At 68.2% G+C, this 461,373-nt stretch carries 406 protein-coding genes, 5 tRNA genes, 1 rRNA gene, 2 other RNA genes and 2 pseudogenes (2 of these 416 only partly in view); 177 read left to right on the top strand and 239 right to left on the bottom strand.

What is annotated here, in order from left to right:
* Window positions 1-914, bottom strand: partial view of a hypothetical protein gene (locus tag KF684_10185; GenBank protein ID MBX3353290.1) — the 5' portion only. It extends 385 nt beyond the left edge of the window; only the first 914 of its 1,299 coding nucleotides appear in the window; the start codon lies at window positions 912-914; the stop codon falls past the left edge of the window.
* Between the two features lie 104 nt (window positions 915-1,018).
* Between KF684_10185 and KF684_10180 the strand changes: the two genes are divergently transcribed.
* A tRNA-Arg gene (locus KF684_10180) sits at window positions 1,019-1,092 on the top strand.
* A 68-nt stretch (window positions 1,093-1,160) separates the two neighbouring features.
* On the opposite strand, the gene ftsY is transcribed toward KF684_10180, so the two are convergent.
* Genes ftsY through ribH form a run of 3 tightly spaced genes read right to left on the bottom strand, consistent with a single transcriptional unit; the run spans window position 1,161 to window position 3,175 of the window.
* Entirely contained in the window at window positions 1,161-2,123 is a 963-nt protein-coding gene (gene ftsY / locus KF684_10175) for a signal recognition particle-docking protein FtsY (protein MBX3353289.1), read from the bottom strand.
* Window positions 2,124-2,126: 3 nt separating this feature from the next.
* A complete protein-coding gene (gene nusB / locus KF684_10170; GenBank protein ID MBX3353288.1) occupies window positions 2,127-2,615 on the bottom strand; it encodes a transcription antitermination factor NusB in 489 nt (162 codons plus the stop codon).
* A gap of 5 nt (window positions 2,616-2,620) precedes the next feature.
* Entirely contained in the window at window positions 2,621-3,175 is a 555-nt protein-coding gene (gene ribH, locus KF684_10165) for a 6,7-dimethyl-8-ribityllumazine synthase (protein ID MBX3353287.1), read from the bottom strand.
* Window positions 3,176-3,320: 145 nt separating this feature from the next.
* Here ribH and KF684_10160 point away from each other — a divergent pair, with 145 nt between their 5' ends.
* Both KF684_10160 and KF684_10155 read left to right on the top strand, forming a co-directional pair.
* Complete coding sequence (locus KF684_10160; GenBank protein MBX3353286.1) at window positions 3,321-4,148, top strand: HAMP domain-containing histidine kinase; 828 nt, start codon at window positions 3,321-3,323, stop codon at window positions 4,146-4,148.
* 9 nt (window positions 4,149-4,157) lie between these two features.
* Window positions 4,158-5,618: a sigma-54-dependent Fis family transcriptional regulator gene (locus tag KF684_10155; protein ID MBX3353285.1), complete on the top strand. Its 1,461-nt coding sequence runs from the start codon at window positions 4,158-4,160 to the stop codon at window positions 5,616-5,618.
* A gap of 7 nt (window positions 5,619-5,625) precedes the next feature.
* Here KF684_10155 and KF684_10150 read toward each other — a convergent pair whose 3' ends face one another.
* The 4 genes from KF684_10150 to rsmH all read right to left on the bottom strand — a co-directional run bounded on the left by KF684_10150 (window position 5,626) and on the right by rsmH (window position 9,891).
* Window positions 5,626-7,536: a penicillin-binding protein 2 gene (locus KF684_10150; GenBank protein ID MBX3353284.1), complete on the bottom strand. Its 1,911-nt coding sequence runs from the start codon at window positions 7,534-7,536 to the stop codon at window positions 5,626-5,628.
* On the bottom strand, window positions 7,533-7,835 hold the full coding sequence (locus tag KF684_10145) for a hypothetical protein (GenBank protein ID MBX3353283.1): 303 nt from the start codon (window positions 7,833-7,835) through the stop codon (window positions 7,533-7,535). The genes KF684_10150 and KF684_10145 overlap by 4 nt, the downstream gene beginning before the upstream one ends.
* Window positions 7,836-7,841: 6 nt before the next feature.
* Window positions 7,842-8,771, bottom strand: coding sequence for a LysM peptidoglycan-binding domain-containing protein (locus KF684_10140; GenBank protein ID MBX3353282.1), 930 nt, complete (start codon window positions 8,769-8,771; stop codon window positions 7,842-7,844).
* A gap of 112 nt (window positions 8,772-8,883) precedes the next feature.
* Window positions 8,884-9,891 (bottom strand): 16S rRNA (cytosine(1402)-N(4))-methyltransferase RsmH, encoded by a 1,008-nt coding sequence (gene rsmH / locus KF684_10135; protein ID MBX3353281.1) that lies wholly within the window; start codon window positions 9,889-9,891, stop codon window positions 8,884-8,886.
* Window positions 9,892-9,967: 76 nt separating this feature from the next.
* Between rsmH and KF684_10130 the strand changes: the two genes are divergently transcribed.
* Complete coding sequence (locus tag KF684_10130) at window positions 9,968-10,312, top strand: hypothetical protein (protein MBX3353280.1); 345 nt, start codon at window positions 9,968-9,970, stop codon at window positions 10,310-10,312.
* On the opposite strand, the gene KF684_10125 is transcribed toward KF684_10130, so the two are convergent.
* The gene (locus tag KF684_10125; protein ID MBX3353279.1) at window positions 10,313-10,927 is read right to left on the bottom strand and encodes a phosphopantothenoylcysteine decarboxylase; all 615 of its coding nucleotides are present in this window, start codon (window positions 10,925-10,927) and stop codon (window positions 10,313-10,315) included.
* A 31-nt stretch (window positions 10,928-10,958) separates the two neighbouring features.
* Window positions 10,959-11,216 (bottom strand): DNA-directed RNA polymerase subunit omega, encoded by a 258-nt coding sequence (locus KF684_10120; GenBank protein ID MBX3353278.1) that lies wholly within the window; start codon window positions 11,214-11,216, stop codon window positions 10,959-10,961.
* Window positions 11,217-11,424: 208 nt separating this feature from the next.
* Here KF684_10120 and KF684_10115 point away from each other — a divergent pair, with 208 nt between their 5' ends.
* A complete protein-coding gene (locus KF684_10115; protein MBX3353277.1) occupies window positions 11,425-12,051 on the top strand; it encodes a DUF3553 domain-containing protein in 627 nt (208 codons plus the stop codon).
* Between the two features lie 223 nt (window positions 12,052-12,274).
* A complete protein-coding gene (locus KF684_10110; protein MBX3353276.1) occupies window positions 12,275-12,562 on the top strand; it encodes a hypothetical protein in 288 nt (95 codons plus the stop codon).
* Window positions 12,563-13,011: 449 nt separating this feature from the next.
* Here the strand turns inward: KF684_10110 and KF684_10105 are convergent, their stop codons facing one another.
* From KF684_10105 to KF684_10080, 6 genes are all read right to left on the bottom strand, one after another.
* The gene (locus tag KF684_10105) at window positions 13,012-13,707 is read right to left on the bottom strand and encodes a hypothetical protein (GenBank protein MBX3353275.1); all 696 of its coding nucleotides are present in this window, start codon (window positions 13,705-13,707) and stop codon (window positions 13,012-13,014) included.
* Between the two features lie 66 nt (window positions 13,708-13,773).
* Window positions 13,774-15,003: a hypothetical protein gene (locus KF684_10100; GenBank protein ID MBX3353274.1), complete on the bottom strand. Its 1,230-nt coding sequence runs from the start codon at window positions 15,001-15,003 to the stop codon at window positions 13,774-13,776.
* Between the two features lie 149 nt (window positions 15,004-15,152).
* Window positions 15,153-15,311, bottom strand: a complete 159-nt coding sequence (locus KF684_10095) for a hypothetical protein (protein ID MBX3353273.1) — start codon at window positions 15,309-15,311, stop codon at window positions 15,153-15,155.
* Between the two features lie 125 nt (window positions 15,312-15,436).
* On the bottom strand, window positions 15,437-15,844 hold the full coding sequence (locus KF684_10090) for a TMEM165/GDT1 family protein (GenBank protein MBX3353272.1): 408 nt from the start codon (window positions 15,842-15,844) through the stop codon (window positions 15,437-15,439).
* A 307-nt stretch (window positions 15,845-16,151) separates the two neighbouring features.
* A tRNA-Ser gene (locus tag KF684_10085) sits at window positions 16,152-16,241 on the bottom strand.
* Between the two features lie 92 nt (window positions 16,242-16,333).
* Window positions 16,334-17,842: a hypothetical protein gene (locus KF684_10080; GenBank protein ID MBX3353271.1), complete on the bottom strand. Its 1,509-nt coding sequence runs from the start codon at window positions 17,840-17,842 to the stop codon at window positions 16,334-16,336.
* A 459-nt stretch (window positions 17,843-18,301) separates the two neighbouring features.
* Between KF684_10080 and KF684_10075 the strand changes: the two genes are divergently transcribed.
* From KF684_10075 to KF684_10060, 4 genes are all read left to right on the top strand, one after another.
* On the top strand, window positions 18,302-18,709 hold the full coding sequence (locus KF684_10075) for an HU family DNA-binding protein (GenBank protein ID MBX3353270.1): 408 nt from the start codon (window positions 18,302-18,304) through the stop codon (window positions 18,707-18,709).
* Window positions 18,710-18,948: 239 nt separating this feature from the next.
* Window positions 18,949-19,878 carry an isoprenyl transferase gene (locus KF684_10070; protein MBX3353269.1) on the top strand — a complete coding sequence of 310 codons (930 nt, stop codon included), beginning with the start codon at window positions 18,949-18,951 and terminating at the stop codon, window positions 19,876-19,878.
* A 36-nt stretch (window positions 19,879-19,914) separates the two neighbouring features.
* The gene (locus tag KF684_10065; GenBank protein ID MBX3353268.1) at window positions 19,915-20,829 is read left to right on the top strand and encodes a phosphatidate cytidylyltransferase; all 915 of its coding nucleotides are present in this window, start codon (window positions 19,915-19,917) and stop codon (window positions 20,827-20,829) included.
* A 115-nt stretch (window positions 20,830-20,944) separates the two neighbouring features.
* Window positions 20,945-21,736 carry a hypothetical protein gene (locus tag KF684_10060; protein MBX3353267.1) on the top strand — a complete coding sequence of 264 codons (792 nt, stop codon included), beginning with the start codon at window positions 20,945-20,947 and terminating at the stop codon, window positions 21,734-21,736.
* A gap of 12 nt (window positions 21,737-21,748) precedes the next feature.
* Here KF684_10060 and KF684_10055 read toward each other — a convergent pair whose 3' ends face one another.
* Both KF684_10055 and nrdR read right to left on the bottom strand, forming a co-directional pair.
* A complete protein-coding gene (locus tag KF684_10055) occupies window positions 21,749-22,345 on the bottom strand; it encodes a hypothetical protein (protein ID MBX3353266.1) in 597 nt (198 codons plus the stop codon).
* Window positions 22,346-22,402: 57 nt separating this feature from the next.
* On the bottom strand, window positions 22,403-22,903 hold the full coding sequence (nrdR, locus tag KF684_10050) for a transcriptional regulator NrdR (protein MBX3353265.1): 501 nt from the start codon (window positions 22,901-22,903) through the stop codon (window positions 22,403-22,405).
* A 157-nt stretch (window positions 22,904-23,060) separates the two neighbouring features.
* On the opposite strand from nrdR, the gene thrS reads away from it, so the two are divergent.
* From thrS to KF684_10030, 4 genes are all read left to right on the top strand, one after another.
* On the top strand, window positions 23,061-25,142 hold the full coding sequence (thrS, locus tag KF684_10045; protein MBX3353264.1) for a threonine--tRNA ligase: 2,082 nt from the start codon (window positions 23,061-23,063) through the stop codon (window positions 25,140-25,142).
* Between the two features lie 11 nt (window positions 25,143-25,153).
* Window positions 25,154-26,473 carry a PP2C family protein-serine/threonine phosphatase gene (locus tag KF684_10040; GenBank protein MBX3353263.1) on the top strand — a complete coding sequence of 440 codons (1,320 nt, stop codon included), beginning with the start codon at window positions 25,154-25,156 and terminating at the stop codon, window positions 26,471-26,473.
* A gap of 332 nt (window positions 26,474-26,805) precedes the next feature.
* Window positions 26,806-27,621: a translation initiation factor IF-3 gene (gene infC, locus KF684_10035; GenBank protein MBX3353262.1), complete on the top strand. Its 816-nt coding sequence runs from the start codon at window positions 26,806-26,808 to the stop codon at window positions 27,619-27,621.
* A gap of 282 nt (window positions 27,622-27,903) precedes the next feature.
* Window positions 27,904-28,698 (top strand): metallophosphoesterase family protein, encoded by a 795-nt coding sequence (locus KF684_10030; protein ID MBX3353261.1) that lies wholly within the window; start codon window positions 27,904-27,906, stop codon window positions 28,696-28,698.
* 16 nt (window positions 28,699-28,714) lie between these two features.
* Here the strand turns inward: KF684_10030 and KF684_10025 are convergent, their stop codons facing one another.
* From KF684_10025 to queA, 6 genes are all read right to left on the bottom strand, one after another.
* On the bottom strand, window positions 28,715-29,230 hold the full coding sequence (locus KF684_10025; GenBank protein MBX3353260.1) for an N-acetyltransferase: 516 nt from the start codon (window positions 29,228-29,230) through the stop codon (window positions 28,715-28,717).
* A 100-nt stretch (window positions 29,231-29,330) separates the two neighbouring features.
* Window positions 29,331-30,899 carry an MATE family efflux transporter gene (locus KF684_10020; GenBank protein MBX3353259.1) on the bottom strand — a complete coding sequence of 523 codons (1,569 nt, stop codon included), beginning with the start codon at window positions 30,897-30,899 and terminating at the stop codon, window positions 29,331-29,333.
* A 171-nt stretch (window positions 30,900-31,070) separates the two neighbouring features.
* Window positions 31,071-32,243, bottom strand: coding sequence for a phospho-N-acetylmuramoyl-pentapeptide-transferase (gene mraY / locus KF684_10015; GenBank protein MBX3353258.1), 1,173 nt, complete (start codon window positions 32,241-32,243; stop codon window positions 31,071-31,073).
* A 69-nt stretch (window positions 32,244-32,312) separates the two neighbouring features.
* Window positions 32,313-33,830 (bottom strand): UDP-N-acetylmuramoyl-tripeptide--D-alanyl-D-alanine ligase, encoded by a 1,518-nt coding sequence (locus tag KF684_10010; GenBank protein MBX3353257.1) that lies wholly within the window; start codon window positions 33,828-33,830, stop codon window positions 32,313-32,315.
* A complete protein-coding gene (locus KF684_10005) occupies window positions 33,827-35,485 on the bottom strand; it encodes a UDP-N-acetylmuramoyl-L-alanyl-D-glutamate--2,6-diaminopimelate ligase (protein MBX3353256.1) in 1,659 nt (552 codons plus the stop codon). The genes KF684_10010 and KF684_10005 overlap by 4 nt, the downstream gene beginning before the upstream one ends.
* A gap of 191 nt (window positions 35,486-35,676) precedes the next feature.
* Complete coding sequence (queA, locus tag KF684_10000) at window positions 35,677-36,813, bottom strand: tRNA preQ1(34) S-adenosylmethionine ribosyltransferase-isomerase QueA (protein MBX3353255.1); 1,137 nt, start codon at window positions 36,811-36,813, stop codon at window positions 35,677-35,679.
* Window positions 36,814-36,960: 147 nt separating this feature from the next.
* Here queA and KF684_09995 point away from each other — a divergent pair, with 147 nt between their 5' ends.
* The gene (locus KF684_09995) at window positions 36,961-37,368 is read left to right on the top strand and encodes a hypothetical protein (protein MBX3353254.1); all 408 of its coding nucleotides are present in this window, start codon (window positions 36,961-36,963) and stop codon (window positions 37,366-37,368) included.
* Window positions 37,369-37,382: 14 nt separating this feature from the next.
* Here the strand turns inward: KF684_09995 and KF684_09990 are convergent, their stop codons facing one another.
* Genes KF684_09990 through KF684_09980 form a run of 3 tightly spaced genes read right to left on the bottom strand, consistent with a single transcriptional unit; the run spans window position 37,383 to window position 38,141 of the window.
* On the bottom strand, window positions 37,383-37,631 hold the full coding sequence (locus KF684_09990; protein ID MBX3353253.1) for a hypothetical protein: 249 nt from the start codon (window positions 37,629-37,631) through the stop codon (window positions 37,383-37,385).
* Window positions 37,631-37,891, bottom strand: a complete 261-nt coding sequence (locus tag KF684_09985; protein MBX3353252.1) for a hypothetical protein — start codon at window positions 37,889-37,891, stop codon at window positions 37,631-37,633. Before KF684_09985 ends, KF684_09990 begins: the two co-directional genes overlap by 1 nt.
* A gap of 19 nt (window positions 37,892-37,910) precedes the next feature.
* Complete coding sequence (locus KF684_09980) at window positions 37,911-38,141, bottom strand: hypothetical protein (GenBank protein ID MBX3353251.1); 231 nt, start codon at window positions 38,139-38,141, stop codon at window positions 37,911-37,913.
* A gap of 156 nt (window positions 38,142-38,297) precedes the next feature.
* Here KF684_09980 and KF684_09975 point away from each other — a divergent pair, with 156 nt between their 5' ends.
* The 9 genes from KF684_09975 to KF684_09935 all read left to right on the top strand — a co-directional run bounded on the left by KF684_09975 (window position 38,298) and on the right by KF684_09935 (window position 45,189).
* On the top strand, window positions 38,298-38,759 hold the full coding sequence (locus tag KF684_09975) for a PTS sugar transporter subunit IIA (protein ID MBX3353250.1): 462 nt from the start codon (window positions 38,298-38,300) through the stop codon (window positions 38,757-38,759).
* Window positions 38,752-39,108: a hypothetical protein gene (locus KF684_09970; GenBank protein MBX3353249.1), complete on the top strand. Its 357-nt coding sequence runs from the start codon at window positions 38,752-38,754 to the stop codon at window positions 39,106-39,108. Before KF684_09975 ends, KF684_09970 begins: the two co-directional genes overlap by 8 nt.
* A 13-nt stretch (window positions 39,109-39,121) precedes the next feature.
* Window positions 39,122-40,381 carry a hypothetical protein gene (locus KF684_09965; protein ID MBX3353248.1) on the top strand — a complete coding sequence of 420 codons (1,260 nt, stop codon included), beginning with the start codon at window positions 39,122-39,124 and terminating at the stop codon, window positions 40,379-40,381.
* Window positions 40,378-41,772 carry a cation:proton antiporter gene (locus tag KF684_09960; protein MBX3353247.1) on the top strand — a complete coding sequence of 465 codons (1,395 nt, stop codon included), beginning with the start codon at window positions 40,378-40,380 and terminating at the stop codon, window positions 41,770-41,772. Before KF684_09965 ends, KF684_09960 begins: the two co-directional genes overlap by 4 nt.
* Before the next feature lie 83 nt (window positions 41,773-41,855).
* Window positions 41,856-42,659 (top strand): FkbM family methyltransferase, encoded by an 804-nt coding sequence (locus KF684_09955; GenBank protein MBX3353246.1) that lies wholly within the window; start codon window positions 41,856-41,858, stop codon window positions 42,657-42,659.
* A gap of 66 nt (window positions 42,660-42,725) precedes the next feature.
* Window positions 42,726-42,812, top strand: a tRNA-Ser gene (locus KF684_09950).
* Window positions 42,813-42,875: 63 nt separating this feature from the next.
* Window positions 42,876-43,709: a polysaccharide deacetylase family protein gene (locus tag KF684_09945; protein MBX3353245.1), complete on the top strand. Its 834-nt coding sequence runs from the start codon at window positions 42,876-42,878 to the stop codon at window positions 43,707-43,709.
* On the top strand, window positions 43,706-44,413 hold the full coding sequence (locus tag KF684_09940) for a hypothetical protein (GenBank protein ID MBX3353244.1): 708 nt from the start codon (window positions 43,706-43,708) through the stop codon (window positions 44,411-44,413). The genes KF684_09945 and KF684_09940 overlap by 4 nt, the downstream gene beginning before the upstream one ends.
* Window positions 44,414-44,427: 14 nt before the next feature.
* On the top strand, window positions 44,428-45,189 hold the full coding sequence (locus tag KF684_09935; GenBank protein MBX3353243.1) for a class I SAM-dependent methyltransferase: 762 nt from the start codon (window positions 44,428-44,430) through the stop codon (window positions 45,187-45,189).
* A 6-nt stretch (window positions 45,190-45,195) separates the two neighbouring features.
* Here KF684_09935 and KF684_09930 read toward each other — a convergent pair whose 3' ends face one another.
* The 5 genes from KF684_09930 to KF684_09910 are packed head-to-tail and all read right to left on the bottom strand — an operon-like array spanning window position 45,196 to window position 50,508.
* Window positions 45,196-46,371: a PQQ-dependent sugar dehydrogenase gene (locus KF684_09930; GenBank protein MBX3353242.1), complete on the bottom strand. Its 1,176-nt coding sequence runs from the start codon at window positions 46,369-46,371 to the stop codon at window positions 45,196-45,198.
* Window positions 46,372-46,408: 37 nt separating this feature from the next.
* The gene (locus KF684_09925) at window positions 46,409-47,347 is read right to left on the bottom strand and encodes a hypothetical protein (GenBank protein MBX3353241.1); all 939 of its coding nucleotides are present in this window, start codon (window positions 47,345-47,347) and stop codon (window positions 46,409-46,411) included.
* A 35-nt stretch (window positions 47,348-47,382) separates the two neighbouring features.
* A complete protein-coding gene (locus tag KF684_09920) occupies window positions 47,383-48,450 on the bottom strand; it encodes a glycosyltransferase family 4 protein (GenBank protein ID MBX3353240.1) in 1,068 nt (355 codons plus the stop codon).
* Window positions 48,443-49,567 (bottom strand): glycosyltransferase family 4 protein, encoded by a 1,125-nt coding sequence (locus tag KF684_09915; protein ID MBX3353239.1) that lies wholly within the window; start codon window positions 49,565-49,567, stop codon window positions 48,443-48,445. Before KF684_09915 ends, KF684_09920 begins: the two co-directional genes overlap by 8 nt.
* Entirely contained in the window at window positions 49,564-50,508 is a 945-nt protein-coding gene (locus KF684_09910; protein ID MBX3353238.1) for a mitochondrial fission ELM1 family protein, read from the bottom strand. Before KF684_09910 ends, KF684_09915 begins: the two co-directional genes overlap by 4 nt.
* A gap of 82 nt (window positions 50,509-50,590) precedes the next feature.
* On the opposite strand from KF684_09910, the gene KF684_09905 reads away from it, so the two are divergent.
* The 3 genes from KF684_09905 to KF684_09895 are packed head-to-tail and all read left to right on the top strand — an operon-like array spanning window position 50,591 to window position 54,520.
* Window positions 50,591-52,168, top strand: coding sequence for a glycosyltransferase family 39 protein (locus KF684_09905; protein MBX3353237.1), 1,578 nt, complete (start codon window positions 50,591-50,593; stop codon window positions 52,166-52,168).
* Window positions 52,169-52,187: 19 nt separating this feature from the next.
* Entirely contained in the window at window positions 52,188-53,228 is a 1,041-nt protein-coding gene (locus KF684_09900) for a glycosyltransferase family 2 protein (protein MBX3353236.1), read from the top strand.
* Window positions 53,229-53,284: 56 nt separating this feature from the next.
* Complete coding sequence (locus KF684_09895; protein MBX3353235.1) at window positions 53,285-54,520, top strand: redoxin domain-containing protein; 1,236 nt, start codon at window positions 53,285-53,287, stop codon at window positions 54,518-54,520.
* Here KF684_09895 and rny read toward each other — a convergent pair whose 3' ends face one another.
* Entirely contained in the window at window positions 54,521-56,044 is a 1,524-nt protein-coding gene (gene rny / locus KF684_09890; GenBank protein ID MBX3353234.1) for a ribonuclease Y, read from the bottom strand.
* A 760-nt stretch (window positions 56,045-56,804) separates the two neighbouring features.
* Here rny and KF684_09885 point away from each other — a divergent pair.
* Window positions 56,805-58,643: an ABC transporter permease subunit gene (locus KF684_09885; GenBank protein MBX3353233.1), complete on the top strand. Its 1,839-nt coding sequence runs from the start codon at window positions 56,805-56,807 to the stop codon at window positions 58,641-58,643.
* A 60-nt stretch (window positions 58,644-58,703) separates the two neighbouring features.
* Here the strand turns inward: KF684_09885 and rpoN are convergent, their stop codons facing one another.
* The 5 genes from rpoN to ffs form a co-directional block, all read right to left on the bottom strand.
* Window positions 58,704-60,236 carry an RNA polymerase factor sigma-54 gene (gene rpoN, locus KF684_09880; GenBank protein ID MBX3353232.1) on the bottom strand — a complete coding sequence of 511 codons (1,533 nt, stop codon included), beginning with the start codon at window positions 60,234-60,236 and terminating at the stop codon, window positions 58,704-58,706.
* 103 nt (window positions 60,237-60,339) lie between these two features.
* Window positions 60,340-60,987 (bottom strand): recombination mediator RecR, encoded by a 648-nt coding sequence (recR, locus tag KF684_09875; protein MBX3353231.1) that lies wholly within the window; start codon window positions 60,985-60,987, stop codon window positions 60,340-60,342.
* Window positions 60,984-61,361, bottom strand: coding sequence for a YbaB/EbfC family nucleoid-associated protein (locus KF684_09870; protein ID MBX3353230.1), 378 nt, complete (start codon window positions 61,359-61,361; stop codon window positions 60,984-60,986). Before KF684_09870 ends, recR begins: the two co-directional genes overlap by 4 nt.
* Window positions 61,354-63,090 (bottom strand): DNA polymerase III subunit gamma/tau, encoded by a 1,737-nt coding sequence (gene dnaX, locus KF684_09865; protein ID MBX3353229.1) that lies wholly within the window; start codon window positions 63,088-63,090, stop codon window positions 61,354-61,356. The genes KF684_09870 and dnaX overlap by 8 nt, the downstream gene beginning before the upstream one ends.
* Before the next feature lie 36 nt (window positions 63,091-63,126).
* Window positions 63,127-63,225: signal recognition particle sRNA small type (gene ffs / locus KF684_09860), an RNA gene on the bottom strand.
* Window positions 63,226-63,304: 79 nt separating this feature from the next.
* Here ffs and KF684_09855 point away from each other — a divergent pair.
* The 4 genes from KF684_09855 to ftsH all read left to right on the top strand — a co-directional run bounded on the left by KF684_09855 (window position 63,305) and on the right by ftsH (window position 68,418).
* The gene (locus KF684_09855; GenBank protein ID MBX3353228.1) at window positions 63,305-64,582 is read left to right on the top strand and encodes a hypothetical protein; all 1,278 of its coding nucleotides are present in this window, start codon (window positions 63,305-63,307) and stop codon (window positions 64,580-64,582) included.
* A 23-nt stretch (window positions 64,583-64,605) separates the two neighbouring features.
* Window positions 64,606-65,643 (top strand): outer membrane protein assembly factor BamD, encoded by a 1,038-nt coding sequence (bamD, locus tag KF684_09850; GenBank protein MBX3353227.1) that lies wholly within the window; start codon window positions 64,606-64,608, stop codon window positions 65,641-65,643.
* Window positions 65,640-66,161: a hypothetical protein gene (locus tag KF684_09845; GenBank protein MBX3353226.1), complete on the top strand. Its 522-nt coding sequence runs from the start codon at window positions 65,640-65,642 to the stop codon at window positions 66,159-66,161. Before bamD ends, KF684_09845 begins: the two co-directional genes overlap by 4 nt.
* A gap of 181 nt (window positions 66,162-66,342) precedes the next feature.
* Window positions 66,343-68,418, top strand: a complete 2,076-nt coding sequence (gene ftsH / locus KF684_09840) for an ATP-dependent zinc metalloprotease FtsH (GenBank protein ID MBX3353225.1) — start codon at window positions 66,343-66,345, stop codon at window positions 68,416-68,418.
* Here the strand turns inward: ftsH and KF684_09835 are convergent.
* Both KF684_09835 and KF684_09830 read right to left on the bottom strand, forming a co-directional pair.
* Window positions 68,399-68,689 (bottom strand): DUF167 domain-containing protein, encoded by a 291-nt coding sequence (locus tag KF684_09835; protein MBX3353224.1) that lies wholly within the window; start codon window positions 68,687-68,689, stop codon window positions 68,399-68,401. The genes ftsH and KF684_09835 overlap by 20 nt on opposite strands.
* Before the next feature lie 9 nt (window positions 68,690-68,698).
* Window positions 68,699-70,165: a hypothetical protein gene (locus tag KF684_09830; protein ID MBX3353223.1), complete on the bottom strand. Its 1,467-nt coding sequence runs from the start codon at window positions 70,163-70,165 to the stop codon at window positions 68,699-68,701.
* Window positions 70,166-70,300: 135 nt separating this feature from the next.
* On the opposite strand from KF684_09830, the gene KF684_09825 reads away from it, so the two are divergent.
* Together KF684_09825 and ppk1 are read left to right on the top strand one after the other, a co-directional pair.
* A complete protein-coding gene (locus tag KF684_09825; GenBank protein ID MBX3353222.1) occupies window positions 70,301-70,687 on the top strand; it encodes a 6-carboxytetrahydropterin synthase in 387 nt (128 codons plus the stop codon).
* Window positions 70,688-70,785: 98 nt separating this feature from the next.
* Complete coding sequence (gene ppk1 / locus KF684_09820) at window positions 70,786-73,044, top strand: polyphosphate kinase 1 (GenBank protein MBX3353221.1); 2,259 nt, start codon at window positions 70,786-70,788, stop codon at window positions 73,042-73,044.
* A gap of 4 nt (window positions 73,045-73,048) precedes the next feature.
* Here ppk1 and gltX read toward each other — a convergent pair whose 3' ends face one another.
* The gene (gene gltX, locus KF684_09815) at window positions 73,049-74,719 is read right to left on the bottom strand and encodes a glutamate--tRNA ligase (GenBank protein ID MBX3353220.1); all 1,671 of its coding nucleotides are present in this window, start codon (window positions 74,717-74,719) and stop codon (window positions 73,049-73,051) included.
* A 94-nt stretch (window positions 74,720-74,813) separates the two neighbouring features.
* Between gltX and KF684_09810 the strand changes: the two genes are divergently transcribed.
* On the top strand, window positions 74,814-75,737 hold the full coding sequence (locus KF684_09810) for a sugar kinase (protein ID MBX3353219.1): 924 nt from the start codon (window positions 74,814-74,816) through the stop codon (window positions 75,735-75,737).
* Here the strand turns inward: KF684_09810 and KF684_09805 are convergent, their stop codons facing one another.
* From KF684_09805 to purL, 11 genes are all read right to left on the bottom strand, one after another.
* On the bottom strand, window positions 75,738-76,664 hold the full coding sequence (locus KF684_09805; GenBank protein ID MBX3353218.1) for a hypothetical protein: 927 nt from the start codon (window positions 76,662-76,664) through the stop codon (window positions 75,738-75,740). It lies immediately after the preceding gene.
* Between the two features lie 147 nt (window positions 76,665-76,811).
* A complete protein-coding gene (gene atpC / locus KF684_09800; protein ID MBX3353217.1) occupies window positions 76,812-77,234 on the bottom strand; it encodes an ATP synthase F1 subunit epsilon in 423 nt (140 codons plus the stop codon).
* A gap of 123 nt (window positions 77,235-77,357) precedes the next feature.
* Window positions 77,358-78,398, bottom strand: coding sequence for a Gfo/Idh/MocA family oxidoreductase (locus KF684_09795; protein ID MBX3353216.1), 1,041 nt, complete (start codon window positions 78,396-78,398; stop codon window positions 77,358-77,360).
* Between the two features lie 25 nt (window positions 78,399-78,423).
* On the bottom strand, window positions 78,424-79,563 hold the full coding sequence (locus KF684_09790; protein ID MBX3353215.1) for a hypothetical protein: 1,140 nt from the start codon (window positions 79,561-79,563) through the stop codon (window positions 78,424-78,426).
* Window positions 79,560-80,573: a hypothetical protein gene (locus tag KF684_09785; protein MBX3353214.1), complete on the bottom strand. Its 1,014-nt coding sequence runs from the start codon at window positions 80,571-80,573 to the stop codon at window positions 79,560-79,562. The genes KF684_09790 and KF684_09785 overlap by 4 nt, the downstream gene beginning before the upstream one ends.
* Window positions 80,570-81,523, bottom strand: coding sequence for a hypothetical protein (locus tag KF684_09780; GenBank protein MBX3353213.1), 954 nt, complete (start codon window positions 81,521-81,523; stop codon window positions 80,570-80,572). The genes KF684_09785 and KF684_09780 overlap by 4 nt, the downstream gene beginning before the upstream one ends.
* Before the next feature lie 169 nt (window positions 81,524-81,692).
* Window positions 81,693-82,562, bottom strand: a complete 870-nt coding sequence (locus tag KF684_09775) for a hypothetical protein (GenBank protein ID MBX3353212.1) — start codon at window positions 82,560-82,562, stop codon at window positions 81,693-81,695.
* A gap of 90 nt (window positions 82,563-82,652) precedes the next feature.
* Window positions 82,653-83,267 carry a hypothetical protein gene (locus KF684_09770; protein ID MBX3353211.1) on the bottom strand — a complete coding sequence of 205 codons (615 nt, stop codon included), beginning with the start codon at window positions 83,265-83,267 and terminating at the stop codon, window positions 82,653-82,655.
* 282 nt (window positions 83,268-83,549) lie between these two features.
* Entirely contained in the window at window positions 83,550-84,374 is an 825-nt protein-coding gene (locus tag KF684_09765) for a phosphoribosylformylglycinamidine synthase subunit PurQ (GenBank protein MBX3353210.1), read from the bottom strand.
* Between the two features lie 31 nt (window positions 84,375-84,405).
* Window positions 84,406-85,017: a helix-turn-helix transcriptional regulator gene (locus tag KF684_09760; GenBank protein ID MBX3353209.1), complete on the bottom strand. Its 612-nt coding sequence runs from the start codon at window positions 85,015-85,017 to the stop codon at window positions 84,406-84,408.
* A 489-nt stretch (window positions 85,018-85,506) separates the two neighbouring features.
* On the bottom strand, window positions 85,507-88,515 hold the full coding sequence (gene purL, locus KF684_09755) for a phosphoribosylformylglycinamidine synthase subunit PurL (protein MBX3353208.1): 3,009 nt from the start codon (window positions 88,513-88,515) through the stop codon (window positions 85,507-85,509).
* Between the two features lie 173 nt (window positions 88,516-88,688).
* Here purL and KF684_09750 point away from each other — a divergent pair, with 173 nt between their 5' ends.
* The 3 genes from KF684_09750 to KF684_09740 all read left to right on the top strand — a co-directional run bounded on the left by KF684_09750 (window position 88,689) and on the right by KF684_09740 (window position 90,716).
* On the top strand, window positions 88,689-89,591 hold the full coding sequence (locus KF684_09750) for a hypothetical protein (protein ID MBX3353207.1): 903 nt from the start codon (window positions 88,689-88,691) through the stop codon (window positions 89,589-89,591).
* Between the two features lie 34 nt (window positions 89,592-89,625).
* Entirely contained in the window at window positions 89,626-90,099 is a 474-nt protein-coding gene (gene rnhA / locus KF684_09745; GenBank protein MBX3353206.1) for a ribonuclease HI, read from the top strand.
* Window positions 90,100-90,203: 104 nt separating this feature from the next.
* Window positions 90,204-90,716, top strand: a complete 513-nt coding sequence (locus KF684_09740; protein ID MBX3353205.1) for a hypothetical protein — start codon at window positions 90,204-90,206, stop codon at window positions 90,714-90,716.
* A 14-nt stretch (window positions 90,717-90,730) separates the two neighbouring features.
* On the opposite strand, the gene KF684_09735 is transcribed toward KF684_09740, so the two are convergent.
* Entirely contained in the window at window positions 90,731-91,660 is a 930-nt protein-coding gene (locus tag KF684_09735; protein ID MBX3353204.1) for an FAD-dependent thymidylate synthase, read from the bottom strand.
* A gap of 241 nt (window positions 91,661-91,901) precedes the next feature.
* On the opposite strand from KF684_09735, the gene KF684_09730 reads away from it, so the two are divergent.
* A complete protein-coding gene (locus KF684_09730; GenBank protein MBX3353203.1) occupies window positions 91,902-93,329 on the top strand; it encodes a hypothetical protein in 1,428 nt (475 codons plus the stop codon).
* 114 nt (window positions 93,330-93,443) lie between these two features.
* On the opposite strand, the gene KF684_09725 is transcribed toward KF684_09730, so the two are convergent.
* Window positions 93,444-96,551 (bottom strand): proline dehydrogenase family protein, encoded by a 3,108-nt coding sequence (locus tag KF684_09725; protein MBX3353202.1) that lies wholly within the window; start codon window positions 96,549-96,551, stop codon window positions 93,444-93,446.
* 116 nt (window positions 96,552-96,667) lie between these two features.
* Here KF684_09725 and mnmA point away from each other — a divergent pair, with 116 nt between their 5' ends.
* On the top strand, window positions 96,668-97,819 hold the full coding sequence (gene mnmA, locus KF684_09720) for a tRNA 2-thiouridine(34) synthase MnmA (protein ID MBX3353201.1): 1,152 nt from the start codon (window positions 96,668-96,670) through the stop codon (window positions 97,817-97,819).
* A gap of 321 nt (window positions 97,820-98,140) precedes the next feature.
* On the opposite strand, the gene KF684_09715 is transcribed toward mnmA, so the two are convergent.
* The gene (locus KF684_09715) at window positions 98,141-99,244 is read right to left on the bottom strand and encodes a sigma-70 family RNA polymerase sigma factor (protein MBX3353200.1); all 1,104 of its coding nucleotides are present in this window, start codon (window positions 99,242-99,244) and stop codon (window positions 98,141-98,143) included.
* 568 nt (window positions 99,245-99,812) lie between these two features.
* Here KF684_09715 and KF684_09710 point away from each other — a divergent pair.
* Window positions 99,813-100,445, top strand: coding sequence for a superoxide dismutase (locus KF684_09710; GenBank protein ID MBX3353199.1), 633 nt, complete (start codon window positions 99,813-99,815; stop codon window positions 100,443-100,445).
* Here the strand turns inward: KF684_09710 and tilS are convergent.
* Entirely contained in the window at window positions 100,429-101,472 is a 1,044-nt protein-coding gene (gene tilS / locus KF684_09705) for a tRNA lysidine(34) synthetase TilS (protein MBX3353198.1), read from the bottom strand. The two genes, KF684_09710 and tilS, sit on opposite strands and share 17 nt — an antisense overlap.
* Before the next feature lie 91 nt (window positions 101,473-101,563).
* Here tilS and KF684_09700 point away from each other — a divergent pair, with 91 nt between their 5' ends.
* A complete protein-coding gene (locus KF684_09700; GenBank protein ID MBX3353197.1) occupies window positions 101,564-102,148 on the top strand; it encodes a hypothetical protein in 585 nt (194 codons plus the stop codon).
* A gap of 6 nt (window positions 102,149-102,154) precedes the next feature.
* Here KF684_09700 and KF684_09695 read toward each other — a convergent pair whose 3' ends face one another.
* Entirely contained in the window at window positions 102,155-103,159 is a 1,005-nt protein-coding gene (locus KF684_09695) for a hypothetical protein (protein MBX3353196.1), read from the bottom strand.
* 48 nt (window positions 103,160-103,207) lie between these two features.
* A complete protein-coding gene (locus KF684_09690) occupies window positions 103,208-104,110 on the bottom strand; it encodes a hypothetical protein (protein ID MBX3353195.1) in 903 nt (300 codons plus the stop codon).
* A 277-nt stretch (window positions 104,111-104,387) separates the two neighbouring features.
* Here KF684_09690 and KF684_09685 point away from each other — a divergent pair, with 277 nt between their 5' ends.
* The 5 genes from KF684_09685 to KF684_09665 all read left to right on the top strand — a co-directional run bounded on the left by KF684_09685 (window position 104,388) and on the right by KF684_09665 (window position 109,869).
* Window positions 104,388-106,520, top strand: coding sequence for a dockerin type I repeat-containing protein (locus tag KF684_09685; protein MBX3353194.1), 2,133 nt, complete (start codon window positions 104,388-104,390; stop codon window positions 106,518-106,520).
* Window positions 106,521-106,522: 2 nt separating this feature from the next.
* Entirely contained in the window at window positions 106,523-107,401 is an 879-nt protein-coding gene (locus tag KF684_09680) for a hypothetical protein (protein ID MBX3353193.1), read from the top strand.
* A 22-nt stretch (window positions 107,402-107,423) separates the two neighbouring features.
* On the top strand, window positions 107,424-108,263 hold the full coding sequence (locus KF684_09675; GenBank protein MBX3353192.1) for a hypothetical protein: 840 nt from the start codon (window positions 107,424-107,426) through the stop codon (window positions 108,261-108,263).
* Window positions 108,260-109,078 carry a hypothetical protein gene (locus KF684_09670; GenBank protein MBX3353191.1) on the top strand — a complete coding sequence of 273 codons (819 nt, stop codon included), beginning with the start codon at window positions 108,260-108,262 and terminating at the stop codon, window positions 109,076-109,078. Before KF684_09675 ends, KF684_09670 begins: the two co-directional genes overlap by 4 nt.
* Before the next feature lie 110 nt (window positions 109,079-109,188).
* The gene (locus KF684_09665) at window positions 109,189-109,869 is read left to right on the top strand and encodes a hypothetical protein (GenBank protein MBX3353190.1); all 681 of its coding nucleotides are present in this window, start codon (window positions 109,189-109,191) and stop codon (window positions 109,867-109,869) included.
* A gap of 6 nt (window positions 109,870-109,875) precedes the next feature.
* On the opposite strand, the gene speB is transcribed toward KF684_09665, so the two are convergent.
* The 10 genes from speB to KF684_09615 form a co-directional block, all read right to left on the bottom strand.
* Window positions 109,876-110,856, bottom strand: coding sequence for an agmatinase (gene speB / locus KF684_09660; GenBank protein MBX3353189.1), 981 nt, complete (start codon window positions 110,854-110,856; stop codon window positions 109,876-109,878).
* Between the two features lie 126 nt (window positions 110,857-110,982).
* Window positions 110,983-111,297: a hypothetical protein gene (locus tag KF684_09655; GenBank protein MBX3353188.1), complete on the bottom strand. Its 315-nt coding sequence runs from the start codon at window positions 111,295-111,297 to the stop codon at window positions 110,983-110,985.
* Window positions 111,298-111,429: 132 nt separating this feature from the next.
* A complete protein-coding gene (locus KF684_09650; protein MBX3353187.1) occupies window positions 111,430-111,957 on the bottom strand; it encodes a hypothetical protein in 528 nt (175 codons plus the stop codon).
* A 79-nt stretch (window positions 111,958-112,036) separates the two neighbouring features.
* Window positions 112,037-113,602 (bottom strand): aldehyde dehydrogenase family protein, encoded by a 1,566-nt coding sequence (locus KF684_09645; protein MBX3353186.1) that lies wholly within the window; start codon window positions 113,600-113,602, stop codon window positions 112,037-112,039.
* A 23-nt stretch (window positions 113,603-113,625) separates the two neighbouring features.
* Window positions 113,626-114,753, bottom strand: a complete 1,128-nt coding sequence (locus KF684_09640; protein MBX3353185.1) for an arginine N-succinyltransferase — start codon at window positions 114,751-114,753, stop codon at window positions 113,626-113,628.
* 23 nt (window positions 114,754-114,776) lie between these two features.
* Window positions 114,777-116,282, bottom strand: a complete 1,506-nt coding sequence (locus KF684_09635; GenBank protein MBX3353184.1) for an aminotransferase class III-fold pyridoxal phosphate-dependent enzyme — start codon at window positions 116,280-116,282, stop codon at window positions 114,777-114,779.
* Between the two features lie 53 nt (window positions 116,283-116,335).
* The gene (locus KF684_09630) at window positions 116,336-117,562 is read right to left on the bottom strand and encodes a M20/M25/M40 family metallo-hydrolase (GenBank protein MBX3353183.1); all 1,227 of its coding nucleotides are present in this window, start codon (window positions 117,560-117,562) and stop codon (window positions 116,336-116,338) included.
* 72 nt (window positions 117,563-117,634) lie between these two features.
* Window positions 117,635-118,474, bottom strand: coding sequence for a diaminopimelate epimerase (locus KF684_09625; GenBank protein ID MBX3353182.1), 840 nt, complete (start codon window positions 118,472-118,474; stop codon window positions 117,635-117,637).
* Window positions 118,475-118,488: 14 nt separating this feature from the next.
* Window positions 118,489-119,958 carry a M48 family metalloprotease gene (locus tag KF684_09620; GenBank protein MBX3353181.1) on the bottom strand — a complete coding sequence of 490 codons (1,470 nt, stop codon included), beginning with the start codon at window positions 119,956-119,958 and terminating at the stop codon, window positions 118,489-118,491.
* A 21-nt stretch (window positions 119,959-119,979) separates the two neighbouring features.
* Window positions 119,980-121,449 carry a hypothetical protein gene (locus KF684_09615; GenBank protein MBX3353180.1) on the bottom strand — a complete coding sequence of 490 codons (1,470 nt, stop codon included), beginning with the start codon at window positions 121,447-121,449 and terminating at the stop codon, window positions 119,980-119,982.
* A 55-nt stretch (window positions 121,450-121,504) separates the two neighbouring features.
* On the opposite strand from KF684_09615, the gene KF684_09610 reads away from it, so the two are divergent.
* Window positions 121,505-121,801 (top strand): NifU family protein, encoded by a 297-nt coding sequence (locus KF684_09610; protein ID MBX3353179.1) that lies wholly within the window; start codon window positions 121,505-121,507, stop codon window positions 121,799-121,801.
* Window positions 121,802-121,978: 177 nt separating this feature from the next.
* Window positions 121,979-122,209 (top strand): carbon storage regulator, encoded by a 231-nt coding sequence (locus KF684_09605; protein MBX3353178.1) that lies wholly within the window; start codon window positions 121,979-121,981, stop codon window positions 122,207-122,209.
* Here the strand turns inward: KF684_09605 and rsmA are convergent.
* Both rsmA and KF684_09595 read right to left on the bottom strand, forming a co-directional pair.
* The gene (rsmA, locus tag KF684_09600; protein MBX3353177.1) at window positions 122,206-123,042 is read right to left on the bottom strand and encodes a ribosomal RNA small subunit methyltransferase A; all 837 of its coding nucleotides are present in this window, start codon (window positions 123,040-123,042) and stop codon (window positions 122,206-122,208) included. The two genes, KF684_09605 and rsmA, sit on opposite strands and share 4 nt — an antisense overlap.
* A gap of 14 nt (window positions 123,043-123,056) precedes the next feature.
* A complete protein-coding gene (locus tag KF684_09595) occupies window positions 123,057-123,971 on the bottom strand; it encodes an HAD family phosphatase (protein MBX3353176.1) in 915 nt (304 codons plus the stop codon).
* A 198-nt stretch (window positions 123,972-124,169) separates the two neighbouring features.
* Between KF684_09595 and KF684_09590 the strand changes: the two genes are divergently transcribed.
* Window positions 124,170-125,144, top strand: coding sequence for a phosphotransferase (locus KF684_09590; GenBank protein MBX3353175.1), 975 nt, complete (start codon window positions 124,170-124,172; stop codon window positions 125,142-125,144).
* Here the strand turns inward: KF684_09590 and KF684_09585 are convergent, their stop codons facing one another.
* From KF684_09585 to KF684_09575, 3 genes are all read right to left on the bottom strand, one after another.
* Entirely contained in the window at window positions 125,145-125,930 is a 786-nt protein-coding gene (locus KF684_09585) for an SDR family oxidoreductase (protein MBX3353174.1), read from the bottom strand.
* A 14-nt stretch (window positions 125,931-125,944) separates the two neighbouring features.
* Complete coding sequence (locus KF684_09580) at window positions 125,945-126,364, bottom strand: GxxExxY protein (protein ID MBX3353173.1); 420 nt, start codon at window positions 126,362-126,364, stop codon at window positions 125,945-125,947.
* 90 nt (window positions 126,365-126,454) lie between these two features.
* Window positions 126,455-127,495, bottom strand: coding sequence for a zinc-binding dehydrogenase (locus tag KF684_09575; protein ID MBX3353172.1), 1,041 nt, complete (start codon window positions 127,493-127,495; stop codon window positions 126,455-126,457).
* Between the two features lie 103 nt (window positions 127,496-127,598).
* Here KF684_09575 and KF684_09570 point away from each other — a divergent pair, with 103 nt between their 5' ends.
* From KF684_09570 to KF684_09560, 3 genes are read left to right on the top strand one after another with little or no spacing between them, the layout of a single operon-like run.
* Complete coding sequence (locus tag KF684_09570; protein MBX3353171.1) at window positions 127,599-127,919, top strand: winged helix-turn-helix transcriptional regulator; 321 nt, start codon at window positions 127,599-127,601, stop codon at window positions 127,917-127,919.
* Window positions 127,920-127,971: 52 nt separating this feature from the next.
* Window positions 127,972-128,514 carry a YeeE/YedE family protein gene (locus KF684_09565; protein MBX3353170.1) on the top strand — a complete coding sequence of 181 codons (543 nt, stop codon included), beginning with the start codon at window positions 127,972-127,974 and terminating at the stop codon, window positions 128,512-128,514.
* 2 nt (window positions 128,515-128,516) lie between these two features.
* Window positions 128,517-129,098: a YeeE/YedE family protein gene (locus tag KF684_09560; GenBank protein MBX3353169.1), complete on the top strand. Its 582-nt coding sequence runs from the start codon at window positions 128,517-128,519 to the stop codon at window positions 129,096-129,098.
* An 85-nt stretch (window positions 129,099-129,183) separates the two neighbouring features.
* Here the strand turns inward: KF684_09560 and KF684_09555 are convergent, their stop codons facing one another.
* The 10 genes from KF684_09555 to KF684_09510 form a co-directional block, all read right to left on the bottom strand.
* A complete protein-coding gene (locus tag KF684_09555; GenBank protein MBX3353168.1) occupies window positions 129,184-129,837 on the bottom strand; it encodes a DUF1579 domain-containing protein in 654 nt (217 codons plus the stop codon).
* Window positions 129,838-129,994: 157 nt separating this feature from the next.
* Window positions 129,995-131,167: a cobalamin-dependent protein gene (locus KF684_09550; protein MBX3353167.1), complete on the bottom strand. Its 1,173-nt coding sequence runs from the start codon at window positions 131,165-131,167 to the stop codon at window positions 129,995-129,997.
* Window positions 131,168-131,286: 119 nt separating this feature from the next.
* The gene (locus KF684_09545; GenBank protein MBX3353166.1) at window positions 131,287-131,637 is read right to left on the bottom strand and encodes a hypothetical protein; all 351 of its coding nucleotides are present in this window, start codon (window positions 131,635-131,637) and stop codon (window positions 131,287-131,289) included.
* Between the two features lie 3 nt (window positions 131,638-131,640).
* On the bottom strand, window positions 131,641-132,258 hold the full coding sequence (locus KF684_09540; protein MBX3353165.1) for a nucleotide exchange factor GrpE: 618 nt from the start codon (window positions 132,256-132,258) through the stop codon (window positions 131,641-131,643).
* Between the two features lie 21 nt (window positions 132,259-132,279).
* Window positions 132,280-133,443, bottom strand: coding sequence for a molecular chaperone DnaJ (dnaJ, locus tag KF684_09535; GenBank protein ID MBX3353164.1), 1,164 nt, complete (start codon window positions 133,441-133,443; stop codon window positions 132,280-132,282).
* 111 nt (window positions 133,444-133,554) lie between these two features.
* A complete protein-coding gene (groL, locus tag KF684_09530) occupies window positions 133,555-135,168 on the bottom strand; it encodes a chaperonin GroEL (protein ID MBX3353163.1) in 1,614 nt (537 codons plus the stop codon).
* A gap of 523 nt (window positions 135,169-135,691) precedes the next feature.
* Window positions 135,692-135,979: a co-chaperone GroES gene (locus KF684_09525; protein ID MBX3353162.1), complete on the bottom strand. Its 288-nt coding sequence runs from the start codon at window positions 135,977-135,979 to the stop codon at window positions 135,692-135,694.
* Window positions 135,980-135,983: 4 nt separating this feature from the next.
* Window positions 135,984-136,868, bottom strand: a complete 885-nt coding sequence (locus KF684_09520) for a DUF4238 domain-containing protein (GenBank protein ID MBX3353161.1) — start codon at window positions 136,866-136,868, stop codon at window positions 135,984-135,986.
* Between the two features lie 4 nt (window positions 136,869-136,872).
* Complete coding sequence (groL, locus tag KF684_09515; GenBank protein MBX3353160.1) at window positions 136,873-138,606, bottom strand: chaperonin GroEL; 1,734 nt, start codon at window positions 138,604-138,606, stop codon at window positions 136,873-136,875.
* A gap of 270 nt (window positions 138,607-138,876) precedes the next feature.
* Complete coding sequence (locus KF684_09510; GenBank protein MBX3353159.1) at window positions 138,877-139,857, bottom strand: hypothetical protein; 981 nt, start codon at window positions 139,855-139,857, stop codon at window positions 138,877-138,879.
* A gap of 135 nt (window positions 139,858-139,992) precedes the next feature.
* On the opposite strand from KF684_09510, the gene KF684_09505 reads away from it, so the two are divergent.
* The gene (locus tag KF684_09505) at window positions 139,993-140,970 is read left to right on the top strand and encodes a MoxR family ATPase (protein ID MBX3353158.1); all 978 of its coding nucleotides are present in this window, start codon (window positions 139,993-139,995) and stop codon (window positions 140,968-140,970) included.
* A gap of 31 nt (window positions 140,971-141,001) precedes the next feature.
* A complete protein-coding gene (locus tag KF684_09500) occupies window positions 141,002-141,247 on the top strand; it encodes a CDGSH iron-sulfur domain-containing protein (protein MBX3353157.1) in 246 nt (81 codons plus the stop codon).
* 67 nt (window positions 141,248-141,314) lie between these two features.
* On the opposite strand, the gene KF684_09495 is transcribed toward KF684_09500, so the two are convergent.
* Together KF684_09495 and KF684_09490 are read right to left on the bottom strand one after the other, a co-directional pair.
* Window positions 141,315-141,770, bottom strand: coding sequence for a helix-turn-helix transcriptional regulator (locus KF684_09495; GenBank protein MBX3353156.1), 456 nt, complete (start codon window positions 141,768-141,770; stop codon window positions 141,315-141,317).
* Window positions 141,767-142,021 carry a hypothetical protein gene (locus KF684_09490; protein MBX3353155.1) on the bottom strand — a complete coding sequence of 85 codons (255 nt, stop codon included), beginning with the start codon at window positions 142,019-142,021 and terminating at the stop codon, window positions 141,767-141,769. Before KF684_09490 ends, KF684_09495 begins: the two co-directional genes overlap by 4 nt.
* Window positions 142,022-142,300: 279 nt before the next feature.
* Here KF684_09490 and KF684_09485 point away from each other — a divergent pair, with 279 nt between their 5' ends.
* From KF684_09485 to KF684_09475, 3 genes are all read left to right on the top strand, one after another.
* Window positions 142,301-142,870 carry a hypothetical protein gene (locus KF684_09485; GenBank protein MBX3353154.1) on the top strand — a complete coding sequence of 190 codons (570 nt, stop codon included), beginning with the start codon at window positions 142,301-142,303 and terminating at the stop codon, window positions 142,868-142,870.
* 23 nt (window positions 142,871-142,893) lie between these two features.
* The gene (locus tag KF684_09480) at window positions 142,894-144,936 is read left to right on the top strand and encodes a serine/threonine protein kinase (protein MBX3353153.1); all 2,043 of its coding nucleotides are present in this window, start codon (window positions 142,894-142,896) and stop codon (window positions 144,934-144,936) included.
* Window positions 144,937-145,296: 360 nt separating this feature from the next.
* Window positions 145,297-146,373, top strand: coding sequence for a hypothetical protein (locus tag KF684_09475; protein MBX3353152.1), 1,077 nt, complete (start codon window positions 145,297-145,299; stop codon window positions 146,371-146,373).
* 79 nt (window positions 146,374-146,452) lie between these two features.
* Here the strand turns inward: KF684_09475 and KF684_09470 are convergent.
* Window positions 146,453-146,539 (bottom strand) — tRNA-Ser (locus tag KF684_09470).
* Between the two features lie 130 nt (window positions 146,540-146,669).
* On the opposite strand from KF684_09470, the gene truB reads away from it, so the two are divergent.
* The gene (gene truB / locus KF684_09465; protein MBX3353151.1) at window positions 146,670-147,425 is read left to right on the top strand and encodes a tRNA pseudouridine(55) synthase TruB; all 756 of its coding nucleotides are present in this window, start codon (window positions 146,670-146,672) and stop codon (window positions 147,423-147,425) included.
* Between the two features lie 129 nt (window positions 147,426-147,554).
* Here the strand turns inward: truB and KF684_09460 are convergent, their stop codons facing one another.
* The 6 genes from KF684_09460 to kdsA form a co-directional block, all read right to left on the bottom strand.
* On the bottom strand, window positions 147,555-148,421 hold the full coding sequence (locus KF684_09460) for a hypothetical protein (GenBank protein MBX3353150.1): 867 nt from the start codon (window positions 148,419-148,421) through the stop codon (window positions 147,555-147,557).
* A gap of 336 nt (window positions 148,422-148,757) precedes the next feature.
* A 16S ribosomal RNA gene (locus tag KF684_09455) occupies window positions 148,758-150,248 on the bottom strand.
* Between the two features lie 529 nt (window positions 150,249-150,777).
* Entirely contained in the window at window positions 150,778-151,680 is a 903-nt protein-coding gene (locus KF684_09450; protein ID MBX3353149.1) for a ComF family protein, read from the bottom strand.
* 55 nt (window positions 151,681-151,735) lie between these two features.
* Window positions 151,736-152,719: a protein arginine kinase gene (locus KF684_09445; GenBank protein ID MBX3353148.1), complete on the bottom strand. Its 984-nt coding sequence runs from the start codon at window positions 152,717-152,719 to the stop codon at window positions 151,736-151,738.
* A 71-nt stretch (window positions 152,720-152,790) separates the two neighbouring features.
* Window positions 152,791-153,381 carry a UvrB/UvrC motif-containing protein gene (locus KF684_09440; GenBank protein MBX3353147.1) on the bottom strand — a complete coding sequence of 197 codons (591 nt, stop codon included), beginning with the start codon at window positions 153,379-153,381 and terminating at the stop codon, window positions 152,791-152,793.
* A 63-nt stretch (window positions 153,382-153,444) separates the two neighbouring features.
* Window positions 153,445-154,314 (bottom strand): 3-deoxy-8-phosphooctulonate synthase, encoded by an 870-nt coding sequence (kdsA, locus tag KF684_09435; protein ID MBX3353146.1) that lies wholly within the window; start codon window positions 154,312-154,314, stop codon window positions 153,445-153,447.
* Window positions 154,315-154,562: 248 nt separating this feature from the next.
* Here kdsA and KF684_09430 point away from each other — a divergent pair, with 248 nt between their 5' ends.
* Genes KF684_09430 through KF684_09420 form a run of 3 tightly spaced genes read left to right on the top strand, consistent with a single transcriptional unit; the run spans window position 154,563 to window position 156,570 of the window.
* Window positions 154,563-155,366: a DUF1444 family protein gene (locus tag KF684_09430; protein ID MBX3353145.1), complete on the top strand. Its 804-nt coding sequence runs from the start codon at window positions 154,563-154,565 to the stop codon at window positions 155,364-155,366.
* Window positions 155,367-155,407: 41 nt separating this feature from the next.
* Window positions 155,408-156,106, top strand: coding sequence for an aminodeoxychorismate/anthranilate synthase component II (locus KF684_09425; GenBank protein ID MBX3353144.1), 699 nt, complete (start codon window positions 155,408-155,410; stop codon window positions 156,104-156,106).
* 20 nt (window positions 156,107-156,126) lie between these two features.
* Window positions 156,127-156,570: a hypothetical protein gene (locus KF684_09420; protein MBX3353143.1), complete on the top strand. Its 444-nt coding sequence runs from the start codon at window positions 156,127-156,129 to the stop codon at window positions 156,568-156,570.
* 6 nt (window positions 156,571-156,576) lie between these two features.
* On the opposite strand, the gene KF684_09415 is transcribed toward KF684_09420, so the two are convergent.
* Together KF684_09415 and KF684_09410 are read right to left on the bottom strand one after the other, a co-directional pair.
* Window positions 156,577-157,728, bottom strand: a complete 1,152-nt coding sequence (locus KF684_09415) for a rhomboid family intramembrane serine protease (protein MBX3353142.1) — start codon at window positions 157,726-157,728, stop codon at window positions 156,577-156,579.
* Window positions 157,729-157,734: 6 nt separating this feature from the next.
* Window positions 157,735-158,988: an amidohydrolase family protein gene (locus KF684_09410; protein ID MBX3353141.1), complete on the bottom strand. Its 1,254-nt coding sequence runs from the start codon at window positions 158,986-158,988 to the stop codon at window positions 157,735-157,737.
* Between the two features lie 149 nt (window positions 158,989-159,137).
* Between KF684_09410 and KF684_09405 the strand changes: the two genes are divergently transcribed.
* Window positions 159,138-160,274, top strand: coding sequence for a citrate synthase (locus KF684_09405; GenBank protein MBX3353140.1), 1,137 nt, complete (start codon window positions 159,138-159,140; stop codon window positions 160,272-160,274).
* 64 nt (window positions 160,275-160,338) lie between these two features.
* Here the strand turns inward: KF684_09405 and KF684_09400 are convergent, their stop codons facing one another.
* A complete protein-coding gene (locus KF684_09400) occupies window positions 160,339-160,737 on the bottom strand; it encodes a hypothetical protein (GenBank protein ID MBX3353139.1) in 399 nt (132 codons plus the stop codon).
* The gene (locus KF684_09395) at window positions 160,734-161,522 is read right to left on the bottom strand and encodes an NYN domain-containing protein (GenBank protein MBX3353138.1); all 789 of its coding nucleotides are present in this window, start codon (window positions 161,520-161,522) and stop codon (window positions 160,734-160,736) included. The genes KF684_09400 and KF684_09395 overlap by 4 nt, the downstream gene beginning before the upstream one ends.
* A 207-nt stretch (window positions 161,523-161,729) precedes the next feature.
* On the opposite strand from KF684_09395, the gene rpsU reads away from it, so the two are divergent.
* The 5 genes from rpsU to KF684_09370 all read left to right on the top strand — a co-directional run bounded on the left by rpsU (window position 161,730) and on the right by KF684_09370 (window position 167,766).
* A complete protein-coding gene (gene rpsU / locus KF684_09390; GenBank protein MBX3353137.1) occupies window positions 161,730-161,936 on the top strand; it encodes a 30S ribosomal protein S21 in 207 nt (68 codons plus the stop codon).
* 233 nt (window positions 161,937-162,169) lie between these two features.
* A complete protein-coding gene (locus KF684_09385) occupies window positions 162,170-164,959 on the top strand; it encodes a sodium-translocating pyrophosphatase (protein MBX3353136.1) in 2,790 nt (929 codons plus the stop codon).
* 146 nt (window positions 164,960-165,105) lie between these two features.
* A complete protein-coding gene (gene rsfS, locus KF684_09380) occupies window positions 165,106-165,639 on the top strand; it encodes a ribosome silencing factor (GenBank protein ID MBX3353135.1) in 534 nt (177 codons plus the stop codon).
* A gap of 5 nt (window positions 165,640-165,644) precedes the next feature.
* Window positions 165,645-166,019, top strand: a complete 375-nt coding sequence (locus KF684_09375) for an aspartate 1-decarboxylase (protein ID MBX3353134.1) — start codon at window positions 165,645-165,647, stop codon at window positions 166,017-166,019.
* Window positions 166,020-166,053: 34 nt separating this feature from the next.
* Entirely contained in the window at window positions 166,054-167,766 is a 1,713-nt protein-coding gene (locus tag KF684_09370; GenBank protein ID MBX3353133.1) for a HAMP domain-containing histidine kinase, read from the top strand.
* Here KF684_09370 and KF684_09365 read toward each other — a convergent pair.
* Both KF684_09365 and KF684_09360 read right to left on the bottom strand, forming a co-directional pair.
* Entirely contained in the window at window positions 167,758-168,186 is a 429-nt protein-coding gene (locus tag KF684_09365) for a YraN family protein (protein ID MBX3353132.1), read from the bottom strand. The two genes, KF684_09370 and KF684_09365, sit on opposite strands and share 9 nt — an antisense overlap.
* A 4-nt stretch (window positions 168,187-168,190) precedes the next feature.
* The gene (locus KF684_09360; protein MBX3353131.1) at window positions 168,191-169,585 is read right to left on the bottom strand and encodes a peptidyl-prolyl cis-trans isomerase; all 1,395 of its coding nucleotides are present in this window, start codon (window positions 169,583-169,585) and stop codon (window positions 168,191-168,193) included.
* A gap of 135 nt (window positions 169,586-169,720) precedes the next feature.
* Between KF684_09360 and KF684_09355 the strand changes: the two genes are divergently transcribed.
* From KF684_09355 to sdhB, 4 genes are all read left to right on the top strand, one after another.
* Window positions 169,721-170,185 carry a DUF1844 domain-containing protein gene (locus tag KF684_09355; GenBank protein MBX3353130.1) on the top strand — a complete coding sequence of 155 codons (465 nt, stop codon included), beginning with the start codon at window positions 169,721-169,723 and terminating at the stop codon, window positions 170,183-170,185.
* Between the two features lie 217 nt (window positions 170,186-170,402).
* Window positions 170,403-171,266 carry a hypothetical protein gene (locus KF684_09350; protein ID MBX3353129.1) on the top strand — a complete coding sequence of 288 codons (864 nt, stop codon included), beginning with the start codon at window positions 170,403-170,405 and terminating at the stop codon, window positions 171,264-171,266.
* Between the two features lie 52 nt (window positions 171,267-171,318).
* Window positions 171,319-173,277 (top strand): succinate dehydrogenase flavoprotein subunit, encoded by a 1,959-nt coding sequence (gene sdhA / locus KF684_09345; GenBank protein ID MBX3353128.1) that lies wholly within the window; start codon window positions 171,319-171,321, stop codon window positions 173,275-173,277.
* A gap of 130 nt (window positions 173,278-173,407) precedes the next feature.
* The gene (gene sdhB / locus KF684_09340) at window positions 173,408-174,196 is read left to right on the top strand and encodes a succinate dehydrogenase iron-sulfur subunit (GenBank protein ID MBX3353127.1); all 789 of its coding nucleotides are present in this window, start codon (window positions 173,408-173,410) and stop codon (window positions 174,194-174,196) included.
* A gap of 3 nt (window positions 174,197-174,199) precedes the next feature.
* Here sdhB and hemW read toward each other — a convergent pair whose 3' ends face one another.
* Window positions 174,200-175,588 carry a radical SAM family heme chaperone HemW gene (gene hemW / locus KF684_09335; GenBank protein ID MBX3353126.1) on the bottom strand — a complete coding sequence of 463 codons (1,389 nt, stop codon included), beginning with the start codon at window positions 175,586-175,588 and terminating at the stop codon, window positions 174,200-174,202.
* Between the two features lie 8 nt (window positions 175,589-175,596).
* On the opposite strand from hemW, the gene KF684_09330 reads away from it, so the two are divergent.
* Window positions 175,597-176,196, top strand: a complete 600-nt coding sequence (locus tag KF684_09330; protein MBX3353125.1) for an FHA domain-containing protein — start codon at window positions 175,597-175,599, stop codon at window positions 176,194-176,196.
* Window positions 176,197-176,206: 10 nt separating this feature from the next.
* Here the strand turns inward: KF684_09330 and KF684_09325 are convergent, their stop codons facing one another.
* On the bottom strand, window positions 176,207-176,410 hold the full coding sequence (locus KF684_09325; GenBank protein ID MBX3353124.1) for a hypothetical protein: 204 nt from the start codon (window positions 176,408-176,410) through the stop codon (window positions 176,207-176,209).
* A 17-nt stretch (window positions 176,411-176,427) separates the two neighbouring features.
* On the opposite strand from KF684_09325, the gene KF684_09320 reads away from it, so the two are divergent.
* Window positions 176,428-177,882, top strand: a complete 1,455-nt coding sequence (locus tag KF684_09320; GenBank protein ID MBX3353123.1) for an adenylosuccinate synthase — start codon at window positions 176,428-176,430, stop codon at window positions 177,880-177,882.
* Here KF684_09320 and lipB read toward each other — a convergent pair.
* Complete coding sequence (gene lipB / locus KF684_09315) at window positions 177,842-178,591, bottom strand: lipoyl(octanoyl) transferase LipB (GenBank protein MBX3353122.1); 750 nt, start codon at window positions 178,589-178,591, stop codon at window positions 177,842-177,844. The genes KF684_09320 and lipB overlap by 41 nt on opposite strands.
* A 42-nt stretch (window positions 178,592-178,633) precedes the next feature.
* On the opposite strand from lipB, the gene prmC reads away from it, so the two are divergent.
* Window positions 178,634-179,608, top strand: a complete 975-nt coding sequence (prmC, locus tag KF684_09310) for a peptide chain release factor N(5)-glutamine methyltransferase (protein MBX3353121.1) — start codon at window positions 178,634-178,636, stop codon at window positions 179,606-179,608.
* Here the strand turns inward: prmC and KF684_09305 are convergent.
* Window positions 179,595-181,358 carry a response regulator gene (locus tag KF684_09305; GenBank protein ID MBX3353120.1) on the bottom strand — a complete coding sequence of 588 codons (1,764 nt, stop codon included), beginning with the start codon at window positions 181,356-181,358 and terminating at the stop codon, window positions 179,595-179,597. The genes prmC and KF684_09305 overlap by 14 nt on opposite strands.
* Before the next feature lie 135 nt (window positions 181,359-181,493).
* On the opposite strand from KF684_09305, the gene KF684_09300 reads away from it, so the two are divergent.
* The 4 genes from KF684_09300 to KF684_09285 are packed head-to-tail and all read left to right on the top strand — an operon-like array spanning window position 181,494 to window position 186,706.
* Entirely contained in the window at window positions 181,494-182,459 is a 966-nt protein-coding gene (locus KF684_09300; protein MBX3353119.1) for an ABC transporter ATP-binding protein, read from the top strand.
* Window positions 182,456-183,172, top strand: a complete 717-nt coding sequence (locus tag KF684_09295) for an ABC transporter permease subunit (GenBank protein ID MBX3353118.1) — start codon at window positions 182,456-182,458, stop codon at window positions 183,170-183,172. The genes KF684_09300 and KF684_09295 overlap by 4 nt, the downstream gene beginning before the upstream one ends.
* Window positions 183,169-185,310: a hypothetical protein gene (locus KF684_09290; GenBank protein MBX3353117.1), complete on the top strand. Its 2,142-nt coding sequence runs from the start codon at window positions 183,169-183,171 to the stop codon at window positions 185,308-185,310. The genes KF684_09295 and KF684_09290 overlap by 4 nt, the downstream gene beginning before the upstream one ends.
* Window positions 185,311-185,347: 37 nt before the next feature.
* Complete coding sequence (locus KF684_09285) at window positions 185,348-186,706, top strand: hypothetical protein (GenBank protein ID MBX3353116.1); 1,359 nt, start codon at window positions 185,348-185,350, stop codon at window positions 186,704-186,706.
* A gap of 4 nt (window positions 186,707-186,710) precedes the next feature.
* On the opposite strand, the gene ribD is transcribed toward KF684_09285, so the two are convergent.
* The 5 genes and pseudogenes from ribD to KF684_09260 form a co-directional block, all read right to left on the bottom strand.
* A complete protein-coding gene (gene ribD, locus KF684_09280) occupies window positions 186,711-187,835 on the bottom strand; it encodes a bifunctional diaminohydroxyphosphoribosylaminopyrimidine deaminase/5-amino-6-(5-phosphoribosylamino)uracil reductase RibD (protein MBX3353115.1) in 1,125 nt (374 codons plus the stop codon).
* Entirely contained in the window at window positions 187,832-188,863 is a 1,032-nt protein-coding gene (locus KF684_09275; protein ID MBX3353114.1) for a hypothetical protein, read from the bottom strand. Before KF684_09275 ends, ribD begins: the two co-directional genes overlap by 4 nt.
* A gap of 28 nt (window positions 188,864-188,891) precedes the next feature.
* Window positions 188,892-189,035, bottom strand: coding sequence for a hypothetical protein (locus KF684_09270; GenBank protein MBX3353113.1), 144 nt, complete (start codon window positions 189,033-189,035; stop codon window positions 188,892-188,894).
* A gap of 1,032 nt (window positions 189,036-190,067) precedes the next feature.
* Window positions 190,068-190,214, bottom strand: a pseudogene (locus KF684_09265) (prepilin-type N-terminal cleavage/methylation domain-containing protein).
* A gap of 308 nt (window positions 190,215-190,522) precedes the next feature.
* A tRNA-Leu gene (locus KF684_09260) sits at window positions 190,523-190,608 on the bottom strand.
* A gap of 150 nt (window positions 190,609-190,758) precedes the next feature.
* On the opposite strand from KF684_09260, the gene KF684_09255 reads away from it, so the two are divergent.
* From KF684_09255 to KF684_09245, 3 genes are read left to right on the top strand one after another with little or no spacing between them, the layout of a single operon-like run.
* Complete coding sequence (locus KF684_09255; protein ID MBX3353112.1) at window positions 190,759-190,920, top strand: hypothetical protein; 162 nt, start codon at window positions 190,759-190,761, stop codon at window positions 190,918-190,920.
* A gap of 7 nt (window positions 190,921-190,927) precedes the next feature.
* Window positions 190,928-191,245, top strand: a complete 318-nt coding sequence (locus KF684_09250) for a hypothetical protein (protein ID MBX3353111.1) — start codon at window positions 190,928-190,930, stop codon at window positions 191,243-191,245.
* 14 nt (window positions 191,246-191,259) lie between these two features.
* Window positions 191,260-192,522, top strand: a complete 1,263-nt coding sequence (locus KF684_09245; GenBank protein MBX3353110.1) for a hypothetical protein — start codon at window positions 191,260-191,262, stop codon at window positions 192,520-192,522.
* Between the two features lie 299 nt (window positions 192,523-192,821).
* Here the strand turns inward: KF684_09245 and KF684_09240 are convergent, their stop codons facing one another.
* Both KF684_09240 and KF684_09235 read right to left on the bottom strand, forming a co-directional pair.
* Window positions 192,822-193,487, bottom strand: coding sequence for a response regulator (locus tag KF684_09240; GenBank protein MBX3353109.1), 666 nt, complete (start codon window positions 193,485-193,487; stop codon window positions 192,822-192,824).
* A complete protein-coding gene (locus KF684_09235; GenBank protein ID MBX3353108.1) occupies window positions 193,484-195,133 on the bottom strand; it encodes a hypothetical protein in 1,650 nt (549 codons plus the stop codon). Before KF684_09235 ends, KF684_09240 begins: the two co-directional genes overlap by 4 nt.
* 77 nt (window positions 195,134-195,210) lie before the next feature.
* Between KF684_09235 and KF684_09230 the strand changes: the two genes are divergently transcribed.
* Together KF684_09230 and KF684_09225 are read left to right on the top strand one after the other, a co-directional pair.
* Window positions 195,211-195,495, top strand: a complete 285-nt coding sequence (locus tag KF684_09230; protein ID MBX3353107.1) for a hypothetical protein — start codon at window positions 195,211-195,213, stop codon at window positions 195,493-195,495.
* A complete protein-coding gene (locus KF684_09225) occupies window positions 195,492-195,986 on the top strand; it encodes a hypothetical protein (protein MBX3353106.1) in 495 nt (164 codons plus the stop codon). Before KF684_09230 ends, KF684_09225 begins: the two co-directional genes overlap by 4 nt.
* Window positions 195,987-195,993: 7 nt before the next feature.
* Here KF684_09225 and KF684_09220 read toward each other — a convergent pair whose 3' ends face one another.
* The 3 genes from KF684_09220 to KF684_09210 all read right to left on the bottom strand — a co-directional run bounded on the left by KF684_09220 (window position 195,994) and on the right by KF684_09210 (window position 200,676).
* The gene (locus KF684_09220) at window positions 195,994-197,409 is read right to left on the bottom strand and encodes a 50S ribosome-binding GTPase (GenBank protein MBX3353105.1); all 1,416 of its coding nucleotides are present in this window, start codon (window positions 197,407-197,409) and stop codon (window positions 195,994-195,996) included.
* A 9-nt stretch (window positions 197,410-197,418) separates the two neighbouring features.
* Window positions 197,419-199,728: a YidC/Oxa1 family insertase periplasmic-domain containing protein gene (locus KF684_09215; protein MBX3353104.1), complete on the bottom strand. Its 2,310-nt coding sequence runs from the start codon at window positions 199,726-199,728 to the stop codon at window positions 197,419-197,421.
* 162 nt (window positions 199,729-199,890) lie between these two features.
* Complete coding sequence (locus tag KF684_09210) at window positions 199,891-200,676, bottom strand: metallophosphoesterase family protein (protein ID MBX3353103.1); 786 nt, start codon at window positions 200,674-200,676, stop codon at window positions 199,891-199,893.
* 309 nt (window positions 200,677-200,985) lie between these two features.
* Here KF684_09210 and KF684_09205 point away from each other — a divergent pair, with 309 nt between their 5' ends.
* A complete protein-coding gene (locus tag KF684_09205) occupies window positions 200,986-201,633 on the top strand; it encodes an ATP-dependent Clp protease proteolytic subunit (protein ID MBX3353102.1) in 648 nt (215 codons plus the stop codon).
* 85 nt (window positions 201,634-201,718) lie between these two features.
* Window positions 201,719-202,330: an ATP-dependent Clp protease proteolytic subunit gene (locus KF684_09200; protein MBX3353101.1), complete on the top strand. Its 612-nt coding sequence runs from the start codon at window positions 201,719-201,721 to the stop codon at window positions 202,328-202,330.
* A 162-nt stretch (window positions 202,331-202,492) separates the two neighbouring features.
* On the opposite strand, the gene KF684_09195 is transcribed toward KF684_09200, so the two are convergent.
* On the bottom strand, window positions 202,493-203,284 hold the full coding sequence (locus KF684_09195) for a hypothetical protein (GenBank protein ID MBX3353100.1): 792 nt from the start codon (window positions 203,282-203,284) through the stop codon (window positions 202,493-202,495).
* 55 nt (window positions 203,285-203,339) lie between these two features.
* On the opposite strand from KF684_09195, the gene KF684_09190 reads away from it, so the two are divergent.
* From KF684_09190 to KF684_09170, 5 genes are all read left to right on the top strand, one after another.
* Entirely contained in the window at window positions 203,340-203,936 is a 597-nt protein-coding gene (locus KF684_09190) for a hypothetical protein (GenBank protein MBX3353099.1), read from the top strand.
* The gene (nth, locus tag KF684_09185) at window positions 203,933-204,697 is read left to right on the top strand and encodes an endonuclease III (GenBank protein ID MBX3353098.1); all 765 of its coding nucleotides are present in this window, start codon (window positions 203,933-203,935) and stop codon (window positions 204,695-204,697) included. Before KF684_09190 ends, nth begins: the two co-directional genes overlap by 4 nt.
* A 2-nt stretch (window positions 204,698-204,699) precedes the next feature.
* Window positions 204,700-205,011, top strand: coding sequence for a tetratricopeptide repeat protein (locus KF684_09180; protein MBX3353097.1), 312 nt, complete (start codon window positions 204,700-204,702; stop codon window positions 205,009-205,011).
* A gap of 4 nt (window positions 205,012-205,015) precedes the next feature.
* Window positions 205,016-205,525 carry a RecX family transcriptional regulator gene (locus tag KF684_09175; protein ID MBX3353096.1) on the top strand — a complete coding sequence of 170 codons (510 nt, stop codon included), beginning with the start codon at window positions 205,016-205,018 and terminating at the stop codon, window positions 205,523-205,525.
* 67 nt (window positions 205,526-205,592) lie between these two features.
* Window positions 205,593-205,979, top strand: a complete 387-nt coding sequence (locus KF684_09170) for a hypothetical protein (GenBank protein MBX3353095.1) — start codon at window positions 205,593-205,595, stop codon at window positions 205,977-205,979.
* Between the two features lie 86 nt (window positions 205,980-206,065).
* Here the strand turns inward: KF684_09170 and KF684_09165 are convergent, their stop codons facing one another.
* The 10 genes from KF684_09165 to tadA all read right to left on the bottom strand — a co-directional run bounded on the left by KF684_09165 (window position 206,066) and on the right by tadA (window position 223,601).
* Window positions 206,066-210,901, bottom strand: coding sequence for a hypothetical protein (locus KF684_09165; GenBank protein ID MBX3353094.1), 4,836 nt, complete (start codon window positions 210,899-210,901; stop codon window positions 206,066-206,068).
* Between the two features lie 40 nt (window positions 210,902-210,941).
* On the bottom strand, window positions 210,942-212,795 hold the full coding sequence (locus KF684_09160) for a hypothetical protein (protein MBX3353093.1): 1,854 nt from the start codon (window positions 212,793-212,795) through the stop codon (window positions 210,942-210,944).
* Window positions 212,796-212,832: 37 nt separating this feature from the next.
* Window positions 212,833-214,314, bottom strand: coding sequence for a type II secretion system protein (locus tag KF684_09155; GenBank protein ID MBX3353092.1), 1,482 nt, complete (start codon window positions 214,312-214,314; stop codon window positions 212,833-212,835).
* A complete protein-coding gene (locus tag KF684_09150; protein MBX3353091.1) occupies window positions 214,311-215,453 on the bottom strand; it encodes a prepilin-type N-terminal cleavage/methylation domain-containing protein in 1,143 nt (380 codons plus the stop codon). Before KF684_09150 ends, KF684_09155 begins: the two co-directional genes overlap by 4 nt.
* A complete protein-coding gene (locus KF684_09145) occupies window positions 215,453-216,268 on the bottom strand; it encodes a prepilin-type N-terminal cleavage/methylation domain-containing protein (protein ID MBX3353090.1) in 816 nt (271 codons plus the stop codon). Before KF684_09145 ends, KF684_09150 begins: the two co-directional genes overlap by 1 nt.
* On the bottom strand, window positions 216,265-217,374 hold the full coding sequence (locus tag KF684_09140) for a prepilin-type N-terminal cleavage/methylation domain-containing protein (GenBank protein MBX3353089.1): 1,110 nt from the start codon (window positions 217,372-217,374) through the stop codon (window positions 216,265-216,267). The genes KF684_09145 and KF684_09140 overlap by 4 nt, the downstream gene beginning before the upstream one ends.
* Window positions 217,371-218,663, bottom strand: coding sequence for a type II secretion system F family protein (locus KF684_09135; GenBank protein MBX3353088.1), 1,293 nt, complete (start codon window positions 218,661-218,663; stop codon window positions 217,371-217,373). Before KF684_09135 ends, KF684_09140 begins: the two co-directional genes overlap by 4 nt.
* Before the next feature lie 75 nt (window positions 218,664-218,738).
* Window positions 218,739-220,484: a type II secretion system ATPase GspE gene (gene gspE, locus KF684_09130; GenBank protein MBX3353087.1), complete on the bottom strand. Its 1,746-nt coding sequence runs from the start codon at window positions 220,482-220,484 to the stop codon at window positions 218,739-218,741.
* Window positions 220,485-220,669: 185 nt separating this feature from the next.
* Window positions 220,670-221,791: a type IV pilus twitching motility protein PilT gene (locus KF684_09125; protein MBX3353086.1), complete on the bottom strand. Its 1,122-nt coding sequence runs from the start codon at window positions 221,789-221,791 to the stop codon at window positions 220,670-220,672.
* A gap of 67 nt (window positions 221,792-221,858) precedes the next feature.
* A complete protein-coding gene (gene tadA, locus KF684_09120; GenBank protein ID MBX3353085.1) occupies window positions 221,859-223,601 on the bottom strand; it encodes a Flp pilus assembly complex ATPase component TadA in 1,743 nt (580 codons plus the stop codon).
* 189 nt (window positions 223,602-223,790) lie between these two features.
* Between tadA and KF684_09115 the strand changes: the two genes are divergently transcribed.
* Window positions 223,791-224,462, top strand: a complete 672-nt coding sequence (locus KF684_09115) for a phosphopantothenoylcysteine decarboxylase (GenBank protein MBX3353084.1) — start codon at window positions 223,791-223,793, stop codon at window positions 224,460-224,462.
* Here the strand turns inward: KF684_09115 and KF684_09110 are convergent, their stop codons facing one another.
* The 7 genes from KF684_09110 to KF684_09080 form a co-directional block, all read right to left on the bottom strand.
* Window positions 224,463-226,046: a hypothetical protein gene (locus tag KF684_09110; GenBank protein MBX3353083.1), complete on the bottom strand. Its 1,584-nt coding sequence runs from the start codon at window positions 226,044-226,046 to the stop codon at window positions 224,463-224,465.
* A gap of 51 nt (window positions 226,047-226,097) precedes the next feature.
* Window positions 226,098-228,356 carry a hypothetical protein gene (locus KF684_09105; GenBank protein ID MBX3353082.1) on the bottom strand — a complete coding sequence of 753 codons (2,259 nt, stop codon included), beginning with the start codon at window positions 228,354-228,356 and terminating at the stop codon, window positions 226,098-226,100.
* Between the two features lie 191 nt (window positions 228,357-228,547).
* A complete protein-coding gene (locus tag KF684_09100) occupies window positions 228,548-229,438 on the bottom strand; it encodes a fructosamine kinase family protein (GenBank protein ID MBX3353081.1) in 891 nt (296 codons plus the stop codon).
* Window positions 229,435-229,896, bottom strand: coding sequence for a low molecular weight phosphotyrosine protein phosphatase (locus KF684_09095; GenBank protein MBX3353080.1), 462 nt, complete (start codon window positions 229,894-229,896; stop codon window positions 229,435-229,437). Before KF684_09095 ends, KF684_09100 begins: the two co-directional genes overlap by 4 nt.
* Before the next feature lie 98 nt (window positions 229,897-229,994).
* Window positions 229,995-230,264, bottom strand: coding sequence for a hypothetical protein (locus KF684_09090; protein ID MBX3353079.1), 270 nt, complete (start codon window positions 230,262-230,264; stop codon window positions 229,995-229,997).
* Between the two features lie 247 nt (window positions 230,265-230,511).
* On the bottom strand, window positions 230,512-231,168 hold the full coding sequence (locus KF684_09085) for a thioredoxin family protein (GenBank protein MBX3353078.1): 657 nt from the start codon (window positions 231,166-231,168) through the stop codon (window positions 230,512-230,514).
* 155 nt (window positions 231,169-231,323) lie between these two features.
* The gene (locus KF684_09080) at window positions 231,324-232,253 is read right to left on the bottom strand and encodes a hypothetical protein (GenBank protein MBX3353077.1); all 930 of its coding nucleotides are present in this window, start codon (window positions 232,251-232,253) and stop codon (window positions 231,324-231,326) included.
* A gap of 51 nt (window positions 232,254-232,304) precedes the next feature.
* On the opposite strand from KF684_09080, the gene KF684_09075 reads away from it, so the two are divergent.
* Together KF684_09075 and murA are read left to right on the top strand one after the other, a co-directional pair.
* Window positions 232,305-232,787, top strand: coding sequence for a rhodanese-like domain-containing protein (locus KF684_09075; protein ID MBX3353076.1), 483 nt, complete (start codon window positions 232,305-232,307; stop codon window positions 232,785-232,787).
* A gap of 52 nt (window positions 232,788-232,839) precedes the next feature.
* A complete protein-coding gene (gene murA, locus KF684_09070) occupies window positions 232,840-234,213 on the top strand; it encodes a UDP-N-acetylglucosamine 1-carboxyvinyltransferase (protein ID MBX3353075.1) in 1,374 nt (457 codons plus the stop codon).
* A gap of 9 nt (window positions 234,214-234,222) precedes the next feature.
* On the opposite strand, the gene KF684_09065 is transcribed toward murA, so the two are convergent.
* From KF684_09065 to KF684_09015, 11 genes are all read right to left on the bottom strand, one after another.
* Entirely contained in the window at window positions 234,223-234,474 is a 252-nt protein-coding gene (locus KF684_09065) for an HPr family phosphocarrier protein (protein ID MBX3353074.1), read from the bottom strand.
* Between the two features lie 106 nt (window positions 234,475-234,580).
* The gene (locus KF684_09060) at window positions 234,581-235,099 is read right to left on the bottom strand and encodes a PTS sugar transporter subunit IIA (protein ID MBX3353073.1); all 519 of its coding nucleotides are present in this window, start codon (window positions 235,097-235,099) and stop codon (window positions 234,581-234,583) included.
* A 64-nt stretch (window positions 235,100-235,163) separates the two neighbouring features.
* Entirely contained in the window at window positions 235,164-235,457 is a 294-nt protein-coding gene (raiA, locus tag KF684_09055) for a ribosome-associated translation inhibitor RaiA (GenBank protein MBX3353072.1), read from the bottom strand.
* 11 nt (window positions 235,458-235,468) lie between these two features.
* Window positions 235,469-236,425: a DUF502 domain-containing protein gene (locus tag KF684_09050; protein ID MBX3353071.1), complete on the bottom strand. Its 957-nt coding sequence runs from the start codon at window positions 236,423-236,425 to the stop codon at window positions 235,469-235,471.
* A gap of 77 nt (window positions 236,426-236,502) precedes the next feature.
* Entirely contained in the window at window positions 236,503-238,023 is a 1,521-nt protein-coding gene (locus tag KF684_09045; protein MBX3353070.1) for a PDZ domain-containing protein, read from the bottom strand.
* Complete coding sequence (locus KF684_09040) at window positions 238,020-238,649, bottom strand: phosphoribosylglycinamide formyltransferase (protein ID MBX3353069.1); 630 nt, start codon at window positions 238,647-238,649, stop codon at window positions 238,020-238,022. The genes KF684_09045 and KF684_09040 overlap by 4 nt, the downstream gene beginning before the upstream one ends.
* Complete coding sequence (locus tag KF684_09035) at window positions 238,646-240,163, bottom strand: trypsin-like peptidase domain-containing protein (protein MBX3353068.1); 1,518 nt, start codon at window positions 240,161-240,163, stop codon at window positions 238,646-238,648. The genes KF684_09040 and KF684_09035 overlap by 4 nt, the downstream gene beginning before the upstream one ends.
* Window positions 240,164-240,200: 37 nt before the next feature.
* The gene (gene panB / locus KF684_09030; GenBank protein MBX3353067.1) at window positions 240,201-241,091 is read right to left on the bottom strand and encodes a 3-methyl-2-oxobutanoate hydroxymethyltransferase; all 891 of its coding nucleotides are present in this window, start codon (window positions 241,089-241,091) and stop codon (window positions 240,201-240,203) included.
* Window positions 241,092-241,199: 108 nt separating this feature from the next.
* Complete coding sequence (locus tag KF684_09025; protein ID MBX3353066.1) at window positions 241,200-242,111, bottom strand: hypothetical protein; 912 nt, start codon at window positions 242,109-242,111, stop codon at window positions 241,200-241,202.
* Window positions 242,112-242,217: 106 nt separating this feature from the next.
* A complete protein-coding gene (locus KF684_09020) occupies window positions 242,218-242,646 on the bottom strand; it encodes a very short patch repair endonuclease (protein MBX3353065.1) in 429 nt (142 codons plus the stop codon).
* Window positions 242,647-242,655: 9 nt separating this feature from the next.
* Window positions 242,656-243,207 carry a hypothetical protein gene (locus KF684_09015; protein MBX3353064.1) on the bottom strand — a complete coding sequence of 184 codons (552 nt, stop codon included), beginning with the start codon at window positions 243,205-243,207 and terminating at the stop codon, window positions 242,656-242,658.
* 138 nt (window positions 243,208-243,345) lie between these two features.
* Between KF684_09015 and KF684_09010 the strand changes: the two genes are divergently transcribed.
* From KF684_09010 to KF684_09000, 3 genes are read left to right on the top strand one after another with little or no spacing between them, the layout of a single operon-like run.
* Window positions 243,346-244,374: an iron ABC transporter substrate-binding protein gene (locus KF684_09010; protein ID MBX3353063.1), complete on the top strand. Its 1,029-nt coding sequence runs from the start codon at window positions 243,346-243,348 to the stop codon at window positions 244,372-244,374.
* Entirely contained in the window at window positions 244,340-245,998 is a 1,659-nt protein-coding gene (locus KF684_09005) for an iron ABC transporter permease (protein MBX3353062.1), read from the top strand. Before KF684_09010 ends, KF684_09005 begins: the two co-directional genes overlap by 35 nt.
* Before the next feature lie 22 nt (window positions 245,999-246,020).
* Window positions 246,021-246,440, top strand: coding sequence for a hypothetical protein (locus tag KF684_09000; protein ID MBX3353061.1), 420 nt, complete (start codon window positions 246,021-246,023; stop codon window positions 246,438-246,440).
* Window positions 246,441-246,447: 7 nt separating this feature from the next.
* Here the strand turns inward: KF684_09000 and KF684_08995 are convergent, their stop codons facing one another.
* The 5 genes from KF684_08995 to KF684_08975 all read right to left on the bottom strand — a co-directional run bounded on the left by KF684_08995 (window position 246,448) and on the right by KF684_08975 (window position 251,106).
* Complete coding sequence (locus KF684_08995; GenBank protein ID MBX3353060.1) at window positions 246,448-247,215, bottom strand: hypothetical protein; 768 nt, start codon at window positions 247,213-247,215, stop codon at window positions 246,448-246,450.
* Window positions 247,215-247,646 (bottom strand): 50S ribosomal protein L19, encoded by a 432-nt coding sequence (gene rplS / locus KF684_08990; protein MBX3353059.1) that lies wholly within the window; start codon window positions 247,644-247,646, stop codon window positions 247,215-247,217. The genes KF684_08995 and rplS overlap by 1 nt, the downstream gene beginning before the upstream one ends.
* Before the next feature lie 127 nt (window positions 247,647-247,773).
* On the bottom strand, window positions 247,774-248,517 hold the full coding sequence (trmD, locus tag KF684_08985) for a tRNA (guanosine(37)-N1)-methyltransferase TrmD (GenBank protein MBX3353058.1): 744 nt from the start codon (window positions 248,515-248,517) through the stop codon (window positions 247,774-247,776).
* A 33-nt stretch (window positions 248,518-248,550) separates the two neighbouring features.
* Complete coding sequence (gene rpsP, locus KF684_08980) at window positions 248,551-248,901, bottom strand: 30S ribosomal protein S16 (protein ID MBX3353057.1); 351 nt, start codon at window positions 248,899-248,901, stop codon at window positions 248,551-248,553.
* Window positions 248,902-249,048: 147 nt separating this feature from the next.
* Entirely contained in the window at window positions 249,049-251,106 is a 2,058-nt protein-coding gene (locus KF684_08975; GenBank protein ID MBX3353056.1) for a thioredoxin family protein, read from the bottom strand.
* Between the two features lie 180 nt (window positions 251,107-251,286).
* Here KF684_08975 and fliM point away from each other — a divergent pair, with 180 nt between their 5' ends.
* Window positions 251,287-252,309 (top strand): flagellar motor switch protein FliM, encoded by a 1,023-nt coding sequence (fliM, locus tag KF684_08970; protein MBX3353055.1) that lies wholly within the window; start codon window positions 251,287-251,289, stop codon window positions 252,307-252,309.
* 18 nt (window positions 252,310-252,327) lie between these two features.
* Here fliM and KF684_08965 read toward each other — a convergent pair whose 3' ends face one another.
* The 3 genes from KF684_08965 to KF684_08955 form a co-directional block, all read right to left on the bottom strand.
* On the bottom strand, window positions 252,328-252,687 hold the full coding sequence (locus KF684_08965) for an STAS domain-containing protein (GenBank protein MBX3353054.1): 360 nt from the start codon (window positions 252,685-252,687) through the stop codon (window positions 252,328-252,330).
* Between the two features lie 145 nt (window positions 252,688-252,832).
* Window positions 252,833-253,237, bottom strand: a complete 405-nt coding sequence (locus tag KF684_08960; protein ID MBX3353053.1) for a hypothetical protein — start codon at window positions 253,235-253,237, stop codon at window positions 252,833-252,835.
* A gap of 1 nt (window position 253,238) precedes the next feature.
* Complete coding sequence (locus KF684_08955) at window positions 253,239-253,931, bottom strand: hypothetical protein (GenBank protein ID MBX3353052.1); 693 nt, start codon at window positions 253,929-253,931, stop codon at window positions 253,239-253,241.
* Window positions 253,932-254,951: 1,020 nt separating this feature from the next.
* Between KF684_08955 and nusA the strand changes: the two genes are divergently transcribed.
* The 8 genes from nusA (at window position 254,952) to KF684_08915 (ending at window position 266,423) form a co-directional block, all read left to right on the top strand.
* Window positions 254,952-256,313: a transcription termination factor NusA gene (gene nusA / locus KF684_08950; protein MBX3353051.1), complete on the top strand. Its 1,362-nt coding sequence runs from the start codon at window positions 254,952-254,954 to the stop codon at window positions 256,311-256,313.
* Between the two features lie 85 nt (window positions 256,314-256,398).
* Window positions 256,399-259,377, top strand: a complete 2,979-nt coding sequence (gene infB / locus KF684_08945; GenBank protein ID MBX3353050.1) for a translation initiation factor IF-2 — start codon at window positions 256,399-256,401, stop codon at window positions 259,375-259,377.
* A 38-nt stretch (window positions 259,378-259,415) separates the two neighbouring features.
* Window positions 259,416-259,784 (top strand): DUF503 domain-containing protein, encoded by a 369-nt coding sequence (locus KF684_08940; GenBank protein MBX3353049.1) that lies wholly within the window; start codon window positions 259,416-259,418, stop codon window positions 259,782-259,784.
* Window positions 259,781-260,167 carry a 30S ribosome-binding factor RbfA gene (gene rbfA / locus KF684_08935; protein ID MBX3353048.1) on the top strand — a complete coding sequence of 129 codons (387 nt, stop codon included), beginning with the start codon at window positions 259,781-259,783 and terminating at the stop codon, window positions 260,165-260,167. The genes KF684_08940 and rbfA overlap by 4 nt, the downstream gene beginning before the upstream one ends.
* Window positions 260,164-260,859: a hypothetical protein gene (locus KF684_08930; GenBank protein ID MBX3353047.1), complete on the top strand. Its 696-nt coding sequence runs from the start codon at window positions 260,164-260,166 to the stop codon at window positions 260,857-260,859. The genes rbfA and KF684_08930 overlap by 4 nt, the downstream gene beginning before the upstream one ends.
* A complete protein-coding gene (locus KF684_08925; GenBank protein ID MBX3353046.1) occupies window positions 260,856-264,599 on the top strand; it encodes a hypothetical protein in 3,744 nt (1,247 codons plus the stop codon). Before KF684_08930 ends, KF684_08925 begins: the two co-directional genes overlap by 4 nt.
* Window positions 264,600-264,631: 32 nt before the next feature.
* Window positions 264,632-265,375 carry a YebC/PmpR family DNA-binding transcriptional regulator gene (locus KF684_08920; GenBank protein MBX3353045.1) on the top strand — a complete coding sequence of 248 codons (744 nt, stop codon included), beginning with the start codon at window positions 264,632-264,634 and terminating at the stop codon, window positions 265,373-265,375.
* Window positions 265,376-265,382: 7 nt separating this feature from the next.
* Window positions 265,383-266,423 (top strand): YihY/virulence factor BrkB family protein, encoded by a 1,041-nt coding sequence (locus KF684_08915; protein MBX3353044.1) that lies wholly within the window; start codon window positions 265,383-265,385, stop codon window positions 266,421-266,423.
* Here the strand turns inward: KF684_08915 and KF684_08910 are convergent.
* Complete coding sequence (locus KF684_08910; protein MBX3353043.1) at window positions 266,324-267,142, bottom strand: VOC family protein; 819 nt, start codon at window positions 267,140-267,142, stop codon at window positions 266,324-266,326. The two genes, KF684_08915 and KF684_08910, sit on opposite strands and share 100 nt — an antisense overlap.
* Before the next feature lie 34 nt (window positions 267,143-267,176).
* On the opposite strand from KF684_08910, the gene KF684_08905 reads away from it, so the two are divergent.
* The 4 genes from KF684_08905 (at window position 267,177) to KF684_08890 (ending at window position 270,356) form a co-directional block, all read left to right on the top strand.
* The gene (locus tag KF684_08905) at window positions 267,177-267,884 is read left to right on the top strand and encodes a CoA transferase subunit A (protein ID MBX3353042.1); all 708 of its coding nucleotides are present in this window, start codon (window positions 267,177-267,179) and stop codon (window positions 267,882-267,884) included.
* Between the two features lie 291 nt (window positions 267,885-268,175).
* Complete coding sequence (locus KF684_08900) at window positions 268,176-268,748, top strand: thioredoxin family protein (GenBank protein MBX3353041.1); 573 nt, start codon at window positions 268,176-268,178, stop codon at window positions 268,746-268,748.
* A 21-nt stretch (window positions 268,749-268,769) separates the two neighbouring features.
* Window positions 268,770-269,906, top strand: a complete 1,137-nt coding sequence (locus tag KF684_08895; protein MBX3353040.1) for an ImmA/IrrE family metallo-endopeptidase — start codon at window positions 268,770-268,772, stop codon at window positions 269,904-269,906.
* 12 nt (window positions 269,907-269,918) lie between these two features.
* Window positions 269,919-270,356, top strand: a complete 438-nt coding sequence (locus tag KF684_08890; GenBank protein ID MBX3353039.1) for a DUF4411 family protein — start codon at window positions 269,919-269,921, stop codon at window positions 270,354-270,356.
* A gap of 28 nt (window positions 270,357-270,384) precedes the next feature.
* Here KF684_08890 and KF684_08885 read toward each other — a convergent pair whose 3' ends face one another.
* Together KF684_08885 and KF684_08880 are read right to left on the bottom strand one after the other, a co-directional pair.
* Window positions 270,385-271,854: a potassium/proton antiporter gene (locus KF684_08885; protein MBX3353038.1), complete on the bottom strand. Its 1,470-nt coding sequence runs from the start codon at window positions 271,852-271,854 to the stop codon at window positions 270,385-270,387.
* 15 nt (window positions 271,855-271,869) lie between these two features.
* On the bottom strand, window positions 271,870-272,418 hold the full coding sequence (locus tag KF684_08880) for a DUF4112 domain-containing protein (GenBank protein ID MBX3353037.1): 549 nt from the start codon (window positions 272,416-272,418) through the stop codon (window positions 271,870-271,872).
* Window positions 272,419-272,634: 216 nt separating this feature from the next.
* On the opposite strand from KF684_08880, the gene KF684_08875 reads away from it, so the two are divergent.
* Both KF684_08875 and KF684_08870 read left to right on the top strand, forming a co-directional pair.
* A complete protein-coding gene (locus KF684_08875) occupies window positions 272,635-274,104 on the top strand; it encodes an NADP-dependent isocitrate dehydrogenase (GenBank protein ID MBX3353036.1) in 1,470 nt (489 codons plus the stop codon).
* Between the two features lie 126 nt (window positions 274,105-274,230).
* Window positions 274,231-275,625 (top strand): hypothetical protein, encoded by a 1,395-nt coding sequence (locus KF684_08870; GenBank protein MBX3353035.1) that lies wholly within the window; start codon window positions 274,231-274,233, stop codon window positions 275,623-275,625.
* A gap of 72 nt (window positions 275,626-275,697) precedes the next feature.
* Here the strand turns inward: KF684_08870 and rpoC are convergent, their stop codons facing one another.
* The 9 genes from rpoC to KF684_08825 all read right to left on the bottom strand — a co-directional run bounded on the left by rpoC (window position 275,698) and on the right by KF684_08825 (window position 290,733).
* Complete coding sequence (gene rpoC / locus KF684_08865) at window positions 275,698-280,089, bottom strand: DNA-directed RNA polymerase subunit beta' (GenBank protein ID MBX3353034.1); 4,392 nt, start codon at window positions 280,087-280,089, stop codon at window positions 275,698-275,700.
* 84 nt (window positions 280,090-280,173) lie between these two features.
* Window positions 280,174-283,980, bottom strand: a complete 3,807-nt coding sequence (gene rpoB, locus KF684_08860) for a DNA-directed RNA polymerase subunit beta (protein MBX3353033.1) — start codon at window positions 283,978-283,980, stop codon at window positions 280,174-280,176.
* A gap of 307 nt (window positions 283,981-284,287) precedes the next feature.
* Window positions 284,288-284,683, bottom strand: coding sequence for a 50S ribosomal protein L7/L12 (gene rplL, locus KF684_08855; GenBank protein MBX3353032.1), 396 nt, complete (start codon window positions 284,681-284,683; stop codon window positions 284,288-284,290).
* 156 nt (window positions 284,684-284,839) lie between these two features.
* Window positions 284,840-285,388: a 50S ribosomal protein L10 gene (gene rplJ, locus KF684_08850; GenBank protein MBX3353031.1), complete on the bottom strand. Its 549-nt coding sequence runs from the start codon at window positions 285,386-285,388 to the stop codon at window positions 284,840-284,842.
* Window positions 285,389-285,421: 33 nt separating this feature from the next.
* Window positions 285,422-286,138, bottom strand: a complete 717-nt coding sequence (rplA, locus tag KF684_08845; GenBank protein ID MBX3353030.1) for a 50S ribosomal protein L1 — start codon at window positions 286,136-286,138, stop codon at window positions 285,422-285,424.
* Between the two features lie 4 nt (window positions 286,139-286,142).
* Window positions 286,143-286,571 carry a 50S ribosomal protein L11 gene (gene rplK / locus KF684_08840; protein MBX3353029.1) on the bottom strand — a complete coding sequence of 143 codons (429 nt, stop codon included), beginning with the start codon at window positions 286,569-286,571 and terminating at the stop codon, window positions 286,143-286,145.
* Between the two features lie 435 nt (window positions 286,572-287,006).
* Window positions 287,007-288,833, bottom strand: a complete 1,827-nt coding sequence (locus KF684_08835) for a hypothetical protein (protein ID MBX3353028.1) — start codon at window positions 288,831-288,833, stop codon at window positions 287,007-287,009.
* Window positions 288,834-288,935: 102 nt separating this feature from the next.
* A complete protein-coding gene (locus KF684_08830) occupies window positions 288,936-290,081 on the bottom strand; it encodes an SUMF1/EgtB/PvdO family nonheme iron enzyme (protein ID MBX3353027.1) in 1,146 nt (381 codons plus the stop codon).
* A gap of 214 nt (window positions 290,082-290,295) precedes the next feature.
* On the bottom strand, window positions 290,296-290,733 hold the full coding sequence (locus KF684_08825; protein MBX3353026.1) for a DoxX family protein: 438 nt from the start codon (window positions 290,731-290,733) through the stop codon (window positions 290,296-290,298).
* A gap of 271 nt (window positions 290,734-291,004) precedes the next feature.
* On the opposite strand from KF684_08825, the gene KF684_08820 reads away from it, so the two are divergent.
* From KF684_08820 to KF684_08810, 3 genes are all read left to right on the top strand, one after another.
* Window positions 291,005-291,937 carry an amidohydrolase family protein gene (locus KF684_08820; protein ID MBX3353025.1) on the top strand — a complete coding sequence of 311 codons (933 nt, stop codon included), beginning with the start codon at window positions 291,005-291,007 and terminating at the stop codon, window positions 291,935-291,937.
* A gap of 89 nt (window positions 291,938-292,026) precedes the next feature.
* Window positions 292,027-292,755 (top strand): LON peptidase substrate-binding domain-containing protein, encoded by a 729-nt coding sequence (locus KF684_08815; GenBank protein ID MBX3353024.1) that lies wholly within the window; start codon window positions 292,027-292,029, stop codon window positions 292,753-292,755.
* Window positions 292,756-292,828: 73 nt separating this feature from the next.
* Window positions 292,829-293,941, top strand: a complete 1,113-nt coding sequence (locus KF684_08810) for an endonuclease/exonuclease/phosphatase family protein (GenBank protein MBX3353023.1) — start codon at window positions 292,829-292,831, stop codon at window positions 293,939-293,941.
* 32 nt (window positions 293,942-293,973) lie between these two features.
* On the opposite strand, the gene KF684_08805 is transcribed toward KF684_08810, so the two are convergent.
* Complete coding sequence (locus KF684_08805; protein MBX3353022.1) at window positions 293,974-294,651, bottom strand: hypothetical protein; 678 nt, start codon at window positions 294,649-294,651, stop codon at window positions 293,974-293,976.
* 93 nt (window positions 294,652-294,744) lie between these two features.
* On the opposite strand from KF684_08805, the gene pheT reads away from it, so the two are divergent.
* From pheT to KF684_08785, 4 genes are all read left to right on the top strand, one after another.
* A complete protein-coding gene (gene pheT / locus KF684_08800; protein MBX3353021.1) occupies window positions 294,745-296,892 on the top strand; it encodes a phenylalanine--tRNA ligase subunit beta in 2,148 nt (715 codons plus the stop codon).
* A 174-nt stretch (window positions 296,893-297,066) separates the two neighbouring features.
* Window positions 297,067-298,002: a branched-chain-amino-acid transaminase gene (gene ilvE / locus KF684_08795; GenBank protein ID MBX3353020.1), complete on the top strand. Its 936-nt coding sequence runs from the start codon at window positions 297,067-297,069 to the stop codon at window positions 298,000-298,002.
* 124 nt (window positions 298,003-298,126) lie between these two features.
* Complete coding sequence (locus KF684_08790; protein ID MBX3353019.1) at window positions 298,127-298,771, top strand: hypothetical protein; 645 nt, start codon at window positions 298,127-298,129, stop codon at window positions 298,769-298,771.
* Between the two features lie 7 nt (window positions 298,772-298,778).
* Window positions 298,779-299,186 (top strand): DMT family protein, encoded by a 408-nt coding sequence (locus KF684_08785; protein MBX3353018.1) that lies wholly within the window; start codon window positions 298,779-298,781, stop codon window positions 299,184-299,186.
* Between the two features lie 231 nt (window positions 299,187-299,417).
* Here KF684_08785 and KF684_08780 read toward each other — a convergent pair whose 3' ends face one another.
* Both KF684_08780 and KF684_08775 read right to left on the bottom strand, forming a co-directional pair.
* A complete protein-coding gene (locus tag KF684_08780; protein ID MBX3353017.1) occupies window positions 299,418-299,858 on the bottom strand; it encodes a PH domain-containing protein in 441 nt (146 codons plus the stop codon).
* 132 nt (window positions 299,859-299,990) lie between these two features.
* Window positions 299,991-300,803: a 2-C-methyl-D-erythritol 4-phosphate cytidylyltransferase gene (locus KF684_08775; GenBank protein MBX3353016.1), complete on the bottom strand. Its 813-nt coding sequence runs from the start codon at window positions 300,801-300,803 to the stop codon at window positions 299,991-299,993.
* An 11-nt stretch (window positions 300,804-300,814) separates the two neighbouring features.
* Here KF684_08775 and KF684_08770 point away from each other — a divergent pair, with 11 nt between their 5' ends.
* Together KF684_08770 and ssrA are read left to right on the top strand one after the other, a co-directional pair.
* Complete coding sequence (locus tag KF684_08770; GenBank protein ID MBX3353015.1) at window positions 300,815-301,477, top strand: NAD(P)H-dependent oxidoreductase; 663 nt, start codon at window positions 300,815-300,817, stop codon at window positions 301,475-301,477.
* Between the two features lie 79 nt (window positions 301,478-301,556).
* Window positions 301,557-301,911: a transfer-messenger RNA gene (gene ssrA / locus KF684_08765) on the top strand.
* 249 nt (window positions 301,912-302,160) lie between these two features.
* On the opposite strand, the pseudogene KF684_08760 reads toward ssrA, so the two are convergent.
* Both KF684_08760 and KF684_08755 read right to left on the bottom strand, forming a co-directional pair.
* A pseudogene (locus tag KF684_08760) lies at window positions 302,161-303,198 on the bottom strand (tyrosine-type recombinase/integrase).
* Between the two features lie 330 nt (window positions 303,199-303,528).
* Complete coding sequence (locus KF684_08755; GenBank protein MBX3353014.1) at window positions 303,529-303,939, bottom strand: helix-turn-helix transcriptional regulator; 411 nt, start codon at window positions 303,937-303,939, stop codon at window positions 303,529-303,531.
* 113 nt (window positions 303,940-304,052) lie between these two features.
* Here KF684_08755 and KF684_08750 point away from each other — a divergent pair, with 113 nt between their 5' ends.
* Both KF684_08750 and KF684_08745 read left to right on the top strand, forming a co-directional pair.
* Entirely contained in the window at window positions 304,053-304,400 is a 348-nt protein-coding gene (locus KF684_08750) for a hypothetical protein (GenBank protein ID MBX3353013.1), read from the top strand.
* A gap of 551 nt (window positions 304,401-304,951) precedes the next feature.
* Complete coding sequence (locus KF684_08745; protein ID MBX3353012.1) at window positions 304,952-305,992, top strand: hypothetical protein; 1,041 nt, start codon at window positions 304,952-304,954, stop codon at window positions 305,990-305,992.
* Window positions 305,993-306,261: 269 nt separating this feature from the next.
* Here the strand turns inward: KF684_08745 and KF684_08740 are convergent, their stop codons facing one another.
* A complete protein-coding gene (locus tag KF684_08740) occupies window positions 306,262-307,020 on the bottom strand; it encodes an ImmA/IrrE family metallo-endopeptidase (protein ID MBX3353011.1) in 759 nt (252 codons plus the stop codon).
* Window positions 307,021-307,108: 88 nt separating this feature from the next.
* Here KF684_08740 and KF684_08735 point away from each other — a divergent pair, with 88 nt between their 5' ends.
* From KF684_08735 to KF684_08725, 3 genes are all read left to right on the top strand, one after another.
* Window positions 307,109-307,642, top strand: a complete 534-nt coding sequence (locus KF684_08735; protein MBX3353010.1) for a helix-turn-helix transcriptional regulator — start codon at window positions 307,109-307,111, stop codon at window positions 307,640-307,642.
* A 129-nt stretch (window positions 307,643-307,771) separates the two neighbouring features.
* Complete coding sequence (locus tag KF684_08730) at window positions 307,772-308,035, top strand: helix-turn-helix transcriptional regulator (protein ID MBX3353009.1); 264 nt, start codon at window positions 307,772-307,774, stop codon at window positions 308,033-308,035.
* Window positions 308,036-308,201: 166 nt separating this feature from the next.
* Window positions 308,202-309,374, top strand: coding sequence for a site-specific integrase (locus tag KF684_08725; protein MBX3353008.1), 1,173 nt, complete (start codon window positions 308,202-308,204; stop codon window positions 309,372-309,374).
* Here KF684_08725 and KF684_08720 read toward each other — a convergent pair.
* The 4 genes from KF684_08720 to KF684_08705 all read right to left on the bottom strand — a co-directional run bounded on the left by KF684_08720 (window position 309,371) and on the right by KF684_08705 (window position 312,726).
* Window positions 309,371-310,492, bottom strand: a complete 1,122-nt coding sequence (locus tag KF684_08720; GenBank protein ID MBX3353007.1) for a virulence RhuM family protein — start codon at window positions 310,490-310,492, stop codon at window positions 309,371-309,373. The genes KF684_08725 and KF684_08720 overlap by 4 nt on opposite strands.
* A 314-nt stretch (window positions 310,493-310,806) precedes the next feature.
* Window positions 310,807-311,313: a hypothetical protein gene (locus KF684_08715; GenBank protein MBX3353006.1), complete on the bottom strand. Its 507-nt coding sequence runs from the start codon at window positions 311,311-311,313 to the stop codon at window positions 310,807-310,809.
* 12 nt (window positions 311,314-311,325) lie between these two features.
* On the bottom strand, window positions 311,326-312,378 hold the full coding sequence (locus KF684_08710; GenBank protein MBX3353005.1) for a DUF4238 domain-containing protein: 1,053 nt from the start codon (window positions 312,376-312,378) through the stop codon (window positions 311,326-311,328).
* A 102-nt stretch (window positions 312,379-312,480) separates the two neighbouring features.
* The gene (locus KF684_08705) at window positions 312,481-312,726 is read right to left on the bottom strand and encodes a helix-turn-helix transcriptional regulator (GenBank protein MBX3353004.1); all 246 of its coding nucleotides are present in this window, start codon (window positions 312,724-312,726) and stop codon (window positions 312,481-312,483) included.
* A 169-nt stretch (window positions 312,727-312,895) separates the two neighbouring features.
* On the opposite strand from KF684_08705, the gene KF684_08700 reads away from it, so the two are divergent.
* On the top strand, window positions 312,896-313,531 hold the full coding sequence (locus tag KF684_08700) for a hypothetical protein (protein MBX3353003.1): 636 nt from the start codon (window positions 312,896-312,898) through the stop codon (window positions 313,529-313,531).
* Window positions 313,532-313,603: 72 nt separating this feature from the next.
* Here KF684_08700 and KF684_08695 read toward each other — a convergent pair whose 3' ends face one another.
* Entirely contained in the window at window positions 313,604-313,921 is a 318-nt protein-coding gene (locus KF684_08695) for a hypothetical protein (GenBank protein ID MBX3353002.1), read from the bottom strand.
* An 882-nt stretch (window positions 313,922-314,803) separates the two neighbouring features.
* Between KF684_08695 and KF684_08690 the strand changes: the two genes are divergently transcribed.
* Together KF684_08690 and KF684_08685 are read left to right on the top strand one after the other, a co-directional pair.
* Window positions 314,804-315,856: an SUMF1/EgtB/PvdO family nonheme iron enzyme gene (locus KF684_08690; protein MBX3353001.1), complete on the top strand. Its 1,053-nt coding sequence runs from the start codon at window positions 314,804-314,806 to the stop codon at window positions 315,854-315,856.
* Window positions 315,857-315,858: 2 nt separating this feature from the next.
* Window positions 315,859-317,553 carry a hypothetical protein gene (locus KF684_08685; GenBank protein MBX3353000.1) on the top strand — a complete coding sequence of 565 codons (1,695 nt, stop codon included), beginning with the start codon at window positions 315,859-315,861 and terminating at the stop codon, window positions 317,551-317,553.
* A gap of 186 nt (window positions 317,554-317,739) precedes the next feature.
* Here the strand turns inward: KF684_08685 and KF684_08680 are convergent, their stop codons facing one another.
* The 4 genes from KF684_08680 to KF684_08665 all read right to left on the bottom strand — a co-directional run bounded on the left by KF684_08680 (window position 317,740) and on the right by KF684_08665 (window position 319,839).
* Window positions 317,740-318,276 carry an SET domain-containing protein-lysine N-methyltransferase gene (locus KF684_08680; protein ID MBX3352999.1) on the bottom strand — a complete coding sequence of 179 codons (537 nt, stop codon included), beginning with the start codon at window positions 318,274-318,276 and terminating at the stop codon, window positions 317,740-317,742.
* Between the two features lie 59 nt (window positions 318,277-318,335).
* On the bottom strand, window positions 318,336-318,695 hold the full coding sequence (locus tag KF684_08675) for a hypothetical protein (protein ID MBX3352998.1): 360 nt from the start codon (window positions 318,693-318,695) through the stop codon (window positions 318,336-318,338).
* Between the two features lie 227 nt (window positions 318,696-318,922).
* A complete protein-coding gene (locus tag KF684_08670) occupies window positions 318,923-319,471 on the bottom strand; it encodes an ImmA/IrrE family metallo-endopeptidase (GenBank protein MBX3352997.1) in 549 nt (182 codons plus the stop codon).
* The gene (locus KF684_08665) at window positions 319,468-319,839 is read right to left on the bottom strand and encodes a helix-turn-helix transcriptional regulator (protein MBX3352996.1); all 372 of its coding nucleotides are present in this window, start codon (window positions 319,837-319,839) and stop codon (window positions 319,468-319,470) included. The genes KF684_08670 and KF684_08665 overlap by 4 nt, the downstream gene beginning before the upstream one ends.
* Window positions 319,840-319,999: 160 nt before the next feature.
* Between KF684_08665 and KF684_08660 the strand changes: the two genes are divergently transcribed.
* Genes KF684_08660 through KF684_08640 form a run of 5 tightly spaced genes read left to right on the top strand, consistent with a single transcriptional unit; the run spans window position 320,000 to window position 323,021 of the window.
* Window positions 320,000-320,272: a hypothetical protein gene (locus tag KF684_08660; protein ID MBX3352995.1), complete on the top strand. Its 273-nt coding sequence runs from the start codon at window positions 320,000-320,002 to the stop codon at window positions 320,270-320,272.
* Window positions 320,272-320,748, top strand: coding sequence for a hypothetical protein (locus tag KF684_08655; GenBank protein ID MBX3352994.1), 477 nt, complete (start codon window positions 320,272-320,274; stop codon window positions 320,746-320,748). Before KF684_08660 ends, KF684_08655 begins: the two co-directional genes overlap by 1 nt.
* Window positions 320,748-321,269 carry a Mov34/MPN/PAD-1 family protein gene (locus KF684_08650; GenBank protein ID MBX3352993.1) on the top strand — a complete coding sequence of 174 codons (522 nt, stop codon included), beginning with the start codon at window positions 320,748-320,750 and terminating at the stop codon, window positions 321,267-321,269. The genes KF684_08655 and KF684_08650 overlap by 1 nt, the downstream gene beginning before the upstream one ends.
* Window positions 321,266-322,600 carry a ThiF family adenylyltransferase gene (locus KF684_08645; GenBank protein ID MBX3352992.1) on the top strand — a complete coding sequence of 445 codons (1,335 nt, stop codon included), beginning with the start codon at window positions 321,266-321,268 and terminating at the stop codon, window positions 322,598-322,600. The genes KF684_08650 and KF684_08645 overlap by 4 nt, the downstream gene beginning before the upstream one ends.
* 4 nt (window positions 322,601-322,604) lie before the next feature.
* On the top strand, window positions 322,605-323,021 hold the full coding sequence (locus tag KF684_08640) for a hypothetical protein (protein MBX3352991.1): 417 nt from the start codon (window positions 322,605-322,607) through the stop codon (window positions 323,019-323,021).
* Window positions 323,022-323,144: 123 nt separating this feature from the next.
* Here the strand turns inward: KF684_08640 and KF684_08635 are convergent, their stop codons facing one another.
* The gene (locus KF684_08635; protein ID MBX3352990.1) at window positions 323,145-324,002 is read right to left on the bottom strand and encodes a hypothetical protein; all 858 of its coding nucleotides are present in this window, start codon (window positions 324,000-324,002) and stop codon (window positions 323,145-323,147) included.
* A 338-nt stretch (window positions 324,003-324,340) separates the two neighbouring features.
* Between KF684_08635 and KF684_08630 the strand changes: the two genes are divergently transcribed.
* Window positions 324,341-325,525, top strand: coding sequence for an SUMF1/EgtB/PvdO family nonheme iron enzyme (locus KF684_08630; GenBank protein ID MBX3352989.1), 1,185 nt, complete (start codon window positions 324,341-324,343; stop codon window positions 325,523-325,525).
* 126 nt (window positions 325,526-325,651) lie between these two features.
* Window positions 325,652-327,538, top strand: a complete 1,887-nt coding sequence (locus KF684_08625; protein ID MBX3352988.1) for a hypothetical protein — start codon at window positions 325,652-325,654, stop codon at window positions 327,536-327,538.
* A 784-nt stretch (window positions 327,539-328,322) separates the two neighbouring features.
* Here KF684_08625 and KF684_08620 read toward each other — a convergent pair.
* From KF684_08620 to KF684_08590, 7 genes are all read right to left on the bottom strand, one after another.
* Window positions 328,323-330,863 (bottom strand): AAA family ATPase, encoded by a 2,541-nt coding sequence (locus KF684_08620; GenBank protein ID MBX3352987.1) that lies wholly within the window; start codon window positions 330,861-330,863, stop codon window positions 328,323-328,325.
* A gap of 326 nt (window positions 330,864-331,189) precedes the next feature.
* Entirely contained in the window at window positions 331,190-331,705 is a 516-nt protein-coding gene (locus tag KF684_08615) for a hypothetical protein (GenBank protein MBX3352986.1), read from the bottom strand.
* 92 nt (window positions 331,706-331,797) lie between these two features.
* Window positions 331,798-334,593 (bottom strand): DEAD/DEAH box helicase family protein, encoded by a 2,796-nt coding sequence (locus KF684_08610; protein MBX3352985.1) that lies wholly within the window; start codon window positions 334,591-334,593, stop codon window positions 331,798-331,800.
* Window positions 334,594-334,596: 3 nt separating this feature from the next.
* A complete protein-coding gene (locus KF684_08605; GenBank protein MBX3352984.1) occupies window positions 334,597-336,321 on the bottom strand; it encodes a site-specific DNA-methyltransferase in 1,725 nt (574 codons plus the stop codon).
* Window positions 336,322-336,325: 4 nt separating this feature from the next.
* Window positions 336,326-337,168, bottom strand: a complete 843-nt coding sequence (locus KF684_08600) for a haloacid dehalogenase-like hydrolase (GenBank protein ID MBX3352983.1) — start codon at window positions 337,166-337,168, stop codon at window positions 336,326-336,328.
* Entirely contained in the window at window positions 337,165-340,056 is a 2,892-nt protein-coding gene (locus KF684_08595; protein MBX3352982.1) for a DEAD/DEAH box helicase, read from the bottom strand. Before KF684_08595 ends, KF684_08600 begins: the two co-directional genes overlap by 4 nt.
* Window positions 340,053-340,277: a MerR family DNA-binding transcriptional regulator gene (locus tag KF684_08590; GenBank protein ID MBX3352981.1), complete on the bottom strand. Its 225-nt coding sequence runs from the start codon at window positions 340,275-340,277 to the stop codon at window positions 340,053-340,055. The genes KF684_08595 and KF684_08590 overlap by 4 nt, the downstream gene beginning before the upstream one ends.
* 161 nt (window positions 340,278-340,438) lie before the next feature.
* On the opposite strand from KF684_08590, the gene KF684_08585 reads away from it, so the two are divergent.
* Entirely contained in the window at window positions 340,439-341,566 is a 1,128-nt protein-coding gene (locus KF684_08585) for a Fic family protein (GenBank protein MBX3352980.1), read from the top strand.
* A 16-nt stretch (window positions 341,567-341,582) separates the two neighbouring features.
* On the opposite strand, the gene KF684_08580 is transcribed toward KF684_08585, so the two are convergent.
* The 11 genes from KF684_08580 to KF684_08530 form a co-directional block, all read right to left on the bottom strand.
* A complete protein-coding gene (locus KF684_08580; protein ID MBX3352979.1) occupies window positions 341,583-342,611 on the bottom strand; it encodes a nucleotidyl transferase AbiEii/AbiGii toxin family protein in 1,029 nt (342 codons plus the stop codon).
* Window positions 342,604-343,230 carry a type IV toxin-antitoxin system AbiEi family antitoxin domain-containing protein gene (locus tag KF684_08575; GenBank protein MBX3352978.1) on the bottom strand — a complete coding sequence of 209 codons (627 nt, stop codon included), beginning with the start codon at window positions 343,228-343,230 and terminating at the stop codon, window positions 342,604-342,606. The genes KF684_08580 and KF684_08575 overlap by 8 nt, the downstream gene beginning before the upstream one ends.
* Before the next feature lie 505 nt (window positions 343,231-343,735).
* A complete protein-coding gene (locus tag KF684_08570) occupies window positions 343,736-344,071 on the bottom strand; it encodes a hypothetical protein (protein MBX3352977.1) in 336 nt (111 codons plus the stop codon).
* A 20-nt stretch (window positions 344,072-344,091) separates the two neighbouring features.
* Window positions 344,092-344,427, bottom strand: a complete 336-nt coding sequence (locus KF684_08565) for a hypothetical protein (protein MBX3352976.1) — start codon at window positions 344,425-344,427, stop codon at window positions 344,092-344,094.
* A complete protein-coding gene (locus KF684_08560; GenBank protein ID MBX3352975.1) occupies window positions 344,424-344,849 on the bottom strand; it encodes a hypothetical protein in 426 nt (141 codons plus the stop codon). The genes KF684_08565 and KF684_08560 overlap by 4 nt, the downstream gene beginning before the upstream one ends.
* A gap of 279 nt (window positions 344,850-345,128) precedes the next feature.
* A complete protein-coding gene (locus KF684_08555) occupies window positions 345,129-345,452 on the bottom strand; it encodes a hypothetical protein (GenBank protein MBX3352974.1) in 324 nt (107 codons plus the stop codon).
* Window positions 345,449-345,775, bottom strand: coding sequence for a DUF2958 domain-containing protein (locus KF684_08550; protein ID MBX3352973.1), 327 nt, complete (start codon window positions 345,773-345,775; stop codon window positions 345,449-345,451). Before KF684_08550 ends, KF684_08555 begins: the two co-directional genes overlap by 4 nt.
* Entirely contained in the window at window positions 345,776-346,123 is a 348-nt protein-coding gene (locus KF684_08545; GenBank protein ID MBX3352972.1) for a hypothetical protein, read from the bottom strand.
* 422 nt (window positions 346,124-346,545) lie between these two features.
* Window positions 346,546-346,848: a DUF2958 domain-containing protein gene (locus KF684_08540; protein ID MBX3352971.1), complete on the bottom strand. Its 303-nt coding sequence runs from the start codon at window positions 346,846-346,848 to the stop codon at window positions 346,546-346,548.
* On the bottom strand, window positions 346,845-347,186 hold the full coding sequence (locus KF684_08535; protein ID MBX3352970.1) for a hypothetical protein: 342 nt from the start codon (window positions 347,184-347,186) through the stop codon (window positions 346,845-346,847). Before KF684_08535 ends, KF684_08540 begins: the two co-directional genes overlap by 4 nt.
* Entirely contained in the window at window positions 347,183-347,587 is a 405-nt protein-coding gene (locus KF684_08530) for a hypothetical protein (protein MBX3352969.1), read from the bottom strand. The genes KF684_08535 and KF684_08530 overlap by 4 nt, the downstream gene beginning before the upstream one ends.
* Before the next feature lie 355 nt (window positions 347,588-347,942).
* On the opposite strand from KF684_08530, the gene KF684_08525 reads away from it, so the two are divergent.
* The 4 genes from KF684_08525 to KF684_08510 all read left to right on the top strand — a co-directional run bounded on the left by KF684_08525 (window position 347,943) and on the right by KF684_08510 (window position 353,902).
* Window positions 347,943-351,005 carry a relaxase domain-containing protein gene (locus KF684_08525; protein ID MBX3352968.1) on the top strand — a complete coding sequence of 1,021 codons (3,063 nt, stop codon included), beginning with the start codon at window positions 347,943-347,945 and terminating at the stop codon, window positions 351,003-351,005.
* Window positions 350,995-351,480 (top strand): hypothetical protein, encoded by a 486-nt coding sequence (locus KF684_08520; protein MBX3352967.1) that lies wholly within the window; start codon window positions 350,995-350,997, stop codon window positions 351,478-351,480. The genes KF684_08525 and KF684_08520 overlap by 11 nt, the downstream gene beginning before the upstream one ends.
* A gap of 281 nt (window positions 351,481-351,761) precedes the next feature.
* The gene (locus KF684_08515) at window positions 351,762-353,234 is read left to right on the top strand and encodes a hypothetical protein (GenBank protein MBX3352966.1); all 1,473 of its coding nucleotides are present in this window, start codon (window positions 351,762-351,764) and stop codon (window positions 353,232-353,234) included.
* An 8-nt stretch (window positions 353,235-353,242) separates the two neighbouring features.
* Window positions 353,243-353,902 (top strand): hypothetical protein, encoded by a 660-nt coding sequence (locus KF684_08510; protein MBX3352965.1) that lies wholly within the window; start codon window positions 353,243-353,245, stop codon window positions 353,900-353,902.
* Between the two features lie 3 nt (window positions 353,903-353,905).
* Here the strand turns inward: KF684_08510 and KF684_08505 are convergent, their stop codons facing one another.
* The 18 genes from KF684_08505 to KF684_08420 all read right to left on the bottom strand — a co-directional run bounded on the left by KF684_08505 (window position 353,906) and on the right by KF684_08420 (window position 377,979).
* Window positions 353,906-354,856 carry a hypothetical protein gene (locus KF684_08505; GenBank protein MBX3352964.1) on the bottom strand — a complete coding sequence of 317 codons (951 nt, stop codon included), beginning with the start codon at window positions 354,854-354,856 and terminating at the stop codon, window positions 353,906-353,908.
* 354 nt (window positions 354,857-355,210) lie between these two features.
* Window positions 355,211-355,798, bottom strand: coding sequence for a hypothetical protein (locus KF684_08500; GenBank protein ID MBX3352963.1), 588 nt, complete (start codon window positions 355,796-355,798; stop codon window positions 355,211-355,213).
* A gap of 63 nt (window positions 355,799-355,861) precedes the next feature.
* Window positions 355,862-358,312: an AAA family ATPase gene (locus tag KF684_08495; GenBank protein ID MBX3352962.1), complete on the bottom strand. Its 2,451-nt coding sequence runs from the start codon at window positions 358,310-358,312 to the stop codon at window positions 355,862-355,864.
* A gap of 291 nt (window positions 358,313-358,603) precedes the next feature.
* The gene (locus tag KF684_08490) at window positions 358,604-359,875 is read right to left on the bottom strand and encodes a DUF2130 domain-containing protein (GenBank protein MBX3352961.1); all 1,272 of its coding nucleotides are present in this window, start codon (window positions 359,873-359,875) and stop codon (window positions 358,604-358,606) included.
* A 583-nt stretch (window positions 359,876-360,458) separates the two neighbouring features.
* On the bottom strand, window positions 360,459-360,752 hold the full coding sequence (locus KF684_08485) for a hypothetical protein (protein MBX3352960.1): 294 nt from the start codon (window positions 360,750-360,752) through the stop codon (window positions 360,459-360,461).
* Between the two features lie 294 nt (window positions 360,753-361,046).
* Window positions 361,047-364,211, bottom strand: a complete 3,165-nt coding sequence (locus KF684_08480; protein ID MBX3352959.1) for an efflux RND transporter permease subunit — start codon at window positions 364,209-364,211, stop codon at window positions 361,047-361,049.
* 15 nt (window positions 364,212-364,226) lie between these two features.
* On the bottom strand, window positions 364,227-365,567 hold the full coding sequence (locus KF684_08475) for a hypothetical protein (protein ID MBX3352958.1): 1,341 nt from the start codon (window positions 365,565-365,567) through the stop codon (window positions 364,227-364,229).
* 29 nt (window positions 365,568-365,596) lie between these two features.
* A complete protein-coding gene (locus KF684_08470; protein MBX3352957.1) occupies window positions 365,597-367,000 on the bottom strand; it encodes a TolC family protein in 1,404 nt (467 codons plus the stop codon).
* A 205-nt stretch (window positions 367,001-367,205) separates the two neighbouring features.
* On the bottom strand, window positions 367,206-367,664 hold the full coding sequence (locus KF684_08465; protein MBX3352956.1) for a hypothetical protein: 459 nt from the start codon (window positions 367,662-367,664) through the stop codon (window positions 367,206-367,208).
* Between the two features lie 142 nt (window positions 367,665-367,806).
* Window positions 367,807-368,481: a hypothetical protein gene (locus KF684_08460; protein MBX3352955.1), complete on the bottom strand. Its 675-nt coding sequence runs from the start codon at window positions 368,479-368,481 to the stop codon at window positions 367,807-367,809.
* 43 nt (window positions 368,482-368,524) lie between these two features.
* Entirely contained in the window at window positions 368,525-370,879 is a 2,355-nt protein-coding gene (locus KF684_08455) for a heavy metal translocating P-type ATPase (GenBank protein ID MBX3352954.1), read from the bottom strand.
* Between the two features lie 9 nt (window positions 370,880-370,888).
* Entirely contained in the window at window positions 370,889-371,197 is a 309-nt protein-coding gene (locus KF684_08450) for a metal-sensitive transcriptional regulator (GenBank protein ID MBX3352953.1), read from the bottom strand.
* A 94-nt stretch (window positions 371,198-371,291) separates the two neighbouring features.
* The gene (locus KF684_08445; protein MBX3352952.1) at window positions 371,292-371,603 is read right to left on the bottom strand and encodes a hypothetical protein; all 312 of its coding nucleotides are present in this window, start codon (window positions 371,601-371,603) and stop codon (window positions 371,292-371,294) included.
* Window positions 371,604-371,697: 94 nt separating this feature from the next.
* A complete protein-coding gene (locus tag KF684_08440) occupies window positions 371,698-372,969 on the bottom strand; it encodes a copper oxidase (protein ID MBX3352951.1) in 1,272 nt (423 codons plus the stop codon).
* The gene (locus KF684_08435) at window positions 372,969-374,399 is read right to left on the bottom strand and encodes a TolC family protein (GenBank protein MBX3352950.1); all 1,431 of its coding nucleotides are present in this window, start codon (window positions 374,397-374,399) and stop codon (window positions 372,969-372,971) included. Before KF684_08435 ends, KF684_08440 begins: the two co-directional genes overlap by 1 nt.
* Before the next feature lie 528 nt (window positions 374,400-374,927).
* Window positions 374,928-375,809 (bottom strand): hypothetical protein, encoded by an 882-nt coding sequence (locus tag KF684_08430; GenBank protein MBX3352949.1) that lies wholly within the window; start codon window positions 375,807-375,809, stop codon window positions 374,928-374,930.
* A 963-nt stretch (window positions 375,810-376,772) separates the two neighbouring features.
* Complete coding sequence (locus KF684_08425; protein MBX3352948.1) at window positions 376,773-377,504, bottom strand: hypothetical protein; 732 nt, start codon at window positions 377,502-377,504, stop codon at window positions 376,773-376,775.
* A gap of 37 nt (window positions 377,505-377,541) precedes the next feature.
* Window positions 377,542-377,979 carry a hypothetical protein gene (locus tag KF684_08420; GenBank protein MBX3352947.1) on the bottom strand — a complete coding sequence of 146 codons (438 nt, stop codon included), beginning with the start codon at window positions 377,977-377,979 and terminating at the stop codon, window positions 377,542-377,544.
* Window positions 377,980-378,443: 464 nt separating this feature from the next.
* Here KF684_08420 and KF684_08415 point away from each other — a divergent pair, with 464 nt between their 5' ends.
* The 3 genes from KF684_08415 to KF684_08405 all read left to right on the top strand — a co-directional run bounded on the left by KF684_08415 (window position 378,444) and on the right by KF684_08405 (window position 385,058).
* Window positions 378,444-383,084 carry an ATP-binding protein gene (locus KF684_08415; GenBank protein ID MBX3352946.1) on the top strand — a complete coding sequence of 1,547 codons (4,641 nt, stop codon included), beginning with the start codon at window positions 378,444-378,446 and terminating at the stop codon, window positions 383,082-383,084.
* Between the two features lie 343 nt (window positions 383,085-383,427).
* The gene (locus KF684_08410; GenBank protein ID MBX3352945.1) at window positions 383,428-384,372 is read left to right on the top strand and encodes a VOC family protein; all 945 of its coding nucleotides are present in this window, start codon (window positions 383,428-383,430) and stop codon (window positions 384,370-384,372) included.
* On the top strand, window positions 384,372-385,058 hold the full coding sequence (locus KF684_08405) for a dienelactone hydrolase family protein (GenBank protein MBX3352944.1): 687 nt from the start codon (window positions 384,372-384,374) through the stop codon (window positions 385,056-385,058). Before KF684_08410 ends, KF684_08405 begins: the two co-directional genes overlap by 1 nt.
* A 12-nt stretch (window positions 385,059-385,070) precedes the next feature.
* Here the strand turns inward: KF684_08405 and KF684_08400 are convergent, their stop codons facing one another.
* A complete protein-coding gene (locus tag KF684_08400; GenBank protein MBX3352943.1) occupies window positions 385,071-386,198 on the bottom strand; it encodes a hypothetical protein in 1,128 nt (375 codons plus the stop codon).
* A 450-nt stretch (window positions 386,199-386,648) separates the two neighbouring features.
* Between KF684_08400 and KF684_08395 the strand changes: the two genes are divergently transcribed.
* Window positions 386,649-388,508, top strand: a complete 1,860-nt coding sequence (locus KF684_08395) for a hypothetical protein (protein MBX3352942.1) — start codon at window positions 386,649-386,651, stop codon at window positions 388,506-388,508.
* A 75-nt stretch (window positions 388,509-388,583) separates the two neighbouring features.
* On the opposite strand, the gene KF684_08390 is transcribed toward KF684_08395, so the two are convergent.
* Complete coding sequence (locus tag KF684_08390; GenBank protein ID MBX3352941.1) at window positions 388,584-390,434, bottom strand: ABC-F family ATP-binding cassette domain-containing protein; 1,851 nt, start codon at window positions 390,432-390,434, stop codon at window positions 388,584-388,586.
* Between the two features lie 186 nt (window positions 390,435-390,620).
* On the opposite strand from KF684_08390, the gene KF684_08385 reads away from it, so the two are divergent.
* The 9 genes from KF684_08385 (at window position 390,621) to KF684_08345 (ending at window position 400,415) form a co-directional block, all read left to right on the top strand.
* Entirely contained in the window at window positions 390,621-391,196 is a 576-nt protein-coding gene (locus tag KF684_08385) for a sigma-70 family RNA polymerase sigma factor (protein ID MBX3352940.1), read from the top strand.
* Entirely contained in the window at window positions 391,193-393,859 is a 2,667-nt protein-coding gene (locus tag KF684_08380) for a serine/threonine protein kinase (protein ID MBX3352939.1), read from the top strand. The genes KF684_08385 and KF684_08380 overlap by 4 nt, the downstream gene beginning before the upstream one ends.
* 105 nt (window positions 393,860-393,964) lie before the next feature.
* The gene (locus tag KF684_08375) at window positions 393,965-394,906 is read left to right on the top strand and encodes an acyl-CoA desaturase (GenBank protein ID MBX3352938.1); all 942 of its coding nucleotides are present in this window, start codon (window positions 393,965-393,967) and stop codon (window positions 394,904-394,906) included.
* 151 nt (window positions 394,907-395,057) lie between these two features.
* Complete coding sequence (locus tag KF684_08370) at window positions 395,058-395,768, top strand: hypothetical protein (GenBank protein ID MBX3352937.1); 711 nt, start codon at window positions 395,058-395,060, stop codon at window positions 395,766-395,768.
* 79 nt (window positions 395,769-395,847) lie between these two features.
* Window positions 395,848-396,606, top strand: coding sequence for an FKBP-type peptidyl-prolyl cis-trans isomerase (locus KF684_08365; GenBank protein ID MBX3352936.1), 759 nt, complete (start codon window positions 395,848-395,850; stop codon window positions 396,604-396,606).
* A gap of 21 nt (window positions 396,607-396,627) precedes the next feature.
* Complete coding sequence (locus KF684_08360; GenBank protein MBX3352935.1) at window positions 396,628-397,194, top strand: hypothetical protein; 567 nt, start codon at window positions 396,628-396,630, stop codon at window positions 397,192-397,194.
* Window positions 397,195-397,245: 51 nt separating this feature from the next.
* On the top strand, window positions 397,246-398,682 hold the full coding sequence (locus KF684_08355; GenBank protein MBX3352934.1) for a TIGR01777 family oxidoreductase: 1,437 nt from the start codon (window positions 397,246-397,248) through the stop codon (window positions 398,680-398,682).
* A 41-nt stretch (window positions 398,683-398,723) separates the two neighbouring features.
* The gene (locus tag KF684_08350) at window positions 398,724-399,488 is read left to right on the top strand and encodes an SDR family oxidoreductase (protein ID MBX3352933.1); all 765 of its coding nucleotides are present in this window, start codon (window positions 398,724-398,726) and stop codon (window positions 399,486-399,488) included.
* Window positions 399,489-399,647: 159 nt separating this feature from the next.
* Window positions 399,648-400,415 (top strand): N-acetylmuramoyl-L-alanine amidase, encoded by a 768-nt coding sequence (locus tag KF684_08345; GenBank protein ID MBX3352932.1) that lies wholly within the window; start codon window positions 399,648-399,650, stop codon window positions 400,413-400,415.
* Between the two features lie 15 nt (window positions 400,416-400,430).
* Here the strand turns inward: KF684_08345 and KF684_08340 are convergent, their stop codons facing one another.
* The 4 genes from KF684_08340 to KF684_08325 are packed head-to-tail and all read right to left on the bottom strand — an operon-like array spanning window position 400,431 to window position 402,723.
* Window positions 400,431-401,273 carry an HAD family phosphatase gene (locus tag KF684_08340; protein MBX3352931.1) on the bottom strand — a complete coding sequence of 281 codons (843 nt, stop codon included), beginning with the start codon at window positions 401,271-401,273 and terminating at the stop codon, window positions 400,431-400,433.
* Entirely contained in the window at window positions 401,270-401,746 is a 477-nt protein-coding gene (locus KF684_08335; protein ID MBX3352930.1) for a GNAT family N-acetyltransferase, read from the bottom strand. Before KF684_08335 ends, KF684_08340 begins: the two co-directional genes overlap by 4 nt.
* Entirely contained in the window at window positions 401,743-402,021 is a 279-nt protein-coding gene (locus tag KF684_08330; GenBank protein MBX3352929.1) for a hypothetical protein, read from the bottom strand. The genes KF684_08335 and KF684_08330 overlap by 4 nt, the downstream gene beginning before the upstream one ends.
* A 30-nt stretch (window positions 402,022-402,051) precedes the next feature.
* Window positions 402,052-402,723, bottom strand: coding sequence for a hypothetical protein (locus KF684_08325; GenBank protein ID MBX3352928.1), 672 nt, complete (start codon window positions 402,721-402,723; stop codon window positions 402,052-402,054).
* An 89-nt stretch (window positions 402,724-402,812) separates the two neighbouring features.
* Between KF684_08325 and KF684_08320 the strand changes: the two genes are divergently transcribed.
* The 6 genes from KF684_08320 (at window position 402,813) to KF684_08295 (ending at window position 410,907) form a co-directional block, all read left to right on the top strand.
* On the top strand, window positions 402,813-406,298 hold the full coding sequence (locus KF684_08320; GenBank protein ID MBX3352927.1) for a motility associated factor glycosyltransferase family protein: 3,486 nt from the start codon (window positions 402,813-402,815) through the stop codon (window positions 406,296-406,298).
* On the top strand, window positions 406,295-407,053 hold the full coding sequence (locus KF684_08315; GenBank protein ID MBX3352926.1) for an acylneuraminate cytidylyltransferase family protein: 759 nt from the start codon (window positions 406,295-406,297) through the stop codon (window positions 407,051-407,053). The genes KF684_08320 and KF684_08315 overlap by 4 nt, the downstream gene beginning before the upstream one ends.
* On the top strand, window positions 407,050-408,105 hold the full coding sequence (locus KF684_08310; GenBank protein ID MBX3352925.1) for an N-acetylneuraminate synthase family protein: 1,056 nt from the start codon (window positions 407,050-407,052) through the stop codon (window positions 408,103-408,105). The genes KF684_08315 and KF684_08310 overlap by 4 nt, the downstream gene beginning before the upstream one ends.
* Window positions 408,102-409,247: a UDP-N-acetylglucosamine 2-epimerase (hydrolyzing) gene (neuC, locus tag KF684_08305; protein ID MBX3352924.1), complete on the top strand. Its 1,146-nt coding sequence runs from the start codon at window positions 408,102-408,104 to the stop codon at window positions 409,245-409,247. Before KF684_08310 ends, neuC begins: the two co-directional genes overlap by 4 nt.
* A gap of 160 nt (window positions 409,248-409,407) precedes the next feature.
* Window positions 409,408-410,295, top strand: a complete 888-nt coding sequence (locus KF684_08300; protein MBX3352923.1) for an HDOD domain-containing protein — start codon at window positions 409,408-409,410, stop codon at window positions 410,293-410,295.
* 198 nt (window positions 410,296-410,493) lie between these two features.
* Window positions 410,494-410,907, top strand: a complete 414-nt coding sequence (locus tag KF684_08295) for a hypothetical protein (protein ID MBX3352922.1) — start codon at window positions 410,494-410,496, stop codon at window positions 410,905-410,907.
* On the opposite strand, the gene KF684_08290 is transcribed toward KF684_08295, so the two are convergent.
* A complete protein-coding gene (locus tag KF684_08290; GenBank protein ID MBX3352921.1) occupies window positions 410,858-411,913 on the bottom strand; it encodes a DUF368 domain-containing protein in 1,056 nt (351 codons plus the stop codon). The two genes, KF684_08295 and KF684_08290, sit on opposite strands and share 50 nt — an antisense overlap.
* A 62-nt stretch (window positions 411,914-411,975) precedes the next feature.
* Here KF684_08290 and galE point away from each other — a divergent pair, with 62 nt between their 5' ends.
* Entirely contained in the window at window positions 411,976-413,046 is a 1,071-nt protein-coding gene (gene galE / locus KF684_08285) for a UDP-glucose 4-epimerase GalE (protein ID MBX3352920.1), read from the top strand.
* Here galE and KF684_08280 read toward each other — a convergent pair.
* A complete protein-coding gene (locus KF684_08280; GenBank protein MBX3352919.1) occupies window positions 413,019-413,708 on the bottom strand; it encodes an acyloxyacyl hydrolase in 690 nt (229 codons plus the stop codon). The two genes, galE and KF684_08280, sit on opposite strands and share 28 nt — an antisense overlap.
* 90 nt (window positions 413,709-413,798) lie before the next feature.
* On the opposite strand from KF684_08280, the gene KF684_08275 reads away from it, so the two are divergent.
* Complete coding sequence (locus KF684_08275) at window positions 413,799-414,134, top strand: SlyX family protein (GenBank protein ID MBX3352918.1); 336 nt, start codon at window positions 413,799-413,801, stop codon at window positions 414,132-414,134.
* A 15-nt stretch (window positions 414,135-414,149) separates the two neighbouring features.
* Here KF684_08275 and KF684_08270 read toward each other — a convergent pair whose 3' ends face one another.
* From KF684_08270 to KF684_08260, 3 genes are all read right to left on the bottom strand, one after another.
* Window positions 414,150-415,070, bottom strand: coding sequence for an ABC transporter permease (locus KF684_08270; GenBank protein ID MBX3352917.1), 921 nt, complete (start codon window positions 415,068-415,070; stop codon window positions 414,150-414,152).
* Window positions 415,067-416,920, bottom strand: coding sequence for a peptide ABC transporter substrate-binding protein (locus tag KF684_08265; GenBank protein MBX3352916.1), 1,854 nt, complete (start codon window positions 416,918-416,920; stop codon window positions 415,067-415,069). Before KF684_08265 ends, KF684_08270 begins: the two co-directional genes overlap by 4 nt.
* A gap of 109 nt (window positions 416,921-417,029) precedes the next feature.
* Window positions 417,030-418,103, bottom strand: a complete 1,074-nt coding sequence (locus tag KF684_08260) for a hypothetical protein (protein MBX3352915.1) — start codon at window positions 418,101-418,103, stop codon at window positions 417,030-417,032.
* Window positions 418,104-418,393: 290 nt separating this feature from the next.
* Between KF684_08260 and KF684_08255 the strand changes: the two genes are divergently transcribed.
* From KF684_08255 to KF684_08245, 3 genes are all read left to right on the top strand, one after another.
* Complete coding sequence (locus KF684_08255; protein MBX3352914.1) at window positions 418,394-418,705, top strand: hypothetical protein; 312 nt, start codon at window positions 418,394-418,396, stop codon at window positions 418,703-418,705.
* Complete coding sequence (locus KF684_08250) at window positions 418,702-421,299, top strand: hypothetical protein (protein MBX3352913.1); 2,598 nt, start codon at window positions 418,702-418,704, stop codon at window positions 421,297-421,299. The genes KF684_08255 and KF684_08250 overlap by 4 nt, the downstream gene beginning before the upstream one ends.
* A gap of 204 nt (window positions 421,300-421,503) precedes the next feature.
* Window positions 421,504-421,947 (top strand): hypothetical protein, encoded by a 444-nt coding sequence (locus KF684_08245; protein ID MBX3352912.1) that lies wholly within the window; start codon window positions 421,504-421,506, stop codon window positions 421,945-421,947.
* A gap of 3 nt (window positions 421,948-421,950) precedes the next feature.
* On the opposite strand, the gene purM is transcribed toward KF684_08245, so the two are convergent.
* A complete protein-coding gene (purM, locus tag KF684_08240) occupies window positions 421,951-423,099 on the bottom strand; it encodes a phosphoribosylformylglycinamidine cyclo-ligase (GenBank protein ID MBX3352911.1) in 1,149 nt (382 codons plus the stop codon).
* Window positions 423,100-423,223: 124 nt separating this feature from the next.
* On the opposite strand from purM, the gene KF684_08235 reads away from it, so the two are divergent.
* The 3 genes from KF684_08235 to KF684_08225 all read left to right on the top strand — a co-directional run bounded on the left by KF684_08235 (window position 423,224) and on the right by KF684_08225 (window position 424,658).
* Window positions 423,224-423,640 (top strand): hypothetical protein, encoded by a 417-nt coding sequence (locus KF684_08235; protein MBX3352910.1) that lies wholly within the window; start codon window positions 423,224-423,226, stop codon window positions 423,638-423,640.
* Between the two features lie 96 nt (window positions 423,641-423,736).
* The gene (locus KF684_08230) at window positions 423,737-424,126 is read left to right on the top strand and encodes an acyl carrier protein (protein ID MBX3352909.1); all 390 of its coding nucleotides are present in this window, start codon (window positions 423,737-423,739) and stop codon (window positions 424,124-424,126) included.
* A gap of 7 nt (window positions 424,127-424,133) precedes the next feature.
* The gene (locus KF684_08225; protein MBX3352908.1) at window positions 424,134-424,658 is read left to right on the top strand and encodes a hypothetical protein; all 525 of its coding nucleotides are present in this window, start codon (window positions 424,134-424,136) and stop codon (window positions 424,656-424,658) included.
* Window positions 424,659-424,670: 12 nt separating this feature from the next.
* Here KF684_08225 and KF684_08220 read toward each other — a convergent pair whose 3' ends face one another.
* The 7 genes from KF684_08220 to rpmE all read right to left on the bottom strand — a co-directional run bounded on the left by KF684_08220 (window position 424,671) and on the right by rpmE (window position 431,211).
* On the bottom strand, window positions 424,671-424,976 hold the full coding sequence (locus tag KF684_08220; protein MBX3352907.1) for a hypothetical protein: 306 nt from the start codon (window positions 424,974-424,976) through the stop codon (window positions 424,671-424,673).
* A gap of 105 nt (window positions 424,977-425,081) precedes the next feature.
* Window positions 425,082-426,692, bottom strand: coding sequence for a type I 3-dehydroquinate dehydratase (locus KF684_08215; protein MBX3352906.1), 1,611 nt, complete (start codon window positions 426,690-426,692; stop codon window positions 425,082-425,084).
* A gap of 25 nt (window positions 426,693-426,717) precedes the next feature.
* A complete protein-coding gene (locus KF684_08210) occupies window positions 426,718-427,677 on the bottom strand; it encodes a hypothetical protein (protein MBX3352905.1) in 960 nt (319 codons plus the stop codon).
* 142 nt (window positions 427,678-427,819) lie between these two features.
* Window positions 427,820-428,392, bottom strand: a complete 573-nt coding sequence (locus KF684_08205) for a hypothetical protein (GenBank protein MBX3352904.1) — start codon at window positions 428,390-428,392, stop codon at window positions 427,820-427,822.
* Window positions 428,393-428,776: 384 nt separating this feature from the next.
* Window positions 428,777-429,577 carry a hypothetical protein gene (locus tag KF684_08200; protein MBX3352903.1) on the bottom strand — a complete coding sequence of 267 codons (801 nt, stop codon included), beginning with the start codon at window positions 429,575-429,577 and terminating at the stop codon, window positions 428,777-428,779.
* A 156-nt stretch (window positions 429,578-429,733) separates the two neighbouring features.
* The gene (locus KF684_08195) at window positions 429,734-430,855 is read right to left on the bottom strand and encodes a PCRF domain-containing protein (protein ID MBX3352902.1); all 1,122 of its coding nucleotides are present in this window, start codon (window positions 430,853-430,855) and stop codon (window positions 429,734-429,736) included.
* A 125-nt stretch (window positions 430,856-430,980) separates the two neighbouring features.
* On the bottom strand, window positions 430,981-431,211 hold the full coding sequence (gene rpmE / locus KF684_08190) for a 50S ribosomal protein L31 (protein MBX3352901.1): 231 nt from the start codon (window positions 431,209-431,211) through the stop codon (window positions 430,981-430,983).
* Between the two features lie 360 nt (window positions 431,212-431,571).
* Here rpmE and KF684_08185 point away from each other — a divergent pair, with 360 nt between their 5' ends.
* The 5 genes from KF684_08185 to KF684_08165 all read left to right on the top strand — a co-directional run bounded on the left by KF684_08185 (window position 431,572) and on the right by KF684_08165 (window position 442,779).
* On the top strand, window positions 431,572-435,114 hold the full coding sequence (locus KF684_08185) for a hypothetical protein (protein MBX3352900.1): 3,543 nt from the start codon (window positions 431,572-431,574) through the stop codon (window positions 435,112-435,114).
* Window positions 435,115-435,268: 154 nt separating this feature from the next.
* Window positions 435,269-435,571, top strand: coding sequence for an HPF/RaiA family ribosome-associated protein (locus tag KF684_08180; protein ID MBX3352899.1), 303 nt, complete (start codon window positions 435,269-435,271; stop codon window positions 435,569-435,571).
* 168 nt (window positions 435,572-435,739) lie between these two features.
* Entirely contained in the window at window positions 435,740-437,836 is a 2,097-nt protein-coding gene (locus KF684_08175) for a hypothetical protein (GenBank protein ID MBX3352898.1), read from the top strand.
* A gap of 160 nt (window positions 437,837-437,996) precedes the next feature.
* Entirely contained in the window at window positions 437,997-440,048 is a 2,052-nt protein-coding gene (locus tag KF684_08170) for a VCBS repeat-containing protein (protein MBX3352897.1), read from the top strand.
* Between the two features lie 28 nt (window positions 440,049-440,076).
* Window positions 440,077-442,779: a protein kinase gene (locus KF684_08165; GenBank protein ID MBX3352896.1), complete on the top strand. Its 2,703-nt coding sequence runs from the start codon at window positions 440,077-440,079 to the stop codon at window positions 442,777-442,779.
* A 103-nt stretch (window positions 442,780-442,882) separates the two neighbouring features.
* Here KF684_08165 and KF684_08160 read toward each other — a convergent pair whose 3' ends face one another.
* From KF684_08160 to KF684_08145, 4 genes are all read right to left on the bottom strand, one after another.
* Entirely contained in the window at window positions 442,883-443,773 is an 891-nt protein-coding gene (locus tag KF684_08160; GenBank protein ID MBX3352895.1) for a hypothetical protein, read from the bottom strand.
* A gap of 168 nt (window positions 443,774-443,941) precedes the next feature.
* Window positions 443,942-445,702 (bottom strand): ABC transporter ATP-binding protein, encoded by a 1,761-nt coding sequence (locus KF684_08155; GenBank protein MBX3352894.1) that lies wholly within the window; start codon window positions 445,700-445,702, stop codon window positions 443,942-443,944.
* Window positions 445,703-445,771: 69 nt separating this feature from the next.
* Window positions 445,772-448,468 carry a hypothetical protein gene (locus tag KF684_08150; GenBank protein ID MBX3352893.1) on the bottom strand — a complete coding sequence of 899 codons (2,697 nt, stop codon included), beginning with the start codon at window positions 448,466-448,468 and terminating at the stop codon, window positions 445,772-445,774.
* Between the two features lie 163 nt (window positions 448,469-448,631).
* Window positions 448,632-451,340, bottom strand: a complete 2,709-nt coding sequence (locus tag KF684_08145) for a phosphoenolpyruvate carboxylase (protein ID MBX3352892.1) — start codon at window positions 451,338-451,340, stop codon at window positions 448,632-448,634.
* A gap of 382 nt (window positions 451,341-451,722) precedes the next feature.
* Between KF684_08145 and KF684_08140 the strand changes: the two genes are divergently transcribed.
* On the top strand, window positions 451,723-455,238 hold the full coding sequence (locus KF684_08140; GenBank protein ID MBX3352891.1) for a hypothetical protein: 3,516 nt from the start codon (window positions 451,723-451,725) through the stop codon (window positions 455,236-455,238).
* Between the two features lie 199 nt (window positions 455,239-455,437).
* Window positions 455,438-457,066 (top strand): peptide chain release factor 3, encoded by a 1,629-nt coding sequence (locus KF684_08135; GenBank protein ID MBX3352890.1) that lies wholly within the window; start codon window positions 455,438-455,440, stop codon window positions 457,064-457,066.
* Here KF684_08135 and KF684_08130 read toward each other — a convergent pair.
* Both KF684_08130 and KF684_08125 read right to left on the bottom strand, forming a co-directional pair.
* A complete protein-coding gene (locus KF684_08130; protein ID MBX3352889.1) occupies window positions 457,032-457,517 on the bottom strand; it encodes a hypothetical protein in 486 nt (161 codons plus the stop codon). The two genes, KF684_08135 and KF684_08130, sit on opposite strands and share 35 nt — an antisense overlap.
* 5 nt (window positions 457,518-457,522) lie before the next feature.
* Window positions 457,523-458,230: a glycine zipper 2TM domain-containing protein gene (locus tag KF684_08125; GenBank protein ID MBX3352888.1), complete on the bottom strand. Its 708-nt coding sequence runs from the start codon at window positions 458,228-458,230 to the stop codon at window positions 457,523-457,525.
* Window positions 458,231-458,449: 219 nt separating this feature from the next.
* Between KF684_08125 and KF684_08120 the strand changes: the two genes are divergently transcribed.
* Together KF684_08120 and KF684_08115 are read left to right on the top strand one after the other, a co-directional pair.
* Window positions 458,450-459,364 (top strand): hypothetical protein, encoded by a 915-nt coding sequence (locus KF684_08120; protein ID MBX3352887.1) that lies wholly within the window; start codon window positions 458,450-458,452, stop codon window positions 459,362-459,364.
* A gap of 95 nt (window positions 459,365-459,459) precedes the next feature.
* Window positions 459,460-459,663, top strand: coding sequence for a hypothetical protein (locus KF684_08115; GenBank protein ID MBX3352886.1), 204 nt, complete (start codon window positions 459,460-459,462; stop codon window positions 459,661-459,663).
* Here KF684_08115 and KF684_08110 read toward each other — a convergent pair.
* On the bottom strand, window positions 459,660-461,373 hold the 3' portion of the coding sequence (locus KF684_08110; GenBank protein MBX3352885.1) for a protein kinase. It continues 1,568 nt past the right edge of the window; the window shows 1,714 of its 3,282 coding nt (coding positions 1,569-3,282); its start codon lies beyond the right edge, outside the window — the gene reads right to left on this strand; it ends in the stop codon at window positions 459,660-459,662. The two genes, KF684_08115 and KF684_08110, sit on opposite strands and share 4 nt — an antisense overlap.

Here is a 461,373-nt window from a genome sequence, read left to right as displayed (position 1 = left end):
CAGCGCCCGTGCCAGCCCGACCATCGTCCGAGCCAGAAGAAAGTGATCACGCGTGTGACCATGAACGCCGACAGGACGAGCGTCTTGCGATCGCGCGGGATCTCCATGCGCTCGAGCGTGCTGGGCAGCAGGGGCAGCAGCGTGTACATCAGCACATAACTCGTGGGCAGGAGCAGGCGGAAGACGGTGAGCAGTCGCTCGTAGACCGGCGGGTGGTCGCGTGATTCGTGCGACTCCCTCGCCGGATAGGGCGAGAACCACGCCAGCATGGCGCAAGTCGCGAGGTGGGCGACGCCCGTGATGAGCATGAGCAGCAGCGCCAGCTCCTGCGTCTTCAGGAGGGGCGCCATCGCCCAGCTCGTGATGACCACGCCGCTGGACCACACGACATTGAACCACCCGACGACCTTGCGCAGCTCGGCGCCGCGCCGCCCGCCGGTGACATAACTCTCGACGATGGGCCACAGCCCCCCCATCGCGACGGAGTAGACGCCGATCGCGGGCCAGATGACCCACGACGCGTCGGCGCCCAGGACGCGCGGGTGGGCCAGGTACATCGACGCGGCGCACGCGCCCATGACCAGCAGGATCCCGACCAGCACGCCCCTTGCAGAGACGGACTCGATCCTCGCCGCCAGCGCGCGCAGCGCGGGCCCCACGCCCAGCGCGCCGACGATGTAGGTCACGCCCATCACCAGCCCGAGCAGCAGGTTCTGGCGGCTGTCGAAGCCGAAGGCCGACTCGGCGACGAAGAACGCGCCGATCGCGACCACCGCCGCCGTCAGGTTCGCGACGAAGGTGAAGAGCAGCGCCGCCCAGACCGGCGTGGGGCGCGACGCGACGGGCTCGTGGAGGCGGGCGGCGGTTGCTTCCGAGGCCGTGATTTCCCCGAGCGAGGGAGGATCGATCGTCACTGCGCGACTCCAGACCTGTGCGAGAACGAGGGGCGTTGCCGGTGCGTGGCGCCCGCCGTACCATCCGCCGTGAACACAAGCGGGGAAAAGCCCGCCGTCAAGCCGCACCTGTAGCTCAATTGGATAGAGCGTCGGCCTCCGGAGCCGAAGGTTGGTGGTTCGAGCCCACCCAGGTGTACTTCCCCCGACGCCCCGCCGCCCACGGCGGGGCGTTGTCGTTCGCCTCCGAACGCGTCCCTTCGCGTCTCAGGACGCGAACATCGCCTCGACGAAGGCCTCGGGGTCGAACGGCTCGAGGTCGTCGAGCGTCTCGCCCACGCCCACGAACTTGACGGGGATGTCGATCGCCTCGCGGATCGCGACAGCAACGCCGCCCTTGGCGGTCCCGTCGAGCTTGGCGAGGATGAGCCCGCTGAGGGGGATCGCCGCGTGGAAGATCCGCGCCTGCTGGATCGCGTTCTGCCCGCTGGTGGCGTCGAGGACGAGGAGCGTCTCGTGGGGCGCCCCGGGGACGCGTTTGGCGACGACCTCGCGGATCTTGCTGAGCTGGCGCATCAGGGGTTCCTGCGTGTGCAGGCGCCCGGCGGTGTCGACGATGAGCACGTCGACGGCGCGCTTCATCGCGGCGTCGCAGGCGTCGAAGGCGACCGCCGCCGGGTCGCCCCCCTGCTGGCCTTTGACGAGCTCGACGCCGAGGCGCTGCGACCAGATCTCGAGCTGCTTCACCGCCCCGGCGCGGAAGGTGTCGCCCGCGGCGAGGAGGACGGTGCGGTTCTCGTCGCGCAAGCGCTTGGCGAGTTTAGCGATGCTGGTGGTCTTGCCGGCGCCGTTGACGCCGGCGATGAGGATCACCGTAGGGGTCTTCGCCCCGGGATCGGCGAACCGCAGCGAGCGGTCGCGCTCGGGCCACATCGCCTTGAGTTCGCGCTTGAGGTAGTCGAGGACATCCTCGCCCTTGGTGACTTTGCCGGAGCGGTAGTCGGCGCGCAGCTGGTCGACGAGTCTGGTGGTCGTCGCGACGCCGATGTCGGCGCGCAGGAGGCGCCCCTCCAGCTCGTCGAGGGTCTCCTCGTCGATGCGCCGGCCGCGCAGCCACGAGAACGCGGACGAGCCCGCCTCAGCGACCGCTTCGGTCGCGCCGAGGATGGCTTCGCGCGTCTTGGCGAGCCCCTGCTTGAAGCGGTCGACCGCCCTGGAGAACAGCGCCATGGCTCAGGTCTCCAGCGGTCCGACGCCGGGCTCGACCGGTGGGATCGCCGGGAGCTCGATCTCGGGGGTTTCGGGGGCCGGCTCGCCCTTGGCGGCCAGCACCTTGCGCAGGATCTTGTCGAGGACCGCATTGACGAACGATGGCGAACGCTCGGTGCTGAAGATCTTCGCGAGCTCGACCGCCTCGTTCACCGCGATCTTGGGGTTGACGCGCCCGCTGGTCATCTCGTAGTGCGCGAGGCGCATGATCGCGCGATCGATCGCCGGCTGGCGGTGCGCCGGCCAGGTCGGCGCGTGGATCTTCACCGCAAGGTCCGCCTCGCGCCGCCCGGCGAACGCGCTGTGCGCCAGCTCCATCGCCTTGCGACGATCGTTGTCGCTCAGGTCCTCGTCGAGCGTCGCCTCGATCTCGCCGGTGTCCTGGTCGCCCCGGACATCGAGCTGATAGAGCGCCTGCAGCGCCGCCTTCCGGATGTTGCGAGGGCTCGACATCCCGCTCAGCGCCCCTTCTTCTTGGGCGCGATCTTGGCCGCCTGGCGCTCGATCTCTTCGGCCAGCGCGTCGGCGTGCGCGTCGATCTGGTCGAGCGACTCGAGCGTGTCGAGGACGGCGGCCATCGCCTCCTCGCCCTTGTTGCCGAGCTTGCCGCCGGCGCGGGCCTGCGCCTGCTCGATCGTGTCGACCGTCAGCACGCCCAGCCCGATCGGCGTGCCGACCTCGGCGCTCGTGCGCAGGATCTGGGTCGTCACCGCGGTCGCGAGGTGGTGGTCGTGCGAGGTCTCGCCCTTCACGATGCACCCCAGCGCGACGATCCCGTCGAACGCGCCGCTGGTGGCGGCGTAGGTCGCGACGATGGGCACCTCAAAGGACCCCGGCGCGTCGAGCACCACGGCGTCGCCCTTCGCCCCGCCGCGCGCGACGTACTCGCCCATCGCGCCCTCGAGGAGCTTGTCGGTGATCTCGCTGTGGTAACGGCTCACGACGATCGCGACTCGCACGCCCTTGGCGCTGCGACGACCTTCGGTTTTGCCACGGAGTGGTCCGGGTGACATGGGGCGGATGGTAGCGCGGCTCCACAACCCGAACAGGTCCGGGAACACGCGCCCCCCCTGCCCAGGGCCGCGCAGGCCAGTCCGGCGTTGCGAAAACGCAACATCGCGCGAAAGAGCCCTTTCCGGGCGACCGATCTTCCCAGCGATGAACCCCCCAGACCGCGACCGTCCCCGTCTGCCCAAGGCCGCCAGCGGCGAGGCCCGCCCCAGCGCCATCGCCGCCGCCCTGGGCCAGCCATCCGCCGGCAACGCGATCCTCGCGTCCGACCACGCGTCGGACCGCTACGCCGTCGTCGCCCACGAGCTGGCGAACCTGCTCGACGGGTCGCTGCGCTGGCTGAACCTCGCGCGGAGCCGCATCGTCGCCAACCCCGGCGCCGCGAGCCAGGAGGGCGCGAGCGAGCAGCTCGCGCACATCGGCCACGCGCTGGAGCGCATGTCCGACCTCGTCGAGGCGATGATGCGACCGGGCGCCGGGCAGATGTCCACGCTCTTCGGCTCTCCCCGGACGATGCTGGACGCCGTCGAGCACGCCGTCGCGACGGTGCGACCGCTCGCGGAGGAACGCAAGGTCGCCATCGCGCTGCGTGCCGATCCGGCGCTGGCCGAGGTCGCCGCCGGCCCGCTCTTCACCGTCGTCAGCAACGGGCTTCGCAACGCGGTCGAGGCGTCCGCGTCTGGCCGGACGGTCGAGCTGCACGCGCGCCTGTACCCCTCCGACAGCGCGTTCGCGGATGTCGGCGTCGACATCCTCGACGAGGGCGGCGTCTTCCCGGCGGTGTTCGGCGACTGCGTCTTCGACTTCGGCTTCTCCACCAAGGAGGGGGGCAGCGGCGTGGGTCTTTCCCTCGCGCGCGACATCGTCCTTGAACTTGGCGGCAAGATCGCGCTCACCCCACGCTCCGACAGCGAGCGTGCCTCCGGCGCCCACCTGCGCGTGCGCGTGCCTGCGTCCCCTCTCCCGACCACCTGAAGGCGGCGCATGGCGACCAAGAAGCCCAGCTCGAAGCCCGGCGGCGCAGGCGCGAAGATCCTCGTCGTCGACGACGATCCTTTCGTCGCGCGATCGCTGAGCGCGTTCCTCTCCGAAGAGGGGTACGCCCCCGAGATCGCCGCCGGCGGCGCGCAGGCCATCGAGCGGCTCGACGACGAGACCCTCCCCCCGATCGACCTCGTCATCACCGATGTCTCGATGCCCGGCGTGGGCGGGATGAAGGTCCTGCAGCACTGCGCCGAGAAGCACCCCGACATCGTCGTGGTGATGCTCACCGGCTACGGCACGATCGAGGCGGCGGTCGAGGCGGTGCGCACGGGCGCCGCCGACTATCTGACCAAGCCCGTCGTCGACAACGAGCTGCGCATCTCGCTGCAGCGTTCGCTGCGCCAGCGCGCCATCCTCACCGAGAACGTGAACCTGCGCGCCCAGCTCGACGAGCGGTACGGGCTCGAGAACATCGTCGGGCATGACCATCGCATGCTGCGGATGTACGACCTGATCCGCGCCGTCGCGCCGACGAAGTCCACCGTGCTCATGTCGGGCGAGAGCGGCACGGGCAAGTCGCTCATCGCCCGCGCGATCCACACGCTCTCGCCGCGGCGCAACAGCCCCTTCGTCGAGCTGGCCTGCGGCTCGATCCCCGAGACGCTCCTGGAGTCAGAGCTGTTCGGCCACACCAAGGGGTCGTTCACCGGCGCGCACGCCGACAAGCAGGGCAAGTTCCTCGCGGCCCACGGGGGGACGATATTCCTCGACGAGATCAACTCCGCGTCGCCGGGCATGCAGCTGAAGCTGCTGCGCGTGCTGCAGGAGCGCAAGTTCGAACCCGTCGGCAGCAACGAGACGATCGAGGTGGATGTCCGCGTCGTGCTCGCGAGCAACCAGCCGCTCGAGGACCTCGTCGCGAGCGGGGCGTTCCGGCAGGACCTGTACTACCGCATCAACGTCGTGCGGATCGACCTGCCCCCCCTGCGCGAGCGCGTGTGCGACATCCCGCTGCTCGCGAAGCACTTCCTCGAGAAGCACGCGGCGGAGCTGGGTCGGCAGATCGTCGGCTTCAGCGACGACGCGATGCGCGCGCTGCAGCAGTATCGCTTCCCGGGCAATGTTCGCGAACTCGAGAACATCGTCGAGCGCGCCGCGGTGCTCGCGACGAGCCCCACTATCGGCGTGGAGGAGCTGCCGGCGCACGTCCTCGACAACTCGACCTCGCGTCTGATCGCCGGCGCGGGCGTGGAGTCGCTCGGGAGCGTCGACGCGCCCGACACGCCCTGGGAGCCCACGCCCCTCGAGGTCGCGATGCAGGAACCCGAGCGGCGCATCCTGCTCAAGGCGCTGCGCGCGAACGAGTGGAACCGCGTGAAGACCGCGGAGGATCTCGGCATCAACCGGACGACGCTGTACAAGAAGATGCGCTCGCTGGGCATCGACAAGATGGCCGGCTGACTCGGCGTCAGTCGGCGCGGGCCGCGGCGGTCTGCGCGGGCTGCTCGCTCGTCGGCGTGTCGAGATAGCGGAGCGAGCGTTCGAGCACCCGGCGCACCGGCGGGCCCGCGACCCAGGACCCGAAGTGCTGGCGCTTGCGCACGAGCTCGGGCGAGGGATCGTCGATGGTCACGACGCACACGAGCGTCGGTCGCTCGACGGGGCCGGCGCCCACGAAGCTCGAGATGTACTGGTCTGGCAGGTACCCGCGTTCGCCCTTGATCGCGACCTGCGCCGTGCCGGACTTGCCGAACAGCCGGTAGTCGAAGGTGATGTCCTCGAGCTTGCGCTGGCGCATGTTGCGGTCGGCGCGCGAGAAGATCTCGGCCATCGCGTCGCGCGTCATGGCGGCGATCCGCGGCGAGAGGGCGCGCTGCACGATGCTGGCCGGCGCGTCGTGCGCGCCCGGGCCGCGGTCCGCCGCGCGCAGCGTCAGGGTGGGCAGGGTTCCCGACGCGTCGCCCTGGCGTGCGAATACGCTGAAGGCGCGCGCCAGCTGCGCCGGCGTCAGCGCGACTTCCTGGCCGAAGGAGACGCTGGTCTGCGTGTAGCGGTTCCAGTTCTTCGGGTTGGTCATCCCGCCGGCGCGCTCGCCGGCGAGGCCGACGCCGGTGGTCTCCTCGAAGCCGAAGCGCAGGAGGGCCGCGCGCAGCGACGCCTTGTCCATGCGCTCGACGGCCATCGACATGCCGATGTTCGACGAGTTGATCAGCACCTCGGTCCAGGACTGCTCTGCTTTGCCGAACGCGTCGCGGATGACGCGCCGGTAGGGCGTGAGCCAGGTCTTCCCGCCCGTCCTGAAGAGCTCGTCGGGCGAGGCGACGCCCGCTTCGGTCATCACCGCCCAGGTGAACGCCTTGAATGTTGAGCCCGGCTCGTAGAGGTCGGTGAAGAGGCGGTTGCGCCCGGCGCCCGGGTGCACGGCGCGGAAGGGGTCCGGCTCGATGATGGATCGCCGGGTAAAGCCGAGCGCGCTGGGCTCGCCCTCGCCCTCGCGCTTGGCGTAGGGAAGCACGCGCCCGGTCATGTCGCGGATGTGATCGACCATGGCGAGGATCTCGCCGGTGTTCGAGTCCACGACGATCACGCGCCCGCCCTGCGCGTCGGCGTCGAGGACGGCGCGTTCGATCTCTTCCTGCGCGATCTTCTGGATGACCGCGTCGATGCTCAGCCGGACGGACTCTCCGGGGATCGGGGGCGTGTAGCCGCCTCGCTCGATCCAGAGCCCGGCGCCGCGCGCGTCGCGCACGTAGCGGAGCTGCCCCTGCGCCGCTTCGAGCGCGGGATCGAAGAGCTTCTCCGCCCCGAACTGGCCCCCGTGCTCGGCGTCGACGCGCCCGACGACGGCCCCGGCGATCTCGACGCCGGCGCCTTCGCGGATGCTCAGCGGTTCGAGGTGCACGCCGCGAAGGCGCAGCGCGCGCACCGCTTCGACCTGCGCGTCGTCGAGCGGCCCGCTCAGTCGCAGGTAGCGCGACTGCGCGCGCCCGGTCGCTTTCGCGTGCTCGTTGGCGGCGATCCGCGAGAAGAGCCGCTCGCCCGTCTCCGAAATATCGAGCCCGGCGGCGGCGGACAGTCGCTGCAGCGTCTCCTCGTAGGGGCCCGCGAGTTCGGCCGGATCGACGATAAGCCGGTGTCCTATGCGCGTCGCCGCGAGGACGCGCCCTCGCCGGTCGAGGATGTCGCCCCGTGGCGCGAAGCTGCGGACCGCGGAGACGCGCTCGTCCAGGTGCGCCGCGAGCTGCTCGGGCGGGGCGATCTGCAGCTGCACGACGCGTGCGAAGAGCGCGACGAAGAGCAGCGTGATTGCGCACGCCGCCGCGATGCCGACGCGATCCACGCGCTTCGCCAGACTCTGATTCGCGTTCGGCCCGCTCACGGCTGCGCCGCCTCTCTCGGCGGCGTGGCCGGCACGAAATCGCCCTCGGCCGACGCGAGCTGACGCAGGTGATTAATCGCCAGACGCTGCGCGATCTCGGCGCGAAGGCGCTGAGCGTTCTGGATCGACTGCTCGGCCTCGAGGTGCGTGCGCATCAGCTCGCTGGCGATCTGGATGCGCTGCTGACGGACCGCGAGCAACCCGCTGGCGATCATCGCGGCCCCGACGACGGCGCAGGCGAGCTTGGCCCAGATCGAGCCGATGCGCGCTCTCGGGCTGTCGGGTTGGTTCCGTCGCACGGTCGCTCAGCGAGGGGGGAGGCGGAGACGGACGCCGGCCGGCACGTTGTCCGGGTCGTCGAGCTTGTTGAGTTTCACGATCTCGGGCCAGCGCCGGGCCGACCCCAATTCCTTGGCCGCGATCGCGCCGAGTGTTTCACCCTTCTGGACGACGTGGACGCGATCGGCGCTAGCGCTGGCGGGGCGGGCGGGGGCCTGCTGGGGCGCCTGGGGTTTCGGCGGAGCGGACGCGACCGTTCGCGACGGCGCCGGCTCGACGCCGCGCGTCGCGCCCGGGATCGTCAGTCTCGCGCCGACGAACACGGCGTTGTTGCGCCCGAGCCGGCCCTTGTTGGCGTCGGCGATCCGCGTGTGCAGCGAGCCGTCGCCGTAGTAGCGTTGCGCGATCCCCCACAGCGTCTCGTTCTTGGCCACGACGTGCTCGACATCGCGCCCAGCGGTGGGCGCGCTCTGACCGGCCGGGCGGTCGGGGATGGGCGACGCGCTGACCGGCGGCGCCCCCCGGGGTCGGACCGTGGTCTCGGCGAGGGGAGTGACGGGCTCGAAGACGACGCCCTGCTTCGCGGTCCACTCGAGGAACTCGCGCACCGACTCGGTCGCGCTGGACGCGAGCGTCGTCGCCGCGCTCCCGGCGGGCTCGGGGGCCATCGTGATCACGACGGGTTCGCTGAGCGTCGGCGCGCCGGCGTCGGCCAGCGACTCGCCCGCTCGCTGCTCCGGTTCGGGCAGCATCGCGACCGCCCCCTGGGACGGAGCGACGACCGGCTCGGGGACGAAGACGGGCGGCGCGGGCTGCAGCGCCATGCGCGGCGGCTCGATCGTCCGTTCCTCGATCCGCGCCTGTCGCGCCCCGCTCATGTGGTCGGAAATGAGGACCCCCACCACCATCACGGCGGCGAAGCCCAGAATCAGCGCAAGCTTGAGTTCGCGGCTCATCACATCGGCGTCCTTGCGGCTGCGAGTCGCGTTCGCATTTCTCAGATGTCGCCTCGCCGATCCGTCGGCGTGGCGGAAGCGTTGACAAGGGCGTTTGCGCCCTCGCCGCGCGTTAGTCTCTCTGTTCCGAAGACCCGCCCGTCAAGCGGATCGCGCGTAGCTTAGCGGATCGCGCGCGAGGATTCATCCCGACCTCGTGCTCCGTCGCTTCGACGGCGTCGGCTTTGCGGCGCGAGCCCCCGGCTGCCGGCGCCGCCAGCCCGCGCTGGCACAGCTCGGCGAAGCCCTGCTTCACGATCCGGTCCTCGAGCGAATGGAACGAGATGATCGCGACCCGCGACCCGACCGCGAGCCACGAGCGAGAGCGGCTCGCTTCGGGCAGCGCCAGAGTCGCGGCTGCGCGCGACACCGACTCGACAAGCGATCGCACCGAACCGAGCTCGTCGTTCACCGCGATGCGCAACGCCTGAAAGGTCCTCGTGGCTGGGTCGATCCGCTGACCGGTCCTGGTTCGTGTGGGCGGGCCCGACGCGGCGCGGATGACCTCGGCGAGCCTGCCCGTCGTGGTTATCGGTTCCTTGGCTCTCGCCGCCACAATCTCTTGCGCGATCCGGCGCGAGCCCCGGTCCTCGCCCAGATCCCAGATGATCTCGGCCAGCTCCTCGCGGCTGAGGGAGTTCACCAGATCCGCCGCCGTCGGCCCGCGCGTGGGGTCAAGTCGCATGTCCAAGGGCCCGTCTCCCTGAAACGAGAACCCGCGCGAACGGTCGTCGATCTGGTTCGACGAGAACCCCAGGTCGGCCAGCACCGCGTCGGCCGACAGCCCCAGTTCGGCGAGTTTCCTCGGCGCTTCGGCGTAGTTCGCGTGGAGGGCGACGATCTCGGTTGCGCCGCGTCCCTCGCGCGCCAGCGACCTCAGCCGGGCCTCGGCGTGCGCGAGGTTCGAGGGGTCCAGGTCGCACAGGACCACCCGCCCCGTCGGGCCGACCCGTTCTGACAGCGCCGCCGCGTGCCCGCCGAGACCGGCGGTGCAGTCGAGGACCGTCTCGCCCTCGCGCGGGGCCAGCGCGCCGAGCACCTCGTCGAGCAGCACCGGGATGTGACGGGGGGCGTCGGTCATCGGGGCGAGGATAGCGCGCCGGGCGCCGATCCCTGCGCCACCCGACCACCGCTCCCGGGTAGACTGGCCCCGACGGATGCTGAACCTCAACTGCCCTAATTGCGGGTCGCCCCACCGGATCGACAGCGCCTTCCGCGGCGGTGTGGCGCGCTGCCAGGCCTGCGGCGCCCTGATCCATGTCCCGACGAAGGACGGCAAACCCATCGAGGCACAGACCGGTCGCAAGAAACGCCCGAAGACCCCTGACTCGCCTCAGAAAGCCGGCAAACGCCCGAAAGCCGCGGCGGTGGCGACGAGGGTCGCGCCGCGACGCTTCTCGGGGAAGGTCGTGACGATCACGCTCGTGGTGTCGGTGCTGGTCCTCGCCGCGATCGCGGTCTGGTGGATCTCGTCCACCGCCCTGCGAACGCGCGGCGGCTGATCAGTTCGTGGGACGCGCGCGGGCGCCGAGTTTCGACGCGATCGCGTCGAGCAGCGCGTCGGGCTCGACCATGCGCCCTGCGCCGACGGTGCGGCATGCCTGCCAGCCCTCTGCCGGGCCGACGAGTTCGTAGCCGTCCTCGACCAGCTGGGCCGCGTTGCGCCGTGTCGCGGGCTGATTCCACATCGCCTCGTTCATCGCCGGGGCGAGGAGCACGGGGGTCTTGGCGCGATCGACGGCGCTGAGCACGACGGTGACGATGTCGTCCGCGATGCCGTGCGCCAGTTTCGCCATGGTGTTCATCGTGCAGGGCGCGACGATCGCGAGGCCGGCGCGCCGGGCGAGGCCGATGTGCTGGGGGTCCTGGTTCTCGACGTGCTCCCACTGGCTCGTGTAGACGGGCCTGCCCGAGAGGGCCTGGAAGGTGAGCGCCGTGACGAAGCGCGTCGCGTCGGTGGTCATCAGGACGGTGACCTCGGCGCCGGCCTGCGCGAGGCGCGAGACCAGCCAGCACGACTTGTACGCGGCGATGCCCCCGGTGACAGCGACAATGACCTTCGCGCCGTGGAGCGGCGCGTGGTCGGCGGTTGGACGGTTGGTGGGCTGTGTCGTCACGCGTCGGGCCTCGCGCGCCGGGTCGCGTCTATCAGAGGAGCGAGCCCTCGAGCTCGCCCTGCGCCTCGGCGTGCGCACCGGCGAGAGCGGCCTCGTCGGGGACGTGGAGGGTGATCTTGTCCTGGAGGATCTCGTCGATCGCGACCTCGAGGTCGGAGCGCCCCTGGCGCTCGACGAGGGGGCGTGCGCCGTCCATGAGCTGGACCACGCGCTTCTGGATGAGCGCGCAGAGCTTGAACTTGCCGCCGACCTTGTTCACGATCTCATCGCTCTTGAGCGCTTCGATCATTCTGGGGACGCCTCCGAGGGGTTGGGTGCCGACGCCGCGAGTGGGCGGGAGGGCGAGAAGCCGAACGGGGCCCGCTCGCCCGGGGGGGACGGCGACTCTATGCTTGATGACCCTCAGGGACAACCGAGGCCGCCTTCGCGTGCGCGAGGGGCGGCGCCCACCAGTCACGACGGCCCCTCTCCGGGGACCGCCGCAGTGAGCCATAGCGTTGCAGCACCAGTTCAAGTTCGGGGATCGCGTGCTCCACACCGGCAAGCCGGAATGGGGCGCAGGGCTCGTCACCACCGCCGAGGCGGCGATGCAGGACGGCAAGGCCTGCCAGCGCCTGACCATCCGCTTCGAGCGCGCCGGTGTGAAGACCCTCAGCACCGCGTTTGCCACCCTCAAGAGCGCGGACGACGCGCCGGAGATCGACCGCGTCTTCGCGGCCGGGGGCAGCGCGAACGGCTCGACCTCCCACTCCGACGACCCCCTCGCCGGCTACAACGACAAGCGGATCGAGGAGATCATGTCGAGTCTGCCCGAGACCGCGACCGACCCGTTCGCGTCGTTCGCCGGGCGGCTCAAGGCCACCCTCGCGCTTTACCGCTTCTCGGACCAGGCCGGGTCGCTCATCGACTGGGCCGCCGCCCAGAGCGGGCTCAAGGACCCCCTCTCCCGCTTCAACCGCCACCAGTTGGAGCAGTACTTCAAGCGCTTCGAGATCACGCGCGACCAGCACCTGGCCAAGCTCGCGTCCGAGATCCGGCGCAAGGAGCCCGCGGTGCTTGCCTCGGGGACCAAGGACGCCCCTCCCGCGGCCCAGCGCGTGCTGCGCCGCGAGAGCGCCCGCTGAGGCGTTTTCGCAACATCCCCCCCACCCGGCCCGCGTGATCCCCGGGGCCGAGAACCGATCCCCGCGCGAAAGTCTCGATTCGGGCGCGTTGTCGCGTGGATTCTCGGGCCATGGCGCCGTGGCACGCCGGCGCGCCGCGCGTGGCAGACCCGTTGCATTTCTCTCTCCCGTCGGGACGCACGGGCGTCTGTGTGAGACAATCTCAAGACGAGGGAGACGAGCGATGAACGACCGCGACTTTCAGAGCAAACTGGGCGAGCTGATGACCCTGATCGAGGCCGCCCCCGAGCACGAGCGCCAGCGCCTTCGCGACCTTGCCGACGAGACGAAGAACCGGCACGAGCGCATGCGCAAGACCGTCGCGCAACTCCAGGAATCGCTCGACTACCTGCGCCTGAGCGTCAAGTACCTCGTGTTCGACCTCGAGGCGACCCGGCGCGAGAACTCGTACCTGCGCAAACTCCTGCAGCAGGGTCGCGGCAACGCGGGCCCGAGCGGCGAGCAGTACTGAGCCACACACACGAATCACAGAACGCCGGTTGGTGTACGACTGACGCGTTTCTTCCCCTCGGTTTCACCCGCGCGCGATCACCCCAGTCCCGCGCGGAGACATGCTGAAGCCCCTCGTGGCCGGCGCTCGCGCACTGCGCGGGCGCCGGTTTTTCGTCGCAGGCGTTGGAGGGACAGCGGATGACGGCTCCACCTTCGCGGGGTTCGCGTCATTTGCTCTGACTTTCTCCTCTTCAGAGAGAGAGCAGAGAAAGCAAAGGTTGGGAGGGAAGCCCGAAGAGTGGGTAGCCCTCCCCTGGCCCCTCCCATCTCGCTGCGCTCGATAGGAGGGGGAGCGGATGAGGATGGGGAGTGGGATGGAAGATCGGCGCACGACGCGGCCCGCGCAACGCCCCTCGCACTGTGGGGCGTCGACGCGGGCCTCGGCGCGGGATCGGCTGTCGTGGGCGATCAGCGGCGGCGGCGCGTCGCGAGCCCGGCGAGGGCGAGCATCGGGATGGCGCTCGCCGGCGCGGGGACGGCGCGCAGCGTGAGGTCGTCGATCATGAGGCGCGGGGCGGAGAACTGCCCGTTGAAGGTGGCGCGGAGGTTGAGCGAATCGAAGGCGACGCCGTCGATGGACAACTGGGCGAAGGCGATGTTGTCGCGCCCGGGGTTGTCGCCGCTGATGCTGAACGAGTCGCTGCCGACGAGCGATCCGTCGCGGTAGGCGTCGAGCTGGAAGACGATGCCGCCCCAGGGGCCGTTCTCGAAGTAGACCATCTCCATGCTGACGAACTCGGAGAGGGTGTCGAGGTCCATCCACGCGTTGGCGAACGCGCCGAGAGAGAGGTTGTCGCCCGGGATGAAGGCGTTGCCGAAGGTGAGCGCGTTGTTGGGGCTGCCCCAGCCGGGGAAGTCGTTGTAGAGGAGGGTGGCGCGCTCGATGATGAAGTTGTCGCCGACGTCGTCGGGGGTGAAGGTGTCGCCGTCGGGGAAGACGCCGGAGACATTGTTGGCGTTGCGGTAGGTGACGCCGTTGTAGGAGAAGGTCGTGCCGAGGAAGCCCTCGTTCAGGTCGTCGTAGCCGCTGACGGTCGTGCCGGCGAGGGACGCGGACGCGCCGAGCAGCGCGACGGTGAGTGCGGTCGTGATCGTGTTTCTCATCTCTTTTTCTCCGTTCGTGGGAGTGGCTCAAACAAAACCGGGCGTGCGCGGCGCACGCGTCGTGTGTCACATCGGGGGCAGGTCGTGGCGGAGCATGACCGTCACGGGCATGGGCGGGTAGCGCACGCGCACGCGGTAGAGCTCGTAGTCGTCGGGGTCGAGGCCGAGCGATCGGAAGACCGACGACGCGAGGTCGGCGTAGCCGGGGATGTCGGGCGTCTGCGCGAGCGAGACCCCCCTGCCCAGCTTTGCCACGCCGTCGGCGACGCTGAGCGCGTCGGCGTCGTCGAAGGCGATGGGCGAGGTCAGGTCGCTGAACACGCGCAGCTCGCGCCGCACGGGGCCGAACAGGTCTCGATGCACAAACATATCGAAGTGGAAGAGCTCGGCCGGGGTGCGGACGGCGGCGCCGAAGTGCGCGACCTTGTCGTGCTCGGTCGCGTGCGCCGGCCCGATGTTTCGCATCAACTCGCCCGTGACGAGCGTGCGCTCGCCGGCCTGGCCCACGGGCCCGGGGAGGAACTCGTCATGCACCATGCCGTCGTCGGAGAACCGGCGCGCGAGGGCGGGCATGGGGATCGAGCAGAAGGCAGGGAGGACGGGCACCCCGCCGTGCGCGCGGGCGGCGTCGGGGTCGAGGGCGACGCGCTCCAGCGTCGTGTGCGTGTGCGACGCGTCGTCGGCGACGACGGACTGGTTGATGATCCAGCGCACGCCCGGGCGCGTCTGGCGGAAGCCGATGAGCCCGCGCACCTGCGCCGCGTGGAAGTAGCGAGGGCGGTCCGTCGAGGGGATGAGCACGCTCATCGCGAGGAGCACCTTGCAGTGTGCACCCCAGGTGTAGCTGTTGCCCATGAAGGACTGCTGACGCCAGCGCGCGTCGGCCTCGGCGTCGGGCGTCGTGCCGCAGGACTCGAAGAGCATGTCCAGCTCGGCGCGGCTCGCGCTGTGCTGGGTGGCGAGGGACTCGAAGCGGGTGGCGGCGACCTTCGCCGATTCAACCAGCGCCGTGGGCACGCCCGACGCGCCCGCCGCTTCGAACCAACCGGCGAGCGCCTTGGGGGTGGGCATGTGCCGGGCGGCGACGAATGGGTCGTCCGAGTAGGCCACCTTGGACACCTGCCAGGCCAGTTTGCGATGCACGCCAAAGGCGGCGCAGATCGCGGTGACGGCCTTGGAGCCCGGGCACTTCAGCTCGAGGATGCGCGCGAAGGCGTCCCTGACGCCGGCGACGGCATGGATCGCGTCGGCTTCGAAGCCGGCGCGGGCGCTGGGTGTCTGGGGATCGGGTGCCACGAAGGGGAATCTACCAGAAGATCGGAGTATTTCCAAGACTGTTTCTGAAACAAATAAAGAAATATTTCGGACCTCCGTCGCGGGTTTGGCGAGACAGGGTCGAAATGCCCCGGCGCGGGTTTCCCCACGCAGGGGCGAAGTCGGGCGGTTCAGGTCGGGTCGCCGACCAGCGCGATGAAGGCGAGCATCACGCCGATGCAGACGACGGCCATGAGGGTGATCGCGAGGCAGCCGACGCCCTTGCGCTCAGGCGTGGCGTCGGAGGCAGAGGCGGGCGAATCCCCCTTGGGAATCGGAGGGGTGGACATGGGAACGCTCCGGCGACGGGACGCGCGCGAGCGCGCGGTCACCGCCGCGATGCGGCGAACGGGTGTGTTTGGTTGACGGGAGAGGGTCGTGTTCCCCGGAAACGCCGTTGCAGAGCCGGTGTGGCTCAGGCGCCCAGCGGCGGGCCGCGGGTGCGCGCGGGCCCGAGCGTGGCGACGCGTGGGAGCGTCCACGACGACAGCCGGTCGCGCTGCACGCTCGATCGCGTCGGTGCGACCATGTCGTAGCGGTCGGCGGCGCTGTCCGGGTGATCGTCGGGGTCGCCGCCGCCGGTCTTGGGGCGGCGGTCGATGGCGAGGGCCGTATCACCGGCGCGCAGCCCGAGCAGCGCGGAGGGAGCGCGTTCGGGGGCGGAGAACCGTGCGCCGGCGCCGTGCGCGTGCGGCTCGGCGCGAACGCGCGAAAGCCAGGGCCCGGCGAAGATCCCCATCGCCAGCGCGGCGCCCAGGAAGACCGACAGCCACGCGTGACGGGCGCGCTTCTCGCGGGGGTTCTGTTGAGCGGGGATGCTCATTTCGATGAATGCTATTCCGGTGCGAAGAGGGAGAGATTCAACGCGGAGGACACGGAGAACGCGGAGGGGATGCGTTCTGGTCCCCCTCCCGCGAGCGGGAGGGGGGGGAACAGCAGCCGTGCCACGAGCGCTGATGTGCTGAACCCTCTCGGACCTCCCGTGGCACGGCTGCGCCGTACCACGCCACCCCCCCTGCCCCTTCCCCCCTCCGTGTCCGCCGTGTCCTCCGCGGTTAATCTCTTGTCCCCCCAGCCACGCCAAAAACGAAAACGCCCCCGCGTTGCGTCGGGGGCGTTTTTCATGGAAGCGGAGAGGGGGGGATTCGAACCCCCGATACGGCTTTTGACCGTATAACGCTTTAGCAAAGCGTCGCCTTCAGCCGCTCGGCCACCTCTCCGGCTTGGCGGGCTGGATCGTCCCGCCTCCCCCCTCGGGTGTCAACCCGCGAGGGCTCGAAAGATGGCGAGGGTGCGCGGGCGGGAGTCTGGCTCAGGGCTCGGTGCGCCCGAAGTTGCTGAGCACCGTGTTGAGGTCGCTGAAGTTCACCACGCCGTCGAGGTTCAGGTCGGCGAAGCCGGGCGAACCGAACTGCGAGAGCACCGCGTTGAGGTCGGAGAAGTTCACGATGCCGTCCTTGTTCACGTCGCCGGGGATGCCGACCTTCATGTAGACGTTGTAGACGGTCGACGAGGCGAAGGTGACGGGGGACGCGGCGGGCTCCTGCGCGAACAGGCCGCCGTAGATGCGCCCGATCAGCACCTCGTTGTGCGGCATCTGGTCGATGAGGATCTGGCCGTTCTCGTTGGCCGGGATGTTGGGCTTCATCAGCAGGTGGGTGTTGGTGAAGGGCAGCGGCGTGTGGCCGATGATGACCTCGCTGTCCTGCACGAACTGCCCGGCGGTGATCTCGTACTGGCTGATCTGGGTCGTCCAGGGGAAGGCGAAGTTCTGGAACCAGCCGAACTTCTCGTAGTACTCGAAGTAGGTGATCCCGCCCATGATGATGATGCGGTTGGTGTCGGTGCTCGCGCTGTAGAGACTGACGTTGGCGGTCTCGTACGCGTTTGCCTTCTGGTTGAAGGCGATCTCGAGGTGGACCGTGTTGTCGCCGTCGCGGTACAGGAGGGGCTCTTCCCAGATGTCGAAGCCGTTGCGGAAGACGCCGGTGGCGACGACGAAGCCGGGCTTGGAGCCGCCCTGCCCGTCGGGCAGGGTGACGGGCATCACGTTGCCGTCGCGCCGACGGAAGGCGTACCCGTCGAGCATGGTCTCGACGGCGGTGGTGAGACTGACCGCCGGGTCGAAGATCTTGACCGCGAAGGTGTACTGGGTCTGGAACGGGTTCATCTGCTGGGTGCCGAGGCCGTAGTCACCGGTGAATCGCGCACCGCCGACGAGTGCGAAGCGATCGCCGAGCTTCACGATGACGCCGCCGGTGGCGCGAGCGTCGGTGGACGCCTGCACGGTGAAGGGCGTCTCGGTGAGGGGCGTGCCGGCGAGCATCTGCGTCTTGAGCGCCTGGAGGTCGACGGAGACGACGTTGGGCTTGGTCGTCCACTGGACGCCGTTGTTGAGCGCGCCGTACCCGCCGTAGATGTGGAGGGTCTCGCCGAGCTGGATGAACTGGGGCGTGGTGAAGCGGAGGATCTCTCGCAGGCCGTCGCTGACGGCGCTGGTGGCGAGGTTGGAGCTGTAGAGGGTGTTGGTGTTCTCGTCGAGCATGTAGATGTGCTCGCTGAACACGCTGAGGGGGAAGGAGACTTCTCCGCCGCCCTCGGAGATGTTGTGCATGCCCATGCCGGAGATGCCGCCGATGAAGAACACGTAGCCGGGGAGCTTGGCGTAGACGTAGGAGTGCAGAGGGGTGAAGGGGACGGGTGCGGCCTCGTAACGGAAGCTCACCTGCTGCGCCTGCGCGGCGCCGGCGACGGCGAGAAGCGCCGATGCTGCGAGGAGACGGGTGGACCTCGGGAGACCGGCTTTCAACGGATTCGTCATTTCGTTCGTACCCTTTGGCAGGATCGTGGATCGGGGGGATCGTGCGAACACCTCGCCGCGCGGTGAAGGGACAACGACCCCGCTCGCTCGGCCTGTTTCAGCATACAACATCGGCGTGCCGATACCAGCCATCCGTTGGGAAACCCGTGGAGATTGGCCGAGAACGAGGGGTTTTCGGACTTCCTGACGCGCCGGTCCGGAGGGCCCGGCGCTCGAACCGGGGGCGCCCGGACGGGAGGCGCCCGCCCCCTCCCGGGCGGCGCGCCGGGGTGGAGAGCCGGGAGGATCCGGGAAAAGTCCGAGAAAAACAGAGAAAAACATCGCGTGGCGCCCCTTGTATGCCGATAAGTCCGACGCTACAAGGTATTGTGTTCCGAGCGGATTCTCGGACCACGCGCCGGCGAGGGTTTGTTCGAACGCCCTCGGTCAGGCCGAAACACGCTCCCGGAGAGTTCTCAGATGGCAAAGAAGAAGAAAGTCACGAAGAAGAAAGCCGGCGCCGCGAAGAGCGCCAAGCCCGCCAAGGCCGCCGCCCCTGCCAAGGTCGCCCCCATCGCCGCGGCCAGCAAGGTGCGCACCAAGGGCGAGGTCTTCCGCGTTCTGGCGGAGCAGACCGGCGCAAGCCGCAAGCAGGTCGCCAGCATGTTCGACGTCATGAAGGACATGATCGCCAAGGACCTGTCGAAGAAGGGCCCCGGCGTCTTCAGCGTGCCCGGCATGATGAAGGTCACCGTCAAGCGCATGCCCGCCACCAAGGCGCGCGAGGGCATCAACCCCTTCACCGGCGAGAAGACCACCTTCAAGGCGAAGCCCGCGCGCAACGTCGTGAAGGTCCGTCCGCTCAAGGGCCTCAAGGAACTCGTCTGACCGACGGTTCGAGACCCCACGAAACTCACGCGGCGACTCGCTCGCCGCGCCCAGACCAGGCCCGCGGGGATCGCTCCTCGCGGGCCTCTTGCATTCCCTGCCCGAATCAAACCCTCCGAACTCCCAACGACTCCGACGACGCGACGGCGAACCCGGGCCACGACGCCCCGTACGCGTCGAGGTACAGTGTCCCGCCCAGCAGCCACGCGCGTTCTTCCCGCCCGGAATCGACGACCCGCATGCCCACCTCCGCCCCTTCAGCCCCAGCAAGCCAACTCACGGGCGACCCCGCCCGACAACGCGTCGCGCTCACCGACGCCGACCGTCAGGCGCTCGCTCGCATCCGCGCGGTCAACCCCAAGGCCGATCCGCTGGGCGTCGCGCCCGATGTCCCCCCCTCGCGCATCCCCAGGCACATCGCGGTGATCATGGACGGCAACGGCCGATGGGCGGCCCAGCGGGGCCTCGACCGCTCGGCAGGTCATCGCGCGGGCGCCAAGGCGGTGCAGGCGGCCCTCGAGGCCTGCAACACCCTGGGCGTCGAGGTGCTCACGCTCTACTCGTTCTCCGTCGAGAACTGGAAGCGACCTCGCGCCGAGGTCGACGCGCTGATGCGTCTCTACCTTGAGTACATGGCGCTCGAGCGCGATCGGCTCGTCGAGCACAACCTCCGATTCAAGCAGATCGGGCGGCGCGAGGGGCTCCCCCCGGCCGTGCTCGAAGCCCTTGAGAAGACCCTCGACGCGACGAAGGACTGCACCGGCCCGATCCTCAACCTGGCGGTGAACTACGGCTCGCGCGCCGAGATCGCCGACGCGGCCCGCGAGATCGCGCGCAAGGCCGCCGCCGGGGAACTCGACCCCGAGAGCGTGGACGAGACGGTCTTCGAGCGCCACCTCGAGACCGCCGGCCTGCCCGATCCTGATCTGCTCATCCGCACCGCCGGGGAGATGCGCATCAGCAACTACCTGCTCTGGCAGATCAGCTACGCCGAACTGCACGTGACGCAGACGCTCTGGCCCGACTTCGATCAGGCCTCGATGATCGACGCCGTGCGCGACTACGCGTCGCGCAGCCGACGCTTCGGGGGCCTCGATCACGCCCACGCCCCCGATGCCCCCGATGCCCCCGGCAACGCGCCCACCCCACCGGCCCCCACCACACACTGATCGCCCGTCTCGCGGACGAGAGGGAGAGACGCCCCCGTGTTGCGCTATCGACTGCTGCTGGGCCCGGTACTCATCGCGGCGCTGATCGGGGTGTTCTGGGCGGACGCCGCGATCGAGGGCGCAGCGATCCCGTCGTTCCTTCGCGCGATCTTCCTGGGTCGAGAGGCCTTCCCGCCGGGCGTTGCGATGTTCGCGTTCGCGCTGCTCATCAGCCCGCTGGCGTCCTTCGAACTCGTCGCGATCCTGCGCGCCAACTCGATCAACGCCTCGAAGCGCGCCACCTGGTTCGCGACGGTTCTTGGCCTGCTCGTCTCGTGCACCATCCCCACCGACATCACGGGGTCGCTCGGCGCGGCGATCGTCGCGTCGGTGGCGGCGTTCGTCCTCGTCGGCTCCCTGATCTTCTACTCGCGCAAGAAGACGGTGGAAGGAGTCGTGGCGGCGGCCGGGGGAACGCTCTTCGCCTTCGCGTACCTCGGGCTGTTGTTCGGCTTTCTGCTGGCGATCCGGCGCGAGCACTCCGCGTGGGTGGTTCTGGCGGTGCTGCTGATGACCAAGTCGTGCGACATCGGCGCCTATTTCACCGGGCGAGCGATCGGGCGCCACAAGCTGATCCCGTGGCTGAGCCCCGGCAAGACCTGGGAGGGGCTGGGAGGGGGCGTCGCGCTCGCCACGGCGCTGGGGGTGCTTGGCGCCTACCTCGCGCATCGCGCCTCGTGGCTGCCCCCCTACCCGCTCTGGCAAGGCGCGTTGATGGGCGCAACTCTCGCGCTCGTCGGGCAGGCGGGCGACCTGCTCGCCAGTCTGCTCAAGCGCGACGCGGGCATCAAGGACTCTTCCAAAGCCCTGCCGGGATTCGGCGGGGTGCTCGATGTGATCGATTCCCCCCTGCTCGCAGGGCCGGCGGCGTTCTGGCTCTTGACCGCGTTCGGCGCGCCGCAGGTCGCATAACCGTGTCGCGAACACCCACCTGAGTGGGGCTGGGGGGACTCGCCGCTACGCCCGGCTCGCATCCGGGGTCAAACCCCCCCTTCACAGCGGCGTGCCGGGCGGGTACACTGTCGGTATGACAGTAACGACAGCGGAGCCGGCGATGAGCGTGACCGAGAAACTCCTCAAGCTCTTCCGGGTGGAACAGCAGGTCAGAGGGCTCCGGACACGACTCGACGCCGCGGAGCGCTACCTGACCGAGCAGGACAAGCAGCTCGCCGCGATCGACGCACGCCTGTCATCCCTCACCACGCAGTGTCGCCAGCTCGAAGCGGTCGCCGCCAACGACGAGAGCGAAGGCGAGATGATCGAGGCGCGGATCGCCAAGCTGCGCGAGCAGATGAACTCGGCGAAGACGAACAAGGAATACTCCACGTTCCTCTCCGAGATCAACACCCTCAAGTCATCCAAGTCCGCGGTCGACGAGCGAGCCATCGGCTCGCTGCAGAAACTCGACGAGCTGCGCAAGCAGATCGCCGAGATCGAGGCGAAGCGCGTCGAGCGTGACAAGGTCCGCGCCGTCGCCAAGGCCGAGCGCGACCAGCGCCACGCCGAGATCCGCGACCGGCTCGACGAGCTGCAGCGCGAGCGCGACGCCGCCGCCAAGGAAGTGCCGGCTTCGGCGCTCGCCCTCTTCGAGAACCGCTGCCTGCGAAGCGACTCGATCGAGGATGTCATGGCCGCCCTCGAGGTGCATGACCGCCGGCGCATGGAGATGCTCTGCGGCTGCTGCCAGGTGCTCCTGCCGATGGAGAAGGTGAACTCGCTCCTCGGGCGAGGCGACCTCGCGACCTGCACCTCGTGCGGGTGCATCCTCTACATCGAGGCCTCGACCCGCGAGGCGGTCACCCCGACGACCCGCAAGTAAGCGCGCGTCGGCTCAGTCCCCGGCGCGCAGCGCCGAGAGACGCACATACCCCACATACCGCTCGCGACCCGGCGCGCCCGGCGAGTCTGTCGACAGCCGGCGCACGATCGCCGATTCGACGCGCTCGTCGCGCATGCCTCGCCCCAGCGCGCGCTCGGCGTCCGCGCGCGCCGCCGCGAGCGCCGCGCGTCGCGCGCTCAGCACGTCGTCGCCCATCGCCTCGGCGGACAGCAGGTAGCGCCCGTCGCGCCAGCCCGGCCGATCGACCCACCAGGTCGGGCGCCCGTCGGCACGCCACACGCCCGACGCGGACCCGCTGACGGCATTCGCGCCCGACACGCGGTTCGGCGAAACGCTCTGGGCCGCGCGCCCGGCGTCTTCGCGCGACGCCTCCTCGCCCGGGGTCGCCGGCTCGGCGCGGATGCGAAGGTCGGCTTCCTGCAGGGCGGACTGCAGCGGCATCGGGCCCACTTCGACCTGCTCGTGCTCGATCTCGGCCCGCGCCTCGGCGGTCGTGTCCGGCGTCGGCGGGGCGGAAGGCCCGCACCCGGCGAGCAGCCCGGCGATCGCCAGCCCGGCGACGGTCTCGAATCGTTCGCGTCGTGTCATGCCCTCAGTCTCCCCCCCGGCGCCCCGCCGGTCCAGCCCGGCGCGAGACTGCGCGCATCATTCGCCCTCGACGAACAGCTTCTGCTGGTCCTTCACGTCGCGGACCCGCTGGCGCAGCTCCTCGAGCTCGCGCTGCAACTCCGCGGCGTTCTGGAAGTTGTGATGCTCGCTCGCGAAGCGGACATACGCGACCTCGTCGAGATCGCGCAGCAGCGCCATCACCCGGTCGCCGATCTCGCGCGTGGGCGCCTCGCGGTCGAACTCGCGGTGCAGGGCCTCCTCGACGGCGTCGATCAGCGCGTCCTTGTCCCGCTCGGGGATCGGGCGCTTCCCGCAGGCGAGGGCGACGCTCCGCGCGATCTTCTCGCGGTCGAAGGGCTCGCGCTTGCCGTCGCGCTTGATCACCGTGAGGCGAGGGGCCTCTTCCACGCGCTCGTAGGTCGTGAACCGCCGCCCGCAGACCTCGCACTGGCGACGCCTGCGAACGACCAGCCCCCCCTCGCTCGAGCGGGAATCGATGACGCGGTCCTGGTTGGCAGAGCAGTAGGGACAGATCACGATCGTGAAGACCTCAAGAGGTTGGGGCCGCGGGACCGCGACCGTCCCACATGGTGCGTTGTGCGGGTCGCGGCGTCAAACGGGCGCCCACACGGGCCTCCCGGCCCGCTACGCTTCGCCTGTCCTGAGTCCCCCCAGCCCTGTCTGAAGGCCGCGCATGCCCCGCATCACTCTCCCCGACGGCTCTGTTCGCTCCTACGACGCCCCGGTGACCGCTCTGCGGGTCGCCCAGGACATCGGCCCCCGGCTCGCGCAGGCCGCGGTCGGCTGCACCGTGGACGGCGAGCTGCGCGACCTCTCGACCACTCTGGACCGCGACTGCTCGCTCGCGATCATCACCCCCACGACCCGCGACAAGCAGCCCGACGCGCAGGCCATGTACCTGCTGCGCCACTCGACGGCGCACGTGATGGCCGAGGCCATCCAGCGCCTCAAGCCCGGCGTCATGCTCGTGTACGGCCCGCCCCTCGAGAACGGGTTCTACTACGACATGTACCTGCCGGCCGGGACCACGCTCTCGTCCGACGAGTTCCCGCTCATCGAGGCCGAGATGGCGAAGATCGTCGCCGAGGACCGGCCCTTCACGCGCTACGACATGCCCATCGATCAGGGCGTCGCGAAGTTGAAGTCGGAGGGCAGCAAGTACAAGCTCGACAACGCCGAGCGCGCCATCGAGGGCGGCTCGTCGACGCTGTCGTGGTACGCCACCGGCGCGCCGGGCAAGAACTGGGAAGACCTCTGCCGCGGCCCGCATGTGCCCAGCACGGGGCGCATCGGCGCGTTCAAGGTCATGTCGCTGGCGTCCTCCTACTGGAAGGGCGACGAGAACTCCGACCGGCTGATCCGCGTCTACGGCACGGCGTTCTTCTCGAAGGCCGACCTCGACGCGCACCTGAACCAGCTCGACGAGGCGAAGAAGCGCGATCACCGCGCGCTGGGCAAGCAACTCCGCCTCTTCCACATCGACGAGGACGTCGGGCAGGGCCTCATCCTCTGGACGCCCAAGGGCGCGATCGTGCGCGACGAACTCCAGAAGTTCATCGGCGCCGAACTGAAGAAGCAGGGCTACTTCCAGGTCTTCACGCCCCACATCGGCAAGCTCGCGCTCTATCGCACGAGCGGGCACTTCCCCTACTACGCCGAGTCGCAGTTCCCCCCGATCGTCGAGCGCGAGTCGCTCCAGATGCTCGCCGACGAGGGCTGCGGTTGCGCCGATCTCATGAGCAGGGTGACCACGGGCGAGGTCGAGGGCTTCATGCTCAAGCCCATGAACTGCCCCCACCACATCAAGATCTACGCGAGCGAGCCACGCTCGTACCGCGACCTGCCGCTCCGGCTCGCGGAGTTCGGCACGGTCTATCGGTGGGAGCAGTCGGGCGAGCTCAACGGCATGACCCGCGTGCGCGGCTTCACGCAGGACGACGCGCACCTCTTCTGCACCGAGGACCAGGTCCCGGCGGAGCTGATGGGCTGCCTCTCGCTCGTGAAGCTGATCCTCGGCACGCTGGGCATCAGCGACTATCGCGTGCGCTTGGGCCTGCGCGACCCGGATTCCAACAAGTACACCGGCGACCCGGCGAACTGGGACAAGGCGGAGGCCGCCTGCCGCGCCGCCGCCCAGACCCTGGGCGTGAAGTTCACGGAGGAACCCGGCGAAGCGGCGTTCTACGGGCCCAAGATCGACTTCGTGGTGCGCGACGTGATCGGGCGCGAGTGGCAGCTCGGTACGGTGCAGGTCGATTACAACCTGCCCAACCGCTTCGACATCTCGTACATCGGCCCCGACAACCAGGCCCACCGCCCGGTGATGATCCATCGCGCGCCCTTCGGCAGCATGGAGCGTTTCTGCGGCGTGCTGATCGAGCACTTCGCCGGCGCGTTCCCCACCTGGCTGAGCCCCGAGCAGTGCCGCGTGCTGCCCATCAGCGACAAGTCGCTGGACTACGCCCGAGAGGTCCACGCGATGCTCAAAGCCAGCGGCGTGCGCTGCGCGCTGGACGACTCGAGCGATCGCATCCAGGGCAAGGTGAAGGTCGCGGCGGACGAGAAGGTCCCGTACATGCTCGTCGTCGGCCCGCGCGACGCGGAGCAGCGCGCGGTCTCGGTCCGCGCCCGGGGCATCCAGAAGGACCTTGGCTCGATGCCTCTCGACGAGTTCGTGCAACTGATCGCCGAGGAAATCGAAAGCAAGGGCAAGACAACCGTCCTCGAGCGTTTCGGGGCGAGCGTGAACGCCTGAGATTGACGAGCATGCCCGACGCGACGCCAACGCCCATCCCGACGCCCGACGCCCCCCCGGGCCCGCCGCAGAACTGGCGGGAGCGGCTCTCGATCGTCGTCGAGGCCATGCGCGAGATGAGTCTGGAGTCGGACCCGGAATCGCTCGTCCGCAAGTATTCGGTACGGACACGCCAGCTCACGCCGAGCGACCGGCTGGTCGCGCTGTCGCGCCGGAACATCGAAGCCCCGAAGTACCGGGTGACGCGCGCGTCGATCTGGCAGGACAAGATCAATCCCTGGAAGGAGCCGCATCGCCTGCCGGTCCTCGAGGGCGGGCTGCTGGGCGAGCTGATCTACGGCGACGAGCCGCGCATCCTGAACAGGATCGAGCTCGCGCACGACGAGCCCGCTCGCGAATACTTCGAGGGGATGGGCTCGCTGGTCTTCATCCCCAACTTCGACAAAGGCACGGCCATGAACGGCGTCATCCTGATGCGCCGCGACCCCGACGCCTTTGTGCACGAGAAGCTGCCGGAGCTTGTCTGGCTCTCCAACCTGTTCGGTCGCGCCACGCACAACCTGGTGCTGTCCGCCGAGCTCGACAAGGCGTACCAGGAGGTCGATTCCGAGCTGCGCTATGTCGCCGACCTCCAGCGCTCGCTCCTCCCGACGGCGCTGCCCAAGTGCGAGAACCTCGACCTCGCGGCCCACTACGCGACCTCGCGGCGCGCCGGGGGCGACTATTACGACGTCTTCTCGCTGGGCGAGGGGAGGATCGGCATCATCATGGCCGATGTCGTCGGGCACGGCACGCCGGCGGCGGTCCTGATGGCGATCACCCACTCCCTCGCGCACAACCATCGCGCCGTGGCCCATGACCCGGGCGCCTTTCTCGGGGCGATCAATCGCGACCTCGCCTCCCGCTACACCCGCGACACCGGGGCGTTCGTCACCGCGTTCTACGGCGTGTACGACCAGCGAACCCGCTCGTTCCTCTACAGCAACGCCGGGCACCCCCTGCCCCTCGTGAAGCGGTGCACCGACGGCTCCTCCTTCGCGCTCGACGAAGGGCGGTCGCTCCCCCTGGGCATCGACGATTCGGTCGTGTACGAGTCCGCCACGACGGCCCTCTCGGCGGGCGACCAGGTCGTGTTCTACACCGACGGCATCACCGAGGCCTTCGGCCCCGACCGCCAGATGTACGGCACGGCGCGCCTCCAGAGGGCCATCGAGGACTGCGCCCTGACGGCGTCGGGCCTCATCGCCTCGATCCTCGAGGACCTCGAGACCTTCACGCGCAGCGCCGCCCCGGACGACGATCGCACCCTCCTGCTCGCCAAGATCCGGTGATCAGGGCCCGCATCGCCGGTCTCGGGGAGCCCCTTTCGCGATTCCTGTCTTGCTTCCCCTCTGGCCGTGGGTTAGTCTTCAGACGCGTTCCCGAGAGTCGGGACGCCCCACGCCCCGGGTCCGGGGCATCAGTCGCCCGCCGCCCACCATGGTCCTGACGACATCGCGCTCCGCGAAACTCGGCTCGACACTCCACGCGTCGGCGTTCGCGCGCCCCTGCTCATGAGGGCGTCGCGTCTCATCCAACCCATCGACCCCGCGCCCGCCCGGCCTTCCGGCGCAGGCGCTGTTGTTTCACCCGCCCGCGCACGACGCGCGCGGCGCCTCTCTGCCTGAACACAAGGAGCACACACATCGGCAGGCGACCCTTCTATCGCGACAGCGGACCCCCGATCAAGCGCACGCGGATCAACGAGCACATCCGCTTTTCTCCCCTGCGCGTGATCGGTCCTGAGAACGAGCAGATCGGCGTGATCGAGCGCGAGGCCGCGCTCCGCATGGCCGAGGACGCCGGGATGGATCTCGTTGAGATCTCTCCCGAGGCCCGCCCCCCGGTCTGCAAGATCATGGACTACGGCAAGTACAAGTACGAGCTGTCCAAGAAGCAGAACAAGTCCAAGGCCGCGTCCGCGGTCTCCGACCTGAAAGAGGTCCGTCTCGGGCGCTCGATCAAGGTCGACCCGCACGACATCGACATCCGCATCCGTCGCGCGCGCGTGTTCCTCATGGATGGGCACAAGGTGCAGCTCGTGCAGATGTACCGTGGGCGCGAGGTGGTGCACCGCAACCTGGGCATGGACATCATGCAGCGCGTCGTCGACGCGCTGGCCGATGTCGCGAAGATCGAGATGGCGCCCAAGCACGTCGACCGGCGCACGATCATGATCGTCTCGCCCGACAAGGTGAAGATCGCGAAGATCGAGGCCCAGCTCAAGCGCGAGCAGAAGGCCCGGGGCCTCTCGGAAGAGCAGGCCGAGGCCGAGGCCCGCGCCGCGCGCCAGGCGGCCCGCGAGGCGGCCGAGAAGGAAGCCCTCGAGGACGAGAACGACGCCGAGGAGCCAGACGACGAGGGGGCGGACCAGACCCCCGAGGAAGCGGAGCTCGGCTTCGACATCGAGCCCGAGAAGTTCGACCGCAAGCGTCGATAACGCCTTCCCGGCATCCCGAACGACCTTTTCAGCCCCGGAGCGTCAAGCACGCGACGGGGTTTCTTCGTTCGCGCATCCAGATATCCGCCCGGGGCGGAATCACCCCGAGCCCTTCACGAACCACACGGAACCTTTGGCCAACTTCCGTCGCACCGACGCCTCATTCTGACCGATACTTCCCCGCCCCGGCGGGGTTCCTGCCGAACACCCGCCGCACACCCGTCCAGACCCGACGCCCCGTACGCACCCCTCGCCGCCTTCAAGGCAGCAGGGTCCCTGACCATGCCTCGCTTCGCCCTCCTCGCCGATATCCACGCCAACCTCGAGGCCCTCGAGGCCGTGCTCGACGACCTGTCGCGCGTCGACGTCGACCACACGCTCTGCCTGGGCGACGTGGTGGGCTATGGCCCCGACCCGGCGGCGTGCGTCGAGCTGGTCTACGACTGCTGCGACGCGGTCGTGCTGGGCAACCACGACGAAGCGGTCTTCTCGGACTCGCCCCTGGACCGCTTTAACGAGCGCGCCAAGGCCGCGATTCTTTTCGCGCGCAGCGACCTCTCGGGCCTGCACCGGCGCGCCATCGCCGACTGGCCGCTGGCCGACTGCGTGGACGGGCTCACGATCGCGCACGCCTCGCTCGGTCCGGACCGGTGGGAGTACCTCTACTCGCCCGAAGCCGCCAAGCGCACCTTCGACGCGTTCCGGGGGCCCTTCGCGGCGGTCGGGCACACGCACATCCCCTCGGCGTTCTCGCTGGTGAAGCAGCCCTCGCTGGTGCTCGCCGGCAACGGGCCGGACGCCCCTCGCGAGGTCGTCCGAGGGCACCACCTGGCGGCCGAGGCGGCGATCCGCCTGCCCGAGGGCCCCGCAAACGGCGCGGCCCGCTTCATCGTCAACCCCGGCGCCGTCGGCCAGCCCCGCGACGGCAACCCCGACGCGTCGTACGCGATCCTCGACACGACAGCGCGCACCGTGCAGATCCGTCGCGTGTCGTACGACCTCGACGCGACGATGCGCAAGATCGCCGACGCCGGCCTGCCGGCGCCGCTGGCGGACCGGCTGCGCATCGGGGCGTGACTGGGGAGCGCCCGGCTCAGTCCAGGTGCTTTTCCATCAACAGCACATCGAGGATGCGCCCGAACTTCTCGCCCACGCGGCGCTGGACGCCGATGCGCTCGAAGCCGAGTCTTTCGTGCAGGCGCACGCTGGGCTCGGTCTCGGGCGCGATCGCGATGCGTGAGAGGGCGACGAACACGCCGCCCCGGGGGCCGCGACGGAATATCTCCTCGGCGAGGGCTCGCCCCACGCCGCGCCCCTGCGCGTCGTCGCGCACGTACACCGAGAACTCGGCGGCGCGCGCGTAGGCGCACTTGTCGCTCCAGCTCGAGAGCGACGCGTAGCCGAGCACGGCGCCGTCGTCGTCGACCGCGACGACGACCGGGTGGGAGGGCGCGCGTTTGCGAAGGAAATCGGCGTGCGTCGCGAGCGTGCGCGGCTGGGTGTCGAAGGTCGCGACGCCGTGGAGCGCGTGCCGGTTGTAGATCTCGAAGATCGCCGGGAGATCCGCGTCGGTTGCTTCTCGGATGCTGAACGAACGCGACTGTGTCACTGCGAACGCTCCTTCTGTCGATCCTCGCGGCACGGCTGCGCCGTACCACGCCACCCATCGTCTCTTCCCCGTGCCTCGTGCCTCTTGCCTGATGCCTTCTTCACACCCTCATATTCTTCCACGACCCCTGCAGCCATCGCCCCATGAACGCGGCGCAGCGGACGACGAGCTCGATCGCGAGCCCGTACCACAGCCCGACGAGGCCGCCCTCCCAGGGCGAGGGGTTCTCGAACTGGATGCCGAAGATCGGCGGCGGATCGACGCCCGAGAGCAGGAAGGCCAAGGGGAGGCGCACGCCCCAGGTGGTGATCCAGGTGAGCCACATGACAACCTTGGCGTCGCCGGCGCCCCGCAGCGCAGAGCGGAAGACCATGCCCACGCCGAAGGGGATCTGGATGATGCCGGCGATGATGAGGAGCTTGGGCGTGTACTCGAGGTGCGCCGCCTGGGGCGTGAAGAGGCCGGTGATGAGCACCGGGACGGTGAGGAACGCGATGCCCATGAGGCCCATGAACGCCGCGGTGATCCAGGTGCACGCCCAGACGCTGCGGTTGGCGAGTTTGTGGCTGCCTGCGCCGAGGTACTGCCCGACGAGCGTGGCGGACGCGATCGACATGGCGAAGCCGGGGAGGAAACTGATCGCCTCGATGCGGATGGCGACGATGTGGGCGCCGAGCAGGCCCGGGAGCGCCATCCAGCCGACCATCATGACGACGAGGAAGTTGCCGACGAACATCCCGACCATCTCGAGGAAGTTCGGGAAGGCCTGGCGCGCGATGCGGACGGTGGTGACCTGGTCGTAGCGCAGGCGCCGGCGCCGGAGTCTGATGCCGCTTTTGCCGCTGACGAGGAGGGCGGCGATCGCGAAGGCGCCGAGCCACCACGCGACGACGGTGCCCCAGGCGATGCCGCTGACGCCCATGTTGATGCCGAAGGGGTTGTGGAGCAGCGTGCGCTGCACGAGTTCCCCATCGACGAGGTTGGCGCGCACGATGTCGACGCCGGCGAGGACCCAGCTGACGACCGCGTTGATGATGTTGAGCACGGCCATCACGAGGAGGGGGCGGAGCGAATCGCCGGCGCCGCGACAGGCGGCGATGCCGGTCGCGAGCAGCGTGATGCCGGGCACGCCCCACGCGAGGACGCGCAGATAGACGACGAAGTTGCGCGTCGCTTCGGGGTCCAGACGGAGCAGGGTCGCCAGCCAGGGGCAGGTGAGCCAGACGAGCAGGCCTGTGAGGGCGCCGGCGAGGAGACTGAGCAGCACGCTCTGTCCCAGCGCCGCGTCGGCGGCGGCCTGTCGGCCCTTGCCCACGCTGCGCGCCACGACGGCGGTCGTGCCCACCCCGATCGACATGCCCACGAGCGAGATGGCCCAGTTGATGTAGGCGCCGCCCGCGATCGCGTCGGCGGCGGCGACGCTGAGCCCGGCGGAGAGGACCGTGTCGACGGCGCCGACGAGCCAGTTCATGAGCGATTCGAGGAAGATGGGCCAGGAGAGCGTGAAGATCGCGCCCCACATGGTGAGCCCGGCGAGCTTGCCGCTGGTCAGTCGCCCGTCGTCGGTGAGTCGTTTGACGGGCGCGCGCGGCGACCTGACGCGAACGGGCGCGGCGGGCTCTTCCGGCTTGGGCTGCGGCTCGGGGTTCCCCGCCGTCGGCTGACTCACAACAACCTCCGGGTCGATGGTAGCGCGGGGTGGGTCGGGTGCTGGGGCTTGCCAGCAGGGGTACGCGGGTTTCGTGGCGCGATTGCGCCAGACCCGGTTCGGTGCTGCGCACATGCCCCGGGGCGCCGTCTTCCCCCCGTGTGCCTTGTGCCGCGTGCCTCGTGCCTTCCGTCACCTGATATTGACTGTCAGCAGCGACGCGACGACGAGCACGATGGTGACGATCCAGAGTCGCGCGACGATCTTCTGCTCGCTCCAGCCCCCCATGTGCAGGTGCCAGTGGTAGGGCGCGCAGCGGAAGATGCGTTTGCCCTTGGTGGCCTTAAAATAGCCGACCTGCATCGCGACGCTGCCGATCTCGAGCAGGAACACGCCGCTCATGAGCAGGATCAGGGGCTCGTGGCGCACGACGACGGCGATATACCCCAGGAGCCCGCCCAGGCAGAGCGCGCCGGTGTCGCCCATGAAAACGCTCGCCGGAGCGCAGTTCCACCACAGGAAGCCCAGGCACGCGCCGGCCATCGCGGCGGCCATCACCGCCAGTTCCTCGCCCCCGGGGACATAGGGCATGAGCAGGTGCTGCGAGATCGCCTCCCACCCGGCCACGATGCACAGGGCGGTGAGGCCGATGCTGACGGCGGCGGTGATCCCCCCGGCCAGCCCGTCCATGCCGTCGGTGATGTTCACCGCGTTGGACATGCCGGCGATCATCAGCGTCATGAGGATCATGTAGGACCAGCGGTTGAGGTAGAAGAGCCCGTCGTTGAGCTCGCCTCCCCGGCTCTCGTAGGTTTTCTGGAAGGGGATGTTGAGGACGTGGGCCAGGTCTTTGCCCACGCCGCTGTCGCCCGCGTTGTAGGAGAAGTAGCCCAGCAGCAGGCCGAGCCCGAGCTGGAAGACGAGCTTCTCCCACGCGAAGAGCCCCTGGCGCGACCCGCCCTTGCGGCTGGCGCCGGTGAGCTTGAGCCAGTCGTCCGCCCCGCCCAGCGCCGCCAGCCAGAGCAGCGCCAGCAGGCCCATGATGACGTAGCGGTTGGTGAGATCGGCGAGCAGCAGCGTCGAGACCGCGATCGCGCCGGCGATGAGGACGCCCCCCATCGTCGGGGTGTTCTTCTTGCTGGCGGCGGCGGCCTGAAGGGCGGCGGCGTCGGTCATTCCGGCGTCGCCGATCTTCTTTCGCGTCAGGTACCCGATCACGGGCCTGCCGAACCCGACGACGAGGAAGAACGCGATGACGCCCGCGAGCAGCGCGCGGAAGGTGATCTGATCGAAAACCTGAAAGTAACGGTGCAGCCCCGTCTCGATCAGCCAACCTCGTGTCGCGTCGAGCAGGTTGTAGAGCATCGCGCGTGCGCCTCCATGCGTGGGAGCGCAGCGTATCGACTCAATCGCCCGCCCGCCTGCACAGGGGCGTCAGCCGGCCGACGCGAGCGGGTCGGGGCGCCCCCCCACCACCTGGCGGGGGACGCGGTCCGTCGGGGTGTGCCTGTTGTCGACGAGGTCGCGCAGCGCCTGCTCGATCGTCTCGAGCTTCATGCGGCGCGAGCCCTTCAGGAGCACCGCGTCGCCTGGCTTGAACGCCTTCGCGATCGTCACGGCGACCTCCGGGCGCGCCTCGTGGAACATCGAGATGCGCGACTCGTCCCACTCGCGCAGCAGCCGCTCCGCGGTGAACAGCGCCAACTCGCCCACGCAGACGACGGCGTCGACCGGCCCGCCGAAAGTCCCCTCCCCGGCGACGAGGATGGTGTCGGCGACCTCGCGGTGCGCGTCGGGCCCGTGGTCGCCCAACTCGAGCATGTCGCCGAACACGACGACGCGCCGGGAGGCGCTCTTCGCCAGGTCGCAGAAGGTGCGGATCGCGGCGTCGGTCGATTCGGGGCTCGCGTTGTACGCGTCGTTGTAGACATCGACCTCGCCGATGCGCCAGCGCTGCATGCGCATATCGGGCGGGCGGACCGCCGCGACGCCGCGAGCGATGTCGTCGTCGGAGACGCCCAGCAGGCGAGCGACGGCGACGGCGAGCGCCGCGTTGGACGCGTTGTGCACGCCGGGCGTCGGGGCTGCCAGCGATCGCGAGCCGGCGCTGTCGTGGAGGTCGAATCGAAGCCAGGTCTGGCCGGAGCGGTCCTCGTGGGCGATGTCCGCGAGGCGCAGGTCGGCGCCGGGCGCGTCGCCCACGCGCACGAGGTTCGCGACGGTGCGCACCGCTTCGCCCAGGTGCTCCTCGCACGACGCGTTGATCACCGCCACGCCGCCGGGGCGAAGGAACTGGAGCAGACTCGCCTTCTCGCGACCGATCGCGCCGAGCGAGCCGAACTCCTCGAAGTGCGCGCGACCAACGCCCGTGATGACCGCGACGTCCGGCTCGATCATCCTCGCCAGCGGCGCGATCTCGCCGGGCGAGTTCATGCCGACCTCGCAGACGAGGAACCCGTCGCCGGGCTTGGCGCGCAGGATCGTCAGCGGGACGCCCACGTCGTTGTTGAAGGACTTGGCGCTGGACGAGCCCTTCATCGCGACGCGCAGCGCGGCGTCGAGAAATCGCACGGTGGTGGTCTTGCCGTTCGATCCGGTGACGGCGATCACGCGCGTCCCGGCGAGCAACGACCGGTGCGCGAGCGCGAGTTTCGTCAGCGCGGCGCGCGTGTCGTGCACCCGGATCGCCGCGACGTGGTCCGGCAGGTCGGCGACGGCGCTCTCGCGCTCGACGATGACCACCGGGCAACCCCGGGCGACGGCCTCGCCCACGAAGCCGTGCCCGTCGAACCGCTCGCCTCGCAGCGCGATGAACGCCTCGCCCTCGGCGATGGTGCGCGTGTCCACGCCCACGCCGGAGACGACGGGCTCGCTGAGCGAAACACCTCGGGGACGCTTGATCAGGCGACCGCCGCTGGCGCTCGCCATCCAATCGATTGACCAGACACTCATAGTTCGTTCCCCCTGGCGGACCCGACCGCGCCGGGAGGCGCCTTGGCCTCGACCTCGCGGGCGTCGCCGAATCGTTCGATCAGCGCGTCGCGCGCGACCTCGCGGTCGTCGAAGTGACGCGTCACTGTCCCGCCCTTCCCGTCGGGCAGGATCTGGTAATCCTCGTGCCCCTTGCCGGCGATGAGCACCACGTCGCCGCGCTGGGCGTCGCGGATGGCCTCGTGGATCGCGAGTCGCCGGTCGACGATCGCACGCGCCCGATCGCGCCTGGACGCGTCGACCCCCGCGACGACCTGCGCCACGATCGCATCCGGGTCCTCGGTGCGCGGGTTGTCGCTGGTGACGATCACCACGTCGGCGAGGTCGCCCGCGACGCGCCCCATCCGGGGTCGCTTGGTGCGATCGCGATCGCCGCCGCAGCCGAACACGACGCGGAGCGACGCGCCGACGGCGACGAGAGACCGGGCCGCCGCGAGGGCGCGCCCGAGCGCGTCGTCGGTGTGGGCGTAGTCGACGAGCACGCCGAACGGCTCGGCGACGCCCGGAGCGCGCGTGACCGGCTCGAGACGCCCGGGTGGCGCGGCGGCGCCCTCGAGCGCACGCACGATGTCGTCGCGCGTCGCGCCGGCGCACCACGCGGCGCACGCGCTCTGCAGCGCGTTCATCGCGTTGTGCTCGCCGACGAGGGGCAGTCGCGCCTCGAACGAGCCGAAGGGCCCGTCGAAGCGGGCGCGCATCCGCCCGGCGTCGATACCGAGTGTCTCGACACTCGCCTCGTGCGCAACCGGTGCGTCGAGATGCGCGGGGCCCCTGCCTGACCGTGCCGCTGCGCACGCGATGACGCGCGCGCGGCAGTTGCGGAGCATCGCGGGCGCCCACGCGTCGTCGGCGTTGACGATCGCCCATCCTTCGTGGGGCAGCGTCGCGAAGAGTCGCGCCTTGGCGGACGCGTACTGCTCCATCGTCCCGTGGTAGTCGAGGTGATCACCCGTGAGGTTCGTGAAGACGGCGATCGTGTAGCGGATCGCCGCGACGCGCTTCTGCTCGAGCGCGTGGCTGCTCGTCTCGACGACGGCGGCGGCGCAACCCTTGTCGCGCATCGCCGCGAGCCGTTCGGAGAGTTCCGCGGCGCCCGGGGTCGTCTGCGTCGCCTTGGCGAGCGAGTCGCGCCCGCCCGCCTCGATCGCGCAGGTGCTGACGACGCCGGTGCGCACGCCGCCCGCTTCGAGGAGCTGCTTGATGAGGTGCGTGGTGGTCGTCTTGCCGTTGGTTCCCGTCACGCCGATGGTTGTCAGCGCGGCGCTCGGCTCGCCGTGGAAGCGTTCCGCGAGCGTCGCGAGCGCATCGGCGGCGGAGTCGACACGGACCGTCGGGACGCCGATGTCGTGCGGGACGGTCGCGCTCCGCTCGGCGACGACGATCAGCGCGCCGCGCGACACGGCGTCGCGGATAAACGCGGCCCCGTCGGCCTGCGCGCCGCGCTTCGCGACGAACACCATCCCGGGCACGACGCGCCGGCTGTCATCGGTCACGCCGGTGACGGCCAGGTCGGGGACGCCCTCGATGGATGCGACCCCGGCGCACAGCGCGACGAGCGAGCGTCCGCTCGCGAGCGTGTCCTGCGTTGAGTTGTGCGTGGCGCCGACGACCTGCACGACGGATCCTCCCTCACAGGTTGTATCGGAGAGCCGGGCCGCCGTCCTGCGCGGATTTCTGTGGCCGCGGGTCTGCCCGGCTCACGCACCCGCGCCGCCCCCGAAAGGCGGTCCAAACCCTCGCCGTACCCTCGTCTCGCGCGCCGCTCGCTTGACAGGCGTTTCCACGCCCCGGCGTCGCGTCCGGGGGATTATCGCCCGCCCGAAGGCCCGGCGAACGCGCCCGGGAGGACCAGCATCGCGTCGCCGTAGGAAAAGAACCTGAACCGCTCTCGGACCGCGTGCTCGTACACGGGCAGGAGGTCGCGCACGCCGCCCGGGAAAATCGCTCCGACCATCGCGAGGAGTGTGGACTTCGGGAGGTGGAAGTTGGTCATCAGCCCGTCGAGACGCTTCCACTCGTAGCCGGGCGTGATGAGGAGCCGGGTCTCGCCCAGCCACCCTCGCGCGGGATCGGACTCGTCCTCGCGCGCCGATTCGAGCGCCCTCGCCGCCGTCGTGCCGACGCAGACGACCCGCCCCCCGGACGCCCGGGTCTCGCGGACCGCCGCGAGCGTGCGCGCCGGGGTCTCGGCCCATTCCGCGTGGATCGGGTGCTCCTCGACGACCTCGACCTCGACCGGCTTGAAGGTGCCGGCGCCCACATGCAGCGTGACCCGCTCGGTGCGCACACCGATGGACGCCAGCCGGTCGAGCAGCGCCGGGGTGAAGTGCAGTCCCGCCGTCGGGGCGGCGACGCTGCCGGCGCGTTCTTCCTGCGCGTAGATCGTCTGGTACCACTCGCGATCACGATCGTCGTCGATCGTCTCGTGGCGCTGCCTGCGTGCGCTGAGGATGTAGGGCGGCAGGGGCGTCGCGCCGGCCCGGGCGAGCAGTTCCGCCGCGGTGCGCGCGCCGCCGGTCGTCTCATCGCGCGCGTCGACGAGCCAGCCCTCCTCGGCGCGATCGAGAAGGGTCAGCGTCACGCCAGATCGCTCGCTGTGCGCACCGAGCAGGTCGATCTCGTCGCCGGCGCGCAGCTTCCCGTTGCTTTTCAGCAGCGCCTCCCAGCGACCCGGCGCGTGTTCCACGAGGAACAGGCCCCCGATAACCCCGCCGGTGGAGCGTCGGACCCCAGAGAGACGCGCAGGCAGCACCCGCGAGTCGTTGAACACCAGCAGGTCCCCCTCGCGGAAATACCTCGCGAGATCCGCGACGTGCGCCTCCTCGCGCCGCTCTGGGTCTCCCCGGTCGACCACGAGCAGGCGCGCCGAGTCCCGGGGCGACGCCGGGCGGGTCGCGATCAGCTCTTCGGGCAGCAGGTACTCGAGTTCGCTCGTGCGAAGCATGGCCAGCATTGTTGCACCCGGGCAGCGCCGGGCGTGGCGAATCGGCAACATCCCGCAGAACGCCCGACGCACGCCGCGACCAGGTGTCCGGGAGCCGGTTCATTCTCAGACCTGGCCACGCGGCACGCCCCTCGCCCCTTGTCAGGCGTGCAGGCAGGCCCCATCTCCAGACACGACCTCGCCGTCTTCGCGACGGCCCCAACGAGCATCCCCGCTCGCGAGGTGGTCGCCGCGCCAGCACAGATCCCCTCCGTGTCTCGCCGCGACTACGCGACCTTCCTGGCGCACGAGAACACGAAGACCAGCGCCGATCGCCCCACCTACTCGGACCTGCTCGACGCGCGGAACGCCGCCCGGCGCGACGCGGCCCGCTTCGCCCGCGCCACGCCCGAAACACCCGCCGCCGCCGAGCCCCGCGCGATCGCGCCGAGCCCGACCCGTCCCCGGCGCGTGTCGGACGAATTCGCCCCCCTGCCGCGCCCCGTCGCGCCGCCCGCGCAGGTGCGCACGGAAACGATCGCGAACACGTGGTCGCTCATCGACATCCTGCTGTGATCAGATCGGCGCGCTCAGGCGCGCCGCGAACCGCGAACGCCTTTGGGTCGTTTGCCAGAGCTGAGGATCATCGCCGCGTCTTCGGGGGTCATCGACCCCTCGGCGACATAGGCCGCGAGTTCGCGGCGTGTGCGTTCCTCGTTGCGCGAGATGGCAGTCCCCGAATAGATGGCAAACGCACCAAGGGGGATCCCCCCGAGAACCGCAAGGATCGCCACGATCATCGCCGGCTCGTCGGCCAGGGCGTCGAAGATCACCTGCATCACTTGCCTCTCTTTCTTGATCTGTTTTCGTCGGCGCTCAGCCCGGCGTTAAGGAGTCGCTCGCCCTCGTCGGGCGTCATCGAACCCTCGGCGATGTACGCCGCGATCTCGCGCCGGCTCTGCTCGCGCTGACGGTTCATCATGACCGACTTGACGGCGCCGACCACCATGCAGAACGCGGCGAAGGTGAGCCCGAACACAATCGCGACGATGGGGATCACGTCCCGGAAGTCATTCGCCAGTGTGACGACGCCGTTCATGGTTCGCTCCTTCGCAACATCACGATTCCCAGTCCGAAGGGTTGCCGGCCTTCATGAGTTTCTCACCCTGCTCGGGGGTCATCGAGCCCTCGGCGACATACGCCGCGATCTCGCGACGCGAGCGCTCTCTGGCCGACGACTTGAGCACGCCCGAGATGTACCCGCCCAGGATCGCGACGATCGCGACCGCGCTGATCAGGATCCACTTGAGCGATTCAGGATCGGGGGCGCCAAGCGTCGTGGGGGCCATTCGGGAGCTCCATTCGCGGTTCGCCCTTCATGGGAGGGGCGTCGAGCCGATTTCACGACCCAGCGTAGTCTGCCACCCGGATTGGGCTTTGGCCAGTCGCGCCGCTCCCTGCTACCCTCGCAGCCGACGACGGTCCGAGACCGGAAAGGCCAGCCGATGCGACTCGAACCCTATCTCGACCCTGACGCGGCGATGATCCTCGAGAAACCGGGCGACAAGGGCGCCGTGCTCGCGGAACTCGCGCAGGCCGCTTCGCGCGTCCTGGGCGTGGGGGCGCCCGGGCTCCTCGCCGCCCTCGAGGCCCGGGAGGCGCAGATGCCGACCTCGACCCCCGAAGGCGTCGCCCTCCCCCACGCGCTCACGCCCGATCTGACCCGCACCCTCGTCATCCCGGTCGTGCTCAGGCCCGGGGTGCGCTTCGGGGGGGCGAACCACCCCCCGGCCGACCTGGTCTTCGGGATGTTCGGACCGTCCGACAAGCCGTGGGACCACCTGCGCGTGCTGGCGCGCATCGCCCGGCTGATGCGCACCGCCGGCCCGCGCGACACCCTGCGCGCCGCGCCGACTCCCCAGGCACTCCACGACGCCCTCCTCGCGGAGGACCGCGCCCATGAATGAGCACACCCGCGCCGCCCCGAACAAGCCCGATCGCGTCCTGCTGATCATCATCGCGTCGAGCCCGACGCAACTCGACGACATCATCACCGTCCTTCTCGATCTCGGCTTGCCGGGCGCGACGGTCATCGAGTCCAAGGGGCTCGGCGCGATCCTGCGCCAGGAGATGCCGATCTTCGCCGGCCTCGCGTCGCTGATCCCCGACCAGACGGGCAGCCGGCTCATCCTGTCCGTCACCCGACCCGACGCCGCCGCGTCATTCTTCGATTTCCTCGAGCACGAGATGACCGGCGCCACCAAACCCATCGCCTTCACGCTCCCCATCGACCGCGTGTCGGGCGTGACGCGCTGAACGAACCCATCGCGTGTCGCTCTTCCTCTCCGCTGTCGCGCTCCTCACCCTGGCCCTGCTCGCGTCGAGCAAGCGGTTCTATCGCCTGCGCCGATCGCGCCTCGCCGCCGGCGCGATCGCCGGGGGGTGGATCGCCGTCCTCGTGGGCGTGCTGCTGGGCCCCTTCGCGAGCGGACTCGTCTCGCCCGACGCCGTCCTGCGCGCCACGCCGCTGCTCTCGGTCGGGCTCGGCTGGATCGGGCTGATGATCGGGCTGCAGGCGCGGCGCGACGTTCTGACCAGACTCCCTCGCGTGATCTGGCGCCTCTCGCTGATCGACGCGGCCCTCTCCGTGGTGATCATCGGCGCGATCGCGTGGCTCGCCCTCGCCTCGGCGCGCGGGTCGCTGACCCAGACGCCCCCTCTGGCGGTCGCGCTCTTCGCGACCGCGGCGATCGGCTGGTCGATGGAAACCCGCTCACTGGGGCTGGACGCATCGTCAGAATCGCAGCGCCACGCGGTGCTGCTCCGCGCCTCGGGGGGGCTGTGCGCCATTCTCGCTGTCGCCAGCTTCGGGATTGTCGCCGGCGTGCTGCCCTCGGCGGTCGCGCCCGTCGAAGGGAGCGAGGCCGCGGCCTTCGGGTCGCGCCTGGGGGCGCTGGCGCTGGCCTGCGCGATCGCGCCGTTCCTCGCGCTGCTCGCGCGTGAAGCCATGCGCCTCGCCGGTCGCCAGCGCGCCGAGATGCTCGTCGTGTTCCTGGGCGTCGTCGCGCTGGCCGCAGGGATCTCCGCGTCGCTGGGCGTCACCCCCCTGCTGCCGGCGATGATCACCGGGGCCACGCTCGCGAACCTGCGCTCAACACAGGCGTCGGCCGACACCGCGGTGTTCGGCCGGTTCATCCTGCAGGCAGAGCACGTCGTGGCGACGCTGTTCGCGCTGCTCGCCGGGGTGCTGCTCGACCCCCGCCTCACGCTCGTCGGGCTGAGCGTCGCCGGCGCGCTCGTGCTCGCGCGACTGCTCACCAAGCCCGCGCTCTACGCGATCCTCTCGACCGAGGCCCCCTCCGACGCCGACGCGCCGTCCCACGCCGCCGCCCGGCGCGCCCCGCTGCGCCAAAGCCCCGTCGCGATGGCGCTCGCCGTGTCGCTCTTTATCCTCGCGCCCGAGCCCGCGTCCCAGCGACTGCTCGCGATCGTCGTGCTGGTCGGGCTCGCCAGCGACATCCTCGCAACCATCGCGATCCGGCGCGCCTCCGGCGGCACGCCGACCGCCCCCCGGGGTGATCGCCCATGACCCCCCGAATCCGATCGGCTCTGCTCCTGCTCGCCGTGCTCGCCTTCGCGCTCCTCGCCCGCTTCGCGCCCCTCGGAGAAACCTCCGACGCCGCGCCCGACGGGCTGATCGACAGCGGCGTGTCGCTGGGCGTCCTCCTCGTCGGCGCGTGGCTCGCCGGGCGCCTCTTCTCCACCTTCGGGCTCCCCAAGATCACCGGCTACATCGCGCTGGGCGTGCTCGTCGGGCCCAGCGTCCTCGCGATCGTCGGCAAGGAGCAGATCCCACACCTGCGCCTTGTCAACGACCTCGCGATCGCGGTCATCGCCCTCACCGCCGGCGGCGAGATCAAGCTCGACTTCCTCAAACGCAACGCGCGCTCCCTGCTGCTGCTCAGTCTGGGGCACGCGCTCGTCGTGGGCGTCGTCGTCGGGGTCTTTCTCTACTTCTTCCAAAGCCCGCTCGGAGTCGCGCAGGTCGAGGGCATCGGCGCGAAGATCGCGATCGCCGCCATCGTCGCCGCCATCGCGACCTCGGGCTCGCCCGCCGTCGTCGTCGCGGTGATCTCCGAAGCGAAAGCCCACAACCGTTTCTCGCAGACAGCGCTCGCAAGCGTCGTCTGCCTCGACCTGGTCGTCATCATCCTGTTCGCGCTGGCGATGGCCCTCGCTGCCGGCCCGCTCGGCCCCTATCTCGAAGGCGCCGCCCCAGACCGGCCCGCGCTGTGGCTGTATCTGCTCCACCACATCGGCGGCTCCATGCTCGCCGGCGGCGCGATCGGCCTGCTGCTCGCGTGGTACACCCACGCCGTGCGCGCCCACATGGCGATCTTCGTCGTCTTCTCGTGCCTCGCGATCGCGCTCATCAGCGAGCAGCTCGGGCTCGAGCCGCTGATCGTCGCGCTCGTCGCGGGCATGCTGATGCAGAACGCATGGCCCGAAAGCAGCGAGTCCCTCTTCGAGACCGTCGAGGAACTCTCCCTCCCCGTCTACGCCGCGTTCTTCTCCCTCGCCGCCGTCAAGATCGACCTCCAACTCCTCGCGACGCTCTGGGTCGCGGCCCTCGGGCTTGTCGCGCTACGCGGGCTCTCCGTCTACGCCGGCGTCACCACCGCCGCCCGATTCACGGCGCTCACGCCGCGCGAGGGGCGATGGATCTGGACCGGGTTCTTCTCCCAGGCCGGCGTCACCCTCGCCCTCGCCGCGGTCGTCCAGCGAACCTTCGAAGGCGCCCCCTTCGCCAACACCCTCTACAACGTCATCCTCGCGATGATCGCGATCGAGGAGCTCATCGGGCCCGTGCTCTTCCGGCTGGGTCTGCGCCGGGGCGGGGCTGAAGACGCCGTCGCGCACGCGCCCTCCGACGAGCCCCTCGTCGAGGGCGCCCCGAGCGCGCCGCCCACGCCAGACTGAACGCCGCGCTCCGCTCACGCACCCGCCCAAAATCTGCCGACGAAGAACCCGAGGCGTGACCCGCCAGCGCCCAGGAGTTCTCGATGTCGCACCATGTCCCGTTCGCCGCCGAGGAATGCGCACTCTTCACCCGGCTCGCGCTGGCCGGTTTCGACCCGCGCGTCATCTACGATGTCGGCTCGTCCAACGGCGCGTGGTCCTGGCAGGTGAGGAGCGTCTTCCCAGACGCGACCTACCACCTCTTCGACCCCCTCACCGACGCCGAGGGTCGCTACCACGACGAAACCACCCTCGCCGCCGTCCGCTCCCCCGAGGACGCCCGCAGGACCGTCGTCCAGACCGTGGGCGAACAGTTCACCCAGCACCCCATCGCCCTCGGCAACGCCAGCGGCCAGACCACCCTCCACATCTCCAAGCGCACCGCCGCCGGCTCCACCACGCTCCAGATCCACGGCGGCGAGCAGTTCGAGACGCGAACCGTCCCGGTGCGCCGCATCGACGACCTCATCGCGATCGACTCCCTGCCCACCCCCGACCTCATCAAGATCGACACCCAAGGCTCCGAGCTCGCCATCCTCCAGGGCGCCGCCGTCGCGCTCCAGACCTGCTCCATGCTCCTGCTCGAGACATGGCTCTACCGCGCGTACGGGCCCACCACCCCGCTGCTCTCCGAACTCATCGCCTTTCTCGAACGGCGCGGCTTCGTCCTCGCCCATATCGGCCATGTCTTCCACGGCGACGACCACAAGCTCAACGCCCTCGACGCCGTCTTCTGCTCGCCAGACACCCTCAAACGCTTCGGCCCCGTCTTCGAGGAAGTCGCCGAGGAAATCCGGGCCGCCTCGGCGCAGATCCGAGCGTCCAGCCCCGCCGGTGCCACGGCGTGAGCCCCCCTCATTCGCCTCCCGCGAGGGACCGATCTACACTCCGACCCCCAACCGGGACTCACCCACGGAGAGGTGCCAGAGCGGTTGAATGGGCCGGTCTCGAAAACCGGTAGAGAGCTTGCTCTCTCGGGGGTTCGAATCCCCCCCTCTCCGCTTTCACCACGCCTCGCGCCTCGCGCCTCACGGCGACGACGACGCCGGGCCCTATCCTTGGCCGTGGAACCAGTAACGCTCACCCTGGCCGCCGGAGCGGGCGTTGCAGCCCTCGCCGCAGGATGGTTCAGCCACCGGTACGCCTGGTGGAGACCCGCCCTGCCCTCCTCGCGACCCCGCGTCCTGATGTACCACATGGTCTCGGCGCACAGGCCCGGCGCCCGCTTCAACAAGCTCCGCGTCCCGCCGCGCGACTTCGAACGCCAGATCGCGCTGCTCGCCGGTCGCGGCGCCCGCTTCGTCTTCGCGTCCGAACTCCTCGCCGACGCCGCACTCCCCGACGGCGCGGTCTGCCTCACCTTCGACGACGGGTACGCCGACAACCTGCTCGCCGCCGACCCGGTGCTCGCGAAACACAACGCCCGCGCCACGCTCTACCTCGTCGCCGACCGCTCCGGTGGCTGGTCCAGCAAGAAGAAGGCGCACCACGCCGACGACGAGCTCGCGTCCGAGCCCAAGCTCACCGACGACCAGGTGCGCGCCCTGCTCGCGACGGGGCGCTGGGAACTGGGCGGGCACACCATCACCCACGCCCACCTCCCCTCCATCCCCGATGACCAGGCGCGCCGCGAGATCGCCGAGCCGCGCTCCGTATTCCTCGAGCGTTTCGGCGCCGACGCGCCCACCTTCGCCTACCCCTTCGGTCACTTCGAGCCACGCCACGCCGCGATGGCGCGCGACGCCGGTTACCTCGGCGCGCTCACCACGGAGAGCGACATCGCCGCACGCCCCTTCGCCGACCCCTTCGCGATCCCGCGCATCAAGGTCTCCGGCAAGGACAACGCGCTCGCGTTCCGACTCCGCCTGCGCGCCGGAAAGCGGGGGCTGCGCGCATGATCACCCTGCGCGGCGCCGAACCTTTCGCCGTGGGCGGGCGACGCCTCTGCTTCGTCCACCCCGGCAACCCGGCGCTGTGCGTCAAGGTGAACCGCACCGACGACGACCGTTTCGGGCGACTCGACAAACCGGGGCGACTCGTCCCCGCTCGCTTCCGGCGCTCCATCGACGACAACCAGCACGAGCGCACGATACTCAGCGCGCTCCAGCGCAGGCTGCGCGACCGCTTCGCCCACCTCCCGCGCTGCCACGGCGCCGTCGACACCGACCTCGGCCCCGGCATCGTCCTCGACCTGATCCGCGACGCAGACGGGCGCATCGCACGCACCGTCCGCAACCTCGTCTGTGACGGAATCCCCCTCGCCAGCCTGCGCACCGCGTTCGACGACTTCGGCGAGTTCCTCCTGCGCGAGAACATCGTCACCCGCGCGCTCCTCGACCACAACATCGTCGCCCGACACGAGCCCGACGGCGCCTGGACGCTCTTCCTCATCGACGGCTACGGCGACCCGGCCTTCATCCCCGTCGCCTCCCTCGTGCGCCCCGTCGGCGCCCGCCGCATCCGGCGACGCCTCGACGACGCGTGGCAACGCTTCGAACAACTCGAACGCTCCAATCCCACGCGCGACGCCTGGGATGACTCCCGCTGGAGCCAGGGATTCCTCAACCACCGCGGCGACACCCCCGACACCAAACCAAGATAATCTCTCCACAACGAATGCGAACCACACTCTCCGAAAGCATCAAGCGGGTCGTCAGACCGCCGCTCTTCCGCATCATGCACCCGCGCAAACCGCGGTACGACTGCCCGGTCTGCGGCTACCACGGGCCCTTCAAAGACAAGCGCATGTCGCGCACGCCCGACTTCACGCGCACCGACTCCAAGTGCCCCCGCTGCGGCGCCGTCGAGCGACACCGCTTCCAGCAGCTCTGCTTCGAGCGACTCTTCCGCGAGTGGGACCCCTCCGACAAGGCCGCCCTGCACATCGCGCCCGAGTTCTGCTTCCAGCCCCTCTTCCGACGCGTCTTCCGCGCCTACCACACCGCCGACCTCTTCCGCAACGACGTCGACTTCAAGGCCGACATCCAGGCCATGCCCTTCGGCGACGCCTCCTACGACGCCGTCTTCGTCTCGCACGTCCTCGCGCTCCCCGACGACCTCGAACAATCCGTCCGCGAGATCCGACGCGTCCTCAAGCCGGGCGGACGCGCGTTCCTCACGGAAGTTCTCGCCCACGACAAGACCGTCGAATACCCGCAGCGTCGCGGCGAAGCGATCCGAGAGATCGGCGCCGACTACCTCGACCTGCTGCACCGCCATTTCACCGAGGTGCGCGTCATCACCGCGAGCGAATTCGACCAGCGACACCAGCTCCAGAACCGACACTTCCGCGACGGGCGCCCGTACGACCACTACCCCGAGGTGGTGCGCCTCCCCGGCGTCGGCTTCCAGGACTTCCTCGCCGTCTGCAGCCCGTGAGACGCGTCAGCGCGTCCGCTTGGGCTTGATGCGGATCAGCTCGCCGTTCGGCTCGTCGGTCAGCACGTACAGCAGCCCGTCCGGCCCCTCGCGCACATCGCGCACGCGCGAGCCGATCTTGATCGCGTCCTCGTGGACGACCTTGTCGTCCTTGATGGTCACGCGCCGGACCTCCTGGAACATCAGCGCGCCGCTGAACAGGTCGCCGCGCCACTCGGGGAACGCGTCGCCCCGGTACACCACCAGCCCGCTCGCTGCCTTCGAGGGCGTCCACACCAGCGTGGGGTCGACCATCCCCGGCTTGCTCGTCTGATCCGAGATCGCCGGCCCGAAATACTCGCGCCCGTAGGTCACGACAGGCCAGCCGTAGTTCTTCCCGGGCTCGATCAGGTTCAGCTCGTCGCCGCCGCGAGGCCCGTGCTCGTTCGCCCAGACCTTCCCGGTCTCAGGATCGATCGCCAGCCCCTGAATGTTGCGATGCCCGTACGACCACACCGCCGGCGCGCCGTCCTCGCCCTCGGCGAAGGGGTTATCTCGCGCCGGGGTCCCGTCCTCGTTGAGGCGCAGCACCTTGCCGGTGTGCGAGGTCCTGTCCTGGGCGAGGTTGCGGATCAGCTCGCCCTGATAGCGCACCGGCGGGTTCCCGCCGTCGCCGATCGCGACGAGCATCGTCCCGTCCTTCATCCACGCGATGCGCGACCCGAAGTGCTGCCCGCCGCTCTTGAGCCGGTTGACCTCGAAGATCACCTTGACATCGCGCAGGGTGTTCCCGTCGAGCGTCCCGCGCGCGATCACCGTGCGGTTCTCGTTGCGCGTCCCCGCGGAATAGGTCAGGTACACCCACTTTGTCTGCTCGAACCGAGGGTGCAGCGAGACCTCCATCAGCCCGCCCTGACCGAACGCGAGCACCTCCGGCACGCCGGCCACCGGTTCAGACAGCAGCTGCCCATCACGCACGACGCGAAGCCGGCCGGGGCGCTCAGTGACGAGCATGTCGCCGTTGGGCAGCCACGCCATCGACCACGGGTGCGCGAGCCCCTTCACCAGCGTCTCGAGCTCGTACCCGCTCGCCGAAGGCACAGCGCCAGAGACCGGGGAGGGCCCCGTCGCCTGGCCGCAGCTCGCGCCGCCCAGAACAGACAGCGAGAACACCACGCTGGCGATCAGACTCGTTGCACGCATCCTCAACTACTCCTTCCGTCGCGCAGGGCGACCGCGATCACTTGTCGTCCTTCTTGGGCTCGTCCTTCTTCCCGCCGCCGAACAGGTTCGTGATCCCCTTGGCGGCGTCTTCGACGTTCTTGCCCACCCCTTCGATCGCCTTGCCCGCTTCGCCCGCGACGCCGCCGATCACCTCGACCGCCTGCCCGCCCACCTGGGCCGCGACGCCGACGCCCATGTCGCCAAGCGACCCCAGCTGCGCGAGCCCGCCCTTCAGACCGTCCGCGATGTCCCCCGGCAGCGCGCCGTCGAGACTGATCGCAGTCGAGAAAACCGCCTTGATCACGATGTCCATGATCTGCGCCATCGAGACGCTCTTCCCGCCCGAACCGACATCGTTCAACACGATCTGCGGGATCTTCACATCCACGGTGTTCGCCGCGCCGCCGATGGGCAGCACCGTCGCGCGAACCGTCACGTCGTTGAGCTCGACACGCCGGATGACGAACTTCTTCCCGTCGTCTGTCGCGGGCTTCTGCTTCTCTTCGGTCTCGAACCGCTTGAGGTTGTCCATGATCACCTGGTAGTTGGCTTTGCCGCCCTCTTTGACCAGGTACATATCAATCCCGCTCAGCGTCAGCGTGGGCAGCTCCACGACATCCTTGGTGAGCGAGCCCAGCGTCACATTCACGCTGCCGTCGCCGAGCTTCAGGAAGTGCGGCGCCGTGAAGCCCTCGGGGTTCTTCACCTCGAGGCCGGCCATGCTGAACGAACCCGACATCAGCCCGACGCTCGCGCTGTCGAGCGTGGTCGGAACCGCGAGGGCGTATGTGCCGCCCCGCTCGATCCCACGCTTCGCGATCCCGTCGATCAGCACCACGAAGAGCAGCGCCGACACCAGCACCAGCCCGAGCGCCAGCGCGCCCAGACCCACGCCGATCTTGAACAGCTTGCCGCCCTTCTTCGCGTCGGAACCGCCACTCCTGGACTCGCTCATGAGGCACACTCCCTTTGCGCACCAGCATACCGCGCTCAGGGCGTGCGAGTGCGAGCGTGGGCGATGGCCTTCAAGTAGACATCGCGGGTCCCCTTCGCCATCCCGGCCAAGGTGAGCTCCTCCGACGCCCGGGCGAACACCGGGGCAAACTCCCTTCTCGCGCCCTGGGGGTCGTCCAGCGCTCGCCGCACCGCCGCCGCCAGTCGCTTCGGACGCCCCGGCGCAACGAGGAACGGCCCGGGAATCATGGGCGACGCGCCGGAGGTCGTCGTCGTCACGATCGGCACGCGCGCGAGCAGCGCCTCGACCACGACATACGGGAATCCCTCGCGCTGCGAGGGCGCGACCAGCAGGGCCGCACGCGAGATCAGCGCTCCCCCATCGGCACGCGTCCCGGCGAACGCGACGCGCCCGCCCAGCCCATGCCTGCGCACCAGACGCTCGAGACGCGCCCGCTCGGGACCGTCGCCGACGATCAACAGGCGCCCGCGCTCCACCCGCGCCCAGGCGCGGATCGCCGTATCGAACCCCTTGACCGGCGCCAGGCGCCCAACCGCGATCGCGATCGGATCATTCCCGTCGCCCCCGTCGCCCCCGAAGAACCCCGCGAGTGTCGCCGGCGTGTCCGATCCCGGCCGCGCCGGGTCCGCGCCGTTGAGCACCACGACGCACCTGCCCTCCGGGAGGCGCCGCGCCGCGAACTCGCTCACCGCGATCACGCGATCGAACCGCGCCGGGGCGCGCAGGTCGCGCTTCAGCCCGTGCACCGTCGAGACGGTCGCGCAGTCCAGCGGCAGAAGCGACGCGACGACCGCCGACGCCTTGCCGGCGTGCGCGTGCACGACATCCGGCTTCCACCTCGCGATGACCGCACGGACATCCTCGCGCAGCGACGCGTCGCGCCGGCTGCGCGCCGTGTCCAGCGGGATCAGCTCGACCCCGGGCGCGACGAACTCGCCAAAGGACGGGTGCGCCGCGAGGGCCGGGGTGTCGCCGGCCGCGCGCTGCGCCGCTGTCAGGTCGAGCACGTGCTTCTGCATCCCGCCCCGCTCGTGCTCGCCGCAGACAAGATGGAGGACGCGCAGCGCCGCAGTCTCACCCACGAGCGGCCTCCTCGTACAGCGAGATCGTCGCGTCCTGCATCGCGCGCAGCGTGTACAGCCCGGTCCTCTCGACCACTGGGCGCACCCTCGCGCACTCAACAATCCGCTCCCCCATCGCGCGCCAGTCGCCCGGGGGCACGAGACCCCACGGGAACACCTCGCGCATCACCTCGCCCACGCCCCCGTGGTCGTACCCGATCACCGGGCGACCGAGTTTTACCGCCTCCAGCGCCGTGCGCCCGAACGACTCCGGCTGCGTCGAGCACGCCAGCACCGCGTCGCTCACGCACATCCACTCACGGATGTCCGATCGGTGCCCGACGAACTCCACACGCTCCGCCACCCCCAGCGAACGCGCCAGCTCTTCAACCTCGCGGCGAAGCGACTCCTTCTTCGGGTCGACGCCCCCCACGACGAGCAGGTGCGCGTCGACGCCGCGCTCGCGCGCAGCGTGCAGCGCCCGCACCGCGTCCGCGTGCCCCTTGAGGCGCGTCACACGCCCCGGCAGCAGCGCGACGAAACGCCCCTCGCACCCCGCGCGCTCGCGCCGGAACGCGCCAAGCCATTCCTCGCTGGGCCGCAACCCGTACGGGAACTCGTCGTCGTCCACGCCGCGCGGGATCACCGTCACCCTGGACAGATCGCATCGCGGGTACTCTCCCGCGATGTGCGCGCGGACCGTCTCGCTCACCGCGATGACGCGCTCGCCCCGGGTCATCACCTCGCTGTAGCGACTGACCGAATGCACCCCGTGCATCGTCGTGATGAACCGGGGTCGCGTCGCCTCGGGCATCCCGCGCCACGCGAGAAGGCACACCCACGCCGGGACGCGCGAACGCGCGTGCAGGATGTCGACGCGCTCGTTCTCGCAGAAACGACGCAGACGCCCGACCAGGCGCAGCGTCGCGAGCGATTTCTTCCCGATCGGCCAGAGCGTGTGCTCGCCTCCCTCGCGCCGGAGCTGGTCGACCAGACGCCCCCCCTCGCTGATCACGATCGATCGGTGCCCTCGCCCGACGATCGCGCGTGAGATCTCGAGCGTCCCGCGCTCCACGCCGCCGCCCTGCAGCGCGGGCACGCACTGCACGACCGTCAATCGCCGGGGGTTCGCCGTCACGCCGCCCCCCCGGCGAAGCCGAACCGATCCGAGACCACGCGGGCGACGCGGTCCGCCTCGTCAAGCACGCCCGGCGGCGGACGCAGCGCGCCGCTGCGCGACCATTCCTCGAACCCGGTCGCCCAGCCGTCGCGCAGCAGCGCGTCGAGCCCGCGCACGACGCGCCCGCCGTCGCCGACCCTGTCGACCCGCAGCAGCCCGACCCGCGCGCCGCTCGTCAGCGCCTCGTACACCATCGACACGCTGTCCTCGCTCACCCAGACCTCGGCGCTCTCGGCGTAGCGCGCGAGCAGCCACTCCCGATCGGTCCGCTCCACTGGCCAGATCGACACGCGCGCCCGCAGCGCCGGGGCGTCCGCGAACGCGCGCTCCAGCGCGTCCAGCGTCTCCAGAGGCGTGCGCCGAGAGGTCGTCAGCGTCCACGCGCGATCCCCGCCGCTCCGCTCCACGATCGCACGCACCTGCCTCGCGATCTCCGCTCCGTCCCACCCGTGATGCTTCGAAGGCCCGCCCACGAGCACCAGCCCGGCACGCTCTTCCCGGGCCAGCGACGGACGCACCAGATTGATCGCACCCTTCGTAACCACCACGCGCCCCCCCTCACGCACGCCGTCGTGCTCGGGGATCACGCACAGATCAAACCGGCGACGGCGCCACCCGGGGTTCATCAGCGCCACCGTCTTCGCCCCGTGCACGCGCCCGCACGCGAGCACCGTCGCGTGCGTCGACGCCCCGGCGCCGATCGCGAGCCACGGCGCTCCTCCCTCACCGACCGGGGGCGCCCCGGCGAAGACGCGCGACAGGACGCCAGCGCGCTCCACACCACGGCGCTCGACTCTCGCTCCCGTCAGGCGTGTCATCGCCAGCGCCAGGCCCATCGACTGGTTCTCGTGCCCGGCCTTCCCGTCGCCGATGACCCAGATGAGCGGTGGCGAACCCATGCGCAGCCATCAAACACCGGCCGCGACCGACATGCAAGGCGCCCGCTCAGCCGTTCCCGCGTTCGGGGTATGCTTCCCGCCCGTGGAACCGCTCAGCACCTCCCCGCCCAACGCGCTCGACTGGCTCGCCTCCCGAGCACGCGCCCTCGTCCCGCTCCTCGTGCTGGCGCACGCGCTGGCGTGGACGATCCTCCCGACCCTGACCAACACGAGTCTCCCCCTCGACGTCATCGAAGCGCTCGCCTGGGGACGCGAGTGGTCGATGGGCTACGACAAGCACCCGCCGCTGTCGGCATGGGCCGCCGAGATCGCGGCCGTCGTAGGGCAACGCTCGGATATCGCGCTCTACGCCCTCTCGCAACTCTGCGTCGCGATCTGCTCGCTCGCGATGTGGCGCCTCGCGCGCGACCTTCTCGACGAAGGGCGCGCCGCGCTCTCGACGATCGCGCTGCTCGTCGGCGTGAACTACATGCACTTCACCAGCCCCGAGTTCAATGTCAATGTCCTCCAGATCCCGCTCTGGGGGCTGCTCTTTCTCTGCTTCTGGCGCGCTCTCGACCGGCGCTCCATCCCCCACTGGATCAGCGTCGGCGTGCTCTTCGGCGGCGCGATGCTCACCAAGTACCTCGCCGCCTTCGCGCTGCCGCCGCTCGCGCTCTTTGTGCTCCTCTCGCCCTCGGGCCGACGCTCCCTGCGCACGCCGGGTCCCTACCTCGCCGGCGTCGTCGCGACGCTGGTCTTCCTCCCCCACTTCCGCTGGATGCTCGAGACCGACTTCATCACCCTCCGCTACGGCATGGCCCGCGCCAGCGCGGGCGAGCGTGAGATCCTCGACCACCTCACGCACCCCCTCAAGTTCCTCCTCGCGCAGACATTCGCGTGCGTGTTCGCCCTCGTGCCCCTCCTCGCCGCCGGGGGGCGATTCTCGCGCGAGCGCGCCGCCGCCCCGACCAGATTCCTCTACCTCGCGCTGATCGCCCTCGGGCCGGTGCTCGCGATGATCGCGTATTCCATGCTGACCGGCGCCCGCCTTCGCTCCATGTGGGGCACCCCCATGCTCATCGCTGTCCCGGCGCTCCTCGCCGCGTGCATGCTGTTCGACCCGCGCCGCTCTCGCATCCGCCCGCTCATGACCGCGTGGGCCGTGCTCTTCATGCTCGCGATGGGCGCGTACCTCCTCGACAACTCCGTCGCGCCGATCGCCAGAAACGACGCGAAGCGAACCAACTTCGACGGGCGCTCGCTCGCGAAGAACATCGAGGCGGAATGGAGTTTGCGCAACCCCGGCGTCCCGCTCCCCATCGTCCTCGCCGACGAGTGGTACGGCGGGCTCGTCTCCTGGTACGGGCCCTCGCGCGCGTCGGTCTACATCCACGCCGACCCGGCGCGCACCTTCTGGCTGACCGACGACGATGTCCTCGCCCGCGGCGGCATGGTCGTCTGGAAAATCGGCGACGAGCCCCGAGAAGGACAACCCTCGCGCGAACCGGACCGCGCCTACCTCGACGACCTGCGTGCTCGCTTCCCCGACCTCGTCGAACTCGAGCCCTTCGCCGCCACGCCCGTCGTTCGCCCGTTCCGCGCCGACATGCGCGACGCCGGCGAGATTCTCGGACGGGCCTACATCCCGCCCCGCCGCCCCGCCGCCGGCGCGCCGTGACCACTACACTTCTCCCCGGATGCCCCACACGCCCACCAGCGACGCGACGCTGATCGAGCCCAAGCCGGCGAGCGACGCCCCGGCGCAGCGCTTCACGCTCGACCTCGTCATCCCCGTGTTCAACGAGGAAGCGATCCTCGCGACGCTCTTTGAGCGCCTGACACGCGTCTGCGACTCGATCCCGGGCTGCGAGTGGCGCGTCATCCTCGTCAACGACGGCAGCCGCGATACAACGGCGCGACTCATCCGAGAGCAGCACGCGCGCGACCCGCGCTTCTGCCTGCTCTCCCTCTCGCGCAACTTCGGGCACCAGCCCGCGATCACCGCGGGCCTCGCGCACGCCAGCGCCGACGCAGCCATCATCATGGACGCCGACCTGCAGGACCCTCCCGAGGTCATCCCCGACCTCGTGCGCGCGTGGCGCGAAGACGGCGCGCAGGTCGTCCTCGCCGTGCGCCGCTCGCGCGCCGAGACCGGCCTGCGCGGCCTGCTCCTCCGCGGGTTCCACCTCGGCTTCCGCTGGATGACCGACTTCCCGATCCCGGCGCAGACCGGCGTCTTCGGTCTGCTCGGCAAGCCCGCGCTCGAGCAGATGCAGCGCCTCACCGAGCGCAACCGCTTCTTCCCCGGCCTGCGCGCGTGGATCGGCTTCGAGCAGCGCGTCGTCGAGTACGACCGCGACGCGCGCCTCGGGGGCGAGCCCAAGCAGACCTTCTCGCGCCTCTTCCGTTACGCCGCCGACGGCGTCCTGAGTTTCTCCTACAAACCCCTCCGCCTCATGATCGCCGCCGGCGCGCTCGTGAGCGCCTTCGGCTTCCTCGTCGCCGCGTACTTCGTGATCAAGCGCCTGACCGGCGTCGAGACCGCCTTCACCGGCTTCACCACCCTCGTGACGCTCGTCCTTTTCCTGGGCGGCATCCAGTTGATCGCGATCGGCCTGATCGGGGAATATCTGGGTCGCATCTACGACGAGGTGAAGAACCGCCCGCTGTACATCGTGGGAGAAACGGTGGGGATCCGTGACCCCGCCCGGGAATCCGCGCAAAGACCTCTTGTGTAACCCCACCCCGGCGCGGTACGCTGGAGCCCTTCACCCAAACGGGAGGGTTCCGGCCAATGCTCAATCGAATCGCCACCACCGTCGCCGCACTCGCGCTGCTGTCCGCGGCCGCCTTCGCGCTGCCTCGCCCGGGAGACCCGGCGCCTCCGCTCACGCTGAAAGAGATCACCAACGCGCCAGCGGACGCGCCGCGCACGCTCGAAGAACTTCGGGGCAAGGTCGTCGTTCTCGAGTTCTGGGCGACCTGGTGCGGCCCGTGCGTCGCGGCGATCCCGCACCTGAACGAGATTCACGATCAGTTCGCTGAGCGCGACGATGTGGTCTTCCTCGCAGTCACAGACGAACCCCCCGAGACGACACGACAGTTTCTCGAACACCGCTCCATGAAGTTCCCGATAGCGCACGACGACAACGGCGCGACCTTTCGCGCCTACGGCGTGCGCGCGATCCCGCGAACGATCATCATCAACCAAAGCGGCGTCGTCGCCGGAGTTGTCCACCCGAAGTCCCTGACGCGAGAAACCCTTCGAGGATACATCGAAGGGCAGATGGACGCGTTCGACTTCGAGACCGCGGAACGCAAAGATCTGGCGGTGGCGTACGAAGACCTCGCACGCAACGCCAAGGACTTCATCGCTGGCAGCGACCCCCTCTCCGCCGCACCCCGCCACCGCCCGGAGTTCCAGATCATCGTCCGGAAGAACCCCTACTCTCCGGGTGGTGGCATCGATTCGGGCGATGCGTTCTCGCTCACGCGACTCACTCCGCGCGCAGTGCTCGCACGCGTGAGCGGCCTCCGCCCTGGGCAGATCGAATTCCCTCCGAATCATCCATCCACCGAAGATGTGTACGACCTCGTAGTTCGCTGGCCTACCGAAAGCCCCGCGTTCTCGCTCCGTATCGCAGCTGCCAATCTTGCCGCGCAGGGCATGGGCTACGACGCATCGCTCGTCGAGACGGAAACCAAAGTCTGGCGGCTGATCAGATCCGAAAACGCGAAAGTGGATTTGAACAAAGCCCCGCAGAATCGCGGCTACCGCCACTCCCCGACAGAGTTCGCCGCAGAGGACGGGGCGCCGATCGGATCACTCGTGACAACACTGGAACAGGCGATGGGGCGAGTCGTGCTGGACCACACCGCTCTCGATGGCGCCTTCGTGCTCCCGGCGATCCGGTTTGACCCCGGCTCGATCGAGTCGGTCAACGCGGCACTGCGTGACACCTACGGCCTGGAGTTGATCGAGAGCACACGCGTGCAGCAGGTCCTTCGCCTGACCTTGCTCCCAAACTGATCACCGCGCGTACTCCACCGCCCTCGTCTCGCGCAGCACCGTCACCTTGATCTCACCCGGGAAGGTCATCTCTTCGCTGACCTTGTCGGCGATGCGCTTCGCGATGAGCAGGGCCTCGTCGTCGCCCACGCGCCCGGCGTCGACCATCACGCGAACCTCGCGACCCGCCTGGATCGCGAACGCTTCCGTCACGCCGTGCTCCGCCAGGGCGATGCCCTGCAGGTGGTCGAGGCGCTGGATGTACTTCTCGAGGGACTCGCGCCGCGCGCCGGGCCGGGCGCCGCTGACCGCGTCGGCGGCCATCACGATGGGGGTGAACCAGCTCGTCGCCGGGATGTCGCCGTGGTGGCCCCCGATCGCGTTGAGGACGGGCTCCTCCTCGCCGTGGGCCTTCGCGAACTCCATGCCGATCTTGGGGTGCCCGCCCTCCATCTCGTGGTCCATCGCCTTGCCGATGTCGTGGAGGAAACCGCAGCGCCGCGCGACGCGCCCATCCATGCCCAGCTGGTCCGCGATGATCTGCGAGAGGAACGCGACCTCCATGCTGTGGCGCAGGACGTTCTGCCCGTACGAAGTTCGGAAGTGGAGCTTGCCCATCGCGTCGCGCACCTTCGGATGCACGCCGCGCAGCTTGGCCTCGAGGACCGCGTCCTTGCCGTACTTGACGACGCGTTCCTCCATCTCCTTGCGGACCTGCTCGACGACCTCCTCGATGCGCGTCGGATGCACGCGCCCGTCGGCCACCAGTCGCTGGAGCGCCTCGACCGCGACCGCCTGGCGCACCTTGTCGAACGACGAGACCGCGATCACGCCGGGCGTGTCGTCGACGAGGATGTCCACGCCGGTGGCCTTCTCGATCGCGCGAATATTGCGGCCCTCGCGACCGATGATGCGCCCCTTCATGTCGTCGCTGGGGATGGGCACGCTCCGCACCGTGCTCTCGCTGGTGGTCTCGCTGGCGTACCGCTGGATGGACTGCAGCAGGATCTCCTGCGCACGCTCCTTCGCCTCGCTCTGCGCGTCGTCGATGATGCGGCGAGTGACCTTGGCGACATCGAGCCGGGATTCCTCCTCGACCCGGCGGAGCAACTCCTCGCGGGCCTTCTCACGCGACCAGTCCGAGATCTGCACGAGCTTCTGGGTCTGCTTCTCGAGGGTCTGCGCCACCTCGTCCTCGCGCGTCGCGAGCTTCTCGGCGCGCGCCTCCAGGGACGCCAGCTCCTTCGTGAGCGTCTCCTCCTTGGAGGCCAGCGTCTCGAGCTTGCGGTCCAGCAGGTCCTCGCGCTTCTTGAGCCGCTTCTCGTCCTCGCGCAGCTCCGCCCGCTTGGCCTCGGCGTCGGCGTCGGCCCTTCGCTGCTTCTCGAGGGCCTTCTTCTCGGCGTCGAGCGTGGCCGCCCGTGCCGCGTCCTCGGCCTGGCGACGCCCGTCCTCGACCATTCGCGCCGCCTCGACCCGGGCGCGGCTCACCGCGCCACGAGCCGAGAACCGCACCACAGCGAAGCCGATCGCGGCGCCGATCAGCACACCCGCGAAAATCCCGACGACCCACGACGCGCCCCCGCTCAGCGCTGGCCCCCCGGATGCGCCGGGGGCGCCGGGGGAACCGGGGGAACCGGGGGAACCGGGGGAACCGGTCGCGAGTTGTCCAAGTCCGTTGAGTATCTCAAAGAGCATCGCGCCCTGGCCTTTCCGTACGAACACAACCCGCGCGGCACGAACGATCGCGCAGCGCCGCCGGGCGCATCGTCGGAGATGCCTGCGCTCACACGGGACCCAGGGACGGATTCAGGCCAGGCGCGCTCGCTCCGCAGTCGCCGGGACCATCGCCGACACCTCGCACCGACCCGTTCGCGACGACAAGGCGCCTCGAACCGAACCGTGCGAGCAGCGTCTGGAGAGATTCCGCGGCGGCTGATCCATGCCTCGTATCGCCGGCGCAGCGTGCGCGCCGGCGTACTCCTTGTTCGTGCCTGTCAGGCGTGGACTGGAGGGAGTGCCTTCGCGAAAAGCGGCAGAAGGACGCGCAGAGGGGAAGTAGGCCCGATCTATCCGCCGCCGACCGAATCAAGGGTGGCCTGGCGCGGCGCCCGGTCGCCCCAGCACATCGGGGGTGTTCGACCGGGGGTCTCCGCGTCGCGGGCAATCGCCCGGCGCGGCGTGAGTCATGCATCGCCGGCGATCGCCGGTGTCTGTGCAGGATACATCAAGACGACCCATCCCGGCAAGCGCCCCCTCACCCACCCCGCACCGCCCGGGCGTCCTCCCGTTTGCTACTATCGCCTCCATGCCCGCCGTCCTGCGTTGGCTGCTCAATCTGGGGCCCACCAACCCGATCGTCGTCCGGATCGTCCAGGGCGGGTCGCGTCGGACGCGCCATATGTACATCCGGACGGCGTACCTCGCCGTCCTCATCGCGGTGCTGCTGTGGTCCCTGCTCCTGCGCGCCGGGGCCGGGGCGCTGTCCTACCGCGATCTGGCGGCCGCAGGGGCATCCTCGTTCGAGGCCGTCGCCTATCTCCAGATCGCGCTCATCTGCCTCCTCGCCCCGGTGTTCATGGCCGGCGCCATCGCCCAGGAAGCCAACCCGCGCACCTGGGAGGTGCTTCTGAGCACCCCCCTCTCCCCCGGGCAGATCGTTCTGGGCAACCTCCTCGGCCGGCTCTTCTTCATCCTGGCCCTGCTCTTCTCGTCCCTGCCCCTCTTTGCGATCACCCAGTACTTCGGCGGCGTCCCGGGACGCTCCATCGTCCTTTCCTACCTCATCGCCGCCTGCGCCGCCCTCCTGGTCGGCTCCATCGCGGTCTTCCTCTCGGTCGGACGCATCGCCGGGCGGCGCGCCGTCTTCGCGTTCTACATCTCCGTCGTCTCGTACCTCGGCGCGACCTACGCGATCGATCTCGCCCTGCGCGCCAGCTCACCCGCCGGCTACGGCGGCGTGACGGCGCTCACTCCGCTCAACCCATTCCTCGCCCTCCAGGCCCTGCTCAGCCCCTCCGACTACCGGCGCCCCGACCCCATCACCCTCGGGCAGATGTCCGCCCTCGCCAGGGTGTGGTTCGGGAGCCCGGTTCTCCTGTGGTGCTGGCTTTCCGCCGGGCTGAGCGTCGCGCTCGTCACCGTCAGCGCCTTCGTCACCCGGCGCGTCGTCGGGGTCGAACGCGTGGGGCTGATCCGGCGCATCCTGCGCAAGGGCAGCGCCGAGCGCCGCCGCCCGCCGCGCCATGTCTGGAACAACTCCATCGCCTGGCGCGAGGCCGCCAGCCGCGCCGGCTCGGGCGCGAACCTCGTCGCGCGCTACGCGTTCATCGCGGTGGGCCTGCTGTGGGCGCTGGGCATCCTCGCGTTCTATCACGGCGGCGGGATGTCGCACACGGGGTTCCGCTTCACGCTTCTCGCGACGGTCTGGACGCAACTCGCGGTCATCACGCTCGTCGCGGTGAACATGAGCGCCACCGCCGTCTCGCGCGAGCGCGAGGACGGGTCGCTCGACATCCTGCTGACCACGCCCATCACGCCCAGGGACTATCTGCGAGGCAAGCTCCGCGGGCTCATCGCCTTCCTGCTGCCCTTCCTGTGCGTCCCCCTCGCGACGCTCGCGCTCGCGTCGCTCTACGTGCTCGCCGGGGGCTTCGGTCGCGACGGGGGCGTCCTCGTCACCGACCGGCTCATCGGGGGCACGATCGACACGCCGGCGGTCCTGCCCGAAGGCGCGCTGCTCGCCCCGCTGCTCGCGCTGCCCTTCATGGCCTTCGTCGTTCTGATCAGCCTGCAGTGGAGCGTCAAAAGCAAGGGCACGATCGGCTCGGTCATCTTCGCCTTCGGCGTCATCGCCGCGATCACCGGCATCGTCGGGCTCTGCGGCTGGCAGGCCGGAAGGGGCGCCGCGTACGTCGGCCCGGCCCTCGCGGCGCTCAACCCGGCGACGCTGCTCTTCGCGATCGTCAACCCGACCGAGGGCATGAGCTCCACGATCTCCGAGGGCGGCCTCGGCGCGGCGCGCACCTCGCTGGCCATCGGCGCCGCCGTCGGCGCAGCGCTCCTGACGATCATCGTCTACGGGCTCTATTCGAGCATGGTCCGACGCTTCGACATGACCGTCCGCGCGCTGGCGGGAACGAAGTAAGAAGACAGCGGGGAGCCGTTCCTCCTGCTGCCTACTCCCTGCTCCGCGCTGCCTTCCGTTTCAATACTGCTTCCGCATCCTCGCCGACGGGATGCTGAGCTGGTCGCGGTACTTGGCGACGGTGCGCCGCGCGATCTCGACGCCGCGGTCCGCGAGCGCCTTGGCGATCGCGTCGTCGCTCAGCGGCTTGGACTTGTCCTCCGCGTCGACGACTTCCTTGAGCGCCGCCTTGATCGCGTCCCACGAAACTTCTTCACCGGTGTCGGTCTGCGTCCCGCCCGTGAAGAACTTGCGTAACGGGAAGACACCCCGTGGCGTCATGAGGTGCTTGTCGGCGACGGCGCGCGAGACCGTCGCGACGTGCACGCCCAGCTGGTCGGCGACCTGCGTCATGGGCAGCGGGCGCAGCGCCTGAGGGCCGAGGTCGAAGAAGTCGCGCTGCGCGTCGACCACGACGTTCAGCACCCGCTGCAGCGTGCGTTTGCGCTGCTGCAGCGCGTCGATCAGCCAGGTCGCGTTCGTCAGGTTCTTCTTGATGAATTCCTTCGTCGTCTTGTCGGCGTCCTTGTCGCGCAGCATCTCGGCGTACTCGCGGTTGATGCGCAGGTTGGGCAGCAGCCCGTCGGTCAGGTACGAGATGTAGCGGTCCTCGTCCTCGTGGTACTCGACGACGGCGTCGGGGATGATCGCCGGGGGCGTGTCCTGCACCAGCTCGCGCCCGGGCGAGGTGCGCAGCCGGCGCATGTGCTCGATCGCGCCCTTCACCTGCTCCATGCTCATCCCGAGCGCCTCGGCCACCTTGGGGAGCCGGTTGTGCAGCACGTCGTCGAGGTGCTCGTCGATCAAGCGGCGCGTCAGCGTCCAGTCCTCGCTGGGGTCGTCCTCGTCCGCCGCGTCCACCTGCAGCAGCAGACACTCGCGCAGGTCGCGCGCGCCCACGCCCGCCGGCTCGACGAACAGCTGCAGCGCGTAGAGCGCCCGCTCGATCTCTTCGATCGTCACCGGCTTGAGGTCCTGCGGCGTCTGGTCGACGACCTGCTCCAGGGGCGTGCGCACATACCCGTCGTCGTCGACGAACTCGATCAGCACCTTCCCGAGCGCGCGCGTGCGATCGTCGACCGGCGCGAACAGCCACTGCTCGAGCAACTGATCGCCGACGCTGGCCCCGCGCCCGGCGGTGTTGGCCATCGCGTCCATCTTGCCGTCGCGCTCGCCGCTGTCGCGCGCCGCGCGGACGCCGCTGGCGCCGAAGTCCCACTCCTCGCGCAGCCGCGATGGCAGCGCCGACGCCTCGTACTGGTTCTCGACCGCCTCGGCGTAGCTCTCCTCCATCGAGTCGAGCCGCTCGAAGTCCGACGCGTTCCCGTCGTCGTCGACCTTGAGCTCCCGCTCGTTCTCCGTGGCGTCGCGGTCGCTTTCCTTGCGGATCTCGTCGATCTCGGCCCGGTCCGCGCCCGGCTCGAAGGTCTCCAGCGTCGCGTTGCTCGCCAGTTCCTGCTCGATCCGCTCCTGCAGCGCCAGCATCGGCATCTGCAGGATCTCCATCGACTGGATCATGCGCGGCGCCAGCTTCATCTGCTGGCCCAACTTCATCTGTTGTGAAGTGTCGAAGCGCATGGTCATCCAACCAGAGGGGGTCACGGGAACAGAACGAGACGGATTCGAGAATAGCCGAGACGAGGGCCGAGCGCGCCGCTCACTCCATCCGCTGGCGCCCGGCGAGCGCGTCGGTCAGGACCGCCTTGCTCGCGTATTCCAGCTGGCTCCCGCTGGGCACCCCCCTCGCCAGGCGGGTCAGCCTCACGCCTGCGCCCTGCAGCGCCTCGGCGATGAACAGCGCCGTGCCGTCGCCCTCGAGCGTGGGGTTCAGCCCGAGGATCACCTCGCGGACCGGCTCGCCCGCGCAGTTCTTCGACGGGTCCGTCACGCGCGCCACCAGCTGCGCGATCGTCACATCGTCGGGCCCCACCCCTTCCAGCGGCGAGACCCGCCCCAGCAGCACGTGGTACACGCCGCGATGCACGCCCGTCTGCTCCAGCGCGATCAGGTCGCGCGGCTGCTCGACCACCAGCACCACGCCCCGGTCCCGGCGCGTGTCCGAACACACGGCGCAGGGCTGCGTCTCGGAGAGATTGAAACAAATGTCGCAGTGCCGGATGGAGCGTTTCACCTCGGCGATCGCGTCGGCAAGGGCCATCGCGTCGGCCTTCTCCGCCTTGAGCACCCAGAACGCGAGCCGCTCCGCCGTGCGACGCCCGATGCCGGGGAGCTTCGCGAACCGCTCGATGAGACGCTCCACCGACTCGGGGTACCCGCCTCGCGAAGAGGATCGTTGAAGGTTCACGAGCCCAGCATCCTGGTGAGCCCTTCCATCCCGGGCATGTCCTCGATGCCCAGCTCGCGCGCCATGCGCTGGCTCTCCTGCTGGATCACGCGCTCCGCGGCGCGCATCGCGTCGTTCACCGCTTCGGTGATCATCGACTCCGCTTCGCGCCGGCTCCGCTCGTCGCCCATCGACGACGCGACCACCGGGTCGATCTCCACGCGCAGCACTCGCAGGCGCCCGCTCACCTCGACGCGCACCAGCCCGGCGCCCGCCTGGCCCACGATCCGCGCCGCTTCGAGAGTGGACTGCATCCGCTCGCCCGCTTCGCGCAGCTTCTCCTTGTTCTTCATCAGGCCCGCGAGGGCGCCCATCGCCTTGAACTGATCAAACACCTGCGTCCTCCCTCGACTGGCCCTCTGCGAGGTCGTCGTCGCTGTCGGTCTCGACCCGAACCAGGCGCGCGCCGAAAAGATCGATCGCCGTGCGCACCAGCGGGTGCTCCATCGCCTCACGCTCGGCGACCGTCAGCCCGGACTGCGCCGGCCGCGGCCTCGCACCCGACCCCCCCGGCGCCCCCGGAGCCCCCGATGCCCCCGTTGCCCCCGGTTCCTCTTCACGCCTCGCCGGAGCCGCGCCGACCAGCGTCACGCCGATCGGGCGCCCCGCCAGCTCAGACGCGAACTGGCGGATCGCGTCCAGCCGGCTCTGCGCGAACTTGAGCGTGTACTCGTCTCCAGCACGCAGCGTGATCGAATCGCGGGTCTGCGCGGCCAGCGTCAGCGGGCGCAGCACGGACCGAACCCCGGGCGGGGCCTGCTCGCGCATCGACGCCCATAGGTCGCCAGTTGCGGCGCAGGGGATGGCCGGGCGCGCCGCGTCGCCTCTCGCGTCGGCGGTCGGCTCGGGTCGCGCCGACCGGGCGGGTTCACCGCCGGCCGGCGCTCCTGCTTTTTTTGGCGGCTCCGACGACGCGCCGGCCAGCGCGCGACCGCCCGAGGCCGGGGGCCCGGACGCAGCGCCCGAGCGAGCCAGCGCCGCCGCGTCGGCGATGCGCTCGGTCATCGCCATGCGCGCCACGACGGCGTCGAAGAGCGCGCGCGGCGTGCTGCTCGAGCGGGCCGACCTGGCCGCGTTCTCACACAGCGCGATCATGTGCACGATCCCCGCGTCGTCGAGACGGTCGGCCAGCGCCGCCGCCCGCTCGCGGTCCTCGCCCTCGAGTTCGGCGATCTCGCTGTCGTGCCCGCACGCGGCGATGATCAGCACGTCGCGCAGCCGCGAGACGATCGACTCGAGCGCCTGGTCGATGGTCACCCCGCTCTGGAGCAGCGCATCGCCCGATTCCAGCGCGCCCTTGAGCGACCCCTCGGCGCACGCGCCGAGCAGCGCGTCGATCAGGTCGCCCTGCGGCAAACCCAGGATGTCGTGCAGCAGCGCCGAGGTCAGCTTCTTCTCGCCCGTCGCGAGGAGACGGTCCATCAGCGTCAGCGAGTCGCGCATCGAGCCGTTCGCGAGACGCGCCACCTGCGCGACGACCGAGGGCTCGGCCTCGACCTTCTCCTGCTTCAGCACGCTGCGCAGGTGCTCGCCGATCCGGCGCGAGTCGATGTTCTTGAAGTCGAACCGCTGGCAGCGGCTCTGGATCGTCGGGGGCACCTTGTGCGCCTCGGTGGTGCACAGGATGAACTTCACGTGCTCGGGCGGCTCTTCCATGGTCTTGAGGAGGGCGTTGAACGCCTCCCTCGTGAGCATGTGAACCTCGTCGATGATGTAGATCTTGTACCGGCCCCGCATCGGGCGATAGACCGAGTTCGCGATGAGCTCGCGCGCCTCGTCGACGCCGCGGTTCGACGCCGCGTCGATCTCGATCACATCGGTGTCGCGCCCCTGCATGATCGCCTCGGCGACATCCTTGGGCTTGTCATCGGGAGCGTTGAGGGCTTTGGCGAAGATGCGCGCCAGCGAGGTCTTCCCAACCCCGCGCGTGCCGCAGAACAGGTAGGCGTGCCCGACGCGCCCCCGCTCGATGGCGTTGGCGAGCGTGCGCGCGACGGCGTCCTGCCCGACGAGCTCGTCGAACGACCGGCTGCGGTATCGCCTCGCGAGGACGGTGTAGGACATACGGGCACAGTCTACAGGGAGGAACGCCCGAGGGTTGACGGCCAGGACACCGGCGGCGCTGGACGACGACCGCTTATGGCTGCTGCGGTCAGGCTCTGACCAGGTTCACGGGCCGCCCACGCACCGGGCCCGGCCGTCAACCCAAGGGCGTTCGATCGAGCGGACTGTAGGCCGCCTCCCGTTCGTCGCGTCCACCCACGCTACACTCTCGTGAATGGCCGACGACACCGCACGGGACGCTCGACGAGCGAAATACATCGATCCCGACGCCCAGGGGCGCCGGACGCTGCTGACCATCCTGCGCGGCGCCTTCGTCACCCTCGTCCTGGTCGTCATCACCTTCTACATCATCGACCTGGGCAAGAACGCCGCCGCCGACAAGTCCAACTGGGAAGACCTCCTCATCCGGGGCTGGCAATACGTCTTCATCTTCGGCCTCGCCATCGCCCTGGGCTTCCTCGCGATCGACATCCTCACCCCGGGCAAAAAGATCGCCACGCTCTCGGGCGTCTTCCTCGGGCTGGTCGCAGGCGTCCTCGCCGCCCTCGCCGTCGGCCTGGTCGTCGATCTGCTCGCCCAGATCTACGAGCTGCAGGACAACCGCATCGTCAACACGATCAAGGTTCTCTTCGGCGTCGCCTTCTGTTATCTCGGCGTCTCCATCGTCCTCCAGACCAAGGACGACTTCCGCCTCGTCATCCCCTACGTCGAATTCGCCAAGCAGACCCGCGGCGTGCGACCGCTCCTCCTCGACACCTCCGTGCTCATCGACGGGCGGTTCCTCGAGGTCGCCGAGACCGCCATCATCCAGTCGCCCGTCGTCATCCCGCGCTTCGTCATCGCCGAGCTCCAGGCCCTCGCCGACTCCTCCGAACGCCTGAAGCGGACCCGCGGCCGGCGCGGGCTCGAGATCGTCGGCAAGATGCAACGCTCGCCGCGCCTCGATGTCAGCGTCGACGAGTCCCCCGTTCCCGGCAAGAGCGTCGACCAGATGCTCGTCGAACTCGCCCGCCAGCTCACCGGCTCGATCCTCACCACCGACATCGCCCTTGCGCGCGTCGGGAAGATCCACGGGGTGCCGGTCATCAATCTCAACGACGTGGCCCTCGCCATGAAGCCCAGCTTCATCCCGGGCGAAAAGCTCCGCGTCACGCTCATCAAGCCCGGCGAACAGCCCGAGCAGGCGGTCGGCTACCTCGAGGACGGCACGATGATCGTCGCCGAAAACGGGCGTCCGTACATCGGCAAGGTCGTCGATCTCATCGTGACCACCTCCCTCCAGACCAGCGCCGGCAAGCTTATCTTCGCGCGCATCCCCGACGGCTCGACCGTTGAGGACTGGGACGAACTCGCCACCGACGACGACGCCGACCGCGACCCGCGCGCCGGCGCCGTCGAGCACGAACAGGACAGCCCCGAACGCCCCGACGACGACGCCGACCCGGGCTCGCGCCGGTCGCGTCGCGCCGCGCGGAACCCGCGCAGACGCTGATTCCCCGGTATCCTCCCCTTCCGATGCCGCGACACCCACGCTCCGCCATCCCGACCATCGCGCTTATCGCCGCCCTCGCGACGGGCGCCGCCAGCGCGCAGACGACGACCTACACCCTCGACGACGCCGGCTGGGCCCAGATCGAGCTGGACTCGCCCGACGAGGAAACCCGGCGCATCGGCGAAGCCCGGCGCGCGCTGGCCGAGGGCCGACCAGGCGCCGCCAAGGCGATCCTCGACGAGTTCATCCGACAGCACGAGACGCGCCAGCACGCCCTGCTGCCCCAGGCGTACCGGCTGCGCGGCGACGCGCGCGTCGCGATGCGCGATGAGTTCAAGGCGCTCTACGACTACGAGGCCCTGATCCGCACCTTCCCCTCGAGCGAGGAGATGGTCGTCGCGGTCGAGCGCGAATACGAGATCGCTCGCGCCTACGCCGCCGGCAAACGCAAGAAATTCTGGGGGATGCGCATCGAGCCCGCGGGCGATATCGCCGTCGAGATCTTCATCCGCACCCAGGAGCGACTGCCCGGCAGCGCGATCGCCGAACAGGCGTCCATCGCCCTCGCCGATTTCTACTTCGAGCGACGCGACTGGGAACTCGCGACCGAGGCCTACGACCTCTACCTACTCAACTACCCCCAGGGCCCCAACTCCGTGAAGGCCCAGAAGCGGCGCATCTACGCCGAGATCGCCGGCTACGGCGGGCCGGCGCGCGACTCGCGCCCGCTCATCGAGGCGCGCGAGCGGATCAGGCGCTTCGAACGCCTCTATCCGGCCGAAGCCCAGGCCACCGGCCTCAACGAGGCGCTCGTCGAACGCGTTGATGAGACCCTCGCCCAGCAGATGCTCGCCACCTCGCGCTGGTACCTGCGCGTCAAGGACTTCCCCTCGGCGCGCCTGACCCTGCAACGGCTCATCGCCAAATACCCCACCTCCGACGCCGCCCGCGAGGGCATGGACATCATGGACACGCGCGGCTGGGAATACACCGTGATGGATCGCGGTGAAGGGCCATCGCCGGCGGAAGCTGTCGACGACGAGACGGAGCCGGACCAGTGAACCGCGCCCTCGCCGCACTCGCCCTCACGGTCCTGTCGATCGCGTTCGCCGGTTGCGCGTCGGACCCGCGCCAGGGATATTCGACCGGGACCGCGTTCGATAGGAACATCGGCTCGGTCGAGATCCGCCTGTTCGACAACCTCTCCTTCGCGTACGGCATGGAGATCCGGCTCGCCGACGCTGTCGTCAAGGAAATCCAGCAGCAAACCCCCTGGCAGGTTCGCACCGGCCAGAACGCGCAGACCACGCTCTCGGGCGCGATCACCGATGTGCGCCTCCGGGCGCGCTCCGTCGCACGCGACACCGGGCTCGTGCAGGAACAGGCGGTCGAGATCACGCTGGATTTCCAGTGGCGCGACAACCGCACCGGCTCCATCCTCGCGTCGCGAAGAGGGTTCCGCGTCACCGAGACCTTCGTCCCGTCTCTCGGCGCAGGCGAACGGATCGAGGTCGGCGAGAACGTCGCGGTCCAGGAAGCCGCTCGCGAGGTCGTCGCGGCGCTCCGCTCGGGATGGTGACGGCCCCTCCGACGCGACGGACGCAATGCGCGAGCCCCTACCATCCCCCCAAGGCCCTCTGGGAACCCCGGCGCTCGGGCGGCGTTCGAAATCTTCTCCCGGGGCTGCAACCCCACGCTCGCAACCGCCGATCCTTCCCACACGAACCCTTCGCAGGCCGACCCCGTATCCCCGGTGAACGATGCCCGAACCCCGCAACAGCCGCAGGCCTCAGAACGACCGCGATCAGCGCCCCGGCGCGCAGCGACCCAAGGGCTCGTCCGGGCAGGATGAGCCTCGCAAGCAGGGCGACAAGTCCCCGCCGCCCCGTGTGCCGCGCGGCGCCTTCGGGTGGATCGTCATCTTCATGCTCGTCGGACTCCTCGCGGTCTGGCTCACCCAGCAGAACGCGGGCGTCGAGCGCCTCGCGTCGTGGAACGAGTTCCGCGTCCTCTACAACGACAACCTGATCGTGCAGAACTCCGTCGAGGTGCAGACCTCGACGATCACCGCGCGCAAGCTCGGCGTCGGCGGCGCCGAAGTCCCCGTGCGGCTCGACATCGGCTCTCAGGGGCGCGAGTTCTGGCTCGCCCAGGTCGACGAACTCACCAACGGCGACTTCCGCAACGCGCCCGACGCGCCGCTCTTCTTCCGCATCCTTTTCAGCCCGCTCACGCTCACCATCCTCATCATCCTCCTCTTCTGGTTCGTCATCCTGCGCGGGCTGCGCGGGATGTCCGGCGGCGGCGGGATGCTCGGCTCCTTCGGCAAGTCGCGCCATCGCGTCTTCATGAAGGAAAATGTCAAGGTCGCCTTCAAGGACGTCGCCGGCATCGAAGAGGCCAAGCAGGAAGTCTCCGAGATCGTCGACTTCCTCAAGAACCCCAAGAAATTCACCCGGCTGGGCGCGCGAGTCCCTCGCGGCGTGCTGCTCGTCGGCGAGCCCGGCTGCGGCAAGACCCTTCTCGCCAAGGCCATCGCTGGCGAGGCCGATGTCCCCTTCTTCTCCATCTCCGGCTCCGACTTCGTCGAGATGTTCGTGGGCGTCGGCGCCTCGCGCGTACGCGACCTCTTCAAGCAGGCCAAGGAATCCTCGCCCTGCATCATCTTCCTCGATGAGATCGACGCCGTCGGGCGCCGGCGCGGCGGGGGCTTCACCACCGGCGGCCACGACGAGCGCGAGCAGACCCTCAACGCCATCCTCGTCGAGATGGACGGCTTCGACACCGGCGACCAGATCATCGTCGTCGCCGCCACCAACCGCGTCGATGTCCTCGACCCGGCGCTGCTGCGCCCGGGCCGTTTCGACCGGCAGGTCATGGTCCCCATGCCCGACCTCAAGGGGCGCCTCGAGATCCTGGGCGTCCACGCCAAGAAGGTGAAGCTCGGGACCGATGTGGACCTCGAGCGCGTCGCCCGCGCCACGCCCATGTTCTCCGGCGCCGACCTCGCAGCCCTCATCAACGAGGCCGCGATCTCCGCGGCGCTGGGCGGCAAGGACTTCGTCGAGCAGGACGACCTCGAAGAGGCGCGCGACAAGGTCAAGTACGGACGCTCCGGACGCAGCCGCACCGTCGAGGAAGACGAGCGCATCGCGACCGCCTACCACGAGGCCGGGCACGCGATCCTGCAGGCGGTCGTCCCCGGCGCAGACCCGCTGCACAAGGTCACGATCATCCCGCGAGGACAGGCCATGGGCGCCACCTTCTCCCTCCCCGAGAAGGACCGCCACGGCTACGGGCTCAAGTGGCTCACCGCAACCATGCGCGTGGTCTGCGGCGGGCGCATCGCGGAACTGCGCCAGACCGGCGACATGTCGTCGGGCGCGGCGATGGATATCTCGCAACTCACCCGCATGGCGCGCGCCGCGGTGCTCGAGTGGGGCATGAGCGACAAGCTCGGGTTCGTCCGCTACGCCGGCGAAGACTCTCGCGAGATGTTCAAGGCCGACCGCGAGTATTCGGAAGACACCGCGCGGCTCATCGACGAAGAGGTGAAGCGCTTCGCCGACGAGGCCTACAGCGACGCCGCCGAGGTCCTCGACAAGCACTGGGACGCCGTCGAACGCGTCGCCCAGGCGCTGCTCACCCACGAAACGCTCACCGCGGAGGAAGTCCGCAAGCTCCTGCGCGGCGAGGCGCTGAACAAGCCCACCGTCAGCGACCTGCTCGCCCTCGAGGCCGCCAAGGCCCGCGCCGAGCAGTCCAAGCCCGCGCCCAAGCCGCGCAGCGACGAGGGACGCGACCCCGGCCCGGGCCTCATGCCCAGCCCGGCGTGACGCGGAAAGCCTTCTCAGGATTGCTGCCCCCGCTCACGAGCTCCAACCCGGATGGCTTCGCGCCTATCTCGCGTGCGAGCATCGCCCGGATCGCGTCGTTGGCCTTCCCGCCCTCGGGGGGCGCGGCGACCTTGATCTTCAGCCGATCCCCCAGCACCCCCACGATCTGATCGCGGCTCGCGCCCGGGACCGCCTTCACGCGGATCAGGATCGTGCCGTCGGGGCGGCGTTCGCAGACGCGCGGGTCGAGGGCGATGGAGTTCTCGTTCATCGGTCGCGCTCAGACCCGTTCGATGACGCGCTGCGCCTCGTCGAGCAACTGCGACGCTCTCGCGCCGGTCTTCGCCTCGGCGATGAGGCGGATGATCGGCTCGGTGTTGCTCGCGCGCACATGCAGCCACGCAGGGTCGTCGCCGCCCCCGTCGAAGTCGATGCGCACGCCGTCCTGGGTGTCGATCCGCCCGCCGCTGAATTGCTCGGCGATCGCGGCGCACGCGCGCTGGGCGAGGCCCTCTCGCACCGGCGCCTTGCGCTTGTCGATGGTGTAGGAGGGCGTGTCGCGCACGAGCGAGGAGAGTGTGCGCCCGGTCCGCGTCATGAGCGCGAGCACGAGGGCCATCGAGCCGAGACTGTCGCGGATCATCGCGACGGGCGACCAGATCACGCCCCCGTTGCCCTCGCCCCCGAGCACGCTGCCCTCGCGAAGCATCGCGCTGACGACATTCGCCTCACCCACGGGCGTGCGAACCACCCCGCCGCCGGCGTGCCGGGCCGAGACGTCGTCGATCATGCGGCTGGTGGAGAGGTTGGCGGCCATCGCGACACCCGCGGCGGCCGGGTCGAACTCGAGCAACGCTCTGGCCGCGAGCACCAGCGTGTACTCCTCGCCGACGTACGCGCCCGTCTCGTCGAGCAGCGCGAGCCGGTCGGCGTCGGTGTCCTGCGCGAAGCCGACGACGGCGCCGGCGTCGCGAACGACGGACGAGAACCCCGCGAGGTTCTCCGCCGTCGGCTCGGGGCTGTGAGGGAAGACGCCCGTGGGCTCGTCGTGGACATGCACCACCTCGCACCCCAGCGCGTCGAGCAGCAGGCGCGCTCCCGCGACGCCGCTGGAGTTCACCGAGTCGACCGCGACGCGGAACCGCTTCGCGCGGATCTCGTCGACAGGCGCGACGGCCGCGACCGACTTCAGCACCCTCGCGACATGCACGTGAGCCGAGGTGTCGTCGTGATCGTGCGTGCCCTGCGCATCGTGCGGCGCGAGCAGCACGCGCCCGGCGCGGAAGCGGTCGACGATCTCCTGCGCGTCCTCGGCCTTGGGAGCGCGGGCGCGGAGCGCGCCCTGCGCGTCCTTCTCGTCGCGAGTGATGCACTTGAGGCCGTTCCACTGCGCGGGGTTGTGGCTCGCCGTCAGGATGAGCCCGCCCTGCGCCGAGTGATGCTCGACCATCACGCCCACGGTCGGCGTGGCCGCGACATCGAGATCAACCACGCGCACGCCGGCCGCGAGCAGGCCCGCGATCGCCGCCAGGTGCAGCGACTCGTTCCCGGCCCGCCCGTCCTTGCCGAACACCACCGCCGGGCGATCCTCGCCCGGGTGGCGATCGCGCAGCCAGCCGGCGAAGGCGCCGGCGAACCGCGCGGTCACTTCGGGGGTCATCGTCGCGCCGACGATGCCGCGGCATCCGCTGACGGACAGCATCAGGGGTGCGCTCTGCGTCCCGGGCTCGGTCTTCGCGTCGGACACCGTTCTCTCCTGCGTGTGTTCGGTCGTTGTTTGTGCATCGGCGCAGCGTCGGAGGATACGCCGATGAGCTGGACCCCGCAGGGTCTTCACGGACTCCAAGCGGGTGGACCGTCGCGCTGGCCGTACAATCGCCTGATGTACGAGATCACCGTCGAGACGGAGTTCGCGGCCGCCCACGCGATCGTGATGGGCGGGCGGCGCGAGCCGGTGCACGGGCACAACTGGCGCGTCTGCGTCGCCGTGGCCGGCGATTCGCTCGACGAGGACGGGCTTCTGTGCGATTTCCACGCGATCGAGTCCTCGCTGCAGGAGATCGTGCGCCCATTCCATAACCGCGACCTGAACTCGACAGCGCCGTTCGATCGCGTCAACCCCACCGCGGAGCTGGTGGCTCGGCACATCGCCGACGCGCTGGGCGCGGCCCTGCCGGCGCGCGACGCCGCCCGCGGCGTGCGCGTCGCGTCGGTGCGGGTGACGGAAGCCCCCGGCTGCGCAGCGATCTATCGCGCACCGTCGCGCTAAATCGGCCTCCGGGGCCGCCAGTCGCCTTCAGACGGCGCGAACACGAGCCGATCTAGGTCCGAATACCTCTGTCCCCACCCGATGACCGAAGCGCACCCATGAGCACCGCCCGATCGAGCCAGCCCGACCTCAGGATCACGCCCGACGCCGAGCCCCTGGCCCCGCTGCGCCCGGCGTCCGCGCCCGCCCAGACCGCGACGCCCGAGGAGCTGGCGTCGGCGATCCAGGCCATCCCGGCGGAGCAGCGGTACCTCAACCGCGAGGTGCAGTGGCTCCGCTTCAACAAGCGCGTGCTCGAGATGGCGCAGGACGAGCGCAACCCGCTCCTCGAGCGCGTGAAGTTCCTTGCGATCTTCCACAACAACCTCGACGAGTACTTCATGAAGCGCGTGGGCGGCCTGAAGCGCCAGGTCGCCGCCAGCGTCATGCGCCGCTCGCCCGATGGGCTGACGCCGGGCGAGCAGCTCGACGCGATCCGGCGCATCGTGGTCGACCTCATCGCGCAGGGCGCCGAGTGCTACGAGCACGACCTCGTCCCCTCGCTCGCGCGCGAGGGCGTGCAGATCATCCCGATCGAGAACGCCACCGACGAGGAACGAGCGCGCCTCGAGGCGTGGTTCCGCAAGAGTGTCTTCCCGGTGCTGACGCCCCTGGCTGTCGACCCGGGCCATCGCTTCCCGTTCATCTCGAACCTGAGCATCTCGATCGGCGTCATGGTGTCGAGCCCGGACCGCGCCGACGAATCGCTCTTCGCGCGCGTGAAGGTGCCGAACTCGATCCCGCGCATGGTTCGCACCGACGAGCCCGGCGCGCCGTTCGTCCCCCCAACCGCCGACCGTCCGCTGCGACTCGTGCTGCTGACCGATGTCATCCGCACCAACCTCGACGACCTCTTCCCCGGCATGACGATCCAGCAGGTGATGCCCTTCCGCGTCACGCGCAACGCCGACATCGAGCACGACGCCGAGGACGCCGACGACCTGATCGACACCATCGAGAGTGAGATGAAACTGCGCCGCTTCGCGCGCGCCGTCCGCCTCGAACTCAACGCGAAGCCCGAGCCGTCGTTCCTCGAGTTCCTCTCCGAGGGCCTCGCCCTGCACCCCGGCGACATCTACGAGCGCGGCGGGCCGATGGACTACTCGGCCCTCTTCCAGATCGCGTCCCTCGCGATCCCCCACCTCCGGTTCCCCTCCTGGACGCCCGTGGTCCCCACGCGCCTGGCCGACGAGGACGCCGACATCTTCTCCGTCATCCGGCGCGGCGACGTGCTCGTGCACCACCCCTACGACTCCTTCGGCGCGAGCACCGAGCGGTTCATCAAGGCCGCGGCCCGCGACAAGGACACGCTCGCGATCAAGCAGACGATCTATCGCACCAGCGCCGACTCCCCCTTCGTGCCCGAGCTGGCCCGCGCCGCCGAGAACGGCAAGGCGGTCGCCTGCCTGGTCGAGGTCCGCGCCCGCTTCGACGAGATGAACAACGTCGAGCGCGCCAAAGAACTCGAGAAGCACGGCGTGCACGTGGCCTACGGCGTGATGGGCCTTAAGACCCACACCAAGATCTCGCTCATCGTCCGGCGCGAGGCCGACGCGCCTGGCGGTCTGCGCTGCTACGCGCACGTCGGCACCGGCAACTACAACTCGCGCACCGCCGAGCTCTACACCGACCTGGGCCTGCTGACCTGCGACCCGGAGATCACCGAGGACGTGATCGACCTGTTCAACTACCTGACCGGCCGGTCGCGCAAGCGCGACTACAAGCGCCTGCTCGTCGCCCCCAACACGATGCGAAAGCGGTTCATCGAGATGATCGACCGCGAGACCGAGATCGCGCGCGCCGGGGGCAGGGGCGTCATCAAGGCGAAGATGAACCAGCTCGAAGACGCGCAGATCATCGACAAGCTCTACGAGGCGTCCTGCGCCGGCGTCAAGATCGACCTGATCGTCCGCGGCTTCGGCTGCCTGCGCGCCGGCGTGCCCGGCATGAGCGAGAACATCACGCTCGTCTCGAGCATGGGGCGTTTCCTCGAGCACTCGCGCATCTTCCACTTCGGCGCAGGCAAGGACGACCCCACCGAGGGCGAGTGGTACATCGGCAGCGCGGACTGGATGTACCGCAACCTCGACTACCGCGTCGAGGCGATCACCCCGGTCCTCGACCCGGTCGCGCGCCGCAAACTGCACGACATCGTCGAGGCCGACCTCTCCGATCACCGAGACCTGTGGCAGATGCAGCCCGACGGCTCGTTCGTGCAGCGACGCCCCCCGGCCGACGCCGACCCGATGAGCGCCGCGGCGATGGGCTCCTTCGCCTATCTCATGCACAAAACCGCGCAGGACAGCGTCAAGGGCTGACCGCTCAGGCGTGGGCCGCCAGGCACGCGTCGATCCGCGCGAGCGTGCGATCCTTCCCGAGCACCGCGAGCGTCTCGCCGATGGGCGGGCTGATCGTCGATCCCGTGAGCGCCACGCGCAGGGGCTGGGCGACCTTGCCCATGCCCAGCGCGCGAGACTCCGCGAACGATTCGAGCGCCGCGCTCACCGAGGCGGCGTCGAACCGGCCGATCCCGGCGATCGCGCCGCGCAGCTCGCGCAGGACTCTCAGCCCCTCGCCCTCGTTCTTCGTGAGGTTCTTCTCGACCGACTTCGCGTCGTAGACCACGCGGTCGCTCTCGGCGAGCGCGAAGCGGCCCTGCTCGGCGGCGTCGAGGAAGGTCTTGCAGCGCGGGCGGACAGCCGACGCGAGCGTCGTGAACGCGTCGCCCGTGATCTGCGAGGCGATGGCCGGCGCGTGCGCCTCGCACCATTCGCGCCAGCGCCGGGCGAACTCGTCGTCGGGCATGGCCGCGATCGCGTCGGTGTTGAACGCGAGCAGCTTCTTGCGATCGAAGCGAGAGTTGCTCTTCCCGATGCGCCCAAGATCGAACCACTTCACGAGGAAGCCGATGTCGAATTTCTCGATGTTCTCGCCCGCCTCGGGCGGGGGCGACCAGCCGAGCAGCGCAATGAAGTTCGTGATGACCTCGGGCAGGTAGCCGGCGCGCCGGAAATCGTTGACCGTGACCTCGGGCAGCAGCAGGCCCAGCGCCTCGGCCAGGGGCTCGAGCTGCTCTGGCGGGAGCTGCTTGGTTTTGTCGTTGAGCCAGACGCCGAACGACGCGTCGTCGAGCGCGGGCGTGGGCGACGACGAGAGCCCGGCGTCTTTCGCCGCCTTGCGCGCCGCCTGGTCGCGCTCGCGCTTGCTCATCTTCGCCCCCTCCATGTTGAAGATGAGGGGCATGTGCGCGAACTTGGGCGTGCGGAACCCCAGCGCGCGCTGCAGCGCGACGTGCTTGGGCGTGTTGTACAGGTGCTCCTGACCGCGCAGCACGTGGGTCACGCCCATCAGCTCGTCGTCGATCACGACGCTGAAGTGGTAGGTCGGGAAGCCGTCGGCCTTGCGGATCACGAAGTCGTCGACCTCGCCCGGGCCGACGCGCACCTCGCCCAGCACCTCGTCGACGACCAGAACCTCTTCGTCGGGGCACAGGAAACGCACGACATGGGGCTCGCCCGCCGCCACCCGCCGGGCGCGCTCGTCGGCAGGGATCTCGAGCGCGGCGCGGTCGTAGCGGTACGGCTCCTTGCGCGCGATGGCCGCCTTTCGCTTGGCCTCCAGCTCCTCGGGCTTCTCGAAGGCGGCGTAGGCCTTCCCTTCGGCGATCAGGCGATCGAGGTACTGGTTGTACAGATCGAGTCGCCTGCTCTGCTCGAAGGGCGCGACAGAGCGCGGGTCGCCCCCGAAGCGGACGCCCTTGGAGTCGGTGAAGGCCGGGCCCTCGTCCCACGCGATGCCGAGCCACGCCATGTCGACGAGGATGCCACGCGTGAAGTCCTCGCTGGAGCGCGCCTGATCGGTGTCTTCGATGCGAAGAAGGAAGGACCCGCCCCCGCGCTTCGCGAAGGCGTAGCAGAAGAGCGCGGTGCGGGCGCCGCCGACATGGAGCCAGCCGGTGGGCGAGGGGGCGAAACGGGTGACGACATGGGCCATAGGGAGTGAGGGTAGCCGTGCCGGGCGGGGCCTTCGCGTGGAGGGAGATCGCGTCTAGACTGGCCACCCCCTCTTGGCAGAAAGGACGCGCCCCATGAGTCTGATCGTGACGGGAACCATCGGCATCGACACGATCCACACGCCGCACGGCTCAGCGGAGGCGGTCCTGGGCGGCTCGTGCACCTATTTCGCGGCGGCGGCGTCGTTCTTCACGCCAGTGCGGATGGTGGCGGCGGTGGGCGGGGACTTCCATGAAGGGCACCGGCGCGTCTTCACCCACTTCCCCAATGTCAGCGTCGAGGGCATCGAGCTGCGCGAGGAGAGCAGGACCTTCGCCTGGGGCGGGCGCTATTTCGACGACATGAACTCGCGCGAGACGCTCTTCACCGAATTGGGTGTCGTGGCCGAGAAGCCCCCGGTGCCCCCGGCGTCGTACCGCGACTCGAAGTTCGTCTTCCTCGCAAACACGCACCCGGCGGTGCAGGCCGACCTGCTGGGCCACTTCCCCGACCACGAACTCGTCGTGTCGGACACGATGAACCTGTGGATCGACATCGCGCGTGCCGACCTGATCGAGCTGCTCAAGAAAGTCGACGGGCTCGTGCTCAACGACGAAGAGGCGCGCCTCCTCACCGGCAAGCGCAACCCCATCACCGCTGGGAAGCACATCCTCGATATGGGCCCGACCTTCGCGCTCATCAAGAAGGGCGAGCACGGCGCGATCCTCGTGCACCGCGATGGGGTGGCCGCGCTCCCGGCGTTCCCGACCGAGGTCGTCATCGACCCCACGGGCGCTGGCGACAGTTTCGCCGGGGGCATGATGGGCCACATCGCCGCCACGCACGCGGCGGGCAAGGACCCGGCATCGATGGAAACGATCCAGCGCGCGATGGCCTACGGCACGGTGATCGCGAGCTACACCATCGAGGCGTTCAGTCTCGAACGGCTCACGCGCCTCACCGACGCCGAGGTCGAGCAGCGCCTCAAAGAATTCGTGCGCACGGTGCGCGTGGGCTGATCAGCCGCGCAGGGCGTCGATGGCGCTCTGCGGGTCGGGGTCGCTGACGAGCCCGACGCGGCGCGCTTCCTGGATGAGCTTGAGCTGCGCCTCGCGGATGACATCGAGGTCGTCGCGCGTGAACGAGGCGACCTCGGGGGTGAGGCCTCGCGAGAGAAGTTGTGCGCGTTCGAGCTGTTCCACCTCGCGGATCGCGTCGTCGAGCAGCGAGAGGAACCCGCGGTCCGCGAGGGCGCCTGGGCGATCGATCGCCTCGGACAGTCGCGACAGCGCGCTGGGCGTCTCGGTCGACTGCGCGAGGTTCGCCCCGGCGGCGTCGAGAACGCGGACACCGACGAACGACGCGCTCAGCGGCGAATCCGAATCGAACCGGAGGGCATTTCCCGAGAGCGTCGTGGTGACGCCGAGTTCCTTGGCGAAGCCGCCCAGGGTTTCCGCGATGTCCTGGATGCTCGTGCCGGACGCGAAACTGAAGGTCTGCCGGCCGCGCGGGCCGGAAAGCTCGACCTCGAAGCGCGCCTCGGGATCGTCCTTGTCGCCGGAGAGATCGAGGAACGGGGCATCGAAGTCAAGCCGCGAGGTGGGCGCCGCGCCGGTGTCGGGGAGCCCCGCGAACAACGCCTTGATCGTCGAGTTGGCCGCCTGTGCGAGCGATGCCGCGCCGGACTCAGACCCGGAGGACAACGCTTTGCGAAGCTGGAAGAGCTGCTCGGCGAGCGTGCGGAGCGGGGCGCCGTCGCGAAGAGCCTTGACCACGCTGGACGGGTCGGCGACTTGCGCGCTGTCGGCGCGGGCATCGGCCCGTTCGGTGGGCTTCACGGCGTTGGCGCCGGCGAGCCGGGAGAGCGAGTTCTCGAGGCGCTTGGAGGCGCTACCGACGAACGGATTGACGGGGCTGTCGAGACGGGAAGTCACGGGCTGTGTCATCGCGTGCGCTCCGGGGAGTTCTGGGCGCGAGGTGCGCCTGAGATCTCTCAAGGTTCGGCAGGTCCCCACGCCGCCCGCCACAAAAGCAAACACGCCCCCGAACCGGTCGGAGGCGTGCTGGTGGTTCGGTTCAGTGAGCGCGGCTCGTTAGATCCTGCCGCCCTTGGCCTTGAAGCGCTGGGCGACCTCGATCTTGGTGCGGGCCTTGGTGCGCTCGTGGGTGATGCGCTCCATCTCCTTGGGGTCGCTGCTCTGCCGGGCCTGGGCCTCGGCGAGTTCGGCCTTGGCCTCGGTCTCGTTGATCTGCTCGGCGGGGACCGCCTCGTTCGCGAGGATCGTCAGCCGGTTGTCGACCATCTGGGCGAAGCCGCCGTCGAGGAAATAGGTCCGCTCGCCCCCGCCCGTGAAGTCGAGACGGAGCTCGCCCGTGCCCAGCTTGCCCACGATGGGGGCGCGCTGGTTCAGGAAGCCCATCTGGCCGTCCCACATGGGGACATTGACGGCGGAGACCTCCTCGTCGAGGAGGCGTGCTTCGGGGGTGATGACTCGGCAGCGGAAGGCCTTGGCCACGGGTCGGTGCTCCTCAAGCGGGTGAAGGCGGGGAGTGTAGGCCTGAAGTCATGCCGCGTGCCCGTCATGCGACCCCGATCCGGCCCCGCTGGGCCCCTTCCGAAGGGGAGGCATCGCCCGCCCTCAGCCAACGCCGGCGGCGCCCCGGGCCGCCTCCACGATCCTCTGAGCCGTGCGCACATTCGCGAAGCCGTCCCGCGCGTCGATGTCCGGGCGTCGCCCGGTGCGCACGGCGTCGAGGAAACTCGACAACTGGCTCTTGAGGGGCTCGGCCTCGTCGATCTGCAGGGGCTCGATGTCGATCAGTTCGCCGTAGTTCAGGTCCGAGAGGTCGTGGCCCTCGCGGATCTTCTGCTGGAACATCGAGAGCTGTTCCGCGTTGGCGGTCTTGCGGATGACGATGCCCTCACGCTTGGCGTAGTCGATGCTGACATACGCGTCCTCGGCGACGATGCGGATCTTGCGCTCGGTCTTCATCGCGAGGCGCGACGCGGTGATGTTCGCGACGCACACGCCGCGGGGCGTGTCGAACTCGAGGCGCGCGTTGCAGACATCCTCGTGGGGCGTGATGACCGACACCGCCGCGGCCCGGACCTCGCGCGGCTCGCGCCCCCCCACCAGCATCAGCACCACGTCCAGGTCGTGGATCATCATGTCGAGCACGACGCCGACATCGACCGAGCGGAAGGTCATCGGGCTGACGCGGTGGATCTCGATGAACCGCGGCGCGATCTCGGCGGCGCCCGATTCCTTGAGCTTGCGCAGCGCGACCACCGCCGGGTTGTAGCGCTCGATGTGCCCGACCTGCAGCGTCGCGCCGGACTTCGACGCCAGGAACGCGATCTTCTCGGCTTCCTCGACCGTGTTCGCGAGGGGCTTCTCGATGAGGCACGCGACGCCGGCGTTCAGCAGCGGCGTGGCGGCGGCCAGGTGCGCCGTCGTCGGGACCGCGATGCTGACCGCGTCGACGCCCAGCTCGAGGAGCTGCTCGACGGAATCGAGGGACGCGCCGCCGTGCTTGGCGACGATCTCGTCGCGCCGGGCGCGGTCGCGATCGACGACGCCGACGAGGGTGGCGCCGGGCAGTTCGGTGTAGACGCGCGCGTGGTGGCGGCCCATTCGACCCACGCCCACGACGCCGCAACGGATGACCTTCTCGCTCATGACGCGAGTGTAGGGCGTCGGGGCCTCACGGCTTGGGACGGGGGGTTGGATGGGCGTCGGGCCCGCGCGGGGCGACGCCGACCTTGCGGACGCCGGGGGCCGGTTCGTCGACGTGTCGGCGCACCGCGTCGATCCGCTGGTCGTACTCCTCCTTCTCGCGGCGCATCTTTTCGAGCATGCGCTGGTCGCGCTCCTCGCGGATGCGGTGGTTCTCTTTGGCGGCCCAGCCGGCCATCGCGAGCTGCCCGATCGAGAAGAACTGGACGCCCAGACCGCCCAGGAAACCGACCCAGAAGACCGCGATCCCGAGCCAGAGCATGAACGGGATGACCCCGGCGAAACTCGGCCAGCCCGGGGGCGTGAGGCCGGTCACCACGATGAGCGCGCCGAACACGCCGATGGACCACGCGCTCGTTCGCATGCGCCAGCTCAGCTCCGTATCGGGAACCCAGTCGGCGTAGCAGGACAGCAGCACCGCGGACGGGACGAGCCCGACAAACGCGACCAGCGCCGAGATCGCCGAGATCGTCGCGATCACGACCACCCATAGGGGCATGCCTGCGCCGGGGCCGGGCGTTGGCGCGCTCATCGTGAGCACGAGCAGGAGCGCCGCGGCGAGCACCCACGCCCCCTGCGTGCCCCACGACGCGACGCGCAGCCTGTACCACTCGCGACGGCGCGGCTCGTCGGCGTCGGGCGGATCGGGCCTCGGCAGCGTCGTCACCACGAACCCGCCGACCCACGCGAGCGAGCCGAAGAGAAACACCAGGGTGTAAAAGGTGTCGGAGGGCGTCGGGATCTGCAGCTGCGGCCCGACGATCGCGTTCGGACCCGATTGCCCGTAGAAACCAAACACCGAGTTCATGACCGCTAGCGTCAAGGCCGTGAACAACCCGAAGATGATGCAGGCGAGCCCGACGAACGCCGCGCTGATGGCGACCGTGAACCGCAGCAGGTACGCGCGGGGCGCATCGACGAGCGTGTCCTCGAGCATGCGCTTCTGCGGCACGCTGATGGCCCGCCCGCACTCCGGGCAGACGCCGCCCACGGTGAGCCCCTTGAGGTTGTAGCCGCACTTGGGGCAGGGCTTGTCCTGCTCGATGGTGCGCGGCGTGTTGAGCAGTCCCTGCGCCGCGAGGTAGCGTGGGTCGTTGAAGGCGCTCATGCGTGGACCTCCGCTTGAGGCGGGTGTGGAACAGGCGCATCCGCACGCGCGCGTTCGCCGATGCGACGCTCCCTTCGGATGAGCAGACGCAGCCGGTCGGAGACGCCGATGAACGAGATGTACGCCGTGAACCACGCGAGGCCGGCGCCGAGCGCTGCGAGGCCCGATACCGCCCCGAACACGCCCTGAGGACCTGGGTTGGAAAGCAGCGTGAGACTTCCGAAGATCACTATCGCGAGCGTCAGCCCGACGGCGACGAGCAGCACCACCAGCGCCGATGTCGCCGCGGCGCCGCCACGCTTCCCCCTGCGCACGCCGAGCCGCATGAGCGAGCGAATATGGAGCAGGCCCACGACGGCGCACACGAAGGTCGCCAGCGAGGCCGCGGCCTGCATGGCAAAGGCTGTCGTGACAGATGGCACGGCGGGGTTTGGGCCCGTTGTGCCGGAATACACGGCGAAGGAAAGGGCAGACGAAGCGATCCAGCACGCGCCGGCCAGCACCGTCGTCAGCCGGAACGCGCGAGAGAGGGGCGTCGGCGGGCGCAGCGCGTGCGCGCCGCGCAGTGGCGTGGTGATTCGCCACACGCCCAACCCCAGGAGCAACCAACCCACGATGTGGATCACCATCATCGCCGCGCGGCCTTGCACCATGGCAAACCCCAGCAGGATGGAGCCGAAGCAGGGTCCGAAGACCGGGAGCACGATCCCCAGCGTGGTGAGCAGCGCGCCCGTCTGGAGCGTCTTGAGCGTCTCGACGGGCTGCATGCGCAGGAGCGACGGGTCGAGGGAGCGACCGACGCCGAGTCTGCACTCAGGGCACACGCCGCCGTGTCGAGCGCCGAGCAGCGAGTAGCCGCACCGCACGCAGGGCCATGGCTGTGCGACGAACTCGCTGCCGGGCTGAACGATGCGCGGCGTGGCGCACTCGGGGCAGATCGGCGCGTCGATGCCCGTGAGGTCGTAGCCGCAGACGAGACAGGGAGGACTGGAGTACGGCGCGACGGTCATGGCGCGACCGCTCCGATCTGCGCCGATTCGCGGCGTGCTCGCGCGAGTTCCTTCCGGATCTGCGAGACCGACGACGCGAACTTCGCGTACGCGACGACCCAGAGAATCAGGAGCGTCAGCGCCGACACCCCCACCAGCAACACCCCGCCGAACAGGCAGACCCCCACGATGCCGGCGGCGACGCCGGCCGAGATCCACCCGCTGGCGAAGTACAACCCGGCGAACACCACGACGCCGATCGCGAAGGAGCCGACCACGAGATACACGGAGAACCGAGCGACATTCCTCGCGATCCGGCTGGTCCCGGGGTCGGGGACGCGTCGGGAGAGGGCGCCGAGGTACACGGACGAGAAGACGAATCGGAGGAACTCGCCCGCCGTCGCGAGCACTCCGAGGATCGACATCGCGATCATCGTGCCGCCGTAGAGCATCGCCGCAGATGCGGATGTCGCGTTCGGGTCGAAGATGGTGCTCGTGTTTGGATCGAGCACGAAGTACATGCCCAGCGCGAGGTTCCCCATCGCGATCACGAGCAGGATGACCGTGAGCGTTCGGACCGCGACGCGTGCGCCGTTGCGCGACCACTCGGCCGGGACGGTCCCGGCCAGGGGCGTCGTCACGCCCCAGTGCCCCCACGCGATGGTGGCGTGCATGCCAAGCCCGACCAGACTCAGCACGGCGCTCATGATCGCGAGCGCCGTGGTGTTCACGCCCCCGGAGCCGCGCATCAGCAGCAGGCCCGGCGCGACGCTGCCCACGCCCCCGAACACGAGTTGCACGCCCACGCCGATGAGCATGGCGAGCGTGCCGCGCTGGAGCCGGCGCAGGGTGTGCTCCGGCTGGCTGGAGAGCAGGAGTTGGCGTGTGTGCGAGATCTCCGCGGCGCACTCTGGGCAGCGCGCATCGGCGGGGATTCCCGAGAGGTCGTAGGCGCACAGCAGACATCGCATGCCGCGCGGATTCAGGATTGTGCGAGACACGGAGGGGTCGGGCGCATCCCCGGCCAATTCCCCGCCCTCGGAGTGGGCCTCTGCCATGCCACCACCATACCGGAGTCGTCAAGGCCGCGACTGGGACCGGCTGCGCGCTGTCGGCGCCGCTCCGGAGAGGGACCGGGGGTCACGGGAGCGTTGGGGTTCCGGGGGCGCCGGGGGCTGCTGGGGCTGCTGGGGCGCCGGAAGTGAGGAGTCCGTCGCGAGACAGGGCGAGCGCGAGTTTGCTGCGTAGCCGGACCGCGTTGATGAGCCGCAGATACCAGAAGAACCCCACGAGTGTGCACAGCCCGATGACCAAGAGGACCAGGATGCCGATGGACCTGAGTGGGTCGCTGTCGAGCACGGCCAGGATGAAGGCCGCGAAGCCGACGACGGGGAGAGAGGCGGCGAAGAGCAGCAGATTGCGCGATGACCGGCGGTGCTTCGCGATCCCGAGGCGCTCGCCGAGGCGACCGATGAGGATCGTGCCGGCTACGAAACGGACACAGAACGCGATGAGCATCGCGAGCGTCGGCAGCAGGTGAACCCAGAGCAGCGTTTCGGCCCAGAGGGGGTACGGCGAGTCGTCATAATCGAGCCAGTCCGTGTATGCCGTGACGTAATCGCTGATCGGCTCAAGCGGGAGCGTGATCGCGTGCACGACGAGCGTGACGACGATGATCTTCGCGAGCAGCGGGTCCGGGTGCACGCGCGAATCCGCGGCGGATCGCTCGGATCGGACGATGTCTCTCCAGCCGAGCACCGCGAGGAGCCCGCACGCCGTGGTGATCACCCCGAGGCCAGCGTGGATGAGCGCGTAGTTCGTTGCTGTGAGGGTCGTCAGCCAGTGCTCGTCCCAGTTGCGCAACAGGCCGCGGGTGATTGAATGAAAAACCAAAGCAAGGGCGAGCGCGGCGACCAGGCGCGTCGCTCCGCGTTTGAGACGGGCGAGCGCAGCCGGGTCGACCCCGTGCAGGGCCTCGATGTTGTCAGCAGGAATCGTCGCGTTGCGCATAGCGTGAAGATAGCAGGGCCGGTCGGTTTCACCAGCCCCGGAGAGCGACGGAACGGTTCAGATCACGGCGCGCTGGCCCCGCCCCGCGCTTCAGGGCGAGTCGGCGGGCTGCGCTCCCCCGCTGTGCATCTTGCAGTGCTTCCGGAGGGTGTCGAAAGTCCCGACATACCGGGCGATCGTCAGAAGGCCGAGGATCAGCCCGAGAAGGGCGCAGACACCCATGACGAAAATCGCGGCCATCTCCGCGCCCGGCATGGCGACCGACGCCACGAGCAGAGCGATCGCCGCGATCAATGCCACGCCATAGACGCAGGCCGTTCCGATGGCGAGGCGGATCACCGACTTCGACCTGGTTCTCATCCCGGGAACCCCGATGCGCTCGCCGAGTCTGCCGATGAACATCAGGCCGACGAAGAACCGGACGATCATCGCCACGCCCGCCACCATCCCGACGAGCCCGGTGAGCATCGTGAGCAAGACGGCCCACACAGCCGGCTCAGCGCTGTTCTCGGTGTGCCACAGCAGCGTGGCCGACGAGAACTGCTGAATCGGCGTGACACACAGGCCGATCGCGCTGATGATCACGGTCACGCGCACGGCCGTCCGTCGGCCCGGGTCGGGGTCGGGGCGGTCTGGCGTGAAGGACTCGCGCTCCGCGTTGAGGATACGCCACCAGCCAAGGAGCCCGATCGCCGCGACAGCCATCATCCCGAGCCCTACGGCGGCGTGAAGCGCAGCGAACGTAAGAGAATCCGTATCCGCTACGAGGGATTCCTCGTAGAACCCCCGGGCGAGCCCTATCACGAGCCCCGCGAGGATAGACAACAGGAGACCGACTTCGACGAGGAAGGCCCCGTTTCGCAGTCGCGCAAGGACGCGGGCGTCGATCGGTTGCGACTCGAGCGCGGGCCCGCCGGGATGCCGGTGGTGTTGCATCCCGAGCAGACTACAGCGATTGCGCCCGGACTCCAAGGGGCGATGTTGGAGTTATGCCCCGACCGGCTCGCGGCAGGCCTCGACGGCGGCGCGGAACATCGCGAGGCCGGGGGTGTCGCCCCGCCGCGAAGACGGCTCGAGGCGCGTCCAGAACGGGTGGTGCGTCCACTGGGTGTAGCGCTCGGGGTGGGGCATGAGCCCGAAGATGCGCCCGGAGGGGTCGCAGATCCCGGCGATGCGGCCCTCGCTGCCGTTGAGGTTGTCGTGCTTGGCGTAGCGCAGGGCGACCTGGCCCTGGCGCTCGAGGGCGTGAAGGGTGTCGGGGGAGTCGGCGACGAAGCGCCCCTCGCCGTGCGCGATGGGGAGCATCATGGCGTCGCCCGCGAAGCGCTCGTCGAGGAGGGGGCGTGTCCACACGCACCGGCTGTCCTGCTCGGCCTCGACGCGCACCCAGCGGTCCATGAAGCGTGCGTGCTGGTTGTCGGCGAGCGCGACGCGCTGCGCCGGCGCACGCTCGGGCCACCCCTCGCCCCGCTCGGGGCCGGGCAGCAGCCCGACCTGCACCATGACCTGGAAGCCGTTGCACGCGCCGATCATCGGGCAGCCCCGCTCGGCGGCGGCTCGCAGCGCGGGCCAGAGGCGCTCGCGCAGTTTGACGGCGAACACGCGCCCCGACGCGATGTCGTCGCCGTAGGAGAACCCGCCCGGGAAACCGATCAGGTCGGCGTCCTCCAGGCGCGCCGGCTCGTCGATCACGCGGTCGAGGTGGAGCAGGTCCACGCGGGCCCCGGCGAGCTCGAAGGCGCGAACCATCTCGGCGTCGCAATTCGTACCGGCGGCTCGGAGGACGACGGCGCGGGGCGTGGGGTTGCTCATCGCTGCATTGTTGGACGCCGGCGCGCCGGTTTCACGCGCCGCCCGACTGATCGCCCGAGGGGGCCATCGCGCCCGGGGCGATCCCGCCGCCCACGCGACCGACCTGCGTCGAGTCAACAAGCAGGATGAACCGGCAGTCAGACTCGTGGAGGGCCTCGTAGACCTGCGGCTTATCGCCCAGGAAGGTCACCGAGTCGCCGCGCTGCAGGAGCGCCTCTTCGGGCCCGACGACCAGACGCAGGGCACCCTCGAGCACCGTGACGTGCTGCATCGAGCCGGGCATATCGGCACGCCAATCGATGCGAGCTCCGGCGGGCATCTTGTACATCACCAGTTCGATGCCTCGCCGCACCAGCTGGGGCGAGAGCAGGTGACGCTCCGATCCGCTGCCGGCGTCGATCATGACGCGCCGTTCGGCCCTCCGGATGGGCTCGAGCTGGGGGCTGGGCTCGACGCCCAGCAGGTCGGAGATGGTGCACTCGAGCCCCAGGGCGATCTGGTGGAGGATCCGGATGGTGGGATTCTTCTTGCCGCACTCAACGTCGGAGAGCATGCCCTTGCTGACGCCGGAGCGTTCGGAGAGCTGGGAGAGGGTCAGGTTCAGCACCTGACGCCGGGCGGCGATCTGGGGAGCCACTTCCATCGTCACGATCCTTCCAGGCGATCCCGCCCCCCCGGTTCGCGGAAAATTCTCTATGGCGAACTAGAACTCCGATTGAGAACGACCGTATACTATAGTGAACATCGGCCCGCGGACGCAAGCACAGAAGCGCCCAAGGCCGGAAAGGAGTTCGCTATGGCGAAGTTTGCCCACTGCGGATGCCACACCAGCGCTCAGGACCGCCAGATGGCGGGGTTCTGGGGCGTGCTGGGCGTCCTGACCTCGGTGGCGTTCATCGTCGGCGTGATTCTGCTGTAAGCCGACCGGCGGGCCTCGATCGACGGTTTCTCGACCGCCCGCCCGGAACGCAAACACCCCAAGAAACCTCCGGAATCCCGGGACACCGGGCCACCGAATTCCCTCTCCCTTTCCGACGAGCCGACCTCGGCGCGCAAGCGTTGTCTCGGCTTCCTCCAAGGCGGGTGGACGCTCCGCGATGAGCGCCCGCCCGCCTTTTTCGTTCTCGGACGCTCACCAGTCCAGCGCGCCGAGCCACACGTCGCGAAGGTCGCGGACCGAAACCTTCAGCCCGGCGCCCCCACCACTGCCCGACACGACCAGCTCGCCTTCGTCGGTGGTCTGCCCGATCACCGCGTGGCGCACGCCGCCCAGGCCCCGCAGCGCGTCCTCGAGACGGTTGTGGGGCACTTCGAGCACGTACCGGCTCGGGGCTTCGCTGAACATCGCCGCGACCGGCGTGATCGGCGCGCGGTCCCGTGTCAGCGTCGCGAGACGCGCGAGATCGATCGTCGCCCCCAGCGCGTGCCTGCCCTCGGCATCGGCTGAGCCGATCAGCATCTCGGCGATCGCGACGAGCGCCCCACCATCGGACACGTCGTGCGCCGCCGCGACGATCCCCTCGGCGATCAGTTTCGCGACGGCGTGCGCGTTCGCCGGGCCCTCGCGCAGACAGGTCGTCGGGATGTTCGCGTCGTGCACGCCCACGCCCAGGCGCGCGAGGTGGCTGCCGCCCATTGCGTCGGTCGCGACGCCAACCAACACGATCGCGTTGCCGGCTCGCTTCATGTCGCTCGTGACGCACCGGTCGATGTGGTTCACGATCCCCAGCCCGGTGATGAGCAGCGTGGGCGGGATCTCGATCGTGCGACCGTCCTCGGTCGTGAACTGGTTGTTCAGCGAGTCCTTGCCCGACACGAACGGCGTGCGGTACGCCTTCGCGCCGTCGTAACAGCCCTCCGACGCGCGCACCAGCGAGCCAAGGTTCTCCGGCTTGCGGCAGCTTGGCCAGCAGAAATTGTCGAGGATCGCGATGCGCGACGGATCGGCGCCCACGCACACGAGGTTGCGCACGCACTCGTCGATGCCGGCGAGCGCCATCTCGTACGGATCGCCCCCGATCGCCGGGTCGCCCACCCCAACCGCGAGGCCGCAGCCGATCGCGGCGGCGCGCGTCGAGCCGGGCGTCGGCTGGAGCACGCTGGCGTCGCCGGGGCCCTCGCCAGCCGGGCCGACGAGCGGGCGGACGATCGTCCTGCCCTGCACCTCGTGGTCGTACTGGCGGACGATCCAGCGCTTGCTCGCGATGTTGGGGTGCGCGAGCAGCTTCAGCAGCGCGTCGCCCGCGTCAAACTTCGCGGCGCCTTCGCGCTGCTTCGCCGGCGTGGGCGTCCAGCTCGCGATGCGCGTGGGGGTCGGGATGCCGTCATGCAGGAGCGACATCGAGAGTCGACCGACCTCGGTCCCGTGGTATCGCAGGACGAGCTCGCGGTTGGGCGTGCCGAAGGTCCCCAGCTCCGCGAGTTCGACATGCTCTTCGTCGCAGATCGCGCGCAGGGCCGCGAGGTTCCCGCGAGGGACCGCGAGCACCATGCGCTCCTGCGCCTCGCTGACCCAGATCTCGGTGTAGGAGAGCCCGTCGTACTTCAGCGGAGCGCGTTCGAGGTGCACCTCTGCGCCGAGCGCCTCGCCCATCTCCCCCACGGCCGACGAAAAACCGCCGGCGCCGCAGTCCGTGATCGCGTGGTACAGCGGCGCGCCGCCCGGACCGGCGTCGCGTGCGCGCAGGATCGCGTCGAGCACGCGCTTCTCCTCGATCGCGTTGCCGATCTGCACCGCGTGCGAGAACTCGTCGGCGTGCGTGTCGGTGAGCTCTGCCGAAGAGAATGTCGCGCCGTGGATGCCGTCGCGCCCCGTGCGCCCGCCCAGCGCGACGATCACATCGCCCGGCTTCGCGTGCCCGCTGATCTTGTCGCGCGGCATGACGCCGACGCAGCCGCAATAGACCAGCGGGTTGCCGATGTAGCGCTCGTCGAAATACACCGCGCCGTTGACGGTCGGGATGCCCATGCGATTGCCGTAATCGCGCACGCCGGCGACCACCTGATTGAGGACTCGCCGCGGGTGCAGGCACCCGGCCGGGACATCCGTCGTGTCGGGCGGTGCGACGCAGAACACATCGGTGTTGGCGATGGGCTTGGCGCCCAGGCCCGTGCCCATGATGTCGCGGATACACCCGCCCACGCCGGTGGCCGCCCCGCCGTAGGGCTCGATCGCCGAGGGGTGGTTGTGCGTCTCGACCTTGATGCACAGCGCGTGGTCATCGTCGAAGGCCACGATGCCGGCGTTGTCGACGAAGACGCTGAGCGTCCAGTCGACGCCTTCCTTGATGAGTTCGTGCGTCGCCGCCGCGACGGTGCTCTTGAGCAGGTTGTGGATCACGACCGACCCGTCCGGCTGGCGCTCGTGCCCGGGGCGCTTCGACCAGTCGATGCGGTCGGTCTCGATCGAATCCGACGAGTAGCGGATCGTGCTCTTGAGCGTCTTGTGGACGCAGTGCTCGCTCCATGTCTGCGCGAGGGTTTCGAGCTCGACATCGGTGGGCTCGCGCCCGATCTCGCGGTAGTGCGCCTGCACCGCGTGCATCTCGTTGAGGTCGAGGAACAGGTGCCCCTCGCGCGAGAGCTTCTCGAGCGCAGCGTCGTCGAGGTCACGCATGGGTACGTGCGTGACTTTCAGGTCGTACCCGCCGCCCCTGGGGAGCGAGTCGGGGACGAACGGCTCGAAGTGCACCGCCTGGATCACCGTGTTGGCGAGCAGGCGCCTGGCCAGCGTCTCGGCGCCCTTCGCGTCGATGCCGGCCACGTCGAAACGCCAGCCGGTGGTGACGGCCAGGTCCTCGAGCCCCAGCAGCTCGCGGGCGGCGTCGCGCACCGTCTGCGCCGCCGGGTCCATCACGCCCGGGAGCGGGTGCACCTCGATGACGCGCGAGCCGGCGTTCGCCGCGGTCACGCCCAGCGTGGCGCGCTCGAGCACCGGGTCGGCGAGCAGACGCTGGGCAAGCGACTGGATCTGCGCCGAATCGAGGGCCGCTTCGATCAGATACACCTTGCTGGATCGCACCGACGAGGGCGCGAGCCCGAGCGCCGCGGCGTCTCGCTTCACGGCTTCGCCGCGCACATCGGCGCGACCCTGGGAGACGGCGACTTCGACACGATGCACGCGTGCGGTGGGGCTGGTCATCGGTGAATCGTACCCCGAAGACGCGCAAGTCCAGTGTTCGGGGGTTTCTCGCATGAATCCGGCATAATCCTGTTGCTCCCGGGCCGGATCCTGCGAATCTGGGGGTGTCGCCCCAAGGGCGTCGTCCCCGGCACAGGGACCGGACCCGCACAGGGAATCTGAGGAGTCACATCATGAAGCATTTCCCTCTCGGATGCCTGCTCGTCGTCGGATCGATCGCGTCATCCGGCGCGATCGCGCAGACGATCGTCGTCAGCGACGCGACCAACGGGCTGCCCCACCAGCTCCTGGAGTTCACCCCGGGCGCGGCGCCCATCGGGCCGCTCGGGGTTCTGCAGGGCCCGTGGGCGCCCACCTTCGATTTCGTCGACGCGGACACCGCGTACTTCCTCGCGCGCTCGCCCGACGCCCCCGGCGCAACCCCGTTCGACGGGCTGTACCGGTTCGACGCGCAGTCGGGCCTCTCCTCGCCGGTGCTCACCCTCGACACCTCGCTCGAGGCATTCGGGACCGGCTCGATCGCGCACCACAACGGCACGGTCTACTGGCTCGCGCGCCAGGCCGACGCGCGGGAATCGACGCTCTACGCCTTCGAGGGCGTCGACACCGACGCGCCGACGCTGCGAAGGATCGGCGACACCGGCGTGCGCGACCTCGCCGGACTCGCGGTGAACCCGCAGACCGGCCAGCTCTTCACCCTGCGCGATGTCCACGACCAGTTCGACGAGTTCATCGTCTGGGCGGAGGTCCGGACGCTCGACACGCTCACCGGCGCCGCGACCTTCGTCGCCGACGCGCCCTCGCTTTCCGGGCTCACGCTGGGCGGCGGCATGGACTACAGCCCCGACGGGAGCCACATCCTCCTCGCACGCAACTTCGAGGGCGCCAGCCCCGACGACTTCGTCATCCTCGACGCGTTCAACCCGCTCAACGGCACGATCGTGTTCAGCCCGACGGACCTCACGCGCAGCGGCGGGATCCTCCTGGGCGACATCGCGTACCGCGTCCCGTCGCCGGTCTCGGGCGTCGCGCTCGGCGTGATGGGCGTCGTCGCGCTCGCTCGTCGGCGTCGCTGACCACGCCGGCGCCTATCCCGTCTACACTCGCGGCGTGACCGACCCGAGCGAACCACGCCCGCATGTCCTGCTGTTCACCGACGGCGCCTGCTCCGGCAACCCCGGGCCGGGGGGCTGGGCGTACATCCTCAAGCACCCTGCGTCGGGAACAGTGCGCGAGCGGTCGGGCGCAGAGCTCGACACCACGAACAACCGCATGGAGCTCATCGCGGTCATCGAGGGCCTGCGCGCCATCAAGCGACCCTCGCGCGTCGACATCACCTCCGACAGCCAGTACGTGCTGAAGGGGCTGAAGGAGTGGCTCGACCAGTGGATCGCGCGCGGGTGGAAGACCGCGGCGAAAAAGCCCGTCAAAAACGAGGACCTCTGGCGCGACCTCGACGCGCTGCGCAAGACGCACGAGATGCGGTTCCACTGGATCAAGGGCCACAACGAACACCCCGAGAACTCTCGCTGCGACCTGCTCGCGGTCGCGGCGCGAGAGACGCTGGTGGCAGGGAACGCCTGAGAACCAGCCGGCGCGTGAAGCCGCCCGGGTCGGGAGGGGCACGGTCCGATCATCCGGAACCGGCCCCGCGACCCGCCCCGCGCACGAACCGATACAGAAGGGTGATGAACCGCCGGCTTGTCATCCGCTGCGCCGTCTCGTGCCTCGCGCTGTGCCTGGTGGCGTGGCGCCTGCCTCCGATGATCGACAAGACCTTCGCGTCCATCGACGAGCACAAGGGCACGATCTCGCTGCTGACGGGCGAGGGCGTGACAATGCCCGTCACGACGACAGGCGCGACGCACACCCATCATCCCGAGGCGGGCGTGGAGGTCTTCGCGGCCAACGGCGCCACGCTCACGCCCGAGCAGCGAGCGCGGCTCCTCGACGCCGCGAGGCGGCACGACCCGCTCGCGCAGCTCAAGGCCGCCGAGCGGGCGACGACGCCGAGCAAGCCCGCGCCGACAAACGCGCCCGAGCCGGCGAAGCAGCCGGAGGAACCCAAAGCGACTTCCTTCGAAGACGCGCTTCGCGAGCTGGGCCTGGATCCGGCGCTCCTAGACCCGAAGACGCTGGATGTCGAGACGATGCTGAAGAAGGCCCGCGAGGGAGCGTCGAAAAGACAGCCGAAGCGCTGAGCCCCCGGGAGGGATCACTCCATCCCGAGCTTCGCGCGTTTCTCGGCCCACTCCGCCTGCTCGCGCTTGTTGTCGGTCGCCAGCTCCGACGCGCCGGCGCGCAGGGCCTCGATTTCCAGTCGCGTCAGGCGGACGCTCTCCAGCTCGTAGTCGCGCCACGCCTCGACGGTCCACGGGCACATCGGCTCGATGAGCGCCAGCATCGCGCGCGAGAAATCGCGGATCTCTTTCTGCGCGTGCTCGTCGATGCGCAGCGAGAGGAAGCGCAGCAGGTTGTGCAGGTCGATCTTCCAATACCACTCGGTGTACACGCTCTGGGGCAGGCCGATGCGCGCGATCTCGCGCGCCAGGCCCTGCTCCGTGAGTTTCATGTACTCGTCGTGCAGTCTTTCAGCGCGATCGAGGTAGCCCAGGAAGGCCTCGGCCGTCGCATCGTCGATCAGTTCGTCGCGCCCCTGCCGGTTGGTCTTGCTCTGCTGGCGGATATCGTCGCGCGAGGGGCGATAGAAACGGTCGGGCACGATCGAGTAGCGCGCCGAGTACTCGTTCACGTTCGCGGTGCGGTGCCTGATCCACTGGCGCGCCACGAAGATCGGCATGCGCACGTGGAACTTGAACTCGACCATCTCGAAGGGCGTCGTGTGCCGGTGACGCAGGAGGTAGCGGATGAGCCCGCGATCCTCGTTCACCTTCTTGGTGCCGGCGCCGTAGGACACGCGCGCCGCCTGGACGATCGCCTGGTCGGCGGTGTGGCCCTGCGGGACGAGCCGGGGCATGACATCGATGATGGCGCAGAGCCCGTGGTCGTGGACAGTGACATCGAGCCGGGCGGCGCCGCCCATGAGGTCGGACCACTGCTGGTCTTGCTCGAGTTCGACGCGTGTGATCTGGACGCCAGCGGTCATGGCCGCGCCTCCGTGCTGCTTGAGTTCGACGCCTTCCATCGGTGGGGTCCCTCCATGGTCACAGGGGCCAGCGTAGGGGGTCGGTCGTGATTCTGCATCGCCCAAAGGGACAAGGACTTGCCGGATGCCGCCCAGCGGCCGGGGCCTTGGGGTATCCCTCCCCACCATCGGGGCTCTTTTCAGCCAATGAAATCTCTGGTACGCTGCGCGTGTTCAGCCGGCCTCCGGGCCCGTTCGGCCGGTCCTGTGACATTTCGTCCTTCGTTTTGGAGAGAGTTCCTTGCTCAAGAATCGCACCAAGACCGTGCTCGTTCTGACTGTTCTCGCTGGCGCCGCTTCGGGCACTGCCCTCGCCGGCGACCCCTGCCCCACCTGGAATCGCGCCTACGGCGTGCCCGGCGCACTGGGCGGCTCCGTCTCGAACGCGATCGTCTATAACGGCCAGCTCTTCGCGGGCGGCGGGTTCACCTCGCTGCAGGGCGTCAGCGCCGGCGGCGTGGGTCGAATCAACCTGACCACGAACGCCGCGTCGAACGTCGGCGGCATGTCCATCATCGACGGCTTCGTCTCCGCCTTCGCCGTCTTCAACCCCGGCGACGGCGAGAAGCTCTACATCGGCGGCGCCTACAACGGCATCCGCATCAACGGCATCGACGTGCCCGACTCCAAGTCGCTTGTGTCGTGGGACGGCTCGTCGATCCAGACCGTTCCCAACACTCCCTACACCTCGACCTTCGACTTCATCCAGGCGATGACCGTGTGGAACGGCAAGCTCGTCACCGGCGGCACCGCCGGCAACGACGGGCTCAACCAGAAGCCGGGTCTGTGGCTGTGGGACGGCGCGAACTACGAGTTCTACTCGCAGGGCTGGGCCGGACAGGTCGCGCCCGTCATCCTCGCGCTCGAGTCCTTCCAGGGCGACCTCTACGTCGCCGGACGGTTCGATACCTACGACTCCGATCTGAACGACCCGAACAACCCGCTCGTGGTTTCCAAGCACATCATGCGTTTCGACGGCACCGACTTCCACGGCGTGGGCGGCGGCGTGTTCCGCGCCACCAGCCCCGTCTCGCAGGTCCTCGCGATGAAGGCCTTCGACGACGGCAGCGGCGAGAAGCTCTTCATCGGCGGGCGCTTCGACCGCTTCGGCGCCTCGCCCGGCACGCCCTCCTTCGCTGTCGTCCGCTGGGACGGCACGCAGTTCCTCGAGACCCCCGGCTTCGCGCAGGCCGGTCGCGAGATCCGTCGGTTCGGCGTCTATAACGGCGAGCTCTACGCCGTCGGCAACTTCGAGTCGACCGACGCCGGCGGCACGATGCCGATGCGCAAGTTCGCGAAGTGGACCGGCAGCGGCTGGGAAGAAGTCGGCGACGGCTTCGGCGCCGGCGCTGGCACCGACAACCCCAACGCGATCGCAGTCGGCGAGGGACGCATGTTCATCACCGGCTCGTTCAACAGCGTCGGCAACGGGACGGGCCCGGGCGCCGGCCCCGTCAGCAACATCGCCGAGTGGGTCGGCATCTGCTCGGTCGACTGCCCCGGCGACACCAACGGCGACGGCGTCGTCAACTTCTCCGACCTCAATGTCGTGCTCTCGCAGTTCGGCCAGACGGGCGCCGGCCTCGACGGCGACCTGAACGACGACGGCGTCGTCAACTTCTCCGACCTCAACGAGGTCCTCAGCAACTTCGGCTCGACCTGCAACTGACCGGATACACCCCGTCGCCACGCGACGGGTCTCGTCGAGGGGACTGAGAGAGAACCCTCACAGCGGCCGGCGCTCCCTACGGGGCGTCGGCCGTCTTTCGTTGTACATCTCGGCTCACAACTCGGGCGCGAACCCGCGGCGCATCGTGTTCTCGGTGCAGCAGCGAGGCTCGACGAACTGGAGCAGGTATTCCGCGCCGCCGGCCTTCGACCCGACGCCCGACATGCCGAACCCGCCGAAGGGCTGTCGCCCGACGAGCGCGCCCGTGATGCCGCGGTTCAGGTAGAGATTGCCGACGCGGAAGTCCTTGCGCGCGCGTTCGAGGTTGCTGGGTTTGCGGCTGTAGACGCCGCCGGTGAGCTTGTACACGCTGCTGTTGGCGATGCGCAGGGCCTCGTCGTAGTCCTTGGCGCGAATGATCGCGAGGACGGGGCCGAAGATCTCCTCGCGCGCGAGCGCGTGGTCGGGCGGGACATCGGCGAAGATCGTCGGTCCGACGAAGGGCTTACCGACCTTCTGCTCGAGCCCCGCCGGGACGGGCGTCTCGAGCACGCAGCGCAGGTCGCGCTTGCCCCGCTCGATGTACGACCGGATCTTCTTCGCCGACTCCTCGTCGATGACGGGGCCGACGTCGGTCGCGGGGTCGAGCGGGTCGCCCACGACCAGGGCCCTGGTCGCTTCGACGATGCGCTCGACGAAGGTGTCGTAGTGCGCGTCGAGCACGATGGCGCGCGAGCACGCCGAGCACTTCTGGCCCTGGAAGCCGAAGGCGCTCTGGCGCACGCCCAGCACCGCCTCGTCGAGGTCGGCGCTCGTGTCGACGATGAGGGCGTTCTTGCCGCCCATCTCGCACACGACGCGCTTCACGAAGGGCTGGTCTTCGGGGGTCACGCCCGCTGCCTTGATGATGTCGAGCCCGACCGCCTTGCTGCCGGTGAACGCGATGAGCGCGACGCGCGGGTCGCGCACGAGGGCGGCGCCGGTGGTCTCGCCCGGCGCGGGCAGGAAGTGCAGCGCGTCGCGCGGGGCGCCGGCCTCGTGGAGGATGTCGACGAGGATCTTCGCGATGCCGGGCGTCTGCTCGGCGGGCTTGACGACGACCGTGTTGCCGGTGACGAGCGCCGCGACCGTCATGCCGCAGCAGATCGCGAGGGGGAAGTTCCACGGCGCGATGATCGCGGCCACGCCCCGGGGCTGATGCCACTGCTCGTCGAGCTCGCCGATGAATCGCCCGAGGCGCTGGCGCTCGAAGAGCGGGACGGCGAGACGCGCGTAGTACTCGCAGAAGTCGATCGCCTCGCAGACATCGGCGTCGGCCTCGCGCCAGGTCTTGCCGCTCTCGCGGATCATGACGCCGGCCAGCTCGTCGCGCCGCGAGCGCATGATGTTGGCGGCCCGGGTGAGGACCGCGGCGCGCACGCGCGGGTCCTCGTCGCGCCACGAGCGGAAGAACTCGGCGGCCTTCGCGACCGCGGCGCTCGCGTCGGCCGGGGTCTTGTCGTTGGCGACCTTCGGCACGCTCGCGCGGGCGACGGCGCTCGCGAACGCCTCGCGCTGCGAGGAATCGCTGAGGTCGCGCATCGGTTCGGTGAAGAAGGGGCGGTCGTTGCCCACCCCGGGGATCGCCGGCGTGAGGGCGTGACGCTCGGGCGCGATCAGGTACAGGTCGGGCTTGCCCCCGGGCTGCACGGAGCTGGTCTGCGAGTGACCGTTGACGGACATCCCGTTGACATGCGCCGGGATGGCGGCGGCGGATGTGTGGGGCGACGCGAGCAGGACATCGGTGGACGCGTTGTCCATGAAGCCGGCGCGCAGCCACGACTCGTTGCTGGTGTTCTCGAGCAGGCGGCGCACGAGGTAGGCCATGCCGGGGATCATCTCCCCCACCGGGACATACTCGCGCACGCGCAGGCCCATCTGCTCGGCGGCGGTCTTGAGCTGGTCCGCCATGCCGTGGAGCATCTGCAGCTCGATCGCTTCCTTCGGCAGCCCGCGGGCTTCGAGGCCGGCGACCGCCGTCGCGATGGAGCGGACATTGTGCGAGCCCAGCGCGAGTTTGACGCCGCCCTCGCCGGCGCGCCGGGGCGTCGAGTCGAGGAAGATCGTGGTCATGCGCTCGAAGCACGCGTCGGTCTCGCGCTTCGTGTTCCACACCGGGCATGGCCAGCCCATCTCCTCGGCGTGGATCGTCTCGTAATCCCAATACGCACCCTTCACGAGGCGCACTGTGACGACGCGCCCGGTGCGCTTCGACCACTCGCAGATCCGCTTCGCGTCGGCGTCGCCCGACTTCAGGTACGCCTGCATCGCGAGCCCGGCGTCGAAGTCGAACTCGTCGCAGCAGCGCATGAACAGGTCGAGCGTGAAGTCCTTGAGCGAGAACTGCTCCATGTCGAAGTTCACGAAGACATTGTTCTGCTTCGCGGCCTCGAGGATGGGGCGCAGGCGGGTCATCAGGTCGTCGAGGGCGACCTTCCCCTTGAGCGGGTCGCACTTCGGCGAGAGCGACGAGATCTTGATCGACACATTCACGCGAGGCACGGGGCCGAGGTGGTCGCGCTCCAGACGCTCCTGCGCCTTCCACGACGCGACCTCGCGCGGGAGGTTGTTGATCAGGTCGAGGTACTTGTCGCGGTACGCGTCGGCCTCGGGCGCGCTCACGCACGCCTCGCCCAGCAGGTCGACGCTGAAGGCGATGCCGTCGCTCCAGAGCTTCTTGAGCCCCGGCAGCGCGGTGGCGGCGTCGGTCCCGGCGATGAACTTGCTCGCCATGCCCTTGATCTGCGAGGACACGGTGTTGGTGAAGATGCCCTTCGCCAGGCCTCCGGCCTTGATGCCGAGGTCCATGCCCGGGGGCGGGTTGACGCCCGGCTGCGTCAGGTAATCGACGAGGTGCTCGTGCACCATGTCGGGCGTGCGCAGCGCCGGGAACGCGTCGACGAAGCGGAACAGCTGCACCTTGAAGCCCTGGTCTTTCATGGACCAGTCCATCAGTTTGTCGGACCAGAACTGCTTGCTCAGCATCCCGGCCTTGTTCGCGTTCGCGAGGGAGAGCATCTCGGCGCCGACCTGCTGGATGCGCGGCTCGAGGGCGGCGATCTGCGGCGGGGCGTGCGTGGGGGAGACCGTGGCCGCGGGCTGCGCGCGGTGAGTCGCCGCCGCCCCGCTGGGAGGTCGTGCGGTGGTGGAGGGCTTCTTTGCCTTGCGCGAGAACAGGGCCATGCGGCGGGCTTCCTTGCGACGAAACAGCGCGGGGCGTCCAGACCGGGTCGGACGCGACGGGATTCTACGCGTCCGGGAGGGCGGGCCCGGCGCCCTCCAACCCCCTACCGTTCTCCGTGAAACCCGCTTCGGGAAAGGGCAAAGCGCTGGTCGCCATGTCGGGCGGGGTGGATTCCTCCGTCGCCGCCGCGCTGCTCCTGCGCGAGGGCTACGAGGTCGTCGGCTGCTTCATGCGCCTGGGCTCGCCCGGCGAGGAACTCGACGCGATCCAGACCTTCGACGAGGCCCAGCGCGAGGCGTGCGACCCCCGGAAGGTGAAGATCGGGCATCAGGGGTGCTGCTCGGTGGGCGACGCCGCCGACGCGCGCCTCGTCGCGGCGGAACTGGGCGTGCCCTTCTATGTGTGCAACTTCAAGAAGGACTTCGGGCGCATCATCGACTATTTCGTGGACGAGTACGCGAGCGGGCGCACGCCCAACCCCTGCGTGCGCTGCAACGACTGGCTGAAGTTCGGCAAACTGCACGAGTACGCAAAGACGCTTGGGTGCGATTTCGTCGCGTCGGGCCACTACGCGCGGATCGACCGGACGGGGCCCTCGCCCCGGCTGCTGCGCGGCGTGGATCACGACAAGGACCAGTCGTATGTCTTGTTCGGGGCGCCGCGGGACCGGCTGGGCGAGATGCTGCTGCCCATCGGCGAGTTCGAGAAGGGTCGCGTGCGCGAGATGGCGCGCGGGTTCGGGCTGCCGGTGTTCGACAAGCCGGACTCGCAGGAGATCTGCTTCGTCCCGGACAACGACTACGCGTCGCTCGTCGAGAGGCGCCGCCCGGGGGAGATGCGCGAGGGCGCGATCGTCGATCCGGAGGGGCGCGTCGTCGGGAAGCACGACGGGCAGCACCGCTTCACGATCGGGCAACGCCGCGGCGTGGGCGTGGCGTTGGGCTACCCGATCTATGTCGTGAACAAGGACGCGAACACCAACACGGTGACGGTGGGCCCGGCCGAGATGCTCGAGACGAAGTCGTGCGCGGCGCGCGAGGTGAACTGGCTCGTGGACGAGCGCGAGTTCGCCGAGTGGACGGCGTGCTACGCGAAGATCCGATACAACGCCGAGCCCGTGCCGGCGCGCTGCCGCGTGGATATGGAGCGGGACCTGCTGGAGGTCGAGTTCGACGACGCGCAGCGCGCGGTGGCGCCCGGGCAGGCGGTGGTGTGCTACGACGCGGCGACAACGAGCGTGGTGCTCGGGGGCGGGTGGATTTCCTGAACTTGTCTCGGGTGGCACTGGCAAGCGATGCTTGCCAGTGGTTGCGTCACCCTTCTTCAATGTTCAAAGGGTGGCGTGGTACGGCCGCAGGCCGTGCCACGGTTCGTCGTACATTCCGCGGAGACGATTCACGCATGCCCGAGTTCGAGGCGTGGTAGGTGAAGAGCCCGGGTCAGGAATGCCCCGGGGCACCCGAGCAGGAAGGGTGAGTGCTTTACATAACTCAACCCGCTCCCAGACGGCGTTATGCGGCGGACACCCAAAAGAAAGCGCCCGCGTCGGGGGACGCGGGCGCTGGTGGGGTTCGGGATAGCCTGTGGATCAGGCGTTCATAAGGTCGGCGATGCGCTTGGCGGGGCCTTCGTTGGCGGCCTCGCCCTGGGCGGCTTCCTCGTCCTTCTTGGGGGCGCCGAGGAAGGCGGACTCGAGCTGGCCGCGGATCTTCTCCAGGGCCTTGTTCTGGATCTGGCGCACGCGCTCCTTGGTGACGCCGATGATCTGCCCGACCTGCTCGAGGGTCATGGGCTTCTCGAGTTGGCCGGACTCGAGCCCGAAGCGGTGCTCGATGACGGTGCGCTCGATGTCGGACAGGTCAGCGCGGTTCTCGGTGACGATCCGCCGGACCTCGCTGGCGGCGTCCTGCTCGAACTCGGCCCGCTTGGTCTCGAGGAAATCCGATTTCTCGAGCTTGGGGTCGAAGTCCGTGGGGAAGCGCTGACGGTACTTGCTGAGCTTCATCGCCTGGCGGGAGAACGCCTTGAGGATGGCGCGGCAGGCGTAGGTGCTGAACTTGAAGCCACGACCGGCATCGAACTTATCGACGGCGCGGAGGAGGGCCATGTTGCCCTCGGAGACCAGGTCCGCGAAGTCGACCTCGGACATGCGGGTGCGCTTGGCCATCGCGAGCACGAGCGCGAGGTTCGTGTTGGCGATCTGCTCGCGCAGACGCTCTGCGACGCGCTTCCAGCGGAGCAGATCGTCGATCTGCTCGTCGGTGGGCTGCTGGTCGGGGCGTGCCCAGACGACCTTCTGGATCTCGCTGATGCAGTGGCGGGCGTAGTTGTACTGGAGGAACAGCACCCGCTCCTCGGCGGCGGTCAGGATGACCTGCTCGCTGTGGCGCTGCTCGCGCTCACGCTCGCGGAGGCGCGTGGGGGTGATGTCGTCCATGACGGGGTGGTACCACGACGTGTCCGGCTTGCGGATATCGGGGGCCTCGTCGTAGATCTTGCGCTCGGCGCCCTCCTCGTAGAAGGCGGGGTTGTCGATGTAGTCCTGCTCTTTGGTGAGCATGTGGTGGAGGGTGCGCTCGTCCTCGGGGCTGAGCCGACGGCGGCTGGCGCGCGAACCGTCCGTGAGCGCGCTGCCGCGACGATGGCGGGCCTGCGCGAGCGGAGAGACGGATTGTGGCGTGTGCTGGACCATCGAGTGCTCTTTGAGAAACCTTCGCGAAAGTGAACGCGGCGGATGCCGCGATGGAGGCAATACTTGAGCCCCGGAGCCGGTTATACGCTCGACTCAGGGGTAGCGTTTCAACAGGTTGAGACGATCTTGCCCGCCGATCGGTTCCGAGGGATTCGGGCCCGTCGAGCGGGAGTCGTGCGCGGGTGCGGATCTCGTTTGGACGCCGCGCTGCACATCCGCCGGGCTCGGCGATCAGGCGACGACCCGCAGGCATCCGTGCCGCGGGCAGAACAGGCAGTACGGGGAAACCCCGGGTGGAGTTCCCTCGCTGCTTTCGTCAATGTAAACAGTTTTTTCGGGAACGCAAGCCGATTCCCTGCACATCTTCCCAGACCTTCCAGAAATCCCCGTTTCCGGCTGCTCCCAGCCCCGAGGTTCTGGGTCTGTGTGCCCGGTTTCACCCCCCGACCCGGACTGGACTCATCCCTGAGCACGACCCTTCTTGGGATTCGCGCTACCGTGTTTCCGGACCGTCCGGGCCTCTCCGGCCGGCCCCCACACCCCCCACCCACCCCCAGGAGGAGACCCCATGGCCTTCACCCTGCCCGACCTTCCCTATCCAGCCGACGCGCTCGAGCCCCACATCGACGCCCGGACCATGCAGATCCATCGCGAGAAGCACCACAACGCCTATGTCACCAATGCGAACAAGGCCCTCGAGGGCACGAAGTTCGCCGACATGCCTGTCGAGGAGGTCATCAAGCACCTGAACGACATCCCGGCCGAGAAGCGCACCGCCGTGCGTAACAACGCCGGGGGGCACGCGAACCACTCCCTGTTCTGGCAGATCATGGCCCCGGCCGGTCGCGAGGGCGGGGGCGGCCCGACGGGCGCGCTCCTCGGCGCAATCGACGAGGCGTTCGGCTCGTTCGACGCCTTCCAGAAGAAGTTCGCCGACGCCGCCGCCACGCGCTTCGGCTCGGGCTGGGCGTGGCTCGTCGTGAAGAACGGCAAGCTCGAGGTCTGCTCGACCCCCAACCAGGACAACCCGCTCATGGGCGAGTCGATCGCCGGCTGCTCGGGCACGCCCATCCTCGGGCTCGATGTCTGGGAGCACGCGTACTACCTGCACTACCAGAACCGTCGCCCCGACTATGTCGGCGCGTGGTGGAACGTCGTGAACTGGCCGAAGGTCGCCGAGCTGTTCAGCAAGGCGAAGTGACGCGCACACGCGCCGCGTCGACCTCGACGCGCACGCCCGCCGGCCACTGAAACTCCCGTCGCTCCCCCGAGCGCGAACGGATGAACACCACCGCCTGGTCGACCACGCGTCGCGCCAGGCGGTCGTTCTTTCCGCCCCCGCTCGCCGCGGCAAACGCACGCCGCAGCCCCTCCCCCACCACCACCGACGGCAACCCGCGCAGCCGGTCGCGCTCCCACTCGGCGCAGTCGCCGAACGCGTCGCGCACCTGCGCGTCGAGCAACTCGGACACGCCCCGCAGCAGGTCCGAGGCGTTCCCGGCCCTCGACGCGGCGCCGGGGCGGATGCGCTCCAGCAGCGGCAGGACCTCGTGGCGGATCGCGCCCCGTGCGCGCGTCGTGTCGAGATTGGTCCGGTCTTCGCGCCACACGATCCCGGCCAGTGCGCACAGACGCTCCGAGTCTGCTCGCGTCACACGCAGCATCGGGCGGATGAGCCGCGTCTCGCCCTCGAGCGTGCGCCGCTCACGCATGCCAGCAAGGGCGCCCGGACCCGCGCCGCGCAGCAGCGCGAGCAGCATCGTCTCGAGCTGGTCCTGCGCGTGGTGCCCGGTGGCGACGCACGAGCACCCCCGCTCGCGCGCCAGCCGGGCGAGCTCCGCGTAGCGCAGGCGCCTGGCGCCAGCCTCCGCGTTGCCGCGAGAAGGCACGCGCACCGACGCTTCGACGAACTCGACGCCCAGCGACGACGCCAGCTCGCGCACAAAGTCGCGATCGCCGGACGCCTCCTCGCGAGAACGCATGTCGTGCAGCACGTGCGCGACCACGAGCGAATCGGCGCCCCTCGACGCCAGAGCCGCCACGAGCGCGCTGGAGTCGGCCCCCCCCGAGCACGCCGCCAGCGTGCGGCGCGTCGGCAGGTCGCCCGTGAGCGAGCGCCAGCGCCGGAGAATGGCGCGGCACGCCGGGTCGCGGCGCAGGGCGTCGAGGCGTCGGCCCCCCGGGTCCGGCTCCGGCGTTGCGTCGCGCGCGGCGCTTGTCGAGTCCATAGGGCGATCATACCGATAGGGTCATCGCCCACGGGCCGGTGCGCCCGTCGCGCCCATCCCCTTCCCGAACCACGACGAGGCGGAGCCCCGCGTGCCGATCCCGACGACCATCCATTGCCTGGCCGCCGCCGCACGACCGGCGGCGCTCCCGACGCCCGACTGGGCGCCCTGGGCGCTCATCGTTGCAGGCGCCGCGCTTCTCGCGATGTGGGGCTACGGCAAGAAGCGCGCGCACGCGACCATGCCCGGCTCGCCGTCGCTCGCCGACCGCCTTCTGGGGCGCGCCACGCTCGCCGGTCGCGCCGCCTCGAGCGCTGCCCCGGGGAACGACGCCCTCGTCTCCGACCTCGAAGAACTCGCCGACCAGCTCTGCGCCAGGATGGACGAACGGGCCGAGCGTCTCGAGTCCCTTCTCGCGCGCGCCGACGAGACCCTCTCGCGGCTCGAACGCGCCGAGAAGCGCCCCGCCCGCGAGGACGCGCCGCCCCCGCTCATCGAAGTCGTTCGCGCTCCCGGGCGTGCTCGCACTCCGGCCAGCGCCGAAGCCAGCGCGGACCCGCTGAGCCGCAGGGTCTACGAACTCGCCGATTCCGGGCGCGACCCCCTCGACATCGCGCGCTCGCTCGACGAGCAGGTCGGCAAGGTCCAGCTCATCCTCGCGCTGCGCGAGTCGTGAGCGCGATCACCGGTCGGTGACGCGGACCTCGATCGCCCCGCCGCTGGTCTGCACGAGCGACTCGGGCCCTTCCACCGGGAAGGCCAGGATCGTCTCCTCGACTTTGCGCGCCACGACGCGCGCCGTGCCGGGCTGGGCGTTCACCACGATGGGCGAATCCGTCGTGCGCAGGGTCAGCGTCCCGAGGAACCCCGGCCCCACCTGCAGAAACACGCCTCCCAGCTCGGTCGTCGCGCGGATCGGGCCGTTCGCCCCCGGGTTCATGCGGATATCGATCGCGGCCTTGCTCGTCGAGACATCGACCGAGCCCGACGCGTCGCGCACCATCACCATCCCGTTCGTCGTGACGCCCCGGATCGCGCCCTGCACTCTCTCAAAACTCAACACCGCGTTCGTCGTCTGCGCGTCGATCGCGCCGGCGTGGTCGGTGATCGTCACCGGGCCGTTCTCGGTGCGCACGACCGCGTCGGACCGCACCCCCACGAGTTTCACAGCGCCGCCCGTCGTGCGCACCCCCACGCGCGTCGCGCCTCGCGGCAGCTGCACCTCGAACGCGCTCGCCTCGGGCGCACGCTTCCCGTCGGGCCACTCGATCGACACCGTGAACCGGCCCTGCGAATCACCCTGCGCCGACACCCTCGCCGCGTCGCGCCGCTCGGGGCTGGTCGCGCTGATCTGCGCGCGGATCACCATCGCCTCCAGGTCGCCCTCGACCACGGAAACCGGGCCCGACGCGTCGATCAGCACCAACGCGCGGTCCGGCAGACGCGTGTCCACCACCTCGCGCCGGGTGTACAGCGGCGTCGGGCGCCCCCGGCCCGGGCTCGAGCCTCCGGCGCTCTGCTGGCCCGTCGCCGGGGCTGCCGGCGCGCCGCCGTCGGCGCTCGCGTCCTTCGTGGAGGCGCACCCGGCGACCACGCCGAGAAGCAGCGACGCGCCCAGCCCAAAGGCCGCGACGCGCCGCGTCAGGGAAGAAGCCGGGGAATCGGTCGATCTGAGAGAGAATCGCATCCGTGCACGCTCCAGTTCGCGCGAGCGACGGAGCGTCGCCCTCGCCGGTCAGTCCCCCCCCGCGTCGATCTCGACGGTGATCCGCCCGTTGCTCGTCCCGATGACGCTCGTGGGGCCGCCGCCGTTGATCTCGACCCGCGTGGGGCTCTTGAACTCCATCGTCTCGCCGCCCCGGGTCACCACGATCTTTCCGTTGCTGGTCTTCAGGTCCAGCGACGCCTTCAGCCCCTTGCCCCCTTTCAGAACCACCGATCCGTTGCTCGTCGAGACCGAGAACGGCCCCGGGTTCTCGGGGAGCAGGGTGATCTGCACCGCCCCGTTGCTGGTCCGCGCCGTCAGCGGCCCGGCGATGCGGTCGGCGATCAGGCGCCCGTTGCTCGATGTCAGGCGCGCCTCCCCCGCGATGTCGGTCGCCTCGATCCGCCCGTTCGTCGTGGTCGCGAAAAGGGCCCCGTCGTGGTCGTTCGCCATGATGCGACCGTTCGAGGTCGTCAGGCGCGCCTCGCCCGAGAGCCCGGCGATCTCGATCCTGCCGTTGGTGGACACGATCGTCGCGCCCGTCGCGTCGGGCAGCGCGATGTCGAACGAGACGCCCTCGTTGCCCTCGCGCTTGCCGTCGGGCCACTGCACGCGCAGGCGCAGCGCGCCCTCGCCGGTGCGCTCCGCGATGACCATCGTCTGCGCCAGACGCTCCTGCGTGCGCGCACGCACCTCGGCGTTGATCATCACCTCGGACAGGCCCGGGCGCGCCTTGACGACCACCGCGCCGTTCTCGGTCGCGACATCGATCGGCCCAGACCGGTGCTCGACCGACACCGAACGCGTCTCGGTCTCCAGATTGCTCGACAGGTTTACGCTGCACCCGGCCAGCGGCAGCGCGCCGAGCGCAACCGTCCCCAGAATGGCCGCCTGGATCACCGCACGCGCTGTCAGAACTCGGGTCAACCGCATGATTCGTTCTCCTGGTCTTCTTCCGTTCCCGCTTCCCTTGGGAAACCGGGACGCGCGATTCCGCGCCGCCCGTCGCGCCCCCGAACAAACCGAGACCGGAATGTATCAGATTTGAGACAGATCGGCGTCCAAAAGCACAGATTTGAGACAGCGCCCCCTCGGAGCCACGTACCGCGTCGAGAAAAGTTCGGAACCCACCAGAAAGGTATTGACAACGCACGAGGAATCCGACATCTTCTCAAGGCCAGACGCGCGACGCGTCACCGGGAGATTCCAGATGGGCCAACAGACAAGCGTTCTTTCCGCAGCCTTCCTCACCATGGTCGTCTCGACGGCGCTCGCGCCGCTCAGCCCGGCCCGCGCGGAACCCAGCCCGAACGCCAGCCCCGGCAACCTCAAGCGCATCGTCTACCGGCCCGGCGCCATCCCCCCACGCACGGGCGACCTGAACGCCGACGGATTCATCGACACGCAAGACCTGCTGCAGATGGTGCACTTCCTCAGCGCGCCGCCCCTCACACCGGACGATGCGGCGTACGCCCGCGCCGACCTGACCGGCGACGGCATGGTCGACGAGCGAGATCTGACACGCCTCCTCGAACTGCTCACCGTCGCCGCCTCACCTCGCGGGTGCCCTTCAGTCAACAACTGCTGCGCTTTTCCGATTGCCTTCGGTGGCTGCTGCGACCTCCCCGGGGAATGCATCGGCATTCCCGGCCCAGGTGGTGGCCCCGACGACCCTGAACCCCCAGAGGGCGGCGGCGGACCCGGGGGTATCGGCGGCGGCGGGGGCGGACCAGGCGACGGCGGGCCAGGGAGCATCGGTAACCCGCCCGGGGGAGGCAACGGAGGCGGCAACCCGCCCCCTCCGGAATGCGGCTTCTATATCACGGTGGCGTACCCATTCGAACCAGCCGATCCGCCCCACTCCATCCCGCAGATCCCCCGCGTCGGAGTGGGCTACATCCATCTCCGCGCAGAGTTGACGATCGGGCAGTTCGTCGCTGTCGACTGGTATCTGGTCGAGAACGGCGTGGTTCCCACTCAACCGACCCTGCCGAACTCCACGATCTTCACCATTGCCCCGGGCAGCCCGGGCCAATACGAGCTCCGCGCGAAACGTACCTGCGGCGAGAACAACTCGTTCGAGACGGGCACAACCGTCGACATCTTCTGGGCAAACCCCCACTCCGTTTCCTTCGGCGGCGGCAATCATCTCATCAAGTCGGATCCCCGCCCGGGCGTCGCCTCCTTCGAGTACGCCGCCCCCCACTGGAAGGACGATGACAACGACGGCGAGATCACACCACCGCCGCAGGGCGCCGACCGGCGATACCCGGTCGCCTACACCCGCGCCGCCACCGTGACGATCGACGAGTTCGTCCCCGTCCTGACCATGGACCACCGCTCCGACCCGCCAGCGACGATCTACTACAAGGCCATCGGCCCGGGGGGCCAGGAGTTCACCATTGGCAGAACGGACAACAGCACACCGATCACCGCCCCCGAGCCGCTCGAGAACACGATCGCGTACCACGGGAACTACCCGCTGACTTGGAAGATCTCGTTCGACGGCCAGCGTGTGTGGTACAGCATGGGTTCGACGAGCCACGAACTCTTCACGACGCTCGCCGACCCGGGCGATGTCTCGAACTTCCATAGTGTCTACCGGATTAGTTGCGAAGCCGGGGACGGCTCATCGACCGTGGGTGAAGCCCTGGCCACGATCTGGCTGCCCTTCCAGAATCGCAGCGTGACCAGCGCCTCCGGACACACCTTGGGCTACTACAGAGGCGACCCGTGCGGCTTCAATACGGCAGCCACAGATGTAGAAACGCTTCTCAGTGACACGAACGGGCAGTGTCTTGCGTGGGTTAGACTCTATAGACAGTGTCTCTCGGTGCAGGGAATCTCTTCTCACGCCATCTACGAGATCGTCCCGCTGCACCTGACCGCGGCCCTCTGGGATCACCCGCAATGCCCGGATGTCACCTTTCAAGACTCTGGCATGATCCTCGCTGATCCCGCCTTTCCGCCGGCCGGTGGATCGGGCTGCGGTCTTTATCCATTCCGGACCGAGGTCCCCTGCGAGGGCAGCGCGTGGAATGTCCACGATGTCGTCCTCGGTCCCTCCTTGCCGGGGCAGGACAACCCGACGCCGCCCGGTCATTACACACGGCATTTCGTCGTACAAGTTGGCGCTGGTGCGTGGTACGACCCGTCGTACGGTATCGGTCCGATTCTGCTCGCCAACGAGCAGATATTTGCGCTGGCTTGGAAGCACTCGCACCTAAAGGGCTTCTACACCTTTCTGCTGAATCAGGGTGATCCCGATGTGCCGTTCGCCGTGTCGAGAAAGCCTGCGCCTGCCGCACTGGATGTGCGGTGCGAACTTTGGGGGGGAGAATGACGATGCCGCAAAGACTTTGGATGCTCGTGACAACTCTGCTGATGCTCGCCGCGCCGGCGCCGGCTCTCGGATCGCTCCCCGATCCCCTTCGCGATCTCGTCGCCAGGGTGACCATGCTGCCGTCAAGCAACTCCATAAGCGGCACGCCGCTCGAACTCGTCGACCCGCTCGGCGTCGCGGCGCGGCTCAGCGAGCCCGAGATTGACCTGCTGCTCGCGTCGGACGACCCTCGCGCTCTCGGCGTCGCGATCTTTGCCCTGAGCGAGCAGCACCGCCCCGACCGCCTGCTCACGCTCTCCCACCTCCTCGACGACACCCGCCTCTCTGTGCCGCTGTGCATATCCCCGGCGATCTCAAGACGCCAGCCCTTCGTCGCGGAAGACCGTACGGTCGCCGCAACGCTCCGCGCCGCGTACAACCAGTGGTTCGGTGTGCGGATCGCCACGAGGCAGCAGTTCGCTGAACTTCTGGACGGCGTGGACCCCTGGGCGGTCTCCACCCCGTGGGTCACTCGGCTTCGTCTGACGACCGAGCCCGATCCGCTGGAGCGTCTGAAAGCCGAGATCGCGCTGCTCCCCGAGAACTTGCGGTGGCTCATCCTGATGGAGAGCTTCCACACCCAGCAGCAATACAGCCCGGACGAGGCGCGCGAGATCATCGCCCAACTCTCGCCAAACACCCGCGCCGCGATCGACGCGAAGGCGCTGCCCGTTCCCGCCATGACCCCGAATCTGCGTCAAAGCCCGGAACACCTCGAGAGCTTCTACAAGCTCCACGACATGGTGCTGGCCGGCGAGTTGATCGATGCGCCCCCTCCACGCACCGCCCTCTGGCGCCGAGCGTCGTGGACGCCGCCGGAGTGGTGGAAACGGGACAAGTGATCATTGCTATGACAGGTTCCCTGTGATCGCGAAGTCACTGACCATCCTGCTCGCGGCGGTCTCCAGCGGGTCTGCGCCGCCCACGGCGATCACCGTCGAGCCTTCCCTGCTGGCAGGCATTCCGACCAATCACCTCGTCGCTGAACGCCTTGCCGAGGTTGATCATCTTGCATGGGCTCAAATCGACGACGCCCGACGATCCGAACCGGATCGCGTCCGTGAGATGCTCCGGAGCAATGACCCCAAAGTCGTCAGTCTCGCGATCTACGCGGCGAGCGCGCAGTGCCGGCCTGACCTGTTGATCGAAGCCGTGTGGCTCATCGGCGATGCCCGGGCCGGACTTCCTCGGCTGACGCAGGAGGCGCTCCAGGGGGAGTTGGTCGTGCAGGACACGCCCACGATCGGGGAGTACTTCCGCGAGACGCTTGGGTTCTGGATGCGGGGTTTGCCGTATGAGCCGGCGGCGCTCCGTGCCGCGCTCGAAGCACGGCCCGACCCGTGGCACTATTCCTCCGCGTGGCGGGTGCGGCTGGAACGCCTCGCTTCGGAGCAACGCACGGAAGAACTCCTCGAGGCAAGGCGACACCTGCGAGAGCAGCCCGAGACTCTGCAGTGGATCGTCGCCATGAGGCCGCCACTGAACCGAGAGCGGCCCACGCTCACCGAAGACGACATCCGCGCGATCCTCTCGTCCCTCTCCCCTGAGACCAAACAGCGCATCGCCGATCGGACCATCGAACTGCCCCCGGACATCGCGACTCTCCGCGAGAAGAACCCGCAGTATCTGGAGTCGTTCTTCGCCAGGTATGAGCAGGCGGTTGCTGCGCTGGGTAGCGCGTCGCCCGAGCCAAACCGACCATGATCTCGCCGCTGGTCATCCTGTCCTTCATCATCACCGCTCCGATCGCGGATGCGCCTCTCACTGCGCTCGGGACCCCCTTCGTCAGGTTTTCGCTGGACGCGCTCGAACGCATCGATCCGGCCCAGGCCGAGCCGGTCTTCCGGGCGCGGGCCGCCTCGGTCGATGACATACGCGCCATGCTCCGGCATGACGACTCCAAGGTCGTCAGCCTCGGCATCGACGCCGCGAGTTATCGGTGTCGCCCCGATCTGCTCGTCGAAGCGTCGTGGCTCGTCGGAGACACTCGCGAGGCCCTCCCTCGCCTCGTGATCGACCCGGGCACTGGGAAGGTGTTTCCTGACCTTCCTCCGTTCCGGATCGGGCAGGAGTATGCAGGCGAACTCCTCTTCTGGTTTCACAGCCTTCCGCAGGATGATGAGCCGCTGCGTGCCGCCCTCGCTGCGAAGCCCGACCCTTGGGCGGAAGTGGGGCCCTGGCGACTCCGACTCGATGCCCTCTCGAGCGGACAACGGGCCGAGGAGCTTGCACAAGCCAAGCGCGAGTTGCAGCGAAAGCCAGAGAGTCTTCAATGGATTCTCGTCACACTTCCGCAGAGCAATCCCAAGACCCGCCCCGCGTTCACCGAAGCCGAGATCAAGGCCGTCCTCGACTCGCTCTCACCCGAGACCAAGCAGCGCATCGCCGACCGCACCATCGAACTGCCGAAGGACTACCAACTCCGACGCGAGAGCGGGGCGCGGCGCTTCTTGGAATCGTTGTTCGATCGCTACGACGAACTGACCGCCGCTCCCGCTCGTCCTGACATCCGGCCATGACCCCATGCCCTTCGATCATCCTGCTCGGCGCTCTGCTTCTTGCGCAGCCCGGGGGTCCCCTCCCGATCGGGATCCCTTGGACTGACTTCGAAGTGTCCCGTCTCAAGACCGTGAATCCCGCTATGTGGGAGCGGATCGACGCCGCACGATCCTCGACGCCCGCAGAGATCCTCAACATGCTGCGCAGTGATGACGCCGAGACGGTGAGTCTCGGCATTGATGCGGCCAGTTATCAGTGTCACCCCGACCTGCTCCTTGAAGCCAAATGGCTGGTCGAGGATCCTCGCGTGGGGTTGCCCCGTCTCGTGCTGGAGGGTCGGCACGGGCTCCTGGTTCCTCAATACAACCCTACCGTGGGCGAAGAGTACCAGATGTGCCTCACCCACTGGGTCGCGAGTCTCCCGCGCGAGCCGCGGGCGCTGCGCGCGGCCCTTGAGAATCCTCCCGACCCGTGGTTCACGGTCTCGGCGTGGCGCGTCCGCCTTGAGCGGCTTGCTCTCACCCAACGACATGACGAACTGCTCGAGGCAAGACGCCACCTTCGTGAACAGCCCGAGATTCTGCAGTGGATCGTTGCCACGATGCCGCAACCCGACCCCGAATGGTACCCCACGCTTACTGAAGACGACACCCGCGCGATCCTCTCGTCGCTCTCTCCCGAGACCAAACAGCGCATCGCCGATCGGACCATCGAACTGCCCCCGGACATCGCGCCCCAGCGCGAGAAGAACCCGAGGTATCTCGAGTCGTTCTTCACAAGATACGAGCAGGCGGTTGCTGCGCTGGACTAACCCTCGTCACTTCCCTTTCGACGCCCTCACCGCGTCGAGCGACAGCACCTCGGTGATGATCTGCGACGCGAGCAGCGCCGTGATCTGCGAGACATCGCGGTCGGGCAGCACCTCGACGATGTCCGCGCCGACGAGGTTCACGCCCACGAGCCCGCGCAGCAGCGCGAGGATCTCGCCCGAGGTGAAGCCGCCCATGCTGGGCGTGCCGGTGCCCGGGGCGAAGGCGGGGTCGACGACATCGATGTCGAAACTCAGGTACGCCTCGTCGTCGCCCAGCCGCTTCATGAACTCGCGGATCGGGGCGTCGCCCTCGCGCCGCCAGCGCTCGTAGGTGACGAGCGTGACGCCCTTCTCCTGAGCGTACCGCAGGTCGTCCTTGGTGTTGAGCGGCCCCTTCACGCCAACGGTCAGCATGCGCTTCGGATCAAGAACGCCCTCCTCGATCGCGCGGATGAAGGGGGACGCGTGGCTGTAGCGCTCGCCGAGGGTTTGATCGACGGTGTCGACATGCGAATCGAAGTGGATGAGCGCGAGCCCGCCCTTCGGCTTGCCGCGGCGCTCCCAGGTGGCGCGGATGTTGGGCAGCGCGATGGAGTGGTCGCCCCCGATCGCGAAGAGTTTCGTCTGTTTCGGGTCGCCGATGGCGCGCGCGAAGGACGCGATGACCTCGGCGTTGGTCTCGCAGTCGAAGGGCTGGACGGGCGAATCGCCGGCGTCGGCGAGACTGAATACCTCCGCGAGGTTCACATCGTGCTCGATGTGGTAGGGCTTGGCGTACTGCGACGCGTCGCGGATGGCGCGGGGGCCGAAGCGGGCGCCGGGACGGAAGGTGACGCCCGAGTCGAAGGGGGCGCCGTAGAGGGCCCAGTCCACCGGCCTGCTCTGCGGCTCGACGGCGTCGAGCAGCGGGAAGCGGCAGAACGTCGGGACCCCTGCGAAGCGGGGCGTGACACGCGCGTTGGGCAGGTTCGTGCGGAATTCGGGCATGGCGGGCGATGGTACCGCGGCGGCGCCCGCCACGCCCAGCAGACGAAAAACGGCCGGGCCGCTTGCGCAGCCCGGCCGCGTACCGTGCGCGTCCAGTGCACGGGAGATCACTGAGACATTAGCGCGTCACTTGGACCCGCCGCAGCACCCGCCGCCGCCGCAGGACATGTCCTGAGGCGCGGAAGCGGGGACCGCCGGGGCCTGCGTCGCGGCCTTGGAGGCGTCGTCGCAGCCGGTCTCGCAGCAGGACTTCGCGGCGCAGCAGCAGGCGTCGTCGCAGTTGCCGCAGTCGCAGTCGTCGCACGAGCAGCCCTTGTCGGTGCAGCACGCGTTGCAGGCGCCCGAGGACGCCTTGGCGGACGAGCCGGCGGTGAGGGTGGCGGCGCCGGCCATGAGGGCCATGGCGGCGAGGAGACCGATCGAAGCGAGCTTGATAGACATGACAGGTATCTCCATCCGGTCGCGACATCGCGCGACCGCTGTGTGTGAAACGGTGAAACTCGAAACCAACATGGTTGAGGTTGACGGAACGGCGTCATCCGGCGCGCAGCGCACGCCGGGCGGGCTTTCCGACTACACCGTCCACAGACACAGGCGGGCCTGTCGTCGTGGTCGATCAAACGTCAGCCACTCACCCGCGAGAGCCGGCGGTGGGGCTTGAGAGGTCGGTCGCGGCAGCCACTCACACTCGGCGAGCAGCACCGAAGGGGCCGCGTGCGCGAGCCCGTCGGACGCGAGGCCGAGCAGCGCCCACGACGCGGACTCGTCGCAGAGCGTGCCGCAGAGCACCATGCAGAGCGAGCAGGCGCCCTGATGGGCGTCATCGCCGGCGCAGGACGGGGCCTGCTCATCGGCGCACGAGGCGATCGCGGCGGGCTCGGCCGGTGCGCAGCACGAGGACACCAGGGGCGCGGCGGGCGCGGGGACGGGCTTGGATGGCTTGGCGGAACAGCACCCGGGGGCGTCCATCGCGAGGGCCGGCGCCGTCTCGGCGCACCCCATCACCCGGGCGGTCATCGAGGCGCAGCGGCTGGCCACCGGCCCGGGCAACGCCGCGAGGACGATGGCGATCAGCAGACTGGCGGGGAGCCACTTCACCATGACAGTGTCGTTCAGACGAGCCCGCTCGTCAAGAGTTCCTTGTCCAGAATCCGGGCGTTGTTCTCGGACCCCGGCCCGGTCAGTCGTCGAACTTCATCCCCGGGTGGACGGTGGCCGCGTCGCCCCGCTCGATCATGCAGGCGACCGGGTAGGCGCAGTAATCGAGACTGAACGCCCCCGCGGGCCGGTGGTTCCCCGAAAGGCCCAGCCCGCCGAAGGGGAGTTTGCTGCTGGCGCCGGCGGTGCCGGTGTTGATATTCACGCAGCCGGCCTTGGCCTCGCGCAGGAACTGGTCGACGGTCTCTTCGTCCCTGGTGAAAATGGCGGCGGCGAGGCCGTAGCGGGTTGTGTTGGCCTGCTCGATCGCGTCCTCGGTCGTGCCGGTGATGAGGATGCGCACGAGTGGGCCGAAGACCTCGACGTCGCAGCCGGGGTCGCGCTCGGGGTCCTCAGAGAGCGTGAAGCGGTCCACAAGGACGACGCCGGGGGTGACGTAGTGCCCGCCGGAGGGGTCGTCCATCATCGTGGGCTGGACGAGGGCGCGCCCGCCGGCGCGGACGATCTTCTGGAAGAAGTCCCCCATCGCGTCGCGCGACTGCGCGCTGATGAGCGGGCCCATGAAGACCTGCTGGCGAGAGCCGTCGAGCCCCACGCCGCGCGGATCGCCGACGATGAGACTGCTGGCGGCCTTGCAGAACGCGGCGATGAAGCGGTCGGCGATGGCCTTGTGGACGATGATGCGACGCGTGCAGGTGCATCGCTGGCCGGTGCTGACGAAGGCGCTGCGCACGCACTCGACGACCGCCTGCTTGAGGTCGCAGTCGGGCATGACGATCGCGGGGTTGTTGCCGCCCATCTCGAGCGCGACGATGCGATGGGGCCTGTCGAGGTTCGCTTCGAGAATCCTGCGCCCGACCTGCCAGCTGCCGGTGAAGAGCACGCCGTCGATGTTGTCGTGCGAGACGAGCTTGGAGGCGATGTCGGCGCCGCCCTGGACGACGTTGATGACGCCCTCGGGGAACTCGGCCTCGAGGAGCATCTCGCCGAGCATCTGGCCGGTGGCGGGTGTTTTATCGCTCGGCTTGAAGACGACGGTGTTGCCCATCGCGAGGGCCGGGACGATGTGCCCGTTGGGCAGGTGCGCCGGGAAGTTGAAGGGGCCGATGACCGCCATCACGCCGTGGGGGCGGAAGCGGCAGGCGCCTGTGCGTGTATCGGTGAGGCGCACGGCGAAGTCGGTGGCGCGTCGGAGGGCGCCGTGCTCGGTGGAGTCGAGGGTGATGTCGACCTTGGCGCCGATGACGCCGGCCTCGCCCTCGGCGTCCCACTGGGGCTTGCCGGTCTCGTCGCGGATGAGGGCGGCGAGCTCGGCCTTGCGCGAGTCGGCGATGCGCGCGAAGCGGCGCAGGATCGCGAAGCGGTCCTCGCGCGTTGTGGCGCTCCACGATTTCAGCGCGCGCTTCGCCTCGTGCACGGCGTGGTCGACGTGCTCGAGCCGGGGCGTGCCGAGCCAGATCGTCTCGCCCGGGCGCGAGGGGTTCGTCGATCGCAGCGCGTCGCCCGTGAGCGCGGTGATGCGCCCGCCCAGGATGTCGCTGGGTGGGTTGCGGAGCGATGGGTGGGTGGACAGGCCGGTGATGGTCATGGCGCTCGATTCGTCTCGGAGTCTCAGGCGGACGCGTGGTGCGGCGTGCGTGCGGCGGAGCCGCCCGAACCCCCGGAGGGTTTGAGCAGCGTGAATCCGAGCGTGGCGCCCTCGCGCGTCCCGAGGAGCTCGACGGCCCGCGCCGGCAGACGCACGCCCGTGTCGTCCTCGACGAACCCGCACAGCACGGCGCGGAACTCTTCGTGCGTGGTGTCGCGCCCGTCGACGCTCACGATGGCTTCTCCCGAGCACGCCTTGTCGTCGGCGACGCCGAGCAGGGGCTTGCGCGAGGTGGCCTTCACGACGCCGATCTCGTCGGTTTTTGCTTCGAGGTGCGGGCCGCCGTCGAAGGGGTCGATCATGTCGTGGTAGCGGAAGCCGAAGCTCTCGAGCATCTTGCGCGCCGGGACGGTCTCGACGTTCACCTCGCCCACGACACGGCGCGCCTCGGCCGGGAGCAGCGTGAGGTAGATCTCTTCGCGCGGCAGGAGCGAGGTCATGAACTCGCGCGAGCGCTGGCAGAAACGGTCGGCCTCGGCATAGCTCATGTTAATGAAGCGTCGGCCCAGCGCCTCCCAGAACTCGTTGCGCCCGTCGTCGGTGATGGGCGCCATCATCTCGGCGAGCACGCGTTCGGCGAAAAGCCGGCGGTGGAGCCCGATGTAGTGGAAGCGGACCATCGCGAGCTGCTTGCCGAGCTTGGCCTTGTGGCCGCGGAAACTGGGCTGGAGGATGAGCCCGCCGATCTCGGTCGGCCCGCTCTCGTCGAGGACGACCTGGGCTGTGACGTGGATCGCGCCGTCCTGCAGGTCGCGGCTGAAGAACTCGCGCTTGCGCAGCTTCATCGCGAGGTTGGGGTTGCCCGGCCCGCCCATGCGCGCGACGACCTGCGAGGTTCCCAGCGCGTTGCCGGTCTCGGGGTCCTCGAGGACGAACATGAACAGGGGCGACTCGTTGGAGAGCCCGGCCTGCACGCCGCCCGAGGGGCGTTTCGTCCCGGACTGCGTTTCGCCCTCGAACGAGCGACGGCTGCGCCGGATCTTCTCGGAGATGATGTCGCGGTCCGGGGGCAGGTTGATGAAGTAGACCATCTTCGCCAGCTTGAGCAGCGTGTCGAGGTCGTCGGCTTTGGCGGGTCGGATCACGAACATGGGAGCGAGTCCTTTCGCGCCGATCAGGCGGTGGCGACCTTCTCGAGCGCGCGCTCGACGATGCGGAACGCGCGGGGCCACATGTCCTCGGTCAGCACGCCCAGGGGCGGGAGCATGCGGACATGGAAGGGGCCGTGGCCGCAGTACAGAACGATCACGCCCTCGTCGTAGAGCGCCTTGCAGGTCTTCATGATCATGCTCTTCTCGCCGCCGAAGGGCGTGAAACGCATCATTCCCCCCAGCCCGCCCACGATGTCCGCGGCGCCGGGGACGGGCGGGAACCAGTTGGGGTGCTTGGCGGCGAGGTTGCGGACCTGCTCGACGAAGACCGCGTGGTGCTTGGCGTGCTTGCCGTTGGGCCCGTAGTGCCCGCCGTCGCGCAGTCGCTCGATGATGCGCCGGCCCACCGCGGCGCTCATCGTCGAGCCCAGGAAGGTGCCGGCGATCAGGCCGGGCCTGGGGTTCATGTCCTTCGTGAACAGCGTCGCGCAGAGCTGGCTCATCTTGCCGACGGTCACGACATCGATGTACTCGCCCAGCTCAAGCGTCTCGAAGCAGAACATCTGCGTGGTGCGCCCGAAGGACTGCACCTCGTCGTCCCACACGGGGATCTTGTGCGCGCGGCAGACCTCCATGAGGGCCTTGAAGAACTCGCGCGGCGCGGTGTTGAACCCGCCCTCGCCCTGCACCAGCTCCATCTCGAAGACCGCGTGCTGGTTGGGGTATCGCTTGATGTACTGCTCGAGGTGCCAGACGCACATGTCGATGTAGCGGGTCTGGCCCGAGACATCGCCGGCGCCCATGCGCCGGGCGGCGACATGGTCGTAGAAGGGCATGTAGTCGATGAGCGTCGAGAGCGGGATGCCCTCGCGCCCGGCGGCCGAGTCGCCGATCTGCGCCATCGTGACGGTGCGCCCGAGGAAGCAGTCCTGGAACGCGAGGACGCGCGGGGCGGCGCCCTTCTTCTGGAAGCAGATCTTCAGCGCGTTCTCGTTGGCCATCGCGCCCGAATTGCTGAGGAAGCAGTGCGCGAGGTTGCTCGTCTTACGCGCCTGCTCGAGGAGCAGTCGCGAGAACTCGTACGGCTCGGCGTTGGCCTGGAAGTGGCCCTGCATCGCGATGTCGTTGGTGGCGGCGGCGCGGACCGCTGTCCCGACCAGGTCGGGGTCACTGTGCCCGAAGAAGTGCACACCGATGCCCCCGAGCATGTCCATCTTGACCGAGCCGTCGAGCATCTCGACGAAGGGGCCGTTGCCGGCGCCCGAGCCCATGTAGGGCGTCATGAACTCGCGCCCGCGGTCTTCGCCGGCGCTCTTGAGGAACTGCTCGAAGTCCAGGCGGTGCTGCTCGCTGACAGGCCCGCGCACGTCGGTGATGCGCTTCTGGGCTTCACGGACCTCGCCCACGATCGCGTCGATGGCCTGCGCGATCTTCGGGCTGCTGCGCAGCTGCTGCGCCACGGTCGTCGCGGACGCGTCGCCCGCGCTGGGCTGAGCGGGCGAGGATGATGCGGTCTGAGCGGTCGTCATGGGTGTCTATCCGTTGGCGCTGGTCTTGAAGCGGTGTCACTGTCGCGCGGCGTTCAGCCCGCGGCGCGTTCCGACAGCCGGCTGACGAGCACGGCCATCAATTGGGCGCGCTCGACGAGACTGTCGAGCTCGATCCATTCGTCTGTCGTGTGCAGCCCCCCGCCGCGCACTCCCAGCGTGTCGATGCACGGGAGCCCGGCGTCCTGCAGGATGTTCCCGTCGCACACGCCGCCGGTCTTCGCGAAGGGCAGCTTCTGGCCGAGCGACTCGGCGGCTTCCCTCGCGCGCAGGGCGAGCGATTCCACATCTGGCGTCATCGGCTTGGCGGGCCGGTTGAAGCTGGTGTGCACCTTCACGCGCGGCAGCGCGTTCTCGGTTGTCTCAAGGGCGGAGAGCATCGAAGACAGTTCATCGGCAATGTTCTGGCTCGGGTACCGGACATTCCCCCAGGCGGATGCGTGCGCAGGCACGGCGTTCGTCGCGTCCCCACCCTGCACCGGTCCGATATTGATGATCCGGCCCTTCGCGACATCGGGCATCTCGGCGATCGCGACGATGGCGCGGGCCAGCGCGTTCACCGCCGACACCCCGGTCTCGAACGCGCGACCCACGTGCGCCGAACGCCCGAACGCCTCGACCATGAACTGCCCCGAGCCGAGGCGCTCGACGACCAGCTCGCCCCCCGGCAGCGCCGGCTCCATGATCAGGCCAAGGTCGTGGCGCGACGCCTGCTCGCGGATCACGCCCTCGCTGTGATAACTCCCGGTCTCTTCGTCGCTCGTCAGCACGAAGGTCCACGCGGCGCCCACGCCCTCTGCGGTGAGGGCCTCGAGCGCCGCGATGGTCGTCACCAGACCGCCCTTCATATCGACCACGCCCGGGCCGGTGGCCGACTTGCCATCGCTGGCGATGTTCATGACCTGGAACGCGCCGTCGGGGGCGAACACGGTGTCCATGTGGCCCACGAAAAGAAGCTTCGGGAGGTCGGGCGTGAGCTTCGCGCAGACCGCCGCCGGAGGGGCCTTGCCGGAAGACCCGCCCAGAAGCCACGAGGGCTTAGGATCGCCCGGGACGATCGTGACCTGCGCGCCGAGGTCGGCGAGACGCTGGGTGAGGATGCCGCGGACTTCGTCGAGTCCCGGCGCGTGGTTATGCCCGGTGGGGATCGCGACGAGGCGCCGGAGTTGCTCGATCAACTCGTCGCGCCGCTTCGCGATTCTCGCGCAGAGGCGCTGCTCGGTGGCCGTCAGCCGTGATTCCGTCACCTGAGAGGGGCGCATCCTCTGATCGTAGCGAGCGGTCCGAGAACGGCGAGGGATCCCCGGAAGATGGACCGGGGCTCGCCCGCCGGCTCACCCGCCCAGCCACTCGCCCTCGAACACGATGGTCGCCGGCCCGGTCATCTGCACCTCGCCCTCGGGCGTGCGCGCGAAATGGAGTTCTCCCCCCGGGAGCCGCACGGTCGCGGCGTCGCCCAGGATCCCCATCGCGTGCCCGGCGGCGAACGTCGCGCACGCGCCCGTGCCGCAGGCCGATGTCATGCCGGCGCCGCGCTCCCAGGTGCTGAGGAGGACGCGATCGCGGGACTCGACGAACGCGAACTGCGCGTTGACGCCGAGCGGAAAGGCCTCGTGGCGTTCGATGAGGGGGCCGTCGCGTTCGACCATGCGCGCCTCGGGCGGCGCGTCGAGGAATGCGACGAAGTGCGGGTTGCCCACGCTCACCAGCGCGCCGCGACGCCCGTGCAGCTCGACCGACGCCGGCTCGCCCGTGACGCGCGACGCGGCGCCGGGCGCGAACCCGGCTGCTTCAGCGCCGAAGCGCGGGGCGCCCATGCCGACGCGCACGCTCCCGTCGTGGAGCGCCTCGCAGCGGTAGAGCCCTCCCCTGGTCTCGACGACGAAGACGGCGAAGCCCGCGTCGCGGCTCGCGAAGAGTCGCGCCACGCAGCGGATGCCGTTGCCGCACATCTCGGCCTCGCTCCCGTCGGCGTTGAAGACGCGCATGCGCACCGCGGCGGTGGTTCGGGTCGGCGGCTCGATGGTGAGGAGCTGGTCTGCGCCGATGCCTGCGCGTCGGTCGCAGGCGGCACGGGCGAACGCGTGGAGGTCGCGCACGAGGATGGACGGGTCCTGCAGCGCGTCGAGGATGACGAAGTCGTTGCCGAGCCCATGCGCTTTGGTGAATCGCACGATGATCGCTCCTTTCAGGTCAGCGCCGAGATCGCGAACAGCGCCCCGTCGACGCAGGCGAGGGTGACCAGCGCCGCGCCGGTGAGACGCTTGATTCTTCGCACGTGGCGGTCGGCCGGAGTGGATCGGACCGGCGTTCCGACGAGCGCCATCACGCGGCGCTGCCTGCCGCGGATGCTGCCGTGACGCCAGAAGAACCGCTGCGTCGGGATGGCGTTGAAGTGCGCGACCGCCTGGAGCGCTCCGGCCATCGCGTGGGCGGCCTCCTCGGTGATGGCGTCGCCCGGCTGCGCATCGGCGGCGTGGAGCCCGCTGAGAGACTGAACCGCGAAGGCGTCGGCCTGGCGCTCGAAGGCGCGGCTGACGGCGCCGAAAACCGTCACGGCGAGCGCGAGCGAGGCCACGACCCCGAACGCGGTGACCAGCGACGCAAGCGGGCCGGTGAACAGCGCGGCGCCCAGCAGCGCGTCGGCGCCCATCGCGGGCCAGACCACGAGCGAGGTCCCGAGCCAGAGCGAGGCGAAGATCGACCCGAGCAGCCAAGGCAGGTGCCGACGCCGGATGTGCGCGATCTCGTGGGCCGCCACCGCTTCGACCTGCCGCTCGCTGAGTGATTCGAGCAGCGCGTCGGTAAACAGGATGTAGCGCACGCGAGGCAGCAGCCCCATCACCGCGCCGTTGAGCATCCCGCCGGCGGTTCGCCACACGAGGATGTCGCGGCAGCGCACCTCGTGGCGCGCGCACAACGCTTCGAGCCGGTCGCGCAGCTCGCCCCTGCCCAGGGGCAGCGTGCGCCACACGCGCACCATGAGTGGCGGGGTTATCACGAACGCGATCGCGACGCCGATGAGCTGCGCGCCGGCGAACGCCAGTTGCGAGGCGTCGCTCGCGAGCGTCCACCCGCGCCGGTCGGCCAGCCAGATCAGCGATTCGTTCCACGACCAGATGATCGAGAGAGGCACGAGCACGATCGCGGCGTGCTGGCGGAACTGCTCGGTCGCGTAGCGGAGCGAGGACCCCGGCGGCGCGCCCACGCTGCCGCCCTCGTCGAGCGTGCGCAGCAGCGTCGCCTCCCACAGGGCGCGATCGATGGGCGCGTAGGCGTACCAGATCGCGAGAAACACGAGCAGGGGCGGCGCGGTGGCGACGAGTTCATCGAGCAGGACCCAGTCGCCCCTCGCGGCGCGCACCGCGTCGAGCCAGCCCAGCCCGAGCACGCAGAACGCGTGGGCGACGACCGCCGCGATGCGGGTCGTCGAGCCGGCTCGCTGGGCGCGCGCGATCCAGATCCCACGCCCGCTGCGCGCGAGTCGCGACGAGCACACCCTGATCCACGCGCCGCCGGCGAGCGCGACCAGCAGCGTCACCGCGCCCGTCGCGAGCCATGCGGCGCCCGGGCTGAGCGCCGCGAGGCGCGCGCCGGGCCCGAGCGCGTCGCTCGCGAAGAGCGTGACGGCCAGCGCGATGAGCAACAGATGGAGCATTCGTCGATCGTCGGCCCGCGGTTACGGGCGACGGACCTCCCCGAGGTCCACGATCACCATGCCCGACGCGTTGCGTGGCTGGAAGTAGTCGGCGTTCATCGAGTCCTGCGACAGGGAGGTGAACACCAGGCAGGAGCGCCCGAAACGCTCGGCGTACTGGTCGTCGCCCTCTCCCGGGCCGGAGTAGTCGCGCATGTTGGGGCGGCTGGCGTGGAAGTGGTAATGAAACAGCGCGGTCGCGCCGTCCTTGAGGAGTTCCGGCGACGCGACGAAGCGGTTGTCGCCCATGCGCTGCGCCGGTCGGGGCGGGTAGGAGGTCGCGACGAACTCGCCGTCGCGCCAGTCGAGGACCCCGCCGTACTCGGTGGAGGTGTCGCGCCGGTCGGCGTCGGCCTGCTCGAAGAGCGACGCGAGCACGGCGCGCGACTGCACCGCTTCGTCGGCGATGAGCGCCAGCAGGATGTCGCCCCAGACCATGCGCGGCGCGTTGGTGACGAAGCGCTCGTCGGGGGCCATGCCCTCGGAAAAGCCCGACTGTCGCTGGTAGACGCGGCGCCCCGCGAGGCGCTGGCTCAGGTCGGCCAGCAGCGACTCACGCGACGCGAGCAGCCACTGCGGGCGCTGGGACGCGGCCCATCGCACGCCGGCGGCGTGGCGCAGCTCGAACCCGCGGAGCTGCTCTTCGTCGAGCTGCGCGATCGCGCGCGTCGCCTCCTCCCAGAACGCGCTGTTCGCCGGCGAGTTCATCTCGGCCAGCCATTCGAGCTGCTCGGCGGTGCGTGGGACGGCCTTGAGATCGCTCGCGGCGGTGCGCAGCGCGCGGATGAGCGCGTCGTCGCTGGGCGCGAGGACCGCGAGGAGCGCGCGCGTCTCGGTGAGATCGGGGTCGATACGTGTCAGCAGCGCCCACGCGTCGGTGCGCCGGCGCTCCTCGAGCAGGCCCTCGCCGGCTGGCTGGGCGAAGACCGAGAAGACGACGCGCGCCAGATCGCGCTCGCCGTGCATCGCGACCAGCGCCCGGCGCTCGGGGCGGTCGGGGTCCTTCGGCTCGACGACGGGGCGCGACCAGGAGCGGATCAGCGCCGGGGTGAGGTCCGTCCAGCCCCGGGCGGCGGCGGTGTCGCCGATCCATTCGATGACCGGCCAGGCCGGCTCGCGAGGGAGCATGAGCCCGGCCATGTTCCGGGTGTCCGCTTCGTCGTCTTCGAGCAGGGTCTGGAGGGCGACCAGCCGCGTGCGCGCCGGGTTCGACGCGGACCACGCGATACGCTTCACGGTCTCTCGCCAGGCGGCCCGGTCGGCCTGACCCTGGGCGACCTGCTCCCAACCCTCCCGGATCGCGCGCTCGCGCCCGATCGGGTTCGCGTCGCGGTCTGCGGCGAGGAGGCCCGGGTCGGCGGACGCATCGGGGCCGGCGCCCGATCCGGCGCACCCGGTCAGCGAGCCCAGCAGGAGCGCAGACAGTCCGATCGCGGCGAGGGTTTGGTTCATCGCCGCAGTGTACGCTCGGGGCGTACTATCCTGCCGTAAGCACGGAGGCGACCGCTTGCCGACCCACGAACTGCCGCAGTCCAACGCCAGGCCGACGACCAAGCCCGCGCTCCGCGCGGACATTCCGCTGCGCGATCGCGTGCAGAGCATCCTCGACCTCATCCGGCCGGCGGTGCAGAGCGACGGGGGCGACATCGAGCTCCTCGAGATCACCTCGGATGGGGTGGTGAAGGTCCGGATGCACGGGGCGTGCGTGGGCTGCCCGTCGAGCAGCATGACCCTTCGCCAGGGCATCGAGCGGAACCTTCGCGAGCACGTGCCCGAGGTGACCGGCGTCCAAGCCGTTGACTGACATCGGCTTGCGTCGGCCCAAGGGGGCCCTCTCACGATTCTCAGATTCCGCGCTTCGGGGGGTTCCATCCCGCCCGGAAGGTGCTAGTCTGGTGATGGTGGAAACCGCAACGCCCCTGTGGGCGAATGGCCGTGGTGGGCCGTCGGGCGACAGATGACCCGACAGGAGATGCATGGAATGCTCGTCATCACCCGCAGAGAGGGCGAAGAGATCGTGATCGGCGACCCGCGTCGCCCGATGGGCGTCGTTCGCATCGTCGGGATCAAGGGCGACCGCGTGCGCGTCGCGTTCGAGTTCCCGCGAGAGGTCGAGGTCCACCGGCGCGAAGTCGCGGACCAGATCGCCGAGGAGCGCGACGCGGTCATCGCGAAGATCGAGCTCGCGACCGGCACGAACGCCCCGCGCTAAGCCGGGTCGCTCGCCCCCCTCCACATCGTCGACAACGCGCAGAGCTGTGCCACAGAGAGTTGCTCCGGACGCATGTCGTGCGTGACCCCTTCGGGCAGGGGATGGTCGCGACCAAGGACCGAGCCGATCTGTTTGCGGCGCTGGCTGAACAGCGTCTGGCAGAGCGCGCCGAGCGCCTTCGGGGCGTCGGTCAGCGGGTCGGGGCGGCGTTTCAGTTCCAGCATCGCGCTCGTCACGCCCGGGCGCGGCCAGAAGCACTCCGGGGGCAGCACCGCGACGCGCCGGACCGTCGCGAGCGCCTGGGCGATCACCGTCAGCGGGCCGTACTCCTTGCCGCCCGGCCTGGCCGCCAATCGCTCCCCCACTTCCTTCTGGATGGTCACATACTGCGCGCGGCAGTTGGGGAAGTCGGTCAGCAGCACCGCCATAAGCGGGCTGGCCGCGTTGTACGGGAGGTTCGCGACGAGCGTGAACCCGCGCCCCCCGATCGCGTCGGTGATCGCCGGGTTCAGCTCGTGCTTGCGCGCGAGGCAGTCGCCCTCGATCAGCGTGAAGCGCCCGGAGTGCGCCTCCATGAAGCGGTCTCGCAGCAGCGCCGCGAGCCCCTCGTCCATCTCACAGGCGACGACCTCGCAGCCGCGATCGAGGAGCAGTTCGGTGAGCGCGCCGGCGCCCGGGCCGACCTCCAGTACCAGGTCCCCGGCGTGCACGCCGGCCTCGTCGACGAGTTTCGTCCCGAGGTTTCGGTCGATGAGGAAGTTCTGTCCCAGCGCCTTGCGGGGCGAGAGGCCGTGCGCGTCGAGCATGGAGCGGAGTTCGCTGAGGGTGTGCATCGGTGGCGCTCCCCTCACCACTCGCCGCGCAGGATGTGGTCGATGGCCTCGGCGACGCCGTCGTCCTCGTGCGACGCGACATGCTTGTCGGCGACATCCTTGACCTTCGTGACCGCGTTGCCCATCGCGACGCCCAGGCCTGCGCCGGCGAGCATCGCGACGTCGTTGATCTCGTCGCCGATCGCGGCCACGCGCTCGCGCGCCACGCCGCGGCGCTGCGCGATCCAGTCGATCGCGGTCCACTTCGTGACCGCCTTATCGAAGACCTCGAGGATGTGCACCGTCGTGCTCTTGCCGATGAGCCCGTTGCCGGTGTTCTGGCTCGAGACGGCGGCGAAGTGGTGCAGCGTGGCCTCACGCTCGAACTCGCTGATGATCTCCTGGCCCAGGTGGAACATCCGGTCTGTCGTCGCGGCGAGCCCCACGCGCACCGTGTGCTCGGGGTGCTCGTCGTGGTCGAGTTCCGGGATGTGCCGGCGACGGATGCCCATCTTCTCGAACCACCACACATTCACCGGGTCGAGCGGGCCGGTGTCGACGATGAGGTAATCGAAGCCGGCGGCGTCGGGGTCCTTGAGGACCATCGAGGCGCTGTTCGCGTCGCGGAAGCGCCCGACGACGCGGCGCACCAGGTCGGTGTTCATGGGCCAGCGCTGCAGCGTGCGCCCGGTCGACGCGTCGGCGATCATCGAGCCGCCCGCGACGACGACGGGCGCGTCGAGCAGGCCGGGCATGCGCTCGTGCGCGCGGATGGCGGCGATGGCCTTCTTGCTCTCGACGAGCCCGCGCCCGGTGCAGATCACGACCTCGATCCCCGCCCGGCGGGCGGCGTCGACGGCCTCGATGTTCGCCTCCGACACGCCGCCGGTGGGCCCGAGCAGCGTCCCGTCGAGGTCGAGCGCCAGGATGTCGTAGTTCGGCTTTCGCATGGGGCGGGGGCTTGCGACCAAGAGTAGGTTCGGCGCCCCGTGAAAGCCGAGCGGGTTCGTGGTATCTTGGCGGTCCATGAGCATCCGCCCACGGACGGCGCGAACCGATGCACACGACCCGGGGTATCACTGTCAGCGTGCGCCCACGCACGGAGGAGCGACGACGATGCGCCATAAGTGCGAATCGAGCATGCGGGCATGATGCCCGGACTCACCGACGCGAGCGAGCTCGCCCACGCCCTTGAGCCCGCGCTGCGCGACGCGTGCGGCGGCAGACTGGGGGCGGTCAGATGGTTCCGGACCGACTGGCAGCGAGGGGGCGCCGCGACCGGGTTCTCGACTTTCCAGTACGAGGGCGAGAGCGCGCCGCGCGACGTCGTCGTGAAGCTGCCCATCGGGCCGACCGAGCACAAAACCCTCGTGGCGCTGGGGAAGACCGACGCGCCCACGCCGCGCGTCGCGGCCGACGGGTGGGAACTCGGCTCGTACGACGTCGGCTGGGTGGTGATGGAGAAACTGCCGGGGCTGCCCCTGAGCGTGCAGAACGGGCACGCGAAGGAGAGCTTCGACCTGCTCGCCGGCGCCGCCGCGGTGTACTACAAGCACTCGGAAGAGGCCTGGCCCATCGACGCGAGCAAGGTCCAGAAGATCGACTGGGCGAAACTCATCGAGCAGGGTCGTGAGGCGGTGAAGGTCTCGCACATCCCCCACGAGACCGAGTGGAACGACGCGCTCAAGAAGGTGCAGAAGGGCCTGGCCCCGGTGCTCGCGCGCTGGGACGCCCGACCGATCAACGCGTGGAAGCACGGCGACCTGCACGCAGGCAACGCGATGAAGCGCCCGGAGGGCTCTCCCTGGGGCCCCCCCTGCTGCGTGCTCCTCGACTTCGCGGAAGTCGCGCCGGGCCACTGGGTCGAGGACGCTGTCTACATGGAGCGCCTGCACTGGGCGCATTCCGAGAAGGTCGACGGCGTCAAGCCCGTCTCGCTGCTCGCGAAGGCGCGCAAGGCGGTCGGGCTCGACAACGGCGACGACTACGCCGATCTGGCGAACATCCGTCGCCTCCTGGTGGCCGCGGCGGCCCCGGCGTTCCTGCGCACCGACGGCAGCCCGCGCTACCTGGAGGCGGCGCTGGGGGTGCTGGGGCGGCTGGCGCCGGTGGTGATGAAGTAATCAGATCCCGATCGTGCTCAGCCCGCAGTCGACATAGATGTTCTCGCCCGTGATGCCCGACGAGAGGTCGCTGACGAGGAACGCCGCGGCGCCGCCGACATCGCTGCCCTCCACATTGCGCCGAAGGGGCGACTTCAGCGGCGTCGATTCGAGGAGCGTGTCGATGCCACCCACCGCGCTGCTCGCGAGCGTGCGCAGGGGACCGCCCGAGATCGTGTTCACGCGGATGTTGTCGGCGCCCAGTTCCGCCGCGAGGTAGCGCGCGGTGCACTCCAGCGCAGCCTTCGCGACGCCCATCACGTTATACCCCGGGACGACCTTCTCGCTGCCGTAGTAGGACATGCCGATGATCGACCCGCCCCCGCTCGCCTTCATCGGCTCGTGCGCGCGCTTGGCGAACGCGGCCAGCGTGTACGCCGAGATGTCGATCGCCGAGAGGTACGCCTCCCGCGGCGTCTTGTTGAAGTTGCCCGGCTGCAGCCACTCGCGATCGGCGAAGGCGATGGAGTGGATCACGAAGTCGAGACGCTCGTGGGCCGCGGAATAGGCGGTGAAGATCGCGTCGATGTCGGCGTCGTTGCCGGCGTCGCAGGGGAAAAGCCACGGGTTGCTGACGCCCATCTTCTCGACCGCCTTGGCGGTGCGGCGCTCGTTCTTCTCGCCGGGGAGATGCGCGAAGGCGCACTGCCCGCCGTGCTTGAGGATCGCCTCGGCGATGTGCGTGGCGTAGGAACGATCGTTGGCGACGCCGAAGACGAGGCCGACTTTGCCGGTGAGAAGAGCCATGGGCAGATCCTGTTTTACCGCAGAGGACGCAGAGGTCGCAGAGGGGGGGATTGGGTCGGATGGGTCTGGGTGACCCGGGTCAGGGCGCGTCGGATGACGCCGTCGCGGAGCCGGGCCACATTGAAGTTCATCAGAAGCCCCACAGGGTATCCGGAAAGCCGCAGGTAGGTAAGCAGTTGGGCCTCGTGAACCCCCGAAAGCGCGTCGACGGCCTTCAACTCGACGACAACCGCGTCCTCCACAACGAAGTCCAGGCGGTACCCGGCGTCCACCTCGATCCCACGGTACCGGACCGGCAGCGCGATCTGGCGTCGAAACGTGACCCCCTGCTCCCCGAGTTCGTGCGCAAGACACGCCTCATAAGCCGACTCGAGCAACCCCGGCCCCAACTCACGATGCACACAGATCGCAGCCCCGATGATCTTCGAGGTCAACGCCTCATGCTCATACACCACCTTCTTCTCTTCCACACTCCCCCCTCTCTTCTCTGCGCCCTCTGCGACCTCTGCGGTAAATCTCTTCTCTCACTTCCACACGAGAACGACATTGCCGAACTGGTCCCCCGCTTCGATGCGGGTCCAGGCCTGGCGGGCGTTCTCCCACGGGTGCACGGAGTCGACGACCGGCTTGAGTTTGCCGGCGCGGAAGAGCGCGACGATCTCGCGGAACTCGTCCTGCGATCCCATCGTCGAGCCGAGGATGCGCAACTGGTTCCAGAAGACGCGCGCGAGGTCGGTGGTGGCGTCTGCGCCGGTCGTGGCGCCGCAGGTGACATACGCGCCGCCGCGCGCGAGGGACTTGACGCACCACAGGTGCGTGGCCTTGCCGATCGAATCGACGGCCACATCGAACCCGCGTTTGTTCGTGACGGCGCGCGCGTCGCGCGACCAGTCCTCGCCCTTGTCGAGCACGACATGGTCGGCGCCGAGCTGCTGGGCCTTCTCGAGTTTCCACGCGTGGCGCGAGGTCACCGTCACCGGGCAGCCCAGGTGCTTGGCGATCTTCATCGCGGCCGTCGCGACGCCCCCACCGATGCCCGTGACGAGCACGCTCTGGCCCGGGCGCAGTTCCGCCTTGCGCAGCATGCCCCACGCGGTGAGGAAGGTCAGGCCGAACGCCGCCGCCTCGGTCGGGTCGGCGTCGCCGACGGGCGCGAGTTGCGCGACGGGCGCGTTGAAGAACTGGCAGTGCCCGCCGTGGTGGTGCTCGCCCAGGAGTTCGTACTCGGGCGCGAGCGTGGAGCCCGGGGGGTCGTCGGGCAGCACGCGATCGGGCTGGCGCACCGCGGCGTTCATGATGACGCGCCGGCCGACCCACGAGGCGTCCACGCCCTCGCCCACGGATTCGACCGTGCCGCAGACATCGCAGCCCGAGATCCGCGGCCAGGTGAGGGGGATTCCGGGAAGCCCTCGCCCGACCCAGAGGTCCATGTGGTTGAGGGCGGTCGCCTCGACGCGCAGGCGGGCCTCGCCCCGGGCCGGCGCCCCTGGCTCGGGCCAGTCCTTCACGGCCTGGATGTTCGGGGCGACGGGGTTTCCCTGACGGCTGATAACTGCGGCGTTCATAGGGCGCAAGGGTAGCCCGCCCGGTCCGTGCATCCGCCCTGCCGATCCCGGGTTTCGCGCTGACGCCTTGACATATCAGAATAGTTTGATATATTGAGATGATATGACCACCCGCCCCACCACCCCGACCCTGCCTCTCGACGCGCTGGAGCGTGCGGCGGAGGTCTTTCGCGTGCTTGCCCACCCGGTCCGTCTTCAGCTGGTCGAGCGTCTCGACCTCGACCAGCCGCGCAGCGTGGGCGACCTTGCGGACGAGCTGGGCTTGGCGCACGCCGCGTGCAGCCAGCACCTGAACCTGATGCGCGTGCACGGGCTTGTGGAGCGCGTGCGCGAGGGGCGCGTCGCGATGTACCGCATCGCGGACCCGCGAGCCGTGGTCATCCTGAACTGCATCCGAGCCCACGCCGGCCCGGACGCGGGTTGATCGTCCCTGCATCGCGCCGTTGCGCGCGGGACGAGGACAAGGAGTGTTCGATATGCGGAATCCCCTGACGATGACGCGGTGGTCGCCCTATGCCGCCGGCGCCGGCATCGGCGTGCTCTCGTGGGCAACCTTCCTGTTCATGAACAAGGCGCTGGGCACATCAACCACCATGGTGAACGCGGCGGGGCTCGCCGAGTGCCTCGTCGCGCCCGAGCACGTGCGCGGGAACTCGTACCTCGCGAAGCAGGTCGTCGCGGGCAACGCGATCGACTGGCAGTTCGCGCTGGTCGTGTTCCTCGCGGTCGGCGCGTTCCTCTCGGCGCGGCTCTCGCGACAGAAGTTCGTCGAGCACGTTCCCGAGATCTGGAAGCGGCGCTTCGGCCCGAGCAAGGCGCTGCGCTATTCCGCCGCCTTCGTGGGCGGGCTCGTGATGATCATCGGGGCCCGTCTCGCCAACGGCTGCACCAGCGGCCACGGCATCTCGGGCGGGCTGCAGTTCGCGGTCTCGAGCTGGACCTTCTTCGTCGCGATGTTCGCGTCGGGGGTCGCCGCCGCGTTCCTGCTCTACGGCGTCAAGGCCGGGAAGGGAGTCTGACCATGGAAGGCATCACCGTCTTCGCGCCGATGTCCGACCTCGCGCAGGGCGCGCTCGTGGGCCTCGTCTTCGGCTTCCTGCTGCAGAAGGCCCGCGTCACGCGGTTCGACACCATCGTCAATCAGTTTTTGTTCCGTGACTTCACCGTGCTCAAGGTCATGCTGACGGCGATCGTCGTCGGCGCGATCGGGATCTGGGGCATGCTGCAGCTCGGCATGATCGAGGGTCTGCACGTCAAGAACGCGACGATCCTTGGCAACGCCGTCGGCGGGCTGATCTTCGGCGTGGGCATGGCCGTGCTGGGCTACTGCCCCGGCACCGGCGTGGCCGCGATCGGCGACGGCTCGCGCCACGCGATCTTCGGTCTGTTCGGCGCGATCGTGGGCGCCGGCGTCTACGCCGAGATCCACGCGTGGCTGAACACGCACCTCAACAAGGTCATTGACCTTGGCAAGGCCACCTTCCCGAGCGAGACCGGGCTGTCGCCCTGGTGGTTCATCCTCGCGACTGGCGTGATCGCCGTGGCGCTCTTCGTCGCGATCGAGCGTCTCGAACGCGGGCGGGCTCCGATCGCCGCGGCGTGAGCCCCGCTCCATCCCGCCAAACAACAACGCCGACGGTGGCTTGCGCCGTCGGCGTTGTCGTGCTTGTTCTGCTTCGTGGAGCGGATCAGTCCTTGGCGCGCGTGTAGACGAGCTTCATCGTCTTCTGCTCGGCGCCGTCGGGAAGGATCTCGTAGGACATCATGGTGTGCTGGTCCTTGGAGTCGATCACGATGACCTCGCGCGTCTTCTTGCGAGAACCGCTCATGGGGTCGTCGTACTCGGAGTGGAAGGTGAAGGTCTTCCCGTCGGTCGACACCGAGCCGAAGCCGGTCATGATGCCGGTGCCCATGTTGTCGAGCCAGAGGGTCTCGAACTGGCCGCTGATGTTGTTGAAGCCGGTGAGGCCCATGCCCTCGAAGGGCGCGCCCATGAACTCGCCGGCGTAGCTCATCTTCAGGAACCGGCCGCCCATGATCCACTCGTTCGTGGCCTTGGCGTCCATCTCCATCGGGGGGGCGCCCGGGTCCATCCAGAACGCGGCCTTGACCGTCCACTTGCCCGCCATGGGGTCGAGGAGCTTGTGCTCCTTGCCGGGCGTGCCGGCTTCCATGACCGCCTTCATCATGTCTTCCATCTCTGGCTGCGCAGCGGCGGCGGGAGCCGGCGTCGCGGGCTTCGAGGGCTGCTTCGTGTCCTGCAGCGCCGCCTGCGCGAGCGCGCCGCTGGACGCGACCTGGAGCGTGAGCGCAGCGCCCAGCGCAAACATCGAGAGTTTCATCATCGGATCTCCTGAGTCCATGCACGGCCCGACGCCGCCGGGATCACCCGGCCCGTCCGTAGCACCGTCGGGTCGACATGAGTATACAGGAATACCGGACCGGGGCGGCGCCTTTTTCGCGCGCGACTTCCCCCGAACCTCGCCCGACCGGGGGCGATCAGCCCCCCAGCAGGATGTCCAGCAGCTCGGGGATGCCCTGCGAACGCGTGGCGATGGTCTCCAGCGCCGGGCGCCGGCCCGCGATCTCGCGCAGGTCGCGCATCAGCTCGTTCTGGCCGGGGTGGTCCGCCTTGTTGCAGACGAACACATCGGCGATCTCGAGGATGCCCGCCTTGTCCATCTGCACCGCGTCGCCCATGCCGGGGACGAGCACCAGCGCCGTCTTGTCGACGTGCTCGCGGATCTTCGTCTCGTTCTGGCCGGCGCCCACGGTCTCGATGAACACGGTGTCGAACTGGCCCGACAGGCCGTCGGCCTCCGGGGGCTGCGCGCCGCCGATGAGTTGCACGATCTGGTCCAGGTGGTGGTAGTCCTCGCCGCTGATCGCCAGCGAGCGATAGAACGCCGCCTCGCTCATCGAGTTGAAGTCCACGCGCAGGCGATCGCCCAGCAGCGCGCCCTTCGTGATGGGCGACATCGGGTCGAACGCCACCACCGCGACGCGCCCGAGCGACTTGTCCGTCTTCGCGCGACGGCAGTACTCGTTCACCAGCTGCGCCACGAGCGTCGACTTGCCGGCGCCGGGCGAGCCCGTCACGCCGATCACGCGCTTCGGCCGGCGCAGCGGCGCGCCCTTGCGCAGCGATCCCTTCTCGTGCAGCAGCGAGATATCCCGCGCGAGCTGCGCCGTCGCGTGGCCCGACACCTTCTCGGCGCGCTCCACCACCGACCCGCGCACCGCGTTCACGATGTCCAGCAGGCCCGTGCCGGTCGTGAAGCACTCCTTCACGCCGGCCGCCTTCAGCTTCGGGATGTCGTCCTGGGGCAGGATCCCCCCCATGTACACCGGGATGTCCGGGCGACCCAGCGCCCTCAGCGACTCCAGCAGGCGCGGGCCCAGCACCAGGTGCGAGTTGCTCATCATCGACGCCGCGATCACGTCGCAGTCCTCGTCGCGCGCCGAGATCGCCAGCGACTGCGGCGTCTGCCACAGCCCGGAATAGATCACGTGCGCGCCGCTGTCGCGCAGCGCCCGCGCGATGATCTTCACGCCTCGGTCGTGCCCGTCCAGACCCATCTTGCCCAGCAGCACGCGCGGCCTGTGGGGCAGGTCGGCGCAGCGGTCCATCTTCTCGAACTCGGTCGTGGGCTGGTGAATCGCGGTTGGCATGAACGGGCTTTCGTGCGAGAGTTGTTCGAACGGATCGCCCCGGCCTTCGCAGGCACGGAGTCTAGAACGCCGGGCGATCACCCGGCCCGGGCGCCGGGGGCCCTGGGGGCAGCCCACGGTCAGTCCGCGGCCTTGGCGGGCTTGGTCGGTTTCGCGGGCTTCGCCGACGAGGCGCACTCGGACGCGGCATTCTTGCCGCAGGCGCACGAGCCGCCCCCGGGGCCGGGGGAGGCGGGGGTATCGCTCGACGCCTTCTTGTCGGCCTCGGCGCTCTTCTTATACGAGTCGGATCGGTAGTCCGTCTCGTAGAAACCGCCGCCCTTGAAGATGATCCCGCCGCCCAGGCCGATGAGGCGCTCCAGCGCGTTCTTGCCGCACTCGGGGCACTTGCGCTTGGGCGAGTCCTTCATCGACTGGAACAGCTCGAACTCGTGCTGACAGGCGTTGCAGCGATAGTCGTAGGTGGGCATGGGTTATTCCTCCGACCCGCCGGCGTCGCTGTCGGCGCCGGGCGAGACGATGACCTTCGCGGCGCGCAGCACGCGATCGCCCAGCGCGTACCCGGGCTGGTACACCTCGACGACGCGACCGGGCTTCACGCCCTCGCGCGGCATCTGGGCGAGCGCCTCGTGACGACCCGGCGTGAACTCGTCGTTGGCCTCGGGCCGGATGATTGTCACGCCGTGCGCCTGCTGGACCGCGCGCACCAGCTCGTCGCGGATCAGTTTCAGCCCGGCGACCGCCTGCTCGGCGGTGATCTTCTCCGCCGGCTGGCTGAGCGCCTGGTCGAAGTGGTCCAGCGCGTTGATGACGGTGCGCAGCACGCCGGCCGCCCCCTGCTTCTTCGCCTCTTCCTCGTTCTGGATCGAGCGGCGCTGGAAGTTCTGGAAGTCGGCGAGCGCGCGCAGACGCAGGCCCTTCGCCTCCTCCAGCTCGCGCTCCAGGTTCGCGACCTGCTCTTCGAGCGCCGCGAACCCGTCGCCCTGCGCGCCGGTCTTGGGCTCGACCTCGTCGTGGCCTTCGTCGTGCTGTCGTTCCGTGTCGCCTTGCATCATGGCTCGCTGCTCGCGTTTCTTTCGTGAGAATGCCATCCGGTCACCTTCCCCCTCGGATCACGCGCCCATCGCGTCGCGGAGTTTCGACCACAGCCCGCTCTTGCGCGGCGCCACCGCCACGTCCTCGGTCTCCGCCAGCTGGCGCAGCAGCTGCTCCTGCTTCTCGGTGAGCTTCTTGGGCACCTGCAGGTCGGTGACGACCATCAGGTTCCCGCGCTTGCCGCTGCGCAGGTTCGGGAGCCCCGCGCCGTTGATCGTGAAGACCGCGCCGTGCTGTGTTCCACGGGGAACAGCCAGCTGGTGCTCGGTGTCGATGGAGGGCACCGTGATCTGTGCGCCCAGCGCCGCCTGCGTGTAGGTGATGGGCAGTTCGATGAGCAGGTTGTCGCCGTCGCGCTCGAACAGGTCGTCCGCTTCGACGCGCACCACGACGTGCAGGTCGCCGCGCTGCCCGCTCCCGTCGGCCGAGACCTCCTGCTGGGGCGGCTCGCCCTCGCCCGCGATGCGCACCGCCTGCCCGTCGTGGATGCCCCTGGGGATCTTCACCGACAGGCGGCGCTTCGAGGGAACGCGCCCCTTGCCCCGGCACTTCGTGCAGCTGTCGAGCACCATCTTGCCGCGGCCGCGGCAGCCCGGGCACACGGTCTGCATCCGGAACATCCCGCCCAGACCCGTCTGGATCACGAAGCCGTGCCCGGCGCAGGTGGTGCACTGCACCGGCTCGCTGCCCTTCTCGGCGCCCGAGCCCGCGCACTCCTGGCAGACATCGAGGCGCGTGAACTCGACCTCGCGCGTCGTGCCCTCGAGCACATCCTTGAGCGTCAGCGTGATCTCGGTCTCGAGGTCATACCCGCGCGCCACGCCGCGCCGCGCCCGACCGGCGCGCCCCCCGCCGACGCCGTCGAAGATGTCGTTGAACATCGAGAAGATGTCCTCGACGTTCATCCGCGAGAAGTCGTGCGCCGCGCCCGGCCCGCCGGCGGCCCGACCGCGCAGGCCCTCGTGCCCGTACTTGTCGTAGACCTGGCGCTTCTGGTCGTCGGAGAGCACCTCGTAGGCCTCGGCGCACTCCTTGAACTTCGTCTCCGCTTCCTTGTCGCCCGGGTTGCGGTCCGGGTGGTACTTCATCGCCAGGCGCCGATACGCGCGCTTGATCTCCTCGCCGTTCGCCCCGCGCTCGACGGAGAGGATCTCGTAATAGTCGCGTGTCGTGCTGCCCATGCGTGGTCTCGCGTCCGTGCGCTGCGGCCTTCGTTCGTGAATCGAGCCCGCGGGGTGATTCTCCCGCGGGCCCGTGTGCTTTCATCGGTCAATCGAGCCGGGCGCCGTTCATCAGGAAACGGCCTGGGCCTCGGGCTTCTTGTCGTCCTTCAGGTCGCTGATCAGCACCTCGGTCGTGAGCATCAGCCCGGCGACGGACGCGGCGTTCACGAGCGCGGTCTTGGGGACCAGCGCCGCGTCGATGATCCCGGCCTTCACCAGGTCCTCGTACTCGCCGGTGGCGGCGTTGAAGCCGACATTCTTCGCCGACTCCTTCACCTTCTCGACGACCAGGTCGCCGTCGTACCCGCCGTTCTCGGCGATCTGCTTCACGCACGCCTCGACGGCGCGCGAGACGATGTCGTAGCCGAGTTTCTCGTCGCCCTTGGCCTTGGCCTTGGCGGTCTCGATGGCGCTCTGCGAGCGGAGCAGCGCGACGCCGCCGCCGGGGACATAGCCCTCCTTGGCCGCGGCCCGGGTGGAGTTCAGCGCGTCGTCGACGCGGTCCTTGCGCTCCTTGACCTCCATCTCGGTCGAGCCGCCGACATGGATGATCGCCACGCCGCCGGTCAGCTTCGCGAGGCGCTCCATGAGCTTCTCGCGGTCGTACTCGCTGGTGGACTTCTCGTGCTGCGCCTTGATCTGATCCGCGCGGGACTTGATGTCGGCCTTCTTGCCGGCGCCCTCGATCACGGTCGTGTCGTCCTTGGTGACGATGATCTTCTTCGCGCGGCCCATCTCGGACAGGTCGATCGACTCGAGCGAGCGCCCGAGGTCCTCGCTGAAGAAGGTTCCGCCCGTGAGGACCGCGAGGTCCTGCATCATGGCCTTGCGACGGTCGCCGAAGCCGGGCGCCTTGACGGCGCAGATCTTCAGCACGCCGCGCAGGCGGTTGACGACCAGCGCCGCGAGCGCCTCGTTCTCGACCTCTTCGGCGACGATGAGCAGGGGCTTGCCGCTGCTGGCGACCTTGTTGAGCAGGGGCAGGAAGTCGGCGAGGTTGCTGATCTTCTTCTCGTGGAGGAGGACCAGCGCGTCCTCGAGCACGCACTCGGCGCTCTTGGGGTCGGTCATGAAGTAGGGCGACAGGTAGCCCTTATCGAACTGCATGCCCTCGACATACTCGAGCGTCGTGTCGGAGGCCTTGCCCTCTTCCACCTCGACCACGCCCTCGGCGCCGACCTTCGCGATCGCCTCGGCGATGATCTCGCCGATCGACGCGTCGTGGTTCGCCGAGACCGTCGCGACCTTCTTGTAGTCGTCCTTGCCCTTGCACTTGGTGGCCATCTCGCCGATCGCGTCCGACGCGGCCTGGGCAGCGGCGTTGATGCCGCGCTGCACCTGCACCGGGTTCGCGCCCGAGGCCACGATGCGCAGCCCCTCGCTGAAGATCGCCTCGGCGAGCACCGTCGCCGTGGTCGTGCCGTCGCCGGCGATGTCGTTGGTCTTCTTCGCGACCTCGTGCACCATCTTGGCGCCCATGTTCTGGAACGCCTCGGGCAGCGAGACTTCCTTCGCAACGGTCACGCCGTCCTTGGTGACCTGCGGCCCGCCGTAGGACTTCTGGAGCATCACATTGCGCCCGGTCGGACCCATGGTGACCTTGACGGCGCGGGCGAGGCGCGTGACGCCCTCTTTCATCTCGAGGAGGGCGGCGTCGTCGAACATCATCTGCTTGGTGGCCATGTGTGTCTGTCCTGCAAAGGTCGCCAGAAGCGGCGGTGTTTGGTGGTGTCGTCTGCGAATCCCTCAGGCGACGGTGAGATCGCGGGAGGGGTCTCTGTCTCTCGTATGTCGTCCCACTGTGATCGTGGGGTGGCGTGGTACGGCGAAGCCGTGCCACGGCGTGGGGTCAGGTTCTTTCCCCCCTCCCGCTTGCGGGAGGGGGCAGGGGGAGGGTCTTCCTCTCTCCTCGATCTCAACCAGATCGAAGACCCTCCCCTAACCCCTCCCACGAGTGGGAGGGGGACTCTTTCTTTCCCGCCTCCCGCTTGCGGGAGGGGGCAGGGGGAGGGCTCTTCCTCTCTCCTCGATCTCAACCAGATCGAAGACCCTCCCCTAACCCCTCCCACGAGTGGGAGGGGGACTCTTTCTTTCCCCGCTCCCACTTGCGGGAGGGGGCAGGGGGAGGGCTCTTCCTCTCTCCTCGATCTCCAACAGATCGAAGACCCTCCCCTAGCCCCTCCCACGAGTGGGAGGGGGACCGGAATTAGGCCAGCACGCCCAGCAGTTCGCTCTCGCGCATGATCAGGTGCTTGACGCCTTTGATCTCGATCTCCGAGCCGGCGTACTTGCCGAACACGACGGTGTCGCCGTTCTTCACGGAGGGCTTGGCGATCGTGCCGTTGTCGAGGCGCTTGCCCGGCCCGGTCGCGACGACCTGCCCCTGCATAGGGCGCTCCTTCGCGGTCTCGGGCAGGTAGAGCCCCGATTCGGTCTTCGTGTTCTGCTCGATGGGCTTCACGAGCACGCGGTCTTCAAGGGGTTTGACGGCCATATTCTTACATCACTCCAACTTGGTTCGATGCCATAAAGGCGATTTTTGCTGCGTCGACAAGACTAACAGACTTCAGCCAATCGGGAGCACCTGAGGGCTCTGCAAGGTCACCAAATGAAGGCGCGCGAAGAACGGCAGCAATCTCGGTATCGCCCCCATCACGGTCAGGTGAAAGCGATGCCTGCAATTGATCAAGAAGCCCTTTGTTCCCTGAATACACACGATCTACCGCCGCCCCCAACAACATCAGGTTAAGCCCCTGCACATCATGCTCATCAATGCTGCCGAGCGACACACGTTCGCCACCAACATAGACAACATACGGCGACAACGGAAAGAGCCAGAAAAGCCCGCCAGAGCCTATGCGCGGAGCAAAGCACGCAGGGTGATCCGTGAGCAATAGCGGCTCGCCATCCTCAGGCAGGCAGAGTCGACGCCATCCCCACCAGTCTTGCCGAAAGATCTGCAGGGTTTGTCGCCACATCCATAACCGAGTCTCAGACACCCTTGCCCATGCAAGAGAATCGCCGGCTAGTGAGGCGTCATTGAAAGCGAGGCCAACAAACGGGGTCCGAGTGGCCTGCGCAGCAGAGAATTGAATAAATGTATCCAGTGCTTTCCTGCTAACCTTGTCTGCCCCGCACAATTCGTCGTAGATCTTACCGAATTCATTCTCGATTCGTGTGTAGATCCGATCGAGAAGATTACCCGGCGGCCCGTAGAACTCCTTGCCCCAAAGAACACCTTTCGGCGACTTTGCCCCAGCATCGACGCTCCAAGTCTGCTTGCGCAACTGAAACAGCTTGCCGTCTGCGTTACAGAAACGGCGACTGATCATTTGTGCAACAAAGTGTTGATCACGGCAAAGTGCCGGAGCCGGCGCGTTCATTTCCTTAGAACCCCATCCCACCCATGCCCGGCATGCCGCCCATGCCACCCATCCCGCCCATGCCGTGGTCGTGGCCGCCGCCGGCGGGGGCCGCGTCCTTGTCCTGGGGCTTGTCGGTGATGATGCAGTCGGCCGTCAGCAGGAGCGTCGCGACCGACGACGCGTTCTGCAGCGCCGAGCGGTCGACCTTGGCCGGGGTGATGACGCCGTCCTTGATCAGGTCGCCGTACTTGAGGGTCAGGGCATTGAAACCAAAGTTGGCGGCGGCGTTCTCGCTCACCTTCGACACGACGACCGAGCCCTTCTCGCCCGCGTTATCCGCGATGGTGTGCAGGGGCACGCTCAGGGCGCGGCGGACGACTTCCATGCCGGCGGCGTAGTCGAACTTGGCGTGGCCGATGTCCTCGGCGGTGACCTCGTTCTTCTTGCCGTAGACCGACTTCCAGTCCTTGTTGTTCTCGATCGCGGCGCGGGCGCGCACGAAGGAGGTCCCGCCCCCGGGGACGATGCCCTCGGCGACGGCGGCGCGGGTCGCGTGCAGGGCGTCCTCGACGCGCGCCTTCTTCTCCTTCAGTTCCGCCTCGGACGCGGCGCCGACATTGACCTGCGCCACGCCGCCGGACAACTTCGCGAGGCGCTCCTGGAGTTTCTCGCGGTCGTAGTCGGAGGTGGCTTCCTCGATCTCGCGCCGGATCTGCTCGATGCGGGCCTGGATCTTCTTGCTGTCGCCGGCGCCCTCGACGATGGTGGTGTTGTCGGCGGTGATCTCGACCTTCTTGGCCATGCCGAGCTGCGACAGGGAGACCTTGTCGAGTTCGATGCCCAGGTCCTTCATGATGGGCTCGGCGCCGGTGAGGACCGCGAGGTCCTGCAGCATCGCCTTGCGGCGGTCGCCGTAGCCCGGCGCCTTGACGGCGCAGACCTGGAGCGTGCCGCGGAGTTTGTTGATGACGAGCGTGGAGAGGGCCTCGCCCGTGATGTCCTCGGCGATGATGAGCAGGGGCTTCTTGGCGCCCATGACCTTCTCGAGGACGGGGACGAGTTTCTGGATGGAGTCGATCTTGTCTTCGTGGATGAGGACGAGCACCTTGTCGAGTTCGACCTTCATGTCGTCGACATTGGTGACGAAGTTGGGGCTGAGGTAGCCGCGATCGAACTGCATGCCCTCGACGACATCGACGGTGGTGTCGAGAGACTTGCCCTCTTCGACGGTGATGACGCCGTCCTTGCCGACCTTCTCGAAGGCGTCGGCCATGATCTTGCCGATCTCGACGTCGTTGTTGGCGGAGATGGAGGCAACGGCCTGGATGTCGGCCTTGCCCTTGACGGGGACCGCCTGCTTGCGGATGTTCTCGGAGACGAGCGTCACGGCGTCCTTCATGCCCTTGACGAGCAGGTTGACATTGACGCCGGCGCTGGAGAAGCGGAGGCCCTCTTTGAAGAGCGCCTCGGCGAGGACGGTGGCCGTGGTGGTGCCGTCGCCGGCGTCGTCGGAGGTCTTGGAGGCGGCCTGCTTGACGAGGAGGGCGCCCATGTTCTCTGCCTTGTCGCGGAGTTCGATCTCCTCGGCGACCGTCACGCCGTCCTTGGTGACGGTGGGCCCGCCCCAGGACTTATCGATGACGGCGTTGCGTCCCCGGGGCCCGAGGGTGGACTTGACGGCGCGGGCGACTTTCTCGACGCCGGCGAGGAGTGACTGGCGAGCGTCCACATCGAAGGCGAGGTCTTTGACGGCCATGGGGTTCGTATCTCCGAGGGTCGGTCGTGGGTCTGGGTGTCTGTGAGAAGCGCGCCGGGGAAGGCGATCCGGGTGGACCGCGGCCGCGGCGCGGGTCATTGCTGTCATGGGGAGTGGCAAGGCGGGCGCCAGCCCGGTGCTGCAACCGGGTAGACCCGAGATCGCCCGGACTGGGCCCTGGGACCGTTGCGGCGGGGTGGGGAGTCGGTTCGCGGCGCGTCGAGCGTCAGAGTGTGACGCGGTCGCGAGGAGCGCCTGCCATGTTGGCAGTCATCGGCGGGCCGGCGTCGACGGGCGCGACGCGGAGCCGACCACCTGGCGCAGCCCGGGCTGGGGGCGGCGCAGGGCCTGGGCGACGCGCACGGCGTCGTAGGCGCAGAACGCGGCGCCCACGGTGAACATCGCCGACCCCCCGAAGACGAGGAGCGAGCCCGCGATGTCGAGCCCGTCGCGCAGGGCGGGCGGCGAGCCGACGGCGACCACGCGAAGGACATCCCCCACCGACGCGACGAGCAGCGCGCCGGCCATCGCGAAGACGGTCTGGCGGTTCAGGCGCCCGGCGCGCATCGCCATCGACCGGCGTGCGAGCCGGCGCGCCGCGGGCCGGACGCACAGCAGCGCGCCGATCAGCGCGCCCGTAAAGACGAAGCGCGCAACGAGGCGGTCGGGGTCGGGCGACCCGACGAAATACGCCGGAGGGGTGACGGGGTCGATGACGAAATAGATGCGGTGGACCGCCCACAGCATGGGGGCAAAGAGCGGGAACGCCGCGAGCGTGATGAGCATCTGCGCTCGCGTCGTCTTCGAGACGGGCCTGACGATGGTGAGCGGCGCGAAGGCCGCGACCGAGACGCACAGGAAAATCGCGAGAGCGAAGAAGCGCGACTCGAAGAACCGCGCCGTGTCGAGCGGGGTGTAGCGCTCGGCGGCTTCGGCGACCCGGGGGAGCCACGCGGTGATCGTCGCGATGAAGCCGGCGATGACGCCCCCGGCGAGCCCGTAGGCGGCGAGACCGGGATGCAGCAGCGGCTGGAGTTCGTCCGCCTGCGGGTCGACCTTGGCGAGGATCGTGGCCCGGACCGCGCTGCCGCACTCCGGGCAGACGCCGATGACGGAGAGCCCCTGGAGGTCGTACCCGCAGGTGATGCAGGGCATCGCGCCGGTGAGGGAGAGGCCGATCGCGAGTTCGGGGTCGGCCTCGGCGAGTTGCGATCGCGTCGCGGGCTTGGGGGGGTCGGAGCCGAGCGGCAAGGAACCGTTCGACGCGCCGTGCGCATCAGGGGAGGGTCGTTGGTCGTCGCGAGGGATGGAATCCACTATCGTTGAGGCGCCGAAGTTTCCGTGTCACCGACGCCGCGAGCGAGGGCGTATGAAAAGGCCGAGATCATGCATCGAGTGCTGGAACGACTCCGCGAGAATATCCGACGCGTGTACTTCGGCAACCCGGGGGCCGTTGACCGGCTGATCGTGTGCCTGCTGGCCCGGGGTCATGTGCTGATCGAGGATGTGCCCGGGGTTGGGAAGACGCTGCTGGCGACGACGCTGTCGAAGTCCCTCGACTGTCGGCTGAGCCGCATCCAGTTTACACCGGACATGCTGCCCAGCGACGTGCTGGGGGTATCGGTCTATGACCGGGAGACGGGCCAGTTCGAGCTGAAGCGCGGGCCGATCTTCGCGAACATCGTGCTGGCGGACGAGATCAACCGGACGACCCCCCGGACTCAGGCGGCGATGCTGGAGGCGATGAACGAGGCGAGCGTGTCGCTGGAGGGTCGCGTGATCCCGCTCGAGCAGCCCTTCATGGTGATCGCGACGCAGAACCCGCTGGAGTTCGAGGGCGCCTATCCCCTGCCCGAGAGCCAGCTCGACCGGTTCCTGATGCGCATCCAGCTCGGCTACCCCACGCCCGAGGAAGAGGCGCAGGTGCTCGAGCTCCGACCGGGGCTGACGATGTCGGAGTCGGCCGGCTCGCTCAACGGCGACGATTCGCGCCTGGGCGCGCTGGCGCGCGTGCAGCCGGTGGCGACGCGCGACGAGGTGCTCGAGCTGCAGCGAATGGTCGACACGGTGAAGATCGATCGATCGCTGATCGACTACATCGTGTCGCTGGCCAACGCGACGCGCAACCACCCGGAGCTCGAGGTGGGCGTCTCGCCCCGCGGCACGCTGGCGCTCGCCCAGGCGGCGCGCGCGACGGCGCTGCTGCAGGGGCGTGACTACTGCATCCCCGAAGACATCACGAGCAACGCGGTTGCGGTCTGGGCGCATCGCGTGAGCACGCGCGGGTTCGCGCTGCGCGGGCGCATCGACGCGGCCGGGACCATCATCCAGCGCGTGATCGAGAGCGCCGACGTCCCGGTGTGAGTTTCACACCTTTGGAAGAGAGCAGACGACGATGCCACGACTGGTGCGCTTCGAGGGCTCCGGCCCCATCAAGATCGAGCCGCAGGACAAGCCCGTGTTCATCTGCGGGTGCGGGCTGACGCGCAAGTTCCCCTTCTGCGACGGGACGCACAAGGTCTGCCGCGAGGAGACCGCCGGGAAAACATACGTCTACACGGACGAGCGGACGGTCGGCGAGGTGCGCGACGAGAGCGAGAGCGACCGGCGCACCGTGGGCGGTCACGGCCCGAAGGCGTGAGCGCGCGGCGACGCCGGCGTCCCCCGGAGAACGCCGGCGTGCCGGGCAAGGGAGGATGAGGAGGAGTTCACCCTCCGCGGATCGCGCGGTCGATCTCGTCTTCGTCGGGCTGCTGTGACTGGAACCCGGCGCGCTGGTCGACCTCGTCGGCGAGCGCGCGAAGCTGCTCGCCCAGTTTCGCCATCTTCTCAATGAGCATGGCGTCGACGACCCGGACGCTCGGCGATCCGCGATGCGGGTCGGGCCCGCCCGGGCCCGTGCCCAGGAGCAGCCAGTCGGCCGAGACGCCGTAGCGTTCGCAGACGGCGATCAGGAACGCCGCCGGGGGCGAGGATTCCCCCTGCATCCAGCGTCGAATGCTCTGCGCGTGGAAGCCCATCTCGGCTCCGAAGCCCCGGAGCGTCTGGCGGTGCATGAGGAGGCGGATCCGCTCCCCGATGGCGATGTTCATCGCCCTGCGGCGATTTTCCAACGCGTCGTAGTCGCGTGGGATGAACTCGTCTGGTACCTTGTAGTCGGTCACACGATCTCCTCACCGGCGTTCTCGGCGGCGAAGCATTCGTCGTTCGGGAACGGCACCCCCGAGTCTCCGTTGAACTGCGCATCGATCCACCTGAGTATCGCTTCCCAGCAGTCGGTTCCCCCGGCGAGATGGCAGGGCACGCACTCCTCCTGGTCGCCGGACTCGGCGCGGTCGATCGACGCGCGGAGCATCGAGTCTGGCGCGAACCGCGACACCGCCGCGACGATCGGGCAGGCGCTCTGCACCAGCACGAAGCCGGCGAACGCGCTGCACGCGAGGGTTCTGAGGAATGTGGTCTGTGTGGCGCACGTCCCCCGGGTTCTCGGCTCTTGCCTCAGGGCGCAGAGCCACCGCGCACGCGGCGTGAGATCCCGCATCGTCAATCACTCCAGGGTGTGGGACGAGGCCGCCTCGCCGGCGCCAGCCGGGCCTTCGCGGCGCGTCCGTTCGCCTCTGGAGATGACGACGGGAGGTGGAGCGTGAGGCCCGCCGGAAAGATTTCTCCAGGGTTCGCCGGCGCCCTGGAGGGAATGGGCGATCTTGACGCCCTGGTCGAGCGCGTCCGCGCGGGCGACCGGGAAGCGTTCGCGATCTTCCTGCAGACGTACGGCGAGCGCATCCGCGCGAGGGTGCGCCTGCGCCTGAGCCCGTCGGTGCGCCGGCTCGCCGATTCGCAGGACATGATGTCGACCGTGGCGCGCCGGCTCGACCGGTTCGTGCGAGACGGGCGGATCAGGGCCTCCGGGGCCGACGAGCTCTTCTCGCTCGTGCTGACCACCGCCCACAACGCGATCCTCGAGAAGCACCGGCTGGTGCGCCGGCTGCAGCGCGTGGAAGGGCCCGACGCCGCCTGGGCGCGCCCGCTGATATCCGCGTTGCGCGACGACGACGCGGCGGTCGCGCTCGACCCGCTGATCGGCGACGCGCTCAACGCGCTCTCCTCGGACACCGACCGCGCGATCCTCTCTCGCTGGCTCGCCGGCGACACCCTGGCCTCGTGCGGCGCCGCGCTCGGGCTCAGCCCGGAAGCGACGCGGCAGCGTTGGCGCGCGATGCGCCTCACCCTCCGAGAAACCCTGCGACAATGGGGCGATCACTGAACCGCGACGGGAGCGAGACCGCGATGGACACACGCAGCAGTCACGAAGGAGCCGAACCGCGCCGGGCCCCCTGGCCGCTCGACGATGAGAATCTCGCCGAAGCGATCGGGATCGACGCCCGGCGACGCATCGCGTCGGGCGATCGCCTCTCGCTGCGCGAGTATCTGGACGCGATCCCCCACCTGGCACGCAGCCCGGTCGCGCTCGACATCGCGATCGAGTCCGTGCTGCTGTCGCACACCAGGGGTCGGATGGACCGCGAGTCGCTCCTGCGCGCCTCGCAGGAGTTGTCGGAGGCGCACCCCGAGCTGGCGCCCGCGATCAGAGACGCCGCGGCGCTGTCGGCGCTCATGTGCTCGACGCGCACGATGAAGCAGCGCGCCCTCGCCGACCTGCTCCCCACGCCCCCCACCGACTTCGGCCCGCGCCTGCCCGGGCGCGAGGCGCGGTTCCGGCTCGTCGGGTTGCTGGGCATGGGCGCGCACGGCGCGGTCTATCTCGCGATCGACCGCGCGCTGTCGGAGCCAGACCGGCCGGCGCAGGTCGCGATCAAGGTGCTGCTGACCGAGGAATCCGAGAGTCAGGACAGCGCCGTCATCACCAGCGAGGGCGCCAAGGCGCGCCGGATCGACCACCCCAACGTCGTGCGGATCTACGACGCCGGCGTCGCCGACGACGGGCTGTCGTACCTCGTCTCCGAGTATGTCCCGGGCGGGACGCTGCGCAAGGGCGATCGCGCCGTGCAGACCCCCATGCCGGCGCGCGACGCGGCGCGGCTGTGCGCGCAGATCGCCGACGGCGTGCAGGCGGCGCACGCTGCGGGGCTGATCCACTTCGACCTGAAGCCCGACAACATCCTGCTCGGTGCCGACGGCGCGCCCAAGGTCGCCGACTTCAGTCTCGCGGTGCGCAGCGCCGAGCGACTGCTCAAGTCCGACGGGGCAGACCCCACGCCGGGCACCATCGGCTTCATGGCGCCCGAACAACTCCGCGGCGAGACGGCCCGACTCGACGCGCGCGCCGACATCTACGCCCTCGGAGGCATCCTCTACTGGCTGCTGACCGGAGGGTTCCCCAACAGCGCGGGGCTCGAGAACCGGCGGGGCTACGACCCCGGCGCCTCGCACCGTCGCCAGCGCGAGTGCCTCGCGCACCTCCCCACCGACTTGCGCGCGATCGTGCTGCGCGCCCTCTCGCCCGACCCGGAGGCGCGCCATCGCACCGCGGCGCAGTTCGCGGACGACCTGCGCCTCTGGATCGAGAAGCGCCCGATCCCGTGGACCAGGCCCTCGACCGGCCGCGTCGCGACCATGTGGGTGCGCCGACGCCCGATCGTCGCCGGCGTCGCGCTCGCGGCGCTCCTGGGGGCCGGGGCCGCCGCCGGGACGGTCGCCAGACTCAACGCCCTCGCTCGCGCCGCGGACGCCGAAGCCAAGGCCAAGGCGTTCGACGCGCAGATCGCGCAGGCCCGCCTCGAAGAAGAAGAGCGATGGAAGACCGAGGCGCGCAAGACGATCTCCGTCCTGCAGGGACAGTGGCGCCACATCATGCGTGAGGGCGTCGCGACGGAGAACCTGACCGTGCTCTGGGCGCAAGAGTCGCTCTTCGGCGGCGGGCTCATCACCGACAACGCCATGGTCGACGCCACCCGGCGCCAGCGCGCCGAGCTGTACCGCGTCGCCTTCGCCGAAGTCGTGCGCACGCAGGGCGTCGACAGCGTCGAAGCGCTCGTGCTCGGCTCCAGCGCCGTGTACTCCGACCTTTTCGTCGGGAACACCTACGCCGCGTCGCAGGTCTTCGACGAGTTCGCGCCGCACTGGCGAGATCGCCTCACCGATGACGACCGCTGGCGCACGATCCTTCGTGTGCTCGAGGAGTGCATCGGCGCGCAGCGTGCCTCGCTGAACGGCGCGCCCCTCCCGAGCGATGACCACTTCGCCTCGCTGGCGAACGAGGTCCGCGGCATGACGGACGCGAGCCCGATGCGACTGCTTATCCGCGAGACGAACAAGATCGTCCGCGAGCGAGAACGCGTCGAGCCGAGCCTGTCGGCGAGCGGATCGTGAGCGACCATCGCACGCCAACGGACGTGCGGGATCGACTTGTGGACCATTTCTTCGCCCTTTGGGCGCGCTTGTGGACCATATTTGTTGCCGCGCGATCCGGCGCACACGCGCAACTGTTCGCTTGCGAATGACATAGCGATACGGGGATGTTTTCCTGCGTCTCTGCGCGCTTTGCGCTTGTGGCTTGCGCGAGCGATCAGTACAGTGCGCTCGCACGCGTGTGACGCGGCGCGCCCTTGTCGGCGCACCCGCTCTCGCACCCGGGGGTGCGTCGTCCGCTGATTCGTTGTCACCGCTCGGGTCATCGTGAGCCGGGCGCGGTTTCTCCTCAACGCGGCGACAGCCGCAAGGAGCAGAGTCATGGTGCGCACGCATCGAACGGTTCTCGGGTCGCTCGCCGCCCTCGTCGGGCTCGCCGGCGCGACCGCTGCGGTCGGGGGCATCACCCCATCGTTCTGTTTCCCCCTGAACAACGGGAATTTCAACCTCGGCTTCGCCTTCTGGAGCCCGGACGTCGAGCTCGGTGAGTTCGGCGACACGAGCACGAACGCCCTCGTCTCGGCCACCCCGCTCGGGTTCCTCCCCGCGCAGGGCAACATCGCCACCTTCTTCACCGAGGCGTCAGCCGACTGGGAGTGCCTCACGCCCAACGGCAGCGCCGCCTCGTCGACGGTCGTGCTCTCGCGCACCGTTCTCAGCGCCACGGCGCCGACGCTCCGCTTCCGCTACGGCGCGCAATACAGCTTCCTCGTCGCACGGGGCGGGCTCGTCGAGTACTCCCTCGTCGCGGTCCTCACGAACCGCACGACGGGGCAGATGATCAAGTGCCCCCTCGCCCGCGACCGGAGATCCTCAGTCACCGGGCAGGAAGGGATCCTCCAGGTGCCCTTCACCACGTTCACCAGCTGCAACTGCACCGGCAACAACTTCATCCAGCCCGGCAACGAGATCGAGGTCGAGGTCGTCTTCAGCGTCCGCGCCGACGGGAGGCCCACCGACTCGATCTCGTTCATCGGCGGGCCCGGCTATGCCGACGACTTCGAGTTCTGCAACATCCTGTGTCTCGAGCCCATCGATCCCGTCGAGAAAGCGGACAACATGATGACCGCCGCGCCCGTCGCCACCTTCCGCGACTTCGGACCCATCGCAGCCGATGTGTCCGGCGACGATCTCCGTCTCGCCCTCTTCGACATCGACGGCGACGGCGTGATCACTCCCGAAGAGATCATGGAGCGCATCAACGCCAACGAGGTCGTCAACCTCACGCTCTCCCCCGCCGACCTCAACGCCGATGGAGTCGTCGACCACGCCGACCTCGAGATCATGATGCGGGTCATGGTCACCCCCGACGCGAACAACCCCCTCCTGGGCGATGTCAACGCCGACGGCGTCGTGGATCGCGCCGACGTCAGCGCGATACTCGAACTCATGCGCTGAGCCGGCAAGGCCTTTCAGCAACGCCACGCCAAAAGAAAGACCCCCGCGCCGTTCTCACGGCGCGGGGGTCGCTTTCAAGCGGAGAGGGGGGGATTCGAACCCCCGATACGGTTACCCGTATACAGCATTTCCAGTGCTGCTCCTTCAGCCTCTCGGACACCTCTCCGGGGTGTCGCCGACCGACCCGAAGGGCGACCGGCGCAGGGAGCGAGAGGGTACGCACCGCCCCGCCCGTTGTCAGCAGATATGCCCGGGCGGGACGGGGCCTTCCGGGCCGCCGGGGCGAACAATGCCCGGTGAGCAGAGGACGCAAAAACCACAGACCCGACCTCAACGGCGTCCTCGTCGTCGACAAGCCCTACGCCATGACCTCGGCGAAGATCGTCGGCATCGTCCGCAAACGCACCGCCGGGGCGAAGGTCGGGCACGCCGGCACGCTCGACCCCCTCGCCACCGGCGTGCTCGTGCTCTGCCTGGGTAAGGCCACGAAACAGATCGAGTCGCTGATGGGCACCGAGAAACGATACCTCGCCGACCTCGATCTTTCGGCGTTCTCCCCGAGCGACGACCTCGAGACCGAGCCCGATCCGGTCCCGGTCGATCGCCCCCCCACCATCGATCAGGTGCGCGACGCGTGCTCGCGGTTCGTGGGCGAGATCGAGCAGCGCCCCCCCACCTATTCCGCGGTGCAGATCAAGGGCGAGCGCGCGTACGACCTCGTGCGCGCCGGCAGACTGCTCGAACGACCGGCTGCGAAAAGAATCCGCATCGACGCGATCGAGGTCTTCGCGTACGAATGGCCGCGCCTCACGCTCGACATCCGCTCGGGTCGCGGCGTCTACATCCGCTCGCTCGCGCGCGACCTGGGCGAGGCGCTGGGTACGGGCGGCATGCTCACGGCGCTGCGCCGCACAGCGGTCGGCCGGTTCAAGGTCGAGGACGCGTGGACGCTGGAGACACTGCCGGAGCAGGTCGGGGCGGAGCATTTGCTCACGCTCACGACCCCTGCGCCGACGCACGCGCCGGCAGACTCTCCGTGCGCGGAGGCATGATCAACTCGTTCCGCGCCGCTGGCCCGGCTCACGACGACGGGTCGGGGCTGGCATGCTGCTGCGCGGGTTGGTCAGGGAGTGGGTCGCCGTAGGGCTGCTGTCTCCCGGCCCTGATGGGCCGGAAGCGCTTCATGTGCTGGTTCGCGATGATGACCACGCCTGCGATCCAGAGGCCAAGACCGGTAAGACACACCCCGACCGGCATGAGCACCCAGAGTACGCCTGACGCGTTGCCAGCGGGATTCGCGCTCGCGGCGGTGGTCGTGTTGATGAACGGACCGGCTCTCCCCGTGCCGAATCCCAGAACGAACTCCCGTTGATGATGTTCGCGAGTTCCGCGGCCTCGGCGCGCGTCGCCGGGTCATCGGGCGATGCGCCGGCCCGCACCAGCAGCGCTCGCAGCACATCGACGGCGTAGGGGCCGGCGATTTCGTCGAGATGCTCGCCGGTTTCAAGCCGGAACGGGAACAACGGGTTTTCTCGCGACAGTCGCAGGTCGTGGGCGGCTCCGTCGAGCGCGACCACGGTCACGGTGATATCGGTCAGCGACTGCGAGAACGGATTCGAGAGCAGGCGCGAATCGAACGTGCCCGAGGCCCTCACGACCACGCGTTGATACTGGGCCGAAGCGGGCTCTCCGGTGGATGTGCTCGCGGTCTGCGCCGTGGCGGGGAGCGCGAACGCGACCCATGACGCGAGAAAGAGCGTCAGGGTCGTGATCGCGATCGTCCACGCGACGATCACGAGGAAGACCCCCCCGGCGCCGCGCACTCGCATCGAGGGCGCGAGGACGCCTTCCCGGAGCAGATCGGCGCCGCACTCGGGGCAGCGTGGCGAGGAGAGCCGGATCGTCGGGTAGCCGCAGCTCGCGCACTCTGGCTGGGTGGGTTTGCGGCGCCTGTTCCCCAGAAGTCGCCAGAGCAACAGGACTAGCCACGCAAGCACGGCGAGGGAGAGGAAGGTCACGAAGAAGACGATGTAGCCGATGGCGTGCATAGTCGTATGACCTCATGGCGCAGGCGGGCTGGATCAGGGAGCGCCAGCGGTGAGAACGAAAGTGCGTCAGCGCGGCGACGGCGACACCGACGGGGACCCGCCAGCGAGAGTACATGATCGCAGAGAACGCGGTGCGCCGAAAAATGCACAACGCCCGGCCTGTGGAGGACCGGGCGTTGTGATATATCGTGAAGCAGTTGGGAGGCCGTTGACCGGTCGTTGCCGACCGGCTGCCCGCTTTCGCGGACGAGGATGTGTTGACCTAGCCGACCGGAGATCGCTCTCCGCCTCTCGGGGTTAAGTGAGAGGACGAATCGGTCTAAGGAAATCCCTTAGAAAGGAGGTGATCCAGCCGCAGGTTCCCCTACGGCTACCTTGTTACGACTTAGTCCCAGTCACCGAGCTTGCCGTGGGCACTATTGAGATATAGCGACTTCGGGCACTCCCGGCTTCCATGACTTGACGGGCGGTGTGTACAAGGCTCAGGAACATATTCACCGGGGCGTAGCTGATCCCCGATTACTAGCGATTCCAACTTCATGCAGTCGAGTTGCAGACTGCAATCTGAACTGGGGCGTGGTTTTTGCGATTTGCTCCGCCTCGCGGCCTCGCTTCGCTCTGTCCACGCCATTGTAGCACGTTTGCAGCCCTAGGCATAAGGGCCATGAGGACTTGACGTCATCCCCACCTTCCTCCGGTTTGACACCGGCAGTCTCACTAGAGTCCCCGCCATGACGCGCTGGCAACTAGTGATAGGGGTTGCGCTCGTTGAGGGACTTAACCCGACACTTCACAGCACGAGCTGACGACAGCCATGCAGCACCTGTGCATGTTCCATTCCGAAGAATGTCACTCATGTTTCCATGAGCTAATCCATGCATGTCAAGCCTAGGATAAGGTTCTTCGCGTTGCTTCGAATTAAGCAACATGCTCCACCGCTTGTGTGAGCCCCCGTCAATTCCTTTGAGTTTTAATCTTGCGACCGTACTCCCCAGGCGGTGCACTTAATGGTTTTCCTACGACCAGGACGGCGTCAAAACCGCCCCGGTCTAGTGCACATCGTTTACGGCGTGGACTACCAGGGTATCTAATCCTGTTTGATCCCCACGCTTTCGTGCCTCAGCGTCAACACTGGCCCAGCTGCCCGTCTTCACCTTCGGCGTTCCGATCGATATCTACGCATTTCACCGCTCCACCGATCGTTCCGACAGCCCTTACCAGGTTCAAGAAGTGTGGTTCGCCCCGCAATTCCACGGTTGAGCCGTGGGATTTCACAGGACGCCTACACCTCCGCCTACGCACCCTTTAAGCCCAGTGATTCCGAGTAACGCTCGGGCCTCTCGTATTACCGCGGCTGCTGGCACGAGATTAGCCGGCCCTTCCTCTGGACCCGGTCAATATTCCTAGGTCCTGACAGCGGTTTACACGGCGGAGCCGCTTCATCCCGCACGCGGCATTGCTCCGTCACACTTTCGTGCATTGCGGAAGATTCGTTGCTGCAGCCTCCCGTAGGAGTCCGGGCAGTGTCTCAGTCCCGATGCGGCCGGTCGTGCTCTCACACCGGCTACCCGTCTTCGGCTTGGTGGGCCGTTACCCCGCCAACTACCTGATAGGACATTTCCCGATCCCGAGGCGCCGAAGCTTTCCTCCTGGGAGCACATGGGGTATTACCCAGGGTTTCCCCTGGCTATCCCCCACCTCGGGGCACGTAGAAATGCATTACTCGCCCGTCCGCCACTTTCACCACCGAAGTGGTTCTCGTTCGACTTGCATGCTTTAGCCATGCCGCCAGCGTTCACTCTGAGCCAGGATCAAACTCTTCACTTGTGTATCGTTGGTCCTCGCCGAAGCGAGGGTTCCTGCGATGAGAAGGTTTGTCCGGCGCCGACGACCGAAGTCGCCGGCCGGTCCCCATGGGTTCAAAGGACCCATGGGCTCTTGATCACTCATTCTTTTGGGCGCTCATCTTACGATGAGTTTGAAAGCCTGCACGAGAATCAGTGACCGATCGAGGGGGCTGTGATACCCACTCGACCAGCGTTTGATCTGTACGCGACGGATGCCCTGCCAAGGGCCGGTCGTGCGACCGTTTCCGCCGCGTCACATTCTCGCGGCTTTCCCAACTGCTCACTTGCCAAAGAACAACCCCATTCCAGCATCTCGCCGGGTTGTCGGGGTGACCCGCCAGCCGCTGGCTGACGAGCGGGGAAAGATAGCCGGACGCCCCGGGGTGTCAAGCGGAGGGACTTTCATTTTCTTCGCCGAATCCTCACGCCCCCTCGGCCCGACTCCCCGAAAGTCGCCGTAAACCACTGCAAAACAAGGCCTTTCGGACCTCTGCCCGCCACGCCCCCGCTCACGCACAACCACCGGCCGGCGCCCCTCGACGCCTCTCGGGCGTGACCCCCAGCGTCGCCGCCCAGATCGACTCCGGACGACCCTCCCGCCGACGCGCACGCAGCGCCCGGCTCGCCGCTCGCAGCGTCGCCCCGGTCGTCGAGACATCGTCCACCAGCACCACCGTCCAGCCCCCCAGATCGATCCCCCCGCGGAGGGTGAACGACCCCTTCGCATTCCGTTCCCGGGCCGCCCGGCTCTCCTGCCGGCGCTGGCTCGCCCGGTGCGATCGCCGCAGGCCCCGGACCAGCGGCGCCCCGAGCCCCAGCGCCACCCCCTCCCCGATCACCCCGGCGTGGTCGATGCCCCTCGCCCATCGCCGACGCAGACTCATCCCCACCGGGACGACGCAGACCCGCTCCCCGGGCAAGCCCGCCTCTCGCAGGCGCGCGGCGAGCACCCTCCCAAGCGCCACCCCGAGCGGCGCGTGCCGCGTGAACTTCACCTCTTTGATCCACGACGCCAGGTCGCCCTCGTAGGCGCCCAGACGCACGAATCGCGACCACGGGTGCTTCCACTGGCGGCAGCGCGCGCACCCGAACTCGTCCTCTTCGCCCGGGCCGACGTCGCCGCCGCAGCGGTTGCAATACTCGTCGAAATCATCGGGTTTCCAGCCGAGTTCTTCGATGCGCCGCGCGAGCGGCGACGCGACGGGCGCGAGCCAGAACGCCTCGATCCGGCGCAGAAACTCGATCGCCGACGACCCCCTTGCTGGCGAGGGATCAGGAGCGCGAGAAGGGATGGACGCAGGGGCGGGCGACCCCCCCGGCGCCGGACCGGGCGGCAGGGGCGGCCACACGAACGGAGCCGGGACTGCCGGAAGCGGGGCGATCTCGCTGCTGCGTTGGTTCTCGCCGGACATGCTCACAGTGTCGCGAAACGCGACCGGGCTGTCCAGACGGGAGGGCCGCCGGGGCTCAGGCGCGCAGGCGCTGGCGGATAAGCGTCGCGCGCTCGACGCGGCGCTCGTTCTGGTCCATCTCGCGCCCGGCGAGGCGCTGGAGGTGGGCCGGCTGGGAGAGCAGGATGAGCTGGTTCACCGGCTCGAGCCCGACCTCCTTGATGACGCCGACCTGGATGCCCAGGCGGACGAGACTGAGCTGCTGGAGCGATTCCTCGGCGTCGATCATGCGCGCGTGGAGCAGCGTCCCGAGCGCGCGATGGACGCGGTCCTCGAGGAAGCTTCGACGCTTCTCCATCAGCACGCCGCGCGCGTGGCGCTCGTACTGGATCACCTCGGGGATGATGCGTTCGGAGAGTTCGGCGAGCAGGTCGTGCTCGGTGCGTCCCAGCGTGGTCTGGTTGGAGAGCTGATAGATGTCGCCCGCGGCCTCGGAGCCCTCGCCGTAGAACCCTCGCACAGCGATGTTGAGCGCCTTGGCGGCGCGCCGGACCTTGTCGATTTCGCCAGTGAGTTTCAGTGCCGGCATGTGCAGCATGGCCGAGACGCGCAGGCCGGTGCCGACATTGGTCGGGCAGGCGGTGAGGAAGCCAAACCGCTGCGAGAAGGCGTAGTCGAGGCGGTCTTCGAGCTTCTCGTCGACCTCCTCGATGTGCTTGAGCGCCTCTTCGAGCGCCAGCCCGCTGCGCATGACCTGAATGCGCAGGTGGTCCTCTTCGTTGACCATGATCGAGAGCCACTCGTCGGGCGCCGAGATCGCGACGGCGCGCGGCTCGCTCGCGCGGGCGTGCTGCTTGGAGATCAGGTGTCGCTCGTGCAGGACGAGGCGCTCGATCGTCGGTGATTCCTCGAGATCAACCCAGAGCAGCTGGGACGCGAGGTGAGAATTGATCGCGCGGTCGCGCACGAGGGTGAGGAGTTCTCGCCGCTCGTCGCGCTTCGCGCGATGCGGGAAGGGGAACCCGGCGATGTTGCGCGCGAACCGGATGCGCGACGACATGACGACATCGCCCTCGCGTCCCCCGGTGCGCAGCCACTCGGCGCCGCCCTCGAAGCGTTTGGGGGTGGGGCTCACCCGCGCTCCTCCTCTGGTCGCTGGTCGCCCGCGCGCCGGGCTTTGCCCTGCTCGGCCGGCGCCGTGCGCGCGGGTTTCGACTCGGGCTCGCCCCCCTGCTCGCCGTGGAGTTTGCGGATGCGGTCGCGGATCGACGCGGCCTTCTCGTATTCCTCGGAGCGGATCGCGTCCTCGAGCTCGCGCCGAAGCGCCGTCAGCTCGCGATGCAGCCCGGCGGAGATGCCGGCGCGTTTAGGCGTTCTGCCGACGTGGTGCGTCGCCCCCTCGTGGGCGCGCGAGAGCAGCGGCGTGAGCTGCTCCTCGAAGGTGTCGTAGCAGTCGGGACAGCCGAGAAGCCCCTTCTCACGGAACTCGGCCCAGGTGCTGCCGCAGGTCGGGCACTCGGCGGGCCTGGCCTGCTCGGCCTGAGCGCCGGCCTGGGTCATGACGAACTTGGTGAGGAGCTCGTTGATCGGGGTGTGCGCGACGACGACGCCCTCGGTCTGGGCGTGCTGCTCGCAGAGGTGCCGCTCGACCTTCTTGCCGCTCTTGATCACGACCTCGTGAACGGTCGCTTCATTCTGGCAGCCGGGGACCTCGCACTTCATGGGGAACGCTAGCCGTCCCGGGTGTGTCGGGCGAGCGCCGGGCGTGTGCGCACCCGACGCGTCTCACGCGTGCCCGGACGCGCGACGGACCGCGAGCAGCGTGGGGACCAGCGCCGCGGCTTCGCGGACGTCGAGCATCGTGCTCGCGTCGGACAGGGCCTGGCGAGGGGCTGTGTGGCATTCGAGGAAGACGGCGTGCACGCCGGCGGCGACGGCGGCCTTGGCGAGCATCCCGGCGCGCTCGGGACGCCCCCCGGTGGTGTCGGTCGCGCCGGGCAGCTGCGTCGAGTGGGTCGCGTCGAAGCACACCGGGGGCGAGTCGTCGCCCGCCAGCTCGATCATGTCGACGACCCCGATGAAGTCGTTCACCAGACGGTGATACCCGAAGAAAGTCCCCCGCTCGGTGAACATGAGGTCGCGGCAGCCGGTCTGCGCGAGCTTCTTCAGCGGCCCGCTCATCTCGCGCGGCGAGAGGAACTGACCCTTCTTGACATTGACGGCGCACCCCTTCGACGCGCCCGCCTCGCCGGCGGCCAGCAGCAGGTCGGTCTGGCGGCACAGGAACGCCGGGATCTGCAGGATGTCGACCACCTCCGCCGCGAGGGCCGCGTGCTCGGGCTCGTGGATGTCGGTGGTGACGGGCACGCCCAGCGTCTCGCGGATTCCGGCGAGCGCGTCGAGGCCCTGGCGGATGCCCGGCCCGCGCGAGGAACCGATGCTCGTGCGGTTGGCCTTGTCGAAGCTGGCCTTGAAGATGTACTGCGCGCCGGCGGCGTCGCACGCGTCGCGCATCGCACGCCCCACGGCAAGGCACAACTCGACCGACTCGAGCACGCACGGCCCGGCGATGATCGCGAGGGGGTTTCGTGCGCCGATAACCACGGGCTTGACGCCGGAACCGGGCTTGGACGCGACTTCGCAGACTCTCGACATTGGACTCCCTTTCGACGCGCAACACTAGCGCATCTGGTCGCGGGCCGGGCGGCGCCATAACACGCGCGTCCACCGATCCGGCACGACCGGACCGCCTTCGTCCCCGGGGTCGGCGCCGGGTTGCACCGCCCCCCGGCGTGCGTCGATGAACCCACGCGCGGGACATCGTTCGGCGGGTTCGAGAACCCATCATGCCCCCGCGTGCGTACAGGCAGTCAAGAGGCGTACGGAGGCGCATGATGGCGGCGATGCCCCAGCAACCAGAAGCGTTCTGCGACCAGGTCCGAGCGATGCTCGAGCGCATGCGACCCGACCTGGAGGTCGACACCAGCGGGCCCAACGAGCTCATCGTCGATGGGCGACGCCTCGACCTTGAGAACCTGTACAGGATGGTCATCCAGGACCCCGACCGCGGCGTCGAGATCGTCGAGCAGTACCTCGACCACCTCTTCGCGGGCGAGGCGATCACCGCCGCTGCCATGCCCCTCGAGATGGCACGCCAGCGGATCATGCCTCGCATCCAGCCCGAATCGATCTTCCAGCGACTCTCGCGCGAGCAGGTGGCCCATGTGCCCTTCGTCAACGACACGGTGATCGTGTTCGTCATCGACCTGCCCCACGTCACGGTCAGCGTCACGACCGAGCAGATCGTGCGCTGGGGCGTCAGCGTCGAGGACCTCGAGGATATCGCCCGCAAGAACCTGCGCATGTTCACGCCCAAGCTCCCCTACCGGCTCATCGAGCACGACAGCGGCGGCAAGGCGGCGATCATCGCCGAGCAGGACGGCTACGACGCGGCGCGCCTCCTCCTCAACGACCTGCACCAGCAGCTCGCGCCCCGGCTCGGGGGCGACTTCTTCGTCGCCACCCCGGCGCGCGACGTGCTCGTCGCCGTCTCGGCGGCGCCCGACGAGTTGCTCTCCAAGGTCCACGAGAAGGTCGATCGCGACTACCGTCGAATGCCCTACCCCATCAGCTCGCGCTACTTCTTCGTGACGCGCGACGGAATCGCGGGCACCGACGAGGCGTGCGACCGCGATCAGGCCGCCTGACGAGGGTGTGAACGGGCGGCGCGCGTACGATCAGCACCCCCGTGATCCTCGTCATCGACAACTACGACAGCTTCACCTGGAACCTCGTCCACGCGCTGTCTCTCGCGAGCAGCGCACTGGGCCTGGGCCACGAGGTGCGCGTCGTCCGCAACGACGCGCTGCGCGCGCACGACGCCGCCGCGATGTCGCCCTCGTGCGTCGTGCTCTCGCCCGGCCCGTGCGGCCCGCGCGACGCGGGGGTCTGCGTCGATCTCGTGCGCACCCTCGCCGGGCGGACGCCGATCCTCGGCGTGTGCCTCGGGCACCAGGCCATCGCCGAAGCGTTCGGCATGCCCGTGACGCGCGCGCCCACGCCCGTTCACGGCAAGGCGTGCGAGCTCGTCCACGACGGTCGCGGCGTGTTCGCCGGGCTGCCCTCGCCCCTGCGCGCGGCGCGGTACCACAGTCTGCACACCGGCGCGGACGCCGTCGAGCGGGCGCGCGACGCGTCCGGGCGCTGGGAGGTCAGCGCGTGGACCACGGACCGCACGAGCGACGCAGAGACCCGCATCGTGATGGGCCTGCGCCGGGTCTGGAACGCCCCCGGCCTGGCGCCGGTCGAGGGGGTCCAGTTCCACCCCGAGAGCTACCTGACCGAACGAGGGATCGAGATGCTCGCGAACTTCCTGAGGATGACGCCCGGACGCGCCGGCGATCCACGCCCCGGCGCGACGCCGGCTACGATCGTGCCCTCACGCTGATCCGAGACGAGGAGACGCCAGTGGCCGACAGCACTTCCACGATGTCCAGCACCCCGATGTCCACTTCCTCGCAGGCGCGCGGCATCCTGACCGCCGAGCACGCGGGCGCGATCGACTTCGCGGTGATCGGGACCGACTACCTGCTGCGCCTCGCCGTCGCGGCGCCGCTGCCCCCCGGCGAGATCGGGAAGCGCATCGTCGGCACGATCCGCGCCCAGGCGCGTCGGATCGACGTTGTCACCACGGGCGGTCGCTTCGTGGAGCCGGTCTACGGCAAGCCCCGGCGCGTGCAGGGGCAGATCGTCTCGCTGGACCCCAACACCGACACCCTCGTCGTGCTCGCGCACACCGACCTGCCCTTCGTGTGCAAGACCAACGGGATCCAGCACGCCGGCGACTTCAAGGTCGGCCAGCTCGTGAGCTTCGATGTCGCCCCGGGGACCTCGTTCACGCAGTCGGCGTGACGCAGGTCAGCCCAGCTCGGCCCAGAGCGATTCCCACATCGCGATCTCGTCGTCCCTGCGCAGCTTGCCCTCGCACTCGCGCAGCAGGGTCTTCGCGCGCACCGGGTCGTTGAGGTACCTGCCGGCGAGCAGCGCCGACATCAGCCGGACGCGAGCCGATTCGGCGTCGTAGGGGTTGGCCCTGAGGAACGCCGCGTAGGCGGTCGACGCCGGCTCGTGCTTGCCGGACGCGAACAGCAGATTCGCGAGCGAGAGCTGGGCGGCGCGGGGGAGCGTGTCGTCGGCGTGCGCGTCGAGGAGCGCGGCGTAGGCGCGCTCGGCGGCGTCTGCGTCGCCCGTGCCCACGGCGCGCGTCAGGTTCGAGCGCAGGCGCATGCGTTGATCGTCGGTCTCGGCGCGAGCCCGGCGCGTGCGCTCGTCGGCAGCGGGCTCGGTCGGGCGGGCCGTCCACGGGTCGTTCCTGACGCTGAGCTCCTTGAAACGCCTGCGCCGGCGCGACTGCTTGAACAGCGTCAGCAGGTCGTAGGGCTCGCGGGCGAGGACGCCGGTCCCCAGGAGCGCGAACGCGACCGAGATGCCGAAGGCGTAGCCCCCGAGGTGTGCCGCCGTCGCGACATTCCCGCTCCCGATGCCGCGCATGGCGATGTCGCGGAAGATCGCGAAGCCGATGAACCAGGTCGCCGGGATGACCAGGGGCATGATGAGGAAGAAGAACAGGAACCCGCGGATGCGCGTGCGAGGGAACAGCACCAGATAGGCGCCGGTGACGGCGGCGATGGACCCGCTGGCCCCGATCACCGCGGTGTTGTCGACGAGCATGTGCACCGCGCCCGCGATGACCCCCCCGACGAGATAGAACAGCAGGAACCAGAGGCGCCCGAAGCGGTCCTCGACGTTGGGCCCGAAGACCCAGAGCACCAGCATGTTGCCGGCGAAGTGCCAGATGTCGCCGTGCATGAACTGGTAGGTCAGGTAGGTCCAGAACGGAGAGCCCGGCGCGAGCATGAGCGCGTCGGTCAGGGGCGTGGCGCCGCCGGCGCGTGCTCCGGAATCGACGAGCATCTGCGCGATGAACATGATCGCGTTGCTCGCGAGCAGCGCGTAGGTGGTCAGCGTCGGGAGCCGGAGAGGTCGATCTGTGCCGAGTGGGATGTACACGGGAGGTCAGATGGTATCGGGATCGACGCGCACGCCGCGCAGGATTCGGGTGTCGATCAGTTCGTGCGACCAGCGATGGAGGACGCGTCCGAGCAGGTGCTCGTCGTGCCAGTCGTCGGGGACGCGCAGGAGCAGGATGTCGGCGCTCGCGCCGACGCGCAGCGCGCCGGCGTCGTCGAGGCCCAGCGCCGACGCGTTGTCGCGCGTGATCATGCGCCACGCGTCGGCCGGGGTCGGGACGAAGACAGAGGAGGGGTCGCTCGCGAGGATGGATCGCGTCTTGGCGACCTCGATCATCGCTCTGGCGACGCGGGGCATCGCGTGGTCCGGCCCTCCGGCGACATCGGAGCCCAGCGCGACGCGCACGCCGTGCTCGCGCGCCGTCGTGAGATCGAACAGCCCCGAGCGCAGGAAGGTGTTGGCGGTCGGGCAGTGCACCACGACGCTGCGCCGCGCCGCGATCAGCGCCCACTCGTCGGACGAGAGGTGGACCGCGTGGGCGAGCAGCGTGCGCGCCGTCAGCAGGCCGAACCGGTCATACACATGCGTATAGGTCGGGTCGTCGGGGAAGAGATCACGCACACGGGCGATCTCGGCGAGGGACTCGCACAGATGCGTCTGGATGAACAGATCAGGACGCTCCTTGGCGCACCAGCCGCACTCGGCGAGCAGCTCGTCGGAGCACGCGATCGCGAAGCGCGGGTTCAGCGACGGGCGGACGCGCGATCCCCGCTCATCGCGAGGGGCGAGGAACGGCGTGGGCACGGGCGAGAGTCTGACCCGCTCGCGGTCCTCGGAGACGAGCGAGGCCGGCGCTTCGCGGTCCATCTGGACGCGTCCGACGGTGGCGCGCAGTCCGGATCGCTCGATGAGGGTCATCGAGTCGCGCGCCGCTTCGGCGTGGCTCGAGAGGTACCCGGCGAAGGCGAGCGTGCCCTCCCGGGCGAGGGACCGCAGCGCCCGGCGGGTCACCTCGCGGGCGGCGCCGGCGCCGAACCACGACTCGGCCGGGAAGACGACCTCGCGGAGCCACTCGAGCAGGGGCAGCCCGTCGCAGCCCTCGGCGCCGAACTGGGGGATATGGAGGTGCGCGTCGATGAACGCCGGCGAGACCACCAGGTTCGGCCCCCCGGCGTCGGGACGCATGCCCGAGGGCAGCGCGCCCTCCCCGACCTCGGAGATCCGGTCCTGTTCGAGACGAAGCCAGCCGGGGACCGGGGGTCGGGCGGGGTCGAGGATGAGTCTTCCTTGGACGAGCACAGGGCGAGGGTAGCAACGGTTTGTCGCGTCGGTGTGTCCCCCGAGTGGGTCGGGGCGTACAGTCCGGGCCTGGCGCACGCGACACGATTGCGAGCGTCCGGTCGCATTCATCCGAACTCAAACGCTTCCAGCACGCAGGGTTGCTCGACATGACTACAGCCGCAGCCAAGGGCCTCGAAGGGGTCGTCGCCGCCGAAACCGAGATGTCTTTCATCGACGGCGAGAAGGGCGTTCTCGAATACGTCGGCATCGACATCGATTCGCTCGCCCGGCACAGCACCTTCGAGGAGACGGTCTTCCTTCTGTGGAACCGTCGCCTGCCGAAGAAGGCCGAGCTCGAGGCGTTCAACAAGAACCTGCGCTCGCACTACGCGATCCCGGCCGAGCTGATGACCCTCCTGCGCCAGATGCCCAAGTCCGCGCAGCCGATGCACATGCTCCGGACGATGGTGTCCGCCATGGCCATGCTCGACAAGGACCCCAACAACATCGAGCTGGGCGAGTACCGGCGCAAGGCGACGATCCTCCTCGCGCAGACCCCCACCATCATCGCGGCGTTCGACCGCATCCGAAACGGCAAGGAGCCGATCGCCCCCGATCACAACCTCTCCTTCGCCGCCAACTTCCTCTACATGCTCAACGGCGAGAAGCCGACCGCGACCATGGAGCGCGCCTTCGACGCGTGCATGATCCTCCACGCCGACCACGGGCTCAACGCCAGCACCTTCACCTCGCTGGTCATCACCTCGACGCTCTCGGACTTCTACTCCTCGATGACCGGCGCGATCGGCGCGCTGCGCGGGCCGCTGCACGGCGGCGCGAACGAGGGCGTGATGGTCACGCTGCGCGAGATCGGCTCCCTCGACAAGGTCGACGCCTTCGTCGCCGACGCGCTCGCCAACAAGAAGAAGATCATGGGCTTCGGGCACCGCGTCTACAAGGCCTACGACCCGCGCGCCAAGTACCTCAAGACCCTCGCCGAGCAGCTCTCCAAGGACACCGGCAACGAAGAGCTCTACAAGATGAGCAAACGCATCGAGGACGCGATGCACGCCGCCGTCTCCGCCAAGGGCATCTACCCCAACGTCGACTTCTACTCCGCCACCATGTACCACTCGCTCGGGCTCAAGCTCGACCTCTTCACCCCGATGTTCGCCATGAGCCGCATCTCCGGCTGGGCTGGCCACAACCTCGAGCAGCTCTCCGACAACCGGCTCATCCGCCCCAAGGCGGCGTACGTCGGCCCCCACGGCGTCAAGTACGTCCCCCTCAACGAGCGCGGCTGAGCCGACGCTTCGCATGACGAGTGATCCAGGCGCGGGCCCGAGAGGCCCGCGCTTTCTTTTTTGACTAGCGCTGCGCCGCGGCGCGCTGGCGCTCTTCCAGCGTCGGGAGAGGGCGCACGCCCAGCGTGTCCACGATCATGCTCAGCGTGGCGTTGGTCTCATGGTCGCGGCTCTCAGAGGGCCAGCGCGAGACCGTGAGACGGATGGGACCCTCGATGTCGCGCCGTGTCTTCACGACGATCGCCGAGCGGAAAAAACCGGGCGAATCGCTCACCGGCGAGCGCGCGAGGATCTCGCCGCGAGTCTGCGTCACGCTGTCGGACTCGATGGTGTACCCCTGCGCCTCCAACGAGAGACGGGCGGCGACGTGCACCGAGCGCATGTCGAGCGTCTCGGGCAGGTCGACGAAACGCCCGCCCGACACCCAGGGGGGCGAGGGCGTCGAACTGCAGGCGGTCGTCACCGCGACGAGCGCGCAGAGCGCGAGGGCGGCGAGAGCGGATCGTCGGTGAGGGTGGCGAGCCATTGGGTGATGTCGAGATCGGCAGGAAGATCCGCGCCGGGCCACATCTTGAGAGCGTCGGCGAGCATGGCGTGGAGCTGGGCGTCCGACAGGTCCAGCGGGCGCGACTCCCCGGCCGGCGGCGTGGGCTCTCGCCGCGCGGCAGCTCGGCCCTCCCCGGCGCGTCGCGGGGCGTCGTGATCCCTCGTCGGCTCGACCTTGAGCGGCGCCGCCCTGCATGCGCTCGCCTCCCCGGCGATTCGACGCAGCTCGTCGGGGCCCAGCCCGAACTCCTCAAGCCACCGGCGCAGGGCGTAGGGGTCGAGCGGGACCTCGGGCTTGCCGGCTGCGGGCGACACGGCGCGCGCTTTGGGGGCGTCGATGTCGGAGGCGAGCTGCGCCAGGAACCCCTCGCTGGTGATCGAGGCGGCGCCCGCCCGCTTGGCTGCCCGGCGCAGGCGCTGGTCCGAGGACACGACCGTGACCCGGCGCGGGTCTGGGGAATCTCGCAGCAGCCGCTCGATGAGGGTGTCCGCGTCGCGACCGGGCCCGGCGAAGCGCAACTCAACGCCCCCGACCGCCCGGGGCCAGCCGCGCGGCCTTGTCCCATCGCAGACAAGCAGGGCTTTCCCCCGGCCCCAGCGCGATCCGGAGACCAGCTCGGCCAGCGCCGGCGCGTCGATCCCGGCCAGGTGCGGGGGCAGCACGCCGGTGACATGGATCGCGTTGTACGCGTCGACGAGCAACACTCGGAGGCCTTTCGGGGGGGTCGTGTCTGGCGGGCGCGGCCCGGATTCATGGCCCGGTCCGCTTGTCCGGGAGGGGTCTGGGCGGGATACTCTCGGCCTGACTCCCGGCCTGAGTGGCGGGAATGGTTGTCGGCCTGCGCCTCGCGGGCCTGATGTGATTCACACGCTGCCGCCCTTCAAGCGGCTGGAAGGATAGTGACGGTTATGGCGATCCGCGTTCGTGCGCGTAGCGGCGAGTCGGTCGAGCAGCTCCAGCGGCGCTTCAAGAAGCTCTGCGAGAAAGAGGGCCTGACCAAGGATGTGAAGCGCAAGCAGTACTTCGAGAAGCCCTCGGAGCGTCGTCGTCGTGCGCAGCGCAAGAGCGCCAACCGCATCGTCGCGGCGCGCGGCGGGTTCCGGACCCCGGCCTGACCGTTCCCTGAATTGCGTCCTCCGGCGCCGAAAGGGCCGATGAGGATGATTCGGTGAGCGTCGGGCCCGTGAAGGACCTGTGGCGGTCCGTTCGCTCGTCAAGTTTGTGATCGCTATATTCCGCCCGTCCGCGGCGTCGTCTTCGCATCGACGCCCACAGGCGGTTCGTCCACTCGGCGCATTCGCACGCCGCGCTGGACATCACCCCACCATCTGCGTGAGGAGCTCTGACGGTGACCGAACTCGCTTCTGCAGCGTTGCATCTGGCGACCGCCGCTCTCCCGACGGGATCGACGGCCGGCGCGTTTACACCCTTCTCGCCGTACCTGCTCGGCCCGATCGGCGCCGTCGCGGCGTTGATCATGGCCTTCGTCTTCTCGCGGATGGTCATGTCCAAGTCCGAGGGCGACGCGGAGATGATCCGCATCGCGCAGGCCGTGCGCGAGGGCGCGATGGCCTACCTCACGCGCCAGTACAAGGTCGTCGCGATCGTCTTCGTCGTCCTGATCGGCCTGCTCGCGATCCTCTGGCAGCTCAACCTGCAGGCCGCGATGACCATGATCGGCGTCCCGCTCGCCGGCCTGTTCTCCGGTCTCTGCGGCTGGTTCGGCATGAAGATGGCGACCAACGCGTCGGCGCGCACCGCCAACGCCGCCAAGGCCTCGCTCAACGAGGGCCTGACCGTCGCGTTCCGCTCGGGCGCCGTGATGGGCCTGGTCGTCGTCGGCTTCGCGCTGCTCGACGTCTCGCTGTGGTTCTTCATCTTCAATACCTTCGGTGACGCCTTCGGCATCGCCAAGGGCACGCCCCAGGGCCTGGTCGCGATGACCACGGTCATGCTCTCCTTCGGCATGGGCGCGTCGACGCAGGCGCTGTTCGCGCGTGTCGGCGGCGGCATCTACACCAAGGCCGCCGACGTGGGCGCCGACCTGGTCGGCAAGGTCGAGGCGGGCATCCCCGAGGACGACGCACGCAACCCCGCCACCATCGCCGACAACGTGGGCGACAACGTCGGCGACGTCGCCGGCATGGGCGCCGACCTGTACGAGTCGTACTACGGCTCGATGCTCGCGACCATGGCGCTCGGCGCCGCCGCCGTCACCGGCGCGGGCCTCGCCTACACGCAGTCCGTCGAGCTGGGCATGAAGCTCGCGCTCGCGCCCATCGCGATCGCCGGCCTGGGCATCCTCTGCTCGATCGCCGGCATCTTCACCGTCAAGGCCAAGGAGAACGCGTCCTTCGCGCAGCTCCTCAAGGGCCTCCACACCGGCGTCTACGTCGCGTCGGCGCTCATCGGCGTCGGCTGCTTCGGCATCCTGTGGCTGCTGCTGGGCAGCGGCGACGCGTCGACCGCCCTCGCGGCGCTCGGCTCCTCCTGGTGGCGCCTCGCCCTCGCGATCGTCGCCGGCCTCATCGCAGGCAACGTCATCGCGATCGCGACCGAGTACTACACCTCGTACGAGCACGAGCCGACCAAGCGCATCGCGCGCCAGGCGCTCACCGGCCCCGCGACCGTCATCATCGCCGGCATCGCCGAGGGCATGAAGTCCACCTGGGCCGCCCTCATCACCGTCTCCGTCGCGATCATCGCCGCCTTCACCCTCGCCGGCGGCGGCGAGTCGTTCCTCATGGGTCTCTACGGCGTCGGCATCGCCGCCGTCGGCATGCTGGCCACCCTCGGCATCACCCTCGCGACCGACGCGTACGGCCCCATCGCCGACAACGCCGGCGGCAACGCCGAGATGACCGGTCAGCCCCCCCACGTCCGCCAGCGCACCGACATGCTCGACTCGCTGGGCAACACCACCGCCGCGACCGGCAAGGGCTTCGCCATCGGCTCGGCGGCCCTCACGGCGCTCGCGCTCTTCGCCGCCTACATCCAGATCGTGCAGATCCAGCTCACCACGCAGGCCGACAGCTTCGCCCGCGCCCGCGAGGTGCAGGTTGACGCGTCCTTCGCCGGCGCGGCGATCTACCAGGGCTACGGCAAGTTCGCGATCGTGCTCGCCGACGGGACCCGCGACGCGGGCCTGCTCGTCGATCGCGCCCAGAAGACCGCAGGCAACGCCGACAACCTCTCCGTCGGCTCCACCTTCGCCGTCTCCGCCGCCCACTCGGGCGAGACCACCTTCTCCGAGGCCCGCCTGCTGCGCCTGACCGGCGGCCCGGCGGACGCCCGCACCGACATCGAGGTCGTCGCGGCCCGCAACGCGCAGGTCTCCGACATCCTCGGGTTCTACGAGGTCACGCTTCTGAACCCGCGCGTGCTGGGCGGCCTGTTCATGGGCGTGCTCCTCGCGTTCCTCTTCTGCGCCATGACCATGAGCGCCGTCGGTCGCGCCGCGAACGCGATGATGATCGAGTGTCGCCGCCAGTTCGCCAAGATGCGCGCCGCCTTCCGCGCGCAGGGCATGTCCGAGGCCGACATCGCCGACCCCGAGAAGTGGCCCAAGCAGGTCCAGCACGAGGGCGTCAACTACCCCGACTACGCGTCCTGCGTGTCGATCTCGACCGCCGGCGCGCAGCGCGAGATGGTCGTGCCCTCCGCCCTGGCGATCATCGTCCCCATCGTCGTCGGCCTCGTGCTCGGCGTGCCGGGCGTGGTCGGCATGCTCGCCGGCGGCCTGACCTCCGGCTTCGCCGTCGCCATCTTCATGGCCAACGCCGGCGGCGCGTGGGACAACGCCAAGAAGCTCCTCGAGTCGTACGGGCGCATCACCGCCGATGACTTCATCGCCAACGCCGCCTCGCGCGAGAAGGTCCCGGCCGAGATCCGTGACGCGATCGCGGCCCGCGCCGAGGACTACGTCCGCAACGGCAAGGGCGCGGCCTATGTCTACGGCAAGGGCTCCGACGACCACAAGGCCACCGTCGTGGGCGACACCGTCGGCGACCCCTTCAAGGACACCTCCGGCCCGTCTCTCAACATCCTCATCAAGCTGATCTCGATCGTCGCCGTCGTCTTCGCGGGCCTCACCGTGAAGTTCGGCCCGATGTTCGCCTCGATGATCGGCCTCCAGTAATCGGGCCCACGCCCTGACCCAGCACCCCCTGCGCGGGGCGGCGCCGACGCGCCGCCCCGCGTTTCTGTTCCGGCCCTCCCAGCAGCGTCGTCACCCCCGGGCGTGGAACCGCCCCGGCGCGGCCCCCTACTCTCTTGGACACAGCGATGAAGAACCCACGCAAGACCGACGCTATCGACGACGCAGGGCAGACGCCCGCCTCGCCCAGGCCCCAGCCCGGCCGGGATCACGAGAAGGCCCGCGAGTTCGCCCTCGCCGCCGCCGCGGAGCTCGCCTCCGACAAGTGCACGGATCTGGTGGTCCTCGACCTGCGCGGCAAGAGCCAGCTGACGGACTTCTTCGTCATCGCGTCGGGCACATCGGACGTGCAGATGCGCAGCGCCGCGCGCAATGTCGAGAAGATCGGCGACGCGCAGGGCATGTCGATGTTCCGTTCCAACACCCATGACCTGAACCCGACCTGGATCGTCCTCGACTTCGTCGATGTCGTCGTGCACCTCTTCGAGCCCCAGACACGCCTGCACTACGACCTGGAGATGCTCTGGGGCGACGCGCCTCGCCTGACCGTTCCCGGGGCGGCCGGGCCGGGCGGGCTCGATCGCGCCGGGCTGCACCGCGCCAAGCCGACGCCCAGCGAGTGGTCGCCTCGCGCCGATGCGCGATCGGACGCGAGAGACTGACGTCGATGCTTCGCAAGGTCCTCCATTCCAAAGTTCACCGGGCGACGGTCACCAAGGCCCTGCCCGACTACGTCGGCTCGATCACCATCGACGCCGACATCCTCCGCGCCATCGGCCTGCGCGTGAACGACGCGGTGCTCGTCGCCAACTGCCGCACCGGCGCGCGCTTCGAGACCTATGTCTTCTGGGGCGAGCCGGGGTCGGGCAAGATCGAGGTCAACGGGGCGGCGGCGCACCTGGTCGAGCCGGGCGACAAGGTGATCGTGATGCACTTCGCCCTCATGACCGACGACGAACACCGGGCCCACCGACCGAAGGCCGCGATCATGCGCGACGACAACACCATCGAGCGTGTGATGCTCTACGAGCCCATCGAGTAGACTGGGCGGGTCACCCGTCGGGACACACCCTCGCATGGATCGGCCCTCCAACACCATCCAGTCGATGCTCCGGGGCGTCAGCCTCGCGACGAAATGCCAGCTCCTGTTCGGGGCGGCGATCGTGCTCATCATCTCGTCGGCGCTCCTGGTGCCCTGGTTCCGCACGCTCAGCGTCGTGGACGCGAGCCAGCTCGAGACCTCTCGACAGATCTCACGCCTGTGGGAGCGCACCTCCGAGGGCGACGGGTCGGCGTTCGATCTCGCGTTCCCGACATCCCGGGCGCCGGCGCCTGCCGACGCGCCGCCCTCGCGCCCCGACGAGCCGGTCATCCGGCGGATCCCCGCCGCGGACCTGGACGCGGCGGCGGCGGACTCGGCCTTTCTGGCGGCGGCGGTTGAGCGTTTCCGCAGGACCCGGCGCGAGCCCATCAGCGAGCACCACGAGGCGATCTGGGACGGGGACCGCATCTACCGCTACGCGCGGGCGCAGCGCGAGCCGGACACCAGGGAGCTCGTCAGCGTGCTCCTCCTCGAACGCCGCTCGCCCCAGGCGCAGAGCCTGCTGCTCATCAACCGGATGTACCTCGTCGTCGCCGGCGTGCTCGCCGGCCTCTTCGCGTCGATGGTGTTCTACCTCATCACGACGAGGATCATCCTCAAGCCGGTGCGCACGCTGCGAGAGGTCGCGGACCTCGTGCGTCGGGGCGACCTGTCGGCGCGCTCGCAGATCACCACGGGCGACGAGTTCGAGGAGCTCGGCCAGACCTTCAACGAGATGCTGCAGGGCCTGACCGAGAGCACGGACCGCCTGCGCACGATCAACCGTTCTCTTGACCTTCGCGTCGACGAGCTCTCGCGCAGCAACATCGCGCTCTACGAATCGGCCAAGCTCAAGGGCGAGTTCCTCGCGAACGTGAGCCACGAGCTGCGCACGCCCCTCAACTCGATCATCGGGTTCGCCGAGCTGCTGCAGAGCATCGCCGAGTCGGACTCGAACCGGGGAACCAAGACCGACGAGGAGCTCGCGATGCTGGCGAAGCGGTCGAGGTACCTCGACAACATCGTCAACGCCGGGCGGTCGCTGCTGGAGATGATCAACGAGCTCCTCGAGATGGCGAAGATCGAAGCGGGTCGCATCGACGTGCGCGTGGAGCAGATGAACGTCGTCGAGACCTGCGACGGGCTGCTGGGGCTCATCCGCCCCCAGGCGGACCGCAAGCGGATCCGGCTCACGCTCGAATCCCCCCCGACCGAAGGCCAGGGCGCGCTGCCGGTGGTCACCACCGATCCGCGCAAGTTCCAGCAGGTCGTCTTCAACTTCCTCAGCAACGCCGTGAAGTTCACCCCCGAGGACGGGCGGATCACGCTCCGCGCCGAGCGCATCCGCGACGCCCACGGGATGCCGCGCATCCGCGTCAGCGTGCTCGACACGGGCCCGGGCATCCCCGAGGAGTTTCACGAGGCGATCTTCGAGAAGTTCAGGCAGCTCGACGCGGGCCACACCAAGCAGCACGGCGGCACCGGCCTGGGCCTGGCGATCGCGCGGGAACTCGCGCACATCCTTCAGGGCGAGATCCAGCTCGAGAGCGCTCCCGGGTCGGGGTCGATGTTCAGTCTGATCGTGCCGGTGGAGATCGATGTCTCGCAGGCGCAGGACGCGTCCCGGCGCGCGTCGACGCGCCTGTCGAGTCTGCAACCAGACGAGTCCGGCATCCTGCCCTCGATCCGAACGAACGGCTCACCCTGAGACGGCGTTGACGAAATGCCGGATCGTGGGTTCCCCGACCTCCGGGGCCTCGATCGCGACGACGTCGATGCGCAACGGGCGGTCGGTCCACCCACGAGCGCGCGAGATCTGTTTCGCGAGAAGGACGAGCTTCGCGCGTTTGCGTGCGTGGACGCTCGCCTCGGGCGGTGGAGAACCGCCCGGACGCACCGCGCCGACGCGCCGGGTCTTCACCTCGACGAACACAACCGTGCGACGATCAGGGGCCTCGACGATGAGGTCGATCTCGCCGGCGCTGGTGCGAACATTGGCGTCCAGCGCTTTGTACCCGGCATCGCGGAGGAAACGCTTCGCGAGGCGCTCGCCGCGAGGGCCGAGCGGGTCTCGCCCTCGCCGGCGCGCCTCGGGACGGGCCAGCAGCAGCCGGACCCACGCCAGCACGGCGTCAGCGCCCGCCCGGAGCCGGCGTGGGCGCCGGCTGCTGGAGGTATCGCTGGACGGCGATCTCCATCAGTCGCGAGAACATCTCGTCGAGGTCGGTCACGCTCGCGCGCCCGAAGAGGCGCACGTAGTACTCCCCCTCTTCCTCCTGCCAGCGCTGGAAGCGGAGCCGGTTGTGGATCTCGATCTGCGCGTCGTAGAGCGACCTGGTCGGGGGCTGCTCGATCGCTTCGAGGTGCAGCCACACAGTGGAGTTCGCCCATGCGAACGGCTCGCTGACCTGGCCCGGGGAGAGCCCGACCGCGACGCGGTTGAGCTCGTCGGGCGCGAAGATGCGGGTCGCCTCGTACCCGCCGCGCTCGACCGCGATAGTCCAGAGCCCGCCCTCGCTGGCGCGGAAGTCGCTGGAGGACGACGCGACCTCGGCGAAGGGCGTTCCGGACGCGAGGGCTTCGCGGACCGCGTCCACCCGCTCCGTGTTGGCCGCCGGCACCTGGATCATGCGCAGGCGCGCGATCGGAGCCGGGTTGTACTGGTCGTAGTTGCGCTCGTACTCGAGCTCGATCTCGCGCCAGGAGACATACAGGCGATCACCGACGGCGCGGGTGAGCTGCGCGCGGATGATCTCGGTGTCGCGCTGCTGCTGGATCTTCTGGTCGAGCGTCAGACCCTCGGCCTCTTCGAGGCGGCTGGAGGCGAGCGATTCGCTGCCGAGGTTCTCGGCCACGAGGCGCTGGCGCAGGTTGCCGACGAACGCCAGCAGCCCCTGTCGCTGCTCTCGAGTGAGCGACGCCTGGAACTCGGCGAGGAGCAACTCTTCACGCATGCGCTCTCGCAGCGCGTTCAGCACGATCTGCCTGGTCTGCTCGACCCACCGGGCGGGCGGGAGCCGGGCCGCCTCGGAGCGCAGTCGCGCGTCCATGGGTGCGAAGAACTCGCTGGCGTAGACCGGGCGCCCGTTGATCTGCCCGACCACGGAGTCGACGAACCCGCTCGGCTCGCCGCCGGCGCGCGCAGGCGCTGACGACGTCGGAGTGTCGGTGGCCCCAGGACCTGCGGGGCTTGCGTCCTCGGTGGCGCTGCGCCGGGGCGCCGGCTCGGTCCGCGCCGGCGTCGGGTCCGTCTGCATATCGGGCGAACCCACGAGAATCCGCACGTCGGCGATGGACTCCGGGGCCGCCGCACGCACGCCCTGCAGCTGCGACCCTTCGCGTTCCTGATCCGCTGGCGTGCCGGGCTGGCGCTCGGTGGGCGTGAGCCCGGCTCGCTTCAGGATGCGGTCCTCGTTAGCGCGCGAACGCTGGCCCGAGCACCCCCCGAGCGGGGCGAGCGTGATCGCGACGCCGCAGGCGAGTACGAGCATCAGGGCGGTCCGGCGTGGTTCTGGTCGTGGTCGCATCTGGGCTTCCGGGTGGGCTTTCGGCTTCGGGCCGTACTCTCCCGTCTACAGTACCTGACTTCCTGCGCCGGTTCACGCGAGCAGCGGACGCCTTTCCCCGCCGCGACCCGGCCCCAACCCAGCGAGCGAGCCACCATGTCCGACGGCGCCGAACAACCGAAACTGATCATCGACTCGGACTGGAAAGCCCAGGCGCAGGCCGAGAAAGAGCGTCTCGCCCAGCAGGAACAGGCCAAGGCCGCCCAGTCCGGAGGGGCCGACGCCGATGGGATGCCCCCTGCCGACTTCCGCACGCTGGTGGGGATGCTCGCGACGCAGGCGCTGATGTACATGGGCGCGATCCCCGACGAGCAGGGTCGCGCGATGGTCGCCCTCGATGTCGCCGCCCACACGATCGACCTGCTGGCCACGCTCGCCGAGAAGACCAAGGGCAACCTGACCAACGACGAGAACGAGGAGCTGACGGAGGTCCTGAGGGAGCTCCGTTCGCGGTTCGTGCAACTCACCGGCATGGTCGCCGAGGCGAGGAAGAAGCAGGCCGCCGGGGGGATGCCCCAGAGCGGCCCCGACTCGGTGTTCACCTTCCCCACCTCGACCTGAGCGGGGATTGCGGCAGCAAGCGATGCGGATGTCCGAGCGATCCCCGGCGATCCGGCGTGATCGTTGCTGTCAGACCGCACGCGTTGCCGATTGACAGGACGACACTTAGACTTGCGACGATCGATACACACGCCGGCGGTCGCGGACGGAACGCACCGCTCGGCGCATCTCACTGGGCCCAGGCGACCCGTCGCCGGGCGGTGAAGGAGTCATCCGCGTGTCGGATTCGAACACCGCGCCTGCCAAACGGCTGAGCTTCCTGGAGCGCCACCACTTCCTGATGCGCCGCCTGCACTCCCTCACCGGGATCGTGCCCATCGGCGTCTTCCTCATCGCGCACCTCACGACGAACTCCTCGATCCTCTGGGCGCGCGCGCTGCCCCGCGGCGCCGACAAGTACGGCGACGCCGGCGTCGCCACCTTCCAGCACGAGGTTGAGTTCATCAACAACCTGCCCTTCCTGATCCTGATCGAGATCACGCTGTGGCTGGCGATCGGCTTCCACTCCGCGCTCGGCTTCGTGTACGCCTTCCAGGGCAAACCCAACACCGGCGCGTACAAGTACCAGGGCAACTGGCGGTACACGCTGCAGCGCGTGTCGGGCTATCTCGGCATCCTCTTCATCTTCTACCACATCGCCACGCTGCGCTGGGGCTGGACCTTCCTCGTGCCCGGGGGCACGAAGTGGAGCCACCACTACTCGGCGTCCACGCTCGCGTCTGCGCTTCGCGGCGGCGAGGACTTCACCGCGATGGGCCTCGCGGTGTCGCTCTTCTATTTCCTGGGCGTCACCATGCTCGTCTTCCACTTCGCCAACGGTCTGTGGACCGCCGCGATCACCTGGGGCATCACGATCACCACCGCGGCGCAGCGACGCTGGGGCTATGTCTGCGCCGCCCTGGGCGCCGGGCTGATGCTCGCCGGCTGGTCAGCGGTGATCGGCTTCGCGATGCTCAGCCCGGCCGAGGCACGCCGGGTCGAAGAGGCGATGCGCCTCGAGCGCGCCGTCGAGATCGAAGAGGCGCTGACCCAATCGACCCCCGAGTCCGAAGTATCCACCAGCGCGATCCCGGCGAAGTAATCCGCAGAGCGCCCGCGGCGTTCGCCGCGACGCTCCCGACAGGAGAGTCACGATGGTCAGTTCAGCAGGCGGCGCCAAGCAGCGCGTGATCGTGGTCGGAGGCGGACTCGCGGGCCTTGCCGCGACGGTGCGCATCGCGGAGGCCGGCGTCCCGGTCGACCTGTTCTCGGTCGTGCCTGTCAAGCGGTCGCACTCGGTCTGTGCGCAGGGCGGCATCAACGCCTGCAACGAGATCGCGCGCCAGCAGGGCTACAGCGAGTACGAGCACTTCGACGAGTCGATCTACGGCGGCGACTTCCTCGCGCACCAGGCGCCGGTCTACGAGATGGCGCACTGGGCCCCGCGCATCATCGACCTGCTCGATCGCATGGGCGTGCCCTTCAACCGCACGCACGAGGGGCAGCGCGACCTGCGCCTCTTCGGCGGTTCGCTCTACAAGCGCACGCACTTCGCAGGCGCGACGACCGGCCAGCAACTCATCTACGCGCTCGACGAGCAGGTCCGCCGCTGGGAGGTCGAGGGCCTCGTCAGCAAGTACGAGCACTGGGAGTTCCTCTGGCCGATCCTCGCGGACGATGGGTCGTGCGTGGGGATCGTGGCGCAGGACCTCCGCACGATGCAGGTCCGTTCGTTCCGCGCAGACGCCGTCGTCATGGCGACGGGCGGGCCCGGGCTCGTGTGGGGCAAGTCGACCAACTCGGTCATGTGCACCGGCGGCGCCGCGGCGCGCTGCTTCCAGGCCGGCGCGTGGTACGGCAACCCCGAGTTCATCCAGGTCCACCCGACGGCGATCCCGGGGGCCGACAAGTTGCGCCTGATGTCGGAATCCGCGCGCGGCGAGGGCGGGCGCGTCTGGGTGCCGGCGAAGAAAGACGCGACCGGCGCGTGGAAGCCCCACCCCGACAGCGGGCGCGACCCGCGCCAGCTCCCCGACAGCGAGCGCTGGTACTTCCTCGAGGAGAAGTACCCCAAGTACGGCAACATCGTCCCTCGCGACATCGCGACGCGCGAGATCTTCCAGATCTGCGTCGACGGCTTCGGCGTGGGAGGCGACAACCAGGTCTACCTCGACCTCACGCACCTGGGGCGCGAGTACCTCGAGCGCAAACTCGGGGGCATCATCGAGATCTACCGCAAGTTCGTCGGCGAGGACCCCGCCGAGATGCCCATGCGCATCTTCCCGGGCGTGCACTACTCGATGGGCGGGCTCTACACCACCTTCACGCCCAAGGACGACAACAAGGGCATGGTGTTCGGCGCCCCCAACTCGATGATGACCAACGTGCCCGGGCTCTACGCCTTCGGCGAGGTCAACTACCAGTACCACGGCGGCAACCGCCTGGGCGCCAACGCGCTGCTCTCGTGCATCTTCGACGGGCTGTTCTGCGGCATGGGCGTCGTGAACTACGTGCGCGATGTCAACCGCCCCCCTGCGGGCCAGCGCCCCCAGACGCTGTACGACGCCGCCGTCGCGCAGGAAGAGGCGAAGATCAAGCGCCTCGTCGATTCGACGGGCGACGAGAACCCGTACCTTCTCCACCGCGAACTCGGCGCCGAGATGACCGAAGCGTCAACAGTCGTCAAGAGCGACGCCCGCCTGCGCAAGGCGATCGAGCGCGTCGACGCGCTGCGCGACCGCTTCAAGCGCATCACGCTCGCCGATTCGGGCATGTGGACGAACCAGTCGCTCTCGTTCGCGCGGGCGCTCAACGACATGTTCTTCCTCGCCGAGGCCAACCTGCGCGGCGGGCTGGCGCGCGAGGAGTCCCGCGGCTCGCACTACCGCACCGATTTCACCGAGCGCAACGACGATCGGTTCCTCAAAACCACCGTCGCGAAGTTCGAGAACGGGCGCGTCTCCATCGATTTCGAGGACCTCCCCACGCCCCTGGTGAAGCCCAGAAAGCGCACCTACGGCAAGGTCGAGGGCGACGCGCCGAAGAAGCCCGCGGCGTCGAGCGACCCGGCCAAGGCGCGCGAGCCCGCCGGCGCCGGCTCCACGCCGGCCTGATTCCCCTCGCGGCCCGAACGGGCGCGGATCGGTTCTGACAGCATCTCTTTTCGCCGCGACGCGCGGCAGGACGACGATGAGCACCACGACGAACGCTCCTTCGCAGAACCAGGGACAGCAGCGCGGCGGCATGCGCACCGTGAAGGTGCGGTTCCGCATCGAGCGCTGCGAGGGGCCCGGCAAACCGTCGTTCTGGGAGACCTTCGAGGTCAACGCCGAGCCGACGGCCAACGTGCTCTCGTGCCTCCAGCAGATCGCCGCCAACCCCACCACGGTCGAGGGCAAGAAGTCCAAGCCCGTCGTGTGGGACTCGGGCTGCCTCGAGCAGGTCTGCGGCGCCTGCACCATGCGCGTCAACGGCAAGGTGCGCCAGTCGTGCACGGCGCTCGTCGGCCAGTACGTCACGCGCGACGGCGAAGAGATCTCCCTCCAGCCGATGAGCAAGTTCCCGGTCGTGCGCGACCTGCTCGTCGATCGCGAGCGCATGTTCCACAACCAGAAGCGCATCAAGGGCTGGGTCCCCATCGACGGCACCTACCACCTCGGCTCGGGACCCAAAGAGACCCCCGAGCAGCAGGAGGTGCGCTACAAGCTCTCCGAGTGCATGTCCTGCGGCTGCTGCCTCGACGCCTGCCCCCAATTCGAGAAGGTCGAGGACAAGAGCGAGTGGGACACCTCGTTCATCGGGGCGCACTCCATCAGCCTCACCCGGCTCTTCAACAGCCACCCCACCGGCTCGGTCCTCGCGAACGATCGCCTCGAGGTCATGTCCGGCGCGGGCGGCGTGTCGGAGTGCGGCAACGCGCAGAACTGCGTGAAGGTCTGCCCGAAGGAGATCCCGCTCACCGAGTCCATCGCCGCGATCGGGCGCGCCGTCACGGTGTATCGCGTGAAGAAGTTCTTCGCCGGGAAGAAGTGACGCTCATCGCGCGGCGCGCAGGAGCGGCGCCATGAGGCGCGACGCGATCCCGTCGGCGAAGAGGAACCCGCGATCCGAGAGAACCAACCGACCGGCCTGCTCGCGCAGCAGGCCGGTTGTCGTTTCGTGCGCGATCGAGTCGCGCAGCGCGTCGAGGGATTCCGGCGCGGCCGCGCGCACGTCCCGGCGCAGCGATTCCGCGTCGATCCCTTCGGCGAGGCGCAGCCCGGTCATGATCCGCTCGGCGAGCGCGCGGCGCGGGTCGGGTGGCTCCAGATCGACGACCGGGGGCAGCGCGTTGTTCGCGTGCACGCCCTCCATCCAGTCGGTGAGCCGGGGCAGGTTCTTCCACCTCCACCCACCGGCGACCGGGTCGCGCAGGCGCAGGTGCGCCGACGCGGACGGACCCGCGGCGAGCCAGGATTCCTGGCGCCAGTACGCCATGTTGTGCGCGCACTCGCGCCCCGGGCGCGCGAAGTTGCTGACCTCGTATCGCTCAAGCCCAGCGCCGCGCAGCGTCGAGACCGTGGTCTCGAACATATCGGCCTCGAGGTCCTCGTCGGCAGGCGTGAAGCGCCCGAGGGCGAGCCGTCTGGTCATCGCGGTGTTTGGTTCGTAGGTGAGGGCGTAGCACGAGAGGTGCTCGACGCCGATGTTCTGGGGCAGCGAGAGCGCGATGTCGAGGTCGCGCTTCCAGTCGTCGAGGGTCTGGCCCGGGATCGCGTAGATCAGATCGATCGATCTTCGCTGGATCCCCGCGTCGGCGGCGAGGCGCAGGGCCCTCGGGACGCTCGCCGGGTCGTGCCAGCGTTCGAGGGTTTTGAGGTGGCGCGGGTCGAAGGACTGGGCCCCCATCGAAACCCGGGTGACGCCCCCGGCCTTCAGGACGCCAGCCAGGGCCTCGGTGACGGTCTCGGGGTTGCACTCGACCGTGAACTCGTCCAGCCGCTCCAGATCGAACAGGCGGGCCAGAGACGCCAGCAGGCGGGTCCAGAGGTCGGTGTGCAGGAGGGAAGGGGTGCCCCCCCCCACGAAAATGGTCCTGAGGGGGCCGGCGTGCCGGGCGAGCGAGGCCAACTCGATCTCGAGGGCGTCGAGGAACGCACCCTGCCTGTCCTGCGTATCGACGAAGGAGTAGAAGTCGCAGTAGTGACACTTGTGGAAGCAGAACGGGACATGGAGATAGAGCGACCTCGCCGGCTCGTGGTCGGAGGAGAGGGCGTCGCTCGCGTCGGCGTTGGACGCCGAACGGTTCCGCCCTCGGTCTTGCTCGTACTGGGGCAGTTCTATACTGTCCTCTCGCCGGTTCGGGGCGTGGTCAGCGTGGAGTCCCGCCCGTCTGCACGGACAGGCCGGACAGTCTTGAGGAACGCCGCTCGTTACGGAAGGGATCCATCCGCGTGAATGTGACGCTCGTGGCGTTCAAGCCAGACGGTACACGGGTTGATTTCCGAGTCAAAGGCGGGAAGTGCGTCGTGGGACGCGACACCGCCGCTGACCTGAGGATCCCCGTGGGCATCGTGTCCCGACACCACTGCGAGTTCCGGGTCGAGGACGACGAGGTCGTGCTGCGCGACCTGGGCTCGAGCAACGGGACCTTCCTGAACGGGAAGCGCGTGACGGAAGCGACGCTGGGCGCAGGGGATCTGGTCAGGGTGGGCCCGACGACCTTCACCGTGGTTGTGGACGGTATCCCCGACGTGGTGACCCCTCCGGAGGAGGGCGACGGCGTCGGCCCTGACGGCTCGTCGATGATGGACCAGCCGGTGCGCGCGAGCGCCCCGGCGGCGGCCGCCGTCGGCGCAGCCAAGCCCAAGGCCCCGGCCCCCCCGGTGCGCTCGGGCGACGACGACGAGGACGAGGATGACAGCGACCGCTCCGGCTCGGGCGGTTTCGACGACCCGCTCTCGAAGATGATCGAGCGTCAGGACGACGACGACGATTTCGACTTCGACTTCTTCACGAGCGACGACGACGAAGACGAGGACGACCTTCGCTGAAACGCTCCCCTCAGGCCGCGTCGGCCTGCTCGGGAGGCGGCGCGTTGGGCGCGTTCTTCGCGTTGAGCGCCGCTTCGTCCTGCTTCGTGGGCACGCGCAGCGTGGCTCCGCACGACCGGCAGCGAACGGTCCGTCCCCGTGCCGTCACGGGGACAGCGAGAACCTTGCGGCAGGTCAGCTTCGGACACATGATGCGGATAACATCGCTCGGCATAAGGGCATCGTCTCCGCGTGGATAGACGCAGCATCGGCGAATGCGCCACCCGTCTTGACCCGCGAGCCCCGAGCGCGCGTACGAAACTCACCAAAAAACTCCCTGCGCAGGGCCTCTCCACCGTGCCGAACCCCAATCCATCGCGTCACGCGTCATGCACCGCGGTTATCGGCCTCCAGTGGGGCGACGAGGGCAAGGGCAAGGTCGTCGACATCCTCGCGCGCTCCCACGACGCGGTTGTCCGGTATAACGGCGGCGCGAACGCCGGTCACTCCGTCGTCGTCAAGGGGGAGCGCTACGCCCTGCACCTCATGCCCTCGGGCATCCTCTTCCCGGGCAAGCCGGCTGTCATCGGCAACGGCGTCGTCGTCTGCCCCGAGACGCTCCTCAAGGAGATCGACGGCCTGCGCGCGCGCGGCGTCGACACCTCGGGCCTGGTCGTCTCCGATCGCGCCCATGTCGTCCTCCCCTATCACAAAGCCGAGGACGCCCTGCGCGAGCAGATGCTCAGCCGCGGATCGATGAGCGACGCGGGCGGCGCCGGGGGCGACCTCTCGATCGGCACGACCAAGCGCGGCATCGGGCCGGCCTATGCCGAGAAGGTGCAGCGCGCCACAGCGATCCGCGTCGGCGACCTGCTGCGCCCCGACGCGCTGCGATCCAAGCTCGACCTCGCTTGCGCGCTCAAGGCACGCACTCTCGGCGCGCTCACGAACGACGCCGCGCTCGCCGTCGCGTGGGACGCAGACGCGCAGTTCAGATCGTGCGTCGCGTGGGGCGAGCGGCTCCGCCCCCACATCGCCGACACCGTCTACATGCTGCACGACATGGAACGCGCCGGGAAGACGATCCTCTTCGAGGGCGCCAACGCCACCCTGCTCGACGTGGACCACGGCACCTACCCCTATGTCACCAGCTCGAGCACCTGCGCGCTGGGCATCGGCGCCGGCACGGGCATCCCCCCCCAGAAAATCGGGCGCATCCTGGGCGTCATGAAGGCCTACTCCACGCGCGTCGGCGCAGGCCCCTTCCCCACCGAACTCAAGGACGACACCGGCGCGCGCATCCGCGAGCGCGGACGCGAGTACGGCACCACCACCGGTCGCCCCCGTCGCTGCGGCTGGCTCGACCTCGTCGCCGTCCGCTACAGCGCGATGATCAACGGCGCGACCGGGCTGGCGCTGATGCTCTTCGATGTGCTCAGCGGGTTCGACGAGCTCAAGGTCTGCACGAAGTACCGCGTGCGTGGAGAGATCACCGACCGATTCCCGCCCGACGCGCACGACCTCTCCGTCGCGCAGCCGGTCTATGAGACGCTGCCCGGGTTCGGCGAAGAGATCGCGTCGTGCACCGATCGCGCCGCCCTGCCGGCGAACGCCGCCCGCTACGTGGCGTTCGTCGAGGAGCAAATCGGCCTCCCGGTCGATGTGCTCAGCGTCGGTCCGGACCGGGCGCAGACGATGATCTCGTGAGCCGAGGCGAGAGCACCGCATCCAGCTCTCGGATCAACGCGTCCTTCGTCTCGTCCATCGTCGGGCTCCGATCGCCCAGCTCGCGCCGCAGCGAGGTCACCGGTCTGCCCGCCAGGCCGCAGGGCACGATGTGATCGAAGTGCGCCAGGTTCGTCGTGACATTCAGCGCGAGCCCGTGCATCGAGACCCACCGCTTCACGCGCACGCCCATCGCGCAGATCTTCCGTTCGGCGGCGCCCGTGTCGTCGGCGGCCCAGACGCCCGTCGCGTGCTGGTCGCGCACGGCGCTCACGCCGAACGATTCGCACAGCGCGATCACCGCGTCCTCGAGGGCGCGCATGTATTCGTGGAGGCGCAGCCCGAGCAGGTTGAGGTCGAGGATCGGGTACGCCACGAGCTGCCCGGGCCCGTGGTAGGTGATGTCGCCACCCCGGTCGGTGGGCTGGATCTCGATGCCGGCCCGCGCGAGCAGCTCGGTCGACGCGAGCAGGTGCTCCGCCGCCGCGGGCCTGCGGCTGATCGTGATGACCGGTGGGTCGTGCTCGACGAGCAGGAGAAAGCCGGCGGAGCGTCGGCTGTCGCCCTCCGCCTCGCGGGACGCGAGCACGCGCTCGAGGTGGGCGATCTGCGCGTCGTAGGCGGGCGCGTAGCCCATCCGTCGCAGATCCACAACCTCAAACGCGCTCGGCGCGGCGGACGCCCTCGTCATCCAGAATGCTAGCCGCCACGGGCGTCACTACACTCGCGTCGGATGACCACGCCCCCCCCAGCGAGCGCCGACGCCCCTGCCCCCCCCGGGAACACCGACGCGCAGGCCTGGACGACGCGCCGCCTGCTCGACTGGATGACCGGCGCCTTCCGGGACAAGGGGCTGGACTCTCCCCGCCTGCTGGCCGAGCTTCTGCTGTGCCATGTCTTCGCGTGCGACCGCCTCGCGCTCTACACGCACGCCGATCGCCCGGCGTCGCAGGCGGAGCGCGTCGCCCTGCGCACGCTCGTCGGTCGTGCGCTCAAGCACGAGCCGGTCCAGTACCTCGTGGGCGAGGCGTGGTTCTTCTCGCTGCCCTTCCACGTCGACCGGCGCGTCCTCGTGCCTCGCCCGGCGACCGAGACGATCGTGGAGCACGCCCTTCAGCGCGTGCGCCAGGACTGCGCGAGTCTGGGCTGCGGCCCCGACGGCGCCGGTCTGGTCTTCGCGGATGTGTGCACCGGCAGCGGGTGCATCGCGATCGCGCTGCTGAAGAACCTCCCCGGCGCACGGGGGATCGCGAGCGACCTCTCAGACGACGCGCTCGCGGTCGCCGCGATGAACGCCCAGCGACACGGGGTCCTCGATCGACTCACCCTCGCGCAGGGCGACCTGCTCGCGCCGATCGAGGCCGCGCACCGCGGGATCGCCCCCGATGGCTTCGCGTTCGTGCTGAGCAACCCTCCCTACATCCCCGACCACGAGTGGGAAGCGGTCGAACCCAACGTCAAGCTGTTCGAGCCCGAATCGGCGCTGCGCGGCGGGGCGGACGGGCTCGACCTGGCGCGCCCGCTGTTCGCCCGGGCCGGCGCGCTGCTGCGCCCGGGGGGAGAGCTGCTCGTCGAGGTCGCCGCGTCGCACGCGAGCGACGCGAGGGCGCTGGCCGAACGCGCCGGCTTCGAGCGGGCCCGGGTGCTGAAGGATTTCGAGGGGTTCGAGCGCGTGATCGTCGGCGCGAGGCCGGTCACGGCGCGCTGAAGGCCTTGTGGACCTCGGCGATCAGTTGATCGATCTGGAACGGCTTGAAGAGCACGCACTGCAGGCCCTCCTGCGACGCACGAACGATGGAGTGGTGCGGGTCGTAGCCGAACCCGGTCATCAGGATCACCGGTGGAGGGTTCGGGATGCGCTGGGCCGCGGCGAAGATCTCGTAGCCGTTGTGGTCGGGCATTCGGATGTCGGAGACGATCAGATCGACGGGCGAGACCGCGAGCGGCTCGCCCTCCGGGGTGCGCAGGATCTTCAGTGCTTCCTTCCCGTTCTCGCACTCGCGCACGACTGCGCCGCGATGGAGCAGGACGCTCCGCGCCAGGTCGCGGATGACCGGGTCGTCGTCGGCGAGGAGGATGGTGCGCCCCGCGATGAGCGGGTCGTGGTCCTTGCGCTCGAGCTCGCGGTCGATCCCGAGGATCGTGCTCGCGCCGCTGGCCGCCTGTTTGACGCGAGAGCGGATCGCCTCGATGTCCTTGGTGATGCGCGCGACATGCACCGCGATCTTGGGGTCGGCGACCGCCGCCTGCTCGCGCAGCCAGTCGACCTCGATCATCAGGTCGTTGAGCGGCTCGGAGATCGATCCCTCCACGCGCTCCGACACCGTGGCGCTCGTCGCGATGCGCTCGGCGACCATCAGGTTGAGCATGTTGAGCGCGAGGGCGACGTACCGCGCGAAGTTCTCGGCGAAGTGCCGGTCGTCCTCGCTGAAGGCGCCGATCCGGTTGGATTCGATGTTGAAGACGCCGATGACCTTGTCGTTCAGCAGAAGCGGGAGCGTCAGCGAGCTGCCGGGCGTGTCCATGCCCTTGATATAGCGGGGGTCCTTGGCGACATCGTGGCAGATGTACGACCGGCCGGTCGCGCCGACATACCCGGAGATTCCGTTGTTCTCGGGCATCGCGTACAGGTCGATCGTCTGCACCTCGGGCGAGAGGCCCGTGCTCATCACCAACTCGAGTCGCTTCGTGTCGGGCTCGACGAGCCAGATCGCGAAGTGGTCGAACTGGAGCAGCTCGTGCGCGAGCGTGACGATGCGCTGCCGCAGCAGGTTCAGGCGCTCGGCGACGTGCATCTTTCGGACCGTGTCGGGCTCGATGCGCACCAGCTCCTCGGCGGCACGCTCGATCGTCTGGGTCTTCTGCGACGCCCGGCGGGCGGCGGTGATGTCGAACACGACCGCCGCGACGCGGCGCAGGACCGCCCGGCCCTGCAGCGCCAGCTCGGCGTCGAGCACCGCGGAGATGATGACCTCGAACACACGCGAGGACTCGTCGGAGGTGACGACGATCTTGCGCGTCGGGATCGGGCGGGTGCGGTCATACTCGACCATCTCGGCGAACATCGCGCCGTACCGGGATGCGGCCTCGCGGCAGGCGACGATGATCTTCTCGCGTGTGGGCTGGTCGAAGAGGTCGAAGCGCCCGGTGCACCAGACGAGCGACCCCTCGGTGTCGCACAGGCACGCGCCCTCGCCCAGCGAGTCGAGCACGGCGCGCGCGCCGATGGTCAGCCCGGTCAGGTCGGACGCGCGGATCGACGCAGGCACGAGCGCGAGATCGAAATCCGCGGCACGGAACTCGTTGAGCGGCAGGACCGAAACATCGAACTGCCCGCGCAGACACAGCAGCGCCTGCTCGCCGGGCTCGGCTGTGTCGAGCACGAAGAGGCGAGGGCGGTCGATCCCCGGACGAACGGGCCGGCCGTTCTCGCTGGGGTGTTCCGACTGTCGGTTCATGTCGTCGGGCAAGGCGGTCTCCGGGCCGCGGAGTGTACGCAGGAAGAGGAAACCTGCATCGGTCCTACGCGTAGGACCGATGAGACCGGACCCCTTGACATCGGACGCACCACCAGCGGTACTGTGCCCCTTCTCATGATCGAAGCGGACGGGCTTTGGAAAGTCTTTGGCGCCTTCGCCGCCGTGCGAGGGGTGTCGTTCTCCGTGCCCAGGGGGCAGGTCGTGGGGTTCCTGGGCCCGAACGGGGCCGGGAAGACGACCACGATCCGCGTGCTGACGGGGTTCTTCGCCCCCTCGGCCGGCTCGGCGCGCGTCGACGGGTTCGACTGCGTGGACGAGAGCCACAAGGTCCGGCGACGGATCGGGTACCTGCCCGAGTCGGCCCCGCTCTATCGCGAGATGCGCGTCGAGGAGTTTCTCGACTACCGGGGTCGCCTGTTCGCGATGGCGCGCCCGGCCCGGCGTGCAGCGATCGGCCGGGTCGTCGATCGCTGCTGGCTGCGCGAGGTCCGACGCAAACGGATCGGGCAGCTCAGCAAGGGATACCGGCAGCGCGTCGGGCTGGCGTCGGCGCTCCTGCACGACCCGCCCGTGCTGATCCTCGACGAGCCCACCAGCGGGCTCGACCCCACGCAGATCATCGAGACGCGCCGCCTCCTGCGCGACCTCGCCGGAGATCGCACGCTCCTGCTCAGCTCGCACATCCTGCCGGAAGTCGAGCGGACCTGCGATCGGATCATCGTCATCGCCCGGGGCAAGGTCCGCGCCGACGGGTCGCCCGACGAGCTGACCCGGAGCGTCGCCCGCGCCGCGTCGATCAGCGTCGAGGCCAAGCCGCGCGACGGACACTCGGTCGAGGCGCTCATCGAAGCCGCGCGCGCCACCGGGGGCGTCGGCATGGCGGTCGGCGAGACGCTGCCCGATGGGTGGGCGCGCCTGCGCGTCGAGCCCGCGCCGGGCGCCGGCGACCTTCGCGAACGACTCGCCGCGGAGCTGCATCGCGCCGGCGCCGCCCTGCGTGAGCTGCACGCCGAGCACGCGTCGCTCGAGGACGTCTTCGCTCGCGCGATCGCCCAGGCCGACGAGGAGGCCCTGTCATGAGGGGCGTGCTCGCCATCGCGTCGCGCGAGTTCGCCGGGTTCTTCCGCCAGCCGATGGGCTGGGTCGTGATCGCGCTCTACCTCGCCCTCAGCGGCGCGGTCTTCGCGCTGGGCAGTCTCCAGCCGGGCTCGCCCGCGACGCTGCGCGGGTTCTTCGCCGTCTCGACCTGGCTGCTGCTCTTCGTCGCCCCGGCCGCGTCGATGCGCCTGCTCGCCGACGAGCAGCGCGTCGGCACGCTCGAGCCACTGATGACCTCGCCGGTCTCGGACTGGGCCATCGTCGTCGGGAAGTACCTCGGCGCCGCCGGGTTCCTGCTCGCGATGCTCGCGCCCACGCTCGTCTATGTCGGAGTGCTCGAAGTCTTCGCCGACCCCGACTACGGCCCCATCGGAGCCGGATACCTCGGTCTCGTCCTCGTCGGCGCGCTCTATCTCAGCGTCGGGCTGCTGTTCTCCACGCTCACCGACAGCCAGATCGTCGCGTTCCTCGCGTCGCTGTTCTTCTTCCTTCTCCTGCGCATCGCCACGCTCCAGGGGGCCGCGTACCTGGGCGACCCGTGGGCGCAGTATCTCTACCCGCTGTCCATCGACATGCGCATGGGGGATTTCGCCAAGGGCGTCATCGACACCTCGCACGTCGTCTTCTTCCTCGTCGCGAGCGCCTGGTTCCTCGTCCTCTCCGGCGCGATGCTCACGCTGAGGAGGTGGCGATGACGAACACGCCCTCCCCAGGCAACACCACCGAACGCGACGCCTTCCGCGCGGCGTCTCGCGGCGCGTCGGCCCGGCGCGTCCGCTACGCCCTGCTCACGCTCGCGCTCATCGCGGTCACCACGGTGTTCTGCGCCGCGGCCCAGTTCCTCGCCGAGACACGGCGCGTGCGACTCGATGTCACCGCGACGCGCGAGCACTCCCTCTCGCCGCGCACCCTCGCGATGCTCGCGTCCCTCGACACGCCGCACGAGCTCATCGTCGTCGCCGGCGGCGATCGGCTCGACCAGGCCTCGGCGCGCCGGCTCGTCGATCTTCTCGACACGCTCGGGCGCGCCTCGCCCAACCTGTCGGCCGCGTGGCTCGACCCCTCCTCGCCCGTCGGGCGCGCCTCCTTCGAAACGCTGCCCACGCGCCTGCTCGCGCTTCGCGAGGCCGAGGTCGCGCAAGCGCGCGAGGACATCCGGCGCGCCGCCGACGCCGCCCGCGATATCGCCGGGCGACTGCAGGCGATGGGCTCGCGCCTGGGCGCGTGGAGCGCCGCGCTGCCGGGCGAGTCGCCCGAACTGCTCGGCGCGCTCGACGAGCTGGCAGCCGTCCCGCGCGTGCACGAACGCGAACTCACGCAGGTCGCCGACTCGTTCCCCGTTGCAGGCGTGGTGCGCGTCGCCGGCGTCGAACTGCCGGACATCCCGGCCGCGCAGGGCTCGTTGGGCGTGGTGCTGAAGCGCGCCGCCGACGCGCTCGAGACCATCGCGCGCGCCGCCTCGCAGCTCGCGCCGCGCGAGCAGTTCGGCGCGATCGCCCCCGACGCCCGCGCCGTGCAGCGCGAGGCCGAGCTGGCGCGCGACGAGGCCCTGCGCGCCCACGACGCGATCATGCGCGCCCCGCGCGTCAAACTCCTCGACACGCTGAAACTCCTGCAGAGCCAGGACGTCGCGGTCATCCTCTCCAAAGACGAGGTCGTCGCGATCCGCATCGAGAGCGTGCTCGCCGAGCGTCCCGACGCCCCGGGCGGCGCGGGGCGCATCCGCTTCGCCGCCGAGGACGCGATCTCGTCGGCCCTCGCCGCCGCCGGAGGCGCCTCGGCGCCGGTCCTCGTGCTCGTTCATAGCCAGCAGGTCCGCATCCTCGAGCCCCTCGGCCCGACGCAGACCGACGCAGCCGGCGCGATGCGCCAGCTGCTCGATCGCGTCTCGGCCCGGGGCATGCTCGTGCGCGAGTGGGCGACCGGCGTCGACCAGGCGCGCCCCTCGCTCGCCGACGCGCGCGCCGCAGGGCGCCCGGTCGTCTGGATCGTCCTGCCCGGTCGTTCCGATGTCGCCGAGGCGGCCGGGCGCATGGGCATGCTCGCGCGCGCCGTCGAATCGCTCGTGAGCGAGGGCGAGAACATCCTGCTCAGCGCGACGCCCTCGCTCCTGCCGCGCGTGGGCGAGCCCGACCCGCTCGTCGCGCCGTTCGCGCCGCTGGGGCTTCGCGTGGAGTCGGGCAGGCCGCTCGTCGAGACAATGTCGACTCCCTCGGGGCCCCGCTCGGGCTCCGCCTTCCGACTCCTGCGCGCCGAGCGCGACCACCCCATCGGCGCCGCCCTCGACGGGCTCGCGACGGTCCTGCTCTGGCCCTCGTCGATGCTCATCGAGCCGGTGGACGGGGGCGAAACCGTGTTCACCCCCCTGCTCCTCGTCGATCGCAGCGACCGGATCTGGGGCGAGTCGCAGTGGCCCACGCTTGCGCGAGGGGGCGCCGCGACGGCGGAGTTCGACCCGCGCGTCGACCTCGGGGGCGGGCCATGGATCGTCGCCGCCGCCGGTGAGCGCTTCCTCGAAAGCACGACCGCCCCTCAGCGCGTCGTCGTCGTGGGCAGCAACGGCTGGTTCCTCGACGCCCTCGCCCAGCAGACGCAGGAGGTTGACGGGCGCGTCGTCGAGACCAACCCGGGCAACCTCGAACTCTTCGACGCGAGCGTCCTCTGGCTCGCGGGCCAGGACGACCTGATCGCGCCCGGCTCGTCGCGCGACGCCGGCCCGCGCGTGCGCCCGATCCCCCCCGGCTCGCTGCGCCTGCTCTGGTGGCTCTGCATCCTCGGCCCCGCGACGATGACGCTTCTCCTGGGCGCGCTCCTCCGAATCCTCCGAGGGTGAACGGGCGCGCCGCGCCCGAACGCGATACATTGTGGGCATGCTGACGCGAGCGCTGATCATCGCCGGCCTCCTCGCCGCGGCCCTCGTGGCGCTCGCGCTCGCGCTGGTCAGCGGCGCCCGACCGTCCACCGAGGCCGACGCGACCGGACAGCCCCTCGTCCCGCGGCAGGTCTGGGAAGCCACCTCGCTCGACATCACCCCGCCGCTGGGGCGCTCGCCGGCCCTGTCGCTCCGGCGCACCCCCGACGGGGCGTGGGTCTTCAGCGACGACGGGTGGCCGGCCAACGAGCCCGCGGTCCGCGCCACGCTCCGCCTGCTCAGCGAGGTCCGCATCGAGGGGCGAGGCGCGTCGGTGCGCGACGGCACGCGCGTCGCGATCCGCTTCGGGGACCACGAATCGGTCCTCACGCTCGAGCGCGGCGAGGCGGCCTTCGGGGGGCGCGCCCTCCTCGCCAACGAGCGCGGCGGGTACGGGTCGGCCTCCGTCGAACTGGCCCAGGCGCTCGGCGACATCCGCCCCGACGCGTGGCGCAGCCCCGTCGCCATGCCCCGGGTCGAGGTCGAAGCGTCGCGCATCACACTCGCCTACGCGGACGATGAGGCGATCTCGCTCGCGCGCACCGCCGGGCGTTGGCGCGTTCGTGAACCGCTGCGCAGCCGCGCCGACGAGCGGCGCATCGGCGCGCTGCTGGGTGCGATGATCGACCTTCGCGTGCAGCGCTTCGCGTCGCCCGAAGACGTCGCCGCCGCGAGGGCGCAGCCGGCGCACTCCACCGCGCTGCGCGCCGTCGTCGTCGAGACCGACCGGCGCACGCTCCGTGCAGACGACGGGGGCGTCGCGACCACCACCGACGCGACGGCGCTGCGCGTCATCGGCACGCTCGACGATTCGGGCGAGAGCGTCCTGTGCGAAGTCGACGGCGTGCCCGTGCTCGTGCGCGGCGCGTCGCTCGATCGGCTCGTCGTCGCGCTCGCCGAGCTGCTCGCGCAGTCGTCGACCGGCGCGTCGCCGGCCGACATCGGCATGATCGCCCTGCGCGACGAGCGAGGGCGCGAGGGCGCCTTCCGGCGCGAAGTCATGTCCTGGGTCGCGCTGGGCAGCGAAGCGGAGCGCCAGCTCAACCCGGCCGACGACCCGGGCGCCATCGACCTGGTGCTGCAGTTCCTCGCCAACGCGCAGCCGTCGAGCGTCTCGCTCGCGCAGTCAGACGCGCCGCCGAACGAAGCCAGCGTGCGACTCTACGGGCTCGCCGACGACGACCGCGCCGCGCTGGGCCTGCGCTGGGAGCCGTCGGAGCGAGGCCGCGTCCTCGTGGTCCGCGAGGAGCGCGTCGAGCGCCGCTACGCCGAGAGCCAGACGCCGCGCCTGCTGCGCGCGTGGCTCGACGCCGAGTGATCCATCACCGGAATCGCAGCGTGAGCAGCGCGTCGTCGCCGATGCGCCGGACGCCCGTTGTTTCGACGCGGCGCGCGTCGGCGAGGCGGTCGAGCGGTCGGAGGTCAAACGCCGGGATCGCGGCCCTGTCCCCCAGGAGCACGGGCGAGACGAACACGCGCGCCTCGTCGATCAGGTCGGCGCGCAGCATCGACGAGAGCAGCCCCGGCCCGGCCTCGAGGAGCACATTCGTCGCCCCGCGCTCGCGCGCGAGCCATTCCATCGCCTCGCGCAGGTCGAGACGCGCCGGGTCGTGACGATCGGGGCCGATGGGCACGACGACCACGCCGCGATCACGCAGCGCGTCGGCGCGATCGGCGGCGTCGGGCTCGCAGAACAGCACGACGGGCGTCTCGTACGCGGTGCGCACGATCGTCGCGCCGGGCGGGGTGCGCAGCGACGGGTCGACCACGGCGCGCAGCGCGACGCGTCGCGCCGGGCGTGGCGCACGCGCCGTCAGCATCGGGTCGTCCGCGACGACCGTGCCCACGCCGGTGAGCACCGCGTCGACGCGCCCGCGCCAGCGATGCACCATCGCGCGCGATCGCTCGCCCGAGATCCACTTCGAATCGCCGGTCCGCGTCGCGACGCGCCCGTCCAGCGTCTGCGCCCACTTCGCGATCACCCAGGGGCGCCCCTCTTCGACGCGCAGGCAGAAGGGGTCGGACAGGCGCGTCGCGTGCTCACTGGCGTCCGTGAAACGCACCGCGATCCCTGCGCGACGGAGCGCCTCGGCCCCGCCCTTCGCGCTGGGGTGCGGGTCGCGGCGCGCGATCACGACCTCGCCCACGCGCGCCTCGATCAGCGCGTCGACGCAGGGGGGCGTCTTGCCTTGGTGGGCGCAGGGCTCGAGCGTCACATACACCGTCGCGCCGGCGACGGGCTCGCCCTGCTGGGCCGCGTTGCGCAGCGCGTCGATCTCCGCGTGCGGGCCCCCGAACTCGCGATGATGGCCGCAGGCGATGACCAGCCCGGGGTCGTCGGGCGACGCGATGACGCACCCCACGAGCGGGTTGGGCTCGACGCGCCCCTGCGCGCGCCGGCCCGCGCGCGCCGCGAGGTCCAGCATCTCGCGGTCCAGGTCGCTCATCGGCGCCTCACGATCGCGTCGAGCTCCGGGCGCGACAGCAGCGACGACGCCTCGCGGATCCAGCGCTTCGCGTCCACCCCGTACCCCTGCGTCGGCTTCACCTCGGGGAACCGCGCGCCCATCTCGGCGTTGAAACGCAGCATCGACAGGTCTCTCGCGTACTTGGCGGCCATGCTCGCCAGCGCCACGGGGAACCGGCGCGAATCGGCGCCAACCTCGACGATCACGCGCAGCTCGCGCCGCCCGTCGCGCAGCACATACGCGCACTGCGCGGGCGTCCGCCGCTTGACGCTCATCGTCGCCCCTGCGTCCACGCTCGCCAGCAGGTCGGCGTAATCCGTCCTGCCCCCCTGCCGGTCGAGGAACGCGTACCCGATCGCCGGGTCGTCGCCCTCTCGCGCCTCGGTCGCCAGCGAGCCCCACAGCGAGCGCAGCGCCGCGTGCGCGTCGCGCAGCGTGATCGCGGCCTTCGATCCCAGCCGCTCGCACGCGTCGTTGAACTCGCGCGCCGGCAGCGCGTGCACCGCGAGCGATTCGAGCGTCACGCCGGCCCGCGCCATCGCCCCCGACAGCGCCGACGCGCGCAGACGCACCAGCGACGCGTCGTGGTTCAGGGGGAGCGGGCGAGGGCTCGCGACCGCCTCGCGCTCCAGCGCCGCGCAGCGCAGCGCCCCGAACAGCGACGCGTCGTCGGCGACGCACCCCCCGTCGCGGCACGCGAGGAACGACAGCAGCGAGAGCTCGATGTCCGCGAGAGCGGCGGCGTGGGGGTCGGCGCCGGCGCGCGTCGCGCGCTTGAGGGCCTTCGAGTCGTTCACGCAGACGCGAGGCGTCCGCGCCGTCGACTCCTTCGGCTCGCGGCAGACAGCGCCCGAGAGCAGGCGCCACAGGTCGGGCGGGCGCGTCGCGTCGTCCATCGGCGCGCGCAACACCGCCGCGCCGACGCACAGCGGGCCCAGAAACGGGCCGTACCCGGCCTCGTCGAGGCCGAGCAACAGCGCGGTGCGCAGACGCGGCGGTGTGTTCACGGTGCGGTTCGGCGAGCGCGGGAGCGGATCACTCCTGCGCGGGCGCGCCCTGCAGGCCCTCGAGCTGGGCCCCGGTCGGGGCGCTGCCGCCGCGACCGAGGTACCAGACGATAATGCCGACAGCGGCGACGAGGAGGACGACCGCGACGATGACTTTGACTTTGTCGTTCATGATCAGTTCTGTCTCGCAAGGTTCACAGCGAGGGGAAAAACAACACGCCGCGGGACGAGTCCCGCGGCGTGGAGTGTAGCGAGGATTCAGGCGGTTTGCCTGATGCGCTTCAGCAGGAACTCAGGGGAGATCGCGCCCGCCGAGACCGCCGAAGGTGAAGCGGAAGTACTGGTTGCGGCGCGAGTAGGGAGCGCCGAACGCGGGCCCGAGCTGGGCGGGCATGTCGCGCACGGGACCGGCGTCCTCGGTGAACGCGCTGCCGGCCTGATCGGGCTGGAAGACCTGGCTCTCGCGCCAGGGCAGGACGCTCTTGGCGCTGCCGTCGAACTGCGCGACGCTGGTGGCGGTGCCGTCCTTGAAGGTGGAGCCGCGGTTGTTCCAGAACGACGCGCCGCGGTCGTGCGTCGCGTAGTGCTGGTAGAAGGCGACCTTGTTCGAGGGGAACGCGACGCTGGTGGCGCGATGGAAGACGCGGGCTTCCTGGACGTTCACCTGCGCGCCGCCGCCGCCGGCCTGATCGCCGAAGGGGCCGTTACGCGAGAACAGGCGCGTCTCGAAGAGCGCGGGCAGGACATACCAGTAGGTCGAAGCGACCAGGTAGGTCTCGGAATTGCGCCCGTCCGGGGGAGTGTTGCGGTAGGTGTTCCACGAGTTCTTGCGGCTACGGTCCGTCGGAGAGAGAAACGGCTCCTGCAGCATGGCGTCGCCGCGGGCCTCGACCATGTAGTTGCCGAAGGCGACGAACCAGAAGCCCTCGACGCCAATGGCTTTCGAGTCGGCCGCAGTATTGTACGTCTGGTAGTTAAGGCCGGCGGGGGTCTGGCGCTCCTGGGGGCGGAAGCGGAAGCCGTTCAGCCCGCCGTCGAGCGAGTTGGCCATGACCAACGCCGGGCGCCCACGCTCGCCGGTGGTCGGGCCCTGGGTGGCGCCGTTGCCTTCGGGGGCGCTGGGCAGGCGGTCCTGGTTGTCGGACGAGAAGGACGCGGCGCCCTGGCCGTTCGAGCGGATAGTCGCGACGCAGGACACGATGCCGGCCTGACGGCGCGCCTCACCGAGGGTGGGCAGCAGGATGCCGATGAGCAGCGCGATGATGCTCACCACGACGAGCAGCTCGATGAGCGTGAAGCCCGCTCGGCGCTCGGTTCGGCCCGCGAGGGGGGCCTTGGACAGACGGTTCATTCGGTTGTCTCCTTCGGGCATAACTGGGGGCGCGGACCGCCGCGCAAAATCAGGGGGTCGGAGCGTACACAAACTCAACCCCCGCGTAAAGACATGTTCACAATTGTCCGCTACGCGAGGGTCCCCGGTTCTGTTGCAGCCACAAGCCGATTTTGCGGACCCATCCCGATCGGATTTTGTTCGGAATCCCCCTCTCCCCCCCTGCTCCCCACTCCCCACTCCCTACTCCCTTCCCCCTACTCCCTTCCCCCCAAAAACGACGCGGCCCGGCGTGATGGCCGGGCCGGGGCGGAGACCTGGATCTCGAATGCGGCTGAGAGGAGTCGAACCTCCACGGGGTTTTACCCCCACTAGGACCTGAACCTAGCGCGTCTGCCAATTCCGCCACAGCCGCGGCGTGAGGCCGCAAGGATAGTCGGGCCGCGAACGATGTCTACCCGGATTTCCCAGATGGGAACTTGCTTTCCGGTATCATGGCGTGGCGTTTGACCGCGGGCATACAAGCTTTGTCTACACGCTGGAACACTGAAGTCCTGAGGATCCAATGGGTGAGGGCAAACTGGACGCCCTGCGGGGCGTTTTTGAGGGCCGCGTGAAGCTGGAGTTTCACGGTTCCAAGGTGACCAGCGACGCGGGGCTCCTGGCCTACCGCGAACTCGATGATGCGCTGGGCTTGATTACGACGGCGGTGAGGGGTCTTGCATGATTGGCGGATGGGCAAGAACACGAGGCACTCAATGATCGCGCTGCTGAGGCAATCCGAGTACAGCCGCCTGGCGGAGTACGAGGACGCCAACGATGCCGAGCAGCTGTCGGTCGATCCGGCCATGCGGCAGGTCGTGGACGGAGAGTCGAATGGGAAATCCCGCTTAAAGGCACAGCGATCCCCGCAAAGAATCAAGCCGAGAGTATGTATTGACAAGCAACTCGACGAGTGCTATGCTACGCATATTCTGGCGACACTTTGGTTCCTCGCACTTGCGCCACGACCATGTTCAATACTTGTTTGTATTGAAGCAATCGCATTTTAAGAAGGAATTCACCAATGCTTAGAATTCGCATCGCCTTGCTTGCCGTCTCGACTTTGGGGATTTTCACCGCCCCCCCTCTGGCAAGCGCCGGAAGTCCCGGAAGTTGCAGCTCTTCTTCCTCATCAAATTCATCGTTTCTGATCACGCATTATTTTTCTGACCCTTCGTCGATCACGTCTTGGGTCGGTGTTGTCACGGCAAACGAAACTTCCTTTGTCTTGTGTGATTCGGTCCCGCTCACGTTCTTTGGGCCCGATACGGATTTTACTTCTTCGTCTACAGACCCCATCATCCAGGCAATTGGCAACGTCGATGGCCTTGCCCAGTCTCTCGCGCGTTTCCGGCCATCTGTTTCAAGCACCAACCTTCTCACTTCGGCCAGCTCCACTAATGTCGCAGCGGGGTGCTTCGTCCCGCCTGCGTCCTGCGCCAATAGGATTGAGTTCTACTCCGGAGTCGTCTCTGCTTCACTCGAATATACTTTCGGCGCGTCCACCACAAGCATCGCGACCGTGAAGTATGACCCGTATTCGACGGCAGCTTTCACTGGTACAGCTGATTTTCGCGAGTTCTTTACCGCAATCGCCATCACACTCTCGCCCAGTTCGATCGACGTACGCGGCCTGAAGCTGGCGATCGTCGGCGGGAATCAGATCTTCGACACGATCGGATTTACGCCATCCGTTGGTTCATCTGACTACACTGTCTCCACCTCCATCTCGCCGGGCGTCGTCACGACCAACATCTCACTCTTTTATTTCGACAGCCTGCGCAATGACTTGGATGGCGACAACCGGGTTACGGAATCTGACCTGGCGATCTTTGAAGCCGCGATCGTCGCGCAGACATGGGCCTTTGATGAAAATTTTGATTTCAACGGCGACGGCGTGAATGATGCGGCTGATGTGGCGCTGCTCGCAGCTGCTCTTGGTGCTGGCATCAAGTCTGCAGACTTCGCTGATGTCAACAACAATGGGTGGATCGATGCTTGTGACAAAGTCGCCTTCTACAACGCCTTCGGAAGCGCGTACGGTGACACGGACTATGACATCGCCTTCGACTGGAATCTCGACGGGGTGATTGATGTCATCGACGAAGCGGAGTTCCTTTCACTCTTTGTGGAAGGTGACACCAATGGCGACGGCGTCGTGAACTTTGCGGACCTCAATACCGTTCTGTCGCAGCTCGGTCAGAGTGGGATCGGACTTAGTGGCGATCTGAACTGCGACGGAACAGTGAATTTCACTGATCTGAACATCGTCAACTCTAATTTGTAAACACCCGATCATCACAGCAGCTAACCAGCCCCTATCTGGGGCTTTTTTAGTCGCTTTGGAGCGTATATGCGCAGGTTGTGCGTCACAGTGCATGTGCCAATAGCATCCGGACAGCGTGTCGCAGACCACCATAGCTGTGATCGAACCTTTCCGCGTGCTTAGTAGCATCCCCCGCAGTCGTGCCACGCCTCCCAATAGCGATCAGTTCCCAGCGGGGCCCGGGAGTCGCCAGTCGCGGTCGTAGGCGAGGGGCGCCCAGCGGCGCATGTCGGGTCTAATCCCGGAACCGGGCCGGGGCGTCAGAATCCCGCCTCCGACAGCCACTGGCTGGGGGAGACATCGAGGGCCTCGGAGATCGCCAGAAGCGACTCCAGGCTGGGCAGGTGGGCGCCGCGCTCGATGCTGGAGAGCTGGCTGACGCTGACCGTGGAATGCTCGGAGAGCTCTTTGAGCGTCCACCCCCGCTGCGTGCGCGCCATGCGGATCTGGCGCCCCAACTCCTGGCGCAGGCGGTCCTGGGGGCGCCCCCCGAGGTTGAACTCGGTGGCGGCGCCCCGGAGCACGGCGCGCAACTCGTCGAGCGAGAAGGGCTTCTCGAGGTAGTCGTAGACATCCTGCTTGAAGGTGTGGCGCATCGTCTCGAGCGAGGGGTACCCCGTCACGACGATCACGCAGAGTTTCGGCCATCGCTTGCGGATCTCGAGGAGGACCGCCTCGCCGGAATAGCGGCCCATCTTGATGTCCAGCAGCAGCGCGTCGGGCGTGCGCGCCTCGATCGCGGCGAAACACTCGTCGGGCGTCGAGACCGCGCGGACCTCGTGCCCCTCGGATTCCAGCGTGGACGTGATGAACTCGCGGAAGTCGGGGTCGTCGTCGAGCGAGACGATCGACAGCGCCGGCATCGGGGGCTGGTGCGGCTGGCCCGTCTCCGGGGCGTCGTGCTTGCGGTCTGGGGGGCTTTTCACTCGGCCTCGGTTCGCGTGGGATGGGACGCTTCATCTTCGCCGGGAGCGCCGCGCGACGCAACCGTCGGGCTGTTCGGGGGAGCGTCGCCCGGGGTTCCAGGGGCCGGCGGGTTCGCCGGGGCGACGGAGGGCGCGGGCGGGTCGTCCGGGAGCATGATCTCGAACTCGGCGCCGGTTCTGCCGGTCGCGTCGGCGAGGTTCCTGGCGAGCACGAGCCCGCCGTGCTCGCGGATGATCCCTTCGGACACCGCGAGGCCCAGCCCGGTTCCCTTGGAGTCGAGCCGCGTGGTGACGAAGGGCTCGAAGAGGCGCGAGAGGACCTCGGCCGGGATGCCGGGCCCCTGGTCCTGAATGCGCAGCGAGGTCCACCGGCGCCCCTCGCGCACCGTCTGCTCGGCGGCGACGCTGATCTCGCCGCGCCCGTCCATCGCGTCGGCGGCGTTGCGCAGCAGGTTGACGAAGACCTGCCCGAGCCGGTCGGGGTCGCCGGTGACGGTGACGGTGTCGGGCACGAGGTTGCGGAGCTCGATGTCGCGCGACTCGCGGTCGAGGCGCACGAGGGTCCACGATTCGTCGACGAGCGCGCGGATGGCGACCGCTTCGCGCGCCGGGGGCCGGACGCGCGCGAAGTCGAGCAGGCTCTCGCTCAGGCGCTCCAGCCGGCGCACGACGCGCAGCATGAGCTGCGCCTGCGCCTCGGGCACGCCCCGCTGCGGCTCGGAGGCGATCCGCTCGACCTGCCCCTTGAGCACCGCCAGGGGCGTGTTGAGCTCATGCGCGATGCCGGCCGACATCATGCCCAGACTCGCGAGACGGTCCTGATCGGCGAGGTTCCGGCGCGCCGTCTCGAGCAGGTGGTTCTTGCGTTTCAGCTCGACCGCGATGCTCTCGATTCGCTCCAGCGCGTCGTTGAGCGCGCTCTCCTGACGGCGCAGGCGCACGATCGATTCGTTGCGAGATCGCATGATCTCGCCCAGCTCGTCGGAGGGCATCTCGCTCGACGCGATCAGCTCGTCGGCGCGCCGCCCCTCCTGCACCGCGAGGTCGGCGCGCAGCAGCGCCCGGATCGGCTCGTACACCTGCCGGGGCAGCACCACCAGCTCGAGCGAGAGCGCGATGAGGAAGTACACGCCCAGCAGGGCAGCCGTCAGGAAGAGGTACAGCTTGATCACCGACGCCTTGGCGGCGGCGGCGTTGGCGGACACGAGCAGGAAGATGTCGCGCGCCGCGTCGTGGCGCACGACGCGCTGAGGGGTGACCTCGCCGTGGATGAACACGGGCAGGCCGTCCGCCTCGCGCGCCAGGCGCGCCTGGCGCGACGACAGGCCCAGTTCCTCTTCCGATCCCACGCGCAGCTCGACGTGCTCGGGCGCGGCGCGCAGGGCGAGCGTGGGGTCGAGCGAGAGCATGTCGAGGGCGGCCAGGCAGGTCTGGCGCTCCGCGGCCTGCACGACCTCGCGGATCGCCGGTCGCAGCGAGAGCAGCAGCACCAGCGCCAGGGTGAGCGAGAACCCGGTGTGGAGGATGATCATCTTCTTGCGGATGCGCATCGAGCCCAGGAGGGCGCGCAGGCGCCCGGCCCGACGCTCGGCGTCGACGGGCCACTGACCCTCCGGGGTCGGCTCGGCTGGGGGTCGTTCTCGCACGACACATCCTGCGCCGGCGCCGGGCGGAAAGCCAGTCGGACGCGAGCCCGGGGCCCGCTCGTGCCGATAGAGGCCCGGTGAGCCGTTCTCGCAGGAGCCAGGCGCGGATCTACGCGACGCCCGCCGCCGTCGTCGCGATGGGCGTGCTGTGGATGTGGGGCGGGCTGGACGCGTCCTATCGCAGCGCGCTGCTGGCGTGCCTGGGCGTGATCGTGCTCTCGATCCTGATCGGCGCGAGGAGCGGGCGGCGCACGCGACGGCGCCTCGAAGAGAACGAGCGCCAACTCCGGCTGCTGCGAGAAAAGGGCCTCGACGCGCTGCGCGAGGACCTGACCCGGAAAGGATCAAAGGACGCCGCATGAACGAGCACCCCGAGCCGAAACTGACCCTGCGGACCCCGAGCATGATCCTGCTCGTGACGGGCGTCACGGTCGAGGCGGAGCGCCACTCGCGACCCCTCGCCTATCACATCCGCGAGCACATCCTGGCCTGGCAGGCGGTCGAGCTCGACGACGACGAGGACGCCGCCCCGGGGACGCGCGACCTCGAAGCGGTCGTCTGCTCAGATGTCTGGTGGCTGAACAACCCCGAGCTGCGCCGCCAGCCGACGATCAGCGTCGGCCCGCCCGAAGAGAACGCGCTGAGCGCGCACCTCGCGTCGCGCGTGCCCAGCGTCTTCACGATCGACCGCAAGCTCATCGTGCAGATGGACCTCGACGGCGCCGACCTTCAGGCGGCGTGCTGGGGCGTCGACCACGCGACCACCGCCGGCGCCGTCGACCGGTTCCTCGAGGGGTACCTCGACCGCTTCCTCGAGTCGTGCTGCGCGCGCCTCGACCTGCTCGCGGGCTGACGCGCCGTCACTTGCCAACACAGAACGAGCTGAAGATCCGCCCGAGCACCTCGTCGGGCGTGATGTCCCCCACCGCGTCGCCCAGCGAATCCAGCGCGCGCCGCAGCGCGTCGGCGACGAGCTCCGCGTCGCGCAGGGCCCGGGCGCCGGGGTCCACGAGGCCGAGCGCCTCGCGCAGCGCGTCGTGCGCGTCGTGCGCCGCGAGCCGGTGACGAGGGATCAGGTCCGACGACCCGTCGTCGGCCCGGGCGTACGCCGCGTCGGCGATCGCGACGCGCAGCGCGCCGAGGTTGTGCCCGTCGATCGCGCACACCGCGAGCGCCCCGGCGTCGGACGACGCCCCCGGCGCCCCCGGCGCCCCCGGCACGACCGGCTGGTCGGCCTTCGTGCGCACGCGCAGCGTCGGTCGCGACGCGAGGTCGATCCCCGGAGGAAACCACTCGGCGCGTTCGAACCGCCCGAGCGGGTCGCACAGGACGATCGCGTCGGCCCGCGCGATCTCGTCCATCGCGGCGCGGCGAGAGAGCGCGTCGACCGGGGAGCGCCGGGCGAGCGCCTCGTCGAGCCCGGCGAGGTCGACCAGATCGACGGAGGACTCCGGCAGCCCGGGCGCGCCGGCCTGCAACGGCTCGACGATCGCGTCGCGCGTCGAGCCCGGGCGCTCGCTGACGACGGCGCGGCGCCGCCCGAGCAGCGCGTTGAACAGCGTCGATTTACCGGCGTTGGGCGGGCCGACCAGCGCGACGCGAGCGCGGCCCGTGCGTGATTCCCGGCTCGCGCGCGCGCCGGCGGCCTGTTCGATCTGCGCGCCGAGCGCCGAGAGTCGCGCCGAGAGCGCGCCGGGCGCGATCGCGATGACATCCTCCTGATCGGTGAAATCGATCCCGGCCTCGACCAGCGCGAGCAGCGAGGCGACCTCGTCGCGCCAGGCGCGCATCGCGGCGCCGGTCTCGCCCGAGAGCAGTCGCTCGGCGGCGCGCCGCGCCGACTCGCCCCCGGCGGCGATGAGGGCGGCAACGCCCTCGGCGCGATCGAGCGACATCCCGCCGTGGAGGTACGCCCTCGCGGTGAACTCGCCCGGCTCGGCGGGGCGCACGCCCTCGTGCGCGCACAGCGCCGCGACGACGCGCTCGACCAGCGACGGGTTCCCGGGGACGAGCAGCTCGGCGCAGTCCTCACGCGTGTACGAGCGCGGCGAGCGCCAGAGGATCAGCAGCGCAGGCAGCGAGACCGGGCTCGCGCCGGCGTCGAACGGCGCGAGCGTGAGGCGCACGGCGCGCGCGCAGGCAGGCATGCGGCTCGGGTCGGGCGAGAGGATCGTGCCAAGCGCGCCGGTCGTGGAGGGCCCCGAGACGCGCACAATGGCGCGCGCCGACGCCCCCTGCCCGGACGCGATCGCGACGATGGTGTCGCCGGCGCGCATCGGGGTTGCTCAGCGCCCGTCGCGGCCTTTGAAGCGGCGCTGGCTCTTGTCCTGCTTCTTCGCGAACGGGTTGGCCATGCCCTGCTTGGCCGTGTTGGCGACGCGCTTGCGTCCGGGCGCCGCCGACGCCGGCTTCTTGGGCTCGAGGTCGAGCTGGTTGATGTGGGCGCGGATCCAGCGGCTCTCGAGGATGCCCAGCGTGGAGTTGGTGACGAAGTAGAGCGTCAGCCCGCTGGGCGCGTTGAACACGAAGACAGGGAACATGATGACCATCATGACCTTGATGATCTTCTGCTGCGCCTGCTGCTCGGGCGTCATCGTCGCGCTGGTGGGCGGGGTGAGGTACTTCTGCTGGATGAAGAACACCACGCCCAGCACGAGCGGGAGGATGTTGAGCCCGGTGATGGGGCCCATCAGCCCGCTGATGAGGGGCACGTTGAAGGCGCGCCCGAACTCGATGAAGTGATCCGGCGCCGACAGGTCGCCCAGGAACGCCCACTGCCCGTTGGTGAGTTTCTGCACGACGCCGAAGAACGCCGGCTGGTGGCGAAGCTCGTAGGCGAAGTAGAGCATCGCGTAGAGCGCGATCCAGACCGGGGTCTGGAGGAACATGGGCAGGCAGCCGAGCGCTCCGGTGAAGTTGACGCCCTCTTCCTTCATCAGCTTCGCGACCTCCTGCTGGAGGCGCTTGGGGTCGTCCTTGTACTTTTCCTTGAGCTTCTGCTGCTTGGGGCCCAGGGCCTGCATCTGCTTGCCGAAGCGCGTCATCGCGATCTGCGAGCGGCGCGTGATCGGGTGCAGGATCGTGCGCACCACGAGCACCAGCAGGATGATCGCCAGCGCCCAGTCGAAGACGATGTAGTTGTGCGCGATGCGCAGGAACCACAGGAGCGGGCGCGTGAGCCACTGGAAGGTGCACGGCGCGCACATGCCGCCGATGTTGTGGATGACCATGTCCTGCAGGTTCAGCGCGTTGGCGATGGGCTCCGAACGCATCACCTGCTTGCTCAGCGGGCCGGCGTACGCGCCGAACGAGATGTCGGCCGAACCGCCGGCCGGGATGTCCCCCGGCGCGCTCGTCAGCTGCAGCACCACCGACTGGTTCGGGTCGCCCTTGAAGCCCACCACCACGCGATCGACGCGACGCGCCAGGTCGAAGTCTTTCTCGACGCTGACCCCGGGGTTCGTCGCGTCGTCGGGGTCGATGGGCGCGTGCACCACGAACGCGAAATAGCGCGAAGTCATCGCGACCCACGCCAGCGTCCGCTGGTTCTTCAGGTCCTCGTCGCGCGGCCAGAGGGGCTCGCGATCGAACACCTGACGGTCGATCAGCTTCTCGCGAGGCAGCAGCTTGGTGTCGGCGAGCACGACCTGCTGCGACGGGTCGCGCTGGCGCGAGAGCAGGAACCCGTACCGGAACCGGCGCGTGGGCAGGTTGTAGCCGGTGGTCTCTTTCGGCAGGTCCAGTGGGCCGTACTGGTACCAGGTGTATCGCATCGGGCGCTGCGTCAGGTTGTCCAGACGCTGGCGCACCACGAGCTCGAACGACCCGGGACGCAGCTCGTACTTCTTGTGAACCCGCGCGACCGGGTTGCCCTCGGCGTCCTCGATGATCGCTTCGAACTCGCCAGGAGACAGCTCGCGCCAGATCGTGCCCAGCGTCGAAGGACGGCGCAGGTCGACGAACACGCCCGCCTCGCCCCCGATCGAGAGTTCCACGCCCACAGCCGCGAGCGAGACCACCGCGACGCCGCCGGCGCTCTTGCGCTCCTGGACGGCGTAGTGGTTCTGCTGGTTGACTTCTTCGAAGTAGTCCGCGAAGACGATCGACTCGACGCCGGCGCCGTAGGGCGAGAACGCGATGTCGTACTTCCACTGCCCGGCCGGCTCGATCGCGCCGAGCGACGCGAAGGGCGCCGGCGCGTCGAAGACCCTCGCGCGAAGCCCGGTGATCTGTCCAAGCGTGGGCGTCGGCGTCGATGGCGCTGGCTGGGACTCGGTCTGCGAGGCCACGGGAGCGTCCTCGAGCGCCGACGGGAGCGTCGGGGACTCCGGGGGCGCCGGGGGCGTCTGGGGCGAGGGCGTCGGGGGCGTCTGGGGCGAGGGCGTCGGGGCGCGCGCTGTGCTGGTGGAGGGCGTTGTCGAGTCGCCGGCGGTGAGCTCGGTGGCGCGTGTCTCGGGCGTGTCCGCCTGCTGGGCCGGCGCGCCCGAGGAGCCCCGGATGCTCCCGATCGCGATGATCGCCACGATGCCCGTCGCGACGAGCAGCAGGATGGCGGTGAAGAGCGCGCGTTTGGCCTTGTTGGGTTTGGTCGCCATGGAGGATCAGTCGAGCGGACGGACCGCCGGGCGACGGGCGCCCGGGTCGGAGAGCACAAAGACGGGATCGGGGAGGCGGAGGCCTCCGCCGAGAGCGGGAAAGATAGCGCCGCAAACCCCCCTGCTCACGCCCTGGACTCACGGAACCCGGCCGCGGGTCGCTCAGCGCCCCTCGTACAGACGATCCCCCAGCCAATCCGCGAGCTGGGGGATGCTTTTGATCTTCTCCGCGGTCTTCGCGACATCGTACTCAACGCGCACGAACTCCAGGGTCAGGTCGTCGTCGCCCTGCATGATCACATAGCTGGCGCGCGGGTCGTGGTCGCGGGGCTGGCCCACCGACCCGACATTCACGACCGCCTTCTCGTCTTCGCTCACGCAGTAGACCGACCGGCCCAGCTCCCCGGGCGAATAGAAGTCCGGCTCGTCGGTGAACACCCCGGGGACGTGCGTATGCCCCACGATCGCGAGGCGTTCGACCCGGTCGAACACCGCCTTCATCTTGTCGGGCGCCGTCATCGCGTCGTCGGGGAAGATGTACTCGTTGATCGGGCGACGGGGCGAGCCGTGGACCGCGAGCATCGGGAAGCCCGCGCCGTTGGCCTTCTCGACGACCCGGACGCGCAGCGACCCCAGGAACGCGAAGCGCCGGGTGCGCTTGGCCTCGTCGGGCTCGGCGTCGAACTGCTCGCGCGTCCAATAGGCGGCGGCCGCCGCGGCGGGGTTGAAGTTGGTCGGCTCGTACAGCACGCCGAAGTCGTGGTTGCCCAGGAGGGACCACGCGCAACGCTGCTCGACGAGGTCGACGCACTCGAGGGGCTCGGGGCCGTACCCGATGATGTCGCCCAGACAGATGATCCGGTCGACGCCCTTCTCATCGATATCGCGGAGGACGGTGCGCAGTGCCTCGGCGTTCCCGTGGATGTCGCTGATGATCGCCGTCCGCAAGGGGCCGAGCCCTCCCTGGTAGCCGCTGAATTCCGACGCCGGGATAACACGCCGGGACGCCGCGCGAAGCCGCGGATGCTACAACCGCGTCCGCTCGCGAGCAACGCCCTCCACAATGGGGGCCGACGCCCGGGCCGGGATCGTAAGTTCCGGCAATCTGAAGGCGTGAACCGTCCGATGAACCCGCCGAAACCCCGAGAGATCTTCCGGGCGACCCGACGCCCGGGGCTAGAATCGCCGACTTTCTGCTTCTCGGACGATGCGCCGCCGGCGCCCGCCAGCGACGCGAACAAGGAAACGAGCCGAAGCATGACCCTGCCCTTCCCCATCGATATGCAGACCCCCCCCTCCGACCGGACGCCCCACCCGCTCCAGAACGTCGGGGTCCAGTACCAGCGCACGCGCGAGATGACCATCGACGAGCTCCTGCTCGAGAACCGCGTCGTCTTCCTCATCGGCGAGATCAACCACGCCTCCGCCGCGCGCGTCATGATGCAGATGCTCTATCTGGAAAACCAGAAGCGCGGCCAGGACATCAACTTCTACATCAACTCCCCGGGCGGCGCCGTCGACGACACCCTCGCCCTCTACGACACCATGCGCTTCCTGTCCTCCCCGGTCGCGACCTACTGCATCGGTCGCGCCTACTCCGGCGGCGCGGTCCTCCTGACCGCCGGCGCCAAGGGCAAGCGGTTCATCCTGCCCCACGCCAAGGTCATGATCCACCAGCCCTACGGCGGCGTCTACGGCCAGTCCGAGGACATCCGCATCCAGGCCGAGCAGATCATCAAGTCCAAGACCCAGCTCATCGAGATCCTCGCGCACAACACCGGGCAGACCGCCGAACGCGTCCGAGCCGACTCCGAACGCGATCGCTACTTCACCGCCAAGGAAGCCAAGGAGTACGGCCTCGTCGACGAGGTCCTCGTCGAGCCCGGCGCGCCCAAGCCCTCCTGATCAACCAACGCCCGTACCGACCACGAGACACACCCGCGCCACGCACGGCGCGTCCACGATCGAAAGACCAGCGACCATGTCCATGCTGATCCCCATCGTCATCGAGCAGACCGGGCGCGGCGAGCGCGCGTACGACATCTACTCACGCCTGTTGCGCGACCGCATCGTCTTCCTCGGCGGCCCCGTCCACGACGACTCGGCGAACCTGATCATCGCGCAGTTGCTCTTCCTCGCCAACGAGGACCCCAAGAGCGACATCCATTTCTACATCAACTCCCCCGGCGGATCGGTCACCGCAGGCCTCGGCATCGCCGACACGATGAACTTCATCCAGCCCCAGGTCGCGACCTACATCATCGGCCAGGCCGCCAGCATGGGCTCGGTCCTCGCGGCCCAGGGCGCCAAGGGCAAGCGCTTCGCCCTGCCCAACGCGCGCAACCTGATGCACCAGCCCCTCATCTCCGGCGTCCTCGAGGGTCAGGCCACCGACCTCGAGATCGAGGCACGCGAGATGCTCCGCCTGCGCGATCGCCTCTACGCGCTCTACAGCAACGCCACCGGGCGCCCGCCCTCCGAGATCGAGCGCGACTGCGACCGCAACAAGTGGCTCGACGACAAGGAAATGGTCGAGTACGGCCTCATCGACAAGGTCCTCACCAGCATGCCGAAGTTCGATCACAAGAACGAGATCGAGTAAGAAGGCACGGGGCACGAGGCACAAGGCACGAGGAAAGAAAGGGAGTGGGGAGCAGGCAGCGGGGAGCAGTCCGGCCCCGCGATTCTTCTCTTGAACACACTCCCCCTCCGCGTCCTCTGCGTCCTTCTGCGGTAAATCTCTTCTTCCCCCAAGCGAGTTCAGTCAGGTGATCACTGCGCCCGCGGCGTCGCGCGGGTGGGCCAGGCCGCGCACATCCACGACCAGCCGCTCCACGCGGGTCGTCGTGCGCAGCGCGCCGACGTAACTCGCGATATCCAGCCGCCCGCCCGGCGCCCTCGGCGCGACGCGCGTCAGCGAGTCGGCGTTCGTCCAGCGCGCCACACCGATCCGCCCGCCCAGCGAGGCGCCGACCGTCACCGGGTCCTCGCCGCGCAGCAGCAGCGACGCCGGGTCGAGCCCAACGCGCAGGGGCGAATCCTGGCGCGCGTCGTCGCGCGCGGGCCAGGAATGATCCGCCAGCAGCACGCCCGCGCTGTCGGCGGCGCCCACGATCGTCGACACCACCTCGTCGAACACCCTCGCGCGTTCACCCTGCACGGCGCGAGGGAGCGCGATCGACACCGCGTGAACGCCGCCGCCGGAATCGCGCGAGAGTTCAGCGCACAGCGTGATCGCCTGCGTCGTTGCGCTCGCGGCACGGTCCGCCTGCGCCAGATCGGCGAAGTGCTCGGGGGGGATCCACAGGTCCAGCCCGCAGAACGAGAGTTCGAGCCGGCGCAGCAACGCCGCGAGGTCGCGGCGCGCCGATCGGTCGAGGTCTCTCGCGCGCAGCCCCGGCGCCGACGCGTCGAGCGTCACGGCGCGGAACCCGGCGCTCGCCGCCCACTCGATGGGCTCGCGAGGGTTCGCCTCGCCCTGTGATCGCACGCCGGCCAACGCGATCGAGGGCGGGGGGAAATCGAGGGTGAAAGGGACCGCTGGCGTGGGTGGCATCGCGATGGTTGTAGGCGCAGGGTCCGGGGGCGACCGCCCCTACCATCCCGCTCGCATGAGCACCACCCCCGCCAACCGGCTTGCCGCCCGGCTCAACGCCGCCCACCTGGTCGCCCTCGCGCTGGTCGCCGGGATGATCGCCACGACCGGGCTGACTGCGGCGATCGCCTTCCCCACGATGCGCGACCTGCAACCGACGCTGGGGATCTACCCCGATTTCGGAGGCGAGCACGCCCCGCTCGCCGCCGGAACGGTGATGCAGAAAGTGTTCCGCCTCGCCGGCGCGGCACAGTTCTTCCTGATCGGCGCCGCGTCGGTCACGCTCACGCTCGCAGGGACGATCGCAAATCCTCATGGCGGGCTCGCCCGGGCGCGCGTGTGGCAGGTGCGCACGCTGATCACGCTGGCGGTGCTGGGGACGCTCTTCGCGCAGAACACAGTGCAGCGCGGGATGAACCGCTCGCTCGCCGCCTACCACGCCGCAGCGAGCGCTGGCGACGACGCGCAGGCGCAGGAGTTCCGTCAGCGTTTCGCCGACCGTCACCCCACGACGAGCCGCCTGCTGACCGCGGCGCTGCTGCTCTCCGTGGCCGGGTTGGCGATGGGCGTTTGGGACGCGGGACGATCCAAAGACGGGGCCGCGGCGCCGTGAGCATGGCGAACGCGAGCGAGAGCGACCTGCCCTTCGACCTGCCCCGCGTGAGTGCGAAGCAGAAGGAGCGCGCGCTCGAGATCCTCGCGGCCCTGCGCGAGCGCTACCCGGACGCGCACTGCGAACTGAACTACTCGACGCCCCACGAACTGCTCGTCGCGACGATCCTCAGCGCCCAGTGCACCGATGTTATGGTGAACCGGGCCACGCCTGCGCTCTTCGCGCGGTTCCCGACGCCGGCCGACTACGCCATGTCAACGCCCGAAGAGATCGAGCCGTTTGTCCGCTCGCTGGGGTTCTTCCGCAGCAAGGCGCGTGCGCTGCACGAATCGATGCGCGATGTCGTCGAGCGGTTCGGGGGAGAGGTCCCGCGAAATATGGACGACCTGCTCTCGCTCCGCGGCGTCGCTCGCAAGACTGCGAATGTCGTGCTGGGGAACGCCTACGGCGTCAATGTCGGGGTCGTGGTCGACACGCATGTGCAGCGTCTCAGCCAGCGCTTCGGGCTGGCGCCGCCGGGCGCGACGGTCGGCGCGATCGAGAAGCGCCTGATGGCGCTCTTCCCGCGCGAGTCCTGGACCGACCTCTCGCACCTCCTGATCTTCCACGGCCGGCGCGCGTGCAAGGCGCGTGGCGGGCTGTGCGCGACCGACGACTTCTGCCGGCGGTTCTGCTCTGAGGCGAAGAAGAAGCCCGCTTCGAAGAAGACAACGACCCGGAAGAAGACAGCGAAGAAGCCCTCCGCCAGGAAGAAGGCCTGACCATGTCGCGACTCCAGCAGTTGCTCAAGCTGTACGAACTCGACCCTTCCGACGCGGATGTGCTGTACATGCTCGCGCAGGAGCACGCGAAAGCCGGGCGCCATGACGAGGCCATCGCTTGGTACGACCGCTGCCTGCAGACCGACGGCTCGTACTGCTACGCGTACTTCCACAAGGCACGCTCGTTCGAGGCGATGGGCGACGCCAACGGCGCGAAACGCACGCTCGTCGATGGTCTGGCGGCGTCGCGCGTGCGCGGCGACGCGAAGGCCGCGGGCGAGATCGAGGGCTACCTCCACTCCCTGGGCGGGTGACGCGATGGCGAAGGCGAAGAAGCAACCGTTCGACCCGCGCGACCCGCGCGCCGCGTTCGACGCCAGCGTGAAGATGCTCGCGCGCACCCCGCTGGGCGGGCGGGGCGTGATCGAACGGCTGTTGAAGAAGGGCTACGACGAAGAGACCGCCCACGGCGCGGTCGCGCGCCTGCTCGAACTGCACCTGCTCAAAGAGGAAGCGTCGGCCGAGGCGATCGTCCACGCGACGACGCGCGACCTGCCGGCTGGCGAGGCGCTGCTCCGGGCCCGGCTCGAGGAGCGCGGCGTCGACGAGAGCGCGTCGGAGGAGGCCCTGCGCGCAGCGGGCCATAGCCGAGACGAGCGCGAGAACGCGAGGACGCTCGCGGCGGCGGCGCTGCGGCGCATGCCCCCTTCCCTCGACGACGCGACCAGGGCGAGGCGACTGCTCGGGCTGCTCGCCCGGCGCGGCTTCGACGAGGAAACCTCGCTCGAAGCGGCCCGCGAGGCAATCCCCGGGGCGTTCGACGAATGAGCGCCGCCACCCCCGGCGGTGCTACCCTTGGGAGCCGTGATTCCCTGATGATCTGACGGAGATCCGCATGTCCGACGCTTCGCTCGACGGCCGGGGTTTACCCGCCGAGTACCAGTTCCAGCCGGGATGGGAGATCACCCCTCGAGACGCGAGGGAACTCCTGCGCCGACCAGAAGAGTCGCGCCCCCTGCTGCTCGATGTGCGACGCCTGGACGAGTTCGAGACGGCGCGCGTCGCCGGTGCCACGCTCATCCCCCTCCACGAGCTGCCCATGCGTCTCGACGAGATCGAGCACCACCGCGACCGACCCGTCATCACCATGTGCCACCACGGCAGGCGCTCCCTGCGCGCCGCGAGCATCCTGCGAAACGCGGGGTTCACCAACGTGCTCTCGCTGGCCGGGGGCATCGACCTGTGGTCGATGGATATCGACGGGAACATCCCTCGGTATTGAGGGGCTCGCACGCCTCGACGAGCCAATGAACAAGGGCCGCGCTCATGAGCGCGGCCCTTGTCGGTTTCGGGGGGTGTCTTCGCGGCTCAGTCGGGCAGTCGCACGAACAGGAGCACGCGCGGGCGGTCGGTGGGCACGCGCACCGTGGAGCGGTCGAACACCGCGAGGTACCGCGCCTCGTACGCCGGGCGCAGGGCTTCGAGGTAGGTGTTGATCTGGAAGTCGCTGGGGTTGGGGACGACCTCGATCGACTCGATATCGCCGGGCGCGTAGCCGCGCACGACGAAGTAGGCGCTGAAGACATCGCTGCGCGTGGTGGCGATGTTGGAGACGGCGCGGAAGATCGCGAGGCGTTCCTCGGGGTCGTCGACGCCCTTGAACTGATCGAGACTGCCGCCGTTGTAGGGCGTCGGTCGCACGACGAGGTCGCTTCCCGAGAAGCTCTCGCGCCGGACATCGAGCGACGGAACGGCTGTGTCATTCGCGCCGAGGGCGGCGGCGTCAGCGCCGAGTTCGAGGAAGCCGCGCGGCTGCGCGGCGCCGGGGTTGCGCGGGTTGGAGGCGTTGACGGTCGGGCCGGTCTCCCACTCGTCGAGGACCGCGAGCTCGCCCAGGGAGACGAAGCCGCGCGCGAGGGGCGCGCCGCCGCCGATCGCGTCGAACATGTCGGGCTCGGCGTTGGGCGAGAGGTAGCGGAACGCGCTGGTGTCTGCGCCCAGCAGGCCGGTGATCTCGGCCGGGGTGCGCCCGAAGCTGCCGATGATCGGGCGGTCGCGGTACTCCATGATCAGCGGCACGCGCCGGTCGCTGAGGGCGTTGACGCTCTGGCGCTGCAGAGGCCCGATCGCGTCCTGCGGGTCGAGGAGCGGGAGCATGCGCAGGTTCTTCTGCGCCGCGGTGTTGATGTTCATCCTGCCCTGCACCAGCCGGCTGTCGTCGCGCCACGAGGGCGTGGCGAGCGGCTCGAACGCGTCGAACACGCGCAGGGCGAGCGGGATCGCGAGCGATTCGGGCAGGCCGCTGGGCACGGTCGAGCCGGGGAGGACGGGCCCGAGCACGCCCAGCAGGTTCTGGTTGGGCGCCGCGCCTGCGCCGCCGGCGGCGAGGACGAATCGTGTCGGGTCGAGGACGCCTAGGTACGGGTTGAGCCCGAGCGTGGCGTTCTGACCGTTGCGGAAGATCTCGGCGTCGGAGCCGAGCTGCTCGCTGATCGTGCGCCACGAGCCGGGGCCGGTCTGGGCTGGCTGCGTGATATTGACGCCCAGCTTCGCGCCCATGTCGTCGGGCGCGTCGTGCACATACATGTGCGTGAACGCGCTGAGCTGGTGCAGCTCGCTGAGGTAGCGCAGCTCGGTGTTGGGGACGAAGAGCTGGAACGAGGGGAAGTTCGCGACGGTGATCGCGCCCTTCTCTTCCTCGGCGAGCGTCGTGACCACCTCGGCGACGCGCTGCCCCTGCGCGGCGGGGACATCGCCGGGGTCGGGCCCGAGGCCGCCGGGGCCGCTGGTGGTCACGATCCACTCCGAGAGGATGTCGTTCGGCTGCGTGACGACGCCGGCGTTCTCGGTGGCGCGCTCGATCACCCACGCCGGGAAGCCGGGGTTGGGCGTCTCCGTGCGCCGATGGACCGTTCCGGCCATCGTGAGCACGCCGGTGCGGCGCTGCCCGGGGAGCGTCGCCGGGGTCAGGTTGTAGGTCGACGCGAGCCGGACGGGGACCGCGCCAGAGGTTCCCGCCGCGATGCGATCGAGAACGACCGTGCCTGCGCCGGGGATCTTGTCGAAGTCGAGCATGAGCAGCCCGACGGCGCTGCCGGTGCTCCACTCCCAGAAGGGGATGGGCTCGGTGAGCACGGTCGTGATGGTCGCGTCGCGCAGGCCGGGCTCGTCCGCCGGGTTGACGCGCCGGAGGTTCGCGCCGTCGATGCGCAGTTCCATCTCGGCGCGCCACTGCGCCTCGTAGAGCGGCATGAAGTCTTCGGCATGCTCGTTCCCCGGCTCCCACTGCACAGCGTAGAAGACAACGCGGCCGCCCGGCGCGATGCTCGAAGTCAGCCCCGCCGCCCCCCACTGGAAGGTCAGATACTCGGACTCGCTCACCGCCAGCGCGAGCCGGTATTCGCTCGCATCGATCGCGTCGGGCCAGGGGTTGCCGACCTCCCACGCGATGATCGAGCCGACGCGCTCTTCGATCTCGGCGGGATTGATCGCCTGGTCCGCGGTGCTGAGCTGCAAGGGCGTTGGTGGGCTCCCTGGCGGCCACAACCGCGCGAGGCGGTCGGCGTAGATCGCGACGGTCGAGACCTCTCGCAGGAAGGGCTGGCGGTCGAGCCCGACGAGGGTGACGCCGTTGAGGGGCTCGCCGACGTATTCGGGGGGCAACAGGTCGGTGTTGGACGCGGCGACGCGCGTGTCGGCGGCGGTCCCGTCGGGGTCGCGCAGGTCGCCCCACGAGAACCCCACGCCGAGGCGCTGGACCGCGTCGGGCTGCGGGCGCGCCGGGAGCCCGGCGTAGCGCACCGTGTCGCCGGCGCCGTAGGGATCGATCTCGTACGGGCGCGGGTGCGGGATGTTGTAGAGACGGGCGACCGTGGGCAGACTGCGCCCGGGGATGGGCGGGTCGCCCTCGAGGTCGTCGGTCGCGTCGGCGAGGTTCAGCGCGAGGGACGCGGCGCGAAGGATCGCGTACGCCGCGGCCGGGTCGACGCCGTTGACCGGCCCGTTCTGCTGCGAGAGCGCCCACGCCGGGCCGCGGTTGCCCTGCGCGTCGCCGCCGTAGAAATACCGGCTGCGCCGGTCCTGCGGCGTGGTGCGCATCAGGCTCCAGCCGGTGTGGTCTTCATCGAGGGGCGACATGAGCGGGAGATGCCCGGCGAGCGGCGCGAGCGCCCACGCGAAGGACTCGAACGCGCGCTCGAGCACGCGCGCCTTGTCGCGCTGCGCGGACGAGAGCCCCGTCGCGGCCGGCGTCGGCGACACATAGGGGACATCCAGGAAACGCACGCGCGTGTTGAACTGCTGGCCGAACACGGGGCGCCGGTTGATCTGCGCCTGGTTCAGCACGGGGACAGGGCTGAAATCGCCGGCGCCGTTGACCGTGGTGAGGTGGCGTCGGGTGTCGGTCGCGATCGCGAAGGGCGTCGGGCGGTCGCGATCGAACTGCGAGGGGTCCTGCGTCAACTGGCGCGCGTCGGCGGCGCGCTCGAGCACGCGCATCGGGCCGACGCCCAGGTCCGGGTCGGCGGACCCGTCGAGCACGCCGTGATCGAACCGCTGCTCGATCTTCGAGGTGATCGCGTCGTAATTCACGGCGTGGTACGCGCGCATCGCCGCCTCGTCCGCGAGCGAATAGCCGGTGAGCTGTCGCGTCTGGCTCTGAAGGGGCGAGACGCCGAACGCCGCGTTGTGCAGGTAGCGATGCAGGCGCGTGGTGAAGGGCTGCGGCGAGGACCCGCTCCCGAAGAACACATCGGAGGTCTGGAAGAGGATCGACCCGCCCGGGCGACGCAGCTCGACAGGCAGCGGGATCGTCTGCGGGCCCGGCGTGTACTGCTCGGTGAAGCGGTCCATCCCCAACTGCGTCATGAGGTGCTGGTTGAACGGGTTGGTGCGCCAGTTCACCGAGTCGCGCGGGTCGAGTCGGTAGAGCCGCGCGGCGCGATTGCCGGGGGCGGCGACGATCTCGGGGAACCCGGGCGGGGGCGGCGACCAGTAGCCGTCGGTGCGCAGGTCGGGCGCGAGGTTCGCGCTGCTGAGCAGCCGGTAGAGATCGACGTCGGCCGGGGTGCGCCCGTCGCCGACGGTGGTCAGCTGGTTGGGGTCCTGGAACTCGAGCGCCGTGTTGACGTTGACGAGCCCGGAGTTGTCGATGATGCGCGCCGCGACGACCCAGCGCAGGCCCTGCAGGCCGTCGAGCGCGTCGACGATCGTCCAGCGCGCGTCGGGGCGCAGGTCGCCGTCGGTGTCGACCCAGAAACGCCGGTCGAAGGCGTCGAGCGCGGGCGCGTTCGCGTCGCCGACGGGCGAGGTTTCCTCGGCGAGCTGGTGGATCTGCAGGCCGAAGACCTCGGTCGCGAGCTGGACCGCCCCGCCCGGGCCGGGGGTGGTCGAGAGCCCGACGCGCGGGCCGTTGCGCTGGCCGGTGAACGCGTCGATCCCGTTGGTGCGCTGCGCGTAGAGCAGGTTGGCGCCGGGGTCGCCCGACTCGTTGAGCGCCGATTCCTGCGTCAGGAAGAACTGGGCGAGGTCGGCGTAGCGCCCGTCGCCGCGCACCCACAGACCGACGGTGTCGTTGTTGCCGGCGCGCCGGTGCCGGTACGAGTCGCGGATGTTGCTGATCTGGCCCCAGGTCGTCCAGTCGAAGGACTGCGGCCCGGCGGTGGGCAGCGGCGCGTTGGGGTTGTAGGGCTCGATGTTGCTCAGCCACGCGTCGTCGCGGGCCGGGGCGGAGGGGAAGTACGGGCCGAGCGCGCCGCTGTTGCGCGGCGCGATCACCCACTCGTCGTTGGGGTTGAGGGGGTCGAAGCGCTGCTGGTCGGGCGTGCGCGTGTCGAAGGAGCCGAGCGCGGTCCGGGGGACATCGAAGTACTCGCCGTCCTCGAACATGCGAGGCCAGACACGGATGCGTCCGCCGGCGAGGTTGCCCTCGCGCGGGACATCGCTGGTGACGATCTTGTTGCCGAAGAGGTCGGCGGTGAGGATCGCGCCGATCTCGTCGCGCACCACGCGCCCCGCCGACTCGAGGTCGATACCGGTGGAGTACGCGAGCGCGCTGCGCCGCTCGTTGCGCACGACGACGGTGTAGGACACCGCCACCAGCGCGAGCACCGCGAGGACCCCCACCGCCACGATGATCGTGCTGCCGCGGCGAGACGCGCCGGGAGTGCGCTCGATGGTCTGGTTGCTCATGACGGGACGGTTCATACAAATCTCCTCGGCGTGCGCGAGGTCGGTGGACGCGCGTTCATCGCGCGTTGCTGAGCGAGTACACAAACTCGTAGGTCTTGCCCTCCGGCGAGCGGAGCTGGGCGTCGTGCAGGGTCATCCGGACGCGAAGAAGGGTGGGCTTGGGCCAGGCGCCGGCGTAATCGCCGTTGGCCAGGGGCGTGCGGAAGCCCCAGATCGCGAAGGCCTCGGGGCCGAAGTTGCCGTTGGGGAGCAGACTGCCGCCGGTGAAGCCCGGGTCGTACCAGCGGCTGTCGAGGAACGAGATCGAGGGGCCCGTCAGCGTCGACGCGCCGATCACGTCCGGCTGGATGATCTCGGGGTTGTCGGCGTCGAGGCGCGCGAAGCGGACCGTGCGCGGGTTCGAGAACCCCCACTGGCGCCAGTCGGCGTAGGTGCTGCGCCGGATGATCTGCCCCGACGCGTTGAGGATCGGCGAGATATCGAACCAGATGCGATCGCCGGCGCGATAGTCGGGGTCGCCGTCGCCGTTGACATCGATGTCGGCGATCGCGACCGTGCCGTCGTTCCACGCGACCTCGAAGCGGCTGCAGCGCGACGCGACCAGCGCGTGCAGGTCCATCATCGACGCCTCGGGCGGCTCGCGGAACGCCTGGTTGGTCGCGCCGGGGTCGAAGCGACGGGGCAGGATGACCGGCGGGCGGTCCTCGACGAGCGGTCGCGCGAACACGCCGGCGATCGCCGACTGCAGCAGACGCAGGTTCAGCGCGCGGTCGTTCTCGTCGCGCACCCACAGGCGGTTGTTCTCGGGAGCGGTCGGGTCGGCGAGCCAGCCCTCGGAGTACGCGGTCGCCGTGTTCTGCAGACCCAGCGCGAGCGGCGGGTCGCCCTCGAGCCAGCGGCGAACATCGGTGATGCTCTGCGCCGCGATGTCGGTGCGCCCGGCGCCCACGAAGCGCGGATCGGGGAACTGCACGTCGACGCCCGTCGGTGTGCGCCCGAAGGCCGGGATCGACCAGCCGCCGCTGGCGGCAAAGCGCTCCTGCGACTCCTGGTCGCGGATGTACGGCGCGAAGGTGAGCTCTTCGGGCAGGGGCGAGCTGAAGGGCCGGCTGGAGTTGCTGATCGCGGCGCCGCCGTAGAGCAGCAGCGTGTGGCGCGCGAGAGGCCAGTCGGTGGCGTACTCGTTGCGGCCGGTCGCCTCGAAGCCGGCGGTGGCGATGCCCTGCAGATAGCTGAACGGCTCGCCGCCGCGGGAACCGAAGTCGCCGTCGGGGATGTTCATGCGCCGCGCGGCGGGCGTGAGCCCGGTGGCGGCGTCGGGATCGAGCGCCGGGTTCGGATCGGGGAGCGGCTTGAGGCCGTGGCCCCAGGAGATCCTCGCGTGCGCGCTGGCGGCGGACGCGCCCTGCGCCGAGACGAAGGTCCCCTTGCCCAGGAAGATCACCTCGTCGACGCGCGTCGTGACGCCGCGACCGCGGGTCGTCCCGTCGCCGCGGTACGGGCGGTCGGGCTCGCCGACGGCGGGGAACCGCACGACATCGGCCTGACGGTCCTCTTCGCGCAGGTAGATCGGTCGCTCTCCGTCGGCGCTGGCGGCGCCGTTGCGGTCGATGTCGCCGACCTCGCGGAAGCGGATCGCGAGGAAGGCCTGGTCGGCCGGGAGGCGGTTGAACGCCGCGATGTCGTCGCGCATCTGGCGCTCGATGACGCGCGCCACCTGGTCCAGCTCGGTCGCGGCGACGCCGGCGCTCGTCAGATCGCCGACGCTGCGGAAGAGCACGCCCACGCTCGCGGTGAGGATCGCGGCGGCGCCGACGGCGACGACCAGTTCGGTCAGCGTGAACGCGCCGCGCGCGCCGGCCGGGGTCGGCGTGTCCGTGGGTCGGGCTGTTCGTGCGTGTCGTGCCATGGGTCGGGGCCCTCGGGGGCTTGGAAAGGCGGTCGGGTCAGCGGATGTCGAACACGCGCATCTCGACGGGGCGGACGAGCCAGCGCGTGCCGCGGTCGTCGAGCGAGACGACGCTGTCGGCGAGCGCGAACACATTGACATTGACGGTGGCGTCGCGGCGCCCGTTGATCGCGCGGAAGCCGGCTCGCGGCGCCTCGTTCAGATACAGGCGCGTGGCGGTGGGATCGGCCGGATCGCCCACGACGCGGGTGACGCGCACCGGCTGATCGGCGCCGAGCGTGTCGAGCCGAGGGGGCAGCGTTCCGGTGCTGCGCCGCTCGCCGGCGACGAGAATGATCTGGTCGGTTCGCGCGAGGAAGCCCTGATCGCCGCGGATGGGCTCGATGTAGTACAGCTGCGCGTCGTCGTCGAAGCCGACGCGCACCTCCACCTCTCGGAGGAGCCCGCGCCCAGCGCTGAAGTCGGCGAAACGCTCGGGCGGGACGAACCGCCCGCCGCGCCCGACCGGGCGAACGGAATAGGTCAGCACCGCGATCTGCGTCGAACCGGCGCCGGTGCGCCGGTAGAGCACGGTCGAGCCGAACTCGGCGCGCTGGCCGCCCTCGGCGTCGGTGTCGGGCACGGTGGCGAGACGGTCGGTGAGACTCAGCAGGCGGTCGTTGCGGTAGCGGTACCGGATGCGGATGGACGACACCCACTCCTGCGGGGCGAGGGTGACGCCGGTCAGGTTGAACGAGCGCAGCCCGATCTCAGTCGTCGGGGCGGCGTTCCAGGGGAGCAGCGCGTAGTTCATTCCCACCACCACCGAGGGGGGGAATGCGGGGTTGCGCAGCTCGGCGATGTCGTAATCGCGCGGCGTCAGGGGCGGGTCGGCGGTCACGAGGTCGAGGTCGTCGAAGACCGCGAGCGTGCGCTCCGTGCCGTCGAGCTGGTTGGACGCGAAGAAGGTGACGCGGACCGATCCCGGCTCGATGCGCCGGTCGCTGAGCTCGAGGACGTTAACGCCGTTGAAGTCCGAGCCCGCGTTCCAGGCTGGCACGACGCCCGCGGAGCCGGAGAAAGGCACGAAGGTGTTGCCGACGCGGCGCGCGGGGTTGGTGTAGACCTCGACCTCGTCGGCGTCGACCAGGAAGTAGCGGCTCTGGTCGGGCGCGGAACGGTCTCGCGGCGCGATGGTGAGCGTGTACCCGTACTGCGGGTCGTCCGGGGTGTCGTAGATGAACGCCGGGTACCAGGAGTCGGCGCGCAGGGGCTCGCCGAACGCCGGGTCGGGGTGCGGGACCGAGAATGGCGGGATCGCGCTGAGGTCGCCGGGCTCCTCGAGCGGGCCGACGCGGTCGGCTCGCAGCATGCCGATGACGGTCTGCGTGATGCCGACCGACTGGGTCATCTCGGAGGCGCGGCGCTGCTGCTCGGCGACGCCGGCGAACAGCGCGAACAGGCCGATCGCGCCCAGCCCGATGATGAACACCGCCAGCAGCACCTCGATCAGCGTGAACCCACGGCCGGTGCGTGTCATTGCGCGACCCTCCTCAGCACGGCGCCGGTGTGGCGGTTGAAGCCGATCACCTCGGCGTTGTCGTCGATCCAGCGGCTGATGCGGCGGGTTGAACTCGCGAATGTTCGCCGGGTTGGGCTGCCATCGCCGCTGGAGAGCAATTGAAAATCATCGATGTCCGCGTCGAGGAACCTCGCTTTGGGATCAATCGGCGACAGGGTGCCTGGCTCGTCGCCGGGCTGCAGGCGGCTGGGGGCGGGGCGGACGAACCAGGGCGACGCGACGCGCGATCCTTCCGCGAGACGGGCGAGGTCGACGACCGCGACGAGGTCCACCGAGCGCAGTCGAACCTCGGGGTTAAGCTCGACGACGCCGCCGCTGTCGTAGATCACATGCGGGTCGAAGACGCGCGCCTGGTCGAGCGGCAGGTAGCCGGGGTCGCCGGGGAAGGCGTTGGGGTTGCGGGGGAGATCGGGGAACTCGAGGAACGAGTTGACCGGGTCGGTGGCGCTGTTGGACGACGCGGTGACGATCGCGCCGCTGCTGCTGAAGCGGACGAAGAAGGTGACGGCGTAGCTGCCGGGGTACGAGGCGTAGTCGCCCGCGAAGGACTCGAGGCGCGCGTTGTTGTTGATGAACACGCGCGCGTCGTTGCGGGGAAAGATCCAGAAGCGCTCTAACGAGCCGTCGGTGTTATCGCGAAGGGCCTCGTTGGGGTACCAGCGCCCCATCGCGTCGAAGGCAGCGGGGTTCGCGTCGGCGGCGGTGAGCGCGAGCCCGTAGACGCCCAGCCCGCGCGGGAGCAGGACGGGGCCGGCGTCGGCCGGCACGAACACGGAGGCCGGGATGTCGCCGAAGCTCCGGTCGGCTGGGGGGATGACGCCCTGGTCGTCGGAACGCTGCACGAGCAGCAGCGTGGTGCGCTCGGTCTCGATGTCATAGAGGAACACCACGCCGGTCTGACGACCGGACTCCATCGCGATCGAGCGGGCCAGCGAGAGCGTCGAGGTCACGCGGTTCACGGACGACGCGTAGCTGGCAGACTCGATGATGCGCCCGAACGCCGGGATGATCGCGACAAGCGCGACGGCGATCACGGAGATGACCACGAGCATCTCGACGAGCGTGAAGGCGCGGGATGGAGCGCGACGGCGACGCATCAGCGGTCGTCCCTCAGAGTGTTGAACGCGGCGTCGGTGAGATCGGGCGCGCCGGGCTGGTATGACGTGATGTTGTCCTTGAGCGCGCCCTCGAGAACGGCCTTGAGCCCGGGGCCTCGCGTGTCTGTGGCGCGGGCGAGCTGCGACGGCTGGAGATCGACTGCCAGGCCGTAGACGCCGTCGGACCCGGCGGAGAGGAAGTAGGGCCGGTTCCCGACGCATCGCCCGTAGAGGCGCTGCGCGACGGGGTTGTCGGGGTGGACGAAGATGATGGGGTTTTTCCAGGGGTCGAGGATCGAGATCGCGCTGGGGGGATCGCCGAGCGCGCCGCCCAGGTCGTCGGGACCGCCCGGCCCGCCGGACGCGGCGCGACCGTAGAGGATGGAGATGTAGCGCTCGGGCAGGCCGGCGATGATGTCGTCGACGGCGCCCACGCCGCGGGCCTGCCGGACGAAGATCGCCGCGTCGGGCCTGCGCAGGTATTGCACGCCCCCGGGGGCGTTGATGCGCGCCTTGGGGTGATCGCCGAACCGGCGGCGCAGGGCCTCGACCTCGGCGGAGGACTCGGGGATGCGCTCCCAGAAAGCGATGTGCGCGTCGTCCCCTCGCGAGGTAGAGCGGCGCGCCGAGACGGTGAACTCTTCGACCGCGCGGTCGAGGGTGCTCAGGAGCTGCTCGGCGGCGGCTTCGCGCCGGCTCTCGACCAGACGGGGCCCCAGGCCGATCGTGATGGTCGCGAGGAGGATGATGATCCCGATCACGACGAGAAGCTCGACCAGACTGAACGCGTTCTGTGTGCGTGGCGCCGCGATCATGGCGTGACCCTCTGGTTGTCCTTGATGGCGTTGAAGACGCGTGCGCGCTCGCTGATGCCGCCGGTCGCGGTCTGGCTGAGCGAGTCGATGTTCTCGCCCACGAGGAGCGGCTCGGCGACGATCTCCTCGCGCCGGCGCTCGCCCCAGCGCCCGTCGGGGCCGGCCGAGAGCAGCGCGAAGGGCTTGCCGACCAGCTCGCCGTCGACGAGCCGGCTCTCGCTGAGCGTGCCCTGGCCGACGCCGCGATAGCGGGTGACGGTCTCGTAAGAGAGCAGCTCGAGCGGGGCGAGGCGCAGGGAGGTGTCGGGCTCGCCCGGGCCGGGCACGACGCCCGGCTCGCGCTCGAGCCATTCCTTGTAGTACCGGATGGGCGAGTCGTAGCGGTCGACGAACACGAACATGCTGAGTTCGTCGAACACGTCCTGGGTGAGGGGCGGGTTGATCGTGTTGCGGTACGGGAAATCCTCGGCGCGCGCGAGGCGCATGTTGGACTCGGCGATCTTGGGGTCGATGTAGGGCCCGTAGACGCGCCCCTGGAAGGTCGGCAGGTGCCTGCCTCGGTCGGCGGCGCCGCCCCACGAGCGGTCGGGGCCGGGGTCGCGGATGCCGAGCCCGTCGGCGCCGTCGTGGCGGTTCTCGTAGTTGGGCTCGTTTTCCTGCAGGAATCGAGGGGCGGGCGTGAGCGTGGAGTCGCCGATGTCGGGCGCGAGCTCGCCGATGCCCATCAGGTAGATCGGCAGCGCGGCGACGCTGTGCCAGCGCCGGTCGCGCAGCTCGAGCTGGCGGTCGTTGGCGGTGCGCGCCGAGCCCTGATGGTTGTTGCGCAGCGTGTGGTCGGGGGTGTAGAAGAGCCGGTTCGAGGTGGGCTGGGGCGCGAGCAGCGGCGGGATGTAGCGGAAGTCGTTCTTGAAGGCGTCGACGCCGTCGCTGATCGTGCGCATCAGCTGAAGGTTGCTCGACTTCCTCGCGTTGCCCAGCACGAAGATGCCGGTGGGGATGAGGATGCCCACGAGCAGCAGGATGATCGCGACGACGACGAGCAGCTCGATGAGCGTGAACGCGCCGGCGCGACGACGGGCCGTGATGGGGTTGGCCTGGCGGGTCACTTGGACAGCCCCTCGATCATCGAGACCATGGGCATGAACATCGCGACGACGATGGTGCCGACGATGCCGCCCAGCACGATGACCATGAGCGGCTCGAGCAGCGACACGAGCGAGCTGACGGCGACGTCGACCTCTTCGTCGTAGTTGTCGGCGATCTTCATGAGCATCGCGTCGAGGTCGCCGGTTTCCTCGCCGACGTCGATCATGTTGACGACGATGGCGTCGCAGGTCTTGCTCTGCCGGAGCGGCTCGGCGAAGGACTCACCCTCGCGGATGGAGTCGTGGACCTTGTTGAGCGCGCGCTCGTAGATCCAGTTGCCGCAGGTGTCGCGGGTAATGAGGATGGCCTCGAGGATGGGGACGCCGGCGCTGATGAGCGTGCCGAGGGTTCGGGTGAATCGGGCGACGGTGCTCTTGCGCACGAGTTTGCCGAAGATGGGCGAGTAGGCGAGGGTCGCGTCGGTGGCGGCGCGCCCGGGCTTGGTCATGCGGATGAGCTTGAAGAAGCCGAAGATCGCGAATGGCAGGAGGAAGATCCAGACCGCGCCGGGGATCTTCTGGCCGGGCATGTTGCCGGCGACCCAGGTGCTGATGTTGATCAGCGTGCGGGTGATGCCGGGGAGCTCGACGTCGAAGTCGGCGAAGATCTCTTCGAACTTCGGGATGATGAAGTACATGATGAAGGTGACGATCGCCGCCGCGACGATGATGACCGCGACGGGGTAGATCATCGCGCCGATGATCTTGCGCTTGAGTCGCTCGGCCTTCTCCATGAAGTCGGCGAGGCGCTGGAGGATGACGTCGAGCACGCCGCCGACCTCGCCCGCGGCGACCATCTTGCAATAGAGCCGGTTGAAGGCGCGCGGGTGCTTGGCCATCGCGTCGGATAGGGCGGCGCCGCCCTCGACGTCCTCGACCACGCCCTGCAGAACCGCCTTGAGCTTGCCGGGCTTCTGCTGGTTCTCGAGGATCTGGAGGGATCGCAGCAGAGGCAGACCGGCGTCCTGCAGCGTCGAGAGCTGACGCGTGAAGGTGGTGAGGTGCTTGCCCTTCACCTTGCCGATGCTGAACCCGCCGCCGGACTTCTTCTTGGCGGGCTTCTTCTTGCCCTTGGCGTCGCCGGCCCCGGGCGCGCCGGCGGTCTTCTTGACCTTCTGCTCGCGCACCGAGGTGGGGAAGAGACCCTGGAGCTTGATGCGCTGGATGGCCTCTTCGCCGGTGCCGGCGTCGATGGTCCCCTTCTGGGGCTGGCCCTGCGCGTTGAGCGCCTCGTACTGGAAGGTCGGCATTGCCCGAACCCTTATAAGGAGGCCGCGGTCGCGGCGGCCCCGTGTGTGTGCGCCCCCCCTTGGGGCGGTCGTCGTTTACGCGTCGCTGAGGGTCTCGCGGACCACTTCGTCGATCGTGGACTGTCCGTTGTAGATCGCCTGCAGGCCCGCTTCGCGCAGGGTCCGCATGCCCTTGCGCCGACACTCGTTGCGAACGGCGGCGGTGCTGGCCTGATTCATCACCATCTCGCGCAGCTCGTCGTCCATCACGAGGATCTCGAAAAGACCCATGCGCCCGCGATACCCCGAGCCGTTGCAGTTGTCGCAGCCGCGCCCGCGATAGAACTGGCGCCCGCGCACGTCCTCGCTGCGCAGCTCGAGCTCCATGAGCTGCTCCTCGGAGGGCGTGAACGATTCCTTGCACTTCGGGCAGATCGTGCGCACGAGGCGCTGGGCGATGATCGCCTCGAGCGTCGCGGTCACGAGGAACGGCTCGAGGCCGAGATCCAGCAGACGCACAATGGACGACGGCGCGTCGTTGGTGTGCAGCGTGCTGAACACGAGGTGGCCCGTCAGCGACGCCTGCACCGCGATCTGCGCGGTCTCCAGGTCTCGGATCTCGCCGACGAGGATGATGTCGGGGTCCTGACGCAGGAAGGAACGCAGTGCTTTGGCGAAGGTCAGTTCGACCTCGGGGTTCACCTGCACCTGGCAGAGCCCGTCGATGTCGTACTCGACGGGGTCCTCCGCCGTCAGGATCTTGATGTCGGGGCTGTTGAGCGTCGCGAGCGCCGCGTACAGCGTGGTCGTCTTGCCCGAGCCGGTCGGGCCCGTGACGATCACGATCCCGTTGGGCTTGGTGATCAGCCGGCTGACGAGCGTGAAGTCGTCGGGCGAGAGCCCGACGCGGTCGATCGAGAGCTCGACGTTCGAGCGGTCGAGCACGCGCATGACCACCGACTCGCCGTACATCGTCGGGAGCACGCTCACGCGCAGGTCGACCGGGTGCCCGGCCACCTGCAGCTCGATGCGGCCGTCCTGCGGCAGGCGGCGCTCCGCGATGTCGAGGTTCGCCATGACCTTGACGCGGCTGGTGATCGCCGGGCCGAGGTGCTTGGGCGGGGGCACCATCTCGTAGAGGACGCCGTCGATGCGGTATCGCATCTTGAACTCCTCCTCGAACGGCTCGAAGTGGATGTCCGACGCGCGGTCCTTGATCGCCTGCATCAACACGAGGTTGAGCAGCTTGATGATCTTGTTGTCCTCGGCGGCCTCCAGGACCGCGTCAAGGTCGATCGACGCGCCGCGACCCACCAGCGACGCGAACTTCTCGTCGGACGCCATCGCCGAGACCACGTCCGTCACGGACTCCTTGCGGCTGAAGTGCTTCTTCAGCAGCCGGTCCACGTCGGCAGGGTCGGCGACGTACGCAGTCACGTTGAAGCCCATCAGCAGACGAAGGTCGTCGATCGCCCGGAAATTGTTCGGGTCCTTCAGGGCGATCTCGATCTTGCGCCCCTTCTGCTGGAAGGTGATGGGGACCACCTGATACGCCTGCGCGGTCTCGGCCGGGACGGCGTCGACCGCCTCGGCTTCGAGCGTCTCCACCCCTGACAGGTCGTAGAAGCTCAGGCCCTGCTGCCCGGCGAGGGCCTCGAGCACATCCCGCTTGGTGACGTACCCCAGCTCGACCAGAATCTCCCCGATCGGGGCTTTCTTATTCTTCTGGATGTCCAGGGCTTCCTGGACCTGCTCGCGCGAAACCTTGCCGAGCTTGGTCAGGACGCGACCGAGCTTTCGGTTCTTCAGTTCAGCCGGGTTGATCTGCGGAGTCGTCGCCATGGAGCAAAGCCTTGCGGTCGCGGGCGAGAGAAAGACCTCTCACCCGCTCCCCTGTTCGAGAGTATACCAGACGCGGTTCCTCGCGCCCAAGATCGAATGACACATCCATTCGATGCGACACGAGGACTTCAAGACGATTTTTCGTGAATTGAGGCGGGTTGCCCGGAGCGGACGCCGCGCCTCACTCAGTCGCCGGCCGAGACATCGGCGGTGTCGAACTCCTCGCGCCCGACCAGTTTGCCGGCCTTGTGGACGCGTTCGGTGAGGTCGCCGGGGTTCTTGGACTTGTCGATCATGTCCTCGGCGGAGATCATGCCGCGGCTGTAGAGCGACCAGAGGTGCTCGTCCAGGAGCTGCATGCCGAACTTCTTGCCGGTCTGAATCGAGGAGTCGATTCGGAAGGACTTGTTCTCGCGGATGAGGTTCTGGATGGCCGGGGTGACCACGAGGAACTCGTAGGCCGCGACCATGCCCTTGGTGTCGACCCGCTTGAGGAGCTGCTGGGAGAGCACCGAGATGAGCGAGGTGCTCAACTGGACGCGGATCTGGTTCTGCTGGGAGACCGGGAAGGCGTCGACCACGCGGTCGATGGTCTTGGCGGCGCCGGTCGTGTGGAGGGTGCCGAACACCAGGTGGCCCGTCTCGGCGGCGCGAATCGCGGACTCGATCGTCTCGAGGTCTCGCATTTCGCCGACGAGGATCACGTCGGGGTCCTGTCGCAGGGCTCGGCGGAGGCCCTCGGCGAACGACGGGACGTCGTTGTGGATCTCTCGCTGGTTCACCACCGACTTCTTGTGGTAGTGGTAGTACTCGATCGGGTCCTCGAGCGTGATGATGTGCCGGTCCATCGTGTCGTTGATGTAGTCGAGCATCGTCGCCAGCGTCGTGGTCTTGCCCGAGCCGGTGGGCCCGGTGACCAGGAACAGGCCGCGGGGGCGCCGGATGAGACTGCGGCAGATCTCGGGGATGCCGATCTGCTCGAAGGTGAGCAGGCGGCTGGGGATAAGACGACAGACGATCGCGAGGTCGCCGCGCTGGCGGAAGACCGACACGCGGAAGCGGGCCGCGTCGCCGTAGGCGAAGCCGAAGTCGGTGCCGCCGACTTCCTGGATCTCCTGCTGGTTCTTCTCGGGGGTGATGGACTTCATCAGCGCGACCATGTCGTCGCTGTCGAGAACCTTGGTCTGGAGGTTGCGCATGGCGCCGTGGAGGCGAAGGGTGGGCGGGCGCCCCACGGTGAGGTGGAGGTCGCTCGCGCTGAGCTTGACCACGGTGTCGAGAAGGCGGTCGATCTGAACGGTCGCCATGGTGTTCCTCGTCGGTCGTCGGGCGAGGGTTGCTCGCCCGGGGTTGGTGTTCGGTGTCGAGCGCGGGTCAGGCCTCGGCGACTTCCATGTCGACGGCGGTCTGGGCGAACTTGGCGATCTCTTCGGGGGTGGTGAAGCCCTTGAGGATCTTGCGTTTGCCGTCGTCGAGCAGGGTCTTCATGCCCGACGCGATGGCGGCGCGGCGCAGCTGCGAGACGGGCGCCTGCTTGAAGGCGAGGTCGCGCAGCTCGTTGGTCATCATCATCATCTCGAAGATGGCTCGGCGCCCTCGGAACCCCGTGCCGTTGCACTTGGGGCAGCCGACGGGCTTGTAGACCTTGCCAACCGCCTCGTCGCGCGAAAGCCCGACGAGCCGGAGCATCTTGGGCTCGGGGTCGTTGTCGAGCTCCTTGCACTCCTTGCAGAGGACTCGCACGAGTCGCTGGGCGAGGACGGCCTGGATGGACGACGCGACAAGGAACGGCTTGACGCCCATGTCGATGAGTCGCGTCATCGCGCTGGGCGCGTCGTTGGTGTGGAGCGTGCTGAACACGAGGTGGCCCGTGAGCGCAGCCTGAATAGCGACCTCGGCCACTTCCTTGTCTCGGATCTCACCCACCAAGATGATGTTGGGCGCCTGGCGGAGCATCGCGCGGAGGATGTTCTGGAAGCTCAGCCCGATGCTCTCACGCACCTGGCACTGGTTGATGCCGGTGAACGCGTACTCGATCGGGTCCTCGGCGGTGATGATCTTCTTGTCCGGGCGGTTCAGCAGGTCGAGCGCCGTGTAGAGCGTGGTCGTCTTGCCCGAGCCGGTGGGCCCGGTGACGAGGAAGATGCCGTTGGGGCGCTTGATGATCCGGTGGAAGATCTCGAGCGTTTCTTCCTCGAAGCCGAGGTTCTCGAGGCCGATGCGCACCGAGTCGGGGCGGAGAATACGCAGGACAACCGATTCGCCGTGATAGATCGGGCAGGCCGACACGCGGAAGTCGACGACCGAGTCGCCCACGGGGAGCTTGATGCGACCGTCCTGGGGGATGCGCTTCTCGGCGATGTTGACGCCCGCCATGAGCTTGATGCGAGTGAGCACCGCGTTCTGCATGCGCTTGGGCAGGTTGTCGCGCTCGATGCACACGCCGTCGATGCGATAGCGGATGCGCACGCGATCGGCCATGGGCTCGATGTGAATGTCGGAGGCGCGGTTCTGGACCGCCTCGATGATCATCCGGTTGCAGAGCTTGATGATCGGCGCGTCGGGCTGGGCGTCGCGGTCGATCGACGCGTCGATGGACTTGTCCAGGGACTTGTCGATGGACGCGGTGATGAGCGACCCGCCCGTGGCCTGCTGGAGCGCCGCGGTCGCGCCGCCCTCCCCGCCGCCGGCGCCGGCCTCGAGCAGCGACTTGATCAGACTCTTGGCGCCGATCACCGGGTCGATCTCGGTGCTCAGGCGGAACCGGAGCGCGTCGAGCATCTCGAGGTTCATCGGGTCGCTGATGACGAGCTTCAGGCGCCCGTTCTGCTTCTCGATGGGCAGGATGAGGTGCTTGCGCTGCAGCTCTTCCGGGACGAGCTCCCGGTTGATCTTGTCGGCGTTGTCCTTCTCCTTGAGGTCGTAATAAGGCAGGCCGAACTGGAAGGCGAGCGCCTTGGCGACCTGCTCTTCCTTGACCACGCCCATGTCGACGAGGGCGTCGCCGAGGCGTTTGTTCGACGCCTTGGCGGCCTGCATCGCCTTGTCGATCTGCTCGGGCTTGGCCATGCCCCAGCCGACCAGGATCTCACCGATTTTCTTGCGCGATCGTGCCATCAATATCTCTGAGGGGGGAGCTGGGCTGTGTTCTTCGGGCGGACGCCTTCACGACGCTCGCCGGTGCATGTCACGGTAGCCGCTCGCCGGCGTTCCGTCCCACGCCAGCTCGGTCCCCGGGGAGCGGGGCCGGGCGTTGTCGCGACCGCTATCGTGACGACCCGCACGCTCCTAGGTTCGACACCGACGATGCACCCGACGCGAACGAGATTGCTGATCACCGCCGGCCCGACGCACGAGCCGATCGACGCCGTGCGCTTCATCGGGAACCGCTCGTCGGGGCGTCTGGGCATCGCGCTCGCCGAACGGGCGGCGGCCCGGGGCGTCGAGACGACCCTTCTGCTGGGACCGACCGCGCTGGGCCCCACGGATACGCGTGCCCGAACCGTCCGGTTCCGAACCACCGCCGACCTCCAGGCCCTGCTCGAGTCGCATGTGCCCGCCTGCGACGTGCTCGTGATGGCCGCCGCCGTCGCCGACTACCGCCCTCGCCCAGACGCCGCCGCTTCGCTGGGGGGCTCCCCCACCGGCAAGCTCCGTCGCGAGAAGCGCGTCATCACGCTCGAACTCGAGCCCACGCCCGACCTGCTGGCCGGCTGCGCCGAGCGTGTGCGCGCCGCAGGCGGCGCGCAGCGTCTGATCGGTTTCGCCCTCGAGCCGCGCGACGGGCTGCTGGACGCGGCGCGCGCGAAACTCGCGCGCAAGGGCTGCGACGCGATTGTCGCGAATCCCCTCGAGACCATGGACGCCCCCACGATCGAGGCCTCGCTCGTCTGGAAAGACGGGCGGATCGACTCGACGGGTGGCCCTATCGACAAGACCGCGTTCGCCGACTGGCTGCTCGACCTGATCCTGGCGTGATCAGCGGCTCTGGCCGAAGTTCGTCAGCACCACGTTGAGATCGGCGAAGTTGACCACGCCGTCGTCGTTCGCGTCCCCGGGGAGGGCGCCCGGCTCGCCGCTGCTGCCGAAGTTGCTGAGGACGATGTTCAGGTCGGCGAAGTTGACCACGCCGTCGCCGTTGAGATCGCCGGGGATGGACGCCGCGGCGAACGGGGGCAGCGAAGCGACCCAGATGTCCTGATTGCCGCTGGACGAGAAGGTGACATCGCCGAAGGTGGCGGTCCCGCCGAACTCGCCGGTCGCGGCCCGGGCGCCGTCCTCGTTGATCGCGACGCCGTAGGAGTAATCACCCGCGAAGCCGCCCGCGCCGCCGCGCACGGCGCAGAGGAGCTTGCCGTCTCTGTCAAAGGTGGCGACGAAGGCGTCGAAGGCGCCGGCGCTGGTGAGCGAAGTCGACGCGCCGAACGCGGGGTCGCCGATGACGGCGGTCCCGCCGAAGTACCCGGAGACCGCGGTCTCGCCGCGCGAGTTCGTATCGAGCGCGAGCCCCTGCACGAAGTTGAGCGTCGTGCCGGCGCGCTGCGCCCACACGACCTCGCCCTCGGGGTCGTACTTGACGAGGAACATGTCGTCGTTGTTCTGCGCCGTGAGCGTGGTGGCCCCGAAGGTGATCGAGTTGCGGAAGAAGCCGGTGATGTACGCGTTCCCGTCGGAATCGACGCCCACGCCCGTGCCCCGGTCGGTTCCGGTGCTGCCCGCGTTTCGCACCCACAGGAGCGTGCCGGCCGGGTCGTACTTCGCGAGGAACACATCGCTCGACCCGACGCTGACGACGGAAACTCCCGGCGCGAAGGCCGCCGTGCCCTGGAAGCGTCCGACGACGAAGATGTTCCCGTCGGCGTCGGTCGTGACGCCCTCGGCGGAATCGAAGTTGGTCCCGCCCGCGCTCGCGACCCACTGGAACTGCCCGTCGGCGTCGAACTTCGCGAGATAGACATCCGCGTTGCCGGCGCTGGTGCGTGTGACGCCGGGCGCGAAGGTCGTTGTCGTGTTGAAGTAGCCGGCGACGACGACCGAGCCGTCGGGGCCGACCGCGACGCCGCGCGCCTCTTCGACGTTGGGCCCGCCGATGCGGCGTGCCCACGAGAACGCGCCTTGGCTGTCGAGCTTCGCGACCCACGCGTCGAGACTGCCCCCCGAGATGAGCGTCTGCGAGCCGAAAGGCACGGTCTGGAGGAAATACCCGCAGGCGACCGCGCCGCCGTCGGGGGTGTGCGCAACATCGAAGGTCCCGTCGAGGTCGGCGCCGCCCGTGGTTGCGAGCCAGAGGAGCGCGCCGTTCGGGCCGTACTTGGCGATGAAGAGGTCCTCGAGACCCGCGACGGCGCGCGTGACGCCGGGCGCGAAGGTCGCCGGCCCGCTGTATGCGCCGCCCACGACGATCTCTCTCGATGAATTCACATCGACGCCGAAGGCGACATCGAAGCCCGTGGAGCCGATCTTCCACGCGCCGTCGAAGGCGCACGAGTCGGTCGGGCCCGCCAGGGCGGACGGGCACGCGACAAACGCGGCTGCAAGGAGCGTCGAAACGGTGCGCGGCATGGGTCTCTCCTCAGGGTCCGGGGAAGGTGAAGGAGGAGAATACCACGCGTGTCAACGGGTCGAGCCGAAGTTGCTCAGCACCACGTTCAGATCCGAGAAATTCACGGTCCCGTCCCCGGTGGCGTCGCCGGGGGTCGACCCGGGGGCGCCGGAAGCACCGAAGTTGCTCAGGACGGTGTTCAGGTCGGCGAAGTTGACGACGCCGTCGCCGTTGAGGTCGCCGGGGATCGAGTCGCACGAGCGCGCGAGGAACTGCACGTCGTCGACGGCGGCCTCGGCGAGCGACGCGGACCCGCCGTCGGCGGCGACCAAGCGGACGCGCATCTGGCTCGTGGGCGCGAGGAGGTCGGCCACGCGGACCTCTCGGCGCTCCCAGCGGCGGGCATCGAAGTTCACGTTCTCGACGAGCGTCCAGGTCGCGCCGGCGTCGTTGGAGAGGAAGACGCGCAGGTAGTCGTTGGGCGCGCCGGTGGTCCCGAACCAGCGGGCGTAGACGAGATAGGGGTCGTCGCCCGCGGCCAGCGCGTCGATGACGGGGGATGTCAGCGTCGTCGTGCCGCCGTCGATGTCGGCGACGCCGTCGCCGGCGCCGGGCGCGCTGAAGCCGGTGTAGAAGCACTCCGCGCCGCTGCCGTCGGGGTTGCCCGAGCCGGGCTGATAGTTCGTGGGGTTGGGGACGCCGCGCACCCAGAGCCCGGTGGTGGCGGTGTCGCCGGGTGCGCCGACCGTCCAGCCAAGATCGCTCGCGAAGGTGTCGTCGAATGAGTACCCGATGTCGAAGACGCCTCGCGAGAGCGGTTCGTCGGCGCCGAGCGCCGGATACGTCGCGATCACGACGCCCGAGCCGGTGTCGAGAGCGACCTCGTAGTAGAACTCGATCGGCTGCGTGCACGACGCCGCGGGCAGCACGGCGCGCAGGAGGTTGGCCGATCCGAACTCCAGCGCGAGCGACTGGAACGGCCCGGCTGAGCCGGAGCGCCAGCGCAGCGACGACGCGTTCTGGTCGATCGTCACGCCTGGCGACGCATAGGCGCGAACCGCGACGGCGGACCCGCCCGCGGCGTCGAGCGCGTCGGGCGCAACCTCGTCGTAGAAGGTGACATCGCGCGCCGCGAACTCGGCGAGGACGAGCGCGGCGCTGAGGGTTTCTTCGCCGGTGGGGACGATCTGGTCGGGAGGCAGGATGAACCCGCCCTGCTGCGCCGTCGCCGGGCGCAGCTCGATGGTCCACGAGAAGATGCCGTGCTCGCCGTAGGTCCAGTCCGGCGCCGTGCCGCTGGCGAGGTAGAGGGTCGAGCCGCCCGGCCCTGCGAGGTAGAACCGGCCGTGGACTCCGGCGATAGCGTCTCGCAGCGCCGCGTTGAGGTTGTCGAAGGACGCGGCGTCGGGCGACGCGTCGACGGTGTACGACCACGGGCTGAGGATCAGCTCGGAATAGCTGTGGAGGTCGACGTGCGCGCGTGCGTTTGGGATCGAAGCGATGTAACTCGAGAGGGCCTGCGACTCGGGCTCGGAGAAGGGCGAGGGGCCTCGGTAGGTGTCGTTCGAGCCGCTGGCGCTCGAACCGGAGTTGAGGCCCCAGCCGACTGACCAGTTGCGGTTGAGGTCGACGCCGAAGGTTCCCCCGCCGTTGTTCCGGCGGTTCTTGCGCCAGAGCCGGTTGACGTCCCAGGTGTGGACATACCCGTCGGGGTTGACGACCGGGATGATGTAGACAGCGACGCTGTCGAGCGCCTCGGTGATGCGCGCGTCGACGCCGTAGCCCTCGACGAGTTCGTTCGCGATGTAGAGCGATGTCGACCCGGACACCCACTCGCGCGCGTGCTGAAGCGAGTTGAGGACGATCGCGGGTCGCTGGGCCGGGCCGTTGGGGCCTGCGATGCGCAGCGCGAAGATCTCGCGGTTCTCAAGAGAGAACCCGACCGACTCGCGCGAGCACAGCGCGGGGTTCGCGAGCACCAGGCCGTCCACGAAGTCGCTGATCTCGTCGTAGCGCCGGTAATCGGCGAAGAAGTCGGCGCCGACGCCCCGCGGCGCGAGGAGACTCGCGCGCTCGGCGTCGATGAGCGCCTGCACGTTGTCGACGAGGATCTCGAACTCGATGCCGGAAGCGCGGAGCGTCTCGAGCTGCGCCGGGCTGACCCGGAACTCTTTGGCGCCTGGCCCGCCTCGGTGCGACCACATGTCGTCGCTGATCTCGCGCATGCGTTCGTACGACGCGCGGTCGGGCAGCTCGACGCGGACGACCTTGTGCGCGTCGAAGCGCTCGAGGCCGAGCACGCCCTGGGCGAACGAGACACTCGCGGACATCGCCGCGATACACGAAATCAGGCCTGTGAGAACACGCACGGATGACGCTCCGGCTGGAGGACGGCGCAGGGCATGCCCCGGGGGTCGGGGGATGGTCGGTCTCCTCGAATGTACCGCGCCGGGGTCGTCACGGAAGCGTCTCCCGAGAAAAACCACTGCCCGACCGGGCGCGCCGCCGCGGTTCTCGGTCGCTACACCCCGAAGCGGCGGATGATCGCGTCAACCTGGGAGACATACCCGGCCCCGAAAAGCCGGACATGGACCAGGAGCGGGTAGAGGTTGTACACATCGCGCCGGACCTCGAAGAACCCGGGCGCGATCGGCCGGCGCTCGCGGTACGCGTCGAAGAACCGCTCGCCGAAGGTCCCGAACAGCGTCCCGAAGGCGAGCTCGGTCTCGGCGTGCGAGTACGACAGCGCCGGGTCGATGAACGCCGCGACGCGCCCAGCGCGCACAAGGATGTTGCCGGCCCACGCGTCGCCGTGGACGAGCGAGGGCGCGTCCGGCTCGTCGATCAGGGCGCCGAGGCGGCGTTCCGCGAACTCGCGCAGGCGCGACGCGAGCGATGACGGCATCGCGCCGGCGCGCAACGCTTCGTCCGTCATCGCCAGGAGCCGGCGCTCGCGGAAAAACTCCACCCACGATCCCCCCCACCCGTTCCGCTGCGCGAGGGGGCCGATGAGCGTGTCGCGCTCGTACCCGAACCGCAGGTCGTTCGGCGGGGCGGGACGCACGCCGTGCAGCGCCGCGAGGAGCGACGCCGCGTGTTCCTGCTCGCTCGCGCGCGAGGTGATCGTGCCCTCGTTCTCGATGTGCTCGAGCACGAGCAGCGAGGGCTCGGCGTGGATCGTCCGCGGCACGGGCAGGTCGCTGCGGGTGCGCAGGTCGTCGAGCATCTCCGCCTCGATATCGAGGGTCGGCGCCGGTCGGTCGTCGAGCTTCACCGCGACGCGCAGGCCCGACGGGAACTCGGCGAGGCGAACGTCGGCGACGCACCCTCCTGCCAGGGGCGAAACGCGCGAGGGGCGCTCCCCGATCGCTCGCTCCACGCGCGCGACCAGCTGGGCGTCATGTGCGCTCACCGGGGGGCGCGCAGGAAGGAGGCGACCTCGTGGAGCAGCCCGTGGCAGCCGGCCTCGACGAGGTCGAGGACGCGGTCGAACCCGTCGACGCCGCCGTAGTACGGATCGGGCACCTCGCGCGTCGGGAGCGGCTCGCGCGCGAAGTCGAGGAGGAGCCGGGGCTTCTCTCGCATGGCGGCGGGCGCGATCGCGCGCAGGTCGCGGATGTTCTGCGAGTCCATCGCGATCATGAAGTGGAAGTGGTGGAAATCGTTCAGACTGACCTGGCGCGCGCGCTGGGCGCTGAGGTCGTACCCGCGTTTCGCGGCGGCGGCGGCGGCGCGTCCGTCGGGCGGCTCGCCCGCGTGCCAGCCGCCGGTGCCGGCGGAATCAACGAAGACGCGCTCCTCGAGCGATTCGCGCGCCAGCAGCGCGCGGAACACGCCCTCGGCCGTCGGGGACCTGCAGATGTTCCCCATGCATACGAACAAGACACGCGCTTGTCCTGAATCACTGCTCACGCCGTCCGCTCCTTCGCCCCTCGCTGGGTGGGGAAGAAGGATAGGCGAAACGGCGCTCATCCGATGCGCGCGAGCACCCCGGGCGAATCGACGAGCTGCACGCTCGCCGGGCGGGCGCAGCCCCTCCACGCGTCGGGGAACACCTCGGTGATCGCCAGCGCGGGGCGTGGGCCTTCGGGCATCGCCATGAGCACGCGCGCGAGACGATCGATGACCACATCGAGAACCTCGTCGCGAACGGACTGCTGCTGTGCGTGATGGACTGTATCTCGGTCCGCGTCGCTCAGCGGCGCGCGGACTCGGTCAAAGCCGGTGGTGTCTGGCATCTCTCTGCTCCGATCTGACGAGCCGGCCGGCGCGCCTTGTCGGGACGCGCCTCGCGCTCGGTGTGGGCGTCATCCTCCACGACGCCGACACAGGGGATATCGGCGCGCGCGCGGCGCACATTGAACCGATTCTGCACGAAATTCGCGCGCCCCGTTTAAGTTCGTCCCACGGAACGACAACGCCCGCGTCGGTTGGACGCGGGCGCGTGTGGAATGCGTGTTGACGGCCTGTGTGCGCCGTTCGGGTTTAGTTGTACTTGACGCTGCAGCCGTACGGGCGCGTTTCGGGGGTCGTCACGGTCTCGCCCGCGAGAACCTCGTTGAGCGCCTGGCGGACGTAGTTCACCGTGCCCAGGGTGCCGGCGCTGGGATCGTTGTCGATCGCGCCGTTGTAGCGCAGGACGCCGTCCTTGTCGATGATGTACATCTGGGGCGTGGTGCGCGCGCCGTACATCTTGCCGACCTCGCCCGGCTCGTCGAGCAGGATGGGGTAGTTGATGCCCCAGTCCTTCTTGAACTTCTTGTTGAGCTCCAGGCCGTGGCCCTGCTTGCCGGGAGCGCCGGAGTTGATCGCGACCCACACGACGTCCTTCGCGCCGAACTCGGCCGCGAGATCAGCCATGGTCTTGTTCTTCTCGTGATGCTTCACGACGAACGGGCAGCCGGGGTTGAACCACTCGAGCACGACGACCTTGCCGGCGAAGTCGCTCAGCGAGTGCTGCGTGCCGTCGGTGTCGGTGAGGGTGAAGTTCGGGGCCTTCTCCCCGACTTTGGCCTGGGCCTTCGCGGCGGCGGGCTTGTCGGCCTTCGCGCCCTGCTGGTCAGCGGACGCGGAGCCGATCAGGGCGGCGCCGGCGATCGAGGCAACAGTTACGAACCCGGCGAGCGATTTCATCGAGATCATCGTTCAGTACCTCCATGACGAGCCCCGATCCTCCCGAACCCGGGAGCGGCGCGTGTTCGACGGAACACGCTCGAGACTCGAAAGTAAACCCCGGCCAACGGACGACCGGGTGTCTTGTTCAGTGATTCAGCCAACCCGCGCGAGCGGATGCACCTTCAGCGCGGCGGCGCGATGTCCACCTCATAGAACGCCGATCGACCGATGTTGTTCCGGATCTCCAGAACGCCCCGGACGCGTCCGGCCTCCCGGACGGTCTCCGCGAAATCGACCCGGAGCTGTTCCCCGGCGACCTCGCCGTCACGCAAGATGTTGACAGGCATGGCCTTACGATCGTACTCCGGGAAGAATGTCATCCCTGTCGCCCCCTTGCAATCGACCACCATCGTCGTCCCGTCCCACGACACGGTCGCGCGGGAGAAAAGGGGCAGGGGCAGGCGAGACAGGTGCCGGTCGAGCATCCGCTCGTCCGCCGCGGCCACCGACGATCCGGCGACGATCGTCGTCCGGACCGTGGCTTCCCCGGGGAGGCACGCCTCTTTGCACACGAGCCATTCGGCCTTGACGCCGATATCGAGCGACTCACGCGGTCCCCCCTCGCCGTGGATGGGGACGAAGAGCACGACCTGATCCTCGTAGATGAAATCGAGCAGGCCTCCGGGCATGGGGTAGCGCTTCGGGCCGGGCCAATAGACATTGCCGGCCCGGAGGCCCTCGGGAAGGTCGAACGAGAGCCGGATGGGCATGCCCGTGTCGCCGCTGTTCTTCCAGTAGACGTGCCAGCCCGGCTCGATGTCGAAGACGACGGCGAGGACCGCCGGGTAGTCGGGGAACATCACTTTGGGGGTCAGCAGCACGCGCATGCTCACGAGTTCGGACCCGTCCTCGGGCTCGCTCTGGGCGAGGACCTCTCCGAGCGGGTCGGCGCCCCCCTTGGGCGCCTGGCCGAACGCGGCGGAGCCGAACGCGGCGGCGGCGATCGCGACCGACACGAGGAACGATCTGGACGCCCCCCAGCGGGCCGGGGACGGCGCGAGTTCGCGTGGCGTGTTCGGATCCTGCTCGACGGGACGGGAGTTCTCTGGCATTTCCTGCTCCAAGCCGACACCGGGCGCTGCTCGCCCCGGTAAGGTACGACCATGACTGGACAGCGATACGACACGTTCGGGCACCGGAGGTTCCGCCGCGACGGGCGTTCCGGATTCACACGTCCCCTGATGATCGGCGCGCTGGCCGCGGGTTTCCTGCTCGCCTTCGGGTGCTCGTCGTCGGTGAGCGACCGGTCGGTGCGCCGGATCGATCCGTCGGTCGCGACCCGGGCGCATGCCGAAAGCCGGACGGTGTTCGTGGATGTGCGCACGCCGGAAGAGTTCGCGGCGGGCCACATTCCCGGCGCCGTGAACCTCCGCCTGACCGATATACCCAGCGACAACCGCCCGATCCCGGCGCTGAGCAGCGCGCGACGGGTCGTTGTCTACGGACAGAACCCCGGCTCCGCCGTCGGCGTCGCGATGACGAAGCGACTGATGACGCTCGGTCAGCACGGGACGGTGGAGTTCTTCGCCGGTGGGCTGGACGCGTGGCGCGCCGCGGGCGGGTCGGTCCAGCGAGGCGAGCGGTGAGGACGCGAGACGCCGGCAGCGCCGGCGCGAACGCGAGAAAGGCGAGCGAGGCATGGACGCCTTCGTGATTCAGGGCGGTCGTCGACTTTCGGGTCGGGTCCGCGTTAACGGGAGCAAGAACGCGGCGCTGCCCCTGATGGCCGCGGCGCTGCTGACCGACCAGCCCGTCGTCCTCGACGACGCTCCGCAGCTCGCCGACATCGACAACCTGCAGCGCCTGCTCGATTCGCTGGGCGTTGAATCCTCGCGCGACGAGCGCACGCCCTCGCGCATGACGCTGCGCACCAGCGACGAGAGCGAGAGCCACGCGACCTACGAGATCGTGCGCACCATGCGCGCCAGCATCTGCACGCTCGGGCCCATGCTCGCGCGGCGGGGCGTGGCGCGGATCTCCATGCCCGGGGGCTGCGCGATCGGCGACCGGCCCGTCGACCTGCACATCGCCGGCATGCGCGCCCTCGGGGCCGAGGTCACGCTCGATTCAGGCGACATCGTCGCGCGCGCCCCGCGCGACGAGCGCGGACGCCGGCGCCTGCGCGGCGCGCGTGTCTTCCTGGGCGGGCCGTTCGGCTCGACCGTGCTCGGGACCGCGAACGTCATGTGCGCCGCGGCCCTCGCCGACGGTCGGACCATCATCGAGTGCGCCGCGTGCGAGCCCGAGATCGTCGACCTGGCGACCATGCTCAACGCGATGGGCGCGAACATCCAGGGCGCAGGTTCGCCGCGCATCGTCATCGAGGGCGTCGAAGCGCTCTCGGGCGCGAAGCACCGGGTCATGGCCGACCGCATCGAGGCCGGCACCTACATGATCGCCGCCGCGATCACCGGGGGGTCGGTCACCCTCGAGAACTGCCCGCTCGACGCGCTCGCGGCGGCGGTCGACCGGCTCCAGCAGGTGGGCGTCTCGATCCTCGAGCACCCCGGCCCCGACCGGCTGCGCGCTCGCTGCGATGTCCACGTGAACGGACCTCTGCAGCCCACGCAGGTGGTCACGCAGCCGCACCCCGGCTTCCCGACCGACCTGCAGGCGCAGATGATGGCGCTGCTGTGTCTCGCGAAGGGCAACAGCGTCGTCACCGAGAAGATCTACCCCGACCGTTTCCTGCACGTCGCGGAGCTCGCGCGCATGGGCGCGCAGACGATCCGGCAGGGCTCGACGGTCGTCGTGTCCGGCGTGCCGCGTCTGGTCGGCGCGCCGGTGATGGCGTCGGACCTCCGCGCGTCGGCGAGTCTCGTGCTCGCCGGCATGGCCGCCGAGGGTCGCACGGTGATCAACCGCGTGTACCACCTCGATCGCGGCTACGAAGAGATGGAAGTTCGTCTCGCGGCGCTGGGCGCGCAGATCGATCGCGTCGATGAGAAGGATGTCCCGGCGACCGCCCCGTCGACGCCCGGCGCGCACCCCGGCGTGGTCATGGGCGGCTGACGCGCCCGCTCATTCTTCGCCGAAGCGCCCGTCGACGAGCTCTTTCAGCACGGTGATCGCGCGGTCGCACTCGTCGCCCTCGGCGATGATCTCGAGCTCGGTGCCCTGCGTGGCGGCGAGCATCATCATCTGCATGATCGATTTGCCATCCACCTGCTGGTCGCCCTTGCGCACGAGGACCGAGCAGGGCATCGACGCCGCGATCTCGACGAACGACATCGCCGGGCGCGCGTGGAGCCCGAGTCGGTTCTGGATCTTCACGGTGATCGTCGCGCGACTCGACAAGGCAGGTGCGCCCTGCGCAGGGCATGGGGACGAGTGGCCCGAGGGACGCGGCCCGCGCGGCGCGTCGTCGGGGGCGCCTGACTCAGGCGGTGAACTGACGGCTGTCCGCCTCTTCGAGCAGCGTGATGACCTCGTCGCGCGAGCCCGCCTGACGGAGGAACCGGCGGAAGGTGTCCATGCTGAGGTTCTTGAAGATCACCTCCATCGCGCGGAGGTGCTCTTCGTGCTTGTCGGCAGGGCTGACGAGCAGGAACACCGTGTAGACGGGCTGCTTGTCGAGCGAGTTGAAATCCACGCCGCGCTGCGACAACCCGACGGCGAGACTGACGCGATCGGCCTCGGGGTGGCGCACGTGGGGCACCGCGACGCCCTTGCCGAACCCGGTGGAGCCGCGCCGTTCGCGCTCGATGATCGAGCTGAAGACCGACTCGCGCTGCGCAGGGGTGATGGCCCCTGCGCTCACGAGGGAATCCACGAGTTCCGACACGACGGCGTCCCGCTCGGATGCGGCGAGCTCGGTCACGACGGCGTCAGGAACAACAATCTCGCTGAGTTTCATGGAAGGGATCGCTCCGTCGGCGCTGAAGCCGGTTCGACTCATGCTACGCCCGTGACGCGCACAGGGGAGGCCCCCGGGATACGCCCCGGGGCCCGTTGGACGCCCGTCAGTGGTGGGCGCGGAGCTGCTCTTTGTAATCCGTCAGCTGGCGGGCCACCTTGTCGGCCGCCTCGTCGATGCACGCGTACACGTCGGCGCCCCTGGCCTGACCGACCAGGTCCTTGTGCCCGACCACGTCGGCGATGATCTCGACCTTGAAGTCGTTGCGCTCGGTCTCGATCACGACATCGAACTCAAGCACCCCATTGAAGAACTTGACCAGCTTGTCGCAGCGCTTCTCGGCGTAGTCCTGGATAGGCGGCGTGAGTTCCATGTGGCGCGCCGTCACTTCGATCCTCATGACAGTCCCTTTCAGGGGGTCTTACCGGGCTGGATCCCGGGTTGGGCTTGGTCGGCGCCGATGCCGGCGACTCCGATATTCCTCATCGTAGCCGGGAGCCCCACCGCCGCGCGGCCCGGCGCAACGGTTTCCGGCCCCTCCCCCTCGGCGATGTCGCCCAGACCCCGCTGGTGCTCGGGGACGAGCACGCCGCCCGACACCACGAACCGCAGCGCCTCGTCGATGGTCAGGGGCGCGTCGATCACGCTGTCCTTGGGCACGATGATCGTGTAGCCGGTAAAGGGCGTCGGGCTGCTCGGGATGAAGACCGTCACGCATTCCCCGAGCTTCTCCTCGATCTTCCGAATCGCGCCGCCGGTGTGCAGCCCCAGCGTCCAGATCCCCTTGCGAGGGTACTCGACCAGCACCACGCGCTTGAACTGGATCTTCTGGTTCTCCCCGAACAGGAACTCGACGACCTGTTTGACATACGGGTAGACCTGCTTCACGCCCGGAACGCGGATCATCAGACGCTCGAGGCGCTCGTAGAGACGCTTCCCGAGGAAGTTCCCGAGCAGCACGCCCGCCAGATAGAACAGGATGATCGCGACGAACAACCCGATGAAACGGAGGTACCACCGGTCGTTCCACCACTCGCGGAAGTTCTCGGCCCGCGCCCGAGCCCGGATCTGCTCCGCCGACATCGCGGGCAGCGCCTGCGCCCGGCGTTGCTGGATCACCTCGCGCACGCGCTCCTCTGGAACCGTGAACCAGTCGGGCTGCTCGGACGGGTCGAGCACGCGCGGCGCGAAGTAGATCACGCCCTGCCGGATCCCCGAGTTGATCGGCTCGGCAACCTTCTTCTCGACGAACCCGAACGCCGCCCAGAGCAGCCAGAACGTCAGGACCGAGGGCAAGAGGATCGCGAGACCCCGGAGGAAGCGGTGGCGGAAGTCTGCCAGGAAGGTCCGATCGGGCTGCTTAGACATAATTCGGCAGGGTCTCTGCGCTGATGACGCGTCACGGGGTGCGTTGCCCGGCTGAGATCGCCAGTGTAGGAGACGCGTCAGGGCGCCGCAAAGCCGCCCGACGCGCCGTGCGCTCTACGCTCGTCGTACGCGACGAGTTCGACCTCGAACTCCAGCGACAGACGCCCCCGGCGCACCTCGACGACGACCCGCTCGCCCGGGGCGAGCCCCTCAAGCGCCTGGACCGCCTCCCCCACCGTCCTCGTGGGCGCACCGTTGACCGAGAGCAGCACATCGCGCGGGCGCAGCCCCGCCGCCGGGTCGGCGGCGCGAGGGCGCCGGGCGAACACCGTCGCGACGCGAGGCCCCTCGTCCGCGCCCTCGGTCAGGGACGCGCCGAGCGAGGTCGACCCATCCGAGAACGAATCGGCGACCGAGGGCTGCGCCGCCACCCAGTCGCGGAACGCGCGCTGCGCCTGCGCCGAGGGAACGCCCAGCACCTCGACGAACGCGCCCACCCCGGTCGGGTCCTCGTCGAAGCCGCGCTCATACGCGGCCATCCAGCGACGAAGCTCGCCCAGCTCGTGCAGCATCATCGCGGCGGCGTAGGACTGCGCGTACATCGCCTGCGGTCGCGTCGTCATGAACCGTCTCGCGTCCAGCCCGAAGAGCTGCTCCCACGGCGTCAGCCGGCGCGGCTCGGCGAGCCGACGCGCGATGTTCATCCGCCAGTTCACGCGAGGACGCAGCCCGTCCGACTCGCCCCCGCCGTCACGCTCGACCCGCTCCACGATCGACGCGAGGCCTTCCTGCAGCCAGAACGCGTGTCGCTGCCCCAGACGCGTCATGCGCCGGTGATGCAGCACGTGGACGAACTCGTGGCGCAGACTCGGCCCCAGATCGCGCGTCGCGAGCGTGCGCCGGTCGTGGTCGTACACCCCTCCAACACCCTCGAACGGCACGAATCGCAGGAAATGCTCTCGCGTGGGCAGGACGACGAGCACCCAGGGGTCCGGGCGGTCCTCGGGCGACGAAGTGTCGAACATCGCCTCGTCGACGAACCGTGCAACTCGCCGCAGTTCTTCGTGCGCCTCGCGCGTCGGCGCTTCGCGGAACGACGAGAGGATGTGGATGCGCAGGCCGTCGTCGCGCACGTGGGTGTAGCGCGGGCCGAGCGCCTCCTTCGCGGCGCGCAGGTCCGCCTCGCCCCGCACATCGAGGATCGCGCGCCAGTCGCGGCGCACCGTCTCGAAGACCTCGCCCCCGCGCAGCGGCGCGAGGTCGGGGTCGCGCAGCATGTGCCCGAAGTCGACGAAGCCGACCCCGATCGCGGCTCGCAGCGCCGCCTCGGCGCCCGGCGCGTCGCCCTCGCGCGCGAGCACGCACGCGAGGTTGTAGCGAGCGCCGAAATCGGCGGCGTCGATCGACGCGATCTGCTCGAGCAGCGGGCGGGCTCCCCGATAGTCCCCCCGCTCCAGCATCTCGGCCGCGAGTCGTTTCGCCTCGCCGAGATCCAGCGAGCGCTCAGCGGCAGGCGCCGGCGCCATCCCCGGGGCGGCCGACGCACCAACGCACAGCGACAGGATGGCCAGCAGCGTCGTCGTCGCGAGGGGTCTCATGCCCTCTGGTTCGCAGGGTCGCCAGGAAAGATCCTCGATCGGCGCCCCTCGATCTCGACGCGCCCCTCGAGCAGCGCCGCGATCGTCTCGGGGTAGACCTCGCATTCCAGCGCGAAGACGCGAGCCGCGAGAGTGGACGCGCTGTCGTCGTCGCGCACCTCGCAGGTCGCCTGCGCCAGGATGGGCCCCGTGTCGTAGCGCTCGTCGCAGAGGTGGACGGTGCACCCGGTCACCTTGCAGCCGTGATCGAGCACCGCCTGGTGCACGCGGTCGCCGTACATCCCCTTCCCGCCAAAGGCGGGCAGCAGCGCCGGGTGGATGTTGACGATGCGTCCCTCGAAACCCTCGGGCACGGACAGCAGCCGGAGATAGCCGGCGAGAACGACCCATCGCACGCCGTGCTCGCGCAGCAGCGCGCCCAGCCGGGCCCGCTCGATGTTCCCCGGCTCGACGATCGTGGGTAGAGCACGCTCGCGCGCGCGCTGCGCCCCGAGGCACTCGCGCGACGCGATCACGAGCCCGACGCGCGCCGGCAGGCGACCGGAGTCGATGCGCTCGCAGAGGTTCACGAGCGTGCGCCCGGACCCGGACAGCATGACCGCGATCGGCGTCGCGTGCTCGCTCACTGGCGCTCCAGCGAGAGGGTGACTGTGCGGACCTCGCCGTCGACGCCGCGGACCTGCAGGGGCAGGCGCACCCGCGGCGAGGCCGAGAGCGCCGTCGCGATGCGCTCGACGAACTCCGTCGGCTGCGCGATGACCTGGCCGGCGACGCTGACCACGACATCGGTGTCGCGCAGGCCCGCCTGCCACGCGCCCGAGTTCGGCGCGACGATGCAGGTCAGCTCGGGCATGCCCTCGTCGTTCTCACGAACGCTGAAATCACGGACCCCGGCGCGCGCGAGCGAGCGCAGCGTGCGGTCCACCCGACGCAGCTCGCTGTCGAACGACGCGAGGTACTCGACGGGATCGACGCCGTGCGGCACGGGACGGAGCTCGCCGCTCGCGTCCACGACCGCCGCCCCGAGCACGACGGGGATCTCGATCTGGATCGGTTTTCCGTCGTCCCCGGCGCGCACGACGCGCATCGTGACGGTCTCGCCCGCCGCCCGAGAGGCGATCCTGGCGCGCAGGACCGCGATGTCCGTGACGCGCTCACCGTTGACGGTGAGGATGATGTCGCCCTGGCGAAGCCCGGCGCGGGCGGCGGCCAGGTCCTCGGTCACGCCGCTCACGATCACGCCCGAGCCGCGAAACCCTTCGGGCAGGTCCGAAGGCGCGAGGCGCCCCGTCTCGCCGAGCGCAACGCCCAGGAACCCCTTGACGACCACGCCCCGCTCGATGATCTGCCCGGCGACCGATTCGATCGTCTCGAGCGGGATGGCGAAGCCGATGCCGGCGCTCTGGCCCTGACGGTCGGTGCGCGCGCTGGGGTTGTCCGCCGAGACGATCGCGGTGTTCATCCCGACCACGCGCCCGTAGACATCGACGAGCGGCCCGCCCGAGTTGCCCGGGTTTACGGCGGCGTCGGTCTGGAGGAAGTTGGTGTACCCGTTGCTGCCCGTCACGCCGCGCGCGTTGCGCCCGGTCGCCGAGATGATGCCCTCGCTCATCGAGAATCGGAACCCGAAGGGCGAGCCGAACGCGTAGACGCGGTCGCCCTGGCGGACGCGCTCGCCCGTGGCGCGGCGCATCGGGACGAGCCCGGCGCTCTCGCTCACGCGGATCACCCCGACGTCGGTCGGGTTGTCGGCGCCGATGAACTTCGCCTCGACGGTGTGCCCGTCGGCGAACTGGACGGTGATGACGTCCGACCCGCGAACGACGTGCGCGTTGGTGACGATGTGACCCTTGTCGTCGAAGACCCAGCCGGCGCCCGACGACATCGGACCGCGCCGGCTGTTCGCCGAGAACCCGTCGATGTGCACCACGCTGGGCCCGACGGCGTCGGCGATGTCGGCGACCGAGTCGCTGAGGCGCTTCAGCACGTCTTCCTGGTCGAGGCGCTGCTGGGCCAGCGAGACGGTGACCTGCGTCTGCGCGGTCTGCACGGCGCGGATCGCCGTCGGAGCGGCGGCGAGCGCGACGATCGCGACCAGGAGCACGACGAGGGCCGGGGCGATGCTCACGATGCGACGCATAGAGACTCCGTTCGCTGGGTGGGGTCGCGGTCCTTCTTCACCCCAAGGGTTCGGACGCCTTCGCGTGCGGTTTCGCCTGCGCGGAGGGTTGCTGCGGTTCGACCCGCATCTCGTATCGGTGTTCCGAGACCGCCCGTCGAGCGACCCGGCGCACATACTCCTCCGCCGCCAGCATGGTCTGCTGGCCCAGCGTCGCCATCGGCTCGGCGAACGCCGGCTGCCACGCCGTCAGGCCCAGCAGGTCGTGGAGGACCAGGATCTGCCCGTCCGGCGCCGGCCCGGCCCCGATCCCGATCAGCGGGACCGTGGTGCTCGCGAGGACGTGCTCCGCGACCTCGGGGGGCACCGCTTCGACGAGGAGCATCACCGCGCCGGCCTTCTCGAGCGCCACGGCGTCGCGCACCACCCTGTCGGCTTCCTCGGGCGTGCGCCCGGCGGACGCGTAGCCCCCGGTCAGCCCGACGGTCTGCGGCTTGGAGCCGACATGTCCGCACACCGGGATGCCGGCGCGCGTCATGGAGCGCACCAGCGGCGCGAACGACTCGTCGGCTTCGATCTTCACGATGTCTGCGTTGCCCTCGGTCAGGAAGCGCCCGGCGTTGCGCAGCGCGCTCGCCTCGTCGGCGTGGTAGGTCAGGAAGGGCATGTCGCCCATCACCATCGCGCTCGGAGCCCCGCGCTTCACCGCCGCCGTCAGGGCGAGCAGCACATCGAGAGGCATGTGCACGGTGCTGTCGAAGCCGAGCACGACCTCGGCCGCAGTGTCTCCGACCAGCAGCAGGTGGACGCCGGCCCGCTCGAGCCATCGCGCGGTCGTCGCGTCGTAGCATGTCAGGCACGCGAACGGCTCGCGCCGCTCCTTCATGCGACGGAGCGTGCGGATGGTGACGGGCCGGCGCGGCGGGATCGTCTGTCGCTCGCTGTTCACGCCTTCATCATAGCGACCCCCCGGGGCGCGCAAGAACGCCGGGCGTTCCCTCGGGGGAAATCGCCCGGCGTGAGTGCGTGAGTGAGGATGAGCCCGGTTCTCGGGCGTTCAGCGACGGCGACGACGGGCCGCGGCCAGGCCGCCGAGGGCGAGCACGCCGGCGGCGCCCGGTGCGGGGATCACGAGGTGGATGTACTGGAAGTTGCCGCCGCTGAGGACCTGCGTGGTCTGCCCGGTGGCGGTGTCGAGCGTGAAGATCGCGCTGCCGTTGGTAAAGAGCAGGTTGCCGTTGCCCAGCTCGTAGACGCCGCGAAGGCCAAGCCCGAGCTGGAACGAATTGAGGAGCGTGTAGTTGGAGTCGAACTCGTAGATGCCCGAAGCGCCCGCGCCGCTGAAGGTAGCGACGATGAGGTTGCCGTTGGCGCGTTCCTGGATCTGCTGGGGGAAGCTCATGCCGGGGGCGTTGAACGAGCCGAGCAGGTTGCCGCTCATGTCGAAACGGTCGACGCGGTTGGTGGTGCTGTTGGAGACGAGCGCCTCGTCGTTGTAGAAGAAGATGTCGAAGGGGCTGCCGCCGGTGGTGGCGAAGGTCGACTGGCTGCCGCCGTTGAGATCGAAGCGCTGCACGGAGCCGGCGAAGGTCCCGCTGCCGACGGTGACGTACATGAAGTTGTCGCGCACCGTCATGCCGCGCAGGTTGTCGATCTGGCCGGCGGCGCCGCCCTGCACGACGGTCCCGACGAACCCGCCGTCGAGGCGCCACTCGGTGATGGTGTCGGCGAGCTGATCGGAGACGAAGATCGTCCCGCGACCGCTGTCGACGGCGCTCTTGGGGGAGAGGAGCGTGCCTGCGCCCGAGATCAGATTGGCGTTGATCACCGAGCCGTCAAAGGGGTTGAGGGCCACGACGCGGTCCGCGGTCCAGTCGGGAACGACGAGGAAGCCGCCCGGACCGGCGAGCGTCGCAGACGCGACAACACCAGCCGCGGACGCGGCGAAAAGAGCATGACGGATCGACATTGCGAAACCTCCTGTTCGTGGTTCTTCCATCCCCGCCTGATGGGCGGGGTTCCTCTGGCTTCACCGTACCGCGCCGAGCAGAGTTTCACAACCCTTTCTCGGGGAATCATCGCGCTCTGTGCGCGGCGCGACGCGAGATAACGACTCGCGCGATCCGTTTTGCGGCCTTCGTCGGCGACGCGACGACCTCGTGCTCCCAGACGCGCACCACGCGCCAGCCGAGTTGGCGGAGAACCGCCGCGGTGCGCGCGTCTCGCGCCGCGTTGCGCGCGATCTTGGCCTCCCAGTACGCGCGGTTGGTCGCCGGGAGGCGGCAATGAAGCGGGCACGCGTGCCAGAAGCACCCGTCGACGAACACCGCGACGCGCGCAGACGGGAACACGATGTCGGGCCTGCCGGGCAGGTTGGAGCGCAGGCGGAAGCGCAGCCCGCTCGCGTGGATCGCCGATCGCAGCGCGCGCTCGCAGGACGTGTCGCGCGAGCGCACGCGCCGCATCGTCTCGCTCCGCTGGGCGATGGTCCTGTCGTCTGCCATGGCGTTCGCTCAGTGGATGAGCAGGAGGCGGCACGCGTCGCGCTCGAACACGTAGTCGATCCGCCGGAACTTCAGCGGCGGGTTCGCGAAACCCGGGGGCGCCTCGAGCCGGAAGCTGTTCCGCCCGATCGGCTTGGGGTAGAAGCCCGGCGTCATCTCCCCCATCGGGAATACCTGCAGCATGCGCACGATCTCGACGCGGTTGGCGAGCAGGAAATCGGCGGCCTCTCCCGGGTCGCGACCAAGCTCCTGATAGGTCGCGATCGTCTGCCCGCTGAGGATCTGCCCGAGCAGGATCTCGCGGTCCTGGTCCACCATCGCGCGGCGCAGATGGAAGAACAGCTCGCGCGGGTTGCGCGACACGATCCGCTCACCCTCGTCGCGCACCCGGTAGCGCAGGGTCATCGGGTCGTAGTCGTCCGGGACCTTGTAGCCCATCGGGTTGCTGGCCTGTTCGACCGCCTTCGCGCGCCGCTCGTCGGGCGTCATCCGGTCGCCCCGGGCCTCGCGCCCCCCGGTCGCGCCCGGCTGGCCCCCGAGCAGACTGCCACGCGTGCTCACGACACGCTCCTCGGTGGCACACCCCCCCGGGGCGGCGAGGATCGCCAGAATCAGCGCCAAGACGGCGCCGGTTGCTTGCCACGGCTGATTGCGGTTGATACTCATTCTCAACAAGCACGCCTTTCCCCGGAGCCGCCGATGCGCGTCCGTTTGGCCATTTTCTGGTCCGTCATTCTTACCCTGCTCCTGCCCCTGTCGTTCCTGTCCGAGCCGGCGTCGGCGTCACGCGCGCTGGCGTCGGACGCCCCGGCGACGATCACGGTCTACTGCGGGCGCGGCAAGACGCTCGTGGAGCCCCTTCTGAAGACCTTCGAGGAACGCACCGGGATCCGCGCCGAGGTCCGGTACGCCGATACGACCGATCTGGCCAACCTGATCCTCCAGGAAGGGCGACGCTCTCCGGCGGATGTCTTCTTCGCGCAGGACCCCGGCGCTCTGGGCGCCGTCGAGAGCGCCGGGCTGCTCGCGGCGCTGCCCGCCGCAACGCTTGAGAGGGTCCAGGCAGGGTCCCGATCTCCCAAGGACGCGTGGGTCGGCGTGTCCGGGCGGGCGCGCGTGGTGGCCTACTCCACCCGGCGCGTCGAGCGGGACGCCCTGCCCTCGACGATCTTCGACCTGACATCGCCCGAGTGGAAGGGCCGCATCGGCTGGGCGCCCACCAACGCCTCGTTCCAGTTGTTCGTCACCGCGCTGCGAAAGGTCTACGGCGACGAGGCGACCCGCAAGTGGCTCGTCGACATGAAGGCCAACGGCGCGCGCGATTACCCCTCCAACCGCCCGATCATCCAGGCGATCGCCGACGGCCAGATCGACGCCGGGCTGGTGAACCATTACTACCTCGTCGCGATGCGCAAAGACCGCCCGGACATCCCGGTCGAGAACCACCTGCTCTCTGGCGACCTGGGCGGGCTTATGAGCGTGGCCGGGGTCGGGATCCTGAAGTCCAGCCGGAACGCCGCGTCGGCCCAGCGCTTCGTCGAGTTCCTCCTCAGCGACGAGGCCCAGCGCTACTTCGCGGAACAGACCGGGGAGTTCCCGCTCGCCGGGAATGTTGACCCGGCTGTCGTGACGCCTTTGGAGGGCGCCGCGGCTACCCTCGACCTCGGTTCCCTCAACGATCGTCAGGGCACGCTTGAACTCCTCCGATCCGCCGGCGTCCTCCCGTAAGCCGACCGACCTCGTCGTCGATCGCAAGCCCGACGCGCTCTCACTGCGCGTGGTCCGTCCTACGCGCGCCGGTCGAGAGCTCTGCACGCCGCCGCAGTGGAAGATCGCGCTCACCGCGATCGCGGTGCTGGCGCTCCTCTCCACGGCGTCGCCCCTCATCTATATCGTCGGCGCGGTGCTCGCCGACATCCCGCGCGCGTTCGAGACGCTGGCCTCGTCGCAGGTCTGGCGCCTGACGGCGACGACGGTCGCGCTGGCGGCGAGCGTGACCGTCTCCTCGCTGACGCTGGCGGTGACGCTGGCGTGGGTCGTCGCGCGCGTCGGGCTCCCGGGCGGGCGCCTGTGGCTGGTGGCGCTCTCCCTGCCGCTCGCGGTCCCGAGCTTTCTCCTGGCCGAGAACTACGAGCGCGCGTTCGGGCTGCACGGCTTCTGGGGCGCGTGGGTCGCGCTCACGCTCGTCACCTACCCGCTTGCGCTGCTCCCGCTCGAGACGACGATCCGGCGCGCCAGCCGCGACCTCGAATTCGCGGCGCGCAACCTCGGCTGCGGCCCGTGGCAGGCGTTCCGCAAGGGCGCGCTCCCCCAGATCACCCCGACGCTCGAGTGGACCTCGTTGCTGGTGGCGCTCTACGCGCTCTCAGACTACGGCGCGCCGGCGATCGTGAACCTGCAGGTGCTGACCACAGCGATCGAGAGCAGACGCTCCGGCTTCAACCAGACCGGCGTGGCCGCCCTGTCGGCCCTGCTGTGCGCGCTGAGTCTCGCGTGCATCGCCGGCATCGGGCGGATCCGCTCGTCGCGCTGGAGCAGCGACGCGCACGCGCACATCGAGACGCACTCCGAGAAACCGTCGCGTCCCGTCGCGTCGTCGTTCGGGCTGGCGCTGTGCCTCGCGACGCTCGTCGCCTCGGTCGGATTGCCGGCGTACACCGTCTGGACGTGGCTTGGCGCGTCCGCGACCTCGCACGACGCCGGGCTTGTCGGCGCGTTCCGCGACGCGCTGCCCGCGGCCCGGCGCTCGCTCTTCGCCGCCGCGGCGACGACGGTCCTCGCCGCCGCCCTGTCGATCCCCTTCGTGATGCTCGCGTGCAGGCATCGCATCCGCTCGCGAGCCAGCGCCAGCCACACGAGACTCTCGGCAGTGGCGCTCATCGGCTACGGCCTGCCGGGCGTCGTGATCGGCTACGCCTTCGTGCGCATCGGGCTGGGCGCTCCCGCCTGGATCCCGCTCTACCAGACGATCCCACTCCTGCTCCTGGGCTACTTGGCGCGCTGCCTCGCGGAATCGCTCGGGCCCGTGATGGCCGCCGGCAAACGCCTGCCATGCGAGCGTCTCGACGCGGCGAGGTCGCTCGGAGCCCCCTACTTCCGCGCGTGGGTCCGCGTGGGCGTCCCGGCGCTCGCCCCGGGCATCATCGCCGGATCGGCCCTGACCTTCCTCACGGTCATCAAGGAACTCCCCATCACGCTCATCCTGCGCCCCACCGGGTTCGACACGCTCGCCTTCGAGCTGTTCGATTCGCTCAACGAGGCGGTCGTCTCGCGCGCCGCGCCGCACGCCGCCCTGCTCCTCATCCTCTCGGGCGTCATCGTCGCGGCCCTCGTCGCGTCGCAGCGCGACTGACCCGCCCCCCTACCATCCGACGATGACCACCCCACCCATCGAGAGCAACGAACGACGCCTCGCGCTGCGCGTCGTCACCATGCCGCGAGAAACCAACATCTACGGCACGATCTTCGGGGGCGTCATCCTCAGTTACATCGACCAGGCCGGCTTCGTCGAGGCCCGGCGCCACGGCGTGCACCGCTGGGTCACCGCGTCGGTCGATCGCGTCGACTTCCGGGCGCCCGTGCACACCGGCGACATCGTCTCCCTCTACACCTGCACCACGCGCCTCGGCACCAAGAGCGTCACGGTGCGCGTCGAGGTCGAGGCCGAGCGCTACCTCACCGGCGAAACCGCGTCGGTCACCACCGCGACAGTCACGCTGGTCGCCGTCGACGACAAGGGAACGCCCATCCCCTTCCGCAGCCCTCCCACGATCTCGGAACTCCCCCTCGGGTGACGCGCGATCATCGCGCCGGCGCGTCTGGCGCCAGACGCAGCACGACCGTCACCTTCTCGCCGAATCGCGGCACCAGCGCCGTGTTCGCTATCCACGCCGGCTCGTCGATCGACGCCTCGGGGCTGAACACCTCGGTCCACGCGATCGTCTCGTTGCCGAAGGTCGCCAGCCCGATCAGGTTCCCGGCGCGATCCGACTCGTAGCCCTGCCAGCCCTGGCGAAGCACGAACCGCGACCCGGCGAACACCCACGGGCGATCGGGCGCCTGCTCGCCCGTACGCACGTCGACGATCCACTCGTGCGCCGCGTGCTCGACGACCGATCCGTCGCGCTCGGTCCTGAACGAGACCCGCACCGGGTCGCCGACCGGCGGCTCATACACCGGCGCGCCCTGCTCCCATCGCCACTCCCCCGGCGCGCCGGGCTGCGCGCCGATCATCAGCAGCGCCGCGTGCACGTGCGAGGGCAGCGCGCGCGTCATCACCAGCGACTCGTGCTCGCGCGTGTCGGGGATGCACGCCACGACCTCGAGGTAGATATGCGGCGTGTCGGGGTGATGACAGTCCATCGGCACGATGCCGTCGAACTCGACCACCCTCGCGTCGAGGTCGACCCGCACCCCGGGGAAGACCTCGCGCGGCCCCGTCGGCTTCGCGGGGGCTGACTCGACGACCCGCGCCGGCTCACTCGCGCACGACAGCGCGGCGAGCATGATGCTCGCCGCGCCGGTGAGTTCGATGGTTCGACGCAGCGCGCTGGAGCGCCGCGTGGGCATCAGGCCTTCTTGTTCTTCTCGGTGAGCGACGACGGCGCGTTGACGCCGGCGCTGCCCGCCTCGATGTGCTGCCAGCCGCGACGACGGTCGCGAAGACGACGGCTCTTGCCGACGCGCTCACGCAGGTAATACAGCTTGGCGCGACGGGCGTCGCCCTTGCGCACGATCTCGAACTTCGAGATCTTCGGGGTGTTCAGCGGGAACACGCGCTCGACGCCCTGGTCGTTGACGATGCGACGGACGGTGATCGTCTCGTTGATGCCGCGACCGTTCCGCGCGATCAGCACGCCCTGGAAGATCTGGGTGCGCTCCTTGTCGCCTTCCACGATGCGGCAGTGCACGTTGATCGTGTCGCCGATGTCCATGCGAGGAACATCGTTCTTCAGCTGATCGGCGACAACGCTCTCGAGAAGGGCCTGCTGGTTGCTCATGGGGTCGGCGTCCAAGGGAAACAACGCCGCGGCTCACGCCGGGGCGGGTCGATGCGAAAGTTCGGTCAAGCGGCAAGGGTAGGCGCCCTTGCCCACGGAGTCCCGCGGAGCGGTGATTGTTGCCCCCTCAGGGGCCTTGTCCAGCCCCGGGAGCCGGTTTGGAGGGCTCCTCGAGGAGGTCCGGACGCCGCGAACGCGTCCGCTCGAGCTTCTGCTCCAGGCGCCAGCGGTCGACCTTCCCGTGGTCCCCCGACATCAGGACCTCCGGGACCGCCCGCCCGTTCCACTCGCGCGGGCGGGTGTAATGGGGGCAGTCGAGCAGGCGCTGGCCACCCGGGCCGGTGGGCATGAACGAGTCCTCCGCCGCCGACTGGTCGTGCCCCAGCGCGCCGGGCAGCAGGCGGACCACCGCGTCGATCAGCGCCAGCGCAGGGATCTCGCCCCCGCTCAGCACAAAGTCGCCCACGCTCACCTCCAGCGGCGCCAGCTCCTCGATCACGCGCTCGTCGATGCCCTCGTAGTGGCCCGCGATCAGCAACAGCCGCTCACGCCTCGCAAGCTCCTCGACCAGCGCCTGCGTCAGGGGCGCGCCCTGCGGGGTGAGCAGGATGCGCGTCGCGGGACGGGGGTCCTCGGCCTCGACGGCGCGCACGGCGTCGAAGAGTGGCTGGCACATCATCACCATGCCCGGCCCGCCCCCGAAGGGCCGGTCGTCGACCTTCTTGTGCTTGTTGTCCGCGAAATCGCGGATGTTGGTGGCGCGCCACTCCACCACGCCGGCGGCGCGCGCGCGACCCGTGATGCTCGCGCCGAGAACCGGCTCGAAAACCTCGGGAAAGAGCGTGAGAATATCGATGCGGAGCGCGGCCATGGGCGTCTCCGATCCCGCGCCGAAGCGCCGGGATCAGCCCGCGGCCTTCTCGCCCTCGGCCGCCTTCGCGGCGTCGGCCTGCATCTTCTCGACCTTGCGCTTGATGCGCTTCTGGCGCTCGGCCTTCCACGCGTCGGCGTCGATCAGGTTGAGCTTCGCGAACAGGTCGTTGCAGGTGTCCGACGCCGTGGCGCCCATGCTCAGCCAGTACTGAACGCGGTCGCCCTTGACGCTCAGGCGCTTCTCGGGGTCCTGCTCGATGGGGTTGTACCAGCCGAGGTTCTCGATGAACGCCCCGTCGCGCTGCTTGCGCTGATCAACCGCGTGGATGCGGTAGAAGGGACGCTTGTGACGACCGAGACGGCTGAGACGGATGCGAACCATGCGAGCGAACTCCCTGGTCGGGACGGGGTGAGAAAGTGCTGTCAACGCGCCCGAAGGCACAGCGCCGGGGCCCGACAGGCCCGACGAAGCCGCGGAGTGTAGGCCCCCTCCCCGGCCCGGCAAGGCGTTTGACCCACCGCCGGAGACTCATTCCGCCTTCGCGACGCCCTCGGGGGTTTCGCCGGGGGTCTCGCCGCGGGCCCTCGCCAGCCACCCCAGCACCTGCTGCGAGGTGTACACGTTCGAGATCACCGGCCCGTTCTCCAGCCCCGGCCCGTAGACCGCCAGCGTCGGGATGCCCGTCTGCCCCAGCGATCGCAGTTTGTCCCACCCGGGCGCCGAGGTGCTGGTCAGGTCGACCGTCATCGTGACCACGCCCTTCTCGCGCAGCGCCGAGCGCACCGGGTCGCGATCGAGCACCGCCGCCTTGAGCGCCTTGCAGTTCAGGCACCACTCGGCGGTGAAGTCGAGCACGACGACATACCCCTCGTCGAGCGCCCGCTGGAGCATCGGCTCGGAGAAGCTGATCCACGTCCCGGTGACGATCTCGCCGGTCCCCTCCGCCGCCGCCCTGGCCGCAGCGTCGATCTCATACCGCTCGCGCGCGTTCGCCGTGAAATCCAGCGCCACCAGCGTCGCCAGCCCGCCCAGCGCCAGCCCGATCGCGCCGAAAACCAGACGGCGCGCCGGCTTCTTCGTGATCTGGATCGTGCGCACGATCAGCCACACCCCGGCGGCGCTCGCGAAGATCGCGATCGCCCACCAGTGGAGCTGCTTGCCCAGATAGGGCCGCTCGTTCACGAGCGCGATCAGGCCGGACCCGACGAAGTACGCCGCCGCCGCGATCATCAGCAGGCCCATCACCTGCTTGACCAGTTCGCTCGCGGGTCCGGTGCGCGGCACCTTGCTCAGCCACTTCGGGTTCATCGACAGGATGAGGTAGGGCGCCGCCATCCCCGCGCCGATGCCGGCGAAGATCGCCAGCGACACCAGCGCCGGCTGCGTCGCCACGCCCGCCAGCAGCGCGCCCGCCACGAACCCGAAGCAGGGCAGGCCCAGCACGCCGGTCATCACCCCGAACACGAACGAGCCCCACGCGCTGTCCGCCTTGGGGTTCACCGCGTACACGCTCTGGGGCAGATTGATCTGGAACGCGCCCATGATGCCGAAGCCCATCGCCGCGATGATCAGCCCGATGCCCAGCGTCACCCACCAAATGCCGAAGAGACGGCTCGGATCCGCGAAACTCGTCACGCTCACCGCGAGCAGGCCGATGCCCACCCAGAACGCGACGACGCCGATCGCCATCCACAGCCCGAGGAAGAAACTCTTGCCGGGCGTCTTGCCGTGCTGGCTGATGGTCATCACCTTGATCGGGATGACCGGCAGCACGCAGGGCGTGAGGTTCAGGATCAACCCGCCGAGCGCCGCCAGCAGCACGATGACCGCGATGCCCCCGGGGCTGTCGGCGCTGGGCATCGGGATGCCGAAAAACGAGCGTCCGGGCGCCGCCTCGATGTCGCCGGTTTCCGCGCTCGCGACCGGCTCGCGCCCCCACGCGCCGGCGTCGGCGAAGACCCGCGGGTCGAACGGCGCGAACAGCGCCGACGCGGCGTCTCCCTCGCGCTCCTCCAGCGCCACCACGCTGAACGACAGCGTCACCGCGACGGTCGTGGGCGGCAGGCACACCCTGTCGTCGCACGCCTGAAAGAAGGCCTCAAACACGATCCGGCGCTCGCCGATCGACGCGTCGGCGTCGACCAGCAGCGGCACGAAGATCACCGCCTCGCCCTTGTAGAACTGGATCTCGAGGTCCTCGCCCGTGTAATTCACCACCTCGGGAGAGGTCGCGGGCCACTGCAGGGGCCCAACACGCACGCCGTCGGGCAGGTCGCGCACGCGCACCTGCGTCGCCGTCGCCGGGAAGCCCTTCAGCGCCTCGGGCAGCACCGGCTTGTTGGGCCAGGTGTGCCACGACGGCGCGTGCTGCAGGACGACGGCGGCAATGAGTTGATCCCCCGCGGCCACGCGGCGCTTCGAGATCTCAGCGCGGACCACCACCTCCTGACCCGGCTCGACGCCTCCCAGCGCGCCGAAGGGGTCGTCCCCGAACGCCCCGCCCCTGCCCTGCCCCATCGACAGGGGAGAAAGCAGCAACGCGACGAGGAAGAACATGATCGAGAACGGGCGGGCGATGCTTCGCATGGGGTCGGTGGTCCCTGTCGTTGGGCCGGGCGTCCGAGGCGCGCCCTGCCGTCGCAACAATAAGTGCCCCGGACGCCCGGAATGTTCCCTCGCCCGGGCCAACAGGGGCTCAAGCGCCGATCGCCCCACGCCCGATACCTGTGTGTACGCGCTGATCCTGCGCCCCTGCCGCGCCGACCCATGACCACCGACGTCCTCGCCCAATCCGAGATCGATGCGCTCCTCGCCGCCGTCGAGACCGGGGAGGTCGAGGAGATGCAGCAGACCATCCAGATCTTCTCGCGCCGCCCCATCCGCGACCTCGAGAAACTGGAGGTCCGCCCCTACGACTTCAAACGCCCCGAGCGCGTCGGCAAGGACCAGATGCGCGCGCTCCAGACCCTCCACGAGGCGTTCGGACGCAACTTCGGCGCGCAACTCTCCGGCTTCCTGCGCACCATCGTCGAGGTCAAGGTCGCGTCCTGCGAGCAGATGACCTACGGCGAGTTCATCTCGGGCCTGCCCAACCCCACCTCGTTCAACCTGCTCTACGCCTCCCCCCTCGACGGCGCGATGTGCCTCGAGATCAGCCCCCTCATCATCTACCCCATCATCGACCGTCTGCTGGGCGGCTCGAACCAGGAACTCTTCATCCCGCAGCGCGCCATGACCGCGATCGAGGAACGCCTGGTGCAGCGCATCCTCAGCCGCGCCATCTCAGCGCTCGACGAATCGTGGGCGAGCATCAAGGCCCTCCAGTTCCGACTGGGCGAGAGCGAGAGCAACCCGCAACTCGTGCAGATCGTCCCGCCCAACGAGGTCGTCGTCGTCGTCGGCTTCGAACTCAAGATGACCAACCGCGCCGGCACGATGAACCTGTGCATCCCCTACAACGTCATCGAGCCACTCATGGGCGAACTCAGCAAGCAGAGTTGGTTCAACATGGGCTCGGCGGCCACCAACCGGCAGTACGCCAAGCGCATCTCCGGCCAGCTCTCCCACGCCGGCCTCGAGATCACCGGCGTCCTCGCCGAGACGACCATCACCCTGCGCGACCTGCTCGGGCTCTCCGTGGGCGACATCATCGTCACCGAAAAGCCCGCGTCGTTGCCCGCCGTGCTCTCCATTGAGAAGCAGCCCAAGTTCCTCGTGAACATCGGGCAGTTCAAGGGCGAGCGCGCCGTGAAGGTCATCCGCGCCGTCACGCCCGACGACCGGCTCTGACCAGATCTCGGTTAGGCCTCAGAGCATCCCCTCGATCATCACGACCGCCTCGTCGACATGGTCCGTCGCCTTGAACCGGCCCGCCAGTTTCAGCATCTCCAGCATCGTGCGCAGCGCCTCCGACAGGTTCGCCAGCACCAGCGGCGCCCGGTGGTCGCGGCAGTGCTCCGAAACCTGCAAAAGCGACGCGATCCCGATCGAAGTGATCAGCTCCACCTCCGTGCAGTCGAGAATCAGGCCGGCGTCCTCCCGGTTGGGCAGCCGCCGCCGGGCCTCCTCGGTCAGGGCCTCCGCCGTGATGTGGTTCAGACGCTCCGGGAGCCGGATGACCAGAATGTTCCGGTCGGGCCCCACGAACTGGTGTTCAAAGGTGGTCATGGTTGCTCCGGCGAAGCATCCGCCCGCGGGGGGCCCCAGTCAATGCGCCGGCGGCCGGTCGGACTTGCGGTCGGGGCGTCCCTCGGGCTTGGGCATACTCGGGTCCGCGCCGCATCAACCGTCTTCGATCCAACTCATCGACATCTCATTCATCCCGACGGCTGGCATCCCACAAGGTACCCATCGTCGTCCGCCTGGCGTGCGGATCAGCGGAGCGGCCGGCTGGCTGAACCGGCGATCTTTGCAAATGCCCGCAATCCGAACACCTCAGCATCCGCGTCTTGCCGGCTCTCCCAGACACCAACGGAATCCGGACCGCAACACCCCCGCGCTTCTTGCATTCGCGAGAAACCGCCGTGGCGTAGAGCAGAAATCCCCATGCCACAGCGCCCAGCAATGAGCCGGTCACCACTCCGAATGCGACCAACGCATTGCCGCCATGCATGATATGGGATGCGAGGGCAAGGCCGACTACGCTGGCGAATACCACAGTCATCCCTGCAGGGATCGCATCTTCTCTGATCAGGATTGTCAGATTCTTGATCTGCATGTCACTCGCTTGCTTGCGTTGCCAGTATCGAGGGTCCCGCCAGAGCCCCGAATCTCGCCTCTACCCTTTCAATTGCACGACGAATCGCTTCTCGCTGCGACGGCGCCGGGCCTACACGCACCGACATGTAGCCGACACCGATTTCGCGCGCCAGCTTTCGAGCCGCACCAGGCCACGCATTGTCAACAAGTACGATGTACAGAGGCACACCATTATCAAAGTGTTCCAGCGAGAGTCGAAGCAGAATTGGCTGACGCCTAATCTTCTGGGCTCCCCCTTCAATCCAGTAAGTCACCGAAATGAATGCGGATGCATCTCGAATCATTCCGAGATACTCCTGACCGTGAACTCGGATCTCGGGCTTGGTTCGAGACGCCCACACAATCACCGGTGCGTTTCTTGCCACAACGGCACGGATCACCGCGATAAAAAAACAGAAAATGATGACCACGATAGCGGTAGCCACCACATGCATGACATCGAAGGCGCCGGTGCTCTTCGCAAACCATCCAACACCTATCGCCAGAAGGCTCAGAAACGCGAGCGGCCCGACGGCGGTGATTGCCAGCGCCCGCCACGGGCGAGCGGGAGGGCCCCAGGCAACCGAGTCCTCGGTTGTCGTGATCCAACATAATCCCGCGAGCCAAGTGGCTTGTGATGACCCCGCATCGATCACCTCGTACGAATCGGTCATGGATGAGTTCCTTCTGGTTCGATCACACTCGCAGCGGCGTCCTCCCACCCAACGACCGTAGCCCGACCGGCGTGAGCAATGACCGCCGGAGTTGCCATCCCATTCAGTCGCAGAGTGCCAGTTCGGATTAACTCTGCGAGCAGCGCGATGTGTAACCAAAAATGAACGATGAGTGGAAGTTGCATGGACAGAATCAATGCAACCACCGCATCGAGTCCCTGCAACCGCAGGACCACAAGGAAGAAGAATGCCATCCCCACACCGACGGGCGCCGCGAGGATCGACCAGACGAGCGTGCCCCATGCTCTCCCCGCAACAATAACACAGAGACGATCGGTTTTTGGGAGGATATGTAGCCAGCAAAACATGGACACAGCGAATGGCCCAAGGACGCTCGAAAGCACAATCGCAGTAGCCGCGATCAACTTCGACCCGGACTCACGAGGCATCAGAAGCTTCCCTTGAGGATTGCTAGCCGGCGCGCCGGCGGGATGCTGGTTTGGCGATGGTCAGCCTCATCGCTGCCTTTGTACCACACCCTACCCCGAACGGAACCCCCTATTCCTTCCCATGATGCGCCCGCGAGCGCCTCCCCGGGACCCTCGACGCGGTCCCACGGGGGACGGCGGGCGGGCATCCTGCCCCGTTTGAACCCCCCCTCCGGTCCGGCTACTCTTTCCTGATCCGATTTTCCCCCTCCCGGCGTCTCCGGCAGGGGTGTCCTTTGTTCGAGGTGCACGATGCGCATGGTCCGCAACGATGCGTGGTAATCCAGCCGAGGTTCGACGCCCCGGCCCGGCCGCGCTCGCGCTCGTCGCGACCCGGAGGACGCCGATGGTCTGACCAAGCCCTCCGAGCTTGGCCCGGCTCGTCGGCGGGACACCCGTCCCCCTCCGCCCGCGAGCGCCCCTGCGGACCACGCGCGTCGAACACGCCCGTGGTCTTCGTCTTTTCCTCCCCTGCCCGTCCATCCAGACAACCCGACAACCAGCAGCCCGCCGACCCAGAGATCTGAACCTTATGAACACCCAGGAAATGCTCCGCGTCCTCGACTCCATCGCCCGCGATCGCAAGATCGATCGCGAGGCGTTGATCCAGGATCTCGAAGTCGCGATGGTGACCGCGGCCCGCAAGCACTACAACTCCCTCGACGCCGAGGAGTTCACCTGCACCATCGACCGCCTCACCGGCGCGATGGAGATGACCCGCCACGGCGAGCCCCTGACCATCGCCCCCGAGGCGCTCGGGCGCATCGCCGCCCAGACCTTCAAGCAGGTCATGATCCAGCGCTTCCGCGAGGACGAGAAGAACTCGCTCTACGAAGAGTTCTCCGGGCGCGTCAACGAGATCGCCATCGGCGCCGTGCAGCGCTACGAGGGCGGCGCCCTGGTCGTTGCGCTCGACCGCGCCGAGGCCTTCATGCCCCGCTCCGAGCAGATCCCGGGCGAGCAGTTCCAGGCCGGCGACCGCGTCCGCGCCCTCATCCTCGATGTCCGCGAGTCGGGCAACCAGGTCAAGATCGTCCTCTCTCGCGCCCACCCGGACTTCATCAAGAAGTTGTTCGAGGTCGAGGTCCCCGAGGTCGCCGAGCGCATCATCGAGATCAAGGCCATGGCCCGCGAGGCCGGCTATCGCACGAAGATGGCGGTCGCCTCGATCGACTCCAAGGTCGACGCCGTCGGCGCGTGCGTCGGCGTGCGCGGCTCGCGCATCAAGAACATCGTCGACGAACTCAACGGCGAGAAGATCGACATCGTCCGCTGGAACGAGTCGTCGTCGATCCTCATCCAGAACGCGCTCAAGCCGGCGATCGTCTCCGAGGTCTCGCTGTGCTTCGAACTGGGGCGCGCCACCGTGGTCGTCCCCGACGACCAGCTCTCGCTGGCGATCGGCAAGCGCGGGCAGAACGTCCGCCTCGCCGCCCGCCTGACCGGCTGGGACATCGACATCCTGACCCCCGGCGAGTTCGACAAGGGCCTGGAGATCATGGCCGAGACCCTCAGCGCCATCGAGGGCGTCACGGAAGAGATGCTCGACAAGCTGGCCGCGATGGGCATGGTCAGCGTGTTCGACATCGAGGAGGTCGGCGCGAGCGTCCTGATGGAAGAGCTGACGATCGACGAGACCCTCGCGAACACGATGGTCACCATCGCCAGCGAGCGCGCGAAGGTCGTCGCCGAGCAGCAGGAGAAGGACCGCGCCGAAGCCGACGCTCGCAAGCAGGAAGAGGAGGCGGCCGCCCGCCGCCTGCTGGGCGAGTTCGACCCCAGCGCCCCGGTCGACCCCGAGGCCGACGCGCGCGCCGCCGCCATCCTGGGCGACCTCCTGGGCGACGCGCCCTCCGAGAGCGACGCCGGCAGAACCGAACAGTCCAACGCCTGAGCGAGGTCGTCCCACGACGATCACGCCGTTTCACCCGTTCACGACACGACAGCAGCACGACGACCGAGTCACCGCGGAGACACCTTTGGCCAAGCGCGTTTACGAGCTCGCGAAAGAACTGGAAATCCCCTCGAAGGTCATTATCGAAAAATGCACCGCCGAGGGCATGCCCGGTCTTCAGAACCACATGTCGAGCATCACCGCGGGCCAGGAAGCCACCATCCGCGAATGGTTCACCGTGGGCGAAGGCGGCACCGCCGTCGAAACCGCGGCCAGGGTCGATGTCGACCACCTGCGCGCCCCATCCAAGGCGCGCAAGAAGGCCGCGAAGAAGTCCGACGCCGGCGCCGACGACGCCTCGTCGCAGTCGAGCGTCACGACCCTCGAGCCGCCACCCCCGGCGACCCCAGCGCCCGCTGCGCCCCCTGCCATCCCGTCGCGCACGCAGGCGCCCGCCGCGCCGTCGGCAGTCCCGACACCCACGCCCCAGCCCGCCGCCGCGCCGCCGGCGCGCCCGGCTGAGGACGCCCCGGCCCGCGAGCCCGCGCCGACGGCACGCGCGACCCCGACGCACCACGCCGACGCCCCCCCGGCGCCGACCGCTACCCCGACCCCCGCGCAGCCGGTCGCGCCCGCTGCGCACACCGTGGCGCCCCCGGCCCAGGCCCCGGCCGCGCCCAAGGCCCCGTCCATCGTCGCGCCGCCGTCGCAGCAGACCGAACCGAGCGCGCCAGCGCGTGCCGCAAGCGCCCCTGCCCCCGGCGCCCCCGGCGCCCCCTCGCGCCCGCGCACCGGCGAGCGTGACTCCGGCGGCGACGCCGCCGTGCGGATGAACGTCCCCGACCGTCCCAAGTCCGTGAAGCCAGTCGGCCAGAAGCTCGAGATCAAGACCCCGGCCAAACTCTCCGGCCCCAAGATCGTGCGCGTCGAGGCCGCCGAGGTCGTCGATGTGCCCGGACCCCGACGCGGCCCCGGCGGCGGCGGGCAGGGCGGCCCCTCCATCCCCAGCGCCCGCGGCCCGCGCGGCGGCTCCGGCGTTCGCGCCGGCGAGGACGACGCTTCCCGGCGCAACAAGCGCCGAGGCCCCGGCGGACCCGGCGGTGCGCCAGGCGGCGCGCCGGCAGCCCCCGGCGCCGGCGGCAAGCGCGGCGAGGGCGGCTGGCGCCAGGCCGACCTCATCGAACGCGAAGAGCGCCTCTCTCGCGCAGGCGGGTTCCTCCGCCAGCGCCGGCGCGACGCGACCAAGGGCCCCGGGGGCGAGCGCGCCACCACCGCCGCCCAGACCGGCGGCGCCGTGCGCATCGCCGCCCCGTTCACCATCAAGGACCTCTCCGCCGCCACCGGCGTCAAGGCCTCCGACATCGTCAAGCAGCTCTTCATGCAGGGCGTCATGGCGACCGTCAACTCGGGCATCGAGCCCGAGAAGGCCCAGGAGATCATGATCGAATACGACATCGAGCTCGACGTCGTCGAGTCCAAGTCCGCGGAAGAAGTCGTCTCCGAGCAGTTCTCCGACCGCGAGACCATCGACGAGCGACCGCGCTCCACCGTCGTCACCATCCTGGGCCACGTCGACCACGGCAAAACCTCGCTGCTCGACAAGATCCGCAACGCCAATGTCGCCTCGGGCGAAGCCGGCGGCATCACCCAGGCCACCAGCGCGTTCCGCGTCCCCGTCAGGGTCGGCGACGACGAGAAGTTCGTCACCTTCCTCGACACCCCGGGCCACGAGGCGTTCACCGCGATGCGCTCGCGCGGCGCCAACATGACCGATGTGGTCGTGCTCGTCGTCGCAGCCGACGACGGCGTCATGCCCCAGACCATCGAGTCCATCAACCACGCCAAGGCCGCCGGCGTGCCCATCGTCGTCGCCCTCAACAAGATCGACAAGCCCGAGGCGACCGACAACAACATCCAGCGCATCTTCGGCCAGCTCGCCGAGCGCGGGCTCAACCCCACCGAGTGGGGCGGCGACACCGAGGTCGTGCGCACCTCCGCCACCAAGGGGACCGGCATCCAGGACCTCCTCGAGGTCCTCGACTACCAGTCCCAGCTCCTCGACCTCAAGGCCGACTTCAAGGGCCCGGCGCGAGGCACCGTCATCGAGTCTCGCATGGAAGAGGGTCGCGGCGCGACCGCCAGCGTTCTCGTTCAGAACGGCGAACTCTGCGTCGGAGACTTCATCGTCGCCGGGCGCGCCTTCGGACGCGTGCGCGACATCACCGACGACCGCGGCAACCGCGCCAAGTCGGCGATCCCCTCCTCCGCTGTCCAGCTCTCCGGCCTCGACGAGCTCCCCAACGCCGGCGACAAGTTCTACGTCGTCGATTCGCTCAAGCAGGCGCAGCAGGCCGCCGAGCAGCGCCGTCACCGCGAGCGCGAGCGCGAGCTCGCCACTCCCAAGGCGACCCTCGACTCGATCCTCACCCAGCTCAAGGACGGCGAGCGCAAGGAACTCCTCGTCGTCATCAAGGCCGACGTGCAGGGCTCGGTCGACGTGCTCAAGGAGAGCGTGCAGAGCGTCTCGGGCGAGAACATCAAGGTCCGCGTCCTCCACGCCGCCGTGGGTGGCATCAACGACTCGGACGTCATCCTCGCCGAGGCGTCGGGCGCGATCATCGTCGGCTTCAACGTCATCCCCTCCGCCAAGGCGCGCCGCCTGGCGGAAGACAAGAAGGTCGGCATCCGCACCTACCAGGTCATCTACGACATCGTCGACGACATCAAGGGCATGGCCGAGGGCCTGCTCGAGCCCGAGCTGCGCCAGGAGATCCTGGGACACGCCGAGGTCCGCCAGGTGTTCAAGGTCTCCAAGGTCGGCGCCATCGCCGGCTGCTACGTCACCGACGGCGTCATCGAGCGCAACGCCTACATCCGCGTCACCCGAGGCGACATCGTCATCGAGAACGACCGCCTGCTCGAACAGCTCAAGCGCTTCAAGGACGACGCCAAGGAAGTCCGCATGGGCCAGGAGTGCGGCATGAAGATCGTCGGCTACGACGACATCAAGGAAGGCGACATCCTGGAATGCTACAAGAAGGTCGAGATCAAGCGCACCCTCTGAAACCCCCGCGCGACGTGCGCATCTGACACATCATGTTCGTGGGCGTGCTCCAGTTCGAGATCGTCGTCCCCGAGAGCCGCAGTCTGAAGGACAAGCGACGCGTGGTCCGTTCCCTCAAAGACAAGCTGCACCGCGAGCACCAGGTCGCCGTCGCCGAGGTCGCGGCGCTCGACTCGCTGAACCTCGCGGTGATGGGGCTGTCCGCCGTCGCCAACTCGGGCGCCTACCTCCACGAGCTGTTCGACCGCATCGTCCTCAAGCTCGAACGCTGGCCCGGCGCGCAGCTCGGCGCGGTCCAGCGAGACATCTTCAAAGGGGACCAGCTCCCCGTCGCCGACACCGTCACCGGGGCCCCCGACGACGAGCCCCTCTGGACCGAGCACGAACGCCGGGAACCCGACTCATGAGCCATCGCGTCGAACAGCTCGCGTCCGCGCTGCACCGCGCGGTCCAGACCGTCCTCTCCAAGGGCCTCAACGACCCGCGCGTGCAGGGCATGATCTCAGTCACCAAGGTCACCGTCAGCGCCGACAAACGCAACGCCACCGTCTTCGTCTCCGTCATGCCCTCCGAGAAGGCCGACCTGACGATGCACGGGCTCCGCGCCGCTGCGCCGCACATCCGGCGCAGCGCCGGAGAGATCATCGACGCCTTCCGCCTGCCCGAGATCGTCTTCAAACTCGACAAGCAGTTCCAGAAACAGGCCGAGGCCCTCGCCGCGATCGCGCGCGCCAGGGCAGAGCTCGAAGACGCGCCGACGACCGACCCCGGCGAGGAGGCCGCCCCGTGAGCGTGCTCGACGCAGAACGCTTCGATTCGCTGGTCGCCCGGCTCGTCTCCAGCGCCGCCCCGACGCCCCCGGCGCCCCCGGCGCCCGCGTCGTCGGACGATCCCGTCGACCTGCTCGTCCACTCCTTCCTGCTCTGGGAAACAACCCCGGTCGTCGCCGATCGCGCGGCGAAGAAGCTCAAGAGCGCCTTCGTCGACCTCAACGAGCTGCGCGTCGCGCGAACCGACGAGATCGTGTCGGTCATCGGCGTGCGCTGCCCCCGCGCCGAAGAGCGGTCTTCGCTGCTGCGCCGCTCGCTCAACGACATCTTTAACCGCGAGCACGCCGTCACCCTCGCCAACCTCATCCAGCGACACAAGCGCGACGCGAAGCAGTATCTCACCTCGCTCGACGGCTGCCCGCAGTACGTCTCGGCGCGCGTGCTCGTCCTCGGCTTCGGCGCCCATGCCGCCCCGCTCGATGCGTTTATCCACGCGCGCCTCGCCCAGGCAGGCGTGTTCACCGAACCGGTCGACCTCGAGCGCGCCGCGTCGCTCCTCGAGCGACACATCCGCGCCGACGACTCGCTCGCGACGCATCTGGCCCTCGAATCGCTGCGCGACGAGGATTTGGCGACGCCGCCCGGCGCGGCGGCGTCGCGCCGACCCGCAACGTCCGGCGCCCCGTCGCGAACCGGGAAGAAAGCCCAGTGACGCGACGCGAGCCGACCATCCGAAACCGCGACCTCGCGCTCGCCGTCGCCGCGATCTTCGCGGCGTCGGCGTCCTCGTGCGCCCCGACGACGCGCGACAACCCCTCGCTCGCACCGGTCGACAAACTGGCGCTGCTCGCCAGGCACGAGACTGCGGCCAGGACGGATCGCATCCCGGCGCTCCCGCCCGGCGTGCCGGCGGATCTCTTCGACACCCCGGCCCACGCCGACGCGCGGCGGGCCTCCCTTTCCCTGGCCGAAGCGCTCGCAGAGATCGTCGGCGCTTCGGAGCGGGCCGAGCCGGCGCCGCCCGCCGCCGCCCCCAGCGCCCCGCTGCTCCTGTCGTCGCAGCGCCTCTACACCAGGGGACGCGCGGCGCTGCTCTCGGGCCAACTCGCCGAGGCGGCGGCGCTGTTCGAGCAGGTCGTCGCGATCGACCCCGACGCAACGCCTGCGTGGGCCTCGCTCGGGCTGATCCGCTCGGCGCTCGGAGACGCCGCCGGCGCATCGCGCGCCTGGCGTGAAACACTGCGCCTCGACCCCGACAACGCCCGCGCGCTCGAACAACTCGGCGTCGCCGCGCTCCAGCGACAGGACAACGCGGAAGCGCTGTCGCTGCTCGCGCGTGCGTCGCTCGCCGCCCCTGAGCGTACAGACCCGGCGCTGCCCTTCCTCATCTCGGCGTCGCTGGCCGACGCGTTGGAGCGCGAGGGGTACCTGCTTGCCGCGGCGCTTTCCGCCGAGACAGCCGCGTCGGTCCCGGCGCCCTTCGATCGCCCCACGCTCGAGCAGCGACGGCTGCTGACGCTCATCCGCCAGCGCGCACTCCTGCTGCGCCAGGCGGGCGACATCCGCCTCGCGCTCGGCGACCTGATCGGCGCCGCGAACGCGTACGACCGGGTGCTCGCGCTGGACGAGACGCCCGACGCCGCGGTCGTCGCCCGCGCGATCGCGATCTTCCAGCGACGCGGCGCCGATGCGGCCGCGGCGTCGGCGCTGGTGCGCGTGCTCGATTCCTCGCAGGGGCGCGTCGACTCGCTCCACGTCCGGCTGGTCGAACACCTCGCGAAAACCATCCGCTCCCCCGGCGTCGCGCGCGCGTTCGCCGACGCTGTCAAAGACACACCCACGCGCGCGAGCTGGCCCGCGACGCCGGCGTCGCGCGGCGCGTCGGCCCGCCTCGCCGCCGGCGCGGAGCGCTCCGCGCCGATCTCGGCCGAGATCCTGCTCACGCACCTGCGCACCGGCGACAACGCCTCGTTCGACGACGCGTCCTTCGAGCAGCTCGCACGCACGCTCGCGGACCGGCCCGGCGAACTCGCCGGCGCACTCGTCGAACTCGTGGGCGCCCACCCGACGCTCGCGCCGCAACTCGCCACGCTCTTCGCCCGCTCGGCGCGGGATCGCGCCGCGTTCACGCGCGCACTCGCGGCCGGCCCGCGTTCGGCGCCGCCCGCGCCGATCGACGCGATCAGCGCCGCCGAAGCCGGCGCGCTCGCCCACGCGTGGCTCCTGCAGCGCACGGGCTCGCACCGTGAAGCGCTCAGGCGGGCCGCCCCGCTCCTTGACTCCCCCTCGGCCCGCCCCTTCGCGATCGGCGTGAGCGCCGAAGCGCACGCCGCCCTTGGCGAGACCGGCGACGCGCTGCTCGCGCTCGATGACCTTCGCGCCGACACAACCCCGGTCGCGCGGCTCATGACGGCGCTGGGGGACGCCCACCTGCAGCGCCACGAGGACGCGCTCTCGCTGCTCGTCCCGCTCCTGGCCGAGGAGTTCGCCGACGAGCCCTGGCGAGGCGACGCGTACCTCTACGCCGCACGATCCGCCGCCGCGCTCGGCCAGCTCGAGAACGCCGAGCGATGGCTCCGCGCCGCGACCGAGCTGCAGCCCCTGCGCGAGGACGCGTACGCCGGTCTCATCCAGATCTACCTCGCGACCGACCCGCAGCGCTCACGCACGCAGCTCGCCGACGCTGTGCGCCGCCTGCGCGACAACATCCCGTCGAGCCGCTCGCTGCGCCTGCTGCAGGCGCGCGAGCTGGCGTCCCAGGGCCAGCCCGACGCCGCGCGCGAGATCCTGCTCGATCTGCTCGCGCTGGACGGCAACGACGCCGCCGCCGAGGAGCAACTCATCGCGATCCTCGTGGGCAGCGGGCGCGCCGACGAGGCGGAGCGCTGGCTGCGCGAACGACTCTCCTCGCCCTCGTTGCTCGAGTCGCCCGACGCGCGGACCGCGTCGCTGCTGCTGCTCGCGCGGGTGTACGCCTCCACCGAGCGCGTCGAGCTGGCGGTCGAGACGCTCGAGGCCGAGCTGGAGCGCTCGCCTCGCAGCGGGCCCCTGCTCCGCTCGCTCGAAGAACTCTACCGGGGCCCGCTCGAAGACCCGGCGCGCGCCGACCGCTACGCGCTCGATCGCCTGCGCGCCGCCCCGCCGACGCTCGACAACTCGCTCGAACTCGCCGAGGCGCTCTCCCGAATGGGCGACTGGAGCGGGTCGATCGACGCGCTGGAACGCGCGCTCTCGCGCGCCGGCGTCTCGTTCCGTCGCGACCAGCGTGAGCGCGCCGCACGCACGCTGATCGTCTTCGCCGCGTCGGCCGACGCCCTCTCGCCCGGGCAGGCGCGACTGGGCGCCGACGCCGCCGCCATGCTCATCGACGACCTCGCCGCCGCGCCCGAGCCGCTCCATCGCGCGCGCGTCATGCTGCTCGTGCGCGCCGAAGCGCCCGTCGGCGAACTCCTCGAAGCGACCGAGGCCCCCGCCCGCGCCAACGCCGACTTCGCCATGCAGCTCCGCGTCGCCGCCCTCGACATGATCGCCAGCGCCGGGCGCACCGACGACGCGCTCCGCGCGATCAGCCAGGGATATCGCGTCGGGGGGCGCGCCGTGCCCGAGCTCCTCGCCGCGTGGTTCATGCTCGCCGTCGACCAGCGCGACCGCGACCAGGCCATCGCCGCCGTGCGCGCAGCCGTCGCCGAGAACCTCACCGAGAAGACCTACGACACGCTCACCCGGCTCACCGGCGGCGGCGAGAACGCCGAGGGCGACCCCGCCGATCTCGCCTACCACGTCGGAGGGATGTTCGACGTCGAGGGCCACGAGGACGACGCCGACGCGCTCTACCTCCTCGCGCTCGAGTTCGATCCAAACCACCCCTGGGCCGCGAACAACGTCGGGTACCGTCTCGCCGAGCGCGGCGAAGACCTGCTCCGCGCCTACGACCTCATCCAGCGCGCCCACGAGGCCATGCCCAACGCCACCGCGATCGTCGATTCGATGGGCTGGGCCCGGTACCGCGTCGGGATCTTCGAGGACACCGTCGCGCCCGACGGGCGTCGCGTCGAAGGCGCCGTCACGCTCCTCCGGCGCGCCGCCAGCGCGTCCACCGAGGTCGAAGACGCCGTCATCCACGACCACCTGGGCGACGCCTACTGGCGCGCCGGCGACGCCGCCCGCGCCGTCGCGGCCTGGCAACTCGCGGCGCGCATGAACCAGGCGTTCCTCGACCAGAACCGCGCTCGCGCCTCGCAGAACCCGCGGCTCGCCGCCTTCATCGAGCAGATGCAGAAACAGACCGACGAACTCCTCGCCAAGATCAGCGCCGCGCAACGCTTCGCCGACACCGGCGTCGCGCCCGAAACCGCCGAGGTCTTCCCCGAACTGCGCGACGACGCGCTGCGCCTCGCGCCTCCGACGATCCAGCAGCCCGCGAGGCCCGCCCCGCCCGCCGCCGGCGCCTAATCAAGGCCCACCTCACCAACGGAGCAGACGACATGGCCGGTCACAGCAAATGGGCCAACATCAAGCACCGCAAGGCCGCCGTCGATAAGAAACGCGGCAAGGTCTGGAGCAAGTGCTCGCGCGCCATCATCACAGCCGCGCGCAACGGCGGCGGAGACCCCGCCTCCAACCTGCCCCTGCGCTACGCCGTCCTCGAGGCCAAGGCCGCCAACATGCCCAAGGACACCATCGAGCGCGCCATCGCCAAGGGCGCCGGCGAGCTCGGGGGCGACAACTACGAGAACGCTCGCTACGAGGGGTACGGGCCCTCCGGCGTCGCCGTCGTCGTCGACGCCCTCACCGACAACCGCGCGCGCACGGCGCCCGACCTGCGCGCCGCCTTCACCAAGCACGGCGGCAACCTCGGCACCAGCGGGTGCGTCTCCTACATCTTCGAGCAGCGCGGCGTCATCACCCTCGAAGACTCCTCCGTCACCGAAGAGCGACTCATGGAGATCGCGCTCGAGGCCGGCGCCGACGACATCCAGCGCGAAGAGGGCGTCTTCATCGTCACCACGCCCCCCACCGAGTTCCTCGCCGTCAAGGAAGCACTCGACAGCGCCGGCGTCGAGACCGCCTCCGCCGAGCTCACGATGGTCGCCAACACCACCGTCCAGCTCGGCGCCGCCGACGCCGCCAAACTCCTCAAGCTCGTCGACGCGCTCGAAGACCTCGACGACGTCCAGAAGGTCTACACCAACGCCGAGATCGACGACGACGCCCTCGCCAACGCGTGACCCGCGCATGACAGACGCACCAGCACACAACGCCCCGACGCTCCCGCCCCGACGCGCCGGCGTGCCTCGCAGGGTCTGGCTGCTCGTCAAGGGCACAGCGGTGTCGTTCATCACCTCGCGCGCCCCCATGCTCGCTGCGGCCCTCGCGTTCTACACCATGCTCTCGCTCGCGCCGGTCATCGCGATCACCGTCGTCGTGGTCGGCGTCGTTCTGGGCCGGCAGGCGGCGCAGGGCGAGATCTCCGAGCGGTTCTCCGACATGCTCGGCCCCGCCGCCGCCCAGCAGGTCGAACTCGCGATCAACCAGGCCAACAACTCCGGCTCGGGCCTGCTCACCACCCTCATCAGTCTCGCGCTGCTTATCTTCGGCGCCACCGCCGCCTTCAACATGCTCCAGCTCGCGCTCGACGCGGTCTGGAACGCCACCGACATGCGCGCCACCGGCGTCTGGGGCGTCCTGCGCAGCCGGCTCGTCGCGCTGCTCCTGGTGCTCCTCGTGGGCGCAGCCATCCTCGCGTCCGTCATCTCCACCGGACTCGTGCGCGCGCTCGTCGTCCATCTCCCCGAAGACCTCCCGGCGTGGTTCAACATCGTCGACTGGCTCCAGCGCGCCGTCTCCTTCGCCCTCCTCGCCGGCATCTTCGCGCTTCTCTACCGCGTCCTCCCGGCCAAACGAGGAAAGTGGCGCGACGTCTGGGTCGGCGGCGTCTTCACCGCCGCCATGTTCACCCTCGGCGAAGACTTCATCGTCGGCTACGTCACCAAAACCGGCAGCTCGTCGGCCTACGGCGCCGCCGGCTCGCTCGCCGCCGTCCTGCTGTGGGTCTACTACTCGTCGCTGGTCTTCCTCCTCGGCGCGTCCTTCGCCCACGAGTGGGCGCGCCAGTTCGGATCCCTGCGCGACGAGCCCGAAACCCCGCCCCAGTCGCCCCTCCCCCACGAGCAGGATCAGTCGTCGCCCCCGCCCCCGTCGCCCCCGTCGCCCCCATCGGCGAACTCGGCACCGCCGGCGTCGTCCTCGTCGACCTCCACCGCGACGACCTCGTAGCCCACGCCCCCCGCGCCGCCGATCCCGTAGCGACCCGCGCCCGTCTTCACGCACGCCGCGTCCACGATGATCCGCGCGGGCCACGCTTCCGCCGGGTCCACGTCGTCGGGCATCCACGGGCGCCCACGCTCCACGACGATCAACAGGCCCTCCTCGTCGCCGATGGGCGCGAACCCCGGCTCGGCGCCGATGTAGGGCCCCAGCCCGAGACGGCGCTCCAGATCGATCGCCGTCCCCTCGGCGCTGTCGACCACCACGCCGATCTCGCTCAGCCACAGCAGGTCGTCGCCGACATCGAACGGCCCGCCGCTCCCGGTCGGCAGGTCGTGGCGCGCGATGATCTCCACGATGTTCCCCGCCGGGTCGCGGAAATACACCGCGTGCGCGTTCCACGGCTTGAAGTGCGTCGTCACCTCGCCCGTGTGCTTGTTCTCCAGCAACTCCACGCCGCGCTCGACCAGCCACTTGCGCGCCTTGCCGATCTTGTTCTCGCGCACGTCGATCGCGAAGTGATAGATCGGCCTCTCCCCGGGCGGCGCCGGCGTGAAGCACAGCAGCGTCTCGCCCGCCAGCACGACCCCGTCCTCGGCCCCCGCCGCCCGACCGCCCCCCGCGCCACGCCCCTCGCCCTCGTCCAGCGACAGCCCCAGCGTGTCGCGGTACCACTCCGCCAGACCCGAAGGGTCGCGTGCCTGCAGCGTCAGGGCGAGGATTCTCATCGCCCGATCCTATCGCCCCGACCTATTCTTGCACATGGTCAACAAGGTCTTCACCTCGCCCGCCGCCGTCATCGAGCACCTCCGCGCCAAGGGCATCCTCAAAGACGGCATCACCGTCATGGCCGGCGGGTTCGGGCTCTGCGGCATCCCCGAGCAGATGATCATCGCCCTGCGCGACAGCGCCGCCAAAGACCTCACCGCCATCTCCAACAACGCCGGCGTCGACGACTGGGGGCTCGGCCTCCTCCTCAAAACCCGGCAGATCCGCAAGATGGTCTCCTCCTATGTCGGCGAGAACGACGAGTTCGAACGCCAGTACCTCAGCGGCGAACTCGAGATCGAGTTCAACCCCCAGGGAACACTCGCCGAGCGCATCCGCGCCGGCGGCGCCGGCATCCCGGCCTTCTTCACCGCCACCGGCGTGGGCACCATCGTCGCCGACAACAAGGAAACCCGCGACTTCAACGGGCGCACCTATGTCATGGAGACCGCCCTCAAGGCCGACCTCTCCCTCGTCAAGGCGTGGAAGGCCGACACCGCCGGCAACCTCGTCTTCCGCAAGACGGCGCGCAATTTCAACCCCATGATGGCCCAGGCCGGCGCCTTCACCGTCGCCGAGGTCGAAGAGCTCGTCGAGGTCGGACAACTCGACCCCGAACGCGTCGACACCCCCGGCGCCTACGTCGACGCGATCGTCGTCACCAAGAGCGAGAAGCGCATCGAACAGCGCACAACGAGGTGAGGGGGGCAGGGAGCAGGGAATAGGGAGCAGGGAGCAGGGAGCAGTGGGACACAATCCCCTCCCCCTCCGGTGCCCCGGGGCATTCCTGACCCGGGCTACCCCGCCTCTGTCTTCCCTCCCCATTCTCTGACTTCTCTCCCCCTCCGGTGCCACCACACAAAGTGTGGTGCCTACCCCCTCTACCCCTTCTCCCTCTTCAACTCCCCCCCGGCACCCACCATCAACGAACCACCATCGCTTCGAGCCGCGTGCTTCCGCCCGCGGCTCTGATCAGTTTCCCTACCATCCCCCATGCTCAACGCCGCATTCCTCAAGTCCCATTTCGACCGCGCACTCCCCTACCACGACTATGTCGCCACCGGAAAGCCCGCCCAGCAGGCCAACTTCAAGGATGTCTACGACCGCGCCTCCCTCACACCCCAGCAGACCGAACTCCTGCGCACCTTCTCGCGCGACATGCACATCCTCGTCTCCTCCGGCACATGGTGCGGCGACTGCGTCCAGCAGGTCCCCCTCCTCGCACGCATCGCCGAGGCAAACCCCCAGCGTGTCCGCCTCCGCGTCGTCGACCGCGACGAGCACATGGACCTCACCGAAAAGATCATGATCAACGCGGGCCACCGCGTCCCCACCGCCGTCTTCATGGCCGAGGACTTCGAGTTCGTCTCCCTCCTGGGCGACCGGACCCTCACCCGCTACCGCGCCGTCGCGATGCGCTCCCTCGGCCCCGCCTGCCCCCTCCCCGGCGCCCCCATCCCCGACGACGAACTTTCCGCTACCCTCCAAGACTGGCTCGACGAGGTCGAACGCGTCCACCTCATCCTCCGGCTGTCGGCGAGGTTGAGGGAGAGGCATGGGGATTGAGAATCACATAGACACCTCGCAATGCAAGATAAGGCACAAATCACGCCGAATCTGATCGTGTGGGCAAGAACGACCGTAGGATGGTCGCGCGAACAGCTTGCCGCAAAGATATCCGTCCGCGATCAACAGCTAGCGCAATGGGAGTCGGGAGAAGACTTACCTTCGATTGCACAGCTAGACAAGATTGCAGACGCACTCAAGCGGCCGACCGCGGTATTCTTTCTAGACGCCCCGCCGGAAGACATCCGAAAGCCCAAGGACTTCAGACTGCTATCGAAGGAAAACTCCGCCGGAGTGTTCTCGCCAGCCTTGCTTGATGAACTGGCACTCTTTGATGCCCGACAGAGATTCTTGCATGATTGGCGGCACGACCAAGGCCGAACAACCAACTCACTAGTCGGAACAGCCACACTATCGATCGACCCCGACATCCTTGCCAACAGCTTCCGCCAAAGCGTACTGAGAAACCTTGGAAAGCGTGATTTTCGTAGCTATCGACACGCGCTCGAGGGAGCCGGTGTGCTTGCCACAATAACTCCGGCATCACGCAGAATTCTTCCCGCCGAGTTCAGGGGCGCCGCCATCGCCGATCAGATGGCCCCGCTTATATTGCTGAATGAGTCTGATTCGCAAACAGCACGACTTTTCACGCTGATTCATGAGACATGCCATTTATTGCTCGGACTCAGCGGCGTAAGCAACCTACAGCGCGCAGTGCGAACGTCCGCCCCCGAACAGCGAGTCGAGCGGTTCTGCGACCGGTTTGCCGCAAGCGTACTAATGCCGGCAGCCGAATTCCGATCGCTGGCCAAACGACTCACGGACATAGATCCGGCATCCCAAGAATTAGCGTCACTCGCCAGAGCATTTGGCGTAAGCCGGGAAGCTGCCCTGTTGCGACTTGCTGACCTTCGATTCATTCGGTTTGACGACTTCCTAGAGCTTCGAGGACAAATTCCCCAGTTTGAGAAGAAGAAGGGAAAGGGCGGACCCGGCTTTGCGGTAATGTCCGTCGAGAGGCTCAGCAAACCTCTCACCCGAGAAATTTTCCGCGCACGAGAAGCTGGATTTATCGCACTTGACGAAGCATGTGAAATCCTGAATCTTCGACTTGAGCACTTCGACAGCGTTGAAGAGATCGCTTTCGCCGAGCATTAAATGCAATACTGGATGGACACCAGCGCTCTCGTGCACCTCTGGAGGGAACATTACCCGCCAGATGTATTCCCTACACTATGGGAACAGCTTTCTGCACATGCTCGATCCGGAGTGCTTCGGTGCCCACGTGAAATCAAAAAAGAACTGGGCAAAAGACAAGACGATCTGTTCGACTGGTGTCGTGACCGCGAGATCTTCGTTGACCCAGACAGTCAGGTTCAATCATGCCTGAAGCTCGTGATGTCTACGCAACCGAGAATAATTGACATATACCGAAACAGCTCTGGTGGCGATCCGTGGGTGATCGCACATGCCATGGCCACAGCGGGAACTGTTGTTCATGTCGAGGGGCGCCGCCGCGAAGTTACCATAGCCACTGTCTGTGACACGCTTGATGTCTTGCAGTGTAGTCCGCTTCATTTGATCAAGAGCCTCGGCATCAGGATCTGAAACTCAGTGTTCGAGGCAGAGTCCGCCCTCACCCCGCCCTTCCAAACACCAACTCCATATACCCCCTGTCCTCTGGCCGGCAGAACACATACACATGGTCCCCCGGCTCGAAGGTCGTCCCGCCCTTGGCGGCGACCAGTTCGTCGCCGCGCACGATCAGCACCGCCGCCGCCCCTTCGGGGAAGCGGATCTGGGCGAGTTTGGCGCCGCAGGCGGCCAGTTCGGGGCTGATGAAGAACCGCAGGACCTCGCCCTTGAGGGGCTGCATCGAGTTGATCTCGATCGCGGCGTTGGGCGTCGGGGGCTCGTCGCGTTCGAGCCCCAGTTTCCTGGTCAGCCAGCGCACCGTCGCGCCGGGGGCGAGGGCGTTGATGAGCACCACGAAGAAGACGATGTTGAAGACCTCGATCGCGCCGGGGGCGCCGCGCAGCACCGGGAAGGTGGCGAGGATGATCGGCACCGCGCCGCGCAGGCCCACCCAACTCACATAGCCCACCTCGCGCCGCTTGAAGCGGAAGGGCCACAGGCACAGCAGCACCGCGGCCGGTCTCGCGACGAACGCCAGGAACAGCGCGATCGCCAGCCCCACGCCGATGTTGGGCAGCAACTGGCTCGGGAACACGAGCATGCCCAGCATGAGGAACATGCCGATCTGCGCGAGCCACGCGATCGCGTCGTGGATGCGGCGCAGCCCGTTGGCGTAGGGGATGGGCCCGTTGCCCACGACCAGGGCCGCGACATACACCGCGAGGAACCCGCTCGCGTTGATGAGCGTCGCGGCGCCGTACGCCAGCAGCGCGAGCCCCAGCGTGAGCGCCGGGAACAGCCCCGCCGTCGACACGCGCACGCGCAGCAGCACGACGCGCCCCAGATACCCGCACACCACGCCCATGACGGCGCCGAACACCAGTTGATAGGGCACCGCCCACGCCAGCCCCCACCCCAGCGTGTTCTGCCCCAGCAGGTGCATCGTGATCGCCGCGGTGAGGATGACCGCCATGGGGTCGTTGACGCCCGATTCGAGTTCGAGCGTCGAGCCGACGGGGTCGCGCAGGCGGATGCCCCCGCCGCGCAGGATCGCGAAGACCGCGGCGGCGTCGGTCGACGACACGACGGCGCCGATGAGCAGCGCCGCGCCCCATGGGAGCCCGACGAGGCGCGCGAACAGCGCGACGAGCGCCGCGGTGACCGCGACTCCGAGCGTCGCGAGCAAGGACGCCGGCCCGACGGCGCGTTTGAGCGAACCGAGGCGTGTGTTCAGCCCGCCGTCGAACAGGATGAGGACCAGCGCGATGGTGCCCAGCCGGTACGCGAGGGCGTAGTCATCGAAGGGGATGCGCCCGACGCCCTCGCTGCCGGCGAGCACGCCGAGGATCAGGAAGAGGAGCGCGACGGGCACGCCGAAGCGGTCGAACCACTTGCCGATGATGACGCTGGCCCCGAGGAGGACCCCGGCGACGACAAGCAATAGAGCGGTGGCGATGGGCTCGGCGATCATCTCGCCGCAAGGGTATCAGGGCCGGGGGCGCGGGTCGTTCCGGGAGCGGGGGTCGTTGATCGGCGCGACGCCCTCCTTCCAGATGCCCATGAGTTTCAGATTCCGGACATTGGCCTTCCACGCGGCGTCGAAGAGGTCGCCGATCAGCGGCACGGTCCCGACGACGAGTTCGACGAACACATTGAACAGCATCCGCGCCGCCATCCGCTTGGGCACGCCCAGGCGCCACGCCTCGCGCACCACCAGCGCCGAGAGGATCGCGCCGAGCACATCGCCGATGCCGGGGATGAGACCGATGATCGGGTCGAGCCCGATCTTGAAGTTCGTGTGAGGGACGCGGATCGAGGCGTCGAGCAGCCACGCGAGCCCGCGCAGGCGCGCGATCGCGCCGGCACGCTTCGAGGGGTCGCGGTACACCTTCGCGCGCGGCTGCCACCCGCGCAGCGTGGGGTCCTCTTCGGGGAGAACGCCCGCCGTGCCCTGGCGGCGCTTCGCGTCGACATGCTCCACCCGCGGCGTGCGCGCGAGGGCTCGGGTTCGGGAGTCCGGTGACATCGTGGTCATTGTCTGGTTGTTGGGGATCGCGGGCGAGTGGTGTCGGGCCGATTCTGAATCCCCCGGCGCCCCCACCCACCCACGGTGCCCCGGGGCATCTGCGCAGCAGTGACCCGGGCCGAGCGACGCCCCTCGCGCCCCGGGTCTGGAAGACCCCAGGCCGCCAACCTCTTTCTCCCCCCGCTCCCTGCCCCTCGCTCCCTCTCCCCCCTACCATCGCTCCCTATGGCACAAAACAGCAGCGGAACGGGCAAAACGCACAAGGTCACGATGATCGCCGGCGACGGGATCGGGCCCGAGGTGGCCGCCGCCACCAAGCGGATCATCGAGGCCGCCGGCGTCAAGATCGACTGGGAGGACGCCCTGGCGGGCGCCGAGGCGTTCAAGAGCGGCGTCGGCAACGGCGTGCCCCAGGACACCCTCGACTCCATCGCGCGGAACAAGGTCGCCCTCAAGGGCCCCCTCGAGACCCCGGTCGGCTACGGCGAGAAGTCCGCCAATGTGACCCTGCGCAAGATCTTCGAGCTCTACGGCAACATCCGCCCCTGCAAGGAGATCCCCGGGATTGGCGGGCCCTTCGCGGGGCGCGGCATCGACCTGATCGTCGTCCGCGAGAACGTCGAGGACCTCTACGCCGGCATCGAGCACATGCAGACGCCCGGCGTCGCCCAGTGCCTGAAACTCATCTCGCACAAGGGCTGCGAGAAGATCAGCCGCCTCGCGCTGAACCTCGCCCGCGCCGACGACCGAAAGTCGGTGCACTACGCCAGCAAGGCCAACATCATGAAGGCCACCGAGGGCCTGCTCAAGCGCACCTTCGAGGAGGTCGCCAAGGACTACCCCGATATCAAGACCGAGCATGTCATCATCGACAACTGCTGCCACCAGTTGGTGATGAAGCCCGAGCGCTACGAGGTGATCGTCACCACGAACATGAACGGGGACATCGTCTCCGACCTGACCTCGGGCCTCGTGGGCGGGCTGGGCATCGCGCCGTCGTACAACATCGGCGACGACCTGGTCATCTTCGAGGCGGTCCACGGCTCGGCCCCTGATATTGCCGGCCAGAACAAGGCGAACCCCACGGCGCTCACGCTGGCGGCGGTGATGATGCTGCGCCACCTCGAAGAGTTCGCCGCGGCGGACGCGATCGAGAACGCGATCTATCTCACCTACGAGAAGGGCGACAACACCACGGGCGACCTGACCCCCAAGGGCAAGACCCCGGGCACGACCAGCTCCTTCAGCGACACGGTCATCAAGCACTTGGGCCAGAAGTCTCCCCACTGGAAGCAGAAGCAGAACAAGCGACTCGAACTGCCCAAGGTCACCAAGGAGGCGGCGACCGTGAAGGTCGCCTCTCGCCGCGTCGCGGGCATCGACCTGTTCATCGAGTTCAACGGGGCCTCGAAGGACTTGGGCGATTCGCTCGTGTCGCTCAGCGAGGGCACCGGGCTGACGCTCAAGATGATGAGCAACCGCGGCACGCAGGTGTGGCCGGGCGAATACCCGCGCATCGACCTCGTGGACCACTTCCGCTGCCGCTTCATGGGCGGCGCCGGCGCCGACGTGACCGACCAGCAGATCGCGGCCTTGCTCGCGAAGGTGTCTCCCAAGCACCGCTGGATGCACATCGAGAAGCTGCAGGAGTTCGACGGCAAGGCCGCGTACTCCAAGGCCCAGGGCGAAAGCTGAGCATTTCAGCCAGATCCGACCCGATTCCCCCTTCCCGACCTTCCAGAGCCGCCCGCCCGGGCGGTTCTTTTTTGGATCGACAGGTCCCGATTTGTGCTTGCATGTTGCTGGGCATATGCCGAAGATATGCTCATGTATCTCGACAACGAGCCCGCCGCCCGCCGCGATGAGCACGATCGGACGCTTGCGCCAGCACCCGATGCGCCGTCGGCGTCGATGCCTCGGCGCGGGCCGGGGCGCCCGCCGGACCTGCGCCCGATCCTGCCCCTGTCCGACGACGAGCGTGCGCTGCTCGATCGCGCGCTGCGACGGATCCACGAGCAGCTGAAGTCGTTCGTCGCGATGATGCCCCCGGGCGCCGAGCACGCGAGCGGCATGGCGCGCTTCCTCGACATCGAGCGCACGACCTGCCAGCGCGTGGTCTCGTCGGTCGAGGGCCCGTTCGGCGGGCTCGAGCTGATCTCGCGCCTGCCCGGCTCGCGCGGGCTGAAGATGCTGACGAAAGCGGCGCGACGCCGACTCCCCAGGGACAAGCACGAACGCATCAGCGCCGTCGCCGCCGGCATCGAGCTGTACGAGACGACGGTGCGCCGACTCGCCGGGAGCCAGTCGCGCCTGCTGCGCCGGCTCGACGCCTCGATCGCGCCGGCGCGCGAGGCGCTCGACACCGCGGCGCACGACGCGGCCCGTCGTGCGCTGTTCGACGCCGCCGCCGGCGTCACCGGGCGCTGGTCCGAGCTGTGGCTGGCAGCGTACCTCTACCGACCCCACGAGAGCGACGACCGCCTGCTGCGCCACGCGCGCGTGAACGGGCTGATCCGTCACGAGTGGCGCGCCGACGCCGTGCCGCTGACGTTCCACTCATTCAACAACAACCGCAACACCCCGGCGGAGGACGCCGACGAGGCGATGGCCCGCGCCGGGATTTTCGAACCGCTCTTCGCGCGCGAGGAAGAGCCGGCGCACCTGCTCGAGGAGTTCAGCGCCAAACCCGTGCCCATCGTCGCGAGCAAGCAGACCAGCGAGTACATGGTGCAGGCGATCGACGCGATCTCGGACTCGACCGCGTCGTGGCGCCCGGTGGACCTGATGTTCGGCAGCCGCGCCGTGGTGAAGAACCCGATGCGGATGAACCCGCGCATCGAGGAGTGCTGGGGGCTCATCAACCTCCCGGCGCGCGCCATGGTGTTCGATGTGTTCTTGCACCAGGACATCGCGCTGCGATGCATCCCGGCGCTCGACGCGCACCTGTGGAGGCCCGACTTCGCGTCCGCCGTGGGCGACCGCTGGCAGACGCGGCTCGGCAACACCCCGGCGCTCACCCTACTGGGGCGCGGGCTCGAGCGCATCGACACGCGCTGGCACCCGCGCCACCCCGAGCTGCTCTCGATGCTGTTCGACGCCGAGGGCGCCAACCCGAGCGAGTATGTCGGCTTCCGATGCGCCGTCGAGCACCCGCTCTGGCGCTGCGGGTATTGCATGAGCTTCGACTTCGGCGCCGCGGAAGACGAGTCGCGCTGATCGAAAGACAAAGCGGGCCGGCCCGTGAACGAGCCGGCCCGCGTGATGGATGTCTTCAGATCGTCGCGCCGATCAGCCCTTGAGGCCGGCGGTGTCCGACGAGCCCACGCCCTCGCCGATCTCGATGGGCAGCGAAGCGGTCGGGTCGTCCGGACGGGCGCCGAGCTCCTCGGCGCGCATCGCGGCCTCCTCGAGCATCGCCTCCTCGTCCCAGTCGTCCTCGTCGACCGGCTCGGCGAGACGGACGACCTCGATCGACTGGTGGCGGTGGAAGCCCGTGCCGGCCGGGATCAGGTGGCCCAGCAGCACGTTCTCCTTCAGGCCCACCAGCGTGTCGACAGCGCCCTTGAGCGCCGCCTCGGTGAGCACCTTGGTCGTCTCCTGGAACGACGCGCCCGAGAGGAACGAGTCGGACTGCAGCGACGCCTTCGTGATGCCCAGCAGCAGCGTGCGACCCGTGGCCGGCTTGGCGCGCTTGGCCTTCGCGGGCTGCTTGCCCTCGGCCTCGGCGCGAGCGTTGGCCTCGCGGATGTCCTTCTTGTGCACGAGCGCGCCCAGCGCCAGATCCGTGTCGCCGGCGTCGCTCACGCGCACCATGTCGGCGACATCCGCGTTCTTCTTGCGGAACGCGAACTTGTCGACCACGTCGTGCGGCAGGAAGTCGGTGTCGCCCGAGTTCTCCACGCGCACCTTGCGCAGCATCTGGGCGATGATCACCTCGATGTGCTTGTCGTTGATCGGCACGCCCTGCGCTCGGTAGACGCTCTGCACCTCGTCGATCATGTAGGTGTACAGCGCCTCCTCGCCCTTGATCCGCAGGATGTCCTGCAGCACCAGCGGGCCGTCGGTCACCGCGTCGCCCGCGGTCACGTAATCGCCCGTGTGGACGAGGATGTGCTTGTCGCGAGGCACGTGGTGATCGACCGTCAGACCCGCGTCGGAAGTGACGCGGATCGTCATCTTGCCCTTGCGGATGTCCGAGAGCAGCTCGACGCGACCCGAGATCTCGGCCATGAACGCCGGGTCCTTGGGCTTGCGCGCCTCGAAGATCTCGGTGACGCGAGGGAGACCGCCGACGATGTCCTGCGAGGTGCCCGCCGAACGGGGCTGGCGGGCCAGCATCGCGCCGGGGGTGATCATCGTGCCCTCGCGCACCTCGATGCGCGCCTTGGCGGGCAGGAAGTGGAAGTCGAGGATCTTGCCCTCGGCGTCCTCGACGACGATCTGCGGGTGCATCTCGCCCTTGTGCTCGATGATGACCAGCGCCGCCTGGCCGCGGCCCGCGTCCTCTTCACGCACGGTCTCGCCGATCTGGATGTCGACGAAGCGGACCTTACCGGCCTTCTCCGCGAGGATCGGCGTGCGGTGCGGGTCCCACTTGACCAGCAGCTGGCCGCGCTTGGCCTGCTCGCCGGGCTTGACCATGATCCAGGAGCCGTAGGGAACCTTGTACTTCTCGAGCTCGCGCCCCTTGGCGTCGAGGACCGCGATCTCGCCGTTGCGTTTGAGGGCCGCGAGACAGTCGACGCCCTCTTCGTCCTTGACCGGCGCCTCGGCGCAGTCGCGCAGCTCGATCGTGCCGCCGTGCGCCGCCTTGATGCTGTTCTCCGTCAGCTTGGTCGTCGCGACGCCGCCGGTGTGGAAGGTTCGCATCGTGAGCTGCGTGCCCGGCTCGCCGATCGACTGGGCCGCGATGATGCCGACCGCCATGCCCTCTTCGACGAGCTTGCCGGTGGACATGTCCATGCCGTAGTCGAGCGCCGAGCACCCGAACGCCGAGTCGGTCGTGAGCGCGGAGCGGACGACGACCGAGTCGATCCCCAGCTCCTCGACGCGCCGCGCCGCCTCGGTGGTGATCATCTCGTTCTCGCGGACGATCACCTCGTCGGTGACGGGGTTGGTGATCGTGTTGCGCGAGACGCGCCCGACGATCTGCTCGGAGAGGGGGACATCGATCTCCTCGCCCTTGTAGAGGGCGCGCTTCACGATGCCGCGCTTCGAGCCGCAGTCCATCTCGCCGACGATGACGGACTGCGCCACGTCGCAGAGCTTGCGGGTGAGGTAGCCCGAGTCGGCGGTCTTGAGCGCCGTGTCGGCCAGACCCTTGCGCGCGCCGTGCGTCGACGAGAAGTACTCGAGGACCTTCAGGCCTTCGCGGAAGTTCGCGCGGATCGGGGTCTCGATGATCTCGCCCGAGGGCTTGGCCATCAGGCCTCGCATGCCGGCGAGCTGCTGCATCTGCGACACGTTGCCGCGTGCGCCCGAGTCGGACATCAGGTACACCGGGTTCAGGTACTTGTTGCCCTTGTCGGAGTTCACCGGCACGTACTCGCCGGTCTCGAGGATGCGCCGGTCGTTGCGCAGGGTCTCCATGAGCTCCTTGGTCACCTGCTCGCGGCAGTGCGCCCAGATGTCCAGGAGCTGGTTGTACCGCTCGCGCGCCGTGATGACGCCCTGCTCATAGTTGCGCTCGACGCGCATCACCAGCTTCTCGGCGTCCGCGATCAGCTTGTTCTTGCCCTCGGGGATGCGCAGGTCGGTGATGCCGATCGACACGCCCGCCAGGGTCGACTGCTTGAAGCCGATCTCCTTCATGCGGTCGAGCAGGTCGATCGTCTCGGCGCGACCTGCGTACAGGAACGCGTCGTCGATGACCCGCGCGCAGCCCTTCTTGCCCAGCGCGCAGTTGTAGAAGGGCATGCCCTCCGACAGGATGTCGCTGAACAGCACGCGACCCACCGTGGTGATCACGCGACCGTTCTTCGCAAGCGTCGTCGGCCGGCTGCTCTGCGAGTTCACCTGCAGCGTGAAGCCGTCGAGGCGGACCACGATCGGGTCGTGCAGCTTGATCTTGCCCTGCTCGAACGCCAGGATCGCCTCGCGACGGTCCTTGTAGCGGGGCAGCCCGGTCTCCTCCTTGGGCAGCTCGAGCGTGGTCGTGAGGAAGTACACGCCCAGCACGATGTCCTGCGAGGGGGAGATGATCGGCTTGCCGTTGGCGGGCGAGAAGATGTTGTGCGTGCTGAGCATCAGCACGTGCGCCTCGGCCTGCGCCTCGACGGAGAGGGGCAGGTGGACCGCCATCTGGTCGCCGTCGAAGTCGGCGTTGAAGCCCGTGCACACCAGCGGGTGGATGCGGATCGCGTTGCCTTCCACCAGCACCGGCTCGAAGGCCTGGATGCCCATTCGGTGGAGGGTCGGCGCGCGGTTCAGCAGCACAGGGTGCTGGTAGATGACCTCTTCGAGGATGTCCCACACCTCGGGGTCGCGCCGCTCGAGCATGCGCTTGGCCGACTTGATGGTGTCGGCGTAGCCGTGCTCCTTGAGCTTGCGGATGATGAAGGGCTGGAACAGCTCGAGCGCGATCTTCTTGGGAAGGCCGCACTGGTGCAGCTTCAGCTCGGGGCCGACGACGATGACCGAGCGGCCGGAATAGTCGACGCGCTTGCCCAGCAGGTTCTCGCGGAAGCGGCCCTGCTTGCCCTTGATCATGTCGGTCAGCGACTTGAGCGGGCGGTTGGACGAGCCGAGCACCGGGCGACGGCAACGCCCGTTGTCGAACAGCGCGTCGACCGCCTGCTGCAGCATGCGCTTCTCGTTGCGGATGATGACCTCGGGGGCGTTGAGGTCCATCAGCTTCTTGAGGCGGTTGTTGCGGTTGATGATGCGCCGGTACAGGTCGTTCAGATCGCTCGTCGCGAAGTTCCCGCTCTCGAGCAGCACCAGCGGGCGCAGGTCGGGCGGGATCACCGGGACCACGTCCATCACGAGCCAGCGCGGGTCGTTCTCGGAGTTGCGGATCGCCTCGACGATCTTGAGTCGCTGCGCCAGCTCTTTCGTCTTCTGCTTCGAGCGGGTCTCGCGCAGACCGGTGCGCAGCTCTTCAGCGAGCGCGTCCAGATCCGTCCGCTCGATCAGCTCGCGGATCGCCTCGGCGCCCATGAGCGCGCGGAACGCCGAGCCGTACTTGTCGACCGCCTGGCGGTGCTCGTCCTCGGTCATGACCTGCTTGAACTTCAGGTCGGTGTCGCCCGGGTCCACGACCACGTAGTCCTGGAAATAGACGATCTTCTCCATGTCGCTGGTCTTCATCGCGAGCAGGTTGCCCAGACGGCTGGGCATCGCCTTGAAGAACCAGATGTGCACGACGGGCGCGGCCAGGTTGATGTGGCCCATGCGCTTGCGCCGCACGCGCGAGTGGGTCACCTTCACGCCGCAGCGGTCGCAGATGATGCCCTTGTACTTCGTGCCCTTGTACTTGCCGCACGCGCACTCGTAGTCGCGCTCGGGCCCGAAGATGCGCTCGCAGAACAGACCGTCCTTCTCGGGGCGGTAGGTGCGGTAGTTGATCGTCTCGGGCTTCTTGACCTCGCCGAACGACCACGAACGGATGTCGTTCGGGGACGCGAGGGTGATCCGCACCGAGGAGAAGTCGTTAACCCTGTCGTACACGCTCTCAGCCATGTGAGGGAGCTCCGGCGGCGTGTGAAAGTCATTCGAACCGGCGCGATCGCTCGCGCCGGGATGGATCGGACGGTGGAACGGTGATTACAGCAGCGAGCCCGCCTCGAGACGCTTCTTCTCGAGCGCGACGTTCAGGCCAAGACCGCGGAGCTCGTGGCAGAGCACGTCGAACGCGACGGGCATGCCGGCCTCGAGCGTGTTCACGCCCTTGACCATCGACTCGTAGATCTTGGTGCGCCCCTCGATGTCGTCGGACTTGACGGTGAGGAGCTCCTGCAGGATGTGGGAGGCGCCGTACGCCTCGAGAGCCCACACTTCCATCTCGCCGAAGCGCTGGCCGCCGGTGCGGCTCTTGCCGCCCAGGGGCTGCTGCGTGATCAGCGAGTACGGGCCGGTCGCGCGGGCGTGGATCTTGTCGTCCACCAGGTGGTGCAGCTTCAGGAGGTACATGTACCCCACCGTCGTGCGCTGCTTGAACGGCTCGCCCGTACGCCCGTCGAACAGCTGGATCTTCCCGCCCTTGGGCATCTCGGCCAGGATCTCGCGGGCCGGCGGCGTCTCGCCCGTGCGCTCGAAGAGCTCGTTGCGCTCGCGAACGTGCGCGTTGGCCTCCTCGATCGCCGCGTGGACCTCGCCCTCCGTCGCGCCGTCGAAGACGGGCGTGACGGCCTGGAAGCCCAGCACCTTCGCGGCCCAGCCCAGGTGAACCTCGAGCAGCTGCCCGACGTTCATGCGGCTCGGCACGCCCAGGGGGTTCAGCAGCACCTCGACAGGCGTGCCGTCCTCCATGAAGGGCATGTCTTCCTCGGGCACGACGCGGGCGATCACGCCCTTGTTGCCGTGGCGACCCGCCATCTTGTCGCCCACCGAGAGGTGGCGCTTCGACGCGATGTACACGCGGACCATCTCGAGCACGCCGGAGGGCAGCTCGTCGCCTCGCTTCATGTGCGCGAGCTTACGCTGCTTCTCCTTGTCGATGCCCTTGATGCGCGGCCAGAACTGCCCGTGGATCGTCTCGGCCTGCTGGCGAGACTCCTTCGAGCCCTTGATCCACTTCAGGTCGAAGTTCTGGATCTGCTCGAGGATGACCTCGGGGATGTCCGACGCGCCGACCTTCTGACGGGTCGTCGGGTCGATCATCTCGCTCCCGACCACCTGGTTGACCTGATTAACCATCTGGCGGAAGAGCTGGATGGCCTTGAGGTCCATGTCGCGCGAGTACGCGTCCATGTCCGCCTTGAGCTGCTTCTTCTGCGACTCGGTCAGGTGCACGCGACGCGAGAAGCGGCTCGCGCCGATCACGATGCCCTCGATGCCGGCAGGCACCTCGAGCGAATCGTTCTTCACGTCCTCGCCGGCGCGGCCGAAGATCGCGTGGAGGAGCTTCTCTTCCGGGGTCAGCTCGGACTTGCTCTTGGGGCTGACCTTGCCGACCAGGATGTCGCCGGGGCCGACGCGCGCGCCCAAGCGGATCACGCCGTGCTCGTCGAGGTTGCGCAGCATCTTCTCCGAGACGTTCGGGATGTCGCGGGTGAACTCCTCGCGCCCGAGCTTGGTCTCGCGGATCTCCACGTCGAACGAGTCGATGTGGATGCTCGTGAAGACGTCGTCCTTGACGAGTCGCTCGCTGATCACGATCGCGTCTTCGAAGTTGTACCCGTCGAAGGTGTTGAACGCGAGCAGGATGTTGCGACCCAGGGCCAACTCGCCGTCGGCGGTGCTGGGCCCGTCGGCGAGCAGGTCGCCGGCCTTGACCTTCTGACCGAGCTGGACGACCGGCCTCTGGTTGAGGCAGGTGCGCTCGTTGAGCCCGACGAACTTCCGCAGCTCGTACTCGTCGGCGTTGTCGACGATGATGCGCTGGGCGTCGACGTAGGTGACCGCGCCGCCGCGACGGGCGCGCACGACCATGCCGGAGAACTTGCCCACGTCGCGCTCCATGCCGGTGCCGACGCACGGGGGCTCGGAGCGGATGAGCGGGACCGCCTGACGCTGCATGTTCGAACCCATGAGCGCGCGGTTGGCGTCGTCGTGCTCGAGGAACGGGATGAGCGCCGCCGAGATGCCGACGATCTGCTTGGGCGAGATGTCGACGTACTCGATCTGGTCGGACGGGATCTCGGCCAGCTCGCCGTTGACGCGCGAGATGACCAGGCCGGGCTTGATCGTGCCGTCGGGCTCGAGCGAGTCGGACGGCGCGAGGACCGCGCGCATCTCCTCGTCAGCGCGAAGGTGGATCACCTTGCCGGTGGCCTTGTTGCCCTTCACCTCGCGGTACACCGTGCGAAGGAAGCCGTACTCGTCGATGTCGGAATAGATCGACATCGAGGAGATGAGGCCGATGTTGGCGCCTTCGGGCGTCTCGATCGGGCAGATGCGCCCGTAGTGCGAGATGTGAACATCTCGGACCTCGAAGCCCGCACGCTTGCGGTTCAGGCCGCCGGGCCCGAGCGCCGACAGGCGACGCTCGTGCACGAGCGACGACAGCGGGTTCGTCTGGTCGACGACCTGCGACAGCTCCGAGCGACCGAAGAAGAAGTCGATCGCGCTGCTGACCGCCTTGCTGTTCACCAGATCGGCGATCTTCGTCAGCTCGTCCGGCTCCTTGACGCTCATGCGCTCCTGCACCGTGCGGCGCAGCTTGAGGAAGCCCTTGCGCATCTCCTCGCACGCCAGCTCGTCGAGCGTGCGCAGGCGACGGTTGCCCAGGTGGTCGATGTCGTCCACCACGGCGACCGAGCGACCCGTCTTCTGATCGAGACGGTTCGAACGCAGGTCGAGGATATACTGCACCACGCGGAGGAAGTCCTCGGCGCGGATGAACATCTCGTCCTCGGGGACATTCAGGTCGAACTTGCGGTTGATGCGGAACCGACCGACCTTGCCCAGGCGGTACCGGTTGTCGTCGTAGAACTTCTCGTTGAAGAGCTGGCGAGCCTTCTCGACCTGCGGCGGGTTGCCCGGACGCAGGCGGCTGTACACCTTCACCAGCGCGCGCTCGTGATCGTCGGCGCCGATGAAGCCCTCGAGCTTCTCCTCAGCCACCGTGTTCAGGATCAGCGGGTCGGACGGGTTCTGGATCACCCGCACCTTCTTCAGCGACGAAGACTGGATCTTCGCCACCGCTTCGCCAAGCTGACGACCCACGCCCACCAGCTCCTCGCCGGTGTCCGTGTCCACGATCGCCGCGGCCGACCAGTGCTCCGGACGCAGGTTCTCGACGGCGACCTCCTTGATCTCGTAGAAGAGACTCAGGAGCGCCTCGGTCGACGCGATCGACTTGTCGAGACAGCGCAGGAAGGTGGTCGCGGCCATCTTGGTGCTCTGGTCGATCCGCATCGCCAGAACATCCTTCTTGGTCACTTCCAGCTCGATCCACGAGCCACGCTCGGGGATGATGCGCGCCGAGTGCAGCGGGCGGTCGGCCTCGAGGGACGCGATCGAGAAGTCCACGCCGGGCGAACGGTGCAGCTGCGCAACGATCACACGCTCCGCGCCGTTCACGATGAACTCACCGCCGCCCATCATGATGGGGATCTCGCCGAGGTAGATCTCTTCCTCGGGGATGTCCGGGTGGTTCTGGCGCTTCAGGCGCACGCAGACCCGGAACGGCATGCCGTAGGTGAGCCGAAGCTCGCGGCACTCGTCCGGGGTGTAGCGCGGTTCTTCCAGCGCGTAGTACAGGTACTCCAGCGACATCGTGTCGTCGTAGGAGTTGATGGGGAAGACCTCCCGGAGGAGGGCTTCGAGACCGATGGAAAGCTCGCGTTCCTCAGGGGACTTGCCCTGCTGAAGAAAGCGGTCGTAACCATCGCGCTGGAGACGATTGAGATCCGGTACGGGGATCGCGTCGCCGCGCTTCGAAAAATCGCGCACCTTCATCACTGCCATCAGTGACCTCTTGATGGTGTGAACGCCGGCGACAGATACGAGGAAATGTCGCGCAAGGCGCAGGCCTGGGATGTGTGAGGGGCTCGTCGCACCCGATCGCGTCTAATCCGTCAGAATAGCCCCTCCGCGCGGCGTCATCAAGCCCGGGGGTTGGCACAATATGTGCTCCCGACGGGTCTCACGCCCTACGCGGTTCGAGGCCGAAGATGGGTCGACCCGGGAGAACCCCGGGCCGACCCCGCTTCCGATGCCTGTGTCCAGGGGCCGAGCCGGGCAAGCCCGACGCAAACCCCTGATTGGACTCTGCTTACTTGAGCTCGACCGTGCCGCCGGCCTCTTCGAGCTTCTTCTTGATGTCCTCGGCCTCCTCCTTGGAGACGCCGGTCTTGACGGGCTTGGGAGCGCCGTCGACTAGGTCCTTGGCCTCCTTGAGGCCCAGGTTGGTCAGCTCGCGGACAACCTTGATGACCTGGATCTTCTTGTCGCCGCCGTTGGTGAGGACGACGTCGAAGGTCGACTTCTCCTCGGCAGCCGCGGGACCGGCGGCCGGGCCGGCCATCATCACAGCGCCGCCGGCGGCGGGCTCGATGCCGTACTTGTCCTTCATGTAGTCCGTCAGGTCGACGGCCTCCTTGAGGGTCAGGCCGGCGAGCTTGTCGCCCAGGTCGGTGATTTTCGCGTCGAAGGTAGCGGTGTCGGACATTGGGAAACTTCCTCGAATCTACGCCGCGAGCATGCGCGGCTGGGTGGCACGGCTCAGAGAGGGGCCGACCGTTCGGCCTTTAACCCCGCAGGGCCAGTCTGAGCCCGTGACGGACAATTTCAGAACGATGCGAGAAGCAGGATCGAACCGCCTGAATCAGGCGACCGGGGCGATGGTCTCGCCCTTCTCCAGCTTCTCCTGGATGGATTTGACGACCGCGAGCAGGTTGGCGCCGGGGGCCTGGACCGCGCCCATGAGCTTGCGCCCGGGGGTGAGGACCACGGTGACCGTCTTGGCGATCGCCTCGTCGCGCGTGGGGAACTTGCTGAGTCGCTCGACGCCGGCGGCGCCCTCGAACAGCATCCCGTCGAGGATCGCGCCCTTCAGCTCGAGGTTCGCGACCTCCTTCGCCCACTTCATCAGCTCGCGAGCGACGCTGACGACCGACTGCTCGCCGTAGACCAGGGCGCTGGGGCCCTCGAGAACGGGCGAGAGACCCGCGAGGGGCGTGTCCTTGAGGGACAGCTTCGCGAGGCCGTTGCGGACGACGGTGATGCGGATGCCCTGCGTGCGCAGCTCGTTGCGCATGCGGTTGTTGGTCTGGGCGTCGACGCCTCGGATCGAGACGACCAGCGCCTCGACAGGGTCTTCTCCGATGCGCTCGGTGTAGTCGCGCATCAGCATTTCTTTGGTAGGACGGCTCATGGCCTCGTCTCCTTTGCGTGAGATGCGCGCTGTTTACGCCCCGGGGAGGGCCGACGCGTACTTGATCTGGACGCCGGGCGTCATCGTCCCGCTGATGACGACCTTCTTGACATACACGCCCTTGACCGTGCGCGGGCGGACGCGCTCGATCTCCTGCACGAAGTGCTCGAGGTTGGCGAACAGGTCGCCCTCGGCGAAGCTCATCTTGCCGATGACGGCGTGCACGTTGCCGCCCTTGTCGTTGCGGTACTCGATCTTGCCCGCCGCGTACTCGCGGACGGCCTTCTCGATGTCCGCAGTGACGGTCCCGGCCTTGGGCGAGGGCATCAGCCCCTTGGGGCCCAGCACGCGACCGAGCTTCGACACGACGCGCATCATGTCCGGCGTGGCGATCGCCACATCGAAGTCCATGAAACCGCCCTCGACCTCGGCCACGAGCTCGTCGCCGCCGGCCTTCATCGCGCCCGCGGCGAGCGCGGCCTTGGCCTTGTCGCTTGTGCAGAACGCGATGACGCGCTTGGTCTTGCCGATGCCCTTGGGCAGCGCCACCGAGCCGCGGACCATCTGGTCGGCCTGCTTGGGGTCGATGCCCAGGTGCACCACGCAGTTGACCGTCTGGTCGAACTTCGTGGGCTTGAACTTCTTCACCGCGACCACCGCGTCGGCCATCGCCATCGGCTCCTGGGGAGCGATCGCGGCGTTCTCACGGAAGCGCTTGGTGCCCTTGATCTTCTTTTCTTTCTTCGCCATCGGATCAGCCCTCCACCACGACGCCCATGGACCGGGCTGTGCCTTCGATGACTCGCATCGCCGCTTCGATCGAGGCCGAGTTCATGTCGGCCTTCTTCTCTTCAGCGATCTTGCGCACCTGCGCCTTGGTGATCTTCCCGACCTTGTTCTTGTTGGGCTCGCCAGAGCCCTTCTGAACGCCGGCCGCCTCCGCGATCAGCACGCTCGCGGGCGAGGACTTGATCTCGAAGGTGAAGGTGCGGTCGTTGAACACCGTGACCACGCAGCCAACGACCTTGCCGTTGAGCGCGCCCGTCGCGGCGTTGAACTGCTGGATGAACTGACCCGGGTTCACGCCGTTCGCGCCGAGCACGGGGCCCAGCGGCGGGGCGGGGGTGGCCTTGCCACCCGGCGCCATCAGCTTGAACTGCGCAGTGATTTCTTTTTTGGCCATGCTGCTCCACCTCCCACCGGCTCGGGGCGAATCGCCCTCCCGCGAGCGGCCTAGGCCCGCGGCGAGACTCGGTGGTAAACGGTCTTCGCGTCTTACCCCACGCCGGAACCTCCGGCGCAGGTCGGAGATAGTAGCCGGGGGTCCGGGGCGGACAAGGGAGCCGCAGGGGCGATGGTGGGCAACCCTGTCCCGCTCCCGCTCGCGGGAGGGGTTAGGGAAGGTAAACCGTCGACTGTTCACCTACCGAAGACCCTCCCCCCTGCCCCCTCCCGTGAACGGGAGGGGTGAGGGAGACATCTTCAGAATGATCGCCGACCACTGTCCGCGAGTCGGAAGAGACGCGGGCGGCCGCATGACCGCCCGCGCCTTGAAATGGGAGTCCGGCCCGTCGCGAAGCATGCATCTCAGGCGACGGGTCCGCACGCCGACTTGATATCAGTTTTCCGTGCCGTGCTCGCTGATGCCGCGCAGCAATGTCGCGGCGTCGTTCGAGTCCACTTCGGGGTGGTTGTTGATGTTGACCGGCGAGGTCATCCATTCGGCGAGGTCGGCGAAGTTGATGAGGAAGTCGCCCGTGAGATCCAACTCGGGGCAGCCCCTCGCGATCCAGAAAGTGTACTGGGTCGTCGGGACCGCGAGCTGCGGCTGACCCGCGAGCACATCGTCCGAGCGAACGCGCAGCTTGTTCTCCTTGACCGTCACGCGGTACTCGCCGGTCTCCCACAGGCCGCTGCCTCTGACCAGTTTGATCCTGCGCTCCCCGTCGGGTGAGACGGTGAAACTCTCCGTCACGGGCGAATACTGGTTGAACGAGCCCTGCCGCTTCTCGAGAAGAATGGTTTCACTCCACCCTTCCTGGCTGTTGATGCGTTCGATGCGGCCGTAGAAACCGACCCGGATCGTGTTGTAATCCTCGATGCAGGGCGGGTCGAGTTCGAAGGAGCCAGGGTCGATGGAGCCCCGGAACCGCGTGGAGCCGGGGACGGGATCACACGAGTTACCCCAGAGCGCGTATCCCTGCAGGCCCGCCACCCCGGATCCGAGGCCGGACGGCGGCGCATCGTGGTCCGCTTCGTCCATGACGAACCACGGGCCGTTGATCTGGTCAGAGGTCCTCGCGACGCGGACGATGCCGAGCCACTGCCCGTTGTCGCCGTTGGCGTTGATGGCGATCTGGCCGTTGAGGCCGAGACTGCGGAGCGTGACCAGCGCGTTGGGACCGAGGGAGTCGCCGATCTTCCAGGTGCCGGACTGAGGAGTGCTGAAGATGTCGATCACCGAATCGAGACTGCCCTTGAGTTCCAGCGTGCCGAGCCCTCCGGCGATCAGAACGCCGCCGATCGAAAGACCCATCGGCCGGCCCGAGTCGTCGAAGTCGATCGGGTCGTCGAGGTAGACCTCCGTCCCCTCGTCGTAGCCCCACCCGGCCACGGTCGTGCGGATCTCCGTGACGGTCCCGCTGCCAGACCCGAGGCAGTCGATGACGACATCGCCGAGGGCGCCGGCCTCGATGAGCCCGATGTTGCCGCCGTTGGTGTCGATGACCTGCGTGTTGCTCGACGCGGCATTGTTCACGGCGCCGATGAACGAGTTGGCCCGGATCGTGCCGATGCGCCCGCCGTTGGAGCGGATGTCGCCGAGGATGGCGCCGTCCGTCGCGTACTCGGGGTACCAGTCCGCTTCGCGGTCGGCCTGGACCAACCTGATCACATCGTCAGGAGGAAAGGGCCGAGTCGTTCCGATCGCTTCGACATCCGCGAACACGGACCAGTTCGCGAGAACCTCTTCGATGATGTTCGCGCGCACCAGGCCGCTGGTCTTGCCGTAGTCCGGGTTGGGCAGGCCGCCGGCTTCGAGGTCGCGATCGACATCGCCGATGAGATTGGCCTGAACCTTGGTGATCCAGACCTCACCCGCGCCGCTGCCTCGCACGACGCGTCTGATCTGATGAAGGCCGTAGAACTGGATGTCGGGATTGTCCGGGTTCGGCGCGTACGCGACGCCCTCGACGGTGATGTTGACCCGCGTGCCGCTCTGGTTCAGGGGAACGATCGCCACCTCCTCGACGACATCGCCGGCGTCGAAACGCAGCGTGACCGTCACATCCGTGCCGCTCGTCACGGTGACCGTGTACTTCCCGCTCTGCGGGTTCGTGACCTGCACCGTCCCGCCCGACACGATCGGGGTCTGGAGCGCGGCGCGCGCGTCCGAGAACCCGAGACCGGCGAGCGCAACGATGCCCGCCACAGTGATACAACGCATAGGATCACTCCTTCTTGGTAAGCCCGGCAACCCTGCCGGGCGAATCGAAGTCCGGTCGGGGCCCAATCCCCGGCCGGGCTATTTCTTTGTGTGTGCGAAGCGTTAGCTTCTCTTACGCCGGATCAGCACCCCGGCGCCCGCGAAGACGCTCAGCGCGCTCGGTGCTGGCACAATGGTCGCGAGCCGGAATCCGTTGCTTACAGACCACTCCGAAGAGCTGGACCATCTATCGAGTTGGCTATTCTCAAAGAGATTGCTCCCCCCGACCCTGATTCTTTCGGGCGTCCCGAGAATGAAGGTGCCGTCGCTCAACTGCCGGATCGCGTAGGGCGTTTCCACCCATTCGCTCTCCGTTCCCAGCACATCGAGCACCCCCCACGGGCTTGCGGCGTTGGGGTAGCGCCCGGGAAGCATCGACTCCCAGAGATCCTCTCCCGGGACCGGGCCATAGTCCCCTTCTCCCGGCGCGCCGCGGACCGGCGTGTCGTTCGAGGAATGGGGATACAGCCAGTATCCCTCTTCCCCCTCCCCGTAGCGGTTGGGGTCGTAGTACGCGGCCTTCAGGAGTTCGTCGAGAGACGGGAGCCAGAACCGTGCATCCTCGTTGCGCGTGATGGGCGTGCCGCGCGTGCTGCTCGTGAAACTCTCGTCGGTGAAGGTGTACGCGCCGGTGTGGAAGGTGTCCCAGGTCAGCGACGCCGCGTCGGTGGGCGCGCCGTTGTGGAGCCAGTTGGCGTACCTCGCGGCGTTGCGCCAGGAGATCTGCGCCGTCGAGTCGATCCAGCCGGGTCGGATCTCGAACCCGCCGAAGACCGAGATGCCGCGGCTCGTGAATCTGGAGTCCGTCGGGCTGCCGGTCTCGATCGCGCCGGGGCGGTCCGCAAGGGAGAGCCAGAAGGGCCGGAACGCCAGCACGAAGTCGGCGTACTGGCGCGTCACCACCTCGGTGCGCATGATGCGGTACGAGTAGTCCACGCGCCCACGGTCGTCGATGTGGCTGGGGGTCCAGCCGTTGGGGAACTGACGCTCGCTCTCGATCCACGAGCGGTTGCCCGGGGCGCCGACGGTCACGAAGTCGAAACCGAAGCGCTCGATCGTCGCGTTGACCGCGGCGACATCCTGCTGGGTGTACACCGGCGCGGGGGGGCGCGGCGCGGGTTGCCATTGGGCGAACGCGGTGGGGGTGATCCCGGCGATCGCGCAGATGACAACCCCAAGGCCGCGAGTTGATCGGGTGTGGCTGGACATCCTCGGAACTCCTTTCGGATTGAAGACACGGGCTTCCCGTGCCCCGTGCCCCGTGCCCCGTGCCCCGTGCCCCGTGCCCCGTGCCCCGGAACACGATCACACGGATCGCTGAACGAGGGCAGCATACCAGAACCCGGTGATGGTGCAAGACCGCATCTCCGGTTTTCTGTGAAGATTCTCGGACGCGCGCAAGAACGCCGCGGAATCAACCGCTTTATCGCTTCATGATCAGCGCATCCACGCTGAACTTCCCCGGCCCTGTGAACAGCAGCGCGAGGTACCCGGAAAGGTACAGGTACGCCAGTTCCTTCTTCGCCCACGGGTCGCCCCCGTGCACGAGGAACGCGGCGACCGCCATCGTCACGATCAGCGGGACGCACGCCAGACGGGTGAACAGCCCGAGGATGAGCAGGATCGAGCAGGCGAACTCGGCGAAGGTCGCGAGCACGAGACTGAGGCCCTGGCCGATGCCGATGGGGTCGGGGAAGGCCATGTTGCCGTTGGCGAGCTGGGTGAGTTTGCCCCACCCGTGCAGGGCGAGCATCAGCACGCCCAGCCCCAGGCGCAGGAAGACGAGTCCGACGGACGAGAGGATGTACGCCCGGGGCTCGGTGAGCCATCCCCCCCACTTGTGCGCGATCTTGCCGACCATGCCGGACCTCTCTGTCGTGGATGCGTGACGCCGCGAGGGGCGATGGTACCCCGGGGGTCGTGGGAGAGGCGGGCTGGGGGACCGGGGGCGGCGCCAATCGCTGCGGCTCGCTCGGACGAGACGCCGATGCTAGAGTGTTCGCATTATTCCAAGACCCGTAGGGCGGGCGACTTTCGCCACGGACATTCGCCCCGGGCCAAGCAGACAGGCACGGACGCCAACCGTTCCGGCTCCCCGACGAGCCAGACGCGTCCCTCGGAGCAGAGCTCCCATGACGATCGACATCCGCGTTCGCGTGTGGTCCGGCAGGGACCCCTTCGCCAGCGTGCTCGAAACATCCCCGCTCGCCGGCCGCCCTCTGGATCGGCCCGAGATCGACCCGTCGCCGGCGCACTTCTCGCGTTGCGGCTCGGTCCTGCACGCCGCCGTGCTCACGGGCTGGCGCATGGACCGTCTCGGCGTGCACATGGCCGCCGAGCACCTGGCACGCTGGGTGTCGGACTCGCCCGACGCGCGTGTCGCGTTCGCCGGCGTCGACCCCTCGTCCGACAGCACGCTCGACGACATCGACGCCGCCTGCGAACTGGGCATGGTTGGCCTGACCGTCGCGCCGGCCGACTGCGCCGTGCGACCGACCGACGAGCGATTCCTGCTGATGGCCGAGCGCGCCGCGTCGCGCGGGCTGCCCCTGCTCGTCGCGAACCCGTGCCTCGCGACGCCGGCGAGCATCCTCGACTTCGCGCGCCCCTCGCTGCTGGACGAGGCCTGCCGCTCGCTCCCGAACCTCACGGTCATCCTGGGCGACATCGGCGGCGGGTTCACCGAAGAAGCGTTCGCGATGCTCGCCAAGCACCCGCGCGTCTACGCCGAACTCTCCGGCGTCATCACGCGCCCCTGGGGTCTGTACACCACGCTCCTGGGCGCGTTCGAGCGAGGATTGACCGACAAACTGCTCTTCGCGTCGGGCTTCCCCAGCGAGACGCCCGAGCGCGCGATCGAGCGCATGTACACGGTCAACGCCGTGCGCGCCGGCTCGCAGCTGCCCGGCATCCCTCGCGAAGCGGTGCGCACCATCGTCGAGCGCGACGCGCTGCGCCTGCTGGGCATCGAGCACGTGTCCGCCCGGCGCAAGCCCACCGAGGGCATCACGCAGCCCGCGGCCACGATCGAGCGCCCCTCCGACGAACGCGCCCGCTCGTCCTGACGGGCCGGCGCCCCGGCCCCGGCCCCGGGGCGTGAACCAGTCGCTCATATCTTCGCCTGCACCCCCCTCCCCGCTCCCTACACTCCAGCGTGAGCGACGACGCGCCCTCCATCCGGGTCAACTTCCAGCGGCCAATGCCGATCTTCCCGCTGCGCGAGGTCGTCCTCCTGCCGCACGCCGCGATCCCCCTGCACATCTTTGAGCCGCGATATCGCGAGATGATCGACGACGCGCTCGACGGCCCCGGGCAGATCGCGATGGGCGTCTTCGAGGGCGAGCGCTGGCACGAGGAATACCACGGTCGCCCCCCCGTCCGCCCAGCGGTGTGCGTGGGTCAGATCCTGCAGCACGAGAAGCTGCCCGACGGCCGGTACAACATCGTGCTGCAGGGCATCTGCCGCGCGCGCATCGAGGAAGAAATCACCGGCGCCGAATCGCAGACGCCCTACCGCGTCGCGCGCCTGACGCCTGTCGGCCTGGGCGAGAGCGACGAATCGATGGAGCTGTCGCGCGATCGCATCCGCGACCTGCTCGACACGGCGCAACTCCGGCAGTTCGTCGACCTGCGCGGCGAGCCGATCGCCGACACCCTCCTCAGCTACGCCGAACGCCCCGACGTGCCCACCAGCGCGATCGTCGACCTGGTCGGCCACCTGATCATCCGCGAGCCGAACGTGAAATACGGCCTGCTCGCCGAGGGCGACGCCGAACACCGCGCCGACATCGTCGAGCACGAGCTGCGCCACCTGCGCACGCTCATCGCGAAAGCGTCGCTCCAGGTCGACCCGCAGGCGCCCAAGGGCGTGAGCTGGAATTAACCCCGGCGCACCCGTCCGCCGCGGATGAACATTCACATCCTCATCTATCGCGCACGCCGTAGCATGGCTCGGAGTGCCGGATGTCATCCTCTCCATAGCGTGGTGGCTTGTGCGTGCGCTCGCGGCGTTCCTCGCCCTGGCCGCGGCGCTGCCCTTCCTGCGCGTGGGCTGGTGGCCGGTGCGCCTGTGCGACTTCCCTCGCCTGCAGCTCGGCGTGCTCGCGCTCGTGGGTGTCGCGGGCGTCGTCGCGCTCGGCCCGGCGCGGGCGTGGAGCGTCGAGCACACGGCGCTCCTCGCGGCGCTGCTCGCGCTCGCGTCGTGGCAGCTCTCGCACGCGATCCCGTACAGCCCGCTCTGGCGCAAGGGCGTCGCCGACGCGGAATCCGGCTCGCCCTCGCTGCGCCTCGCGGTGCTGAACCTCGACTACGAGAACCCGCGCCGCTCGGAGGCGCTGCGCATGATCGAGTCGCTGGACGCCGACATCCTCGTCCTGATCGAGGTCGACGCCGAGTGGAACCGCGCGCTCGCGCCGCTGGCGCAGAAGTATGACGCTCACGAGGGCGTGGTGCTCGAAGAGGGGCTGGGAATCATCGTCTGGTCTCGCGTTCCCCTGTCGAGCGCCGAGACGCGATATCTGGTGACGGACGACCGTCCCTCGGTGCTGGCGACGATCGAGTGGCCCGACATGCGCCCGGTCCGCTTCGTCGCGGTCCACCCCAGCCCGCCCGGGCTCGGCAAGGACCACAACGACGACGAACGCGAGGACAGCCGCAAACGCGACGCGGAACTCGTGATGGTCGCGAAGGAAGTGGCGCAGCGCGCCGACGAAGCGCACATCGTCGCCGGCGATTTCAACGATGTCGCGTGGTCGCACACGACGCGACTGTTCGAGCGCCTCAGCGGCCTGCGAGACCCGCGCGTCGGACGCGGTCTGCTCACCACCTATCACGCTCGCTACCCGATGCTGCGCTACCCCATCGACCACGTGTTCGTATCCGACGGCTTCCGTGTCGCCGCGCTCTCGCGCGTCGTCATCCCGGGCTCGGACCACCTGGGCATCCTCGCCGACCTCGCCTTCAGCGGACGCAACGGGGTGACTCCCGAGCCCGTCAAGGACGACAACGAGGAAGCCAGCCAGATCGTGGAAGAAGGCAAAGAAGACGCGCGCGAGGATGGGGAGCGATAGACGCTCCCGCGCGATCCTCCCTCATGGAGACATCACCTGCCCGGCCCGAACGGGTCCGGCGAGTTCGGAGGGATGTCCCCCCGGCGCGAGGGCGAGGGAGGCGGGACGGGGAACTCGTCCGGGTCGTCGACATCCCAAGGCGCCGGGTCCTGCTTGGGCGCGTCGGTGGTCTCCCAGGGCGTGCGGATCCACGCGAGTTCCTCGAGCAGCGTGACCAGGCGCGCCGTCGGCTCGTCGCGCGAGGGGTCAACGACCATGCCGGCGCTGCGACCACCGCCGCGGAGCCAGATCGTGGCGCGCCGGAGGGGGTCGGGGGTCAGCGACATCTCGCCGCTGACGGTTCGCGGGTCGTCGGGGTCGAGCACGCCGGTCTCGAGGGCGACCTTCCAGAGGTTCGCCCATTCGTCGGGGCTGAGGTCGCGCGTGCGCCCGGGATAGGTCTCGACCGTCACGCCCTCTCCGACGGCGGCCCTGAGCATCCCGTCCGCCTCGACGACATAGCGCGCCGGTGCGAATTCTCGCTCCGGGCGCTGGAAGCGTGGGCGCTGGGGCATCACGGTCACCGAGAGCATCGCGTCGGACGGGGGCATCCCCACGCGCTGCTGAACACTCCCGGCGCAGCCGGAAAGCGACGCGGCGATCGCGCAGAGGCCCGCGACGGCGGCCGCGAGGAGTCGGGTGGTCGGTGATGTGCGCGCGATCGTGGCCATATGCGTCCTGACGCTCCCTTTCCCGGGGGGATTCGGAGGATCACCTCTCCCCGGGGGCGGTCAGTGTATCAGCATCGGCTATCCTTCGGCCCCATGCTCATAAGCGTCCGCTGGCTGAACCGGTTGCTGTCCCCCTCGAACCTCACCGCCGACGAGGCCGAGGCCGCCCTCACGCGCGCCGGCTTCCCCATCGAGTCGCGCGAGGAGCTTTCAACCCCCTCCGGCCCCGACACACGCCTCGATGTCGAGATCACCTCAAACCGCGGCGACTGCATGTCCCACCTGGGCGTCGCGCGCGAGATCGCCGCCGTCACCGGACGCGGGCTCGTCATGCCCGAGGTGGCGACCCTCCCCGGGGGCGCCGGGGGTTCCGGGGGAGCCGGGGGCGCCCGCCGCGGCGGATCGCTGACCGCGTCGTCGGCATCGCTGACACTCGAGAACCACGCCCCCGACGACTGCGCCCGCTTCACCGCACGCGTGATCCGCGGCGTCAAGGTCGGCCCCTCCCCTGCATGGCTGCGCGAAGCCCTCGAATCCGTCGGCCTGCGCTCCATCAACAACATCGTCGATGTCACCAACTTCGTGCTCTTCGAGCTGGGAAACCCCTCGCACGTCTTCGACCTCGCCAAGCTGGGCGGCGCCAAACTCGTCATCCGCTTCGCGCACAAGGACGAGCCCCTGACAACCCTCGACGGGCGCTCGCACAAACTCCTCGCCAACGAGCTCGTCGTCGCCGACGCGCAGCGCGCGACCTCCCTCGCCGGCGTGATCGGTGGCGACGACAGCAGCGTCACCGAATCCACGCGCGACATCGTGCTCGAGGTCGCGACCTGGAAACCCGCGACGATCCGACGCCCGGCGCGCCGCCTGAACATCCGCACCGACGCGAGCGCCCGCTTCGAGCGCGTGGTCGACCCGCGCACCGCCGAGTTCGCCTCGGCGCGCGCGACGAAACTGATCCTCGACCTCGCCGGGGGAACCCCCGAAGACGCGCTCCTCGACGCCGGCCCGGCGCTGTCGCCCCCCACCGTCGTCTCGATGCGCTCCGCGCGATGCGACGCGCTCCTGGGCGTGCACATCGACCCCACCGAGCAGGCCCGGATCCTGACATCCCTCGACATCGACGCCAAAGTGGACGCCGATCGCATCGTCGCCGAGATCCCGGCGCACCGCCACGACCTCTCGCGCGAGGTCGACCTGATCGAAGAGATCGGGCGCATCCACGGGCTCGATCGCATCCCGATCCTCGAGACGATCCCGGCGAAGTCCCGCCCGGCGTCGGCTCGCCAGCGCGCGATGCGCGAGGTCCGCAACACCCTCGTCGGCGCAGGGTTCTTCGAGACCGTCACCTTCTCCTTTGTTTCGCGCGAGGACGCTTCGGCGTTCGTCCCCACCGGGCTGCGCACGCTCGCCGTCGACGAGGCGCGACGCAAGGGCGAGCCCGCCCTGCGACCCTCGGTCATCCCCTCGCTCCTGCGATGCCGCAAGGTCAACCAGGACGCCGGCTCCGAGTCGGCGCTGGGCGTCGCAGGCGAGCGCGGCGTGCGCCTCTTCGAGATCGCCTCCGTCTTCGCCGAGACCGACAACAACCCAACCGGGCCCGGGCAGACCGTCGAGCACCGCAATGTCGCGATGCTGATGGACGCCCCCGATCCCCAGTCCGCGCTGCGCGCGCTGCGAGGCGTCATCGAAGCCCTCGTCTTCGAACTCAACGGCGTCTCGGCGCGCGTCGCCGTCGAGCCCCACGCCCCGCCCTTCCCCTCGCTGCGCGACGACGCGTGCGCGCGCCTGTGGATCGAACGCGCGAACGAGCGCCAGCCCCTCGGCTACTTCGCGCTCGTCAACGACGCGACCCAGAAGAAGCACGACCTCGCCACCCCCGTCGTCGTTGCTGAGATCGGGCTCGAGCCGCTCATCGCCGGCTACCCCCCCGCCGCCCGCGTCGACGCGCTGCCGGCGTTCCCGCCCATCGAGCGCGACCTCTCCATCGTCGTCGCCGAAGACACCCAGTGGACCAGCGTCGAACGGATCATCGACGACGCGCGACTCGCGATGCTCGACGCGCGCGGGTTCGTGGGCGTCTATCGCGGCAAGCAGCTGGGCGCCGGGCGCAAGTCCGTCACCTTCCGGCTCCGCTTCCGCGACCCGGCGCGCACGCTCCGCCACGAAGAGGTGGACCCCCAGGTCGCCCAGCTCGTCGAGGCGCTCAAGCGCAATCTCGGCGCAGAGCTCCGCGCCTGAGAAACCCGACCAGCCCGTGAATATGCGGGCCCCGGCGCGCGTCTCGGATACGGTGCGCGCCGACGAACCCGGGCACGCGACCGAACGAACCACCAGCGGGTACCATTGTGGGGACGATCCGACGCCCGTCGGACGCCGCACTCCCCCGACCCTTTCCCTCACTCGGAGGACGCCATGACCACCGCCCCCGTCACCAGGAAGAGCCCCATGCCTGAGGCCCCCATCGTCCTCGAGGACAAGCCACTCATCTGGATCGACGGCGAGATGTACCCCAAGCGCGACGCCAAGATCAGCGTCTACGACCACGGGCTCCTCTACGGCGACGGCGTCTTCGAGGGCATCCGCTTCTACAACGGACGCATCTTCAAGTCCAAGTCCCACCTCAAGCGCATCTTCCGCAACGCCGAGGCCATCCGCATCACCATCCCCTACACGATGGACGAGATGCACGCCATGATGCACGAGTGCATCCGCGCCAACGGGCTCAAGGACGGGTACATCCGCCTCATCATCACCCGCGGCGTCGGCACGCTCGGGCTCGACTACCGCAAGTGCCCTCGCGCCGGCGTCATCTGCATCGCCGACAAGATCGCCCTCTACCCCCCCGAGATGTACGAGAACGGGATGGGCATCGTGGTCGCGAAGCGCCCGCGCACCCCCACCGCCTGCCTCGACCCCAAGCTCAAGTCTCTCAACTACCTCAACAATGTCCTCGCCAAGATGGAAGCCATCGACGCCGGGTGCCTCGAAGTCATCATGCTCTCCACCGAGGGCTATGTCGGCGAGTGCTCCGGCGACAACCTCTTCACGATCAAGAACGGCGTCGTCTACACCCCGCCCATCGACACCGGCATGCTCGACGGCGTCACCCGCTCCTTCGTCATCAACGAGCTCTGCCCCAAGCTCGGCCTGCGCGTCGAAGAGAAGTGGATGAAGGTCGAGGATGTGAAGGCCTCCGACGAGATCTTCCTCACCGGCACCGCCGCCGAGGTCATCGCCGTCACCAAGGTCGACGACTCCGTCATCGGCTCTGGCAAGGAAGGCCCCCTCACCAACAAGATCCGCAAGGCCTTCAAGGAAATCGTCGGCGCCAACGCCCCCGAGGATTGACCCTCGGCGCCCCTCTTTCCCCCCTCCCGCTCGCGGGAGGGGCCGGGGGAGGGTCTTCGCCTCACCGACAACGCACGCTCCACCCAACCCCGCTCGACGCGGGGTATTTTCGTAACATGATCCGATGCCAACCGACGACGAGAAGGGAATCGAGCGCAGCCAGTGGTACGCCGAAGGCTGGGTGATCGCGGCCCTGCTGTGTATTGCCGCGGGGTTCGGAGCGATTTTCTTTACGATGCTTGGCAAGCCACCCATGTCCGAGCGGGCTCTCACCGGCGAGTGGCTAGGAGGGTTGTTCGGCGCATTCGCTGGGCTGGCGAGCGCGTTTCTGCTTTTCGGCGCACTCCGGCTGCAGATGACCGAACTGGCTCTTCAGCGAAAGGAACTCCAACTTACCCGGGAAGAGATGAGAGCCGCGCGTGAGGTGCACGACGCTGCGAAACAAGAGTTGGCAGAACAGACTCGCATAGCGAAGCGAGCCGCACTACTCGATCATATCTTTGCTGCTGCAAGAGCTATGCGGGATGTGAATCCCCAACCGTACCGGGCGAAGCCACTGATCCGAAAGGGTGAGCGAGCGAGGGTGTATGAGGAACCAGAACCTGAGTTCATCGCGGCACAGATGCACTTAGGCATGCTTTTGCGCGATCAGTTGCTCGATTCCGAAGAGCGAAGCACCATGATCGAACAGTTTGGCCTCAACATCGCATACCAGCGAAGCCCGGGCAACATAACACCAAGCATGGCGGAAACACTCGAGATTCAGTGAGCAAACCATGACCCGCGCCCTCGCCGCAATAGCCCTCCTCGTCGCGTCCAACGCGTTCATGACCTTCGCGTGGTACTTCCACCTCACGAAAAAGGGCTGGCCCCTCTTGCTGGCGATCGCGCTGTCGTGGCTGATCGCGCTGCCCGAGTACATCCTGCAGGTGCCGGCGAACCGGCTGGGCCACGCGAACTTCGGCGGCCCGTTCTCGGCGCCGCAACTCAAGATCCTGCAGGAAGCGATCACCCTGATCGTGTTCACGGTCTTCACGCTGCTGATTTTGAAAGAGCAGCCGCGCCCGCGTGACTTCGTCGCGATGCTGCTGATCGTCGTCGCCGTCGCGATCGCGATGACCGGCCCGAAGCGCGCGCCGCTGGCGCCAGCGCCGGTCGTCGAGACGACGGAAACTCCGGCGTAGGCCCTTCAGTCCCACCTGGTCTTTCCGGCGCCACCACACGAAGTGTGGTGCCTACTCCTTCTACCTCTTCTTCGTGGAGAGAGAGAGAGAGAGAGAGAGAGAGAGAGAGAGAGAGAGAGAAGCGAAGCCCGAAGACGGGGTAGCCCTCACCCCAGCCCTCTCCCATCTCGCTTCGCTCGACAGGAGAGGGGGCCGGAACTGCTCCCCGCTGCCCGCTCCCCCCTTCCTCCCCTACACAACATCGAACTCGCGCACGCCCCTCGCCCGGCGCAGCGTTTCGACCTGCTCGCGGATCGCCTCCAGCACCACCAGCGGCTCCTTGATCGCCGGGATGCGCATCTCGGGCGTCGTCGCGTCGCTCGTCACCAGGCGCACCGTGCCCAGCCCCACCACGCGCTGGATCAGGGGCTCTTTCACCGTCACATCCTTCACGCGATACAACTCCAGGTCGTCGTGGCGACGGTTGAGCACTCCGTGGGTATAGCGGAATCGCTGCGTGGTGAGCGTGTAGCGAGTGCAGCGGATCTCGAGCCAGCGCCAGAAGGCGTAAGGGATCGGGATGATGAGGATGCACAGCAGGAACGGAACCACATTCACCCACTGGCTGGGGCGCCCCACCCAGATCTGCTCCTCGGGACCGATCTTGATCGCGGGATGGTTCGTGTCAGGCATCGCGCATCTCTCGGAAACTTCTCTTCACGGTTTCATCCCCTCCCGCTCCCCTCTTCATCTTCCTGCTCCCTGCTCCCCACTCCCTGCTCCCTTCCCTCTCCCCCCATTGCCCACTGCCGATTGCCCATTGCCTCAAAAACGCTTATGCGTCTCCCGCCCCGCCGCCGCCTTCAGCCCCAGCGCCGCCATCGCGATCTTCATGTCGCTCGGGCGCGTGATCTTGATGTTCGTCGGCTCGCCCTCCACCACTACGACTCGCTCGCCCAGACGCTCCACCAGCTGCGCGTCGTCCGTGCTGTCGAGGTTCTTCTGCCCGTACGCCCGGCGCAGCAGCCCCTTCTCGAACACCTGCGGCGTCTGCACCGCCACCACGCGCTCGCGGCTCACCGTCTCCTCCACGGCGCGATAGGTCGGCCCGCTCGGGCCCCCCTCCTCGCCCACGCCCAGCAGCGCGGCCAGCGGGTCGGGCGCCTCGTCGCGCACCGGCTCGCTCGCGACGCGCTTGATCGTGTCGGGCAGGTCGATCGCCGGGATCACCGCCGGGAACTTCCGCGCCGCCTCGATCACCCGGTCGAGCAGGTCCATGCTCGCGCAGGGCCGGGCCGCGTCATGCACCGCGACATGGCTGAAGCCCTCGTCGCCCAGCGACTCCAGCGCGTTCTTCACGCTCTCCCAGCGATGGACCTTCCCCCCGCGGCAGATGGTCGCGCCCAGCAGGTTCAGCCGGTCGGCGTGGCGCAGCGTGAACTCCTCAAAGGCGCCCGCCGGCTCGACGGGCCCCGCGACGACGACGCGCGAGACCTCGGGCCGGTTCACCCACATCTCGACGGTGCGCTGCAGGACGGGCCTGCCCCCCAGGTCTTCATCCAGTTTGCTCCGCCCGCCGAAACGACGCGAAGCGCCCGCGGCGGGGATGATCACGGCAAGCCGAAAGTGGTCGTCCATCGCCCGATCCTATCGTTCCCCGGTCACCCCTTCCGAAAGACACCCCCCTGCTCGTCCACCTCGTCATCGCGAGCCCCTCGGCCTCCTCCCCCGGCGTCTCGCGCTCGCGCCGCCTCGCCGACGCGTTCCTCGACGGGCTCCGCTCGACCGGACGCAGGTTCACGGTTGCAGAACTCGATGTCTTCGAGCAGGGCCACTCGCTCGACCTCGCGACCAAGGGCGCCGCGGCCTACCACGCGTCGATGCACCGCCCGCTCACCGAAGACGAACGCCACGACCTCGCCGCCCTCGACCTGCTCCTCGACCCGCTGCTGCGCTGCGACCTGCTGGTGATCGCCTCGCCCGTGTGGAACTTCGGGGCGCCCTGGCGCCTGAAGCAGTGGATCGACTGCGTGGCGCAGCCGGGCAAGACCTTCCGTTACAGCATGGAGGGCTCGCGAGGGCTGCTGTCGTGCCGAGCCGTGCTGCTCGCGACGCTGGGGGGCGCCCGCTCGCCCGATGACGCCAACACGCTGTTCCTGGAACAGATGGGCGCGACGATGTCGCTGCTGGGCGCCGAGACGGCGGCCCAGGTGGTGGCGGACTCTCTGGATGTCGACCCGAGCAAGACCGAATCGCTGATGCTTGCGTCGTGCGCCGAGGCGAAGCGCGCCGGCGCGGCCCTGCCCGGCTGAACCGCGCCCGAACAAAGCCCGATGTGATGCGTATCATCCGATGACCCCGCCCCTCGCGGCGGGGGCTCTTTGACACGATGGGGCCGACAGGTTTCGACCGGACATGTTCTGCATGTCGTGGCGCGTCGCGGCGCACGCAAGCCGCGTTACCAAGTGTGCACATTCATAACTGCCAACACGCAGTATGCTCTCGCTGCCTGAGATTTCAGCAGCGCTATCCCCGCCCGATGCCCGCGAGGGCGGGGATAGACGACAGCGGGCTGGCTCTCACACGGGGACCCCCGGGTGTGAGAGTGAGAAACCACCGGGATCAAGGGCTCGCTCAGACGCCGTCGTCGGCGGACGCGAGACCGAGAATAAATCGACGACTACACGCGTAGAGGCGACATGGAGACTGTAACGGGACGGGGGTTCGATTCCCCCCGGCTCCACTTTTCGTTCGCGTTCTGACAGGGAATGACACCCCCTGCCAGATCGCGTCCATCCCCTTCCAGATCAAGCACTTCGATCGCCATTTCGGCGATCGTCGTCGGGAGGGCCGAAGCGCCACCAAACGCCAAATCCTGCTTGGGAGCGTCCAATCGTTGTGCGTCTATTTGTGCGTACTGCGGGGGGCTCCCCGCGGCGGGAATGACCGGCGTGAAGCGCGGCATCGCCGCGACCACCGCCGCCGTGGGCAGGGCCGCGGCGTCCGTGTAGGTCTTCACCGTGAGCCGCAGGTCGCTGTGCCGCATGATCTCCATCGCCAGCCGGGGCGGCACGCCCGCCCGGGCGAGGTTGGAGGCCAGTGTGTGACGCAGGGCGTGGAAGTCCGCGCGGCGGCCCCGGTCATCGGCGCGGGCGATGCCCGCGGCGTCGAAGTCGGCCCGCCAAGTCTTGCGGATGGGCATGATGCCCTTGAACACCTTCGCGCCCTCGCGGACCTCCTCGGTCCGCATCGCCCGGAACGCCTCCACGAGCTCCTCGGGCAGGAACACCGCCGCGTCCTTGCGGTTCTTCGTGGTCGACGCCCGCGCCATCAGGTACGGCTGGGCTGCGTCGAGGTGCAGGTCGCCCCACTGCAGCTGCTTGAGTTCGCCGTAGCGCAGCCCGGTGTGGAGCGCCGCCAGATAGATGACCGCGCGCCGTCCCGCCACCGCGAGCAGCGAGCGGACCTCCTCGTCGGTGAGGGCCCGCCGCTTGATGCGCTCGGCGCCGCGCGTCTCGGCGCGCTGGACGGTCGAGAGCGGGTTCAGCGGCGTTCGACCGGCGCGGTGCATCCACTCCATGAAGCAGTGCGCCGCGCTCAGGTACTCGTTCACGGTCTTGGGCGAGGTTGTCTCCTTCGCGCGCCACATCATGAACGAGTCCGCGGAGACATCTTTGGGCAGGGTCCACCCGCACTCGTGCAGCAGCCGGTTGAGACGAAGGCGCACATGCTTAGTGTGGGCCTGCGAGCGTTGCCGCGCCTTCATGTCCGCGAGGTAGTCCTTCAGATGGTCGGCCAAGGGCCGCCCGGCGGCCTCGCGCTGGGGCTTGGGCGAGAGAATCCCCGCCGCCTCACGCTCGCGCTCTTCGACGATCTCGCGCAGCCGTTTCTCGGCGACGCGCTTGTCGGTGGTGTGCAGCGAGAAGCGTTCGAGCTTGTCGGTGGGATTGAGACGCAGCTGCGCCCAGTAGGTCCGACCGATGACGCGCCTGCCGTCCTTGCGGCGGCTGTGGCGGAAAACACTCGCGATCATGTCTCTCTCCTCTCTCGATCAGCGGCGCGAGGCCGCCTTGCGGATGACAGTCTCGACCTCGTCGCGAATCCACCGCGAGCATCCCCGGATCTGCAGGGGCTTGGGGAGATCCCCCGCTGCCGCCGCGCGCCAGACGGAGCGCTCCGACATCGAGAGAAGGGATGCGACTTCACGGGCGGTCATCAGGGACGGGGCAACGACAGGAGTCGCGGGGATCGGTGCATCGGTTCGGGCTGGCATGGCAAGGTCTCCTTGTTCCTGCGGGCCATCTGTTAGCATTTGTGCGAACACTGATCGCGTGAGAAGGCTCGGCGCCCTCACGCAAAGGGGTCACTCGGTCGTCTTGGGTCGGGGCTGCTTGCGGGTCGTTTTCGCGGCCATGCCGCGAGCCTGAGCGATGAGGGCGTCCCACTGCGCCGCGTCAAGGCCCTTGGCGGCACGGAGAAGGTCGGGCGCCTTGGCGGCGGCGGTCGGGCTGCTCGACGCGATCTCCCCCACCACCGTCTCGGCCTTGCCCCACCCGGCCCGGAGCGTCGCCTCATCAATGCCGTAGACCCTGGCGATGCGGAGGAGGAGTTTCTCGGAGGGCGAGCGCCGCCCCTTCTCGATGTCCGTGAGGTGCGCCGGCGCGACCCCGAGCGCACTTGCCGTGTCGCGCAGGCCCTTGCCCATCCCCTCGACGCGACGGGCGCGGAGGACCTCGCCGATGGGCATCCTGGGCTGTCCGGGAGTGGGAGTCACGGGGAGTTCCAAAGGGGGAGCGAGGTGGACCGGCATCGCCTGTACGCTTTTATGCTAACATGCCATCTTCCTGAGTCAAGTATCGAAACCGCCTAACGCGCGAGCCCGTAGATATGGACGGCGTTCTGAAGCCTCGCGAACTCCTGAGGCTCGAGGAAGACTCCTCGATGCGGCAGAGAATTGTCGACCTCGCCCCGGTGTCCAATGACGAAGCTGTTCATCCCGTAGAGGTTAAGGTTCCAGACGCCATCAAGACAGCTGAACTTGAACGTGATGCCACACCGAACAAGTTCACCGACGATGAGCTCGACGGGATAACGAGCGAGGTCAACGCCTCGCAAAAGTGTCTGATCGTCAAACCGGGCGACCATTTGGACATCCGCCAACGGCGTCGACATATTGGGACCAGAGGCAAACGCGCTCATTCGATCACCGCCCCTTCTGGCCGTTTCCAGCCTTGACAATTGGATCTGCATATGCGATGCAAGATGCATAATTCGCAACAACAGTCCACTACCTTCTCTTCAGGAACTATGTCAAGAACGATCTTCCTTTCCGACTTCATCAAAGTCCGCAACGAATTCGCCCAAGCTGTGGGCCCCGCACATACTCAGTGGATTGCGGACTTAGAGCGAACGCCGCTACTACTGTCAGACTCCGGCGAACGGTACTCGGTCATGCCTGCAGACCCGAATGTGGGGGCCACCGCCAGCGGCCGAACCCCCGAACGAGCCCTGCGAGGACTTCTCTTTGTTTTGCTCGCGATGCACACGCAACAGGACAGCATCGCGTCCCTGCTCAATCCTGGGGCCCTCCGAGCCGCCCAGCGCCAGCGCTGATCACTAGTTCTGGTACGACCCGGACCGAATCCCGGTTGCGGATCTAGTCGCCTCGTTCGCTCTTCGCACCTAGCCTGTGCTCATGGTACCGCCGCCCGTTCGATGCGCGCGGATCTTTTTATGATTTTACCTGATCGTGGGTATAGGGTTATCCGATAAGGAGAGGCATCCGAATGACCGCCAAGAGAAACCCCAGCCGGAACAAGCTTGCCCTAACGGCTGACGAACGTCGCGAAGCCGTTGCTACCCACATCAGGTGGTTTCGAGATGAGGGGATCGACGTCGACTTGCTGGCCGCCGCGATGGGAATGACAGCGGGCCACCTCCATCGCCTGATTGCCGAGGCGACGAACCCCCGTCGAGATGCAGAACAGTCGGCGATCTCGTTCTTGAACGACAGAGTGGTAACGACACTGAAGGGGCTTCGAGAGCTAGTCGACCACTTTCCGCGGGCGAGAAAGCTCAGCGGTGACGCATACATGGACTATGTCGTCGCCGAGCTGGATCAGCTACAAGACGGAGACATTCATTCTCTAGCAACCTGCATCCCACCGCTTGAGCGTGACGCCTCACGAATTCGAAGAGCCATTATCTCAGCGGCAGCGCGCGGCGTTGAGTTCAACTACTACCTCCTCCACGATTCTCCAGCCCAAGCTTTCCTCAATTCGATTGAAGAAGGCAAGCGCCAAGAGGCCAATGACGCCGGCGATAATAGAGCCTTGCAGAAAGAACTCGACGAGCGCAAGAAAGCTGTCGACGACACATTCAACTGGCTGAAGAACGCCACAATGCACGCAAGGCTCGTTCTCAATGCAATGCTTGGCGAAGCCGCCAGGATGGACCTCGACGAGTATGGCCACTTCGACCTTGAGAGCAGCCATAGGTTCCAACTGATCTCTAATCCTGACGCTTTAGAAGGCGGCGAACGACGCAAGGGCGTCAGGTTTTATTGGCTGAAGACCCCCTGGCTTGGGCTCAACGAGAAAATCGTGTATGTAACATTTGCCGACAAAGACCGCAAACGAGTCATCCGCAAAGAGATCCTTGACACCGACTACATACATCAATCTCGCCCCTTTAAGCTTCAAGATCAGCGATGGACACTGATCGATTACGATGTGTCCGAGGACCTGCTTAAGGGGCTTATGCGGACCAGCAGAGAGCGCATCACCTCGAGCGAGATTCGAGATTTCTATCGAGGAATTGGGCAGTGAATTTGTTCGTCTCAATCATGGGCTGGACCGGGATGTCGCTGCTGCTGCTGTCCTTCGCCTTTCAGCAGCGAATTCGGAGCGCTGCTTATTTTGTCATAAATGCAATCGGCGCTCTGCTGATTGCGGCCTACTGCATTTATTCCAAAGCGTGGCCTCCCGCTGTACTGAACATGGTCTGGCTGCTGGTTGCCATTCACTCCTTGCTCATTCGGAAACGGAGCCTGTCCCACTCTTCAAGTGCGACAGTCGAAGGGCACAGCCTGAAAGCGTCAGTTCAAGATCGGCACGCCCTCACGCACAACGACCGCGTCGAGGTCTAGTTGTGCGATCGCTTCCTCGGGCGCAACGAGTAGCGGTATCAGCGAGGGCTTGAGCAGCCGCTTCTGCCCCGGGAGCCGGACCTCGCGGCACCGGTAGACCATCGCCTGGGTGGAGACCGCGAACCGCTCGGCGAGCGCTGGGATGAAGCACCGACGCCACAGCCAGACGGCCCGCACGTCGTCGCCGCGGAGCAGGTCGAAGCACGAAGCATGCAGCCGCTTCTCCAGAGCGATCCTCGCGAACGCGGCCGGGAGCAGGTCGATCGGCATGAGCATCGCGGCGGCGAACCGGTCGGCCTCACGCTCCACTTCGGGCGCGCCCGCCGGGTGCGGCATCACCTCATCGCGGTACTGATCGCGCTCAAAGCCTCTGGAAGCATGGAGCGTCATGTGCCCGAGCTCGTGGGCGCAGGTGAACCGGTACCGGCCCTCGTTGCCGAGCAGCGTTTCGCTCACGAGGATCTCGTGCTCGGAGCGCCGCGCGATTCCCAGCACGCCCGCGCCCATTTCCTCCTCGCCCGCGACGCTGAAGCGGTAGCCCAGCGGCCGCTCGATCCAGTCGTCGATCGGGATCGGCAGCGGGACCTCGGACAGCCCCAGCCGCTCGACGCAGGTGCGGATCACCGACTGCGCCGCGAGCTCGACCCTCGCGTCGGCGGCGCGGACGGACAATCGCATGGTCGGGATGGACGCTCCCGCATGGGTCATCGGCGTGCCTCCACACCACTGTACCGATCGCCGCAACCGTTGCGGGGACAGGGTTCCGGCGGGTTTTTGGATGCGGTACACGACCCTCATGAAACTTGCCGACTTCATGCAGAAGCACTCGATCACGCCCCAGCAGCTCCGAACGATGCTGGGCGTGAAAAGCCGCAGCACCGTGCTGCGATATGTCAACGGGGAGCGCCTGCCGTCTCCCGAACTCATGCACCGCATCGAGGATCTCACCGGCGGGGCCGTCACGCTCGCCGACTTCCTCGACCCCGACCCTCCAAGGTGCGTCCGCGTGGTCATCGACCGCCACGGGCGCGAGCAGACGATCTACCCGTGGTCGGTCCTCGAAGCCCGACCGAAGCCGCGTCGGCCCGCCAACGACAACAAACCCTCTCGACGCGCGACGCCTGCCGACCCGCACGATGTCTGGCCCTCGCCGCCGCTCCAGCGCGCGATCGATCTCCTCGGCCCCCGCGTACGTCACGCCAAGCGCGGCGGGTTCCTCCTCGACGGGCGCATCGCCGACACCAAGCGCGTGATGGCCGCCGCCAATGAACTCCTCAAGGCGCGGGGGGAGAAGCCCATCCCCTACCCCGGTGTGGAGCCGATCTGGTGAGCGGCGAGAGTACCCGGGGCGCGCGGATTCCGCGCCACGGCACCCGTGCAACGTGGGGGCCGGTCGCCGGTCGCGGGTTGACTTCGTGCCCTGTGCGCGCGCGTCATGGAGCCGAGGAGGACGACGCGCATGGGACCACCGCTCACGCACCGCCTGCACGGGCTCAAGACAGAGCAGCGCATGGACCACGAGATCGGGGAGCGCCTGCGGGCGCTCCGGCGCCGGTCGATGCTCTCGCTGGAGGAGCTCGCGTCGAAGGCGGGGCTGCCCATCGAGGAGCTGGCCGACCACGAGGACGGGACGATCCCGCTCCCACTTTCGAGAGCCCTGCTGCTCTGCGAGGCCGTGGGGGTGAGCGTGAGCGCTCTCTTGCCGGGCTGCCGCGGCTGCTGACCACCGCGGAAGCCGCGCGGGCGCTGCGGGTGCACCGCAACACGCTGCACCGCGAACGCGTCGCCGGCCGTCTCGGCTGCGTGCGGCTGGGGCGGCGCGTCTTCCACACGGCGGAGCAGCTCCGCCACTACCTCGACAACCAGATACGCCAAGGAGGCGACGAAGGATGTTCTATGAACCGGTGTGGGAGTACGAGGGCTTCACGCTCGTCACGCGACCCGACTCCCCCAACTACTTCATCTACTGGCGGCCCGCCCGATCCCGCCGCGCAGTGCGCGAGAGCACGCGCACACGCGATCTTGACGGGGCGAAGCGCTTCCTGGTCGAGTACGCCCGGGAGCGACTGAAGCCCACCAAACGCTCCGCCGAGCGCGTGCCGCTCCTCGAAGTCCTGGCCGACTATGTCGAGAGCAAGACGGCGGGGCCAAGGCCCTTCCGCCCCGCGGCCCTCACCGTGCTCAAGCACCTGAGCGAGTTCATGGAGATCGACTCGGTCGAGTCGGTCGCTGACTTCGGGCTCGACGCGCAGCGCCGGTATGTGGAGTGGCGTCGGCGTGCGCTGCTCTCGCAAGGGTTCACCGCGTCCAACGCGACTTTCAACCGCGAGCTCGGCGTCGTGAAGGCGGCGATGCGCTCGTCGTGGAAGAGGGGCCTTATCGAGAGCGTGCCTCATGTCGAGATGCTTCCCAACCCGCCGCCGCGCGACCGGTTCCTCCGCGTGCACGAGGTGCGGCGGCTTCTCTCGGAGTGCCATCTCCCCCACCTGCGCCTGTATGTGATGCTGGCGCTGCACACGCTCCAGCGCCCCATCGGGATCTTCTCGCTGCGCGTGGAGCAGGTGGACCTCGACTGGGGACGCATCGACTTCCTGCCCCCGGGCTCGATCCAGTCGAACAAGCGTCGGCCTGTGGTGCCCATCACGCCGAGCCTGCGCCCGTATCTTGAAGACGCCATCGCGCACTCGGAGGCGGGCTACATCCTGGAGAAGGACGGCCGTCCGGTGCGGAGCGTCAAGAAGGCCTTCCGGGCCGCGTGCGAGCGGGCGGGCATCGAGGACTGCACGCCGTACACGCTGCGCCACACCGGCGCGACGCTCATGGCTGCGGCGGGCGTGCCGCTCCGGCAGATCGCCGGGATGCTCGGGCACTCCGAGCAGCGCACGACCGAGATCTACGCGAAGCACCACCCCGACTTCCTGCTGGACGCGGCGCGGACCATCGAGACATTGTTCGGGGAAGTGGGCGATCGATCGACGCTGCCCCCGGGGGCCGCGCGACCGTCGCTCGCGGCACGCGCGGAGACAATCATCCACGCAGACGCGGCAGGGATGCAGACTTAGGCGTCGGTGTCCTTCGAGGGCTTACCGCGCGAGCGCTTCGCGGGCGCCTTCTTCGTTGCGCCGGGCTCGGGGAGCTTCTTGGTCTTCTCGACGAACCGGTCGAAGTCGCTGGTCGGCTCGCTCGCCTCACGCAGCCTGCGGGCCTCCTCGTGCTTGGCGAACTCGCGCTCCGCGTGGTCCCTGGCGATCTCGGCCGAGACCTTGCCGGCGTGGGTGAGGATGTTGCGCTCGTTGAACTGGAGGAATCCGTCGAGCTTGCGGACCCAGTCGGCCATGCGCATCGGGCTCTGGCGCTTCGCCTGATCCTCGGCGTAGTCGAGGTACATGGTCACGATGCGGTTGAGCGCGTCGATCTCCTCGGCGCTGAGGTAGTTCTTCGCCACGCTCACATCGTGCTTGCGGATCGGTCCCCCGGGCGCGTTCTTCCAGGTGGTCAGCCCCATGTTGGGCCTCGAAGCGTCGGCGCGCGCCCTGATGACCTCGGCGGCGGTGCGGCCGTGGATCGCCCAGTGGAGCTTGTTCTGGACCGTGGCGTAGAAGTCCTTGGTGACCCCCGCGGCGGGGTCGTAGTCGACGCTGGTGGCGTAGATGTCCGTGATCTTCTGGTAGAAGCGGCGCTCCGACGCCCGGATGTCCCGGATGCGCGCGAGCAGCTCGTCGAAGTAGTCGGCCCCGAGGGACCGGCCTTCCTTCAGCCGCTCGTCGTCGAGGGCGAAGCCCTTGACGAGGTACTCCGAGAGCGTGGCCGTCGCCCACTGGCGGAACTGGGTGCCGCGGTCGGACCGCACGCGGTACCCGACCGCCAGGATGGCGTCGAGGGCGTAGTGGTCCACGGTCCGGGTGACCTGCCGGGCGCCCTCGGCCTGAACTATTCGGAATTTCCGAATAGTTGGGCCGGGGTCGAGCTCGCCCTCGGCGTAGATGTTTTTCAGGTGCTCGTTGACCGTCGGCGGCGTGATCTGGAAGAGGTCCGCGAGCTGCCGCTGCGTCAGCCAGACGGTCTTACCCTCGATGCGGACCCGCAGGGCGGCCCCGTCGGCGGGCTGGAACAGGACGAGGCCGGTGTCCGACGGCTCGTCGCTCGGTGATGTTGCAGCGTGTTTTGTTCGTTTGGCCATGCGTTCTCCCCCGGAGACTCGTCCTACCACAACACCGGGACCGAGTAAATACCGATCATGGCATCCTACCACGGTCACCGTGGGCTTGGAGCATCAACTCAGGCGGATCGAGGGCATGCTCGGGCACTCCCAGCAGGACACATCCAGAATCTACGCGAAACCCCACCCCGACTTCCTCCCCGACGCGGCACGAACGATCAAGTGCTGTTCGGGGAGCACTCTGAGGGACTCACGCACCCGTTGGCTCCGATCTTCCCGAAATGACGCGGGCTCCTGGCCTCGCGTGGCGTGTGTTGATCACACGGCATCAAAAGCTACTGATCGTTGAGGTCGAGGAAGATGGTTCGACTGCTGAAGTGACCACCCGTTGACTCATCCTTCGCCCAGTCCAGGGGCTCGGACGATGACGAGGTCAAGACCATGAAGGGAACCTCTCGATGGAAGCCCCGTAAGGCCGCGAAGTGCTTCGGCTGAAGTTGCTCGACCCCGGCAAGGAAGAGCCCTCGACCGCTCAACGATGCCGCTTCGACAATCGCGCGTTCCGCATCCGCGCCGGATCGGAGTGGCCCTATACCCGTTGACGCGGCCAGCGCCAGCAACAACGAGCTGTATGATCGATATCGCTCACAAAGATGAAAGATACCGTGGTAGAACTCCACAGCTCGTTGCAACTCGACACTCAGGCGGCACTCGTCATACCAACTGACGACCAGAATGTCTTGCGTACGCCGAGCTTGTTCGACATATGATGCAAACACCGTCTCAGCGCACAGGAACTGCATCGGTTCAAGGAAGATGGCTCTTGGATCATCCGGGTGCATCGTCTGAGTGTATCAGCTCGAAATCGAAGCATCCCACACGCCCTGCGACGCTCGCTTGACATCCTCCTCGCTGAGCAACGGGCCTTCCGCCCCGATCCGGCTTGCAAGATCTCTCCACGCCGTGCCATCGCATGATGCAAAGAAACACCGCTGCGAGGTTCCTGCTGCGGCCGCGTTGATCTCGTTAAGACCACGCCCAGGAGGATCATCGGTACGAGACGCTACCAGAATCGTGTCATGGGCAATCGGGGCGTATATCTCACTCCACGCGGTATTGTGCTTGCTTAGATGCCCCGGCGATCCCTCGGATGGAAAGGCGATGGCGACATTATCCCCGAGGATGACGCTGTTCGAGCGCGCCCTCAAAACACTCCAGTAGACCCCGCCCGACTTTGTAAGTGCGAGCCCACGAGGAAGTGACCGGCTCATGCTTTCGTTGTGACTTTTCGGAACAACAGTCGCGAGGTCTACCCCTTCGAGCACTTGACGGATCACACTCGCAAGCCCCTCCGCACCTCGTCTGGTTCGGCAGTGCCGTGCAAACTGCCGCTTCAGCTCTGCGACGAGTGCAGGCTCGCTGAGAACAGGCTGCAGGACCTGCTGCTGCTCCGGCGGCAAGCCTGGCATCTTGCACCGCATGTCCTCTAACACCCTCTCGAAATTCTGCTCAACGAAATTGCTTATGTTTTCGCGTGTTGCAGTGCTCGCGATCTCGCGCAATGCCCCGCTCGCGCCCTCCAGGAATCCTTCGCGGAACATTCTCGATCGATACGCGAGCAGGCGGATCATGCTGCCCAATGCCTCTCCGAATCGCTGGGGATCCTCTCCCCCGAGCACTTTGGCGACCACTACGGCATGCTCGCTCTCATGCGCCGAGAGTGCTCGTTCCAGCGTGTCGTCTCCCACGCCGTAGAAGTCTCGTGCAACCGCGGCGTCGCGCGTGGATATCTCGCGAGGCTCCGACTCTCGGGTGAACTGGATGACCCATCGCTTCTGGCTTTGGCGACGGGATGCAAAGTTCCGAAGCAAGAATTGTGGGATGTAGTGGTGACGCCGGGCAGTCATTGGTCCAGCATAGCCGTCAGACCGGTGCACGCGATTCGGAGAACTCCCGACCCACTGCTGCGCGAAACCGCGTCCCATCGGTGTGACCCGGAACCCGGGACCTCAACGCGACCCGCGATCGAGCAAACGGATCTGTTCAGACGGGTCGAGATCGCAACCCCGGCACCACGCGATGAACTCGACGGGGTCGATCCGGCGGTCCCCCGTCTCGCTCCTGTGCACCATGGTGTGATGGAATCGCATCTTCTTCGCGAGGTCGCGCTGGGTCATCCCCGCCTCCTCGCGCATACGCCTGAGCAGGTCGCAGAGTCGCCGATACGCGGGCGTGTGCTGGGGGCGTGCTGCCATTCCGGCAGCAACCTAGACTTCGTCGCTCCTGTTGCTATATTAGCAACAGGAGGCGAAAGGCGTGCAGACCCTCGTATGCCAACACGGGCCGGATTCCGGATCAGGCCTTGACTCGATGTCCCGGCTATGGCACGGGTTGTGGAAACCAACCCCAACCCAGGCCCGCCCGGTGCAGACGACCTCGATCCGCAGTTTCGGCCTCCTCATCGCCTATGTCCTCCCGGGCTTCACTCTCCTGTGCGGGCTGGCGACTGTCTTCGAGCCCCTGCGGCTCTGGCTGCTGGGGTCGGACCCCCGATCCTCCACCCTCGCCATCGGGGGCGTGCTCTACATCACCGCGGCGTCGGTCGTCGCCGGCATGATGCTCAACGCGCTTCGCTGGGCCGTCATCGACACCGCCCACCACGCGACCGGGCTCACTCGCCCCGTCTGGAACGACGCGCTGCTCGCGGACCGGCTCCCGGCGTTCGAGCGCCTCGTGGAGGACCATTTCCGCTACTACCAGTTCTACGGCAACACCGCCCTGGCCGGGCTGTTCGCGGCCGCCGCCTGGCGGTCGTCTGTCTACACCATCGACGCGCCGCAGACGCTGCTCGTGGTGGTGTTCCTCGTGCTGGAACTCACGCTGGTGATGGCGTCGCGTGACGCCTTGAGGCGGTACTACCGCCGCACCGGCGCTCTGCTCGCGCTTTCTGAGAAGGAGCATGTCATGACCAACGGCAGCCACCCGAAACCCGATCCGAAGAAGCCCGAGGGCAAGACCCCCAAGGCCCCCGCCCCCGGCGGCGACAAGAAGACGAAGTAACCCCCCCTTTCGCACCAAATCACCGCTCGCCCGCGCTTCATGAGCCCGGGCGGGCTTTCCATGCACGCCGTCTCACACGATCGAAGCGATGCGCCGCGCGCCTGCCGGTGTGAGGAAGTGGGCGTATTTCCGGTTCGGGTCTGTCACACGGTCCGTGATGCGCACCCGGTCCGATTCGACCAGCCCGAGCCGGCGCAGGTCGCAGAGCCGCGCCCGGACGACGTGCTTTGACAGGCCGCTCGCGGTGGCGATGCTCTCAATCGTGACGCCCTTCTGGAACACGCAGGGCGTTGCGCCTTGATGCGTGATGGCCGCGAGCACGCGTTCCGCCGTGGGCCGCATCTTGAGGCCTTCGACGAACAACTCCGCTTCCTTCAGATTCACGATCATGGGTCCGCTCTCCACCAAGGGTGATGGACGAGCCACGCCGGGGGCTCGCCGCTTGCCTTGATGGCGGGACGCTCTCACGCCGCTGCGCGGAGCCGGTCAATGGTGGAACCCCCGGCGGGGGGACCGTGACTCCCGCAGCGCAGCGAGGGGGTCACGGTGGGGACCTTGACGGGCGACGCGCGGCGACGACACTGGCCGCCCAAGGGAGCGGCGAAGATCGCGTTCAGACGCACACCGCACGACGCGTGCGCCACCGCGAGTGACGCGAGCGCGCACTCAGGCACGCGCATGCGAAAAACGCGCTGAAAACCGGCGGAGGGTCTTGACGCCTCAGGCGATCGCGGTAGATTGGGGGGCCCCCGGAAGGGCGGCGTGATTGCCTCTGGCGATCCGCCGCCTTTTTTCGTGCCGTTCCCGGCCCGGTGTGAGCGAACTCCGCCTGCGGGCCCCAGTTTTCGCCAGAGCCGCCGACTCCCAGCCCCTGCCCGGAACGCACGCCCGTCCGATCTTCCGTGAAGATCGTGCGAGGGCCATCGAGGCCGGGCGCCCCTCCTTGCCCTCCTTCACAATCGCCCCGTCGGAAGCGAGAAATCCCTGCGATCTCTGGGGTTTTGTCTTGCGTCAGGGAGGCGGGCCGCTACCTTGAAAGAGCACAGGAGCAACCGGCGTGTGGCCGGTCCGAGAAGTTTTTCATGATTCTCGGTCCTTCGGGCTTGCGGCGGCGCGAGAGTTCTGTATCTTGTCGTCCGTCAGATACTGGGGCTGACACCCAACGGGGGGCCAAACGGGGCAACCGGGGGTGAAGGCCACAAGCGAGCGAGCAGGACCAAGACTTCAGAGAGGAGTCCGAGCGCGATGTCATTTCGCCAGTCCCATCTCGTGATGTGTACCACCCTCGCCGCAGCGATGCTGAGTTGCGACGCAATCTCGCAGGGTGCTGCTAACAACCACCTTCTGCGCTTCACGCAGGAGCACGGGCTCACCTTCAGCGAGATCGGCGATCCCGGCAACCCCGATTTCGTCTTCCAGCGCATCCCGGGAGATCCGCCCTTCGTCTTCGGCGGCGTGGACTACCGCTACCGCATCTCCACGACCGAGGTCACCAACGCGCAATGGTTCACTTTCCTGAACTCGTTCGCACCGCATATCCCAACCCTCGGGCTGCCTCCCAATGACAGCGCATTGACAGCCGGCGCCCGGTATCTCGGGCCAGGTGCGAACGGCGTTCCCTCCTACCGGCTTCTTCCCGAAGCAGCGCCTCTGCCAGCGTTCGTCGGCTGGAGGTATGCCGCGAGATTCACCAACTGGCTGCACAACGGCGCGCCCACCGGGCCCGATGTTCCGCTCTCGGTCTTCCAGAACGGCGCGTATGACGCCTCCACCTTCACCCAGAACCCCGACGGCTCGTACAACGACCAGGCCGCGCGCAACCCCGACGCGAAGTTCTGGATCCCCACCAGCGACGAGTGGCACAAGGCCGGGTACTGGGACCCCAACCGCCACGGTGAAGACGAGGGCGGCTGGTGGCTCTTCCCCAACGCCACCGACGAGCGTCTGACGCCCGGCCTCCCGAGCCAGGGCGGCGAGACGAATTTCGGCGTGTCGTTCGACGACGCGCCGGGCATGCCGGTCGCTGTTGGGAGTTACCCCGGCACGCAGAGCCCTTGGGGCCTGCTCGATGTCTCCGGCGGCGGCAGGGAATGGCTGGAGGATCCGGATTCGATCGGCACAAAGTATCGCAGTCTTGCTGGAAGCCTCGGCGGCTCCACCGAGTCGCTGCTTCTCCGTGGCGACCACCTCGGGTGGATGTACGGGGATTTCTTCAATGTCGTCTTCCCTTCCGGCGTGCTCCGCATCGCGGCGGCGGTTCCGGCTCCGGGGGCGGGGGGCGTGTTGGTGGTTGTTGCACTCGCCGCGATGACTCGAAGGAGATAGGCATGCACGCATCATCGTTCGCACTCATGCTCGGTCTGGTCGCGGGTTTGGCGCACGCAACGCCTACACGTGTCGATATTCAGGGCACGAGCAGCATCAACATCTTTGACGTCGGGCCCCCGGACGACCCGAATACTCCGGATGGGATCCCCGACATCGAGATCATCTGTGATGTGGGGGATCAGAACATCATCGAGATCCGCGTCGACGAATCCATCGGAGAGCCCCTTGGATTAGTCTTCATCCAGAACCCGAACGCGGCTCCGGCCATCATCCGCTTCAGCACCACGAACGGTTTCCGCCCCTCGTACCTGCGAGGGGTCGTCGCGTCCTCGGGCGCCATCATCATCGAGGACGGCCGCATCCTGGGTGATGTGGGCATCTCCGGGCTCTCCGGAACCGCCATTTCTGCATTGGAGATTGCGGCGTTCCGCGTGGATGGTAATGTCTACAACGGCATCCGGGCCGTCAGCTTTGGCAGTCTCAACAACCCCAAGATCGGCTCGATCTCCATCGGCGGAGATCTCCTCGCCGATGTCAACGACATCAGCAACGCGTCGATCAACGAGCTGCGCGTCGATGGTCGTATCGGCGCATCGACCGCTCCGGTGGTGATCAATGGGTTCAAGGGGATCGGCGTCATCGAGGCTAGCGAGATCTACGCGACGATCGACACGTTCGGCAGTTCGGGCAACCAGTCCTCGCTGGGCGTGCTGCGCACGATCGCCCGGAACGGGTTTTCCGGGGACTTCGTTGGCACGCTCGAAACCAAGTCACTCGTCTCGACCGCGTTCGATCCCGAGGTCGGGATCGATATTGCTGGAGACGCCGTTCAGGCGTCTGGGGTGGACTGGGTGATTCGACTCGCCGATCCCTTCGAGGATGGGCAGCTCATCCGGATCGGCGGTTCTCTCCCGACAGGATCGCGCATACAGCTCCCTGGTGGAACCCCGGCCGGGCTGCGAGGCCAGATCACGATCAACGCGGAGAACAGCAGCGCGTCGTGGGGCGGCAACGTCAAACTCGGCGGAACCAGCGGGCCCACTCTCACCCAGGGGTACTCGCAGCTTCCTTCGGCTGTCGGAGGCGGCGCCGCGGGTCTCGCGCCCTTCACGATGCACGAGAGCACCGCGAGCCCGGCCAACCACCACTATGTCTTCATCACCGGGATCGACATCTTCGATCCCATGATGGAGTGCTACGACATCCCCTTCAACGGCGAGATCTCCTTCCAGCTCTACGGCCCGGCCTCGATCGAGAGCGGCAGCGGGACGCCGGCGAAGGTGCAGGTTAAGACCGGCGCAAGCACCTGGACTGACGCGTTCGACATCGACGCCGAGATTGTGTCCAGCACCGGATCGCGCGGACTGAAGTTTGTCCGCAAGGACGGCGGCGGCAACCCCATCGCGTGGCCTCTGACGACCGGGGAGTACCGCATCGTCCCTAAGGCGGATCGCATCGTGTGCGTGGATGTCACCGGTGAGCCCACGGTGGTCTTTGAGTACTACATTGAACTCGCTGATGGCTGCGGTCTGATGCTGCTTGGCGGTTTCGATCTCAACAACGACTCCGTCGTCTGCATGCAAGACATGTCGGAGTGGATGAACGATCCTGTCGATCTCAACGGGGACGAGACGGTCTGCTCGCAAGATGCGACCTTGCTCCTCCGCGCGATCGACATCTACCAGAACCGTTGACCGACCAATCGCTGAAGCGATAGTGGCGACATAATCGCGGATTCGTTCCGCAGGTCCGCAGACCGCTTCCGGGTTTGCGGGCCTTTCCACGTTGGGGGCGGGGTAGCCAAGGCTCATTGCCAACCGAGACGGTTGATCGGACTTACCCGTGCGATTTGCCTGGCGGGATGAGTTGAAAATCATTGGTCACAGCGGCTGGAGACTGTTGGCCTCGAACCAGTCGTCCCGCAGCGACCGCGGGCCTCCCATGGTTCTGTTGTAGTTGATGGTGAGTTCCTCGCCGGTGCTGATCCGCCTCGCGGCGACGAAGAGGAGGCAGCGCCGGGGCCCGTCGGCCAGATAGCGGAGTGTGGCCGGGTTGGCGTGGTTGTAGAGCGAACCGTACCCGAGGGCGATGGCGCAGGGTTCGGGGCCTCCGGCGTGAGCGAGCCAGTCGAAGACGCGCCTCCGGAGTTCGACCGGCAGGCGTTCATGGTCCGTGGCCACGGGGACGACGGGACAGACCTCCACGCACTCTCCCTTCCCGAAGTCTCGCAACGCAAAGACGCCGCGACCGCGCGGGTCTCCGGTCTCACGCACGGCAATGGCCGGGAGCCGACACCCTTCGCGGGCGGCGGTCTCGATATATCGCGCGTGGCGACGCCGCAGCCACTTGGCGACCAGGCAGTTCCAGACGATCAGGCACTGTTCAACTGCGGAGCCCTCGGTGTCATCTTCAGTCATAGCTGAGGGTAGGCAACGCACGGGGTGTTGCGCAAGCAGCCGCGAATGAGCGCGGCGGTCTAGCCAAGGATGAACTTCACGTCGATGCCGTCGTGCTTGAGGTTGGCGAGTTTGGCGTTGAAGACGATCTCGCCGCACTCGAGGGCGGTCTTGGCCGGATCGCGCTTGCCGGCGACGGCGTCACGGAGCAGCGGCAGGATGCGTTTGACGCGGTCCATGTCATGTCCGCCCAGCTCGTGGACCTCCTCGAACATCACCGTGGCGAAGTCGAGCAAATGGGCCCGTTCCTTGGCGGAGGACACCGCCCGGTGAATGCGGGACCATCCCCCGAGCATGCCGTGGATGTCGCGGGAGTACGAGACGATCTTGATCTTGGCCTCCAGCGCATCGGCGTCGGAGGGTTTGATGGTGCGTGCCATGCGTGTGTCTCCCTGTGGTTTTGGTTGCAGAGAGACGGATGGCACATTCTGGCGGGGGTGTCAAGGGGTTTTGCGGGGTGCGGGAGGGAGCGGCACAGCCCCTTCCCCGGGCGAGGGCAAAGGGCGGCGACACTGGTCGCCTAGGGGCGGGGCGAAGTATCGCGCCTCAGACCGCCGCCGTCTCATCGGCGATGAGGCCCGCGATGATCTTGGCCGCTACTCGCTGGCTAGAGCGATCCTGAGCGGCCACGCCCGGCCAGGTTGGCGAGCCGGAAGGTCATCGCCGCGACGCTTACCTTGTACTTGCGGGCGAGTTCTCGGATGATTTTGTCGTCGTCGCCCTCGCGCGGGGAGAGCCTTTCGAGATCGTCTCGCAGAAACCGCTCCGGCATAAGCAACTCAGCGGCGAAGGCGTTGGCCTCGATCTCGTCGGGGTCTTCGCCCGTGCTCGAAAGCGGCGAACGCGCATTCAGGCTGATCTTGCGGTCTTCGTCGATGTGAAGCTGCCCGGCGTGCTGGAGAACATGGTGGCCGATCTCGTGCGCGACCGTAAAGCGCTGCCGATGAATGTGGTGCGCGGCGTTGATGCCGATGATGCGGCTTCCCGTTGCCTGATCAGACATCAAGAAGCCCGACAGACCTTCGTGCGGCGCGGCGAGCACGACCTGGATGCCAAGATGGTTCGCGATCCGCGAGGGCATGACCGGGGGCTTGACCGTGCCGGTCGCGTCCAACAGATGCTCGACGGCCTGTCGTATGCGGGCGGAGGTTCTCATGCGCTTCGGCTCTGGGGAACGGGTTTCGCTTTGATCAGAGCAGATTCCACGAACTCACGACGCTCAGCCGTTTCATCTTTCACAAGAGCCGTGAAATCGGGCGACGGCAGGGTGTCGGGCGCCAACTCGGCGAGAGTCACTCCGAGCGCCCGGGCGATATCCAGAGCGTGGTGGAGCAGAACCTGCTGCCTTCCACCCTCAATGTTCGCGATCGATTCCCGGGACAACCCGACCTGACCCGCGAGCTGGAGCTGGGTCCAAGGAGGATCCTGGCGGGCGCGCATCCGCGCAACCTCTTGACCAAACGCGAGATAACGCGGATCGGCCGTGCCGCCCTTGTCTGCCTGAGGTTTGCGAGAGCGTGCCATTTAGCCCAGTCTATCGGCGCAATGGTTGCGAGGCAAACAAAATGTTTCCGCGACAAGCGCAAAATTTCTGGGCGTGCGATTGACGGGCTCGGACGCCGAGGGCTATCGTTTCACGCACATCGCGCAGGTGTGATTTTCACAAACGATAGGAGTTAGAAACATGGTCACCCAGAACCCGATCAGCCCCGTCGACACCATCACCCTCACGATCTTCTCGCCGTCCGCCCGCACGCCCCGTGATTTCACCTGGCCCGCGTCCACCATCGTCGGCGAGGCCGCCAAGGAGGCGGCGGCGGGGTTCGGGGTCGAGATCGAGAACCCGACCTTCCAGCGCGACAATGACGAGGTGATCGATCGGTCGATCACGCTGCGGGCCGCTGCGCTCCGCGAGGGGACGCGCCTTGAGCTCGTGGGCACGGGAGGGGGCGTCTGATGGTCCTGCCGGCCAACATCGTCCGGGACCATGTCGAACTCGAACTCGACGCGCTTCAGGGGTATTGCGAGCGACACCGCTGGACCCTCCAGTGGGATCCCGAGCGGCAGCTGCTCACCTTCGATCGCCCGTCTGATCTGGTTGGCTGCGCCATACTCCGGCTCACCGCCGAGGTTGAGGCGTACCCGCTTCACCCTCCCGCGTGGAGGTTTTGGAAGGTCGATGGGCAGGGCCAGGCTGTGTCCGTGTTTCCCAGCAACAGAGGGAGCGTGGGCAACGACGGCAGCATCTTCCATCCAAGCCGCGTGATCTGCGCCCCGTTCAACCGCTTGGCCTACGGAACACATCAGGGTCCTCATCCCGAGTGGGGCATGTCGCAATGGAAGGATGTCCGTGGCGTCGCGAGGGCGACCACGCTCACGGAGATGCTCGCGATCATCACGGCGCATCTTAAAGCCTCGCCGGGGGTCAACTGATGCCTTACCGACAGACTCCGCTGCTCACCGGCAAGGCCCGGTGCACGCTCATCGTCCCTCGCGCTGTCGTGACCACGACGCAAGCGGCGCTCATGGCTTCCAGCGGGCCCGATGGACCCCACGAAGGCCTCGTGCTCTGGGCCGGGATCCGCGTCGATACCCTTGCCTTCGTGATCGCTCCCGTTCTGGTCGAATCAGACCACGGGACCCGGCATGTCATCGCCGACGAGCGGGGCTTCGGTCGAGCTGTGAGGACGGTGCGCGCGTACGGCCTGCAACTCGTCGCTCAGGTTCATTCTCACCCCGGTGACATCACGATCCACTCCGACGGCGATGACAGCCTGATCCTGGCGCCGTACGAGGGCTACTTCTCGCTCGTGGTGGGGAACTACGGTCGGGGTGGCTTCGCAGAGGGGCTCGGTGTGCATGAGTACCAGTCGGGCAAGTGGGTCTATGTAGGCCAGGACAGCCCGGACGCGGTCCGCCTCGTGCCCGAAGTGCTCGCGGGGGGGGTGCGATGATCGATCGCTCTGCGTTCTACGGGCGCCGCGATGCGCGCACCGCCGAGGTCGTTCCGGAGCTTGAGAGAGCCGCCGAGACGCCTGTAGGTCTCGCGGTCACACACGACATCGCGTCTACACCGGAAGGCCAGCAGTTTGTCCTGGCGGCCGTGAACATGCTCGTCCGGTTCCACCGACGGGTGCATCTCGATGTGCCTCTCGTCGGCCTGGAAGTCCCTTCACTCTCCGGAGGATCAGACCTCCTGACCGCGTCGGTGTCCCTCGCGAAGGCGATCGATCCCTTCATCGAGATCAACGGCGTGGAACCGCCTCGGCACTGGCTCACGGCCGGGGATGTGCGGCTTCGCACCGGGCAACCAACACTCGCCGTGGGATGGGGCGGATGGAGTGGCGCTGTCGCACCGGGAGCATCATCGCTGACAACAGAGCCCGGGACGCCGGGGGCCTGTGCGGCGGCGTGTCTCGGCGCTGCCGGGCTCTTCCGGGCCTCGCTGGGTCTGCCTCTCCGTGCTGACGCCTTCTCGCTCTGGACGCTTCGGCACGGTGATGATCAGGAACGGGGCCCGGCAGCATTCGAGCCGATCGCGTTTCAGAATGTGCTTCAGATCGGGGGCGGCGGTGTAGGCGCATCGTTCCTCTACTGGCTGAACATCGCGGGCAGGACCGGGACCTGGACCGTCGTTGACCCCGAAACCGTGGAGGTCAGCAACCTGAACCGTTGCCTGCCGTTCCTCGCCGCCGACGCGGGCGCGATCGTGCCCGCGGCAAGCGCCAAGCAGAAGGTGGATGTGCTGGCCGAGCGCTACGGAATCCAGCCTCACGCCGACTGGTTTATGCAGGCCCCCCTGGCTCTCATTGAGGACGCGGATCTGGTGCTCCCCCTCGCGGACCAAGGCGGGATCAGGCGTCAGGTCAGCCTTTCCGGAAAGAACTACCTCGCGCACGCGACGACAGACGGGGGCTCTTGGGAAGCGCAGGCGCACCGCCATGTTCGCGGCAAGGACGACTGTCCCGCGTGCCGGGTTCCGGACAAGTCTGCCGCGCCGGCGTTCCCGTGCTCTCAAGGGTCGGTCGCCTCCGGGAGCGTGAAGTTCGACGCGTCGCTGCCGTTCCTCAGCGCCGGAGCGGCCCTGATGCTCCTCGCACAGCTTGGCCACCTGCAGGGCGGACGCATCCCGACGCCCAACATCTACCGCTGGCGGTTCGATGGCCGCAACCCCGCAAGGCCGGGTCGGCACGGGTGTCGCGCTGGATGCGATTCGGCCGAACTCGTTCGTCACCTCGACGCGGTGGTCAGGGGTGATCACACAGGCGGCACGCAAGCGGATTAACTCAATGAAGACTTCCACTCCATCAAGTGTCACTCGGGGCGAGATTGTCGCCTTCGGAAAATGGACCGTCGGCGGCGCCCTGACCAGCGCGATGATGGGCGTGTTCTGCATCCTGAACGGCTCGATCGACGACCCCGCGCGGGGTACAAGCCTCACGCTGCTCGTGCTGAGCATCCCGCTCCTGTTGCCGTACCTGCTCGTCGCGCGGGATCCCCGTCGCACATTCCGGATGATCGTCAGCGTCAGGATTCTCGCCTTCCTCGGCATGCTGTCTGCGATCGTTGGGCTCATCATGCTGCTCCTAGCTTCCCATGCGCCTGCGGCGTTTGTCGTGATCGTGGGCATAAGTGCGGCGGTTGTCGTGCTTGATCGCGCAGAACGGGCTCAACTGGCGGCCGCCTGGCGAGCCAGCACGCCCTGAAACCGCGAAGGCAACTCTCGCTTCTCTGTACGAGCAAGATGAACACGGAAGCAACGCACGATCTGACGCGCAAGCAGAAGGGCGGCCACGCGGGCCGCCCAAGGGCGCGGCGATGATCGCGCCTCAGACCGTCGCGACCTCGTCGGCGGTGATGCCCGCGATGATCTCGGCCGCGACGCGCTGGATGTGCTGGAGCGACTCGATGAGGGTTCCCGCGTCCCCGCGGTAGAGCCGGATGTAATCAGTCGAGGCGTCCTTCGCGTCGACGCCGACGGCGCGGCAGACCGCGTAGGCGACCGCCTCGGCCTCGGTCTCGACGACGGTCCTCGTGAGCTCCTTGCGTCGCTCGTCGCGATGGAGGAGTTCGTGGGCGAGCTCGTGGGCCAGAGTCGCGAACTGGTCGGCGGGCCCGGACGCTAGGTCGAGAGCGAGCTTGATGGTGCCGCCGCAGGAGACCCCGAAGGCGCCGCCGAGGGTGTCGGCGTACTCGAGGGCGATGCCCTTCTCGGCGACGAGCGCCTTGAGACGGTCCAGCGCACTCGCCGCGACATCATCACCGTGAGGACGGGCGAGGTCGGGCAGCGGCTCGCCATCGGTCTGGGCGATGTCGAAGACATGGACGGCCCGGAAGCGGAGGATAAAGTCGCCCCCGGAATCGCCCCCGGTGTCGTCGCCGGCAGCGACATCCTGCGCAGCGTCGGTCGAGGCGCGCTTCTTGAGGCGCATCGGTGCAAAGATGACGATGCCCTTCTCGCCTTTGCGGACGAAGCGGCCCATGGACCGCCAGGCGTGGAAACCGGCGACGCGGGTGGCGTCGGGTCGCTGGGTGAGGATGAGCATGAGGTTGGTGGCCGAGTAGCGGTGGAAGCGGGCCATGGTGTCGAGGAAGGCGGTGAGCCGCCCGCTGTCGCCCCGTGCGAGGGCGTCGGCGAGCTCATTGAGGGCCTGATCGGCGAGTTGCTTGGCGTCGGATGCGTTCATCGGAGTCCTCCTGTCTGTGAGGGGTTGGTGGTCCGTCACCCGACAGGGGGACCACCAAGCCCGAACAAGGAGGACGGAGAGACAGCCCGACGCGAAAACGCACGATCACCGCTCGATGCGTGGGGATGAATCGAACAAACATCTGGCGAATCCGAGCCGCTTCAATGCGAGCCCCGACAAACAGCAACTGCGGGCAGGGCTTTAAGGTCCTAAAACTTTTTCATGTTTTCCCCAGAGAGGGCTTGCGAGAACTCGAGCTTCCTGTATGCTTCAGGCACTGGGTGAACGCCGTGCGCCGGGCACGACGCCGGGGATTGCGATTCCGCAGGAGAGAACAGATGGGGAGTTGGGCACAAGCACACGCGATCAGGATCGCGCTAGCAACAGTCTTCGTTGCTGCGGTCTACGACCCCATCGCTCACGCGCAGCAGTTCCCCCAGACGCCCCCTCGCCCACCGGCGCCGGTGCACACCGCTCAGGACCTCGCCGCCGCCAACGCGGTGATCAAGCGGTTCGGGTTCGACTTCGTCACCGTGGGCGCCCCCGGCAACCGCTCGTGGATCGAGAGCGAGCGTGAGTTGCCCAACGGCATCACGCTCAACCACATCGACGATCGCGGCAGGGTCGACTACTCGTACCGCATCATGCGCACCGAGGTGGTGCAGACCCAGTATGTCGACTTCGTGCAGGCGTTCCAGCCATTTTGGGAAAGCATCGGATCGATTCCCGGTCGCGTGGAGTCTGGCGCTCCGAGCGCGGGGCAATTCACGAGTTCGGGCATCTCAACCCTCGGCGGCATCACCGTAAACCCCGCGTATAACGACAGCGCCGTTGCGATCTCGTGGCGCAACGCCGCACGCTACGCCAACTGGCTGCACAACGGCGCGCCTTCCGATAATCTGACCTGGGACACCTTCCACACAGGTGCGTACACCTTCACCGACGCGAGTTTCACGAGTCACACCCAAGGCTCGCCGGTCACGCGCAACGAGGACGCGCGGTTCTGGCTTCCCTCGCTCGACGAGTACCTCAAAGCCGGGTATTACGACCCGAACCGCTACGGCGAGGGCGAGGAGGGGTACTGGACCTTCCCGCACGGATCGAACGAACAACCCGTAGTGGGCCCTCCTGGGGAGGGCGAATGGGGTGGCATGCCGGGTGATCCGCTGTGGGAAAAACTCCGCGTGGGACGCTATCCCGACACTCAGTCGCCATGGGGCCTGCTCGACATCGTCGGCACGGAACGGGAATGGGTCGAGACACCGAGCGGCGTCTTTCGGCTTTCCGACGGAACGATCTTTGTTTCGGCGCAGGGTCGCGTCGTAGTCGGCAACGACACCGCATCGTTTGGTTCGATCGATTCATGGGATCCGGGCGCTTCGGCTACTTCAGCGTTCTACGCCTTCCGCCTCGCGACCATGGTGCCCTCGCCGTCCAGTCTTCTGGTTCTGAGCGGCATGACGATTTGCGCCGCGTCGCGTCGTCGCCGAGACACTTTCCCGGGGAGCAATCTCAAGAACTAACAACAGGTCGATGAGCGAACCTGTTCACGAAAGATCCCGCCGAGGAGTGGCCTCGACGGGACCATGTGGCTGCCCTTCCGATTGCGTCGGAAAGGGCCTCTCAAGAGGAGTTATCGTATGCATCGCATGACCGCTTGTGTTATCGCTGCGCTCGCAGGGAGCGTGTTCTCGGGCGTGCACGCCGCCCCGCAGATCACGACCGTTCCCTCTGGCAAGGCGGACCTGATTCCTGCATCGGGCAACAACTGGATTGTCCGGGTCAAGCAGAGCGAGTCCAACAACACGGACATCCGGGTTGACATCACCTTCGACGAGCCGGGCGAAGAGATCGGCGAGATCCGTGTGGAGACGCTGCCCTCCAGCTTCGGTGCGTCCCGTGTGCGGCTCTATGTCGAAGGCGCCTCCTACGCGCCGTTCCCCGACATCGATCCCGACTTCGAACTCTGGAACCTGCAGAGCATCGGGGGCATTCGGCGGACTTTCGGCTCGGGCGAACTCTGGGTCATGAATGTCCGCGCCAACGAGATCGGCGATGTCGTTCGCAACCCGGGCACGCCGCAGAACCCCAACCCGGACTACGGCAAGCGCTTCGGCGCCATCGTCGCCAACCACATCGGCACCGTCACCGCGAACTGGAGCATTTTCGCCGACATTCAGGCGACCGGGTCGAACTGGTCAACGCCCCCGGCGAACGACATCAACCTCGTCCGGGTGAACTTCTCGTTCTACCCCCAGTTTGCGCTCGACGGCGCCCTGCTCGGCGATGTCATCACCAGCGGCGGCGACATCGGGACGATCCACGCCGACGGCTTCATCGGGTCGGTGAACCCGACCAACTGGCCGCAGCGCATCACGACGCGAGGCCCCGCGGACAACATCCCCGGCGGCAACATCTCGACAATCCGGGCGGGCGCGCTCGGTCCCGTCACCATCAATACAGGCTTGCAGGCCACTGACGGCGACATCAATGAGATCCTCGTCACCCCTGGCGGCTGGGGCTACGACGAGGGCAGCGCCGCCTATCTCAACGACCCCATCGATTTTGATGACACCGGACGCCCCATGGGCTTCTCCGATGGCGGCGTCCTTCGCGCCCGGACCGTCAACAGCATGACCCTCGGCGGGGGCTTCGATTCCGACTTCGAGATCCGCAACTCAACGACGAATGTCTACAAGATCGGCGACTCGATGGGGCCCAACGCGTTCTTCAAGTTCAACGCCGGCAACTTCAAAAACCAGATCGCCATCAACGCCAACAACGACGGCGGCACATGGGACGAGGACGCCCGCATCCGCGTGACGAAGAACCCTGCTCTCTGGCAAAACCCCGGGATCCCCGAGTACTACTTCCTTGGTGAGGAGTACCCGGAAACTCCCTCCCTTCTCGGCGGCGGCTCTGCTGGTGTCATCGGCTATGTCCTTCACGGCGAGGCGTGCAACCCCGTCGAGGGCAGCGAGATCCTCATCGGGCGTATCGACCCGTTCTCGATCGAGGTCGATCCTCCGTGCATCTACGACACCTACGAATTCCGCGCCAGTTTCTACGGGCGCCTTTCGTTCGCGTCGGGCGTGTCCGGGCCGGACGCCGTTGAGGTTCGCAAGATCAAGCGGGTCAACGGCATCGACTACAACTACGGCTTCGTGACGCTCGGCAGCGTCACCATCGCCAACGGACGGACGCTGGTGATGAAGCGCCCTGTCGACAGCAACAGCAACCCTGTGAGTTTCGAGCCCGGTTTCACCTATGTGATCACCATCAAGACCGACAAGGTCCGCGTCGCGGGCAGCGACCTCAGCAACCCCAGCGACATCGTGTACATCGCCCAGCAGTCGTACGAGTTCACCGCGTACGACGGCTGCCAGTCGCTCTTCGACCTGAACCGCAACGGGCAGGTGACTTCGGGCGACCTGGCGGAGTGGTTCATCGCACCCTCGGACATCAACGGCGATGGCGTGATCTGCGGCAATGACGCCGCGACGCTCCAGCGGGGCATCAACGAGCACGGCAACTAATCTTTCTCCTCAGAGTTCGAGCTATGTCGCGGCGGTCTGCGTGATGCAGCCCGCCGCATTTTTATCGCTCGGTTAATGATCTCGATCCTATAAGATCCGTCATAGGTCGAGGGAACCCGGACTCGATTCCGAAGATCGCTGGGACAAGAGATCGTCTGGCTGGGAGCAAGCGTCGGAGACAGGGACGGAGTCCCATCCGCGCCAAAACCGCGCCAGAATCGTCTGAGTATGTGGGTGTGGATCGCCGGAAGCGGCGGGCGGCTTGGGGTTGCGTGGTGGGCCCGAGTAGATTTGAACTACCGACCTCACCCTTATCAGCCAGACGCGCCGGGCTGAAACCCGCGGTTTGCCTGCACTTCAGCGCACCCGAACGCACCCTGTTGCTGCGCTTGCACCCCGTCGCTGCGCCAGTTCGCGCCAGAGCGTCCCCGGGGACAAGATCGAGTTAGATCGTCCGGAATCCTCAAGACTGTTGTGCCAAACACACCCTAACACGGTCAAGCCCGATTCCGCTCGAATTGCTGATCGCAGTGGTTCGGCTCTCTCGCCGGATCTGGGAAGTGATCAAGCGGCACTGTCGAGAGAGCCGTGCGGATACGACGAGCCCCGCGAAGAAATCCTCGTAGGCATACCGGGCATTCGAGCCCGACTCGACAACGATCATTAGCACGGCCGATCCAGCTCGCTCAGTAAGTGCATCGGCGCGGTACTGCGTCATCCTTTATCATGCATTAGCAAGCTGACATGGAAGGCCGGCCGAGCACGGCTTCGTCGGTATCACCGTCTACGGCTTGATGGCTTTCTGGCGTTCACGGAGGTCTTTGACCCAATCCTCCAGAGCCTTGATGTCTTCGAGGAGCTCGGTCGGCTCCGGGTGTTCGGGGTTTCGACCGGGAGACCTGTCGTGCGAGTTGGTCACATCGCAGCACTTGTGGAAGTGTTTACGGAAGTCGTCGCAGTCCTGAAGCGTTAGTACGCTCACTTTCCGAAGGTCGCCGGAGTCGATGTAGTCGCGGTGTCGGAGCACGGTTCTCCCAAAGGCTACGTCTTCAAGGGCTCGCTCCCAGGTTGCCCTGAGGTCGCTGTAGAGGGTCTCAACCTCGCGGTTGTACGCATCCTCGTCACCAGCCTCGAATAGTGTGCGCGCGGCTCGTGCTCTTTTGCCCAAGGCATCCAAGCGGGCCTCAACCTTCATGCCGAGCCACGGCAGCCCGTCACCAACGACGCCCGTACCAGTCGAATCGCGCCGGAGGTTACGAAGTTCGCACGGGACGTCTTCTTTCCTCGCGTGGTCATAGAGGTCATGCACAAACACGATATCGTGTGTGAGCACGACCACCTGCCGAGTGCGCCCCTCTTTGACAAGCCGCTTCGCCACCTTCTGTCGCCACTTGTGGTCAAGTGAAGACACCGGGTCATCGAAGACGATGGCGGAGCGATGGTCAGCGGTTGCAAGCTCGGTCAAGAAACCTGCCAGTGCGACACACTTCGACTCACCCTCGCTGAGAACGCCGGCGACATCCGCCGAAGGTCGAGCGATGAGCCTCACCTGGTACTGTGGGGTGCCGGCTTTGCCTCCTGCGTACGTGAGTTCAGCCCTGACCTTGCTGCCGGCGAGGCCGATTAGCTCTTCCGTGAAGCGGTCACGAAGCTGCGGAGTGAGCACCTGCTCGGCGAGGCCGTTTCCGAGTTCCGTGATGGGTTTTGTATTGGTGGCAACAATGCACTTGTCGATGGTATTCACACGATATAGCCGTTCAATCTCCGCCTTCACCTTCGGGAGCAACGGCCCCAGGAGCTCCCGGTCGTGAAGCTCGGCACACTCGCTCTTGAGCTGCGTGCGAGCCGCATCGACCGCGGCTTTCTCCAACGCAGACGCTCTCTCAGATTCTCGCTGGATGAACTCGCGAAGTGCCTTCAGTGGGGACGTTCCAGCCGCGAGCGGCGATGGGCTTTGCTGTGCGTCGATGGCCCTGAGCACGTGTCGCTTTCTCAGGCCAGCGACGACGACGAAGCGTCTCACATCTGCCGCCATACCGGGCTCATGGTGCTTGAGCTCTTTCAGTCCTTCGCGACACGGACCCGTGCACACCTCTGCTCTCTTGAGGGCTTCCCAAGCGGTCATGGCCTTCGATTGAGCCTCCTTCGCCAGCTTCTCGGTATCTGCTTTGACAAAGTCTTCGAGCTTGTGGAGATGATCAGCCGCCTCTGCTCCAATCGGCTGATGGCAAAGCACACAGTGGGCATCATTCGCCGTCACCGGAAATTTCTGTTTCGGATACGCAGTACTCTCGGAGTAGCGGCGGGCCGACTCCCAAAGCTCTCTCCAGGTTTCACTTCCGATACCCTTAATCGGGCTTCCGGCGAAGAGCGATTCTGCGGCCACCTTGGCTGCATCGCGCTTTGTTCGCGATTCAGCGACGAGCCGAGCCAGTTCGCTCAACTTGGCCTCGGACGTTTGAGCCTCGACAGTTTCGAGGTAGGTGGCAACCGCCTTGTGGCGACCTATCCGGAGACGAACCTCCTTGGCGGCCGCCGCGGGGTCCTTCGAGAGATCCTCGCGTAGGTCTGTGAGCCTCTTCTTCTCCGCATCGCTCATGATGGCGAGCTTCTGCAAGCTCTCGAAGTTGGTGTCATGGCGAAGACTGGACAACACCTTGCCGACGGATGTAGTGGCAGTCCAAGTTGGGAGTTGAAATGCAGCGTCACGCTCTGCGGCAGCCGCCTGCCGATCAGCCTCAAGCGAAGTCTTGAGCCGCTGGCACATTGACGCGAGCCGCTCGGGTACATCGAGGCCATGGGGTCGGAAGGCCACATCGTTCTTCTCTTCGACGTGTATGGCCGCACACTCCGAGTCGAAGACGCTGATGGCTGAGAGCTCAGGAACAACGGGGTTCGGGCCGTCGGACCAAGCTACGTTCTTCGCCGCGGCACCGGCCTGATAGTCGATTCGAGCCTTCGCCCCGCGTCTCGGCGTCGTCTCGAAGATGTTGGGCTCGATTTGGTCCCCGCGGTTTCTGGCTCTACAGGCCCGCTTGAGGATTCTCGAATACCCCGACTTTCCAGACCCATTGTCGCCGTAAATCACGGTCAGGCCACTGGGTGCGATGCTGAGGGTCTGGCCAGGAGCGAGTTGGTTCGCGAACTCAACGGCCGAGATTGACACGAGAGACACGGAGTTTGCCGCTGTTGGCGAGGCCGGAAGGTCGGCCGCATCCAATGTCGTCGCCATCGTCTTCGCGATAGCGGGGTCTGTGCCGTGCTCAGCAAGACAGATGCTCTTGAGCTCCTGAATGTCCGTTTCGGTGATTGAAGCCTGCTGCACGACGCGACGTAGAGCGTCTCGAAGCCAGAGCGGCCGAGTCTTGGACCATCGAAGGATGGCTTCCAATACGGTTTCGGGCTGTGATTGAACCGAGCTCATGGCGGATAATACTGCTCTCTTGGGACGCCAAAGTCGAGAGGTTTCAAGCACTATGTTCGCGACTGTTCTGCCGTCTTCGGCCGTCGTCCATGGGGCTCACCGCGGCGACCCCTTCCTCGGCCGCGTGATGCTCCCCGCTGAAACCCGCGCTTTGCCTGCACTTCAGGGTACCCGAACGCACCCCGTTTGCTGCGTTCGCACCTCGTAGCTGAGCCAGTTCGCGCCAGCTACGCCATTTCGTGCCACGCCAGCAAGCCCATGATGCCTCCCTGCGGAGAGTGTCTCTCGATCATCCGACTGGACCCATGTAGGAAACCGGCGACAGTGAGCGCGAAATGGGGCACCGCGTCCATGCCTGTGGGTATTGGCTTCCCTGCAGCGCCATACCAAACGCGGACGAACTCTTCCATGGGCCGTAGGTCGCCGGGGGGGAGCGCAGCATCCAGAGTATGGGCGATCTTGTTCCTGGCTCGATTGAGCGCACGGATTCCCGGCATCACCATCGTCAAATTGGATCGGGGGTGGTCTATGAAAGCAACTTTCTGGGCGAAGGTTAGTCGAGCCGCATCCCAGTCTTGAACACCCGGATGCGCCTTCGGGAGATACTCGTCGATGAAGTGCTCGACGATGAGGTGGGATCGCAGAATTACAGTCATCCCCGAGGTGTCAGCGTTAATGAGGTCACCGTAGCGCTTGTTGAAATCTGCCAAATCGCGCTCAGTATTGGGTGCGTCAACGAGCATTCTTTGAAAGTACGGGCTTGACATGAAATCTTGTGTTGATGACTCTTGTGCCATTCGCCGCCCTTCCGCATCGCTTATGTGACTCGACCTGATCAACGCTGCCCGTACGACGACGCGAGCGCCGCCAGCGTCATGTTGTCCTTGATGACATCGTGCGGGATGAGCAGGTAGCGCCACGGCTTCGCCCCGTGCTCTTTTGCATGGATCGTGGCGCGCTCGCACCACAAACGAGCCGCCTTGGCCTTCGCCTGCACCTCGTCCGTCTCGATGTCCGTCTTCCGCTTGACCTCGACGAGGATCTTCTCCTTGTTCGTCTCGACAACGAAGTCCGGCTCGTACGCCGATTCTTTGAAGTCGAAGATGCGGAGTTGGCCCTTCGCCGGTTTGACCCATTTCAGCACGCTCTTGTCATCCTCCAGAATGACCGAGAAACGTCGCTCCGAATCGGTGTCGAACTTCTGCTTGGTGAGCAGGCACTTCGCGAAGCCTTCGAACACGATCGAGCGGATGTAGAGCTTGTCTTCGACCGGCTGGCGGAAGGGGCGGGCCTTCTCTCCCGCAATAGCGGTGAAACTGCCAGGCCGAATCGTTCCGAAACCCTTGCTGACTATCGCCTCGTACTCGGCGTCGTCGGGTTCGATGCTGTGCTGCTCCATCTGCCCATGGATGATGTTCACGAGTTGGTGCTGGTGGTACTGGAGCACATTCTCGACCGCCTCGTCATCGGGCAGGTACGACCGCAGGTGGGCCACCATCTGCCCGGCGAGTTTGTAGAGCAGTTCGGCGTGGTCGTCGTAACTGACATCATCGAAGTCGACAAGGCCCCGCACGAGGTAGTCCTCGGGCCGTGCTTCAGCGACCACGCCGGTGCCCCGGGCGAGCATCTCGACCCGGTTATCGTCGAGGTACTTCATCAGGATGTCGTCTTCGACCGGCTGGAGCCGAACCGCTCGACAGTCGAGATCGAAGTCGCGGAACCCGATGTCGGTCTGCACGCCCGCCTTCGGCACCACCACGATGCGCGGGATGTCGATGCTCAGTTCGACATACGCGTCTGTGGTTTTCTTGACAACCTTCTCGATGTCGGCCGTTGCGACGACCCCCTCGATCACACCCTGGGCGGGGAGCACCGTCGCCTTCACCCGCTCCACGATCTGCTTCTGCACCTCAGGCTTGAGCAGATCGGCCGACTTCCTGAGTGTCTCGAACTCGCGGATGACGCTCAGCGTCGCCTCCGCCGCCACGATGTCTTCCTTGCTCTCGAAGAGCGCGGGCTGCGTTGGCTGGCCGTCCGGAGCGGCAGCCCCGCCCATGATGCGTTGGTGGAGCACCGGTGTCGCGATGACCGGCACCGTGCGCTCCTCGGTGATGTAGACCTTCTCAAAGTCCGCCCGGATGATCGAGTCGGGCTTGTTCGCCTCGTCGATGATCTCCTGGAACCGGTCGTGCGCCACGATCGTCAGGCGATCGACCGCCGACACTCCGGTGCGCCGTCCGTAAGGCAAGCGCAGGCCGCGCCCGATGGACTGCTCGACGAGGGTCTTCGAGTCGGCGGTTCGCAGCGGCACGATCGTGAAGAGGTTGGTGACATCCCAGCCCTCCTTGAGCATGTTCACATGGATGACGATCTCGATCGGGTTCTCCGGACGCTCGACTTCGAGCAGCATCGCGACGGCCTCGTCCTTCTCGGCGCCGCTCTGCGTTGAGTGCACGACGAGCACCTTGCCCTTGTACTGGCCCTTGAAGAATTCGTCGTCCTCGATGGTGCGCTTCAGTTCCTCGGCGTGCTCGACGGTCTTGGCGATCACGAGCACGAAGGGCTTGACGAACCTCGCCGACGCCTGCGCCGCATAGGCGGCCAGATGCGCCTTGGTGTCCTCGTGGATCCGGACGCCGTCTTCGAGCTTGAGCTTCTCGAGCCCCTTCTCGTCGTAGTTGTCCTTGCTGAAGTTCTGGCGTGTCGCCACTGCGGGCTGCTTCACGAACCCGTCCTTGAGAGCGAGGGAGAGCGGGTAGCTGTAGATGACATTCTTAAACTCGGCCGGCTTTTTCCCTCCCGACTCCACCTGCGGCGTCGCCGTGAGCTCCAGTCCCAGGATCGGGTTCAGCTCGTTGAGCGTCCGCACGCCCGCGCTGGCGCGGTAGCGGTGGCTCTCATCCATCAGCAGCACAAGGTCGTCCAGCCCGGAGAGGTACTCGAAGTAACTCTCGCCGATGTACTCGCTCAGCCGCTTGATGCGGGGGGACTTCCCTCCGCGCGCTTCGCTGTTGATCTTCGCGATGTTGAAGATGTTGATGTGAACCGGAGCATCGCCGAACAGGCGCGCCTGCCGCAACGCCGCCCCCGAGCGGAGTTGGAATCCCCCGGCATTGGCGGTCGCGTCCGCCTGCGCCTGGGTCCACGACTCGGACCGGACGCCGCGGCCGCTCTCGTAGTTGTCGCCGGTGATGACCTCCGGGGGCGTGGTCGCGAACTCACTGATTCCCTGGAAGACATACTTCGGCGTGCCGGGCGTGAAGTCGGCGATCAGTTTGTTGTAGATCGTCAGGTTCGGCGCGAGCACGAAGAAGTGGCGGACGCCCTCGACGAGGTAGAGGTAGGTGATGAACGCGCCCATGAGGCGCGTCTTGCCCACGCCCGTCGCGAGCGCGAAGCAGAGCGAGGGGAACTCACGCTCGAAGTCCTCGAAGCCGGTGGTGTTCGGGAACTGGGCCTTCACCGCGTCAAGCGCGGCCTTGAGTTCCTCGGGCGAATTGGTCTTCTCCAGGGGGAGCACATCGCACAACTGCGCGAGGATGTCGAGCGACACACGCTGCGGGTCGCGCAGCGAGAGCCGGTTCGAGATCATGTTCACCTTGGGATTCGGGGAAGTGAAGGTCGATGCCATCGATCACTTCCCCCCTTCTTCGCGGAACAGTTCCGGCTGCTTCTCGCCCTGGGCCGCGGCCGCGACCTTGCGGCGGATAGCCTTGCGCTCTTTGCCTCTCGTCGACGGCTTGGGCTGGATCGCGTCGGGAGCGGGTTCCGGCGTCGCCGGGGGGAGCGCCTTGACCTCCAGCGAGTAGTCGTCGCGGTCCCACTCGCACTTCGAGAGGATCGCCCTGGGGATCTTCTTCACGGTGAGGTTCGGGAACTCTCCCTTGCCGATCTTTGCCTTGAACGCTCGGCAGAGCACGAGGAGACTACGCCGGTCCCCAACCTCATCGGAGAGGTGGCGGAGCATGTCCTTGGTCAGTGTCTGCGTCGTCACATAGATGAAGTCGCTCTCGGACGATTGGCCCTGCTGCCAGAAGACTGTCGTAGATGGTTCGTAGCGAAACCCTTCGACCTTGCACAGGGCCGCGGCAAGCATCTCGGGGTTGTACTCGGGGTTGATGACCCACTGGCCCCACTTGTCCTTCTTGAGCAGACTCGGCGCGAGTCTGGAGTACCGGAACCCGCCGCCGCCCTGCCAGCCGGTGGCCTCGGTGACGCCGCCCTTGTCCTCGCCGTCGATCACCTTGCGCATACGCGGGATGATGTGGGTGTGGCAATGCTCGCCGAGTTCGACCATGATCCAACGGCGGCCCATCTTGTGCGCCACGGCGCCGGTTGTGCCCGAGCCCGCGAAGGAGTCGAGAACCCAGTCCCCGGGATTTGACGCCAATTCAATCACCCGCTTGAGCAGTCTTTCGGGTTTTGGAGTTCGAAAGAGTGAAGTGACAGGCACATCGGGAAAGAGCCCTTTTAACTCGTACTTTGCCTGTCGGTTATGTCCTGTTTCGTCGACATCGACCCAGACACTTGATGGAGGTAGACCAACCATGTCCCGCAGATAGGTGCGACGAATAAGCCGCTTCCCATCCGGAGAGAAGCGAATCTCTCCCGCAGCCATCTTCTCTTCAATCGTTTCCTTCGACCATCGCCACCCGTTAGGAGGTGACTTTATCACATCGCCATTCGGGCCAATCAGATCGAACTGCAGATTTGGCCGAAGGGCTGGATTGTTTACCGGATTGCCGTCAAACCAAGGGCCACGGGGATCATTGTCAGGGTTCTTAAAATGACCTCGCTTCGCAGGGTCGTCTAGGAACTCTGGCGTCCAGTCAGGACGCTTGCCGTACACTAGCAGATAATTGTGATCGAGCGAGAACGTTTTTGCGTTGTTGTTGCTGTTGTCACTGGTCCGCCAGACCACCGAGGTCACAAAACATGTTCTGCCAAACACCTCATCGAGTAAGACTTTGCAGTAATGTGCCTCACCATCGTCGAGGGTGACCCACATCGATCCGTCATCACTCAATAGCCGCCTAAGGAGCTCAAAGCGGTCACGCATGAGTGACAGCCATTGCGAGTGCTCAAGGTTGTCGTGGTAGTGCCCCTGAGCGGCGTCGATGTTATACGGCGGGTCGATGTAGATGCACTTGATCTTCCCGGCGAACTCGGCTTCGAGGGCCTTGAGCGCGAGCAGGTTGTCCCCGAAGATCAGCCGGTTGTCGAAGAGGTCGTCCTTCGAGCGACGCTCCTTCGCGTGGTAGGACAGCGCAGGGTCTTCGAGGAGGATGCGCGGTTCGAGCTTCGGGCGCTCGTCCTTGCCGATCCAGGTCAGTTCCAGCCGGGTCTTCGCTCTGCTCATGTCGTCACACCTTCGCCGCCGCGCGGAACCGCCAGCGGGCCGCGATCTCTTCGAGATAGGCCTTAACGGCCTTGTCGAGGGGGGAATTCTCGTTGTAATCGGCGGGCGCCGCGCCGTTGGCGCGTTGCTGCTCGACGAGGAGACGGGACGCTTCCTTGGCGCCCTTCTTGCGTTTCGGGTAAACGGCGATCGCGCGCCCGCCCTGGTAGGTGACCATCTTCATCGCCGGGATGTCGGTCTCGCCGTCGCCGAGGTAGATCATGTTCTCGAACGGGAGGGGTCGGTCCGCGTTGGGCATGAACTTGTTGATCTGCGAGTTGTCGTAGGAGTTCGGGATTCCCTTGTTGATGCGGAAGAGGTACTGGGACTTGGTGGTGTAGTTGACGGCGAGGGCGGGCCAGCAAGCGACCCCGTTGTGGTCGTACCGGAAGCCAGACGCGAACACATACGCGAAGTGCTTCGCGATGCTCGTGGCGTTGATCATCTCGCGCAGGCCCGACGAGATCACATAGTGCTTGAGGGACAGCCCGAGCCCCTTGGCGTGCTTGTTGATCCGATCGAACCAGCCATCGACCCCGGGGAAGAACCGCAACGCCTTGCCGTACCTCTCGAATGTCTCCTTCCGGATCGGAATCTTGCGCTCGTTCGCCTTCTGCAACATCAGTTCAAGGTACGCGAGGATCTCGTCCATGTCATGCGCTTCTGCGAGCGCCTTGACCTCTTTCCAGAACGTCTGCGGCGTGATCTGCACATCGGGGATGAACTCACGCTCCTGCATATTGCCGGGCGCGAGCGTGCCGTCGAAGTCGTACGCGATGGCCGCCGGGATGAGGCGCGATTTGCTCATGCGACCCTCCATCGTATCGTGAAGAGCGGGGTCAGCGAGTCGCTGCGCTGGAGACGGGCGGCGATCTCGTCGAGCACCTGGCCCTTCTTGGCGTCCACCTCGTCCTGGGCCATGAAATAGTCCTTGCGTCGTCGCATGCGCTCGGCGTCGAGTTCTTTCACCGTTTTCTGAGCTTCCAGCTTGGCCGCGAGTGTCGCGGCGATGACTGCGGCTCTCCGGGCCTCAACGATCGACCTGTCGAGGTCTTTGAGTTCCTGTTCGAGCGCGAGTTTGCGGTCGTCGGCCCAGCGGTCGAGTTTCTGCATCTCCGTGTCGAACCAGTCGCTGTCGCGCGACTCCGCTGCGGCGAGCGCGGCCTCACGGGCGAGGTGTGTCTGAGACGCGAGGGTCGAGCGAACCGAATCCGCGGGCCCACTGCACGACGATGCGCTCCCGGGAAGGTCGAACAGACGACGGCACTGGGCTTCGTCGAGCGTATCGCCCTCGTCGGTGACGCCGGCGAGGAGGAGTGTGTCGGCGGTTTCGATCGAGGTGATGGTGTGGAGCGAGCACGCGAGCCACCCCGAGCGACCTTTGAGCGGATCGAGGATCGCGATGTTGCGCCCGCTCCCGGTCAGACGGAAGACGATCTCTGCGGTGTCGGTTGGGAGTGCGCGGCCGCGTTCAAGGACATGCTGGGCGAGCGGGTGCCCGACTCGATAGGTGTTGGCGTCGGTGACTCCCTTGCCCATGCGGTATGGCCCGGCGTGGATGACCTCGTCGGGCGCGAGGTTGAACGGGTTGCGCGAGAGCATAAAACTGTGATGGGCGTCGTTGAAGGTCGCGGAATCGGCGAGGACGAAGCGGGTGAGATCCCAGAGTTGCTGGTTGAAGCGGTCGAGCACGCCGGTGGTCTGGACGCGGACCTTCTCGACGACCTCCTGGTCGAAGTTGTCAAGGAGCTTCTCGCGGGCATCTCGTTGCCCTTGGACGATCTGCTCGCTGAGGTCTTGCTGGAGTTGATCGAACTCGGTTTTGATCTGCTCGGGGGCGCGGCAGCGTTGGTAGATGTCGGCGATGCGCTTCTCGAAGTCGACGCCGGACTCGATGGCTCCGAGGACTTCGTCGCTCGCGCCGAAGACGCCGTTGAAGAGGGCGAACTTCTGGTCGAGGAGTTCGTACACGCGGATGTCGGCGGCGTTGTTCTTGTTGAGGAAGTTGACGACGACGACATCGAACTTCTGCCCGTAGCGGTGGCAACGCCCGATGCGCTGCTCGATGCGCTGGGGGTTCCAGGGCAGGTCGTAGTTGACGACGAGGTTGCAGAACTGGAGGTTGATGCCCTCGGCGGCCGCTTCGGTCGCGATGAGGATGGAGGCGTCCTCCCGAAAGTGATCGACGAGCGCGGCGCGCATGTCGGCGGTGGGCGAGCCGGTGACGCGATCTGTCCCGGCGTGCTTCGTCAGCCACTCCTTGTAGATCGATTTCGAGAGCGGATCGGTGTTCGTGCCGTTGAAGAGCATCACCTTGCCCTTGAACTCGGTCTGCTCAAGGACGCGGAAGAGGTACTCCTGCGTGCGGCGGGATTCGGTGAAGATAACGGCCTTCTGCTGGAGTGTCGCGGCGCCCCCCTGCTGCTGGGCCTGGGCGGAGGCGTCGAAACCGCGACGGAGCGCGGTCAGGAGCACTTCGCCCTTGGAGTTGGTCGCGATGGACTGGGCAAGGCGCAGGAACTCCTTGAGTTGCTCTTTCTCGCGGCGCAGGTCTTCGAGTTGACCGGGAGTGAGGCGCTCGTCGCCGCGAGGTTGTGCGGCGTCCTCGTCGCCCTCCCATTCGTCGGCGAGTTCGTCGATGGTTTCCCAGTCCTCGGGGATCTCATCGGGGGGGGCGTCTACGGCGGCGGACCGCTTCTCGGCGTCCTCGAGTTTGGAGACGAGCCCCGTCAGCGTTCCCGAGATCGCGTAGGTGGATGACGCGAGAAGCTTGCGGAGAATCAGCGTCATGAGTTTGCGTTGACTGGGCGGGAGCGCATAGAGATTGGGCTGCTGGAGGTAGTCTGAGACGAGGTCGTAGAGCCGCTGCTCTTCCGCCGAAGGCGTAAATTCCTGAACGATCGCATGGCGGTTGGTGTAGGGAACATACTGCATCACCTGCCGGCGGAGCGTTCGCTTGCAGAGTGGCTTGAGGCGTTCCTTGAGTTCGGTGAAATCAGAGTCGTTGCCGAGCCGGGCGAATCGCGCCTTGAAGCTCTTGAGATCGCCGAAGGCGTAGTCGTCGATGATGCTCACGAGCCCGAAGAGTTCGAGGAGTGTGTTTTGGAGCGGGGTCGCGGTCAGCAGAACCTTGGGGTAGGGCGCGACGGACTCTTTGATCGATTGCGCGATCTTGCTGGAGCCGCGGTAGACATTCCGGAGCCGATGGGCTTCGTCGATGACGACAAGGTCCCAGTTCGTTTGCTTGACATAGGGCTCCTTCGTCCGGGCAAATTGGAACGAGCAGAGCACGACGGCGTCCTGCTGGAAGGGATTGAGGTTCCCCTTGCGGACGGCTTCGTTGAAGGACTTGCTCTCCATGATGGCGCAAGGGATGAAGAACTTGTCGGCGAGCTCCTGGGCCCACTGCTTACGGAGGTTGGCGGGCAGTATCACGAGGATGCGGCGCTTGCGCTCCGCCCACTTCTGCGCGATGAGCAGACCGGCCTCAATGGTCTTTCCGAGCCCGACTTCATCGGCGAGGATCGCGCCTTTGGAGAAAGGGCTTCGGAACGCGAAGAGCGCAGCTTCAACCTGGTGCGGGTTGAGGTCGACCTGCGCGTCGGCGAGCACGGCCGCGAGCTTCTCGACATTGTCGGAAGAGGATCGCTTGGTGAGTTCGTGGGCCAGGTACTTGCCGTGGTATGCCGTGGTCACTGTCCGGCCCCCTTCCGCTGTGCGCGATCGAGGAGGTTGCGGAGGTCGGACGGGTCGTAGAGCCGGTAGCCGTTGACGGGGTGGCGGTGCGCCGAGAGCTTGCCGAGGCGATCCCAATTGCGAAGCGTCGACGGTGATACGCCGAGAAAGGTCGCCGCTTCGGCGACAGTCAGGTACCCGTCGAGCTTGGTTGGTTGCTGGGCAGCCCCGCTTCTTGTCACTTCGCCTCCGCTTGTTCGGCGAGAGTATGGCATACCCCGCCAAACCTTGTCAAACCTCGTAGCCGTTGTCCACAGGGCAGCCCGGCGGTGATTCTGGCTCAACCTCGCTCTTGCGTTTGCGGTGAATAGATGCCATAATCACCGCATAGGATGCGGCGATTATGCGGTACATTCACCTCCTCCCGGGCTGGCCGGACCTAACCTGGAACGCGGAGACGCTCGCGGGGCCGCTGGCGTCGGTGCGCCATCGTCAGGGGCGGCTGCTCGGCAAGATGGAGGGGCTGGGGTTCGACCTGCGGACCGAAGCCAGTCTCGACGCCCTGACCAGCGATGTCGTGAAGTCCTCCGCGATCGAGGGCGAGAAGCTCAACCCGGACGAGGTCCGCTCGTCGATCGCGCGGCGGCTAGGGCTCGATGTCGGCGGGCTGGTTCCCGCGGGCCGCGATGTCGAGGGCATTGTCGAGATGATGCTCGACGCGACCCAGCATTACGACACGCCGCTGACCGCCGAGCGGCTCTTCGGCTGGCACTCGGCGCTCTTCCCGACAGGACGGAGCGGCATGGGGAAGATCACCGTCGGCGGTTGGCGGACCGCGGAGTCGGGGCCGATGCAGGTAGTCTCGGGACCGATCGGTCGCGAGCGGGTGCACTTCGAGGCGCCCGTCGCCGAGCGGCTGGACGGCGAGATGACCCGGTTCCTCCACTGGTTCGAGTCGGGCCCATCGCTCGACCCGGTGCTCAAGGCCGGAGTCGCGCACTTCTGGTTTGTGACGGTGCACCCTTTCGACGACGGCAACGGCCGCATCGGTCGCGCGATCGCGGACATGGCGCTGGCCCGGGCCGACCGGAGCCGCGAGCGGTTCTACAGCATGTCGTCACAGATCGAGTCGGAGCGGAAGGAGTACTACCGCCAGCTGGAGACGACCCAAAGGGCCGGGCTCGACATCACGGCGTGGCTTGCCTGGTTCCTCGCCTGCTTGGAGCGAGCGCTGGTCGCCGCCGAGGCGTCGACCGAGGCGGTGCTGTTCAAGGCGCGGCTGTGGGACCGGGTGAATCGCGGGCAGGTGAACGAGCGCCAGCGTCTGGTCATCAACCGGATGCTCAGCGGCTTCGAGGGATTCCTGACGACCTCAAAGTACGCGAAGCTCGCGAAGTGCTCGAATGACACGGCGCTCAGGGACATCACCGAACTCGCCGGCCGCGGCGTGTTCGTGCGCAACCCGGCCAAGGGCCGGAGCACGAGCTACCGGCTGACGGACGATGCGGAGTCGGTCACAGATGATCGATAGCGAGGTGGGCTATCGATCACGCCTGGGCGTTGATCTGCGCCTCAACCTCCCGGAGACGGGCGAGTAGGTCGTCAAAGGACGGTGGCTCGGTGAACATCATCTCGCGCATGGCCTCGTAATCAGCCCGGATCTCGTCGAGGCGTGAATCGGGCGGCGCCAGACGGAGCGTCCCCGGCATTGCCTCCTCATACTTCGCCCATGCGGCGGGGAAGAAGCGGTGCTTGTGGTCGGCGACGGCTGCCAGCAGACCTGCATCTTTCATGGCGTGTTGACCTGCGTCCGCGTCCGCCATCTGTACGAGGTCGTAGTAGTGACGGGACTGCCGGCCCGTGATCGACCGCTCCGTGGGGAAATGATGGAGCATGTGCAGGATCGTCGCCTTCTCCCAGAAGGTGCGTTCGGGAGCGAGCACCCGCACGGCCGTGGAAGGCGCTCGGAAGGGCTGAGGGAAATCTTCCGCCGCGTAGGGGGTGACGCTCGCCTCGACCTCGGGCCATAGATCGCCCCGCGCGCCGAACTCGAGCCGGACCTCGGGATGGATGTACCGGGCCTGGCTTCTTCGGAGCGCACTGGGATACGCGAACAGGAGGACCGGGTCTTCCCCTCCGGCCGGATCGGCGATGATTTTCCAGCCGCTCGCCGTGCCGAACGCATCCTCGAAGCTCTGCCGGAGGGCAGGCAGGATCGCCGAGTCCACGGCGTGGCGGCACGCGTCCCTGAGCTCGTCCACGAGTCGCTGCCTTGCCTTGCGAGAGATTTCAGGGTTGGCCGGATCCCGGTCGCCGACAAACCCCAGCCCCGCCCGGTCGAGCACCAGGTCGATGTCCTCCGAGAACCGCTCGATGAGGCCGAAGGCCTTGGAGAGCGAGGTGCCGCCTTTGAAGAGGATGCCGGAGGGCGAGCCTGTCAGCGCGAAGACGCGGCGGAGCGTCCAGCACACCCAGAAGTCCTTCTCGACGATCACCGGGTTGATGCCCCGGCGCTCGGCGGACGCTCGAAAGAGGTCGGCCCGGTCGCCCGCCGGGAGTCTGGCCACCTCATCCACGGACGGTGTCCTTCCCTGCTTGTGCGATCATGCGGGCCGCGTCGGCGATCCAACCTTCGGCGTAGCGGGCGCGGCGCACGAGCTGGCGGCGCTGGTCGGGGCTGAGGCGGCGGCGGAGCGTCATCGCGGCATCGTCGTCGATTCCGCCGGGCCCCGCGTTGCGGAGGGCGTGAAGGACGAGCTGGACCGGGTCATCGTCCTGAGGCAGGCGGGACGCGCTGACATGCTTCATGCGGTAGACGCGGGACCCCACCTTGAGCGATCGCGACGGCCCGTCGGTGAAGTAGACCGGCTGCGCGGGGACCTGCGTCGAGAGCCCGAGCCGGTTTGCGGCCACAGCCGGGGACGCGACGACCCGGCTCCCGGTGCGTCGGCCGATGGCCTGGGCCACGGCATCGGGGTCGGCGGGGACCGTGACGCCCAGCGTGGGGTTGACCCGGGGACGGTGGTAGAGACCCCGGCCCACGCGCTGGAGCGCGCCCTTGCGGACGAGCCGGGCGAGAGCCTGATCGACAGCGGCGCGGCCCCCGAGGTCGAGGAAATCCTTGGCGATGAACACCCGGTCAGGCCCGCCGTCGCGGACCCGCTTGAGAATTCTGGCCTGGGTGGTGGTGTCCATACGCTGCTCCTGCTGTCAGAAGATATACCATGTTTTCTGACACCTGTCAATCGGAAATGTTCCGGCCGTACCTCAACCGATATGGCAAGATCGTCCAGCAATCCTTTGAATTGGCTCGCTTATCGGGCTTTCACCTGCTCCTGAATCCCCCCACTGCTCCCGGACGCCAGCCGCGGGCGGGAGGCGCGCGGCCGACCCCCTCCTAACCCCGTTTAGGGAAGATGTCTGATTCTTTCGGCAGGCTTACCGACCCTCCTGGCTCGGACCTATCCGGAGCACCTTCCAGGAGAGCATGAGGTCTTCGAGAACACGGTCGGCTGAGGGGGGTGGATCAATGGCTCGGAGACGGCTGGAGACGGGGACGGTCGGGGACAGAATGCGGAGACAGCGGGGACGGGAGCAGGGTGGTCGGAGGAGCGGGATCGTTCGGTTGGGCGCCGGGATGAGGAGCCCCTCAACCCCCCCACCGCTCCGGCGGCGGCGAGGGGGTGGAGGCGGTCGGCGCTCAGCCCCGCTTCAGCGGCGGGTCGGGGAAGCGTTCAACGGCGTGGTCTTCGAGCCAGCACCGGGCGCCCTCGTAGCTGCACCGGCCGGTGTAGAGGTCGGTCATCACCTCGGCCAGGTCGACGGCACGCTGGAACTCGAAGAACTGCGACGCGTGGAAGCCGTCGGCTTCCGGATCGAGCCGGTCGAGCGTCTCCAGCGAGGGAGCGATCAGCACGAAGTGCTCGATGTCGACCTCGCCGCTGCTCGAGGTGACGACCACGCGGGCGATCCGCACGAAGAACCCTTCGACGCACAGGGTGTCGATGATGGCGGTCTCGGGAGCTCCCGAAGCCACCCGAGGGGTTCGAGGAGGGCTCATAAGCCCTCCTCGATGATCTCTTCGACCTGAACCCCGTGGAGCCCCTCGGCTGCCTCGAAAACCGTGCAACGGCCTTCGTACAAGTCCGTCAGGACGCTGGCCACCTTCGTGGCGTCGATGAGGTCGACCAGTTCGAGCGGGTCGAAGCCGTGCTCGTGGGGGTCGAGCCGGCCGAACTCTCCGGGCTCCCTGGCGAAGACGACGAGATGACTGGTCCCGGAAACAGCGTCTCCGGGGAACGACGCCGTCCCAACCGCCGCATAGCGGTAGATGCGGAGGTAGAGGTCGCCCACACGGAGCGTGTGGGCGACCTGCTGGTGAATGTCGGTCATGATGGCCTCCGCGACCGGCCGGTGCGTCCCGGGAGGGAGGGCTCGGACGGCGGGTCCGACCTGTAGAGGTAGTGCCGCTCGTCGACCCGGCATCGAACGATCTGGCTCGTGAGGGCGCCGATGTTCAGATGGCCGTTGAGATACACAGTGAGAGCGGAAGCCGCCGTCAACGCCTCGATCAGTTCCGGAAGGTCGTTCTCGGTGAACAGCCATGCCTCCCGGTCCGAAAGCAGCCCGTGCGAGACGAGGATGTAGTAGTAGAAGTACGTCCCCGTGTCCTGCGAGAACAGGCGGACGGTGAACGGGCCTACTTCGTACATGTCGACGAACTTGGCGTCGGGCGGGAGACGCTTGTCGAAGGGATGCGCCCGGCGTTCGTCGTCGCGGTCGCCGCCGTCGTGGGTTGAAGTCGAAGTGTTCATAGATGGTCCTTTCGTTGGTGTTGAACATGGGCCCGATCGGGCCGGGGCCGCGCAGGCGGGATCAAGGAAAAGGCCGCCGTGTGTGCACGGGGATCGGCTGCACGGAGCAAGCCCACCCCGCCCCCGGGGGAGGGCGAAGCGGAGGAAGCCGACGGCCCCTTGAGCCCGGCGAGCACCCCGGCAGGGCCTCGCTTCGTGTTCAACACCGAAAGGACCGGCCAGGAACTCGGCGGCTCACGGAGGCGGCTCTCGGGGCGGGGGCACGCTCATGATTCCTCCTCAGAAGATCTCCTCGACGCTGTAGCCGGCAAGCCCCTCGGCGGCCTCGAAGACCGTCCGTCGTCCCTCGTAGAGGTCCGTGAGCACGCTGGCCACATTGGCGGCGTCGATGAGGTCGATTAACTCAAGCGGGTCCAACCCGTGCTCGGAGGGAGCGAGCCTGTCGAGCTCCTCAACCTCCTTGGCGAACACGACGAGGTGACTGGCCTTGGCGCCTCCTGGAAACACCGCGGTCTCCGCCTTCGCATAGCGGTAGATGCGTATGAAAAGGTCGCCCACACGCAGGGTGTGGGCGACTTGCTGCAGGACGGTGTCTTCGGTCATGACATCACCGCCCCTCTTCGGGCCGCTTCGAGCTCGGCCTGGAGCACGCTCAGCCGCACGGGCTTGAAGTGCAGGTCCCGCTCAACGCGGAGCCCCATCGGGCCGGCGATCGATTCGAGCTCCTTGAGTGAGAATGAGCCAAGCTCGATCTCGAACCCGTCGACGAGGCCGTAGCACTCGTCCTCGCCGTCGAATTCGATCACATACCAGGTCCAGCAAGACCAGGTGGTGAAGAAGCGGACCCGCGCAAGCGGGTCCTTGGTGTTTTCCGTCCCGTAGATGGGCGGGAGCGATCGTCGCAGCGATGCGGTCAGGAGTTGCATCTACGCCACCTCCACGCCGTCGGCGTCGTAGATCGCGTTGGCCGGCACATCGGGAAGCTCCTCGTGGGACGCCTCGGTTCGGTCTCTCGATTGCAGCTCATAGATGCGGGTGTTAGCGAGACTCGCCACTTTGCCGAGCAGGAGCATCTCGTCGCGGCTGAAGGAGTTCGAGCTCTTCCACTTGCCGGCTTTCTCGTCGAAGTAGCTCCGCTCGACGCTGGCCGAGTACCAGGTCTTGCCTTCGGAGCTGGTCTGCTGCCAGATGGCGCAGACGACCGATCCGAGTCGCACCTTCGCCACGGGCCGGGCTTTAGGGGTGTTGGTCGTGATGGTTGATGTCGTAGTCATGGCTGTTTCCTTTCGTAGGTTGTTGAACATGGTCCGCCTCGGCCGGGGAAGCGCAGGCGGGATCAAGGAAAGGACGCCGTGCCCGCACGGGGATCGGCTGCACGGAGCGCAGCGGAGGAAGCCGACGGCCCCTTGAGCCCGGCGAGCACCCCGGCAGGACCATGATCGCGTTCAACAACTGAGGGAAATGGCCCGACGGCAGCAGATAACCCGATCAATCCTTCGGTCTCGCCTTGTGACGAGGAGCGGCCTTTCGCCACGGCATGTATGACCTGAGCTGCAACGGTGCCGGTGAGCACTTGCCTGCGAACGAAGGGGATTGATCGCTCAGGCCTGCGGGAACACGCACGGCGCCCCCGACCGGGGCCGGGGACGCGTGTGGGACGAGGGAACACCGGGGACAAGTCGTCCCCGGCAGTGGGTCAGCAGCGTTCCCGCTGGCGGATCACGCTGAGGCGGGTCGGCGAGAAGTGAAGGTCGCGCTCGACGGTCAGCCCGCCGGGGCCGCGGACGGCGCCGAGCTCCTTGAGGCTGAAGTAGCCGTACTCGACCTCGTGGCCGAAGACGAGCCCGAAGAAGAGGTCCTCGCCGTCGAACTCGGTTGCGTACCAGGTCCAGTTGCTCCAAGGCGTGAAGAACCGGACCCGGGCCAGCGGGTCCTCCTCCGCTTCCGTCGCGTAGAGCGGCGGGAGCGTGACGCGGATCTCGGAGGGAAGGAGCATCATGATGCACCCCCGGTCCCGTCCCCGCCCCCGGACTCCAGACGGAGACCCTTCAGTCGGCGGGCCAGGTCGAGCACGCTCGACCGGCCTTCGAGGTGGTCGATGATTGCGCTCGCGGCCTTGACCGATTCGCCGAGGTCGTCGAGCTCGTCGTACTGGAAGTCGTCGGGCGACCCCTTCGCCTTCACCTGAAACGACGCGGTGTGCCGGACCGGCTCGCCGTTGATCCGCCGGGCGGTGATCGTGGTGCGGACATCGCCGATGACGAACCACTCGACCACGCGGGCCGCGGGATTGCCCGAGGCCATAGACCCGAGCAGCTCGCTGAGCCGCGACCTCATCGCGACACGCCCGCCTTGGCTCTCGCCCTGGCGGCCTTCTGTGGGGCGTCGTTGCCCCCGGCGGAATTCGCCGGGGGCGTGGACTGCGTCTCGGGCTGCGGCTCGGACTCGGCCCCGCCCCCGGCCCCGGCCCCGCCGGCGCCGTCCCGCTGCTTGGCCCGCGAGAGCGATTGCAGCTCGTGGATCCGCAGGCAGGCCATCTCGGCAACCTTCGAGAGCGGGAGCAGGTCGTCGCGTCCGTAGCTGGTTGTGGACTTCCACGACCCGGACTCCGAGTCGAAGTACCGGCGCTCGAAGGTGACCGAGTAGTACCGGCCCCCCTTCTCGGTCTGGTTCTCCCAGATCGCGGCCCGGATGGGCCCGAGCATCACCGTGTCGGCGGGAGGTTGGTTGTTGGTCATATCAGACTCCTTTCTGTTTGCTGGTTGACCATGCCCCTTTGAGGCGTCGGGCGCAGCCCCGTCCCCGGGGCCCCGGCCCGGAACAGGACGGGCCTGAGCCGACGGCACGCGGAGCCGCCCGGAGCCGCACGCGCGTCTCACGCGGGCGCCCGGGTCTGCCGCCTGCACAGAGCGAAGCGCCGGAAGGCGGACGGCCGCTTGCGTCGGGCGAGCGCGGCGCCAGGCATGGAGGGCACTAACCAGCCAGAAACGGAGTCCTTGAACAACCCTGTCCCCAGCACATTGTCGTGTGAGGATCCCGGACCATCGCCGGGGACCGGCTTGAGCGGGGGCCGGGACCCGGTACGCTGGGGCCATGCTTCGGATACACCAGTGCCGGAGCGCGGCGGCTGCGCAGTCGTATTTCACGCAGGGGCTCGCGCGAGAGGACTACTACACCGAGGGGCTCGAGATCGCGGGCGCCTGGCAGGGCCGGGCCGCCGAGCGGCTGGGCCTCCTCAAATACCACGACGGCGCCGTCGAACGCGACGCCTTCGCCGCGCTCACCGAGAACCGCCACCCGCGCACGGGTGAGCGCCTGACGCTGCGGCACAAGGACAACCGCACGGTCGGCTACGACATGAACTTCCACGCCCCCAAGGGGGTCTCGCTCCTGCACGCCGTGCACAAGGACTCGCGCATCGCCGATGCGTTCCGCACTTCGGTGCGTGAGACGATGCAGGAGATCGAGCGCCACGCGGAGACGCGTGTGCGCAAGGGCGGGGCGGACGACAACCGCCTGACGGGCAACCTCGTCTGGGCGGACTTCGTGCACCTGACCGCCCGACCGACCGTCGCCGCCGACGGACCGGATCCGCATCTGCACGCCCACTGCTTCGTCATGAACTGCACCTGGGATCGCGCGGAGGATTCGTGGAAGGCGGGTCAGTTCCGGGGCATCAAGCGCGACGCGCCGTACTACGAGGCGGCGTTCCACGCGCGGTTCGCCCGCCGGCTCGAAGACCTGGGATACGCCATCGAGCGCACGCCCACGGGCTGGGACCTGAAGGACATTCCCCGCACGCTGGTCGAGAAGTACTCGACGCGCACGGTCGAGATCGAGGCCTTCGCCGCCGAGAAGGGCATCACCGACCCGAGGCAGAAGGGCGAGCTCGGGGCGCGCACGCGCAAGGCGAAGGACAGGACGCTGTCCGCCGCCGAACTCGCCCAGCGCTGGGAGAGGCGGCTCGACGACCGCGAGCGCTCGCTGCTCCGATCGATCCACGATCGCGGCCATCCCCCGCCCCCGCCGCCGCCTTCCGAAACACCCACCGATCCAACCCCGCTCCTACCCGGGGACGGCGCCCGCGAGCGCGCCGCCGCGAAGGAAGCGGTGGATCACGCGATCGCGCACTGCTTCGAGCGCAAATCGGCGCTGCCCGAGGTCCGCTTGGTCGAGCAGGCGCTGCGGTTCGGGGTGGGCCGCGTCGGGGTCGAGGACGCGTGGGCCGAGGTGCGCGGCCGCACGATGCTCTCGCGCACCATCGACGGCCAGACCTTCGTCACGACCAGGGAGGTCCTCGCTCAGGAGCGCGCCATGCTCGCCTTCGCGGTCGGGGGCAAGGGGACCTGCGCGCCGGCGCGCGAGCGGCTCCTGTGCCGCACGCCCGGCTGGGAGCCCTCGAAGCCGCTCTCCGACGATCAGCAGAAAGCCGTGGATCATGTGCTCGACTCGACCGACCGCGTCGTCGCGATCCGCGGCGCCGCGGGCGTGGGCAAGACGACCATGACGCTCGAAGCCGTGGGCGCGCTGCGGGCCGCGGGGCTTGCCGTGATGGTGGTGGCCCCCACCGCCGCCGCCTCGCGCGGGGCAGACGGCCTGCGCGGCAAGGGGCTCGCGACCGCCGACACGGTGGCGAAGCTGCTCTCGGACCCCAAGATGCAGGCCGGGCTCAAGGGCGGCGTGCTGTGGGTGGACGAGGCGGGGCTGCTGGGCGTCGGGACCATGCTGCGGCTCTCGCAGCTCGCCGATCAGCACGACGCGCGGGTGGTGGTCTGCGGCGACGCGCGCCAGCACCGGCCGGTCGAGGCGGGTGATGCGCTGCGCGTGCTCGAATCCCACGGCGGGATCGCGCCCGTCGAGCTCACCACCATCCGCCGCCAGCGCGGGATGTACCGGGAGGCCGTCGCGGCCATCGCCGAGGGGAACCTCGACAAGGGCCTCGATCGCCTGGAGAAGCTCAACGCGTTCGTCGAGATCGACGACACGGCCAGACGCGACCGAGCCGCGGCGCACGACTACCTCACCGCGCTGGTGAACGGGAAGACGGCGATGATCGTCTCCCCGACGCACGCCGAGGGCGAGCGCGTCGCCCGCGCCGTGCGCGAGGCCCAGCGCGAGAGCGGCATGCTCAGAGGCGAGGACCGGGAGTTCATCCGCCTGCGCGACCTCAACTGGAGCGAGGCCCAGCGCGCCGACCCCGCGATGTACGGCCGCGACGAGGGCGCGAGCGCCGCGCCCGCGCTGGTCGCCCACTTCCATCAAGGGGCGAAGGGCGTCGTCGCCGGGGACCGCTGCGAGATCCTGGGGACGCGTCCCCGCCCCGGGGATGGATCGCTCGCGGTGATCGCCCGCACGCCGCGCGGCGTCGAGATCGAGCTCCCCATCGCCGACGCCGACCGCTTCCAGGTGTTCGCGCAGGAGAAGATTTCATTGGCCGCCGGGGACCGCATCCGCGTCACGCGCAACGGGCGCCTCGACGAGGGCCGCTCGCGCGTCACCAACGGCGACGTCTGCGAGGTGAAGGGCTTCACGAAGGACGGGCACCTGAAGATCGAACGCAACGGGCGCGAGCAGACGCTCCCGCGCGGATACGGGCACATCGCCTACGGCAGCGTCAGCACCTCGCACGCCGCCCAGGGCAGGGATGTCGACCTCGCGATCCTCGTCCAGTCCTCGGCGTCGTTCGCGGCGGGCAGCGACGCGCAGTTCTATGTCTCGGTGAGCCGCGGCAAGCAGGGCCTCAGGATCTACACCGACGACATCGCCGAGCTCAAGGAGGCGATCCGCCGCAGCGCCGACCGGCTCTCCGCCGTCGAGGTCGCCGACGGGGTCGCCCCGAAACAGACCATGCTCAAAGCGCCCGGACGCGACGCGCCGATCGAGAAGACGCCGGAGCGATCGGAGACGAAGAAGCCCGACCCGCCGAGCATCGAGACGATGCGCGACGCGGCGCGCCTGCACCGCCTGGGCAGGGAAGCCCGCGAACGCCTGGAGCGTTTCGAGCGCGAGCGGCCGCCGCAGACCCGCGCAGCGCCCCCGACGCCGACACCGAAACCCCCGAAACCTCCGAAACCATCGAGGAACCCGGACCACACGCGGGATCAGAGCCGCCGGCGCGACGAGGGCCGGGGAAAGGAGCGCGGTTATGAGCGATGACGATCGGCTGCGGCGACTCTTGCGCAAGCCCCCGACGGGCGCTGGCCCGGACTCCCCGAGGTCCGGTGGAAACGCTGGGAACGGGGATGGCGTAGACGGGGACGCCGGGGACGACACGCACGGCGGGGGTGGTCAACCTCCGCGCCATCCGATCGCGCCGGTCTGGATCGGCCGGTGCCTGCGGCTCGCGGGCGAGGCGTACGCGCCGACGCTCGTGCTGCGGCTCCGTCACGGCAAGCGGGTCGCGCTGGCCAACTCGTACTTCTCGTCGGCCCGGCTCGAATCGGGCGACCTGCTGGAGCTCGACTTCGTCGGCCACGCGATCTCGGTGCGGGGACGGCGGCTGGGGGAGGTGTTCGACGCCGTCGCCGCGCAGCGCGCCCTCGAACTCAGCGAGTCGCCGTCGCACTTCGACGAAGACCAAACGACGCCCTTCATCGAGACCATCGCGATCGTCTCCACCGAGAAGCGCTGAACGCGCACGCCGGGGACGCGCAGCGGCAACGGCTCTTCCCAAGAGGTCCCCGCCCCCGGGCCGCAAGGCCCGCTGCCGGATCGGAGTCGCCGTCGGGGTTCACCCCCGGGAACACCCCGCGGCGATCGGAGATCCGGCTTCTCCTCATCTTCATCCTCAAGGCCCGGTCTCGCCCCGCCCCGGGAACACCCCCCCGCTGCCGGACGGTTCGAGCCCGAGGGGTTCTTCACCCTTCGGGGCGTGCGGCGCAGGTCGCGAGCGGTCGCTATAGTGCTCATCGCATGCTCCGGCTGTTCCGACCGGCGGCGGATCTGTCCCCTCGCAACTCGACACCGAAGTCGTGGTCGCTCGACCACACGCTGCTGCGCCTCGGCAAGCACGATGTGTGGACGACGCGCGACGCCTGCGCCTGCACGCTGATCTTCGGCGACACAGGCTCGGGCAAGACGAGCGGCTCGGGCGAGCACATCGCGATGGCGATGCTCAGGGCCGGCTTCGGCGGGCTCGTGCTCTGCGCCAAGGCCGACGAACCCGAACGCTGGCGCCGCTACCTCCGCGAAGCCGGCCGCGAGGGCGACCTGGTGGTGTTCTCGCCCGAGAGCGGGCACCGCTTCAATTTTCTCGAGCACGAACGCACGCGCACGAGCCGCGGCGGCGGGCAGACGGAGAACCTCGTCGAGCTGTTCCTGACCGCGATGAGCGTGAACATCCACGGCGGGGGGAGTCACCAGGACCCGTTCTGGGAGCGCGCCGTCCGCCAGCTGCTCCGCAACGCGATCGACGCGCTGCGCCTCGCGGACGAGCCGCTCTCGATCTCGGCCCTGCGGAATGTGATCGGCGCCGCGCCCCTGACGGCGGAGCAGGCCGACGACGACGCGTGGCGGGCCTCGTCGACGCTGATGGCGACCCTCAACGCCGCCTACGAGCGCTGCGGGAGCGAGCGCGACCGCGGGGATCTCGCCGCGACAAGCGCGTACTTCCTCGAAGAGTTCCCCGGCGTGATGGACAGCAAGACCCGGGGCAACATCGTCTCGACCTTCACGACGATGGCCGACGGGTTCCTCCGCGGGTCGTTGCGGGAGCTCTTCTGCACGGGCCTCACGGTCCGGCCGGAGGAAACTTTCGAGGGCAGGGTGATCGTCCTCGACCTGCCCATCAAGCAGTTCCTGCAGCTGGGCGCGCAGGCGCAGGTGATCTGGAAGGCCTGCTGGCAGCGCGCCGTGGAGTCCGTTCCGCGCGGCCCCGGGAGCCGGCCGGTGTTCCTGTGGGCCGACGAGGCGCAGTACTTCCTCTCGCCCAGGGAGCCCGAGTTCCTCCAGACCGCTCGCGAGCAGCGGGCGTGCTGCGTGTACCTCACGCAGTCCATCGCCAACTACCACCACGCGCTGGGCGCACGCCGATCGGCCGGCGTCGACAGCCTGCTCGGGGTCGCCAAGACGAAGATCTTCCACTGCAACGCCGACACGCAGACCAACGAGTGGGCGGAGCAGCTGATCAGCGACCGATGGCAGGTCCTCACCAGCGAGGGCCTCTCCGAAATGATCGCCGGAGAGGGCGGGCCGCAGCGGTCGATCAACTTTTCGCGCCAGCGCCAGTCGCGCATCCTCTCCTCCGAGTTCGGCGACCTGCGGTGCGGCGGCCCGCCGGACTACCTCGTCGAGGCCGTCCTGTTCGAGTCGGGCCGACGGTTCCGGGGCGGCGACGGCAACATCATCCGCATCGCGTTCAAGCAGCGGCGCACGCCGCAGGGATAGGAGTCCGTATGCAGACTGAAGCCGATCTCCGATTCAAAAGGTCCCTCAAAGCCATCGGAGCGGCGCCCTTCAAGAGCGTGTTCTGGAAGCGGCTTCGGCTCCTGATCACGCTGGTTTACCTGATCGCCATCGAGCCGATCTCCGTCGCCGCGCGCGAGCTCATGTTCGTGGGACGGGGGGACCGACTCTACACCACCTTCGCGTTGCTGCTTGCTTCGGCCGGCGTCTTCGCGATCGCGGCGCAGCGGCAGGACCTCGGCGGCGACGCGCTGTTCCTGGTGGGCGCGTACCTGGTGGGCAAGTGGGCGGTCGAGACCGTCGCGCGGCTGGGGCGCGGCCGCGAGCCGGTGGACGAGGACGATAGCGGCGAGGGCGAATCGATCTTCGCGATCGCCGGCGTGCGCAACCGCACGCTGACGCTGACCATCGGCGCGCTGTTCGGATTCCTGCTGCTGCCCTTCGAGATGAGCAATCTCGTCGGCCTCCTGCTGTTTGTCGGGTGCGTCCTCGCCATCCTCGAAAATGTCCTGTGGAACCTGCGGGCGCGCGTGTACATCGCGCAGGAACGAAGCAAGGAGGAGCACGCGCAGATGCGCAGCCGGGCGAGCGAGCGAGCGAGGGACGGCGTCTCGCGCGCGAAGACCTTCCAGCGCGTCGAGATCGACTGACCGTCATTCCGGAGACACGAGGATGTCGGAGAAGCGGAAGGCGAAACGGCTTCCGTTGTTGGGATGACTCGCACGCAGGTTGATGATGCTGCACATGACCGGGCGATCGAACTTCCCTTCAAACAGGTATGTCAGTCGGATCGGAGCGCCCTCGATAAGGCCGACCTGAATATTGGTTGTGCCGCCCGTTGAACTGGGCGGGACGATGCGGCCAGTTGCCAACTCGTAGCCATCCGAAGTGACGATTTTGACGCCTGCGAGTACATTCGGTCCCGACAGATTCATCGCCGTGTCGCCCCCACCGGTCCGAGTAAGGAGGACTTCAAGCGCGAGGCCGCGCGATGTGATCCGATGCCCGATCAGCTCCATCTGCATCGGCCCGTCCTTGGAGACGGCGAGCGCCTTCGGGCGCCCCGCGGGCTCGGCTGACGGAGCGTGAGAGACAACTGCCGCCGGGACCGCGGCAGGAGCGGGGGCGGGGACCGGGGCGACAGGAGCGATCGTGACGCCGGGGATGTCCTCGCTCGGCCCCATCTTGAACTCGGGCGCGGGCGTGGCCATGACCGTCGCCGCAGGCGCGCCCTCTGGCTGAGCGCGGCTCGCCGCGGCCGACCGCTTCACCTCCTCGACCTCCCTGTACGCCGTGTTGGCGGTCGCCCTCGTCCGTTCCAGCGTCCCGCGGAAGCCGTCCACCGTGAGGCCGAGTTCGGCGACGGTGTGGCGGAGCTTCGCGATCTCGTCGGGGCTGATGCCCGGCCCGACCTTCAGCGTCACCGCCCGCTCGACATACGAGGGCAAGCGCTCGTGCATGTCGTTGATCTTCGCGGTCGCGTCCTTGGCCTCGCGCAGCGGCTGGCCGAACCGCACCGCGACAAGGAGATAGACCGAACCCGCGATCAACGCCGCGACGAGGATGGGCCCGTACGACGACAACGCCCTGGGGGAGAACTGCATTGGCTCCGCTCCGATGGAAGGTGGCTCCCCCGCCGCCGGCGCGCACCGGCATCCCGGCGCTCGCGCCGCGGACAACCCGGTATCGCCGGACGCAACCGCATGGGTCGCCTCGGACGAGGGGAAGGATGTGGACTCGGCCCGGAACGAATGGGCCCCGATCGAAGGGAATGTACCGCCGGATCCCCCGTGCCCGCAAGCGGCGCCGCGTAGAAGTCGGGGACGGCGCCCGGCCTAATACTCCTCGTCCTCCGGGTCCCCGTATGTGTCTATGCCGTTGACGAAACGCCGCCTTATGGGCAGGGCCACCCGCTCGATCTCGATGGCCTCCAGGGGTTCGTTGCATGGGGCCATCGCCTAGGCGGCGACGAACCGGATGTCCTCGATGATCCGCTCGTGCTGCGTGGGCGTGGCCGCCTCCTCAAATGTGAGGGACAGGACGCGGCGCGGCGCCCGGATCGCCGGGTCCGCCGGGAGATGCGGGATCACCCCGTGCAGGGCGATCTTCCGCCCTTGGCCATTGACCTTCACCTTGCGGCTCAACTCAGCGTTCGGCAAGATCAGATACATGAACACTTTCGGGCTCCGGTCGCGCTGGAAGGACGAGTCGGCGTCGACGCGTGCAAGACCCAGCGCTTCGAGTTCGTCGCCAAGCTCCCCGAGGACCGGGATTGCCAGCGCTCGGATCTGGCGCACGCACTCTTCGCTGGAACGCGTCTCGGCCGCGTCATAGGTCAGCGTCAGCGCACGCCGGAGCGCGACAAGCACGGGATCGCCGAACGGCGTGGTGAGTAACTCGAGCAGCGTCGAGGCGTCGCGGGTCTTCTCACCCTCGTCGAGCACGACGCTGTCCAGAGCGTCCGCCGAGACAAAGCGGTAGTTCGATCTGATTCCGGTCGCGTGACTCATGAGAACGGACGTGCGGGTTCTGGCCTTCGCGAACATCTGATAATGTTCGACTCATCCCCAGCTGAATTGGCAGCGACCATACAAATGACCTGACGACGTCTAGCGATTCTCTCTTGGCTTGGCCTTAAGGTTCCAGTTGGTCTTGCCACAAGGACACTTTACCGCAGACTCGGTTGCACCTTCAAAGATCACCGCCATCAAACCTCTACACTCCGGACAACAAAACAAATCTCTCACACCTGCGAATGCGTCTACGACATTCCGGAACTCGGAGTCAGCCATGTTCATGTCCTGATTGAAGTGGACGTTCGGGTTGATTGCCCACTGTTCAGCATTGGACTGACCGAGCGCGGCTGCCTGCGCGCTTTCAATCTGACTGAGCTCAGCGACCCGGGCTGACTGATTCCACGAATTGGCCGCATTCTTGGCACTCTTCGTCAACTCCTTGAGCCTGCTGATGCAAGCTGACGAGACCTGGCCCATGTCGTACCTACCCGCAAGGGAAAACGGGATCTTCGCCCGGAGGGAGTCCGCAGCGAACTGGAAGAAGCCCTCAAGCCCGTGCCGCAGATCCTGAGCGGCGTTGGAAACGTCATGCCGTTCCAAGCTGGCGTAGGCATCATCCAGGAAGTCCGGATCAAAGCGAGCGACAGGGCCCGTGTTGACGGACCACGTCAGCAAGCGCGTGCACGTCCGCGAAGTGACGCATCCGGCATTCTGTAACTGCTTTGTCCAGACTTGATCATGCGTTGTTATTATAAATTGCGATTGGTCAGCGAGCTGCGTGAGAAGCCGCGCCACTCCATTCCGGTGCCCGATATCTACGGACATCACCACATCGTCGAGCACTCGAAAACCCAACGATGCCGCGTCCGCGCGCTCCACAAGGGCAAGAAATAGACACAGCCCCATCGAGTCCTGATGACCCTCGCTGTGGAGAGCGAACGGGGCCGCTCGCGTCAGCCCGTAGAAATCGACTTCAAGTTCGATGCCAGCATCGGTAGGTCGGATGTCAGCGGTAAATCCGCTCTCGTCCGGAGCATGGACCTGCTTATAGAAGGAGACAAAGCGGTCTCGTACGGCATTATAAAGATCGGTCAGCACGCCATCGCGAGCCTGAATGAAGGCGGCTCGAAGTGCATCTGCATCTTCGCTCAGCTTCTTCGACGCGGCCTCGGTGGACTCACACCGTTTAAGTGTTCTCCAATTCTCTTCAGCACGGGTCAACGCATCCCAAGCCGTCTGCCGTGGGTCGCTCTTGGTTCGTTCCAGAAGATCCCGGTAGAGCTCACGAAGGGCTTCATGAAGCGCGGCCAAATTGAGTCGATCACTTAGGCGCGAAGAAGCCTCCTCTTGAAGAGGTGCCATACTGAGCACATGCGACAAGGCGTCTCGGAGCGAAAGGATCTTGAGCTGGTACTCCAACAAGAGATTTCGCGTAGGTTCGGGCAGAATGTCCGTCGGGTGCGCAAGGAGTCGGGCCACAGCCTCGACGTGACCACCAATCCACCGAATGAGACCATCGGCCGAAATGCGAACCTGTTCAAGTGGCTCCAAGAGCGAGCGCCCTCGATCTAGCTTTCCCTGCACCATGTTCGACAGAGCGCCGTCCGGCCATGTGGTATCACATACCGGGCACACTTGGACGCCTTCCACGATTAGCATCGCTCGTTCGAGGAACTCGATCCTCTGAGCGGCTTCGATGTCAGCCGCGTTCGACCGTAGTATCGCGAGATGGCGCCCTAGCGATTCATCGATTTTGTCGATGCTGTCTCGTGATGCCAATGTGATAGAACGGCCAAGAAGCTCGACATCGGCCAACGGCGTCGGCGAGCTCACACGTTCTCCGGCAGCCTGCGGCGGCGCGAGATCGCGCTTCGCGTCATCGATCCGCTCCACGGCAAGACCGTCAAGAGCGGCCCGAAATCGGTTAACAGCGTCGATCACCGGCTCTTGTCCATATCCATCGAGTCCAAGGGAGCCCGCCAACTGCCCTTCGGCTGCAACGCGAGCTGCTCGACTGGTTTCAAAGGAACTGCGCGATGTGTTCGCAGCCCGGACGAGCGATTGTCGGATTTTCTCGATGGAATCCAGATTCAAGACAGCCTGGACCATCTCAGCACGAGTCTTCGGAACGGCCGCGATGAAGGCGAGAATATCTGCACGGGTGAGCATGTACTGACGCTGTGCCGCCGCAGAGACACAGCGTTTCACTTCTAACTCGGCGTCGGCTGGGTATTCCAAGATCTGGGGCTGCGCTAATGATCGGCTTATCCGGACCAATCCGTCCCGCCCGGGGATTGCGACCGTGGCTTCGACGTATCGGTCTTGGTTGTCGGAGAGCAGGTGTGCGCCATGCTCACGAAGCGATGCCCCCCGGCGACCTGTAAGCCTGCGGATATCGCCTGTCAACAGAAAGTCGATCGCGTCGACTACGGTACTTTTGCCGGTACCGTTGCTCCCAAAGATCACCCCGGATTGGCCATTAAACTCGATATCTAACGAGCGGATACCACGTACATTACGTATCTTGATTTCGTGAAACCTCACGCGTCACGCCTCGTTTCTTGGAGCGACTTGAGGATGGATTGTGAATCCGGTGCGGAGGCGAGGAGAATGGACCGGAGAAGATCAATGTCATACCCCGCATCAGGTTGAGCCGCGCCAAACCGGCGGAGTGCATCGTCTACGATCTGCTCTGTGAGTGAAGCATAAGCTGTCGCCGAAGGCGGATGGGTATCTCGCGAAGTCGGCAGCGATCCACTTGATTCGTCCGGGATGCTTGTCATGAAGTAGCTCCCCTCGAAAGCGACTCAAATCCGCACTTGAACCTGCCTGCGATCAAAGCTGGGCCTCGGAATTCTCGAGCATCTTGATTTCTAGGCCTTCGATCTCTTGGAGCGTCTTTCCGGCGATTCCCTGGAGATCGCCGTACATTCCGGCCGTGGACTCGATCACGCCGCGAATCTGCTCCTCGCGCTTTGCCCACAGCCTTGTCATCGTCTTGCGCTCTTTGTCGAGATCGTCCTGCATGTCGCTGAACTTCTCCACGATCGCTTGGACCCGATGTCGGAAACGCGGCCCCGTGAGATACTGGTAGACCATCTCCATTTTCGTCTGCTGCCCCTCGCCAGCGACTCGGCTCGCGGCAAGCTCGATGAGCGTGTGACGGAGAGCCATGGCGACCGGCACCGCGCACTTGAACGACGTCACCCACACGCCGTCGATAAGGTTGAATGAGTCGGTATCCTTAGGGAGCACCTGCGACACCACCACGGCGACCTCGGCTTTGGCTGCGCGCATGTCTTCGCGCAGCTTGGTAAGCCAAGCGTCACTCCAGTTCTTCGTCCTCTTTGACTCCCAGAGAATCGATCCGCACGGCTGCCCGTTCGGACCAAAGACCCGGTGGAGCGTGTCGCCGCCAAACTGTCCTTTCGGGACCGGCTCGATGCTGTCGTGGGGAAACTTGTCGCGCAGGATTGCCTCTAGCTCCAACTCCTGAATCTCTCCTTGGAGCTGCTGAGACCCTTGCTCGGCCTTTCGCAGCGCATCCTGCAGCTTGGCCTGAAGATCCGTGATCGTCTTATCTTTCTCTGCGATCCGCAGCCGTGCCTGCTCATCGGCGTCCTTCTGTGCAGCCTCGCGGATCTTCGCTCGCTCGGCGTCGATCGCGCGCTGCTTGTCGAGCTCGAACCGGTCCTTCTCTTCTTGGAGCCGCTGCCGCGCCTGACGCAACTCCAGCTCGTTCTTCCTGGCTTCTGCAAGCTTTGCGTCGCGATCTTTGAGCAACGCGTCTGTGGCCTCTTTGTCCTCTCGCACCTTGGCAAGTTCGTCGGCCAAGGCCTCCCGGGCCTTCTTGGCCTCGGCTGAAGCAATGCTTGCGCGCTCGATCTTCAGCTTCGCAGCGACTTGCTCCTCGATCGACTGCTGGGCGCGAACGACCGCCGCTTGCTGTTCCTTGATCGCCTTCTCCCGCTCAGTGAACTCCGCATCTCGCGCTGCGATTTGCTGCTCATACTCGCGGCGCGTCGACTCGATGAGCGGGCCCGCGAGCGACTCGGTGAGTTTGATCTCAGTCTTGCACTTCGGACAGGCGATGGTCGGTTCGGACATACAGGGACCCCGGGTTATGGTGCCGTTCGGACATATTCCTGTACCATCGGGCTGACTTGCTGTCAACGCCGCAGCCAGCTGAAGCCGGGCTCAGAGGCGATTGTCGCACTGCAGGACGCAACCACCGGATTCCGCGACCCGGAGTCCGGTGCTCGCCATTGCGTCCTGACGAGGGCTAGAGACGCAGTGGACTGGTCCCCCACTCACCCCGGCGACCCGCCTTCCTGACCCTCTGGAGGCAGTTTCTGAGTGTCTGAGGGTCGGTTTTGTTCGGTATCTTTTCGACTGTCGATCCGGTGGTTGCGGGTTCGAGTCCCGTCAGCCTCGCTTCTCAACCCCCGCTCCGGCGGGGGTTTGTCTTTTGCCGAGTGCGTCCCGTTTCTCCGGTGGTTCCCGACCATCCTCCAAATGCGTCCTCCCATTGCGTCCTCGACGATCACCGGATTATGGTCCGGTGCTCCTCGCGTCGCCGTCGACATTGGCCGCATAGTCTGCGCGCATGCATGACTCCCGCTGGCAGATCGCTCTTGCCGACGGGATGATCCCATTGAGATGACACTCAGTTCGCAAACTCGAGCGTGAGCTAGTGCACGATCGGCTTCGCCGAGCCGACCACCTTCGTCCCGTCCGGCTTCTCGATCTCGATCCACCACCTCGTGTTCGCGGGGAGCGGGTCTGGCGCCATGGCGTGGATGTCGTAGTCGTCGTGCGACGCGGCGTACACGCCCCGCCCTACGAACGAGAACGTGCGATCCTCAGTGCCGATCCAAGCGCGGACGATCGTCGCGCCGTTGTCCTTATATGGCAGCTTCACGACGAGGTGCCCTTCCTGCCCGGGCTTGATGGGGCCGTGGCCTTGGGCGAGTTTGACGATCATCCCACCAATGGTCACAGGCGAGAGCGCGGTCTCATCAGGGGCGTGATCGTCCATACTCTTGTGGCTGTCATCGGCGTGATCGCTATGGACCGAGCCGTCGGCGTGGCTGTGAGAGCCCTCGGCGTGATCATGAGTGTCCGGGCCGTGGGCATGGTCGTCGCCCGAACCGGACTCGCCGCAGCCGCTCAGGGCGAGTCCGAGCGCGGCGAGCAGGGGCCAGGCAGGATGCGGTGACTGACTGTGTCAACTTCATAAAAGTAATCTCCTTCATCAATGATTATTGATCGATCGAAGTCACACATTCTCGGCACGGGCCGGGGGCTTGAGGCGGTGGATGGCCGCGAACCCTGCGGGCACGACGACCAGATTGAGGAATGTGGAGGTCAGCAGGCCGCCGAGGATGACGACCGCGAGCGGCGCCAGGATCTCGTTGCCGGGCCTGTCGCCCTTGAGGATGATGGGGATCAATGCGAGCGCCGCCGTCAGCGCGGTCATCAGGATCGGCACGAGCCGCTCCAGCGACCCCTGCACGATCGCTTCGTGTAGCGGCACGCCCTCCTCGGTCATCAGGTGCTTGTAGTGATTGACCAGAAGGATGCCGTTGCGGACGGCGATGCCGAAGAGCGTGATGAAGCCGACGAGACTGGCGATGGAAATGACCGGCGCGATGTACGAGCCCACACCCAAGAGCGCCAGCGCGTTGGTGAGCGGGTTGGGCGACTCGGTGAGGAAGATCGCAAGGATGCCGCCGATGAGCGCCAGCGGGAGATTGACGAGAACCAGCAGCGCGACCCGCAGAGAACCGATCGCGAGGTTCAGCAGCACCACCATGATCAGCACAACAAGCCCGCTGAAAAGCGTGATCGTTCTGCTCGCAGACTGCTGGGCCTCGAACTGCCCTCCGTAATGCACCGTGTAGCCGCGACGCTGCACGATCGGATCGACCCGTTCGCGAACCTGCGTGACGAGGTGCCCGAGGTTCGAACCCTCGGCGACATTCAGCGAGACGACGGCCTTCCGCTGCGCGTTCTCGCGCGCGATGAGGTTTGACGCCATCTCCGGCCCGATGACAGCGACTTCCCCGAGGCGGACCAGGGCCCCGCCCTGGCCCCGGAGCACGAGGTTCTTGAGATCGCTGACCGTGCCGCGTTCTTCCTCATCGAGGCGGACCACCAGCGAGTACCTTCGGACTCCCTCGTTCACCTCGGCGACCCGCACGCCGAAGATCGCGTTGCGGACCTGTTCCGCCGCCGAGCGTGGCGTGAGGCCATACGCCGCGAGTTCGGCGGGCTGGTACTCCACCGGGAGCGACTGGATCATCACCTCGCGATTGGCCGCGACATCCCGGGCGCCCGGGAGCGGCTTGAGGGCGGCTTCGATCTCTTTCGCGATGATGCGCAGCGTCGCGAGATCATCGCCGTAAACGCTGATCGCGATCGCCGCGGGCGTGCCCGAAAGGATGTGGCTCAGGCGGTGCTCGATCGGCTGCCCGATGTTGGTGGTGATCCCGGGCGCCTGTTCGAGGATCAGGGATATTCGCTCTCGGACGGCGATGTCGTTATAGCCAGGAAGAACCGTGATCTCGATCTCGGAATTGCTCACCGGCTCGGCGTGCTCGTCGCGTTCCGCACGCCCCGTGCGTCGGGTGACGCTCTTCACGCCCTCCACGATGAGGAGTTGCTGCTCGATCGCGGACGCCATGCGGTCACTCGCGGCGAGCGAGGTGCCGGGCGGGGCGAATACTCCCACCGTGAAGGTTCCCTCGTTGAACTCGGGCAGGAAGGATGTTCCAAAGGTGGAAGCGAGCAAGAGAGCCAGGGCCGTCGCGAGACCAGCGAGCGCGAGCACGAGCACGCGCAGCCGGATCGCCAGCCGAACACCGGGTTTGTAGATTCGCTTCAGGAACCGCACGAGAAACCCGTCCGACGCCTCGCTCTTGCTCGGCTTGGCGCGCAGCAGGTAGCGGCACATCGCCGGTGTGACGGTCAGGGCCACGACCAGCGACGCCATGATCGAGACCACGAAGGCGATGCCGAGCGGGCGGAAGAACCTGCCCTCGATGCCCTCCAGGAACATCAGCGGCAGGAAGACCAGCGCGATGATGATCGTCGCGAAGACCATCGCCGGGCGGATCTCGTTGCTCGCGTCGAAGATGACTTTCAGCTTGGGCTGGCGCGCTCCCTCGGCCCGGGCGGCGTTCTGCCTGAGGCGACGGAAGACATTCTCGACATCGATGATCGCGTCATCAACAAGACTCCCGACCGCGATCGCGAGCCCGCCGAGCGTCATGACATTGATCGTCTCGCCCATCCAGTCGAGCACGAGCAGGGCGACCGCCAGCGAGAGAGGCAGAGCCGTGAGCGTGATGAGCGTCGTGCGGGGGTTGAGCAGGAACAGGAGCAGGATGATCGAAACGATGATCGCCGCATCGCGCAACGCGTGGAAGACATTGTTCACGGAAAGGCCGATGAAGTCGGCCTGCCGGAAGATCTGCCGGTTGACCCGGACGCCATCGGGGAGCGACGGCTCGAGCGCGTCGAGCATGGCGTCGATCTGGTCGGTGATGGCCAGCGTGTTCGTGCCGGGGGCCTTCTGCACGGTCATAACAATCGCGGGCTTGCCAGCGTCGGCGCCCGTGCCCCTCTTGGGAGCGGGGCCAAGACGAACATCAGCAACTTGCCCGATGGTCACCGGCGCGCCATCGTGATATTTGATGACTGTGCCCGCGATGTCGGCCACCGAGCGAACCCGTCCGCTCTGTCGGATTGGAAGTTCGAGACTGTCCACATCGGGCAGGTAGCCGGCGCTGAGCGTGCTGTGGGCCTCACCGGCGGCCGCGATCACATCGTTCACCGACAGGTCATACAGCCTCAGAGTCTCCTGCTCCACAAGCACCTGGTACTCCGGCAGTTCGCCTCCGATCACCGCCACCTGCGAGACGCCCGGGATAGCGAGCAACTTGTTCCGCAGGTCGAACTCCGCGTACGCGCGCAGTTCCATCGGCGGGACCGTCCCCCCGGGCGACGACACCGCGAGGAGCATGATCTCGCCGGTGATGCTCGTGATGGGCGTCATCTCGGCGTGAACGCCGGGCGGGAGTTCATCCCTGACCGAGTCGAGCCGCTCTGAGACGAGCTGCCGGGCCCGGTAGATATCCATCCCCCAGTCGAACTCGACATAGGCGATGGACAGCCCGATCGCGCTGCTCGTTCGCACACGCCGCAAACCGGGAATCCCGTTGACCGATGTCTCGATCGGGAAAGTCACATACTGCTCGACCTCGTCGGCGGCGAGGCCGGGCGCCTCGGTCATGATCACCACGGTCGGCGCGTTGAGTTCGGGGAAAACATCCACCGGCGTCCCGGGGAGGCGGACGGCCGCGAACGCGAGCACGACGCCCGCGAGCACCAGCACCAGCGCGGCGTGATCGAGCGAGAACTGGATAAGTCGCTTCAGCATGAGATCTCGCTCCTTTCAGTGTTCGCCGTGGAAGGCGCCGTCGGCGTGGAAGTGGCCGCCCTTCTGCGTCGCGCCGCTCTGCTCGCTGGCGAGCTTGAGTTCGTACGCGCCGTTCAGGATGACCTCGTCGTTGAGCGAAAGCCCGCTGTGGATCACGACCCATCGCCCGTCGTCGACGCCCATGTCGGCCTCGACCCGGATCGCTTTGTTGGGATCCTGGGGGTCGCGCCGGAAGAAGACATGCGTGATGCCGTCCTTGACGATCGCGGCCCGGGGGATTGCCAGCGCGGGACCTCCGCTGGATTCCGCCACAACCTCGAGGAACGCGGATATACCCGGCCTCATCCACGGCCGGCTCTCGGAAGGCGTTGCTATGAGCGTGACGGTCCGCTGCGAAGGGTGTGCCTCGAGCCCGATCATGACCGACGCCTCGACCCCGTCGCTGAGCGAGACGCCGGGCGTCGAGGGCGGCACGAGACGCCCCCGGGGCGTCAACCCGAGCCGCGCGAGGTCGGACTGGAGCGCCAGCGCACGGAATCGAACCTGGCTAGGATCAACGGTGGACAACACGAGGGACGGTGATTCCGCAAAAGATCCGTCAGTGATGGCCAGGGTTTCCACCACGCCGGGCTCGGTGGCACGCACCTCGATCCATTCGATGGTCTGATAGACGGGGACTTTCAGCCCCTCGTGCTCGACGGGGGCGGTGAGCCGGTCTGTCGGGATGCCCGAGGCCGCCGAAGCGCGGTGCAGCGCGTGCTCGCGGGTCCGCTCTCCATTGGCGCGCTTGGTCTCTGCCAGACGCAACTCGGCGCGCAGCCGGGGCAGGCTCGCCTCCGTCTCCGCGGCCTGCGCTTCGAGTTCGGCGCTGCGGATCTCGGCATCGGTCAATGACGCCAGACGCCGCCGCGTGACATCCAATCGTTGCTCGGCTTCATCGATGCGAGCCCGGACGACCTCCATCTCGGCCATCGCCGACTGGATGTCCTGCTCGCCGACGATGATCTCGTGCTCCAGTTCTGGCCATTGCGGCGAGCGGAAGCGATAGAGCAGATCCCCCGGCTGGACCCGCTGGTACTGGTCGACTTCGAGTTGAACGGTCCCGGGCAACTTCAGGCGGTACTCGTGCCGGGCGAGCGGCTGGAGCTCGAACGCCCCGGGGACACGGATGGTGCTCTCCACGAATCGGCGCTCGACCTTGACCATCGTGATACCCAGGTTCGTCCGCACGGTCGCGGGGATGTCGATGCGGTTGGTCGCCGCGGTCGCGGGTGCTTCCTGCTGGGGCGCGCCGGCGCGATCGCTCGTGCGCGAGCAGCCCGCTGCCACCAGCGTCACGAGCAGAGAGAGCGTCAAGAGTCGGCGGAGTCGAGTTGGCGTGCATGTCATGGATTCACCTCGCGGGCGGCGTCGCCCTCGTGCGTCAGGGGGGCGATCTCGGTCGCATTCGGGAGTTGGGGGTTCGATGGCTGGACGGTCGGCGTCGTAGGGGGACCGACGAGCAGGGCGAGTTCCGCTATCGCGAGCGACTCGCCCAGCCGCGCGTCGATGACGGCCATCCGCGTCTGCGCGACGCGCGTCAGGCTTTCGAGGAGGACGAGCGTGCCGCTCTCGCCGAGTTGGAGCAGGCTCCGCGCGTCGGTGAGTTGCCGGTCAACCATCGGGGCCATATCTGTCTCGATGAACTCCAGTTGCTCGCGGAAGTTGGCGAGACGCGCGCGGGTCGCCGCGACTGATCCGGTGAGCCGCTCGTACGCGGTCTCGAACCCCGCCCGCGCCAGGTCGCGCTCGGCGTGGGCTTCGGCGATGCCCTGCTTGTTCGCGTTCAGGATCGGTATCGGCAGCGCCAGCGAGAAGCCCAGGAGCGTGTCGCCCCGGTCGAATTCGGCGAGGGGGCCGATCGTCAGGTCGGGATACTGCCTGCGCACCTCTCGCCGGAGCGTTTGCTCGGCGATCTCATACTCCTCGCGGAGCCGTACAAGCGTGAGGTTGCGTTCTGCGATCGCGTCGGGCGTCATGTCCTCGGGCGCCGCCTGCAGGACGACCGTAGGCACGAGTTCAAGCGGCGCGTCAGGGGCAAGCCCCATCAGAGATCGCAGAGTCTGCTCGGCTTCAGCCGCCTCCCCCCGAGCGCGAAGGAGCGACTGGCGCTGACTCCCCTGCTCAATGATGAACAGCGCCGCTTCGGTCCGCACGATCTCACCCGCTTCGGCGAGTCTCGCGGTGGAACCGACGAGCGACTCGATGGACGCGAGCAGCCGCTCGGTCTGTTCGGCCCTCAACAGAGCCGCCGACCATCGCAGCCACGCCTTTCTGACCTCCACACGAGTCTGCCACTCCCGCTCGGCGACCCGCGTCAGCTCCGCAGCGAGCGCCGCGTCCGCGCGGGCCTTCTCGGCTTCGAGCCGACCGGAGATCGGGATCGTGAACGACAACCCGGGCGTGACGACCAGTGGATTGGGCGCGCTTTCTGTCAGCGACAGGAAGTCGACGCCGATCTGCGGGTCGTCCCACAGCCCGGCATGCTCCGCCGTCGCCGCCGCAACCCCGGCCCGCAGCCGGGCAAGGCGCAGGTCCGGGTTGAACACCAGCGACACGATCTCACCCTCGGCGAGACTAAGCCCGTCGGTGAGGTCGAACACACCCGGCTCACCGGACCGAGCCAGACGCCGAGCAAACTCCACGACAGGGTCATCAGACGGCGTTCGAGCCCGCCACGCGTCCCGGTGCGCCGACAGGTCGAGCGGCGCGGCCTCGTAGCCGCGGCAGCCGCCGACCAGCAACAGCACCGTCGCGGCGATCCCCGTTGCCCTTGGGCGTGGTCGATTGATCCGATTGAACCGGGAAGATCCCGGTCGAAAACGCTCGCGCATGAAAGAGCATGCCACGGAAGTATTCCTGATGAACATGAGGAGTGGGCACGCCGGCCCGGGACAGGACAACGACACCGCTTACCTCATCCCCGAGGTCGCGGCACGAAGAACTGTCTCTCGTTCAAATCAGGAAGGCGTTGCTCGTGCGTGCACGCCGGTCGCTGAAGCGCCCACTCGTGCGTTCGACGCTGGACAACCTCGTCGGAGGTCGCTCCGGGCCGGCGATGTCATCGGCCAGAGCGAGCAGCAACGACGCCCACGCGTCGATGACGACCGGATTAATCAACACTTCCGCCAAAACTTCCGCGTCGGAGGCGACCTGCACCCTCCTTGACGGAAGTTGCTCGTGATCGTGGATCGTCACCTGCAAGCCGAGCGGCGAATCGTCCGAGTCGCTCGCGGGAGCGCCGTGATCGTGGGCGTGGGAGTGCCCGTGGGCCTCGTCGTGCCTGGCCGCGGCCGCAGCCGCGCCGCCCGCGATGCTCAGCGGCGCCATGTGCAGGTGCGCCGACTCCCCCTGATGCCCGTGGACAAGCACATCGGAGCCCCGGAAGAGACTGAGCACCAGCAGCGGGATCATAAACCCCACTACAAGCATGCGCACCGCCACCGATGCCGCGGAACGGCGCCCGGATCGAGGAACATGCGCTGGGATGGGGCGATGCATCGTCCTAAGAGTATCGGCTGACTTCGAAAGCGTCCATCACGCTCGAGTGATCGCCCTATACGCCGGATGATGGACCCGGACCGGGGTTGCCATCCCCTCGGTCATCGCCATGTAGGCGAGCATCGACGCCAGCCTTCTCCAGCAGCTTCAGAAACCCCAAAGCAGGGTCTTTCGTGTCTGAAACCTGGTACACGGCCCAGTGCGCCCGTAGGTGCTGACGAAGATAGGACAGCACATGCCCGAGCAGGATCACATCGTGGCGAGGGGAAGACGATTCCGGGGGATGCGATCCGAATGCGATCAGTCGGACGCGATGGCCGTGCGCCATGGTCGCTCTGCCGCGGCGGATCAACTCCTGCACGACGGGACGAGCGTCCTCGGGATCACAGCATCCGAATCGCGCGAGCGCGGCGCTGAGGACGGCCTTGTCGATCGCGCCCTGATTGAGCGATGCGCGGCCCTCCTTGACCTCACCGATGATCATATCAGGGAGGTCTGCACGCGCGTCGAGCGTGGGATCGACCGGGAGTGTCGGGCCGTGGGATCGGCCCGAGGCCGTGACCGCCTGCCCGGCAACGCTCGCGCGCCCGAACCGGAACGCCAGGACATCGAGGTCCGTCGCGGCACGATACCCGCCAGCGTCCGCCGCTTGCACCACGGGGAACTCGGTGACCGTCAGGTACCCATTCACGCGCAGGTAGGCCTGCACGAGCGCAACAGCGTTGTCCATGAAACCCTTCCTCCCGAAGCGGTCGCGCGGGACTCGCGAATGTTCAACGCGACTGGGGTTTGACGATGAGCCGCAGCCGCAGGGCGTTCGCGATGACCGACACCGAACTGAACGCCATCGCAGCGGCGGCGATCATCGGGCTCAGCAGCACGCCGAAGACGGGGTAGAGGACGCCAGCGGCGACGGGGACCCCGGCCGCGTTGTAGACGAACGCGAAAAACAGATTCTGGCGTATGTTGCGCATGGTCGCTCGGCTGAGCCGGTGCGCGCGAACGATCCCGTTGAGATCGCCTCCGACGAGGGTGATCCCGGCGCTCTCGATGGCAACCCCCGCCCCGGTGCCCATCGCGACGCCGACATCGGCTTGGGCGAGCGCCGGCGCGTCGTTGACGCCGTCTCCCGCCATCGCGACCGTGCGACCTTCGGCCTGGAGAGCGCGGATCTTCTCCGCTTTTTGCTCTGGAAGCACCTCGGCGTGGACCTGGTCGATGTCGAGCTGCTTCGCGATCGCTTCGGCGGTGGTCCTGTTGTCGCCGGTGAGCATGACGACGACGAGCCCGCGAGCATGGAGCGCCCTGATCGCGTCGCGCGTGGTTGCCTTGATCGGATCCGCCACCGCGAGCAACGCCGCGAGTTCGCCGTCGATCGCGGCGAACATCGCCGTACCGCCCTCGCGACGGTGCGCATCTGCGGCTTCCGCAAGCCTGGCTATATCGACCCCCTCGTCTTCCATCATGCGCGGGGACCCGATCGCGACGCGCGATCCTTCGACAGTCGCCACGATGCCCTTGCCCGTCACGCTCTCGAACGAGGAAGCGCTGAACCGCTCGGTGGATCGTGCCTCGAGCCCCTCGATGATCGCCTCGGCAAGCGGATGCTCACTCCCGCGCTCGGCCGCCGCCAGCAGCGCGAGCACGCGTGACTCCTCGCCCCCGCCCACGACGCGCGCCTCCACGAGTTTGGGGTGTCCCTCGGTGAGCGTGCCGGTCTTGTCAACGACGACCGTGTCCACGGATTCAAGCTTCTGGAGCGCCGCGGCGTTCTTGATGAGGACGCCCTGCTTGGCGCCCTGTCCTGCAGCGACCATGATCGACATCGGGGTCGCGAGCCCAAGCGCGCACGGGCACGCGATGATGAGCACCGACACCGCGGCGACGAGCGCGTAGCCCAGCGAGGGCGAGGGCCCGATCGTGAGCCACACAACGAACGAGATCATCGCGATCACCACGACTGCCGGGACAAACCACGACGAGACGGCGTCGGCGAGGCGCTGGATCGGCGCGCGCGAACGCTGGGCGTCGGCGACCATCTGTACGATCTGCGCCAGTGTCGTCTCCGCTCCCACGCGGCTCACGCGCAGCACGAAGGAGCCGGTCTTGTTGAGCGTGCCTCCGGTGACGGGATCGCCGGAGCCTTTCCCGACGGGGATCGGCTCGCCGGTGAGCATCGATTCGTCTACCGAGCTTCGTCCCTCCACGACCTCGCCGTCGATGGGGACCTTGTCGCCGGGGCGCACGCGCACGAGGTCGCCCGGCGCGAGCCGATCGACCGGGACATCTTCCTCCCCACCGTCCGCCAGGATCCGCCTGGCGAAGGGCGGCGCCAGCTCAAGGAGTTCCCGGATGGCGCTCCCGGTGCGCTGGCGCGCGCGCAACTCCATGACCTGCCCGAGGAGCACGAGCGTGACGATGACCGCCGCGGCCTCGAAGTAGACGGGCACGCGCCCCGACGCGTCGCGCAAGCCCTGGGGGAACAGACCCGGCGCGACCGTCGCGACCACGCTGAATACATACGCGATCGAAACGCCGATCGTGATCAGCGTCCACATGTTGGGCGAGAGTGCCCGGATCGAGCGCACGCCGCGCACGAAGAACGGCCACGCGCCCCACAGCACGACGGGCGAGGCGAGCACGAGCTCGGCCCACTGCGAAACCGCCGGACTGACCACACGATGGAACGGGTGATCGAAGAGCATGTTGCCCATGACATACAGCAGGAGCGGCGCAGAGAAGACAGCGCTGATCCAGAACCGCCTCGTCATGTCGCGGAGTTCGGAAAGGTCCTGCTCCGCCGTCGCGTCGAGGGGTTCGAGCGCCATGCCGCAGATCGGGCAGTCGCCCGGGCCGACCTGCCTGACCTCGGGGTGCATCGGGCAGGTATAGATCGCGTCTTTGGGACCTTGCGCCGGAACCGATGCCCGATCGCCGTGCCCATTCGAACAGCACGAATGACCGCCGCCGGAAGTTCTCGGCGCCGCGCTGACATACCGCTCGGGGTGAGCCCGGAACTTCTCCGCGCACCCCTTGCTGCAGAACAGATGCTCCATGCCAGCATGCCGAACACGCGCAGCTGCCGCTGATTCCATCACATCCATGCCGCAGACTGGATCCTTGGGCATCGGACACTCCTATCGGGCGTTCTTGAACAACATGTCGATCAGCTCATCACTCGCGGCTTCAAACTCCGCCTTCCCGAGCTTCGCGGCATCGGCGACGCAGTGCTTCAGGTGGTGACGCATCAACTCCTTGCCAACAGAGCGCAGCGCCGATTGCGCCGCCGCGATCTGCGTCAACACATCCACGCAGTAACGGTCGTGCTCGACCATCTGCGCGATGCCGCGGATTTGCCCTTCGATGCGTCTCAGCCGGGCGAGGTTGGCGGCTCGCTGCTCTGCGCAGACGCCGGAGGCGGATCGGCTGCTTGGCTTTGTACCCATACCCCCTAAGGGTATATGTCGCCGCCGGCCTTGTCAAGAGGTTTCCTCGGAGGATGAACGATCGCCGCCCGCTTCAGGAACAGCCATTCGGCCGTCAAGGTGGCGGCGACAACCGCGACAGCAAGGGCAAGAACAAGTGGAGCGGTCTGGGCACGAGGCTCTCGGTGATGACCATCGAGAAGTACATCAGGATGGCCCCCCCGGCCGTGACGACGCCGGGCCCGTACGCTTGCTGGAGGATCATCGCGAGGCCGCCCGCGCAGGGGTAGGTGTTGGATACCTTGACGCAGGAGTACGCGCTGAACGCGACGACCACGGCGGCGGCGAGGAACGCCAGCGGGAACAGCCCGCCGGTCAGCTCGGCGACCTGTCCGGTGAGCGCGAAGATCCCAGCGCTGATCATCACACCTGTGCCAATGGCGACCGAACCGGCCAGACTCCGGCTGTTCTTCTTCTATTCCGCTGTACTCATGGTCTGTCCTTTCCGCGCGATCATGTCGTCACGGTTCAGTCTTTCGCGCGACCGATCCCTCCGGGAACCGGTACCAGCCGGGATCTTCGTACGACGACAGGGCCTCCCGGACCTTGAGCACCGTAAACATCCCCCCCATCTCGATATTCCCGAACTGTCCCTTGCCCGACATCATCGGGAGCGTGTTGCGCGGGCCGGGCATGTGCTCGGCCATGTCTTGCATCTCCGCCATGCCGTGCTCGCCCATCGCCATGTAGCCCGGGAGCATCGAGCGGATCTTCGCTTCGAGACCCGATTGATCGACGCCGGCGGTGTTGGCGATGTCGTGGGCCATCGCGTTCATGGTGTGATGAGCCATATGACAATGGAGCGCCCAGTCGCCCGGGTTGTCGGCGATGAACTCCACATCGCGCGTGGTCCCGACGGGCACGAGCACGGTCGTCTCGGGCCATTGCCCGGCCTCAGGAATCTGTCCGCCGTCGGTGGCAACGACCTTCCACGCGTGCCCATGGACATGGATCGGGTGGTTCCACATACTGAGGTTGCCCAGCCGGACGCGCACGCGGTCACCTAACCGTGCGACGAGGTGCTCCGTGCCCGGGAACACCCTGCTGTTGAAGGTCCACATGTTGAAGTCGACCATCACCGCCGGATCGGGCCGGTATGTCCCCGGATGGACGGCCCAGTTGTGGAGCATGATCGCGAAGTCGCGGTCGATGGGGTCGCGCCGGGGCTCGCGCGGGTGGACGATGAAGAAGCCCATCATGCCGAACGCCATCTGGGTCATCTCGTCGGCGTGGGGGTGATACATGAATGTCCCGTGCTGCTCGGGGATGGTGAACTCGTACACCCAGGTCTCGCCGGGCTGGATGCCCGGCTGGGTGAGCCCGGTCACGCCGTCCATCCCGCAGGGGATGAACAGCCCGTGCCAGTGGATGCTGGTGTGCTCCCTGAGCCGGTTGGTCACAAAGAGGCGCACGCGATCGCCCTGCACCACCTCGATCGTCGGGCCAGGCGTCTGCCCGTTGTATCCCCAGCACTTCACCGTCATGCCGTCGGCGAACTCGCGCTCGACCGGCTCCGCAACGATGTGAAACTCCTTCGCCCCCTCGCGCAGTCGATAGGGCATCGTCGTGCCGTTGGGCGTAACCACCGGGGTGTAGTCCGGGTTCGACAGCGGCGCGGCGCCAGGCTTGGGCCGCGCGATCGGCGGGGTTTCATCGGCGCTGGCGCGCCGTACGAGCATCACACCCGCCCCGGCGGCGAGACTGCCCGCGAGAAATGAGCGTCGGTCGAGCATCAGTGGTCTCCGTGATCGTGATGGTTGACGGGAATTTCGGCGGGCGGCGACTCGCGCGGTGAGGGCTCGGGCATGGGCAGGCGTCCACCAACAGCGCGTTCCAGTTCGGCGCGCGTCGACCAGTACTCGTGGATTCGTTCGAGGTACTCGCGGTACGACGCGAACTCCTCCCGCTTGGCGGCAAGGAGGTCGAAGGTGTCCGCCAGCATGAAGTTGTATTGCTCCTGCGTGAGACGGGTGATCCGCTCACGCTGGGGGATCAGGACATCCCGGTAGTGCTGCACTTCGTGCCGGATCGCGTAGAGCCGGTCACGCAGGCGACGCACCTCTGATCGAACTTCGATCGCGAGGGCTTCGAGCCGGCTCTCGGACGCGAGCAGCTCCGCATCTAGCCGCACGATCTGGCCTTGTCGCTGGTCGAAGACGGGGAGTTCGAGCGCGATCTCCGGCCCGTACACCCATTGACCGTCCGAGCCGCGTGACGCTATCGCGCCGACCTCCGTGGTGAGCAGGTAGCGCCAGTCGCGCTGGAGGCCTGCTGCTTTCGCGATGGCCTGAACCTCTGCGGCGGCCGCCGCGAGATCGAGGCGCTGTCTCACCGCGAGCGATTCGAGATCGGCAAGGTCGGGTTCCGCCCGGGGAAGTTCCGGCAAGCGTCCAACGATGGTCCAGCCGGTCCGCTCGCCCCACAGACCGAGGTGAACATTCAGGCGCTCGCGACGGTCAAGAACCTCGGCGAGGCTCCGAGCGTGGGTCACGCGCGTCTGCTCCCAGAGCGCTTCCTGGTTTGCCAGCGCAAGGTCGCTGAGATTGCCCGCCGCGTGGACACGACGGGCGAACTCCGCAGACGCCTCGGCGGCGCGCGCGATCTCACCCAACATCTCGCTGGTGTGGGTCGCCGCCTGGAGATCCAGAAATGCCCTGCGAGCCTCGGTCGCGGTATCGAGCACATCTGACGCGACTAAGAGCGTTGTCGCGGTCACACCCAGCGAGGCGATCTCTCGCCGCGCGGGCGTCACGAGCACACGCAGGAGGTTCAGGGTGAGGCCGAAGTCGAGTTCCGTCTTGCTGGGTGGCCGATCGGGGAACGCGACACCAGCGCTCAGCATGGGATTGTCGAGGAGGCCGGACTCGATGAAATCGGCCTGAGCCATTCCGAGTGTGGCGTAGCGGGCTCGGAGTCGTCGGTTATTGAGCAGCGCGATCGCCACGACTCGTTCCGCGTCGAGCGGCTCCGCGAGCAGAACTGCGACCCGCTCGTCGATGGCGGTGGCCGCTTCGGGGGTGACGGGCCACGCGACCTCCGCCCCGATGCGCTCGCGAGTGAGGTCGCCCACGCTCCCGAACGATCCGTCGATGTCCGGAACGGCGCAGCCGACGAGCGTCAGAGCCCCGACGAGGAAAGCGATAACGGAAAATCGCGGCGTCACGGGCGCGCCTCCTCGTCCGGGTGTGCATGATGGGCATTGGGGTCATCCACGCCGCGCTGCGGGACGAGACGCATCCCGCACTTTGGGCACGCGCCGGGCCGGTCGGCGCGCACCTCCGGATGCATGGGGCAGACATACAGCGTCATCGGACCGTCGGAATCCCGCCCAGGGTCCGCGTGCTTGCCGTGTGCGCCGTCGGGCCCGTTCGATCCAACGGCGCCTCGCGCGAACGGATTGGGGGGCGGTGTGTACGGCGCAGCGGCGCTCTCCGCGGACGCCGGGTGGCCCGGTGCAGGTCCGGGCACATCGCGGGTGTGCACGCAACCCGCGAGAGAAGCGAGCGAGAGCAACACCACAAAGGCGCCGCGACTCATGACGTTCCCTCCGAGGGCCCTGCGAGGGATCGAACTGATTTCATACGAGATCGCCGATTGTGTGTTTGAGGCATTGTCGCATCCTCGCGAGTCGTGTGTCAACATGCCGTTCTGTACTCTCCAACCATCCGAACAGGTTGTCCACAGCCCGTGCTCACCGGCGAGGCGCCGGGGACGCGCCCGGGATTGCCTTGCCCGATCCGCGCCAGGCCGCGTCGAGGGTCGCGATGTGCTTGGCAGGATGCGCGCGGACTTCGTCCTTGCACCCGGCGCAGCAGAACCGGAAGAGGCGTCCGGCGACAATAATCTCGGCCGGCTCGCCCATCGAACCGAGCTTGCTGTTGGCGACGATGCAGGTGTCGAGCGGGTAGTTCGGGCGCTGCGCGTCAGAGGCGGCCTTGTCGATCTTGGCGATGTGGGCAGCGGGATCCGCCTTGAACTCGCCGGCGCACATCTCGCAGCAGAGTCGCACAAGGCGGTTTCCGTAGACGAGGTTGACGGCGCCTGCGGCGAGGGGCTCGCCCGAGACAACGCATTCGGCAAGAGGGTAGAAGGGCGCTTGGTCGCGCACGATCCGCGGGTCGATCTTCGCGAAGTATCCGGCCTTGTCGGCGTCGAACTTGCCGACGCATCCGTCGCAGCAGAAGCGGACCTCGCGCCCGTCGTAGGTCTTCACGACCGGATCCCCCATCGAGCCGAGTTTGCCGCCTGAGACGGGGCATGTGTCGAGCGGGTAGGGGTCGCTCCATCCGACGGCGGCCGGAGCGACCGCGTGCTCGCGACCGGGCTCACGCTTGGCGAGCGCCAGGGCCACGAACTCATCCTTCCGTGGGCCGTCCCACGCGAGGAACTCCTTGCCGCATCCTGGGCAACAGAGGCCGATGGTCCTGCCCTTGTACTCGACGGTTCCCGCCGAAGCGACGATCGTCTCTTTGCCGATCGGGCACATGGCGTTGACGGGGTCACCTGCGAATGCGGCCGACGAAACGAGACCAAGAAGGGCGAGCGGGAAACGACGCGACATAAACCTGGGCATGAACATGTCCTTATCAAGTACGGGGGTGCGTCAACGGGTCTGCGCGCGCCGAGCAGCAAGCGCGAACGACCGCGGTGATGTCAATGCACTGGGAATGTGAGTGGGGATCGTCGGCGGCGAACGCGGAATACGCGACGGGGCGCGCGTGGGCCAAGTGAACCGTGACCCTCCGCGCAGAGTGTCCCTGCGTATCGGGCGCTCTAGGTTCGCCAGACGCTCAGGAACGCCAAGGCATCGTTCTTGGTCCGTAACGCCGTGAAGATCACGAGCACCGCGGGGCGCACGGCCGCCAGACCCGCCCGCAGATCGAACTCACCGAAATTCTCGTTGGAATCTCGTGGAAGTGTCGCGGGCGCCTTGTGCTCACCGCGGCTGGGGAGCGGGGCCATCGGAGCCCGCTGGCGTTCTGGAGCCTGTCCGATGCCGCAAACACACTCCGCTGCACCTGTGCAGCATTCGTGCTGACGATCGCGCGGGCTGTCGCATGGCGCGGCAGGCTGAAGCGTTGCGCAGTGGTCCGATGCAGTCGCGACGACAACAGCCGACTCGCAGCACGAACGCCCCGGCGTCCATGTGCGACCCAATCCCGCCAGGGCGGGCGAGAGCAGGGTCAAGATCACGATCAGTCTGAGGATCATGAAGACGGTCCGATGTCGGATCAACGCACGATAGCGCGATTGTGTTCCGTGAGCGTCCGATATCACGGTTGAGATGTTCCGTGCACTCACCACCGGATTCCGTGATCCCGAGTCCGGTGGTCGCTCTCTTGCGTCCTCCATTGCGTCCTGACGAGGGCCCGAGACGCAGTGGACTGGCCCCCCACTCACCCGGGCGACCCGCCTTCCCGACCCTCTGAAGGCGGTTTCTGAGCATCTGACGGCCGGTTTTGTTCGGTATCCTTTCGACTGTCGATCCGGTGGTTGCCAGAACTGCGTCGGGCGATACCCACATGAATTGGGGGAGTCACGCCGCGGTTGTCGCTCGATCGATTGCCAGCCGCTCCAAGCTCGGTCGAGTGCGCAGCATCTTCTCCCGAAACGCGTGCTGCTCCCCATAGGGCCACTTGGCGAACTCGTCTTTCGCCGCGAAGAACCTGGCTTCGGCGGCTCCCATTTCGTGGCGGCTGCAGCGTGCTCCCTCTCGCTCATCGAAATAGACGCCCGTCTTGTGCATCGCGTACGCCGAAGGCAAGTCGCTGAACCCTTCCGCGAGTTGCCTCGCCATCGCCTTGAAGACGCGATTGAACTCGGCTGATCGCTTCCGCTTCGGTTTCTCGTATTCCAGCTCTTCGTTCGTGGCTTCATCGAGCGCGGCGAACTCATCGCCCGGGAGCTCGACTTCGTCGCCGGCCTCATCTTCTGCGGGCTTTTCCTGCCGGTAGCGATCCCGATGGCTGCCGAAACGCCATCCTCTATCGAGCCACTCCGCGATCTCGGCGGGTATCACATCAAACGGTACGAGCATGCTGTTGGCGTAGGTCGACGCGTAGAAGACGCCGCGGTCGATGTCCCAAACGATGCCGCGGAGCGCCAGGCCCTCGGGCTCGGGGCAGGTGTCAATCTCGGCGCTGAAAACCCGAAGCCCGTCGTACGGTGGAAAGGGCAGGGAGACGCTCCTCGTCAGGGTGATGCCACGGTCGTTGTCGCGCATCGGCGGTGAGAATGTCAGATGCAGATCGATCTCGACCGTGAACATGCTCGTCTCCGCGCCGCCTCGCGTGCTCCAACGCTTGTCAAGCCTTGGTGGCAGCCTCGAAGATTAGATCGAGGGACGAGCCGAAGAGAGCGCTGCCGACGATCGATCCGTTGACATTGGGTCCGACAGAGATGACTCGCAGCCCGTGCGCGTCTTCGGGCTCCATCACCCCGAAGAGCTCGCCGGGCTGGTGCAGGAAGAAGTCGCCCGAGAGGGCATCGCAGTGCGGGCAGATGTTGGCATAGTACTGATGCCCGACCGACCTCGAGAACACCTTGCGGTAGACAGCGATCTGCGCACGGACGGCGTCGAGAAGCGCCTCTGGCATCGATTCGATGTGGGTCGAGAAGCAGGCGTGGCCCTCGGGATCGCTCCCTGCGATCGCCGCGACCTCGAATGCGCCACCGCACCGGTAGCAGCGAGTTACCCCGATCACGATGTGAAAGGGTGGACCGATGGATTCCTCGTCATGCATGCTTTGCACCTCCGTCTCGCCATCCTACCACCGGCCTCACCGTTGCTGCAAGAGTTTCGATGTCCATGGACCGCGCCGTCATGGCAGCGTCGGACACCACGCCTCTCGGCATGTCACGGTTTGTCCCGATCTGCTTGCGAGTGACGAATCAGCGTGTATACTGCATCGCGCACCGATTGGGGCAGGTCGGGCCATACCGCGACAATCTCTGTCAGTTGATGATGCGATTTCTGTGTGACGGTTTGTGCGTCACAACCACCTGAGAGATCGCCAGTTGCGATTTCCCCAGCGTTCGATTCCCCCCGGCTCCACTTTTCTGTTCGGCGTGATGCCTTCGATCAAGTACACGCCCAAGACGACCAGAGCCGCTTCTGGCCAGATTCAGGGCCATGCGGAACTCAGCGGCAGTGTGCCATCAGTCAGCACACGCGCGTCAGGCTGCTCCGCAGGATAGAGTATTACATATGCCTTCTAGAGGTGGGGCGGCTGGCAAAGCCGGCGATCAGTACGAAGCCTTGTGGACAGTCGATGCCGCGCTGCGCGTGATCGAAGGTTACGCCGAGCATGTAACTTACGAATCGCTCGCCCCAGAGCAGTCCCGCGGAGTCGAGTTCAAGGTCGAGACTGCGACGAGGAAAGTCGAGTTTTGGTCGTTGAAACGCCAGACGACGAGTGCTGCGGGCTGGACGCTCGCGACACTGACGCGCCGCGACGAGCACGGAAGATCAATCCTCGGCGATCTGGCAGCGCATGTTGACCGTGACGCTCGCTATGTTGGCGTGTTTGCGTCAACACTCGGCGCGGCGAATCTGGAAGAGATGCGATCGGTCGCTGCAACCGCAGACTCACTGCAACAGCGGCTCGACCAGTCAGCGGAACTCAAGGCCCAGCACGACAAGTACCTCCTCCCTCTGTTCCGCGGTGACCGCGAATGTACACGACAATTTTTGACGCGTCTTCAGATCCGCACCGCAGACGAGACATCGCTGCGAACGCAGATCGAATCGAGAATCGCGCTCTTGTTCTATCCGGAGATCGGCGGCTCGGTTGACGCGAGACACATCCGCAGACTTCTGGCCGAGTACCTGATCGACCAGATGCACCAGCAGATTGATCGGAAGATGCTTCTTGATCACCTGGCAACGCATGGGCTCCGCCGCAGAGATTGGAAGGTCGACCCCACCATCCGGGAGAAGGTCGACGCACTATGCGATGCGTACACGCGCCCGCTTTGCGACCAACTGATCGGTGGAACATTGCAGAAGTTGCCCGGAGCCGACAAACTACTCGGTCCTGACGACCTCCCTGTAGCCTGGCGCACACTGATCTCAGGCGGAGCCGGTGCCGGGAAGAGCAGCGAGTTGGCATGTGTCATCGAGCGTCTTCGGGCGGCTGGCGTCCCGGTGTTGCCTGTCCGAATGGATAGCATCCACGAAAGCATCCTCACACCGCAACGGCTCGGCGAGGAACTTTCCCTCCCCGCATCGCCTGCAGCAGTGCTTGCCGGCCTGGCCGACGGCGGACATTGCGTGCTGGTCATTGATCAACTCGACGCCGTGAGCCTCGCATCCGGCCGCCGAGCAGATGTTTGGTCACTCTTCGAACGGATATTGGTCGAGGCCGACGGGTATCCAAACCTTCGGGTGATTGTCGCGTGCCGAGCATTCGACCTTGAACACGATCACCGGATGCGTTCGCTCAAGGCCGAGACTTCGACCTTTGAAGTCGTCACTATCCAATCGTTTCCGACTGAGACAGTGGACGAGATCTTGGATGAGCGAAAGGTTCACCCCAAGTTGAGGCCCGTGCTGATCGTCCCGCTGCACCTCGCCATGTTCCTGTCGCTCGAGCACGGCGAGAGCGAGCGCCTCGAAACGCGAGACCAGCTGTTCGCGGCGTTTTGGACGGAGAAACAGCAACAATGCACACAGCGGCTGGGCCGAAGTTGCAATCTTGCCGCTGTCGTAGATTGGCTCACTCAATGGCTCAGCGACCAGCAGGAGCTTTCAGCGCCAGCGAGCATGCTCCCTGATGAGTTCCGCCCGGACGCAGACGCATTGGCCTCCGAGAATGTCCTCGTGCTGGCCGATGGCCGCTACCGCTTTTTCCACGAGACATTCTTCGATTACGCTTTCGCTCGCCGCTTTGTGCAGAAGGGCGGAAGTCTTCTCAATCTGCTGCTGAGCAGCGAGCAACACCTGTTCCGCCGCGCTCAAGTTCGTCAAGTGCTCTCCTTCCTGAGATCAACTGATTCTGCGCGATACGGGACGGAGCTTCGGTCTGTCCTCACCGAGACTCGGGTTCGATTCCACATCAAGCGTGTCGTGTTGCAGTTCATATCGACCACGCCAGACCCGACGCACGCGGAATGGACTGTGCTGCGTGAACTTGAAGCCGCTAATCCAGACTTGCTGCATCATGTGAACCGCGTCATTTCGAACCATGTTGGTTGGTTCGACAGGCTCGATGAGGTCGGTTTCCTGGAGTCGGGGCTGTCCAGCCGCGGGTCGCAAAGGGGAGAGCGGGTCGTCTGGCTCTGCGCGATGCCGGAGGTGCTTAAGCATCGATCGACTCGCGTGGCAGCGCTGTTGCGGCAGTACCGGTGTAACGACGAGGCATGGACACACTACCTTCGGTACATCTGCCGGGGTGGCGATGTTTTCCACAGCCGCGAGATCTTCAACCTGTTCCTGTCCCTCATCCGCGATGGTACACTTGATGACACACGCCCCGGGGTCGCGGTAAACGACAACTGGTGGAGCACGCTGTATTCAATGTGCGATAAGGCACCGACGATGGCCGCCGAGGCGATCGCCGCCTGGGTTGACCGAAAGCTTCAGGTGTGGCAGCAGACGCATGCGGCACCGATTCCGTCTGGCCTGGGTACGGAGTGCCGCGAGAGCGAGGTCAGAAGGACCAACATCAGGGAATCCGAATCGAGAACATCTCTGTCGCAGCACTTTGACCAAGATGGTGACGACCACGGAGTCATCGTGAAGACTGCAACTGGGTCGCCGATGGCCTTCGTGGAGCAACTCCTGCCACGCGTCGCAGAAATCGTGTCGACGCACTCGAAACCCTGCCGTGACCATCTCGATTCTGATCCGCTCTGGTGCTTCCGTTCATACGGTGACGACGCGCACCAAGTCCATGTTTCCCTCTTGACATGTTTAGCCCGTGCGCTTGAGGCACTGGCTGTTTCGGCGCCAGATGATTTGGATCGGATGTTCAGTCCGTACATGACGCGCTCCAATGACACTATCGCTTACCTTGTCCTCCGCGCGTGGTCAGCGGCGTCAGCAAGATACGCGGATCGCTTAGCGCGATATCTGGTTGAGGATCCTCGTCGGCTGAAAGTCGGGTACGCCTCTTGGGGAGCAGGAGCGGGTATGGCCTCCGACTACCGATCGATTGAGGCTGTTCGGGCGGCGTCTCAGGCCTGCTCGCAGGAAGCATTTTCGAGCTTGGAGAGCACCATCGTAGATCTTCGGGACGAGTGGGAGTCGCGCAATCCTCCGCTGCGAGGACTGCGGCAATTGCAGCTCTTGGCAGCCATGGACCAGAGCCGGCTGGGAGCAGTCGGCCGTGCGAAACTCGCCGAGCTACGGGCCAAGTTCCCGGATGCCACATATGAGCGTCCCAGACCGAGCAAGTTCGTGTGCGTCGGATCGCCGGTCCCCGCCGAAGCGATGGAAAAGATGACGGACGATCAGTGGCTCTCGGCGATGGCGAAGTACGCTGGCGTTGAGCACCGCCGTGACAGAGACATCGAAGCCTCGGGCGGTGAACGCCAACTAGCGCAGTCATTAGAGTCGATGACAAAGGCCCAACCCAAACGCTTCGCGGCACTCACACAGCGAATGTCTGTGGGCCTCCCGGCGAGCTACTTCGACGCGATCCTCCAAGGCCTTGCCGCGACCGAATCATCCGTCGAAGCGAGCGGCAACGGCGTGACTCTGTCGGATGCCGTCTCGCTTATAGTTCGGATCCACGCGCTGCCAGGTCGGCCGTGCGGTCGTTCAATCACCCACCTCGTCGAAAAGTGGACCCAACTCGGTTGGCCCGAATCTATTGTCGACATCGTCGCGTGGTATGCGACAGAAGACCCCGATCCGAGCGAAGAGGCGTGGCGTAAGCCCACGCCCAGCGGCCAGGTCTACTACGGCGGCGATCCAGACATGGCTGGCTTGAATTCGACGCGTGGTATCGCGGCCTATGCGATTTCGGCGTTGCTGTTCGCCACCCACCCACCCACCGATGTTCTCATCAAGGCGATTGACCGACTCGCCCACGATCCATCGATTGCAGTGCGTGCGCAAGCCGTTCGCGCTTTGCTCGCATTGCTCAGCAAACGACCGGACCTCGCTATCCCGTGGTTTGTCGAGTGCATCAGCCTTGACGCAGTGCTCCTTAAGACTCCTTTGGTTGAGCACTTCGTGCATTACGCGGGCCATCGCGACTACGCGGCGCTCAGACCTATTATTCAAAACATGATAGCGAGTGATGACGCGAAGACGGTCAAGGTGGGTTCGAAGTTATGCTGCTTGCTCGCCTTAAACATCGACATGGCAAAGGAGGATGCAGCACAAGTCCGCATAGGAACGCCGGCGATGCGCGAGGCTTCGGCAACGATCTACGCGACGAACATTGCCAATAAAGAGGTAGGCGCATCGTGTCGCGAACTCCTGCTGCCGTTCTTTGCCGACCCTTCAGACAATGTCCGAGCAAAGGCCGCAACCGCGTTCCGTCGCATCGCCGAGCTTGCAACCAGAAAACAAGCAGATCTGTTGGGGGCGTTTCTCGACTCCAATCCTAGTGCCACGGCTCTCGAGCCTGTAATCCATGCGCTCGAAGACTCTCCCGTCCGTCTTCCGGACCTCGTTTGCCGCTTGGCCGAAGCAGGTGTCGAGCAGTTCAAGACCAATGCCGGCGATATTCGCACGCGCGGAGCGATGGTAGCGAGCGACCTTTCGAAGATTGTGATCCGACTTTATACGCAATCGGATGATGATGCGCTCAAAACCCGGTGCCTGAACACTATCGACACGATGGAGCATGCCAACTTCTACGGGTTATCCGACGAACTTGGACGAGTTGAGCGATAGCGCAGCATCGGTAGGCTGATCGGGAGTGTAAACATTTCTGTAGCAGTATCGTGGATTTGTCTGGTGGTCGCGGCGACACTGGCCGGCGCGATCTCCGGCAACGCCGGCGGCTCCTCCCCCGGCGCCACGAACCCACACGCCAACTTCACGCTCTGACCCGCGGCGCGTGGCGCCGGCTTGAGCACGAATCGAGCGCACCCCTTTCTCGGGCCGCTGATCGAAGCTTCCCGGAGCGCGCAAGAGCGCCTTCGGCGCAACTACGGCCCGCTGTTCACAGATTGCGCGGCGTCGGAGGGCGCTACGCTCCGAGAGGCGGGTGAGCCCGCCGTCTGGAGCACGCCCTATGCCCACCGAGATCACCGGCATCCATCATGTCACCGCCCTCGCCAAGCACCCCAAGGCGAACCTCGACTTCTACACGCGCGTGCTCGGGCTGCGCTTCATCAAGAAGACCGTCAACTTCGACGACCCCTTCACCTACCACCTCTACTACGCCGATTCGCTCGGGCGGCCGGGGACGGTGCTGACCCACTTCCCCCACCCGATGGCGTCTCGTGCCCGCCACGGGTCTTCCGAGATCACAGACACGGCCCTCGCCGTCCCGCGCGGCGCCATGGGCTTCTGGAGCGAGCGGCTCGCCCTCGCAAACATCGCGAGCGAGCGAGACACGTTCACCGGGCGCGACGCGCTGCGTTTCGAAGACCCCGACGGCATGCGCTTCGCCCTCCTCGAAGACGACAGCCCGACGGGCGCGCCGGGCCACGAGTCCCACGGCGTCGACGCCGCGCACGCGATCACCGGCGTCGAACGCGCGGTCATCCGCGTCCCCGACGCGCGCCAGACCATCGCCTTCCTCGAGAGCGCCCTAGGCTTCGGCGTCGCGCGAACCGATGGGAACTCGCACCTGCTGCACATCGGCGAAGGGCGTCCGGGCCAGCGCCTCGAAGTGGTTCACGACCCGACAACACCCCACTTCCCCATGGGGGCCGGCACGGTGCACCACGTCGCGTGGCGCGTGCCCGACGACGACGCGCAGCTCCGTGTGCAGGACGCGATCATGCGCGCACGCGTCGGCGTCACCGAGATCAAGAACCGGCTCTATTTCCGCTCGATCTACTTCCGCGTGCCCGGCGGGGTGATCTTCGAGGTCGCCACCGACGGGCCCGGCTTCGATGTCGACGAGCCGATGGACGCGCTGGGGACCTCGCTCCGCGTCCCCCCCATGCACGAACACCTGCGCACCGAGATCGAACGCCACCTCATCCCCCTCGACACGACGGATACCTGATGGGCGCGATCGACACATCGCGCGTGCCGGGCCCGCACGCTGGCTGCGAGATCCTCTCCAGCGGCGCCCCGCTCGAGAACGCCCGCGGCGCGGTCGTCTTCCTGCATGGCCGCGGCGGCGAGGCGCGCACGATGCTCTCGCTCGCCGGGCCGCTCGGGCTGAGCGACTTCGACGGGCTCGCCGCGCTGGCGCCGCAGGCGATCGGCAACTCGTGGTACCCGTCGTCGTTCCTCGCGCCGATCGAGCAGAACCGTGCGCACCTCGAGTCGTCGCACGCGGTCATCTCGACGATTCTCGACGCGCTCGCCTCACGGGGCCTTGACGCGTCGCGCGTCGTGCTCGCGGGATTCTCGCAGGGCGCGTGCCTGGCCTCGCACCACGCGGCGACGCACCCCCGTCGATACGGGGGCGTCTGCGCGATGACCGGCGGGCTGATCGGGCCTCCGGGGACGCGGTACGAACTCGGCGGCTCGCTGGCCGGCACGCCGGTGTTCCTGGGCGCGAGCGATCCGGACTCGCATGTGCCGTGGTCGCGCATCGAGGAGACCGCGCGTGTCATGGAGTCGCTGGGAGCGGGCGTGCGTCTCGAGCGCTACCCCGACACGCCGCACACGATCTTGCGAGATCACCTGCGCGCGGTGCGCGACATGCTCGACGGCGCCTACGGCGACGGCTCGGGCCGATGATGGGGTTGCTGCTCACACGCCCGGTGTCGGCGGCGCATCAAAGGCCATCACGCTCTGGAAGCCCGGCACCGGGTACGCCATCCGGAGGCGATACACGCGGAACCCGTCGGGGGCATGGCCGATCTGACCGAACACGCGCCGGACCATCTCGTCGTAGCGTGGGATCTCGGGAACGCCGAAGCGATCCGCGCGGGTTCCGAGCGCGTCGACGCGCTCGGGGAACTCGATGCGATCGATGTCGCGTAGTGGGTCGTTGGGATCGGCGGGCCCGCGTGTGCCGGGCTTGTAGAACTTGAGGAGGGGATCTGCGCCGGGGAAGACGCTCTCGTGCAGGATCGCGTCGCAGATCAGGGTCTTCGCCGGGATGTCGGTGAAGACGACGATGCCGCCGCGCGGGCGCTTGGGCGTCGCGTAGCGAAGCGGGCCGAGCGCGTCGTGGCTGACAGCGAGCATGTCGACGACGGCGCGCTTGCCCAGCGAGCGTCCCGCCAGCCGGTGCACGAGCTGGCCGCCCGCGACATGGCTCTCCAGGTCCGCCGGCGCGTGCGTGTAGAACTCCTCGAGCCCGACCGGGCTGCGCGAGAGGTCGTGCTCCTCGTCCGGTCCCTGGAAAGGCGGTCCGAAGGTGAAGTACGCCTGCGCGTCGGGCCGGAGCCGGCGCATGCCGATCGCGCCCTGGATCGTCGTCACCGACAATCGGGAGTCGTCCCTGGGAGAGGGCGTGAAGATCATCGAGGTCAGCCAGGTATCCGCTTCGACGCCCAGCACCTGTCGCATGCCCTTGAAGATGTGGTACCGGCTCGCGTGCTCGAACTGGCGCTGCAGGCCCTCGTTGTGCGGGCTGATCGCGGCGTTCAGGGCGCCTCGCGTGCCGAAGTCCGCGCGGATCAGCTGCGAGAAGTCCTCGATCGCCTGGTTCGCGTCCTCGAGGATGTCGTCGCGAACGCCCAGGCGCCCGGCGGCCTGCATCACAACCCGCAGGGATTCGGGTCCGGGAACCCGGTGCAGCACCTCGTACGCGTCCTCGCACGCCAGCGCGTTCTGCAGCCGGCTCGCGATCACGCGGTTGATGCCAAGCCGCCTCGACAGTGGCGTGGGCCCCAGCGGCGCGCCGGGGATCGAGTCCATCAATCGGCGCATCGCCCGGGATAACCCCTCGGCGACGGGCCGAATCCGGGCGTCCATCCGATCGCTTGCGTGAGGAGCCCGGGTTGACAGCGAGGTGGATTCGAGCATGCGGTGAGCAGTGTACGAATAGGTAGTATAGCAAACCACGAGAAACTGTGCCGTAAATACTTGCAGCTTTCGAGAGTTTCTCCTTCGGCGCGTCAGGCCATGCGGGTTGGGGAAGCGCTTTCGGGCCTGGGACAACAACACGACCGGATGATTCCCGGCGGGTCGCGCACGCCAGGACGCGTCCATGATGGCCCACGCCCAGCGTTCGGGTCTGTGCCGAACGCCTCCGACCCCAGTCCCGGGTTGGGCGCCCTCGCGCCACTTTCCCCTTGTGTTGGGGCTTCGCTACTGCCATACTGGGCCCAGTTCCGGCGACTCTCGTTCGCCGGCGTCATCAGCAAGGAGAGGGACCCGATGCTCAGATCTGCCGCTTGTCTCGCCGCCGTTGGCGGCCTGGCGATGTGTTTGCCGAACCCCGCCAGCGCCACGGTCACCCAGTCGGCGTGGATTTCGTCGACGCAGTTCGTCTACCGCATCGAGTACGTCCCGGACTTCGATCAGCGCCGCAACACGCTGCCCTCGAACGGGAGCAACTACTGCGTGCCGACCTCCTTCCTGAACTGGGGCGGGTACGTGGCCAGACGCGGGTTCCCCAACCAGCTGCCCGGGTCTCCGCCCTGGAACTACACCACGATTTCGCTCAACCTGTTCCTGCTCGGCGCCGCCATGCAGACCGATCCGGACGGCGGCACGGGGCCCGCCACCGCCACCCCGGCAGCGAATTCGTTCTTCGGAGGTCGCGCGTTCGTGGTCGTCACGACCGGCAACAATTCGAATGGCTACCCGCGCCTGAACAACTTGGCCGCCCAGGCGGTCAACGGCGCGCTCGTCGTGCCGCGCGTCGGCTGGTACAACGAATCGAACTTCCCCATCATCAACCGCACCGGCGGCCACGCGGTCTCGCTCGTGCGTGCGCAGCGCGCCGGCTCGTCGCAGATCTTCGGCATCCGCGACCCTGCGTGGGAGAGCGTGCAGAACCTGTCGACGCAGTCCGCGTTCGCGACCAACAACTACGCGGTCGAGGACCGGCTGGTCTTCCCCGACGGATCCGGCCTCCCGCTCCTGATGGCGCGCATCACGGGGTACGGCGGCAACAGTCAGGGCTATCTCTACGGGTCATACTACATTTACCCCCTCGTCGTCTTCGGTCCGGTGAACTTCGGCTTCCGCATCACGGGCCTGAACTTCAGCAACCTGCTCGGGCGCGCAGAGACCCAGGACATCCCCAGCGCCAACGGGGGCGAGGTCGTGCGCGTCTTCACCGGGCTCGATGTCAACGATGTCTTCTACGTCGCGCGCAACCCCGGGCAGTCGACCGCGACGCTGTTCCGCTACGACCGCGCCGCGGAAACGCACTCCGAGATCGCCGGGATGCGCGCACCGGGAGACGCCGTCGCCGCGTCACGCCACCAGTTCATCTACCTCGCGAGCGGCAACAACTTCATCAAGATCGACCCCTACAACCCCGCCACGCCGGTCGGGAACTTCTTCCTGACGGGCGGCGCCAGCGTCTTCGCCTACGACGACAACACCGACGAACTGGTGGGCCTGCGCGTGCCCACGAGGCAGATCGTGCGCATCCCCGGGTCCTTCGCGCCGGGCTCGACCGCGACCTTCGCGTCCATCCCGACCCCGGTTCCGGTCGGCGCCGGAGGCAACATCGATGTGCGCTTCGGCGACGGCAGCGTGCTCATCGCTACACCTGCCAGTTCGTCCGCCTTCATCCTGACGCCGCTCGCCGGCGCGGGGTTCGGCTCCACCGAGATCCAGATCCCCGGCAACACGATGCCGATCACCGGGGGCAACTTCACCGACGATGGCCTTATCCTCGTCGCCGGGGGCGTGCTGCGCAGCTTCAAGCTCGACGAGAACAACCGCTACATCTTCGATCCCGACTCGCCCTTCGATGGCGTGGCGACCACCGGCGTGCCGACCATGCCGCGCTCGCGGCTCGACATCGACTACACGAAGATCGGCGATCCAAGCAACGCCGACATCCTCCCCACCGACTTCAGCGGCATGACGGTCGACTTCACCTGCCCGGCGGACGTGAACGCCGACGGGCTCGTCAACTTCGCCGACCTCAACATCGTGCTGACTTCCTTCGGCCAGTCGGGCGCCAACATCCCCGGCGACACGAACGGCGACGGCGTGATCAACTTCATCGACCTCAACGCGGTCCTCACCGCCTTCGGGGCCGACGACTGCCTCTGAGCGTCCCGGATCGCTTCTCGACACGATGGTCTACAGGGGCCGGCGAGCGATCGCCGGCCCTTTTTCTGTCGCCGCTCACGCGCGCTTGGCTTCCAGCTCTTCCCATCGCGCGTACAGCGCCGCGACGCGCGACTGCGCCTCGTCCAGCGCGGCGCACGCCGCTTCCATCTTCTCGCGGCTCGCCAGGATCGCGGGCTCCGCGAGTCGCGCCTCGGCCTTCGCGGCCTCGGCCTCTGCCTGTGCGATGCGCTGCTCGATCGAGTCGTACTCGCGCTGCTCGTTGTACGAGAGCTTCTTCTTCGTCGGCGCGGCGCGCTGCGGGGCGGCCGGCGCGCGGGACGGCTCGGCGATCGCCCTGGTTGCCTGCTCTCGTGCCGCCTGCGCCGCGAGCGCCTGCTCCAGTGTGGCAAAGATCCCCGACCCGCCCTCCCCGTCGAGTGCGACGATGTCGGTGGCGAGGCGGTCCAGCATCGCGCGGTCGTGGGTGACGAGGATGATCGCGCCGGGGAAGTCCTCGAGGGCCTCCTCGAGGGTTTCGAGCGTGGGGATGTCGAGGTCGTTGGTCGGCTCATCGAGCACGAGCACATCCGCGGGTTCGAGCATGATGCGCGCGATGTGGATGCGCGCGAGCTCGCCCCCGCTGAGCGTCTTGACCGGCTGGGCGAGCTGTTCGTCGCGGAAGAGGAACCGGCGAGACCACGCGGTGATGTGCATCGGCAACCCGCGGAAATAGACGCGGTCGCTGTCGGGGCTCAGCGCGTCGCGAAGCAGCGTCTCGGGCGCGAACTCGCGCCGGTGCTGGCTGAACACCGCGACCTTCGGCGCCGGCTCGCAGCGAGTCACGGCGCCCGTGTCGGGCGCCAGCTCCCCGGTCAGCACGCGGATGAGGGTCGTCTTCCCGCTCCCGTTGGGGCCGAGCAGGCCAAGACAGTCGCCCACGCCCAGCGTGAGATCCACGTCGCGGAAGAGCGTGCGCCCACCGAGCGCCTTCGACACGCCTTTCGCCACGATGAGCTTCTTCGTGCGCCGGTCCGTCGAGTTGAAGTCAACCTTTGCCGCGGCGCCGGCGGCGACCTGGTTGCGCGTGCGCAGTTCCGAGAGCTCGTCGATGCGCTCATAACTCGCGTTGATCCGCCCCTTCGCTTTCGTCCCGCGCGCCTTGGGCCCGCGAGAGAGCCACGCCAGGTCCTGGCGCACCTGATTCGCGAGGGTCTGCTGCGCCTTGGCCTGCCCGTCGAGGAAATCGCTCTTGCGGCGGAGGAACTCGGTGTAGTTGCCTTCCGCGCTGAAGGTGCCCTGCGGGTACGCCGCGCTGAGCTCGACAATCCGCGTCGCGACTCGCTCGAGGAACGCGCGGTCGTGCGTCACGAACACCGAGGCGAAGCCCTGCGTGCCCCCGGCGGGGCGCATGAGCAGGTCTTCGAGCCAGCGGATCCCGTCGAGGTCGAGGTGGTTCGTCGGCTCGTCGAGCAGGAGCACGTCGGGCTCCCCCCCGCTCGCGCCCAGCGCGCAGGCGATCGAGAGGCGTTTGCGCCACCCGCCCGAGAGCGCGCCCGCCTTGGCGCTCGCGTGCTTCTCGTCGAAGGAGAGCCGGTCGAGGATCATGTCGGCGAGCACTTCCGCCTCGTGGCGCTCGTGCGCGCCCCCCGAGCGCAGCGACGCTCCGATCACCGCCTCGCGGGCCGGCTGGTCGTCGGGGAACAGGTCCTGCTGCGGCACGTACACCGCGCGGACGCCCTTCGCAACGACGATCGAGCCCTCGTCGGGCGTGTCCTGCCCGGCGAGCAGCTTGAGCAGGGTGCTCTTGCCTGCGCCGTTGGGGCCGATGAGCCCGACCCGGTCGCCCTGGGCGACGGAAAGCGACACCCCGTGGAACAGGGTTCGCAGGCCGTGGGTCTTCGCGATCTCGCGGGCAGAGAGCAGCACGGGGAGAGGGTATGCCGCGCATATCCCGTGGAATCACCGGGCGCGTGGTCGCCCCGCGTCGCCTGTCTCTGTGATCCGTATCGACGGCCGGCGGCCAGTCCGGGATGGTTATTCCGGGGCCAGACTCTCAGAGATTCCGTTATGATGGAACGCGTCACCTCACGAAGCCCAGGCGCTCAGCCCACTATGAAACAGCAGGAAGCGACGCGGTTGCTGAATAGAGCTTCCGAGGGAGAGATCGCCGCGGCGGCGGACCTGCTCCCGCTTGTCTACGCCGAACTGCACAGCCTCGCGGAGGCGTTCTTCCGGCGCGAGCGCCAAGAGCACACGCTGCAGCCCACGGCGCTCGTCCACGAGGCGTATCTGCGCCTGGTGGACCAGACCTCCATCGAGTGGAAGAGCCGCAACCAATTCTTCGTGATCGCGGCCAAGGCGATGCGCAACATCCTCGTCGACCACGCGCGCTCGCGCGGGCGCCTGAAGCGAGGCGGCGACTGGCGCGAGGTCACCCTCGACGCGGTCGAAGCCGATCTGGGCGGGACAGAAACGGACCCCATCGACTTGATCGCGGTTAGCGAGGCCCTCGACCGTCTGTCGCGCCTCGACGAGCGCAAGGCACGCCTCGTGGAGCTGCGGTTCTTCGCAGGGCTGAACGAGGCCGACGCGGCGGAACTCATGGGGATCGCGCGCAGCACGGCGTCGGAGGAGTGGCGCATGGCCCGTGCGTGGCTGCATAACGAGCTGAAGGGCGAGAACCGTTGAACACACCAGAGCGCTTCAAACGCGTCGAGGAGGTGTTTCTGGCCGCCAGCCGGCTGCGCGGCCCCGAGCGGGAGGCGTACCTCGATGAGCGCTGCGCCGGGGACGACTCGCTCCGCTCAGAAGTGGCGGCGCTCCTGCGCGAGGACGACGCGACCCGGGGCGTGCTCGACCGCGCGATCGTCGGCGCGCCGGACCTCGACGCGCTCGAGCGCGGCGTCGCGGAGGCGCCGATGCCGGAGCGGGTCGGTCGCTACCGGCTGCTGCGTTGCCTCGGTCGCGGCGGGATGGGGACGGTGTACGAAGCGGAGCAGGACGAGCCACGCCGGCGGGTGGCGCTCAAGGTGCTGCGCCCCGGAGCGATCTCGGAGGGGACCCTCCGTCGCTTCCGCTACGAGATCGAAGCGCTGGGGCGCCTCACCGATCCGGGCATCGCGCGGATCTTCGACGCGGGCATGTCGGACCACGCCGGCGTATCGCAGCCCTACTTCACGATGGAGCTCGTCGAGGGGCTCCCGCTGCTGGAGTACGCGACGAACCGATCGTTGACGACGCGCGATCGACTCGCGCTGCTCGCGCGGATCTGTGACGCGGTCCACCACGCGCACCAGCACGGGGTGATTCATCGCGACCTCAAGCCCGCCAACATCCTGGTCGAGGAGTCCGGCCAGCCGAAGATCCTCGACTTCGGCGTCGCTCGCGCGATCGAGTCGCCCGCGGACACCCCGACCTACCGGACCGAATCGGGGCTGCTCGTCGGCACGCTGCCCTACATGAGCCCCGAGCAGGCGGGGGGCGAGACCGATGCGATCGACACGCGCAGCGATGTGTACTCGCTGGGGGTCGTCGCGTACGAGCTGCTCACCGGTCGGCTGCCCTACGAGGTTCGTTCGCGCGCGATCAACGAGGCGGTTCGCGTGATCCGTGAGGTGGACCCCACCTCGCTGAGCACGAACGACCGTTCGCTGCGCGGCGATGTCGAAACGATCGTCGGCAAGGCGCTGGAGAAGGATCGGTCGCGTCGGTATCAATCGGCCTCGGAGTTCGGGGTGGACCTGCGCCGGTATCTGGCGAACGAGCCGATCCTGGCGCGCCGCCCGAGCGCGACCTACCAGCTCTCGAAGTTCGCGAAGCGCAACAAGCCGCTGGTGGCCGGCGTCGGCGCGGCGTTCGCGGTGCTGGTCGCGTCGCTGGCGGTGATCACCGGGCTTCTGCTGCGCACGCTGAACGCGGAGCGAATCGCGGTGCGAGACCGCAACGAGGCGGCTCTGCAGGCGTCGATCGCCGAGGAGATCAACGCGTTCCTCGTCGACGACCTCATCGCCGCGGTCAGCCCGGAGCGCACGCAGGACCGCTCGGTCACCCTGCTCGACCTGCTGCGTGCGGCGGGCGACAGGATGGAGCAACGGGATTTCGAGCACCCGGCGGTGGAGGCGGAGCTGCGTCACACCATCGCGCGGACCTATTTCGATGTCGGAGAACACGCGGTCGCGCTGCCCTTCGCGGAGCGCGCGGTGGAGCTGGGCGTCGTCGCGTTCGGGGAAGCCGACGAGCGCACGCTGCGGATGCGCAACACGCTCGGTCACCTCCATCGCGCCGCGGGGCGGTACGCGGAGGCGGCGCCGCAGTATGAGCGGGTGCTGGAGCTGCGTCGGCGGAACCCGTCGGCGGAGCCGGGGCTGATCGTGGTGGCGATGACGAACATCGCTTCGCTGCGACGCGAGCAGGGTTTGCTGTCGGAATCGCTCGTGCTGCACGAAGAGGCGTACGCGCTCGCGATGCGTGAGTTGTCTCCCGGAGACGGCAACCTGCTGACCGCGATGAGCACGCTCGCCGGCGTGTATCGGGAGGTGGGCCGGCTCGACGACGCGGCATCGCTCTACGAGTCTGAGATCCGACAGACGGAGCAGATCTACGGACCCGATCACCCCCGGCTGTTTCGGGCGATGAACGCGCTCGCGATCGTGTACGGATTGCTGCACCGGGACGACGAGGCCGACGCGATGTACCTGAGGGTGCTCGAGGGGCAGCGCCGCGTGCTGGGGCCGGATCACCCGCACACGCTGGTCTCGCAATCGAACCTGGCGTCGCTCCGGAACAACCAGCGACGCTTCGCCGAGGCGCGCGACCTGCTCGTCGACTGTCTCGAGCGTTCGCGCCGGATACTGGGGGAAGATCACCCCGGCACGATCCTCGCCTCGTTCAATCTCGCGAAATCGCACCGGGGGTTGGACGAGAAGCGCGAGGCGAGGGCGCTGTTCGAAGAGACGCACAGCGCTGCTGCGCGGGTGTACGGCCCGTCGCACATGCGCACGCTGGTCATCATGAACGAGCTGATCCGGTGCCGGGTGGCGATGGGAGACGGCGAGGGGCTGATCGCGCAGTCCGGCGAGCAGATCGAGTTGGCGCGCGGGTCGCTCCCCGAGAACCACCCGTTTTTGGGAATGTTCCTCGAGACCCACGGGGGGGCTCTCGAGCTGGCGGGCATGACGGGCGAGGCGATCGAGGCGTATCGCGAATGCGCCGCGATCCTCGACGGGCCGAACGCAGGGCCCTACGCGCCCTCGCGAGAGGTGGCGCTTCGCTCCATCGATCGGCTGGAATCGGCGCGGCCGACGACGGGCGCAAACGGCGTCGGGTCGGCCTCCGGATCCCCCGCGCCCTGAAACAAAGCGAGCGACTCTGGCGTATCATCCACGCTGAACCGAGCGCCGTTCCTCCGGTCATGCGGAAGTGATCCGTCGGCGCCCAAGTGTACGATGTAGGTGCCCGTGAACGACGCCGCCTCCGCTCTCCATACCGACATCCCGACCGCTCCCCATGCCCCGCGCAAGGCGCCGCTCGCGACGCGGATCATGTATCTGCTCGCGGTGATCCTGCCCTTCGCTGGTCTGTTGACGGCGATCGGGCTGCTGTGGCCCCTGGGATTCAACTGGACGCACCTTGTCCTGCTGCTGGTGATGTATGTCCTCACCGGGCTTGGCGTCACGGTGGGTTACCACCGGCTGTTCACGCATAAGTCCTTTGAGACCGGGCGCGTGATGACGTTCATCATCGGCGTGCTCGGCTCGATGGCCGCCGAAGGGCCGATCATCACCTGGGTCGCCACCCATCGCCAGCATCACCAGCACAGCGATGATGAGGAAGACCCGCACTCGCCCCACGCGCACGGCGGCACGTTCTTCGGGCTGCTCCGCGGCGCGTGGCACGCGCATATGGGCTGGCTGTTCCGTGGTCGCGTCGTCGATGAGTCCCGCTACGCCCCCGACCTCATGAAAGACGGGCTCGTCCGGTTCCTGAGCAAGACCTTCCCGATTTGGGTTGCGCTGGGGCTGATCATCCCGGCCGCGCTTGGCGGGCTGCTCACCATGAGCTGGTTCGGCGTTCTGCTCGGGCTCCTGTGGGGCGGGTTCGTGCGCATCTTCCTGGTGCACCATGTCACCTGGAGCGTGAACTCGATCTGCCACATCTGGGGGCGCCAGCGCTTCCAGAGCCACGACGAGAGCCGCAACAACTTTCTTTGCGCAATCCTCGCGTTCGGCGAGGGCTGGCACAACAACCACCACGCCTTCCCCGCCTCGGCCCGGCACGGGCTGAGCTGGTGGGAGATCGACACCAGCTACCTGGTGATCAAGGCCATGAAGGCGGTCGGGCTGGCGCGGAACATCCGCACCCCCTCGCCCGAGCGCATCGCGGCCAAGGCGATCGGCTGAGTCGCCCGGTGAGCCCGGCGTCTGAGACGGGCCGGCCCGGACGACCCACGCTGGACTCTTCCCCCGGATTCTGCAATCCTTGGCGCCGACGGAGGGGATGCCCCCCGGGCACGGGGCTCGGGGGCTATCGCCGGGAAAGGAATCGCGATCTATGGGTGTCGATGCGTATGTGATGCCGCTGTGGCGTTTTCGCGCCGGAGATGTGTCCACGGCGATGCAGCGCCTCTTCGGGGAAAAGGCCGGGGTCATCACCCCGGACGGGCGCGCGGTGCAGATCGGCGAGGGCAAGCCCATCGATAAGCTCGAAGAGCGCCGGTGTCGGCTCTGGGTCGAGCGGATGAAGCGTGAGGTCGCGCGGGCCCGCCCCGGGTCGACGATCGACTGGAACGACGACGGCCCGACCCAGTACGCCGAGCAGGCCAACGGGGTGCTCACGCTGGCGACCTACGCGATGGCTATCCAGTACGAGGACGTGCTCGGGCCGGTGACCATCCCCGAGAATCAGCACCCCTACGCCCACCCTGCGTGGCGGGCGTTCAGCCAGAACCCACGACCGATTCGGCACCGGAATCTCATCACGCTGCGGGTCGATGTCGGGTATCTGCTTCCCTGCGAGTTCGACCTCCCGGTGAAGGTGGACCCGAGAGTCGTGAACGGGAGGGAGATGTACAGTCTGGCGAGCAGCGCACCGGCGGTGCTCCGCGATGTCCGGGCCCTGCGCGAGGAGCTGGGCATCCCGGCCGGGTACAAGGGGGAGGCACACGGCTGGCCGCAAGGCGCCATCTGCTGGACCCTGCACGAGATGGAGCGGATGCTGACCCTGAGCGAAGAGCACGGGCTGCCGGTGATCCTGTGGGGCTGAGGAGTTGCAGGCGAACCACCCGGGAACCGGTGATACACTTCGCGTCCAGAACGACCCGCCTCCCAGCAGGAACTCGCCGATGCCATCCATGGTTGCGCCGTTGCGCTCTCGTCCCTCCCGCTCCACGCTCTTCGTCACGGGCGCGATCGCGCTGTTCGCGCTGACGCCCCTCGTGGCGATCGGTCAGATGGGTCGGGCCCCGGCCGCGACGCCGGCCGAATCCGGATACAGCATCGGGTACGACCTGGGTCGCGATGTCGCGGAGCGCCTCGCGTCCGACGGCGTCTCGACGGATATCGAGGCGCTCATCAAGGGCTTCGGCGACGGGCTCAAGAACGCGAACCCGTCCATCGATCCCGCGAAGATGGAAACCGTGCTGACCGCCCTGCACCACGAGGTCGCCGAGCGCGGCGCGCGGGCCCGCTTGGCCAGCGACCCGGTCTTCGCAGCCCTCGCGCGCCACAACGAGGAAGTCGGCTCGTCGTTCCGGCAGTCCTTCGCCAAGCGCGAAGGCGCCACGACGCTGCCCACCGGCGTGATCTTCTCGGTTGTGCGCCCCGGTGAAGGGCCCGAAGCGACCAACGCCAGGACGGTCGTCGTCAACTTCGTCAGCATGCTGCCCAGCGGGCACGAGGTCGCGCGAGGGCGCGGCACGGAGTTCCGCCTCGACACCATGCTGCCCGGCGTGCAGGAGTTTGTGCGCAAAATGCGCGTCGGCGAGCGCGTGTATGTCGCGGTCCCCCCCGATCGCGCGTACGGGCTGGCCGGTCGCGACCCGGACATCGGCCCCAACGAGACGGTCGTGGTCGATCTCGAGCTTGTCTCCGTCAAGAACTGAACAGGCGGAGCACCACTTCTCATGCGAACCACTCAACAAAGCGATCGACGCCGCGCCGCGGTTCTGGCGGTCGCCCTGGGCGCGCTGTGCGCCCTCGGGACTCTGGCCGTCGCGTTGCAGGTCCAGGTCGTGGGCGGGCACGCGCTCGACGCGAACCTGCGCGTCGACGGCAGCGGCTTCAACACTTCCACCTCGCGCAACCGTGCACCCGGCCTTCAGAGCCAGTCGTACAACCTGACGCCCAGCTTCGGAGGTGGGCAGGCCGGGCTCAGCTCCGGGGTGTACCGCCCCGGGCGCTCGACATCCGGCGGCGTCGACACGCGCCTCTCGGGCGGGCGGGCCTTCACGATCGAGACGGGCTCGGGAACCTTCACGACCGGACGCGCCGGCGGCGGTCGCTCAGACCCCCTCCGCGTGCCCACCTACAGCGCGCTGGAGACGCCCACGATGGTGCAGCGCGGCACGATCCCGGGTGGAACTCCCTCCATGCGCGTCAACCGACGCACCGGCGCGATGGTCAGTTCTTCGGGCAGAGCGCCCAGCAACGCGCTCACCTCGACGAGCTACACCGCCGCCCGGCGCAGGTGAACGCGGCGTGTCGCTGAATCGGCTCACTCGCGCTCGTCGAAACGACCACGCATGAGCAGCGTTCTCGACCTTCGCTCGACCATGCCTGCCCCCCGGCGAGCGTTGTTCGATTTCCACGCGAGCCCGGGCGCGTTCGAGCGTCTGGCGCCGCCCTGGGAGACGATCCGCGTCGTCGAGCGCACCGGGTCAATCCGAGAGGGCGACCGCCTAGTCATGCGCCTGAAGAAGGGCCCGCTCTCGCTCCCATGGGAGGCTCGCCACTTCGGGTTCGTCGAGGGAGAACGCTTCCGCGACGAGCAGGTCCGCGGGCCGTTCGCGTCGTGGGTCCACACCCACGCCTTCGAGGAGCACCCCTCGGGCGACGACGCGCGCAGCGTCCTGCACGACCGGATCGAGTACGCGCTGCCCGGGGGGACGCTCGGGAACGCGATCGGGGGCGGGCTGGCGCGAAAGCAGCTCGTTCGCATGTTCGCGTTCCGGCATCTGCGCACGGCGCGCGACCTCGCCCGTCACGAACGATTCGCCCGCGAGCCGCGCCTGACCATCGGCGTCACCGGCGCGTCCGGTTCGCTCGGTTCGTCGCTGGTCGGCTATCTGGCGAGCGCGGGGCACTCGATGATCCGCTTCGTGCGGCGCGAACCGCGCGAGGACGCGGCGGCCCTCGGGCGCGAGGCGTTCTGGGATCCGCGCGCCGGGGTCATCGACCAGCGCAGCGTCGAGGAGTGCGACGCGCTCATCCACCTCGCCGGCGAGCCCATACCGGGCAGGTGGACCGCGTCGAAGCGCGACGCGATCGAGCGCAGCCGCAGCGAAGGAACAGCACATATCGCCGACGCGCTGGCGCGCGCCGAGCGCGCCGACGCGAAGGGGCGCGCCCTCCTGAGCGCCTCGGCAGTCGGGTTCTACGGGCATCGCCCGGGCGAGACGCTCGACGAGACGTCACGCGCGGGCGATGACTTCCGCGCCCGCGTGTGCGTCGCGTGGGAACGCGCGACGTCCAGCGCTCGCGACGCCGGCGCGCGCGTCGCGCTGCTGCGCATCGGGAACGTCGTCGGGACGAAGACCCCCCTGCTCGCGCGCCTGCTCACGCCCTGGAAGTTCGGGCTGGGCGGCGCCTTCGGCGCAGGCGCGCAGGGCTTCCCGTGGATCGGGCTCGATGATTTCGTCGGTGCGACCGAGTTCGTCCTCCACACCCCATCGCTCGTCGGCCCCGTCAACCTCGTCGCGCCCCAGCCGGTAACAAACAGGGATTTCGCCCGCTCGCTGGCGCGTGCGCTTCGCCGACCGGCGCTGGGCGTCTACCCGGCCTGGGCGCTGCGCCTCGCGCTGGGGGGCATCGCCGACGAGGCGCTCCTGAGCGACCAGCGCGTGAGGCCCGCGACGCTCGAACGAGCCGGTTTCGGCTTTCTCACCCCGACCCTCGACGAGGCGCTGCGGTGGGAACTCGGTCTCGTGGGCGAGCGCGACCTCGACGCGCTCGCGCCCTGATCGCCCTCATCCAGACGACATGCCCCGGCGAACCCGTGAGGATGACGAACGCAGAATCCCCGGTCTATGTGGTTCTCGGCGCGACAGGAGGCATCGGACGCGAAGTCTGCGCACGACTCGGCGCGAGGGGCGCGCGGCTCGCCCTCGCGGCGCGCCGGATGGACCGGCTCGAGGAACTGAGCGCCTCGCTCGACGCGCCCGAGACGGCCGCCTTCGAGTGCGACGCGGTCTCGTTCGAGGCCATCGACGCGCTGTTCAAGGCCGCGAAGGAGCGGTTCGGGCGCATCGACGGCGCGGTCAATCTCGTCGGCTCGATCATCCTCAAGCCCGCGCACCTCACCACCAGCGCCGAGTGGGAAGAGACGATCCGGCTCAACCTGACCTCCGCGTTCGGGGTCGTGCGTGCGTCTGCGGCGCAGATGCGCTCCAACGGGGAGCGCGGCGGGTCGGTCGTGCTCATGAGCTCGTGCGCGGCGCGCATCGGGCTGGCCAACCACGAAGCGATCGCCGCCGCCAAAGCGGGCGTCATCGGGCTGGCGCAGTCCGCCGCGGCCACCTACTCGACGATGGGCCTGCGAGTGAACGCCGTCGCGCCCGGGCTGATCGACACGCCCCTGGCGTCGCGGATCACCGGGAACGAGGTCGCCCTTCAGGCCTCCATCGCGATGCACCCGCTGGGGCGGATCGGCGCGCCGGGCGACGTCGCCCCCGTCATCGCCTGGCTGCTCTCGCCAGAGGCCGCGTTCGTGACCGGGCAGGTCTTCGGCGTCGACGGCGGGCTGGCGACCGCCAAGACGCGCCGGTGATCGACCAAACCCCGTACCGGAAGACACCGGGCTCAAAAATCACATGTTCTCGGACCTTCCAAGGGCTCCACACCCGTCTGCGCCTGTAGACTTCCTGCGAACAGAGCGCACCTTTTCAGTTGTTCCCTCGCACGGTCCGATGGGTAAACAGTGGGCACTATGTCGCAACGCGATCGTGACAACCTGACTCGTCGTGACGCCGTCCTGCGCGGCGCCGCTGGCCTCCTCGCCCTCGGCGGCGCGGGGTCGATCCTCAGCGCGTGCGCGTCTTCGGGGAGTTCGACCTCCTCGCTGCCCAGCGTCCGCTGGCCCACGGTCGACCCGAAGGCGCCGGCCCCCCGGCCGAGCAGCCCGGTCCGGCCAGACGCGCACGCCCACCGTCCGACGCCGCTGCCCACCCATCCCGCGCCGTCGTCTGATGTCCTGCCGCGCACCGCGTGGGCCAGCGCCGGGGTCATCCCGGCGCGCATGAACCGCATGCTGCCGGTCCGGCGCATCACGCTGCACCACGACGGGCTCACCCCCGTCGCGCTGCGGTCTCGCGGCGACATCGCGGCCCGCATCGATCAGATCCGCCTCTCCCACACCAACCGCGGCTGGGGCGACATCGGCTACCACTACGTCGTCGACCCGGCCGGCAACGTCTGGGAAGGACGCCCGCTCGCCTGGCAGGGCGCGCACGTCGGAGGCCAGAACGAGGGCAACATCGGCGTCCTCGTCATGGGCAACTTCGAGGAACAGCGCCCCACCGGAGCGCAGATCGAAGCCGTCGATCGCTTCGTCTCGTCGCTCATGCTCCAGCACCGAGTGCCCGTGGGTCGCCTCCACACCCACAAAGAGCTCGCGAAGACCGACTGCCCGGGGCGCAACCTGCAGCCCCTGCTCAATGTCGCCCGCGCCCCGGGCGGCCCGCTCTACCTCGCCTGAACGCGAGCAGACTCGTCAATCGAGAAAGCCGAACCGACGGAGCGCGTGCCCGACGCCGCCCTCATCGTTGCTGCGCGCGATCACCTCGTCCGCCGCCCGCTTGGCGGCGTCTTCTGCGTTCGCCATCGCGACTCCCAGCCCGGCGACCCGCAGCATCTCGACGTCGTTGCTCGCGTCGCCCATCGCGAAGACCCGCGTGGGGTCGACACCCAGCCGCTGCGCGTGGCGCACCAGCGCCGCGCCCTTGTCCACGCCGTGCGCCGCGATCTGCACGATGTGCGGGTCCGTCACGAACACGCTCGCGCGCTCGGTGCGCAGGAACGAGGACTCGACGCGATCTCGCAGCGCCGGCAGTCGCGCCGGACGCGCCAGGAGCATCAGTTTCGTCACGCCCATCGAGAGCGTCTCGTCGAGCGGGCCGACCCTGTCGGGCGGGAAGAGCTTGCCCGTCTCCATCGACAGCTCCGGGTCGTGGCGATCCGTGTGCCAGACATCGACCACCTCGACCGAGACGAGCGTGTCGGGCATCATCTCTCGCGCCTCGCGCACGACCTCTCGCGCGACCTCGCCGGCGAGGGGCGTGTGCTCGATCGGCGCGCGTTCCCGCGCGTCCCAGACCAGAGCGCCGTTGTAGTTGATCGTCACCGCGTCGGCGTGGGCGCCCCCGCCCAGCGCGCCGAGTTCTTCGAGGATCCATCGCACGCCTCGCGGCGGGCGGGCCGTCGCGAGCACCACGCGCACGCCGCGACGCATCGCCTCGCGCAGGGCCGACGCGTCCTCCTCCGAGACGCGCTTGTCGCTCGTCAGCAGCGTGCCGTCGAGGTCGATCGCGATCAGGTCGAAGGGCGCCGGGCTCACGCGAGAATCTTCTCGAGGATGCGATGCGGGATGAGCCCCCACTTCGTCGGGCCCTCGCCAGCGTCCGTGTAGCTGCAGCGCTCGTAGAAACCCAGCGCTTCCTGCCGGGCCTCCATCCACAGGCGCACGACCCCTCGCTCGCGCGCGAGGCGCTCGAACTCGCTGAGCAGCAAGCGCCCCACGCCCGTCCCACGCGCCGACGCATCGACCGCGAAGAATCGCAGCTGCGCCGACGGAACGCCCCCACGGTCCGGCTGCAGGTCGAGCCGGCCCACGCCCACGATCCGCCCGTCCTGCGTCATCGCGGCGCGATGGAAGATCCCCTCGCGATCGCGCGGCGTGTCGAGCTCGCTGTCGGCGCACGACGCCGGCAGCCCGTACGGCGTGTACAGGTTTCTCACGCGACAATCGATGTACGCGCCCCACTGCGCCTCGCCCACGGGCACGACGATCGAGGCGCGCCGGTCGCTCACAGCTTGGTCCTGAACCCCATGGCCCGGACTGCGCACCACGCGTTGGCCGCTTCGAACAGGCAGAACGCGCCGCCGATCACGAGCGAAACACCGGCGATGATCGCCCCGGTTCTCGCGCCGCCCTCCGTGATCGCCACGAAGGCGAACGACGCCAGCGCCAACGCGAGCAGCCCGACCCCGACGAACGCCCTCGCCTTGCGCCCGCGACGGTCGATGTTGCAGGTGAGCCCCATCGGGGACTTCGCGCCGGTCGTGGTGTCGTGTTCGCCTGGCATCGCAGGGAGGATAGCTCCCCGGCGCCCCGCTCAGAGCGACAGACGCTCCAGCCCGCCCGCCTGCCCCGGCTCGCGCCCGTTGATCCGCAGCAACTCGATGAGGTGAATACGCCACTGGCCGTCCGGTTCCTTCCGCCAGCTCAGACGCACCCAGGCGACGCCGGGCCCGAAGTTGGTGACCGCCCGGACGCGAAACTGGCTCGACGCGCTGTCCCCGGCGCTGGTGACCATCGCCTGGGCGGCGCCGAACCCGTGCTCGGTCACGCGGACCCGGCTCTGGAACTCCTCGACAGCGCGCATCGCGAGGGCCTTGCTCCGGATCGGCACGCCCCCCGGCCCCCCGGCGCTCAGGATCAGCTCCTGGCTCAGCAGCGCGTCGACCCTCCCCTGCTCCCCGGCGAGGACGGCGTCGACCAGCGCTCGCGACTCCCGGATCAGACGCTCACGCGTGGTCTCCACGAGTGTGCCGACGAGCAGCAAAGCCGCCCCCAGCACGGCCAGCCCGCCGCCGACGAGGATGCCCTGCTTCGCCTGATTCCGGCGATTCAGCACGAGAAAGAAGGCGAACCCGATCGCGATCGCCGCGGGCCCCACCACCAGCGGACGCTCGAACAGCCAGTGCTCCAGGGCCGGGGGCTGCGGCAACGAAGGCGGAGCCGCGGCGAGGAGAATCGAGGGAAGTCCGAAAATCTCTGTCAGCATGGGTTCAGCGCCCCGTTGGAGTGTTCCGATAAACACTGTATCGCATCGCGCGCGTCGCGGTTCCGGTCTGCGCCGGGGCCGGGGCATTCATGACGCAGCACGCCAACACCCCGTTCGTCCTCGGAGACCACGCGCACCCGGCCCCAGCGCGCGGCCCCGGACCCGGAACCCGTACGCCCGCCGGCGCGCTGGACCGTAATCTCGCGGCGCTCTCGAAGGCCAGCCCCGAACTCGCGCTGCGGCTGCGCCAGATCGAGCCCCACCCAAGCGTCGAGTTCACGCAGGCGCCAGACGGCGCGCTCTCCGGCGTGGTCGAGGGGCGCGCCCTCGCGAGCAAGCGACGCCCCCTCGAAGAAGCCGACCGCCTGATCGACACCGTCGATGTGCGCGAAGCGGCGATCATCGCCGTCATGGGCTTCGGCATGGGCTATCACCTCGAGCGACTCGCGGCCAAGCTGGGGCGCACCGGCGTGATCCTGTGCTACGAGCCCGACCTCGCGCTGCTGCGTTCCGTGCTCGAGCGCGTCGACCACTCCGAGTGGATCTCGAAAACCAACTTCGCCTTCGTCGCCTCGCCCGACGACGCCGCGACCGTCTCGACGATCCTCCAGGGCGTCGAGGGCCTCGTCGCGATGGGCGTGCGCCTCGTCGAGCACCCGCCAAGCTCTGCTCGGCTGGGCGAGACCTCCGCGAAGTTCGGCCAGACGCTGACCGATGTCGTGAGCGCCATCCGCACGAACGTCGTCACCACGCTCGTGCAGACCGAGACCACGGTGCGCAACCTGCTGATGAACGCCGACCGGTACGTAGGCTCGCCCGGCATCGCCGACCTGCGAAACCTCTACGAGAACCGCCCGGCGGTCGTCGTCGCCGCCGGGCCGAGTCTCGAGCGCAACATGCGCCTGCTCGCGGCGCCCGGCGTGCGCGATCGCTGCTGCATCGTCGCGGTGCAGACCGTGCTCAAGCCCCTCCTGCGCGCCGGCATCCGCCCCCACTTCGTCGTCGCGCTCGACCACCACGAGATCAGCCGGCGGTTCTACGAAGGGCTCACCGCCGAGGATGTCGCCGGCGTGACGCTCGTCGTCGAGCCCAAGGCGAACCCCGCGATTCTCGACGCGTGGCCGGGCGAGGTGCGCATGCCCACCGACACCTTCCTCGACGCCGTGCTGGGCGCCGACCTTGCCGACAAGAACCGCGGCCACATCCGCGCCGGCGCCACGGTCGCGCACCTGGCGCACTATCTCGCGCGTCACATGGGCTGCGACCCGATCGCGCTCGTCGGGCAGGACCTGGGCTTCACCGACCACCAGTACTACGCCGCCGGCGCCGCGATCCACGAGGTCTGGGCGGGCGACCTGAACGAGTTCGTCTCGCTCGAGCTGCTGGAGTGGCAACGCATCGCGCGATCCAAGGGGATCCTGCGCAAGGCGAAGGACCAGCAGGGGCGTGACATCTACACCGACGACCAGATGGCCACCTACCTCGCGCAGTTCGAGCGCGACTTCCTCGCCGATGTGCAGAACGGGCTGATGGTCGTCGACGCGACCGAGGGGGGCGTTCGCAAGGCCAACACCTCGCCTATGCCGCTGGCGGAGTTCCTCCGGATCTACGCGAGCGATCGCGCCCCGGCGCTTCCTTCGGCCTCGCCCTCGAGGCCGGGCTCTCGCGTGAACCTCGCCGCCGCGCTCGAGCGCCTGCGCGACGTGCGCCAGGGCGTCTGGAATGTCGCGCGTCTGTGCCGCCAGACCGAGACGATCCTCGCTCAGATGAGCGAGCACCTGCAGGACCAGGCGCGCGTGAACCGGCTCATCGCACAGACCGAGCAGATCGCGAAGGACATCGCGAAGATCCAGCCCGCCTACGCGCTCGCGCAGCGGTACAACCAGATGGGCGTCTTCAACCGCTCACGCGACGATCGCGCCATCATGCTCGAGGACTTGTCGCCCCTCGATCGACAGCGCCGCCAGATCGAGCGCGACCAGCGCAATGTCCGCTGGCTGGCCGAAGCGACCGACCGCCTCGGGAGCACGCTCGATGCGGCGTGCAAGGCCCTGCGCGGCGGCGAGAAGATCACACGCGACCTCTCCGCGCCCAGCGACTCCCACCGCGCCGCACGATCGGCCGCCAACGCACGCGCCTCCGGCGTGGGCGCGATCCTTTTCGCCGACACGCGGCGCGGCGTCTTCGGTCTCGACCGCGATCTCGTGTCGCCCATCGGAGACGACAACGCCCTGCGCATGACCGTCAGGCGCCTCGCCCGGTGCGAGCGTCTCGAGGGGCTGGCCATCCTCACCGATAACCCCGATTCGGTCCGCGCCGCGATCAAGGGCGTCAACGCCCCATACACCATCGCGATCGAGCGCATCGACACGGACGACTCGGACGCCGGTCGGCGCGCGATCCTCGCCGGGCGACTCTGGGCGCGCGACTGCTGGCGAGCCGGCCTCGCCGGGCTAAGCGTGTTCGACGAACTCGCCGACCCGGCGCTCGCGGCGCGCACGCTCGACTCGCTCGGGCTCCGCGCCGCGCTGCTCGTCGGCGCCGACTGGCCCTTCGTCGACCCGGATCTCTGCGACGCGCTGATCGCACGCCACGAGGAGTCGCCCGAGAGCCACCGCCTCGTCTTCACGCAGTCGTCGCCGGGGCTCTGCGGCTGCGTCATCGACGCGGCGCTCCTGCGCGAGATCGGCGAGAAACGCACGCCGGGCGCGATCCACGCCAGCATCGGCTCGCTGCTCGCCTACAACCCGCGCAAGCCGCGCCCCGACCCGATCGCCAAGCCGATCTGCGTCGGCGTCCCGACGCGCGTGCGCGACGCGCAGACCCGTTTCATCGCCGATGACGCGGCCGGCGTCTCCCGGGCAGGCGCGATCTCGCGGGCACTCTCGGCTCGCGGCGTGGACCCGACGCACGCCGACGCCGCGCAAGTCGTCGACGCCTGGAACGATGTCGCCTCGTCGGCGGCGTCGGCGCACACGCTCACGCTGCTCGTCGATGAGGGAACGAGCGCCGACTCCGTCGCCCGCGAGGTCCGCGCGCTCGGCTCGGGCAACACCGCCCTCGGCGTCACGCTCGACGCGAGGGGGATGCGCGACCTTTCCGCGCTCGGGCGCCTCGCCGGGGCGGCGCGTGCCGCTGGCGCAACGGGCCTGCATGTGCGGGCCGACATCACCAACGGCGCGAGCGATGCGCCCGCGCTGCTCGACGCGTCGCCCGACATCCTCAGCGTCGAGATGCACGCCGATTCGGCGAGCGCGTACGAGGCGATCACCGGCGTCGACGGCTTCGCGGGCGCGCTCGCCGGCCTCGAAGCGCTCGCGAACGCGTCTACGCCCGTCGCCTGGGCCCGGCTTCCCTGGATCGTGCCGCGGATGACCAAGCGCGACGCGACGCACGACGAGATCGAGAGCTTCGTCGACAAGTGGACCCTCGTGTTCGGGCACGCCGCGATCGACCCGATGCCCCACCCCGCGCCCGACGAGCGGGTGCGGCCGCTCCCCCTCCCTGCCTCGGCTGCGGCTCGCTTCGCGCGCACCGATCGCGCCGTCGATCTGCGCGGGAGATCGCCCCAATGAGCCAGAGCACGCTCGCGATCATTCTGGCGAGAGCTGGCAGCCGCGGCGTGCCCGGCAAGAACGCGATGCCCATCGCCGGGCGTCCGTGCGTCGCGTGGACGGTCGATGACGCTCTCGCGTCGGCGCACGTGTCGCGCGTGATCGTCTCGACCGACTGCGAGCGCGTCGGCGCGTGCGCCCGAGCGATGGGGGTCGAGGTCGCCGCTCGACCGCCGGCGCTCGCGAACGACACGGCGCGCGTCGACGACGCGGCGCGGGACTGCGCGTCGCGCGTCTGCGGCGACGCGTCGGAGACAGGCAAGCACTTTGACGCGATCGTCCTGCTCTACGCGAACGCGCCCGTCCGCCCCGCCGGGCTTATCGATCGAGCGATCAAGACCCTGCGAGAGGGCCGGTACGACAGCGTGCAGAGCTACGCCCCGGTCGGGAAGCACCACCCGTGGTGGACCGCGGTCGTCGACGATCAGGGCGGCGTGCGACCGTGGGAGGGCGAGGTGCTCAACCACAACTGCTACCGGCGACAGGATCTCCCCCCTGCACACATCCCCGACGGGGGCGTGCTCGTCGTAACGCCGGACGCGCTCTTCCTTCGAATCGCGGGCGTTGAGCCCGGGCCGCACGCGTTCTTCGGTGCGCGGCGCGGCGGCGTGATGACCCGTGAGGGCGAGGTGGTCGACATCGACTCGCCGATCGACGCGATCGTCGCCGACGCGCTGCTTCGCGAGCGGGGAGAGCGCGAAAGGGCCCGCGCGTGACCGAGATTTCCACGATCGACATCGGGCGCCGGCGCGTCGGCCCGGGCCAGCCGCCCTACATCATCGCCGAGCTTGGTGTGAACCATGACGGCGACCCGAGCCGCGCGATCGCGATGGTCGACGCCGCCGCGGACGCCGGCGCCGACGCGGTCAAGACGCAGTGCTTCCGCGCCGACCTGCTGATGAGCGGCGCCTCGTCGCTCGCGAAGTACCAGGAAGACGCCGGCGAGCGCGACCCTCGCGAGATGCTCCGCCGTCTCGAACTCGACGACGACGCGATGCGCGCCGTGGTGGACCGGGCCCACGCCCGCGGCGTGCACGCGATCGTGACGATCTTCTCGCTGGAACTCGTCCAGACGACCGGGACGATGGGGTGGGACGCGTACAAGCTCGCCTCGCCGGACATCGTGAACAGACCGCTGCTTGACGCCGTCGCCGCGCTGGGCGCCCCCCTGCTGCTCAGCACGGGCGCCGCGGATCTGGCAGAAGTCGAGCGCGCCGCCGGCTGGGTCCGCGAGGCGGGCGCCCGGGAGCGCTGCGCGTTCTTTCAGTGCGTGAGCAGCTACCCCGCCGCCGACGCCGACGCGTCGCTCGGCGCGATCGCGTCGATGCGCGACGCTCTGGGCGCGCCGGTGGGCTATAGCGACCACACGCCCTCGACGGACACCGGCGCCCTCGCCGTGTGCGCCGGCGCGTGCATGCTCGAGAAGCACCTGACCTACGACCGTTCCGCGCAGGGCCCCGACCATCGCGCCTCGCTCGACGGCGCGCAGTTCGACGAGTATGTCCGTCTGGCCCGGCGCGCGCACGCGTTGCTCGGGGGGCGCGAGAAGAGAGCGCTGGGATGCGAGGCGGATGTCCGGCGCGTCTCGCGCCAGTCGCTCGTCGCGACGCGCGACCTGCGCGCCGGCGCCGTGATCGAGCGCGCCGACCTGACCGTGAAACGCCCCGGCGTGGGCGTCGCGCCGTGGCGACTGACCGAGACGGTGGGGCGAACCCTCGCGCGCGCGGTCCGCGCCGACGCGCCCATTCGCGACGAGGATCTCGTGTGAGCGCCCGAGCGACCGTCTGCGTCGTCACCGGATCGCGCGCCGAGTTCGGCCTGCTCGCCCCGGTCATGCGCGCGATCGACGCGCACCCGTCGCTATCGCTTCGTGTCGTCGCAGGCGGATCGCATCTGCTCGAGCCGGCGCGCACCATCCGAGAGGTCGAAGCCGCGTTCACTGTCTCCGCGACCGTCGCGATGCAGCGCGACGACGAGCCGCGCGACCGCGCGCACGACGCCCTCGCGCTGGGCCGGGGCGTCGAGGGATTCTCGAGGGCCTTCGCCGAGATCCGTCCAGCGTGCGTGGTCGCGCTGGGCGACCGGATCGAGGCCTTCGCCGCAGGGGCGGCCGCGAGCGTCATGGGCGTCCCGCTGGCCCATATCCACGGCGGCGATCGCGCCGAAGGCGTCGCCGACGAGGCGATGCGCCACGCGCTCTCCAAGCTCGCCCACCTGCACTTCCCGGCGACTCCCTCATCCGGCGAGCGCCTCGTGCGCATGGGCGAAGACCCATCGCGCGTGCGCGTGGTCGGTTCGCCCGCGATCGACGGGCTCCGCGACGCGACGCCCATGGGCGACGACGAGTACGCGGCCCTCGGTTCGCCCTCGGTGATCGTCTCGCTGCACCCCATCGGCAGGAGCGACGCCGAGGAGCGCGTCGACGCCGAGGTCCTGCTCTCTCTGCTCCGGGGGCGCGCGACGCTCGCGCTCATGCCAAACCACGACCCCGGGCGCGAGGGCATCGCGCGCGCGTTCCGCGGCGGCGCGGAACGGGGCACGCTCACGCTCGTCGAGCACCTGCCCCGCACGCGATTCGTCGCGCTGTGCCTGCGCGTCGCACAGGCGGGCGGGGTGATCGTGGGGAACTCGTCTGCCGGGCTGATCGAATGCGCGGCGTTGCCGGACGCGCTGGCGTGCGTGAACATCGGGCCCCGACAGGCCGGGCGGGAACGACCGGCGAGCGTGGTGGATTGCCCCGAGATGCAGGCCGACGCCCTCTCCGAGGCGATGGGACGGGCGGCGCGATTGTCGGGCGCGAGCCACCCTCACCCCTACGGAGACGGGCGCGCGGGCGAGCGGATCGCCGACGCGATCGCGTCGATCGACCTCGCAGACCCCCTGTTGGTCCGGAAACACAACGCGTACTGACGCCGGGCGTCGTCGCCCTCGCAAGAAATCGCGGCGCCGGGATCACCTGCACCAAAGTTGTCTGTTTGGCGAGCCGATCTCGGACGGGTCCGAGTAGCAACGCGCCGGGCTTTCCTTCGGAATTCCCGCCGACAGCCGCAAGATCACACGAGGAATCGTCATGGCCGACCAGACCGCCCAGCGTGAGAAGATCGTCGACAGCGCGATCCAGGAGATCTCGCACATCGCGACGCTCCCGGAGATCACGCTCAAGATCGTGGAGCTGGTCGAAGACCCCACCAGCACGGCCCAGGACCTGCACGCGGTGATCAGCAATGACCCCGCGCTGTGCAGCCGCGTGCTGAAGGTGGTCAACTCGGCGTTCTACGGCCTGCCCGGCCAGGTCGGCTCGATCAACCGGGCGATCGTGCTGCTCGGCCTGAACGCGGTGAAGAACATCGCGATCGCCGCCAGCCTCGCGAAGCTGTTTCGCGGCGGCGAGGTCAACGCGCATTTCTCGGCACGCCGGCTCTGGACGCACTCGGCCGCGACCGCGACGGCGGCGAAGATGATCGCCGACCGGATCCGTCTCGGCATGCCCGACGAGGCGTTCCTTGGCGGGCTGATCCACGACATCGGCGTGATGGTCGAGATGCAGTTCGACCGCCACAAGCTCATCACCGTGCTCGAGCAGCTCGACATCGACGAGGCCGGCGTGCCGGCCAACGACATGCTCGAGGCCGAGGTGCAGGTGTTCGGCGCCGATCACCAGGCGTTCGGCAGCGGGCTGTGCCGCAAGTGGAAGTTCCCGCGCGCCCTCGGGCTCGTCACCGGGCACCACCACGACCCCTTCGGCCTGCCGGAGGAGGAGCGCACGCTGGCGCTCATCGTGCACGTCGCCGACCGACTGGTCGCACGACTCGACGAGGAGGGCTTCCGCCTCGACATCTCCGATGACTCGATCAGCCCCGAGGCCCTCGCGGCGCTCGACCTGACCGAGGCCGACCTCAACGAGATCATCGCGGCCCTTCCCGAGCAGCTGCAGGACGTGCAGCGCCTGCTGGGCTGAAACGACACTCACTCCGGCCGGATACGCCCCGGGCCATGCCCGAGGGACGCCGCCGGATTCTGGACCTCTCTCTCTTTCTCCCTCCGAGCGGCCGCGTGAAAGCGCAGCCGCTTCGTTGTTTTTCGCCCCCTCCGCCCGCGCCATGCGCCCGCTAGCATCCCGGGTGCGAATGGTGACCGGGCGGCGCGGAGTTCGTGGTTGATCCTGTTCCCTGTGTACATCGCGGCGATCTGGATCCCGGCGTACCTCCACCGGAGGAGGCCCATGGGCTTTCTGATCGCCCTGCTCGGGCCCGCCCCGGTGATGGCGTCGGCGTGGCTGATCGGGCTCCTGATGCCGCAGGCCAAGCTGGCGATGCAGTCGTGGTGGCTGGTCCTGTACGGCTCGTTCGCGCTGTCGCTGGCACTGGGGGGCCTTGTATTAGCGTGCGCGCCGCGGCGCGCGAAGCCGCAGCACTGCGCGCGCTGCCACTACGACCTGCGCGGGAATATCACGGGGATCTGCCCCGAATGCGGCGCGGTGTATGACGCGGACCCACAAGCCGGCGATGAGGAGCGTCAGCTCAGCGTCGAGACGGCTTCGCTCGTCCCAGCCGATCCACGAGCAGCGTGACGCCGAAGCCGACCCCGATCAGCGCCAGACCCCCGAAGGCCTCGGCCGTGCTCGGGGCGCGCAGGCGAACCGGGTAATCCTCGACGGCGAGCGCGTCGATCTGCTCGGCGCTCAGCGCCTGCCCCTTGAAGACAAACCCCTCGCCCGGGCGCACGAACTCGGCGAAGGGCCAGAGCCCCACCACCGCGCCCAGCAGAAGCCCGATGAGCACGCCGAGCGTGGGCTTGGGGAAACGGTCCAGCAGCACACGCAGCAGGTTGCTCACCCCCGCTATGCCGATGACCACGCCGATCCCCACGGGGATGATCGATCGCATCGCGCCGAAGAACAGCGCCAGGTCGCGCGGCTGGTCGCCCGAGCCGAGCAGGCCCGCCTTGGCCTGCGAGATCGCGTCGAGGATGGGCACATACTGGCCCAGCAGCAGGAGCAGATAGGCGCCGCTGACGCCGGGCAGGATCATCGCGCTCGCGCCCGCGACGCCCCCGAAGAACAGCATGATCATGGTGGACGACGCGCCGGCGCCGGCCGGTTTGATGAACGCCATGGCCGCCATCAGCGCGAAGGCGATGATCGCGCCGGTCCACGCCGACGCGTTCATCGGCTTCACGAGCCGGTGCACGAGGGGCAGGCCCCCCAGCGTGAGCCCGATGAACAGCGAGTACATCACCCACCGGTGGTTGACCACCAGGTGTTTCGTCGGGGCGGCCAGCAGAACGATCGTGAGCCCGGCCGCGAGCGCGACGCAGACCAGCAGCAGGATGGATCGCACACGCAGCTTGAGCGTGGTCACCTCGGCGACGGCGCTGACGAACCGGGGATAGATGCCGGCGGCGAGGAGCATCGTCCCCCCGGAAATGCCCGGGACGAGGTTCGCCATGCCCATCATCGCGCCGCCGAAAACACCCCGGAACGCGAGCGACGCATGCGAGGGCTCGGGCGTCGACAGCGGCGCGTCGTGCGACGGCGTGGGGGTGGCCGGCTGGTGCTGCTCGTCGTTCGTGCGCACGGTTTGATCTCTCTGGGGGTGCTCGCGAGCGTGGGGGCGGATGTGCCGATACCTTGGGCGTGATGCGAACGCTCGTGACGGGTGCTGCAGGGTATATCGGCTCGCACGCCGCGAGGAGACTCCTCGAGGACGGGCTTTTCGTGCTGGGGGTCGACGACCTGTCTCGCGGCAACCCCGGGGCGATCGACGCCCTGCGAACGCTCCCTGGCGCGAAGGATCGGCTCGCCTTCGCCGTTCTGGATGTCCGCGACACCGGCGCCCTCACGGCGCTGCTGCGTGAGCACTCGATCGGCAGCGCCCTGCACTTCGCGGCCAAGGCGTATGTCGAGGAATCGACCCGCATGCCCCTCGAGTACCACGCGGTGAATGTCGGCGGCACGACCTCGACACTGACCGCCTGCCGCGACGCCGGCGTCCAGCGGTTCGTGCTGTCGTCGACCTGCACCTATTACGGCGAGCCGGGCGCGGCGCTGCTGCCCATCCGCGAGGACTGCCCGACCGAGCCGATCCACCCCTACGGCTGGTCGAAACGCTGCGCCGAGCGCGTGATGCGCGACTACGCGTCGTGGTGCGCCGCCGACGGGCGCCCGTTCGCGTGCGGCGCGCTGCGATACTTCAACGTCGCCGGGTGCGACGAGCACGGCCTGCTGGGCGAGGACCATCGCCCGGAGACCCATCTGATCCCGATCTGCCTCGAAGCGGCGCGCGCCGGTCGCGCCTTCGTCGAAGTCCGCGGCACGGACTACCCAACGCCAGACGGCTCGTGTGTGCGCGATTACGTCCACGTCGACGATCTCGTCGACGCGCACATGCGTCTGCTCGCGGCGCTCGAGCCCGCTTCCCATGAATTCCGCGCGTACAACCTGGGCACGGGCCGGCCCGCGAGCGTGCGCGAGGTCATCGCCAGCGTGCGCAGGGTCACGGGGCGTGACTTCGAGGTGCGCGAGTCGGCGCGCCGCGCAGGGGACGCGGCGGCGCTCTACGCGAGCGGCGAGAAAGCGCGGCGTGAACTCGGGTGGTCGCCGCGCTTCGTCGAGCTCGACGCGATCGTGGAGACCGCGTGGCGCTGGTTCGCGTCACACCCCGACGGGTACGGCGCGAAGGGTCAGAGCGGGAAGGTGTACCCGAGGTAGAACATCACGCCGTCGCGCGAGGGGTTGCTTTCTTCGCCGCTGATGCGCGCATTCGAGATGTGATGCCAGCGGACGCCACCGACCAGGCGGTCGGCGGAATCGCCCAGGCGATGCGACCAGCCGAAGCCGAGCTTCGGGATCAGGTTGACGAAGGTGCCGTCTTCGGGCACGCGCTCGGTCGAGCCAAGCACGCCCACGCCGCCGTCGAGAAAGAAGGTGGTGTTGCGCTCGTCGTCGAGCGGGAAGTGCACGCGCAGGAGGAAAGACCAGGAGAGGCCGACGGCGTCTGGGCCGTCCTGCATGAAGCCCCAGAAGTCCCACTCCATCAGAAACTCGAAGTCCTCGACGAGGAAGGTCGAGGTGGTGAGGTTGAGGCGACCGTCGGCGGCGAAGTCTCCGTCGGTCTGCGCCGCGGCGACGCCGGCCCCGACCGAGAGCCACCACTGGCCGGGCATCCCGTAGGGAACCGGCGCGGGCTTCCCGAGCGATTCATCGGAGGACGATCGCGCGGCATCGTTCCAGCGGATCTCGTCCGCGTCGAGCTTCAGTGGGGCATCGCCCGGCGCAGGCGGGTTGTCCGGGGACGCCGCGACGACCCGGCACAAGACGCACAGGGCGGTCGTCACAACAATGCTGGCGCTGAGAGGTCCTGGCATAGTCACGCGGCGAGAATAGGTCTGGGACGCGCCGTCGGCGAGCGCCCGCCCAAACATGAACCCGATCGTCCGCACCAGCGGAGAGAGCGAGCGAGCATGAACCCATCGGACGACCGACTGACCCGGCTCGAAGAAGCGCTCGCGTTCAACGAGCGGGCGGTGGAACAGATGCACGGCGAGATCATCGCCCTCCACCGGCGGGTGGAAGCGCTCTCGGTTCGGCTCGATCGCGCAGAAAACGCACTCTCCCAGAAGGCGGACACCCGAGAGGAAGCCAGGGACGGGGTGTCGCCCGCGGCGCCCTCCGGGATCGAGCTGCCCCCCCACGCCCACCGGCCGGTCGACCGGGACGCCGGCAGGACCAGCGACCCGTTCGCGCCGACGACGCCCCCGCCCGACACGCTCCTCCGGGGAGACGAGGGCCGGGGCTAAACCTGAACGTCGCGATCACTGCTCGATGCGCGGGTCTATCCAGCGGTACAGGACATCGACGGCCAGATTAAAGAGAATCAGGATGGTGGCGTAGATCAGGACCACTCCCATGATGAGGAAGAGGTCCTTGTTCAGCACGCCGTTGACGAAGTGCTGCCCGATGCCCGGGACGTTGAAGACCTTCTCGATGACAAAGGACCCCGTCATGGCCGCGGCGGCGGCGGGCCCGAGGTACGACAGCACCGGGAGAAAGGCGTTCTTGAGCGCGTGCTTGAGCACGACGGTGCGCGCCGGGAGGCCCTTTGCGCGCGCCGTGCGGATGTAGTCTGCGCCGAGCGTCTCGATCATCCCCATGCGCGTGAGCCGCGCGATGTACGCCGCGAACGGGAGCGAGAGCGTGAATGCAGGCAGCGCGATGTCGCCCACGGTCCCCCACCCACCGACGCTGCCGATCCCGATCCAGACCGGGAAGACAATGAGCAGAACCGCGCCGATGACAAAGGTGGGCAGACTGATGCCGATGAGCGCGAGCGCGAGGGTGGCGATGTCGGCGACGGAGTTGGGGCGCAGCGCGCCGATCACCCCCGCCGCCAGCCCGATGAAGGTCGCGATGAGGATCGCGGTCAGCCCCAGCGCGACGGAGACGGGCAGCGCGCTCGCGACGATCTGATTCACCGTCCAGTCGGGGTATCGCAGCGACGGGCCGAAGTCGAGCCGGAAGAGCACGTCACCCAGATAGGTGAAGTAGAAGCGGACGGGATCGTCGAGCCCGTAGCGCGCCTCGATCGCGGCGAGGACCTCGGGCGGCGGGGCGCGCCCCTCGTCGCTCACGACGGCGCTGCCCGGCAGCGCCCACGCCAGCAGGAAGGTCACGGTGTAGATCGCCAGCAGGATGAGCGGGAGCTGGAGGAGCCGTCGGACGATCATCGCGATCATGGCGCGCCGCCCCCTTCGTCGCTCCGCGCGCCGAAATACTCGCGCTGATACCTGTTCCAGCGCGGCGGCTCGCCCGGCTCGCGCTTGCCGATCCAGTGGATGTACTGCACAAGCCGGGGGTGGTCGCTGATGCCGAAGAGCTCGTCGGGGCGGAAGTAGTAGAAGTGCGTGTAGGTCCAGATCGGGAGGATCGGCAGCGAGACCTCCATCGTGTAGCGTTCGGCCTCCTCGAGGAGGCGCATGCGTTTGTCGGGATCGCGCTCGTTGTCCGCGGCGTCCATGAGCGCGTCGAAGTGGGGATCGCTGTAGCCGCGATCGTTGTTGCCGTCGCCTGTGCGGTGGAGCAGGAGGAAGGTGGTCGGATCGCCGTAGTCCCCGTACCAGCCGCCGCGCGCGAGCATGAAGTCCTGACGCTTGAGGTCGTCCTTGTAGGTCTTGGCTTCCTTCACGACGAGCCGGGTGCGTGCGCCGAGGTGGCGCTCCCACATGTCGCCCATCGCGAGGGCGACCTTCTCGTGGTACGAGCCGGATGAGCAGAGCATCTCGACCGTGGGGAAGACCGAGCCGTTCGGGTCGCGCAGCGCGCCGTCGCGGAACTCCCAGCCGGCGTCGCGCAGCAGCGCCCTGGCGCCGACCGGGTCGAACCCGACGCCGCGGATCGACCCCGTCTCGTCGAACCCGGGGATGCTGCCCGGCGGGATGAAGACGCTGGTCGGCGGCTCGCCGAGCTGACGCACCTTGTCGGTGATGTCGCGCTTCTCGACGCTCATGGCGAACGCGCGCCGCACTCGCGGGTCGTGGAACGGGTTGTCGCGCCCGTCGGTGAGCGTCGGGGTGCAGTTGAACGACCAGAAATAGGTCCCGAAGCGCGAGTACGGGTGCGCGTCGTCTCGCAGTCCCTTGGCGCGCAGGCGGATCAGGTCGGGCAGGTAGTCGGTGAGGATGTTGGTGTCCCAGTCGGCGCCGCGGGTCTCGAAGGTCAGCGCGCGGGTGTTCACATCTTCAATCTCGAGCGACAGCACGCTCTCCGACACGACGTTGTCCCTGTCCCAGTAGAACGGGTTCTTCTCGAGGCGCATGTCGCGCTTGAACCGCCACGAGGTGACGATGTACGCGCCGCCCGAGACGAGCTTGGGGGGCTTGGTCCAGTCGTAGCGCTGGTCGAGCCGCCCGCTCGACGGGTCGACGGTGACGTACCGCTCGACCGTGGGCGGGTGCGGCGGGAAGAAGATCGGGAACGCGCACAGGTCGAGGAAGTAGGGCGTCGGTCGCTCGAGGGTCACCACGACGGTTCGGTCGTCGGGCGTCTCGAACCCGACCAGCTCGTCGAACGCGCGGTTGGTCGCTTCACGCAGCTCGAGCGCGGCGCGTTGCGTGCGCTCCGTGGCGGGTCGGCTCGCGTACTCGGCGAGCTGCGCGACGCGGAAATCGAAGAACTCTCTGGCGCCGCGGATTTTGAAGAACAGCCCCGTGTAGTCGGCCGCGCTGTCGGGCATGAGGGCGCGCCGCCACGCGTAGCGGAAGTCATCGGGCGTGATGCGCTCGCCCGTCGACCAGCGCGCGTCGTCACGCAGGTGGAAGGTGTAGACGAGCCCGTCCGGCGAGACCTCCCAGCGCTCCGCCACGCCCGGGATGATGTCGTAGGTGTACGGGTTCCAGCGGACCAGCCCGTCGTAAATCGCGTGCGCGATGCGCAGGTCCTGCTCGTACGACATGCGCTGAGGGTCGAGCGTGAAAACCGTGGCGCCGTTGATGAAGGTGTAGTCAGCGGGCGGCTGCGGCCTGTCCGTCGCGACAGCCCCGACGATCGCGAGGATCAGGAGCAGAAATGGCGCGGCGAGCTTCCACACGTCGAGAGTCGTCTCCGGGATTGGCGTCGGCGTTCGCCGCGCCTGCTAGGGTCGCGCTCGGGAGGAACGCCCGTCACTTGTACCGGATCGCAACTCGCGGGTTCGCGCCTCAGCGACCGATCGATCCCGCCGGCAGGTTGAACGGGGCCTGGTAGAGCAGGCCGTTCTGGCCGATCCAGCGGTTGACGGCGTCGCGCAGGGCGCGGTCGTTGGCGCGGTCGAAGGCCTGGGCGATCGGCTGCTCTGCGCCGGCATCGGCGCGACGCAGCTGCGCCGAGGAAAGCAGCAGCGTCACCTCGCAGGCCTTCAGCAAGTCGCCCACGCCGGCTCGCTCCGCGGAGTCGGCCGAGCCCTCGAGGCGCGCCAGCCCGAACGCGAGGGAATGCCCGGCCAGCGTCGCGGCGGCCCGCGCGAAGGCCTCGTCGCGCTGCCCCGCGACCTGCTGGTCGAGCAGCAGCCGACGCGACGCGTCCACGGCGCGCACGAACACGCGCGTCCACTCCGACGCCTGCGACGAGCCGCGCGCGGCGCGCACCAGCTCGATCGTCGCGTCGTCCATCGCGCGAACGGCGGCGGCGCGACGCGCGAGCCCGGTCGCGCCGGGGAACTGCACCGTGAACGCGCTCATCATTCCCTCGGCGACCACCGGGTCGCGCTCGACGCGAAGGCGCTGCGCCAGCTCGGACATCAGCTGGGGAACCGTGTCGTCGGTGAGCGAGGAGCGGCTGTCGATGACGCCCTGGAAGAGGATCCGCGACGCCAGCGCGCCGGCGTAGCGGACCGTCGGGCGGGTGTCGGCGAGCGCGGTGCGGATGATCGGCAGCGACGAGTCCGTCGCGAGCACCCCGGCGAGCTGCACCGCGTTGAACGCGCGGAACTCGTCCTGGCCCCGACCCAGCTCGACGAGCGTGGGCGCGAGCGCGGAGCTGACCTCGATCCGGAAGACCACGCTCGACTCGCGCGACAGGGTGTCGAAAAGCTCGGAGCGGGCCCGCTGGAGCTGGGCCGGCTCGCCGGTCGAGAGGGCCGAAGCACGCTCGGCGACGAACGCGCGGATCGCGCCGCGATCGGCATCGGTCAGGTTGGGGCGGGTCGAGACGCCCTCGGGGAGGGGCGCCGCGAGCGCGAGCGAGCAGGTAGCCAGCAACGCGAGGATGGGGAGGCGGAGATCGGAGATCTTCATTCGTGCTCTCGCGGGGATCGCGTGGTCGCGGACGCCCAGGGTCGGACGGGGTGTCGCGACGGGACAGGCGCGCAGGACAAGACCGGGCCCGAGCCCGACTCGGGTGAAACAGGCCGGACGGTAGCGGTGGGTCCGGAAAGCGTCAAACCGCGGGATTCGTGGGAGTTGGGCGAGGGGATGGTTGGCAATGCGTGTCCGGGGCCGATATCTTCGAATGCACGGTTCGCGGCGCGGGCGGGCCGGGTTCCCTCCCAGGGCGTCTCGATCCGTGCTACGGAGCCCCAACGACGATGACGCATCGACTCAACCTGGTAGTCCTCGTGGCCGCTGGGTCGCTCTGGGCGATGGTTCTCGTCATCGGAGGGGCCGTCGTCGCCAGCAGCCCCCCCCACGCGTGGGGAGGGGTCGGCCCGGGCATCCGGCTGGGCGGGCTGAGCGCAATCGCCGCCGGGCAGTTCGTGTTCCTGGTCGCGGTGGCCGATAGGTTGTGCCCGGGCGCGAACCGCACGGTCGTCGCGTCCGTCGAGTTGATCGCCGGGGCGGCATTCGCCCTCGGGCTTCTTGGGACTATTGCGGCGCTGGCCGCCGGAGCTTCGTCGTGAGGTCGCGTCGCCTACTCGGATCCATCGCCGTCGTCTCGCTCGCGAGCGCGTTCATCCCGTCGCTCGCCCACGCCCAGACCGAGGTCATCCCGGCGCGAGAGTTCGAGACCGCGAGCGCGTCCTCCAGGGCACTCCTCGCCCGCTGGATCGCCCGGACGGGCGTGCTTTCCCTGCGCAGCGCGGGCGACCCGTCGACCAACGACTACCGGCTGACCGCCCATGCGCTCGAACTGGCGCACCAGCTCGACCCGAACAGTCTTGACCTCCTCCGGCGTCAGATCGACGCCTGGCACGGCGCCCGGGACCGCGATCGAGAGATCAACGCGACGGCGCAGCTCGTCCAGCGCGACCCCAACGACCGTGTCGCCCAGCTCCGGCTGATCTCCTCGCGCATCGGCGCGATCCAGATCGCCGAAGATCGCATGAGCGCGTACGACCGCCTCCTCGGCCCGGCCGGAGAGCGTCTCGACCCCTCGATCCGCAGCCGCCTCGCCTTCGACGCCGCCCTCCTGGCGCGCGAGCAGGGCGACAACGCCGGTTTCATCCGGCGCCTGACACAGGCGACGCAGCTCGACTCGAGCAACAAAGACGCCGCCGTCCTCGCGGCCACGATCGTCCTGGAATCGAGCGACGACCCGCTCGCACGCGCCGAGGCACTCCTCAACGTGATCATGGCCGACCCCATGGACGCGTCGAGCCACGCGAACCTGACGCGCGAGCTCCGCTCGAGGGGCGCCTTCCGCACCGCGCTGCGCTTCCAGCTCAACACGGACTCGATCCATACCTACGAGAACCGGATGGGCGACGTGGGCCTCGCGTTCGAACGAATCCTCAGCTACTGGGGCATGGTCGGGCCCGAGGACGTCGTCAGACTCCTCGACGAGCGCGAGCGCGCCGTGCGCAGCGCCCGGGCGCGCGAGATCGAGCTCTACCAGTCCTACGGCCAGCAGCCCCCGGCCGGGAGCCCCGCCGAAGAAGTCACGCTCGAGCCCGAGCTCGAGATCCTGCGTGCCGCCGCGAACCTCGCGCTGGGGCGCAACGACCGTGTCGGCACCTCGGCCGCGCTCCTCACGAAGAACATCGCACAGGCCCAGCAGGTCATCGCCGAGTACCAGCGCCAGGGCGCCGATCCCGCCCGGCTCGAGCAGGCGTCTGAGCAGCTTCGGTCGCTGTTCAGCGATCTCCTCTGGATGCGACTGTGGAGCGGCGTGCAGGTCGCCGAAGCCGAGACGCTCCTGCGCAGCATGCGCGAGAACAACCTGCTGACCGACCCGCGCGTCATCACGCGTTACGAGGGCTTCATTTCGCTGTGGAAGCGAGACTTCGGCGAAGCGGAGCGCCGCCTGTCGGGGCTCGCCGAGGCCGACCCGCGTGCGCGCATCGGCATGGCCCTCCTCGAAGAGGCGAGGGGCAACCCGCGCGCCGCCGCCTCCCACCTGGCGCACCTCGCGATGGGCCAGACCGGGTCGATGCTTGGCCTGTACGCGCGCTCGCGGATCGAGGTCCTGCTGGGCGAGCCCGTCCGCCCCGGCGCCGTCGCGGTGCGCCTCGACGAGTACTTCAAGAGCGTCCCCGAGTGGCTCGATCGCATGACGCGCGATCCGAGCCAGTTCATGTCGCTCGAAGCGGTCTGGCCCTCCGAGTCAATCTCCGTGCTCGACGGCCTGCCCCTGATCGTCAGAGTGCGCAACATCGGACGCATCCCGCTGGCCGTCGGCCCCAACTCGCCGATCAACTCGCGCCTCCTGCTCTCGCCCGAGCCGACCATCGGGGGGCAGAAGTCCGCCCAGCGGCTCTCTCCCGAGGTCATCGAGTTCAACCGCGCGCTGCGCATCATGCCCGGCGAGACCGTCGAGATGCTGGTGCAGACCGACCTCGGGCCCGTCGGCGCGACGATCGACAACGCCACCACGCAGATCGTCACCCTGCGCTGGCAGCTGGCGCAGGGCTTCCTCGTGGACGACAAGGGCAAGTTCCACAAGGGCCCCATGTCGCTCAGCGGCAGCACGCGCCTCCTCACACGCAGGCGGATCTCGATCCCCGACGAGTCGTCCGAGGGTTACCGGCGCGCGCTCGAGGGCGCGCAGGGCGACGCCGTCATCGACACGCTCCTGGTGGGGCGCGACCTCATCGCGCGCAGCGCGATGGCGTCCGACCGCCAGGCCGCAAACCAGTTCGCCGCCGAGATCCTGGCAGCGACCGCCCTGCGCATGCCCCGCATGAACGCCGTCGAGCGCGCCAACGCCGTGATCCTCATCGGGAGCATCTTCCCTCGAGAACTGGTCACCCCCATCGACACCATCGCGTTCCAGGATCCTTCGGAGCTCGTCCGAGCCACGGCGCTGCTGATGCGCGTGAGCGACCCCGCGCACCCGCTGTTTGACTCCCTGGAGGGCTCTTCCTCCGAGTCGATGAAGTCGCTCGCCGCCTCGATGCGAATGCGCCTCCGCGTCGCCGCCGAGTTCGCCGAGCGCATGCGCCAGCAGCAGCAACAGCAGCAGCAGCAGCGACCCGGCGCGCCGCAGCCCCGGCAGCAGCCCCAGGCCCCAGGCGCTGGCGGCGGCGGCGGCGGCCTGCGATTCGATCCGAACTGAACCCGGCGTCCGGGCCCGAGAACCGCGCCGATCCCCCATCGCCACGCCCGGGAATATCTCGTCGCGGCTCATCGGATCGTCAAGCCGGGCGGTCTGCGACGGTCGTGACGCCTCAAGCGCGACTTCGCGCATCATTCACCTACCACCGGCGCCCTGCGCTTTGCATACTTCCTCTGACGCGACAACAGCGCGTCGAGGTATGCGATGACACTCGGACCTGACATCCCGAACCCCGCTGGGAGGATCGAACCCGCGTCGCAGAACGCGTCGCAGGTCCGTCAGGCCGCCGAGCTGCAGGAGCAGCGACGGAGGCGTATCCAGCCCGCCGACCAGCAGCGCGACGCGCGCCTCAGCACCGAGCAGCGCTCGTCCGACGGCCCGCTCTCGCTGGCGGGCCCCTCGTCCGCCGACGTGATCCGACGCGTCGCCGACTACGCGAGGAAGCTCCCGCCCCCCGAGGACCTGCTGTCCATCAACGCGGCGGCCAACACCTTCGCGCTCATTAACCTCGATGCGGCCAAGGCCATCGCCCGCGAGGTGCGAGCCAGCCTGGAGTCACGCGCCGGCCGCGGCGCAGGCAGTGTCCAGCAGTCGTTGCTCAACGACGACGGGAACCGCGGCGAGATCGCCGACGTGCTCTTCGGCTGACGCTCACGCGCGAGGGGTGAGGCGCACCGCGCCCTTGCCCTTCACGACCTTCCCGATCACCGTCGCGCGCTCGCCCAGTTTCGTGAGCTTCTCGACCACGCCCTCGGCGAAGGTGGGGCGCACGATCAGGCAGTATCCAATCCCCATGTTGAAGACGCGGCGCATCTCCTCGTCCGCGATCTTCCCGTGGCGCTGCAGGAACTCGAACACGGGCGGCACGTCCCACGCCGACTCGTCGAGCACCGCGTCGACCTTCTCGTGCAGCGCGCGCTCGAGGTTCATCGCTAGCCCGCTGCCGGTGATGTGCGCCATGCCGCTGACGACCTTCTTCACCTTGTACTGGCGCAGCAGCTGCACGATGTTGCCGGCGTAGATGCGCGTGGGCGTCAGCAGCACTTCGCCCAGCGTGCGCGAGCCGTCGAGGTCGGGGTAGACCTTCGCGAGATCGAGCCCGGCGTGCTTCACGACCGAGCGCACGAGCGAGTACCCGTTGCTGTGCACGCCGTCGGACGCGAGGCCGATCACGATGTCGCCCGGCTCGACCCGCTCGCTGTCGGTGGCGCGCTTCAGCTCGACCACGCCCACCGCGAAGCCGGCCAGATCGATCTCGCCCGGCGCGTAGACGTCGGGCATCTCGGCGGTCTCTCCCCCCAGCAGCGCCGCGCCGCACTGGCGACACCCGTCGGCGATGCCCTTCACGATGTCCGCCAGCTGCTCGGGCACGACCTTCCCGGTCGCGATGTAGTCCAGGAACAGCAGGGGCTCGGCGCCTTGCACCACCAGGTCGTTGACGTTCATCGCGACCAGGTCGATGCCGATCGTGTCGAACTTCTTGAGCTCGGTCGCGAGCTTGATCTTGGTGCCCACGCCGTCGGTGCACGCGACGAGCACCGGGTCCTTGTAGTTGCGTTTGAAGAGCTTCTCGTTGTAATCGAGTCGCAGCAGGCCGGCGAATCCGCCGGGGTTCTGGAGCACGCGCGGGCCGTGCGTGCGGCGCATCTCCCCCTGGATCATCTCGGCGAAGCGGTCGCCCTCCTCGATGTCCACGCCCGCCTGCGCGTAGGTCAGGCCCTTGGCGACCGGCGCGTCGTCGCGCTTCGCAGAGGCCCCGCCCGACTTCTTCGACTTGCCCGATTTCTCGCCCTTCGCCATAGGTGGTGAGGATAGTCGCCGCTGGCCGGCCGGGACGCCGGCGCGAGAGCACGGGGGCACGGGGGCACGGGGGCACGGGGGCACGGGGGCACGGAGGCCCCGGCCCGCCTACATTGTGGCCGCCATGCACTTCGACATGATCGATCACGTCGCCGAGCAGACCGAGGGGCGCATCGTCGTCCACAAGACGGTCTCCAACGCCGAGGAATACCTCCTCGACCACTTCCCGGGGTTCCCCGTGCTCCCCGGCGTGCTCATGCTCGAGACGATGGTGCAAGCCGCTAGACGCCTGCTGGCGGCCAAGGACCCGGCGCTATCGCGCCACGTGCTGGGCCTGGCGCGGAACGTGAAATACGGGGCGCTCGTCCGCCCGGGGGAAACACTGCGCGTGGAAGTCGTCATCGCGGATTTCACGCCAGGGGAGGACGGCTCGATCGACTGCCGAGCGACGGCCACCGTGCTCCGACCCGGCGGCGCGCCCGAGGAACCGGCGCGCGGCCAAGTGTCCGGGCGCTTCTCGATGCGCCCCGTCAGTCCCTGAAGCCCGCTTGTGGGGGAGCCCGCTGTCTGGAACACACGCGAGGGCCCCCCTACCCTTCCCCCTCATACACCCAAAGGGCGACCACCCATGCCGACCATGACCCGCGAAGAAGTCTATTCCAAGGTTCAGGAAGTGCTCATCGACGCGCTCGGCGTCGACGACGACGAGGTCACCCCCGAAGCGACGCTCAACGGCGACCTGGGCGCCGAGTCCATCGACTTTCTGGACATCGTCTTCAAGCTCGAGCAGGCCTTCGGCTTCAAGATCGCGCAGGGCGAGCTCTTCCCCGAGAACGTCGCCCAGGACCCGCGCTACGTGAAGGACGGCAAGGTCACCCCCGAGGGCATCGCGGCTCTCAAGGAAAAGCTCCCCCACGCCGACTTCTCCCGGTTCGAAGCCAACCCCGAGCTCACCAAGGTTGGCGAGGTCTTCACGGTCGACGCGCTCGTGAAGTTCGTCGAGCGCAAGCTCGCGGCCCAGGGCTGAGCCACCGATGCGATGGATCTGGATCGATCGCGTGCTCGAACTCCGCTCGCGCGAGCGTCTGGTCGCCATCAAGAACATCACCGCTGGCGAAGAGCCACTGCAGAACCACTTCCCGGCCGACCCTGAGCGCGGCCTTCGCGCCCAGCCCGTGTTCCCTGCGTGCTTCGTCGTCGAGGGCATGGCGCAGACCGCCGGGATCCTCGTGTGCGAGGCGAGCGGCTACAAAGAAAAAGTCGTCCTCGCGAAGATCGGCAAGGCCGAGATCACGCGCGACGCTTCCCCCGGCGCCACGATCCGATACACCGCCGCGATCGAGCGCTACGACGCCGCCGGCGCATCGACGAAGGGCGTCGTCGAACTTTCAGACCCGCAGCGAAACGGCGGCGCGTTCGAGGAGATCGGGCGCATCGACCTGCTGTTCTCGCATCTCGATCAGAACATGGCGGGCGCCGAGTTCCCCGAGCACAACTTCGTGTTCAGCGAGGGCTTCAAGGCGCTGCTGCGAGGCAGCGGGTTCTACGACGGGGACTGACCCGCGCCGTGTTCACCACCACCAGTTCATGTCGTTCTTGATGTCCTGCTTGGTCACCGCGGCGCGGTATTCCTTCGCGGGGATCTTCTCGACATCCGGCGACATCAGCAGGCGGCCCTGCCAGTCGCGCGGGTCGACCAGGTGCACGCTGTTGCTCACCGGGCGGAAGTCGCTCAGCATGTTGTTCGTGTAGTAGGTCTTCCCGCTCTCGCGGTCGGTGACGCGGTAGTAGGTGACGCAGCCCGAAAGGGCGCCGCCGGTCGCGATCGCGAGCGTGAGCATCATCAAGGGTCGGCGGGCGTCGCGCAGGGTTCGCATCTCGTCGGCTCCAGCGGGGCAAAGGGGGCGTTTCACAGACCACCATCGGCGAAACGCCGCGTCGCGTTCGACGCACAGCTAGGGTCTGGGTTCTCGGACGACCGATTATCCCGGTCGCGCAAGTCGCTCGCGCACGATCCGGTCGAATCCCTCGGTGGGTGGCTCGGCCCCGGTCCAGAGCGAGAATTGCGCCCCCGCCTGCCGGACGAACATCGAGACGCCGTCGACCACCCTCAGGCCCTTCGCACGGGCCGTCGCGAGCAGGGGCGTCTCGATCGGGCGGTAGACGGTGTCCATCACGACCAGGGACGCGTTCGCCTCCGCGAGCGCGTCGAGGGCCACGTCGGGGAGAGCGCTTCGCCCGGCGTTCTCGCCGCTCTCCATCCCCACCGGGGTGCAGTTCACCAACGCGTCGCAGGGGGACCGGTCCGGCGACGCCGCCACGCCCGCCCCGTCGCCCAGGGCGCCCGCCAGCTCCTCTGCTTGCGCGGGCCTGCGCGCGTGGATCTCGACGGACGCACCCTCTTCGAGGAGCGCCGCACCGATCGTCCTCGCCACGCCACCCGCGCCGAGCAGGAGCACGCGTCTGCCCGTCAGGTCGCCCAGCGCGTCGCGAAGGCACGCCGCGACCGCAGGCCCGTCGGTGTCGTGGACGCCCACCTCGCCCGACTTGTCGACAACGAGCGTGTTCGCAGCGCCCACCCGGGCGGCCCGCTCGCATATCGCCCAGCCACGCTCCTGCGCGAGCCGGACGAGGTGTTGCTTGTGCGGCGCGGTCACGCTCAGCCCTCCGAGATCGAGCCACGGGTGATCGTGCAGCGCCGAGACCGTCGCCTTGAAGTGCTCCCACTCCGGGGGGATCGGCAGAGGCAGGTACACGCCGTCGAACGACGGCGAGAGGCCGGCGAACCCGGCGTTGTGGACCAGCGGCGACATCGACTGCGCGACCGGCCAGCCCACGACGCCATACACGCGCGTGCGCTTCGTGATCGACCGGAAGCGGTACCGGCTCAGCGTCTCGTCCACGAGGGGCTGACCGGGCGCTGTGATCTCCTCGCCGCGCAGCGCCGCGAAGGTCAGAAACCCGCCGAACTTGGGCGCGAGCACGCGCGACATCAGCCCAAACTCCCCCATCGCCAGCGCGATCGTCGGGCGCTCGCGATCCGTCAGAAGATCGAACAGCTCGAGGTTGTCGCGCAGCGAGCGCGCCCGGAACGCGATCTTGTGCACCCCTGCGAGCGGCTCGTCGCGCATCGCGCCGACGCGCCGGAGCAGGTCCGCCGGACGCCCGGTGAAATCGTGCGTCGAGAGGATCAGCGTGGATCGCGTTTCGCCCGAGACCGTGTTGGCCCGCCCGAGGGCCGCGCCCACGCGCTCGCGCAGACCCGCGTCCGCCGCCCACGACGCGGCCTCGATATCGATCCATCTTGGCGGGCGCTCGCAGCCCAGCAGCGCCTCGAAGAGTTCGGCGCGCGCGTCCTCGCTCCCCGTGTACCCGCCGCCCTCGGCGCCTACGCGACAGGTCGCCACGCACGGGAGGGGGCACTCACGCACGAGGCGCACGGCGTGCTCGATCCCGTCGGCGTCGATGTCTGCCTCGAACACGCCGTCGAAACGGAACTCGACGGCATCCGCCCCGGCGCGCCGGGCCTCTTCGACCGCGTCGTGGGCGCGATGGAACTCCTCGACCGTGATGGGCACGCACAGCAGCGTCACGGGCAGAGCGTACCCACCCGGACGATCAGCGGCACGACGACCCGAAGACGCTCAGCACCAGGTTCAGATCGGCGAAGTTCACCACCCCGTCGCCGGTCACATCGCCGGGGACGCCGGGGCCGCTCGCGCCGAAGTCGCTGAGCACGGCGTTGAGATCGGCGAAGTTGACGACGCCGTCGCCCGTCGCGTCGCCCGGGCACGGCGCGGGACCGCTCGACGCGACGAAGCACAGCGCGTTGGCCATGAGGATGTCGCCGTCGGTGTCGGCGTCCCAGTAGGCGGTGGGAACGACATCGCTCGAGACCGGGTGGAAGCCGAGCTCGACGACGCGCGGGTTTGGCGAGAGCGCCACGAGCGTGTGCCCGGTGTTCCATCTCGCGATGATCGTCGAGCCGGGCGTCACATTGAGGTTGGTCGGGCGATACCCGCCGAAGATCATGCCCTGCGCGTTGACGCCCCAGCGGGTCACGAAGGTCGTCACGCCCTCCATGATCGGGTGATCGGGGTCGAGCACCTGCCCGAGTTGTCCCGCCCCCTGGACGAAGTTCCCGCCCTGGGGGATCGCGATGTAGTCGCCCTGCTGCCAGCGCCCCTGCAGGAACCGCGCCGTGTTCGTGCTCGTGTTCGCGAAGACAGCGACCACGACGCCGCCGCCGGCGTCGACATAGTCGGCGAGCACATCGCCCATCGCGACCGCGTCCTCGAACGAATCGTTGCTCCAGACGATCACCGCGTCCCACTGCTGGAGCGTCGCGAGCGAGGGCGTTCCGCCCGCGGGATTGAACCGCGTCGCGTTGTAGATCGACACGCTGTTGAACTTCCCGGTCGCGAGGAGCTTGTCGCGTACATCCGTGTAACGCGTGTTGGTGTCGGCCATCGTCGTGTTGGACGCGGCGGCGACGATCGCGACATCGGGGAGCGCGCCGGCAATGGCGGGCGTCAGAACACAGAGCGTGCAGGCAGTGGCGGTTGCGATGCGGAACATGGGTCCCTCCTTCCGGTTCGGGTCCGCACACTGTACCGAATCGCGCGCTCGATCGGAACGCTGAAAAAAGCCCGAGGACAAAAAAACCGGGGCCGAGCGGATCACCCGGCCCCGGCTGTGTGCGTGATGAAGCCGGATCAGATCAGTGCGGCGTGAGGCGCGCAGCGCCGGCTTGGTTCACCGTCTCGGGCACGACGGAGAAGGGGATCAGCGATGTGCCGTTGTCGCACGCGGTCGAGCCGGGACCGCCGTTCGTGCAACTCGTGGGGTAGTCCGCGCCGCCTAGCGTGGTCGTGTTGTCCTGGATGCACTTCGCGCGCCACTGGCCGTGCTGGTTCTGGCCGCAGCACGCGTAGAAGCCGTCTTTACAGGTGACGCCCCCGTTGGTGGAGACCTGCCCGAAGAGCAAGTCGTTCATGCCCTGCGAACCGACGAGCGCGAGCGATCGCGCCGGGAGCACCGTGGGGTAACCCTCGCCGTCGTGCAGGATGGCGCCCTCGGGGAACCACCAGAGTCCGTCGGAGAGCGTGCCTTCGAGGGATCGCCCGGTGTTCGCGCCCACGCCAACCCCGACACCCGCGACCTTGACACCGTGCGCGGAAGGGACAAGCACGAACTCCTCGCCGCCCATGTGCGCGGTGAGCTGCGACGCCTCACGCAGCGACAACCTCGATCCCTCGCGCAGCAGGACATCGGCGCTCCGCGCCTCATGCACGCGCGCGCCTTCCTGATGCAGCGAGTGCGAGCCGCCAGCGCACGCGAACGCGGTGGCGAGCGCACACGATGCGATTATGGAAACGATTCGACTTGGTGTGAGCATTGCTGCTCCTTCCCGCCGCCAACGGCAGCGAAAGTGCATGCACCCCCACCCCCCCAAGAAATACCGCTCGCCGGAACGCCCGGTGGCAGAACGGGGTGGATGGGCACGCGCCCTGAATATCGAAACTATCGTCCGGCTCCCGAGCTGTCAACACTTTTTCACCCACTTGTGGGGCTCTGTCATATTCCCGTTCTCCCGAAGCACTTCGGGATGAAAAATGCGGCGATCGCTCGCCGCGGCTGGGTGTAGTACTCAACGGAGATGGCTGATCGACTCTGTTCAGCGCCGTCTGCGCAGCATCGCCACACCGCCCAGCCCGAGGATCGCCGCGGCACCGGGGGTCGGGATGAACGCGCCGGCGGAGAAGATGCCTCCGGTGCCGAACGGGCTGGAGATCGACGCTTCGAACATGTTCGTCGTGAGGTTGTACACGAGGATGTCCTGCGAGCCGACATCGTTGACCCAGTACGCGCGACCGTTGCCGATCGCGAGCCCGTCGATATCGGTGTCGCCCGCGGGATAGGGCGCGAGCAGCGAGTAGGAGTTGCTGCCAGTATCGATGCTGTACAGCCCGCGCCCCTGGAGGCCCGTGCCGTCGTTGAGCCCGTAGAGGCGCGCGCCGTCGGAATCGAGCCCGCCGAAGTCCGTGGCCGCAGGCGTCGCGGCGAGAAGCGTCGTGACGCCGGTGAGCGGATCGATCTCATAGATGCCCGGGAGCGTGATGCTGCGATACCCGACGAGGCGGTTGTTCCACCACGCCATGCCGGTGACATTCATGCTCGCGCCGTTGAACGTCAACTGCACGCCTGCCGAGGGCGTGAGGCCGGACTGGCTGAACGACGCTTCGCGAAGGACGCCGCCGTTGTTCCAGTACAGCGTGTTCGTGCTTCCGGCGTAGGCCATACCCCACGCCTGCGCCGCCGCGCCCGAGAGGATCGAGGTCGCGGTTCCGGTTCCGAGGTCGATGTAATACATCGCGTTCGTGGCCGCCGACTGGTCGTTGCCGACGACGAGCTGCGCGTGCGCGGCGCAGCCCATTCCCGCCGCGATCGTCGCGGCGCACAAAGCCGTGCTTCTCATGACAGTGCTCCTTCCCTTCCAGGGTTCGATGCGCGAGCGACGCATCCATTCCCCAGCGTCGCCCGAGGCCCCAGTATGAGGGAAGCGGCACTCGAGTGCAACCCAAAACAGGCGCCCATCGCGACACAAAGCTCCAACGCATTGCATCAGAGGGACTTAGATCTCGACAATCCGTCGCTCGATCTCGCGCCGGCGCAGCCCCTCCACGAGCGCGTCGAGCCCCCCGTCCAGCACCTCGCCCAAATTGAACTGACGCTCCAGCCGGTGATCGACCACGATGCTCTCTTTGAACCGGTAGGTGCGGATCCGCTCCGACCGCTCAGCGCCGCCGATCTGCGAGGCGCGTGCGGCGTTGCGCGAGGCACGCGCCTTCTCAAGCTCGATCTCGTAGAGGCGCGCGCGCAGAAGGCGCCACGCCTTCTCGCGGTTCTGGCGCTGGCTCTTGCTCTCCTGCATGCGCACCTCGACGCCCGTCGGGGTATGCACGAGATGGACCGCGGTCGCGACCTTGTTGACATTCTGCCCGCCCGGGCCCTGCGCCGTGGTGACATGCTCCACCACATCCGCCGGGTCGATCTTCAGGTCGACCTCTTCGGGCTCGGGCAGTGCCGCGACCGTCGCGGTGCTGGTGTGGATGCGCCCCTGCGTTTCGGTCGCCGGGACGCGTTTGACGCAATGGGTACCGGCTTCGTGCGCGAGGGCCTCCCACACGCCCTCGCCGCGCACCGCGAGCACCGCGGACTTCACGCCGCCGGTCGGACCTTCTGAGAGGTCAATGGTCTCGACGCGCCATCCGCGCCGCTGCGCGAACTGCTCGTACATGCGCAGCAGGTCTCCGGCCCACAGGGCCGCCTCGTCGCCGCCGACGCCTGCGCGAAGCTCGAGCATCGCCGCGCCGACCTTCGCCTCGTCGGAGGACACCAGCGCCTCGATCGCGCGCGCCGACGCGTCGCGGATGCGGCGCTGCACGCCAGGCAATTCGGCCCTGGCCAGCTCGGCGAACTCACGCGACTCGGCGTCCGCCCCCGCCCCCCCCTGCTCGATCGCAGCGCGAAGGTCTTCCTCCTCACGCTCGGCCTCGAGCACCTCCCGGTAGGCCCAAACAGCCGGCGCGAGCGCCCCCTTCCGGATGCCAAGCTCGCGCGACCTGCGAAAGTCGCCGGACACCTCGGGGGCCGCGAGCGACTCCTCGATCCGCGAGGCCTCGTCCAGCATCCGGTCGAGCGCGGCCCGGACCCGGGGCGTCAGGTGTTCATGGTCGTGGGCTTGGTCGGTCACGGGCCTGAGCATATGAAGCCGCCGCGGCTCACACCGACGCGAGATCGGGCGCGAAGCCCCTCAAAGAACAACGCCCGGATGACCGGGCGTCGTGGGGTGTCCAGATTCGAGAGCGATGGCTTCGCTCAGGCCTTCTTCTTGCCGCCGGCGAAGTAGTTCCCGCCGAACTTGCGCTGGAACTTCTCGACGCGGCCCGCGGCGTCCACGAACGCCTGCTTGCCGGTGAAGAACGGGTGCGAACCCGACCAGACATCGACGTGGAGCTCCGGGACGGTCGCCCCGGTCGTCATGACGACCTCGCCGTTGTAGTAGACCTTGCAGTTCGGGTAGTACTTGGGGTGGATGCCGTCTTTCATGGCGTGGCTCGACTGGTCGGCGTGCGATCAAACAGGCCCGGGGCCCCGGGCAGGCCCCAACGATAGGCCACCCGCCCCGGACGGCAAGTCCCCGGCCGGTCCAGTGTCGGCCCGCGGGGAGCAGACACCCCGGGAAAGCACCGGGCGTCCGAAGTCCCGGGCCCCCGGCCGGTTGCAGCAAAAAAGATAAATATTGTGCCCGCCGCGATTTGCCTGTACTCTGGAGCGCTGCTCCAAGGCGACGACGCGACTCGCGCCGCTGGCCCCGTGAGATTCAGCATCTCGTAGGCCCACTCACAAAGACATCGCAGCAACAGTCATCAGATCGTGCGCCACCGTTGCGCAGAAGAGGAAGTCACCATGGCGCGGCAGGATTCACGCCCCGTCGGGCACCCGAGCACGCACGCCTCGACAAGGGGGAGCGCACGATCGCGCCTCCGCGACCTTGCGATGCGAGCGTCCGGCGCCCTGCTCTCCCTCGCAATGGGCGCGTCCTCGCTCGCGCAGCCCATCAACAGCGGGCCATGTACTGTCTACACGACGGCGCTCGACTTCCGCCAGGGCCAGCTCTTCAACCTTGAGATTGTGCAGGACCCCGCCACCGGCGACGCGTGTCTCCGGCTCAAGACCGAAGACATCAAGCCCTGGCCGTTTATCGGCGTCGCCATGACGGGGCGCGGCACGGTCATCCGCATCGCAACCGACAACATCCCCTCCCTGGGCATCAACGAGGGCGACGTCGTGGGTGAGTATCGCAGCGCGCCCGACGGACGCGCCAAGGAACCATCGCGCACCACGATCGACGCGTTCGGCAATATCTGGGTCGGCAACCGCGCAGAAACCAACGTCAAGGGCTCCGTCACGCGCATCGGGTTGGTCATGGGCGGCGTGCGCGGCGACAAGATCCCGGTCGCGGGCGGCGGCTTCTCCTTCGTCGCTAACCCCCTGGGCGACTACCTCCAGGGACCCTTCAACTACTGCACATGCGAGGATCGCGACGGTGACGGGCTTATCCGCACCTCACGCGGCTACCCCCACACCACCGGCGCGTTCAACGCCGACTACGTCAACACCATCCTGCCCTGGACCAATCTGCCCGGCGCCATCGACGACAACGGCGGCGTCGCCTCCGCGGACGACGAGTGCATCACCGCCTACACCCGCACCGACGGCACCGGCGTCCGGCATGTCTCCGTCGATGGCAACAACGACGTCTGGGTCGGCGGCACGGGCAACCGGCGCTTCGAGAAGCTCGACAACACCACCGCAACGCAGGTCCCCCTCAGCGCGTTCACCGCGACCAGTTTCGCGGGCGGCTACGGCGGGCTTGTCGACTCCTGCGGCATCCTCTGGTCGGCCACATGGGGGCCGCAGTTCAACCCCATCATGCTCCGCTACGACACCAACACCAACACGCAATCGTTCCCGCTCATCCACAACTACGGAGTCGCCTTCGATCCCGCGACCTGCAACATCTGGACATCCACACCCTTCCAGTCCAACGCGTTCCGCTTCCCCACTAGCGCCACGCCGGTCACGACCATCCCCCACAACAGCGCTTCGCTCAACCGCGGCATCGTCGTCACCAACGGCGAGGTCTGGATCGCCAACTCCGGCACGAACACGCTCAGCCGTTTCACGACCGCCGGCACGCCCGTCGGGTCCGGCACGGTCAATGTCAGCTATCCGGGCCCTCCCTTCGTCAACGCCACCACGCCCCACGGCGTCGCCGTCGACCACAACGGTAAGGTCTGGGCGATCAACAACTCCTCGAACAACGCGACGCGCATCGACCCCAACATCGGGCCGCAGGGAACCGCCGACCTCGCGGTCGACCTCGGCGCGGGCGGCTTCCCGTACAACTACAGCGACATGACCGGCGAGCAGCTCCTGAGCATCGCGCCGCAGGGCAGCTGGACATTCATCCACGACGGCGGCATGCTCGCCTGCGAGTGGGAGACCGTCGACTGGAACGCGATCCTCGTCGGCGGCGCGCAGGTCATGGTGCGCGTGCGCGCCAGCGATTCGCCCATCCCCTCCGGACCCTGGACGATGGTGCAGGCCAATGTCCCCTTCACAGGCGTGGTAGGCCAGTACCTCCAGGTGCAGGTCACGCTCAAGCAGGGCGTCTCCAGCAGCGCGGGCGACGACTGCTGCCGCCCCACCGGCGAGGCGCTTCTCTGCGACCTCACGATCTGCAAGAAGGCCAGCTGCACCGTCGACGTCGCCGAGATCGAATGCGCTCTCGACGGCAGCGGCAGCGTCAGCGCCACGCTCGTCATCAACAACAACTCGGGCGTCGACGCGCAGACCATCCTCATCACCCCCATGCCCCCCGGCAACCCCATCGGCGTGTCGCCCAACATCATCCAGCAGTTCATCGCCGACGGCAGCTCCGCCACTGTCAAGGTCAACTTCAGCGGGCTCACTTCGGGCGAAGAGTTCTGCTTCATCGTCACGCTCCTCGACGCCACCGGCAACAACTGCTGCTCCGTCGAGGTCTGCATCACGCCCGACTGCGACTGCTTCCAGATCCGCGCGGACAACGAGTACATCGTCTGCTCCCCCGACGGCGTGCCCGGCTCCTACCTCTACACCTTCCAGTTCGACAACCTCACCCCCGACACCCTGCACCACATCTTCTTCTACCCACCCGCCGGCGTGACCATCACGCCCAACTACATCGCGCTCGTCCCGCCAGTCGGGCCGAACCAGACCTCGCAGCCCATCATGGTCATGATCACCGGCGCGACGCCGGGCGAAGAGCTCTGCTTCGAGATGAGCATCCATGACATCAACCTCAATCAGTGCTGCACGCGAGAGATCTGCATCGACATCCCCATCTGCGACCACAAGCCCGACCCGCGCGGGGCGTGCTGCTACGAACGACCCGGCGTGCCGCAACCGCTCTGCACCGTCACCACGCAGGCGGACTGCACGGAAATCTTCAACGGGACCTACCTCGGCGACAACACCTCCTGCAATCCGAACCCCTGCATCGATGACCCACGCGACACCGAGGTCCATCTCACCAAGTTCGAGACCTGCTGCTGGCCGATCGATCAGTCCGTCACCATGACGCTGACCATCTGCAACAACTCCACCGTGCCCAAGAACTACGGATGGACCATCGGCAGCGTCACCGGACCCGGATGCCCCAACGCCGTGCTGCCGATGTTCATCACGCCCAACATGGGCTCCGTCACCGTCCCACCAGGCGGGTGCGTGAACATCCCCATCGTCGTCGACTGCGAGGGCACCCTCGGGCAGGGCTCGACGACCTGCCTCGAAGCGATCGTCACCGACCTGGGCACGAACCAGGCCTACACCGCGAGCGGGCAGATCAGGTCAACCATCATCAACCCCGGCTCGCCCCTGCCCCAGTGGTGCCTGCAAGTCGCTGACCCCACGGGGCCGATCCGCATCCCCTTCGGCGAAACCTTCAACGTCGGCTTCACCGTCGCCAATGTCGGCGAGGCCGACGGCGCGCTCTTCTACGAGGTCCAGGGCGGCGGCGTCCTGCGCATCAACGGCAACGACCCCGGCAACGGCTTCCTCAACTACGCGACCGTCGCGCCCGGCAACACCGCCACGCGCCGGTTCGATGTCGCCTTCGATGAGTACCGCCCCGGCCAGCTCTTCGATGTCGTGATCTTCGCCGATCTCGACAGCGACGGCACACGCGAGCCCGTCGCCTCCATCGCCTTCCAGACCTTCGACCCCACCGGCTGCGTCGGAGACGCCACCGGCGACGGCCTCGTCGACTTCGCGGACCTCAACCTGCTCCTCAGCTGCTTCGGCAACAAGGGCGAGAACATGCCCGCCGACCTCAACGCCGACGGCGTCGTGGACTTCGGAGACCTCAACATCATGCTGACCAACTTCGGCACGGCGTGTAACTGATCCGCCCGGACACATCCCAGACCCTTCAGGCCCGAGACCCAGTCTCGGGCCTTTTTCGTGCCTCGCAACGCTCCAAACGCCGAACCCCCATCCCCCCGCTCCCGTACACCGCGCAGGGGCCGCACGAGACCCCACCGGCCTAAGGAGTCCCCACATGCAGATCCAGTTCAACTACGCCAACGTCGACTCGTCCGTCCCGCTCGAGGCCCACGTCGAGAACACGCTCGACTCCGAGATCGGGCGGTTCGCCGACCGTGTGACCCGCGTCGAGGTGCACTTCTCCGATGTCAACGGCGTAAGCAAGTCCGGCCCGCCCGACAAGCGGTGCCTCCTCGAGGCACGCCCCAGCGGACGGGACCCCATCGCGATCGAGGCCATCGCCGAGACGTTCTACGCCGCCGCCAGCGACGCCGCCGGCAAGCTCGGGCGAGCCCTGGCGAGCCGGCTCGAACGCTGAGGGCCGGCTTCCGCCTCGAGGAAGCGCCGAATTCCCTTCCCTCCGCATCCGTTTTGTGTCATACTCGTGGCGAGACGCAGCCGTGCGCCCGTCGCCGCGACGCGAATCGGGCCGCACGATCGACCTGCGCCCGTACTCGGACACGCACCGGGGAGACGGAGCTCAGCGATGCCAACCGGACTTCCTCGGACTGCCTGGCGCGCGATCATCGCCGCGTCGTCCTACACCGCCGCCGCGGGCTCGCTCGCGGTCGCAGCCGCGCCGTACGACACCACGAACCCACGGTGCGCCGCCGGGTGCGACGACCCGCTCCTCGTGTCGGCGCGATTCCTGCCGACCTGCTTCCCGGCCGATCTCTCGCGTGAGGACCTCCGGCGCGCGATCGCGCAGTTCGACCTGCGAGCGCCCACACAGCTCGCGTTCGATCCGCACGACCGCTTCGTGACCGACACCGTTGTCTGGCAGGGCGCGGCAGGCCTTGGCCAGAACGGACAGGCCTCTCGCGCGAGTCTGACCTACAGCTTCCCCGACGACGGCGTGCAGTGGGGCCTCGCGGCGATCCACGCCCCTTCCGTCGGCCCCAACGACCTCAACCAGCGATTCATCAACACCTTCGGCGACATCGACCGCGGGCGCGAGTTCGTACGCCAGTCGCTCGCGTCGTGGGCACGCTCCGCCGGACTCGACTACCGCGAGGTTCGCGACGACAACTCACCAATGGACGCGAGCGAGATCCCCGACCCGGCCCGCGGCGACATCCGCATCGGCGGCGCGCCCGCCGCCGGCGCAGGGTTCCTCGGCTACAACGCCTTCCCCAGCGCGACGGGGACCGCGACCGTCGGCGGCGGCGACATGTTCATCGCGACTAACAACTTCAACATCCTCCAGTTCAACAACCCGGCCAACAACTTCCGTGCGTTCCGCAACACCGTTGTCCACGAGCACGGGCACGGCCTCGGCATGATCCACGTCGTCCCCTGCAACCAGACCAAGGTCATGGAGCCGCAGGTCCCCACCAACTTCGATGGAGTCAGCGTCGACGACATCCGCGGCGCCGGGCGCAGCTACGGCGACCGCTACGCGGGCAATCACACCCCGGCCGACGCGCACGACTTCGGCGATCTTTCCTCGCCGTCAACCCGCTCGATCATCGAGCGCGACCTGTCGCTCAACGGCGCCGCCGGCCCCAACGGCACGCACACCGACTGGTTCCGTTTGCGACTCTCGGCGCCCGGCTCGCAGAGCGTCTCCATCCTCGCCATCCCCACCGGGGGCGTGTACGACAACGCGCAGCAGACCACCGGCTGCAACGGCGCGATCACCACCATCGACGCGAACGCCGCTGGCGACATCCTGCTCGAGCTGCAGGACCTCAACTCGGGCCAGGCGTGGCTCTCGAACACTTCCGGGCCTGGGGTGCTCGAATCGATCGCCATCCCGGCGCTCGGCGTGGGCGACTACGCGATACGGGTCACGGACACAGGCCCCAACGCGCACCAGATCGTGCAGCTCTACACGCTGAGCATCAGCGTGGGCACGGCGCCGCACGCGCCGGTCGCGATCGCCGGGATCGACAAGCGCTGCCGCGCCGGCGCGCCGTGCTGGTTCATGGGACACATCAACTCCTACACGACCGCGCCGGGCGCAACGATCACCTCGTACGAATGGGACATCGACGGTGACGGGGTCTTCGACGCCAGCGGCGCAGGCGAGTTCTCCTTCGTGTACCCGTCCACCGGCGTGTTCCCCGTCACGCTGCGCGTGACCGACAGCTTCGGGACCATCGCGACCGACACGATCCTCGTCGAGACGCACACCGCCGCGACGCGCGTCCTCGCTGTCTCGCCCGCCAGCGCGTACCGGGGCGAGACCGTCACGGTCGTCGTCGACGGCGCGAACTTCCTGCTGCCGACCGGGTTGACGCTCTCTGGCGTCGGATGGACCGCGACATCGCTCACGCCCATCGACACGCTTGGGACCCAGGCGATCGCCACAATCACGATCGACCCCGGCGCGACGCCCGGCCTGCGCGACATCCGGGTCAGCAACTCCGACGGCGTCGACACCGGCGCCCAGCTCTTCGAGATCCTGCTCTGTGCGGGCGACACCAACGGCGATCGCCTCGTCAATTTCGCGGACCTCAACACCGTCCTGAGCGAGTTCGGGATGACCGGGATCGGCCTCGCGGGCGACCTCAACAGCGACGGCGTGGTGAACTTCGCCGACCTCAACATCGTGCTCTCGAACTTCGGCAACTCCTGCTGAAGCAGCCCCCAGCCCGTTCGGCCACGCCCGCCCCCCCAGATTACCGCGGGGTTGCCCAAAAACCCCGTACAAACCCGGAAAGAAACCGCTTCTCCCTTACCCGGGAGTGTGGTACCATGCACCGGCGGGGCGAACGCGCGCGAGTGAGGAAAGGAACGCGATGATTTCCAGAGTGAGTGGGTGTCTGTGCGGTGTCGCCGCGCTGCTTTCCGTCAGCGCCGTCGCCGACACGGTGACGTTCTTCGGCGACAATGTCGGCCAGACCGACATCCCGATGTTGCTCGACTCCGTCGGCATCGGCGCGACCAACTTCGCGTCCGAGAGCGTCGCAGAGTGGTATGTCGTCCCCGGCGCGCCGGGCGAGATGGTCGCCGTGCGTTTCCGGTTCATCTGGGACAGGCCGAACCCCATCGTGGGCGAGCTGTTCTTCAGCTTCGGATTCTACCTGCTCGACAGCGTCAGCGCGAACCCGTCTGCCGACCGTCTTGCGCACGCGATCGAAGCGCTCTCGGCGCAGAACGCGACACTCGTCTTCGACGATCGGGAGGTCGACCCGCCGTCGGTCTCGCAGGAGTACATCTTCCCTGCCGGCACGCGCCTCGGGTTCTTCTCGATCCCCAACAACCAACTCGACGCCTTCCGCGCCGACCCCGGCTCGTTCTACGAGGACCCGGACGGTCAGGGCAGCAACGACGAGCTCGGCAGAACACGCTCGCCTCTCTTCAGCCGCGCCAGCGCGAACCCCGGCGGCTTCGACCAGATGCTCGCCTTCGCGGCCAACGGCGCCACGCTGTTCGCCTTCGAGGACATCGCGCGCACCTCGCCGTTCAGCCCGATGGAGTTCAACACCCTCGTCTTTCAGGTCGAGGTCCTGCGCGAGGACATCCAGAACCCCGACATCGTCCTGCCGCCGCGCATCGATCCCGCCGGCGAACGACCGACCTCCATCGCGAGCGGGTTCTTCAACTCGGATGGGTTCCCCGACATCGCGATCACCGACGCCGGGACTAACAGCGTGCTCGTCTACCGGAACCTCGGGCTGAACTCGGTCCCGCGCGGGCTCGCGGGCGATGACTGGCTCGGCTTCTCCACCCCCGATTCGCTCCCCGCCGGCGACGACCCGTCCGATGTGAAGGCCGAGGACATCGACGACGACGGGATCACCGACCTGCTCGTCGCCCAGCGCGGCGGCGGGGACCTCGTCTTTCTGCGCGGCGCCGGCGGCGGCTCGTTCTCACCGCCCGCGACCATCCCCCTCGGCTTCGGCCAGGACGACGTCCAGCCCGGCGACCTCGACAACACCAAGGACCTCGGACGAGGCGTCGGGAAGTTCCGAGACCTCGTCTTCGCGTCCGCCTCCCAAGGCATCGTCGGTTTCCTCGAGGGCGCCGTCGGGGCCTACCTGCCGCCCGTCGCCCTCGTCGTGGGCGGAACCCCCACCCAGGTCGCGCTCGCCGATCTCGACGGCGACGGGCTTGGCGATCTCATCTGGGTCGACCCCTCGTTCGGCGCCGTCTCCGTCCTGCTGCAGCGCTCCGACATCCCCGAGCGCTTCGACCTCAATGACCGCCTCGACTTCCCGGTCGGCCCCGAGCCCGTCTCGGAGCCCGTCGCCTTCGTGCTGGAAGACCTCGACGGCGATGGGCGGCTCGATGTCGCCACCGTCGAGCGCCAGACCAGCACCGTCACGGTGCTGATCAACCAGGGGATTCCCCGGGGCTGGGGCGGGTTCTTCCTCTCTGACATCATCCAGGTGGGCGCCCAGCCGGTCGCGATCGGCGCCGCCCGGTTCTTCGGGGGAACGCTCCCCGACCTCGTCACCGCGGACGCCGCGTCCGACACGGTCGACTTCCTGCGCAATATCGGTAACGGGCTCTTCGACGACCCCGTCGCCGCCCCCATGACGACAGGCCCGATCGACCTCACGACCGCAGACTTCAACGGGGATGGGCTCCCCGACCTCGCCTGCGTCGGCGCGCCCCCCAGCATGCCCGGCATGCTCTGGACGCTCCTGGGCGTGCTCCCGCAGACCCCGCCCTGCCCGGGCGACGTGAACGGCGACGGCATGGTCGATTTCCAGGACCTGATGCGCGTCCTGGACGACTTCGGCGATAAGGGCGCGAACATCCCTGCAGACCTGAACTCGGACGGCGTTGTAGACTTCACCGATCTGAATCAGGTCCTCACGAACTTCGGCGCGATCTGCGATTGACGCCGCGCGCCGCGCTGAGAAAGCGAACATGGCCGACAACCACGATCCCTCCAACGCTGGTGGTCTTCCCGAGGACTTTGAAACACAGCCACTGACGCCCACGCCCCACTCGGCACCGGCGTCTGGGACCAACCGGCCCGCCACCTCCACCGGCGAGGAACCCACGCCAGACCACATCGGGCCCTACACGATCACCGACGTGCTGGGCAAGGGCGGCGTGGGCGTGGTCTACCTCGGCATCCGCGACGCCGGGGGCGTGCGCACGCGCGTTGCCGTCAAGGTGCTCCGGCGAGGCATGGACACCGAAGACCTCCTCCGGCGCTTCGAGCTGGAGCGCAAGCTCCTCGCCGCCCTTGAGCACCCCTACATCGCGCGACTGCTCGACGCCGGCGCGACCGAGGACGGGCGCCCCTACTTCGTCATGGAGCACATCCGCGGCAAGCCGATCGACCGCTACTGCGACGATCACCGGCTCAGCATCGCCGATCGCATCGAGCTGTTCCGCAAGGTCTGCGAAGCGGTCCACTTCGCGCACCAGAACCTCGTCGTGCACCGCGACCTCAAGCCCGGCAACATCCTCGTGACCGACACCGGCGAGCCCAAGCTCGTCGACTTCGGCATCGCGAAGCTCCTCAACCCCGGGCTCGTCAGCGCCGACTACGAGCCCACCGCCGCGTACGTGCGCCTCATGACGCCCGAGTACGCCAGCCCCGAGCAGGTCACCGGCGAGAATGTCTCGACCTCGTCAGACATCTACTCGCTTGGCGTCGTGCTCTTCGAGCTGCTCACCGGGCGACGCCCCTATCGCCTGCAGAGCCGTGTCCTCGAAGAGGTCAAACGCGTCATCTGCGAAGAGGCGCCGGAACGCCCCAGCACCGCCATCACGCGCGCCGACCTCCCGAGCAAGACCGGGCAGCCCGCCACCTCCAAGCCGCGCAGCGGGCCCCTCACCTCCGGCGATCCGTCGACCGCCAAGCGCGACACCGAGCGCCTCGCCAAGCGCCTCAGCGGCGACCTCGACAACATCGTCCTCATGGCGCTCCGCAAAGAGCCCTCGCGCCGCTACCGCTCGGCGCAGCAGCTCTCCGAAGACCTCGACCGACACCTCAAGAACTACCCGGTCGTGGCGCGCCCCGACACGCTGGTCTACCGCTCGCGCAAGTTCGTCGAGCGCAACCGCGTGGGCGTCGTCGCCGGCGGCCTCGTCGCCGCGTCCCTCGCGATCGGGCTCGTGGGGACAGCGTACTCCGCCAACCAGGCCGCCCGGGCCCGCGACGCGGAAGCCGTGCAGCGAGCGTCGGCCGAACGCCTCGCCGTCGACCTGCGCGACGCGCTCACCACGCTCGCGGGCGATGTCGACAGCGCCATGCAGACCCGCGGCTCGGTCGAGGCGCGCCGGCTCCTCTTCGAGGGCTCACGCGAGCGCCTCGAGCGCCTCGAGCAGGGGCACCCCGACGACGGCGCGCTCCAGCGCGACCTCGCGTTCGTGCGTGAACGCCTGGGCGACGCCCTCGGCGGCATCCGCTCCGGCAACGCCGGCGAACGCGACGCGGCCCTCGCGCAGTACGAGGCCGCACTCGCGACCAGAGAGCGCCTGCTCGCGCGCACGCCCGACAGCGCTTCCCTCGCCGGCGAGGTCGCCTCGGCCCTCATCAAGACCGGCGATATGTTGCGCGAAACCGGCAAGACAGAGCCCGCGCTCGAGCGATACACCCGCGCCATCGCGCTTCTCGACGCGATCCCCGTTGAGTCGCGCACCGCCGACACGCACCGGCGCCTCCTGGCGGCCAACCTGAGCGCCGGGCAGACGCTCGAACGGCTCGGCAAGCAGGGCGAGGCCCGCCTCGCGTACGAGGGCGCCCTCGTCGCGGCCGAGCGGACCCTGGCGGGCGATTCCCTCAACGAGAGCGCACGGCGCGACCGCTCGGTCGCCCTTATCGCGCTCGGCGATCTGTCCAACCGCGCCGGGGACCTCGAAGACGCGCGCCGTCGCTACGGCGCCGCCGTCCAGGACCGCCGGGCCCTCGCCGCTGACCACCCCGACGGCGCGCGCCAGAAGCGCGACCTCGCCGTCGCGCTCTACTCCATCGCCAGCGTCCGCCTGGCGATGGGCGACGCGCCCGCCGCGATCGATTCCCTCGACGAGGCGGTCACGCTCGTGGCCGGGCTGCTGGTCGAGGACCCCGGGGACGCGCGCCTCCGGCGCGACGCCTCGATCTATCGGGGCAGGCTCGCCGAGGCCCTGCACGCCAACGCCCAGACCGCGCGCGCCATCGAGATCCAGCGCGCCGTCATCGCCGACAGCGAGGCCCTCGCCGCGTCCTCCCCGGAGAACCTCTCGCTCGCCAGAAGCGTCGGCGTGCAGCGCAACCGGCTCGGGACCCTGCTCCTCGACTCGGGCCGCTACGCCGACGCGCTCGCGCAGTTCGAGCTCGCCGAAACGGTCGCCGCCGACCTCGCCCGTCGCGACCCCGCGAACGCGGTCTATCAGCGCGACCTCTGCTACACGCTCACCCTGCTCTCCCGCGCCGCCATCGCGCAGGCCGAGTCGTCGACCAACCCTGCCCAGCGCGCGCCCCTCCTGACGCGGGCGCGGGGCTTCTCCGAACGAGGGCTCACCGTGCTCGAGCAGCTCGAGACCCGCGGCCAGACGAGGGGCGACGAGCCACAGATCCGCGCCCAGATCGGCGAGCTCCTCGCTCGAGTCGACGAGATGGGCGCCGGGAACTGACACGCAGCGCGCACGCCCGACCACTCGCGCCGAAGCACATCCGAAAAGAACAACGCCGGGCCCGCGAGCCCGGCGTTGTCGTTTGGTGATTCTCAGAGATCGATCAGTCGCGACGACGACGAGCGCCGAACGCGACGCCGGCGAGGCCCATCACCGCGGCGGCGCCGGGCGTCGGGATGGCCAGGAAGTCGAGATAGCGACCGCCGCCAGAGTAGATAAGCGTGTTTCCGCCGGTGTTCACATCGAACACGAACGCCCCGGTTCCGCTGGTCCACATGATGTTGCCGTTGCCGAGCTGGTAGACGCCGCGCGCGCCGGACGCCGTGAACGAGCCGAGGAGACTGCCGTCGTTGGCGTCGAGGCGCACGATGTTGTTCGACGAGAACCCGGCGACGAGGATGTCCCCGTTGGTGGCGTAGGCCATCTGCTCGGCGAAGTTGAGGTTCGCGGTGTTGTGGAAGGTCCCGAGCGACACGCCCGTCAGAGAATACTGATGGATGTCGTCGTTCGCGCTGCTCGACGACACGAGGATGTCGCCGCGGTACGCGAGGACGCCGAACGGGCTGGGCGCCGTGCCGACCGTCGAGAACGAGCCCATGTTGTTCCCTGCCGTATCGAACATCACGACCGCGGCGCCCGGGGCGCCGTTGGCCGTCCCGGCGTTGGTCACATAGACCGTGTTGTTCACCAACCCCATGCCGCGGATGTTGTCGAGCCCGCCCGTGATCGCGCCGAGCGAGTTGCCGAACAGGTCGAAGCGAGCGATCCGATCGCCGACCTGCTCAGAGACCCAGATCTCGTTGTTGACCTGGAGCGCGTGGACCGGCGTGCCGCCCGCGAGCCCGAAGTAGTTGGAGTTGACCAGCGAGCCGTCGAACGGGTTGAACAACACCATGCGGTTGTTCGTCGAGTCGGCCATCATGACGTACTGCGCGTTCGCGGCGCCATGGGCGCAGAACGCGAGCGTGACCGCCGCTGCGAGAAGTCGAGACATGTTCTTTCCTCCCTTACCGTTTTCGTTCAGAAACAACCGGGCTGGGGACGCTCCCAAGCCCGGCCCCGCGTCCAAGATACAAACATTGCCCGGATCGACAACCCAAACAAGGCGCCAACCTACTCCCCAGAGCCCCGGAACCAGTGATTTCCCGGGAACGGCTGCGCGTCAGGCGTCCTCGAGCGCGCCGGCGCCGACCCGCGCCGGGTTCGCCCGGAACTCGACCCCCGTCGGGGTGATCTCGATGACGCGATCGGCCAGCCGCCAGATCGCCGGGTCGTGCGTGATGACCACGATCGTCGAGTCGGGCAACGCCTCGAACACCGACCTGATCACCTGGACCCCCGCCGCCGGGTCCAGCGACGAGGTCGCCTCGTCCATGATGAGGATGCGCGGCGACTTCAGAATCGCGCGCGCCAGCGAGATCCGCTGGCGCTCGCCCCGCGAGAACCGCCCGCCCATCGCGCCGGGGGTCGACGCGTACCCCACCGGGAGCTTCTCGATGAAGTCGTGCGCGCCCGTCACCTTGCACGCGTCGATCACCTCGTAGACCGTCGAGTCGGTGCGCCCGTACAGAACATTCTCCCAGATCGAGCAGTTGAACAGGAAGACCTCCTGGAACGCGACGCCGATCCCGGCGCGCAGCTGCCCGAGCGGCCAGTCGGTCGTCGGCCTGCCGTCGATGAACACGGTTCCGGCTGTCGGGTCGTGGAACCTCGGGATGAGGTTCGCCAGCGTGGTCTTCCCCACGCCGCTGGGCCCAACGATCGCGACGCGCTCCCCCGGCTCGATCGTGAAGGAGATGTCCTTGACGGTCTGCTCCTGATCCGGGTACGCGAACCCGACGCGGTCGAAGACGATCCTGCCGACGATGGGCGGGCGTCCGTCCTCCGCCGCGAGGAGCTCCTCCTCGTCGGTCCTCGCCGCGAGCACCTCGTTGATCCTGTCCGCGCTCGCGCGGGCGCGCGCCATGTGGCTCGCGCTGCTGAGCCCGTCGAGCACCGTTGGGTAGAGCATCATCGCGTACCCGAGGAACATGAAGAACTCGCCCGTGGTCATCACGCCCGAGACCACCTGCCACGCGCCGAAACCGAGCAGCACGATCGTCCCTGCGCCGATGAGCAGGTCCGCGACGACCTTCTGCCCCACGTGGAGATATTGCGAACGGATGAACGCGCGCCTGATCGCCGAGATCGACGAGTCGAACATCCGCTTCTCGCGATGCTCCGCCGTGAAGCCCTTCACGACCTCCATGCCCATCAGCCGCTCGACCAGCGCGCCCTGCGCTTCGGCGAAGTGGTCCTGCGCGATCGCGTAGGTGTGGCGCAGAGGCGAGTTGAACGTCCGGAACGTCAGGAAGTGCAGCGGAAGCAGCAACACCGTCGCCACCGCGAGCCGCCAGTTCACCATGAAAATCACCGAGAGCAGCACCACGAAGCTGATCCCGTTGAAGAGCATCTTCGGCAGATGCTCCTGGATGAACTGCTGCAGCCGGCTCGTGTCGTCCATCACGCGCGACGAGAGCTTGCCGGCGTGCTCCGCGCCGCCGCAGTCGATCTTGAGACCCTGCAAGTGCACGAACAACTCGCTGCGCAGCCCGAACGCGAGGTTCTCGGCGATCTTCACGCTGAGCATCCGGCTCCAGAAGAACAGCGCGTTGCGCAGCAGATAGGCGACCGCAAGCCCGCCCAGAATCCACCAGATCAGCGACCACTCCGGCTCGCGGTCCTGCCCGGGCAGCACCCTGTCCACGATCAGCTTGAGCGCGTACGGCACGGCCATGTTGACCGCCGTCAGACACGCCAGCAGCAGCACCACCGCCGAGATCTTCCCGGTGTATCGGCGCAGCGACACCCTGTCGATCCGGGGCTGGTTCTCAGCCGCATCGACGGCCCGCCCGGGAGGGCTGGATGAGAGCACGGGGCGCACTGCGATCAGCGTACCAGATCGGGGCCGGGGAGCCGAGCAAAAAACCGCGTGACGCCGCGCGGCGCGGCCTCAGGGGGACTGGCGGATGTTCCGGAACGCCTCGGCGAGCTCGCCCAGCGCAGACTCGATCCGCTCGATCGTCGCCGAGTAGTAGTGCTCGGTCTGGAAGAAGTGCTTCGCGACGTCCGAATCGATCACCTGCACCTCCCCGCTCTTGATGTCGGGCAGCTGCAGCATCGTCCCGACGTGGAAGTGCTTCAGACGCTGGGAGCCGATCCCCCCGTTCAGGATCGCCATCTGCTTGAGCACGATCGCCCGGCGAAGCCGGAGCAGGTCCTGCGGCCCGTGCAGCAGCACGGTCGCCGTCTCCCGGCCCTGCTCGTCGGGCTGGTTCATGTCCCAGAGCAGGCGCCCCCACTCCGCGCGATCGGCGCAGTCCACCACCTGGATCTCCGGGATCCGCTCCGTCCCCAGCTTCCCGGGACGAGTCACTTCACGATCAAAGAAATACCGGATCGCCAGCGCCTTGCCCGGGTTGTTCGTGAAGAACTCGTTCATGTCGGCGCCCCCGCCATGCTCCGCCAGCACGCTGCGCAGGAACCGCACCCTGTACCCGGCGTTCGAGTCCTCGCCGAACAGGATGATCCGCTCCGCGTCGACGGGTTCGGTCAGCTCCAGATTCTTGATGACCTCGTACATCATCCGCTCGACCAGGATGTGCTCGCCCGGCATCCGCTCCCCGGTGAAGTCGCTGAACGGGTGCACCGCCGCGAAGCGGAAGTTCGACCGCACGAGGTCGTTCACCTGCCTCCTCGCCGCGAGCAGACGCGCGTTGGTCGTCAGGAAACTCAGGTCGAACACCTCCGCCTCGCGAAGGCGGTGCACGTCGCGATGCAGGGTAAAGCCGGAGATATCGAAGGTGCCCTCCGACCGGGGGTTCATGCGCCCGAGGCGTGTCGTCTCGGGCAGCACGTAGGGCGTCAGCACGATGATCACCTCGCGCTTCGACTCCTCCCATCGCTGCGACTGAAACAGCGGCCCCAGCAGCGGAAGGTCCCCCAGCAGGGGCACCTTCTGCGAGATGTAGCTGTCCTGGCGGCTCACCAGCCCGCCGATGATCAGAGGCGTGTTGTTCGGGATCCTCGCGTAGGTCTGCACCCGCCGGCTCGCGATGGTCGGGGCCGACGCGAGCACGCGCCCATCCTCGCCGCGAAGCTCGAGATCCTGCCCGGGGATCGGCGCCGACACCGTCGTATCGATCTGCAGACTGATCTCGTTGCTCTCCGCGTCGATGCGCGGCCGGACGTTCAGCAGAATCCCGGTTGGGATGTACCGGAAGTCGAACGAGATCTTCGACGCGTTCCCGCTCAAGCCCTCCTGGCTCGTCGCGACCGGGATGTCAGTCCCCACGCGGATCGTCGCCTGCCTGTTGTCCAGCGTGACCACGCTGGGGCGCGACAGGATCTCCGCCTTCCGCTGCGTCACGAGCGCGCGAAGACGGACCAGCCACTCGGTCGGCAGACTCAACTCGCTGTCAACGCTCCCCACAAGCGTCGAGACCGCGCGAGAAGGATCCAGCGATCCGAGCAGCAGCTGCAGCGAACCGTCCTGGAACTGCCACTCGACTCCGAGCTCCTTCAGACCCTCGTCGCCGATCTCGATCACCATGCCCTCGATGAACACCTGGCGCGCCGGAACGTCGATCAGATCCGACAGCAGACGCAGCACCCGGCTGTGCTGCTCCGGGTGCGCCGGGTGGAACATCACCAGGAGCTGCGACGAGCGCCCCGAAACCGTCTCTGTCTCCATCCGGTTCGTCGTGGTCGGGAAGGTGAACATCCCGCTCGCGTTGGCGACCCGCGCCTCGTTCGCGCCGATCAGCGTCATCGCCTCGCCCTGCGGCGCCGGCATCATCGTCACGATCGGCAGTCGCGCGAAGTCCACCTCGTTCCTGATGATGTCGTTCTCGCCCACCACCTGAACGCCCAGGTTCCGCAGCGCCTTCATCGCCGACGCAGCGTCGACATAGCTCAGTTGCACGATCTGCGCCTCGAGGTCCGGCAGCGTCAGTCGCGATCGCATCTCCAGCGCTGTCGCGACCGCTTCGCTCGTCCACGGCTCCGCACGCTCCACGTCCGCGTTGGCCGCGACGCCGTGCGGCCCGATCACGATCGCGTGCGCCACGAGCTGCCCGGCCTGCGAGAGATACCTCCGGTGACTCAGGCGCACCAGTCGCAGCCCCTGCTCGGAGTTCCGCGCCAGCACGATCGTCAGGTCCGACCTGTCGCCCGGGGGCAGGAAGTCCGCCAGCGTCGAGGCCGCGGGCGAGTACCCCAGCTCCACCTGATATTTCATCGCGACCGTCTCGAGCAGCTCGATGACCTCCGTGTCGCTCAGACGCCCGACCGACACCGCCTTGCCCGACCCTTCCGGCAGCGAGGGGTGACGCTCGAGCATCTCCGCTTCCGAGGGCTGCCCGAACACCCCCGGAGAGGCCGTCTCCACCACGACGGTCGGCGTGCGCCGCGCCAGCGACGCGCGGACCTGCGCCTCGTGCTGGCGCTGGCGCTCGATCTGCGCGATCGCGATCGACAGCTGTTCCGAGTCCTTCTCGTCAACCACCACCCCGGAGCTCACCCGCGCCTCTTCCAGGGAGGTCGACCGCGCCGTCCGCTTCGAGACCGAGACACACGCCGAAAGCGAGAGCGCCGAACCCGCGGCGACCGCGAGCGCGAGATGCGAAACCGAAAGAGAGCGCGTGCGCATGCGTCGGGATCCGTTCCGTGAGTGTGAACTCCGGTCCACGCTGAGCGCAGACCTTGGGTGACCTCCCCGTGTATCGGTCCGATCCCCCCGGGAGCATCGAGAACCGGATGCCCCCCAAGGCCTTGCGCCGACCCCGGAACGCCCCCGGCCCTCGGCTGGACGCTCAGCCCGTGCTCTGCATCGCCGCGGCCAGCGCGTTCACGCTCAGCAGGATCAGCCGCCGCAGCCTGGCCCCGTCGTCCCCCGCGTCCCGCGTGGCGCCCATGGCGCCCGGCGACTCCCTCCAGCGACGAAGCAACTCGACCTGCAGCGCGTTGATCGCGTCGGTGTCTGGGTTCCGCTCGTGGATCGACCGCTGGATGACCGGGTTGTTGTCGAGCAGCGCCCGCTGCCCCGTGATCGCCAGGATCGCCCGCTCCGCCAGCGCGTACTCGCGCGCGAGCCGATCGTGGAACGCCCGCCCCTCTTCCCAGGCGTACCAGCGCGCCACCGGCAGACGCGCCCGCGCCATCTCCTGCTGCGCATTATCGATGAACGCCCTGAAGAACCCGCCCTCCCGATAGGCCGCCCGGCACGCCTCGACGCGCGAGCCGTCCGCCATCACCTCTCGCTCGAACGCTTCGCCCACGCCGTACCAGCCCGGCGCGTTGTACCGCATCTGCGTCCACGCGAACACCCAGGGGATCGCGCGCAGGTTCTCGAACCGCACCTCGCGCCCCGATCGCAGCACGGGGCGAGAGGCGATCGGGAGATCACCGATGTGCAGCACCGGCGAACGCCCCACGAACCAGCCCCAGAACCCCGGATCGTCGATCAGCCCGCGGTACACCGACCGGGACCGCTGCGCCACCGAATCCATCACGTCGTGAAACCCGTCCGGCCCGGATGATTCCGGCGCGCCGGCGTCGACGCTGCGCAGCATCGCGTTGACGATCTGCTCAAGGTGACGGTGCGCCAGCTCGGGCATCGCGTACCGGAACGAGATGACCTCGCCCTGCTCCGTAAACCTGATCCTCCCGTTGCGGCTGGCACGCGGGCTCGACAGGATCGCCCGGTGGGCGCGCCCGCCCCCTCGTGCGACCGTGCCACCCCTGCCGTGGAAGAACCGGAACGACACCCCGGCGTCGCGGCACACGCGCGCGAGGTCGTCCTGCGCGCGATACAGGCGCCAGTTCGCCGCCCAGTACCCGCCGTCCTTGTTGCTGTCCGAATACCCGAGCATGACCTCCTGGAACCCGTCTCTCGACGCGAGATGCGCTCGATACGCCGGCTCCGAGAACAACTCGCGAAGAACCGCTCCGGCACGCTCGAGGTCGTCGACCGTCTCGAACAGCGGGGCGACATCGATCGGGCAACGGGTCACGCCCCCATCGATCGACCACAGCCCGACCTCACGGAGCAGCACGAGCACCTCGAGAATATCGCTGACTTCGTGGGCCATGCTGACGATGTACGAGCCAACGGATTCGGGCTCGCGCTCCACCGCCGCCGCGACAACACCGAGCGTGTCGAGCAGCTCCCGGGTCTCGGACGAGAGCGCAGCACGCTTCGATAACAGCGGGCGAGATGTTGTGAGTTCCGCGCGGAGCGTCGCGACACGGTCGCGCTCGTGCATCGACGCGTAATCCCGCGCCACGCCCGCGATCCGCAGCATCTCCCCCACGACGCCCTCGTGCACGCGGCTGTGCTGACGGATGTCCAGGGCCGCGAGGTGGAAGCCAAAGACCCGCGCCCGGACGATCGCGTCGGCGATTGGCCCGTCCTGCGCGAACTCCGCCAGCCCCGCGTGCGCCGCGGCGCGGCGCAGTATGAGAAGCTCCTCGACGAAACTCGACGCCGCGTAGGCCGGGTCGGAGAGCTTCGCCTGCATGGAGCGCACCTTCACGCGGAACGGCTCGTGGCGCAGGTGTCGCACCAGACCGGGATCGAGCGCCCGCTCTCGCGCGTCGCGCTCGATCGATTCCAGGAGCGCCGGGTCGATCGGTGCGAGCCGATCCGAAACGCTCAGCTCCTGATAGATCGCCTCGAGGCCCTCGAGGTGTTTCGCGACCGCGGCCGCGCGCATCTCGGTCAGCGCCGCACGGGTGAGTTCACCCGTCACCTTCGGGTTCCCGTCACGATCGCCGCCGATCCACGACCTGTACCTGAGAAAGCACGGAAGGTCGCAGACGCTCAGCGAGCCCGTCTCACGCGGGAATCGTTCGCGTAACGAAGACGCCAGATCCCGATACAGCGCCGGGACCGCGTCCCAGATCGTGCCGGAGAGGTAGTGCAGCCCGTTGCGCACCTCGTCGATCACCTCAAGACGCTGCGCGCGCACCTCGTCGGTCGCGAGAAGCACCGAGAGTGTCTGTCGCGCCCGTCCCTCGGCCCTCGCACGCTCCGCCGGGGTCGCGTCGGCAGCGTCGTTGATGCGCAGCAGATCAGCGATGCGCGACTGCTTCTGCATGACGCTGCGCCGGCGCGACTCGGTCGGATGGGCCGTCAGCGTGGGACGGATGTCGAGCCGCCCGATGGCGCCGAGCAGCCGGTCCAGCGCGACCCCCTCTCGCGCGATCGCGTCGACGGCTTCCCTGAGCGATTCGGGGCGCGGGTTCCCGCCGGCTTCCTCGCTCGCCCGGCGCCGGTTGATGCGCGCGATCTGGAGCTGCTCGGCCTTGTTGCGCAGGTGGAAACGGATGGTGAGGTGCTTGAGAACCGCGTGGATCTCATCGAGCCCCATGCCCGCCAGCGACGGGTCGAGATCGCCCGACGCCAGCATCCGCGCCGACGCCTCCCGCGTCCGCGCCAGACACTCGCGCACCCCGGGGGTCTCAACCTCGTCGAGTCGCTCGTGGAGCCAGGCGATATCGCGTGCGAGCGGCGAGTCCATGCCCGGCATGGTATCGGCGCCGGACGACGCGCGCATCGTCTCAGGATTCGCGGGGCTTCGCGATCGGGTTCATCCCGCACAGACAGAGGCGTCCTGTGGAAGCCGCATTCGTGAGCGACGAGGCCGACGCACCGTCTCCTAACCTCAGCTCCACCAGTAGCCGCAGCGAGCCCGGAACATCTTTCCCTGTTTCACAGTCTCAGACCGCCTTGTTGCATTTCCTGCACCACAGGGAGTCGCCCCCACGAAGTTTTGCTTGTGACAGCCGGTTGGCGCCAGTACACTTGCCCCCGGGATCAGAATCCGGCGGCGACGGGCCGCAGTTCGTCTGTACAGGCATGCGCCCCGGTTTCCACCGGAGGGCGGAGCGGGAGCGTCACCGATGGCATTCAGTAACGTCCACACCGCGGCGCTGCTCGCTGTCGCCGGGTCCGCGGCGTCGGCCGGCACGGTCGAGTCGTTCTGGATCAACGCGGCCAACGGGCAGTGGAACACCGCCTCCCGGTGGACGGCGCCCGGCACGCCTGGCATCGCCCCTCGCACCAACCAGATCGCCGTCATCGACGCCGTCGGGCCGGCGTACACGATCTCCGCCGATGTGGCGGGCATCAGCCTCGCCGGGCTCCGCCTGCTGTCCGACTCGGCGACGCTGCGCAATTTCCAACCCGGGTTCGAGGTCCGCGGCGAGACACGCATCGAGGCAGGCACGATCCGCAACGGGAACGCGTCCGGCGAGTTGATCTTCAACGACCTCATCCAGACGGGCGGCCTCATCGATACCTCGGTGGGAACAGTCCGCTTCAACGGGCTCGCGCAGATCTTCACGGACTTCCACGCGACCTCGAGCACGATCACCGGCACGGGCACGCTCCGCTTCGGGGACGGAGCGCGGCTCCTGGGGGCGAGCGGTGGCGGCTATACGCAGTTCAGCGTTCTGACCACACTCAATGGCGATGTCGCCCTTGAGGGCGGGGCTCGGTTCAACACCGGCCTGGCGTTCAATCCCGGCGCGCTACTGCGGATGCGAAACGCGCGGATCGACACCTTCGGCACGAACCTGAACGTCATCGCCGAGTCCGGGTTCAACACGATCCGAGGGCGCGAGCTGGGGCCCACCTCGCTCCTCATCGGTTCCGTGACCGTCGAATCGGGCGTCACGATGCAGCTGACCCAGGGCATCGACTCGCGACTCGATATCGTCGCCCATGCGGGCTCGACGCTTTCGCTGGGGGGTAGCGGCAATCCGCCTATCACGAACCGCTTCGCCCAGGGCTCGATCACCAGCGACGGGACCGTGATCTTCAACGGCCGCAACGAGATGAACTTCACCATCGGCGGCGCGCCCACCTACCGCTTCCGGAACGCCAATACCTTCCTCGTCGATCAGGACTTCGGCAATGTCGTCGAGATCAACGGCGATTTCCTGGGGCCCGCGAACTTCACCTTCCGCGACTCGGATCTGAACGCCGGAGCCGCGCGTTTCCTCGGCTCCCCCTCGATCACCGATCCGCTCCAGCAGCCGACCGTTCGCTTCGATTCGTCCTTCTCGCTGACGAGCCCGAACGCGAGTCTTGATTTCCTTTGGCGTGTCGCAACGAACGAGGGCAACCTCTCAGCCAGGACGATCGCGACTAACTCGCTCTTCGTCAACAACGCCGGTGGAACGGTCACGGTGTCGGCACTCGATCGAGCACTGAACTCACAACCGAACCAGCTCTCGTTCCTCAACTTCGGTCATATCGCCTTCCAGAACCAGATCGGTGCGCCGAGCATGCCTGGCGCAAACTCGCTGACGAATTTCGGCACGATCGAACTCGTGAACGGCTCGCGCATGTTCGCGAACCTCAATCAGCACGCGTTCATGGGCGGGCCAGCCACGCAACGGATGGACTTCTTTGCCGCGACATTGCACGCGGGATCGACGACCACGCTCGCGGGGGACATGGGCATCTCCGATCTCGTCATCAGCGCAGGCACGCTTCAGATCGGGGGCGATCTGATCACGACCGCGAGCGGGCAGTTCCGCCATAACGGGGGCGATCTGTCGATCGGTGGAGCAGTGCGCCTCGTCGGCGGCAGTCTGGTCAGCAGCACAGACCCCACCGCCCAGAGGCTCTTCGTCGCCAACACCGACTTCACCTTCGACAGGATCGTGATCGGCGCCGGGGGCGGACTCACCGGCTCGACCACGGTTCGATTCGCCGAATCGCTCGACTGGATCGACCGCGGCATCATCGAGGGGCTCGGCGCGAGGATCATCGAATCGACCGCCGTCGCACGCGTCGGCAGCGCGAGTCAGTCGGCCTACCTCAAAGCCAACATCCGCAACGAGGGACTGATGCTGCTCTCCGCGCTCGCGGCCGTCGGCGCAAGCACGAACACGCTGACCAACGCCGAGGGGGCGGAGATCCGCGCCGACGCTTCGAGCGTAATCGTGAGCGCTCCGGGGACCGGCACGCGCCGTTTCGAAATCGTCAACAACGGGACTATGGATCTCCGCACCGCCGCGACAGCGCGTCTCATCAGCAGCAGCAATACCGGCCTCCATCTCTTGAACAACGCCGACCTCCTGCTCGGGCCCGGCACGACCACGATCGATATTCTCGAGAACGCCGGCGCCGTGTCTCTCGATGGCGGCGTGCTGCGTATCGAGAACTCACTCCGCCTCCTCGATGGTTCCGCGTTGACCGGATCGGGGACCATCGAACTCCGCACAGCCCTCGGCACGCAACACCTCATCGCCGACCCGCTCTCCGGGTTCTCCGGTGAGCTCCGTCTGCTGGGAAACACGCGATTCCTTGCCGGCCTCGACACCGACTCGACGATCCTTCTCCAGAACGGGCCGTCCTTCTTTGAAGACGACACCACGCTCCGCGGCGCCCTGCGAAGCACCGCCGGCACAGGGACCTTCCGCAAGCATGTCGACGCGCACGGCGCGTTCGAGGTTGCCGGGGGTTCGATCCTCGTCGACGAGTCCCTGCACCTCTTCGGCGCCGCGTCCATCTCGTCCGGCTCCATCGGCGGCGCCGGCGCGGTGCGCGTCGCGCACTCCCTGAACGCCACCGGCGGCGTGATCACCGGCGGTGAACTTCTCGTCGATGCCGGCGCCGTCGCCGACCTCGCGCCGGGCGCCGAACTTCTCGTCAACCGGCGCATCACGAACAGCGGATCGATCCGCGCGTCCGGCCCCGGCACGACGACCGTGAACGGACGCGTCGTCAACCACGCCGACATCGAGGTGAACGGGCGCCTCCGTCTCCTCGGCGGCGGACAGAATCACGCCGACATCGTCGTCGACGCTGGCGCCGAGCTCGTCCTCGGCGGCGCCTGGCTGTTCGAGTCCGGCAGCACGCTCGCCTCCGAAGGAACCATCGTCATCCAGAGCGGCCACTCCCGCTTCGCGTCGCCGTTCACCCTGGCGAGCGCCGACGCGCTGACCATCACCGAGAACGCTTCCCTGTCCTTCGATGGGGAACAGCAGGTCGCGTCCGTCGAGAACCGAGGCGCTTTCCAGTTGCTCGACCTGTTTGGGCAGACAGTCGCCTCGTTCGTGCAGACAGAAAGCGGGCTGCTCTCCCTGGCCGCGGCCACCCTCGACGCGGGCGCCGCGCTGTTCGTGCAAGGCGACGCTTCGCTGTCGGGGGGGCTCGAGCTCGACTTCAGGGCCGCGCGAGCGCGCGGAGAGGTCGAGATGCTCGTCCTCTCGGCCTCGGGCATCTCGGGTGAGTTCGGCTCCGTCACGCTGGTTGGCCTGCCCGATGAGGCGAGCGTGACGCTCCGCTACACGCCCACCGAGGTTGTCGCACTGGTCGTGGTGCCTGCGCCCGGTTCTCTCGCGGCGCTCTCGCTCGGGGCGTTCGCGCTCGCGCGTCGGCGCCGGTCCGCGGTCACGCGCTGACCAACCCCACCCGCCGCACGACCGCCTATCGTCACCCATGACGACCCCCTGCCCCCGGACCGGCTGCACGCCGCCCTAGCAGACGGCTCGCCCGCCTCGCGCGGGCCGGTGTCGTTGTCGTCCCCCCACCGCCTCGCTCCGCACCCGGCGCGCCGCCGCGCCAGGATCCCCGTGATCCCACGCCCGGACTGTCACCGTCATGACCGAGAACTCATCCTCACTCCCGCGTCGAACCTTCGCGATCATCTCGCACCCCGACGCCGGCAAAACGACGCTCACCGAGAAGTTTCTTCTCTACGGCGGCGCGCTGGGGCTCGCCGGGTCCGTCACGGCGCGCAAGAACCAGCGTGCGACCGCCAGCGACTGGATGGAGCTCGAACGCCAGCGTGGCATCTCGATCAGCTCGACCGTGCTGCAGTTCGATTACGCCGGCTATAGGGTCAACCTGCTCGACACGCCGGGCCACAAGGACTTCTCCGAAGACACCTACCGCGTGCTCACCGCCGTCGACGCCGCGGTCATGGTCATCGACGCCGGCAAGGGCATCGAGCCCCAGACGCGCAAGCTGTTCGAGGTCTGCCGCCGGCGCGGCGTGCCGATCTTCACCTTCATGAACAAGTGCGACCGCCCCACGCGAGACCCGCTCGAACTGCTCGATGAACTCGAGAAGATCCTGGGCATCGGCGCGTTCCCCGTGAACTGGCCGATCGGCTCGGGCACGGACTTCCGGGGCGTGTACGACCGGCTCTCGAAGCAGGTCCACCTGTTCGAGCGCACGCCCCACGGGGCGTATGTCGCGCCCGTCAACGTCATGGGTCTCGAAGACCCGGCCATCCGCGGTCGTCTCGACGCTCATATCTACGAGCAGACCCGCGACGAGGTCGAAATCCTGCAGGGCGCCGGGGAGTCGTTCGACGAGAAGCGCGTGCTCGCGGGCGAGATCACGCCCGTGTACTTCGGCAGCGCGATGAACAACTTCGGCGTGCAGATGTTTCTCGACGGGTTCCTGGAGCATTCCGCGGGCCCGGGCCCGCGCAAGGCGGATGGCAAGGTCATCCAGCCGACGGACAAGTCGTTCAGCGGCTTCGTCTTCAAGATCCAGGCGAACATGGACCCGCGCCATCGCGATCGCATCGCGTTCGTGCGCATCGTGTCGGGCTCGTTCACACGCGAGATGTCGGTTGTGCATGTTCAGAGCGGCAAGCGCATCCGACTCACCAACGCGCAGCGCCTCTTCGGCCAGCAGCGCGAGGTGGTGGACGACGGGCACGCCGGCGATGTCGTCGGCATCGTCGGACACGATGTCCTGCGCATCGGCGACACCCTGGCCGAGGACCGCTCGGTCGTGTTCCACGAGATCCCACCATTTGCGCCCGAGTGTTTCGCGTACCTGCACAACCCCCAGCCAGGCAACGCCAAGAAGTTCCGGCTAGGCGTCGATCAGCTCCTGCAGGAAGGCGTCGTGCAGCAGATCCAGGTGGGCGCCGGGATGATCAAGACCCCGGTGCTCGCGGCGGTCGGCCCGCTCCAATTCGAGGTCGTGCAGCACCGGCTCAAGTCGGAGTACGGCGCCGAGTCGCGCCTCGAACCGGCCCGCTGGACGCTCGCGCGCTGGTGCCGCGCGCCGGGCGGGCAGAGCGACTTCGCCGCCCTCCCTTCCGACGCGGCGTACGCAGAGGACGCGCAGGGACGGCCGATGCTGCTCTTCTCCGACGAGTGGGACCTGCGCCACTTCGCGCAGCGCCACCCGCTGGTGGAGCTCTCGACCGTTCCCTTGGAGGACAGCGCCGACGCTAGCGCCAGAAACGCCGGCGCTGCTGGGGCGTGAGCGCCTGGTACGCCGCGGTGTCTGTCGAGAGCCGATCGAGGTAGTCGAGCGCCAGCTCCCAGGCCATCGCTTGGCGCTCCTTCTCGGTGATGACGGACAGGATCTGCTGCGCGTACCAGCCGAACATATAGACCTGCGTGTGGCGCGAGACGGCGCTGTTATTCGCGAGGATCGCGAGGTGCTCGATCTCGATCAGCATCACATGGAACAGCCCTTCCATCTGCGGGTTGGCGTGGTCGCGCTTCAGTTCGCCCGCGTCGAACGCCGAGATGTTCCTCACGATGTAGCCGTCCCGGTCGAAAAGCCGGTCGTGCGCTTCGATGAATCTGGCGACGTTCTCGATCCGCCGGTTCCGCACCAGCAGGTACGAATTCACCATGAAAACCAGCAGCGCCACCAGCGCCGCGACGACCGTCGCGTAGTTCCGGAGTTCGTCGCTGGACAGGTCCATCCGCGTCAGTCCCCATCGCCGACGCGCTCGAGCGTCGTCCGGAAGGTCTGGTTGACCAGCGTGAGCGTGTTGCCGCTGAGGGTCCACGCCGAGTTGGTCAGGTAGTCGGAGCCGTTGATGATCAGCGTGTTGCCGACCACGCGGTAGGTCTCGGAATCGACGCGCATCGTCCCGTCGGGCAGCTGCGTCGTCGTCACGACGTGCCCGTTGGGCTGGAAGTGCAGCGTCATCGACTGGAAGGCGCGCCGGGGCGGGGGCGACATCGATGTCACGCGCCAGGCTGTGTCGGCGAACGGCTTCATCTCGGGCGTCGACCCGGGCCACGCGGGCGGGATGAAGGTCCCCGTCGTGGGCGCGGCGCCCTGCGCTTCCAGCTGCGCCTGCCGGGCTTCGAGGTCGCGCAGCGCCGCCGCGTGCTCGCGGTCGCGGCGCTCACGCTCCCTGTCGCGACGGGCCTGCTCCTCGCGCGCGCCCTGCCGGTCGCGCTCGTTCCCGATCATGTAGCCGGCGCCCGTGCCCACCGCGGCGCCGATCAGCGTCCCGCTGGTGTTGCCTCCGATCGACTGCCCCATGAGCGCGCCGAAGCCGCCGCCGACGAGGGCGCCGGTCTGCCCTCCGGACTCGCAGCCCGACAGCGAGGACGAGGCGCCGATCGCAGCGAGTGTTAGGGCAAGCCGGGACGAGAGGAACGCACGATGACTGTTGATCCGCATACCCCGATTCTACCGATCCGCGAAGAAGCGCGTACCGACACCGTCCCGAGGGCCAAGTCGCCCCGGCCCCACCCGAGGGGTTCGGAAGGCGCTGCCGCGACGGGGCGGCCGCTCCCGCAAGAAATCTCGATGCTGACCTGTTAGATCCGCGAGCGCCGCGACAAGTCTCTGTGGAACAACCACCCCCCGTGTCCGGAACGGACACCATGGAGATTCGCAATGCTCGCAGCACACAACAACGCCGCCGCTCGCCCCGTCCTGACCGACTCGCGCCCCGTCTTCGGAGCGTCCAGAACGCTCGCCTGTCTCGCGGGCGTCGCCTCGATCGCGTGCTTGACCTCCGTCGCTTCGGCGCAGCGATTCTACACGACCGAGGTGAACTCCGGAGAGTTGCGCATCGTGAACTACGCGAACGGCGCGGTCACGACCGTTGGCAGTCTCGGCGTCGCCACCACCAACATGGACCTCGCCTGGCACCAGGGCGTGCTGTACGGGCTCGACAACGGCGCTCCTGGCCTCGGAAACAGCGGCAACCTCTACAGCATCGCCACGACGGGCCCGACCGCTGGACAGGCGACGCTCCTCGGCAATCTGAGCTTCCAGGGCGTCGCCTTCACAGGCGAGGCGCTCGGCAGCGACGGGACCTTCCTGTACGCCGGCTGGGGTGCGATCGGCACGAACATCAGCAACCGATGGGGCGTGGTCGGGCTCACCGGCGCGGTGACCTACATCGGAGAGATCGATCCGAACGAACCGCTGAGCGAGCTCGACGGCGCCGGTTTCGGCAACGGGCGCATGTGGGGAATCGATCTGTTCGTCCACAACAACAACCAGAACAACTACTTCTATAACGACGCGTCGAACAGCACCCCGGGCACGTTCCAGCACTCTCACGGCGCGTACGGCTTCACCGTCAACGACTCGAACGATCTGGTCGCGTCCATCGGGACTTCGCTCTTCACGATCACCTCCTCGGGGTACCTCATCGAGTACGCCCAGACCGGCGGCGCCATGCAGGGCTTCACGCAGCTCGTCCTGCCCGGCAACTACCGCGGCCTCGAGATCGTCCCTGCGCCCGGAGCGCTCCCGCTCCTGCTCGGAGCCGGGCTGGTCGGCGCCCGCCGCCGGCGATAAGTCTGCCCCACCCTCCGCGTGGTCCTCTCATGTGCCCGCCCCGCCCGTCATACGCGGTCGGGGCGGATTCCCGTCTCCCGTGAAAGGAGCTGACGATGCGCATCGCTCTGATGCTTCTGCTGCAAGCCGTCTCGATCGCCGCGATGACCGCGATCGGCGTCGGCATCGTTCTCAGCGTTTCCAACGGGTCGCCGAACCCCGCGCTGATCGGGGCGATGGGCGTCAATTCTGTTGCGCTCGTGGTGATCGCGTGGAAACTCCGCGGCGTCGGATCGAAGCGACGCGCCGGACGCGACTAACGCGACAGCGGCGATGTCGTCCCGATGCTCTCCCTCCAGTACGGCGCGTTTCCACGCACATACCCGGCGAGTCGCGACAGGTCGACGACCCCGATGAACGGGTCCTGCCCTGCGGTGAACAACCGCGAACCGTCGCGAGACACAGCGACGGAAAACGTGGACTTCTCGTGCACATGGATCGTCGCAACCTCCGCGGCGGCGACCGGATCGAGGACGACAACATCGCCCCCCGGCCCGACCGTGAACAGGACGCGCCCCGTCGGATGGAACGCGAGGTCGTACGGGCCCCAGGGCAGGCCTCCGATCGCGCGCAGGGGGGCGCCCGTCCGCGCGTCCCACAGGCGGATCACCCGATCATCGCTCGCGGTCACAAAGACGCGACCATCCGGGGAAAACGCCACGGCGCGCGTGGCGACGCCGCCGACATCCAGCGCGACGAGCCGTTTCCCTGTCGCGGCGTCCCACACCGTCGGCGAACTGCGGATGCCTGCCGCGCCGGCTCCGATGAGACTCCCGTCGGGGCTGAACGCGATCATCGGGACACGATCGGCGTCAGCGCGCAGTTTCGCCGACGCCCGGTCGGCGTCGACGCCCCAGAGGTGAATGAATCCCCCGTCCGTGGCCGCCGCGATCGCGCGGCCGTCCGGGCTGAACCGCACACTCCATACGCGTCCGAGCTCAGCGCCAATGACGCGAACGAGCACGCCCTCTTCGCTCCACAGTCTGACCTCACCGTCAGCGGCCCCGGTGACCAGCAGCGACCCATCGGGTGAGAACGCGACGCCGTTCACATACTCCGTGTGCGCCGGGATGACGCGCGCCTGGTCGTCACGCGTCGGCTGGATCATGAGGGTTCCCTCTTCTCCGGCCCATGCTCTCGTGCCTGTCGACGAAACCGCGACCGCAGGAACACTCCGCGATTGGGAAGGAATGCGCGTGAGCCAGGGCCGATCTGCCGCGTCGTACACGGACACACGCGTGGATTCACCCAGCGCGAACACGCCCGCGTCCGCCTCATACGCCAGCCCGGAGGGTTCTTTCCCCGCCGGGAACGTCGCGAGTGGCTCCAGCGTCGGGATCGAGTACAGGGTGACCTCCCCGTCGTGCCTCCCGACAGCCAGCGTCGAATCGGAGCCGCCGAAATCGATGGTCTGTATGGGCGAACGGCCCTGCACAACCGCGATGAGCGGGGAGTGCTCGTTGTCGATATCGAAGAGGTGAAGATCGGAGTTGTACCCCGCCGCGAGATACCTCTCGTTCGGAGAGAGACGCGGCACGCGCACACCGGTCGGGCCTCTCCAGCTCCTGCTGCTCTCCGCCATCGCGAGGGTGCGCACGACGGCCCAGTCGGGTTCGGCGAGGATCGAGACACGCGCGTCCGGCCCCGTCCACGATCCAACGAGCAGCGCCAGGCCGCCGTCTATTCGCGCGAAGCTCACCGAGAAAGCGTCTCCCAGCATGCGCGTCACAACCCGGAGCGTCGCGGCGTCGTAGATGGTGATAGCGCCCGACGGGCCACGCGTAACGCACGCCAGGTAACGGCCGTCATCGGAAGCCGTGAGCTCAAGCGAGTCGGCGTCGATCGAGACCGGCCCGACAACGGCGCCGGTCCGCAGGTCGTGGCGCGAGAGCCCGCTCCGGGTCGCCGCGAAAGCCACGAACCCACCCTCGGAGCGCGGCGCGAGTATCAGTCGTGCCTCTGATATGAGA

Source organism: Phycisphaeraceae bacterium (genome assembly GCA_019636675.1).
Lineage (GTDB): Bacteria > Planctomycetota > Phycisphaerae > Phycisphaerales > UBA1924 > JAHBXC01.
Note: the sequence above shows the minus strand (reverse complement) of the source record. Positions and strands in the feature narration are given on the sequence as shown.

What these genes read in the sequence shown, in the direction of transcription:
- ftsY (MBX3353289.1), bottom strand. Translation starts at nt 2,123, where the DNA reads ATGGCGCTGTTCTCCAGGGCGGTCGACCGCTTCAAGCAGGGGCTCGCC.
- nusB (MBX3353288.1), bottom strand. Translation starts at nt 2,615, where the DNA reads ATGTCGAGCCCTCGCAACATCCGGAAGGCGGCGCTGCAGGCGCTCTAT.
- ribH (MBX3353287.1), bottom strand. Translation starts at nt 3,175, where the DNA reads ATGTCACCCGGACCACTCCGTGGCAAAACCGAAGGTCGTCGCAGCGCC.
- KF684_10160 (MBX3353286.1), top strand. Translation starts at nt 3,321, where the DNA reads ATGAACCCCCCAGACCGCGACCGTCCCCGTCTGCCCAAGGCCGCCAGC.
- KF684_10155 (MBX3353285.1), top strand. Translation starts at nt 4,158, where the DNA reads ATGGCGACCAAGAAGCCCAGCTCGAAGCCCGGCGGCGCAGGCGCGAAG.
- KF684_10140 (MBX3353282.1), bottom strand. Translation starts at nt 8,771, where the DNA reads ATGAGCCGCGAACTCAAGCTTGCGCTGATTCTGGGCTTCGCCGCCGTG.
- rsmH (MBX3353281.1), bottom strand. Translation starts at nt 9,891, where the DNA reads ATGACCGACGCCCCCCGTCACATCCCGGTGCTGCTCGACGAGGTGCTC.
- KF684_10130 (MBX3353280.1), top strand. Translation starts at nt 9,968, where the DNA reads ATGCTGAACCTCAACTGCCCTAATTGCGGGTCGCCCCACCGGATCGAC.
- KF684_10120 (MBX3353278.1), bottom strand. Translation starts at nt 11,216, where the DNA reads ATGATCGAAGCGCTCAAGAGCGATGAGATCGTGAACAAGGTCGGCGGC.
- KF684_10110 (MBX3353276.1), top strand. Translation starts at nt 12,275, where the DNA reads ATGAACGACCGCGACTTTCAGAGCAAACTGGGCGAGCTGATGACCCTG.
- KF684_10105 (MBX3353275.1), bottom strand. Translation starts at nt 13,707, where the DNA reads ATGAGAAACACGATCACGACCGCACTCACCGTCGCGCTGCTCGGCGCG.
- KF684_10095 (MBX3353273.1), bottom strand. Translation starts at nt 15,311, where the DNA reads ATGTCCACCCCTCCGATTCCCAAGGGGGATTCGCCCGCCTCTGCCTCC.
- KF684_10090 (MBX3353272.1), bottom strand. Translation starts at nt 15,844, where the DNA reads ATGAGCATCCCCGCTCAACAGAACCCCCGCGAGAAGCGCGCCCGTCAC.
- KF684_10080 (MBX3353271.1), bottom strand. Translation starts at nt 17,842, where the DNA reads ATGACGAATCCGTTGAAAGCCGGTCTCCCGAGGTCCACCCGTCTCCTC.
- KF684_10075 (MBX3353270.1), top strand. Translation starts at nt 18,302, where the DNA reads ATGGCAAAGAAGAAGAAAGTCACGAAGAAGAAAGCCGGCGCCGCGAAG.
- KF684_10070 (MBX3353269.1), top strand. Translation starts at nt 18,949, where the DNA reads ATGCCCACCTCCGCCCCTTCAGCCCCAGCAAGCCAACTCACGGGCGAC.
- KF684_10060 (MBX3353267.1), top strand. Translation starts at nt 20,945, where the DNA reads ATGACAGTAACGACAGCGGAGCCGGCGATGAGCGTGACCGAGAAACTC.
- KF684_10055 (MBX3353266.1), bottom strand. Translation starts at nt 22,345, where the DNA reads ATGACACGACGCGAACGATTCGAGACCGTCGCCGGGCTGGCGATCGCC.
- thrS (MBX3353264.1), top strand. Translation starts at nt 23,061, where the DNA reads ATGCCCCGCATCACTCTCCCCGACGGCTCTGTTCGCTCCTACGACGCC.
- KF684_10040 (MBX3353263.1), top strand. Translation starts at nt 25,154, where the DNA reads ATGCCCGACGCGACGCCAACGCCCATCCCGACGCCCGACGCCCCCCCG.
- KF684_10030 (MBX3353261.1), top strand. Translation starts at nt 27,904, where the DNA reads ATGCCTCGCTTCGCCCTCCTCGCCGATATCCACGCCAACCTCGAGGCC.
- mraY (MBX3353258.1), bottom strand. Translation starts at nt 32,243, where the DNA reads ATGCTCTACAACCTGCTCGACGCGACACGAGGTTGGCTGATCGAGACG.
- KF684_10010 (MBX3353257.1), bottom strand. Translation starts at nt 33,830, where the DNA reads ATGAGTGTCTGGTCAATCGATTGGATGGCGAGCGCCAGCGGCGGTCGC.
- queA (MBX3353255.1), bottom strand. Translation starts at nt 36,813, where the DNA reads ATGCTTCGCACGAGCGAACTCGAGTACCTGCTGCCCGAAGAGCTGATC.
- KF684_09990 (MBX3353253.1), bottom strand. Translation starts at nt 37,631, where the DNA reads ATGCAGGTGATCTTCGACGCCCTGGCCGACGAGCCGGCGATGATCGTG.
- KF684_09985 (MBX3353252.1), bottom strand. Translation starts at nt 37,891, where the DNA reads ATGAACGGCGTCGTCACACTGGCGAATGACTTCCGGGACGTGATCCCC.
- KF684_09980 (MBX3353251.1), bottom strand. Translation starts at nt 38,141, where the DNA reads ATGGCCCCCACGACGCTTGGCGCCCCCGATCCTGAATCGCTCAAGTGG.
- KF684_09975 (MBX3353250.1), top strand. Translation starts at nt 38,298, where the DNA reads ATGCGACTCGAACCCTATCTCGACCCTGACGCGGCGATGATCCTCGAG.
- KF684_09970 (MBX3353249.1), top strand. Translation starts at nt 38,752, where the DNA reads ATGAATGAGCACACCCGCGCCGCCCCGAACAAGCCCGATCGCGTCCTG.
- KF684_09960 (MBX3353247.1), top strand. Translation starts at nt 40,378, where the DNA reads ATGACCCCCCGAATCCGATCGGCTCTGCTCCTGCTCGCCGTGCTCGCC.
- KF684_09955 (MBX3353246.1), top strand. Translation starts at nt 41,856, where the DNA reads ATGTCGCACCATGTCCCGTTCGCCGCCGAGGAATGCGCACTCTTCACC.
- KF684_09940 (MBX3353244.1), top strand. Translation starts at nt 43,706, where the DNA reads ATGATCACCCTGCGCGGCGCCGAACCTTTCGCCGTGGGCGGGCGACGC.
- KF684_09935 (MBX3353243.1), top strand. Translation starts at nt 44,428, where the DNA reads ATGCGAACCACACTCTCCGAAAGCATCAAGCGGGTCGTCAGACCGCCG.
- KF684_09930 (MBX3353242.1), bottom strand. Translation starts at nt 46,371, where the DNA reads ATGCGTGCAACGAGTCTGATCGCCAGCGTGGTGTTCTCGCTGTCTGTT.
- KF684_09925 (MBX3353241.1), bottom strand. Translation starts at nt 47,347, where the DNA reads ATGAGCGAGTCCAGGAGTGGCGGTTCCGACGCGAAGAAGGGCGGCAAG.
- KF684_09910 (MBX3353238.1), bottom strand. Translation starts at nt 50,508, where the DNA reads ATGGGTTCGCCACCGCTCATCTGGGTCATCGGCGACGGGAAGGCCGGG.
- KF684_09900 (MBX3353236.1), top strand. Translation starts at nt 52,188, where the DNA reads ATGCCCCACACGCCCACCAGCGACGCGACGCTGATCGAGCCCAAGCCG.
- KF684_09895 (MBX3353235.1), top strand. Translation starts at nt 53,285, where the DNA reads ATGCTCAATCGAATCGCCACCACCGTCGCCGCACTCGCGCTGCTGTCC.
- KF684_09885 (MBX3353233.1), top strand. Translation starts at nt 56,805, where the DNA reads ATGCCCGCCGTCCTGCGTTGGCTGCTCAATCTGGGGCCCACCAACCCG.
- rpoN (MBX3353232.1), bottom strand. Translation starts at nt 60,236, where the DNA reads ATGAAGTTGGGCCAGCAGATGAAGCTGGCGCCGCGCATGATCCAGTCG.
- dnaX (MBX3353229.1), bottom strand. Translation starts at nt 63,090, where the DNA reads ATGTCCTACACCGTCCTCGCGAGGCGATACCGCAGCCGGTCGTTCGAC.
- KF684_09855 (MBX3353228.1), top strand. Translation starts at nt 63,305, where the DNA reads ATGGCCGACGACACCGCACGGGACGCTCGACGAGCGAAATACATCGAT.
- bamD (MBX3353227.1), top strand. Translation starts at nt 64,606, where the DNA reads ATGCCGCGACACCCACGCTCCGCCATCCCGACCATCGCGCTTATCGCC.
- ftsH (MBX3353225.1), top strand. Translation starts at nt 66,343, where the DNA reads ATGCCCGAACCCCGCAACAGCCGCAGGCCTCAGAACGACCGCGATCAG.
- KF684_09835 (MBX3353224.1), bottom strand. Translation starts at nt 68,689, where the DNA reads ATGAACGAGAACTCCATCGCCCTCGACCCGCGCGTCTGCGAACGCCGC.
- KF684_09825 (MBX3353222.1), top strand. Translation starts at nt 70,301, where the DNA reads ATGTACGAGATCACCGTCGAGACGGAGTTCGCGGCCGCCCACGCGATC.
- ppk1 (MBX3353221.1), top strand. Translation starts at nt 70,786, where the DNA reads ATGAGCACCGCCCGATCGAGCCAGCCCGACCTCAGGATCACGCCCGAC.
- gltX (MBX3353220.1), bottom strand. Translation starts at nt 74,719, where the DNA reads ATGGCCCATGTCGTCACCCGTTTCGCCCCCTCGCCCACCGGCTGGCTC.
- KF684_09810 (MBX3353219.1), top strand. Translation starts at nt 74,814, where the DNA reads ATGAGTCTGATCGTGACGGGAACCATCGGCATCGACACGATCCACACG.
- KF684_09805 (MBX3353218.1), bottom strand. Translation starts at nt 76,664, where the DNA reads ATGACACAGCCCGTGACTTCCCGTCTCGACAGCCCCGTCAATCCGTTC.
- KF684_09795 (MBX3353216.1), bottom strand. Translation starts at nt 78,398, where the DNA reads ATGAGCGAGAAGGTCATCCGTTGCGGCGTCGTGGGCGTGGGTCGAATG.
- KF684_09790 (MBX3353215.1), bottom strand. Translation starts at nt 79,563, where the DNA reads ATGAGCGCCTTCAACGACCCACGCTACCTCGCGGCGCAGGGACTGCTC.
- KF684_09785 (MBX3353214.1), bottom strand. Translation starts at nt 80,573, where the DNA reads ATGACCGTCGCGCCGTACTCCAGTCCTCCCTGTCTCGTCTGCGGCTAC.
- KF684_09780 (MBX3353213.1), bottom strand. Translation starts at nt 81,523, where the DNA reads ATGCGATGTCTGCTGTGCGCCTACGACCTCTCGGGAATCCCCGCCGAT.
- KF684_09775 (MBX3353212.1), bottom strand. Translation starts at nt 82,562, where the DNA reads ATGCGCAACGCGACGATTCCTGCTGACAACATCGAGGCCCTGCACGGG.
- KF684_09770 (MBX3353211.1), bottom strand. Translation starts at nt 83,267, where the DNA reads ATGGCTGTCGCGGCGATCGGGCTCCTTGGCTGGTGGCGTATCCTCAAC.
- KF684_09765 (MBX3353210.1), bottom strand. Translation starts at nt 84,374, where the DNA reads ATGAGCAACCCCACGCCCCGCGCCGTCGTCCTCCGAGCCGCCGGTACG.
- KF684_09760 (MBX3353209.1), bottom strand. Translation starts at nt 85,017, where the DNA reads ATGGAAGTGGCTCCCCAGATCGCCGCCCGGCGTCAGGTGCTGAACCTG.
- purL (MBX3353208.1), bottom strand. Translation starts at nt 88,515, where the DNA reads ATGACCAGCCCCACCGCACGCGTGCATCGTGTCGAAGTCGCCGTCTCC.
- KF684_09750 (MBX3353207.1), top strand. Translation starts at nt 88,689, where the DNA reads ATGAAGCATTTCCCTCTCGGATGCCTGCTCGTCGTCGGATCGATCGCG.
- KF684_09740 (MBX3353205.1), top strand. Translation starts at nt 90,204, where the DNA reads ATGAACCGCCGGCTTGTCATCCGCTGCGCCGTCTCGTGCCTCGCGCTG.
- KF684_09735 (MBX3353204.1), bottom strand. Translation starts at nt 91,660, where the DNA reads ATGGAAGGCGTCGAACTCAAGCAGCACGGAGGCGCGGCCATGACCGCT.
- KF684_09725 (MBX3353202.1), bottom strand. Translation starts at nt 96,551, where the DNA reads ATGGCCCTGTTCTCGCGCAAGGCAAAGAAGCCCTCCACCACCGCACGA.
- KF684_09715 (MBX3353200.1), bottom strand. Translation starts at nt 99,244, where the DNA reads ATGGTCCAGCACACGCCACAATCCGTCTCTCCGCTCGCGCAGGCCCGC.
- KF684_09710 (MBX3353199.1), top strand. Translation starts at nt 99,813, where the DNA reads ATGGCCTTCACCCTGCCCGACCTTCCCTATCCAGCCGACGCGCTCGAG.
- tilS (MBX3353198.1), bottom strand. Translation starts at nt 101,472, where the DNA reads ATGGACTCGACAAGCGCCGCGCGCGACGCAACGCCGGAGCCGGACCCG.
- KF684_09695 (MBX3353196.1), bottom strand. Translation starts at nt 103,159, where the DNA reads ATGCGATTCTCTCTCAGATCGACCGATTCCCCGGCTTCTTCCCTGACG.
- KF684_09690 (MBX3353195.1), bottom strand. Translation starts at nt 104,110, where the DNA reads ATGCGGTTGACCCGAGTTCTGACAGCGCGTGCGGTGATCCAGGCGGCC.
- KF684_09685 (MBX3353194.1), top strand. Translation starts at nt 104,388, where the DNA reads ATGGGCCAACAGACAAGCGTTCTTTCCGCAGCCTTCCTCACCATGGTC.
- KF684_09680 (MBX3353193.1), top strand. Translation starts at nt 106,523, where the DNA reads ATGCCGCAAAGACTTTGGATGCTCGTGACAACTCTGCTGATGCTCGCC.
- KF684_09670 (MBX3353191.1), top strand. Translation starts at nt 108,260, where the DNA reads ATGATCTCGCCGCTGGTCATCCTGTCCTTCATCATCACCGCTCCGATC.
- speB (MBX3353189.1), bottom strand. Translation starts at nt 110,856, where the DNA reads ATGCCCGAATTCCGCACGAACCTGCCCAACGCGCGTGTCACGCCCCGC.
- KF684_09655 (MBX3353188.1), bottom strand. Translation starts at nt 111,297, where the DNA reads ATGTCTATCAAGCTCGCTTCGATCGGTCTCCTCGCCGCCATGGCCCTC.
- KF684_09650 (MBX3353187.1), bottom strand. Translation starts at nt 111,957, where the DNA reads ATGGTGAAGTGGCTCCCCGCCAGTCTGCTGATCGCCATCGTCCTCGCG.
- KF684_09645 (MBX3353186.1), bottom strand. Translation starts at nt 113,602, where the DNA reads ATGACCATCACCGGCCTGTCCACCCACCCATCGCTCCGCAACCCACCC.
- KF684_09640 (MBX3353185.1), bottom strand. Translation starts at nt 114,753, where the DNA reads ATGTTCGTGATCCGACCCGCCAAAGCCGACGACCTCGACACGCTGCTC.
- KF684_09635 (MBX3353184.1), bottom strand. Translation starts at nt 116,282, where the DNA reads ATGACGACCGCTCAGACCGCATCATCCTCGCCCGCTCAGCCCAGCGCG.
- KF684_09630 (MBX3353183.1), bottom strand. Translation starts at nt 117,562, where the DNA reads ATGCGCCCCTCTCAGGTGACGGAATCACGGCTGACGGCCACCGAGCAG.
- KF684_09620 (MBX3353181.1), bottom strand. Translation starts at nt 119,958, where the DNA reads ATGCTCCATCTGTTGCTCATCGCGCTGGCCGTCACGCTCTTCGCGAGC.
- KF684_09615 (MBX3353180.1), bottom strand. Translation starts at nt 121,449, where the DNA reads ATGAACCAAACCCTCGCCGCGATCGGACTGTCTGCGCTCCTGCTGGGC.
- KF684_09605 (MBX3353178.1), top strand. Translation starts at nt 121,979, where the DNA reads ATGCTCGTCATCACCCGCAGAGAGGGCGAAGAGATCGTGATCGGCGAC.
- rsmA (MBX3353177.1), bottom strand. Translation starts at nt 123,042, where the DNA reads ATGCACACCCTCAGCGAACTCCGCTCCATGCTCGACGCGCACGGCCTC.
- KF684_09595 (MBX3353176.1), bottom strand. Translation starts at nt 123,971, where the DNA reads ATGCGAAAGCCGAACTACGACATCCTGGCGCTCGACCTCGACGGGACG.
- KF684_09590 (MBX3353175.1), top strand. Translation starts at nt 124,170, where the DNA reads ATGATGCCCGGACTCACCGACGCGAGCGAGCTCGCCCACGCCCTTGAG.
- KF684_09585 (MBX3353174.1), bottom strand. Translation starts at nt 125,930, where the DNA reads ATGGCTCTTCTCACCGGCAAAGTCGGCCTCGTCTTCGGCGTCGCCAAC.
- KF684_09575 (MBX3353172.1), bottom strand. Translation starts at nt 127,495, where the DNA reads ATGAACGCCGCAGTTATCAGCCGTCAGGGAAACCCCGTCGCCCCGAAC.
- KF684_09570 (MBX3353171.1), top strand. Translation starts at nt 127,599, where the DNA reads ATGACCACCCGCCCCACCACCCCGACCCTGCCTCTCGACGCGCTGGAG.
- KF684_09565 (MBX3353170.1), top strand. Translation starts at nt 127,972, where the DNA reads ATGCGGAATCCCCTGACGATGACGCGGTGGTCGCCCTATGCCGCCGGC.
- KF684_09560 (MBX3353169.1), top strand. Translation starts at nt 128,517, where the DNA reads ATGGAAGGCATCACCGTCTTCGCGCCGATGTCCGACCTCGCGCAGGGC.
- KF684_09555 (MBX3353168.1), bottom strand. Translation starts at nt 129,837, where the DNA reads ATGAAACTCTCGATGTTTGCGCTGGGCGCTGCGCTCACGCTCCAGGTC.
- KF684_09550 (MBX3353167.1), bottom strand. Translation starts at nt 131,167, where the DNA reads ATGCCAACCGCGATTCACCAGCCCACGACCGAGTTCGAGAAGATGGAC.
- KF684_09545 (MBX3353166.1), bottom strand. Translation starts at nt 131,637, where the DNA reads ATGCCCACCTACGACTATCGCTGCAACGCCTGTCAGCACGAGTTCGAG.
- KF684_09540 (MBX3353165.1), bottom strand. Translation starts at nt 132,258, where the DNA reads ATGGCATTCTCACGAAAGAAACGCGAGCAGCGAGCCATGATGCAAGGC.
- dnaJ (MBX3353164.1), bottom strand. Translation starts at nt 133,443, where the DNA reads ATGGGCAGCACGACACGCGACTATTACGAGATCCTCTCCGTCGAGCGC.
- groL (MBX3353163.1), bottom strand. Translation starts at nt 135,168, where the DNA reads ATGGCCACCAAGCAGATGATGTTCGACGACGCCGCCCTCCTCGAGATG.
- KF684_09525 (MBX3353162.1), bottom strand. Translation starts at nt 135,979, where the DNA reads ATGGCCGTCAAACCCCTTGAAGACCGCGTGCTCGTGAAGCCCATCGAG.
- KF684_09520 (MBX3353161.1), bottom strand. Translation starts at nt 136,868, where the DNA reads ATGAACGCGCCGGCTCCGGCACTTTGCCGTGATCAACACTTTGTTGCA.
- groL (MBX3353160.1), bottom strand. Translation starts at nt 138,606, where the DNA reads ATGGCCGTCAAAGACCTCGCCTTCGATGTGGACGCTCGCCAGTCACTC.
- KF684_09505 (MBX3353158.1), top strand. Translation starts at nt 139,993, where the DNA reads ATGCATCGAGTGCTGGAACGACTCCGCGAGAATATCCGACGCGTGTAC.
- KF684_09500 (MBX3353157.1), top strand. Translation starts at nt 141,002, where the DNA reads ATGCCACGACTGGTGCGCTTCGAGGGCTCCGGCCCCATCAAGATCGAG.
- KF684_09485 (MBX3353154.1), top strand. Translation starts at nt 142,301, where the DNA reads ATGGGCGATCTTGACGCCCTGGTCGAGCGCGTCCGCGCGGGCGACCGG.
- KF684_09480 (MBX3353153.1), top strand. Translation starts at nt 142,894, where the DNA reads ATGGACACACGCAGCAGTCACGAAGGAGCCGAACCGCGCCGGGCCCCC.
- KF684_09475 (MBX3353152.1), top strand. Translation starts at nt 145,297, where the DNA reads ATGGTGCGCACGCATCGAACGGTTCTCGGGTCGCTCGCCGCCCTCGTC.
- KF684_09460 (MBX3353150.1), bottom strand. Translation starts at nt 148,421, where the DNA reads ATGCACGCCATCGGCTACATCGTCTTCTTCGTGACCTTCCTCTCCCTC.
- KF684_09450 (MBX3353149.1), bottom strand. Translation starts at nt 151,680, where the DNA reads ATGTCCGGCGAGAACCAACGCAGCAGCGAGATCGCCCCGCTTCCGGCA.
- KF684_09445 (MBX3353148.1), bottom strand. Translation starts at nt 152,719, where the DNA reads ATGTCGTCGCGCATCCGGTTCGCGCGCAACATCGCCGGGTTCCCCTTC.
- KF684_09440 (MBX3353147.1), bottom strand. Translation starts at nt 153,381, where the DNA reads ATGAAGTGCGAGGTCCCCGGCTGCCAGAATGAAGCGACCGTTCACGAG.
- kdsA (MBX3353146.1), bottom strand. Translation starts at nt 154,314, where the DNA reads ATGTCGAGAGTCTGCGAAGTCGCGTCCAAGCCCGGTTCCGGCGTCAAG.
- KF684_09430 (MBX3353145.1), top strand. Translation starts at nt 154,563, where the DNA reads ATGCCCCAGCAACCAGAAGCGTTCTGCGACCAGGTCCGAGCGATGCTC.
- KF684_09405 (MBX3353140.1), top strand. Translation starts at nt 159,138, where the DNA reads ATGACTACAGCCGCAGCCAAGGGCCTCGAAGGGGTCGTCGCCGCCGAA.
- rpsU (MBX3353137.1), top strand. Translation starts at nt 161,730, where the DNA reads ATGGCGATCCGCGTTCGTGCGCGTAGCGGCGAGTCGGTCGAGCAGCTC.
- rsfS (MBX3353135.1), top strand. Translation starts at nt 165,106, where the DNA reads ATGAAGAACCCACGCAAGACCGACGCTATCGACGACGCAGGGCAGACG.
- KF684_09375 (MBX3353134.1), top strand. Translation starts at nt 165,645, where the DNA reads ATGCTTCGCAAGGTCCTCCATTCCAAAGTTCACCGGGCGACGGTCACC.
- KF684_09370 (MBX3353133.1), top strand. Translation starts at nt 166,054, where the DNA reads ATGGATCGGCCCTCCAACACCATCCAGTCGATGCTCCGGGGCGTCAGC.
- KF684_09360 (MBX3353131.1), bottom strand. Translation starts at nt 169,585, where the DNA reads ATGCGACCACGACCAGAACCACGCCGGACCGCCCTGATGCTCGTACTC.
- KF684_09355 (MBX3353130.1), top strand. Translation starts at nt 169,721, where the DNA reads ATGTCCGACGGCGCCGAACAACCGAAACTGATCATCGACTCGGACTGG.
- sdhA (MBX3353128.1), top strand. Translation starts at nt 171,319, where the DNA reads ATGGTCAGTTCAGCAGGCGGCGCCAAGCAGCGCGTGATCGTGGTCGGA.
- sdhB (MBX3353127.1), top strand. Translation starts at nt 173,408, where the DNA reads ATGCGCACCGTGAAGGTGCGGTTCCGCATCGAGCGCTGCGAGGGGCCC.
- KF684_09325 (MBX3353124.1), bottom strand. Translation starts at nt 176,410, where the DNA reads ATGCCGAGCGATGTTATCCGCATCATGTGTCCGAAGCTGACCTGCCGC.
- lipB (MBX3353122.1), bottom strand. Translation starts at nt 178,591, where the DNA reads ATGACGAGGGCGTCCGCCGCGCCGAGCGCGTTTGAGGTTGTGGATCTG.
- prmC (MBX3353121.1), top strand. Translation starts at nt 178,634, where the DNA reads ATGACCACGCCCCCCCCAGCGAGCGCCGACGCCCCTGCCCCCCCCGGG.
- KF684_09305 (MBX3353120.1), bottom strand. Translation starts at nt 181,358, where the DNA reads ATGAACCGACAGTCGGAACACCCCAGCGAGAACGGCCGGCCCGTTCGT.
- KF684_09300 (MBX3353119.1), top strand. Translation starts at nt 181,494, where the DNA reads ATGATCGAAGCGGACGGGCTTTGGAAAGTCTTTGGCGCCTTCGCCGCC.
- KF684_09295 (MBX3353118.1), top strand. Translation starts at nt 182,456, where the DNA reads ATGAGGGGCGTGCTCGCCATCGCGTCGCGCGAGTTCGCCGGGTTCTTC.
- KF684_09290 (MBX3353117.1), top strand. Translation starts at nt 183,169, where the DNA reads ATGACGAACACGCCCTCCCCAGGCAACACCACCGAACGCGACGCCTTC.
- KF684_09285 (MBX3353116.1), top strand. Translation starts at nt 185,348, where the DNA reads ATGCTGACGCGAGCGCTGATCATCGCCGGCCTCCTCGCCGCGGCCCTC.
- ribD (MBX3353115.1), bottom strand. Translation starts at nt 187,835, where the DNA reads ATGAGCGACCTGGACCGCGAGATGCTGGACCTCGCGGCGCGCGCGGGC.
- KF684_09270 (MBX3353113.1), bottom strand. Translation starts at nt 189,035, where the DNA reads ATGAACGACAAAGTCAAAGTCATCGTCGCGGTCGTCCTCCTCGTCGCC.
- KF684_09255 (MBX3353112.1), top strand. Translation starts at nt 190,759, where the DNA reads ATGGGTGAGGGCAAACTGGACGCCCTGCGGGGCGTTTTTGAGGGCCGC.
- KF684_09250 (MBX3353111.1), top strand. Translation starts at nt 190,928, where the DNA reads ATGGGCAAGAACACGAGGCACTCAATGATCGCGCTGCTGAGGCAATCC.
- KF684_09245 (MBX3353110.1), top strand. Translation starts at nt 191,260, where the DNA reads ATGCTTAGAATTCGCATCGCCTTGCTTGCCGTCTCGACTTTGGGGATT.
- KF684_09225 (MBX3353106.1), top strand. Translation starts at nt 195,492, where the DNA reads ATGAACGAGCACCCCGAGCCGAAACTGACCCTGCGGACCCCGAGCATG.
- KF684_09220 (MBX3353105.1), bottom strand. Translation starts at nt 197,409, where the DNA reads ATGCGCGCCGGCGACACCATCGTCGCGATCGCGTCCGGGCAGGGGGCG.
- KF684_09215 (MBX3353104.1), bottom strand. Translation starts at nt 199,728, where the DNA reads ATGGCGACCAAACCCAACAAGGCCAAACGCGCGCTCTTCACCGCCATC.
- KF684_09205 (MBX3353102.1), top strand. Translation starts at nt 200,986, where the DNA reads ATGACCCTGCCCTTCCCCATCGATATGCAGACCCCCCCCTCCGACCGG.
- KF684_09195 (MBX3353100.1), bottom strand. Translation starts at nt 203,284, where the DNA reads ATGCCACCCACGCCAGCGGTCCCTTTCACCCTCGATTTCCCCCCGCCC.
- KF684_09190 (MBX3353099.1), top strand. Translation starts at nt 203,340, where the DNA reads ATGAGCACCACCCCCGCCAACCGGCTTGCCGCCCGGCTCAACGCCGCC.
- KF684_09180 (MBX3353097.1), top strand. Translation starts at nt 204,700, where the DNA reads ATGTCGCGACTCCAGCAGTTGCTCAAGCTGTACGAACTCGACCCTTCC.
- KF684_09175 (MBX3353096.1), top strand. Translation starts at nt 205,016, where the DNA reads ATGGCGAAGGCGAAGAAGCAACCGTTCGACCCGCGCGACCCGCGCGCC.
- KF684_09170 (MBX3353095.1), top strand. Translation starts at nt 205,593, where the DNA reads ATGTCCGACGCTTCGCTCGACGGCCGGGGTTTACCCGCCGAGTACCAG.
- KF684_09165 (MBX3353094.1), bottom strand. Translation starts at nt 210,901, where the DNA reads ATGAACCGTCCCGTCATGAGCAACCAGACCATCGAGCGCACTCCCGGC.
- KF684_09160 (MBX3353093.1), bottom strand. Translation starts at nt 212,795, where the DNA reads ATGGCACGACACGCACGAACAGCCCGACCCACGGACACGCCGACCCCG.
- KF684_09155 (MBX3353092.1), bottom strand. Translation starts at nt 214,314, where the DNA reads ATGACACGCACCGGCCGTGGGTTCACGCTGATCGAGGTGCTGCTGGCG.
- KF684_09150 (MBX3353091.1), bottom strand. Translation starts at nt 215,453, where the DNA reads ATGCGTCGCCGTCGCGCTCCATCCCGCGCCTTCACGCTCGTCGAGATG.
- KF684_09145 (MBX3353090.1), bottom strand. Translation starts at nt 216,268, where the DNA reads ATGATCGCGGCGCCACGCACACAGAACGCGTTCAGTCTGGTCGAGCTT.
- KF684_09135 (MBX3353088.1), bottom strand. Translation starts at nt 218,663, where the DNA reads ATGCCGACCTTCCAGTACGAGGCGCTCAACGCGCAGGGCCAGCCCCAG.
- gspE (MBX3353087.1), bottom strand. Translation starts at nt 220,484, where the DNA reads ATGGCGACGACTCCGCAGATCAACCCGGCTGAACTGAAGAACCGAAAG.
- KF684_09125 (MBX3353086.1), bottom strand. Translation starts at nt 221,791, where the DNA reads ATGGCGACCGTTCAGATCGACCGCCTTCTCGACACCGTGGTCAAGCTC.
- tadA (MBX3353085.1), bottom strand. Translation starts at nt 223,601, where the DNA reads ATGGCACGATCGCGCAAGAAAATCGGTGAGATCCTGGTCGGCTGGGGC.
- KF684_09115 (MBX3353084.1), top strand. Translation starts at nt 223,791, where the DNA reads ATGCACCCGACGCGAACGAGATTGCTGATCACCGCCGGCCCGACGCAC.
- KF684_09110 (MBX3353083.1), bottom strand. Translation starts at nt 226,046, where the DNA reads ATGCCGCGCACCGTTTCGACGCTCCTTGCAGCCGCGTTTGTCGCGTGC.
- KF684_09105 (MBX3353082.1), bottom strand. Translation starts at nt 228,356, where the DNA reads ATGTCCGCGAGTGTCTCGTTCGCCCAGGGCGTGCTCGGCCTCGAGCGC.
- KF684_09095 (MBX3353080.1), bottom strand. Translation starts at nt 229,896, where the DNA reads ATGGGGAACATCTGCAGGTCCCCGACGGCCGAGGGCGTGTTCCGCGCG.
- KF684_09090 (MBX3353079.1), bottom strand. Translation starts at nt 230,264, where the DNA reads ATGCCAGACACCACCGGCTTTGACCGAGTCCGCGCGCCGCTGAGCGAC.
- KF684_09085 (MBX3353078.1), bottom strand. Translation starts at nt 231,168, where the DNA reads ATGATCTCGATGAAATCGCTCGCCGGGTTCGTAACTGTTGCCTCGATC.
- KF684_09080 (MBX3353077.1), bottom strand. Translation starts at nt 232,253, where the DNA reads ATGCCAGAGAACTCCCGTCCCGTCGAGCAGGATCCGAACACGCCACGC.
- KF684_09075 (MBX3353076.1), top strand. Translation starts at nt 232,305, where the DNA reads ATGACTGGACAGCGATACGACACGTTCGGGCACCGGAGGTTCCGCCGC.
- murA (MBX3353075.1), top strand. Translation starts at nt 232,840, where the DNA reads ATGGACGCCTTCGTGATTCAGGGCGGTCGTCGACTTTCGGGTCGGGTC.
- KF684_09060 (MBX3353073.1), bottom strand. Translation starts at nt 235,099, where the DNA reads ATGAGTCGAACCGGCTTCAGCGCCGACGGAGCGATCCCTTCCATGAAA.
- raiA (MBX3353072.1), bottom strand. Translation starts at nt 235,457, where the DNA reads ATGAGGATCGAAGTGACGGCGCGCCACATGGAACTCACGCCGCCTATC.
- KF684_09050 (MBX3353071.1), bottom strand. Translation starts at nt 236,425, where the DNA reads ATGTCTAAGCAGCCCGATCGGACCTTCCTGGCAGACTTCCGCCACCGC.
- KF684_09045 (MBX3353070.1), bottom strand. Translation starts at nt 238,023, where the DNA reads ATGAGACCCCTCGCGACGACGACGCTGCTGGCCATCCTGTCGCTGTGC.
- KF684_09035 (MBX3353068.1), bottom strand. Translation starts at nt 240,163, where the DNA reads ATGCGTCGCATCGTGAGCATCGCCCCGGCCCTCGTCGTGCTCCTGGTC.
- KF684_09025 (MBX3353066.1), bottom strand. Translation starts at nt 242,111, where the DNA reads ATGTCGATCCGTCATGCTCTTTTCGCCGCGTCCGCGGCTGGTGTTGTC.
- KF684_09020 (MBX3353065.1), bottom strand. Translation starts at nt 242,646, where the DNA reads ATGGCAGACGACAGGACCATCGCCCAGCGGAGCGAGACGATGCGGCGC.
- KF684_09010 (MBX3353063.1), top strand. Translation starts at nt 243,346, where the DNA reads ATGCGCGTCCGTTTGGCCATTTTCTGGTCCGTCATTCTTACCCTGCTC.
- KF684_09000 (MBX3353061.1), top strand. Translation starts at nt 246,021, where the DNA reads ATGACCACCCCACCCATCGAGAGCAACGAACGACGCCTCGCGCTGCGC.
- KF684_08995 (MBX3353060.1), bottom strand. Translation starts at nt 247,215, where the DNA reads ATGCCCACGCGGCGCTCCAGCGCGCTGCGTCGAACCATCGAACTCACC.
- rplS (MBX3353059.1), bottom strand. Translation starts at nt 247,646, where the DNA reads ATGAGCAACCAGCAGGCCCTTCTCGAGAGCGTTGTCGCCGATCAGCTG.
- trmD (MBX3353058.1), bottom strand. Translation starts at nt 248,517, where the DNA reads ATGGCCGCGCTCCGCATCGATATTCTCACGCTCTTTCCCGAGGTTTTC.
- rpsP (MBX3353057.1), bottom strand. Translation starts at nt 248,901, where the DNA reads ATGGTTCGCATCCGTCTCAGCCGTCTCGGTCGTCACAAGCGTCCCTTC.
- KF684_08975 (MBX3353056.1), bottom strand. Translation starts at nt 251,106, where the DNA reads ATGCGAAGCATCGCCCGCCCGTTCTCGATCATGTTCTTCCTCGTCGCG.
- fliM (MBX3353055.1), top strand. Translation starts at nt 251,287, where the DNA reads ATGACCACCGACGTCCTCGCCCAATCCGAGATCGATGCGCTCCTCGCC.
- KF684_08965 (MBX3353054.1), bottom strand. Translation starts at nt 252,687, where the DNA reads ATGACCACCTTTGAACACCAGTTCGTGGGGCCCGACCGGAACATTCTG.
- KF684_08960 (MBX3353053.1), bottom strand. Translation starts at nt 253,237, where the DNA reads ATGCAGATCAAGAATCTGACAATCCTGATCAGAGAAGATGCGATCCCT.
- KF684_08955 (MBX3353052.1), bottom strand. Translation starts at nt 253,931, where the DNA reads ATGACCGATTCGTACGAGGTGATCGATGCGGGGTCATCACAAGCCACT.
- nusA (MBX3353051.1), top strand. Translation starts at nt 254,952, where the DNA reads ATGAACACCCAGGAAATGCTCCGCGTCCTCGACTCCATCGCCCGCGAT.
- rbfA (MBX3353048.1), top strand. Translation starts at nt 259,781, where the DNA reads ATGAGCCATCGCGTCGAACAGCTCGCGTCCGCGCTGCACCGCGCGGTC.
- KF684_08920 (MBX3353045.1), top strand. Translation starts at nt 264,632, where the DNA reads ATGGCCGGTCACAGCAAATGGGCCAACATCAAGCACCGCAAGGCCGCC.
- KF684_08915 (MBX3353044.1), top strand. Translation starts at nt 265,383, where the DNA reads ATGACAGACGCACCAGCACACAACGCCCCGACGCTCCCGCCCCGACGC.
- KF684_08910 (MBX3353043.1), bottom strand. Translation starts at nt 267,142, where the DNA reads ATGAGAATCCTCGCCCTGACGCTGCAGGCACGCGACCCTTCGGGTCTG.
- KF684_08905 (MBX3353042.1), top strand. Translation starts at nt 267,177, where the DNA reads ATGGTCAACAAGGTCTTCACCTCGCCCGCCGCCGTCATCGAGCACCTC.
- KF684_08900 (MBX3353041.1), top strand. Translation starts at nt 268,176, where the DNA reads ATGCTCAACGCCGCATTCCTCAAGTCCCATTTCGACCGCGCACTCCCC.
- KF684_08895 (MBX3353040.1), top strand. Translation starts at nt 268,770, where the DNA reads ATGCAAGATAAGGCACAAATCACGCCGAATCTGATCGTGTGGGCAAGA.
- KF684_08890 (MBX3353039.1), top strand. Translation starts at nt 269,919, where the DNA reads ATGGACACCAGCGCTCTCGTGCACCTCTGGAGGGAACATTACCCGCCA.
- KF684_08885 (MBX3353038.1), bottom strand. Translation starts at nt 271,854, where the DNA reads ATGATCGCCGAGCCCATCGCCACCGCTCTATTGCTTGTCGTCGCCGGG.
- KF684_08880 (MBX3353037.1), bottom strand. Translation starts at nt 272,418, where the DNA reads ATGACCACGATGTCACCGGACTCCCGAACCCGAGCCCTCGCGCGCACG.
- KF684_08875 (MBX3353036.1), top strand. Translation starts at nt 272,635, where the DNA reads ATGGCACAAAACAGCAGCGGAACGGGCAAAACGCACAAGGTCACGATG.
- KF684_08870 (MBX3353035.1), top strand. Translation starts at nt 274,231, where the DNA reads ATGCTCATGTATCTCGACAACGAGCCCGCCGCCCGCCGCGATGAGCAC.
- rpoC (MBX3353034.1), bottom strand. Translation starts at nt 280,089, where the DNA reads ATGGCTGAGAGCGTGTACGACAGGGTTAACGACTTCTCCTCGGTGCGG.
- rpoB (MBX3353033.1), bottom strand. Translation starts at nt 283,980, where the DNA reads ATGGCAGTGATGAAGGTGCGCGATTTTTCGAAGCGCGGCGACGCGATC.
- rplL (MBX3353032.1), bottom strand. Translation starts at nt 284,683, where the DNA reads ATGTCCGACACCGCTACCTTCGACGCGAAAATCACCGACCTGGGCGAC.
- rplJ (MBX3353031.1), bottom strand. Translation starts at nt 285,388, where the DNA reads ATGAGCCGTCCTACCAAAGAAATGCTGATGCGCGACTACACCGAGCGC.
- rplA (MBX3353030.1), bottom strand. Translation starts at nt 286,138, where the DNA reads ATGGCGAAGAAAGAAAAGAAGATCAAGGGCACCAAGCGCTTCCGTGAG.
- rplK (MBX3353029.1), bottom strand. Translation starts at nt 286,571, where the DNA reads ATGGCCAAAAAAGAAATCACTGCGCAGTTCAAGCTGATGGCGCCGGGT.
- KF684_08835 (MBX3353028.1), bottom strand. Translation starts at nt 288,833, where the DNA reads ATGCGTTGTATCACTGTGGCGGGCATCGTTGCGCTCGCCGGTCTCGGG.
- KF684_08830 (MBX3353027.1), bottom strand. Translation starts at nt 290,081, where the DNA reads ATGTCCAGCCACACCCGATCAACTCGCGGCCTTGGGGTTGTCATCTGC.
- KF684_08825 (MBX3353026.1), bottom strand. Translation starts at nt 290,733, where the DNA reads ATGGTCGGCAAGATCGCGCACAAGTGGGGGGGATGGCTCACCGAGCCC.
- KF684_08820 (MBX3353025.1), top strand. Translation starts at nt 291,005, where the DNA reads ATGACGATCGACATCCGCGTTCGCGTGTGGTCCGGCAGGGACCCCTTC.
- KF684_08805 (MBX3353022.1), bottom strand. Translation starts at nt 294,651, where the DNA reads ATGGCCACGATCGCGCGCACATCACCGACCACCCGACTCCTCGCGGCC.
- pheT (MBX3353021.1), top strand. Translation starts at nt 294,745, where the DNA reads ATGCTCATAAGCGTCCGCTGGCTGAACCGGTTGCTGTCCCCCTCGAAC.
- ilvE (MBX3353020.1), top strand. Translation starts at nt 297,067, where the DNA reads ATGACCACCGCCCCCGTCACCAGGAAGAGCCCCATGCCTGAGGCCCCC.
- KF684_08790 (MBX3353019.1), top strand. Translation starts at nt 298,127, where the DNA reads ATGCCAACCGACGACGAGAAGGGAATCGAGCGCAGCCAGTGGTACGCC.
- KF684_08785 (MBX3353018.1), top strand. Translation starts at nt 298,779, where the DNA reads ATGACCCGCGCCCTCGCCGCAATAGCCCTCCTCGTCGCGTCCAACGCG.
- KF684_08780 (MBX3353017.1), bottom strand. Translation starts at nt 299,858, where the DNA reads ATGCCTGACACGAACCATCCCGCGATCAAGATCGGTCCCGAGGAGCAG.
- KF684_08775 (MBX3353016.1), bottom strand. Translation starts at nt 300,803, where the DNA reads ATGGACGACCACTTTCGGCTTGCCGTGATCATCCCCGCCGCGGGCGCT.
- KF684_08750 (MBX3353013.1), top strand. Translation starts at nt 304,053, where the DNA reads ATGGACGGCGTTCTGAAGCCTCGCGAACTCCTGAGGCTCGAGGAAGAC.
- KF684_08745 (MBX3353012.1), top strand. Translation starts at nt 304,952, where the DNA reads ATGACCGCCAAGAGAAACCCCAGCCGGAACAAGCTTGCCCTAACGGCT.
- KF684_08740 (MBX3353011.1), bottom strand. Translation starts at nt 307,020, where the DNA reads ATGACCCATGCGGGAGCGTCCATCCCGACCATGCGATTGTCCGTCCGC.
- KF684_08735 (MBX3353010.1), top strand. Translation starts at nt 307,109, where the DNA reads ATGAAACTTGCCGACTTCATGCAGAAGCACTCGATCACGCCCCAGCAG.
- KF684_08730 (MBX3353009.1), top strand. Translation starts at nt 307,772, where the DNA reads ATGGGACCACCGCTCACGCACCGCCTGCACGGGCTCAAGACAGAGCAG.
- KF684_08725 (MBX3353008.1), top strand. Translation starts at nt 308,202, where the DNA reads ATGTTCTATGAACCGGTGTGGGAGTACGAGGGCTTCACGCTCGTCACG.
- KF684_08720 (MBX3353007.1), bottom strand. Translation starts at nt 310,492, where the DNA reads ATGGCCAAACGAACAAAACACGCTGCAACATCACCGAGCGACGAGCCG.
- KF684_08715 (MBX3353006.1), bottom strand. Translation starts at nt 311,313, where the DNA reads ATGCACCCGGATGATCCAAGAGCCATCTTCCTTGAACCGATGCAGTTC.
- KF684_08710 (MBX3353005.1), bottom strand. Translation starts at nt 312,378, where the DNA reads ATGACTGCCCGGCGTCACCACTACATCCCACAATTCTTGCTTCGGAAC.
- KF684_08705 (MBX3353004.1), bottom strand. Translation starts at nt 312,726, where the DNA reads ATGGCAGCACGCCCCCAGCACACGCCCGCGTATCGGCGACTCTGCGAC.
- KF684_08695 (MBX3353002.1), bottom strand. Translation starts at nt 313,921, where the DNA reads ATGATCGTGAATCTGAAGGAAGCGGAGTTGTTCGTCGAAGGCCTCAAG.
- KF684_08690 (MBX3353001.1), top strand. Translation starts at nt 314,804, where the DNA reads ATGTGTACCACCCTCGCCGCAGCGATGCTGAGTTGCGACGCAATCTCG.
- KF684_08685 (MBX3353000.1), top strand. Translation starts at nt 315,859, where the DNA reads ATGCACGCATCATCGTTCGCACTCATGCTCGGTCTGGTCGCGGGTTTG.
- KF684_08680 (MBX3352999.1), bottom strand. Translation starts at nt 318,276, where the DNA reads ATGACTGAAGATGACACCGAGGGCTCCGCAGTTGAACAGTGCCTGATC.
- KF684_08675 (MBX3352998.1), bottom strand. Translation starts at nt 318,695, where the DNA reads ATGGCACGCACCATCAAACCCTCCGACGCCGATGCGCTGGAGGCCAAG.
- KF684_08670 (MBX3352997.1), bottom strand. Translation starts at nt 319,471, where the DNA reads ATGAGAACCTCCGCCCGCATACGACAGGCCGTCGAGCATCTGTTGGAC.
- KF684_08665 (MBX3352996.1), bottom strand. Translation starts at nt 319,839, where the DNA reads ATGGCACGCTCTCGCAAACCTCAGGCAGACAAGGGCGGCACGGCCGAT.
- KF684_08660 (MBX3352995.1), top strand. Translation starts at nt 320,000, where the DNA reads ATGGTCACCCAGAACCCGATCAGCCCCGTCGACACCATCACCCTCACG.
- KF684_08655 (MBX3352994.1), top strand. Translation starts at nt 320,272, where the DNA reads ATGGTCCTGCCGGCCAACATCGTCCGGGACCATGTCGAACTCGAACTC.
- KF684_08650 (MBX3352993.1), top strand. Translation starts at nt 320,748, where the DNA reads ATGCCTTACCGACAGACTCCGCTGCTCACCGGCAAGGCCCGGTGCACG.
- KF684_08645 (MBX3352992.1), top strand. Translation starts at nt 321,266, where the DNA reads ATGATCGATCGCTCTGCGTTCTACGGGCGCCGCGATGCGCGCACCGCC.
- KF684_08640 (MBX3352991.1), top strand. Translation starts at nt 322,605, where the DNA reads ATGAAGACTTCCACTCCATCAAGTGTCACTCGGGGCGAGATTGTCGCC.
- KF684_08635 (MBX3352990.1), bottom strand. Translation starts at nt 324,002, where the DNA reads ATGAACGCATCCGACGCCAAGCAACTCGCCGATCAGGCCCTCAATGAG.
- KF684_08630 (MBX3352989.1), top strand. Translation starts at nt 324,341, where the DNA reads ATGGGGAGTTGGGCACAAGCACACGCGATCAGGATCGCGCTAGCAACA.
- KF684_08625 (MBX3352988.1), top strand. Translation starts at nt 325,652, where the DNA reads ATGACCGCTTGTGTTATCGCTGCGCTCGCAGGGAGCGTGTTCTCGGGC.
- KF684_08615 (MBX3352986.1), bottom strand. Translation starts at nt 331,705, where the DNA reads ATGCTCGTTGACGCACCCAATACTGAGCGCGATTTGGCAGATTTCAAC.
- KF684_08610 (MBX3352985.1), bottom strand. Translation starts at nt 334,593, where the DNA reads ATGGCATCGACCTTCACTTCCCCGAATCCCAAGGTGAACATGATCTCG.
- KF684_08605 (MBX3352984.1), bottom strand. Translation starts at nt 336,321, where the DNA reads ATGAGCAGAGCGAAGACCCGGCTGGAACTGACCTGGATCGGCAAGGAC.
- KF684_08600 (MBX3352983.1), bottom strand. Translation starts at nt 337,168, where the DNA reads ATGAGCAAATCGCGCCTCATCCCGGCGGCCATCGCGTACGACTTCGAC.
- KF684_08585 (MBX3352980.1), top strand. Translation starts at nt 340,439, where the DNA reads ATGCGGTACATTCACCTCCTCCCGGGCTGGCCGGACCTAACCTGGAAC.
- KF684_08575 (MBX3352978.1), bottom strand. Translation starts at nt 343,230, where the DNA reads ATGGACACCACCACCCAGGCCAGAATTCTCAAGCGGGTCCGCGACGGC.
- KF684_08565 (MBX3352976.1), bottom strand. Translation starts at nt 344,427, where the DNA reads ATGACCGACATTCACCAGCAGGTCGCCCACACGCTCCGTGTGGGCGAC.
- KF684_08560 (MBX3352975.1), bottom strand. Translation starts at nt 344,849, where the DNA reads ATGAACACTTCGACTTCAACCCACGACGGCGGCGACCGCGACGACGAA.
- KF684_08555 (MBX3352974.1), bottom strand. Translation starts at nt 345,452, where the DNA reads ATGACCGAAGACACCGTCCTGCAGCAAGTCGCCCACACCCTGCGTGTG.
- KF684_08550 (MBX3352973.1), bottom strand. Translation starts at nt 345,775, where the DNA reads ATGCAACTCCTGACCGCATCGCTGCGACGATCGCTCCCGCCCATCTAC.
- KF684_08545 (MBX3352972.1), bottom strand. Translation starts at nt 346,123, where the DNA reads ATGACTACGACATCAACCATCACGACCAACACCCCTAAAGCCCGGCCC.
- KF684_08540 (MBX3352971.1), bottom strand. Translation starts at nt 346,848, where the DNA reads ATGATGCTCCTTCCCTCCGAGATCCGCGTCACGCTCCCGCCGCTCTAC.
- KF684_08535 (MBX3352970.1), bottom strand. Translation starts at nt 347,186, where the DNA reads ATGAGGTCGCGGCTCAGCGAGCTGCTCGGGTCTATGGCCTCGGGCAAT.
- KF684_08530 (MBX3352969.1), bottom strand. Translation starts at nt 347,587, where the DNA reads ATGACCAACAACCAACCTCCCGCCGACACGGTGATGCTCGGGCCCATC.
- KF684_08525 (MBX3352968.1), top strand. Translation starts at nt 347,943, where the DNA reads ATGCTTCGGATACACCAGTGCCGGAGCGCGGCGGCTGCGCAGTCGTAT.
- KF684_08520 (MBX3352967.1), top strand. Translation starts at nt 350,995, where the DNA reads ATGAGCGATGACGATCGGCTGCGGCGACTCTTGCGCAAGCCCCCGACG.
- KF684_08515 (MBX3352966.1), top strand. Translation starts at nt 351,762, where the DNA reads ATGCTCCGGCTGTTCCGACCGGCGGCGGATCTGTCCCCTCGCAACTCG.
- KF684_08510 (MBX3352965.1), top strand. Translation starts at nt 353,243, where the DNA reads ATGCAGACTGAAGCCGATCTCCGATTCAAAAGGTCCCTCAAAGCCATC.
- KF684_08505 (MBX3352964.1), bottom strand. Translation starts at nt 354,856, where the DNA reads ATGCAGTTCTCCCCCAGGGCGTTGTCGTCGTACGGGCCCATCCTCGTC.
- KF684_08500 (MBX3352963.1), bottom strand. Translation starts at nt 355,798, where the DNA reads ATGTTCGCGAAGGCCAGAACCCGCACGTCCGTTCTCATGAGTCACGCG.
- KF684_08490 (MBX3352961.1), bottom strand. Translation starts at nt 359,875, where the DNA reads ATGTCCGAACCGACCATCGCCTGTCCGAAGTGCAAGACTGAGATCAAA.
- KF684_08485 (MBX3352960.1), bottom strand. Translation starts at nt 360,752, where the DNA reads ATGATCGTCAAACTCGCCCAAGGCCACGGCCCCATCAAGCCCGGGCAG.
- KF684_08480 (MBX3352959.1), bottom strand. Translation starts at nt 364,211, where the DNA reads ATGCTGAAGCGACTTATCCAGTTCTCGCTCGATCACGCCGCGCTGGTG.
- KF684_08465 (MBX3352956.1), bottom strand. Translation starts at nt 367,664, where the DNA reads ATGATCCCGCTGCTGGTGCTCAGTCTCTTCCGGGGCTCCGATGTGCTT.
- KF684_08460 (MBX3352955.1), bottom strand. Translation starts at nt 368,481, where the DNA reads ATGGACAACGCTGTTGCGCTCGTGCAGGCCTACCTGCGCGTGAATGGG.
- KF684_08455 (MBX3352954.1), bottom strand. Translation starts at nt 370,879, where the DNA reads ATGCCCAAGGATCCAGTCTGCGGCATGGATGTGATGGAATCAGCGGCA.
- KF684_08450 (MBX3352953.1), bottom strand. Translation starts at nt 371,197, where the DNA reads ATGGGTACAAAGCCAAGCAGCCGATCCGCCTCCGGCGTCTGCGCAGAG.
- KF684_08440 (MBX3352951.1), bottom strand. Translation starts at nt 372,969, where the DNA reads ATGCTCGACCGACGCTCATTTCTCGCGGGCAGTCTCGCCGCCGGGGCG.
- KF684_08430 (MBX3352949.1), bottom strand. Translation starts at nt 375,809, where the DNA reads ATGCCCAGGTTTATGTCGCGTCGTTTCCCGCTCGCCCTTCTTGGTCTC.
- KF684_08425 (MBX3352948.1), bottom strand. Translation starts at nt 377,504, where the DNA reads ATGTTCACGGTCGAGATCGATCTGCATCTGACATTCTCACCGCCGATG.
- KF684_08420 (MBX3352947.1), bottom strand. Translation starts at nt 377,979, where the DNA reads ATGCATGACGAGGAATCCATCGGTCCACCCTTTCACATCGTGATCGGG.
- KF684_08415 (MBX3352946.1), top strand. Translation starts at nt 378,444, where the DNA reads ATGCCTTCTAGAGGTGGGGCGGCTGGCAAAGCCGGCGATCAGTACGAA.
- KF684_08410 (MBX3352945.1), top strand. Translation starts at nt 383,428, where the DNA reads ATGCCCACCGAGATCACCGGCATCCATCATGTCACCGCCCTCGCCAAG.
- KF684_08405 (MBX3352944.1), top strand. Translation starts at nt 384,372, where the DNA reads ATGGGCGCGATCGACACATCGCGCGTGCCGGGCCCGCACGCTGGCTGC.
- KF684_08400 (MBX3352943.1), bottom strand. Translation starts at nt 386,198, where the DNA reads ATGCGCCGATTGATGGACTCGATCCCCGGCGCGCCGCTGGGGCCCACG.
- KF684_08395 (MBX3352942.1), top strand. Translation starts at nt 386,649, where the DNA reads ATGCTCAGATCTGCCGCTTGTCTCGCCGCCGTTGGCGGCCTGGCGATG.
- KF684_08385 (MBX3352940.1), top strand. Translation starts at nt 390,621, where the DNA reads ATGAAACAGCAGGAAGCGACGCGGTTGCTGAATAGAGCTTCCGAGGGA.
- KF684_08370 (MBX3352937.1), top strand. Translation starts at nt 395,058, where the DNA reads ATGGGTGTCGATGCGTATGTGATGCCGCTGTGGCGTTTTCGCGCCGGA.
- KF684_08365 (MBX3352936.1), top strand. Translation starts at nt 395,848, where the DNA reads ATGCCATCCATGGTTGCGCCGTTGCGCTCTCGTCCCTCCCGCTCCACG.
- KF684_08360 (MBX3352935.1), top strand. Translation starts at nt 396,628, where the DNA reads ATGCGAACCACTCAACAAAGCGATCGACGCCGCGCCGCGGTTCTGGCG.
- KF684_08355 (MBX3352934.1), top strand. Translation starts at nt 397,246, where the DNA reads ATGAGCAGCGTTCTCGACCTTCGCTCGACCATGCCTGCCCCCCGGCGA.
- KF684_08350 (MBX3352933.1), top strand. Translation starts at nt 398,724, where the DNA reads ATGACGAACGCAGAATCCCCGGTCTATGTGGTTCTCGGCGCGACAGGA.
- KF684_08345 (MBX3352932.1), top strand. Translation starts at nt 399,648, where the DNA reads ATGTCGCAACGCGATCGTGACAACCTGACTCGTCGTGACGCCGTCCTG.
- KF684_08330 (MBX3352929.1), bottom strand. Translation starts at nt 402,021, where the DNA reads ATGCCAGGCGAACACGACACCACGACCGGCGCGAAGTCCCCGATGGGG.
- KF684_08325 (MBX3352928.1), bottom strand. Translation starts at nt 402,723, where the DNA reads ATGCTGACAGAGATTTTCGGACTTCCCTCGATTCTCCTCGCCGCGGCT.
- KF684_08320 (MBX3352927.1), top strand. Translation starts at nt 402,813, where the DNA reads ATGACGCAGCACGCCAACACCCCGTTCGTCCTCGGAGACCACGCGCAC.
- KF684_08315 (MBX3352926.1), top strand. Translation starts at nt 406,295, where the DNA reads ATGAGCCAGAGCACGCTCGCGATCATTCTGGCGAGAGCTGGCAGCCGC.
- KF684_08300 (MBX3352923.1), top strand. Translation starts at nt 409,408, where the DNA reads ATGGCCGACCAGACCGCCCAGCGTGAGAAGATCGTCGACAGCGCGATC.
- galE (MBX3352920.1), top strand. Translation starts at nt 411,976, where the DNA reads ATGCGAACGCTCGTGACGGGTGCTGCAGGGTATATCGGCTCGCACGCC.
- KF684_08275 (MBX3352918.1), top strand. Translation starts at nt 413,799, where the DNA reads ATGAACCCATCGGACGACCGACTGACCCGGCTCGAAGAAGCGCTCGCG.
- KF684_08270 (MBX3352917.1), bottom strand. Translation starts at nt 415,070, where the DNA reads ATGATCGCGATGATCGTCCGACGGCTCCTCCAGCTCCCGCTCATCCTG.
- KF684_08260 (MBX3352915.1), bottom strand. Translation starts at nt 418,103, where the DNA reads ATGAAGATCTCCGATCTCCGCCTCCCCATCCTCGCGTTGCTGGCTACC.
- KF684_08255 (MBX3352914.1), top strand. Translation starts at nt 418,394, where the DNA reads ATGACGCATCGACTCAACCTGGTAGTCCTCGTGGCCGCTGGGTCGCTC.
- KF684_08245 (MBX3352912.1), top strand. Translation starts at nt 421,504, where the DNA reads ATGACACTCGGACCTGACATCCCGAACCCCGCTGGGAGGATCGAACCC.
- purM (MBX3352911.1), bottom strand. Translation starts at nt 423,099, where the DNA reads ATGGCGAAGGGCGAGAAATCGGGCAAGTCGAAGAAGTCGGGCGGGGCC.
- KF684_08235 (MBX3352910.1), top strand. Translation starts at nt 423,224, where the DNA reads ATGCACTTCGACATGATCGATCACGTCGCCGAGCAGACCGAGGGGCGC.
- KF684_08230 (MBX3352909.1), top strand. Translation starts at nt 423,737, where the DNA reads ATGACCCGCGAAGAAGTCTATTCCAAGGTTCAGGAAGTGCTCATCGAC.
- KF684_08225 (MBX3352908.1), top strand. Translation starts at nt 424,134, where the DNA reads ATGCGATGGATCTGGATCGATCGCGTGCTCGAACTCCGCTCGCGCGAG.
- KF684_08220 (MBX3352907.1), bottom strand. Translation starts at nt 424,976, where the DNA reads ATGCGAACCCTGCGCGACGCCCGCCGACCCTTGATGATGCTCACGCTC.
- KF684_08210 (MBX3352905.1), bottom strand. Translation starts at nt 427,677, where the DNA reads ATGTTCCGCATCGCAACCGCCACTGCCTGCACGCTCTGTGTTCTGACG.
- KF684_08200 (MBX3352903.1), bottom strand. Translation starts at nt 429,577, where the DNA reads ATGAGAAGCACGGCTTTGTGCGCCGCGACGATCGCGGCGGGAATGGGC.
- rpmE (MBX3352901.1), bottom strand. Translation starts at nt 431,211, where the DNA reads ATGAAAGACGGCATCCACCCCAAGTACTACCCGAACTGCAAGGTCTAC.
- KF684_08185 (MBX3352900.1), top strand. Translation starts at nt 431,572, where the DNA reads ATGGCGCGGCAGGATTCACGCCCCGTCGGGCACCCGAGCACGCACGCC.
- KF684_08180 (MBX3352899.1), top strand. Translation starts at nt 435,269, where the DNA reads ATGCAGATCCAGTTCAACTACGCCAACGTCGACTCGTCCGTCCCGCTC.
- KF684_08175 (MBX3352898.1), top strand. Translation starts at nt 435,740, where the DNA reads ATGCCAACCGGACTTCCTCGGACTGCCTGGCGCGCGATCATCGCCGCG.
- KF684_08170 (MBX3352897.1), top strand. Translation starts at nt 437,997, where the DNA reads ATGATTTCCAGAGTGAGTGGGTGTCTGTGCGGTGTCGCCGCGCTGCTT.
- KF684_08165 (MBX3352896.1), top strand. Translation starts at nt 440,077, where the DNA reads ATGGCCGACAACCACGATCCCTCCAACGCTGGTGGTCTTCCCGAGGAC.
- KF684_08160 (MBX3352895.1), bottom strand. Translation starts at nt 443,773, where the DNA reads ATGTCTCGACTTCTCGCAGCGGCGGTCACGCTCGCGTTCTGCGCCCAT.
- KF684_08150 (MBX3352893.1), bottom strand. Translation starts at nt 448,468, where the DNA reads ATGCGCACGCGCTCTCTTTCGGTTTCGCATCTCGCGCTCGCGGTCGCC.
- KF684_08145 (MBX3352892.1), bottom strand. Translation starts at nt 451,340, where the DNA reads ATGGACTCGCCGCTCGCACGCGATATCGCCTGGCTCCACGAGCGACTC.
- KF684_08140 (MBX3352891.1), top strand. Translation starts at nt 451,723, where the DNA reads ATGGCATTCAGTAACGTCCACACCGCGGCGCTGCTCGCTGTCGCCGGG.
- KF684_08135 (MBX3352890.1), top strand. Translation starts at nt 455,438, where the DNA reads ATGACCGAGAACTCATCCTCACTCCCGCGTCGAACCTTCGCGATCATC.
- KF684_08130 (MBX3352889.1), bottom strand. Translation starts at nt 457,517, where the DNA reads ATGGACCTGTCCAGCGACGAACTCCGGAACTACGCGACGGTCGTCGCG.
- KF684_08125 (MBX3352888.1), bottom strand. Translation starts at nt 458,230, where the DNA reads ATGCGGATCAACAGTCATCGTGCGTTCCTCTCGTCCCGGCTTGCCCTA.
- KF684_08120 (MBX3352887.1), top strand. Translation starts at nt 458,450, where the DNA reads ATGCTCGCAGCACACAACAACGCCGCCGCTCGCCCCGTCCTGACCGAC.
- KF684_08115 (MBX3352886.1), top strand. Translation starts at nt 459,460, where the DNA reads ATGCGCATCGCTCTGATGCTTCTGCTGCAAGCCGTCTCGATCGCCGCG.